Below are 461,373 nucleotides of genomic sequence, written 5' to 3' on the forward strand. Positions count from 1 at the left end.
TCAATGTTTCCGTGAATTCCCGGCGATTTCAGGCCGACAGCTTGGAAAAGTCCGGCTGACGCCGTTCGGCGAACGCGGCAAAGGCTTCGCGCGCTTCCGGCGTCGTCAGCCGCTCCTTGAACAGCACGCCTTCCTCGGCGATCTGCGCCGCGATCCGCTGCTGCTCGCGCATCAGCTTCTTGGTCATGCTGAGCGAACCCGCCGGCCGTTTGGTCAGCGCGACCGCGGCGTCATGCGCTTTCTTGCGCAGATCGGCCTGCGGCACCACGGCATTGGCAAGGCCGGATGCCAGCGCGCCCTGCGCATCCATCGGCTCGCCAAGCGCAAACATCGCATAGGCGCGCGCGTGCCCGATCCGCAACGGCAGCAGCCAGCTGGATGCGGCTTCCGGAACCAGAGCGAGATTGACAAAGGGCGTGATCAGCCGCGCATTCTCGGCGAGATAGACCAGGTCGCAATGCAGCAGCATGGTGGTGCCGACGCCGACCGCATTGCCCTGCACCGCCGCGACGATCGGCTTGCCGACCTTGCTGATGGTTTCGATGAAAGTGTGGGCCGGACTGTCGACAATGCTTTCACCGCGCGCCTGGCTTGCGAAGTCAGCCAGATCATTGCCCGCGGTGAAGCTGTCGCCGTCGCCCTGGAACAGGATCACCCGGACAGAGGCATCCGCCTCCACCTGCTTGAGCGCCGCGGACATGACATTGTACATGGCGCCGGTCAGCGCGTTCTTCTTTTCCGGCCGCTGCAGCGTCAGCGTCATCACGCCGGCTGCGATCTCAACCTTGACATGCTCGGTCATGGCACTCTCCGGTTAGGCGACCGCACGGGCCGGCCTGGTTTCAAATTTGCCATCGAGGAAGCCGGTCAGCCGCTGCCGGATGATCGCTTCAGCCTCGGCCATGATGCGGTCGATCAGCTCCTTGACGGTCGGGATGTCGTTGATCAGCCCGACCACCATGCCGCAGCTCCAGGCGCCGGCATCCATCTCGCCGTCGATCATCACCTTGGGGTAGACGCCGGCGACCTGCTCGTGGATATCCTCGATCTTCAATTTGGCGCCCCTCTCGCGCTCGATCTCGAGCAGCTCATCGACGCCCTTGTTCTTCAGCACGCGCTCGGTATTGCGCAGCGCGCGCATCACCAGGCGGGTGTCGAGCTCGTCCGCATCGAGCAGCGCCTGCTTCACGTTGGGATGGACCGGCGCTTCCTTGGTGGCGATGAAGCGCGTGCCCATGTTCATGCCGGCAGCGCCCATCGAAAGCGCCGCGACGAGGCTGCGTGCATCCGCCATGCCACCCGAGGCCACGAAGGGGATCTTCAGTTCGTCTGCCGCGCGCGGCAGCAGGATCATGTTCGGAATGTCGTCCTCGCCGGGATGGCCGCCGCACTCGAAGCCATCGACGCTGACTGCGTCGCAGCCGATCTTCTCGGCCTTCAGCGAATGCCGCACCGAGGTGCATTTGTGGATCACCTTGATGCCGGCAGCCTTCAGCGCCGGCATGTATTGCTCCGGGCTGCGGCCCGCGGTCTCCACCGCCTTGACACCGCCCTCGCGGATCGCCGCGATATATTCCGGATAGGGCGGCGCGGTGAAGCTCGGCAGGAAGGTGAGGTTCACGCCGATCGGCTTGTCGGTCATGTCGCGGCAGCGCGCGATCTCCTTGGCCAGCAGCTCCGGCGTCTTTTGGGTAAGACCGGTGATGATGCCGAGGCCGCCGGCGTTGGACACCGCAGCCGCCATCTCGGCAAAGCCGACGTAGTGCATGCCACCCTGGATGATCGGATGCTGGATGCCGAACAGTTCAGTGATTGCTGTCTTCACAAGTTTCTCCCCGCGTTTCCGATCAGTGGACGATTTCGAACAGGCCGGCCGCGCCCATGCCGCCGCCGATGCACATGGTCACCACGCCGTATTTCGCCTTGCGCCGCCGGCCCTCGATCAGGAGGTGGCCGGTGAGCCGCGCGCCGGTCATGCCGTAGGGGTGGCCGATCGCGATCGAGCCGCCATTGACGTTCAGCCTATCCGGATCGATGCCGAGCTTGTCGCGGCAATAGATCACCTGCACCGCGTAGGCCTCGTTGAGCTCCCAGAGATCGATGTCGTCGATCTTGAGGTTGTGCCGCTTCAACAGCCGCGGGATCGCGGCGACCGGGCCGACGCCCATCTCGTCCGGCTCGACGCCGGCGGCGACGAAGCCGCGGAAGATGCCGAGCGGCTTCAGCCCCTTCTGCGCGGCGATCCTGTCGCTCATGATCACGCAGGCCGAGGCGCCGTCCGAAAGCTGGCTGGCATTGCCGGCGCTGATGGTCTTGCCCTCAAACACTGGTTTGATCTTGGCAAGTCCGTCCGCCGTGGTATCCGGCCGCGGACCTTCATCCTTGGCCAGCGTCACCTGCTGATAACTGACCTCCTTGGTGTCCTTGTTGACCACAGCCATTTTGGTCGTGAACGGCACGATCTCGTCGTTGAAACGGCCGCCCTGCAACGCGGCGCCGACGCGGCGCTGGCACTCCAGGCTGTATTCGTCCTGCTTGTCGCGGCCGATCCCATAGCGCTCGGCGACGACCTCGGCCGTCTCCAGCATCGACATGTACATCTCGGGCTTCATGGCCATCAGCTCGTCGTCGACGGCATGGAACCTGTTCATGTGCTCATTCTGCACCAGACTGATCGACTCGATGCCGCCGCCGATCGCGATCTCGACGCCGTCAAGCATCACCGAGCGCGCGGCAACCGCGATCGCCTGCAGGCCGGAGGCGCATTGCCGGTCGATGGTGGTGCCGGCAACGGTGACCGGAAGTCCCGCACGGATCGCGCCCTTGCGCGCGACGTTCATCACCATGGTGCCCTGCTGCATGGCGCAGCCCATCACCACGTCCTCGACCTCGCCGGGCGCAATGCCGGCGCGCTTCACCGCTTCGGCCATGACGTGGCCGGCCAGGGTCGGGCCGTCGGTGTTGTTGAGCGCGCCGCGATAGGCCTTGCCGACGCCGGTGCGCGCGGTGGAAACGATGACTGCATCCTGTGACATGCTTGCCTCTCTGGCTTCAGGCGACCGCCTCGAGCTGCGCGAAGCGCAGCACGTGATAGGCGGGATCGCCGAACTGGATGTTGATGGAGGAAATCCGCTTGAAGTAGTGGCCGACATTGAGCTCGTCGGTCATGCCCATGCCGCCGTGCAGTTGCACGGCCTGGTCCGCCACGAACTTGGCGGCATAGCCAATCTTGGACTTGGCGCCCGAGGCGAGCCGGGAAATGCCGGCCTCATTCTCGTTGAGGCTGAGGCTGAGATGCTGCATCAGCGACAGCGTCTCCTGATGCGCGATGAACATGTCGACCATCCGGTGCTGCAGCACCTGGAAGCTGCCGATCGTGACGCCGAACTGCTTGCGCGTCTTGGAGTAGTCCAGGGTCGCCGCGTTCAGCTCGCCGATCGCGCCGACCGTCTCGGCGCAGAGTGCGCCGATGGCCTGGTTGCGGCAGGTCTCAAGTGCCGTGACACCGCCGCCTTCGTTGCCGAGCAACTCTCCGCGCACGCCGCGCAGGCTGATCTCGGCCGCGCGGCGGCCGTCAATCGTCTTGAAGCTCTGCAGATCGAGATTGGCGGCGCGGCGATCGACCACGAACAGGCTGACGCCGTCGCGATCGTGACGATGGCCCGAGGTGCGGGCGGAGACGATCAGATAATCCGCCCAGGGCGCGGCCATCACCGCCGTCTTCTCGCCGGTGATGACATAGTCGCTGCCCTCCCGGCGCGCCGTCGTGGTGACGGTGGCGAGATCGAAGCGCGAACCCTTCTCAGTCCAGGCCAGCGCCCAGAGCTTTGACCCTGCGATGATGTCGGCGATGTAGGCCTGCTGCTGCGCATCGGAGCCCACTTGCTCGATCAGGCCGCCGGCCACCACGACCGTCTCGACGAACGGCTCGACCACGAGATGGCGGCCGAACTCCTGCATGATGATCATGGTCGACAGCGGCCCGCCGCCGAGCCCGCCGGCGGCTTCCGAGAACGGCGCCGCGAGCAGGCCGAGCTCGGCGAATTCTGCCCATTGCTTGCGGCCCAAACCTTCCTCGCTCGCGACGATCTTGCGGCGGGCGTCGAAATCATACTGGTCGCGCAGCAGCCGCTGGACGCTGGACCGCAACAACTCCTGCTCTTCCGTGAACTGGATATCCATCCGATCCTCTCGTGCCACTGTTGCTAAAGCGCGATGAGATGCGCATTAGCTGCTTGCTTGAGCATGATCTCCGCTTTTCCGGATCAGAGACCGAGCACCGCCTTGGCGATGATATTGCGCTGGATCTCGTTGGAGCCGCCGTAGATCGAGAGCTTGCGCGAGTTAAGATATTTCTCCGACGCCGTGTGGCCATAGTCCGGACCCGGCATGAAGTGATTGGCGCTGATTGGATGCTCGCGGATCGCAAGCCCGTAATTGCCGATCGCGCGGTGCGTCAGCTCGGTGATGTCCTGGAAGATCTCGGTGCCGCGGATCTTGAACAGCGATGCCGCCGGTCCCGGATCGATGCCGCGGGCCATCTGGGCGACAACGCGCAACTCGGTTGCCTCCAGCGCCAGCACGTCGAGCTCGACGCGGGCGATGTCCCTGATGAATTCGAGATGCGCCGGATCGTCTTCCGGGATCTCGGCCTTCACGATCTTCTTCAGCCGCTCGATATAGCGCGTCGAGCGGCCGATGCCGGCCATGCTGGTGCGCTCATTGCCGAGCAGGAACTTGGCGTAGGTCCAGCCCTTGTTTTCCTCGCCGATCAGGTTCTCGGCGGGGACGCGGACGTTTTCCAGGAAGACGTCGTTGACCTCGTGCGAGCCGTCGATGGTGATGATCGGGCGCACCGTCACGCCCGGCGACTTCATGTCGATCAAGAGGAATGAAATGCCGGACTGCGGCTTTGCCGTGGGATCGGTACGAACTAGGCAGAAGATCCAGTCGGCATGCTGCGCCAGCGTGGTCCAGGTCTTGTGCCCATTGACGATGTAGTGGTCGCCGTCTCGCACCGCCTTGGTGCGAACGGTGGCGAGGTCGGAGCCGGAGCCCGGCTCCGAATAGCCCTGGCACCACCAGTCCTCGCCGGAGAGAATGCGCGGCAAGAATTTTGCCTTCTGCGCCGCGTTGCCGAAGGTGTAGATGACCGGGCCGACCATGGTGACGCTGAACGCCAGCGGCGGCATCGTACCGGCGCGCGTCGTCTCCTGCTCGAAGATGAAGCGGCGGGTGATCGACCAGCCGGGACCGCCATATTCCTTGGGCCAGAGCGGCGCGATCCAGCCCTTCTCGTGCAGGATGCGATGCCACAGCAGCATCTGCTCCTTGGAGAGGTCGGTCTCCGGATTGGCGACGCGCATCTCCGCCGGATAATTGTCCTTGATGAAGGCGCGGACCTCGTCGCGAAACACCGCATCTTCAGGGGATAGCGCGAGCTCCATCGTACAGGCTCCCTACCACTTCTCGCCGAACGGCCGGATTTCCAGCTCAAACGTCCAGGCGCTCTTCGGCTGCTGGTAGAGCTGCCAGTAGGACGTGGCGACCGAGGCCGGCGGCATCAGCAGATCGGGATCGTCGAGCGCGTTCGGGCCGAGCGCCTCGATGCGGCGCTGCCGGACCCATTCGGTGTCGACGCCGGAATCGATGATCAGATGCGCGACATGGATGTTCTTCGGTCCGAGCTCTCGCGCCATCGCCTGCGCCACCGCGCGCAGGCCGAACTTGGCGCTGGCGAAGGCGGCATAACCGCTGCCGCCGCGCAACGACGCCGTCGCGCCGGTGAAGAAGATGTTGCCCTCGCCACGCGCCGTCATCAGCCGCGCCGCCTCGCGTCCCGCCAGGAAGCCGGAATAGCAGGCCATCTCCCAGACCTTGCGGAACACCCGCTCGGTGGTCTCCAGGATCGGGAAATTGACGTTGGCGCCGATGTTGAAGATGCAGACCTCGAGCGGCGCATGCTTGTCGGCGTCGTTGAGGAAGGAGATGATCTCCTCCTCCTTGCGCGCATCGAGCGAGCGGGCATGGATCTCGCCGCCGGCGGCCTCGATCTCCTTGACCAGCGGCGCCAGCTTGTCGCCGTTACGGCGGCCGGCGAAGACCGTAAAGCCTTCGGAAGCGAACTTCTTGGCGATCTCGCCGCCGATGAAATCACCGGCACCAATGACGGCAACCGTCTTGTTTCTCTTCTGCATGGTGGTCTCCGGTCTCTTGTTCGAGTGAACTGTTCTGCGGCGACGCGTCAGCGTCAGGCTTGTGAGCTAGGCTTGGCTGCGCAACGATTCCGCAAGCTTGTGCTTCAGGAGCTTGCCCGTCGACGTGGCGGGCAGAGCATCCATCAGGATAATCTCCGACGGACGCTTGTACGAGGTCAGTTGCGGGGCAACATGCGCCATCAGGTCCGCCACGGTGACGGTCGAGCCCTTGATCAGCTGCACGAAGGCGATGACCTCCTCATTGCCCTCGACCGCCCGGCCGACCACGGCGCACTGCACCACGGCGTCGTGCGTGCTCAGCACCGCCTCGATCTCGGCCGGATAAACGTTGAACCCGGAGCGGATGATCATCTCCTTGGTCCGCCCGACGATATAAAGGGCGCCATCCTGGAACCGGGCGAGATCGCCGGTATTGAACCAGCCGTCGGGATCGATCGCCTTGGCGGTCAGATCGGGGGCGCGGTAATAGCCGCGCATCACATTCGGACCGCGGACGTGAAGCTCTCCGACTTCGCCGTCGGCCACGGGCTTGAGATCGCGGCCGACCAGCCTTGCTTCCAGGCCCGGCATGACGGTGCCGACCGCGTGGTCGTCTCGCGGGCTGTCGGGCCGGACACCGGAGATGCCCGGCGAGCATTCGGTGATGCCGTAGCCATTGAGCAGCGACAGCCCGAGCTCCTGCTCGACCCGGGATTTGAGTTCGAGATCGAGCGGCGCGCCGGCCACCGAGATCACGCGCAACCGGCCGCGATCGAGCTTCGGCAGGCCGGCATTGCGGCGATATTCCAGCAGACGCTGATAAGTCGCGGGCACGCCGTTCAGGATCGTGATGCCCTCCTCGGCCATCGCCTTGACCAGCGCGGCCGGATCGTACTTGGCGACCAGGCGCACGGTGGCGCCGACCATCAAGGTCATCGTCAGCAGCGAGATGCCGACGATATGCGAGATCGGCAGCACGCAATACTGCACGTCGTCGGCCGCCATCTTGCGGAAGGCCGCGGTGCCCCGCGCGCTGAACAGCAGATTGCGATGGGTCAGCATCACGCCCTTTGGTGCGCCCGTGGTGCCGGAAGTATAGATCAGGACCGCGACCTGGTTTGCGCCATCGGCCTCGACCGGCTCGGCAACCGTTGCCAGATTCAGGCCCGTGACCGCGACGCCGCGGAGCGGACCGACATCCTGCACGGAAGCCTCATAGCGCGCGGCGTGCGTGGCCGCCTCTTGCGAGACGTCAGCAGTCAGCAGCACCCGGCGGGCGCCGCTGTGATCCCTGATCTGATCGAGCTCTCGCGGTGATAGCCGCGGATTGACCACGATCGACCAGACATCGAGCCGGCTCGCCGCCAGCAGCAGGCAGGCCAGCGGAATCGAATTCTCGCTCACGATCATCAGGCGGTCGCCGGCGCGGATGCCGAGTGCCTGCAAGGCTTCGGCGACGCGGCCGACCGTTCGATCGAGCTCGCGATAGCTCAGCCGCATCTTGTCGTCGACCAGCGCCAGATGATCCGGCGTCGCCGCGACGTGGTGATCGATCACCTCGTGGATGCGGTTCGGCAAGCCTTCCACACTTCCTTCAGCCACCTGCGTCGACGCCTGCACTGAAACCTCCCTGTCGCAGCCCTTCGGGCTTGATTTGTTGGCTTGAGGAATTTGCCGCTCAGGCGGTCTTGCGCTGCGGCGCAGCCAGCTGCGCGACGATCTCCTCCTCGACTTCGCGCAAGCGGTCCTTGCCGAAGAATATCTCGTCGCCGACAAAGAAGGTCGGCGAGCCGAACGAGCCGCGCGCCACGGCGTTGCTGGTGTTCTCGATCAGCTTTTTCTTCACCTCGTCCTGCTGGGCGCGGGCGATGATGCGGTCGATATCGACGCCGGAGGACAGGAACGCGTCGCGGAATACCTGCGGATCGTCCATCTTCTTGGGCTCGGACCACATGTGGTGATAGGCCGCGCGGAAATAGGGCTCGAACAGCCCCTCGAAATCGGCCGCAACGACGCCGCGCATCAGCATCAGCGTGTTGACCGGGAAGAACGGGTTCGACCTGAACGTCGTGATGTTATGGCGCCGCAGGAAGCGTTCGGTCTCGAGCGCGTTGTATTCCGGCTTGTTCTTGATGCCGCGCAGCGACTCGCCGGGCGACATGTTGCCGGTCGCCTTGTAGACGCCGCCGAGCAGCACCGGGACATAGTCGAACTTCACGCCGGTACGCTTCTCGATCGCCGGCAGCGCCAGTTCCGCGAGATAGGCGTTCGGACTTCCAAAATCGAAGTGGAATTCGACCTTGAGCGGAGCAGCCATGGAACGCCTTTCCCTTCGATTGTCGGCGGCCGTTTGCTCGGCCGGGTTGATCGTGGTCCGGACCATAAGTTCTATTTTAGAACTGTCAATATGATATTTGTCATCCTATAGCCGAACCATAGGCAGGTTCGAGGCATCCTATTGAAATGACGTTAGTTCTGTTTTAGAATTTTACTTCTGTTGCCGTCGCAGATCGCTGGAGACGCTGATGAAATGGGATACCCTCGAGGAGGAGCCGTGCTCGCTGGCCCGCACGGTCGCGGTGATCGGCGACCGCTGGAGCCTGTTGATCCTGCGCGAATGCTTCCTGCGCATCCGCAGGTTCGATGACTTTCAGGCGTCGCTCGGGATCACCCGCCATCTGCTCGCCGACCGGCTGAAGAAGCTGGTGCGCTTCGGCGTGCTGCGCAAGATTCCCTATCAGGAGGCGCCGAAGCGCTACGAATATATCCTGACCCAGAAGGGCCTCGACCTCTATCCGATCATCATGTCGATCGTGCACTGGGGCAACATCCACATGGTCGACGCGCGCGGCCGGCCGATGCTGCACGAACACAAGACCTGCAATAAGATGTTCGACCCCGTCATGGTCTGTTCGGAATGCGGCGAGCCGCTGAGCGCGAAGGACGTCCACGTCCACCCGGGCCCCGGCGCGCGAAAGTCCTCACCCGTGCACGCAAGGGCGCAGGAGCGGGCCAGACGGGTCGCTGAATCGACCTAGCCTTTGCAGAACCGGCGCTATGCACGGCTGATGCACGCCGCTCATTTCATCTTATCGCGACGGCACAGCCATCAATGCGACGTCGCCGCCAAGCAGGCAGCCGACCGGCCGGCCGCCGGCGAAGCCGATGCGGACACGGATCTCCGACAGGCGCCCCATCGCCCTGCCCTGCAGGATTCGAATCTCGTCGTCATCAGGTGTGATCAGGCCGTAATCGAGCAAGCCGAACGCCAGCGCCGCAGCCGCGATGCCGGTTGCGGCGTCCTCGCGATAACCGGATGAGCGCGGGAATTGCCGTGCCTCGAACAGGCGCGCCGCGCGGTCGACCACTGCGAATGGATAGAGCCCGGTCGATCCGATCCTCCCGCAGACCGCCTCGACGTCCCCGACCTCGGGATCGAGCGCGTTCAGCGCATCGGGAGAGCGCATCGGGATCAGTGTCTTGATCCGCGATGTCACGGCATTGCAGGGCGTTCCGTCACCGATCGCATCCGGCCCGACCGCGAGCGCCCGGAGCACGTCGTCGCATTGCTCGGCGCTGAGCGGAACGGCCTTTCCGGCCGGCTGGGTGATCTCGACACGGGGCTCGCCGTTACGATCCCGGCTGATGAAGCCGGCGACGGGACCGCTCCGCGTCGATATCCGGATCGTATCGCCCGGCAGTCGTCCCTGGCGTGCAAGCAACCAGAGCGCACCGATGGTGGCATGGCCGCACATTTCCATTTCGTGGTTCGGAACGAAGAAGCGGAACGTCGCGTCGAAATCATCGCTCTCCGCCGGCAACACGAAGCCGGATTCATGACCATGGCGGCGGGCAACATCCTGCATGTCGGATGCGCTCAGGCCCCTGGCATCGACCACGATCGGACAGGGATTGCCTCCCTCACCATCCACCGTGAACACGCTGACCAGCTCGACTGTCGTCATGATGCCATCCCCAAGCTGCTACTTGACCAGCGCCGTGCCGGTCTCCGGATGCTGCAACCAGCCGAGCAGCGCCTCGTGGAAGCGCGCCGGCGCCTGGATCTGCGGCGAATGGCCGAGATCGGGGAATTCGATCAGCTGCGCATGCGGAATCCGCTTCGCGGCTTCCTTGCCCAGCACCGGATAATTGCCGAGCGTCTTGCGGATCTCGGGCGGCGCGGTGTCCTTGCCGATCGCGGTGGTGTCCTTGTCGCCGACAAACAGCAGGGTCGGCGGCTTGATCTGCTCGAATTCGTAGAACACCGGCTGGGTCGCGATCATGTCGTAGAGCCGCGCCGAGCTCGACGCCACGGCGGCGCGGCCCGGGCCGCGATACATACCGGCCAGCATCTGCACCCACGTCTCGTAGGACGGATCCCAGGTGTCGGCGTAATAGGTGGCGCGCTCATAGGCGCGGATGCCGTCGGCGGTGACGCGCGTCTCACGCTGCATCCAGCCGTCGAGGCTGAGCCACGGCACGCCCTTGGCCTTCCAGTCCTCAAGCCCGATCGGATCGACCAGCACCAAGCGGTCGGTGGCGTCCGGGTACATCAGCGCGTAGCGCATCGCCAGCATGCCGCCGGTGGAGTGGCCGACCATGATCGAGTGTTCGATCCCAAGCGAAGCCAGCAGCGCACGGCTGTTGCCGGCCAGCTGCTGGAAGGTGAACTGGTAGCGTTCCGGCTTGGAGGATTTGCAGAAGCCGATCTGATCCAGCGCGATCACGCGATAGCCGGCGCCGCTGAGCGCCTTGATGGTGCCGTCCCAGGTGGCGGCACAGAAATTCTTGCCGTGCAGCAGCACCGCAGTCTGCCCGTTCGGCGTCGCCGGCTTGACGTCGAGATAGGCCATGTCGAGCTCCTGCCCCTGCGAGCTGAAGCGATAATGCTCGACCGGATAGGGATAGTCGAAGCCCTGCAACTCCGGCCCATAGGCCGGCTCGGCGGCCGATTGCGCTGACGCGCTGGACGCGCCGAGCACAACGGTCGCAGCGACGGCAAGGTGAAACAGGGCTCTCAGGTGCATCTCTCAAGGTCCGCTAATCAGGGGCGATCCGTGATGCCGTAGCCGAACGCATGGGCGCCAGCCAGCGCTACAGCGATGATTTGTTCGTGATCGGCTCTGAGGCGCTTCGATTCTTTGTTTTGAGCATGATCTTCTCGGAAAACCGCTTCGCACTTTTCCGGATCATGCTCTACGCCGGATCGAACGCCCGGATCGGGGGCAGATTGCCGTTGAAACGCTCGACTTCGACGGTCGTGAGCTGCCCGGTGCAGCCCTGCGCGAAAGATGACGTGCCGATGTCACGCGTCAGCACGTTCGGATTGCCGTGAACGCAGAGCGGCGCTTCCTCCTCGGGGTCCATCGGGTCGTACCAGGCGCCGGTCGGCAGCTGCACCACGCCGGGCGCAATGCCGTCGGTGACATGCACCGCGGCAAGGCAGGCGCCGCGCGCGTTGAAAATGCGGATGATGTCGCCGTCGGCAATGCCGCGCGTCTTCGCGTCGCGCGGGTTCATGCGCGCGACCTCGCGGCCGCGATGCTTGGCCTCCAGCGAGTGACCACCGAAGTCGAGCTGGCTGTGCAGACGCGTCACCGGCTGGTTGGCGACAAGGAAGCACGGCGAGCCTGGCTTCGGCGTATCGGTCTTCTCGAGCCAGACCGGATGGCCCGGACAATCTGCATCGCCGTGGTCGGCGATCTTCTGCGAGAAGATCTCGATGCGGCCGCTTCGCGTCGGCAGCGGCCGCGCGACCGGGTCCTCGCGGAAACGGCGCAGCGTGCCGCCATCGTCGAGATGTTGCGGCACGACCAGGCTGCCGCGCTGCCAGAATTCCTCGAAGCTCGGCGCCTCGAGCCCGCGCCCGGCGAGCGCCTTGCGGGTCGGCTCGTAGAGATAGGCCAGCCATTGCCGCGACGTACGCCCCTCGGTGAAGGGCTCGCGGGCCCCTAACCGCTCGGCGAGATCGGCAAAGATGTCGTAGTCGTCGCGCGCGAGGCCGAACGGCTCGGCGATCCGGTGCATGGCAACCATCAAGGGATCGTTGGTGGAATAGCCGATGTCCTCGCGCTCGAGCGTCATCGTCGAGGGCAGCACGATGTCGGCGTGACGCGCCGTCCCGGTCCAGGCGAGCTCGTGCACCACCAGCGTGTCGAGCCGTGCAAAAGCCTTGCGCAGGCGGTTGAGGTCCTGGTGATGGTGGAACGGATTGCCGCCCGCCCAGTAGACGAGGCGGATATCCGGATAGGTTCGCGTCTCGCCATTGTAGCGATAGGTGGTGCCGGGATTGAGCAGCATGTCGGCGATGCGCGCCACCGGAATGAAGTCGGCGATGCCGTTGCGGCCCTGCCCGAGCGTCGGTCCGGGCACCGCGTTGACGCGACGGCCGTAATAGCCGATCGCGCCGAGCGAATAGGCATAGCCGCCGCCGGGCAGCCCGATCTGGCCGAGGGCCGCCGCCAGCACCATGCCCATCCACACCGGCTGCTCGCCATGCTCGGCGCGCTGCAGCGAGTGCGACACGGTGATCAGCGCGCGCCGGCCGGCGAGCCGCCGCGCGAGCGTCCGGATGGTGTCGGCGTCGATGCCGCAGATCGCCGCGGCCCATTCGGCGTTCTTGGCCCGGCCGTCGCTCTCGCCCGTCAGATAGCGCAGGAACACCGGCCAGCCCTCGGTGTAGCGATTGAGGAACGCCTGATCGTGCAGGCCCTCGCTGACCAGGGTGTGGACGATGCCGAGCATCAGCGCGGTGTCGGTGCCCGGCACCGCCGTCATCCATTCGGCGCCGGCCTCGACGGGGAGATCGTCGCGCAGCGGGCTGACCAGGACGAACGCGCAGCCGCGCCGGTGCGCCGCCTCCATCGCACCGCGCTCGACGTGCTTGCTGATCGAGCCGCCCGCCACCATCGAGTTCTTCAGCGCCATGCCGCCGAATGCCAGCACGATGTCGGTCTCGGAGGCGATCTGTTCCCAGGTGACGTTGCGCTTGGTGATGTCCTCGTAGCCGGTAAGAATCTGCGGCAGCAGCACCGAGGACGCGCCCGAGGAATAGGTGTTCACCGAGCGGACATAGCCGCCGAGTGCGACGTTGAGGAAACGGTGCACCTGGCTCTGCGCGTGGTGGAAGCGGCCCGCGCTCGACCAGCCATAGGAGCCGCCGAACACCGCGCCGGGGCCGATCGTGTCGCGGATCCGCGTCAGCTCGCCGCCGAGCAGATCGAGCGCCTGCTCCCAGCTGACCGAGACGAATTCATCGCGGCCGCGGCGATCGTCGGGCCCAGGCCCGCGCTCGAGCCAGCCGCGGCGGATCGCCGGTTGCGCAATGCGCGCCTGGTGGCGCAACGCGCCGGGGAAATTGTTGATGATGCGGTTCGGATCGGGATCGCCGCCATAGGGCCTGACTTCGAGCCCCGCCTTGCCGAACCGCGCCGAAAACACGCCCCAGTGCGAGGTGTGCGGCTTGAAACCATCGGACAAATCGAGGCCTGGATCGGGGTAGCCAATGGTTTCGCTCATCGAGTGTCCTTCATCCGCAGCCGGCCCCCGGGCCGCGCCTGTGCCGCAACGTTCCGGCCAGTATAATGATCCAATCGGCGCGCGGTACCCGCTATCAGAGATGTCGCACCGCACCGTGCCGGCATGACTGCGGGTGGCGGCGGAACTCCCCGCCGGGGCCGCGCTGCCAAAATATCGAAAACAACCCCATGCAAAGGAGCCGGCGGGGCCGGCGTTCGACAAGGCAACTTGACACGTCGGGCAACTCAGGGATATTTTTCCAATATTCCGAAATCGTGTCAGCGCCCCCTCGCCTCCCAATAGCGGGCTCGCCGGCTGCGATTGCGGCCGAAAATCCTCCCCCACAATTGAAATTGCACCGGCTGCCGCAGCGAGCGATCGCCTGCGCGCTTGCCGCGCGCGTGCCAGGGACTATCGACATGACGACTGCACCTGAAATCACCGGGCCGACGATGGTCGCCGTAGCCGACCAGACCCACGCTGCCGCAACGCCGCGGATAAAACTCTCGCCGCGTGGATTCTCCATCGACCACCCTGACCCGAAGCTCGGCGAACAGCTCATGGCGAACGCACTGGGGGTCGCCGATCGCGACGCGATGGAGGGCATCCTGCGGCAATTGGTCAAGGCCAGCGTGAACGGCGGCAAGGCCTGCGAGGTCAACCTCGCTTTCATGATCTCGATGGTGAAGAGCATTCGCCCACGGGATTCCGTCGAGGCCATGCTGGTGGCGCAGATGGTTTCGGTTCACGTGATGGCGATGCGATGCGCGCAACACCTCGCGCATGCTGACGACCTCGCCCAGCACGACAGCGCCGCGCGCGCGTTGGGCAGGCTCGCCCGCACGTTTCCCGCCCAGATCGAGGCGCTGAACCGCTACCGGAGCCATGGCGAGCCCGCCATCACCGTGCAGAACGTGAAGGTGGAGGACGGCGGCAACGCCATCGTCGGCAACGTCACCCAGCACGCCAGCGTGATCGTATCAGACAAGACCCCGGCATCCGCGGCGCGGGCACTGAGGCCCGCGGGCGCCAGGCGACGGCATGATTCCGCCGATGCCAGGCAGGACGCACAGGCATGAGCGATCACATCAGAACCACCGGCCCGATGCTGGCGAGCCCGCGCTGTGGCGCCAAAACCCGCACCAGTGGTGCGTGCCGCGCGCCGGCGGTGCACGGCAAGACGCGCTGCCGCATGCACGGCGGCGCACCGGGATCCGGCGCACCAAGGGCAAACCGGAACGCGCGCAAGCACGGCCGGTTCAGCAGAGATGCTATCGCCGAGCGAAGGCAGATTCGGGCGTTGTTGGGTGAGGCGCGGAGGCTGTTGGAGGGATGAAGTGATTAGTTGCGGTTACGGTGCACTCTCAAAAACTGTCAGCATAAGGGAAACGAAGCCGTCCGGAGGTGAAGCCGGATGGCGATACTACAATTTGCCTCGATCCATTCCGGAATTGCTCAACGTCGTGGCCCGATATTCCTTGGAACTGGACTTGGAGCACGCGCGGATGCGGCCATTCACCCTTCCGGCCGAATTGGACGTCCCCCATGACCGTGTCGAAGGTCGCACTCCGTGCGTAGGCCGAGAGCCTGATATCGTCGAAACCACCGGCCGCTTCGACAGCCTGCGCTACTACCTGCATCTGGGCGTAAGCGAGCGGCGCCATGTAATGGCCCAAGGGATCGACACCCGCGCCGCCAGCTCGCGCCTGGTAGGTATTCAGGAATCGCTGAACCCCGGGGAACATCATCTTGGGAACCGGTTGCCAGTATTCGTAGTTCACGAAACCGTTGAGCAACGGGCCGAGCGTGGTCTTCACCACTGTGTTCTGTGGGCCGATCATGCCAGCGCCGACCATCTTTGGGCGAAACGCGTGCGCGTGGATGGCGCGCACGAGGCCGATCGAGTCATCGAGGTATGAACAGAGAAACAGAAGGTCGCAGTCGCTCTTGGCAACGGCGTCGATGACGGGCGTGAAATTCTCCGTCGTCAGCGGGTAAGTCGCTTCATGGACGACACGGAAGCCGTGCTTGGCCGCATTGGCTTTTGCGCCAAGGATGGGGTTGCGGGAGAATTCCGCATCAGCCGAGACCAACGCTACGGTCAATGGTCGAGGCATCTGCGCCGCGCCAAGCTCGAAAAATCCCTCGGTCAACGCGGCGTTCGGATCCGGCCCGGTTGGGATCATCGCGAAGTAGTTGGGATAGGCGAGCGCGTTGTTAACGCCGAGGCCCATCAGACCAACGAAGAACCGCTGCCGCTCCATGATGAGCGGCATTGCTGGCAATATCGTGTTGGTGCCGTAACCGCCGATGACGAGATCGACCTTGTCCTCGTCCATCAACTGCTTGTAGAGGCCGGGAACGAGCGACGCATCGGCGTAGTCGTCGTAGCAGATGAGTTCGACGGGTCTACGAAGCAATCCGCCCCGGCGGTTGATATCCTCCCGCCAAATCTCATGAGCAAGCTGCGCCGACCGGCTGTTGCCCGCAACTGGGCCGGTCAGCGACAAGCAATAGCCGATACGGATCGGGGTGGACACGTTTGGACCCTTACTTCACGTGGGTTTCGAGAAGCTGGAGTTCCCAAGCCAGCGCAACAGCGCTGCCGCCACCATGTTCAAGAACGACGCCTGCGACGCCAGCAGCGGTTTTCTCACGCGCCCAATCGCGCTGCCATTCGCCGAGCACGGCAAGCCAGGTGATCGGCACGGCACCCGCTTGAACCATGCGGCGCACGGCCATGTCATGGGCTTCCAGCGAGACGCCGCCCGAAGCGTCGGTGACGATGAACACGTCATACCCCTCGCCGAGCGCCTGTATCGCAGGCATGGCCAAGCAAATCTCAGTGTAAAGCGCGGCAAGAACGAGTTGCTTTCGCCCACTCTTCTTCACGATGTTGGTAACGTTCGGGTCTTCCCAAGTATTGATGAAGGTGCGGTTGATCGGCTTCTGCTCGGGGAAGACATCCTGAAGCCCCTTGATGACATAGCCGCCGCGCTCCTCGATCACCGTGGTGAGGATCGTCGGCACGTTGAAGACTTTGGCGGTCTTCGCGAGGCCGATGACGTTGTTTATGATCATCGTCGGCTCGTGACTATTCAGGTTCGTGAACTGGTAGGGCTGATGGTCGATCAGCACGAGAATGCTGTCTTCGGGACGAAGCAAGGCGTCGAGGCCGGTTTTGGCAGGCATAGGAACTCCTTTAACAGATGCGCAGGTGATGGCTCAGGGGCTGGTCCAGAAAGACATGAAGGGTCTTGATTTGACCGCGTTCAATTTGCGCGACATCGGTGCCCGTCACGGCTGCGGGACCGTTCGGCGGACCGGACTTCCAGCGCAGCCGTCCCATGCCGTGGTGACCAACGGCAGGGCCAATCGCCGTGAAAGCGAAATTGGCTGGCAGGTTTGCCAGCAGTTCATCCACCGCCTTATTGATGGCGGCATGACCCGTCGCTGAGGCATCCGGTGGTTCAAAGAGTGTCGCATCGCCAGCATAGAGTTCCGAGATGGCTTTCATTCTGCGAGAGGCGTCGCGCTCGCCGAACACATGCGCGAGATTTGCCTGCATGAGGCCGTCATAGTCGATGGGTGCCGTGCTCATCTTCCGCCCTCCGGAGTTGGGAATTTTCGGAAGGGCGTGCCTCGTCAATCGCTCAACGCGATGTCGTTCGCCGATCCGGTTGCGGCGATAGTGTCGTTCCGCCTAAGGGAACGCACTGTTCGATTCTGCGATTCACAGTCTGAAACTGCTACAGGATGGCGGTCAGTTCTTGCGGTCGCGCCGCCATACTGCCGGTGTCGTGCCGGTGAGTTTCCGGAACGTTCGCCCGAAATGAACCGCATCGGCAAAGCCCGTTGCCTCTGCCACCTCGTTGAGCGAGGCGTGGCTGTCGATCAGGAGAGCCTGCGCACGCCGGACGCGCGCATCGAGCTGCCAGCGATAAGGGGCCATCCCGGTTGACGCCTTGAACGCGCGGCTAAAATGCGCGGGCGAAAGATTGACCAGCGCTGCCAGATGCGCGAGATCAACACGCTCGGGCAAATGGGCGTCGAGATAGTCGACGGTGCGTCGAAGCTGCCAGGGTGCCAGACCCTTCGTGCTCGTGGCAGGCGCTGGCGCATCGGCGATAAGCAGCGCTGCAATCGCGGTCGTCAGCCCGTCACCATAAAGCTGCGCCGATGGGTCGGGATCGTTCACCGCGTCAGAGAGCAGCTTCGTCAGGGTCCAGATGCGATCATCGGAAAAACGCAGCCGAGGCGCTTCGATTGCATCGGCGTTGAACCGGGTACCCAGCTGCTCGCTCAGCACCGCGAGATCAAAGCTCAACGTGGCGTCCCGCACGAAGCGAGCATCGGCGCAGAAGCCCCATATTTCCGTGCCGGCGGGCGCGAAGAGTAACTGCCGCGGCACATAGCCGACCGGGCAAGGCTGGTTCTCTCGGAGACGAGGCTCGCACGGGGCTCCGGTCTCTTCCAGAAGAATATTGAGGCGGGTTTCATTCTCGTGTCGAAGATGGTGAGACACCCGGCCCGCGCAGCGGAATTCGTTGAGAGCAACGCGCACGCCGTTCCAATCGCGCCGCGCCGTCGACAGGCCGAGCACATTCTCAGGCAACAAGGACAGGCGGTCGGGGCGTGTGAGCATGGCTACTTATATAGTCTAGCCAGCCGAATCTTAAACGCTGCTCGCTGAGGGGGCGATTCCGACAATTGCTTCCACAACGCGCGACTGGCGGGTACCTCGAAGTTAGTTCAGCAAAATTAATGCATTAGACCTTCTTAAGGCGCACGTAGGGTTGGTCTTATTTGCCCGTGTTTTGCGGGCCCATCGGCTTTGCCGCTGGTCATCGGGCCTTCATCCACTCACGGCTTCGCCGCGCTCGCATCGATCAACAGCTTCGCCACCGTGAACGCCGACTGCGCCGGCCTCTCTTCCGACTGCTGGCCGGTGACGTAAATGCCTTCGATGAGCAACAGAAGGGCGTCGCCGAGCACGGCGGGGTGACGCGCGCCCATCGCCGCGGCGAACTCGCGCAGGCGCTTGCGAAAGACCTTCGTGTACAGGGCGGAACCGCCACCTTGACGCCCAGCCGGTCAAGATAATAGATGATAACCATCATATATAAAAGCGCCCAAGGCAGCTTCGAGTCCCGGCCATGCCGGTTCGCAGGAAGGGCGCGACAGGAGAACCATGCGTCGAATTGTTGTGACGGGCCTGGGGATGGTGTCCCCGCTGGGCTGTGGCACCGAACTGGTCTGGTCGCGGCTGCTCGCGGGGCAGTCCGGGTTGACGGCTTTGCCGGAGTGGGCGGCGGCTCTCCCGGCGCGCGTCGCAGGACAGGTTCCTGATAAGGCCGAGGATTCGGAGGGCGGCTTCGATCCCGATTCCGCCGCCCCGCGCAAGGACCAGAAGAAGATGGACCGGTTCATCCTGTTCGCGCTGCTCGCCGCGGCGGAAGCCGTGGCGCAGGCCGGCTGGATGCCGGCCGAGGCTCACGCGCAGGAGCGCACCGCCACGGTGATTGCATCCGGTATAGGCGGGTTTCCCGCGATTGCGGAGGCCGTGCGCACGGCGGAAAGGAGCGGCCTGCGTCGGCTGTCGCCATTCACCATTCCCTCCTTTCTGGCAAATCTCGCAGCCGGGCACATCACCATCCGATACGGCTTCAAGGGTCCGATCGGCGCGCCGGTGACCGCTTGCGCGGCGAGCGTTCAAGCCATCGGCGATGCAGCGCGCTTGATCAGATCCGGCGAAGCCGAAATTGCGATCTGCGGCGGCGCGGAGGCCTGCATCGATCCCGTGAGCCTTGGCGGCTTTGCGGCCGCGCGGGCGCTTTCGACGTCCTTCAACGACACGCCCGCGCGGGCGTCGCGGCCGTTCGACCGCGACCGCGACGGCTTCGTCATGGGCGAAGGCGCAGGTGTGCTTGTCATCGAGGAGCTCGACCATGCCGTGCGGCGCGGCGCGAAGCCGATCGCGGAGATCATCGGCTACGGCACGACGGCGGACGCCTATCACATCACCGCAGGCCCGGAAGATGGCGACGGCGCCCGACGCGCCATGGAGGCGGCACTCCGGCAGGCCGGGTTGCGGCCCGACCAGGTCCAGCATGTCAACGCGCATTCGACATCCACTCCGGTCGGCGATCTCAGCGAACTGGAGGCCATCAAGCGCGTGTTCGGGCGCGAGGGAGGGATTGCCGTCAGCGCAACCAAGTCGGCAACGGGACATCTGCTTGGCGCGGCAGGCGGCGTCGAGGCCATCTTCACAATTCTGGCGCTGCGCGATCAGGTCGCCCCACCCACACTCAATCTGGAAAACGCCGATCCGGCTGCGCAGGGCATCGACCTGGTCGCGAACGTTGCGCGGCCGATGGCCATCGAACACGCGATCTCGAACGGCTTCGGATTCGGCGGCGTCAACGCCAGCCTCGTCTTTCGACGATGGTCTTGAACCGGTTGTCGATCAAATCCGCGCTGAGCCGCTCGAGCACGCCGCTGCGCCCGGCAGCGAGCGACATCGGTCTCCAGGTCACGGCTGTCGCCGGATAGGCCTGGCGCCCGACGGCACGGCTTCAGTCGCCGCTCTCCCTGAGCGGATCCAGCGACCAGCCGAGTTTCTTGAGCTGCCGCTGATCCGTTGAGGCCTCCGCCAAAAGCCAATCGCGGAACGTCACGATCTTCGGCAACGCCGCCGTCGCCTTCGGGCACATGATCCAGTAGGTCTTCGACAACCGCAGCGCCTCCGGAAAAGGCCGCACCAGCCGTCCATTGATCAAGTCCCACGCCGCCAACGTCGTCCTTGCAAGTGCGATCCCCTGGCCGTTGATCGCCGCGTCGATCACCATGCTGGCCCGATTGAGCACCGGGCCGTGGATGACGTTGGTGTCGTCGACGCCGGCCGCCTGCAACCACCTCGACCAATCGGTCCGGCTGTCCATATGGATCAGCGGATATTTGAGGATATCGGCCGGCTTGCCGAGCCGCCGCCGTCCCGAGAGCAGTTTTGGACTGCACACCGCGAAGAGCTGCTCGGCGCTGAGCTTGACGGTGTCGTGCCCCGGCCAATTGCCGTCACCATGCCGCACAGCAAGGTCGACTTCCTCTCGCGCGAAGTCGACGTGATGAAGCGTCGCGGACACGCGAAGATCGATGCCGGGGTGCGCCTCGGCAAAGTGGCCCAGCCGGTGCACGAGCCATTTGGCGGCAAAGTCCGGCGAGGTGCTGACGGTGAGCACGCCGGCATTCTGCCGCTGCAACAGCCGCTCGGTGCCGACCGCGATGCGGTCCAGCGCATCGCGAACGACGGTCAGGTAGTCCCTGCCCGCCTCGGTGATGATCAGGCGCTGGCGCTCGCGATTGAACAGCTTGATCGCAAGCTCGGCCTCGAGCGCCTTGACCTGATGGCTCACCGCGCCCTGCGTGACGCACAGCTCCTCGGCGGCGCGGGTGAAGCTTTCATGCCGCGCCGCGGCCTCGAAAACCTTCAGCGCATTGAGGGATGGCAGGCGTGGGCGCATCGCAACGACTTCATGAGAAAAACTAGGGCAGGCAAGAGAAACGATGCTTTGCCGTCAACCGCCCGCTGACATTACTGGAATGCTCCAACGCAGAGTTTCACAAGATTTGGAGCTTGTCGATGTCAGCCTTGATCACTGATCCGTTGTCGCTTCCGTCCAATCCAGCGGACGATCCTCCCACCCGACTTCATCAATTCGATTTCGGACCGGGCCCGGCTATTGGATGGCACGGATGGTCAGGCTGGGCGGCCCGGCGCAGCCTTCGCGGCGCGCTCCGCGAGCTTGCGGAAGACAAACACCTGCTCGCAGACATCGGCCTGACCCGCGAGCAGGCCCTGGAAGAAGCAGCCAAACCGTTCTGGCGATAAGCGATTCAACCAACGAGAAAACAGATGGCAGACCCGATCGTCTACGGCTTCCCGCGAAGCACCTTTGTCAACATCGTTCGCCTGATCCTGACCCACAAGGACGTGCCTTACGGCTTTCATAACCTTGAACCGGTGATGGGACAGCGCGAGCACCTGGCGTTGCACCCGTTCAACCGCGTCCCGATCCTGCGGCACGGCGATTTCATCGTCTACGAGACCAGCGCGATCGCCTCTTATGTCGATGAAACCTTCGAGGGGCCAAAGCTTACGCCGCACGACGTTCGCGCGCGGGCGCGCATGAACCAGTGGATCAGTGCGGTCAACGCCTACTACTATCCCTACATGATCCATCACGTGACGCACGAACGGGTGGTCTTTCCGGAGCTTGGCATCGCCTCAGACGAGAAAGTCGTGGCCCATGCGCTGCCCAAGGTCGAGCTCGCGCTTGGCATGGTGGAGCGCGAGCTTGAGCACGGCGAAAACTACCTGCTCGGTTCGGAACTCTCGATCGCGGATTTCTACCTGCTTCCGAGCACTTTCGCCTTCAGCCTGACGGAAGAAGGCCGGGCGATGTACCCGAAATATCCGTCGTTCTGCCGCTGGCGCGAGCGCATGGAGAACCTTCCGGCAACACTCAAGCTGCGGGCGATCATGCCGCCGCGTGAACCCATTCTACATGCTCGCGAATGGGCGAAGTCACACCGTCCGAAATACTGACCATGCAGACCCAGCCTTGCCGGAACCTGCTGCAAGGACTGATTTGAAGCCATACTGATTTGAAGCCATGGGGAAACAAACACTCCCCGGCAAATCGCGTCTCGCGCTAGAGCCCGTTCCGATTGAATCGGAACGGGGCTCTAGATTCTTGTTTTGACGCGTTTTCTTCACGCGAACCGGTATCCACTTCGCTCGAAAACGCTCTAGACCTTGTGCACAGCGTTGTCGCCGGTGGTGACCTTGATATCGGCATAGCGACACGCGCCGTGGCGGCGTTGGAACGGCGCCACGGCCAGCAGCCAGATTTTCGCGATGGCCTTCGCCGATCCACCGATATGGGCGGCGTAGTCTGCTGCGATGTCGCGTTCCTGCGCTTGCCAGGTTCCGAGGTCCGCCTTCCCGGAACGGACGATCATATGCGTCTCGATCACATTCCAGCCGGGCAACGGGCAGCGGAAGACCTTGCCTTCAGGCAAATGTTCGCTCCAGATGTAGGTCAGATCCTGCCCGTCTTCGAACTTCACGCCGATCGAAAGATAGTCGTGGGTCGCAGCCTGGTCTTCCGCGACGGCGGTTGGCAATTGATCGATCTTCCAGCGCCATGCGAGCCGCGGACGAGAGGTCAACGGAAGCGACAGCGGCCGCTCGATGATACTGACGTGGCCCGTGGTGTCGCAGACGATCTCGCCGTCCGCACCCTGGCTGAAGACTTCCTGGCCACCTCCAAAACCGAGCAGGTTCGACCAGCCTGGCGGCAGCTTGCCGCCACGCTCGAGACGCGCAAGCTCGGACTTGAGCAGACCGCCCACGTCGCCATGCGCCAGGAGACTCTTGACGCCCACGCCGGCATCGGCGCGCCACAGCAGAGCGATGCCGGTCATCTTGACATCCGCCTGCTTGTAGACGTCTTCCGGCGTCGCCAGCACCCCGTCCTCACTGGCCCATTCCGCGGCCGAACGCGCCACCTCGATCCGTCCATCGTGGGAGGCCGTCATGGTCCCGGTGTCCAGCATCGGATTGTAGATCGGCCGGAGCCCGCGCGTGCGCGCGTGGAAGACCAGGCCGGGACCGAACCAGAGATCGTGTTCGCGCGACAGCCACATCCGACCGCTCAGGAGGAACGTCACCTGTTGGCCCTGCGCCGCGTCGAGACCAAGATCGGTCCAAGGCAGATCGGTGCCGTTGATCTCGAAAGCCTTGTAGGCAACCAGTTCCGGTGAACTCGCCTTCGCAATGATATCCTTGATCCCGCCCACCAAATCCGCCGGAGCCGGACCGCCCTGCTCGGCCGCTTGCGCCGTCCGCAACGCAGGCCCGGCAAAGGGCAGCACCAGACCGAGCGCCGATGCACGCAACATCACATCACGTCGGGAAATTTTCCCGATACGGCCGGCCGCGGACGACAAGCCAAAGCAAGCAAAGCACATGCATTCCTCCCTTGTCCCGGTCGACGCCGGCGTTTGGCCGTGTTTCATCGATGGGGTTTCGAATGCTATGCTTTCGCTGCGAATTCAGCCTGCCATGATGTGCCGAAATGGCAGCCTGTTTGGCGCGTGAGGGCAGATGCACCAGACTGGTTACACGCGCGCGAGCACGCTTGGTCCGATTGCCGATGTCGTGACGGCGGCCGGTGGATCGATCGAGCGGGTCTTCCGCCGCGCCGATCTTCCCCTCGGATTGCTGGAGGCGCCGGACACGCTGTTGCCACTGCGCGATCACTTCCGGCTGTTGATGGTGACCTCGCGTGAATTGCACGACGAAGTCTTTGCGGTCCGGCTTGGTCGCCAGACGTCGATGGCGGGCCTCGGAATTTTCGGCAGATGGGTGGCCCAGGCCCCGACCCTGCTCGAGGCGATCCACCGCGCAGGAACCAGCCTGCCGCACATGCTGCAAAACGCTACCCAGCTGGTCGTCCGCCGTCATGGCAGCGAAATTCACTGGTCGTATGAATTGACCGACCCTGCGCGCGACGGACGCCGGCAGAACGAGATGCTCGCCATCTGGTACATGATCGCTGTGGTCAGGCATTTTGCCGGCGCCTGCTGGCTACCGAGCCGGATCGTCTTTGGCGACCTGCCAAACCGGCTGCGATGTCAGATCGACGAGTTGACGTGTACCGATACTGCTGTTGGTGACGCCGCCAGCGCGATCGTGTTCGATCGGCGGCTGTTGACGGCCGTCAATCCAAATCTCGGACAAGGCGATGGGCTGACCGCGAGTGAGCTCGCACGCATTTTCGACCTGCCGGATCCGGAGGACCTGCCGGGCCGTGTTTCCGTGCTGATCGAACTGGAACTGCTCGATCGGCGTCCGACCCTTTCGCACATCGGAAACCGGTCGGGACTCACAAGACGACCCCTGCAGCGCAGGCTCAGCGAGGTCGGACTGAGCTACAGCGACCTGCTGCGAAACGCGCTGCAGCGACGTGCGGTGAGACTGCTGTGCCAGACAGACCGATCGATCGGCGACATTGCGTCGGTGCTCGGTTATGACGACCCCGCCCACTTCAGCCGGGCGTTCGAGCGCTGGAGCGGCGCGGCTCCCACCCGTTGGCGGCGTCTGCTTGAAGCGCGCGGGCGGGGCGAAACAAATGGCGCGCCGCTCAGAATAAAATCGCGAACCGATATGTAATTGAGATTGCTACACAATCCTTTACGCCGTGACTTATCAGATCCGGAGCCTGCCCGAGCTCCCCAGCTGCAAGCATCGGTCAAGGACGAGGGATATTTCAGAAGCCAATTCAAATAGTTAGCTTTGCAGGCGTGCGGATTACTGGCGTCACGACGGCTTCGAATTCAAATCGCCGTGCGAGCCTTGCGGGCGTCAACCAAAGCCGCACATCGAGCGACTAATGCAAAGGACGCTTCACATCGATCCGGAAACCGGCACCCGAAGACTTAATTCGAACCAGACCGGCCACGAAGCGACAAACAGCCACCGAAAAATAAAGCAATGAGCTTCCTTCCGAGCTGAAACACACAGCAACGCTGAACGATGCATAAAGAATGTCGCGACTTCGTTTGGCTCACGGTTCGAATTGAACCGCCCTGTGGTTGTGCGACAAAGGACTCGCATCTAGGTTCCGCACCAGCCGGATTTCTCATGTTGACCGCCTAAGGACGATTTCCCGCGACGCGGCCTGGACGCCTGCGCCGCCCATGCGGCTCCCTCGGAGTCGCCAGACCAGGAGACGACTGCATGTCCACCTCACAATCCCCGAAACTCGCGGAATCGACCGCGGTCAACGAGGCCGTCAAGGCACGGATGGCGCCGAAGCAGGCGACACAGGCCGCGCCTGTCGACATCACCGCCAATCCGGTGGCGAAGATCGTCTTCAATCCCGAAGCAGCTCCAGAGGAGCGCAGCCGCCAGGTCGGAGCCCTGCTCTCGCCTGATCTCGCCGAGGAGTGCAAGGCGTCGATCAAGCAGCTCGAGGCCTACAAGGAATATCTGGCGCAGCAGCGCACGCTGATGCAGCGCAAGCTGATCGAGCTGTCGTCGACGACCGTCTTCGCCAAGATGAAGCAGACGTTTGCCGACATGAACAAGGGCGTTCTCGACTTCCGCGAGATGATCCGGCCGCTGGTCGACAATCTGGATGCGCTCTACACGCTGCGCACCGCCGGCGACAATGTCGTGCTGGATACCTTCGCGGAGATCGAGGAGGATCGCAAGCGCGAGGCTGATTGGGACCGCCGTACCTCGGAGATCGAATCCGAAACGCGGCAGGTCAACTCCGACAAGGAGATGCTCGATCGCGACATCGCCAAGCTGAAGACGCAAACCGGCCTGTTCGGCGGCATCAAGAAATCCGCGCAGGCCGAAATCGCCGCCAAGGAGCTCCTGATCGCCAAGCGGATGGAGGGCCTGAAGGCCTGCCGCGACAAGGCGCTGGCGATCATCACGGAGAAGGCCGAGCACGACGCCAAGCAGGGCAAGTTCAAGGCCGAAAAGGACCAGGTCCGCAAGATGCTCGACATCTCCGGTCCCGAGCACGTCAAGCGCGTCGAGGGCATCATCAAGGCGGCGCTCGGCTACATCGACAAGTCGCAGGTCTCGGTCTCGGAGCTGCGCGACGAACTCGGAGGGATCGAGGGGCAGGCCGACAAGCTCGTCAAGATCAACTCGCAGATGATCACGGTGGTCGCGATTCTCGACAAGGGCATCGACCTCGCCAGCGCCGCGAACAGGGAGAAGGTGCAGGCGCTGTCGACCGCCCCGGCGGGCGAGGACACCCTTGCCCGTCTCGAGCGCGAGCGCAAGAAGAACGATTTCGAGCGCCACGTCACCACCCTGCTGGACAGCGGGCGGAGCACCAAGAAGACCGTGGCCGATCTCGAGAAGGACGCGGTCGACGCCAATACCTTCCACGACGCCCTCGGCAAGCAGAATGTCAATCTGCGCGAACTCTCCAGCGACGGCATCGCCAGTGTCGCCACCAGCCTGAACACCACCATCCAGGCGCTCAACAACTCGGCGCTCAACGAGGCCTCGGAGAGCGTGCGCGATTCGATGCGGGCGATGAACGCGGTGACCGACGACGTCGCCAACAAGGAGGTCATCCGCCAGGCGCTGCAGGTCGACGAGGCCTCCAAGCGGATCATGGAGAAGGTCGAGTCGATGTCGAACATCGCCGAATCGCTGCAGGCCGCCAACAAGCTGCGGGAGGACGGGCTCTCCAACATCCAGAGCCGGCTCGGAGAGCTCAGCGATGTCACCGCCACCGTACGTGCGCGGCTGCAGGAGAGCATCGGCATGGATGCCAAGGATCCCGGCGCGCCGGCCGCCTCAGCGGCAGCGAAGCCGGTCGACGACAAGGAAATCACGTTCGGGCAGATCTGAGCCCCGCCCCCGGACCGGCGCTGCCGGTCCGGCCTTCCCACTTCCAAGCCTGACCGATGGAAATCTGAAATGGCCGACAACTTCCTGATCACCGGCAGCGAGGCGCTCGCCAACCGGAAGAACTTCAAGCTGGTTGGCTGCACGGAGAAGTTCGAGGAATTGTGCACCATCCTGACGCGGATGGAAGCCAACAGCGTGATCGTCTCCGGTCCGAGCGGTGTCGGCATCACCACGCTGGCGCTGGCGCTGCAGGCGCGCAAGGTCGACCCCGACGCGCCGTTCGACATCGTCAACAAGCGGCTGTTCTGGCTCGACACCGACGGCCTGTTCGGCCTCGGCGACAACGACGCCATCGTCAAGCAGTTCAAGGCGATATTTGCGACCCTCAACCGCACCCCGGACAGCGTTCTGATCGTCGAGGATACGCTCGATCTGATCGATGCGCTGCGCAACAGCGGGCTGATGCACATCGTCAACGCGTTGACGTCGATGGTGAAGACGAAGAAGACGCAGGTCTTCCTCGAGGTGCGCGAGGCCGACCTGACCCAGGTGCTCAAGTGTCATTCCGACTTCCGCGATCATTTCACGCTGATGGATCTGACCGAGCCGGTCGGCGCTGAACTCGAGGAGATTGCGCTGCACGGCGCTGGGGATCTCGAGGAGAGCTACGAGGTCCGGATCGATCCGGCTGCGGTCAAGGCCGCCATCGACATGTCGAGCAAGTACCGTTCGCTCGACACCGGCCTCTCCGCGGCGCAGCCCGCGCGCACCCGCACGCTGCTCGATCGTGGCATGGCGCGCTACCTGCTGCGGGCGCACTCGACGCCGCCGCTGCTCGCGGAGCTTGAGGCGGAGCTCGCGCGTCTGATGGCCAGCGGGCCGTCCTCCGGAAACGAGGAAAAGGCCGCCACCGTGCGCGCCGCCATCGCCCGCCACAAGGCCGAGTTCGCCGAATACCAGGCCAAGATCAAGGGCTACTACGCGGCGCAACGCGAGGGCGAGAAGTCGATCGCACACATGGAGGCCCAGCTGCGCAGCCTCGAGGAAGACGAGAAGAAGCGTCACCTCGACGATCCCGCCGGCAAGGCCTCCGCCGGCGATGCCGACTTCGATCTGATCGCCAGGGCGTCCGGCTATGCAACGCCAGAGATTCTCAAGCTGCGCGGCGACATTGCGCAGACCCAGGCGGCCGTCGATGAAAATCGGGTGAAATACAAGGCCGTCACCAAGCAGATCAACGATCGGCTGCTGTTCACCGCAGACATGGTGATCGACGAATTCTCGCTGATCTCCGGTATCGACGCCTCCAAGCTCAAGCAGAACGACGCCGTCAAGCTGCTCAATCTGCACGGCTCGCTGAAGCGGCGCGTGTTCGGTCAGGATGCGGTGATCGATCATGTCGATCGTGCGGTCAAGGTCTGGCGGCGCGGGCGGCGCACCGACAAGCCGCTGCCGTTCCTGTTCTGCGGCGCCAGCGGCGTCGGCAAGACCGAGGTCGCCAAGGGCTTGGCGGAAGCCCTGTTCGACACCGACAAGACGCTGAACCGCTACGACATGGGCGAGTTCATGGAGAAGAACGACGTCACCAAGCTGATCGGCGCGCCTCCGGGCTACGACGGCTTCTCGGCCGGCGGCGAGATGACCAATTCGGTGCGGGCCAATCCGTATCAGGTCATGCTGTGGGACGAGATCGAGAAAGCTCACCCCGACATCTTCAACATCTGCCTCAACATCCTCGACGACGGGCGCTGCCGCGACAATCTGGGCCGCAAGGTCGAGTTCGGCGACGTGGTGATGCCGATGACCACCAACATCGGCGCGGAGCATGCGCTGCGGGTCGGCACCGGTCCCGGCGATCTGAGCCAGGATGAGGCCTACGAGCTCACCATCCGCGACCTGAAGAAGGCCTTCCGAACCGAATTCCTGAACCGCTTCGAGGGACGCGAGAACATCATCCTGTTCCACAAGCTCAACATGGACACGATCGAGAAGATCGTGTTCCGCGAAATCTCGCGCATCAACGCCTTCTACGCGGCACAATCGATCGAGGTACGCTTCCCCGAGGCGCAGCTGCGGGAGTTCTGCGACAAGACCTACTCGCCCGAGATCGGAGCCCGCGGCCTGCCGGGCCGCATCAAACGCATCGAGGCCATGATCGTCGAGAAGACGATGGCTGACGCCGCCTTCAGCGGCACGCTCGACATCGGCTTCGATGCCACGAGCCGCAATTTCACGTCGACCTGGATCCGCCATGACAGAAAAGCCGCATGACGACGCCGATGCGTTGCTGCACGGCATCGACAAGACGCTGTCCGAGTTCAAGACCAAGGCCTATGAGGCCAAGAAGTCCTACGACCAGTCCGACCTCGGGCGCGCCCACCGGGAGCTGAGCATGCTCGGCCGGTTCTGGTCGCAGTTCGTCCGCTCCTGCGGCTGGATCTACCTGAAGCTGATCGCTCCGGTCACCTGGCGGCTCTACCGCTTCGTGCGCTGGGCGTTCGCCCGCTACCGCGCGCTTTGGGCGCGCTGCGTCTACGCCAAGGACGCTTATGGCGATCCGGAATTCAGCAAGGCGCGCGGCGGCATCATGATCCTCGCGACGATCGCCGTCTGCTACGTCGTCTACTGCGCAGTGGCGGTCACCGCGACCTTGCCCTGGTACCTTGCGACCGTCCGGCACGACGAGCAGCTATATCTGTCCAACTCCCAGAACCTCTCGAGTTCGCAAACCGAGGGACCGGAGGTCCACGAGGTCTACGGTTGCGAGACGCTGCCCTGCACCGACCAGAACACGGTGACCTTCCGGGTGCGCGCGACCTGGTTCAACGAACTCTGGAGCGTGCTCCATCATGGTTCGCTGTTTTATCCCGGCTACGTCGCAGCCGCCGTCAGCCCGGTGCTGAACCGCTGTATCATCACCTCCTACGGTGTCCGCAAGAAAATCCTGGTGCGATCGTGGGATATCTATCCCGACCTCGTGCAGGTCGAATGCATGCCGACCGGCGCCGATGAGGGCAAGGACAGCAAGGTGATCAACAACAAGGACTATCGCTAGATCCACTTGGTGCACTTCAATAGACAGGCAATCTTTGGCGCGCCGCTCAGAACAAAACCGCAAACTCTTACTCAATTGAAATTGCTTGTGATTTTTCCCTCCCCGATGATTCGGCAGCCGCCGGCGCCGACTTCGGCCTCACGCGCTGCAGCAGGCATCTCGGCACGTCTCACGACAGCATGCGCCTTGGATAGCTTTGGGATCGGAGTATTGTCGTCGGCAGCAGTCGAAGCTTTGAGACCGGGGAATTCGCGTACGCGCTCGATCGCGATCAAGGCAGTGGCGCTCGAAGCGATGCACTCCAGAATCAAGCCGATGATCGCGACTGCGGTCGGACGGCGCGGCAAATGGAGGACATTATGGCTTGGCGTGACGATAAGGCCCGTGCAACCCTGATCCGCGATGCCGCGGGAAGCGTGCAGCCGGGCAAGGCTCCCCGGAGCTTTGCCGAACTTCTGTTCGGCTACACCAATGTCGAGGACCTCGCCAATCACGATGCCTTGTCGCTGGCCTTCCTGGCGGAACAAGCCTGGGAGCACGTGCAGCAGCGTACGGCGGGCAGCGCCGATATCCGTGTCGTCAATCCGATGATGCCGGACGGGCGCGAGATTTCCGTGCTCGAGATTCTCAACGACAACATGCCCTTCCTGTTCGATTCCACGACGGCGGAGTTGGCCGAGCAAGGCATCGAAGTCACCCTCGTCGCTCACCCGATCCTCGCGGTGGAGCGCGATGATCAAGGCAAGCTCCTGCGCTTTCACGGCGAAACACTGCCGGAGGGAGCGAAGGGTACGCGGGAAAGCCTGATTCATCTCCACATCACCCGCCTGGACGCCGATGCCGATCGCCAGAAGCTGATCGACGGCCTCACCAGGTCGTTGAGCGACGTCCGCGCCTGCGTCACCGACTGGCGTGCCATGCGCGACCGGGTCGAGGACGCGATCAAGACCTTCTCTTCCAATCCGCCGCCGCTGCCGATCGACGAGGTCGCCGAGGCCAACCAGTTCCTGCAATGGCTCTGCGCGGACAATTTCACCTTCCTCGGCGTGCGCGAATATCGCTTCTCGCCCGACGGCGATGCGTCCGACGACATCACGACCGGCAAAGGCCTCGGCGTGCTCCGCGATCCGGATGCGAAGGTCCTGCGCCGCGGCGGCGAAATGGTGGTGATGACGTCGGAAATACGCGAGTTCATGCACGACCCCACCCTGCTCATCGTCATCAAGGCCAACGTCTCCAGCCGCGTTCATCGTCGCATCCGCATGGATTATGTCGGCATCAAGCTCTATACGCCCGACGGCCGGCTGGAGGGCGAATTGCGGGTCGTCGGCCTGTTCACCTCCGGCGCCTATACCCGCTCGGCACGGCAGATCCCTTATGTCCGCCACAAGGTGACGCGGGCGCTGCAACGCGCCGGCTTCGACCCGAACAGCCATTCGGGCAAGGCGCTCATGCATATTCTCGAAGAATATCCGCGTGACGAATTGTTCCAGGTCGACGTCGACACGCTCTACAATTTCGTCATGGAGATCCTGATCCTCTACGAGCGTCCGCGCGTCCGCGCGCTGGCGCGGGTGGACAAGTTCGATCGCTTCGTCTCCATCCTCACCTTCATTCCGCGCGACAAATACGACACCGACGTCCGCACGCGCGTCGGTGCCTTCCTGGCGCAGGTCTACAAGGGGACGCTGTCGGCCTCCTATGTTTCATTCCCTGAAGGGGCGCTTGTGCGCGTCCACTACATCATCGGACGCTATGACGGCAAAACTCCCGTCGTCGAACGCGCCACGCTCGAAGCCGGGATCAGTGCCATTGCCGCGACCTGGGCCGACAAGCTGAAGGCCGCGCTCACTGCCTCGACCGATGGCATGCGGGCACGCATGCTCACCACCCGATATGCCCAGGCCTTCAGCGGCGGCTATACCGAGGTGTTCGGCGCGGAACAGGCGATCACCGATATCGCCACCATCGAAAAGCTCACGCCGACCCGCCCCGTGGCGATTTCGGTTCACCGTGACGAAAGCGAGGCCGATCCCAAGCACTTCGGACTGAAGGTGTTCTCGCACGGCGCGCCCCTGTCGTTGTCCTACCGCGTGCCCGTGATCGAAAATCACGGCCTGCGCGTGGTCAACGAACGCACCTATCAGATCGCGCCGCGCGCCACGCCGGCGCCTCCGCCGGTTTGGCTCCACGAGATGACGATCGAGACCAGCGACGGCCAGCCGATCACGATCAGCCCGGAATTCAGCCATCGCCTTGAAGCCTCGATCATGGCGGTGGTCCGCGATCACGCCGAATCCGATGGATACAACGGCTTGATCCTGCGCACCGCCCTGGGCTGGCGGGAAGTCTCGACCATCCGGGCGCTGTCCCGCTACCTGCACCAGATCCGCGCGCCGTTCACCCAGGATTACATGTGGGAGACCTTGCGCAAGAACGCCGCGATCACGGCCAGCCTCGTCGCGCTGTTCCAGACCCGCCTCGATCCGCGCCTCGCCTCCACCGATGCCGAGCGCTCGGCACGCGAGACGGCCCTGCTTGCCGAGGTCGAGGAGCAGCTCAAATCCGTCGCCTCGCTGGACGAAGACCGCATCCTGCGCCGCTTCACCAACCTGGTGCAGGCGACGATACGCACCAATCTGTGGCAGATCGGCGAGGATGGACATCCGCGTCCGGTGATCTCCTTCAAGTTCGACGCGCGCCGGATCGACGACCTGCCGGCACCACGACCGCTCTACGAGATCTTCGTCTACTCACCTCGGGTCGAAGGCATTCACCTGCGCTTCGGAAAGGTTGCGCGCGGTGGCTTGCGCTGGTCCGACCGGCCGCAGGATTTCCGCACCGAGATCCTCGGCCTCGTGAAAGCGCAGCAGGTCAAGAACGCCGTGATCGTGCCGGTCGGCGCCAAGGGTGGCTTCGTGCCCAAGCGCCTGCCGCCGCCTTCCAACCGCGACGCCTGGCTCGCGGAAGGCACCGAGGCCTATCGCATCTTCGTTCGCTCGCTGCTGGAGCTCACCGACAATCTCGACGGCGACATCGTCGTGCCGCCCGAATCCACCGTGCGCCATGACGGCGACGACCCCTACCTCGTCGTCGCCGCCGACAAGGGCACCGCCACCTTCTCCGACGTCGCCAACGCGATCTCGGTCGAGAAGAACCATTGGCTCGGCGACGCCTTCGCGTCCGGCGGCAGCCAGGGCTACGACCACAAGAAGATGGGGATCACGGCGCGCGGCGCCTGGGAGACGGTCAAGCGCCACTTCCGCGAGCTCGGCACCGACATTCAGACCACGCCGTTCACCGCGGTCGGCGTTGGCGACATGTCCGGCGACGTTTTCGGCAATGGCATGCTGCTCTCGACGGCGACAAAGCTCGTGGCGGCTTTCGATCACCGCGACATCTTCATCGATCCCTCGCCCGATCCTACGATCAGCCTCGCCGAGCGCAAGCGCCTGTTCGACCTGCCGCGATCGAGCTGGCAGGACTACAACAAGTCGCTGATCTCGCCGGGCGGCGGCGTGTTCTCGCGCCAGCTCAAGGCGATCCCGCTCACTCCGGAGATACGCACCCTGCTCGATCTCGACAAGCCGCAAGCCACGCCTTTCGAGGTGATGACGGCAATCCTGAAGGCGCGCGCGGATCTCTTGTGGTTTGGCGGCATCGGCACCTATATCCGCTCCGCCGGGGAAAGCGACGATCAGGCCGGCGACCGCGCCAACGATCCGATCCGCATCACAGGCGGCGACGTGCGGGCCCGGGTGATCGGCGAAGGCGCCAATCTCGGCGTCACCCAGCGCGGCCGCATCGAGGCGGCGCAGAAGGGCGTCAAGCTCAACACCGACGCCATCGACAACTCGGCCGGCGTGAACACGTCCGACGTCGAGGTCAATATCAAGATCGCGCTGGCGCGCCTCGAGCGCGAGGGACGCCTCAGCCCCGCTGACCGCAACAGCCTGCTGGCCGCGATGACCGACGAGGTCGGCACGCTGGTGCTGCGCAACAACTATCTGCAGTCGCTGGCGCTCTCGCTCGCCGAACGCAAGGGCGTGGCCGAGACCGGCTTCCTCACGCGCCTGATGCAGTCGCTCGAGCAACGCAGCTTGCTCAGCCGTGCGGTGGAGTTCCTGCCCGACGACGCAGCGCTCACCGAGCGCACACGCCGCGGCCAGTCCCTCGCACGGCCCGAGCTTGCCGTGCTGCTCGCCTACGCCAAGCTGACGCTTTACGATGACCTGCTCGGCACCAGCGTGCCGGACGATCCCTATCTTGCCCGGGAACTATCGCAGTATTTTCCGCGCGAGGTTCAGGACAAATACCCCACGGCGGTCGAATTCCACCGCCTGCGGCGCGAGATCATCGCGACCAACCTCGCCAATGCGGTGATCAACCGCGGCGGCCCGGCCTGTGTCGTGCGCCTGATCGACGAGACGGACGCCGATATCCCGACCATCGTCATGGCCTATGTGGCGGTCGATGAATGCTACGGGCTGAAGTGGCTCAGCGACGCGATCGACGCGCTCGATACCTGCATCGATGGGCAGGTGCAGCTGTCGCTCTACGCTTCTGTGCAGGATCTGCTGCTCTCCCGCATGGTCTGGTACGTGCGCAATGTCGATTTCAAGGAGGGACTGGAGGCCGTCGTCGCGCGCTTCGGCCCGGGGATCCGCCAGATCGTCGCCGGGCTCGACACCGCGCTGCCGCCGGACTTGCAGGCCGCGCGTGGCAAGCGGCGGCAGGAACTCACCGACGCCGGTGTCCCCGCCGGCCTCGCCGGCGAACTCGCCGATCTCGACGCTCTGGTCTCGGCGCCCGATATCGTGACGGTTGCGGAGCGCACCAGCCGCCCCATCGGCGACGCCGCCGCGACCTTCTTCGCCGCCGAGGCGAATTTCCGTCTCGACCGGATCGTCGCCGCCGCGCGCAGCGTTCCGGCAAACGATTATTTCGAACGGATGGCGATCGACCGCGCCGTCGAGCAGATCGCCGGCGCCGAAAGAAGGCTGGCCGCGGATATGCTGGCAACCGGCCAGTCCGGCCAGCAGGCTGTCGAGACCTGGCTCGCGGCGCACCCGGAAGCTGCGCGCATCCGCCGCTCGGTCGAGGAGATCGCGGCCAGCGGCCTGACGCTCGCCAAGCTGACGGTGGCGGCGAACCTGCTGGGGGACCTGGTCAAGGCCTGAGGCGTGCGAGGCAGCGATGTGAAACCCTAAGAGCGCAGGCTGTTAGCCGGCGAACGGAGGACTCCAATGATCCACGCCACTTGCCATACCGCCGATAACGTCCGCTGCATCGAGTTCGATGCCACGCCCTGGTTCAGCGAGGCTGACGCTCCGAGCATTGTCGATTTGGCCCAGCGAGGATGGGCCAGCACGGCGATTGCAGATTCCCTCGAGCGCCGACGAGGCTATGAAGGCTTGCACGACCTCGTTGAGTATGCCGCGAAGCGGCTGCAACCGGAATCCCTGGAGGACCCAACCTGGGAAACCTTCGCATGCGTCGTCGATGGACCCGACGCCGTGGCCTGGCTCGAGAGCAACCGGCCCGAAATTGTAGCAAGGATCAGGAACGCCATGTGAGGCGCCGGCGATTGCGCCGCGCGTAAATCGGAGTTCAGTGCAAGCTGGAAGCCAAACCTCCAATTGGCAGATGCCCATAAGAAACTTTTCGCAGCTACTCAATCAGGCGCTTGGCCGCTCCGATGAAGCGAGCACTACAATCCCGGTGATCTCGCCGCCCAAGCCTTGGTGGCCTGGCAGCTTTCCATCGCCCGGACGTAGGCAGGGCGTGCCGTCGTGCGGGCGAGATAGTCCCGCTCGGTAGAACCGGGGACGTAGTTGCCGGTTCGCAGGCCGAGCAGGAGGGCGTAGCTCACCGAGATATCGGCAGCAGTGAAGCGGTCGCCGGCGAGATAGGGGCAATCCGCGAGGCGGCGGATAACCAACCCCAGCCGGCTCTCGAAGGTCTCGAGTGCCCAACAAGTAACCCGGGCATCTCGCTCGGCTTCGGGCGCCAGTTGGCGACCTACAATGACGGCGTTCATCGGCCCGGCGAGCCCGGCCTCGCCCAAGTGGAGAAATTGCAGATAGGAAGCGAAGGCGGGATCGTCCGGGGCGACGGCAAGCGAGCCTGAGCCGTGGCGGGCGAGCAGGTACTCAAGAATCGCGATCGATTCGACCATGATCGTCTCGCCGTCCTGCAGTGCGGGAATGAAGCCGGCGGGGTTGATCGCGAGAAAATCGCGATCCTTCTCGGCTGCCAGCAGATCGACCGGGCGCAGCCGATAAGCCAATCCCAATTCCTCAAGCAGCCAAACAACACGGAAGCCACGACCTTCGCCATAGACGGTGAGCATAGTTAAGCCTTCCTGGATTGGGCCAGACTCACTCGCAGAGGTGAGCCAGTCGCGCAATGGACTATCGATGGCACACAATGCGCGCAAGGCTTGACGCATATTCCTACAGCGCTGGCCCTGCCCACTCTATGGATTCACGACCTAATGCTGCACGCGGTCCGGAAACGCCGTGTAGACGAACCAGGGTTCTGGATCCTCAGCCGTCGGAACGTGGTTTTGCCTGGGCCTGATGACGATGGTCACGCCCTTCAAGTGCTCGTCCCAGAACACGCCTTTGTCGAGCACCTGATCGTTCGAGTTTTTGTAGACCTTCTTGAGCCACCCGCTTCCGGTTTCGTAACCGACGGCCTTGTTTTCTCGGACCCACTCCTTGCCGCCGGCCGTCGTTGTCCGGATCTCATCGATATTGTCGTGGATGATCTGTCCGATCACCTTCACCATCGTGTCCTGATCGCGCCACCTCGACGCTGCCTTGGTCTTGCCTTGACCCCGCCAGACACTGAAATTTGTCGGCTGACCGTTGGTTTCCGATGGTAGCACCGCGAGCTTCTTCTCGCCGACGACCCTCTCCAGGAGTTTCGTCTCGGTCAGGTGCTCGTTGTGTCGTCCCAAAAGGTGCCCTCCCTCCTTTTCCCATATCAGCAGCTCGCGCGCACCCACCTGCTTGTATTGCTTCGGCAAGCGAGGGGTGACGCTCGGTGGTGCGCCAACCGGCTTCTTCGGTGGGCCGGGCTTCATCGCCTGCACGAACAGGCCGCCCGGCTCCGAGCCCGTCGCCATGCTGAAGTGCAGGAAGGAAACATTCATGCCGACGTAGCCCGCGAAGGTATTGGTCAGCATCGCCAGTTCGAGAAGCTCGTGGCGGCGCTTGATGTTGAATTCGATCGTGGTTCGGAAATCGACCAGATCCGGCGTGGTCGATCCGTTTAGCATCATCTCGTCGCGGGCATTCATGGGGATGATGGTGCCGTTTCGCCGCACGTAATGATCGATGATCGGCGGCTCATAAGGCTTCAGCCGCACCAGTCGCATTCCGGGAATGCTGGTCCGGACCGGAACGTCGTCGAGCGAAAGCTCGAGCTTTCGTCCGTCGTCGTAGTAAACGACCATCGTATGGAATTCGAAGGTATTCGGATTCGGATCGCTGGTGACGTTCGAGATGTTATGGTTGACGAAGCGCTCCTGATATTCCGGATCGGAATGGGCTATCGTGCGAACGGTCTTGGCGTCTTCATCGACCAGTCGATATTGCTGGCTCCGTGGCTCCGGCTTCGGCGCCGCCCCCTTCACCGCCGTCAGGATTGCGAGCAGATCGTTCCGTGCGCTCGGCGACACACGATTGTTGAAAGCGGTGGCAAGCGCATCGCTCGCATCAGGCGTGGAGAGACGTTCGTACAGCTTCAAGGCCAGTGCCGGATCGTCGACCGCCTGAAAGCTCGCTTTCAGCGAATTCAGACGCCGCGCCCCGTCCGGCCCCGAAAGTGGCGCGCGCAGCAGCGCCATCACATCGGTCTCGAATTGCTGCTCTGTCATCTCTGGTCTCCAACAACCGCCCGGCAACGTCCGTTGGACGTAGCGGGCGTTGTACCGGTTCGAACGGTCGCGACATGTTGAACGGCCCGGAGGCTCTCGTTCGGTGTGTGATCTCGACACACACTGAGGGCAACACGCGCGTGCCGAAGATCAGGTGGACGCGGCAAGACCAGGGAGTTTTGCGCGTGGGCCGGGAATGGCTGGTTCGGAAAAGACACGCGATTACTATATCGTGGCCGTTTCGTCCGTCTCGTTTCTTTATGTCGCTCTACCTATCTTGCAGACGCTGTCGTTTACCACTGTTTCTCAAGCGAGATGGTGTCATGTCGTTCCAACCCAGGCGCGCTGGCCCTTCGATCGCATCGAGACCGAGACCGGCGCGCGGAGACCTTCACTCCAGGTACTGATCGCAGCCACCGGCATTCCTGAAATCAACATGAGTGAGTAGGCCTCGCGGCAGCGACCACTGCACGTTCAACGCTCAGTCCGGCACAGGCCGCCGGACACAAGAGACGACCGCCGCAGCCTGGGTCTCGCGCAAACCGCCAGGTGCCACCGCAGCGGTGCCATGGACAGGAGAATGCCAAATGGCAATAACGGAAGCCTGGCACGCTGCCGGCGAGCGCCGCACCGTGGAAACCAAACCGCCCATTCCGCGCGCGATCCTGGTCGGCGTCCAGCTTCCGGGCGTCGATGACGTCGCGCACGCCGCAAGCATCGAAGAACTGGGCCGTCTGGTGAACACGCTCGGTTACGAGGTCGTTGGCACGATATCGCAGAAGCGCGACGAGATCGACGGCGCGACGGTGCTCGGCAAGGGGCGGCTCGAGGAACTCGCTGTCATGACCGGTGGCACGGGCGTCGTCGGATCGATGGCAGTACCGCGGAAGTCGAAGGCCCGCGAACGCTTTCAGGACGGCGACGGCAAGAAGCCGAACGCCAGACAGCCGGAGCCTGATCCTGAGGTGCAGCCGAAGCCGGAGCTTGTGATCTTCGATCATGAAATCTCCCCAGGCCAGGCCCGCAACCTGGAGCGCGCGACCGGCGCGCAGGTGCTCGATCGGACCGGCGTGATCGTCGAGATTTTCCATCGTCACGCACACAGTCGCGAGGCGAAGGTGCAGGTCGAGATCGCGCGATTGAAGTACGTGTCGCCGCGCTTGCGGGAAGCGCCGGGCAGCGGACGGCAGCAGGGGCCCGGCTCGGGCGAGTCCGATCTCGAGCTTGATCGCCGCAAGATCCGCGATCGCCTCGCGGAACTAAAGGAACAGCTGGATGATATCCAGCGAGACAGCGACCAGCGTCGGTCCGCGCGCCGCGATCAGCTTCGGGTCGCACTGGTCGGCTACACCAACGCGGGGAAGTCGTCGCTCATGCAGGCGCTCACGGGCAGCGAGGTGCTGGTCGCGGACAAGCTGTTCGCGACGCTCGATACGACGGTGCGCGCCCTGCAGCCCGAGATGAACCCGCGCGTGCTGGTCTCGGACACCGTCGGGTTCATCAAGAAGCTGCCGCACGATCTCGTCGCGTCATTCCGTTCCACGCTCGCCGAAGCGCTCGAAGCGTCGCTGCTGTTGTTCGTCGTCGATGCGTCCGATCCGGCGTACCAATCGCAGCTCGAGGTGAGCCGCGGCGTGCTGCGTGAGATCGGCGCGGAAGCCGTCCCGTCGCGTCTGCTTTTCAACAAGATTGATCGCGTCAGCGAGGCGGACCGGGCCGCCCTCCACGCAAAGCACCCGGACGCGATCCTGCTTTCCGCAACGTCGTCCACTGACGTAGCCTCGCTACGCGAGACAATCATCGCTTTCTTCGAAGCTGCAATGGTGGAAGACCAGTTGGTCCTGCCCTACGCGAAGCAGGGGCTGCTCAGCGACGTGTATGAGCATACGTGCGTGCTCTCAGAGGACTACGATGCCACCGGCCGGATCATGAGGGTACGCGGCCTGCCCGACGCGATCACGCGGCTGCGAAGAACCCTCGCCGCCCCATGAGTTCGACCGCCAACCCGTCGACGACGGCTACAGATCCAGAAAGCGATCGCCGGTGTCAGGTCGACGCAACGACACGGGCGGCAGGTGCAACGGTTCGCCGGCTGCCCGCCACGAGCAGGAGATGTGTGGCGCGATCCATGAATTCCGAGCACGTGGCATACGCCTTCTCGAGCCGTTCAAGTTCATCGGCAAGCTGGCTGTCGCCTGATGGAGAGTCGGAATTCCAACGGGGATCCGGCACAAATCGACTATGAAAGAGGTCCAGGCCGCGCACCTCTTCTATGTCGAAGCAGCTGGCGAAATGGTTCCGCAATTCGACCGCCGTAAACTGGTGAAAGCTGAATGCAATGTGTCGGCCGTCGCTGAGATCGATTTCGCACCGATCCCTGGCGTGATCTTGTTTCAATCGGCGGACTTTCTCGATCGAGTCCACAAAGGCCGTTGGCATGCTGCCAATCGGACGCACCGTCGTTATGAAATATCCCGATGTGACGCGTGCGATCTCCTTTGAGATTTCCGGCAGGCGTGCGACGGGCAGATGGCTGAGCGCGCTGTACAGGCAAAGAGTCAGATCGACCGAGGCATCCTGTTCCGGTAACCGGTTCGCAAGGTCGGCGACGTCGAACGTGAGACTCACTCCAGGAAGGCTGGAAAGATTTCGGGCCGCCAACCTGGCCCGTTCTATTTGCGCCTGTGCGATGTCGAAGCCACGTGCGGTAATGTCGCCGAATCCGAGCGCATGTGCGTGCATGACCAGCCGGCGCAGCCAGGTGCCGGGTCCGCAACCCGCATCGAGGAATCTGACCGAGCTTGCGCCGGAAGCCCGCAGGTCGGTCAGTTTCTTCTCCAATACGGCCCAAACGCAGCGGTCTGCGTAGGCGTGCATTCCCTCAAAGGCAAATGGCTGCGAGGGATCCCCGTCAGCGTATGAGACATAATCGTCACCAGCCTGGTTGTAGATATCGGCAACGTCATCAGTTGCCTCATTATCAACTGCCTGGACAGAATGCCCAACGCGATGGGGGACGGACAAACTTGACGCCCATTTCCGCGCAGGGATCGAATCGTAGTCAAACATGTCCGGCCCGCCAGATATGAAATGGGGTTTCCAATTTTGCGGCACATGCGGCCTGAGAGCCGGCCGACGCGCAGAAGATGTGCCGGCAGCGATATGAAATCGAGACTGGTTGCTGTTGTGATTCATAAGCGCTTCATATACGGCAGATTCAACTCAGCCAGTTTATCGCCGGTCACCGGTGAAATTCGCCGCTTGCTGCAGCTCGTTCAATGCCTGTGCAAATTGGCAGACCAACATCGCGCAAAGTGGCATCTGCCGAGCGGCTTGTGCGATCAATCGATTGTCGCGCGGGGTAGCGCTCCAATGGTCCGCGCGCGGCGTTGCCATGCTGGGTGACGCAGTGCGGCTAGTGGGGAATGACGGACACGGCCGAGGCGCGATGAGTATGATGCAAATCATGGGATCAGGCATCAATTGAGTGCACTGCAATTGCCGTGTTTCCACAAGCAGCCTGAGCGTCGGCACGGCCCGGACCGAACGCGCTTCGAGCTACGGTGCGCTTGCGCGTGAGAGGGATGTGGCCTCCGGCTTGCGCTCGCTATTCGGCGCGCACGTAAGTCGAACGGAAGTAAAGATCCGGACCGCCGGTCGGATCCTTGATCGGATCCGACGTCATTGTCAGGTCATTGCCCTTGATCTCGAAGCCAAAGGTGATCGGCTCCAGGTACTGCACCGCGGACACTTCGGGATAGAATATCACCTTGTTGCCGCCGATCGACTCGAAGGGGCCGGCGGCGCTGGCCATGGTTTTCGACCATGCAATACGGTCGGCATCGGTCACGGCGCCGACGCTGGCTTTGCGATCCTCGGCGAAGAACATGTAGATCATCCGGTGACCTGCGGTGTGGATGCGATAGCCTTTAGGGTGTTCCCTGTAGGTCTTCACCACGGTCTCGACGCCGACCTGCCGCCGCTCGAAGCTGACCAGCTTCCAAACGCCGATGAATTGCGACGGCACGTCATCGGTCATGGCGTCCATCTCGCTTCCAAGATACTTTTACTCAACGCCCCCTTAATCCCAATTTCCCCCATTGGGATCGAAGGGCTTGATCTTTCCCTTCACCCAAATATAGACCTGCCCCTCATAGTCATCGATGCTCCCGCGGGGCATGAAAATCAGGTTCACAATGCCCCACCATTCGGACTGCATTTCCGCCGCGGCTACAACATTGCAGCCTGAGACCTCGGAGAGTCGCTGACAGAAGTATTTACCCTTGAGATCCTTGGCCAGGGCGCAGCTATGAAACCAGATGGTGCCGATATTCTTGCCCTTCAACGCAGCGAAAAGACCGACATTGGTGAGGTCGAGAGCGTTGTGCGTTGCTTCGCGGAAACGGCTAGTGCCATATCCTGATTCAGGCGAAGCCTCCCCGACGATGACCATTTGCTCCTTCTGTCCCCCCGAGGATGGACCCTCCTCCCGCCCGTGGAAGTTGAGCACGACGTGATGCAGCCGTCGGTTTGGTGTCTGACCATAGGCGACGAGGATCCAGTTCACGATGTCCTTGGCAGTCGCGCTTTTTGGACAATTCCATGTTGTATCCATGAACAGCCCGCACCCTCCAAAGGGAGGGTTAGTAAAAGCATACGAGTTGAGCAGCAACGACGGCTGTACCAGGGCAAATGACATCAAATGACCCCTTCTCATTGGTAAGACGGCGCGGAACGAAGGCGATTGATGAAGTTAGTGTAGCAACTACATGCGGTCGTATCCACGTTATTCATGTCGCACCCGCTGCGGTTCGCTTTGATGTCAATCACTGCCGACAGAACGACGCCAATCGCGAGCGCGACGAACTTGAGATGCTTCAAATTTGCAGTACATTGGTTCGGGAGGGCAGTCCGTTGGTCAAGCTGCGCAATTCTGCTTAGTGGTGCGTAAGGGCATCACGGCACAAACCGGTGGCTTCCCTGTCGGCTGTTGACCTTGAGCTGAGCACTCACGGGGACATGGCCCACGCGGAAATGCCCCCCGAGCTGGGTCAGCCATTCGCGGGTTTGATGCAAATTTCCAGCGCGCCACTGCGCAACGTCCTCACGCCGCTCAGTCCCTAGGCCATTTGCATGATCGGGGTCGCCGGCCAGAGCAAGCCCCGACTGCTATCGCGGTCGTCGCGATCTGCTGCATGGCTTTTCGAATTGATCAAGATGCGCGTTGTGCTGAGATGTCCGAATCTGGCCCTAAGGTGATATCGTAGCGGTGCTGCCCGATGTCGCATCTTGGCGGAGTTGCGGACATCGATCCACTCCGCCTAGACACTCTGCCACGAACCGCCGCCCGAACTGTGCCCCCGATCGCGATAGCGTTCGCGTGGCGGCGGCGCGCCGGCTTCTCCCAGCGTTTTGATCCTTCCGCTTTCAATCGGCTTCAACGCCTCCTCGCACCCTTCCCAACAAACCCACGCCCCGGGGCACAACCTCGACGCTCGTCGTGCTTGATCGATGCCAGGCGATGATGCGTCGCTCGAACTCCAGGATTTGAGCCTTCAGCGCGCGCAATTGCGCCAGCGCGCCTCAGCGTCGTCAGTTGTTTGACCACAGCGTTAGATCGCGCCGAAATTGCGATCACAGGCTCTACACGAGTAGTTTTATAGCGGAATAAGGCAGTGGCCGCCTGGATCCCCTCGGTTGTGAACGGCCGACCGAGTAGGACTTGGAGCAGAATGATGATTACAAATTCGGAATGCGCACAAAGATCTATCGTTAAGGCGCCTCTGCAAGGCAAGCGCTTCGACCCAACGAGCATTGTACTTCATTGGCTCACGGTGATCCTTATCGTTGGCCAGTTTACAACTGCCTGGTTGCGCGAAGGCGTTGGTCATGGGACCAGCCTGGTCCCTGCACTTCTGGCAGCACACCGAACAATGGGCATGATGACTTGGAGCGTCGCGTTGGCGCGCGTATTCTGGCGGATTCGGTTCGCTTATCTGCCGCCATTTCCGGAAAGCATGCCGAAGCTGCAACAATGGATCGCGAAGGCCAATGAATATGCCCTTTATACCTTGCTGTTGATGCAACCGATCACCGGCTTCGGTGAGGTCGTGCTTCACGGACGCCCTTTTACGCTGTTCATTTGGCAAGTACCGGCGCTATTGGCACCGGACGTGGCAATCAGAAGCCTATTCGTGAAGGCTCATGAAGTTGGCGGCTATGCCCTCCTTGTCCTCATCGGTCTGCATGCCAGCGCCGCGCTTTTCCATTGGTTCGTTTTGCGCGACAGCGTACTGCAACGGATGCTTCCGTCGTCCATCACTGCTCGCAGCCAGTAGGGCGCCGCGGTCTCGTTGATGAGCGATAAGGTGCTGCCTCCGGGGAGATAAAGCCTCACAGAAAATCGTCATCGATGATGAGGGGCCATTTGTCAGGTTTCGACCGACCCTTTGCCTTCAGAAGGGCTGGTTGCTACCGCTTTCTGCAAATCGGACACCTGCGATCAGATTGGTCATCATTTCAGAGCGAGCCGGTAGAACTCGAGCCTGTAACAGTGGGGCCGTATGCCCGTTGAACGGGCCGCGCCGCAGCGCGGCCTGATCGTATCGCACCTATTTCAAGCGCCGTTAGCCTTGCGTCGCGTTCTCTTCGGTGTTGCGCCGGGCATGTGCAAAGCCTTCTTAACGTAAGTTGACAGCGTTGGCCTTCACTTCGCCTTTGCTTTCGTCGCGCGACGCCTCGGAGCGACCTTCGCCCCGGTGATGAACAGGCGATGCAGCTTGCCGTCTTTCATTGTGGGCTGTGCGGTGACACGAAGGGTCGCGCCTTCGTCCAGCGCCTTCGTGTAGACGTTTTGGGGTTCATCGAGCACCGCATCGGCGATCTTACCGGGCACGATTCTGTTCTGCTCTAAAATCTCGATGCGGAATGCACCATTGGTTTTGAAAACGCCGTGGATTTTCACGTCATAGGTGAAGGGCTTCGCCAAACTCAGTTGCTCAGTCGAGCGCAACACTTCTGCCGCCGGCTCGTCGATCATAGACGCATCGCGACCGTCGCCGATTTGTAGCAGGCGCACCGTGCGCCCAACGGGCTCGGGGATTTGCCGGATCGATGCGCGGTTTTCTCGGTGTAGCGCGTTGATGATCTTGCATAGCGCGGCTTTGTCCTGCATTTGAGAAGCGGCAAAACGGCCGTCGATAACGAAGGACACGGCGCGATCAATCGGTGCGCTGGTTACGTCGTACCTGCACAGTGATGGTTTCGCTTCCCTGGGCGTGGGTAGTAAGTCCGGCTACCGCAATCGCATGGATCAGATACGTCGGGATCATGGACACCGAGCTGTTGCCGGACTGACAAAGGACCGCATCGAAGAGAAAATCCTCAAGCCACTGCACAATAAGCCCGGCGCCAAGATAGATACGCTAAAGAAGCTTCGTATCCTCATCCGACACGCGAAGGACGATTTGAAGTGGTTATCGGTCGACCCCTCCGATGGCATCAAGCGAGGCAAATCTAAGGAGATCCGTGCTTGGACTGATACGGAAATGAAGGCCTTCGAAGACCGATGGGCGTATGGAACAAGACAGCGCGCGGCTTACGAGCTGATGCTGAACGTCGGCACTGCTCGTATTGACACGCATTTGACGACTTGGGTGCAGGCCGACGCTGACGACTTCGAATACACCAGGCGCAAAACCGGCGTTTCTGTTCTAGTCGAGAAGGCCCAGTCGCTTCGCGCAGCGCTCGCCGCGCTTCCGCGCAAGCACGTCTGCATCTTGACCACTGAATGGGGAAAGCCGTTCACGGTCGATGGGTTACAGCGGTGGATGCGCGATGCGATGACCGGGGCGGCGGTCGCCGCGCAATCTTAAAGCTCGAAGATCACAAGGCGAACAGAATTCCCCAAACCTCTTCTTCCGGTTTGGGGAAACCATCAAAAAAAGGAAAGGAAATCAAAATGAAAGGAAGATCACTGGCGCTCCCTAGGGGAGCGAGGAAAGCCAATAACGACGGGCATAACTTGAAAAGTTTGGGAATCTTTCACTGCATTGGTCTGCAAGGCGTTTCAGGATCGGTTCCCAAACTATCCGGTCGCGCGAGAGTCGGCGCTTGACCGGCATCAATCGCCATCCCGCCGACCGTCGAGTGAAGGTTTAGGCTTGGAACTTTGAAGCTTCAACGATCCGACTCGAAAATCGAAGCGTCATAACTATTTAAAAACGGAGAAGCCCCCGGCGGCAAACCGAGGGCTTCAGATTCCGTAAGAGCTGCCACGCTCAAACCCACAGGAGATCACTCCGAATGAGTACCCACCGGAGATCACGCCAGTGAGTAGCCTCACAGATAAGCGCGACCGCGCCGAGCGTCAAGAAGACGAACGCGCTCGGCTCGACGAAATCAATACCGCCTTCGCCGAGGCCGCGCGCGAGGACGCCGGGCGCTTCGAGTCGATCGACGGCGACACCAGCACCGGCAACACCGACACCCACGCGATCCGCGCAGCTGGACGCCTTTCGGATGCCCGCAAGGTGTTCGCTGATCGCGGCTGGAAAGCCCTACCGTGCAACACCAGGGGCCGGCGCATCCTGCGATGGGGGGCCGATCATGCCTGGCTGGCCAACCCGAACAACCCGAAGCGCGGCGTCCGCAACTGGTGCCGCAAATGGGCGCGGCTGAAGCCGGCCGAGCTCGACCAGCTGATCGTGGACACCGAGGTCCGCTTCAAGCGCGGGGCCTGTCGCTGGAGCGACGACGAGTCCGCCGTGACGCTTGAGATCACCGTCACTGACCGCACGAGGCTCGGCCTGCGTTTCATCGGCGCCTGCAATGATTTGAGCTACGAGATCAGGCTAGGTATCAGGCGCGAAAAGAATGCGGCGTGTCAGAGGCGGCGCCGGGCCGAGAAGAGTACCGGCCGTCCGCGTGGCCGTCCTGCGTTGAACCTGTCGCCGGAAGAGAAGAAGGCGCGCTCCAATGCCAAAGCCGCAGAGCGAATGAGGAACATGCGAGCGTTACGCAAAAATGCGTCACCAGCTATAGATTCTATTAAGAGCAGTGACGCAATTAAGCGTAACATCTCACGTCCTATCCTGGTGCAGTCCATCGCATCCATCAGCGTCACCGATCTCGACGGCATCGACTTCTCAGTGTTCGGCATCATCTCCATGCAGGTGATGAGCGGAACACGTATCGTCAGGGAATGGCGAGCGGGATAGCCCGCGCGGACGGCTGGTGGCCGCCGCGCTCTCGACGACTGTCTCACCACAATCACAGTGTCGTTCCGTTGGGACATCGGAGGCCGCGCCACCAGCGCGCGCCGAACGTCATGTCCCACGGCCCGGCTCGCGAAACCTGCACATGCCGACAGACGCGCTGCGCGCGAGGCGCGTGGTTCGTATCTCATCGAAGACCTGAGATCGCCGCACCGTCACCACCAAGCACCACCAGGGACGCGCCTGCAGCGGGCTAGACTTCCCGTGTGGATGAACGGTCGCGTCCCTCACCTTGGGACATGAAAACGGGACATGGTGTGACATCTGTGACATCGGGCGCCGGAATCACCGGGAAAATCGCGGGACATGGTCGGGACATGGACGTGTGAAGCGAGCCACAAGCGCGCGGGCAACCGCGTAAAGGAATCCGTAAGGTATCAGCCCAGATAAGTGGAACATAGTGGCTAACGAAAATGGAGCAGGTCGAGATGCCTTGCACACAGTGCGGTCGCCCAGCTTTCTACAATGTGGGCGATTCGCAGAAACCGCATCCTCTATGCCTGTCATGCTGGTCTTTGGCTGAGCATGTTCTCATGATGCAGTGGCTCAGGTCGACGGCAATGTACAACGACGCCGCGCACCAAATGGACATGATCGCGCCGTTCGGCCCAATGCATCAACCCATACCAGTTGCGGAGATCGCGCGAGCAATGACCAAGGCAAACACTTTCCACAACATCAACATAACCAACTCAACGGTAGGCGTCGTGAACACTGGCGATCTCGCGCAGATCAGCGCGATGATCGAGATCACGAAGGGCAAGCCAACGGAGGAATTTGGGACGAAGCTCAAGGCGCTGATCGAATCGATCGCCAACGAAAAGGGAGGCGATGATGCGACGAAGAAGGCGCTGGCGGAACTGACAAAGACGATCGGCGATCAAGTCCTGGTCGAGCGTAAGCCCAGCTCGACTGTCGTGGAAGCGCTTTTCGAAAAGCTGGTCAGTATGTCGAGCGGTCTGACGACGATCCTCGCGGCTGCTGAGCAGCTTAGGGCGGCTTGGCAGCACATCGCAGGCTAAGCCGCCACGCGCATCCCCCGGCCTGCAGATTTATTTCGACGGCCATCGAAGTATGCCTCCCGCGCGATCGATGGTGGGCAATTTGCCCAGCAGGCGAGCCAGCCACCTGCAGGAATGCACCATGGCGGCGCGGCCGGCGCCGACATTGCACGGCGCGCGGGAGGCACGCAGTCATCTGCATTTCCACGCGGCATGTAATGATCAAATCAAAAAGGAACTGTCGCGCTACTTTACTTTGCCGCCTCGCGGCTCAATGTGTCGCAGCACGGATGCCCCGAGTTCCTGAGTTTGTTTGTTCGACAGTTTGCTAGGCGTGGCCGTCGCAACGCCGGCAAGGTGCTTGATCTTTGATGATGTGATGGGGTGCACGGTTTTTGCGACCGGCTTAGACGGTGGCTTTTTGGCCATTTCGCTATTCTCCGTTGGGTTGCGCGAATCACCAAATTATACTTGTCGGCGATGCTGCTGGGCACCCCACGTGTTTTCCCCAGTGGCCGAAAAGGCCAAATTCCCCTTGCGTTTCATGTGGCATTGCTCCTATTGTGGCATTGCTAAAGGTAAGCCACAGAGGTTGCCATGATCGTGTACGGATACTGCCGAGTGAGCACGTCAGAACAGGCCAGCGACGGCAAGAGCCTGGAGCAACAACAGCGCCAAATCGAGGGCTACGCCATGATGAAGGGCTGGAGCGTTGCCTGTACCTTCATCGAGGCCGGCGTGTCTGGCTCAGTGCCGCTTGCCGAGCGCGATGAAGGCCGGCGCATGCTGGCGACGTTGCAGCCCGGTGACGTCATCATCACGGCCAAGTTGGATCGCGCCTTCCGCTCGGCCGCCGATGCGCTCGGCACGCTGGAGCAATTGAAGGAAGATCGAGTCGCCCTTCACATGATCGATCTCGGCGGCGACGTCACCGGCAACGGCATCAGCAAGCTGGTGTTCACCATTCTGTCAGCAGTCGCCGAGAATGAGCGGGACCGCATTCGTGAGCGCATCCGCGACGCCAAGCGGCACCGCACCGCGCTGCGCATCTACAACGGCGGAAAGCGGCCCTACGGTTATGACATCGAGGGTGAAGGCAAAGATCGCCGCCTCGTGCCGAACGCTCGTGAGCAAGCCGCGCTGGCCCGTGGCAAGGCCCTGCAGGCCGAGGGCAAGAGTCTGCGCGAGATCGCCAGCGCACTGGCCGCCGAGCACGGCACGCCGGTGCTCGATGCGAAGAGTCTGGCCCGCATGCTTGCGCGGCCGGCGTAGCGCTCCTCTCGATCTCGATCACGGGCCGCGCATCAAGCGCGGCCTTTCGTTTGCCCCCGTCGACCGTAGCGCCGATTTGGTTCCATGCATTTCGCGTCTACCAGCCGGGAAAAAGTGGAACATGGTGTGCTGTTTGTAACTTATTAGATTTCCCATCCCATCACGTTCAAAACAGCGCGCACCGAAAATGCCATCTGCCGAGTACTACACGAAGCAAGCCGAGATCGCTTCCCGCCTCGCACTTACCGAATCCGATCCGGTTAAAATGCGGGAATTGCACCTCCTGGCCCTCCAAATGTTCGAAAAGGCCGAGCGAGCAAAGGCCGAAGGGCGCAAGCACCAAACCCAGCACAAGAAAGAGATCAGACGGCCGGAGCTTTCTTGAGCCGAGATCGAGACGGCCGCTTTTTGGCCATCAAGTAAGGCCGCCTCAATGGGCGGCCTCTTTCATAAAGAGCGGCCCCAGCGCCCCGGGGGAGAGCACTGAGGCCGTGAAAGTGTCCCACTCCATAACGATTGGCGAACTAACTTCTGGAGTTGCCACTTGTTCCCGAAATGAAAACGCCGCGCGGTTGGCGGCACCACGCGCGGCCGCTTCGTTTCGGCCGCCTCGCTCGCCTGCAGCGCGCCTCGCCCGTGCGCTGGCTTGATCCCGGCCGTGGGGTCTGGACCGGCCGGCCGAGAAGCCGCTGTAGAGCCGCCGCAAGCAATCCTTGGCCACGTCGATCACCGTCATGGTTTACACCAATTCGGTTAATACGAAACTGTAATTATGTTTTGTACCGAGTCGCATATATTTGAAAGGTATGCAGAACGAAACACCATCTCCGAAGTCCCGCGGCTGGCGACGCCATCATGAATTGCGTCGACAGGATGCCGAAGCCAAGGCCGAGATCGAAGGCGGCTTACTGGCCGGCTTGGGCCGCGCGCCGACCATGGCGGACCGCCTTGCCGTCGAGCAGATCGCGGCGCTGACCGTGCTGGCCCGCGTGCTGGAACGGCGCGGCAAGCTGCAGGAAGCCGGTCAGGTCCGAGACCAAATCGTCAGGGCGCAGCGAACCAACGGATTGAAGCCGCAACCGATCGAGCCGGCGAAGCCGGTCGACCCGATGCAGGCGCTCCGCGACTACGCGGCCCGCCAGTCGGAGCCGACACCATGAAACCGATTATGCCCTTTCGCCGGGCGATCTCCGACCCGGCTATCTTGGGCTCGGCCTTCCCGCGCAAGGCCGGCGAGATGGACTCGTGGTTGCCATGGCGAGCGCTCGGCTGCGCGATCATGGGCGAGCGCCTGACCGCCGAGGAGCGCGAGATCTACACCCAGTTGACCGGCATGGCGCCGGAATCGCGCGAACGCCGGGTTAATGAGGCGCTGATCCTGAAATCGAGGCGTTCTGGCGGAACATCGTTCGCCGCAGCCATGTCGATCTATCAGGCCGCGCTCTGCGACTACTCCGACGTTCTCGATGTTGGCGAGCGCGCCACCCTATTGTTTCAGGCTCCGACAGCCCGGCAATCCCTAGTAGCGTTCCAGCGCAGCGCCGGTCTGATCGACGCCAGCCCGATGTTGAGCGGCATGGTGACCGGCCGCACCGAGGATTCGGTCACGTTGAGCAACGGCGTGACGCTGGAGGTTAGGCCGGCCTCATATCGCAGTGTCCGCGGTCTCACACTGGCCGGTGCAGTGGTCGACGAATCCGCCTTCCTGATGGCCGAGGGCGCCGCCAACAGCGATACCGAATTGCTCGCCGCCTTACGCCCGGCATTGCTGACGACTCGTGGCCTGCTGCTGATCATCTCGACGCCCTACAGCCGGCAAGGTGAAACCTTCGACCTACACGAAAAGCACTTCGGCAAGGATGGCCCGGTGCTGGTGGCGAAGGGCACATGGGAAACATGGAATCCGACGCTCGATCGCGCGTTTGTTGATCGCGAGATGCAGCGCGATCGGCCAAAGGCGGAAAGCGAATACTATTGCGTGTTCCGGTCGGACGTTTGCAGTTTCATAGATCCGGCCGTTCTCACTGCGGCGATCGATCGTGGCGTGACGCAACGGCCCTACATGCGCGGCACCAGCTGCGTTTGTTTTGCCGACGGCGCCAGCGGGCTGACCAGCGGTGGTGATGCGTTCTGCGCGGCAGTCGCGCACCGTGAAGGCGATGTGTTGGTCGTCGACGCTGTGCTGATCCGGAAGGCGCCGTTTAATGCAGCGGCCGTGCTCGGCGAAGTCTGCCACCTGGCCAAAGCCTATTTCTGCACGGAGATCGTCTCCGACCGCGTTGCCCAGGGCTTCATGCAGGCCGGCATTGTCGATCATGGCCTGACGTGGCGCGCGTCACCGATGGACAAGAGCGCGCTCTACCTCAACAGCTTACCGATGTTCGGTTCCGGCAAAATCCGGCTCCTCGATAATCAGCTGGTGGTCGACCAGTTCCTGAGCCTTGAGCGCAAGGCCGGCTCATTCGGTATGCGCGATCGCGTCGACGCAAGAGGTAACAAATCGGAGGACGCTGCAAACGTAGTGGCCGGTGCTGTGGCTCTGCTGACGGAGCCGGTGACCGGCGCTGCCGGCTGGGTCGAGTTCTACCGCCGCGAATGCATCAAAGCGGACATCGATCCCGATCGCCGGTTCGACACCGATTACGACGACATCAGGCCAAGCCAACCGCAACACGGCTGGAGCTTTTGAAGGAGAAACCAATGGACACTTACAGCACCATCAATCGCGAGCGCATCGAACAGGCCGAGGATCACCGCGCCATGATCGAAGCCAAGACCGCCACGATGACGCTGGTCGAGATCACCGCCGCGCTGTTGAGGTTGCCGGCCTCGCCGGAGACCGACAACGACCTGATCGACCGCGCCACGCTGACGCAGCGCCGGCTTGAACTTGAGGCCGCCGAGGCCGAGCGCCGGCGCATCGAGGCCGCAGCGATGGCACCCGAGGAGTCCGGATTGTGCGATGTCATGATCCCGATCGAGCTGGGTGCGGTCGCGGTCGCGTCGCCGACCGTGCCGGGCAAGTTCTACTACCCAACCCAACGCGAGGATGGCCGTTTCACCATCCGGCTGCCTTGGAGTGGCTTCCACGCGCTGGCGTTCGGGATCAACGGCACCGCCGGCCCGAACGGCGCCAACTGGCTCGCTGAAAACCCGAACTTGGCGCAGCGCCTTCCACGCAATCCGCCGCCGCCAGCCGCGGGATGACGCCGATGTTGACGTTAGCCGAAATTGTCGGAGCCGGGACCTACGCAATGACCGTGAAAAGTAAATTCGAGCAGCGCCTCGGCGCTGCGAGGGCCGCGAATGCCAAGCTCGGCGGTCTGGCCGACGACCTCGCCGCCGCACGGTTGGAAGTGCTGAAGCTTGAAGCGGCCGAACATGGTGGGCGAGTTCACCATCACGCGCGCCGCGTCGAAGCCGCACCCACCATCCTACGTCGGCCTGCCTCCGTCCTATGTCGGAACGAATGTCGAGAGGGCTATTGGCGAGTTGCTCGATGCTGCGCCGGATTGGCGCCGCGCCGTTCAGGCGGCGCTGTGACCCTGAATCGTTCGAGACCGCGCGGTTCCTCAATTCCGCGCGTTGACTGGAGCGGCCTTGAGCAGGTTTGTCCCCGGCCAGCTCGGCCGCTCCATCATTATTCGGGCAGCGCTCCGGCGTTGTCCTGCTCATGTCGAATGCCGGATGTACGCACGGCGTGAGCGAACCTCGGAGAAGTGAACATGCAGCACCACGGAACATTGAAATTCTGGAATGAGGCGAGGGCTTTCGGCTTCATCACAGCCGACGCTATCGGCGATGTATTTTGTCACATCACTGGCATTGCCGGCCACGCAGTGCCGCCGCACATTGGCGCGCACCTTGTGTTCGAACTGGTCGACGACGGCAAAACCGGCAAGCCGAAGGCGGTCAACGTCAAGATTGAGGAGTAGCCCGCCATGAAGGAGTTCAGCCTATTGGGTTTCATCGCCGAGCTGGGCGCGATCGAGCGGGACCTCCATGCATTGCCGCCCATGGTCATCGAGCAGGCCTGCAAGGTCGTGCAGAAGAAGGCCAAAGGCATGATCGGCAAGGGGCATGACATCTGGCCTGACCTGACGCCGTCGACCATTCATGACAAAGAGGCTCACGGCTTCCCTGTACCGAAGCCGTTGCTGCGCACCGGCGAGCTGCGGGACTCGATCGAGTACACCGTCAGCGGCCACGAGGGCGCCGTCGGCACCGATGATCCGCGCGGCCCGTGGTTCGAGTTCGGCACCTTGAAGATGCCGCCAAGGCCGTTCCTGGTCCCAGCGGCGCAAGCGAGCGAGGACAAGATCCACCGAATGGCAGGCGCCGCATATGTCTCCGTTCTCGCCGGTCACGGTCGCCATGCGCGAGATGCACGCGAGCTGCTGCACGCCCTGCACATGGTCGGTCACGCTATCGAAGAAAAAATAGACGACCTGTTCGATGACGACGCAGAGTGAGGCAAAGCATGCGCCAAGCGGCGCGCGATTTATCGACGTGCTCACTGAGGCGGTGAAAACACTCTCGCTGCTCTACGCGGGCACGCCTGACGACCTGGCTCGCGCCAGTCTCGACTCTTATGTCGCCAAGATCACCCCCGACATTGGCGAGGCTGTCGGCCCGGACACGGCGGCAAATATCCTAGAGGCTTTCGCTGCTACGGTGATGGGCGAGAAACATAGGATCGAGCGTGGGTGCGCGTGACCTTGTCGGTGGCTGCCCCTACACGCGGGCTTGTTGGTCAGCGAAGGCTCGCATGTCACCAACGTTTAAGACTTGGGTCGTTTCGCCCAAGCGCTCCACCGCTTCCTGGTAGATATCCCGGATGATCCTTTTTGTATCTCCCATCCCATTTTGAAAGACATAGTTCCCGAAATTGATGGCGGCGCCGAAGTCGAAGATGCGCAGATCATCCTTTGTCTGCTGCCCCGTGGCCGCGCGCTGCATGAGCGAGGCTACATGGTAGCCCCCAAGCTGGACCTCGCAAAAGTATGCGACGAAATCGATTGATGGCAGCTTGTCCTCTGGCCTGAGTTCGTAGTGCATGTCGGGCGCTGCTGTCATTTGATAAAGAAAATTGAGATCGTTGAGCTTGTTTTTAAGCTCGGCCAAGCTGATTCTGAAATTTGAAGAGCCGACAATGGCTTCAAGCGTTTTAACGATTTCCAGCACCGTTTCCCAATCGCCTTTATTTTTCGGGACGACATCAACTGTGCTTCTAAAAAGGCGCATTCCGCTTTCGTGGAAGACCTCAATCAGTATTTTCGCGGAGACACTTTGCCAGTAGTTGAAGACGATAACGTCGCGTAGCGATTTGACATCCAACAACTCGGTTGGATCAGCACGAAATTCGAGCCCGCTGCTGATGTCTTTTGGGCCGAACAGCACCTCTATCTGACCGGCTGAAACTCTAAAACTCTCGTCGCCTGCTTTGCCGGTCGGATTGTAGGAATACAGCTTGGCCGGCGCGACAATCGTTGGCGTGTCTGCAGATCCTTGCAGTCGAATCTCGCACGAGCCAATCGGTTTGGGTTCAATGTGCACGGTGCCAGATGTGACCTTGATGTCGGTCTTCGGAGAAGACATTCCGAACCGTAGCGGGGAGCAGGTGAAGTCTGAGATTGGTAGACCGTTTCCAAGGCCGAGGAAATTCCTATAGATCTGCGCCTTCGTTCCCTGAAGCGTCATGCTTCCTGGCCATGCCTCATCGTGACCGATCTCCCGAAACAGCTTGGTCTTGTTCGATTGGTAGTCACCCCCAATCATCGAGATTTGCGTGAGCATCCATTCCACGATGTCGCCGGTTATCTCATCGTTCGAGGTGAACTGGACGCCAATTCGCTTCTTGTTGGGCAGCGTGCCATTACGATCAGCCAACCGGCCTTCGCGCAGCGCTATCGTCATCATCTCGGCCCAGACATGCTTAGCGTACAGCTTTGGCTTGGTTGCTTTGGAGATTACGACCATAACGATGAAAAACGGCAGGGGTGATGCTGCTGCCTTCAGCGCATTCGAGAGTTTGACGCTGACGCTTAGTCCGCGGGTGGTTTTTGACTTCACTTGAACGAAAGCCGCCTGCTCAGCTGGCTGGGTGTCAAGAGGACCAGAATGAGGGGCGTTGGGGAGTTCTACGAAATAGTCCCAGCCGTTTTCGTCTTCCTCTGTTTTACTTGCCTTGGCGCCACCGTCTGAACACAACGTCGCGAAAAGTCTTTCGCCAAACTTCGCTGGTCTCTTAACCATTATGCTGCCCTGTCCGATGCGCGCTCATCGCAATCTCCGTGCCTGATGCAATCTAGGATAGGGCTGAATGCTGCACGCGGCGCAGGTGAATCGCAAGCGGCGGCAGCGCCATTGCGCCGCCGCGTTCGCTCATCCCATCAACTTGAACAGCTCGATGACATCCGCAAGCCGCAGCTTTGCGCCCTTTGGCATGTGCTGTAGGAGCAGATGCCGGGTGTCCGCGGCGATCTCGTCGCGTTTGAGTTGGTCGCGCTCGGCGTGGAACAGCCGCATCTTGGCGGCGAACTGGCGGGCGACTTCCGGCGGGATCTCGATCGGCTTCCGGCTGATGGGCATCGTCTAAGCTAACGCACGACAACGCCGCCAAGCTTAAAATACTCGCTGGCGGCAACTGAGGCGCCCTTACTCAGCTCGGGTTAGTGGGTCAGTCCTAGGGCGTTTGGGGGTCATCTCAGCTTCTTTTCCGACGCATCAGCAAGTAGACGGCTGCGAGCACAACAATGGTGATGATGATGGCTAAGACGGTGGTCCTTTCCATCCTTCGAATATGCGCCCCAAACCGCTCCTTTTCCAGCCCGGAACTCCGCCACAATCAAACTGACCCACTACCCCCGGCTGGACGTTCAATAAGCTCGTATTGGGGAACGTGGGTACTTTCCGACCACGATTCTAGCGCGGCCCCACACACCGTGCAGATTGCATCGCCCGTATGCGGTGCCAAGAACTTCTCTTCGGTACGTCTGTACTCGGCGCCGCAAATGCATTGAACAATCGTCGCCATCACCAGAATATGCGCCCCATGCGGCCCGTTTTCCAGCGAGCAAAAGGTCGCTGGGACGCGCCTCAGGTTCCCTACATCGTGAAAATGACAATCAAGATCAGCACGGAAAGTGCGATTGAGATGCCACCGGCTATCGTTATCCCGTCCCATTTCATGGGTGGACGCTGAAGCTGTTGCCGGGTCCGCTCATTGATCTTCGTCAAGAACGAATTGCGACCTGTGGAAATTTATGTGCCCAGAACAGTGAAGAACGCCGGCCAAGCCTACGGCTACGCAAACAGGTCGTTCCCAGCCTGCAGTATCCTCACGAACGTTCCGCTCTCGTGATACTCCAGCCAGCCTTGGCTGATCGCATGCTGTAGGGCCGCCCAATATTCGGCCGGCGTCGCCTTGTCCTCATCGATCATTGGGCGGTTGATCTTCTCGATGTAGATCCGGCCGTCCTGGATCGGCTCAAACGCTCGAGCGTGCTCCATGATCCTGCGGGCAGCCTTCTCAGGATCTGCCCAGCGATAATCAACGTATTTCATCAGTCTTCCCCAGTGCGTCCAAAACGACGCTTAGCCGAGTCGGCAGTGCGATGCCAAAGCTCGATGCACTTCTGATCGAGCGCGGCGTAGAACCGCTCCCACGATTCCCGAAACATCGCCTTGGCACCCTCCAGATCGGGGGCGCTTCCGTTGCCTTAGGGTAGGATCGGCAGCGGGACCGTGATGCTATGAGAAACGGCCCCAGCACCTCTGGGGGCCTGAGGAGGGGCCGGTGCTGGGGCCGTTGCCTGATCCGCCGATTTATCTCTTGGAGGTCGGCAGCTTCGATACTGCGCCCCTCTCTGATCCTCCCGCAATAGCCTGGGCGCAACAGTGTCCTAGTTCCCAGCGCGAGTGTCCTAGTCCGGATAGCACTAGTTTGATTTGTTAGGTGGCCTGTTTTGGTTTTCAGGCTCATAAGCAGGCGATGGAATCGGACCACCGAACCTGCAGGTGCGGAGCTGTTTACAGCCGCACCGAGTCCATCGCCCCGGCTCGCGAAATCGGCAGCTTTGAATGCCTACTGTGCGGCGCAACGCTGGAAACCTGGAACTCAGCTTGGGTGCCAACCTACAAGTTTCTGGCCGGGCCGGTGCGACCGCCTGAGAAGTAAGGCCGCCTCAGTTGGCGGCCTTTTTCAAGCGGCAGCCTGCGGTGAGCTAGGACACCTTCTGGAGTAGCCCACTAGCACAGTACCGATTGCCACTTTTTCCCGATACTGTGAGTGGCGCTCCTCCGGAAAGGGGCGCCCCACGAAGCGGCCCCGGTGTGCTCCCCAAGCCCTGCCGGGGCCGTTTCTTTTTGTAGTGAGCCTTGTCTAGCCAGAGACGCCCTTGGCGAAGTCGATCACTTTGCCCCAGTCGTCAATCTCGCTTAATGACCAAGAGATCGTAGATTGAGCCTGTAAGATTTTTGAGCGGTATCCGATATCCGTCTTCGCCTTCGTGGTGGACAGTGTCTTGAGCCACGCGCTGGAAAGCACCTAGGTCGTTCGAACCATTGCCGGCGGGCTGGATCGAGAATGTGCGATCATCGACGATCGTAGCGCGGTGCAGCCGCGATCCCTTACGAAGCTTATCGAAGTAGCGCATTCGCATCCTCTCCAGAAACAATTCAAATGGCAAAAGCCGCAATCCCTTATTTGGTTCCGTTCCAGCGGAGGAACCAACCTTGCCAGACGGACTTCACGCTTGGTTTTTGAAACACGTTGGGAGCAACCTGCTCACGATCTCCAGTTTTCTGAAAATGGCACGCGGCCCCCCATGTCGTGCCAGTTAGGCGTAACGTGCACGGCGCCGGCCACGCCGCAGACCGTGCACACCAAGCGCCAGCCGACACGCGACCAAGACTGATCTTGAGGAAGAGCGTCGAGCCTCACATCGACCAGGCGCCCACAGCCACCATGGCATTGGATGTTGCAGGTGATATGACCATCCGCGAGCCACTCCGCGGGACTGCCGGGCGGGAACGAGCGGCCGGACCACTTGGTATATCGACGCTGGCGCATGCCGAGATTGATTCCTCGGCTGCAGGGCGGATGCAAATTCTCAAGATTTTGGGGTTGGGAACAGCGCCGAGCTACTGATCGTCGTGGGTTGGATTAGGCGCCCGCCTATGCGTCTTCCTCTCGCAGGGCCGAAGGGCCAGCCGCCCGCATTGAGCGCACAGGCGCCGACGGCTCGCTGGCTGACGCGGCTTCCAGATTGCAGCAAGGCTGTTTGATTTCGCCTCTCTCGATTTCACCGATTCGGTTTAATGTAAATGCATGTTCATTTCAGTTGACCGTTTTCCAGATCGGTGAAACGCTACCGGCCGGAGACCAATCCTAACCGTCCATCGGGCAACGCGGTCGTTTTCGCAGAACCGCCGCAGCGCATCAGGTAGCGGCGCACGCGCCGCCATCAACGATGACGTGTCTTTCAACAAGGATGGTTTCCATGGCAAAAACTACACGCACAACCCTCCGCACCACCACCAACATCGACGCCCTGATCGAGCGCTACGACATCCTGGCCGCACGTCTCGACGCTCTCTACAAAATGGAGGAGGATTACGCCACCGAGGCCGAGCGCACCGCCATCGCGCACGAGGCCGAACCGCTCGCGATCCAGATCATAGCGACAGAGGCATACACGCGGCGCGCGGTCGACGCCAAGGATCGCATCGCCACTCAGGAAGGCTTTGGGCGGGACCAGATTGTACGACGCATGCGCGCGTACGACCTCGAACGGATCGCGGCCCGGCGACGGCGGCCAGCCCGGACACTGGTTAATCACGCCGCCGCGTCCGCATAAACCCCAGCACCACCATCACGACAGGCCCGCCATCTCGGCGGGCCTTTTCATGTAGTACCCATCTTCACCGCAGAGTGATGGGTTCCGCATTGCACGCTGAACGCAACGTGTTCTCATGGTGATAGCGCGTCGTGCCTGAAGCGCATCAATCTATGAGGATCATTCACATGCAAACCTATATCGGACTCCGTGCACCTCTTGAATTGAAGGACGCGTTGAAGGCCGACGCCGCCGCCTGCAGGCGCACGCTCAATCAGCATACGATCTGGCTACTTGAAGCCGCGCTGAAGGCCAGCGCCGAGCGCGAGAAGCAGGCGGTGCGGTGATGGCTACTCCCGCAGAAATCAAATCCACCGCCGCCAGCCTTCGCGAAATCGCCGGCATGTTCGCCATCTACACCGGCTCGGACGGCTCCGCGCAGCTGCCGTCATGGGTCGTCATCGACACGATGGTCAAGCTTGAACAGGCCGCCGATCTACTGGACCGGGCCGCTCGCACACGTAGCACCAAAGGAGCCGCGGCGAAGGCGATCGAGAGCGACTAGATGATGTCCAAACAGGTCGCGCTCCCCCCGACCCTACCGCCGCGCCTGATTGGTCGAGACGCGGCGGCCGCCTACATCAACGTCAGCCCAAACACGCTCGACCGCATGGTGGAGGATGGCCGGATGCCGCATCCCCGGATTCTGGCGGATAGGCGTATCGCATGGGACGTGAGGGAACTTGACATCTTTGTTGATCAGTTGCCCCATCAGGGCGAGGCGCAGGCCGCCTCCGATGAGGGCTGGACATGACCAGGAAGCGTCGCAGGCTGCCGCCGCACGTTGAGGCCAACACCGTCAAGGGCAAGGTCTATCTGTCATTCCGAGTACGCAGTCAGAACGGGCCGCGCATCAGACTCCCCGATGATCCGACGTCAGAAGAGTTTCGCTTGGCCTACGCCGCGGCGATGGGCACTGCCACACCGATGACGGTGACGAAGAAGGAGTCGGCCGACAGCATCAGTGCGAAGATCAGCGCCTACATGAAGAGTCCGGCCTATCGCGCGCTCAGCGACTCATCGAAGGACAGCTATAGCTCGAGGCTCGAGCAGATGAGGACCGATCACGGTCACCGCGCATTCTCTGGACTCACGAAAGAGCGGATCGAAACTTTCATCATGGCGCCGCTTGCCAACAAGCCGGGTGCTGCGCTCGACACGCTCAAGAAGCTGCGCATCCTGATCAATCATTTCGGTCTGACGCCTGATCCAACGGCCGGCATCAAGCGGCCCAAGGGCGGTGAGATCAGGGCTTGGACGGATGCCGAGATGTCCGCCTTTGAGCGCCGCTGGCTGATCGGAACGAAGCAGCGCACCGCATATAGCCTAATGCTGAATATGGGCACAGCGCGCGTCGATACTCACCTATTGACGTGGCACCAGGTCGACGACGGCGCCTGCTACAGACGCCACAAGACTGGCGTCGCGGTCGACATGGCGGTGAGCGAGGATCTGGAAAGGGCGCTGTCTGCAACACCGCGCAAGCACGTCACCGTCATCAACACCGAGTACGGCAAGCCGTTCACCGTCGATGGCTTCAGCCGCTTCATGCGGGACGCGATCACAGCCGCGGGCCTGCCTCTTTCCTGCCAGCCACACGGACTCCGAAAGACCTTGGGTAGACTACTCGCTGATGCTGGTTGTTCGGCGCATGACATCATGGCAGCGCTCGGCCACACCACATTGGCGGAGGCGGAGCGCTACACCCGCGAGGCCGATCGCAAGCGCGGCGGCAAGCGCGCGGTGACGCAACTCAACGAACATCGGAAGAACAAACCTTCCCAAACCGCATCATAGAGTTTGGGAAAACGGGCAAAAAACCCGGGAAAAACAATGCCATTAATTCCTGGCTGGCGCTCCCTAGGGGAATCGAACCCCTGTTTCAGCCTTGAGAGGGCCAAATAATAAGTCCCTCTCCGTTCGTCATCGTCCGCCGACGTTCAATAATTTCAATAGGTTGAACGCCCTTAGTCCGGTATTGTTCGCCAATGTACATGGGTTTATATTCAACGGATATTCGACGTAAAACCGGCGAACGCTATGTCGAAGACACTCACCGAGGCTCAAGTTACGACGGCTAAAGCGCGCTCCAGGCTCGAGCTTGGCGTGCATTGGCGTCGCCTCGATGCGGAAGCGCATCTGGGCTATCGCAAAGGAAGACAGAGCGGCATTTGGCTTGTCCGCTGGCGCAATCACTACGGAGGCGGCAACTACAAGCAGGCGCAAGTCGGCGTCGCCAACGACATCAATGACAAGCCCGCCGACGGGATTCTGACCTTCGAACAGGCCGTGGGAACGGCACGGGAGGCCGTAGCTCGAGTCAGAACAGAAGCCGCGTCGCACGCGGCGGGCCCGGCTCCTACCGTGCGATCGGCCGTTGAATCCTACGTCAAGGAACGCGACGCTCGAGAAAAACGCCGAACAGGTCGCGACGTCCGATCCGACGCCGGTACCAAGCTGCGGCGCTACGTACTTGGTCAAGAAAAGCGCGGCAATCAGGAAGCTGCTGAAGCTGCTGCTCTCGCATCGGTGTATCTGCATGCCTTGAAAGAGGACGACTTGATAACGTGGCGTGAGGGTTTGCCGGAGGACTTAAAGGTCACGACCAAGCAGCGGTTCGTGAATGACCTCAAGGCCGCACTAAATGCCGCGTGGCCGCGGCTTTCCGCAGATCGGAAGAAACTAAACCCGACGTTCCTCGCCATTGTGAAGGCCGGCTTCAAAGCCGAGCGGATCGATGATGATGACGATGTGTCGGTTGCTCGGGATAACCAGATTCTCACGGATGAAGAGGTTGGCGCCATCCTGCAAGCTGCGCATGAAGTCGATCAGGAGCTTGGGTTTGATGGCGATCTATATCGGATCGTCGTATGCTTGGCCGCGACCGGCGCGCGGTATGCCCAGGTCAGGCGAATGCGCGTGGGCGACGTACAGGTTTCTGCGCGGCGTCTGATGGTGCCGGGTTCCTACAAGGGGCGCGGGGGTAATAGCGGCTCAGACCCGGTCCCAGTGGGTGACGATGTAATTGCGGTGCTTTTACCCGCAATTACCGGCCGGCCAAGCGATGCACCTCTTCTCGAGCGATGGATCCATGAACAGGAGCCAAGGGGTATCGCGTGGAAGAAGTCTGAACGCGGTCCATGGAAAAGAGCCGAACTTGCACGGCCCTGGAAGGCCATTCGCGAGCGCGCCGGTATGCCAGAGGTGATTCCCTATGCTTTGCGGCACTCGAGCATCGTCCGCGGTCTCCGAAAGGGCTTGCCCATTCAACAGGTGGCCAAACTGCACAACACCTCAGTCAAAATGATCGAGCGGCATTACGCGAAATACATTGCGACCGCCTTGGAAGACCTCGCAAGAGCTGTAGTCGTGTCGCTGGTGCCGCGGAGTGGTGGAAACGTGGTGCCGATGGGAAAACGCGCGTAGGCGCCCTTCCCGAGCCTGGTTCCAAAGTGATGTGTCCTTATCGGTCGCAGGACGGCTGTCTGGTACGAACGGCCGCTTTGCGCCAAGAGCTGCCCTCGGAAGGCGAAGGCCACACGTTCGAATCGTGTCGGGTGCGCCAACATCGTCGATGCGCAATCGCCATTGTCTACTGACGATACCAAGCCCGTCAGATCCCACGGAGACGCAAGATCGTCGCCACTCAGGCCTTCCCGCCGTGATGCGATCAGCAGTCGAAGAGATCAGCTGCACAACGCAGTCTGATGGATAGGTCTAAATCCCGGCCCCTAAACATCCGATACGTGCGGCACGGGTCCAGCGAGTTCGTGAAATTGCTAGCGAACCGAATACCCAGGTTGAGGGCACATTTCGACCAATCCCCGACGTTCACTCACAGCGAGCAGCGACGACCCCTTCTGACGGCCGCAGGAATAAGGCAGCAAGGAGGATCCGGCCCTTGAAATGTTCCCGCTGCGTTCCCATCGTTAGAGATCAGCCGTTAGAGGATGGGGCACGGAATGAGGCAGCTTGAGGTTGAGAACCAGCTCCGCGACGTGGTCAGCCGAATCATCGTTCAGGTTGAGTTGGCAACCTCCCAGGGTCGAACCGATATCAACTTGGCGCTGGAAGATGCGTTCATCCCCATCCTGAAGTCAGTTTACAACCTGCCGCACCTCACTAACCTGAATCGGAAGCAGAAGAACTTCCCCGGCATCGATCTCGGCGACGATCGTCGGTGACGACGATGAAGACGATATCCAAGTGGCGGGAGGAACGGCTGCATGAAACTCACGACGCTACCTGAACCGCTGCTCGAATTCGGTACCGGCACGCACGTTTGCCCCCGAACGGGAATCGAGCACTTGGGCGTCTACGACAAGCTAGATGAGTTGCGTCGAACCGAACTGCGGATCGGCGTGGTCGGACGCGGAGAAGGAATCGACCTCTTGGACGATTGGCTCGAGAGGTGCCGGGATGGAATTGACCGCAAGGAGGGTCCAAGCTGCTGAACCTGTTTCGGGGCTTCGGCGGCATCAATCAGGACTACGGATTCCTGACGAGGATCATCAACTCTCCGCAATACACCCGCACCATCAAGAAGTCGGATATCTCGGCAGTAGTTAAGCTCGCGTCCCGGGCGGAGCGAGTGGAGAAGGCCGTTGAGCTCTACTACGAGCAGATTCGCTTCCTCGCCGAGAATAGATCGGTGGACGTGATCGTCTGCGTGATGCCGAACGAGATGTTCGACTCCATCACGACGACCGCGGAGAGCGACGACGATGATTCGGGGGAAAGCGAACTTGAGCACAACTTCAGACGCATTCTGAAGGCCAAGAGCATGCACCTTGGCACGCCACTACAGTTGGTACGCGAGAAGACCATCATCATCACCAAGCAGGCGGGAGATCAGCAGGACCCGGCGACGAAAGCGTGGAACTTCGTCACGGCGCTCTACTATAAAGGAAACAAGACGATCCCTTGGCGGCTCGTTGAGGACACGGCGAAACTACGGTCGTGCTACATCGGCATCGGCTTCTACAAGAGCCGCGACGGGGAGACAGTATCGTCGAGCCTGGCTCAGGTCTTCGACGAATTCGGGCACGGGATCATTCTGCGTGGCACGCCGGTGTCGATCGACAAGAAGAATCGTCGCCCTTACCTTAGCGAGGATCAGGCCTACGAGTTGCTGCGCGACGCGCTGGACGAGTATGACCGAGCACTTGAGCACATGCCGGCTCGGATCGTGATCCACAAGTCGAGCCAATACCGCGAGAGCGAGCGCAAGGGTTTTCTCAGAGCGCTCGACGAGAAGGGCATCCGAACGAAAGACTTCGTCGCGATAACGGACACGGACATCAGGCTGTTCGGTGATAAGGACTATCCGCCGAAGCGCGGCACGCTGATGACGATCTCCGAGACCGAGGGAGTCCTCTACACGCGAGGTACCGTCGATTTCTACAAGACGTATCCCGGCATGTACGTGCCAGCCCCGCTGAAGATCACCGTGTACGAACAGGATTCGTCTCTTGAGAGCCTTTGCGATGAGATACTTGGGCTGACCAAGATGAACTGGAATAACACCCAGATGGACGGTCGTCTGCCCATCACGCTTGAGTGTGCCCGGAAGATCGGAGACATCATGAAATACGTGGGCCCGACCGAGAAGCCGCAGGTCAGCTACAGCTTCTACATGTAGCGATTTCGCGGGCTTGGGCGATCGTTCTTACGATCACCCCCTGCGGGAGATCACAACATCGGATTGTTGCGCTTGATCAGTAGGAAATCAAAAACTCGTTGAAGCAGCGAAATGGCGGAGAGAGTGTCAGTCAATGCGACCTCCCGTGAGCACTCAACGTCTTGCTCGGCCTGCTGTCCTAGAGAAGTACCGCCAAATTGCCTGAAGAAAATAAGAACCAACCACACCGAAGAGGGTACAAGAGAAGGAATATATGAGGTGGACAGCGATGGAACCCGATATTGGTGAACCTCTCAGGCGCCATGAGGTGACCCCTTTGAACGAGCCTGTGATCAGTCCAGAACCGCCTGATCTTCCACAAGTCCCGACTAAGGTGCCTGAAAAGGAACCGGCATGAGCTACATGGTCGGCGAACTTGTTGGCCATCGGTATTGGGTTGTCTCTTGGCAAGGGAACCTGTTTGGGCCACATAGCTGGCGCCATTGGCACCCTGAAGAGCCAATGTCAGGCGGCAATATGAACCATAGCGGCCACGCCGGGGTGTATGCCATCAAGACCAGGGACCTGGTCGAGCGCTTCATTGCGAACGTATCGGTGCGGAGAGAGCTTGCAAACACCTGGCGGTCCCCGCCTCTTCTTCCACCAACCGACCAGCCAGGGCCAGTTGCTCTCGCTATCGGCTCAGTCTCGCTGTGGGGCACAATCTGGGAGCATGAGTCAGGCTTCCGCGCTCAGTTCGGGCGCGTGCGGACTATCGATGAGTGGCTCGTGGGCGAAGAGTTCGAACAGCGCCAAACAGAAGGTGTGCTACTCGAACGATTACGAAACAAGTACGGTTGTGCCTCTAGGCAAGACATGAGTTTCTGCTGAGCACTGAGCACGAGCTCAACCTCTCGACCGGCAGTGTCGACGGGCTCGTTTTGATCTTTTGACGCGATGAACTACTTTTTGAAAACCTCAGGCCCGTGTGGGATGAAGCAGTACGATCAGAACTGATTAGCTTGCCGACAAGCCTTATCGTTCCGTGCAAAGGGGGGCCAGAGGTTCGGCGCGAAGTCCGAAAAGCTGCGACCAGATCAGTATCATTTACCGCTCGAAGACGTGAGGTCGCGCAGGGCATCCTGGACGCGGCTCAGGAGAGAGCCGAGGCTGTGATCCAGGGCCGATCGCGGAGCGTGCCGGATCAAGGTTCTCATCGCAATCGCGGCTGCTTGCCTGCCCATTTGCCTCGGGTGGAACGGATCATCGAGCCTGCGAGCACGCTTTGTCCGTGCGGTTGCGGCGCCATGACGAAGATCGGCGAGGATGTCACCAAACGCCTCGACGTGATCCCTGCGCAATGGCGAGTGCTTGGTCACGCCGGCGCTTCGTCAAATTGGCCCGCAACAGCAAGTCGCCGAGGCCGCGGTTCGGCACATCGCACAGCTTTACGCCATCGAAGCCATGGTACGCGCTTCATCGCCGGACATCCGGCTGGCCGCGCGCAAGGAGCACTCGCTGCCATCGTCGCCGCGTTAAAGCCGTGGTTCGAGAAACAACTGTCGATGATCTCAAGTGGTTCGACGCTCGCCGAGCGGTACGCATCCGACGGGCGCCGTCTTGCGTGACGCGTGGTAATTCGCGAAGCGTGCGACCTTAAGTCTAGCTTTAAGGTCATCAGGCGATGCGGGTCGAGGTTTTGGGCGGGCTGGAGCGGCGGCGGCGCTGGTCGCAGGATGACAAGGCGCGGATTGTCGAGGAGACGTTGGCGCCAGGCGCGAAGGTGACAGAGGTTGCGCGTCGCAACGGAGTAGCGGCCGGCCTGGTGTTTACCTGGCGTCGACAAGCGCGGACATCAGAGCAGGTTGTACCTTCCTTTGCGCCGGTGCAGATCGTCGCTACAGAAGTGGAGGAAACTCCGAAGCTTTTGCCTGCGGGTGACGGCCGAGTGCGCTCCGTGGCGGCCGCGCGTACTGGATTGATCGAGATCGATCTTGGCAACCGACGACGCATCCGGGTGGATGCACACGTCGATCCGGAGGCGCTGGCGCGGGTCCTCGAGGTGCTTGAGCGCCGATGATCGCCATACCGGGCAATGTACGGGTTTGGCTCGCGACCGGCCATACCGATATGCGCCGAGGCTTCCCTAGCCTTGCGCGTCTGGTTCAGGAGGGTTTGAAACGGAACCCTCACGCTGGCGATCTCTACGTTTTTAGAGGCCGCCGCGGCGACCTGATCAAGATCATCTGGCATGATGGCCAGAGCGCGTGTCTGTTCACGAAGCGGCTGGAGCGCGGCCGCTTTTTGTGGCCGTCGCTGGCGGACGGCGTTGTGACGATCAGCGTTGCGCAACTATCCTATCTCCTGTCCGGAATTGACTGGCGGATGCCGCAGGCGACCTGGCGTCCACAGGCTTCCGGTTAAGCTGTGGCTCTTTGACTCACGGCAGGAATCCAGCGGGATTTTTTGCCGCGAATATGGTTGATTCGCCCTCGTGACGACGCCCACCGATGCGCTTCCCGCCGACCTTGCCGCTGCGCATGCGATGATCATTGCGCCACGCGCAAAATCCACGGCCGCCGCGACGCCCCCTACCGGATAACCTGCCGGTCGAACGTATCATCGAACCCATGCCTTGCGCGTGTGGCAAGTGCGGCAGTGAAGGGCTGCACAAGCTCGGCGAGATGGTATCGAAGACTCTGGAATGCGACACGAACCCGGTCGAGAACGCCATCCGGCCAGTCTGCCTGACCAGAAAAAATGCGCTCTTCGCCGGTCATGAAGTCGGCGCGGAAAACTGGGCGCTGCTCGCGTCGATCGTCGCCACCTGCAAGCTCAACGACGTCAACCCGGCCGCCTACATCGCCGAAACACTCGAGACGATCATCGACGGCCATCCCCATAGCAGCATCGAAGACCTCATGCCGTGGCGATTCCGCAAGACGTCAAGCTTGCACCGACGGGGTCGCGGCTAAGCGCTTACCGTTGATCAAGGGCGCAACATCTATGTCTGCCCAGGTGGCGCGGAGCTGGCCAGCACAGGCAATATCGATCAAGGTCATATCGCTTACTACAGGGCCAGCAAGAACGATCGCTCCTGTGCTCACTAAAGCCGCAGTGCACGACCGCAACCGTGCGCAAAATTACCCGCGACCTTGACGAAGATGTGCGTGATCGCGTCCGCGCTTTGGCCAATACAGAAGCCTTCGAACAGTCGCGCCGGGAGCGCAAGAAGGTTGAGATGCGATTTGCGCACATGAAACGCGTTCTCAGGCTCGACCGGTTCCGGCTGCGGGGCTTGAGCGGCGTCAGAGACGAAGTCCTGCCCACGGCAACCGCACAAAACCTTAGGAGGCTAGCCAAGCTTCTCTGTCGTGTCCCACCTCCCCGGACAGCGATTCGCCCGGCGTAGGCATCCCCTCGGGCACAACTACCTATACAATACCCCAACAAAAGCAGACCCAACCAACAAACCGCGCAAGAAGTCACAGCGAAGGCTGGCAATCGAGATCAGTCGAGTTTTACAACAGTATCCGGCGGAGATGGGAAGCAATCGCGCACTCCAAACACGCTCGATTCGTCCGACGACAAATCGCATTGCTATGACCGAGGCCGCAATGTCGTTGGCCACGTTTTTCCGCCTCTCCCATGGTCAGGGGCGTACCGAACTTCGCGCCACCGTATTGATATTGGCACGTTCCGCGCCTCTGGCCTTGGATGTCAGCTTTGTCTCCAATCGCCGAGTGAGCTGCTCGTTCGGAAGTTCCGAGCCGGGCCAAGAACGACCGACTCGACGACGGTGAATAAGGCATAATACTGCCTCTATCAAACTAAGCCGCGGCATCACCAATGAAATGAGGGTTCCTGGTGCCTCTAAGCTTGGCCGAATGCGCTGGTCCGGGTGTGCGGGCCATTTTCATCAGAGACCCCACCAGATCCAGGAGGTGATCAGTCTCCCAGGTAAGGTACGCTAGTGAACGCGCATCTACACTCGCGCTGCTACAATGCCAGCTGCTACAATGCCAAATGATACTAGGCAACCAAGGGAATGATCGCTATGGCCGAACCTATCATCAAACTGGGCTCGAAAGGTGATGCGGTAAAGAGGGCGCAAAAGGCGTTGATTGAGCGATATTATCTTCCTCTCGGAACAGATGACGGCATCTTCGGACCTGTGACCCGAAAGGCGGTCAGAAGTTATCAAACTGATCGATCCGTAGGGCATGACTGGGCGTTCTCGTTTCCCCTAAAAGTTGACGGCATCGTGGGGCCGGCGACTTGGTTCAGGCTAACGCCAGAGACGGTCAAGAAGGGCTCAAAGGGCAGCGGTGTGAGGCTCCTCCAGGAGATACTCAAACACTATGCGGACCCTCAGCTTGATCCTGGGGCCGTAGACGGCGATTTTGGCCCGCACACTGAGGCTGCGGTGAAGGTATTCCAGGCATCTCACGTTGATTTCGATGGTACCCCGTTGAAGGCTGACGGAATTGTCGGCCCCAAGACGTGGGCCGCCCTCTGGAGTTGATCGAGCGCGTTTTAACTTCGACATGAAGCAAAGGGAGTTCAAAAGCGTCACAACGACCAGCGCGCGCGAACAGCGTTAGGATCAAAGAGCCCCTTTTGGGATGAGGGTAAGGTCCTCGGGCCCCGCCCTCGCCCCGATAAAAAGCTGAACGTCCATAACCAACGAAGTGTCGGCGTAGCTTGCTGAGATCCTGGGTAGCTTAGTCAATTCTAATCCAACTGCGGCTCCGAAACGGTTTCACACGCGCCCGCTACGCGGTTCGTGCCCACCAAGTCGCCCGAGCAACAGAGTTGCAGTATCCGCGTCTTGTTGCGGGGGGAGATGAAATGCGCAATCAGGGGCGCTCAGCGCCTGATTTTCGTGATCGGCCCACCGCGAGCGGCGATCGCCTGTTCATGTCCATCGCCTGTTCATGTCCCCGGGGTGCGCCAATCAGGCGTAAAACTCTAAGTACCTGGCCCCAAAGTCGGGATCCATGTCAGATGCCCAATGCGGCACCTGCACCAGAGATTTAGTTGCGGCTGTTCTACGCCAGCGCTTGGCCGGCCGTCCAATCCATGACGGCCGGCACAAGCCTTAACTATAGATGAACTGGTTTCTCTCAGGGGGCCTGGCCAGCCCTGCCCCCTGAGGTATGCTAGCGCTCCATCTCGCCCATAAGGATTTCATCTGGAGCGTATCGTGGATTGGAAATGAGAGTCCGCATTTCCGCATTCTTGTCCTCGTCCGTAAACCGGAATCCCTTCTTGTAGAAAAATTCTGAAGCTCCCTCATCTTGAGAGAGAAGGGATAGCGTGGAAAGGCCCGCGGACTCCCTAATGTGATCGGCGACTGCGATCATAGCCGTCCCGACCCCCTTGTACCTCGACCGGCCGACATTCTCTATGGTGAGAATTCGCAAATTGTCGCGCCCCGGCGCCACGGTCATACTTCCCACCTTATTGCGTTCATTGGCATCAGAAAACAAAGAAACGCTTTGGGCGTTGCCAATATTGCTACTTACTCTGTGTAGCCTGACTGACTCACCTGTCCTCTTGTCAACAGCGAAAGAGGCTGGCCCTTCAGCAGCTAAAGCGGCCGTAAAAGCAGTTGTATCTGCGCCAGAAGTGCCGGCCAACGCATCGCGCTGCTGGTCCACACTTTGCCCGTAGGCATTGTTGTAATTGGTTCTCATCGCAACGAGTTGTTATGTAGACAAGCTGACAAAAAGCTGACAAAGCCGACATTTCTTGCCAATGTGCCGGCGTCGCCTGACACGCTCGCTTTGCGTCGTCCAAAGCAGTACTCAGCGCTCTAGCGTGACCTGATCTCGAGCGCTGGCTGACGAACAAGCCACGCCTGGCCTGCCTTGTCGAACATTCGGCGCCGGCCGGCCTTGATCTGCTGCGCGAATGCGGCATAGGCCGCAATGTCTCCGAACCGGACCGGCATGAACGTAAATCTCACAGAGGCGCGATTGCCGAACCGCGCCGCGACGAGCAGCGCAGTATCTTGGTAGACCTTCGGCTCGACCTTCATTTTCATCCGGCTGATCTCGATCTTGCGCGCGTAAGGGACCGGGTTGGAGATATTGATCTGGTCGCCGCGACGGAATGCCGAAACGTCGCTGACGACATGACCATTTAGAAAAACCGTGTGGCTATCCCGGTAGAGACCGGGATGCGGATCTCCGACCGAGCCCGACCGGCGATCGCTCTCGCAACGTCTCGAGCGCGAAATCGACGATGTCCTGCATCGCCAGATAGCGGAAAACGATGCGCATCAGCCATCGACCGAGACGATCTCATCATTCGGCCCGGTCACGATCTCCTCGACCTCTGTCGGAATCCAATCGTTGAGCGCGTGGTCCGCCTGCTCTTGCTCGATCCGGTCGAGCATCTTTTTGCGCGCCTTCATCAGCGCGCGCTCTTTTGCTTCCTGGAACGCCTTCCGCGCGTTGAGGCCGGCCAGGTCGCCCGTGATGACGAAACGGGCCTCCTCACTGGTCGAGATCCCATTGCGCGCGGCGTCGAGCTTGCGCTCATAATCAGCCCCGTCGAACACCTTGCCCATTAGCCGCGGACCTGCAGCTCGAATGCGATGATCTGCCCCCGGATTCGCCTGGTCGCGTCGTCGACGCCCATGATGTTGACCTCGGCGCCGGCGATCGCGGCCGACGCCGGCGCGCATTTCCTCCTGGTGACGATCGAGCGCGGCCTCGAATTCGGCCGGCGGCATCGCGGCCAGGCGCGGCCAGGCGCGGCGCCTTCGATGACAGTTTGCGGTCGATCGCGTTTATCTGCGCCACGCTCGGGGACCGCATCAGGGATCAGCGTTTTGAACGGTAGAGCTGCTGAGCCCGTTCCCTGGCATCAAATCGCGATCCGTCAGCGGCAGCATGGTCGACAAGGCAACCTTGCCGGCCGGCACCGGCGCCGAGGGATCATTCAACAGGATGACGTGCCGGTCGCCCTGGCGGATCTCCCCGACGATCTCCGCCGGCTGATAGCCCTTGACCTTCGCCAGGACAGCCGCCTCTTTCGCGACGGCCCGCGCGCAGCTTCTTTTCCTCGGCCGAGATCTGCTTGTCGAGCTCGGCGACCTCGGCCTCGAGCGCGTCGACCTAGGTCTCGAGCTCGCCGATCTGCGCGGTCTCGGCCTCGGTCGGATTGGCGTTGCCCTGCAGCGCGTTGAGCTGCTCGAGCGCGGTTTTGCCGTCCTTTGCCTTGTTGGCGCGGGCCTGGCGCAGCTGCTTGATGGTTTCGAGCTAGGTCGTCTCGCCGAGATCCGCAGCATTCCTGACGTCGACAATCTGCTCGAGTACGGAGAGCTGCGATCGTGGCTCAACGCGACCGAGATGCAGCTGCTGCGCGACATCGTCAAAATCGAGAACATGCTGCCGTCACGGCGCCGATGGGCACTTACTTGATAATTTGCATCTCCCGCGCAGCCGCGGAATCAATCGGGCATGCCCTGGCGCCGAAACCCGCATATTTCCTCCGCTACTGGTCCGGCCCCGTCGATCGAAACGCCGGCTTCAAGACGGTGCTGGTCTTCTGCGTCGGCAGCAAGAACGGTTCCTCGCCGTTATGGATATTGCAACGGAAGCCCGGTCATGGACCGCGAGAATCCGTCGAGCATTTTGATCTCCTCCGGGTCTATGTTGCCATCCGCCTCCATCACTTTTGCGCATGCCGATAGCGTGGCGACCATGTGACCTGAATTGCCTCGTGCGAGATGTTCGACTGCGCGATCTATCGATTCTGTGGTCGGCCGAAGCCGGCGAATGTAGAGACGCAAACGATCCTCATCCTTTCCGTTCAACTCAAACTGCGAACGAGCACAGCACGTCCCCATAAAATCAAGTATAACTCCGACCTCATCTGGAATGAGTTCTCCGTCAGCCAAACCAACGGCGGTTAAGAGCAACCCGCCGCTTTCGCGGCACATGGCCCTCAATCGAGTCCACTTCATCTTAAATTCGTTGGCCGCTTCAATCTCCGCGTCAGATGGCGGCCAGATCACGCCAAACGTTTCGCTAAGGAATTTGCTGGTTGGCTCGATCACAACTCCATCAAAATCCGCGACAGCATCGATGCGATCAACTCGGAAGTAGCGCGTTGCTTTGCGAAGATGACACCTTGCGACCAGGACTGGCACTCCAAAATCCGTGTGACGGATACTCCAAACGCGAATCGCGCGAACGCTAAGGTTTCCGCCTACATCTCGATAGTGCAGTACGAAGGATTGCCCTTCTGCATGCTCGATTGTGCCGGGCACCTTCTGAGGCGTGACGTGAACTTCGTCACTATGGTCCGCGTAAGGAACCACTAGAGCGGGATGGGTCTAGCTTGAATCGATTTGGGATTCCCAAATCGGAAGGCTTCTGATTCAACATGCTGGCTGGGAAGGAGGCCAGCATGGATGGGACGAGCCTATTCGGACGACCTTCGTGAGCGGGTAGTGAGAGCTGTCATCAAAGGTGGCCTGTCGCGGCATCAGGCAGCGGCTCAATTTGGGGTGGGCATCAGCACGGCGATCAACTGGGGACAGCGCTTCCACGAGACCGGTAGCGTCAAGCCAGACCAGATCGGGGGCTATCGGCCAAAGAAGATTGCGGGGCCGCACCGCGAATGGCTGATGCAACGGTGCCGAAACGATTTTACCGTGCGCGGGCTGGTGGCCGAACTCGCTGAGCGTGGCCTGAAGGTCGATTACCGCACGATGTGGGAGTTCGTCCACGCCGAGAAGCTCAGTTACAAAAAAAGACGATGATTGCCGCCGAGCAGGATCGTCCCGATGTCACCCGTCGGCGGGCGCAGTGGACCAAGTATCGGGATCGGATCGCCACACATGGATAGCCCCTTTTAAATGGCGTGAGCCGTCGCGTCGGTTGTCATCCCGCCCCCGCGCGATAGAGCCCTGCTTGTCCCTCTGACTTGAAGGATGGAGGGGCATGTGCCTGGTGTCTACCGCGATCCGGTCAGCCGGCTGCCCCCCTAGAGTAGGTAGGAGCCCGATCCAATGTTGATGCTGTACCGTCAAACGTCGTTAGCCTCTCGGGCTGGACTCCGTGGAGCATCAGGATCTGACGATGTCTATGAGACTGCCAACTTGCGCGCCGAAGTTAAGAAGCGCATTGCTCAGATCGAAAGTATGACGCTAGTCCAGATTCAATGGTTCATGATGGATTGTATGTCCGAGCGGTCTGCTGGCAGGATGAAGGCATGTGAGGGCAATGCTCGCCACGCGCTGAACAAACGGGTCAGCATTCTCGGACGAGACCTTGTCGCGACGCGGGAGAGCTAAGCGCAGTGAGAAGGCCGCGATCCCGAAGCCGGGTCGCCAAGCTTGTACGCCTAAAGAAAGAACTCGCGGCATGAAGTTTGCACACAAACACAGGAGCGGTACCCGCTCGCGTCAAGGACAAGAGGAGCGTGGCATGTTCGAACGATCACACTTTCGGTCTTATTCAACCTCGTCCCGCATTTGTATTGGCCTTGCGGTCTTAAGCGCCGTCCTGCTGGTCGGGATAATAATGCACTACGTCGCGCCGTAAGGCCGCTCCCCAGTATTGGGGTATCCTCGCTTGGTTGATTGGGGATTTGCTGGATGCCGTTCTGCCGCTGGAGACGAATAGGAGTGAGCCATGACTAGCCGCATTGCGTATTCAAGCAGTCGGTGGTTCAGGATGGCAAGAACTTGGAAGAAACAGCCATTGCAAACGTCAGACGCGACAAAAGCGCTTATGAGGTCACTGAGCAGGGCAAGACGGTCAAGGTGATCGTCGAAGAACACGATGGTCGCCAGTACCTCAAGACCGAGAACGATCGTTTTCTTCCCGACAGTCTTCTGAGTCTTCAGGATTGCTCGTGACCGGCGTGTCGTAATGTGACTTGAAGTCGTGGTCACACGGGGGCGGCGGTCCGGACCGTTGGCAAGCCTTGAAGTGAGTCACAGAACCGACATCGGTCGCGCTGTATACGTTTGCCACTGCAATCTTTTGCCGCGCTCATGAAGCCGCGCGCACGACGCCAGCGAAGGCGCTGGGCGTGGCGGACAAAGGCGTGGACATTGCGCAGCTTGTGGACGTTGCTCTCGCTGTGGCGCCTGCGCGGCTCACCGCACCGACATCGCCCCGGATCGGCGCTGGAAGTTCAGGGTAATTGACGGCGGAAAGAGCCAAGGTTGTGTCGGGGCCGGTTGACTCGGAACAGGCGAATCATCCAACATTCCCGATGGTGTGCAGATTCGCGCACCTACGGAAATACCGGGGTCTGGACACCCCGGCTTCCGTGATCCGCAACCAGCTTTCGGGGACTCGCTGCGGAAGTTGTTCACAAGCGGCACGTTGCCGACCACAAGACTCTCCTGTCAAGAGTCCCTGAGGCCTTTTCTAAGAAAGGCCTTCAAATATGAAGACTAATAGTGGCGGAGACTTCGCCGCCGTCATCCCCAGCTGCACCACCCCCAAGCGACGCCGCCGTCCCCGCAGAGAAGCAGTAATCAGCATTGTTCGGCCGACCTGTCGAGATCAGGCTGTCGGCTTTAGGTCTTCCGCATTGGAAGGCCTACGACCATACGTGAAAGAAATGAAGATAACTGACCTTCGAGAGCTCGAAGAAATGGCAGTGAAGCTAGAAGCCGCTCGCAAGCTTCCGCATGCGGCTCGGTCGTGACGATCTCCTGCGAGACGCTGATTTGGCGGTGTAACTTCCAGAGGAGAAGTTACACCAATGGCATCTCGCGAATTTTCGTGCACAGTTAATCGCCTGCCTCCCAAGCAAATCGTTCAAGGTGAAGAAGTAGATTGGATACGATCAGGACCGCGACAGGATGGCTGCAATTGCCGCACTGGCTCATTCTCGTAGGGGCCGTGCTGGTAGTCGTCGGCCTCATTGGCCTTGTGATCAGCCGCCGACACCAGGCGAAGGGCCAGGACGAACCGGCCACGGAGCCGCGTCTCGAGCCAAACCCCCAGTTGCCAACTCTGCCGGATCTTCTTGGCTCACGGCCACGAAAGCATCGGGAGAAGATCACCAAGCCGTTGTGATCCGAAGACTCGATCTATTTCGAGAGGTAAGCGTGACGCGGCCTTTCGGCAAAAACTGCGGCTTGAGGGGCCGGCCGCTTCGAACGAGGTTAGGTAAGCCCCGATTGCCAGGCTAGCCTTGAAGCGCGGCAAGTCGGTGGACTTTATAGCGTATTGGCAACGGCATCTCGGCGGTCAAGCGCGACCCGAATTTTGCCGGCGTTGAATGGGCGTCAAGTTCTCTTTTTCTTTATGTTTGCGAGCAAAAAACGCTCCGCAATAGCTCTCCCCTCAGCCAAGTGACAATCCCTCCCGGACGGTTGTACTTCCTAATATCCACAATCTTGGCATCGGTCCCTCGGAACGTAATGCCAGTATGGCTTCGTGACCAAAGCTCGGAATTTATCTGATGGTACCACGCAGCAAAATGGCTCGTATAGATCCATATAGCCAGCCGTTCTGCGGCAGAAAGCCCTTGGCTATCAACACCATCGATCAACTTGCTGCGAAAAAGTGACTGCCTTCCTAAGAAATGGCGCGCATCGCATTCGGAACTCCGTCAAGACCTGAACAACAGCAGCGGACTCGGGAATTCACGCTAGCCAAACAACAGGGCCAAAGCTAGTTAAACGAAAGCCATGGACCTCTTCCTCCGCCGTCGCGCCGGATCAGGCTCGCGACCGAGCGAAGCCCGGCGTTTCGGACCTCTGGCTTGAAGGATGGAGGAGCATGCGCCTGGTGCCGACCGCGATCCGGTCGGCCGGCTGCCCCCTAGAGTAGGTAGGAGCCCGATCCAATGTTGATGCAGTAACGTCAGCCGCCGTTAGCCTTTCGGGACGGACTCCCGTGGAGCATCAGGAATCTATCGATGTCTGAAAAGACTACTACTAACTTGCGCGCCGCAGTTAAGAGGCGCATTGCCCAGATCGAAGGTATGACACTAGTCGAGATTCAACGGGTCATGATGGATTGTATGTCCGAGCGGTCTGCTGGCAGGATGACGGCATGTGAGGGCAATGCGTTGCGCCGCGCGCTGAACAAACGGGTCAGCATTCTCGGACAAGACCTGTCGCGTAAGGGTTTGCGAGCTGCAGGCAAAGCGCCGCCAACCTGCGGGAAAGAATAGGAGTGATTCATGACTCGCGCTGTGTACGTCTGCTACTACAATCTTTTGCCGCGCTCAATGAAGCCCCGCGCACGACGCCAGCGAAGGCGCCGGGCGTGGCGTGCGCTGCCCACGGAGACGCCCGCGGATCGGCGTCGGAAGTTCGTAGTAATACAGGGCGGCCGAGGCTAGGTTTTCGTCTTGGGTTTAGGCTGAATAGCAGGACCTAATAGCGTCTTATGATAATCGCTAACGTCGGCGCCTCGATCAATGGGATTATCGCCTAAAAAATAGCGGCCCTCTTGGTCTAAGACTGCCGCCAAATATCTATCTTCCGAGTGCCAAAATTTTGAGTTTTGCCTTCCGACGGTTGGAAAGGCCGCCCCGGCTGGCCCCGAGTGGTTCCAGGAGATCAAGTATGTATGACGGCTACCGTCTGCGCCTCGATCGTGCCGTTGCCCACATTGGATTAATGTCACGGAGTTTGAGTAACCGGCCCGCAATTGCCATGACGTCTCTCGACAGCGTCCTACCCTAGACTAGGCTCATTCTATGATCGCGCCACCTCGCCAGCATCAACTTGCATATGTCACGATAGTCGTCGTCGCCACCATCGTTGGTGTGTGGCTCGTCGCAGACGCAGTGTCATGGGCGATCGGACGCCAAGCGTCTACGATTTGCCAAGCTCCTGTCGCGCGTCCAGCACGCCCGACCGGTCAAAATTAGCCGTAGACCGGCCGCGTTGCCCTGTACCTGCGCGCCGCGGGAGCTCCCCGCGCAGCGTTCTGAGCCAGACCGACCATCGAGATTGCCAGGTCCTCTCGACGAAGCCTCCGCCGCGCACCGGGGTGCGCACCGTGATGGATTTCGGCGGTGGCCCCTGAACTGCCCCCGTTTTGACCGGACACCGGCGTTAGCCGGAGGAGCTAGGCCTAGTCCTAGGCATACGCCTATGTCCGAGACGTTTTCGAAGTTTCAAGTCATCATCGGCGTTGCCCGCCGGCATCGGTTCACGACGGAACAGAAGCTCTTGGGTAAGCGGCAAGCTGAGGCCGTTCACGCGGCGTGGTTCCATGGCATAAGCGCCTCGATCTGGCTGCTCGGCCAGCCGTTGGCGATGCGCTGAAGCGTGAGGGTGAGCCAGGCGAACGGATCGACGTTGTTCATCTTCGCTGTCTGCAGCAGTGTCGCGATGGTCGCCCAGGTTCGTCCGCCGCCGTCGCTGCCAGCGAAGAGGCTATTCTTTCTCGTAATTGTTTGTGGCCTGATGGCGCGTTCGACGATGTTGGAGTCGAGCTCAATGCGGCCGTCGGTCAGGAAGCGCTCGAAGATGGCACGGCGCGAGACGGCATAGCGGATTGCCTCGGCCAGTTTTGATTTGCCGGAGATCCGCCGCAAGGTCTGCTGCCAGAGATCAAAGAGATCTGCGACGACCGCCGCGGAGGCTTGCTGACGCGCGGCAACGCGTGCGTGGGGACTTTGACCGCGCACGGTCTTCTCGACCTGCCAGAGCTTTGCCATCCGCTCGACCGTCGTCGTTGCCACTTTCGAGCTTCCTGCAACATGCAGCTCGTAGAACTTGCGTCTGCTGTGTGACCAGCAGCCAGCCAATGTGATGCCATCATTGCCGCGATCGGCGCGCGCCAACTTGTTATAGGCGGCATAGCCATCCACTTGCAGGATGCCCCGATAACCATTGAGATGGCGGACCGCGCATTCGCCGGAGCGGCTGTCTTCGAAGCGATAAGCCACCATCGGGGGACCGCTGCGGCCAAAGGTGCGGTCATCTCTGGCATAGGCCCATAAGTAGGCCGTTTTCGTCGATCCGGAGCCGGGAGCGAGCGTCGGCAGGGTGGTTTCGTCGGCAAAGACCCGTTCGGCCTTCTTGACCTCGCTGAAGATGTAGTCGGCCATGATCTCGAGCTCGAAGCCGAGCTTGCCCATCCATTGCGCCATCAGCTGGCGGTCGAGCTCGACATGATCGCGCGCGTAGATCGCCTCCTGCCGGTAGAGCGGCATGCCATCGGCGTATTTGGCGACCGCGATCTGGCCAGAAGCGCTTCCGTCGGAATGCCTCCTTCAATGATATGGGCCGGAGCCGGCGCCTGGATTACGCCGTCCGCGTTCTTGAAGGCATACTTGGGACGGCGCGTGACGATCACACGGAACTTCGCTGGCACCACATCCAGACGCTCCGACACGTCCTCGCCGATCACCACCTTCTGCTTGCCGGCATGCTCAGCAAGGTCTTCCGGCTCAATGACGGTTTCGATCCGTTCCAGATGGGGCGCAAAGCCCTTGCGCCGACGCGGTGCACGCTTGCCATCCGCTTGCTCATGGCCCTTGCTGACCTGGGCCTTGATTGCAGCGATGCCGGTCTCAATTTCCTCGAAGACAAAGGCCTGCTGTTCATCGTCGCCGTTCGCAGAGCCGAGCTTTTCCGATCGTCGGCCGAACCGGGCGCGGTCGAAGGCCTTCAGGATCTGCGTCAGCCGCTCGATACGCGCATCGGCATCGGCGTTGCGCACCCTGAGATCGGCGACTTCGCTCTCCAGAGCATCGGCGCGGGCCGCCCTCTCGGCCAGGGCAAGCACCATGGCTCTCAGCGTCTCTACGTCATTCGGGAGGTTGAGATCGGGCGGCGTCATTGGCCCGACCAGAGCACATTTTGCCCCGGTTCTCTTGCCTTTTCAGCTCACTGATTCACTTCGCCGCAGCGCTTTTACCCAACAATCTCCGGCGGCTTGACCGCCACGGTCCGGACCCGCTTCCAGTCCATTCCATCCACCAGTGCCATCAACTGCGCAGGATTCATCTGCACCCGATGATGCCCGATCCGCGGCCAGCAGAACTTCGCCTTTTCGAGACGTTTTAAATAGAGGCACACGCCGGAGCCATCCCACCATACGATCTTTATTCTGTCGGCTCTTTTGGCCCGGAAGACATAAAGCGCACCGTCGAACGGATCTGAGCCCGCATCGCGCACAAGCGCAACCAGGCCATCGATACCCTTGCGGAAGTCGACTGGATGGCTGGCGAGGAACACCTTCACGCCCGAGGGAATCATGCCGAACGCACCGCCCGGATCACTCGCTGCAAGTGCGCCTCGTCGACGTCCACGCCGGCACGCACGACGACCTCGCCAATGGCAATCTCAATCACTGTGCCTGCCACAGACGCCACCACGCCCTCGCAACTCGAGTGCCGCGAGCGATAATGCCGCTCGGCCCGAGCATCACGGCGCCAAGCGAACAGCTGCGACGGGTGAATGCCGATCCGGCGGGCGATCGCCGAGACGCTCGCGCCAGGCTCCAGCGCCTCTGTCACAATTTGCGCCTTGAACTCGTCCGACCAGCGTCGGCGAAGCTGCCGCGGCGCTCCCTCAAGACGGTCGGCGACCGCTTCGATCATATGGAAGGTTCTAGTTCCAGAACTAGGCGCAGACATAGAAGCTCACATCGGCTCACAAACTCAGCAGCCGATAGCCGATCGCTTACCACTCCGCCAGACGGGGTTTCTTTGCCGCTTACGCTCTTGGTCGTCAACGAGACGCTGCAACCGGGCATGTCAATCAGCTATGTTGCCCGTCGCCATGGGCTCTCCCCGAGCATGGTCTTCCGATGGAGACGGCTGATGAGCGAAGGGGGCAAGGAAGCGGTGCGCGCGGATGAGGATGTGGTCGCCGCGTCCGAGGTCCGGAGGCTGGAGGAACGGTTCGAGACCTCGAACGCATGCTCGGCCGCAAGACCCTGGAGGTCGAGATCCTCAAGGAGGCTCTTGACCTTGCACGGGTAAAAAACCGACCTTGCTGTCGCGATCGCAGGCGCCGGAGGATACCCCGTGAAGCTGATCGCAGAGACCCTCGGGGTGGCCCGTTCCAACCTGGTGGAGCGAGCGAACGGGAAGCGTCCAAAGCGAGGTCCCCAGATCCGCGCCGGGGATGCCGAGCTCACTCCCGATATCCGGCGCCTGGTGGATAGCCGGCCGAGCTATGGATATCGGCGGATCGCCGCGCTCCTCAAGCGCGAGCGGCGATCCGCCGGCCACGACCCGGTCAACGCCAAGCGCGTCTACCGGCTAATGAAGAAGAGCGGCTTGTTGCTGGCCCGGTGGTGGAGGCCACTCCGACTTCCGGGCCGGCAAGCGTGGGCAAGACAATCTGGCTCGCGCGCGCCATCGTCGAGCTTGGCACGTTGACAACCGAAAGCAGCCGCCGCCCGTGAGCTTTTGCGAACTGCAGCGAGGCGAGTGTATCGGCGGTTTCTCCGGATTGCGATACAAAGACCGCCAGATTGCCGGGATCGAACGGCACCTTGCGATAACGAAATTCGGAGGCGATATCGATTTCGACCAGGAGGCCTGCGTAACGTTCGAACCAATACCGGCAATGAGCCCGGCGTGAAAGGCGGTGCCACAGGCTGTGATGGACACCCTGTTGATGTCGCGGAAATTCAATTCCGCCAGAGCGGGCATTTTGATCATGCTGCTCGCGATATCAATGTACTGTGCGAGCGTCTGGCCAACCACCCTCGACTGTTCGTGAATCTCCTTGAGCATAAAGTGCCGATGCTCGCCTTTGCAGGCGGCGATGGTCGAGGCGGCGATCCTGGCTGGCGGACGTTGAAGGTATTCGCCTTTCATATTGAGAAAGTCGATTCCCTGCCGCGTGAACCACTGCGAGGTCGCCGTAACTGATCATGTCGGTCATCGGCGCAAGAGCAATCGCATCGGATCCGAGGTACATTTCGCCCCGTCCATACCCGACCGCAAGCGGAGATCCCTTGCGCGCCCCAAGGATCAGGTTTTCGTAGCCTTGAAACAGAAACGCCAGCGCAAACGCTCCCTCCAGTCACGGCAGCGCGGCGCGTACCGCCTCTACCGGCTTGCAACCCCTCTTCAGCTGCTGGTCTACAAGATGGGCGTCCACCTCGGAGTCTGTTTCGGTGACAAAGCGCGCCCCTGCCCGCTCAAGCTCGTCACGCAACTCGCGATGATTTTCGATGATGCCGTTATGAACGACCGCAACGCCATCAACCGCGTGCGGATGCGCGTTCTCCTCATTTGGACGGCCATGGGTTGCCCAGCGGGTGTGGCCGATGCCTATGCGGCCGGCAAGCGGCTAACTCAGCCTTTTCTCGAGGTTCTTGAGCTTTCCGACTGCGCGCCGCCGCGTCAGGATACCGCGCTCTATCGTGGCGATACCCGCTGAATCGTATCCTCGATATTCAAGTCGTTTCAATGCATCCAGAATCGCGGCGGCGGCCGGTCCTCGCCCCACGAAACCGACGATTCCACACATCTTCCTACTCCGATGTATCTACAATTCGCCGCGAGGCATAAGGATACTTTGCGCTGGAACGCGACAATCGGGCGCCTGTTACCACAAGAGAACTGAGACCGTGATCTTCAGCATCGAAGGCACGGATGCGCTTTCTTCCACGCAACTCGCGGAACCGCTCTCCTGGCCGTCCCTCCTCTCGAATACTGCTGACAGCAACGACGCGAGGGGGGATCTCCTCCTCAGCGCCTCAAGGTCGATAACTCGAAGCACATGGCGGCTATGTCTTTCGATCAAGCCGCTATCGCATAATCTCATCATCGTCCTGCTCAACGTGTCGCAGTTGATGACGAGATAGTTGGCAATGTCAGTGCGCGACATGGGGAGATCGACGGACACTTGGCGCATCCCCTTGCGGAGATTCCGCAGCGCTAAACTCAGAATGAATGAGGCGACGCGCTGCTCGGTCTCGAGACGACCAATCAACAACTGATGAATGCTCGCGCGAGCCAGCTGATTCAAGGATCGGGCGACCAGAAATGCCCAATAATCTTGAGCTGGAATCGACCGGTCGACTGCAGGAGGATCCAGAGAGACCAACGACGCCCGGGTGATTGCTCGCAACGAATATCCGGGCGCGGGAAGGACGCTCGATGCCGATACAACGTCTCCCGCAACCAGGAAATCCAGTACCTGGAGCTTTCCCTTTGCGGGCATCGCATCGATTGCGAGCATGCCTTCCCGCAGGATGAGCACTCTTCCGGCCGGAGGAAGCGGAACGCGTTGTTGCGACCGGAGGTGCAAGCAGTCACCTTTTGCACCGATCACTTTGACAAAACGGGAAACCTCCGTTTCATCCAGCATTGGACTCATCGTTGATTGAAGCGTTGGCGTTGACCAGGAGCCCTCGACAATCGTCATTTGACGGAAAGTCATTTGGAAGACCTCTTGGAAAGTCCCGCGTCGAAGTAAAATATCGAGCGTTCGGAAATAGACAGATCAAATATTGGAGGGCAGCCTTAGCAGCAACGTCCCGGTTATCTACTCGTTAAGAAGGAGTAAGCCGAAAGGGCCCCGGCGAAAGTTAGCAAGCCGCACGATGGGACGATCATCACTGGCAAGGTCAATGAAATGTGGGGAACGGACATGACGCAGACGATCACCATCTCACGGCCAATGTCTTCGTTGCCGTGGAACACTCCAATTCGGAAGTCGTCGGCATTCATGCATCGCGGTCGGCCAATCGCTTCGAGGCCCCGGAGCCGGTGCGTCAGGGGTGCATCGGGGCTTCGGAGCCATGGCGCCCGGGGGGGCGCGCGGATTGAAGCTGCGTCATGATCATGGCTCCAACTACATATCCGACGATTTCCATGACGAAATCGAATGCCTGGGGATCGAAGCTTCGCCCTCCTTCGTGCGAGAGCCAGAGGCAACGGCGTCGCAGAGCGCTTCATCCGAACCTCACATGGGGAGGTTCAAGTCAAGGGGGGCGTATTAGGGTGACATCCGCAGATCTCCAGTATCTGTTCGGTATCCGAGGCTGAGCCCGATTGCCTGGACGCGGCTCGGTTCCGAGCACGATCAACCTCACATTCGGTCGCCGCGCGAAACGGCTGCACCAATATCCCGCTTGCGGCGGTCGGGGCTCAGGAAGACGAGACCATTCTTGAAGACGGGCTTTTTAGGCCATGTTCGGGTGCGGTTCGTCCACCTGGATCCGCCAGGACTGATCAAGTCCTGGAAGATTTAAGGATTCGGTCAGCGTTTATCGCCAGGTACGTTTCATCACGGCTCCGTCGATGACAACGCTTGCGGTCACATATTTCCAGAGCGCTACCAGCAACTTGCGCGCCAGCGCCACGATTGTCGTCTTCTTAAGACGGCCGCCATTGCGCCTGCCCCGATCTTCAAACCACAGGGCCAGCGCCGAGTGCGGCTGATGGCGCAGCCATAGCCACGCGAGTTGGACGAGCGTTGTTCGCAATCGCGGATTGCCTGCTTTAGACACGCCCTGTTCGCGATCAACCGAACCGCTTTGCCAGGGTGTTGGCGTTAGGCCCGCATAAGAAGCGACTTGGCGTCGATTGCCGAAGTGTCGGAAGAGCCCTTCCGACCAGAGGATGGCGGCGAACTCTGGCCCGATGCCCTTGATATCGAGCAACATCGCCGCCGGCGCCGGCGCTGCGACTTGTTGCGCGGCAAGCAGCACATCCCGCTCAGCTTCCACCGCCTTGATCTGCTCGAGCAACAGTTCCAACCGATCGAGTTCACGGCAAACCTGCGCCTTCAGGTGAACCCGCAATAGGCGACCATCGCCGGTCTGGAGCGTATCCAGCCATCGTCGCCGGTCGCTGCGCAGCGGCTCGTAGCCAGATATCCCCTGTGAGAACAGCAGCCCCTTGACGCGATTGACGTGCCGGACCCGCTCGACGATCAGTACCTTGCGCTCGCGGCAGAGGCGGCGGCGGTCCTCTTCCTCGGGAGTCGGTGCCTTGATCATCGCACAGACCCGGGGTTCACCCCGCTTGTGACACCATCGAAGAGCTGCGAACCGCACTCGTCGAGTTCGCCAATCGCGACAACGAAACCGGGCTCGTCGCCCGGCACGGATATCGTACCCCAGCCCAGGTGCGAGCCGATCAATGCCGGCTTGATCAGACCGCAACGGCCGATCTAAAGTTGGCCGCCTGAATAGGCTGAGCCGAGTGTCTCAAAACCGCGCCGCAGTACACAGGCCATTCGACAGACAATTTCTATTTTCCGCACTAGAATCGAGCCATTGAGGTGGCAGCCAGTCGTCCGTCGCAGACCATCGCCTTGCAATCCGACCGCTGCTACCGTCGGCCCAAATTCTCTGGAGCCGTGGATCAAGATGGCCGAACACGTCGTCCATACTGTCGCCTTCGATGTGTCTCGCCGCCTGCATTTTGCCACCGGATCGATCAATCGCAACCAAAACAGCGCGTAGAGCGGCCTAACTCTGTCCACAGTCTGGAGCAAAACCAAGATCGCCCGAATCTCGCACTTCGTTCGAGAAGCATCCGGGATCACTTGGTCCTGCTGCATCTAAAAGAGATGTTAGAGTTATAGCCAAGCCTGTTCTCAAATCCGTCTGGGCTTCAAACTTGAGTTCCTGGCACGCCCGCAACGGATCGCCAAGCGAGGCTCGGATATCCCCGGCGCGGGCCGGGCTAAAGTTTGGCGACACAGTGGTGCCGAGGATGCCAGTAATTGTGTGAACGAGATCCAAGACCGACGTCCTCCGGCCTGAGCAAACATTGTAGACATTACCCTCAGCTGACGCCCGCTCCATTGCTGCCAAGAGTGCGCGCACAACGTCGCCCACAAAGATAAAATCGCGTGTCTGCTGGCCGTCACCGAAAATCGTGATCCCCTGTCCAGCTTTCAGACGATTGCAGAAAATTGAAATGACACCTGAATAGGGCGACGCGGGATCTTGGCGCGGGCCGTAGGCATTGAAGAACCTTAGACCACAGGTTGGCAAGCCATGGACCTTCCCTGCCACGAAGGCGTGCTGTTCGCAGCCCAGCTTATCCGCGCCGTAGGCCGATAGCGGCTTTCCGGCTTCCGTCTCAGCCAACGGGATGTTCGCGTTGTCCCCATACACCGCGGCGGAGGATGCAAAAACCACGGGGACCGAGCCTGCAGCCTTCGCTCGTCGGGCTGCATCGAACACGGTGATGGCGCCCGTCAAATTCGTCCGATGTGTCCCGATCCAATCCAGATTGCTCCGCTCTACCGATGCAATGGCTGCAAGGTGAAAGCACCCGTCAATCTGGCTAATCGCCTTAGCGACTTTCCTCTCGTCGGTAACATCCCCTCGGATGAAATCAGCTTTTTGCGGCTTATTCGCCAGCTTGCCCGTAGAGAGGTCATCCAAGATGCGAACGGAATGGCCTGCTGCAATGAGGGCATCCGCGAGATGCGAGCCGATGAACCCGCAGCCTCCTGTAACGAGATACGTTGCCATAATAATTGAGAGGACTCCCTGGAATGGCGCTTATTTGAAACAGTCGGAGCGCAATTTCGCTGGTATGGGCAGAAAGGTCCCGCGCTTGGAATGGCGCCGCACCGGTCGACGTCGCTCATCACCTCCCCTTAAGATGGTGCTCCAAACCAAGACGGATTTCAATGTCTGGGCACTTAGCGTTGTACTGATATTGTCCTTTTCTACTGACTTCGATCAGAATTCCGCGCTCGATTAGTTCAGCCCGAAAGTCGGTCGGTCAAAATTGCCCCACTGCTGCAACCGGATTGATCGATCAAGCTGGACCAGGTCGTTTCGATGGGGCGGCAAGCCCGGGGACGGCCTCAGGCAAATAGCCGACCTGACACCAACAATTCGCCACGGAGGGACCGGGTGTGCCTGGTCAGACCGCCTGCTCGTACCGACAAGGCGCACCGCCTCATCGCCCAGTACTTGCGTGATTGTCACTGCTTCCATCGAGTTTCCTATCAACTTAGGGAAAAGTCTTTACGCATGGCAGGAACTCCATTCTCGTGCTTTGCGACGGATTCATTCTCGAACACCAAATCAACGTAGCGCCGGATTATTTGCAATGAATGTGATGTATGGCAGCCGTGAAATGCGTCGCGCCGCCATTGCATAAGCAAAAACGAAAGACAGTAATGTTGCGAGAAAGTAGCCGTAACCCTGGTAACCAACGCCCAACGGGATAAACACCCAGGTCAGAGCCGCATTTAGGAAGAAGAACACTGCCGTCACCGCGAGCAGGACTCGGCGAAGGTCAAAGTACGAGATAATAACCAATGTGAATAAAAGCTGGCTTTGGAAGAGGGCGCCGAGAACGCCGAATCGAAAAATCGGAACCAGTTCGAGATCATCGCGTGCCATGCCAAGGAGCCCTGGCGCGACGAGAATCGCAACGTAGCAAATGACCGTTTGGAGTACAGCGATATTACGGAACCCCTCCCTGAGCGCGCCAACGATCTCCTCATGGCTGCGCCGTATTTCGGCGTTGGTGGCATGGCTTGCGATATCGCGATAGAACTGAAGATACTTTTCAAAAAAACGGGTTTCGAGCGATACCAAAAAGAGAGTCATTGCCGGTATTATCGTCAGGTAAGCTAGAAACATAGCACCGTCGTAGGCTGGGTGCACAACCATCGCACCCGCGATGACTTTATGTCCGGGCGACAACCACATAACCCATTTGTCGACCCAGATCGCCGCATTGTACAAAAGGCCGATCACGGCAAACTCCCAGTGCGAACGAAATGCACGCAGGAAAGCGAAAGGGCGGACGACATCATAGGGGTACTCGGCAAAAATGCGAGCGACAAGGATGTAAAATACAAGTGCAAGACCGACCGTGAAACCGGCCAATGTACCTGTGGCTCCAAAAAATTTCGTCAGCAGGATAGCGAGGAAGAGAGCCGCCGCCATGCCGACACCAAATGCAGCACTGATTGTCTCGAAGCTTTTGAGCGCCGATAGAAAGACTGACGCGAGCCAAATTCCCCCAACCACAAAAAATCCGACGATTGCGAGAACACGATCTGTGGCGGGCATGTCCACGACAAAGCCATAGAACGGAATGGCAATTAAGGCCTGCACGCCGTACAGTAACGCGAGTGCTCCCAGCAGCAGTCCCGCCGCATCCTCGATGTCCTTAGCATAGATTTTGTCAGCCAGATGCCGGGTGATGACAAGCACAATTGGGCCTGCGAGCACCAACGAGAAAGCGAAGTTGTAGATGATCACGGTCGAGAAGCGAGCCAGTTCCTCGCGAGGAAGTAGGCCCCGGCCGAACATTTCCACGCCGCCCAGAGCAACCACAGTGAAGAGCCAGGGACCGGCCGACACCGCCGCTGCATGGGCATGGCTCAGCAGCCCGGCGGTTAAAGTGTCATGCCGGGAAAGGCGCCGGAGTGCGAAACCAATCCCGGCCATTTAGCAGACAGCCGCCGCGCTCACGACATGATCAGGCATGGCAAGGTACTCCTCATAAAGGGCGCGATATTGTTGATCCACAATCCTCTTATTATAGTACTTCTTCGTTCGCCGTCGGATCGCTTCGCCGCAGCGTTTCCTTAGGTCAGGGTCGATCAGCAGGTCAGCAAGTCCTTTTGCCGTAGCGAGTGGGTTCGAAAGAGGGGTCACGAAACCGCCCGGTCCGAGCGGGGGCTCCTCGTCAGCACGACCAAATATGATATCCCGACACGAACCGACGTCAGTGGCTACACTAGGCACACCGGCCGCCCCCGCCTCGAGCAGGACGAGAGGTTGAGCTTCACTTATGCTGGTAAGGGCGATCACATCGACGCGTCCCAGGTAGTCGTGCAATTTTACTGGCCCTGTGAATTCGAAAGTATCGGAGAGGCCAAGATAGGAGACCATCTCCTGGCATTCGCGAAAATATCCGGGATCCTCGTCCGTCGGGCCAAGCAGCAGCACACGGACCCCTGGCACCAAATCACGTAGCAAGGCGGCTGCACGAATATATGTTTTGACGTCCTTAATTGGGACTACGCGGCCGATGAGTGCCACCGTGGGGGGCCAACGCGAGGTGTCGCGTGGAATTCGTGAAAGGCTTTCATAATCAATCCCGTTAGGTATAATTGTGAGCTTGTCTTCGGGCGCACCGTCCCTGATCTGCAGGATTTGATTGCCGGTATAGAGGGTCGTGATCCGACTGCCGGCCTCGTAACAGGCATGCGAGTAGCCTGTAAAGGCATCGATCCAGACGTCTCGCAAATCGCGTCGTCCTCGCTCGATATCAAGAGATCCTGGCAGCTTATCTGCCAGCCAATCCGCCATCGCGATCTCGACGCGACGCTCGTTGGTGTAGATCCCATGCTCTGTCAGGAGTCCGGGGCGCCCGGTTTCGATCACGGCCCGGGCCATCACCAACCCTGCATAACCCGTCGAGGCGGCGTGATAGAGGCGTGCACACGGAAGGTCAGCCAGAACGACGGAGAAGAGCCCACCAGCCAGTGCTCGCCAGCTCCAGAAGTAGTTCAGGAATGAGCTGCCGGGGATGGACTGCTCGTACATACGCTGGAGCATTTCAAAAGCAGGCTCAGAATTCATGAGAGCTGCTCGGGTCGCAATTGTCGGCTGCCGCCGAATCGCGGCTAGCACAGCCCGGTAGTCCGTCAACCCACCTTGTCTGAGAAGGCGAGCGAGCGGCGGCTCCAAGTCTGCAATAAGGCGCCCGATCGCACGCCCCTCCGGAATGCGAGTTTCCGACTGCTGGAGCACAATCTCGGTAATCCCTGTGACGTTCGCCGGTAGTTTGAATCGGAGTGTCTTAGGGGAAGTATCGGCGGAGAGGGCAACAATGTGGAACGTGAGGTGGTGCTGAGCCTTCATGAGATCATGCGTCCAACTAGAGACGCCTCCTGCCACATACGGATAAGCGCCCTCTAGGATGAGGCACACGTCGGCTTTCAATTTACCAATCGTCATAGAGCGCGCGCCTCCTCGGCAATTGCTCCTGGGGCTGACCACAAACTAATTGACTCGCGCACGCCGTCCGGGAGGTCGGCCGTCGAGAGCTCGTCGACGAAGCCGATGCAGACCTTCCGTATTTGGTCGTAGCGCCTGAGGGCGAAGAGACCCTCGATATAGCGCGCAAGTAGCCTCGTCGAGCGAGCTTTCGCGAGCCAGGCCTCAAGCCTTATCACCGCCTCATCGGCTCGGCCAAGTTCTATGAGAAGTCGAGCCAAGGATTCCACAATGGAAGGATTCTGAACGCCCCTGCTGAGCACAACTTCGTACAGTTCTAACGCCTGTTGGCGCGTGGCATTCGCCCGTGTTTCATCCATGAGTCCCGTCTGCACGTATTCGTCGTAGAGACGCGCCAGATTCAGCAGTCGCTCCGGCTCGTCGCGCGGTGCCGCCCGTGACTCCGCGATAGCCATCGATCGCACAAGGAATTGATTTTCAATTCGGGCGGCGGCTGACGCCGCCTGGACCCGAATTGCTGGCTCAGCATCGTTCAAAGCCCTGCGAAGGGCTATGGAAAACGCGGGGATGAAGTTGTCTGTAATGAGAGTAATTACGGTTTCCTTTTGTTTTACCGTCCCCAGCGCCAAAATATCTGTAAACGGGGCAGCGGTACACCGAGCCCCCGGGCCGGCACCGCGCAGTGCAATCGTCGCATAGAGAGCTCGGACTTGATCATGCTCCGCGCCCGGAAACAGTGACGCATACCAGCGCTCGAAGGGAATTGCTCGGCGGACAAAAACCAAATGAAGCAAGGCGGCAATCGTTGAACCTGCTGCCCCGATGGGGCCTAGAGCTATCACCGAGACGACAAAAAGCAGGAAAATTGGACTGTGTTCTCCGCGCCGATACAGCCAACTCGCGGAGGCTCCCGAGACCCCTGCAAGCACCACGTGAATTACCACCAGCACCGGAATGCGATCATCGCCCCCCGAAACTGCTAGCTGAGCCAGCGTCAACTCGGCGGCCAAGACGATCGCTGCAGTGATCCAAGCGTACAAACGGGTGCCGTGCCTGGTGGGCCAGCGGATCACGGACGTGGCTTTGCCAAGCTTTGCGGATGTGGGTGCAGCTCCTTGACGTACAGGCCATCTTGGAGTTGCTCGACGCGTTGAGCATTCGCAAAGGCTGTGCCGATCCACTCACACAGGATCCGAAAGTTCTGCACGCAGGAAGGGTGGAGATCGAGAAAATCGATTTCTTCGATTTTGAGCATGCCTAGGATTTCACCGGTTTCGCACACCAGTGGCCCGGCTAACACGCCCTGCCCCCCCAGAACGGCTTCATGAACGGGATTCATTACACAAAGAAACTGCCGACGTGAGACAATGGCCTCAAAGAGGGCAGAAGAGCCGTCGAATTCGTGCACGAGCAGATTGCTTGGGATCCATCCCTCGGTTGCCGCGGCCTCCAGGATCTGCCCATTGAGCAAAAAAAGCGAAAATTTAATCGGCGACATGACTGACCGGACTAGATCAGCGATCCCGATTAACACCTCATGTGTGCTCTGTCGCTCGATCGCGCGCGACGCAACATACACAGTGTGTACCGTTTGCACTTGGCTCGCCACCCTCTTCTCTAGGCTACTCTTCGCTTGGGCGAGCTGCTCGTAAGCATGCGAAATGACATCAGCCTGTTGACCAACTTCCTGCAGGTTACGACGCAGTCTGTCACGCTCGCGCCGATGACTCTCTCCAACTTGTCCAAGCACGATGGCCGCGACAAACCAGAGCACGGGCTCGGCGGTGACCCGCAATAGCCAAGCAGAGAGGTCCTCACTAGACCCCTGCTCGGGCAGATTTCCGGTAAGCAGGGCCGCTGCCGAAAGGATAGCCGCAGCTAATCCCTCGTTTGCTCCGTAGTAAGCAGATACAAGGAGAACAGGAATCCAGAACGGGTGGGGCGAGACGTTCAAGAAGCGATTGCCAGCGTCGAAGAGTAAAGAGAAGACGAGAGTGACAGCCAGGAAGCCGATGATTTCGAGTAGCGCGGAAAGGCGCACCCCAAAGATGCGCCGCGGCGACCGGGTGCCGTGTTCTGTTCCCTTGTGTTCTGCCATCTGAGATCTCATGGGATCGAGAAGTATAAGTAATAGCCGGGTGCGGCCGTACCCTTGGACGTTGGCGTGATCCAATCAGAACGGCGCCAATGGATTGATCCCGTAACCAGCCTGGATCTGCAAAGCTATTCGGCTCCCTTAGGAGCGCCTTCCAGCGCGCCCGTCTTGAAAGCAGATCTACCTGGTCCTGGAGAGTATGGCTGATCGCTACCGAATTGAACTCTCAGCATGTCTCCGGGCAGGATCGGCGTCGATTCAGTTGCAGTGATCTCAGTCTCACTTCCGCTCTCTAGGTTTTTGCGGACAATGTTGAAGGTGAACGCCCGGTTCTTGCCTGGGACACGCTCGGCTTCAGTTGTGATTGGCTGAGCTGTCCGCACCTGCTGCCAAAGTTCAGCCAGCTTTGCCTGAACCTGCTGCAGTTCGCTGGCGATCTCCTCCCTTCTTCGGTTCTCGGCATTAAGCGCCGCCGCTTCAGCTCTGCCGCGATCTTGCCGGGCCCTTAAGGCCCGACTTTCGAGATCCCGCTGCTTGACTTCTACGTCAGCCAGGATGCGGTCCAGGTCGAATTCTCGGCCAGAGAGTGCTAGTCCCTTGGCCTGAAGGTTGCGTTGGTTGTCTACCTGGCGTTGAATACCGTCCGCTTGGCGCTTGAGGCTGGCCCCCTGTCCCTGATGAGCTTCCAACTCCTTTTCCAACAGCGTGGCCGCGTTCCTCTCAGACTCCAATGCGGTCTCGAAAGCGCGACGGCGGGCTTCGAAGATGGTTTCTTCCAAACGCAACAGCTGGGCGATGGACGAGTTCCATTTGCGTTTCAACATGTCAGCAGGAAATTCGACGGTTTTCCCGCCGCTGAGCTCCGCATTTAGCCTTGCTTCCCGTGCGCGGAGCTCATCGATCCTGGCCGCCCCCGCTTGCAAGGTAGCTCTGGCTGTGGCGGCATCCCTTTCGGCTTGAACCGCAACCGCAGGGTTTATGCGGTAGAACCCCCCTGCCAGGCTGACACACCGAAGGACGGTTAGCCCAGGACGATAGGGGTACGCTCCCGGTCGCTCCACCTCGCCCAGAACATAGAACGGCCCGAACTCTATTATCTCGACCGATGTGGTCGGCAGCTCCCTCAGGGACAATTTAGCCCGGAGTTTTTGTGAGATCGCCTTGGCCAGCGCAGGCAGGTCCAGACCTGCGGCGGAAGTATCTCCCAATAGGGGTAGAGAGATCATTCCAGCGGGACTGATCGTGTACTCTCCCGTGAGAGGGGATCTAAGCTCATTCGTTGCGGCGAACCACTCAACCACGCTTACTCGGATCTTATCTTGCGGACCAAGGCGGTATTCTTCGGCATGGGCAGCGGCCGGCCGACCCAAACAGAATAACAGCAAAAAAATCCATTTCGCCGCAAGAAACGCACCGACTTTCCCTCGCCGCAAAGGATTTGGAGTGTTGAGCTGGATCAGCCGCGCTCTGCTCATCGGCGGTGGCCTTATTTGTTTCAGATCACATCGTACCGTGACCTTCAGGTTTAGCGCGCTCGACCTGGTTCTGCACGAAACATATTCTGATCCGGATCAGAAGACGTTAGTCGTTCTCATGTGAAACTCAGGCCGCCACTAGAGCATTTTCCGACCGGAACGAATCGGGTGGGGATTCCCAAAACGGCGCGAGTCAGATTCAAGCTACATGCTGGCGAGGGAGGCCAGCATGTATGGCCAGGGCGCTTTCGGTTGATCTTCGCCAAAGGGTGGTAGCAGCGATTGACGGTGGCATGTCCTGTCGACAGGCTGCCGAGCGCTTTGGTGTCAGCGCGGCCAGCGCGATCCGCTGGCGCGGTCGCCTCAAGGAAGTTGGCGACATCGTTCCTAAACGCCAGGGCGGTGACCGCAAATCGAAGCGCATTCGCAATTGATTCTGGAGGCGGTGACAGCGAAGCCGGATATCACGCTCGCCGAGTTTGCGAGAACTGTTGAAGCGTCGTGGAACATCGACTGGCATCGCGTCGCTCTGGCGTTTTTTCGAGCGCAGAAAGATCACACTTAAAGAAAGACAGCGCACGCCGCCGAGCAACGGCGCGGCGATATAAATGCCGCGCGTGAGGAGTGGTTCGAAGGGCAAATCGATCTTGACCTTGAGCGTCTCGTCTTCATCGACGAAACCAGCGCCAACACCAAAATGGAGCGGCTTTACGGGCGGTAGCCACGCGGCGAGCGATGTCGTGCAGCTATCCCACACGGACATTGGAAAACGACGACATTCACCGCTGGATTGCGCTCCGACGGTCTGATCGCGCCGCTTGTTCTGGACGGTCCAATGGATGGCGACGCTTTCCCGGCCTACGTCGAGCAATTGCTCGCCCCATCGCTGCGGCCGGGCGATACCGTTATCATGGACATGTGTGGACGCCCCGTGGAAGCAAGCTGAATTTTTGGAACGAACGGCGCGCGTATCGGGGGCTGACATGTGTCCGGCCTTTGCTGCGGCCATGACATGCCGCGGGCCCGTATGGGAGTTCGCGGATCGGGTCCAAAACAACTTGGCGCGCTCGAAGCGCTCGTCCATGAACTGGTTTACCCGACCTCGTTGAGGCGACAGGTCGTGATCATCGTCAGCATGATGGCGGCACGGTCGGCGCCACGCTGGCTGCCGGCGAAGGTCCAGTTGCGCCTTCCCAAGGCGATGCCCCTCAATGCCCGCTCAGCACAATTGTTGGTCAAGCAGATCCTGCCATCGTCGAGGAAGCGGGCGAAGTCGTCCCAGCGCCTGAGCATGTAATTCATAGGCTTCAGGACCTCGGAGGAGCGAGAGAGGGTTTCGCGCTCACGCAGCAACCAGGCGTGCATGTCCCCGAGGAGCGGCTTGCTCTTTTCCTGGCGCACGGCGCGCCGCTCTTCGGCGCCGCAGCCGTTAATGGCGCGCTCGATCTCGAACAACACATCCAGGTGCCTGACCGCCTCCAGCGCGATCGGAGAGACCGGTTTACCTCTCTTGCCTTCGCGGGCATTCTTCTCGATGTCAGCCAGCTCGAAGAAGCCCCGCCGCGCATGGGCGAAGCAAAACGCCGGCGTAATCGGCAGCACCTTCTTCTGCGGGTCGAACAGCGGCTCGAAGCCGTTGTAGCAATCGGCTTGCAAGATGCCGGCGAAGGCGGCCAGATGCTTCTGCGGATGCTCGCCTCGTCGGTCGCTCGAGGCGTAATAGACCGCCGCCGGCGGCGCAGGCCCGGCAAAGGGCCGGTCATCCCGCACATAAGTCCAGATCCGCCCGGTCGTGCACTTGCCCTTCGCCAGGATACGGATGGTGGTATCGTCGCCATGAAGGCGCTCGGCCGCGAGCACATGGCGTTCGATCAAGTGGAAGAGCGGCATGACGGCGAAGGTCACGTGGCCGACCTGGTCGGCCAGCGTCGACAGCGGCAAATCGATCCTCTCGGCCTTAAAGCGCGCACTCTGGCGGTTGAGCGGGATATGCATGCCGAACTTGTCGAACAGGATCGTCGCCAGCAATTGTGGGCCGATGAAGCCGCGCGGCGTGGCATGGAACGGCGCGGGCGGCTGGCTGATCTTCTCGCAATCGCGGCAGGTGAACTTCTCGCGTACCGTCTCGATCAGCTTGAAGTGGCGCGGGATCTCCTCCAGCGTCTTGGTCACATCCTCACCGATCTTCGCCAGCCGCGATCCACCGCAGCAGGCGCAGGTCGTTGGAGCCTCAATGACGACGCGCTCGCGTTCGATGTCATCCGGCCATGGCTTGCGCACCGGCCGCTTGCGCATGAAGGGGCGGACGTTCTGCGTCTTCGCCGCTGCGGCCTGCGCGGCAAGCTCATCCTCGCTCGCCGTGGTGACGAGTTCTTCGAGCTCCAACTCCAGCTGCTCGAGCAGCCGTGCCGCGCGCTCGGAGCGCTGCCCGTACAGTTCGCGTTTGAGCTTCTCGATCCGCAGTTCGAGATGCGCGATCAGCGCCTCGTTGTCCGACAGCTCCGCCCGCGCACTGGCAGCCACCGCCTCGGCTCGCAGCCGCGCCTCACGCTCGGCCTGCAGCGCCGCCAGGGCACTCGCAAGGTCCGATGGAAGATCGTCCGGCTTCGATATCATGAAGCCATTGAATCAGATCAAGCAGCAGATTCAAACCGTAAAACGGCTATCCGACCCGCGTCGGGCGCTGGGTTTCTTGAGGGTTGCGCCAATCGATCCCGGACAACAGATAGCTCAACTGCGCCGGCGAGATCGTTACCGATTCACCGGCAACCGATGGCCAGATGAACCTCCCTCTCTCGAGTCTTTTGGTAAACAGGCATGCTCCCTGGCCATCGTCCCAGATCATCTTCACAAGATCGCTGCGGCGACCGCGGAAGACGAACAGATGACCGCTGAGCGGGTCTTTGCGCAGCACCTCCTGCACTTGGAGCGCCAACGACGGAAAGCCTCTGCGCATATCCGTGTAGCCTGTCGCGAGCCACACTCGCGCGCCGGTCGGAACCGGGATCATCGGCGCACCAGGGCATCGAGAACTCGACGCAGCGCGTCTCCATCAACGTCGCCATCGACCCGGATGCGGTGTCCGCTACCAAGATCAATCTCGATGATGCCATGGCTCCTCCGTCGACGCGCCGGCGCCGTCGCGCAATGGCGCTTCGGCCACATCTCGCGGCGGCACAGACGGCCCAATCTCGACCGGCACTAACGGCGCTATACTCGTCTCACTGTGCTTGCAAAGCTCTTTGCGCCACCTGAACAGCTGGCTCACATGAAGGCCGGCCATGCGAGCCACCTCGGAAACAGTGGCTCCGGGCTCGAGCGATGCTGCAACTAGCCGTTCCTTCTCATCCTGCGACCACCGACGCCGCCGCTCGACCGTTGTGATCAACTCTGCCCGCGAAATCGTCATAGCGCTTCTCCTAGGATTACCCCTGGGACCTGCAGCGCTCGCGTCCGCCAAACAAGGCGGCCCTCAACGGAGGGATACGCCCGAAGGCCCGCCAGGTGCGTTGCACCGTCGATACCGACAGGCCGCTGGCCTTCGCCATGCCGCGGGAACTCCAATGAGTGGCGTTCTCGGGGCAACTCTCCAACGTCCTCACGATCATGGCTTCGATACGGACATCGTCAACCGTACGTGGCGCCCCGGAGCGGGGCTCGTCATGCAGCCCGTCCACGCGCTGCTCCACAAAGCGCCGCCGCCACTTGCCTACCGTTGACCGGCCCAAGCCCAGCTTGGCCGCCACTTCCTTGTTTTGACCGCCTTCCGCGCAGGTCAGCACGATCCGGGCTCTCAGAGCCAGCGCCTGCGCCGTCTTCCGCCGCGTCGTCAGCGCCTTCAGTTCGGTGCGCTCTTCATCACTCAATGTCAGGGAGGCAAGTTGCTGGACCGCCATCAGATCCTCCGTCACTGCTGCTGCCTCCAGCCTTGGCACAGCGACGCGAACCTGCTGCGAATCTGCGATTGCGAACTTGTGACTCGGGACACTAGCCAGGGCGAAGACGCATCCGCCATCATGTTCGGCGAGGGCTTCGTGAAGGATGATGCACCGGGCTCAAATACAATATTTCCAATAGTCTCAAGCTGACTTGAGTGAACTCTCCGAAACCTTATTCCCGACAAACCAGTCGCCTTTGTAGCCCACGGTCTGCATGCTACGTTTAAAGCATATCCCGGTTCGTTAGGTCGGCTCCTATGGGGAGACAGTGAGAGAGCGCCGGGAAGAAGCTCCGAGCCAAGATAAACCGGCTGCGGTGAAGACCTCAGCCATCAACATGCGATCGCTATCATTGCCCCGAGCGGCGACGAGACGCCTCGCAGCATCCGCCGCGACGCTGTGCGCTTTCGCATGATAGGCCAGGAAGGTAATCTCCTTTAGAAACTCTGGCTTAATCGAGCCCACCTTGCGGGCTTGAAGCCAATGAAAGAGTTCACTTGCCCGCCCCGCCCCCGCCGCAGCAAGGGCCCATGCCATTTCTGCTTCTGCAGAGGGCTGCTGGCGCAGCAGTGCGTCCATGACCGCCCAGTTCTCATGTACGAGACCTAAACGGATGTAAGCCCGGGCGACGTCGACGAGGACCGACGGATGGAGAAGCTCCGGTTCATGGGAAAGTTCGGGCGGGCGCCCCTGGGCGAATCGAAACGGCAGCGTCTGACGCAAGGCAGCAACCGCTTTGTGCCCACGGCCGCGCCGCAGCTCGACCTCAACGATCTGCAAATACGTCCGCACGAGTTCACGTCTCACCTCGGCAGTCGGGTGCTGGGCCTTAACCCGTACCAGGATGTCCGCGCAGTCATCCGTACGGCCTAACTGCCGGTATTGGCCAGCCAAAAGCCGCATTAGCCCAATGTCGCGCGGGTGCTCGTCCAGTTGGCCTATCAGCAATCGGATTGAACCGGCGACGTCACCGGAACGAGCTCGGACCTTCGCTAACGCTGCAACAGTCGGCGGTGATCGGTCGCCAGCCTCGAACATTTGCTCAAGCAGATTGAGCGCGACTTGCGTATTGCCGGCCTCCAACTCGAGGAGCGCCAGTTCGCTTCCGCGAGGGACCAAAAGCGCGCTGAGCGAAACTGCCATGAGCACGAGAACAATCAGGAACACCGGAATCGACGGAGCCGCGGGCAGCAAGTCGCCAAGCTTTGGACCGTGATTGAGGCGCGGAAAGAAGGGCTTCATGGAGGAGGTACAATCCGGGTGAGATCTGGCGTGGCAACATAGGGAATAAACCCGTTTGCACGCTCCTCAGTGTAGATCTTCGCAATGTTTTCTTTGTCATTAGGATCCCAGTAGTCGAGCGAGAAGAGCTGCAGATTGGGGTCGCGGCCGCCAGCCGCCCACAACTGCTGGCGCTGCCACTCGTAATCCGACTCTGAGACGAAGCTGTAACGACCCGTTCCGGCATCGAACGTAGTGCGGACTGACTCGCCGAGAACCATGTCAAAATGACCTGCGATCAGCGGGAGTACCGCAAAGCCCCGGTTTATCATGATCAGAATGCCCGGAAAGGCCGTCCGAATTGCGCGGACGAGATCGGCAGCGCCCTCAACCATTCCTCCATAACGGCTCGGGTCCTGCCTCTCAAGGAATTCGGCCGAGTCAAGTGTATCAAGAAACACTCCATCAAAGCCTTTTTGAAGAATTCCGGGAACGAGGTCTTTTACCACGCGCCGGCGCCAGTTTTCATGTCGCAAGTCGATGAACCGTGCGTCTGGCCAGTTTGCGTTCGCTCCGAAAAGCAAGCCCTCAGCAGCGAGCTCGACAAAATAAGGGCGTCCAGAGTGGACCTCACTCAAGCTGAGATAGCCCAAGTAAGTCGCGTCGCGACGGAATCGGTCGAGAGGCGCGAGATTTAAATCGCTGTCGAGCGCCGCAAGGGCAAAGGCGCCAATGGCTGGATCTGTGCTCGCGCCATAATAGACGAGGAAAGGGATTTGGCCTTTCTTCCGTTTTTCGCTCAGCTGGGCTGCTCCCAAGAGAGACGGAGCACACGATATGATGCCTAGCAGGATCCCAAGTTGTCGGCGGCTGATCAAATGTGCCCTCTCCTCACGGGCCATGGGTAATCGCCAGACTTCTCTGCCCCTCCGCAAGAGCGAAGCAATCTCGCCTTTGGCCAGCGAGCGGTTGCGCGACGGTCGCACCCGTTTGCAGAACTTCATCGACGTATCTCCAAGAGCCGAAGGCGTGACGACAGAATTGACGCAAAGGCGCGGCTCGACTCTTCGGTACAGCGACGAAACAAAATACAGATCATCGCGACTAGCGAATCGGAGTCAGCTTCGGAAGTTGGCACGCGAACAACGTGACATCCGGTGGCCGGCTCGTTTTCGACCACGCCAACCATTGCTCCATACTGCCCGTTTACGGTCATCATGGCATTGGTCGTGGTTGAGGACACAATGCCGCCCCACTGCTCGTGTCGACGGCAACAGGCCGTTCAAACACGCAGATCTCAGACGCGTCTCGCTCAAGACTACGGCTGCGGCCCCTCGTCCGCTGGCGATAGGCTGTAAGTTGGTCGGCCCATCCATTGCCCGAAGACCGGTGATCCGGCGAAATGAGTTCATTCATTCGTCAACGCCGCTGGAGCTAAATGCCATAATGATAGTATCCCGCCTAACCAACTCGTTTCCTGAAATGCAGTTGAATCCTTAGACCCTTGCTCCCGGAAGGGTGTGTTAGGGACAAGACGCAGCTTCTCCGACGCAATTGTAATTGGTACGCTTTCTGCGAACCAACGAAAAAATCTGATTTGTATCAGACCCAGCGCATACTCGGCGGTTCTAACGCGGTGGACAAGCCATTGGCATTCGACAAGGCAAGATCGCAACGAACCGGGTCCAGAACGACCGAAGCAGAGCTGACGTTGTAGATCGAGGCGACTCTTCAGCTAAGCCTTCAGCGCTCGCGAAAAGCGCGTTCGAACTGATCTGTGAGCGGTTTCGTCAGATATGACAGCGCGGTTCGTGCTGACGTCTCGATGAAGGCGTCGACCGGCATCCCGGGAAGCAGCTTGTGATCGGTAAGCCGAGCGAGTTCGCCGCTGTCGGGAGTAATACGAGCGGTATAGTAGAACTGTCCTGTTTCCTTGTCCCGGGTGGCATCCGGAGACAACCGGGTCACCACTCCCTCCACCTCCGGCGTCGTGCGCTGGTTGAAAGCGGTGAATCGCAACATGCTTTGCCGTCCGATCTTCAGCTGGTCGATATCTGTACTTGGGATATGAACCTCGACAGACAATAAATCGCTGCTGGGAACGACCAGCATCAACTGTTCGGCCGGGTTAACCACGCCGCCGACGGTATGGACGCTGAGTTCGTGAATGATCCCGTCGATCGGAGCCCTGAGTTCGACCCGCCGCAGCTGATCCTCAGCCGCGATTTTTCTTTCCTGCAGCTCTGCGATGCGGCCCTCGACCTCACGCAGCTCTTTTTGCGCGTCGGAGAAGCGGTTCTGGTCAACGGCGAGAATCTTGAGCCGCGTTTCCGCGATCTCGCCACCGATTTTGGCGATTTGCGCCACCAGTGTTCCGATCTCGCCCTCAATCCGGGTCTCGTCGCGCTGCAGGCTTAGCACGCGTGTTACCGGCAGCAGATTTCGCTTATAGAGATCATTGACTCGCGATAACTCCTCACGAATCAACGCTACTTCGCGGGCCTTGGCGGAGTTCTGCAGCGTCAGCCCCTTGACCTCGTCTTCGTTCTGCTTGATCCGCTCGCCGAGTTGCGCCTTCTGTCCGTTCAACGATCCCAGTCGCGCATGAAATAACCGCCGCTCTCCGCTGGCGACCCGCTCCGCTTCCTGGCCGGATGCTGTGAAGCCGGGAGGGAACTCCAGGTCGTCCCGATCGTCACGCTCGGCGGCCAAGCGCGTCTTCCGGCCAACCAACTCGGTCAATTGCGATGTGACGATGCCCAGCAAGGCGCGCGCCTGCGTCCCGTCCAGCTTGACCAGCAGATCACCGGCGGAGACGCGACTGCCGTCTCTTACGAGAATCTCTCCAATCACCCCGCCCTGCTGATGCTGAATCTTTTTGCTGCTGCCGTCAACCACAACGATCCCATGCGCGATTACGGCTCCCGACAGGGTCGCCACGCTGCCCCAACCGAAAACGGCAAGTGCAACCAGGCCGGAAAGAGCCAGGCCGGTAGCAAGTGGACGCCGCAGCTCGGCGACATCCACCGGCGAAGCCGCCGGGCGGGCTCCTGTCGAGCGCCGCAAGTTTTTGTTCAGGGCTACAACCGAAGCCGTCATGCCGAAATCACTCCGTTTCAACTCATCAACTGACAGCGGTCCGAACCGGATGGACCAAGACCTTCTTCAGCACCTCGTCTTTCGGGCCGAATGCGCTCAATCGCCCCGCATTGATCATGGCGACGTGATCGACGGAGTTGAGCGCGCTGGGCCGATGCGCAATGACAAGCACGATGCCGCCACGGTCCCGAACGCCCTGGATTGCCGCTGACAACGCGCATTCACCTTCGGCATCGAGGTTCGAGTTGGGCTCGTCGAGAACGACCAGGAAGGGGTCACCGAACAGCGCGCGGGCGAGCGCGACGCGCTGGCGCTGGCCCGCGGAAAGCGCCGAGCCATCGGGGCCGACATTGGTCTCGTAGCCAACGGGAAGGTGGAGGATCATATCGTGGACGTCGGCGGCCTTGGCCGCCGCGATGATGGCCCGGCTGTCCGGCTCCTCCTCGAGGCGGCAGATGTTCTCTGCAATGGTCCCTTCGAACAGCGTAACGTCCTGCGGTAGATAGCCGATATGCTTGCCCAATTCGTCGGACGTCCAGCCATCGAGCTCGGCGCCGTCAAGGCGAACGGACCCATGCAGCAGCGGCCACACGCCGGTAATTGCACGCGCCAGCGACGATTTGCCTGCCGCGCTGGGACCGATTATCGCCAGCGCCTGGCCGGACCGCAGCTCAAAACCCACGTCGCACAGAACAGGACGTTGGGTACCGGGCACACACACCGTTGCATTCGCCAGCGTCAGCCGCTCGACTGGAGGCGGAAGAGCCAACGACGGCGCAGCGACCGTAAACCTGTCGAGCATCTTCGACAGCCGATCAAAACTATGCCGTGCGGCCAGAAAGTTGCGCCAGTGCGCAATTACCTGCTCGACCGGGGCCATTGCCCGGGAAGTGGTGATCGAGGCAGCGATGATTGCCCCGCCGGTGACTTCGCCGCGAATGGTCAGGTACGCACCCAACCCCAGGATGGCCGATTGCAGCGTCAAGCGCAGGAACTTGGAGACGGCAGCCAGCTTCGAGGTCACGTCGCCCGCCTTGACCTGCAGCGTCAGATAACTTTGGTTGGCCCTTTCGAACCGATGGACGGCGCGGCCGACGAATCCCATCGCCTGCAGCGTCTCCGCATTTCTCGCGTTGGCGTCGGCTATCGCCTTACGAGCGGCGTCAGCGCGCGCGCTCGCCCGCACCTCGTGGCGCGACAGCAATTCGGACAGGAACGTGAGTAGGACGAGGAGCAGCACCCCCGCAAGGCACATCACCCCGAGCAAAGGATGCAGCAAGAACACAACAGCGAGATAGAGCGGCATCCAGGGCAAATCCAGGAAGGCGACCGGACCGCCGCTGGCGAGAAAGGTACGGATCGTGTCAACATCGCGCACCGGCTGCTGCGCCGTCGATCTTGACGCACCTTTGAGGGGCAGGTTGACGGCCATGGCTTGCACCGAGCCAGCGACGCGGCGATCGAACAGAACCGCAGCGCGGCCCGATGCCTGGTTGCGCAGCAGGTCGAAGACGCCATAGAAAGCGTACAGGACGAACATCAGGACAGACAAAGATACCAGCGTCGGCACGCTGTGGCTCGCCAATACGCGATCATAGACCTGAAGCATGTAGAGGGAACCGGTCAACGTCAGCAGGTTGATGATCCCCGATATCACTGAAACAGCCAGAATCGCACCGCGAAAGCCCGCAAAGGCCCCGGCAAGATCGGAAGTTTGGTTCTTGGGCTGATCGCCCGGCTTCTTCGGCAATGTCCTGTACCTATTGCAATAGAGAAACGACACGTGCCGGAGCACTGATAGATCGGCGTCCGGCAATTACTCGGCTGCTCCTCTCTCCCGCTGGTCAGCTATCAAACGAAATGGATGTCAGCGGTGGCGCTGGCCTTGAGCATCGACAACGTCACATTATTCAGCGTAATCGTGTCTGTTGGATCCAGCGTGATCAGCACATTGCTGCCTTGTTGCACCACAGTAACCGGCCCACCCGCGGCGTTGAGGGCCGCCCCATTGACAAGCGCGGTCTCGGTCGTACCGGCGGCGAACATGGACGACGATAGCTCCAGAAAATCGTGGTTGGCGTTGGTCATATTGGCCGTGAAATCGGTGATCACGTCCTTGCCGAAGCCGGCATGATTGAACACGAACGTATCGGCGCCGTCGCCGCCGGAGAGCCTGTCGTTCCCCACTCCGCCCTCCAGGTGGTCTTTGCCTCCATTGCCGAAGAGCGTGTCATTGCCGATGCCGCCTGTGATGGTGTTCGCCAGACCGTTGCCATTGCCGGTGAAGTTACCGGTTCCGAAGTGAGTCAGATTCTGCACGTTGCCCGGCAATGTGTAGCTGGCGAGCGTGGTCATCACGGTCGCGTTCGTGCTGCCCGCCGTCTCGTTCACGGTGGTCGAAGAACTGGTGACGGTGAAGGTGTCTGCGCCGCCGCCGCCCCTGAGGACCACATTGGCGAGACCGGCATCGCCCAATGAATCGGCGCCCGCTCCGCCGGTGATCTGTTCGCCGGCCACTGTTGCCGTCGCGGTGAAACTTTCGCTGCCGGTATAGACCAGCCTCTCGACGTTGGCTGGCAACTGGTAGGTCGATAGCGTCGTCTGCACGGTGTCCGTGCCGTTGTTGGCGGACTCTGCGATGATGGTGCCAGGGTTGCTCACGATGAAGGTATCGTTACCCGCGGCGCCGAGCAGCTTGATCCCGCTCTGGCCGTTGTCATTCAGAATGTCCGCCCCAGCGCCGCCGTCCAGCGTCTGGTTAGCCGCGCCGGCTGTCAGGGTGTCAGCACCTCCAAGCCCCGAAATGATCGCGCCCGTCATCGAGCTCGTCAGCGCGTCATTGCCGGTGGTTCCGTTGACCGCCGTCGGTGGAATCCCCGTGCTGCCACCGAGTTGCGCGGCCGTCAGGACGAGCCCGCCGTTGAATTGGAACAACTCGAAATTGCTGAAGGTCGTGGTGCCGTCCGGCGAACCTGCCCTCGTATCGGTCAGGCTGAGGCTGCCGTCCGGATTTGCGGCGACCCTGTACTGCGCGAACTGGCCGGTGAACAAGGCGGTATCGGTGCCGTCGCCGCCGTTGAGAATGCTTGTGCCGTCAAAGCCGCTGAACGTGTTGCCCAGCGCGTTACCGGTGGCGGTGATGCCGGCGCTGGCCGTGTAGACGAGGTTCTCCGCATTGTTGGGCAACACATAGTTTCTAAGGTTGGTGCGAACCGTGTCCGTACCGGCATTGGTTTGCTCGACAATAACATCATTCGCCCTTGTCACGACGTAGGTGTCGTCGCCGGCTCCGCCGCTCATGGTATCGACGAGGCTTGCCGCAGCGGCTGTACCTGCGTCGCGAAGCGTGTCATTGCCATCGGCGCCGTCCAGGATGGTGTTGCCGCCGATGCCCGCCGTCAGCGTGTCGTTGCCTGCCAGCCCGAGGATGATCTGGCCTGAGTTAGCAATGGCGGAGCCGGTCAAGACGTCGTTGCCCGGTGTTCCCATGACAACGGAAAACGCCAACTGGGCCTGAGTCAGCACAAGGCCGTCGCCAAACCGGAAGTTCTGGATGTTGATATCGGTATCCGTGCCGTCGGGCGCACCTGCACGCAGGTCGGCCACGGTAACGCTGCCGTCTGCATTCTGCGTATAACTGTAATTGTTCACGATGCCGGAATAGACTGCGGTATTTGTAGCGCCACCGCCGTTGAGGACGTCGTTGCCACCTCCACCGTTGATGATGTCGTTGGCCGAGCCACCAAAGAAGATGTCGTTGCCGCTCGACGCGACAGCGGCCGCACCGTCCGAGACCGTGACATTATGCTGAACCTGCACACCCTGCGGTGAACTCGTAGAGACCGCCAGTAGCCCGTCATTGAATACCAGCGACAGATCGGCTCCGTTGAGCGTGGCGAGCGGTGCGCCCTGGATCGAGACGATATTCGCGCCCGGCGTCTTGACGTGAATGTCGACCACGCCGTCGCCTGTCATCGAGAAGGCCAGGTTCGCTCCGTCGCCGGTCACAGACAGGAGGTCGGCGCGCATCGGCAGCGCCTCGATATGCGTGACATCGTCCTGCGTCGCGCCGAGGGTGACTTTGAAAGTCCCGCCGCCGTACGGCAGAAAGATGCTGTCGCTGTCGTAGGCGTACCAGTTGCCGGCGTTCTGAATGACCTGACCGGCGGCGTTGGTGACGTTCAAGGCCATCCCGCCAAGGTCCGGCGCCGTCGGATCCGGCGTAATCGTCGCGGTAATGACGTTGCCATTGGTGGTTTCGGAAATCGTCGCCTTCTGCTGCGCGGCGATGCGGGCGGCGAGCGTCTCCATGGTCACGAACTCATAGCCCGCATTGTAGGCGTAGGCGATGAAGTCCGTGAACATCTGGGTCGTATAACCCGGATCACCGCCGGCGCCGTTGGTATCCCAATTGGTAGCGCCATAGTCGTGCCACGGCCATACGATGATCGGCGCCTGGGAATTGGCCGATAGCTGATTAAACAGCGCCTGCCAGTCGGCCAGCGCCTGCTCGGGTGTCTTGTTCTGAAACTGGATTTCAGTGAAGTCGAAGGTGATGTTGGGCGCGATATAGACCGAACCGGTATTGGTCGGATCAATATAGCCAAAGGCGTTGGGATAGCCGGCCCCTGCCCCGGTCCAGCCGCCGGTGACGTAGCCGGTGAGCCCGCCCGCCACGCTCTGGTAGTACTGCATGATCTGCTGGGACGTACTCACGGTCTCGGCGGCGCCGGGCACGGCCGCACCGGCGATCGCGACGCCGATCTGCTGCTGCAAGATCGTCTTCGATTGTCCGAACTCGTAATTGAAGGTCCAGTTGGGCGCCGAACCGTTGGCTGGCGGCGTGACGTAGAGCGTGTTGGTGTTCTCGTTCCAGGTGGAGACCGGTGGATTGATGAGGTGGGTATAGGAGTGATTGCCGATCTCGCTGCCCATCGCGACGATCGACCGATAGTAGGGTGCGGAAACCGCCCAGTTGGTGAAGTTCTCGTTGTTCGGATTGGCGTTGTCGCCGATGTTGGCGTAGTAGGTGCCGACAAAACTATATTGCTGTTTCCACTGCTGCAGGATCGGGATCAGAAGGTCGTAGATACCGGCTTGGCCGCCTTCCGGCGAGACGTCGGACCGGAATTGCGACTGGTCCAGATCAGTGCGCGAGGCGACGATGCCGGCCATGCGGGAGGTATCTAGCGACAGGCTCGGCGTGGTGCCGAACACCGCATTCTGGATGGCGTGCTGCAGCAGATTGCTGTCGCCGAGCAGGCCGGTGGTCGCGAACAAGGTGTTGGTGCCGCCGGTGGTCGTCTGCACTACGCCGGCGACAGAGGCTCCGCCCTGAACGTTGATATCCGCGAGCGTCGTGGCCGGCTGCGTGACGCCGGAGAAGGTCTGGTATCCCGTGTTGGTGTAGTAGCCCGCCGGCGTCCCAGCGAACTGACCGCTGGCGCCGCCGATGAGTTCGCCGGCCGCGTAGCCGGCCATGATCGGATTGTGATTGGCAAGCGCCGCGGGATCTGCCGTTACCGAATAGGTTGCCGTACCGAACCCGCCCAGCGTCACGTCCAGCAGCGCCTGCATGTTGGCGTAGGAATTGCCCGGCAGCGGCGCCCCGATCTCATCGTTGGTCAGGAAATTGCCCGCCGTAATGATCGGCACGTGATAGCCGTACACCACATGGCTCAAGGCACTCACGATCGAGGCGACCTGGCTCGACTGGACATTCTCCATGTCCGGGAAGATCAGCGCACTGTATTGCGAGAGCTTGGCAACATTGGTGAGGTCGGCCTCGGTCAGGAGGTCATAGGAGACCCCGGCAGCCGCCGCCTGATGCTGCGCCGCCATGAACAGATCGGCATAAGCGGTTTGACCAGCCGCCGAGCCGCCGAAATACAGCGCGGCGGTGGTCGCGGAAAAAACGATGCCGACCTTCTTGATGGTGTGATCCACCGGGACCAGCGTCGATGGATCGGTGATGACGTATTGCGGGTTGGTGAAATCGCCGGGCAGAGCCACCTCTCCGTTATTGATCAACGCGGCAAAGTTGATCGAGGTGGGTGCGGGACCGCCGGTCGGCGTCAGCAGCGCCTGCGGGATCGCGACTTCGACGCTTTCGCCATCGCTGGAAACGCCGAAATTGAGCGGCGCGCCCTTGTTGAGCAGGGTTTCTGTGCCGGCAGATGTGCGCGAGTACAGGTAGGGTTGAAGCACGGTATTCGCGTCGAGCAGGAACTTCACCTCATATTCAGCCCCTATTGCACTGCCGAAAACCAAATATCCGGTTGCAGCATTTTGATCCGTATTGAGATAGATCGAGGTATTAGCGGCGATGACCGGATCGGTCGCGACAGCCGCGTTGATGCCGACCACATAGTTCTTGCCGGTCGCATCGTCAACGAGCGCGCCATAGACCTGATAATTGGCGACAGTGTTTCCCGGTCTCTCGACAATGTCATTCAGCGACCAATCGGCGAATCGCCCATCGAGCGTCAAGTTTCCAATTGTTGCCGCCATTTGTGTGATCCCTCAAACCGTTTTGCGTCTTCCTTCGCCATGGCTATGACGTTGCGAGGCCGCATGACCTGATGCACGGAGACAATATCCTTCCGACGTCGCGCCGAATTGTCGCGGGATTCGAAATGCTGCGATTGATCTGACTTCGACAAGGCGGGTGACCTGCCTCTTGTTGACGGCATACTAAAATGCAAAAGGAGCAAGCCTGTCCAACGGGAATCCCTGTTGCGTGTCAGACTTCGTCTCACATTCCTTGAGAGCGCTGGGTCTCAGCCATCGCCAAAGAGGCCATGCGCCGCCACAGACGAATTCCGCGCCCCAGTCAATCGAGTGGGCTCGCTTCTTGGACAAATGGGCCCGACTGACATCCGGAAACTCACTTAAGCGGCTCTCTTCCTAGTCATCTGGAACGCAAGTTCGTCACATTATATGATAGCTCGAATCTCTCTCGATAGAGGAGAGCGCTTGTGGCGAATGCGGGTGTGAGAGGCCGGCCGATCGAGCCGTTGGTGCTGAGTGCGCAGGAGCGGACGTACTTGGAGAGACAAGTTCGTCGTCATCGTATTGCCCGGTCGCTATCTGAGCGATGCCGCGCGATCCTGCGGTGTGCGGACGGGTTGCCAAGCAAGTCCGTGGCTGCCGAACTCGGCATCCACGAGCACACCGTTGGCAAGTGGCGCCGCCGGTTTTTGAAGGATCGCTGTGATGGCCTGCTCGACGAGGCCCGCCCTGGCCGCCCTCGCACCATCAACGACGATCAGGTTGCAGCCGTGATCGAGCGAACGCTGCGTACTACGCCAGCCGACGCGACGCACTGGTCGATCCGCTCGATGGCTGCGGAGACTGGCTTTTCCCACACCACGATCCGCCGAATGTGGTCGGCGTTCGGCTTGCAGCCGCACCGTAGCCAGACATTCAAGTTGTCGAGCGATCCACTGTTCGGCGACAAGGTGCGCGATATCGTCGGCCTTTACCTGTCCCCACCGAACCGAGCCCTTGTCCTCAGCATCGATGAGAAAAGCCAGATCCAGGCGCTTGATCGCGAGCAACCGGTCTTGCCGATGATGCCTGGCGTGCCGGAACGTCGTACGCACAGCTATGTGCGGCATGGTACGACCTCGCTGTTTGCCGCGCTCGATGTCGCCTCAGGGTTCGTCATCGGCAAATGCTACAAGCGCCACCGAGCAGTCGAGTTCTTGAAGTTTTTAAAAGAGATCGATGCTCAAGTTCCTGAAGGCCTCGATGTCCATATCGTTATGGATAACTACGCCACCCACAAGACACCCAAGATCAAAGCGTGGCTCACCCGCCGGCCTCACTATCATGTCCATTTTACGCCGACTTCCGCGTCGTGGATCAATCAGTAGCGCTGGTTCGCTGAACTCACCAGAAAGCAAATCCAGCGAGGTGTTCACACCTCCGTCAGGCAGCTCGAGGCCGACATCCGGACCTTCATCGACCTGCACAACCAAAACCCGAAGCCCTTCAAATGGACCAAGTCCGCAGACCAGATTTTGGCTTCCGTCAAACGCTTCTGCCACAAAGCCCAACAGACATTATGTGGCGAACTTTAGATTCACGTGACTAGTGTCCTGAATCATAAGTTCGGCAGACTCCAAATCGGCTCGATCATGGCGGACTCTCCTGATTTGGGGGAGGATTGGTCATGGGTCGACGGTTTGCCTCGCTGGGGCTCGATGAGGTGGAACGCGCTGAGTTGACGTCGCTGGCGTCGCGCCGAAGCACGGCTCAGGCGTTGGCGCTGCGGGCTCGGATCATCCTGGCCTGTGCCGTAGGCGAGCAGAGCAAGGTCGTGGCGACCCGCCTGGGCATTGATCCGGACACGGTCGGCAAGTGGCGTCGGCGCTTTGCCGAGCATCGGCTGGGAGGGCTTTGGGAGCCGCGATCGGGGACGCCGCGCTGCGAAACCGGAACACGTCCTTCGTGATTGACGGCGAGGCCGTGCTCGGCGTCGACGGCATATCAGTCCCGCAAGTACATGACGAGATGCAGTTCTACGCCTTCGATATCCTGGCGAAAGGCGGCGAGGATCATCGCAAACTGTCGCTATCGATGCCCAAGATCAACCTGGTGCGGCTGTTAGCGCGTCGCGTCGACGGGATCTTCCAGCGACTTCGAGCAGGGCGAGATCGGCCCCGACCTGTTCCGCTACGTCTACCTGATGGGACTGGAAGGGCTGGTTTCCAAGCACCGCGAGCAGCCGCGATCCGTCAATCTGAGTTTTATGGCGCCATCAGCAATAACCACTGAGGCAAGCGAGCCGCTGCGTCGCACGTCAACGGGTTCGGTAGGAGTTGCGTCAGACCCGAGTCTGAATAGGCGTTCTGAGGCGTCGCGACTGTGCCGGCCTGGATCACGAAGAGCCGACAGCCAGGCGCAGCCTTGCCGGTCAGGTCGAATTGCGGGGTGAGACTGAAGCCAGGGACGGTGCCGGCGGCCAAAGCCAAGGACGCCAACAGAAGTAACGGCGAAGCAGTGACCGTCGCTAAGCCGATCATTCGAAGAAACTTGCTGCGCATTCTTATCCTCGCATGCATCTAACGTGCTGCGAGCCTAAGAGACTGCCGCTTTACTGGTCTATGCGAGGTCCGCGGCTTTTGCGGTCAAAGATCATCATCCGAAGATTGTTCATTCTGTTGATTTTGCGAACCACCCCATGCCGGCTCGGGTGAACGGACGTTTAACCATGCATAGGAGGTCTTCCCGCTCGGGGAATTGGTGGTTGCCAGCCTATTTTAACCCTCAGTGGTCTGGGTTTGATCCACCGCAAAGGTTCTCACCCAAAACTAGTTAATGATGTTTTCTATCACCGGGCTCCGGTTCGGCCGTCGCCGGTGACTGAGAGTGTTGTGCTCCCGCCGTTAAATGCGGTGACGTATGCGCATATCCGAGCCCGCTTGGGCCAATTGCTTTAGGCATCTATCGAAATGCCCCGGAGACAATTGGTGTGCCCTTCAGTTTCCGAAGTGCGCCGGATGCCCGAATGCCGCCGCGTTGCCTCATCATTCAGTGGGCGCGCTTGAAGACCCGATGGAATCGGACGAGATCAAAGGGTGGCTTTGCGGGCTTAAGCCATACAGGGATTTCTGTCGCCATCAAAAAGTACGGCCCCCCAGAGTGGGTAGGGTCCCGATCCACTGCTGATGCAGTACCGTCAGCCCTCGTTAGCCTTTTCGAGCTGACTCCGTGGGGCTTACCAGCGGGCAATGTGGGAAGGCCGCGCAAACTATGACAAGCGAAAACGCGCCTTCAAGGCCGATTGAAGCCGCGTGGGAAGCGGTGACACTCGGTGAGGCGGCCAACGTCGCGCTAGCCATCTGGGCCGCAATAGTCGCGGCCCACATCACCGCAGCGTCGGTGTATTTTTGGCGGGAGCAGCGCAGCCCGGCATGGTTGGCCGCTCTTGCGATTTTGGCATACTGGCCGATCTTGGTGCTGATCACATGTCTCGGCCTTGCTTTTAAACATCTAATCCGGCCTCTGATTGAGCAAGTCAAACGGAGAAGGCCCGGTACCAAAAGCCGCCCATTAGTAAGGGCGCCTCAGTTGGCGGCCTCTTCGTCATCATCGACGTCGTCGCCGTATTCAAATGACAGCTGAGTTGGTTCAGTAATCGTGGATGCAATCGATCAAGCTTTGCTTTAAAGGCCGTTTCGATTCGGCGCGGGTCATGGACAAACAACCGATACCCGTCGGTGAACAGATCATCACCATCGTCTTGCTGGTGATCTTCGCGCTCGTGATTTGGTACGGCGCCATGATCTGAGACTTCTTTCTTTGGAGTGGGCCTTGTCTAGCCAGAGAAGCCTTTGGCGAAATTGATCACTTCACCCCATCGAGACGCGTGTCGACCCAGCCGACCTTGCTGCAGGCGGTGCATTTGAGGTGCGCCGAGATGTCATACAAATCCCAGAATTCGGGCTCAACGCTGCCCGTTTAAAATACACACGGGCAGCGTTGGCTCTAGCCCCAGGATGTAAAGCGCAAAATCCTGACGAGTAGAATACTGCGCAGGCGCGCAATCGTTTCGTACCTCGGAGGGGGTAGCTCGCTGATCGTTGTTCGTAGGAACGAATTGATACGGCAAGAGTCGGCGTTCCAGCTCGCAGTCGCTCCTCAGCCCCTGGGAGTAGCGATCCCTGGCGCTGTGACTAACGTCCGGCGCTGGGGGCGCTGGTTAGCTGTCGAAGCGAATTCGGAACATCAGTCGTCAATCTCGCTTAATGACCAGGAGATCGTAGATTGAGCCTGTAAGATTTTTAAGCGGTATCCGATATCCGTCTTCGCCTTCGTGGTGGACAGTGTCTTGAGCCACGCGCTGGAAAGCACCTAGGTCGTTCGAACCATTACCGGCGGGCTGGATTGAGAATGTACGATCATCGACGATTGTAGTGCGGTGCAGCCTCGATCCCTTACGAAGCTTATCGAAGTAGCTCATTCGCATCCTCTCCAGAAAACAATCCAAATAGCAAAAGCGGCAATACCTTATTTGGTTCCGTTCCTGCGGAGGAACCTCGGCCTTGTAACCATGGTGGTTATCTGGATGGTCTTCTTCCAACCTGAAGCGGTGGCGTCCTTCTTTCACGCTTGGGCTTTTGAGACGCGCTGGGAGCAGGCTGCTCACGATCTCCAGTTTTCTGAAAATGGCGCGCGGCCCCCAATGTCCTGCCAGTTAGGCGTAACGTGCACTGCGCCGGCCACGCCGCTTGCCGCACTAAGCCCGATTTCTGAAAGTTAGGCGCTCGACTCGATGCGATTTGTCGCAGAGGGCAGGTCGTTTTGATGGGTTAAATTGACGGAAGGGCGGCCTGGCCAGATGAGAGACTCAGCCCGATGTTGGAGGTTTTGAGCACATGGTCCGTTGAAGCGCTTGCCATTGTCGTCGTTTTTGCGTTGGTGGCGTCGGCCGTGGTGAGGCTTATGCAGGGCCGGAAGCCGTGACGAACGCACTGGGTGTGTGTCGCTCTCGCAACGTCACACTTGTTCCCTTGAGTGCAACCAGCATTTCGACTCCACAACGGCCCCGCGCTGGCGCTTGATAAGCGCAGACCCCGGGGTAGGATTTTGCCTCCAAGGAATCTTCAATCCGGGCCGGGAGACCGCTGTCCAACGTCAGCGGTCTCTTCGTATTTGCTTTGGTGACATTCGATGCCGACGTCCTAGGCCTTTGTCCGTTGTCGGCGGCTGATCACACAAGGCCAAACAGGCCGCCACCATCAGCGCGGCTCCCGCGATGATGAGCCAGTGCGGTAATTCCAGCCATCCCATTGCGGTCTTAATCATGTCCGCTCACTTTTTTTGCCATCCTAAATCAGCCAGACACGCCCTTGGCGAAATTAATTACCTCGCCCGAGCCCCGGGCTGAGTAGGCGGCGCCCAACGGTTGAGGCGTCACAATCTTAATTCGCCTGTGCGAGGGCCTAGGACAGTACCCGATTTGGCGAGATTAGACATTTGAGGCCGGCCCGCTCGAAATATACAGCAACCAGCGGATGGTCACGATTCCCCATGTGGTACTCGAACAGCGCTTCGGCCTCTCCGTCGAGGAGCATCTGAAGAGCGACACGGGAAACAGCCCAATTGCCCCCCGCTATCCGCCTTCCGATGCCGTGCTCTTCGCACCAGTTCCGCAACGTGGAGTGCGATCGGCCAGCGAGCTTGGCTGCGGCACTGAGGGACAAGGCTTCCCGCCGATCGAACGGCCGGAGAATGACGCGGGTCACGTAGAAGTCCAAGCCATCGCCCATCTGTTCGCGAAAGCCCGCAACGTCACGGGCCTGCATTCCCTTCGGTGCATTCTCTTCCCAGGCGGGGATGAAGCGAGACATGCCGTCTTTCAGCAGTAACGACCTGACCTGTTCCATGCCCGCGGCCGTCTCGGCAGCTTCGTGTCCGCCACGACCCGACAGCCACTGTTCGAAGCACAAAGCCGCCGCCTTTACGGCATCTCCTCGCGCCCACGGCAGTATCTCGTACAGGGTTGCTCTCTCGCCACCAGCTGCAATGAGCCCAAAGCGCTGCGCTACACGACCGACCTGCCCGTCAGCTCCGGGTGGCACGTAGGTGTCACAGAGCTTTTCACTACATCCTTGACGGTCCTTCGAATTTCGTCGATCTCGGGAACGATTGCGCCGAGGTACTGTCGCGATGCGACGCCGTAATGCTGTTGCGTTGCAGTCTTTAGATGGACCGCAAGCGCATCAGCCGAACCGAATTCGTGCAGCTGTTCGAACATGCCCATGCCGGCGCCGGCATCGGCCGCCACATCCACGATTCTGATCTGCTGACCGGCTGCTAACCGCTTACCGCGTCCATCCTCAGCGACCTTATCGGAGAGCCCGATCTCCCCCGACGATAGGAACAGGACACGCCACTTAGCTGCTCTCCGGGCCGAGCCGTCGCGCGTGCTGCGCGACTTGCCCGAGCCATTGGCGAGCATGTAGGCCGCCTCGCCAGCGTCTTTTGGCGCCAGCTGGGAAAGCTCGTCCAAGCAAAGCAACGTGTCGCAATGCGCCATTGAGACGCCCTCGAGCCCGTTCGCCGTCGAGCGCCAAGATCTGATATAGCCGTTCGTACCGCCGCCGCCCCAGACGCTGCCAGCAACGTGCAGCGCCGTGCTCTTGCCGGTAGACGATGCGCCCTTGAAGTGGATGCCACCTCCTTCAACCGCGCAGGGGCCAACCAGGGGACCGGCGAATGCCGCTGACAGAGTTAAAACCAGACGGCTGTTACCACGCTCTGCTGCCAGCTCTCCAAGGTCCCCGTCTGCCGAAAAGCATTCTCGTGCGCCGATGCACTCTGCAAAAGCAAGAGGTCACGCTGATCGGCCCCGAAGCAATCGTCCGGCATGACGAACGAATTGCCGTGCCAGCCGACGCGCTGGGTAGCACGAGCTCGGTCAGGCGACTTTACCTGCAGGAGGAAAGAGTTGAACAGGTTACGTGCCGTCTGGCTTGGCGAGATGAAAAAGCCTCCCTCCATGAGGATGCGGCGGGCTTCTGAGCCGTCTCCGGCCAAGGTGGCACGGGGCAGTGCGAATTTATGGTCGCGTCCGTCATGGTCTTTCCAGTGCAACAACACGCCCCAACTGGTGCCATCCGGATCGCGCGTTTCGGCCAGCACATCGAAGTGACCGGCCACCAGGACCACCGGCTTATCCATTTCGTCATGGTTAGCCAAGCCGTGATGTAGCGGCGAACGGTTGGCTCAGCCGAATCGACGCCCTTCCTGGCCCACTCGTTCATAACGGCCTCGCCGAGCTGACTCTTGCTCGGCAAACGCTTATTCGTGCGACCCGGTAGACCGTGTTGCCTCACCAAGCCAAGGGCATATTCCTTGACCGCATCCCAATCATACTCGAGTGGGCGACCGCCCTTGTCGCGCTCCCTAGCTTCAATATTGGCATCGGTCCGGCGCCAGAGTAATACCAGTCAGAGAACGAGCCGGCGTCGATCAACAGGGCGGCCCAAAAGCCATCCGGCTCCTCAAGAAAATTGACATCATCAGCCAGGCCGGGGATGTACGGACCAAACGGAATGCGGCGCGTCTTTCCTGTTGGCACAAAAACCAGTCCATCGTCGAACCAGCTCATGGCGTTTTCCTGCGCCCAAGCCTCGGCAGGTTGGTCGTATCGCCGTCCGGTCTCGGCAAATTGCAGAACGACCGCAATTCACCGGCATTCAGCGCCGCTCGAATTAATTTTTGGCTTTCCTGATAAGCATTGAAGCGCTGTTCAATCGAGTCGTCGGGCAGTTCGCCGGTATTGCCGTCGCGAAGAGTTAGCTCGATCCCCTCGAGGGCTTCCCGAAGATCCTTGTAGTGTGTGCTTTCCCCAGCCTCTCATAGGCGTTTATCTCTGCGAGGGTCATCTCGGCGTGATCCCACAGGCGCTCGTCCAATTCCCGCGCTATCAGCAACACGGCCCTTTCGAGCGCGTAGAACCCCTTCGGGACAAAGTCCGCCATCTGCACTTCCGCTCGTGCTTCCGCATATGGACGACGCGGCAGGCTGGTGCGGACCAGCTTTTTGGGAGCGACCCTAGCCGCGCCGATTCCTGATCAGGCCCTTCTTTGCTGAACGGCCTTCGGTTTTCTCCCAGTCATGGTACCGTCGATATGGCGCGCAATCTTGTCTGCGGCTGCCAACATCGCCGAATCAATCTTGTGAATGTAGCCCTCGGTTACGCTTGTCCCCGCGTGTCCCACCATTCCCTTGATCGTCGGGATGGTGAAGCCTAGATCCTCTGCTGTAGAACTGAAGGAGTGCCGGAGGCCGTGGCACGTAATCCCATGCACTTCCGCCGCTGATACCTTCTGCAACCAGCGCGTCAGACCCGTGTGATGCTTCTTGTGGTTCGTGATGGCGGAAAGACGTATCTCGATCTCGATTTGGCAGCTGCGGCAGTCAGAATTTTGATGACCGCCGCGCCAACCGGCCGGATGCTCTCGCCTTCCTTGGAGTTCCCGAGACGCAAGGCCATGCCGGTGCTATCCACCTCGGTCTTTAGCAGTCCTTCGATTTCATCTAGCCGGCAGCCGGTCAGAGCTGCAACACTGCTCGCCATGACACGCTGCCAGTGATGACCGTTCGTCTCCGCGACGGCCAGGCACTTGCCCAACCGACGATACCCTGCTTCGTCGAGACGCCATTTGCGGTTTCCATCCTTGGGTCGAACAACGCCGTTGATGGGATTGTCGGGGCGGTAGCCTTCCTTGACGCCATAGCTGAATATTCCACCAAGCAATCCCATGGTGCGGGCAGCTGTCCCCTTCCCGCCCTTTACAATCGCTCGGCCTAACCCTCGCGGAGAAGGCGCAGGCCCGGCAGACGAAGTTGAGTGCGAGCCAGAAGCAGAAACAATCACGAGGCCACCGCCTCAAAAGGGACGATCCATAATCGGCTGTGTGTTCCGCTGTCCGGCGGGACTGTTGTCAGTTGACGATGCCGTTCCCGTTGCAGTGGTAGCATTCACGGTGGATTGACTCTTTCACGCACGCAGCGTTGCGGCAGTCATAGACAAAGTGCTGGTGCAGAGGGGCACACCGCGCGCAATCCACCAGCACGTCAATCTTGATCTCCCTGAGCCGTTGCATCGTCCGCAGGGCCGAGCGTCCGTCGAGCTTGCCGAGCACATCGGGCTGTTCCCTTCGTCTGCGTGGTCCTGGATCGGACATACGCGGAAGAGCGACAGCGCTCTTGATCAAAGGCTGGTCATTTTGCCAGAGCAGCTTCATGGTTTCACCTATTCGTCCCGGCACTCGAGCTCCCAAAAGTTATGGGGCCGTGGCGACGTCGCTCGTGAGACCCGCGCCGAGCTTTTCAACCAAAGCCAAGCATTCACGCACGGCAGCTTCACGGATCACAAGTCGTTGGCCTTCTCGATAATTTGTATCGCGCGTCTTGGCGACATAGTCGGCATCCACGAGGCCTTCGCGATGCGCGAGCAAGTGACGCTGCTGGAACCCTCGGTTCAGCTTCGCCAGCTCTTCTGGACTCAAGTAAACGTCATATCCGTTTCCGAACGTGCTCTGCCAATGGCGGCTGCCTTCTTCCAAATTCTGGAAAACATTGCGCCGCAACTTGGGCTGTCCTGGCTTCTTATCGTACAGGGCTTCCGCAAATCTCTGAAATGCGGTCACCAGGCGCTGCAGTGAATCCTCGGTAAGCATGCGGAGGGTATTTTCTGCACTATCACGATCGGGTAAACTAGCGGCAATGGCAGAAAGATTGTCGAGGGTGGCACGTATCGTGCCGAGAGATTGAGTAAAGACGAGGTCGGCGGCATTGTGTCCGCAAGCGGGGCAGAAGTACGCGGACCCAATCACTGCATATCGGCAGGAATACTGGGGACACTTGATCTTCAGCTGCATAGGGTCTGTCGCGGCAGCAGGAAGCACAATTTCTTTTGGCTTCGCGTCGACTTGCAACGACATGGATATGAAAGAGCGGCGCGGCTGCTTTCGATTGAACCGCTTAGCGTCCCGAACCATCGCGGAATTGACGCGGTGCTTGACTTCCGCGAAAGCGGCTTCCTTCGCCTTTTCGATCTGCTCATGTGTCCACCACGAGTCGGACGCAGCCTCGCGACCGCAGAATGGGCACCATACAGCTTCATCTCGAACGATGTCGCGCCAATCGTTCTCATGTACCTTGAAAAGAAATTCGCACTCTGTGGCCGGGCATTGCCGGTCCCAATAGCCGTCAACATCGCCCTCGGAAGAGACCGGAACGGAAATCTTCGTCCCATCTAATCCCTTCAGGGTCTTAATAAGGTCCTCAAACATTAATGCCCTCCGAGTCGCATTTCCTAAAATATCACGGACTGGAACTCCCGTTCTGCCGGACGATTCCCTTCAACTACCGCAGCCGTCGCCTGATTTGAGCTTCGGTATCCTCTTGATTGGCCTCGTACTCACAGGTCTTCACCATATTCATAAGGAGCGAGCCAGAAACAAACGGATGTGAGAACTGCAGCGCCTGACCCCATCTCCGATTTTGTTCAGCCAGCTGCCGCTCTTGTCCTCCCTCGCCCTTCCCGTGGACTCCCCGTAAGTTATAAAGACCAGTGCACACGCCCTGCGAGATTTTCTCGGATTGGATAATCCTCCATAACGTCTCGCACCGGTTCACATGGCCAGATGCCTTCGTCGTCAGCAGGAGCATGGGCTAGCAACTTGCCAAGACAGATGTGGGCAATTTCCGCGCGAGCTAGTTGCGAACAGGTCTCTCGGACAGTCTTGACCCACTTAGCGAGAAAATCTGTTTTCAGCTCGCCGAGATCATTATGTCCCGGCGTAACCTGAAGCGCATCCAGCAACTTGTATCCACGTTCGGCGAGATGTTTGGCATTTTCCGGCGCAACTTTCCACTCCGGTGGATCTTCGCCATCGTCTTTCCGCTTATAGGTCCAAACGATGCCCTGAATGAAAAGCTCCGGATGGGCCTCCATATACTTTTCCAGGTTCGGAATGCAGGATTTCTCGCGAGAGCCCAAACCAGGAGACAAGGCATCGATATACGCTAACTCAAGACTGGCCTTATCTTCGAGCGAAATTCCAGATTCTGGTCGACAAGGGCGAAGGCTCGCCGAATGTCGTATCGCTCAACCTCCCTGTCAAACGCCACAGGTATAAGGTTCTGCGCGCCCTGCGAAAGCTTTGGAAGCACGCCGGGTCTATCGAAGACAAGCACACGATCTCGGTGTCCGCCGAAGTCCGCATCCTCGCTCTTAAAGAGTTGGGCCAAGAAAGCGAGAGCCTCTTGGTACGAGTCGGCCGTGATTGCGATGGGACCATTCGGCGAGTTGGATAACCGCGAAATCATCTTCCGCCGCGCGGCAGCAATAGCGGTTTCGAAAAGCGAGCCAGTCAGTGGAGGGTTGCCCGCCGAGCCGGTTGCCTTGGAGGACCTGCTTAAGGCGCGGGAACATCTGGTTGCCGAGGTGGCGGGAAAAATGCCTGCGGAGCACCGGGAATTTCTGGTGGGATTTAAGCGCGGGCAAGCTAGCCCGTCCTATTCGTGAGAGTGCTTTTTTTAGTCCGCTTGATGTGGCCGCACATCTGCTCTGACGAGGCGCGCGGGATTGCCTTCGGCTTTTCACCGCCTGACGACCCGTACTTTGCAACGCGCTTGGGGTGTAGGTTGGGCGAACGGGGGGCGGACGCCCCGCCGGTCAAGGACCGAGCGGCAGCAGCGCGCCTGGCAAGCCGCGGATCAGGTCGGCTTCGGGACATGCCGCGGCAAACGCAAGGCGAATGCGGCTCGTGGTCTCGACGACACGGGCAGCGAGTTTCAAGAGCCGAAGACGCAGCGTCGCGAACTCGGCTGTGGCCAATTCCCGGGCTTTGGGAATCGCGTCGCGCACGGTCAGCATCAGCCAATAAGCGGCGGTGTGGAGAACGAGGCGGACTTGATTGGCGAGCGCCGAACGGCAGCTGGTGCGATCGGAGGCGAGCTGTGTCTTATGCAGCTTGATCAGATTCTCGGCTTGGCCGCGCGCGCAATACAGGCTGTCGTAGATCCACTCGGCCGAGCCGACATCGAGGCTGGTGACGACGAAGCGGATGTCGAGGCCGAGCATTGTCGCCTCAATACGGGCGACGGTGCGTCGTTCGCGATCCCAGGACTTTGCCTTGTGGCGCGTCTCGGTATAGCCACGCAGAACCGGCAGGTTCTCGATGGCGCGTCGCGTGCGGATGTCGTCGGCGGCCTCGTCGAGTTTTCTGGCGAGCGGCTTGGTGCCGGACAGACCGAAGATGTAGTCGATGCCGTTGGTCTCGCACCACGCCATTGCCTCCGGCCGAGCATAGCGCCCGTCGCCACGGAACGTAATTCGCGTGTTGTGCCACCGCGTCCGGATATGCCGGATCAGGCGGCGCAGATGGGCACGCACCTCGACGCCGCCCGGCGTCTTGCCGGGCCGCAGCACGACCGCCACGGGCCGGCTCTTCTCCGTGTCGTAGACGTGGATCGGCAGGAAGCAGCGTTCGTCATAATGAGCGTTGAACAGCGAGAGCTGCTGATGGCCGTGGACGACATCGCAGGTATCATCGATGTCAAGCGTGACGGATGCCGGCTCGCGCGGGTAGCTATCCATCCATGCATCGACCAAAGTGTAGGTCAGTCGGATCACGTCGCGCAGGCGCGGAGCATTCTCCAGCCGCGACAGCGTCGGTTGGGAACACAGATCGCGACCCGTCTCCGGCAGCCGTCCGCAGGCCAGCTTGAATGCGGGATCGGACCGCAGATGATCGAGGTCGTCGGCGTCCTCGTAGCCGCAGCAGATCGCGAACATGCGCGCGCGGAACATATCGACAAGGCTGTGCACGACCCGCGTCGGATCGCGCCGATCCGGGAACACCCGGGCCAAATTGTCGGCCAAGCCGAGACGCCGCTCGGCCATCGCCAGAAGCATCACGCCCCCGTTCGAGGTCAGCCGACCGCCTTCGAAGGCAGCTGTGACTTTCTTGGCGTGAACGGCTGGAAACGAGAAGGGCGGAATCGTATCATCGGTCATGGCGGGCGTGGTGTTCGCGGCTGAAGGTGATGGGGTTGGCTTTGCAACCGAATCCTACGCCGCATCAGCGCTTTACACCACGCTCGCCAGCCTCTCAGGCGCCCTCTGACGAATAAGACGGGCTAGTTGACCTGTGGACGTGAGGTAGCGTGGATCCAGACAATCTTGACACACCCAATGTAACAGCTTGGCTGCAGGTGTAGCACCCGGAATTGCGAGAGCAAGCGGAATAGGTCGGGGATGTCCCGATTGGTGTTGAACTAGGTCGGGCCGACGTTGCCGGAATGAATGTTACGCGGCCCTCGAGACGTGGGCAACGAGCTTGATCGTCATGCGATCGTGGTGAGCTTGAAGGGCCGCACGCAGAACCGACAATTGCTTATGCGCCTTCAATCGTCGGAAGCCCTTGTTGGCCTCGATCATGCCGGCCGCGCCCCATCGCAACGCCATACCGGCATCCCGCCAGCGTTCGGCGTTGCGCGTGACGCGGCGAATGGTGCCCATCATGTTCTCGGCGATGTTGGTACAAGCGAGCGATCGACGAAGCTCCTTCGGCAGCTTCAACCGGACGACAGTCAGGATTTCGTCGAGGCCTTCGAGGATGCTGGCCGCTACGCCGGGGCATTGCTGGTCGAGTCGACGCGCGAGATTGCGGATCAATTTTTCAGCCTTGTCGGCGTCATCGAGCTCCCAGGCCTGGCGCAGCACCCGATCTTTCGGCAGGCGTTCCATGATGTTGCGCGCCTTGTGGATCTGGCAGCGCTGGATCGCAGCGGCCGAACCGAAGGTGCGGCGGATCGCCTTCGACAACGCTTTCACGCCGTCGGCGATGAACAGTGTTGGCACCGTCGGGTCGAGCCCGCGCGAGACCAGGTTGTCCAGCAGGGCCTGAACCGTTGCGGCATTCTGGGTCGCCCCTTCCACCAGCGCCAGCGGATGCTTGTTGCCTTCGCCGTCAACCCCGATCGCGGCGACCAGCACGAGATCGTCGCCGAGATGCATCCCGTCGATTTGGACCACCAGAAGGTCGAGCGCGGACAGATCGGCAGCCATGAAGTCAGCCAGCCGCGCCGCCGACAGCGCTACGAACCTCCGCGAGGCCGCCGACTTCGAAACCCCCGGTCCGGGCGGTGCCGGCACGTGACCTTCGGGCAGCCGGACAGCGCGGCCGAACCGGCGCGTCGATACATTGATCAGCATCAGGTTCATCGCCCAGCGACCGAGCCAGTCCTCCTGCGCCGCCGTTTCCCAGCTCGGGATCGTGACCTCGCCGCCATCCACGCCCCGGACCCGCGGGCGCTCGACCTCGATCTTGCCGCCGTGGAAACCGATCCGTCCCTGCGTTCGGCCCCAACGGTGCGCCCGCCGCGCCGCATCGCGACCGTGGCGCGGCCCGCAGGCCGCCGTCACATCCGCCTCCATCATCGTGCCGAGCGCCTCGATCCCTGCTGCAAGGCAGAACCGATCGAAGCTCGCCCGCACTTCCGCAAACGCTTCGTCCACCGCCCCGGTCGCCGGCCAACCAGCCGGTGTGATATCTCTCGTCATGGCGTTGCTCTCCTTTGTGGAATCAGCACCCCGAGCCTACCGGCTCAAGGTGGGCAACGCCGACCTCTTCAGAAATTCAACAGAACCCGGGACATCCCCGAAATTCGTTCACGATGGGGTCCGGATCGGCGCCGATCGGCCTCCCGCTATCTTCCAAAGTCACGAACCAGATCAATAGGTGGCCTCACGTCGCCCCGGGGGCGCATTCTGGGGCTTATTTACACTTGGGGCGGACACGCCGCGTCAGGAGAGGCTCCGGACATGGGCGACGCTGCTGGCCGCGCGCCCGATAGAGCTGGACCAGCGATTACTTTGTCCGTCGGACATCTCTTCGTCCGTCATCCGGGACGGATCGAGTAATTCCTCCTTGCCGCAAGCCAATCTCACAGGTTGCGTTAGGGAACCTACAAGGTTTGGCAGGCGGCTAACTCAACAAGCTTAGGTAACCTAACGGCCCCGGTCGCGCAGTACGGGGACATCCCATACGAAGGAGATCGCAGATGGCCTACGAGAACCTCGTCAATCAAAGCGGGCTGACGCTTACGATTTTGCTCATTACGCGTGTTGACTCGGAGCCGAACCAGTAACGGACCGATTGTGGCGGCGGCACTACCGGCGGGCGGCAGGCAGACGGTTGAGTACGGTAATACGCAGACTCCTTTCCTCAACGGGATCGTGATTTCCTTGTCTTTCGATGGGCGTTTTCGAGCGCCTCGCAGACCGTGACAACTCGCGGCAGGAGCCGGAATAATCTGCTGAACGACAAGGCCGACCCTGTCGGCGCCGCCGCCTGCTCGACGGGGTGCCCCAGATGGACGGAAAGCTCAAGCTCATGCCTCCGTCCACTCCCGTGCAGCGGTGATCGCGGGCGCCGAATTGTTAAATGGCCTTCCGGCCGCGACGCATCCTGGTTCCTTCATCTGGGTAGTACACAAGGACCGAAGGTGCTCTGGGACAGAGTATCCCTCGGGACCCCAAGAGGCTATGAAACGACCGCACGTCATCATGGGAGGCGGTATATGCATATGAGCACCAATCTTGCGGTACACGAACCGAGCAACGCGCTCCGGCTGGTGACACAGGCGTATATGAGCCTTCTCCTCATCGCCTTTGCCCTTATGCCCGCCCAGTTCATTGCCTATCTGTATTTCCAGCAGGATCCCACGCTAAAATTCGAGAATCACCTGTTTCATGAATTCGCGATTGCCGTCGCCACCCTCGAAGGGCTGTTCGTCACCTATGTGACGTGGCGTTGCTACCGGTCTTCAGGCGAACCTCTGTTGCGTTGGTTGACGCTGGGTTTTCTCGGCTTCGTGCTGGTCTATTCGCCGCACGGCGCCTTCACCGAGATGGCACACCGCAATATTTGGCTGTTTCTGCTCTATGGGCCAGCGTCGCGTCTCGCGATGTCGATTCTGCTCTTCGTTGGGCTGCTCTGCTACAACCAGCCGTCAGACAAGCGTTCGGATCCGCGCGCATGGCTGATCTGGATCGGCTTATTCCTGACGATGGATATAGCCGTCGCCTTGATCGCCTACTCCCCCTATGCGGGACACCCCGCGGTACGCTTGTCCATGGAGGGCGGCGCAATGGTGTTCAGCGCGCTGAACGTCGCGGTCATGTTCATGCGACGGATTCACTCGCCGCTCATGCTCGTTTTCGGCATTTCGGTCGGGTGGTTTGCGCTATCGTCGCTCGCATTCATTCTGGCGGCGCCGTGGAATCATATGTGGTGGCTCGCCCACGCGATCTTTGCGGGCGGGTTCTTCCTGCTCAGCTATGGCGTTGTCCAGGCGCTCCGAACGACGCAATCCTTCTCGACAATCTATAGCCAGGAAGAAATGATGGCCCGCCTGGCCGAGTCGATGGCCGACACTCAAAGGGCACTACAACAAGTTCAAGTGAGCAATCAAATGTTAGAGCGTCTTGCCGCCACCGACCCACTGACCGGCGCCGGAAATCGGCGACACTTCCTCGAGCATATCGGCGCCGAGATCGCGCGGGCCAAACGAACCGGTGCTCCATTATCTCTGCTGTCGCTCGATCTCGACCATTTCAAGGATATCAATGACTCACGTGGTCACAGCGTCGGCGATGAGGTGCTCCGCGCATTTGTGCGAAAGTGTCTGGAGGCAATTCGCCCTTATGACTCTGTCGCGCGCGTGGGCGGTGAAGAATTCATGGTCTTGCTGCCGGGAGCGACGCTCGACACGGCTTGCGCGGTAGCCGAGCGCCTACGATCGACGATTGAAGGCACTGCATTCGACGTCGAAGCCCGACCGTCGGTCTGCGTCACCATCAGTGTTGGGGTGTCGGAGCTCGGGCGCGATGGAGACACGCTTGACGGATTGCTGAACGTCGCAGATCAGCGGCTCTATCGCGCAAAACATGAAGGTCGCAATCGTGTGATTGCCGCGTAGGCTTCGTTCATTCGCGCGCTTAGCCTAAGGCTGCACGAGCAACGTGGTCGTGACCGGGAATCGCGGCGGCGAACCACGTAGATCGCATCTTGCTTTACGCGGTCGAGCGAGTCTCTTTATCCATCAACGCCGCGAGCCGGACAATGGCTTCGCGGTCGCAAGGTTCGCGCCGAAGCTGGTTGAGCAGGCGCGCCGCACAAAACCTGGTGTTAAGTGTGCATTTATGCCACTTGTAAGAGCTTGCTGGAATAACCGGCGTCAGCGAAGGTTCGACTGTGATGAGTTTGTCAAATCCACGATCGCGCGTATTGCGCGCCGATTGGTTCGATTGGCGTAGTTCTGCCACAAGGGATTTCATCGCTCTCTTTGGGGGCGTCGTTCTTGCTTCGATCTTGGCGCATGTTTATGAGATTGGCCCTCGTTTGTTTCAGCTGGGACGGGGCTATGCGGATTCGGCACTCGACGCCATCGTATTCATGATGTTTGTCGCATTCTTTCTGAGCGTTGCGCTGACAATCTTTAGTGTTCGCCGCTATCGAGATCTCGCCCGAGAAACCAAAGCACGAACCATTGCAGAAGCAGAAGCGCGCGATCTGGCGCGACATGATCCATTGACCGGCCTGCCTAACCGTCGCCTGTTTGATGAAAAACTTGATGCGTGCCTTGGCCTCGCCGGCGACACCCACCAGGTGGCCGTTCTGATGCTTGGCCTTAGGGGCTTCAAGAGAATCAAGGACGCGCATGGCCACGCAGCGGGGGACAAGGCGCTTTGCGAATTTGCCAACAGGCTCGCCGACGTCTTGCGCACGGATGGCGTCCTGGCGAGGATCGGAGGCGACGAATTCGGGATTGTCATGCCAGACATTAGCTCCTTTGAGGATCCCACCAATCTGGCGCGCCGTATTGTGGCGTCCGCCGGCGACACTTTCGCGATCGAGACGGGGTCAGCCGAGCTTGGTGTTGGAATTGGCATCGCCATCGCTCCGATTGACGGCGTCAATCTCCACGAATTGGTCAGGCGCGCAGAACGTGCACTTTATCGCGCACAAGGCGATGGCAGGTCGTGTGTTCGCTTTTTCGAACCAGAGATGGACATGCATGTCGAGCGGCGCATCCAGATCGAGCGAGAGCTTCGCAGCGCGATAACGGCCGATATTATCGAGCCGCACTACCAGCCGTTCGTTTCGCTCAAAAGTAATTGCATCATCGGGTTCGAGGCCCTGGCGCGTTGGGAAAACCGGACTTTTGGGCATATTCCGCCCGACGTGTTTATTCCGATTGCAGAAGAAACTGGCCTCATCAACGCGCTTGGCGATCAGCTTTTTCGCCGCGCCTGTTTTGATGCCAATGTGTGGCCGGAGATGTTTACGCTTGCCTTCAATATTTCGCCGATTCAGTTGCGTGACCCCGCGCTTGGACAGCGCATTCTATCGATCCTTGGGCAAACCGGGGTCAGTCCGAGCCGCCTGGAGATTGAAATTACGGAGAGCGCGTTCGTGGAAAAGACCGGGGTTGCGAAGACCGTGATGGATGAACTCCGTCAAGCCGGCGTCCGCATCGCGCTCGATGATTTCGGTACGGGTTATGCTACGCTTAGCCAGCTGCTTTCGTTTCGTCTCGACAAGATCAAGATAGACCGCAGCTTCGTGTCGCATCTCGACGACAGTACCGACAGCCAGGTGATCGTTCGTGCTATCCTTGGCCTTGCAAATGGATTTGGTTTGACGGCCACGGCCGAGGGTGTCGAAGACGCAGGCCAGCTGGCCTATCTGGTGGCCAATGGTTGCGCAGAAGGACAAGGTTATCTGTTCAGTGATGCCGTCCCGGCCGCCGGTATCCCCGCGCTGCTTAGTCGCCCGTTAAGAAGCTTCCAGGCGACTGATCTGGAATCGTAATTTGGCTGGAATGACGTTCTGAGATTGCAAGGTTTTGGTGTTTTGTGCATCGGAAGCTTGCAATTTCGTTTTCGAGATTCCTCGACGGGCGAAGCATGATTCCCTGTCCGCATCGGAGGGCACGATGCGGCCGAAGAAGCACAAAACGACGGGAGCGAACGATCTTTTCCGGGCGCGGCTCGACCAGATCATCAATCTGAAGCACGAGCTGGTCCGGCTCACCGGCAAGATCGATTGGGACTGGATCGACGGCGAGATCGCGCCGCTCTACAGCGAGAACGGCCGGCCGGGGATTGAGACCCGCTTCGTGATCGGGCTGTTGTTGCTCAAGCGCATTTACGGGCTGTCCGATGAGGGGGTATGCGAACGCTGGGTCCACGACCCGTATTTCCAGTACTTCACTGGCGAAGAGTTCTTCCAGCACGCATTCCCGCACGAGCGCTCGGACCTGAGCCATTGGCGCAAGCGGCTCGGCGACAGACTGGTTCGGATGGACATCAAACAGTTGCGCCAGCTCGGCCAACGTCTTCTCCCCCTTCACGGCCGCCAAAGCCACCTTGCCGTGAATGAAGCCGAAGACGCAGCGTCGCGAACTCGGCAGTGGCCAATTCCCGGACTTTGGGAATCGCGTCGCGCACGGTCAGCATCAGCCAATAAGCGGTGCCGGAGAATGCGTCCGGCGACTCCTCTTCGTCATCTTCGCTCCTGATTCGCGGCAAGAATCCTCGCCGCTCTGACGTAGCGAATGCGTGCGCGTTTAGCCATTCTCGTCTCTCCTAATCTCTCCTAAATCTGCAAGTCCTGAAGGACCAGCATAGACCAATGGTGGGATTCGGCTGCCACCAATCCAGGTAGGTGCGGTGCAGTCCTTCTCCGCGATACTCTTTGCTCGCACCCTTGAGAATTGAGCCTCTCGGGGGGCAAGGTGGTCAGTCTCGCTAGCCCGTCCTATTCGTGAGAGTGCTTTTTTAGTCCGCTAGATGTGGCCGCACATCGGCTCTGACGAGGCGCGCGGGATTGCCTTCGGCTTTTCACCGCCCGACGACCGGTACTTCGCAACGCGCTTGAGGTGTAGGTTGGGCGAACGGGGGGCGCACGCCCCGCCGGTCAAGGACCGAGCGGCAGCAGCGCGCCTGGCAAGCCGCGGATCAGGTCGGCTTCGGGACAGGCCGCGGCAAACGCAAGGCGAATGCGGCTCGTGGTCTCGACGACACGGGCAGCGAGTTTCAAGAGTCGGCTTTAGCGAACACGAATCTCACATTCGCGGATGATCAGGACGCCATAGGCGTCCGATTCCGTCCGCCGGAGCTATCTTCCGTCCTTAAAGGAGGTTTTCATGCGCCAAGAGCGGATCTATCTCGACGCGAGATCGGCCGACAATTTACGCAGCCTGCCTAGTCTGCGAGTGTCTGAACGACTCGATCTGCGGAAACGAGCCAACTCGCTGACGGAAGCGAGCTGACAACCGTCTGAAGCTCTGAAATGCAGGCGGCTATTGCGGGGTTGCGCTTCTCGCCACGCCGGTACGCCACGAAAATTTTTCGCGCGATGGTCGGCCTGATCTCCTTCAGACAGAGCTTTCCAACGTAGTCGCGGCCCCGAAGGCCTGGAATGATCGAAATCGAGCATCCGGCCTCGATCAAGGCGCGCACCACTTCGAAGCCGTGACAGTGCCCATTAATGACGGGATCGAAGCCAGTGTCCCTACAGGCTTTGACAATGACATTGGAATAGGTGATCGAGGCCGTGTCGAGCGCCCATTTCTCTTCGCTCAGTTCACGCAAGGTGGCATACGGGCGATCCGCGAGCGGGTGGCCTTCGGGAAGTAGGACGTGGAGGCTGTCATCGAGCAGATGAAGCATTTCAACCGTCGCCTCGGGAATTCCTGGCGCGGTCGTCAAATCATCCACGATGGCGACGTCCGTCTGCCAGGCGCGGAGAGCGGCTAGGCCGTCCATTGGCTCAAGTTCGTCGAAGGTCGTCGCAAGGTCTGGAAAGCGATTGGCCATGGCCCGCATCGTCCGAGGAATCAATGACGCTGCCACCGATGGAAAAGCCGAAACGCGCAGCTCTCCCGCAACGGTGCGCTTGAGTTCCGCCAGGTCGGTCTTGGCTTCCTCCAGGATGCCGATCACCCTTCCTGCATGTTCGGTGAGGCGCTCGCCTGCGGGAGTCAGGCGGACGCCTCGCCCGCGGCGCTCGACAAGCTCAATCCCAACTTCGTCCTCGAGCAAAGCAATCTGCTGAGAGACAGCGGAGGGCGAGATAAACAAGGCGTCGGCCACCGATGCCATTGTTTTTCGCAGTGACAGCTCGCGAAGTGTGCGCAGGCGGGCAAAGTCCATGCGGTGAACTCGGGTTTTGCTCAGTCCTTAATCATGCAATTTCTCTAACGTATATGTCAATGTTAATTAAGTAGACCTGTATTCATAGTTGCGCCTAGCCTGCTCATTGTGAGAGGGGCGCCCCTTTCCCCTTGATCACGACGGAATTTGGCTATCAGGCTGAAGCTTCCGTGAGGCGACGGTAGCGGACCGAGCTCGAGGAACCACGGCGATCTCGAATTCGCAACTCGTGGAAGAAAATTTTCGCATGGTTCCATGCGGGAACAAACCCATCCGGCAGGAGATAGGGCGCGATTTCGTTGCCGGGTTCGATCGATGACCTAACGAATAGCAGGGGAATTGCGTCATGAAATACGGGAAACTTCTTGCCGCTGGGCTAACCGCGGCTGCAAGCCTTTGGGTGAGCGCTGCTTCGGCCGCCGTGCTGGACACAGTCAAGCAACGCGGCATCCTGAACTGCGGTACGGACAACACCGCGCCGGGCTTCGGCTACCTCAATACGAAGACTGGCAAGATGGAAGGCCTCGACGTGGATTTTTGTCGGGCGATGGCGGCCGCTGTGCTCGGCGACGCCGCGAAGGTCAACTTCGTAGTCGTGACCGACAAGAGTCGGTTCAACGCTCTACAGACCGGCCAGGTCGACGTCGTCTTCGCACACACCACGGTCAAGCCGGTGCGCGAGTCAGCCATCGGTATCGATTTCCTGCCGATCAGTTTCTACGACGGCACCGGCGTCATGGTGAAGGTTGCCTCCGGCGTGAAGTCGGTAGCGGAGCTAGACGGCGCGACGATCTGCACGACCCAGGGCTCCGGTACCGAAAGCACGCTCGCCGGAACCATCAGACAACGTGGCTTCAAAAACACGAAGGTCCTCACTTTTGAGAACCTAGAGAAGCTGTTTGGCGCGCTCGAAGGTGGGCGTTGTAATGCGATGTCAACAGACAAGTCCGCGCTCGCTGCATGGCGAGGAAATTCGGCCAAGCCGGCCGACTACGTGATTCTGCCGGAGACCCTCGATAAGTCGCCGTTTGCCGGCTTCGTGGCCGCCAACAATTCCAGGTGGCGCAACCTGCTGCGCTGGGTGACGTACGCCCTTTTCCAGGCAGAAGAGTGGGACATTACGTCGGTGAATATCGCCGATAAACTGAAGGACGAGAATCCCTTCATCCAGAAGTTCCTCGGTGTGAAGGGCGGCTTCGGAAAGGACTTCGGAGTGGCCGACGATTTCATCGCGACGATGGTGAAGGCGGTCGGCAACTACGGCGAAATCTACGACCGAAATCTCGGACCAACGACGCCCTATTTCATCGACCGCGCCGGCACCCCCAACGCGTCCTGGACGAAGGGCGGAGCCGAATACTCGCCCCCCTGGAATTGAGTCAGGCCTCAGGCGCAAGCCTTCGGGCTTGCGCCTGTCCAAGGGATGCCAACCCCATGTCGATCCAAACGACGGACATACCCTTCTCCGGTCCACCTCGTCATCGGCTTCTGCTGCTGACCAGGCGCTATCTGCAGCAGGCCGCAATCGTCGGCGTCGCGGTCGCTCTGGTTGTCTGGTTCGGGTGTTCCGTCCGTCACGCGCTTGCGCAGAAGGGCATCCAGTTTTCCTTCGGCTATCTCTGGAATTCGGCGGGGATCAGTCTCAGTGAGGGCGTCGTGATAGCCTTCGAAGGCCTGCGCCCCATCCTCAGGCCGTTTTCCTCCACGGACACCAATGCGCAGGCTCTTCTCGCTGGCTTGGGCAACACGCTCAAGGTGACACTCTCCGCCATTCTTCTCAGCACCGCATTCGGGACCATCGTCGGGATCGGCCGCCTGTCGACGAACTGGCTCGTCCGAAATCTCTCTTTCGGGCTGGTGGAGTGCGTACGCAACACGCCGCTGCTCATTCAGATCGTGTTTTGGTATTTCGCGGTGGTCCTCCGCTTTCCGCCAGCCGACGCCGCTTCCAGCTGGTTTGGCGGCCTGATCGCGAGCCGCTCTGGAGTTTTCCTGCCGGGAATCGCCGTTTCGGACGTTGCCTCTCCCGTTTCGTGGAGCCTACTTGTTTGCGGCTTTGGGGCCGCGTTCGCAGCGCTGTTCGTAGGTCATAGAGCCACGAAGGCCGCGCTGTGTGCCGCTTCGGCCGCAGCTGTGACCGGATCCATCATCGTTGGCTTTCCACTTGCCCTCGACCTGCCGGTCGCGACGCGTTTCGGAGCGAACGGCGGAACGGTGCTGACGCCGGAAATGACCGCGATCCTTCTCGCCATCGTGGTGAATAGCTCGGCCTATGTCGCGGAAATCGTTCGTGGCGCGATTGATGCGCTGCCGAAGGGGCAATGGGAAGCCTCCGCGGCGCTCGGCCTGTCCAGGTCGCACACGCTGCGCGACATCATCCTTCCACAGGTCTTCCGGGTTGTCCTGCCCTCGTTCGCCAATCGCTACATCAGCCTGACCAAGGATACCTCTCTTGGCATCGCGATCGGGTATCCGGACCTCTTCAACGTCTCCGGCACGGTCTCAAACCAGACCGGGCGCAATCTGGAAGGCGTCATCATCGTGATGCTGACCTATCTCGTCTTGAGCTGGATCATCAGTGCCTGCATGAACTTGATCAATGCGCGAGCGAACGCGCGAGGAGGCTCGTGATGAACGTCGTCGCGCTGCGGTGGGTTCACCGCAACCTCTTCGCCAAACCGTTCGACGCGGTGCTATCTGTCTTCGTTATCCCGATCTCGGCATGGGTCATCTACGCTTTCGCAAAATGGGTGCTCGTCGATGCCCGCTGGCATGTGCTGACCGGCAGCATGCGGGTGCTGATGGTCGGCATCTATCCTGTTGACCAACTATGGCGCGCATGGTTCTCCGTGACCGTGCTTTCCGCGATGCTCGGCGCTGGTCTCGGTCTCTCCATGCAGCCGCCGCGACGTCTTCTGGCGGTTCTCGCCATTCTAGGCGCCGCCGCCGGAATTATTGCTTCCTTCAGCGTGGGAGCCGCGCATGGGGCGCTCATCACGGCCAGTGCCTGGATCGGCGTCGGCGTGTGGCAAGCGGTCTCCCTGTCCGTTCGAGCGCGGCGACTGGCTGCGCCGGCAATGTTGCTCGGTTTAGCGGCGATCTTCTTCGTCTTTTCGCCTCCGGGGCTGGAGACGTGGGGCGGGTTGCTGCTGAGCGTCATCCTGACGCTCACAACTTCGGTTCTGACGCTACCTTTTGGCATCCTCCTCGCATTCGGCCGTCAGAGCCGTATCGCGAGCCTGCGCGTGATCTGCACGGCCTATATCGAGATCATGCGGTCCGTCCCCCTGATCCTCGTAGTCTACTGGATCTGGATCGTGGTTCCACTTCTCGCGCCGAACACGTCAGTTCCAAGCCTTCTTCGTGGCATGGCGGGTTTTGCGCTGTTCTACGCCGCCTATGTCGCGGAGTACGTTCGCAGTGGACTGCAGGCACTTCCCAAAGGTCAGGTCGAAGCGGCTAATTCGCTTGGGATGAGCACCTGGACCATCAACGTCGACATTGTCCTTCCACAAGCCTTACGCGTGGTTGTTCCTGCGCTGGTCGGTCAGGTTCTGGACATTTTTAACGGAGCCACGCTGGTCTTCATCATCGGCCTTACAGATTTTCTACGCGCCGGTCAGATGATCCTTGCCGATCCGCAGAACAGCGGACGGATCTACGAGATCTACGTCTTCCTGCTCGCGGTTTATTTCACCGTCGGTGCGACGATCACCTACGCCTCGCGCCGGCTCGAAGCCTATCTCGCAAGGGGGGCGCGATGAGCGCTAACCAACAGCAGCCTTCGGTTGGGTCGACAGACAGCATCGTCACCCTTTCGCGTTTGAACAAATCCTTTGGCTTATTCCATGTACTCAAGGACGTCGATCTTGAGGTGGCGCGAGGCGAGGTCGTCGTCATCATCGGTGCGAGCGGATCAGGCAAATCCACGCTCATCCGGTGTGTCAACGGTCTGGAGATGTACCAAAGCGGCCGATTGCGGGTTGACGGCTTCGACATGCCGACTGAAGCCGACCGGGAGATCGGTGGAGAGAAGGAGCTCGCCAATATCCGCAAAGGGGTGGGCATGGTGTTCCAGCAGTTCAACCTTTTTCCGCATATGAGCGCGATCGACAACGTTGCGATCGCCCCCGTTCGCGTCCGTAAGAAAACGCCTGCCGAAGCCCGTGCAACAGGCTTGCGTCTGTTAGAGCGGGTGGGCTTGCGCGATCATGCCCACAAGTTTCCCGGGCAACTGTCGGGCGGCCAGCAGCAGCGCGTCGCGATTGCGCGATCGCTGGCGATGGAACCCCACATCATGCTGTTCGACGAACCGACATCCGCCCTCGACCCCGAGATGGTCGGAGAAGTCCTCGACGTCATGCGAGAACTTGCAAGAGAAGGCATGACGATGATGATTGTGACTCATGAGATGGGCTTTGCTCGCGAGGTCGCAGATCGGGTCGTCTACATCGATTACGGTCGGATTCTCGAGATCGGGACGCCGAGCGCGATTTTCGACCGTCCGTCACACGAGAGAACCCGTACCTTCCTGTCCCGTGTCTTGCGGCACTAGTGCGCGAAAAATGTTCGCGGCGGTGCCCGTCGAGCCTAACTGACCAAACCGAAAAGGTGACATAATGACGAGAGCGATGAACAAGAGATTGTCGACCCAACCGAACGACAGCGGCTGGCAAGGCATCTTCTCCGCCGATGCGGCACAACTCGGCGCCGATGTCGTTGAGCTAATTGGAGATGACCGCGCGCTCGAGGTGCGGTCGCTGAACCTGATCGCCTCCGTGTCCTATTGCCCGCTGGGACTTCGGCAGATTGAGGGGACCCATCTCGTCAATCGCGCTGCAATTGGCTTACCCGGCCGAAGAATTGTCGCGAATTGCGAACATCTTGACGCGATCGAGGTTCTCGCGACCGAGCGGGCCAAAGCCGTGTTCGCCGCCGAATACGCGAATGTACAGGCGCTCTCTTCGACCATTGCCAACATAGCGGTGTTGCGCGCGGTTGTTCGAGAGGACGGGGCGCGGCTGCTGATGTTCGACGAGCTTGCGGGCGGCCACGTTAGCCATGGGGCAATGCGTCATATCACCGGCTCTAATCGCGAGGTCACATCCTTCGGCGTCACGCCGTCTGGCATGGTGGACCTCGATCACGCTCGGGACATGGCGCGCAAGACGCGACCGCATATCCTGATTGCCGGTCCATCGTCCTATCCTCGGGAAATCGACTTTGCGGCCTTGCGCGCCATCGCCGATGAAGTGGGCGCGCTCCTGTTCACTGACATCGCGCACGTGGCGGGGCTGATTGCGGCCGGCCTGCACGCTAATCCGGTTCCTTTTTCGGACGTTTCGACGACCTCGACGCAGAAGACGCTCTGCGGACCGCGGAATGGCGCATTCGTCTTCGCCAAGAATCGCTTCGGCGCCGAAATCGACGCCGCGATATTCCCTGGCCTGCAGGGGCCGGCAGCGGCGAATCTGATCGCCGCCAGGGCCGTTCAGATGGAGATGATCACCCGCCCGGCCTTCGCCGAACTCATGCGTAACGTCCTTGCGAATGCGAAGGCTCTGGCGGCGGGCCTCGAAGAGGGCGGGGTGGTCCTATACACCGGCGGCACCGACTCGCACATGGTCATGGCGTTTACCGGCGAGCTCTGGACGCAAGCGGAACTGGTCGCGAAGCTCGGCGAGTATGGCATCCTGGGAAATGCCATGCGGGCGCCTGACCGCTCAGGAAAACCACGCACGGCCTTCCGTCTCGGAACCGTGGGCCTGACGATTCGCGGCCTCGGCATGGATGATTTTTCGCAGATCGGCCAAGAGCTGGCATTGATCTTTGCCGCCGGACCAGGCGCCCCGCTGGATCGGGCGCGTCTCGAGACGCTGCGGCAGCTCGCCGCCACTCACCCCGTTCCTTCCTTCATCGACTGACACAGTGCGCTGACCGCTATCCCGGCGCGGGAGCAATAGATCTGAGTATCGCCGCAACCGACAAATCTGACGTCTCCGGCTCTTTTGATCCCGAGGGCAGCCGCCTTCTCAGCCAAGGCTGGGACCTGGCGGGCCGGGAGGCGTCGGTGTTCGACGTTCTGTCGCTCGACCTCGGCTCCATGTCGTACGCTAGGGACCTCATGGCAGCAGTGCTTGCCAACGCCGTTCAGGAACCTCAGGCGAGGCGGGCTGTCCTGACGACTGCAACGGAAGTGTTCCGACGAGATCCCGACGTGCCGCGCGCGTCGATGATCGACGTCGCGGTCACGACGGTGCGAAATTTCGAGCCGGGCGGAGAAATTGAGACCCTGTTGTTCTCAAGAGGCATTCACGCCGTCCTCGCGCATAGGGTGGCACATGCGCTCTGGCGTGGAGGTAGAAAAGAGCTCGCACTAGCAACGAAGACGATCTTCGGTCAAGCCTTCGCGACCGACATTCATCCCGGAGCGGTATTCGGCCGCGGAGTCTGGCTGGATCACGGTCTGGGTTTCGTTGTCGGGGAGACTGCGGAGATTGAGGACGATGTCAGCATCTGGCATGGCGTCACGCCCGGCAGCACCCTGAAGGATAGCAGCGACCGCCGCCATCCCCGCTTGCGGCGTGGATGCACGATCGGCGCCGGCACGATCATCCTGGGCGGAATCGATATCGGCGAGGGAAGCGTCGTCGCGGCCGGTTCGATCGTTCTGACCCCCGTTGCGCCTGGAACGACCGTCGCTGGGGTTCCTGCCCGCCAGAAACCTCGTTCCACCACGTCGTTCTCGGGCTTTTGAGCAGGTCCCCATCCGGAGCTATCATGACCGCCTTCTGGCATCGACCATCCTCTTTTGCTCGTCCGTGATCTGGCCTCGACGTCAGACCGTTGTGCAGCGCTTGGCTTCGCACCACGCCCCCTCGGCAGGCATCCATGGGGGACGTGCATGCAGTTCGTTCAGTTCGATGTTTGCTCTATCGAACTTATGAGCCTTTATGACGAGACCTTGATCGATCAACATGCGGTCGATGGATTCAGCTTCGGCCGCTACATCCGTGATCAGTTACACGAACGGGAAGGAAAGGCAGATCAGTGCTCAATTGATCTGTGATGCAAAGTGGCTCGGATCGGTTCGTCGAGATATCGCTTAACAAGAAAGCTAAAAGCGATTGCCACTAGAGTCATGGTTGGTACCGCTAGCGCTGCATGATTCTGCGCAACCCAACCTGCCGAAGTTCCGCCGAACAATAGCATGAGTAGAACGTAGTGGGTCATATAAAGCGGATATGAAAGATCTCCGATAAACTCGCTAAAACGGTTGATCGACGGACTCCCGATTGCATTAGCGCCCAGCCAAACAAGGAGCGGATATACGATTGTGACGATCAGGAAATCGTAGGGCTTCCAAAGGAAGGGCCAAAAGAAGGTCGCAAGCAGGATAAGTGGAAGGTAATATGCTGCCCGTGGCAACAGCGGTTGCCTGCCAATACGGTAAGCAACAACGCCCGCGATAAATGAAAAACCTACCCGTACAAAGCCAATCCAGAAGGTTCTGCGGTCGTAACCGCCGTTTAGGCTTCCGAAATCGTAGCACGTGTATGCCGTTGCAACCGCGGCGAAGGCGAGCATCGCTAGCAACCATCGAAGCGATAGTTGGCGCAGAAAAAGAGCAAACGTTAGGCTCGCCACATACTCGCAAAGCAATGACCAGGCGGGAGCGACTAAAGGAAAAATAGGAAAGCTGGGATCGCTGAGAAATAGGTGCGGCAATAGAAGTGCGCTGGAGGTGAGGAGAATAAAAAACTCCGTGACACTAAAATTGAATAATGCGGCAGCCACAGGCGCATAGAATCGTCCGAGTACAGCCACAACGAAGCCCAACAAGGAGCCAATTACGACCAGCGGATGCAGTCGTATCAGACGCCGTTTAATAAGTTCTGTGGGTGACAATTCTACGCGAGAAGGGTCGTAGGCAAATGCCATTACATACCCTGACAAGCAAAAGAAAAAATCTACAGCGAGATAACCGCGAGGAATCCAGTTCTGAGGACCGAACTGAAAGGGTTCATAAAAGTGTAAAAAGGCGACGCAGATGGCAGCAATTCCCCGCATGCCGTCAAGAATGCTCAGTCGCGCGACCTCTTTTGGCAGCCAGCGACCCGGGGTCTTCGGGAAAGGCGTTGGGGGGCGCGGTAAATTCGGGAGGTCGTAGCTGGATTTGAGCATCGCGTTCGACATCTAAGATTCTGCGATTCTATTAACGCATCTGTCGCATTTTCTTTGCATATACTTGCATATACTTGCATATACTTGCATATACCGTGTGCCGCTACACGGCTGAGCACCGTCAACTGCTTTAGGTGTTTAGTCCCGGCATTTGCTGGAGCGGATTGAGGGTGAATCGTTCGGGCTCTTTTGTCCAGGCTTTGCAGATGTATTCGTAGGGCGTGAGGCCCTTCAGGGTCTTCAGCCGCCGAGCGTAGTTGTAAGCGTTAATGAAGTCGGCAAGGTGTGCTTCGAGCGTAAGCGCTGTTCAGCGGCCACCGACCGGTTGACGGGGCGATCTGCGAGTCTGCGGTTTGTTTGAACCGTTAGGCTTAGAATGGACACAGAGCATAGTGCTATCACGGAGCCGGTGAGGCGGCTTGAGGTCTTCACTGGAGCCGGCCGTCGGCGGAAGTGGAGCGACGAGGACAAGGCGCGGATTGTTGCGGAGATCGTTGCGAGCGGCGACTCGGTCTGTTCGGTAGCGCGACGGCATGGATTGTCGCCGCAGCAGTTGTTTGGCTGGCGCCGTCAGTTGCGAGAAGCTGCGGGCGGTCATTCCGAAGTGGAAGAAGTACAGTTTGTGCCGGCGGTGGTGGATGCCGTAGTGCCGGCGCCCGCTGTTGGCCGTGAGCGCAAAGCGGTGCGCTGCAAGGCCAAGACGGATTCCGGGATCATCGAGATCGAAGTTGACGGCATCACGATCCGGGCCGGTCGTGGTGCCGACCCAACAATGATTGCGTCGATCGTCCAGGCGCTGAAGGCGAGCCAGTGATCGGTCCGTTGGGTGCGGTCCGGGTGATGGTGGCGACTAAACCGGTAGACTTCCGCAAGGGAATGGAGGGGCTTGCTACCCTGGTGCGCGAGAGCATGGGGGCTGACCCATTCTCGGGAGCTGTCTATGTGTTCAGGGCCAAGCGGGCGGATCGGATCAAGCTGGTGTTCTGGGACGGAACGGGTTTGTGTCTGTTCGCCAAGAGGCTGGAGGATGGAATCTTCCGCTGGCCGAAGATCGAGGACGGTGTGATGCGTCTGTCGGCGGCGCAATTGTCGGCGCTGCTGGAGGGGCTCGACTGGCGGCTTGTGCATGAAGCACGGGCGACGCCGGCGCCAACACAAGCGGGATAGTTGTTGGCGGTGCTGCGGCGAAGTGAATCAGGAGCGTCGGACGCGTCGCCAGTTGGCGGCGAATATGCTCTGAATTGGGTGTGAGCGACGCCCTGCCTGACGATCCCGAGACGCTGAAAGCGATGCTGCTTGCGGAGCGGTGCGAGAGCGAACGGCTGCGTCAGATCATCAAGGAATTGCAGCGGCATCGGTTTGGCCGGCGGGCAGAGACGCTGCCTGAAGATCAGATGCTGCTGGGCCTGGAAGACGTCGAGCAGGTGGCAGCGTACGGCGAGACGGCGCAGGACGTCAGCGCACCTGAAGGCCGTGAGGTGCAAGCCGGTAGGCGCCGCGTCAACCGTGGCGCCTTGCCGGCGCACCTGCCGCGGATCGAAGTCGTCGTCGACATCGAGGACAAGACCTGTCCCTGCTGCCAGGGCGAGTTACATCGGATCGGCGAGGATAGAAGCGAGCGGCTGGACCTGGTCCCGGCGCAGTTCCGGATCCTCGTTACCCGGCGTCCCAAATACGCCTGCCGCGCTTGCGAGGACGGTGTCATGCAGGCGCCGGCCCCGGCCCGGTTGATCGAGGGCGGACTGCCGACCGAAGCAACCGTCGCCCAGGTTCTGGTGTCCAAATATGCCGATCACCTGCCGCTCTATCGGCAGGCTCAGATTTACGCCCGCCAGGGCATTGAGCTCGATCGTTCGACGCTGGCGGACTGGGTGGGACAAGCAGCCTTCCACCTGCGTCCGTTGCATGAGCGCCTCCTCGGCAAGCTCAGGCGACGGCCAAAGCTGTTCGCCGACAACGATGCCGGTGCTCGATCCTGGCCGTGGGCGTACCAAGACCGGCCAGCTCTGGGCCTATGCGGCGGACGACCGGCCATGGGGCGGTGCCGATCCGCCGGGCGTCGTTTATGTCTATGCCCCCGATCGCAAGGCCGACCGACCGATCGCCCACCTGGCGGGCTTCAAGGGGATCCTGCAGGTCGATGGCTACGCCGGTTATGGCAAGCTCGCTGAGCGTGGCGACGTTCAGCTTGCATTCTGCTGGTCGCACATGCGGCGTAACTTCTACGAACTTGCCGCTCCTGGCGCCGCGCCCATTGCGAGCGAGGCGCTCAAGCATATCGCCGAGTTCTATGCCATCGAGAAGGAGATCCGTGGCCGCAGCGCTGAGGAGCGCTGCCTCGTTCGGCAACAGAAAAGTCGACCACTGGCGGAAGCCTTCGAGCGGTGGCTCCGGGCAAAGCTCCCGCTGATTAGCCACGACACGAAGCACGCCGGGTGGAGAATTGTGGACACACGATGGGACGTTGGCAAAGTTGGCTGGGATTGAAAAAGAGACGCCGAGAGTAGCGTGACACCATGGTCTGGCCTTATTTGAGGCGGAAGTCGCCGGCACAAAAGTGCAGGTGCTATATTGGGGAGGGCGGAATATGTCGAATGAGCGGAAAAGCATTGTCTGCGCAGGACAGATCTTGGTTGATGGCAGTCCAATGCGCTGCAAGGTCCGCCACCTCACGGCATCCTCCGCAATCGTTCAGACGCCTGACGCGCGTTTCATGCCCGCAGCTTTTGGGCTGCGCGTTCCAAGCGCGGACGTCGATACGATATGCCAGGTAGTTTGGCGTGATGCGCGCCGACTTGGCGTGACATTTTTGAACTAGTCGACAACAGTTGCCCAGACGCATCACCGTCCTGAACTCGGACCCTATTGAGTTGTAGGTTTGCAGGACACCTCGACTTGATTTCGGCCGGTGCCGCCGCATGAGGCGCATCGCATCGCTCCTGAAGAGCAAGCGTCAACCACGGAGTGAAAGACCTGAAGACAATTTGAGCTGGACGCGCGGAGCCTTCATCGACCACGCGTCGACGGTCACTCTTCTGCGTAACTGTGAGTACGACAGATATCCGCGAGCAGCGCACCGCTACCGAGCCGATGCCAGTTATGATCTCTCGCTCGGGCAGATGGCCGTGGCGCACCAGCCGTTGGCGGCCATCATCGGTAACCTGCGGCGTGCCTGCCGAGCAAAGCCGCCACTTCGGCCTCCACGGCCTGCATCAGCAGCGCTCGCGCGCCGCTGCGAAAAACCTCGGTAAGCGGGTCCGCGAAGCTTCCTGGCTGGGAAAATTGAAAACCGTTAGTGTCGGTCACGGCGCCTTCGATGGAAACTGGAGGCTTCGAACACCACCACGATACGCCGCCTTACCTCTTCATGCTGTCACCAACTTTCGCCCATAGCCCATCCGGTCGATCCACTTGCGAAATGGATGACCTTATCGGATCATCGATTCAGCAATTGTCCAGAAACCTGTTCAGCCTCTTCAACGCCGCTGCTGTTCCAAGCTGCAACCTACTCGACCATGACGCGCTCCACATTCCGTAAACCGCGCAGCGCGCCCTCATCATGCCGCTCTTCGCCCCGCCAGTAGCAGATTTGCAGCGTCTTGGACAACGGCCCGCCTCCCTTCTTCTCGCAGGCCCTCCAAGCTCCAAACAGCGCGCTTCCGCCTTGCGCGGTACACCCATAGAAGCTTCGACGCTCGGCGCGGCTTGGACTCTTGACAACCGCTTCTGCCGCGGCCCGGCGTGGCGAGCGCAAGCTCCGGCAAAGCCGGCCGAGCCAATCGGCCGCGAAACCGTTGGAGCACAGTATCTTGGCACACCCGGGGACGTTGATCTGCTTACAAGGATGCCGCGGCACTGGATCGATGAGGCGTTGAAGTCGCCGTGACGGCGTCACGACTGCCGCTTTCACATGTCGATTGGACCGCTTATCAACTGAGGTGTATTCCCCGTCGATGACTCTGCGCGATCTCGATTGAACAGGCTTTCTTGTGCTGCTCGAACGAAAGGCTCTCTACACCCGCCTCGATCAACCCCTGCTCACCCTAGCACCCACTTTTCGTGGAACGAGAGTCGTGATTCAAGCGAGATAATACCCGAAGCAAGAGAAGTCCGCTTTTCGAGGAAAGATCGCAAGGTGCCTGAAACCTGTTGCCCCTCACCGGTGACATTGCAGCGTGATTTGAAGCGAGCGCGGATACTTCTGTTGGCGGCGGCCGGACGCGGCCCCCGGTCGATCGCCAAGGAAGTCGGGGTCTAGCCGCGGATTGTCAGCCTTTGGCGGCATCGCTATGCCGAGCAACGTCTTGAAGGGCTGCAAGACAAGCCGCGGCCCGGCAAGCTGCGATCTATACGAAGACGACCGACAAGCGGATTCTCAAGCTGCTGGATAAGGCGCCCCGCGCAAGGGTTTGCGCGCTGGACCACCCGCCCTCTGCTGGCCGAGGCGCTGGGCGATGTTGATGTCCAATATGTCTGGCGGTCCTGCACAACCACAAGATTGACCTCGCGGCTCGCAGTCCTGGTGGGAGAGCAATGACCCGAACGTTGCGGCCAAAGCTGCCGATGTCGTCGGCCTTTACGTCGCCCCGCCAGCGAAGGCGCTATGCGTGGACGAGAAGCGCTCGATCCACGCCTTGGAGCATCCGAAGTTGCTCAACGGCCGCGCATTGCCCGGCCAGAGCCACGATTAGAAGCGGCATAGTTGCGCCTGAGCTCAGTCCCTGGCCGGCTCGCGCCAAATATTCCAATCCTTTAGTGTCCGTGTCGTACATGGCCGCCCGGGGCGCGGTCCCTTCGCCTGGCACAATGCTTGCTGTGGATCATTCACTGGCTGGGACGAGGGAAGCGACGACCAGACGTGGGAGATATGTCACGATGAGTGCAACACCTTTGATCGATGATGTCATTCCGCGCGGCAACGTTGTGAAACGCGCAGCGCGCATCGGTGCCGAAATCAAAGATCTGAGGCTCACGGGCGATTTGCCGACCCAGATCATCGCTGCGATCAGTGGCCTGTTACTCGAGCACAAGGTGATCTTCTTCCGTAACCAGAGCCACCTTGATGATGCTGGGCAGGAGCGCTTTGCAGCTCGGTTCGGAAAGCTGGTACCGCACCCGATGCTCGGTGCTGCCAACGGAACTGCGTCGCTCCTTGAGCTCGACTCCACCCGCGGCGGAGGTCGCGCTGACATATGGCACGCAGATGGGACCTTTGCCGACGCATATCCGAAGATTCTGGTTCTACGAGCCGTTGTAATCCCATCGTTCGGCGGCGATACGCTGTGGTCGAATACAGCAGCCGCGTATCTCGATCTGCCGCCTCCGCTACAACGGCTTGCCGACGGCCTCTGGGCCGTTCACAGCAACCTCTTCGATTACGCCGGAATGGCCCGTGTCCGCGAAGTCGACAAGAAGCATTTTGACGATGTCTTCACCAGAACCATCTTTGAGACCGAGCATCCTCTCGTCCGCGTCCACCCCGAGACCAGTGAACGCACGCTATTGCTCGGCGCGTTGGTACAGCGGTTTGTCGACATTCCCAAATATGACGGTCAGAAACTGTTCGATTTATTCCAATATCATATCACTGCAGCCGAGAACACCGTGCGTTGGAACTGGACGGAGGGCGACGTCGCGATATGGGACAACCGCGCAACGTTGCACTACGCGGTCAACGATTATGGCGATCATCATCGCGTCATGCGCCGGGCCACGATCGATGGCGACGTGCCCGTAAGCGTCGACGGCCGGCGCAGCATAACGCGGCTCAAGATCAGCAAGCAGCCGCCCTCGATACCGCCCATCATACTCCAAGCTGGACAATCGAGCGAGCCTGGCTGAACGGAGCTGTTCCCGCTGAGTCCCACTGGTTGACTGCTCCCGCTGAATTCGTCTGAGGTCCAGCGCACGCGCCCCATACGTCGTTGTTCCAAGAGTAGTCACCGTGAAAAGTTGCCGTATGGATCGCTCGAGCTCCAAATCGGAGCCTCTGTCGATACAGTTGGAGCAGATGATGACCCGACTTACACCATTGCGTCGATGACGCACGTGTTGTGTCGGCGACCTTTGCAGCCGACCCGCTTGCGCGTCAGCTCAATCGTCGCTTTCATCTCCGCATGGTTTGTTCTGGTGGCGCTCACGGCCTGCTTGAATAGATTTTTGTCCTCCTCTCTGCCGGCGTACTCCGTTCGAATTCCTGGCGAGCCAGCACCGCTTATCCAACTGAAGACCATAAAGCTCTCGCCGGTAGCCTATTTGCCGAGCGGACATCCCAGATTCGCGACGTTCGGTTATAGGCAGCATCGACCTCTTGAGCCGAGGTTCGAATGGTAAGAAGGTTCGCTTTCGAGGAGCTGACGAACTCGAACAGAATGGCCGATCGAACAGCCGGAAACGTGCGGTTGGTGATGCCGATCGCCGATACGCTCGGGCCAGCGGGCTTGCAAGGCGCTTGTGCATCCTGACCAAGGATCCGAGGTCAAGCCGACATCACGAACCATTGGAGCAGCATGGAGCTTACGCTAGGTGATCTCGAAGTACCGCTGACGTTCAAAGTCGGTAACACGATGTTGAACGGATTCCCATTCCCAACGGCGCGAGCAAGAAAAGGCTTCAACAAACCTGTCTCCAAAGACATCCCTGGCGACTGGAGACCGTGCAAATCGGTATGTCGCCTCTGATAAGCTTTGCGGAAGTCTAGCGGAAGTATGGCAGGTCTTCTCGCTTGCATCACCGACGATCGAAGCCGGCAATGCAGCATCTTCTTCGATTCCCAGAATGCCTGAACCGATCGCGCACGGAGCGCGAGATATGGGTTCATGTCCGCGCCTGTCAGCCTGTACTCTAGGCGATGAGCAGACGGGTCTCCCGGAATGACCCGTACCGCACAGGAACGGTTGTCAACTCCCCAGCTTGGACAGGTTGGAGCCCAGCAGCCGGGCACCAACCGCTTGTAGCTATTGAAGTTCGGCGCGGCGAGCACACAGAAATCACTCATGTATTTCAGCTGTCCGCCAATGAATTGACTCATCTGTTTTGAGATACCGCGGAACCTGTCGCGGTCGTAGAACGCATTGTCACCGTCGGACGCAACTGAGATGTGAATATGTCCGGACTGGCCGGGCCATTTCTCAGAAACCTTGGCCATGAAAGTGGCCATCATGCCCCGCGTTTGCGCCCACGCCTTTATCACGATTTGAGTACGATTGCTCGATCCGCGGCCTCCAGCGCATCACAATCATGAAGTGACGCTTCAATGACGCCAGGCCCCGTTTCAAAGTGCAGCCCGATAAGAGGTATTCTGGCCTTGTCACAAAGCACCAAGATCTCACCGAACAGCTCCTGGTGTGCGACAGAGCGCGCAATCGAGTAACCGAATGGACCACTCGTTAACGGAACCCATTTGTCAAAGGGCTTCTCTTCTATCGTGTCTGCGTTCTCCTTGAACAGCATAAATTCAAACTCGAACCCGGCAGCGCAGCTGTATCCATGGTTAGCAGCCCTTCGAAGGAACTTGCGCAGAACGCCACGCGGGCAAATACCCTCATGCGCGCCCGTAAACTCGGCGAGGTAGAGGCGTTGATCCCCGACATAAGACACAGCACGTCCGGTGCTGGACAGTATACGCAGATCGGCGTCTCCGAACGCCGACAGAGGCTTCTGCGTGAAGCCGGCTGGTATCACTCGGTCCGAACAATCCCAGGCGAGCACCGCTTCAGAGAACTTGATGACTCCGTCTCGATCCGAGACATCTTCCTGTAAGATGTGTTTGCCCCGCAGGACGCCATCAAAATCACTCACACCGATCATTGTCGCGTGGGTTGGATTCACCCCAATAGCATCGGTTAACATCAGTTGCGATCCTGCGTCATCAAATCAAACACGTGGTCCATCCGCATCGCTCGCAACTTGCGATAATCATCCTCAAGCTGATTCAATTCGTTATTCACCAGATAAACAATTCCCGGTGTCGATGCTAAGTCGACCGTCGGAACCGGGTTTTGGCCCATCGGAACGAAGCCAATGGCATCAGCGAAGCTCGGGAGCTTGCGAATCGTTTCCAGACCCGAATAGCCGCTAACAACACCGGCCGTGTCGGAAATCAGCGAGACGCACAGTGCATGAGCCTGCCGTTTGTAAGCCCCACGCCGCCTCATATACGCAGCAAAGCCTTGGGGATCTGCGTAGCGCCACGCCGTCAGCGCCATATGGTTATGACCCAACGCCATTGTTCGTGCTTTTGCCGACATGGTTCCTTGAAGCCTCGCTCCGAAGTCCACCAAAACCGGTCCCCGATGGTCGACGATGATCTCGGCATGAGCAGGTCCGTCGACAATCTGAAGCGCCTGCAAAGCGCGCACCAAGTAGTCGGACAGTTCATGAACAATCGGTTCCCTGCCCCCCAACAACCGCTCCACCGAGCAAACCGACGACGCCCCCTCAATAGGAACGGTGTCATAGGTCCAGGCCTCGGTAACGAAGGCTTCGCCGTCGATCGAGACCGCATTTACGGTGTACTGCTGGCCGTTTATCTTCTCCTGTCCAAGCGCAAAATGATTGAACGCTCCTGTACGGTTCGTCTTCCCGACAATTGCGCCTACAGCTCTCCGAATATCGGCGTCAGTCGAGCAAAAGAACACATCCTCGGTACCCGTACTGTTCAGAGGCTTGACCACGATTTCATCGAAATCCGCGCGATGCTTCCAGTTTGTGACCTCTTCAGCATTATTGGACACGACCTGCCTGATCGATCGCACGCCTGCAGCGCCCAGCGCGTCAGACAAACGCGCCTTGTCACGTCGGGCGGCTGACAGCGCCGTCCCATTTGAAGGTAACCCTAGCCGCTCCGACAGCGAGTCGGCGAGCTCAACACCGGTTTCGCACCCCGCGATAACAAACTCCAGCTTCCTGCCGCGGAGGACCTGAGCATGAAATTCAACGATTTCCTCATTAGACATTTGCTCGGGCGGACGAATGACTTCATCATACAGATCTGCATTGAAATGCGGTTGAAAGATCGCAGGAATTTGCGCAGCAGACATCACGTGCACCGTTCCAATTTCATAACGCTCAAACTCCTCCGGTAGGTATCGACCGGTCGAGTATGCGTCCACGATTACGCAACTGCGTTCCTTCATGCGGATCTCCGATACTGCAAGTAGATGTTGCCCGAGGCGACAGCCGTAATGAGAACATTTCCAACGAACGTATGTGAGGAAGGCACGATGCGAGAATCGAAGTACTGGAACAGAAAGGTGATGATAGGAGCCGTGGACAGGACCATGTTGATTGTGAAGGGCTCTACGCCGCGAATGCCCGCTTGGATCAAGAGCAAAGGAACGATGATCGTCGACAGCCCAATCGTTGCGATTGCAAGCCAATGCTGCGAGATCTCAAGCACGAGAGAGGAATAGTCAACCAGTCCCAGCAGCAGCAGAATGGTTGCGTTAAACCGATGGGCCAGCACTTGCCGTACAGAAAACCCACGGTCGAAGAGCAACTTGACGAGAATATTTGTGAGGGCCAGCGATAGACCGGCCACGATTGCCAAGACGATGCCAAAGGACGATCGAGTCCCCCACTCCATGCCCGCGTTGCCGCTAGCCGAGATCCAAATCATGTAGCATCCAATCGCCGCGATCGTAACGCTCACGACAACATCGGATGCTGGAGGGACGCCCTGTCGCCTGATCAGTGCATTTAACCACACTGTTGCTGTGGGCCCTAACGCCACCATGAACGCGACGACGATCGCCGGTTCTGCATATTTGAGACCGATGAACAAGCCGATCCAGCTTATCGCGGTCACGACATTGAGCGAGACAAGAACCAGGAGCGAGCGCTTCGTCAGCCGCGCCTCGCCTCCCTCGTGGCGAGCTAGGAGATTGAACATTAGACAAACCGCAGCAAAGGACAGCAGCAGAGCGACGAACACGTCTGCCTGCTGAAAATACGACGCGGCATAAACCTCCCCTGCGGCGCTCACGACGACATAAAGCGCCACAAAGAGAACTCCTAGAGCGAAGCGACTTGCCGATCGCCCGCTCTTGTTCTGCCCATGGAATGCTGCAGCACGCCCCCAGAACCATGCTCGCGCATCAGTCCCGAGCGCCTCTCCTTTCGACCTTAACGGACCGCGCTTCGATTGAAATGTCACCATCCGCCTCTATTGCTTCTTTGTTTGGCGATAGGCAGCACACGCCGCTCCAAATGCCGCGAACAATTGCTGGCTGAGGAGATCGGTTGCTACGTGCCATTCGGGATGCCATTGCACTCCGATTTGCATTGTCGGCGCGCCAATGACTGAAGCTGCCTCGACCAGGCCGTCAGGCGCCCACGCCTCGCGCTTTAGCGCGGCGGCAAGTGTCTCTATGCCTTGATTGTGCAGGGAGTTAACTTGCGCTGCGACGGCGCGCGCGATCGGAAACAGCGCACCGTCAGAACATATTCTCACGCTGTGTGCGGCATCGTACTGGCGGTCCCTTGGACGATCTGGTTTCTCGGCATGCATCTGGCCACTCTCGGGCCTCCACGCCGCTAGCGATGGCCGGAGTGTGCCGCCGAAATAAACGTTGAGTTCCTGAAGTCCACGGCAGATGCCTAGCATCGGCATTCCGAGCGCAGTGGCGTTCTCAATGGCTACCGCAAAGAGCCTGTCGCGAGGGCGGTCAAGAGTCCCGCCCTCAACATCCTGCTGGTCATCCCCTGTCGATGACCGAAGGCGCCTTCAGGACGTCAGGATCGATATTTGACTCGTCTCCTGTCAACACCAGACCGTCAAGCCTGCGCATGATCGCCAGGGCGGAGCCGCCCCTCGCATCCTCTGCATCGATCGTGTGCAGTATGATGCACGCCACCCCCGCATGATGAAGGAGCGCCTGCACATACTTGCGCCGCAACCAGTCGCGATGAACACCATCGATCAAGACACGGTTCGACGTGACGCCGACCACGGCTCGCGCGTTGTCTGGACCTGGCAATGTCACGCCAATTGCCCCGTCGTGCGGGAACCGGCCAGCGACTGCTCATAGAGGCGTCGATTTCGCTCCTTCAACTGAGTTATGACGCTAGGTTGGCCCTGAGGTCCCCTGACAAAGAGCCCTCCCCAGCTTGCGGCAACTTTCGCGTAGTCCGGATCCTGCATTCGAATTTTTCGCGCTTTGTGCAACAGCCAAAACGGGATACCTGGCGAAAGGTGATGCTCAAGATGGTACTCATCGAGATTCTGCCCAAAAATCGCCCGCTCGAGGAAGCTTCCTTTCCGATTCCTCGTTAGATAGACGTTCTGCGTCTCGGTTTCGCACATTGATGAGTGCTCGGCGAGCTCGATAAACCAGCCGAGGACCTGAAACGTGGTGAGATAGGGCACAATCCAGAACAGGACGACGATATGGAGCAGCCCAAGAGCATATGATCCGGCCAGTATGCTGATCCAGAACAGATAGAAGCCGTACTTGTCCACGAGCATGCCTGACCGGCTCTGGTCCTCGACATCTGCTATCGCAAACCGATTGGTCCAGAGATATTTCAGATATGCGATTGTCGCGCCGCCGAATATCGGCTTCCAGATGATGTTGAAAGCGTAGCGCTCCGGAGGCTGCACCTTGTAAACGCCGCTGGCCAGGAAGAACTTCAGGTCGGGATCCTTGTCGGGATCGCCCAGATACGGGTGATGCAAATAGACGTGTGAAATCCGGTAGGCCCAGTGGCGCTGAAACAACGGATAGGCAGCGAATAGGATCCCGAGTAGGTAATTCCACGTCGTGTTCTTTGCGAGCGTGCGGTGAGCCGCATCGTGAGCGATTGTTGTCAATCCGCGCTGGTAGGCGCCGATCAGAAGAACTGCGACCGGATAGAGCCACCATGACACGCACACCGTCGCGAGCGCGCAAGCTGCAATTACAGCGCAATCTTTGGTAATATAGGCGGCTCCCGTTATATTGTCGGGCCTCAGCTTGGAGAGTTGCTTATTGATCTCGCCGCTGAATTGCACGGCCTCATAGCGTGATGACCTCAGTTTCCAAGCTTCTGCCTGATTCATGAGAACCTCTTCCTGATTGCCTTGCAGGTTGTCAGATTGCGGAAAGCGCCTTGTCCAGATCGCGCACGATATCGTCGACATCTTCGATACCGACGCAAAGTCGGATCGAGCCGCCAAAGATGCCGGCGGCCTCGCGTTTTTCCCGTGGGACGGTGGTGTGGGTCGTAGAAACCGGATGCGTCACGAGCGTACGTGCATCTCCCACATTCGAAACGTGATACATCAAGCCGACGTTCTGGATGAACTTGCGCCCTGCCTCTTCGTCCTCCACCTCGAACATGACCATAGCCCCGTGTCCGTATGCGGCGTTGAGTGTCTGGTCGACGGTTTCCCGATCCGCTCCTTCAAAGAGCCCCGGGTAGAAGACACGGCGCACTTTTGGATGCTCGTTAAGAACCTCGGCCAAGATCCTGGCGTTTGCGCAGTGCTGCTTCATGCGAAGCGGCAGCGTTTCAAGCCCTTGGATCAGTTGAAAGCTGGCAAAGGGGCGATGGCCGCGCCAGTATCGCGCAACCAAGTCATGCGGGCCTTTAGGAGAAACTCACTCTTTCCTAGATCATCGACATCGCGCAGCGCGTTGCGCCAGATAATCCCGCCATGCGCATCATCAGGACTGTTGAACAACGGAAAACGAGAGGCTGCCTGGTAGCTGAATTCACCGTTGTCAACGATGAGCCCGCCGAGCGTCGTGCCATGACCGCAGATATATTTCGTCGCGGAGTACGTTGTAATCGCAGTGCCGAGAGCTGACGGCCGGCATACCAGTGGCGTCGTCGTATTGTCCACGACCAGGGGAACGCCGTACTTTCGGCCGATCTCCGCCAGCCGTTTGACTGGAAGCGGGATCAAACAAGGATTTGAAATCACCTCTCCGAACAGACATATCGTGCGATCATCGATGGCGCGTTCAAATGTCTCGGGCCTTCGAGGATCTGCCGTCCTAACGCTGATGCCGAGACGCTTCAATGTGTTGTGGAGCAGATTCCAAATATTGCCATATAGATACGGAGATGCGACGACATTGTCCCCCACTTCGCCACTTGACAAGTTGACGATAGCGAGGAACGTCGCCGCTTGACCTGATGCAACGGCGAGGGAGTCGCTTCCCATATCGACGGCCGCGTACCTCCTTTCCAGCGCGCGGGTCGTCGGATTGATGATCCTGGTATAGGTGAACCCATCAGCCTTTACGTTGTACACGTCAGCAATGTGATTTAGGTCGCCGTCGAGTTCATAAGCCGTGTTCTGGTAAATCGGCACTGCAACGGCTTTCGTCACCGGGTCGCGTCGATAGCCCGCGTGCAAGACAGCCGTTTCGGCCGAAAATGAGAGCTGCGAGGTCCTTGCGCCTGGAGGTGACACCTCGACGCGAGTCCCGCAAGTCTGCGGGGCTAACATCGGCCCTGCTGACGGAGCCTGAGCGGACCGGAAATATGTACGAAAAGCGCACCCCAACCGCTCGATCCAACTGGATTGAATTTCCCCAATACAACCGACCCGAAAACTCCGCGTCGCAAGGTGCAGCTTGGCGTAGACATAAAGGTTATGGGCCGCCAAGTGACGATATAGCCCGTCGAATCCGGCTTGATCCGCGATTCCGGAAGGCGCATTGAACGCGACGCAAACCGGCGACCGCAAGTCCGCAGACAGCAGCGGAGACACCACTCCTTCGAGTTGCTTGACGAGATCGTCCCTTACTTTCTCGTACCTACGCCGTCTGACATGAACACCTTCCCCGTCCAAAATCTCCAACGCCTTCGTGGTTGCCTGAACGATGTGGGTCGGGGGAGTCGACCGCCACTCGCCTGTGCGCTCGAGCGAGAGCCATTGGTCCCTCACGTCAAGCACAAATGACCTCGGCTCCTGGCCGCATTCTCCAGCAGCACGCGAGACGCGATGACAAAAGCGACTCCCGGCGGCCCTTCTATGCACTTGTTGCTTGACGTCACCAGGACGTCAGGCCCATCGCCGTTTAGGTCAATGTTAATCGCACCGAAGGAGCTCATGCAGCCGACGATGGTCTGTACACCGCGTCGTCTCGCCTCCTCGACGATCTGTTCCAGCGGATTAACGATCCCCGTCGTCGTCTCGCAATGCACAAGACATAAGTGCGTCACGCCGGGATTTCGGCTCAGATGTTCGGCAACCTGCTGAGGGTCCAACGGCTCGGTAGCTCGCTTGACAAGCTTCAGCGCTTCGATGCCCCAGAGCGCAGAATTTTAAGAATGCGCTCGCCGTAGATGCCGCTTATGCAAACGAGCGGCTTGTCGGCCTGGGACACAAATGAAGACAGAGCGGCCTCCATTGCAAAGGAGCGGCCTCCCTGAATAGGGACCACCGAGTAGTCCTCGGCATTCCCCAGCAGATTGAGCATCAGCCACCTCATGCGGGTGGTCACGTCCTTGAACTCGCAATCGCGCGATGCTAGATCAAGCTGCATCTGGCTCTTCACCGCTTCCGACAGCGACAATGGACCAGGCGTCAGCAGAGATCGCTGTCTTGTCACACAAACCTCCTTAAGTTGTGTTGGTCAACGGAGCTCAAGCTTGACGGCCGCCTGGGAAGTTCGACGACGCCAACGGCACTCATAAAATACGCCATGCGTGCATCTGTATCCGCGCGCGATCACCAACGGGACTCATTCTACGTGAGCTTGTGACTTGAGACATTCGCACACCGGCGCTCCTTGAGAATTTGGGACGTTGGGGACCTAAGCCGCCTATCTCAAGATCGTACAACTTGACGCCAGGTCCGTTTCAACCCTCTCCGAGGTTTTGTCGCGTGAATTTTTCCTGACACGCATCTTTAGTGGCAGCTAAAAACCGACGCAGCGGCAGAGTTTGAGGATTCCAGCGAGTTGGCTGCAAGTCCTTAGGGCGACAACAGGATGGTCGGCGTTTCGCCTGCTAGCTCGATGCCTGCAGACAAGTGAAGTTGGCTGATCCTCTCGCTTCATGCGCGATCCTTGCCGAAACCAGGCCGGAATACCGGGTTTCTGCAGGCGGATCTTCGCGCTGATCAGTGTGTAGAAGACCTTGAAGCGCTTGAGCAACGAGATTGCCTGACCGCGACGCCGCGCGGTGGTCCTTTATCATTGCGTCGTAGACTCTGACCTGGAGCATGGGACGGCGTTTCTTGAGCTCCTCCGCTCCTGCCCAAGCTCCATCTCTGGTCGCGAATTCGGTTTTGAACTGACCGTCGACTTCGCGCACGTAACCAGAAGCGGGCAATCGACGAGCGGGTGCGACCATTTTGTTCCTTTAGAGGACAATTCGGATCGATGCCCCTGCTTAACCCGAGTCGCCTTGGCCAGCCAGCAGACTGGTGAGCTCATCTCCTACAAAATCTATCGTGCGATGCGCAGTGTCAGGTTCTGCGCTACGAACCGCCAAGGATTGCGCGCGCTATCAAGGCACCGACCACAACTTCCGCTGACTGCTCAGGCGTTTGCTCCATGGTCCTGAGATGAATTTCGGGTCTTATGGGGGCTTCGTAGGACGCATCGATGCCGGTGAAGCTCTTGATCTTACCGTACTTCACTCTTGAATAGAGACCTTTGGGATCGCGCCGCGTGCATTCTTCGATCGGCGTGTCGACAAAGACTTCGATGAACTCCTCCCCACCTACCAAGTTGCGCACCAGGTCTCGATCCGCCCTGTAAGGCGAGATAAACGAGCAGATCACGATCAAGCCGCTGTCCGCCATCAACTTGGCAACTTCTCCGACACGCCGAATGTTCTCCGCGCGGTCGACATCGGAGAAACCGAGGTCCACATTTAGTCCGTGCCGGACGTTGTCCCCATCCAGCAAGATGGCATGCCGCGACATTGCAAACAACTTCTGATCGACGATATTGGCAATCGTCGACTTTCCCGCGCCGGACAGGCCGGTGAACCAGATAATGCAAGGCTTCTGGTTCTTGAGGGCGGCCCCGCTCCTTCCTTCCCACGTCAAGGGGTTGCCAGGCGACGTTTGCAGCCCGTCGCAATGGAGATGCGATCATGCCGGCTGCGACCGTACGATTGGTATAACGGTCGATGAGGATGAATGATCCGGTCTTGCGATTCACTTCGTAAGGATCGAACGCCGCGGGCAGTGCCGTTGAGACATTGCAAAAGCCGATCTCATTGAGACTCAGCGTCCTAGCTGCCTGATGCTCACGCGTATTGACGTCGATCTCGTGCTTGATTGCGGTAATGTAAGCGGCTGTGGTCTGCGTCCCGATGCGCAGAATGTAGTTGCGTCCGACAATAAGCGGGTCCTCATCCATCCAGATCAGATGAGCGGCGAACTTGTCGGCGACCTGCGGCCGCTCGGTCGGTCGTGCCAGGAGATCGCCACGGCGGACATCGATCTCGTCTTCAAGCGCAATCGTGATGGCGTCGCCGGACTCAGCGCAAGCGAGATCGCCGTCCCGAGTCACGATCCGCTTGATTCGCGCGATCCGCCCGGATGTGGCGACAACGATATCGTCTCCCACAGAAATGCTCCCCGAAGCCACGGACCCGGCATAACCGCGGAAATCCATATTCGGCCGGTTCACCCACTGGACAGGAAAGCGGAACGCCTGGCCCGCGCTGTCGGAGCCGATGTCAATGCTCTCAAGGTGACCGAGCAGGCATGGGCCATCATGCCACTGAGTATTACAGGAGCGATCGACGACATTGTCGCCGTACCGGGCGGAGATCGGAATCGGAACGATCGAGGCAAAGCCAAGATCGGCAGCAAACGCCACATAGTCTGCGAAGATCCGGTCAAAGATCTCTTTTTTGTAGCTAACGAGGTCAATCTTGTTCACGGCCAGGACGAGATGCCGAATACCAAGCAGCGAACAGATGAAGGAGTGGCGCTTGGTTTGGACCAGCACGCCCTTGCGTGCATCGATCAGGATGACCGCGAGTTGAGCGTTGGAGGCGCCGGTGGCCATGTTGCGGGTGTACTGTTCGTGGCCGGGCGTGTCGGCCACCATGAACGAGCGCCGCTCTGTCGCAAAGAAGCGATGAGCCACATCGATCGTGATGCCCTGCTCGCGTTCGGCTTCAAGCCCGTCGACGAGCAACGCGAAATCGACGTCGCGGCCGGAGGTGCCGTGCTTGGCACTGTCCCGTTCAAGCGCCGTCCACTGATCCTCGTAAATCAACTTGCTATCGTGCAGCAGGCGGCCGATCAGGGTCGACTTCCCGTCGTCCACTGAACCACATGTGATGAATCGCAACTGATCCTTTGACTTGGGTTGGAACGGTTCCACTATCGGCTTGGCAAGCATCAAAAGTAGCCTTCCCGCTTCTTCTTCTCCATCGAACCGGTTTCATCGGTATCAATCAGGCGTCCCTGGCGCTCCGACAGCCTCGCGGTCCGCAGTTCCGCGACGATATCTTCGATCGTCGCTGCACCGGACTCAATAGCCCCGCTCAAAGGATAACATCCAAGCGTACGGAAACGGATCATCCGCATTTCCGGAACTTCGTCGGAGTCAAGCGGCAACCGCTTGTCATCGATCATGATCATCGCGCCATTTCGACGCACGATCGGCCTTTGCCTTGCGAAGTAGAGCGGGACAACCGGGATCTTCTCGAGCATGATGTATTCCCACACATCGATTTCGGTCCAGTTTGACATCGCAAAAACGCGCATGGTTTCGCCCCGGCGGATCCGTGTGTTGAACAGGTTCCAGAGCTCCGGCCGCTGGTTACGCGGGTCCGATACGTGTCCCGCGGAACGGAACGAGAGTATCCTTTCTTTTGCGCGGCTCTTTTCCTCGTCGCGCCGCGCTCCACCAAAGGCAGCATCAAATTCGTGGAGGTCGAGCGCCTGCTTCAGCGCGTCGGTCTTCATCACCTGGGTATGAAGCGCAGAGCCGGCGTCGACCGGATTGCCCCCGCGCGCGACGCCCTCCTTTATTTATGTGGACGATCAGCTGGAGGCCGAGCCGCTTGGCTGTCTCATCCCGGAAGCTAATCATCTCGTGGAACTTCCAAGTCGTGTCCACGTGAAGCAGGGGGAAAGGCAACTTTGCGGGATAGAATGCCTTGATCGCGATGTGCAGCATCGCGCTCGAGTCTTTACCGATCGAGTAAAGCATCACCGGTCTTTTGAACTCGGCGACCACGTCACGCATAATTTCGATCGATTCGGATTCGAGGCGGCGTAGATGTTTCGGCAGCATGTGTTCTTTTCGGTGCAAGATCTTTGTGATCGCCGTTTCATGGCTCGAGCCCGGATGAGGAATGCAAGCGGCGCAAACGGCTCGCCAAGGCGAAGGGCTCGTCGATCAGGTCAAACACTGCTTGAGGCAGCAGACATGCATACCCGGCATCCTATCGCATTCACCGCAGTCCGCCTCACACGTGATCGGGGTGCAATCAGCCCGTGTGGGCTAAGCATCTTGGCTAGATCAGCCAGCGTATTTTGATCGCAAGTATCCAGATCACCCTAAGGTATTTTGAAGAGCTGCTCAAGCCGCACGACATCACCCAAGAGCTTCTCGATAGATGCGTCAGGCTTCTGAATGCATCCAGCCCCCTACCCCATAAGCTTCTGCGCAAGATTGCCCCGTACAGCAGAGCCACCAGTGAATTCGCCGACCGGAAAATTCTCCTCAACTTCGATGCCCGCTAGGTGTTTGCGCCTCTCCGCACTATCGATATCGGACGCGGAGCGAAAGTTCTCTGAGATTGCTGTTCAGTTCGATCGATTGGGGGATCCCAGAAGCATTGAGTTGCTCCCCGATTGCTCAGCAGCTGAGACGAAGTCAAGGGACCAGCGCGATTGAACGACGATCGGCCGCGCATATGGAAAGATGCAAACAGGGTGGGAACTTTAAGAGGTAACCAGACGGCACATGGGACATTGTTGCATCCAATCGATACGATGCTGTTTGCTTAACCATTGAAAATGTAAATGCGACATGCACCTCGCATATGATCGGCAAGCATCAGTGAAATTCGGCAAGGAGCAGAGAGGTCGACGAGTGGGAAAAGAAACAGACCATCACTTGGCTGGGACTGCCAATTTCGCCAGCTCTTCATCGATCGCGACCCAACTACCCGTGGAGGCCGCCGCTGGTCCGTCTAGACAAGGGGGGCGCACGTCAGAACAGCGTCGCCCGGCTTATAATTCAGCAAGGTCCACGCCCGTCCGAATCGTACCAAGCAACTGATTTACATAATCTTTCAGCGTTGCTCCAATTTCCAATCCGCGCTAAGGGAGGCCGGTGAAGGATAGAAATCTAAGCTATGGGCCGCCGGAGTTTCTTAGTCGAGCAACCACGCTCGACAGTTTCTCTACCGACGGACAGGAGATGGTCTGGCCGTTCATGTGGGAAATCAGATCGATCAGTGCGTGTCTCGAAGAGCTTGCCAAATTCCGCGCCAATGTGCTTGGCATCACCGGGCCACAGTGGATGTTCCTGATGGCGGTGGCCTATTTGGGCAAAGAAAATGGTGTGCCCGTCAATGTGGTGTCAAAGTTGATGCACGTTGATCCTTCCTTCGTCACGACCCACTCAAAGGTGCCAGAGAAGGGCGGATTTCTGCGGCGTAAGTCCTCCTCCGCAAACGATGCTCGGGTCGTGCAGATCTCGTTGACGGCCAACACTCGTGAACATCTCGCAACTCTGGTGCCACGACAGCAAGCACTGGATGAGCTCGCTCTTGATGAATTGGGCCTTAAGGTATCAAGCGAGTTTATTGGCGGGCTGGCTACATTGAGGCATAGCCTAGAGAAGGCTTGCCATCAGAGCCGCTCCGGCGTTCTGAGAACCAAACGTACAATCGTCAGAAACGAAGATGGCTAGCCATGTCGACTTTCCCACCTTTGATTTTTTCTTGAGGCAGCGCGGGCGAAGGTGGGTGTGGTCCGTTCACACGGCCGAAGGCGCGCAGGTAATGACGGGTTCAGGACGTAGCCGGACCGCCGCCAGCTATCAAGCTAACAGAGCGCCTTTTTTATTGCTGCTGACCGCACCGTATAATTTTGCAGCTCAAGCTAACAAACAGGCTCGGCAGCTGCCCCTTGCGCGTAAACTTTAATCTATCGATATCTTCAAGGTACGAACCTCAGGGTTGCTTTCTTTTGACCAGAGCTGTGAGTCCAGGGCAACCGAGTCGCGTCCAACTTTTCGATCGTCTATTCTCGCGCTATAACGCACAGCCGACGGAGCCGATCGCAGTGACTCAGAGCAAGGTGCCGAGTTAAGCCTGACCGTGTCGAGCAATTTCGCCGGCGCCTCCGCATACATCTCAATGCCTGCCAGGATCAGAAGAAAGCTGGATGTCGTCCGCTGCGGGTTTTAATCAGACGCGGGCCACGACGCGTCGCTCAAGAACCTTTTCACCAAAGATGACGAGACACTGAACCCCTTCGCCGCAGAGACGGGCCATCCGGCAGTACCAAAGCACTCATTCCTCTACTCTGATCATCCATCCTGGTAGCTTACAAAACCCGTTGGCTGCGTGTGCCGATCTGAAGCCTACTTCCCATCTATGACAAGGCCCAGGAGCACAACGCATTCGCGTCTCGTCCCGGCGGTCGGCCTCGAGGCAAGCCATCGTTGGTGTCTTGAACGAGAGGTTTTCCTGCGATCAGACGGCTGAGATCCTCGGCTCATCACAGTTGATGGCTAAACGGGCCTGCGCGAGAATACATCGACAGGCAGATCAGACTGTCGCCGCGCCGCGCCAGAACTCTGCAAGCTGTATCTCCCTGCGTTCACCGGATTTGACGCCTCACTACCGCTCGTAATCGCCCCCCTGCGGTGGAGAGTCATCCAGACCGAAAAATTCTCCGCGTGTGGACGGCAGCTTTGCACCGAATGTACCAGAATTGGGATTGGTAGATCATCCACAGCAATCTGTAAGGCGAATTGCGACCAACTCCAGTGGCCATAAAGGGCGGCCCACAAGCCGCCCTATTGTGCAACTTAGCGCGCTGCTTAGTAAGCTATCGCTGATGCCCGAGCCCGATTCCGAGATTGAGGGCCTTTTGGCGTAGCGCACCGACGCTGCGTTTGGTCATTTTTGATATTTTTATGACCGGAGTCCGAGCCTTCGAATGAACCTTGAGCTCTTTGATATCCGCCTTGGTCCACTCGCGCCGCTTAACGCGTTTCTTGCTTGCTTTTTTCACGACTAATGCTCCTTTTGAGAGGGCGGCTTGTAACATAGTTTTTTCGGGACGACGATGTTAAAAACGAGGCAGTCGCAGGAACTCGCGCCATCATGCAACGTCGGTCATAAGCTATGGAGAACGATGAGCAACCAAATGGCGATGAGCCTGAATAAATCGGGCAGATTCGTTATTTGTTTTAAGCTCGCGGATGATCGAGTTCTTCTCAAGGATCTTTTCTCGTTCCAGAGAGACATGCGATGACCTATTCCGCGACGCGGAGCGGGTCAGAGTTCTGGATTTAGCTCATCTAAAGAATGGTCGGCATGATGAGCGCACTGTCGGGAACATTGCGCCGCCGGTACACGGATGATGAAGATGGGATTCATGGCCTCGACGCAGTCGAGGAACGAGTATTCGAGGAAACCAAGCGAAGTGTAGGCGCGCCACATTAGGCCCTATGGGATGCCGAACACCCACGTGCGGCGATGGGGACACGATCCCCATCTTGCCGATCGAGAAGTGCCTGTTGAGAGCTTGAGGCTATACAGCTGACGATTCCAAAGTCAGGCAATCAGACAATAGAGGCACCGAACGACACGAAGCCGACTTGCCCAACGCTCCGGAGTGCACATAGCTCACCGTCCGATCGGTGCAGTTACGGAGCGAATTGACAACCTTAATTGCCATCAGAGCCAGACTGTTGCTAATGCAGAACATCGCGTTCTTCCATCACCGCCAATCATCCTGACTGCTATCTGATGGTGCTTCCGATCGACGAGCGCCCGGAAGAAGTCCCGGATATGCAGCGATCGGTGAAGGGCGAGGCGGTGTCGTCGACCTGATGTGGCCTGCCGTGAAAGCCGACCGAGACCATCAGCATGCGGAGCACCGGTCCGTGCGGCGATTGTCTTACGCGCGCGAGAGAGCCGGCTGTTGATCATGGCGGTCCGCCGCAGATGTACAAGATCAGCGCGCAAATTGGATCTCGGGAGAAGATAGGAGACCGGGCGCCGAGTTCTCCATCGAAATAAAGTAGTGCATGATCGAAACGAAACAAGCGCTCAGGAAGAACCCGACGGCGTTGTGGCCGTACCACCACTGAATCAGGGCACCCTGCATGCGCAGGCGATGTAGGATTTGGAGACGAACCGTTATACCGCCGGCCGTTCATAGTAGCGATTGAGATGACAGCTCCAGCGGCTAGATTGCCGGCGGAAGCCAGCAATGCGTGGATTCAATGCGGGATCGCGCCCCCTAGCTCAGGTGAAAACGCAACATAAGCAGAAGCAGCGAATACCGACACCAGGCCTGCTTCGCCCATTGTCGTGGAGTTCAGGCAGGGGTGGGTTTATCATGTCGTGGTTTTTTGGGAACTTACATTTCCGGTTGGAACGATTGAGCGCGGTCAATCGCGAAAGCGCCGGGGGACGCTCTCGATCTCGCGACCAAGCGCGCGCAGGGTTTGTTCGTTAGGGCAGTCGTCCGGGAGACCTGTATACTTCTCCTTTCCGGCGTCGGCGGCGCAGCGGGCCTTAGCCCGACACAGGCCGCACACCCGCTGCAGATCGCGCATTACGTCACCATGACGAGCGGCAAGCGCATTCTCGGAAAAACCGAGGCGCTTGCTTAAGAGTTCAGGAGAACCCGGACTTTGAGCCATCCTGCGAAAGGCGGACGTGGACAGATTAAGCTCACGCGCGATCGCATCGATGTCGTGAGAGCTCAAGTAAGCTAGCTCAGATGACCGAGACAGGCTTGCTCGTAACCGCCTAAGCAGATTTCTGAACCGCCAAGGACGACCGATATGTGCAGATTGGCTCACCGTGTGTCACATCCCTCGAAAGAGCCTTAGCTGATGGCGGCCCATGGGATTTGACATGCATCGGGGCCGAGCAAATCGCTCCAATCAACCAAGCCGATACAATGTTGCTGCAGGGACGCTGTGCTCCTCGCACCGGGCTCACCGCTGGCGATTCTCGACGTGCATCGGCTTTTTTGACCTGCATCAATACTGCGGCGGCGGCTTAGCGATAGAAAAGACGTTCCGGTCAAGGTCAGAGACATGGCAGACAGAAGGACTTGGCGGCCCATCATCTTTTCGTGTTCAAATACCGGCGACCGGGTTCAAGGACTGCTGCCGGATGACGCCTCCGAGCTAGGCGCCGACGACCTGCCCCAATAACCTGCGCTGCTTGTGATGGCGCCCACTTCGTCGACCGGCGGACCGGCGCAATGATTGGGGCCGAGCGCAGCTAGATCGATCGGCATGGCATCAAGCGAAGCCGGGGGCGTCACATTTTCGCTTGGACACGCCCGCCAGGCTCGCAAGGACGCGTTGAGGCCATCCATCTCACGCTCGCCCATTTGTGATAGGAGTCTTATCACCAATGAAGGATGTTCGACATGAAAGACCACGGGAACACTTGTGGCGCCGCTGGCACGACTTCGCAGGCAGCAGTTCAGTCTGATTTCTGCAAGACAGCGGCCGATACTAGCCGGCATTGTCTTGAGCAGGGCGGGATCTTCTCGATCGTAGCCGGGAAGCTGTATCGGAGCGTTAATCCTCGTAATTCAGTTAGCGAGCGGATCATGTCCCATCACGGGTTCAACGAACTATGACTTATAGGACCTGGACGGCAACCGAAGCGATCGAGATCACGCGCCGCTCGGCCAATATTTGGCTCAACCTGTTCCCGCACCGACCAAGCGAACTGATCCATACTGTTCAGAAGGTTGCCCCAATTGTCTATTCGCGGCGATAAACACCATACAGCATCTACTGACAAGATGACGTGGGAACGGATCGAAGCGGCGCCCTTTGATCGGGATCTGGAGATTGCCGTGATTGAGGGTAATACCATTCACCGGCTGGTGTTTCCTTGCCGCCGGATCTTCGGCGGCTGGATTAAGACCAAGACCGGAGAACACGTCGCTGTGCGACCCACACACTGGCGCATCTGGTCGAAATAGCGGGCCATCCAGCACTTAGATGCCGTGAATGCTACGCTTCCACTCAGTGGCCCTCTCGCAGGCGATGTAGAGCGAATCGAATGAGTGTGCTTGGCGCGAAATATGCCGACCGCATCCGGTATCGCTATGGCACGGAGGGACCGCGGCTGCATGGGTTTAATCTGAACTCGTGCACGTCTCGCGGCCGACCACCATGGGTGAGATGGCATCGGCCATCGCCCATGAAATCAACCAGCCAGTCTCCGCCACTACAAACTACCTGCTCGGGCCGGCATCAGACAAGCCAGACGTCAATCGCGTTGGTAACGCGCTCGAACACGCCGCCCGACAGGCCTCCTCGCGCCGACGATATCGCCAGGCGCTCACGTGAATTCGCGGCCAATGGCGAGCGGCAGGACTTAGTGGAGAATGCGCCAGGATGCGCTGAACCTGATGGGAACGGCAATCGAGACGATGGCTTCCCTACTGGTGCTGAAAATTGACCGTCGGGGGTACCAAGACGGCCTGGCCAGGTTTACTCGTGCTGGTAGCGGCCCCAGCATTAGCCCCGACCGCCTGTTTCAACCCCTTGTCACGAGTTAAGAGCATCGTATGGGGGTTGGACTATCAATCGGATGGGCGATCATCGAATCCCATGGCGGCCACATCCTCGCAGAAACGAATCCGGGCGGGAGTGCGATCTTTCAGTTCACCCCGCCATTTGCGGAGGTTGGTGAAGACGCATGATTATGCGGCGCATTCTTGTGATCGATGATGACGCCGCGATGCGGGATTCGCTCGCGCTTCTGCTTGAGGTAAAAGGCTTTTGCGTAGCAGCCTATGAGAGGGCGAACCAGTGCCTCGATGAGGTCGCTAGCGGCCCTGTCGACTGTATTATCTCAGACATCCGCATGCCCGGCATGAGTGGCCTCGAACTGCTGCGCAAACTCAAGGCCGATCGTGTCGGCTATCCTGTCGTCCTGATAACTGGGCATGGCGACGTATCGCTTGCAGTCGAAGCGATGAAGGCGGGTGCGGCCGATTTTATCGGGAAGCCGTTCGAGGATGAGGTGCTATTGCGTTCCGTCCATAGTGCGTTGGACGCGCGGCCGATCAAGCCAATCGGTGACGCAGCAAAACTGCAGGCGGACGCCCGCCTCGCAGATCTCTCGGCGCGCGAACGTGACGTCCTGCACGGACTATTAGCCGGCAGAATCAACAAGGTGATCGCCCGGGATCTTGGCATCAGCCCCCGGACAGTCGAGGTTTACCGCGCTAACCTCATGGCCAAGACCGATGCCCGCAGCATTGCCGAGTTGATGCGGATCGCCATCGTCTCAGGGCTCTAGCAGTATCGCAAACGGCGCGAAATGGCTTTTTCAGGCTGCGCGCACCGGATGGTGCACAGTAGTTTCGGAGGCAAGGCTTCGAACCGGGCTCAGAAAGACGCCTTCGGCACGCACTGGCGGACAGGTTGACCGCGCCGAACGAGTCGTGCATCACCTCAGTTGCTTGCTTGTCATCCTGGTATTCAGCACCTGTTTTGCCGCGACTAACAATGCCGATCAGGTGATGGCTAAGAACGGCATCCGCAATCTTTTGCTCGATCACCCTTCCTGGTCTCGGCGGCATAATCGCTGTGCATGAATGATGCAATTGCGCGGCTGGCATCACCGACGGACCACATGCCATGCTGGCTTTTCTCTAGTTGACACCGGGCCATTGCGCGACAGCTACACGTCCAGTTTAATCGTGCCTAACCAAATCAGCGACTGCGTATGAAGCAGATCAATTAAACGGCCCGGATTGTGCTTCGACAACCAGCATGTCCTTCACGCCAGAGAGCGGCAATGTTCAGGAATATATTGGTCCGTCTTCCTACGGAGCTACCGGTGCGGGCTGCGGTAGATGGTTCGATTTCCTTCGCATTGAGCACGGGCGCGCATCTTGATGTTGTCGCGATCGGGTACGAAAGGACCATTGCTCCGCTCGTTGCGCTCGGCGGGGCGACCGTCACTTCGGTCTTTGAGGTCGAACAGGAGCGTGCATTGGAGCGAGCCAAAGCGGCACTCTATGTCTTTGATCTGCAGGCAAGAAACACCGGTATCTCCTACGTGAGCCGCGCGCTGAGTGCGGTTCCGGCCGACGCGCCGGATCATCTGCGCGAGCGCGCGAGTCCACGATATGAGCATCGTCACGCAACCTCAGGGCGGCTATGACAGCTACGATAACGTTATTCCCAAGCGAATGCTTTTCCAAGCCGGCGGACCCGCTCTGTACCTGCCATGCATCTTCCACGGCCCGTTTTCGGCCAGGCGAATCGGGATTTGCTGGGACGGCAGCCGTCGCGCGGCCCGCGCGTTGCACGACGCGATGCCGCTGCTGCGCGAAGCTGACGTCCTCACCATTGTCGCGATCGCCGCTCCAAACAGGCTTCCGGCGGAAAGTTCTAAGGAGCATTTGGGGCAGTACCTTGCAAAGTCAGGCCTTGCTGCAAAGGTCGTTTCACTCCCGGCATCCCGGTCAGCGGCAGGGCTATCGCATATGGCTAAGAACCTGCATGAGAAAGGCCTCGTCCCAGCCTGCGCGTCTGATCTTGAGGTTGATGGACTTGCGATCGGGGTGGGCTCGCAGGATGTTGAGGGCAAGGCGTCGGAGAATGGCGAGATTCTCCGGTGCGTGGTCCTTGCGGGAGCGGTTGCGATCCTCGGCAAAATGGACGTCGAGCACCCAATGCAGCCGGTTCTCAACGGCCCAGTGACTGCGGGTGACGTCAAGCAGCCGCTTGGCAGAGATATATCTGGACAGCAGATAGTAACGTACGACCGGCGGATCGGCGCGCTGGTCACGCAGGCGCCGGCGCGAGGTGACGCGGCCCACGGCCGCCACGCCGGGGAAGCGTTCAGCCAGGGTCGTGTTGCGCATGACGGTCGCACGTCGCGCCTCGCTGCGATCATGGGCCGGGCGGTCGGTCTGCTGGACGGTGCTGCGCTGCCCCGATCGCGCAAACTGCTGCGTCACCGCCTTGAACAAGAGGCCACGGTTCGCCTTGATCGTCAGAACATAATGTCCGCCCCGATCAAGCACCGCTGCAGCAAATCCGCGGTGGCAATGCAGGGCATCGGCGGTCACAGTGCAGTCTTCAAGGGAGAGAAGATCCAGCACCTCCAAGGCGCCCGCCGTCTCGTTGCGCCCCGGCGCTTTTTGTTGCGCCAGAGCCATGCGTGCTTCGACTGCGAAGACGTTGACCAGATGCAGTGGCGTTGCCCGTCCGCCGCGTTCATAGGCACGCCGCAGAGCTTTGCCATCGACCGCAATCACGCCGGTAAGCTTGAGCCCATTGGCCTTGGCAAACGCCGCCATGAAGCGGCGGAAGGCGAACTCAAAGGCCTGCGGCTTGAGCAGACGGAACACCCGACTGAACGTATCGTGGCTGGGGATGCCGTGCTCCAGCTTCAGGAAGAGGCGCAACAAGCCTTCCTTGGACTGTCCAAACTCCTCCATCTCCCCGCAGCTGCCGGCTCCGCACAGAACCGCCGCCAGCGCGATGAACAGAACTTCCAGCAGTTCGTGGCTCGCATTGCCTGCGCGCGGGTCCGGCAAGCGCCCAAACGCCCTTCTGAACTTCCGCATCCGACTCCCTCCAGAATCCGGGAGTCGTCTTCAGAATCCTTCTTGCCTTCCAACGCAATAGCTAGCCAAAACCCATATGCGATTCCCCTGCGGTCAGCGGGGCGCACCCTCCTGTCGCTCGCGGCGCACCAAAGCTTCGACCTGCTGGTGATGGGCGGATCCGGCGCCTTCGTCCACGGCCGATTTCGGCTCTCCGCCTTAGGATGACCTGGCCAATAATCCTTCTCCAGCCACCGGCCGGCCGCCGCTGTGACAACGCGCATATTGGCGGCATCCCCTCATCGGTTACGCCAGGTCCACCTGGACGACGAGCTTGGTATGATCTGATACGCGCGCACGTGTAAGCCCGAGAACTTGGCTCGGGTGACATATTGATCCGGCTCAACGGCTGGCCTTGCCGCTCTCCGGTGATTTTGGTGGCAAGACTGTCCGTGAGCAGTTCCTCCAGCAGCTCGATCGATATCGACCTGCCACATTCTAAGGCATTGCGCTTCCGCCTGGCTCTTCCCGGGAGATTGGCCCAGGCTTGCGATTGTTTCCATCGGCAAGGCCGACCAAGCCGGCAGCCTCTTTCGATCCAAAGGCCGCCTGGCCGGCTTCGAGCGGGTTGGAGCAAGCCAGGGGCAGCGCTGCACTAGGACGGCATTACAGGACCTACGTGTAAATACTTAGTGGCTTCTACTTAGGGAAAACATCCGAATTTGCCGGCCCGTTGGAAGCGGCCAATCTGAGCCCCATCGTCGTTAGCAAGATTGAGTCCGCCATGCAGGCCCAGGCCGCACCTTCTCACGAGATCAGCCGACATCCGACTAGCGTCTTGCGCAGGCAGCCGCATGGTTGTGGTCCGTTTGGTATGATTGCGGCACCGATGCGGTTCACTCGCAACAGCGAGATCTACGGCGAGGATGAGGCAGCTGAATACCTGTATCAAGTGGTGTCAGGTGCTGTGCGAACCTACAAGATTCTGGAGGACGGACGCCGTCAGATCGGTGCATTTTATCTGCCCGGCGACATCTTCGGCTTCGAGGCCGGAGAAAGCCATATCTCTTCGGCCGAGGCGATCTGTGAGACGCATCTGCTGATGGTGAAGCGCTCCGCCGTCATTGTTCGCGCCAGTCACGAGAGGGAGCTCACGCGACAGCTGTGGGACGGTATGGCGCTGGAGCTCCGCCGCTTTCAGCAACATTCAATGCTCCTGATCGGCAGCGCAGAAGATCGGGTGATGGCCTTTCTGCTCGATATGTCTCGCCGCGCTACCAAGAACGGTGCGATCGAACTTCCCATGTCACGGCAGGATGTTGCCGATTACCTTGGTTTGACCATCGAGACGGTGTCGCGCACCTTTACCCAACTTGAGCAGAATGGCGTTATTGCCCTACCAACCTCACGCCGAGTCGAGCTGCGTGACGGCAGATTATCCAGCCGCTATGTGCAGAACTTGGGTTAAGTCGCAAGCCGCGGCGAAAATGCGAATTCTGCAAGAACAGCGCGGACAATTGCGGCGCCGTGAAGGACACTGAACCTTAGCTTGAGCGATCTGCTACCTTGTTCCTCCATGGAGCCCACAATGATCATCGATCTGTTGCTTCGAGAGCATCGCAATATTGATCTTCTTCTGACTTTCCTCCAACGCGAATTGGAGGTTTTCGAGCATGGGACCCGTCCGGACTATGAGGTCATTCGCGCGATCCTCAGCTACTTCGAGGTTTACCCGGCGATGTACCATCATCCTCAAGAAGACTTGATTTTCTCAAAGCTCGAGACTCGCGATCCGGATGCGGCTGCGATCGTCGGCAATCTCGCACATGAACACCAGGAAGTCGTCGACCGTCTGCACCACGCCGTTCAAGCTATTGATGGGATCCTCGCGGATCGTGAACTCGTTCGGCAAGACGTCGGCAATATCGTACGCGACTTTATCGTACGCGAGCGGCACCACATGATGTTGGAAGAACGAGATTTCTTTCCCGCCGCCGTTCTGGCTCTATCCCCTCAGGATTGGACCGACATCGCTTCTGCTCTCACCGATCATGGTGATCCCCTATTCAGCGAAGCAGCAAGGGCGACCTCCGATGCGCTAAGAGCGCATATCCTAGAATTGGAGCAAGAAGCTGAAGCCGAACGGAGTTCGGTCGCTCTTTCCTCCGGAATGGCCGGCAGCCCGCTACATGGCCTCACGAGGGACGGCTAGTATCCTTCGGGAGAGGAATACTTTCTCCCTTTGCTCATGCAGGCCCAATTGGATCAAAACGAGAACTGGCCTGCATGCCGCCCATTGCTGCGGCATCACCGCTTCATCGCGATCCAGGGACGATATACGCCGTGGGCATGCCCTACCAATTTGGCTTCAGACTCGCCACTGCCATCAGCCACCAATTAAACTGACGCAGCGCAAAACCCATCCGGCGTATCTGCGATTTGGACCCAGAGAAGAAGAATGCGACCCGACTTGGCAAAATCCTACGGGCAGCACTCCCTGCCACGCTACACCAGCTATCCGACGGCTCCCCATTTCTCGGCGTCAGTTAGCGAATCCGACTATCAAGCGTGGCTCAAGTCGTTAGGCGGCCAGCAGTCCGCCTCGATTTACGTGCACGTGCCATTTTGCCGAAGCATGTGCTGGTACTGCGGCTGCCACACATCTGTCATGAAACGCCAGGAGCCGCTCGCGACCTATGCAACCGCACTGCGAACTGAAGCCTACCTCATTGGAGAAACCATCGGTCGACGACAACCGGTCTCCCATGTCCACTTCGGCGGCGGCACGCCGACGATCATGACACCTGAAACGTTTGCTGATCTGGTCGCCTCGTTGCGCTATTCGTTCGCAATTTTGCCTGATGCCGAGATCGCCGTAGAGATCGATCCACGCATATTGACCGAGCCGATGGCCGAGGCGCTAGGCTATTGCGGGGTCAACAGGGCGAGCCTAGGTGTCCAAAGCCTCGATCCGGTTGTTCAACGGGCCATTGGCCGTCTGCAGAGCTTCGAACAGACCGCAGTATCGGTCGATCGTCTACACCGCGCCGGCATCGGCCGGATTAATTTCGACCTGCTCTATGGGCTGCCCCAGCAGACCGTCGTTTCCTGCCTCGACACTCTTTCCAAATGTCTCGAACTGCATCCGGATCGGTTCTCGGTGTTTGGCTACGCGCACGTTCCTTTCCTTAAGAAGCATCAACGCAAGATCGATGGATCCACTCTGCCCGACAGCGTCGAGCGACACCTGCAATCGGAAACGATCGCGCAAGCTTTGGTCGACGCTGGATATGTACGCATCGGCATCGATCACTTCGCCCTGCCGGACGACAATCTCGCCCTGGCACGGCAGGAAGGCAGGTTGAGGCGCAACTTTCAAGGTTATACGGATGATTCGGCGGACACCCTCCTTGGACTCGGCGCCAGCGCCATTGGCCAGATGCAACAAGGGTTCGTCGCGAACGCTGTGTCGATAAAGGACTACCTTGCTCGCATCGCCGAGGAACGGCTGGCCACGATGAAGGGCTATTTGCTGGCCGACGACGATCGCTTCCGCGCCGAAATCATCGAGCGACTCATGTGCGGCATGGCAGTCGATCTTTGCGAGACATGCCGTCGTTACGGCAAGGATCCGAGCCTGGCCGTCGTCGATCGTTCTCGACTCGCCAACCTGATCGCAGATGGAGTTGCCGTACTGGACGACGGTCGACTTTCCGTGGTCGATGGCGCAGAGTTTCTGGTCCGGAGCGTCGCATCTTCGTTCGACGCGCACCTCCCTGGGTCGAGGGCTACGCACAGTCGGGCGGTTTGAACCGAAGCCAACCCGATCCGGTTCCGATCGGAGATCAACATCACCAAATCGGCTTCTGGTTAGGAGTATCGCACGGCTGATAGCACGCCGATTTGGCATCCGGTCCCGAGCTATCTACAAGCGTCGTCACACCCACTACGTCGAGCCGCACGTAGATTTCAAACACTCGTTGGAACCGAGGATTCCAATCGGGCGACAACGGTTTGACCAACGACCGACCGAATCTGGCCTAACTCAAGCTGCTCATTTCATTGGTGATGATGAGGTCCTTGCGTGCGCGATTTTGGTATGTCTCGGTGATTGAGCGTATTGTTTGCGGGCAGGAGAGCGCACCACGTTTTGCGGCCCGTTGCCTTCCATGCGGCGATCGCTCCACATCATCGCCCACCCATGCTCGACTCAGCGAGTCGTTGAGACAGTCCTCATCAGCAACAACCTTGGTGTAGTTTTCTAATCCTTGGCTATATTGGCCGCATACCAGGGCATAATTGAGTTACGATCATCCTGTGCCTTAATTGGGACTTAGATTTTCGGCGAATGTCCTCGCCGAGATCGAGCCGTCGGCCGTGCTCCCTCTGCCGATGGAAGTGGCCGCGATGCCTAGCAGCGTCGCTCCTCCCAGACTCGACTTCCGCCCGGCCGCTAAACGCGGCCGGGCCTTTTGTATTCACGAAGGCTCTCCCGGGACTATCGAGATCTCCTTAAGCCGATCAGCTCGACGAAAGACCTGACCAAGGATCAATGGCCTATTGGAGCGGATGCAGCGCGCAGTTCGCGGGCCGCAGCGACCATGTTGACAAGTGCCGGGCGAACCTCCTCCCATTTGCGTGTCTTCAAGCCACAGTCCGGATTGACCCAGAGCTGCGACCGCTGCAGCCGCTTCAGAGCCAAGGCCATGAGCTCCTTCATCTCGCCGGTCTCGGGAACGCGTGGGGAATGAATGTCGTACACGCCTGGCCCAATTTGGTTCGGATAGTTGTAGTTCCTGAACGCGTCGAGCAGTTCCATCTTCGAGCGCGAAGTCTCAATCGAGATGACATCTGCGTCCATTGCAGCAATCGCATGGATGATGTCGTTGAATTCTGAGTAACACATGTGGGTATGAATCTGAGTTTGTTCGGCGACGCCCGATGAGCAGATGCGGAAGCAATCTCCAGCCCACTCGAGGTAAACGGTCCACTGCGCACGACGCAATGGCAAGCCTTCGCGTAGTGCAGCCTCATCGATCTGGATCATGGAAGCACCCGCATTCTCGAGATCGCCGACTTCATCTCGAATTGCGAGCGCAATCTGACGGCAGACTTCGCTTCGGGGAATATCCTCGCGAACGAACGACCAGTTCAAGATCGTTACTGGTCCGGTCAACATCGCCTTCATCGGCCTTTTGGTTAGCGACTGCGCATAGCGCCACCAGTCCACCGTGATCGGCTTCGGCCGCGAGACATCTCCAAACAGGATCGGCGGCCGGACACAGCGCGAGCCATAGGATTGCACCCAACCGTTTTTGGTAAATGCGAAGCCGGAGAGTTGCTCGCCGAAGTACTGCACCATGTCATTGCGCTCAAACTCGCCATGGACGAGCACGTCCAGACCGATGTCTTCCTGCCAACGTACGGCGCGCGCCGTCTCTTCCTTGAGGAACTTGTCGTATTGCTCGTCGCTCATCGCGCCTCGCGCATGCGCCGCCCGGGTATTACGGACCTCTGAGGTCTGAGGAAACGATCCGATCGTCGTGGTCGGGAACGCTGGCAGCCCGAAGCGCTTGCGTTGGATCTCGGCCCGACTGGCAAATGGGCTGGCGCGCCGGCGCATGGCCTGGTTGATCGCACTCAGCCGGACAACGACATTGGCATCTCGGATCTTCGGCGACGTCCGGCGGACGGCTGCGGCACACTCCGATTCCGCAAGAGCTTTCGCAACATTCTGGTCGCCTGCGAGTGCCCGCGCCAAGGTCGCAAGCTCACGCATCTTCTGAACCGAGAAAGCAAGCCAGCTCTTGACGTCGGAGGCGAGCCCGGTCTCGAGTTCAACATCGACCGGCACATGAAGCAGCGAGCAGGATGGGGCGATCTGTACGCGGTCCTTACCAAGCTTCGCAATCGCGGGGTCCAGTCGCTGGCGGAGCGCCGACAAATTCGATCGCCAAACATTCCGACCGTCTATGACGCCGAGCGACATGACGAGGTCACTTCGGCCGCTCGCAATGATCTGGCTCAATAACTCTGGCGCGCGAACCAGATCGACGTGAAGCCCGGCAACAGGCAGGCGCAGGGCAGCGTCCAGATTGTCGCAGAGGCCACCGAAATAGCTTGCAACCATGATCTTGATGGCCGGCCCTTCCTTTGCGAGCCGGCCATAAGCATGTACCAAGGATTTTCGCGAACTCTCATCCAGATCAAGGACTAGCCAAGGTTCGTCGAATTGAACCCAATTTGCCCCGCGTTTGGCCAATTCCTTCAAAAGCTCAATATAGACCGGTATCAGGTCATCCAGCAGTGACAGTGGCTGGAACGCAGGATCGGCACTCTTGCCAAGCTTCAAGAATGTAACCGGCCCGATCAGGACAGGGCGCGTCTGAAAGCCAAGGGCCTTGGCTTCCTCGTACTCCTCGATTGGTTTGCGAGAGGATAGTCTGAAAGTCTGCCCCGGGTGAAATTCCGGGACCATGTAATGGTAGTTGGTGTCGAACCATTTGGTCATCTCCTGCGCGGGTGCGCCATATCCACGCGACGGGTGACCGCAACTCCCATCCTGACCGTCGCATTGTGACCCGCGTGCCATGGCGAAGTATGTCTTGAGCGAAATGGATCCGGCATTCGTCTCGTAGACTTCTGGGATGGCACCAACCATGACACTGGTGTCGAGCACCTGGTCGTACAGCGAGAAATCGTTCGATGGGATCACGGTGACACCGAGAGACCTCTGGCGAGCCCAATTTGCGGCACGTAGGCCAGCTGCATCCTCGAGCAACTGCTGTTCGGCGATTTTTCCGGCCCAGTAACTTTCGAGCGCAACCTTGAGCTCTCGCCTTGGACCGATGCGTGGCGTTCCGAGTGTGGCAACCGGAAGAGAGAGTAGAGACATAGCGTTAACCCCATATTGGGGGCAAAGGCCATGGCGGACGCAGGCAGAAGAAGTCGCGCGAGCGACCGCTGCTTGGCGCACCACCGGGACACCCCGCCCGTGGACGAAGATAGTGTCGGGGCAGGTCTCCTGGCTCGCGGCTCAGCGCTGCTGTCCGGCCTTCCCGAAACCGTCAGGCTTCAGTGACTTCGTTGGACAGCGGCTCGCCGCTCACAGTTGCGGGGACAGCGCCGGCATTGACACCGGCTTCCCTCTTAGCTCCGGCCTAATGAGACCGGAGAACCTCGACACCTTCAATTATCGGCAAAAGGGATGTTCCGTCAACCTCGCGAATTCATGTTGCGATCTGCTAATGTGCCTAGCGGCATGCCCACCGTTCATCCTCGATGCAGAAGTCGCTCTGCAATCACGGACATCGGATGACATCCCGAAAGTCCCTCCGCGCGGGCAGCGACAAATCCGAATACGCCGCCTTTGCGCCGAGGACCACTTGGTCGAACAGACGGCTTTCATGCAAGCTGGCCCCGGTTCATCAAGCACGGCGCGCTGCGCTGCCTTCTCCAAGCAATCAACGATCCACCGAATAAGATAGCATACGCGGCGCGAGGTGTTTCTGTGATGCCAGCCATTTCTGGTAGGCGTCACTCGGACACTTTTTGGCGATACTGCCCAGGCAAGCATATCAACCAAACCAAGGAGACCGGCTCGCAATGAAAATGGCTGTTTGGAGTGCCCTCGGTGTCTTTGCTGTTGCCGTCTCTGTTCGGATTGATGGTAAGACCGCTCTTGAGTAACACCGCTCGACAGATTCTCTCGAAACTATTGATCGGCTCAAGCCGAGGCTAGCACGGCTCAGCGCCTCTACCTGCTTGCGGAGGACAGGACTTGCGTCGAAGCCGCATCTTCCGGTCGATTGAAGAGCACGATATGCGCCGGCCGACACGAGCGATCGCGCATGCCAGCGAGTGAATGCTATCATCTCGCCCGCCTGCTTAAAGCGTGCACTTCGGCGGCGTCTGTTCTAAACGCCCGCCGCTGATGGGCGGTTTCGTATCGTTGTGGGCCCTTGAGTGCCAAGCACATCTGCCTGGCGCTGCAACTAGCACTTCAGGACTGTCGCATAGTCGCGAAGGAGCGCCAATCGCGTGTGGATAGAGCCACGACGTTCAAAACCGAACGACGGGTTCGATGGTAGACAATCTGCTCTAGCCCGTCTTATTCGTCAGAGGGCGCCTGAGAGGCTGGCGAGCGTGGTGTAAAGCGCTAATGCGGCGTAGGATTCGGTTGCAAAGCCAACCCCATCACCTTCAGCCGCGAACACCAGGCCCGCCATGACCGATGATACGATTCTGCCCTTCTCGTTTCCAGCCGTTCACGCCAGGAAAGTCACAGCTGCCTTCGATGGCGGTCGGCTGACCTCGAACGGGGGCGTGATGCTTCTGGCGATGGCCGAGCGGCGTCTCGGCTTGGCCGACAATTTGGCCCGGGTGTTCCCGGATCGGCGCGATCCGACGCGGGTCGTGCACAGCCTTGTCGATATGTTCCGCGCGCGCATGTTCGCGATCTGCTGCGGCTACGAGGACGCCGACGACCTCGATCATCTGCGGTCCGATCCCGCATTCAAGCTGGCCTGCGGACGGCTGCCGGACACGGGTCGCGATCTGTGTTCCCAACCGACGCTGTCGCGGCTGGAGAATGCTCCGCGCCTGCGCGACGTGATCCGACTGACCTACACTTTGGTCGACGCATGGATGGATAGCTACCCGCGCGAGCCGGCATCCGTCACGCTTGACATCGATGATACCTGCGATGTCGTCCACGGCCATCAGCAGCTCTCGCTGTTCAACGCTCATTATGACGAACGCTGCTTCCTGCCGATCCACGTCTACGACACGGAGAAGAGCCGGCCCGTGGCGGTCGTGCTGCGGCCCGGCAAGAACGCCGGGCGGCGTCGAGGTGCGTGCCCATCTGCGCCGCCTGATACGGCATATCCGGACGCGGTGGCACAACACGCGAATTACGTTCCGTGGCGACGGGCGCTATGCTCGGCCGGAGGCAATGGCGTGGTGCGAGACCAACGGCATCGACTACATCTTCGGTCTGTCCGGCACCAAGCCGCTCGCCAGAAAAGTCGACGAGGCCGCCGACGACATCCGCACGCGACGCGCCATCGAGAACCTGCCGGTTCTGCGTGGCTATACCGAGACGCGCCACAAGGCAAAGTCCTGGGATCGCGAACGACGACCGTCGCCCGTATTGAGGCGACGATGCTCGGCCTCGACATCCGTTTGGTCGTCACCAGCCTCGATGTCGGCTCGGCCGAGTGGATCTACGACAGCCTGTATTGCGCGCGCGGCCAAGCCGAGAATCTGATCAAGCTGCATAAGACACAGCTCGCCTCCGACCGCACCAGCTGCCGTTCGGCGCTCGCCAATCAAGTCCGCCTCGTTCTCCACACCGCCGCTTATTGGCTGATGCTGACCGTGCGCGACGCGATTCCCAAAGCCCGGGAATTGGCCACAGCCGAGTTCGCGACGCTGCGTCTTCGGCTCTTGAAAATCGCCGCCCGTGTCGTCGAGACCACGAGCCGCATTCGCCTTGCGTTTGCCGCGGCATGTCCCGAAGCCGACCTGATCCGCGGCTTGCCAGGCGCGCTGCTGCCGCTCGGTCCTTGACCGGCGGGGCGTCCGCCCCCCGTTCGCCCAACCTACACCTCAAGCGCGTTGCAAAGTACGGGTCGTCAGGCGGTGAAAAGCCGAAGGCAATCCCGCGCGCCTCGTCAGAGCAGATGTGCGGCCACATCAAGCGGACTACAAAAAGCACTCTCACGAATAGGACGGGTTAGACTGTCGTGAGACACCTCGCCGCAAGTCGATCACCTGCGCCACCGGAGATTAAGCGCGTGATCAAGCGCGTGCCATGAATTCTGCAGGTCGAGGCGGACTGAAGGGACGCATTGCAACGTACGCAGGTCGGAAAGTCGACAAAGGCGACACAATTATAGTGCAAACGGCCGCCTATTAGCTGGCACGAAGAATGCAGGCTCTCGGTAGCCCAGGCTTCTCCTCCTGGGTAGGTCCAGCATTGCAAGTTGAGGCTGTGGCTAGCCACCGAAGTTAGCGGCGCGTGACACAAAGGGGACCACGCCTGCTCGCGCGGGACACCAGCGGGCGCCCCCGTCACGTCGCCGCTAACTTCATGCGATCGCGCATAGCGCGTTGAAGTTACCCGCCTCGGAATTGATGTGTGTGGATGAAAGCCAGACGAGCCGACAACTATGAAGCGTAAAACGGTTGGAAGACATGTGCTTTGGTTCTGGCTCATTCGATCGCTGATCTGCCACGCCGAGCTGGCCACGACGAGCAACAGTGTTCGCGCCAACGACAACGCCCTTGTCGAACGGGTCAGGTCAACATGGCGAGCGCAGGACGGCGAGACCATAGAACAAATTACCTCCAAAGTCTCGAAGGTGGCGCAGTTCGTCACTCAAACGTGGGGGGTCGCTGAAGGAGTTGACCGAACTGAATACGTGTATCTGTCGTGGACAAGGCACCACGAGCGTGCATCAGACGAAGTGTACGTTATCACCTGGAAGGTCGCATCTGACGGAGGCATTGAAGTGGCGTCGACATATGCAAAGCCCATTGAACTGGGCTGGCGCGCCTTTGCGCTCTCGCTGATCGCCGGTGAAATCGCAGATGGCGAAAGGACCGCTAATCTTCACTTTCTGCATGATCCGGCCAACTTCAACTTCGTGACGACGGCGCAAGGAAAGCTCGGCAATCTTCTGCGGCGCGGCCGCTGCAGTATCATGGAACCCGTTGTGGTGGATTACGTGCCGAAGCCGAATGAGAATGCGACCGATAAGGGTGACATGTGGCGTGTCCTGCTTTTGGTGAACTGTAACATTCCAGGGCCGCGCTATTTTACCCGCAACGGGGTCATCACCTTCGAGAAGCGGGCGCGACGAGATTGGGAGCCGCAATCCTTCTTTGCCAAGCGCATCGCGGCATTTCCTCCGGGCTCTTGGTTCGATCGCATAGAGCCAGATGAACATGACGCATTGGAGAAGGCGCGAAAGGCCTCGGCAAATGGCCCCACAGATCATGATCCCAGCATAACTCCTTGAGACTGAGCGTCACGGAGCAGCCATGCGGTCTGCACTTAGCGCATTCTGTTACTCACGCGGACGTAGATGGCCTCCTGCCGGTAGAGCGGTTGGCCATCGGCATATTTGGCGACGGCGATCTGGGCTAAAAGCGCTTCCGTCGGAATGCCTCCTTCAATAATATGGACCGGGGCCGGGCCTGGATCACGCCGTCCTCCTTCTTGACGGCGCGTAACGATCACACGGAACTTCACCGGCACCACATCCAGACGCTCTGACACGTCCTCGCCGATCAGCACCTTCTGCTTGACGGCATGCTCAGCCAGCTCTTCCGGCTCAATGACCGTTTCGATCCGTTCCAGATGGGGCGCAAAGCCCTGGCGCCGACGCGGTGCACGCTTGCCATCCGCTTGCTCACGGCCCTCGTTGACCTGGGCCTTGATCGCAGCGATGCCGGTCTCGATTTCCTCGAAGACAAAGGTCTGCTGTTCATCGTCACCGTTCGCAGAGCCGAGCTTTTCCGGTTCGTCGGCCGAACCGGGCGCGGTCGAAGGACCTTCAGGATCTGCGTCAGCCGCTCGATACGCGCATCGGCATCGGCGTTGCGCGCCCTGATCGGCGACTTCGCTCTCCAGAGCATCGGCGCGGGCCGCCTCTCGGCCATCGCAAGCACCATGGCTCTCAGCATCTTTACGTCATTCGGGAGGTTGTGATCGGGCGGCGTCATTGACCCGACCAGAGCACATTTTGCCCCGGTTCTCTTGCCTTTTCAGCCCACTGATTCACTTCGCCGCAGCGCTTTTACCCAACAATCTCCGGCGGCTTGACCGCCACGGTCCGGACCCGCTTCCAGTCCATTCCATCCACCAGTGCCATCAACTGCGCAGGATTCATCTGCACCCGATGATGCCCGATCTGCGGCCAACAGAACGTCGCCTTTTCAAGACGTTTTAGAGGCACACGCCGGAGCCATCCCACCATACGATCTTGATTCTATCGGCTCTTTTGGCCCGGAATACATAAAGCGCACCGTCGAACGGATCTGAACCGGCATCCCCGCACAAGCGCAACAAGACCGTCGATACCCTTGCGGAAGTCAACTGGATGGCTGGCGAGGAACACCTTCACACGAGAGGGGATCATGCCGAACGGACCGCCCGGATCACCCGCTGCAAGTGCGCCTCGTCAACATCGACGCCGGCGCGCACGACTACCTCGCCCATCGCAATTTCGATGCACCTGTCACAGACGCCACCACACCCTCGCAACCCGAGTGCCGCGAGCGACAATGCCGCTCGGCCCGAGCATCACGGCGCCAGGCGAACAACTGCGACGGGTGAATGCCGATCCGGCGGGCGATCGTCGAGACGCTCGCGCCAGGCTCCAGCGCCTCTGTCACAACTTGCTCCTTGAACTCGTCCGACCAGCGTCGGCGAAGCTGACGCGGCGCTCCCTCAAGACGGTCGGCGACCACTTCGATCATATGCAAGGTTCTAGTTCCAGAACTAGGCGCAGACATGGAAGCTCACATCGGCTTCCAAACTCAACATCCGATAGCCGATCGCTCACCCACTCCGCCAAACGGGTCTCTTTGCTTTCAATTACCCATAACTTTGACCACACGGGCTGATCCGCTGATCGGCCAGAATCTTGAATCGAACGAATCGCTTGTGATTCCTTTCTGAGCACCTAATTCGCGCGGAGGTGCTCTATGGGGCTGACGTTAAGGGATCGATCGGCAAAAGGCTGTTTGCGGTCTTTGGAACGGTGAATGTTGGATTGATTGAGAGAGTAGTGGATATGAGTCCTCTCAAGCGAGCATCGCCTCACTCTGCTGGCCATAGCCGCATGACGGAGCTCTCCCTGCTCTCTCTTTGGGACGAATGACCACTCAATGCGTGACTCTCGGGGAGAATGGAGGTCACTGACGCCCGCGCAGCACTCGCGACAAATCCAGACCTAGCAGGCTGTTGAAGAACTCAGCCGCGTTCGCAAACGAAGGCTGAATCGTCGCCATTGTGTATGTAGAAGTGACCGACGGGCCTGCCCGCAGTGCCGATCATAGCCCATCCGCGACCGCAGGCGGGGTCATTCTCATCGTGCCCTTCCCATGAGAACTCCGCGCAGGCCGAACCGTCTCGCGCGCCGTAGCGGACATCGAGGAAGCCCTTCGCGCACCGAAGGCAATTTCACCGTCGGACTTGCCCGTGAAGGTGAGATGCGCCTGTTCGACGAGGTCGAGGAAGTCGCCGTCCCAGTTGTCCATTTCGACGATGCTCCAACGGCCAGCAAAGGCCTTGGCGAAGCCGGGCACCTTGGCCATCAGCCGGCCTCCGCGATCAGCTTTGGCAGCCGCACCAGATTGTAGGCGGCGGCAGCGAAGGTAAAGGCCCATCCGACGCGTTCACGGCCCCGGAAGCGGGTCTTCTCTTGCCCGGCGACCGTCTTGATCCAGCCGAATGCCTCCTCGATCCGCTTGCGGATGCGCTGGCTGGCGGCATAGCCGCCGTGCCGGGTCGTTCGCCGGTCGATCGCAGAGCTGCGGCCGCTGGTGTTCTGCGCAACATGCGGCGTCACGTTCATCGAGCGCAGCTCGTTGACGAAGTCTTCTGCGTCGTAGGCTTTGTCGGCACCAAGCGTGATCGCTGTCGGCCGGTCGGCACGCGGTTCGATCATGTGCAGCGCGGCCACCCGTTCGGCATGCCCGTCGGCCCGCGTCAGGCGGGCGTCGACCAGCAGGCCGTGGCGGTTCTCCATCAGCCCATGCCCGATGAAGCACAGCTTCGTTTCCTTGTCCTTTCCCTTGCGGTAAAGCCTGGCATCCCGATCGGTGGTCGAAGCATGGGTGTCGTTCGAGCGCTTCTGGCCATGGAAGTCCGCTTCGGCATTGCGCCCGCCGCCTTGCGCCGGCGGCGCGCCAGAGCCTCTTCACGCTCTTCATCGAGGCCCAGGCCTCGATCAGCGTACCATCGACCGAGAAGTGATCGCTCGACAGCAGCTTCTTCACCTTGGGCTGCGCCAGCACCGCCGCGAGGAACTTGGCCGCGATGTCGCCTTCCAGCAACCGATCGCGGTTTTTCGAGAACACCGAATGGTCCCAGGCTCCGTCGTCGACGCCAATTCCGACGAACCAGCGGAACAGCAGGTCGTATTCCAGCCGTTCGATCAAAAGCCGCTCCGAGCGGATCGAATAAACGCTTGCAACAGCATCGCCCGCAGCAGCTTCTCCGGCGGGATCGACGGCCGCCCAATCGGCGAATAGAGCGCGGCAAACTCGCGCTCCAGCGTCGACAGCGCCTCGTTCACGATCGTCCGGATCGCTCGCAGCGGATGGTCACGCCGCACCCGCGCCTCCAGATCGACGTAGCTGAACAGCTCGCCCGTTCGATTGTCGCCGCCGCGCACGCACCATCTCCGAATCTCGTCAGAGCCAATGAATCACGGTCGCTGGTCGGCGGCGAGCACCTTTTTCAACAGCCTGCTAGGGCAGCCTGCTCATGCTACGCTCCCATCCACATATACCATTGTGTGATCGAGCTAGCCCCGGGGATGATTGGCACGAAGCGCGGGCTCATCCATTATGCACTAATGGCTATGTACTCTCAAGTTTACTCTCCATTCGGGGAGGCGCAGGAACGCACAACTGACGGTGGTGCACCTACCCTATATTCCAGCTTGATCGATGACCTGAATCAGTTGAATTTCGCAGACGCGGATGACCGCCGAGCATTCCCTCCGACCCTACACAGCATATTGGCAAGGCATGGACTGTTCGGGCTCACTACACCAGCAGAGCACGGCGGATTAGCTCTTCCCTTGCAAGAGGCCATCGACCTCATCTCCGCCACTGCATCCTTCGATGTCTCGGCTGCCTCGACCCTCGTGATCCATAACTTCCTGGCGTTGCCCTGCATCGAAGCGGCACCGCACATCCCTGAACAAAGACATGTCATGTGGGGTGCAACACGCGGCGACCTTTGCGCCTTCGCTTTGACGGAGCCTGGCGCTGGCTCTGCTCCGCGGCATATAGAGGCTTCGGCTTTCATGCACGAAGATAGAGTTCGCATCTCTGGCCGCAAAATCTGGATCGGCCTCGCTGACTGGGCTCGTTGGATCGTTTGCTTTGCGCGAGCCTCTGGTCCCGATGCGAAAGGTCGGCTCGTTGGTGTGCTCGTTGATAGGCAGGCTCCGGGCCTAAAGGTCACGCACGAGCATCGCACACTCGGTCTACGTGGCATCATTCAAAATACTCTGGAGTTCCAGAATGTCGAGGTGCCGAGTGCTTACGTGCTCTCTCGCGATCAAGACGGCTGGGGAGCAGCAGCATCTAGTATGAACCGCGGGCGCATCGGTGTGGCTGCTATGGGTCTTGGAGCCCTTGAGCGCGCTATCCAGGTCGCAGCCTCATATGCAAGCCATCGTCGACTGGGTAAGCTGCGCATGATCGAGAACAGCTATATCGAGCAGTTATTTGAGCAGATGGTACTCCGGCGGGAAGTAGTGAAGGCAATGCTAGCTGCATCCTGCCGACTTGTCTCAGCGCAGAGCGCGCCCAACGTCCACCTTGCGTCGGCAACGAAGGTTTTGTCGTCGGAGTGGTGCGGCGTCGTCGCAGATCAATGCTTACAACTGTTAGGTGGCCGTGGTTACGATGAGGGAACGCCTGTAGCTAAAATTTATCGAGACGCTCGCATTCTCCGCATCTTCGAAGGTCCGACTGAGGCGCTCCTATCACATCTCGGCCGCTGCCTTCTCTCTAGAGCCACACGTGACGAAATAGCCGATCTTTTTCTGTCTCTTGGTGCGGCGCCGGTCCATGCTGCTGCAATTGAAAAACTCTCTGGGCTCAATGAGACAGACGGTGCCGTGCTAATCTATGCGGGTTGGCTCACCACACTAGGACTGGCACAAGCTGTCATGTCTGCTGGTTGCTTCTCCGCCTCAGATTGCGCCGCTGCCGCGGCTGACCTTGTTGGTTCCGAACTAGCAACTCTCCGTACTCGCGCACCGGCACGGCTATCTTTCGAAGGCCGCGTTCGCGCTAGTCGGACACTGAATACCTTCCTTCAAGACGCAGCTTCTTCTATCCGCTCACCTGTCCTCACGAGCGATTACCTCAAGCTGGAGCAGTATGTCTGATCCCGTAGCTAACAAGGGGAGCGAGGAGGCCCGTCTTATAACTGCTGGCATTGCGAACGCCCCGATTCACGCTCGCTCCTCAGCGAACGCTTGGCGTCCGAAAGCCTGTTCGAAGAAAACGCTGAGCGCCTCAGCTTGCGTCCCGGCGGGGAGAGGACGGCGCCACGGTAGCCTCACTCATGGTGCTTAAGGCTTCTCGTTGAAAACACATTGCGATGCGTGGTGGCAATGATGCGTGGTGGAAATAACGCAGTCGTCTTGAGCCTCCGCGCCCCTATCCCCGATACTGCGCAAGTAAGTCGTACGGTCGCTGCTCTGAAGGTTGGAGGTTGACCACAGTTCCCCTTTCTATTTGAACCCAAAGCAGGCCTGAGAGAACCGCCCGCCAGGGTTTCATGCTGAACTTCGAAAACGTTGCTTCCCCGGCCACCACGGCCTGTGCGTGTCAAGTCGCTGTCCTTTTTGGTCCGCATCGCCAATAGCGACCGCGTACGCCGACGCTGAAATCATCCGTGACAAAGTAGGACAACACGCCGAACCTGCCGTGATGAGTAGCCGGTGTGGCGAACCGCCGCGAACACAGGGATATCGACGGCGTCGCCGTAGATCGACGGACTATAGGAATTATTTCAGCATGTCCGGCAGCAATTACCGCCGACGTGTTCGCCATGCACCCTCCGGACCAGCACCGCTGCACCGCCGGCTCAAGTTCTGCCGAATCGTCTTACCACTTGGGACAAGCGCAACTGCCGTGGCTCCCAAAAAACGAACTCCAGATCGCATTAATACTCCAGGGCGCTTTCCAGACTCCCAACCGAGCGCCTTTGGCTCGCATCGATAACGGCGCTCGAATGAACCAGGCAGCGCGCCGCTCGAACTGGAGGTTATCCAGTGGCCTCCCAACGCGCTGGTCAAATTGTGACTAAGTTGCAGACCCCGCAATGGCGCTATTCGCGATCAATAGTATGCCGCACGGCGGGAAGCCGCCGTTCCCGCTGCAATTTTGGCAGCTGATCTGATCGGCCTGAACAGAGGCTGGATCAGCTGTTGAATATCCAACGAGACGTTTGAAGCCCGAGCATCACCGTTACGGCCGAGGCTGGACGGGGTAAGCCAGGTCGCAAGCATATCGCAACGCCCACACCAGACGAAATTGCTTGAACCTCACGTTGCGTCAGGACGTAGGGTGAGAATCACGAACGACAAAGCAAACCTCGTACGATGCACAGGCCAGATGGCAGAGATGTGTGATCAAGCGGTCGAATGTAGCGGTGACCGATTGCACGTGTGTCTGGGCCCATGGACCAAGAGCGAAAGGTTGTCAGATATGAAACAACGCATGATGATGGCCGCATTGCTCGCTATCATCGCATCTCCGGTTTGCGCGGCGACACTCAGCGGCGCTCCCCGCATTCTCGACGGCAACACGATCGAAATCGAGCAGACCAAAATCCGGCTCTCGGGCATCGAGGCGCCAGAGACTGATCAGATCTGCCTCGACGCTCATGGCCAGAAATGGGCTTGTGGCATAGCTGCTCGCGATGAGCTCATCAAGCATTCGAACGGGCGAACCTGGGATTGCCATACCACAGGGGTAGATGTGTACAGGAGGTCGCTTGGCAACTGCTTCATCGCAGGCGAGGATATGAACGCGTGGATGGTACGCTCGGGATGGGCGCTATTATCGGCACGCTCCGCAGCAAGCTATGCCATCTATGAGGTTGTTGCGAGCAATGCCTATGCGGGCATCTGGTCCGGGGCGTTCATCGCACCTTGGGATTGGCGCCATCGCAACCAGTCGACGATCATTATTGGCGCAAGCTCGGTGCCCTCAGACGCTCAAGAACTCCTGCTCGGATCCGCTTTGCTGACCGACCCGCCCTCACAGGAGTGTCTGATAAAGGGCGCCGTGGGCCGTAAGGGCGAGCGCATTTACCACTTGCCCGGGCAAAACAGTTACGAACAAATCGATATGACGAAGAACTTAGGTGAACGTTGGCTCTGCAGCGAATCGGAAGCGACCGCCTTGGGATGGCGTAAAGCCGCGCGATAGGGTGCCACCACACATGCAAGCAGATTCTTCGAGCATGAGCCATTCGATCGAACCTTCGCGCCGTTCTCTGTTGCTGTTCACTATGTCGGCTGTCGGCATGCTGCTTGCCGACCATATCGTCGAGGCGAAGGAATCAAAACCGCGGCCGAAGCCGGATAATCTGCTCTCTCCAGATGCTGCGCTGAAGCGGCTAATGGAAGGTAATGATCGCTACGTCCAGGGCGCTTCCCAAGGCCACGATTTCAAACGCGAGCGCCGGGTTTTGGTCGGTGGGCAAAATCCATATGCCGCGGTTCTGGGCTGCGCTGATTCTCGTATTGCGCCAGAACTGGCCTTCGACAGCGGACTTGGTGATCTGTTCGTCTGCCGACTCGCTGGAAATTTCGTCAACGAGGACACGCTCGCCAGCATGGAGTATGCCGTGGCCGTGCTGAACACGCCATTGATTGTGGTACTTGGTCACGATCATTGCGGCGCAGTAGACGCCACGATCAAGGCGCTCAACGACGACAAGCCGCCGCTGGGACATATTCCATCGCTCGTCGCCGCACTTGCACCTGCGGTTAAGGAATCTCGACAGCAAGGCGGCGACACGTTCGCCAATGCGACCCGGCAAAATGTAATCGATAACGTCAACAAACTCAGATTGGCGGGACCGGTTCTAAACCGGGCAGTTGAGCAGAACAGACTGATGGTTGTCGGGGGCCTTTACAGGCTTGATACGGGCAGAGTCGATCTGCTGAGCTAATGGATGGCGGCCGCCATGCGCGGCGGCCTCGTCCTTACTGGCTCAACAGCGACCTCGGACGACATTCGCTCATTCATCCGCCGCCGCAAGTGCCCTGGATATCGTCAACAATTCTAGTACAGCTTCGGATAGCTCAGGTATGCGCGGGCTCTTAATTCTCGTTGTAATCCTTGTACTTATTCTGGCGACACGCGGCCAGCACCGAGAGAGATTCTTGGCCCGGCCGACAACCTGGATGTCTCGTTAGTTCGTCCTGGCTCACAGAGTTGGCTCGAGCGGAAGATCGCGCTGGGATTTGAGCTCGGCCTCCGCACCAGCGAGCCAGCAGAATTTTCTCGCCGCTGGCGATCCGCCATGGCATCGATACAAATCGTCCGTTGAGGATCTAGCTCACGCAGGACTGAAGATCAAATAGAGCACGACTGCGGCCACGACGGTCACCCAGGCAGCTGATCTGAGGAATAGCGTTACTCGCGTCGGCATCTTGAGGGTTTCTCCTGCATCAGGCAACGAAGGAACCGCCGACTTCGGAGCAGCCTCCTTGGATCTGTCCAGCTCTGCCATTTATCGCCAGCGGATCGAAAACCTTGGTTCGCGAGAGGCGCTGCCGCGCGGCTCGAGCGCGTCGACCTCGTCGGCAATGGTCGCCTTCATGTCCCGTTCACACGGCAAGACATTGCCGAGCCCTTCGGCGCTTGTCCCTACAAGAAGATTGATGCGGTGCTTGCAATGCATCCCGCTCTGCCCAGCCTCCCACTCACAACTCATGCGCACTTTGTCGTCCTCTCGAACTGCATGACCTCGTACTCTCTGCCGCCTGAACTGCTCTCAACTCTAAAAACATAGCATGCGTTCTTCCATGCACTTTGCTCCAGCTACCTTCACTCGAATTATCCAAGGATGCTGCGCCCTTTTGAATCGATCATGTCCTCAATCTGCTAAGCATCTGCGTTCGCGCAATGCAGCGGGATCGCACGAAGGGTATCGAACCGAACAAGCTTGTCGGCATCATTTGCTGCACCCAAGTTGCGTCGACGAGAGGCGGCCAGTGCGCATCATGCTCGCTCAGATTGCCCGGACTGTTTGCCGATGCCGATCTCATACCGAGATCTGAGACTGATGTTCCCCGCAGATCTAACTCACTATACCTCCACCAGCGGTGAACTCCCGCCTGCCGCGGAAATGCTCCAGATCGGTGATGTTTGTCGCCCGACAGGCGGCGTGCTCTAATGACGCTCGGAGGGGCTGTTCGCAACAAGCTATCGACAAAAGCGATGCAACATGCCGACTGGGCCGACACCGTCGAGTTGAATGAAGACAAGTAAGTTGGCGGCAAGCCCGTCGTAGCGCCGCTAGCGGCCTGTAGGGCAGCATGGTGTCCGGTGCGTCAGCAGTCAACGCCAGACCTGACATGCCAGAGACACGGCCAATCGACACGATTGACCCTGACACACTCATCGTTGCACACCGGGGTTAAGGGTACACAGGCTGGGCAATTCGAACGCGCCGATCACGACGCAAACTTGATCTTGCTTTTGTTCGCCGAGGCACATTCGGCGTCATCGGTGAGGGTTCGCGAACAGCGCCAGCAAGCTCCAGAGCATCAGCATGACGTGTTGAGGAGCTCTCGGACAAGGAGTGGCTCTCGATGTGAGCCAGCACGGCGCGGCCTTTCGGTGTAATGCGCCAGCCGAATGGATCACGTTCCACAAGCCCCATCGTGAAGATGCTCAGATCGGGCACGCGGGAGGCAAATCGCCTGGTGCGCTCGGACCAATCCTGGCCACTTTTCGTTCGCTCGCGCAAAGCGCGTGCGCTCGCCCGCACCAGGCGTACAGGTTGCTGGTGGATCACGACTTCAAGCATGCTCGTTCTCTTCGATATTCTCGTAGCTCCTGGAAGGGCCTCGTGATCATATTCATGCGTTTACCAGCGAAGACGCTTGAATCGAACGTAGCGTCACATTGTACGATGCCGAGGTGTTCGCGACGATCCTTTGGCAAACGGGCGAAGCCACACCGGTAGTCTGTGGCGGTCGCGGAGACCTAGCGTACGTTCAACGCTGACGATGGCAGCTGTCACGGCAGTTGCCGAATATTGAATAGGTCGGGATTGCGTATCGCCGGCCTATTGGCAGAGGGTGAGACAATGACGGCCGATGCCGTTGATGTATGCGTGATCGGGAGCGGCGCCAGCGGCTCGATGGTCGCCTACGAGATCGCCCAAAGCGGTTTGCGAGTGCTCCTCCTTGAGGCAGGTCAGGCGCTTCCTCCCGACGCCTCGCTGGCGAGCGTCCAAAGTCGCATGGATACCGAGTTGGTTCGGTCTGCGGCAGGTACGTTGACTCCGTTCGGTCGTCCGTGGACCGTCTGTGCGCTCGGCGGTGGAATGACTTTGTATGCCGGAATAGCCTTCCGTTATCGCATCATCGATTTTGACGCACGAGCGCATACCGCTGGAGACGCACTCGACCCGGCCTGGCCGATCGACTACGCCGAACTGCGCCCTTTCTATGAGGAACTCGAACGGCGGACGGGAGTGGCCCGTCTGGCCGGCGCGGACCGGCTCGAGCCGCCGAGCGATCCTCCCATTCTGCCGCCCCATGAGTACAGCACGCAGGGACGGTTGATTGCCGATGCGGCCAAGCGCCTGGGCCGGCTGCCGTTCCCCACCCCATTGGCAATCAACTCACTGCCATATCGCAACCGGCCAGCCTGTCATTGCGACGGTCCCTGTAACGAACATCTGTGCCCAACCGGCGCGCGAGCCGATGCGCGCTCGCCATTCACAGATGTCACCCTGCCGCCTGGCGCACTGACGGTCGCTCCGGGCAGCAGGGCAGTAAGTATCGATCTGGCCAGTGTCAGCCGCGCGGACTCGGTAGAATGGCTCGACACGCTAAGCAGACGACGCGCCCGGGTTCGCGCCCGCTGCGTGGTGCTCGCCGGCAACGCAGTGCAGTCCGCGGCCCTGCTGCTCCGTTCGAGGCAGCGGGCAGCGCCGAACGGCATCGGCAATGCCTCTGGTATGGTCGGCGGTGGCATCTCGTTTAAGATCAGCGGCTACGTGTCGGGCAGCACCAGGATAGATCAGCTCTCCACGCCCCCCTCTGGCGGCCCATTTTCCACCGTCGCGATATCCGATCACTACCTGGACGACGAGGTGCCGTCGGGACTGGGCGGAATGATCTACGAAGCCAGTGGAGCTCAGCACACGGGCCACCACGGAGAGACAAACGTACGGCTGCATTTCCTGGCGGCCGACCAGCCCATGCGCAACAATGCCGTCCGATTGGCCGCCAGTCGGGACCGGCTGGGTTTAGAGAAGATCATTCTCGATTACTCGACCCATCCGCTGGACAAACGCCGATTAGGCTATCTGTCACGACGCGCGTCGAGCTTGCTGGCCGAGGCCGGCGTGGAAAAGGTCGATTACCAAGATTCCGGCTATCAGTTCGGCAGCGGGCATCTGCATGGCGGCTGTCGGGCCGGGATCGACCCGGCACAATCGGTGGTCGACCGCTGGGGCCGGGTACACGACATTGACAACCTCTACGTCGCGGATGGGGGCTTCTTCCCCTATGCGGGAGGCGTCAACCCGACCTTCACGATCCAGGCGAACGCGCTGCGGATCGCTCGAAGAATAGTCACGCAGCTGATCTAACGAGCGTGGATCATCAAACGGAGACCGGTCTTGTCGACCAACATACCTAGTCGTACCGTGGCCGCGACCGACGGGCCGAAATCCGCACTGCGCCGCGCCCTCCGCGTCACCGCCTCGGAAAGATGGGATCTCAACAGGCGCTTTCCGGTCGTGATGGCCCGCGCGTCCGGCGCGCATGCGTGGGATATCAATGAAAAGCAATATGTCGATTTCACGTCCTGTAGCGGGGCCGCGCCGCTAGGAGCCGGATACGAGCCGGTCGTTGCGCACGCCGCCGCTGAGATGCGCCGGACCGGCGGCATCCTCCCCGGGCCGCTATCTGTGCACCGGATCGAACTGGCCGAACGGCTGGCTGAGATATTCCCGATCGCGGAACGCGCGGTGTTCTTCCGCACCGGCTCATGCGCTACCAGTGCTGCGGTTCGCCTTGCCCGCGCGTTCACGGGCGTGAACCGTGTGCTCACCAGCGGATATCACGGCTGGCACGACTGGCAGTTGCAGGACCGACCGGATATGGGGCTGCCTAACCGCGACCGGGACAGCGTGGACTTCCGCTATGACCTCGACTTGCTCGACGAGCTCGCCAGCGTCGAGCGCGTTGCGGCAGTGATCATCACGCCGGAGGTCAACTTCTTCCCGCCCGAATACCATAAGGAGCTGCAGAGGCAGGTGCATCGGCATGGCGCCTTGCTCATTGTCGATGAAGTGATGACCGGATTCCGCTACGCCTTCGGTGGCTACCACATGGCGGTCGGCCTCACGCCTGATCTGATTACGCTGAGCAAAGGACTGGCGAACGGAATGGCATTGTCCGCGGTCGCGGGTCGGGCGGATGTCCTCAGTTCCGGCGAAAAGACCTACATGGGCAACACCTATCAGCGCGAGGTCACTCCATTCGCGGCCGCGCTGAGTACGTTGGACGCGCTACGCGACGGGACCGCGCTGGCCCGGATGCGCGAGGTTGGCGAGCAACTGATCAAGGGACTCAATGCGGTCTTCGCGAGCCGGCAAGTCGCAGCATGGTCGTTCGCATGGCCGACCATGTTCGACGTCGTTTTTGCCGACGCGGAGCTTGGTCAGGCGTTCTTCCAGCAGATGTGGGCGCGAGGCTTCCTCATGCAATATGGCGGCCGCTTCATGCCGTCCGCGGCGGTGTCGAACGCCGACGTGCAGGCGGCTATTGAAGCAGCTGCAGAGGCCTTGCCGGCTGCGCAGTCGCGGGTGGACAGCAGCAATGGCGAGCGGGATCGACTTGCAGCCGCCATACGGTTTGCCGGTGATCACTTCGTTGCGAGCCCTGAGGCAGTTCGGCGCTGGTTCACTGCACCAGCCCATGAATGAGAACGGATTTCCAACAGAGGATACTCACATGCCGCAGCCCGATCCATTTTCCACATCCCCCGTGCTGCTCGGCGGCGAGAACCGGTCGGGCACGACCTTGTTGAGCGTGGTGCTTGACTCGCATCTTGATCTGGTAGCCGGGCCGGAGATCGACTTCCTTGAGCCGCCCAATCTCGGCCCGCACATTCTACATGCGACGGACCTGCTTGCCGCTGGAGATCCGCGGGTCACGGGCACGACCAAGAGCGCGATCGATCCGTTCTGGTACGACGGCGTGCATTTTGTGGTGCAATGCCGCCGGTTCGGTCTGGACGTCAATGACCTGCGCGAGCTCGTCAGCAAGGTCATGCTCGATTTGGGCAGCGACATTGTTTCACTCGCCGACCGATGCAAGCTAATCAACGAGATGGGCGAGTTGCGCAGGACGCGCAGCGGCGCTCGGCGCTGGGGATTGAAACTGCAGCGCAAGATCGCCCAGATCGACGACTTCGCCCGGCTATGGCCGCACGCGCATTTCGTGCATATCGTGCGCGACGGGCGCGACGTTGCTGCCTCGCATCTGAAAACCGTTCCTGATTGGGGGTACCGGACTGTGGCCGAGGCCGCGTGCGGCTGGTTTGACGTGGTATCCCGGCCGCATCAGATCGCGCCGCCCGGTCGCTATCTGGAGGTGCGTTACGAGGATCTTGTGGGCAGTCCTCGGCCCACGCTGACCCGAATCCTGGACCATCTCGGCTTGCCTTGGGACGAGGCCGTGCTGCGTCACGCCGAATACGAGCACGCATTGTTCGAACAACCGCACGGCCACCCGGCGGCCGAGGCTGCGGGAAAGCCGCTGCACCAAGGCCGGGTGGGTCGTTACACCAAGGATCTGACGCGAGCCCAGATTGCGAAGTTCGAGCAGATCGCCGGAAGTGAGCTGTTCCGCCTCGGCTATTTGCCGCTTGCAAGCCCGTCTGGCGACGCGTGAGTCGCCGGAACTGTTCCGCCGTGATTGGCGGGTTGCCGCGCAGCTATCTTGCGCTGCTGGTCGGCCAGACCATTTCGCTGCTGGGCTCCAACGTCACCATGCTGGCGCTACCGCTGACCGCAATCACCCTCCTGGACGCGGGACCGGCGCAGACGGGGGTGCTGCTGGCCTGCAGTCGGGCGCCGTGTCTGATGCTGAGCCTATTCGCCGGAGTCATCGTGGACCGTCTCCCGCACCGACGAATCCTTTTGACCGCCAACGTCGTGATGGCGGCAACACTGGCGACGATTCCGTTGTCCGTGGGCCTTGGACATCTTGGAATGGTCCAGCTGTACGCGACCAGCCTGCTGGTTGGGGGTGTCGCGGTGATCGCCGACCTGGCATATCTGGCGTGCATACCGATAGTGGTAGACCGCTCCCGGCTGGTGCGGGCGCAGAGTTCATTGGAGCTCAGCCAGGCGATCGCGATGGCGGCAGGTCCATTCCTGGCCGGCTGGCTCGTCAACGCGCTCTCCGCACCGACCGCGATCCTGGCAGACTCTGTCTCGTTTCTGCTTGCCGCCGCGTTGCTGTTGCTGGTGCCGATGCGGTCCGCTGGGCGCTCAACAGCCGCCTCGTGCGCGGTACTCTGCCAAGTGGCTGAGGGGCTGGCGGGCGTGTTCGGCAATCCGATCTTGAGGGCGGTCACTTTAGCCACCGCCACGTTCATCTTTTGCCATACCGCATATTCTGCAGCCTTTCTGTTGCATCTGACCAAGGATCTCGGATTCGACAGCCGGATCGTCGGCGTGGTGCTCGGAATCGGCGCGCTTGGTGGTGTGGTCGGCGCGGCTAGCTCGCCCTCGGCCGGCCGGGCAATCGGCATCGGCCCGGTGTTAATGGTCGGTTTGGCCGTGAGCACCGTGGGCATGAGTTTGGCCACCCTGATCACCGAACCCCGGTGGGCCGCGGTGGCATGCGTTTCGCTCTCCCAATTCATTCTGTGGATCGGCCAGGGGATCTACAATGTGCAGCAGGTTCCCCTTCGATACGCGTTGGTCGCGCAACGCTTGCAAGGCCGGGCCAATGCGAGCATCCGCAGCGTGGTGTGGGGACTGGCGTCATTGGGTGCGCTGGCCGGTGGCGCAGTCGCTGCGGCAACAGACTTACGCATTACGTTGCTTGCGAGCAGCCTGCTTGGCGCCGCCTCGATAGTTTGGATTTGGCGCTCCCCGCTGCGCCGCACGCGCAGCTTGCGTGTGTAACCGACACGACGGACCGGCGCATCACATCAAAGAATTTGGCGATCTTGATCGGCAACCGGGTCGGCTGACGGTGTGGCGGATCAACATTCCCGCCCCTGTCAGCTAACGGGCCGACGCGCGCGTCCGTCTTTTGTTCTGGAGGAAGGCCTTCGATCTGCTCGGCCTCGCACTTCGCGACCGTTTCACGGTGTCCTGTATGGACAATCCGAGGGGGCGCCCGATCGGATTGCTTGCCGCGCTGGAGCGCCGGTTTTTGATTGGCCGCGATTCTGATGCCCGCGAGACATACCTGTGGACCAGTCACTAACAGAAGCTGCGTGAACTTCCGCCCACCCCGGCACCGCCACGGCACGAACGGCGATGGATCGCTATCTCGCCGAAGTGGCAGCGCAGGTCCATCTGATCAGCGACCCTGATGGCGGCCGCCACGACTCTCAATGTACTAACCTAGAGCAGCTGTGAGCGAGCTTTCCGGCGCCAAGGACCAGCGCGTATTGCACGCGTCGCAACACAACGCTCAGAGCCAAAGCCGGTGCTTTGGAATCCATTGATGCTGTATGGACACTGACAGGCCGGGGCGCCGAGGCGATGTCGGATCCGCAACAACCACGAACCTAGAGCGGGATGAGTATTGGTTGAATCGGATCGCCGCGGTTGCGGTTCACCTCTCCCCGTCGGGGAGAGGTCGGATTGCGCTCGGCGATGCGAAGCATCGTCCGGTGCAATCCGGGTGAGGGCTCTTGGCTCTCTCGGTAGACCGCAACCCCTCACCCGATTTGCTACGCAAATCGACCTCTCCCAAGGGAGCGGTGAACTTTCGACGCCGCTCCAGCTCAACCTAATCTCATCATGCTCTAGCATTCTCAGATCCGTAGGCTATTTGGATCGAGCTAATGGCACGGTCGTTGCAAAACCCTCGCTCAACATTTGCCTCTGTACAGCAGACTGAATGGTTCCCGCCAGGATCATGAGCGAGACCGCAGGACCGAAAAAACCGCGAGAAAGAAGCTAACCAACGGAGACGATCGTGCGACAAACTGCATCCGGCGGGGAACAACGACCCTTTTTACCGATCTCACGTCTTCCTATCTGCGGTGTTGATCGGATCGAACGCCGATGCTTCAGCCCGCCTTCGCATTGGAGCAATTAGAGCAAGGTTGACCGGGTGACAAAACTGGCGCGGCTCAAGGAACTACGAGACATGATGCAGCTGCTTTGGCAGTTGTTCGAATCCGTGCAGCAGCTTCCTAGAGGCCCAGAGCATACAGCAGCCGTTCAGACGCTTAAACAGTATGAGCGCCGGCTGATGGAGCTGATTCAAGCATCTGAAACGGCTCGCGCGGCTATCCGCGACGTCACTCCCAGCGCCGATATATCACAATAGCGATTATCAGCAACTCAGCAATTCTCACGGGAGTCTCATGCATCTCCCGTCCGTAAGCCCGTGCAACGGCAACAACCGAGAACGTCAAAGGACATGTAGCGAGCGAAGCCACGAGGCAACGAGCCCGCTTGCCCGATCGATCGCTGTTACACAACAATGTGCTACATAAATCTGGGGCAAGCTCTTTCACCGACGAACGGGGCTGCCGGATATGGCAGCTAGAATTGCGTATTTTTCAGCAATACGTCACCCTCCACTTCGCGGGGATAATGAGCCGCCACTTCGAATGATGGTAATAGGTCGAGAATGGCTTGCAGGGACAGCTGCCCCTCGTAGAGCTCGCGATCGCTATATTCCGTGTAGATGAAGCGCGTGTTGCTTAACGTCTGCACGCCACCGGCGATGACATCGGCCTCGGCTCCTTGAACGTCCATCCAGATGAAATCGACCGTGTTCAGTCCAGCTTCGCTGCACCAATCGTCGAGCCGTCGAGTTTCAACCGAGAAGGGACGGTCGAAGCGAACCCAATCATACTCGGTAAGATGGTTCTTCGGGCGGCGTATTGAGCCAGAGAGGTCCCATTCCTTTGCATCTCCATCTGCATTGCTTGGATGGAAGTCGATCGTCCCGTTTCGTTCGCTGATCGCAATTTCAAGCAGCTTCACCTTATCGAGATGTGGACCGAGCTTCTTCTTGAAACGCGCGATCGCTCGGGGGTCCGGCTCAAAGCAGTAAAGCTGAGCTTGTGGGCACAGGGTGAGAAAATGTGCCGTATCGGTTCCGTCATTGCAGCCGATATCCAAGATCACTGGATTGGACATCCCAAGAAGTGACAGAATATGCTGATGTACGTCCACAGAAGACACGGGTTGTTTTTCCATTGGAACTCCGTTGACACTTTGTCCTAGACGCGCAATCACACGTCAGACATCCCAGCACAACGTATATCAACGTATATAATTCATATGCCGGCGCGCGAGCAGTCGCGGATGCCGCTCTCTTTCGCTCGAGCGTGGCGAGGGACGATGCTGCCGCCACTGCCGGCTTGTCTTGCGAAGCGGGCCGCGGCGTGCTCTCGAGGGCGCCATCTGGAATGCGATCTTTGCGGTGGCATAGGCGATTTGCGAGTGGCCCTTTGACCACTGCATCGCGATCTGGCTTCGCAAGGCGATAAAGACCCGCGCCGAACGGATTGTGGTCTGATTGTCACCAGTCTTGATACCACCTTCGGGCACCAGGTACCGGGAGCGGCCACGGGCGACTGCGGCCGCTCCAGGAAAGGCTACTGATCGACGTTCACTCCGCATAGATGATAATTGTGATGAACTGAACGAGCGCCGGCCTCCGTTCGAACGGTATCGGGCGATCACCAGCATGCGATCGAAGAAATTGGCAAGGTAAAGCCTGCCTTGACCCTATCCATAACCACCATGGTTTCGAAGCGCTCTATGTCCGGATTTTCATGAGAGAGGCGGCGGGTAAATTGCTCGTACTCCTCCAGATTATCTGCGGTAACGAGCAGGACGAAGTGGGCCTGACCGGTGACATAGAATCCGCTCATCACCTCAGTCATTTTGCAGATTGTGCGCTTGAAGCGATCAACGATGTCGGCTCGATTCCGGTGAAGTGAGACGAGAACCAGCAGGGTCACGTTTGGTCCGATTGCTTTCGGAGAAATGATTGAAACGTCCGCTTCGATTACGCGCAGTGCTCGCAGGCGCTTCAGTCGGCGCTGAACGCCAGAGGCCGACAACCCGACCTTCGCGCCGAGTATTTCACTGCTCAGACGGTTGTTTCTTTGCAGTAAGTCAAGAAGGCGAGCATCAGTTCTGTCAAGTTTCATGGTTCTGGCGGGATCAACGGGCGAGCAGGTTTTTCCACGACCAAACCCGGCCCCTCGCTTGAGCCCTGCCCTTCCAATACCTAATCAGATCGTTCAAGCGGGGAGCGGTAGGGCGTCAGACCAGCTCGGCTCGCACGCCCGCTCGCTTTGTTGATTTTCGAGCGACGAGCTTGCTCAGCCAGCTGCGGTCGGCTTGCCGGCGGGCGCGCAGGCGATCGAGGCACTTCCTTGAACAAAGAGAGGTCCGCCATGAGTAGTACCGGACCAGTCCGAACTGACCATTACAGACGGCGCATCGTTTGACGATGCTAATTCCGAGAGTTTCAGAGCAGTAGCGCATTGTTGTCTCTTCGTGCCTTGCCCGGCTGATCTCCCTTCACACCCATTGCGTACATGATGCGCTCTATCGCAGACCTTTTCACCGCAGCGCCGGTTTAGACATCGCGAGACCAAAGATGCTGCGATGACCAAGCTTCGGACGCGCCGCACCTTGCTTCAATACATCAGTTGACCGATTTTGCGAAGCCAGTAGCAGCGCCGCACAGGACGGACTGCGCTGGCGAACAGCTTGTCTCGCCCAATGCGCGCGTGTAACGCCCGCTCTATTCGCCTGGCGAGGACGTCGTCGAACAGCTGGTGGGCTAGTGGGAAAGCCCATCTCGGACAACCGACCTAACCTTCGACGGCCCCGGGCAGTCCAATAGCCGGTGCGAACGAATATTAACTGTCGTAAGCTGGCTAAAACAACGAGCCGCTAGGAGCGCTGAGAGCAACAAGGCGGCGCGACAGCCGCCCAAAACGCAACGTAACATCGACCGAGCGTGACCGGCTGGCTCCTTCCGCAATGATATCTTAAGGGGGAATCGGTGAGAGCACATTTAGAGAGCTCGGTGATCGTTCCGTGGGATGCGGCATCCGTCGATCCACGCGCGCAACTGATTGATAGGACCTTGGTGCAGTGTTCCGCTTTTACTTTGAGTGCTTGGGATCCGCTATCGCAGACTCATCTGCATCAGACACTCGCAAGTGACGGTTACTCCGAGAAGCTGCTCGATCACATCAATGATGATTTCGTCAAAGACAATCCTGCCTTCACCATTGCGCATCAGGATGATCCGCGCTCGCTCAGGTGGCGCGATTGTGAGCGAGGCTGGAACCTTTGGTTTCCCGAGACTCTGACGGCGCGCGAATTTCTCATTCCATCGGTACGAGGGCTCGACGATGTGCTTGCGGTTGTCGGACTGCCGCTACGTCGGTGCTTTCCAATGAAGTGGACTACATCAGCGGAGCCAACGGATGAGCCCAAGGACATCACTCAGCGATTTCGTCCCATTCTGGCCGAGCTCTGCGACCGGCCGAGAACGCCCCCTCTACTCGCAGAAGGCGTGGCTCCTAACTCGTTTGCGTTGGTGATTTCTTCAAGTGGCGCCGCTTTCAACTTGCTGGCACGTGCAGCGGGTCGACATCTGGGCGAAGGGGGTGCAAACTGCTCGCGGAAATGCTTAGGCACTGGGCCCCGCGACGCTTCCTGTGGAGCGATGACAGCGGCCAATGCCATCACGTCTCAATTATACCCTGCCAGCATACCATGGTCGTGGTCACCGAGGAGCAGATTTCGTGGCCATACGATCTCTCGCTCAGAGAGATCCAAGTGTTGCATCTGGTTGCAACCGGCGCGTCAAATCCGCAAATCGCACAGCAGATGTTCGTCTGGCGCAACGACTAAATGGCTTACGTCCTGAGTCGCAATTTGCCATTTAGCCTTTACACTCATCGACAGCAGGAAAGACGACCGTAAGCGCATTAGGATTACGCCAGGCGCTGACGCCTCGGGCATTGAGTTCCCTGGCTGCATAGGTGGCGAGCTGTTCGCATTCAACAAACATTTGTTTGATGCCCTCGACACCCAGACGACGGATCGCATACCAAAGGATGATCGGTGTATAGGCATTACGCGAGCCACTCAAGGTCGCGTCGAAGCTCCCGATGTAATCGATAGAACGCTCGATACGCTGAGCATGAATTTTACGCTAGAGAACGATACCGCAGGGCCTTGGCGCGCCAAGGAACTTATGTCCGCTGACCGTAATCGAGTCCGCTCCATCCGCGAACTCGAATGCGGCCTCGGGCTCAAGAGAGCCGCGTATGCCCCGCATAGTGCCGCGTCGGAGTGAACGTAGATAGCGTCAATACCGACATCGCGAAGCACGGCGCGTATCTTGAGCGTATCGTCCCTGCCTTCCTTCATGGTGGTGCCTATGTTTGCCACCACGACGGCGGGCCTTTCACGAGCCGCTTCCTGCGCCAGATGGTCATAGCTGATCTCTCCATTTGGCTGCGAACGAACCACGCGGTGCTCAACCCCGAGCAGAGCTCACGCTGTAATGGGTATCAGACGAGAAATACGTCACAGCATCCGGATAGAGCTCACGGGCGAGATAAAGACCGTGGATGTTACCTTCCGTCCCTCCGTTGGTGATGTAGCCCCGAAATTCCCGCGGTGCTCGAAACAGCTCGGCGAAGAATTCGATAACTTCCCGTTCCAGGGTATGCGGGTTGACGCGATAGGTTCCTGGTTCGAACGGGTCTCCAAGGTTGTTGTCTGTGAACTTCAAGAAGCGCCATAAGGGTTCATAGTCGATCCCCTCGCGAACGGGTATCCCAGAAAGCATTCATTTGCCTCCTGCATCGCGGAGAACAGTTCGTCCACTTTTTTGATATACTGGGATTGCAACATGACGAGCGCGTCTTGCAGGGGCCGAACTCGGCGGCCCTGCGATCTATTCGGATCCTGATTCATGGGTAGAACAAAGCTTCTGCCCCGCCCGGCCCGCGCGTACGGTCCATCAAGACTGACGGCGCACTATCGGGAAAATGGGCGGCGAACTGCCGACCTGAACCTCACCCACGATCTTCCATCCCAGCCGCTCATACAGACGTGCCGACCCGAGACTGGTGGCCTCGTTGAATGCCAAGCCTTTCGCCTCGTCCAGGATTGCAAGGCCGTATTGGAAAAGACGGCCGCCCCGGCCCGATCCTTGATGCATGGGATCGATGCCCAGCATGGTGAAATACCAGTGTGGCTCCTCGGGGTGATACTTGCCGAACTCCTCGAATAGCACCTTTCTGGCCGTCTTCGAGATACGCGCCACTTCCATCGATGTAGGGATCGCCGGCGTAGTATTCCAGGAAGCCGGCGAAATGGCGAAAGTAGCGCTCCGGTTCTGGATATAGCCATCTCAGCAGCAGGCAGGTCGTAAAGGCTGTCGTCAGAACGGCAATGACCTTCGGACGGTCGGCAGGGCCGACGATCTTGATAGACCCGTTCTCTTTTGACGCGGACTGCATGATTGCTCCTTCCAAATCCGTCCAAGCGGTTTCGATGCCAAAGCCCAACAGCGCAGAGCCGCGGATCACGAGGGTTGGCACTCGAGTGCCCTGCCAATCGTGAGCCTGCATGCATCGGACTCCTCTGACCAGCCTGACTTGCCGCGACCCAAGCCTGCATGATTTAGGCCAAGGCGTGACGATCGATGCTGGTGCTTTGACGAGATGCAATGTCACTTTCACGACAGCTTGACGGGCTGGGTACGCCAGCGCGTTTGCTTCCGGACGAACATACGCGCAGGCCAAGTGTACGATTTAGCAGAACTGCAGGCAGGATCAATCAGCTCATCTTTGGCCTGCCTCTTGCTATAAAGGCGCTGTTCGCAATGTGCCTATCTCCAACCCGTTCAAATGCTCAGGAGGCCTGCATGAATTTCCGTCCGCTTCACGATCGCGTCGTGGTCAAACGCATCGACGCAGAAGAGAAGACCGCTGGCGGTATCATCCTTCCCGACACAGCCAAGGAAAAGCCCTCGCAAGGCGAAGTTATCGCCGTTGGCCCGGGTGGCCGTGACGAGACCGGCAAGCTGATCCCGATCGACGTGCAGGTCGGCGACCGCGTGCTGTTCGGCAAGTGGTCGGGCACCGAGGTCAAGATCGACAGCCAAGAGCTATTGATCATGAAGGAAAGCGATGTCATGGGCGTTCTTACCGACGTGTTCTCAAGAAAGAAGGCCGCCTAGTTCATCGTTCACACTGCTTATCCCCGAAGAGTGCCGGCCGGGCGCCCCGAAGGTCGAAATACAACTGAAGGAATCATTATGTCAGCCAAAGAGGTCAAATTCGGCGTAGAAGCGCGCGATCGCATGCTTCGGGGTGTCGATATCCTCGCCAACGCCGTTCAGGTCACGCTCGGTCCGAAGGGCCGCAACGTGGTGCTCGAGAAGTCGTTCGGCGCTCCGCGCATCACCAAGGATGGGGTCGCGGTCGCCAAGGAGGTGGAGCTGGAGGAAAAGTTCGAGAATATGGGCGCGCAGATGGTGCGCGAGGTCGCCGCCAAAGCCGCTGACGCGGCCGGAGATGGCACCACGACCGCGACCGTGCTTGCGGCTGCCATCGTTCGCGAAGGTGCCAAGTCGGTTGCCGCCGGCATGAACCCGATGGACCTGAAGCGCGGTATCGACCTCGCGGTCGAAGCCGTCGTTGCGGACCTCCAGAAAAACTCGAAGAAGGTCACCTCGAACGAGGAGATCGCCCAGGTCGGCACCATCTCGGCCAACGGCGATGCCGAGATCGGCAAGTTCCTCGCCGACGCCATGAAGAAGGTCGGCAACGAGGGCGTGATCACGGTCGAGGAAGCCAAGTCGCTCGAGACCGAGCTCGACGTCGTCGAGGGCATGCAGTTCGATCGCGGCTACATCTCGCCCTACTTCGTCACCAACGCCGACAAGATGCGCGTGGAAATGGACGACGCCTACATCCTGATTAACGAGAAGAAGCTCTCCTCGCTGAACGAGCTGCTGCCGCTGCTCGAGGCCGTGGTGCAGACCGGAAAGCCGCTGGTCATCGTCGCTGAAGACGTCGAAGGCGAAGCCCTCGCCACCCTCGTCGTCAACCGCCTGCGCGGCGGCCTGAAGGTCGCGGCCGTCAAGGCTCCGGGCTTCGGCGATCGCCGCAAGGCCATGCTGCAGGACATCGCGATCCTGACCGGCGGCCAGGCCATCTCGGAAGACCTCGGCATCAAGCTCGAGAATGTCACGCTGCAGATGCTCGGCCGCGCCAAGAAGGTGATGATCGAGAAGGAGAACACCACGATCGTCAACGGCGCCGGCAAGAAGGCCGACATCGACGCCCGCATTGCCCAGATCAAAGCGCAGATCGAGGAGACCACCTCGGACTATGACCGTGAGAGGCTGCAGGAGCGTCTGGCCAAGCTTGCGGGCGGCGTAGCAGTAATCCGCGTCGGCGGCGCGACCGAAGTCGAAGTGAAGGAGCGCAAGGATCGCGTTGATGACGCGATGCACGCCACACGCGCGGCCGTCGAGGAAGGTATTTTGCCTGGCGGGGGCGTCGCCCTGCTCCGAGCGTCCGGGCAACTCAAGGGCCTGAGCACCAAGAACGACGACCAGAAGACCGGCGTCGAGATCGTGCGCAAGGCGCTGTCCTGGCCTGCCCGCCTGATCGCGATCAATGCTGGCGAAGACGGCTCGGTCGTGGTCGGCAAAGTGCTCGAGAAGGATCAATATTCTTTCGGCTTCGATGCGCAGACCGGCGAATACAGCAATCTTGTCTCCAAGGGCATCATCGACCCGACCAAGGTCGTGCGCATCGCAGTTCAGAACGCCGCCTCGGTTGCTGCACTCCTGATTACCACGGAAGCGATGGTCGCCGAGCTGCCGAAGAAGGCTGCGGCCGGGCCCGCAATGCCCCCGGGCGGGGGCATGGGCGGCATGGACTTCTGATCCAGCCTCTCTCGGCAGCCATGACTGGCAGAACCCTGGCAGCAATGCCGGGGTTCTTGCGGCTTCGGTCGGGCTTGCAATGATCCTCAGCCCTTGCGAGCTTCGAACTGGATCGGCAGCTTGCGCCGAGATACTCAAGATCAATTGGGGACGCTTTTGAGTCGCTTACGAAAATTCATTGAGCAAGGCCAATCTGGCGAGGGGCGATGCGCGTACGCTTTCGAATCCGCCACCCTGCCACCGCCTCGCGGAGGCATGACTTGGCATCCCGTTACGGATTTCAGCGCGGCGGAGGAGATTTTGCTGGATCCCAGGCTTAAAGAGGTCTTCGAGACCGCACTCGAAAAGGGCGACGCGGTGGTGTCCGCAAACAAAGATGAGCTGCAATGCAGCAAACGATCTCCTTGGATCATCAGCCTAAGGCACGATGGGAATATCCTGCCTTATTCTTATCACTCCTGCTCCGGCAGGGGCCGGCAGATGGCGGAGATTGAAAGATCGATTTGGCTGGGACAGGCCAGTGCTGGCGATCGCACTTCTCCATCAGCTGTGATCTGCAGTGCGTGTTTGCATGTCCTAACCCGTCCTATTCGTGAGAGTGCTTTTTTTAGTCCGCTTGATGTGGCCGCACATCTGCTCTGACAAGGCGCGCGGGATTGCCTTCGGCTTTTCACCGCCTGACGACCCGTACTTTGCAACGCGCTTGAGGTGTAGGTTGGGCGAACGGGGGGCGGACGCCCCGCCGGTCAAGGACCGAGCGGCAGCAGCGCGCCTGGCAAGCCGCGGATCAGGTCGGCTTCGGGACATGCCGCGGCAAACGCAAGGCGAATGCGGCTCGTGGTCTCGACGACACGGGCGGCGATTTTCAAGAGCCGAAGACGCAGCGTCGCGAACTCGGCTGTGGCCAATTCCCGGGCTTTGGGAATCGCGTCGCGCACGGTCAGCATCAGCCAATAAGCGGCGGTGTGGAGAACGAGGCGGACTTGATTGGCGAGCGCCGAACGGCAGCTGGTGCGGTCGGAGGCGAGCTGTGTCTTATGCAGCTTGATCAGATTCTCGGCTTGGCCGCGCGCGCAATACAGGCTGTCGTAGATCCACTCGGCCGAGCCGACATCGAGGCTGGTGACGACCAAACGGATGTCGAGGCCGAGCATCGTCGCCTCAATACGGGCGACGGTCGTCGTTCGCGATCCCAGGACTTTGCCTTGTGGCGCGTCTCGGTATAGCCACGCAGAACCGGCAGGTTCTCGATGGCGCGTCGCGTGCGGATGTCGTCGGCGGCCTCGTCGACTTTTCTGGCGAGCGGCTTGGTGCCGGACAGACCGAAGATGTAGTCGATGCCGTTGGTCTCGCACCACGCCATTGCTTCCGGCCGAGCATAGCGCCCGTCGCCACGGAACGTAATTCGCGTGTTGTGCCACCGCGTCCGGATATGCCGTATCAGGCGGCGCAGATGGGCACGCACCTCGACGCCGCCCGGCGTCTTGCCGGGCCGCAGCACGACCGCCACGGGCCGGCTCTTCTCCGTGTCGTAGACGTGGATCGGCAGGAAGCAGCGTTCGTCATAATGAGCGTTGAACAGCGAGAGCTGCTGATGGCCGTGGACGACATCGCAGGTATCATCGATGTCAAGCGTGACGGATGCCGGCTCGCGCGGGTAGCTATCCATCCATGCATCGACCAAAGTGTAGGTCAGTCGGATCACGTCGCGCAGGCGCGGAGCATTCTCCAGCCGCGACAGCGTCGGTTGGGAACACAGATCGCGACCCGTCTCCGGCAGCCGTCCGCAGGCCAGCTTGAATGCGGGATCGGACCGCAGATGATCGAGGTCGTCGGCGTCCTCGTAGCCGCAGCAGATCGCGAACATGCGCGCGCGGAACATATCGACAAGGCTGTGCACGACCCGCGTCGGATCGCGCCGATCCGGGAACACCCGGGCCAAATTGTCGGCCAAGCCGAGACGCCGCTCGGCCATCGCCAGAAGCATCACGCCCCCGTTCGAGGTCAGCCGACCGCCTTCGAAGGCAGCTGTGACTTTCTTGGCGTGAACGGCTGGAAACGAGAAGGGCGGAATCGTATCATCGGTCATGGCGGGCGTGGTGTTCGCGGCTGAAGGTGATGGGGTTGGCTTTGCAACCGAATCCTACGCCGCATCAGCGCTTCACACCACGCTCGCCAGCCTCTCAGGCGCCCTCTGACGAATAAGACGGGCTAACCAGTCGTCGGTTAAGAAGCCGATTTGAGTGGTGTGCGGTGGCTGGTGACTGAGAAGAAGGCAGCCAGGAAGAGGTACCAAAGAGCCCTTAGCCAGGCGAGGATGCGGCGGAAGTTGTAACCGACGGCGGAGAGGATGACGTTGGCGGCATCGCCGGCGCGGCCTTTGAGGTAGCAGCGGCCGAGGTGTCCGTCAGCCTTCAAATGGCCGATCACGGGCTCGATAGCGGAGCGGCGCCGCAGCTGGCGCTTGATAGTGCCGAAGACGCCGCGCTTCTGGCCGGAGATGAAGACGCGGCGCGGGTTCTGTGCGTCATGGCCGCGGTATCCCTTGTCGACAAAGGCGCACTCGATCGCGCAGCCGGTGAGTGTCTCGGTTCGGTCGATGACGTCCCGCAGGGTGTGACCGTCGTAAGGGTTATCGGGCAGCGCCTTGGCGTGCAGCACGAACTGGCCGCCGGGAGCAGGCCGGTTGTTGGTGACGATGGAAGCCTTCACGCCGAACTCGTAAGGCGCGCTGGCCTTGCCCTTGCCGATGCACTCCACCTCGGGGGCATGGAAGGAATACAGCTTCCAGCCGCGCTGGCGCTGCTGCTGCGAGCGGATCTGCGTGGCCCGGCTCAACGGGAGTGCGAACGCCTCTTCGAGCGCATCCTGGCCTTCGATCTTGCGGCGGATGTCGCGGATGATCCGGCCCAGGCGGCTGCGCAGGATGCGCAACTGCCGCTGGTGCCGCTTGAACTGTTTGGCATGGGCGTAGCGTCCCGCCATCATCGCGGTGGCCTTGGCGATCCGAGAATAGGATTGCCGCAGCCGCACTCCGTGCTTCCTCGCTAGCCGGTTGAGCCCCTGGATCGCCGCATGCAGCAGCTTGGCATCGGTCGGAAAGGTGATGGCCTTCGGCTGCACCGTGGTGTCGACCGTGACCCGCTCAAGGTCCTTGCCGCGTAACGCGCCGACGTCGTGCGCCACCCGCAGGCTCTCGGCCAATAGCAGTTCCAGTCTGTCGCCGAGCCGCTTGCGCCAATGGCTCAGGTCCGAGCGCTCGTGCGGGAATGCGTGCTGGAAGAACTCTTCGCCAGTGAAGTACTGGAAATACGGGTCGTGGACCCAGCGTTCGCATACCCCCTCATCGGACAGCCCGTAAATGTGCTTGAGCAACAACAGCCCGATCACGAAGCGGGTCTCAGTCCCCGGCCGGCCGTTCTCGCTGTAGAGCGGCGCGATCTCGCCGTCGATCCAGTCCCAATCGATCTTGCCGGTGAGCCGGACCAGCTCGTGCTTCAGATTGATGATCTGGTCGAGCCGCGCCCGGAAAAAATCGTTCGCTCCCGTCGTTTTGTGCTTCTTCGGCCGCATCGTGCCCTCCGATGCGGACAGGGAATCATGCTTCGCCCATCGAGGGAATCTCGAAAACGAAATTGCAAGCTTCCGATGCGCAAAACACCAAAACCTTGCAATCTCAGAACGTCATTCCAGCCAAATTACGATTCCAGATCAGTCGCCTGGAAGCTTCTTAACGGGCGACTAACCAGTATTGCTTTTCCTGAAATGCAGGAAGTTGCAGACGTGAGAATACTGCGCGCCGCTCAAGCGGAAGCCACAAGCCGCTATGCGGTTCTGAAGAAATAACGGCTCGAAAGCAAATGCTCGGAAGCCGTTGGAGCAGTTCAGGCGGACGTAATCGTCGGTCCGCTCCACACTTTCAATCCCGATGCCACAAAGATCATAATATTCGCAGCGCGCCAGCGTTGCCGCCTCGTTCGTTGCAAAGAGCGACAAAGCGAGATCAAAGGGCGCTTGACACACGCGTGTTAGAAATTCCATTGGCGCATCCATCGTACCTAGAAAATTGAATGGCAGGATGCAGAGTACCTTTCCATCATATCGGCTCCTGATTTTACTGATCAGCCGCGTTCTTTTAAAGAATTTATCAGCCTCACAGCGAATAACTGCTCCTTTCCCGCTTTTTAGCCTTCGCGTGCGAGCCGGGTTTATATCGATCCCAAGGTAATCACTCGCATCGCTCTTGACTCCAATGAGGCGATAGCAGCTGCAACCTACCTCAATGACCAAATCATATCGGGCTGCGCGCAGCAGATCGGCATAAAAGCGTCGCTCAAGTTCGTGGAACTGACGCACCTTGGCGGTGAAGTAATTCGGGCGCATGAGACGCCCAGCTTCGCCATGTAGATAGATCGATCGATTGAATTGCTCGAATTCAGGAGCAGAGGAGTTCATCGGCGCCTCATGTCATTTCGCCGAGACATAGAGCCTACGGCACCGCCGCCCCATCGCTGTGGTCACCTCATCGCTCAGCATCCTGGCCGCAGATGCTAGATCCGTCACAGTCTGTTCAGGGCAGATCACGTCAACCATTGCGCCCGGAGTCGTCCAACTCTCAGGCAGATCCGTTACATCAATTGTAATAAGGTCCATCGAAACAAAGCCGACGATAGGCACACGAATACCACATATGAAGACATTCCCTCGATTGCCAAGACTACGTGGAAAGCCATCCGCATAACCGATAGAGGCGGTAGCAACACGCATCTGCCTGCTCGCTCGGTACGACCTGCAGTATCCGATCGTCTCACCAGGCTCTACTTTGCGAGATTGAACGATCTGAGTTCGCAGATGGACGACTTGCGATGGCTTGAAGCAGGGATCATCAGACGTCAAAAAGCCAAAAATTCCTCCACCTGCTCTTATGAGGTCGAAATGAAACTCGCATCCGGCAAATAGGGCAGCCGAGTTCGACAATGAGAGGATCGCTTCCGGAAACAACTGTGTGAGTTCGCGAAACCTTCTCAATTGTTGAAAACTGTCCCCGTTGCGCCATTCTGCACAGGCGAGCTGACTCATGAATAGCGCTACGGGTAATTCCGACAGTCCACTGTCGTACTCGGCGATTGCTCGCAATTCATCAACGGCAAAACCCAATCGAGCCAGTCCGGTGTCGACATGGATACCCGCTGGTAGTGCCCGATTACGCTGTCGGCAATGCCGAAGCCATGCATCCAATTGTTCCCTGCTGTTGAGGATTGGCAATAGATCATGCTGCTCGGCTGCCAGCTCCATACCTGGCATAGCGCCGTGGAGGATGTAGATCTTCGAAGATGATGGTAGCACATCGCGCAGGGCGATCCCCTCCTCCACATCGGCTACGAAAAAGTCCCTGCAGCCAAGTTGAGCAAGGAAGGGCGCTATATGCTTCGCGCCGAGGCCATAGGCGTCCGCTTTGACAACCGCGCCGCATGCGCTATGCGGGGCAAGCGCCTGAACTCTCCGATAGTTCGATTGGATCGCGCCGAGATCCACAATCATGGTGGATCTCGACATATTGAAATAACCGTTGTCTGCTTCTTGGATAGAAAGCTTCGCTTCGGTATGAATCGATTCAGGCATATGCCCTTCCTCGTGTCCCGGCGCTGACATCGCGACTACGGAGAATACAAGGATCGTATTGCTTCTTCCGCACAGGCGGGCCCAAACCGAAACCCGTTACCTGCGCCGCCACCAATGACCTGAAGCCCGGCGATGGCTCGAGCGGGACGCGCGAACGGGACGGCATCGTCCGAATAGCAGTCGCAGAACACCCGTACTGACGCAATCGCCGGCACGTCCACGGAGAACCATTTCGCCAATATTGCTGTTGCGCGCGCCAAATCGTCTGAACTGACATGCAACGCGTCGCTGTCGGGCCTGACATCCCATTCCTGCGAGGTAAAGCTGAACAACCAATAGCCGTCCGCGATCATGGGAATGAGGAAAGCGTAGTCATCCAACAGGCCGATCATCGGACAGTTCGAGGAGGGACGCGCTGCGAGATGAAGGGCGACGACCTTTTTAACCCGCAACCGCGGTTCGTCTGCCAGGTGCTCGCGTAATGGTGATGCTGGAAGCCATGGACCAATTGCCAGGATAGCTCGCCGCGCCGAGATTTCGCTATCGTCCGAGGTCCGAAGAAGAAGATTACGTGGGCCCTGCCTTATCTTTTCAATAGACGTTTGCTCGAATATCGAAATACCGAGGGCCCTGAGCCGTTCGGCCAAATCCTGGACAATTAAATCGACCGGGCTATACGAGCCCCGATCGAGCGCTACAGCTATATCGTCGGCAATCTGAAAATTTGGCAGCGAGGAAAGCCTCTCGGTCAGCTCGACCGACGTTGAGGGGGTAGTGCCGCCTATGCCAGCCAGTCGCGCGAGTTCGTCCGGATTGCGGGTCAGCCAGAACACGTCACAGTCTCGGCCATTGTGCCAGCCACCACGGGGATAGATCCCACGCCAGAATCTCGAACCGCGATCAATGAGGCTCCTTTCCCCATCATTCCGACAAATGTTGATTTGGATTCCGGGAGCAAACCCGCTGGCACCTGCTCCAACGATATCTCGTTCGAAGATAACGATCCTTTGCTTCGGATCATTGCGCGCCGCGATGAAGGCGGCACTAAGACCCATGACGCCCGCGCCGATAACCGCCAGGTCATAAATCCCGCCGGTCATCGGGTTTCCCTCCAGGAGATAGACAGGGCGCTCAGAGCTTCGCAGCCGCTATTTTCCAGGTGATGAGTTCGATCAGGTCGCAGAAACACAAGGTCTCCTGCTTTCACAGCCAACTCACCATCATTGGTCACCACCCGACCGCTGCCGCCGGTAATGCGCCAGATCTCGCTGGACGGATGGGAATGCGGCGTCGACACCGCGAACGGATCAAGCCGGAATTCGATGAGTTCGACGGGACAACAAGTCGTCTGTTGATTGCCTATGCCTTTGACCTCCTGCAGCACGACGCCGGGGCTATAAGCGGTGATGTCGCCTAACGTAATCAGCTCTGCATCTTTCATAGTATACCCCGATTAAGGAAAGGCTGGTTCAAGGCTGCTGGCAACTGTTCGTCCCTTAACTGGGATCGTCCAAGCATGTGCTGCTCCACTTGACGGCGCCAGTTTCCTCGCCGCATTCGTAGGCTACGCGGCCGATGATCGAATTGAGGATTATTGAAGCGCGCCAGGGTACCAAGCTGAGGTTGGTATCAGCGACACCATGTTGAAGGCGCGCGCCGTTCTGCACATACAAACGGCATGTCTCGGGACCATCGAAACGAGCCGAAAAGTCCTTCTTGACGACGATTTCCCGAGAGCCACCGGGGGCACTCGCGACCGTCAGTCGGCCCGCGATCGGATCTAGGAACGAAGGGATCTCGGTCCGATAACCCGTGGCTAAGATGATAATGTCGGCGGCATGTTCAGAACAAATGCCTGTCGTCTGCTGACGCAAACCCACGCGAAAGGGGGACGCGCCTTGCAACTCGTCGGCTGTGGTGTCGACGCATATTTCGACCTGAGCGGGGTATGTTCCTCGGCGAAGCTCTCGATCGTAGAGGGCGTCGTAGATGGCGCGGAGCGTCACGCAGTTCACCCCGTCGCTGGCCAATGCTTGCCGCGCCAGAATTCTTTTGCGCGCCGATTCGCTCTGCTCGAAGAACCACCCACCATACCGCGGAAAGAACCATTCGTTCACGAACGGGCTATTTTCGAGCGCAAAGATATTCGCGCGGCGCGTCACCCAGGTCAGGGCTCTGAGCGCGCCGCAACCACCACGCAGGAGATGAAGGAATACCTCCGCCCCGCTCTGGCCGCCACCCACCACCATAACACGCTTGCTCGACAGCTCGCGCCGTCGCAGCAGAAGGGCACTCCCGTGGAACACCTCGTCTGGCGGTGCATTGCTGCTCCAATCAGGAATAGATGGAACGCGACCCACACCTACCACAGCTGTACAGGTTTGGTATTTGCGGTGAGTGGTTATGACGTCAAAGGAGCTGCCTCGCAGCTCGAGTGCGACGACACGTTCGCCAAACCGAACGTTCGCCAGCTTTTTTGCTGCCCATCGCAAATAGTCTTCAAATTCAGCACGGCTGACGTGGTCAAGTCCACGGACGATGGCTTGATAAAGCCGTCCTTGATCATGCAAGTAGGCGATGAAGCTGTAGGCACTGGTTGGATCCGCCGGCGTAACAAGGTCCTTTAGCGGGCTGGTTTGCATAAGGGCACCTCCTAGAAGCAGTCCGGGATGCCACTCAACCGAGTCCGATCTTTCCAGGATGTGCACAGAAATTTCCGAAACCGGAACCGCGAGCGCCGCCAGACTTAGATTTGCAGGCCCAGCACCGATCGCGACTACGTCGCGGCCAACGCCGTCCTTGATCATCCCATGATCCCTGAGGCGCGCCACTCAATGCCTCCCGCCGCTCACGAATACTTGAATTGTAAGAAGAGCGCCATTGGCGCCGACCAGCAACATCATGCTCATCAATAGATAATCGAAACTGCCGACCCCTATGATTTGCCCAGCGATGTACGGAAATCCAAATAGGCCAATGAAGTAGGAGAGAGTGAACACCTGAGACGCAACGGCCAACGATGACCCATCAATAGCGGCAATGTGAACGACCATGCTGTTCAAAGTCGAATAGCTGAGACCGTATCCGAGCGCAAACATCATCGTCCCGAGAATGTAGATCGCTGGACTTCCTACGTTCATCAACAGGACGAATAGCCCCGCAATAGTGCAAAGGATCAGAAATGCAGCTACGCGTTCAAGCCGCCAGAGCCCAATGATCGGTGCCACCGCAAAACGCAAGAAGACCGCTGTCAGCGTGAAGACCAGAAAGAACGTATCCGCAGACTGTGCTCGCGATGTCGCGTAGAGCGTTTGGAACGTGGACAGACCGGCGAAAACGCAGGCTGCGATGCCGATCATGATGACTGGATAGCGCGTGTTCGCCTTGAAGGTTCGCACCAGACTTCCAAAGGTCAGCCGCACAGCCGGCATTTCGATCTGTGGAGCTTGCGCCAGGACCCTGCCTGCGGACTCCAAGAGCGCCGCGCCCGCAAGACAGGCAGCTGCAAATAGGCAGTAAACTGCAATGTAGGATCCAGCGGCTTCCGCGAGCGCGCGTGCGAGGGGCGCCGCAAGCCCGATGCCAAGCATTTGAGATGCGGAAAGCAACGTAAGATACTTGATACGAGCCTCAGCTCGCACGTGGCAGAAGATTTGAAGCGGCGCTAGTATATAAAAGACCGACCATCCAATGCCCAGCAGAAGTCCACCGATGTAAGCTATCAGCGTCGCAAGCGATGCTGATGCGAAACATACCATGGCCAGGGCCATGATCGCTGCAGCGAGTGTGATCGTTCGCATCACGCCGAGCACGTCGGCAATCCGGCCGGCCACAAGCGAGCACAATATCGTTGCGATCGTACCGATCGAAACAACGGCTCCGGCGGTCGTGTCGTTTTGTCGAACGGCGGTTAACGCGTCCACAAGAAAGAAACTCGAGCCGTAGCAAGCGGCCAAGCTGATACTGCCAAACATGAAGGGGATTGAGACCTGCAACGCGATTGCATTGGGCAAGTCCTCAGCAGGAACGATATGCTTGGCCTGTGTCATGCTGCGCTCTTTCCGGGCAGGCACCAATCAATGTCTTTAGCCGCTAACCTGCGCCCATCGATCTTCGGTACTGATCCGTTTCGCGCAGATGATGGCCTTGACGCGCATCCGGCAAGCGGATGTCCGCTATGCCCCAGCCAGCGCCATAACGCTTCGGTGATCTTCGGCATCAGCGGCCAACCCAGCACGCTAAAGCCCATCAGCCAAGTGTAAGCGGTCTCATGGCTCGTCGCCGCATTCACACAGTCGACCCATTCGATGACTGGCTTTGACGCTTGTGATACCAGCAGATGATCCAGCGAAAGTGCCGCGCACTGCTTCTCGTAGAGCCTGTCGAGCGCGGTCATCATCGCGCCATCTACGTAGCAGCAGGTTGGAGCCGGTACTGCGCTTACGATGCCTGTGCAGCGGTCGATAGCTGCAGACATCTGATCGAAAAGTACGTTGTAACGATCGACCAGCTGCTCTGATATCAAATCGGCCTCGGCCTTCTCCGGACACATTTCCGACAGGTACACTCTAAGAACATCGATTGATACATTTGGAGTTCGAGCGATCTCGCCCGCCCAGATCACGTGACCTCGGCTGGTGGAGAACTTCGATCCGTTCAATCGCAAAAAGTAGTTGAAGAAGATACGATCGAACGGCCGAAACGAGTCCTGGCCCAGCGCGCACCCTGTAGTACCCACGAGCATCGGAATTGTGTTATCGACACCGGTAGCACTAATGAGGAACGCATCGGAGTCGAGAACAAAAGGACTAGGCCTGCCGCTGCCTTCTGTGTCTCTCTGGCCGCAATAGAGAGAATGAGCGTAGAGTAGCGAGGAGTAGCTGAACAATATTTGCCGGGTCTTGAAATGCGGCGAACTCCAACCCAACCCGTGCAATCCCGGCACGGTCAGCCGCATCTGCTGTCCTTTGCGCGCGACATACCGCTTCGCTATGTCCCGAAAACTTGGCTCTATAGCCGTGTCGTCCCACGCCCGTAGAAGCCGGTCTTTTTCCGAAATTGAAAGGAAGGCGGAAATGTCATCCGCCCATTGTACGATCCGCCCTCGCCTTGATATCGGATCCCGCGCCTCTTCGGGCTCGAAATGATATCCACATTGCTCGCAGAAGAAGCTGCCGGCAGAAGCCGCACAAACCGGACAGGTCGCACCAAACCAGCCCCCAATGCAAAAACGTTGTTCTGGCCGCGTGACAGCTGAGGGCGTATCGTCAATTGGTAAACGCATTGTGCGGAATTGCAGACTTCCGGCTGCAAACAATGCCCCCATGAGCGCGCCACTCACATTCGAGAAGCGCTGCAGATTTCGGCCATGCGCAGGATCATCGAAATGGTCGAAAACAATGCCTAGCGAGGCGAGATCCTCAACGATCTTGACGTGGAAGCCATGCGCGAGTTCCGATGGATCAGTGTTCTCGCGAGCCGCCCGGACCAAAACATGATTCTCGAAGCCGTCGGTGGTCAGCCCAGAGCGAACTCGATGCCCCGCCCTCTTCAGGTGCCTCTGCACGACATCCATCCGAAGATAAGGCCCAGCGGCGTGCCCCAGATGTGCCCTGCCATTGGCAGTCAAATTCACTGGGGAGACATACACATCGATCGGATGCGTGTTTGCTGCATTTATCCGCGCGATAGTTGGGCTTTTCTTCATGTCGGCACAAATGACTTCCGTGGATACATCGCCGCCAGCATGCCAGGTGCGCTGACATCTCTCCGGCAATGGCGATCGCGATAGCTCGACGCAGATACGGATACAGGCCGATTGGTTGCTTCAAGGCGGATTCTACAATCAGTCAAAGGTGACTTGCCGCATCCGGTCCGAGCTCTTCGATAGGACGACTTCGCCGCCTCCATTGTTCGCGCGGCTTCGGCTTCCGACATAGTTGAACTCCCCCCCGGCTCGACTCGATGAGCCAACGACATGCCCGCAAGCGGCCGCTGACCAAGCCGTAAACAAGCAAGCAGCGGGCCAACTGCGACTGCTGATTTTTCTCCTTGTCTGAACCTGCGTACCGTCAACTTTCGAACATTGGTCGCGAAGCCGACGACCGGCTCAGTAGAGCGAAGTGAGAGTTTGTTTGCCGTACTGACCGAGGCGCGTGGGAGCTGTTCCCAGATAGCTTCAGGTATGCGGGGCCGCCTCCTCTTCGTTATGACCCCAGCCAACGTCGGCCGCGAATGCTCCAAGCTGATTCAGCTGATCAGCAACGAAAACTGGATGCTCGGCTAGGACGCTTGAACAAGGAGACCAAGGGGGCGCTTTCGAAATCCCATTGTCGTGGAACGAGATCACAGATCTGGCGCTCGGAACGCTTCATCTGGTTTGGCCACCGGGAGGACGACCGCTCAATGGCAGTTTGCCTGTCGGTGGAGTAGGCGCCAACTCATTCGAGACAGCAGCGATTGCAAAAGCGCCTTCTTGACGTCCTCGCAGTTGGCATTTGCCAACGGAGCTGGCGTTCGCTCAAGAACAAACTTCAATTCCGGATGCGCGATGTATCCATTGTGCCAAGTGCGGGTCGAATTCGGTGAGCCTGAAGGCTTCACCAGATTAGATGACGTTCATGCCATATTGCGGCGGGTCGGCAGGGGTAAAGAATAAGCCTTGCACCAGCAGGCCGAGCGTCGGGCCAAACGCCGCAGGTCCCACACCGAACAATAGGAACAGCGTCGGGCCAGAATGAAGTGCACCTCAGGCACTCCAACCGGAGTGCGGAGGCCAATGAGATCCGCCCGCTGGTCGAGACGAATTTTGGCGGCATCTCTGCGCAGCCATCGATCCCAGAGGAACGCCTGCGGCCGCAGGAACCGACGCCGGCCGCGCCGCGGACCGTGACGCTGGCCGATCCCCGCGTCGAGCAGCCAGCCTTGCACCGATATTATCTCGTGCCCTCCGCTCGCACCGCGGCCGCCGGCGAGAGTCCAGTGCTTGAAGTGCTCGAGCAATTGATTGGAGGTGGCGTCAACTCATATCTCTATCGCGCGCTGGTAATCGACAAGCAGCTTACGATCGGTGCCACGGCGAGCTACCAGCCTACCGCGCTCGATTCCTCGCGGTTCGTGATTTCTGCCATACCAAACCCCTGCGTGAAGTTCGGCCAGATTGAGCGCGCCATCGACGAGGTGATCGCCAACATTGCGCACAATCCCGCGCGCATCGAGGATATCGAGCGGGTCAAGACGCGGCTGATCGCGCGAGCAATCTACGCTCAGGACAATCAGGAAGCGCTCGCGAACCGGTATGGCCGCGGGCTCAGCACGGGCCTGTGCATCGACGATATTCGAGGCTGCTCGGACGGCATCCGCGCCGTCGGTGCCCAGCAGGTGCGCGAGGCCGCGCGGAAATGGCTCGACAAAAGACGCTCGGTGACCGGCTATCTCATCAAAGAGCCAACGCCAAAACACGAGGAGAAGCGATAGTGACCTGTTTTTGCACACGGAGGGGGTCCTCCTCGGCGGCGCGTCGCTCTCAATCGCGATGCTCGCCTCGCTAAATTCGCTTGCCACCACCAGGACGCTTGCCGCGACCAAGATCAAGCGCCTGGTCTCGTCTTGTGGTATCGAAGCCTGGTTCTTGCAAGACCCCACTGTCCCGTTGATTGCGATGGAATATGCCTTCGGCGGTGGCGCGACCCAGGACCCAAGCGGCAAGCCCGGCGTCGGCAACATGGTTGCTGGCTTGCTCGATGAAGGCTCCGGCGATCTCGGCTTTAAGACCTTTCATGAACGGCTCGACCGTCGAGCCATTAAGCTGAGCTTGGAGCGACCCACGATCACTTCCGCGGTGCCCTGCGCACGCTCGAGGACCACAGGGACGAGGCCTTCGACCTTTTACGGATGGCGCTAACCTCGCCCCGTTTCGACGCGGCCGACGTCGAGCGGATCCGTGCCGGCGTGCTCTGTCGCCTTCGGCATCAATCGACCGATCCTTCATCGCTCGCCAATCGCAAGTTACTCGAAGTCGCCTTTGGCGATCATCCTTATGCTCGCCCGGCTGCAGGCTCGATCGAAAGCGTGTCGAAGATCGAGGTCCCGGATCTCAAGCGCGATGTCCGACACGTGATGGCAAAAGACACGCTCAAGATCGCGGTGGTCGGCAATGTCGATCCAGAGGTTCTCTGTATACTACTCGACAAGACCTTTGGAGGCCTTCCCGCCAGGGCGGAGTTGGCGTCGGTCCCCGACGTGGTCGCGGCAAGACCACCGCAGCGCGTCAATATTCCGTTCGATGTGCCACAGACAGTTGTGAGTTTCGGCGGTCCAGCGGTCCGCCGCAGCGAGCCCGATTTCATGGCCGCCTATATTGTCAACCACATCCTCGGCGATGCCGGTCTGACGTCGCGGTTGTTCCGCGAAGTCCGAGAGAAGCGCGGGCTGGCCTATTTCGTCCGTGAGCACCTAGTCTGGATGGATCGTTCGGCCATGTTTGTCGGCAATAGCGGGACCAGCGCCGATCACGCCCGTGAGACTGTCGAAGAAATCGAGAAGCAAGTCGGCCACATCGCCGAGCAAGGCCCGACCCAGCAGGAACTCGACAATGCAAAGTCCTACCTGAAGGGCTCGCAGATGCTGGCCCTCAACACATCATCAAAGCTGGCGCAAACGCTGTTGCAGTATCAGCTTGACAAGCTGCCGATCGACTATTTCGAAAAGCATGAAGCCGTCGTCGATGCGGTCACGTTGGAGGATGCCAAGAGAGTCGCGCAGCGGCTGTGGGGCTAAGGTCTTACTCACCATTCTCGTCGGCCGCTCCCCAGGGGACGCAGCCCAGTTAACCACCATGCCATCAGCGACCACGTCATCGCCAGGTGCCGAGCTAGACTAGACACCACAACCACAATACCGAGGAAACCAAATTAGCCTTTAGCAAACCTAAGCCGCTTAGCCCGTCTTATTCGTCAGAGGGCGCCTGAGAGGCTGGCGAGCGTGGTGTAAAGCGCTGATGCGGCGTAGGATTCGGTTGCAAAGCCACCCCATCACCTTCAGCCGCGAACACCACGCCCGCCATGACCGATGATACGATTCTGCCCTTCTCGTTTCCAGCCGTTCACGCCAGGAAAGTCACAGCTGCCTTCGATGGCGTCGGCTGACCTCGAACGGGGGCGTGATGCTTCTGGCGATGGCCGAGCGGCGTCTCGGCTTGGCCGACAATTTGGCCCGGGTGTTCCCGGATCGGCGCGATCCGACGCGGGTCGTGCACAGCCTTGTCGATATGTTCCGCGCGCGCATGTTCGCGATCTGCTGCGGCTACGAGGACGCCGACGACCCCGATCATCTGCGGTCCGATCCCGCATTCAAGCTGGCCTGCGGACGGCTGCCGGACACGGGTCGCGATCTGTGTTCCCAACCGACGCTGTCGCGGCTGGAGAATGCTCCGCGCCTGCGCGACGTGATCCGACTGACCTACACTTTGGTCGACGCATGGATGGATAGCTACCCGCGCGAGCCGGCATCCGTCACGCTTGACATCGATGATACCTGCGATGTCGTCCACGGCCATCAGCAGCTCTCGCTGTTCAACGCTCATTATGACGAACGCTGCTTCCTGCCGATCCACGTCTACGACGCGGAGAAGAGCCGGCCCGTGGCGGTCGTGCTGCGGCCCGGCAAGACGCCGGGCGGCGTCGAGGTGCGTGCCCATCTGCGCCGCCTGATACGGCATATCTGGACGCGGTGGCACAACACGCGAATTACGTTCCGTGGCGACGGGCGCTATGCTCGGCCGGAGGCAATGGCGTGGTGCGAGACCAACGGCATCGACTACATCTTCGGTCTGTCCGGCACCAAGCCGCTCGCCAGAAAAGTCGACGAGGCCGCCGACGACATCCGCACGCGACGCGCCATCGAGAACCTGCCGGTTCTGCGTGGCTATACCGAGACGCGCCACAAGGCAAAGTCCTGGGATCGCGAACGGCGTACCGTCGCCCGTATTGAGGCGACGATGCTCGGCCTCGACATCCGTTTCGTCGTCACCAGCCTCGATGTCGGCTCGGCCGAGTGGATCTACGACAGCCTGTATTGCGCGCGCGGCCAAGCCGAGAATCTGATCAAGCTGCATAAGACACAGCTCGCCTCCGACCGCACCAGCTGCCGTTCGGCGCTCGCCAATCAAGTCCGCCTCGTTCTCCACACCGCCGCTTATTGGCTGATGCTGACCGTGCGCGACGCGATTCCCAAAGCCCGGGAATTGGCCACAGCCGAGTTCGCGACGCTGCGTCTTCGTCTCTTGAAACTCGCTGCCCGTGTGGTCGAGACCACGAGCCGCATTCGCCTTGCGTTTGCCGCGGCATGTCCCGAAGCCGACCTGATCCGCGGCTTGCCAGGCGCGCTGCTGCCGCTCGGTCCTTGACCGGCGGGGCGTCCGCCCCCCGTTCGCCCAACCTACACCTCAAGCGCGTTGCAAAGTACGGGTCGTCAGGCGGTGAAAAGCCGAAGGCAATCCCGCGCGCCTTGTCAGAGCAGATGTGCGGCCACATCAAGCGGACTAAAAAAAGCACTCTCACGAATAGGACGGGTTAGCCAAAGCTCCGCTCTCAACTTCCGCTTGGGAAGCTGAAGTCGGCTGCCGCGGGCACAGAATCGGTCTCAAAGTGCTGAACCAAGGGCTGAAGCACTAATGCGGCCGCTCACCGCGCGATATCGTTTGCGAATAGATCATGATGCGCTTGCCCCGCGAAGGCGGGTGGTCAGGCTGACTACGAAAGATGCGCGATGACCGACTTGCGGACCTGATAATCACTCCGACGGCGCGAACTATCGCCAAGAAGTCGTCGAAGCTCCCCCTGAGGCCAGCCGCGTGAGATATCCTCTCCACTGCCGCCTCTCGCTTGGCGGCAGTGATCCCGGGTTGGCCTCCCGTCCGTCGCACACAGAAGAACACTTGCGACGTGAGCTGGTTGAATGGGCTTCCGGCGACGCCGAACCTATGTTTCTGCACCCGCTCTGCCTCGTCCCCTAAACCATCATGCCGTCGCGCGAATCTTAGCAAATAACATTGCCGCTTCGGATGGTCCTAGCCCAACAATACCTACAAAGCTCGGCGGCGGCCTTGGGATGTGCCGATCAGTGGGTCTCCAGAGGTGAAGGCAGTACCGGCTGTTATTGACATACTGCGAATGCGGCGGATGCAATTGCATGACGCATTCCTCCTCATCCCAGAACAAGTCTTTGACAAAGCACATCTCTTGCCAGTTCGGACAACGCCGCGGCGTCGAAACGGCGACCTGCTCCCAGCCCGGACGGACGAAGCCACTGATTTTCAGTTCACTCCCGCAAGGGCCCTGCACCAAGAACAGCCCCCCGGGGCCTGATCCTGGTACGCTGGCGAACTTGCCGGATCGTACGCGGCCGGCTTCCAGCTTCTCTATGATCTGCGCTCGCACGCACCCTCCTTTGCTTTACGGATCGCTTTGAAGTCGACGTAGATGACGTTGTTTGGCAACTCATGAGCCGGCGCAAGCTCCGTCAGCAGCGTAGCGTTCGAGCACCACTCTCCAGCGAACCATCTGCTGAGAAAGCCGCAGATGTCCATCATCACTTGTTCTCCCATTACTTAGTTCTCGGAAGCTCACATCCTCTTCAAGCACCCGACGAACGCCTTCACTGCACTCCCCGATTGCATGAAGGCCGGCGATGCACGAAGTGCTCGATCCGATTCACCCGCGGAATTGACCTCCACACTCACGAACACCCGATGGGGTAACCAGCCCCGCCAGACAACTCGGTCACGAAGCGCGCTTTTGGCGACACATCTTACTTACCCATGCCCGCGGGCGCTGATCAGCCGGCGCCGGACAGAGTGCGCTTCAGCAAGGTAAGATCCGCGCTCGATCTCCCGCACTTGCAAAACGAGTGTTCATTAGCCTTTCCGTTCAGGTCTCTCGGCAATATGAAATCCGTCAATCGACGCGTATCACTTCATCCCTCCCGTTCTGATGTCGCATCCGATATCCGTTTGTGCACTCGATTATGGCTCGCCGAAACGACGTCACGCCGCACGGACTGACGCGACGCAAGAGCAATATCGGCTTTGGCCCGATGCGGCCTTGTGACGTGGCAGCACTTGAATCATTCGCAGCTCTCGCCGCTAGCGGAGCCTGAAACAATGCCAATACGTCATCTATGTGACCATGAAGAGCTTGTCGGACCAAAAATTCGAACGGGCGCGTCTGGCTCGTGAATGCTTGGCACAATGTGTTTCGGATCGAGTTGATAGCATCCTACGGCTCCTCGCGAGGATGATCAGACATGACGAGTTAGTCCTTTGGACAGACCATCACTGCGACCATCCGCGGATCTTCAGGCGCGTCGATACAATGCAACAGCTGGCGCATCGTTGCGGGTATGACGTCAGCAAACATTCACGCTTGCCTCCCATTACTGGTGTCGGCTTTCAGACATCGATGTCGCGGCTCCGACAATCGTCGATTGGTCCACAGCGCCGCACTCTAGAGGCACGCATCTAACCCTTGTCGAGCGGTGCGGGCACTTCTCGGTTACTGGCATGCTGATTGCTGTAGTGTCGAAACAGGAAGGACACGCTATCCCGACATCAATTTGCAATGGACTCGTTGTTTGGTTTTGACTTATGCATTGCCAAAGCACGTTTCGAACTTGCACGGTATCCCCTGATCGATGATACGCGACCAAATCGACAGGCCGCATACCTCACGCGCAACAAGCCGAATTCTGACACTCCGAGCTTTGGAAGACGAACTGATGGATAACACGAGGCGTCCGGACGCTAACCTTTTTCCCTGGACCAGTGGAGCATGCGAGGAATGACGCACTGGCGCGCACCAAAGCAGTCCATGATGAAGCATTACGCTGCTGACCGCCGCTCTTGGCAGACGCAGAGGAGATGGAACCTGTTGCCGCTGGCCGGGCTTCTCCTTCATGCGCTGCTTTGGGCCAGTATATGTTGGATCATCGCAGCGTCCTTATGAGCGAAACGATGAACCAGAGGAGATCTCAGTGGATGGGTGCTGGTACAGGAGGGCCTTTCGATGCCCTCGTGTACCGCGGCCGCGGTCTTGCAATTGTTGAGTGGCTAGATATGAAAACCTCCGAGGTCAGACAGGCAGGTGCAGAAGTGTTGGATATCGCGGATTATCGGACTTATATGCCTGCAAGCTTGACTTGACCTGACGGCAGCTATTTTCCCATCCGGTATTCGGTACTACGCCCGACAAGTGCTTTACGGTTCTCGCGCAAGAACAGGACTAAGATCGGCGCGCCGGCTCGATAGTAGGCGGATTAGCTTTCGAGAAGCTGACGAAAAGAATACGCCTGCGCCTATACAATCCCCTGTAGGTCGTTAAAGCGGCTCGCTGCGCTGAGGCGGGACGCTGACTGGGATTCGATTGGAACGATTTGTGCGAGAGAGGACCGTCTGGAGATTCTCGGCACGGCAGCCTCTGCAATGAATCGCCCGCCCGAATACCGAGCGAGATTGTTGCTCACCGTTGGCATTCGTGGCGATCTGCCGATGGAGGCTCCATCGACACGCGAGATGCTACGACTCTTGGCCGGGCCAAGTGCCCCGCTCGTTCTTGTGCGTCTGCCACTCTAGGGCGCGCCGAGCGAGCTTGTCGTATTCCTTGGCTATCTTGAGAAGTCTATCTCTGGCTTTGCCGTACGCCAGCGTTTCCGCTTTCTCTCGCGTTGCTTCCGCACGGCCGCGCCAAAGGTCGGGATCGTAAAGTTTACTCTTCGGATTCATAGCGATGAACATGCAATTTGCAGATCAAACAAATGTGACAGTGGCGCTCCGTACAATTACCTAGCAGTGACGCTTGTGGCCCGGGGTTACCAGCGAGTAGACACCAACGGTGCGCGCAAACTCACACTTGCCCTGAGCGTGGCCATAGAGACGCCGCGGTTTACAAACACTCAGCGCGAGGTTTCGCCGGAGCACACTCGTCCTGCTGACGGACCCTGTAGATCCCAAGACGTATTCAGACGATAGGGCTTGAATCGCACGTAGCGTCAGATTGTACGATCCTGGACAAGTGGGGACTACTTCGAACAATCCAGGCGTTTCCCGCCAAATCCCAAGAACTGCGAATGTTTCAAACACCCAAGCTCAACCCGCGAGATTCAAAGCACACTTGTCTGCACCTTATTGGTGGCTGGTCCAATGAGAGGTAGAAACAATTGCGCTCTTCGAGACATGGACGGCCCCTTTCGATCGTGGCATGCGCAGGGGAACGGACGCCCGGTACTGACGCCAACTCGATTGCCCCCGCTCTTGCGTCAAATGAAGTGGCACGCACGTTGCGGGACCGCGCCGAGCGTGACAGGGGCACGCGCGATGACAGCTTTGCCTGCGCAGTCGAGTGCATCGTTTGTCAATGGATTGAGCAGCCCTGCCTTGGGCGCTCCTCGCCGCCTTTCCTGGCCCGAGGTCACAAGTCCTGTTCGATCCTGCGTCGGGACGACGATGGCCTCCTCCGTCGGTTGACTCGTCATTAGGCTGCGGCCGCACTTTAGACTCATGCAAAAGCCTCCCAATGCCTCACGAGATCGGGGCGTGACCGCGGCCACCGCACGATCACCGAAAGCTTAACCGTGATCAAATTGTTCGGTCAGTGCAGCTGCGAGTGCAGCCCGGCGCTCGGCGCCGGCAACGACAGATGCTGACAAGTCGCTGCGAAAATACCGACTCCCGGCCCGGATGGTTTCGCAAGAGAAAAGAACGGTCTCGCAGGCGCTTACCTAACAATCCGGCATGTCTTCGGTCGGAAGGCCTGAAGAACATGCCGCAAACCAACCGACGCGAAGGAACACCATGATTCAAAACCGGCGGCTTCGTTTGGCTTCGCCCCTGAAGGCTGCCATCACCCTTGCTTTTGCAATGACCGCCCTCATCCCAGAGCGAGTAGACGCGCGCGATCAAGCGCCGACCGTAGAGGAGAAAGAAGCCTGCATGGAGGACGTGTTCCGCCTGTGCAGCAACCATATTCCGGATCGCGTCGCCATCATCGCTTGTCTCAGATCCAAGCAATCGAGGCTCAGTCTGAAATGTCGCTACATGATTTCCGCTGGCGACGCTGGCAAGAAGAGTAACGAACCGAAATGAGGGGATGGCGAACCAGGTGGCTGCTCCTTCGCCTCAGGCTCAGAGATTGCCGACCGTGACCAGCAGGCCGTCACGCGATGGCAGGACAACAGGCACGGGCGATCGAGAACGACGTCGATAACTTAGAACTGACGGACACGGTCGCCGATTACTTCTATCGGGCAGCTCAGCCTGGAGCGCTTGACCCTCACGTAGCGTCAGGTTGTAGCCTCACGAAGGAATCGCATTTAAGCGGCAGATACGCAAGCATCGAGGACGGTCTGCCGCGAGCGGGTGCTCGCACAACAATATCAATGCAATTGACGCCACGCCTCGTCGACGAAAAGTCCCTTATTGAACGAGGAGCCCGAGGATAGACAGGTAACGTGTAAAGTTCGATGGAAGCGCTTAGATCGATCATTGGCAAAGTTGCCAGCGGCACCACTCTGACATGTGAGGAAAGTGAGTTCGCCTTCGACAGCATGATGTCGGGTCAAGCGAGCCCTTCGCAGATCGGTGGCTTGTTGCTGGGAATGCGGGTCCGCGGCGAGACCGTCGAAGAGGTCACCGGCGCGGCCTCCGCGATCCGCAATAGAATGCCGCGGGTCGATGCGCCATGCGAACCCATCGGTATTGCTAGCACGAGCGATACCCCGTTTTGCTCAGTCAACGTGGAGACGTGCGCCTCCTTTATCGTCGCCGGGGCCGGCGTTCCTGTCGCCAAGCACACCGACTGCGCAGCGTCATCAAGCTCGAGCGCCGCGAAAATTTTGGCGCGCCTAGGCGTGAAGACCGATCTCACGCCTGAAGCCGTTGCTCGTTGTCTACAGGAAGCCGGCATCGGCTTTCTGTTTGCGTCGGCCCAGTATCCGGCCATGCAGCGTATTCGCCAGATCCGGACTGCACTTGGGACTCGCACGATTTTTAATCTAATCACACTTCTGTCCAACCCCGTGGGGGTTAAGCGGCAGATGGTCGGAGTGTTCTCTCGTGAATGGGTGCAGCCACTGGCCCTAGTGTTGAAGAACCTTGGCGCCGAATCGGTGTGGGTGGTGCACGGCTCGGACGGGCTCGATAAGATAACCCTTGCCGGCCCGACCTTTGTTGCCGCGCTCGAGGCGGGTGCAGTCCGCACCTTCGAGGTGACGCCAGAAGATGCTGGGCTCCCCCGCCACACCGAGGCGCTGGAGAGCGGCGATGTGGATGGCAATGCCGTCGCGCTGCAAAGCGTGCTCGGTGGCGCAGCAAGTCGATATCGCGATGCCGCCCTTTTGAACGCGGCGGCGGCATTGATCGTGGCCGGCCGGGCCTCCACGCTCCAGGAAGGCGTCGCACTTGGCCAGGAAGCGCTTGATCGCGGCGCCGCAGCCACCCGACTGGAGCGCCTGATCGCGGCTTCCAACTAATGACAACTGAGTTGAGCCCTGTTCAGTTGTGGCCGCCAAGGCCGACGTTCACAAGCGCGAATGCGCGCTGCTCCTGCGAGGCTTGCGAGCTTGCGCCGCTTGCCCATGCATCAACGCAGTTGGCATCGAATAGGTGGCGCAAGAGCCGGCCTTCGTCGTCGGCGAGAGCCTGTTGCGGCGCACCGTTGCCGAGGTTTCAGAGCCCGCTACGTGGTGCTAACGCTGCCGGCCAAAGGAGATGATCGATGACGTCCGCACAGAAAACGGAAGCACTCGGATCCATCGCAACGATAGAACACATCATTCGCAAGTTTAGGGAATTGATTGATACGGACAGCTCGATCCCCCCGGAGCTGCGGGGCGCGCTGCACGCAACACTCGATGAGCATCTTATCGATGCAAAAAAGCGTGTTCTCTTACGGGGACATTAAGCGCGCCAATGCCCTGCATAAGGAGAAACAATTTGCCCTGGCCGGCGCCCGCCAGTACCGCAATCGGCATGATCCTGTCCGCACGGCCAGTCGGCGACGTTCCAGCCATGCACCGATCGCGCCGACGGAATCCAGCAGCATGGCCGCCCCTTTCTGCCTAGCGGGGATAGGATTGAGCTCGACGAGATCGAGCAATTGCTCATTGGTCTACAGAGAAAGCCAAGCACATTATATCCATCGAGATGGTCCAGCTTCAGGCCCGTTCTCACGCACGGCCGTCGGCCAAACCGTCGCGATTGCCTTAGGCTGACTGCCGCGTTCGGCCTGCCGGTGAGCCATGCCGAGATTGCCACTTTCGGCGGAACCACGGCGCTGGTGATCGAGCGCCTGGCGGTGGACGAAGGATGGCCGCTTGCTCCGGCTGCCGCAGGAGGACTGCTGTCAGGCGCTGTCTGCTTGCCGCTACGCAAGTATCCGGGCGCGGCGGCCGGCAGGGTGGAGCTTCTTGATCTGCCAAAAAGGCAGCGATGTCCCTTCCGAGGACCAGGCGATTCTGCTGAGGGCGCAGATTCTCTTTTGGCCGATCGGCGTAACGCATGCAGAAGAAGCTTGTGACGTCGGTAGGGACATACAACTCCTACAGGATTGCCGGCGTACAGGGGCGGCATTTCGTGCAGACCCGCGAAACGGCGGGCGTAGCGAAAAGGCTCGTTCGGGATTCTATTGAAGCTATGGCAACTACCGCCAAAGCTGCTCTCGACAAGATCGAAAGCAAGCTGCACACGGGATTTCTCGGATCGATTCATACGTCGGTAAAAGCTGCCCGTCATGCGTCATGCAGCGCCTGGGTTCATTGAGAGTGCAATACCGGACAATCACGGTTGCTGCCGCCGGCCGACTAGGTGAAGTCGATGCCGCCGATGCCTTGTCACCTGCGCATTGTGGATCACGCGTTCCATGACGCACCGGCTCCCTCGTTTGGAAGTGAGTTGCCGTCACGCATTGCCGGACATCTCCTCCACTGCTCGGTCTTTGCCAAATCGCTGCGAATTGACGAAGCCGGCACGCCCGACATCACCAACACGGCCGTCGACCGAACGCTGCTGCAAACAAGAGCTGTCAACAGACAAAAAGCGAACCCGCGCATTTTCGGGACATGTGCCTTCACAAAGCCCGATGTGCTGAACCGAGCAGCCGGGGAACAGCGAGGCCTCGGGCAAACCCTCCCGGCCGGAGCGGGAGGGTGCCTCCGCCTCTTCGATGCGCGCGGCCATACGCAGGAATGCGTGCGGCCCAGACACCAAAGCACGTGCAGCTACCTCGTGGAACGAGCAAAGATCGACAAGATTGTCTCTCAGGGTGTTGTAGAGCGCTGCGCTATCACGGCACGCGCGCGTGCGAGCCGGCACTCACGGCTTCTCCGGTCACCGGCAAGCACATCCTGCCGGAATAAGATCACGAGCAGCGCATCGAATACGTGCACTTGAAAGAGGAAGGCGGGCGGCCGGCTCCACAGGTGCATTCTGCGCTCCCGCCGAAGCCAAGCCGTGCCAGGGAGCGGCACGGGCAACGTTCCTGGATTGATGTCGTGGTCAGGCATTTTGCGCAACAGAAGGCAGGTCAGCAATGCGAGGACGGCCCATACCAGGGCGCGCTCCTGAGCTCTACAATTGCGCCGACACCTACCAGCCCTGGTAGCTCAGTTACTGTCGATAGCCGCGTAGCATCATTGCCGCGGCAAGACCAGGCTTCACAAGACCAGGCTTCAGAAGGCACAGGTGCCCCACAACAATTGCGCATCTTAAGATCTTCGCGCGAGATCATGATAGGATTACCGTGGATCTTATCCTGATCTTGTATGAGCGATGAGAGGCGAGTTCACAGGCGTCAGGCGATGTCCAGCAATCCGTTTGGAGCAACGACAATCCTCGAGGGTATCCGACGTTGGGTTGAGATCGAGTCTCCAACGGAGCGGCCGGATCAGGTCAACATGCTCGTCGACCTCGTCGCCGCAGGCTATGGCGACTTGCCGGCAACTGTGGAACGTGTCGCGGGACGCGACGGCCGAGGGGATCACCTGATCGCACGCTCGTCCTGGGGCCAGGAGGCACCGGGCGTCCTGGTGCTGAGCCATCTCGATACCGTACACCCGATGGGCTTCATCGAGCGCCTGCCGTTCCGGATCGACGGCGACAGCGCGTTCGGTCCCGGCATCTACGACATGAAGGGCGGCGCGTATCTTGCGTATGATGCCTTCCGGCGGATCTGCGCCGATGATGCGCGCCCGCCGCTCGGCATCACCCATCTCTACTCATCGGACGAGGAGATCGGCAGCCCGACCTCGCGGGCGCTGATCGAGGCCGAGGGCCGCAAGGCCAAATATGTGCTGGTGACCGAGCCCGCGCGCGACGGCGGCAAGATCGTCACCGGACGCAAGGGCGTCGCGCGCTTCGACTTGCATATCAAGGGCGCACCGGCGCATGCCGGCACGCGCCCCGAGCACGGCCGCAGCGCGATCCGGGAACTCGGCCATGTGATCCTGGCGCTGGAGGCGATGAACGATCTCAAGCGCGGCATCACCGTCAATGTCGGCGTCGTCCGCGGCGGCACCAAGCCGAACGTGATCGCCGAGGAGGCCTATGCGGAAGTCGATCTGCGCGTGCCGACCATCGCCGACGCCGACGAGCTGGTGCCGAAAATCCTCGGAATCACCGCGCGCACCGAGGGCGTCACCGTGAAGGTGACCGGCGAACTGAACCGTCCGCCCTACGAGAAGAGCAACGCCGGCGCAGCACTTTACGAACACGCCAGGGAGCTTGCCGCCGAACTCGGCTTCGAGCTGCTCGATGTCTTCACCGGCGGCGGCTCCGACGGCAATTTCACAGCGCCGCATACCGCGACCCTCGACGGCCTCGGCGTCGACGGCAAGGGCGCGCATACCCATTGCGAGCAACTCTACATCTCCTCGATTGAGCCGCGCGCCCGACTCCTCTATCGCCTCTATCAGACACTGCAATAATTTCGACCAGCCGCCGGCCGCGACCGCGGCGTACGCCGGATCGGGGACGTGCTCCGATATTCGCGCCGCACGCCTCGAAATGGCGCAATGGGTCACATAAATCCCTTCCTGTCAGGCCGACCTGATCGAACACCATCCGGATCTCGCATTGGGCACTGAGGCTTCGGTGCCCATCCGACTGAATTTTCATGACTACCGCACGGCCGGATGTCCGGCCGCGAAATTGACTGCGACTAGAGCGGGTAGCTGCCGCGCAGGCACGAACCTTTCCGGCCGGGGCTCGTCCGCCCGAACCTTGTTGTCAACTGGGGTGGCATTGTGACGCACATCGAGACACAGAATGAGTCAGCAACAACACTGTACGCGGCGTTTTGCGAGCAGACCTTGGCGCTTAGGCACGTGCATACAGGCTGCCAAGAGGACTTGAACCGGACGTAGCGTTAAATTGTACAATCTTAGGAAGGCACGAGTCTTCATCTGCCGTCCGGACTGTGAAGGATTTCGAATGTCTCACATGGGCATAGCCACGCCGCAATGCTTGGGCGAGATCCTGGTCCGCGACAGCCGACCGTTCGAGATGTCTATGCGTTGCGTGTTGATCGCGGCGCCGCGGCGAGCAGGCGGTTGTGAAGGGGCTGCCATCCCACAGCGATACCGTTCAGCTGTCCTAAGCCGCATCACCGCAGAGTGGCCGAGGTCAGAGAAGATCAACTTAGACCTCGCTTCAAAGACAATCAAAGCGGCGAGCCAGCTTCTCGCACCGCTTACAGCGCTTTTGGGCGGTCCCCGCGCGCAAGCGCGCGACTACGGCGACCTGCAAAGCTCTTGCGTTGCAACGCCTCGCTCGGCGTAACCGGCGCGACATCAGAAGAGATAGCCTGGCATTCAGGAGCAGCAAGTTGAACGAGCCCGATGACGTCAAAAAGGTTCTGTTAGTCGACCACATTGAAGGCCAATGCCGGGCCATTATCGGCTTCAAAGATGAAGACCCTAGAGCGGCCTTTATGTGCGGCGAGCCCGTATACCAAAGACCGGGCAGGAAACCGTCATCGTGGTGCGCCTATCACCACCGCCAGATGCACGCGAGCGCTGTCGAGCAGAACCGAGCAGGTGATCGCGTGCCTGAGATCTCTCAGGCAATATCCATTGTTCCCACTCCATGACAGCCATCGAGAATAGCGTTGTCCTGCTGAGTCGGTATGATCATACCCGCAAAGGCCACGCGAAGCATGTCATCGAGGGTTAGACGTTTCCGACCTCCCACTGAACTGCATCGGGACACGCGCATGCGCTGACCGAACCACACGGAGATGCACCTCGTCTGCAAATTAATGAGCCGATCAACAAGCGACGTGCGTGGCTCTATCCAGTTGTTTGATCGCACCGGTGACATTAGACGCCGCGAGGCAGATTAGATGGTTTTTAAGTCCATGACCGCAAGAAGAACTGACCATCTCCGGCCGGAAGAACGTTGGTGCCTCGGATCCTAATCATGAATGCCGGTACGGCTCAAATGTCGGGCGCTGATCTGACAGCAGCTCAACTTTCGCTCGCCGCCAACTCGGCTTGCCGTTCAGCGTGGTTTGCTCAGGAGGGAGACCTCATAGTTTCCCCGGTAGCTATCCCAGCCGATCTGCTATCCTTCATCGGCGCGACGCTCAATATCGACGCCTCGAGCCTGTCGCAGCTTGTGCCTGGAGGCGCTCGCAAAGCACCGGTCCTTGATGATTGCACTCTGCTGTCCGAAGCGCTCGTAAAGCGAATCAGCAACTCCATATTCGTCAGAAATCGTCTTGGAGAATCTATCCCTGCTACTTCAGTGAAGGTGTTGCACGCTTGGCGGATGTGCTCTGTGTCGCGCAACCGGGAGATGACTTCGCTCTGCAGCGCGGTCCTGATCTATTGAATCGCAAGAGTCACTTCAGACAATTGGCGACGAGTGTTGGCCTTCTGTTGCCTAACGGACGCGTCACGACGAACCCAGACGAACTATTCAGAGCGGTCACCTCCCTGAGCTCTGAGACCGGCAGCGTAATTGTTAAGTTGGACAATGGAGCCGGTGGGGTTGGAAATGTCATCTTGACCGGCGAGGAGAGCAGTCCACTACCTGGGGCAAGAGATACGCAGCGGATTTCTTGGCGTCGTTTGATCCCGACGCACTCTGGTCCGAGATCACAACAGCGTCATGTAAGACTCTGGTCGTGGAATCTTACCACCCAGCTCAGTCTCTGTTCTTTCTCGAGTACGAGATCGCGGAGGATGGTTCAATCGTTTTCGTCAACAGCGGGAATATACGTCTACGCCGAAGCAAAGATCCGTCTGAGCGGGCTCTCATCTGGACAGGGCTGGAGCTTCCAAGCGACCTGAGCTGAGCAATGTTTGGCCGCCCAAGCACACTCTTATCGATTTGTGGATCTTGCGCGCACTCTGGGGTACCGCGGGATGATCAATATCGACGCCATTCTCGCGAGTGGCGGGCGGTTGCTGTTCAATGAGACGAACGGCCGCTGGGGCGGAGGCTCGGTGTTACACAGCATTGCGGTCCGGTTGCTGGGCGCCGAGTATTTGAAGTGCTACGTCATTCTATCCGTGAGAAACGTGCGATCAAGTTCTCTCCAGGCGGCGTGTGATCGTTTCTCAAGGACGGAGTTCTGTTCGACGGCACAAGCAAACAAGGCGTGATCCCGCTCGCTGCCGATCAAGAGGCAGGCACGGTGGAATGCATCGTGATTGCACGCGATAGGCCCACGGTCCACAATCTGCAGCGCCACTTATTGACGATGTTTGATCGAGATTACAACGGCATCTCCTAAACCAGCCATTCATCCTAATTTGGACCTGCTTCGCGAGCACCCGGGCGATCCCGATATCAACAAACGCAATAGAATCGCCGGGCCTGGCCACCATATCACCGGCGATCGCTGGAAGCTGGAAGCCGCAGCGCGGATCACAAGTTCGTCCGCGTCCTGATCAACGAAGCATCGCGCCCGGCCTTCTTCTCTCAGATCCGACCCGGCGAGAAGGAGAGAGCGCCATCGGCTTCCTCGGCGACGTCGTCGCTGAATCCAAGGCTGCGCATAAAGATCAACAACATCGGCAAAGCCGATCGCTTCATCCAAACGTCCCTACGCGAGTACCCATGCTCGCGTCTTCGAAACGCAAGCTCAGTGAGCCAATGATCGGCCAGTCTGACTTCATTCACTGTCGTTCACGGGGCAGCCTGCATGTCGAACCATCAGCCGGCCCGCCCTCCCGTTAGACCGACCTCTTCAGATTGCGTAACTTTGGATTGGGACTTGGCGCGCGCGGGCCTCCGAACGAACTCGGGCGCCTGACGTTCGAACAGGCCACGGTAGATGCCGCCCGGGCGCGCGGTAAGCATCTCATGCGTGCCCTGCTCGACGAGCTCGCCGCGATCGAACACCAGGATGCGATCCATGCTGCGCACGGTCGACAGCCGGTGCGCGATCACGATCGAGGTGCGGCCCTTCATCAGCCGCTCCATCGCCGGCTGGATCAGCGCCTCAGACTCCGAATCGAGGCTGGAGGTCGCCTCGTCCAGAATCAGGATCGGCGCATCCGCCAGGAAGGCGCGCGCCAGTGCCACGCGCTGCCGCTCGCCGCCCGACAGCTCGACGCCGCGCTCGCCCACCAGCGTGCCGTACCCCTTCGGCAGCCGCATGATGAAGCCGTGCGCATTGGCAAGCCGCGCCGCCTGCTCGATCGCCTCCAAGCCGGCGCCCGGCCGGCCATAGGCGATGTTCTCCGCCAGCGTGCGGTGAAACAGGATCGGCTCCTGCTGCACGATCGCGATCTGGCTGCGCAGCGATTGCTGCGTCGCCTTGGCGATGTCCTGACCATCGATCAGGATTTTGCCGCCGGAGACGTCGTAGAGCCGCTGGACCAGCTTGACGAAGTGCGTCTTGCCGGAGCCGGAGCGTCCGACCAGGCCGACACGCTCGCTCGCATCTATGTCGACCGACAGAGTGGAAGGTAACGTCGTCGAACACGATGCGGCCGCCCTGGATGCCGATCGGCCTCGCATCATCGGCATCGACAATGCCGAGCGGCTCGCCATGGATCTGCACCAGTTCCTCCATGTCGTTCACCGAACGCTGCAAGTTGTTGATGTGCATGCCGACATCCCGCAAGTAGGCGTGAATGATGTAGTAGCTGGTCAAGACATAGGTGACGTCGCCCGGCGTGGCGGCGCCATGCGCCCACAGCAGGATGGCACCGCCGATCACCGAGGCGCGGAAGCACAGCAGCACCAGGAGCTGCGCCGTATCGAGGTGTGGTTGTAGCGGAGCCAGGTCCGCCGCACCCGGCGGCGCCAGCGGCTGATGACGCCGTCGAGCCGGATGTCCTCGCGCGTCTCGGCGCCGAACGACTTCACCACCGCGTTGCAGGCCAAGGCGTCGGCCAGCGTGCCGCCGACCTTGGTGTCCCACGCATTGGAGAGACGTGCGGCTGGCGCGATGCATATCATCGTGAAGCCAATGGTGACAGCCACATAGAATAACGCCCCCAAGCCGACAACCCCGCCGAGCACGGACCAATGCACCCCCAGCAGGATCATCGAGCCGACGAGCACCACCAGCGACGGCAACAATGCGGCCAGCACCGTATTGTTGAGCAGATCAAGCGCCCACATGCCCCGCGTGATCTTGCGCACAGTGGAACCCGCGAACGAGTTGACGTGCCAGTCAGTCGAGAGTCGCTGCGTCCGCATGAAGCCCTCGCGCGCAAAATCTGACATCGTCTTAAGCGTGAACGGCACGATCGCCTGCAAGCCTGCAAGTCGCAGTATAACCGATAGCAGGCCGAGCAAGACGATGCAGCCGAACGAAACCGTCGCCGCGCGTTGCGCCGCAGGGTCGGAGGGGCCCAATGTCAGCGTATCGACTAGGTGCCCGGAGTACACGGGCATGAACAGGTCGGCCACCGTTGCGCCGAGAAAACCGACAAGGATAATCGTGACACGGAGGGGCTGCCTTACCCAATGCTCCAACACGAACGGGAGCACCACGCTGATCACGGCGGCTCGCTTCTTATCTCGAACGATCATGGCACTCGCGATTGTGATGCTCGCGCCTTTCGATGCGGACGCGATATACCCAGTGCTCGACGATCCGAGGCGAAACGGCAATGCCCGAGGGGCTTGGCCGTTGTCGCCTCGAGCTCAGAACGCACAGCGAATACTTGTACGTCCCTTGCCATGGCGCGTAGCATCCCGGCGTTATTTACCATATTGTGCTCGCTGTCAGACTTTCCATTCAGCGAGCAATCAACATGCAATTTTCTCGGCATTGACTTTCCACTTGTGCCAATCGCTCCAGCGCGCCGGCCATACCGATCCTGTCAGGAAGCCGATGGAACGCCACAGCAAAGCACCAAGCCCACTGCATTCCCTGTAGTCAGTCATCGGACTCACCTCCGGCGCCAAAAGTGCCGCATTATGTTCCGATATGATGCTGTTCTCGCGAACACTGCAATGTTCTGGTATCACATGCGTGGATAAGAATGGCGCCCCGTCGCATCGGCTCAATCGGCAAGTCAGCTATTTTCGCCGGAGGTCATCGGCAGATAAGAGCTACGGTCCACGTTGCCCCCTCCTTTGACCGCCAAGGTAACGAAACCTCTTAATCATCCTGCCTTCCTTCACTGAAGCTTAAATCCGTACCTCAGTTCTGCGACAACTTTCAGCTTGTGATGTTTACGACTGTGCATTCCCAAGGAATCGTGATGCCACCGCTTTGACCAAGTCAAGGCACGAAATTCATGGGAGCTCCCGAGCACCAGACCCGCTGCGAGTGCTCTGGCTACACCAGTCCTCGCCTCGGCAATCGACGTGCCACTTACGGGTTTACCTGAGCAGATCCGGCGTAAAAGCGAGCAGCAAGCAGGCTACTCCGCAAATCAGCGTTGCGCGGTGTCGCATTTCCGACATCGCGGTGGTCAATTGGACACGGCCCGGCATGACGCAAACGTTGCTCCATGTGATGCGGGTCGCTCATCGTGCCGAGGTTGAGCGATTGTTTGAGTGACGCGTACGCGCCATGACGATGTCACCGCGCATGAGCTAAACCTCGGTGCATCTTTATCCATGAATGGTTCGCATCAAGCGTCTCGCGTAAGCGCCTAAGAGACCCCATCTGGCGGAGGGTGTGAGCGATCGGCTATCAGCTGCTGAGTTTGTGAGCCGATAAGGCTTCTATGTCTGCGCCTAATTCTGGAAACCTTCCATATGATCGAAGCGGTCGCCGACAGTCTTGAGGGAGCGCCGCGTCAGCTTCGCCGACGCGGTCGGACGAGTTCAAGGCACAAGTTGTGACAGAAGCGCTGGAGCCCGGCGCGAGCGTATCGGCGATCGCTCATCGGATTGGCATTCACCCGCCGCAGCTGTTCGCCTGGCGCCTTGATGCTCGGGCCGAGCGGCATTATCGCTCACGGCACTCGAGTTGCGAGGTTGTGGTGGCGTCTGTGGAAGGCGCAGTGATCGAGATTGCCAAGGGCGAGGTAGTCGTGCGTGCCGGCGTGGATATCGACGAAGCGCACTTGCAGCGGGTGATCCGCGCGGCCCGTTCGGCATGATCCCCTCTGGTGTGAAGGTGTTCCTCGCCAGCCATCCAGTCGACTTCCGCAAGGGTATCCATGGCCTTGTTGCGCTTGTGCGCGATGCCGGCTCAGATCCGTTCGACCGTGCGCTCGCCAACGGCTGGCCGAGCAGCGAAATCGATGCGCTTATGCCATGGAACGCGGCCGCCTTACGGCCTCACCTTGCCGCTTACTTTCGGTCAGTTCGCATTGAGGGTAGAGGCATGTGTGGACGAAAGCCGTCGCCCACCACGGACGAACAACTGACTGCGCGCCAGCGCTGGTTAGACCGTCTGGCTATGAGATATAAGAGTCCCCCCATGAACGAGCCAGACGAATCCGACCTTTAGAAGGAGTCACGGCATTACCCATAAATTTGCGAACTTCGGTAAGTCGAACGAGAGCGCCACACTCTTTGTTGGACGTTCGCTCTAAGTATGTTCGAACTAGGCTAGTCATCCAGTGGATCGTTGCCACTGTCTCAGCAGGCTGTTGTCATCCGAAAGACGGCAAACCCGGGCGCGGCTCCACCTTTCTCCTCGAGCTCGTCAGCTTCTCGAAAGCCAACCTTCCTAGCATTCGAACCCGGTCTCTAGATGCCAATGCCGCCTATGCTGAACTAGGCTACCCGCTGGGCGGATCTGCAGGAGACTTTGTTATCATAATCGAAAGGAGAGCTTTATGGATTCCAATCGGATAAGCGGTGGCGGCGCGCAAGGGTCCCCACCGGGGTACGTCCGGACACAGGAGGATCATGATCTATTTAGGCAGGCCGCGAATGAAGCCGGGTCATTATCATCTGCCGCGCTTGTATCGGCGCAGGCTCCGATTTGGAGTTCGAGCGCTCCATACGGAAGCTTTTCACGCGAAGGCTACTCTTGGAACAACGACGTATGGGGTCCGCGCCCTGGGCCTCAGACGATTTCGGTGAGTGGCATCAACCGGTGGAGCGTATGGTCGAACCAGCCTAATACGCCGGGCATCAAGAGCTATCCGCACGAGGCTTTTAGTATCGGGAAACCGCTCAGTTCAATCAAAACTCTGAGCTCGAGCTTCAATCAGGAGGTTCCTACTGGCGGCGCCTGGGATGTCGCCTACGATATCTGGGACAGCTCAAACCAGCATGAGGTAATGCTCTGGACAAACTACACCGGAAACTCGGACGGGAGCGGCAACGTTAAGCCCATTTCATATCATTATGCCCCTTCCGGTGCGGCGATTCCGGTCTACAGCAATGTCAATGCAGGCGGAGCGACTTGGAACGTGTTTGAAGGTGAAGGCCCCGATGGTCACAAGGTCATCTCATTGCTGCGCACTTCGAAGACCAACAGCGGGACAGTGGACATCAAGAGTATCCTGCAGTGGATCAAGTCGAAGGGGTACTTTGGCGACATAAACGTCGGTAGCGTCCAATACGGCGTCGAGATTACCTCGTCCCCGGGGGGAAAGAACTTCAATTTCAACAACTGGTCTGTGACCTCGAAGTGAAGATCCGTGTGCGGGCGGCAAGGTGAGCTGCGCTTATGCCAATGAGCCACGCTGGCTGACGGCCTTAGCTTGCGCTTACCGCTCGCTCGCGGCCGTAATGGACACATTCCCGCCGCACCAGCCCCTGATGAAATGTCGCGGACGTTCTGTACGCGTTCGGTGATGGCTTCGCTGGAAGGATCACTCGCGTCGACTGCTTGACGGCCGGCCCTCGCGGTCAAGGCCTCTAGCAGGCTGTTGAAAAAGGTGCTCGCCGCCGACCAGCGACCGTGATTCATTGGCTCTGACGAGATTCGGAGATGGTGCGTGCGCGGCGGCGACAATCGAACGGGCGAGCTGTTCAGCTACGTCGATCTGGAGGCGCGGGTGCGGCGTGACCATCCGCTGCGAGCGATCCGGACGATCGTGAACGAGGCGCTGTCGACGCTGGAGCGCGAGTTTGCCGCGCTCTATTCGCCGATTGGGCGGCCGTCGATCCCGCCGGAGAAGCTGCTGCGGGCGATGCTGTTGCAAGCGTTTATTCGATCCGCTCGGAGCGGCTTTTGATCGAACGGCTGGAATACGACCTGCTGTTCCGCTGGTTCGTCGGAATTGGCGTCGACGACGGAGCCTGGGACCATTCGGTGTTCTCGAAAAACCGCGACCGGTTGCTGGAAGGCGACATCGCGGCCGAGTTCCTCGCGGCGGTGCTGGCGCAGCCCAAGGTGAAGAAGCTGCTGTCGAGCGATCACTTCTCGGTCGATGGTACGCTGATCGAGGCCTGGGCCTCGATGAAGAGCGTGAAGAGGCTCTGGCGCGCCGCCGGCGCAAGGCGGCGGGCGCAATGCCGAAGCGGACTTCCATGGCCAGAAGCGCTCGAACGACACCCATGCTTCGACCACCGACGGCCTGCTGGTCGACGCCTGCCTGACGCGGGCCGACGGGCATGCCGAACGGGTGGCCGCGCTGCACCTGATCGAACCGCGTGCCGACCGGCCGACAGCGATCACGCTTGGCGCCGACAAAGCCTACGACGCAGAAGACTTCGTCAACGAGCTGCGCTCGATGAACGTGACGCCGCATGTTGCGCAGAACACCAGCGGCCGCAGCTCTGCGATCGACCGGCGAACGACCCGGCACGGCGGCTATGCCGCCAGCCAGCGCATCCGCAAGCGGATCGAGGAGGCATTCGGCTGGATCAAGACGGTCGCCGGGCAAGAGAAGACCCGCTTCCGGGGCCATGAACGCGTCGGATGGGCCTTTACCTTCGCTGCCGCCGCCTACAATCTGGTGCGGCTGCCAAAGCTGATCGCGGAGGCCGGCTGGCCAAGGTGCCCGGCTTCGCCAAGGCCTTTGCTGGCCGTTGGCGCATCGTCGAAATGGCCAACTGGGACGGCGACTTCCTCGACCTCGTCGAACAGGCGCATCTCACCTTCACGGGCAAGTCCGACGGTGAAATTGCCTTCGGTGCGCTGAAGGGCTTCCTCGATGTCCGCTACGGCGCGCGAGACGGTTCGGCCTGCGCGGAGTTCTCATGGGAAGGGCACGATGAGAATGACCCCGCCTGCGGTCGCGGATGAGCTATGATCGGCACTGCGGGCAGGCTCGTCGGTCACTTCTACATAGTCGTCGGTTAAGAAGCCGATTTGAGTGGTGTGCGGTGGCTGGTGACTGAGAAGAAGGCAGCCAGGAAGAGGTACCAAAGAGCCCTTAGCCAGGCGAGGATGCGGCGGAAGTTGTAACCGACGGCGGAGAGGATGACGTTGGCGGTATCGCCGGCGCGGCCTTTGAGGTAGCAGCGGCCGAGGTGTCCGTCAGCCTTCAAATGGCCGATCACGGGCTCGATAGCGGAGCGGCGCCGCAGCTGGCGCTTGATAGTGCCGAAGACGCCGCGCTTCTGGCCGGAGATGAAGACGCGGCGCGGGTTCTGTGCGTCATGGCCGCGGTATCCCTTGTCGACAAAGGCGCACTCGATCGCGCAGCCGGTGAGTGTCTCGGTTCGGTCGATGACGTCCCGCAGAGTGTGACCGTCGTAAGGGTTATCGGGCAGCGCCTTGGCGTGCAGCACGAACTGGCCGCCGGGAGCAGGCCGGTTGTTGGTGACGATGGAAGCCTTCACGCCGAACTCGTAAGGCGCGCTGGCCTTGCCCTTGCCGATGCACTCCACCTCGGGGGCATGGAAGGAATACAGCTTCCAGCCGCGCGGGCGCTGCTGCTGCGAGCGGTTCTGCGTGGCCCGGCTCAACGAGAGTGCGAACGCCTCTTCGAGCGCATCCTGGCCTTCGATCTTGCGGCGGATGTCGCGGATGATCCGGCCCAGGCGGCTGCGCAGGATGCGCAACTGCCGCTGGTGCCGCTTGAACTGTTTGGCATGGGCGTAGCGTCCCGCCATCATCGCGGTGGCCTTGGCGATCCGAGAATAGGATTGCCGCAGCCGCACTCCGTGCTTCCTCGCTAGGCGGTTGAGCCCCTGGATCGCCGCATGCAGCAGCTTGGCATCGGTCGGAAAGGTGATGGCCTTCGGCTGCACCGTGGTGTCGACCGTGACCCGCTCAAGGTCCTTGCCGCGTAACGCGCCGACGTCGTGCGCCACCCGCAGGCTCTCGGCCAATAGCAGTTCCAGTCTGTCGCCGAGCCGCTTGCGCCAATGGCTCAGGTCCGAGCGCTCGTGCGGGAACGCGTGCTGGAAGAACTCTTCGCCAGTGAAGTACTGGAAATACGGGTCGTGGACCCAGCGTTCGCATACCCCCTCATCGGACAGCCCGTAAATGTGCTTGAGCAACAACAGCCCGATCACGAAGCGGGTCTCAATCCCCGGCCGGCCGTTCTCGCTGTAGAGCGGCGCGATCTCGCCGTCGATCCAGTCCCAATCGATCTTGCCGGTGAGCCGGACCAGCTCGTGCTTCAGATTGATGATCTGGTCGAGCCGCGCCCGGAAAAAATCGTTCGCTCCCGTCGTTTTGTGCTTCTTCGGCCGCATCGTGCCCTCCGATGCGGACAGGGAATCATGCTTCGCCCGTCGAGGGAATCTCGAAAACGAAATTGCAAGCTTCCGATGCACAAAACACCAAAACCTTGCAATCTCAGAACGTCATTCCAGCCAAATTACGATTCCAGATCAGTCGCCTGGAAGCTTCTTAACGGGCGACTACATACACAATGGCGACGATTCAGCCTTCGTTTGCGAACGCGGCTGAGTTCTTCAACAGCCTGCTAGGTCTTCTCCAGGACGCCCCACGAGGTGATACAGCGCTTTAAGACGCGCGGCTTCTGGTGGGAGATTGGTTGTGAAGACCAGATTCGCGGATCCAAGCGGAGAATGTCATCGGCGCTATCGGCTATCCAGCCTACCGCACGGGCCGCTGTGAGCGAGGGCCGTTCCATTGAGCTCGTTCCGAACCACGATTGCCTTGAGCCTGATTTAGGCCGATCGGCGATTGGAAGATTTTCAGTCCACGCGTACCGACTCGCGAACGGCGCCAACGTCATGGTTTCCGGCTCCATCTGGCCACTTCCACTGTAGCGCACAGCAATGACGAGCTCACGGACATCTGCCCGAAGAGATGCTCTGCCGATCTCATCCGGCAAGCTGACCGTTACTTAATGCATCCACAGATCCCTCCAGCTACCTCTTGTCATCGGCTAACTAGTAGAGCTCTCGATGATCCGGCGGTTCGCGCCGCTGCGTTTTGAACAGAAATAAACTAGTGAACGACGCTCCCCAGCGTGCACAGGCTTCACCTCATGCCGGTTCCTGCATGTAGTAACAAGTACGCTTCCAAATGGTGGTCGAAACACGTGTTGTTCGTACGCACTAGGATATACCACAAACTCACCCCCCTCAAATTCTCTAGTGAGTTGAACAATCACGGCGTACTCGAAATCAGGGTCGCTCTCAGCATCCAAATGGATGCCAACAAAGGATCCGGTCGGCATACGATGCATTTGGCAGCGGCGAATCACATAATCAGACCATCCTCCTAAGATCTTTTTCAACGAGAGGCGACGGTGTTTCCTTTCGAGTAACTCGATGATTTGAGCTGGAGCTGTACCATGCGCATTGCTAGGAGGGCGGCCGGGCAGATCTACCCTGACGCGTTTCACAAAGACACTGTGTGAATCGCCGGCATCCCCTTCCCGCACCTCCTCCTCTTCGGGAATCTCGGTCTGCAGCTGATCGACCCTTGCCAAGTCATCATCGGTGAACAAGGTCTGGGGGGCGATCAAGACCGTCCCCTTAACCAACAGCTCTATGCGGTATTTTGTGAGAGCCTCTTCTGCAAGCAGGCGGGATTTATCATTTACTGCGCGTGCCATTCGCGTTTACTCCAAGTTCGGACTTAAGGGATCCTTCGCTATCCCCCTGCATCGAGTGGATGGCCTGCTCCCAACGCTCGCCATCAAAATCCTCTTTTCATACGCTTTCGATCGTTCGTTTATCCAAGCATCCAATATTTACGCTGAATCCTGAAGGACTGGATCGAGGCCTGTAGAATGGCTTTACGCCGCAGATCCGGCAAAACGTGTGCCGAGCGACGTTCTTATTAAACTGGTACGAAGTGAGAAATTCTTCGCCGCACTCAATGCCCAATTTGTCGCCAGGCACGAGCAAATGTAAAAATTTCAACATTTGGCAAATTGAGCAATTGCATCGCACTGCGGAAAGCACTCGCGGCGCTCGAACGTAGAATTTCACAGAACCACAATGACAGCGGCCATGGTGGCGGATCTCGGCACCATCGCCTTCGAGGGAAAACCCTGCGAGCAGATCCCGGCACCACTCCAAGCTGTGCCGATAGGCTCGATCAAACTCATCGAAAAAACGGCTACTGCTGTCAGCCGGGACAATTTCGCCAATGAGGCGGCTTGTCATCTCCCCGTGATATTTTTCCGCTGGATCCTCGACGACGACATGGACCCGAAAGTACTCAAGATCGTCTGCCTCCACATCAAAGGTCTTGACCACAGTGGCCGATAGCGACTGGATCATCTCCGCAGCATGCAGTTCGAATGCGACCATGTAGGCGCAACGCACCACGGGGTCTTTCGATGACAGCCCGGCATACAGAGAATGCAGATATCGCTTTGTTGTGGGGCTATAGTTGGGTTTTACTGCCCCGCCGAGTCGTCGCGATGCATCTTTTCTAAATAGGTTCGAGTGGAACTGTTCGGTGGCCAGAATATCGGGTAACGCCGCGTTGGCGGCCCGGAGAACTCGGCTATGACCACCCGTCTCATCCCAACAGATGAAATTTGCGACCACGCTGGTCAGTTCAACATGCCTCGGAAGGTCGCGATTGCTATGCATCGCAGCGAATACAAGGTCCTTTTGGGACCCTGCCTGCAGATATGGGAACGCCTGTGACATCGCCAGGTATTCAGGAATCAGGCTGACAATCTGGTCCTTTGACATCGCCGCAGCGAACGGATGGGGGCCGAACAGCGCTCGCGCTTTCTGTGTCAAATACTCATGGACCGAGATCTGAGGAGGCTGATCCAGTGCAAATTCAGATGCGCGAGAAGACGTCATTTGATCTCTAGCTATTAAGGTGACGCAACTGATCAACGATTTCGTTGGGAAGGCGGTCTATGATGGCGTTGACCATGCATGTGAAACTCCCCTGGGCCGGCACCTTCACGGCAACAGACTGCGGCATGACGAGCTCGGTCCTATTGATGATCGCATCGATGGAAACATGTCCATTTGATTATGGCGGCGACGATGCGCCCGGCAGACTCGACGCGTCACTCGAAAGCAGTAACGCAGTTGAGATCAAGCATTGCGGGCTAACGCCGCGAGTTCGGTTTCTAGCTTCGGTTGATGCTTGAAGATGGCGTCGATCAGCGCTTGCGCTGGTTGTTCGGCCGCTTCAACCAGTGCCGCCTTCTCAGCGCGGGCGGACGGAGCGAACACCCGCTTGACGACAGTCGGCGAGCCCCTAAGACCGCATTTTGAGACGTCCTCGACGCCGGCATCCTGGGCGCTCCATTTCACGATCGGGGCGCGCGCAGCGCGCAAGGCATCCGCCATGGCGCCACGACGAATCTGGTTGGTCGCCTCCAGCATGGTGATCAGGCAGGGCAGCCTGGTGTGCAGAACCTGGACCCCACCTTCGGAGCGCCGCTCTGCTTCAATTGTGCGTGCGGTGAGATCAAGCGACCTGACCTTGGCGACGTAGGTTAGCTGAAGCACGCCTAGCCGCTTTGCGATGCCGGGCCCGACCTGCGCGGTATCGCCGTCGATGGTTTGCTTGCCGGTAAAGATAAGATCTGGCCGGCCATATTCCTTGTCGATCTTTCGAATGGCTGTTGCCAGTGCGTACGTTGTGGCCAGGGTATCGGAGCCCGCAAAGCAACGATCGGTTAGCAGTACCGCGCGATCGGCGCCAAAGGTCAGCGCTTTTCGCAGCGAGTCTTCAGCCGACGGCGGCCCCATTGTAAGCACGGTTATTTTGCCGCCGAACCGATCGCGTAGCTCCAGTGCGGCCTCGAGCGCGAAAAGGTCATATGGGTTGATGATCGTCGGCACGCCCTGGCGCATGATCGTATTGGTGACCGGGTGCACGCGGATCTGTGCAGAATCGGGAACTTGTTTAATGCAGACGACATTGTGCACAGTTCAGCTCCATAAATTGCCACAGCTGCGAAGAAGAACAGCAAGTGTTGTACCAGCGCGCATGATTTCGGAATCAGCTCAACAATACAAAGACTTAGGCGAGCCAGGCGATATCGCCCGACGCTCCCGACGAAGCAATGTCGACACTCGTCGCGACTGCGACAGTGCTGTTCGAGCGACGTGATCGGCAATTGAGCCGGCCCGGGAGAGTTCCTCCTCAACGAGGTGGGTTTTGCTCCAGACGATCAAGATGCGGATACAATCCGTCCGAGCCGGCGTTGGCTTGATATCTCGGTTGAACTATGGATCAACCAAGCCGCTCGCCACGACGACCGAACGCATCGACGCTCGGTGGTGTTCTGCACGTCGAACGCAAGCCGACCTCTCTCCCGGTCGAGCGACCTCATGCTCACAGCTCTCGAGTCCTGTCCGGGTCTCTATCCATCATGAAAACCTGCCGTGGATAGGACCGTCCTCAGAGGAGGGGTAGACCAGCCCCCCCCGAAACCATCGACGATTAACCTGCCACGGCTATTTGCCTCAATGTGATGATCGCAACTCCGGCTCCTGTGTCCTTCTCAAAATCGCTTGATCTCGATTCCGTATTTCCTCAACGCGTAGCCGATCTGGCGCGGAGTAAGTCCGAGCAAGCGCGCTGCCTTTGCTTGAACCCAACCGGATTTTTCCATGGCGGCAATGACCCGTTCGCGATCGGCAATCTTCGCGCCGCTTACGAGGACTGTGCCGGGAGGCCCCAGTGAGGCCAACTCGCTGCCAACAGACGGCAGCGGCGCGTCCGCCTCAGTCACGGGTGTGACAGGACTCGCCGGCATTGGCATGGTTGGTGCAGGCTGGACTGTCATCTCATCCGATGTACTTTTCCAGAGCATCGCGGAAAGGCACTGGCCATGGCAACATGCAAAGTCATTTCTCACGATCGAGGGCCCGGCGGCCAGGGTGGCTGTTCGCTGGATGCAATTTTCGAGTTCGCGGACATTTCCTGGAAATCCGCAGTTCATCAGCACATCGATCGCACTCGCCTCAAAGCTCAGCGTACGGCAGTTCTCGCTGTTGAAATTTTTCAGAAACTCGCTGGCAAGCAACGGAATATCACTTCGCCTTTCGCGCAGCGCTGGCAGCATCAAGGGAACTACGCTGATGCGATAATATAGGTCTGCGCGGAACTCGCTCCTCGCCACAGCCTCTTCAAGATTCCTATTGGTCGCAGCTATGACACGAACATCCACCTTGATGGTCTGGTTACTGCCGACGCGCTCGAACTCCTGCTCTTGCAGAACTCGCAGCAACTTCGCCTGGAACGGGGCCGAAATTTCACCGATCTCGTCAAGAAACAGCGTGCCCTTGTCGGCAAGCTCGAAGCGCCCTTTGCGCGCGCTGAACGCGCCGGTAAAGGCACCCTTCTCGTGACCGAACAATTCGGACTCCAGAACTGTCTCAGGGAGCGCCGCGCAATTCAGCTTGATGAAGGGCCGCTTGGCACGCAACGACAACTCGTGAATGGCCTTGGCTACGAGTTCCTTCCCAGTACCGGATTCACCGCGAAGCAAAACGGTGCTGTTCGATTTAGCGACGACCGCGATCTTCTCGAGCAGCCCGCGCAGCGCCGGGCTGTCGCCGATGATCCCGTGGATCGGTACCTTCTTGCGCTCCCTTGCGGGCTGTCTAAGCTCTGACAGTTGCTTTTGCAGCCGGTCTTTCTCCACCATCAGTCGTTCGCGGTCACAGGCGAACAGGCGATGCAGCTTAACTGTCTGCCCGACCAGGTTGGCGATCATGCCGAGCAGCCGCGCGTCGTAGTCAAGTTGTTGGCTCGACCCGTCGTTCCGAATACGATCAACCGTCAGCGTACCCACGACTTTCGGATCAATACGAATTGGAACCCCGATGAATGACACCGGCATATTGTCTGTGGCGCCGAGCACCTGCAGGTCCGCAGCGCTGAACGCCGGCTCGACTGCCACATTCTCGGCGATCAGGGGTGTGTCCGTCGCGACGATCCGATCGATCGCCTTCCGCGGCAAGTGCATCCGGTAGCGCTCGTCACTACCCTCGCTCCAGCCGGCTCCCACGGCGATGTCCGGCATCCCTTCATCGTCGAAGAGTGAAACGATGCCGTGTCGCATCTGCACAAACGATTGCAGAAGATCGACCACTTTGGCCAATGTCACTTCGAGCCGGCAAGGTGCAGTGAGCACCCTTGATATTTCGAAGATGCCGGTCAGAGCGCTCTCGCACAGCGGTTCGACCGAGACCTCGCGCTCCGTCTCTGACTGTGAGTTAGGTCTTTCGCGTGTGGATGCGATATGCAGCATAACGAGGTCTCCGTTGTTCTGATCGTCCTCCCCTGGCACCTTGTTCGGGTTTGCGAGCGTTTCTTTGCATGTCATGCTCGATCTAGCGCCAAGTGTTGACGAGATGACATAGGAGGGTAACACCTTTTCATGGCACGAGGGTAACTCACAGGGCCTCGATCTCAGCTTTTGCGGAATGGGTGCGTAACGTCGGCGTGAGACGCAAGTTCCACTACTTCGGTTCAAATCAGCTACCTTGCTGGGCCTCGCCGTTTCAAAGATGTTGCCCACCATTGATCGGCACCTCGGCGCCGGTGACATAACTTGCAGCATCCGAACATAGGAAGAAGATGACCTTGGCCACTTCATCGGGTGTTCCCACTCTGCGCAGCGGGATGCTTGGCACGAGACGCGCTTCCGTGTCGAGCGACAACATACTCGTCTGTATTTCGCCGGGTGCGATCGCATTCACGCGAATGCCATGCGGCGCATAATCGTGGGCCATTTCTCGTGTCAGACTTGCAAGCGCAGCTTTCGACGTCGCATACGCACTGCCGGCAAATGGGTGCACCCGCGAGCCCGCGATGGACGTCACGTTGACGATCGATCCTGACGCAGCCCTCAGCTCCTCAAACAGTCCTTGCGCCAGCATTATCGGAGCCACCAGATTGAGATGGAACACCCTCATCCAGGTTTCGGGTGAGGTCGTCAACGACGTTAGCCGGCCACCATTGGACGATTTCGGCGAGACGCCGGCATTGTTCACCAGCGCGTGCAACGGTGCGCCCGCCAACCGTTTCTTGACCTCGGTGATCACGCGCGGCAGCATTCGATGATTGCCAAGATCGACTTGGACATGATCCTCGTTCCCTGACTCCCACGGGCACCGCTCGCGATCGAACGGTTGGCGCGCGCAAGAAATGATCCGCCAGCCCGCCTGCGAAAACAGCTTGGCAGTGGCGTGACCGATTCCGCGTGAGGCGCCGGTCAGCAACATCGCCTTCTTTTCTCCCGGGTGGACGCCGGCGTGGCAGGCATGCACGGGACAACCCGACTGTGTTGCAGACAACAGACCTCCGACCATATCGTCATTTGGCACATCGAGACCCACGCCAGCCTCCCATCCTGTAGCGCCGTCGGCGGACACGTAGCAGGATTTGGGCCATCGCTATGCACGCAAACGCGCCCCGCTTTTGCGTCCTAATGTCGCGCTCGCGTAACAGTTGGAGGCTTAGCGACAAGGCGCGTATGCTTTGCGACAGCGACGGCTTATCACCTACAAAAATGCCGCGCGCACTCGCCCGTGCTACGCGATCAGGGCGTAAAGCACGCCCCGCCTTGCTGGCTCGCAGCCTGACCAGCGAGTGGATGGACAGCGTCTCTCGTCCGAGCAACTATCGGTCAGGATCGCTTTCGCAATGTACAGCCGCATCAACTTGTACAGAACATGACGTAACCAGCTCCATACGTCAGGTTCGCCCGTCACTAGAGCGTGATGAGTTTAGTTTTGGTCATATCCGGCGTTTGCGAAGTAGTTGGCGCATTCGGCCGGTGAGACGGTGCCGAGGATCGGAGCGATAGCATCGTAGACGGCCTCGGTGGTTCGCTGTGCGGCTTTGCGCAACCAGTGTTTGAACTTGGCGAAGAACTGCTCGATCGGATTGAGATCAGGCGAGTATTTCGGCAGGTAGAAGAGCCGGGCGCCGGCGGCACGGATGGCGCGACGCACGGCGTGGGCCTTGTGCGAGCCGAGATTGTCCATGATGACGATGTCGCCGTGCCGCAGGGTCGGGACCAGAACCTTCTCGATATAGACAAGGAAGGCTTCGCCGTTGATCGGCCCCTCGAGGAACCACGGAGCGGTAATGCGATCGTGACGCAAGGCGGCCATGAAGGTCATGGTCCGCCAGCGGCCGTGCGGTACCTTGGCTTTGATACGTTGACCGCGCGGCGCCCAGCCCCGCAGCGGCGCGCCATATTGGTCTTGGTCCAGGTCTCATCGATGAACACCAGCCGAGTGGGATCGATCCGATCCCGATACTTGGTCCACTGCGCCCGCCGACGGGTGACATCGGGACGATCCTGCTCGGCGGCAATCAGCGTCTTTTTTGTAACTGAGCTTCTCGGCGTGGACGAACTCCCACGTCGTGCGGTAATCGACCTTCAGGCCACGCTCAGCGAGTTCGGCCACCAGCCCGCGCACGGTAAAATCGTTTCGGCACCGTTGCATCAGCCATTCGCGGTGCGGCCCCGCAATCTTCTTTGGCCGATAGCCCCCGATCTGGTCTGGCTTGACGCTACCGGTCTCGTGGAAGCGCTGTACCCAGTTGATCGCCGTGCTGATGCCCACCCCAAATTGAGCCGCTGCCTGATGCCGCGACAGGCCACCTTTGATGACAGCTCTCACTACCCGCTCACGAAGGTCGTCCGAATAGGCTCGTCCCATCCATGCTGGCCTCCTTCCCAGCCAGCATGTTGAATCAGAAGCCTTCCGATTTGGGAATCCCAAATCGATTCAAGCTAGACCCATCCCGCTCTAGCGCTGATTTGATCACCATCCTGTCCAGCAGCAGCGCGTCAATTGACGTCGCGACCGCGAGCCGGGGACTGAACGCCTAGCGAGACGTTCCACATAATCGACTCTGAGTGCGCCAGCGCGCTCGAGCGAGAGGACGACCGCCGCGGCGAACGCGCCGCTCGACAGACAGCTTGACCTGCGATCGGGCAGCAGCGACAGCTTCCACTCTACGGGTGCGAGACGAAGACACCGGCGTGTTCCACCTGTAGGCACGGTGGCAGCACTACAAGCGCTCTCTCATCCAGGTTGCGCTTCACTGGATGGTGGCGAGCCAGCGCTTTTCTTCTCCTCTTCAATGAAAAGTCGCGTCGGATCCTCAGGTTGGGCTATGAATTGCCGTCTGGAGAAATAGTGCCAGTACTGCCGGATGCAAAAAGCGGCCATCTGGTCGATGAGACGGGCTATGATTTTCACAAACCCACGAGCTCTTGCGAGGTTTCATCGGTTAAGATCAATCGGCCCGGATCGTTCAGGTCGAACTCTATCACACGTGGCACAAAGAGACGCGCATAGCGCGTGAAGGCGCTCGTTGGGGGAAAGCGAATCACAGTGTCGCAGCGCGCAAGGAGATACATCTCGATAAGGGCTGAAAAGCCGCCCTCGGCTCCGAGCGCGGCGCTGTGCAGAGGCCCGGCCTGAAGCGCCTGGAAACGTTTTGGAATCGTGAAAACATCAGGAAATAAGGCCGAAACCTTCTCAAGAACGAGCGCACTGTCCGTACACAGGAACACCCTCGCAGGCTTGGCGTACGGCAACCCCCTGGCCCTTTCGATGGCACGACAGACCTGCCGCAGGGCGCGCTCCGGATCGGCCCAATAGGGAGCATGCCCCATAATATCCTCGCCGTTGCCGTGTCGAACATGAACGCCGATGATGCTGTACGGCTCAAACTGCTTGCGGTAAATGGCCTCAATCCGTGCCAGAATTTCAGATCGCGGTTTAATGTTGCGAAAGATCTCTCGTTCGGCCTCCTGATCGCAGCGCCACATCAGACAGGCGTCACACACAACCGTGTTAGCGTCACTATCTTCCTCATTTTGGAACAGTTGATCGAGCTCGTCGCGCTCGCGGAAAATTTGCTGATCCGGCCGATAGACGCAGTCGATGGATGGCCTGTTCCACCATCCCGGGAAGAATGGCCCCGGGAATGAGCGGTGGTTGACCTGGTCGTCGCAGATGATCGGTACCCCAGCAATATCGTGAACTGGTTCGAAAAAGACTGGGAAGGCATTGGTGAATGGCTGATCGAGATAACAGGATCCGCGCCAATCGATTGCCAGCGTCCGATCGGTCCGCTGTGCAAAGCGCCAAGCTGCCGCCAGCGACCACAGGCAGTCGCCGAACCCGGTCCTTCGCCTGGAAACAACGAACCGATCGCTCTTTAAACCGCTAACCATACGCATTGCCTCGCGGGCTCCTGGGTGGACATAAGACGTCATTATAGATGCATCTCGTGTGATCGCATCCGTTGTCATCGGCGGCACTCGTGATGCCGGCGAGCTGCGTCGGTAGAATTTCATGGCGGCGTGCCTCTGATGGAAGATGTTCTCTGAATGCTTTCCGATTGCACTTCCATTCAGAGACGCTGCGCCGACGTACCCGATTTCGGTCCGATACCGTTTCGCCCTATCCCGGTCCCGCCCCGCATGCATTGCCAGGGTCATTCGTGAGCTCAGCCTGAGCTTCACTTTTCCTTTTATTGCAGTCGCAGGCCGCGCGCGGCGGACGCAGCCGAACACAGCGCTGCTCCCACGCGAGCCGCAGTTCCTTCACGATATCTTCACGCTTGTCGTGATCGGCCATGGTCGTGTCTAGAAGCCAGCCAAGCGGCGCCTCGCCCTCGATTCGCATCAGCAGCTCGAATAACTCATGTGAAATGCGTATGCTGTCGCGGCCCGAAGGTCCCGTACGGATCTCGCAGACCGTTTCCTGGCGATCTGCCGCAGTGTAGGAGCGAACGCGATGAAGGGACGCATAAGGCGGCAATGAAACGCTTAGCGCACCCCAATCCTGCAGCCTTGCCGCTCGCTTCTTGACGAGGAACGGCCCCGCAACAAGTCCGTCTAGGTCGGTCGTCAAAAATGTCGTGATCGCGTCTGCAACCGAATCCACGATCGGCTCGGCATTGTTGTTGAATGACGTATTCAGAAGCACTGGGATGCCAGTGCGCTTTTTAAACGCATTGATAACATCCCAATAGGCGGGGTTTGTCTTGCGCGATACTGTTTGCAGCCGAGCGGTACCATCGACGTGCGTGATTGCGCCGAGCACCTTACGCTGGGCTTCGCGCACCCGGACCACGAAATTCATGAAGGGAAAGTCCTGCTTGCCGTCAGGGAGCTCGAAGAACTCGTTCGCATTCTCCTCCAGCACCGATGGCGCAAACGGACGATAGCCCTCGCGTTTTTTGACCATTGCATTGATCCGGTCCTTGTTTTCGGCTGGCCGCGGGTCCGCAAGAATGCTCCGGTTGCCGAGCGCACGCGGCCCGAACTCAGAGCGGCCCTGAACCCAGCCGATCACGGCGCCATTTGCCATCCAGTCGGCCGCACTTGCTGCTATGTCGTCACATCGTTGAATGTCGAGATGACCGGACCATGCATTGAGCTCCTGTTCCACGGCTTGCTCGTTTCCGAGGCCGGGCCCCCAATATACGTCTGACAGCCGCTCGCGCGGGGTTGGCCTGCCCAGCTCGCTCGACATCATCAATGCGGCGCCAAGCGCGCATCCGGCGTCGTGGGCCGCGGGTTGGACGAAGATGTCGTCGAAAAGGCCGGAATAGAGTAGCTTACCGTTGACGGTGCAGTTATGAGCTACCCCTCCAGCTAGGCACAAACGCGTGATGCCTGTCGTTTCGCGATAGTGTAGCAGGACATGAAACACGATCCGCTCCAGAGCTTCCTGCAGCGATGCGCTGACATCCCGATGCTGCTGGGTAAACGGCATTCCCTTTCGTCGGACCTGGATGTTTCGGAGCAGCGCCGGACCGATGCGGTCGTGGTGGACGCGATAGTCTCCATTGTCCAACAACTCGTAGAGCTGTGCGAACAGCTCGCGATAAGGAGCGGGGTCCCCGTAGGGAGCAAGCCCCATCACCTTGTACTCGTCGAACAACCCGTAGCCGAGGTAACGGATCGTTTCGAGATAGAACAATCCCAGAGAGTTGCTTTCTGGGAAGCGTGCAAGTTGCGTCATTCCGGTGCCCGACCCTACCGCCAATAGGCCCGAGAGAAAATCGCCACCGCCGTCAACCGAAAAAATGAGGCTTTGCTCGAATCCAGACATGGCAAACGCGCTCACCGCATGCGCTTCATGGTGATTTACGAATGAAATCCGCGACGCATCGACCTCGGTACCGAACTCCCGTGCCAATAGCTGTCGCAGCAACAGTTTGGCGTCCAGCGGAAGCGGCTGAGAAACAGCTAGGCGCTCGAGCATAGTGTTGCAGTACGCCTCAGTCGCGTAGAACGCGATGCGATCGATCTGGTGAAGCTCGACTCCCGCAGCCGAAAGACAGTATCGCATCGCGTTGCTTGGGAACTTGTTGGAGTGCTTAACTCGATTGAGGCGCTCCTCTTCGACGGCAGCGATCACGCGGCCATCCTGTACAAGAACCGCAGCGCCATCGTGCAAGAATGTATTCGGCAGCTCGGGCGAGCTTTCATGAATTCTGTCCAGACCGCCACATATTCCCAGACACAACATCTCGTTCTCCATTTGATCATGACGGGACGACCAATGGCCGTTCCAGCTGCTTCGTATTATCGCGCTCCGTCGGCCGCGCGGGGCCGTAGCACAACCCAAGGCTCTCCCAACGCCGCCCGGACACGGCGCTCAGCCCGTTGAAGTGCCGGAGCCCCGCATCGATCAACCGAACAGGCTGGTGTCGACCTGGCTTGATCGCGTCCTCTTACAGGCATTGCAACTGCTGCCATGGCAGGTCGGGCCTTGTCCGACTCACCACAGAGAGCATGGTGCGACTGCATCAGCTGGATTCTCCCGGTTATCTTAGTTCTTTTCGTCAACGCAGCAGCCGGCGCCGCAACAGTGCGGTCGATACGAAGAAGGGCAACACCGCGTATATGCAAAGCGCACCTACATGAAACAAAGCGCCGCCAGCCTCGCGCTCTAGCATCGCGGGGCGAATGAGGTCGACCGAATGCGCTAGCGGCAACAAGTCGGCGAAGTGCTGAAATGAGCTAGGCAGTTGGCTCATCGGAAACACCGCGCCACACAGAAACACCATAGGGGTAAGGACAAGCGTCTGGTAAAACACGAAGTAGTCGTAACTTGGCGCAAGAGATATGACGACCATTGCCAGGCTGGCGAAGACAAGCCCAGTAAGCGCGACGGTCGGCATCGCATAGAAAATGGAAAGCCAAGACGCATAGCCAAGCGTGGCAGCGACAAGCCCGATTGCCGTCCCGGCAAGAACGGATTTGCTGGCCGCCCAAACCAATTCGCCTAAAACGATATCGCCAAGCGTGAGCTGTGTGGACAGGATTGCTTCCCAGGTACGATTGGCATCCATGCGAGCAAAGGTTGCATACATGGTTTCAAACGTTGCGGCAGTCATGGCGCTGGTCGCAACCATGCCCGCAGCCAAAAATGCGATGTAGGAAGTTCCCTCAACGGGCCCGACGATGAGACCGAGGCCGAAGCCAAGGCCAAAAAGATGGGTTATAGGATCTGCGAGGTTGCCGAGAACCGACGCAAGCGCAACTTTCCTCCATGCCAGGCAATTTCGACGCCATACCGCGACCCAGTTGTAGGCGTTAGCGGGCAGGACCCCCGCATAACCTTCACTCATCACTCATTTCTCCATCTCGCGTCCGGTCAGGCGCATGAACACGTCCTCGAGATTTGCCGGACGCTGCAGAATGCGCAGACCCGCTCGCCCGCGCAGCTGGATGCGCACCTGCTCGGGATATTGCGCATAGCAAAACAGCGTCTCTCCGCTCACTTCGAGGTGACGTACATAGGGCTTGAGTATCTCACGCAGCTCTTGCGGATGACCGCCATAGATCTCAATCACGTTGCATCCGACCTGTTCGTCGATCAACGCTTGCGGTTTGCCTTCGGCAATCTTGCGTCCATCCTCCAGCACACACAGCCGATCGCATAGACGTTCGGCCTCTTCCATGAAGTGAGTGGTCAGTAGGATCGTCTTGCCACGGGCCAACAAAACTCGCAGACGTTCCCAGATCAGGTGGCGGGCGTGCGGATCCAGACCCGTCGTCGGCTCGTCCATTACCAGCAGATGCGGGTCATTGATCAATGCACGCGCCAGCGTCAGCCGCCGCTTCATGCCACCTGAAAGCTCGGCGACGCGCACATCCACCTTGCTTTCGAGTCGCGCAAACTCAAGCAACGACGGCAGGAGCGCCTCGATCTTTCGAGCGCTCATGCCGAAGTATCTGCCAAATACCACGAGGTTTTCTCGTACGGTAAACCCGAGTTCAAGGTTGTCGAACTGCGGCACCACGCCGATGCGCACACGTGCCACTCGAGCGCGTGCAGGCACGGGCTCATCAAGGACGGTAACCTTGCCTTCATCCGGCGCAATCATGCCGAGAAGCATACGCGCAATGGTGCTCTTGCCAGCTCCATTAGGCCCGAGCAGGCCAAAGCACTCTCCGCGTGCAACCGAGAACGACAGTTCATTGACGATGATCTTGCCGCCAAAGGACTTTTTTACGCCGGCAATGTCGATGGCTACGGTGGACATGTTCACCTTAGGTTGGCAGAAGTCGTTGAGCCGAAGATGGCGTCCCTACGGCCGTCTTGGTCCAGAGCAGGCCGTCACACCACACATGTTCAACGCGTCCCCATTGGCAAGCCGCGGCAACATCCGGGAAGACGCCACGGCCGTGAACATTGGCGCTCGTATTGCAGAGCAGCGGAATGCCGGTGAGTTTCTCAAATTCGACGAGGAGCTCGGCAATCTTGTGTGAAGAGTTGCGGGAGATTGTCTGCAGTCGCGCAGAGCCGTCCAAATGGACGACGGCGGCGACCTTGTCGCGCCACTCCGTCCTAGTCTGGTGATCGAACAGCATGTACGGATCCGGCGTACCTGGGTTGAATATCTCTGGCGCCCGATCCTCTAGGCAAATCGGCGCCACCGGTCGGAAGTATTCGCGGCGCTTGATGTCGTTGAGACGATCCTTCATTGCCGGCGAGGTCGCGGCCGCAAGAATGCTTCTGCCGCCCAACGCCCGCGGCCCAAGCTCCGCGCGCCCGGAAAGGAAGATCACCGGCTCGTTGTCGGCGAGAATGGCCGCAAGATCGCGCAGACTGCACGGCGCGGCCTGCCATTCTGGCGGAACCTCGCTGGCTTGCAGGGCAGGACCACTGTAGACTGACCATTCCAGTGGCACGAACCCATCTTGCGCCGCCAGCGCACTGCAAGCAGCACCGATTGCCGAGCCGCTGTCATTCGGAAATGGCGGCACCCAGACGTCATCGAACAGTCCCGTCGCGCGAAGCGCACTATTCCACTTGATGTTAAGACCGCAGCCGCCGGCTATACATAGATTCCGCGCTCCCGGAAGCGACGAATGCCGCAGCAACACCATTGCGATTTCCCGGATAAGAAGACGTTCCAGGAACACATGAAACGACGCAAGGACGTCCTCCGCTCGCTTGGCCATCAGGCGCAGTCTGCTCGCCTCGAAAAAGTCGTGCATAGTTGCGAGTGACGCTTCGGCATTGTTGATGTCTGCGCGATAGCGACGAGCCTGCTGCGTGTCCGCCGCGAAGCGCCTGTCGTAGAGCTCCTGAAACACTGCCACAATGCTTTCATCGGCAGAACCAAGCGCGACGTAGGCCATCAATTTGCCGGCGATGCCCAAGTCCGAATTGGTGCGATTCGGCCGACTGTAAGGCCCGAAGTGAAGGCCGGCGACAGCATAGGCGTGGCCAATCATCGGAAACAGGCATCCAACGAGCCGCCCCCCCTGTGGTTCAACATAGTAAAGACGTGGAGAGATCCAGCCGTCCCATACCAGACAGAACGCGGGCCTACCCGAGACGGCAAAGGGGCTGGTGCTATATGCTGAGGCAACGTGGCCGGTGACGTGCGGGTAACTCTTGTAGGGAAACACCTTGCCGCCAAGGATCAAGCCAAAACCGTCGACGCAATCAAGAAGGCCCTCAGCACGGCGCTCGACATATGGCGCCCCTTTCAGCGCGATCGGCACGGCCCCACTGAGGACCAGGAATTGCGACTCGCGCTCGCCATCCCCGCCGTCGATGACGAACTGATCAATATCACGCGGATCCAGGCCGTGCTCCGCCAATGCAAGTACAACTGCATCGAGATTATCGATGGATTGATAGCGAAGATTATTGCCGCGCTTCTCTTGCTCGGTGCAAAAGACAAGCCGCCCATCCTCGACGACAGCAATTGCCCCGTCATGTGTCAACTTGATGCCGCAGATGCGCATACGCCCCCCGGCCCAACGACCGCAATTTGATTGTTTCGACGAGTTATTCGACTTCCGGAACAGAACGAGCAGGCAATCTTGGTCGACCGAACCAGTCTGGCAATGCTGACGCTCGATTCGGATAAACTCTCATTCAAGAGAGCGATCGCCGTCTCAGCAGCATGCCCCCAGCGTCGACAAGCATCACGCGCGAAGACCAGCGCGCCATTTGGCGCAAGCATGCTCACCATGACCGCCTCTCCGTTCTTTGCCGTGCGCGCTCAATCCTGTGGCATGACATCCTGCACGGTAATTCGCTGGCAGTGGGGTCCCAGCATTTCCGTGAATGCGAAGGCTGCACCTGCGACTTCAAGGGCACGCGCAACTTCCCCATTGGAACGCGACATCCGAAACATTTGCGCGTAAGGCTCCTGTTCCAACGGGTTACTGTCGAGCTGCCACTGATCACCAACAGCAAGACCACGCTCGAGCAGATGATCGTTCTTGTCCAGTCTCATGGGTCGATTAACCTGTTGTTATTGGCTCGATCAATCGCCACCGCACACATTGTCAGTCGCCGGCACGCCCGAGGAACCGCGCGACCTCCGCTTGCGAATTGCTTCAACAATTTCTGCAGTAGCTGCAGCGCTCGATCCAGTGTTAGTAGCCGGGATAGTGGCCTTCTTCTCCCCTGCGCTCGGCACATTGACGAGCTTACGCGACAGCCAATCGCTGTTGCTCAATGTACAAAGCGCATAAGCCTTCAACGGAAGTAGGATAAATATATTGATGGGCGTATGGAGCGAGAAGCCGATAAAGCGCAATTCGCGGGCACGAAACGCCGCGACACTGCACCGGGTTATTGTCATTGCAGCAATTGTCAATCCCGTCCACCAGGGCACCGAACCGCCGACTGCGAGCTGTGCGAGCGCAGCCAGTGATGACAAGGCGAGGAGTAAAGGGCCGAGATTTTGTCCGACAACGTCTAGCGTGAGATAGCCATCGAGTTCGGGCAGCAGGCGCAATGCAAGAAACGTGTCCCGAAAGGTACTCCGTGCCCAACGCAGTTGCTGACGCAGATACGGCCCAAGGCTGTCGGGTACGACTGTTGCCGCGATGGCATCCGGGACATACTCGGTTCGAAACCCCGCTTTGAGCATGAGGATAGTTAGGTGGCGATCCTCGCCAAAATCGCTCGGCTTTCCGCGAAAGAGTTGCGTTTCGTATTGATCAAGCAGCAAAGCGAGGGCGGAGCGACGATACATCGCGCAGGGGCCGCAGCAGCACATGACTGCACCGAAGCGAGCCTGTGCCGCGCGCTCTTCGTTGCACGCTAGCCAGTATTCCATATCGATTAGCTTGGTCAGCCAGGTTTGGCTGCGGTTGCTCGCTATCAACTGGCCCATGGCGGCGCCGACTTCCGGCTCCTGCATCTTCAATGCAAGCTTCTTGACCACGTCAGCGGCTAGTATCGTATCCGAGTCGACGTTGAGCACCAGGTTCCCGGACGAGCTACGTATAACGGCGATCTGCGCCTTGCGCTTTCCAACGTTCTTGGCCAGCAGGATGATGCTGAATCTCGGATCGTTCGCATAGAGGTCGTGTACAGGCCCCACGACATCGCGATTTGCAGATCCGTCGTCGACCACATAGACCTGCAGTCTTCCACCGTAGTCTTGACCTGCAATCGACTCGAGACATTTGGAGAGCGTATTCGGGTCCTCGTTGAAGCAAGGCACGATGACGTCCACGCTGGGCAGAGCTACCTCGGATTGGCCCATATCGGTCTGCAGCGACGAGGTATTCGCCGGCTGAGCATAGAGCGCTTGCGCGCTCTTGTAGACAGTTGAGAGCAGCGCATAAGACGAAACGGCGACAGCGCTGGTTGTAGCGAGCAGGTCCATTTTGGGGCCAGTTTTGTTTAGTGAAGTTGAGGAAGCGGACGGATTGCAAACCCGCGCTGTTGCAGTACCGGTATCAGATGTGACAGCGCCATCACCGTCTGATCACGCAGAGTGGCATCGCTGCAGAGTCTTTCCTCACCAGGAGGATACCCGTCGTGCAGAAGTACAATTGCGCCTGGACGAACGGCCGCCAGCACTGAATTCACAATCCTATCGACGCCTGGGCGCGACCAATCTCTCGGATCGACCGACCAGTGCAGAGCTGTGAGGCCAGCGCTCGCTGTCGTAGCGAGCACCGCTTGGGTCCATAAGCCGTAGGGTGCTCGCATGTGCCTGGGCGAAGCCTGCGGGCAGGCCGAACGGATCGCCTTGCTCGCCGTTAGCACTTCATCGTGAACCACCGCTGGTTCACATCTGGAGAGATCCGGATGCGTCATCGTGTGGTTTGCAACCTCGTGTCCTTGCGCAATCATTCGTCGAATGAGTTCAGGGTGATCGGTCACGTACGTGCCGATAACGAAGAACGTCGCCGGCACCCGATGTTGCGTCAGCACATCGAGCACGTCGGGCGTGCAAAATGGATTTGGCCCATCATCAAAGGTCAAATAGACACAGCGACTTGCGCTGACGTCGGCGTAGTCGCGACGCACCGCAGACAGGGGGACGAGCTCTTTCACAACTCAGGCCCGTTCCGGTCGATGATCGTCCCGGCCGGCCACTCGCTGATCGGGCGTCCGGCCGGGAACACCACCACGAGAACGTCCTCGATCCGGACCGGCGGCAAATTGGGATACACATCTGCGTGGGTGGACCGGACGCGAATGCCGGACATGAGGGTTGCCAGCCCCTGCCTTCCAATCAGTCTGGTAAGGTGCTTCTCAAGCGCGGGCCGAACCGTACCAAAGCCGAACGGGACCCCGAGCTCCTGCAGCGCAGGATACATCACGCGCATTGAGTGGCTGATTCCAAGCCCCTCGAGATCCGGACGCACCGCATATAGTCCCAGTTCGGCCACGAGTAGATCGCGCCCGTCAATCTTGATGAAGCGGCGTAGGGCGCCGATGTGAGCAGCTACGCCGTGCGCGTCGTAACCAATTACGCGGACCTCCGGCCTTGCACCGGCCCAACTTCGGCTCCCCTCAAATGGCTGCGCATTGAACGCACCGGTCGGCCCGTAGCTTTCGCGGAAAAACTCAGCGAGCTCGGTATGGTCGCCCAGCCGCAGCTCGCTTTCCCAATGCAGGCTCCACTGCACTTGAGGGCGCGCGGAACGACTTTCCGCCGACCGAGATCCGGGAATATTCATGACGGGCTTCCCTGCACCAGTGACGTTAAGAGCGGAGGTGGTCACGTGAACAACTCGCTATCGGCTGAATCGCTGATCAATACTCGAATGCACTGACGTGGGGCGCCGGCGCCCGGCTCAGTTCGCCAGCGGCGCGGCAGAACGGCCCCCTTGGAGTGGCGCCTTGGCCAGAGAAGAGGCGATCGTGCAGTCGGCGCTGGTCATCCCAGTCAATGTCATGTCCGAGATCTGCCAGACATGCCGACGTGGCGCTTGGATTGTCCGGCACCTACCCGCATTATCAAGAGGTTCGGTCCGGTCCAGGATTGCTATCGATGCTGTGCGGTCTGATGGCGCCCCATCGATGAACGAGATCTCACCGAAAGCGATCCCGATCGGCCCCAGATCAACTTGGGTCATATGCATCTTCGACACGCTCTGAATGTGATGGACAAGCAACTATTTGGCCGGTCGCGGGTGACGTTTGGCATCCGCAATGTGCGCCTGCCTCTCGGTTCCGACACTAGGGTGAGGCGTAAGCCATCTCTAGTGTACGCGGGTAAACCGCAAATATGGAAAGGAATGGAAGACACATACGAACGTTTATCGGCAGCACGAGCGAGCGCCGTGTCAGGCCGCTCGTCGCACCGAGAAGAACAGACGTTGCTCGGATAGCGCGCCGACACCCGCCCCTAAACGGATTCGGCAGGTGCTCGCACACCCCAGCAGTCCGTTTCGGAACTCGCGTAATGGCAAGCAGCCATCGTGGTACGCCTAATCAGTTTCCAAACTGATGTTTGCTATCCAACATTCCGTTGTTTCGATAGAACTCATCCACACGATGGATAGACTCACAACATGCGATTCAAGGGACTTGATCTAAACCTTCTGGTTGCGCTCGATGCTCTGATGACCGAGCGCAACCTCACTGCGGCGGCACGGAAAATCAATCTGAGCCAGCCCGCGATGAGTGCTGCGATCGCGCGGCTGCGCATCTATTTTCGTGATGAATTGTTCACGATGAGAGGTCGCGAGCTCGTCCCAACACCCGGCGCGGAGGCGCTTGCGAGCCCTGTCCGCGAGGCCCTGCTGCATATTCAACTCTCGATCATCTCAAGGGACGCGTTTGACCCAAGTCAGTCGAACCGACGGTTCAGGATCATTCTCTCCGACTTCATGACAATCGTCTTTTTTCGGCGGATTGTGGATCGTATCGCACAGGAAGCTCCGGCAGTACGCTTCGAATTGCTACCATATTCCGATGAGCCCGATGAGCTACTCCGCCGCGGCGAGGTCGATTTTCTCATTCTGCCGGAATTGTTCATGTCGAGCGCGCATCCGAAGGCGACGTTATTTGAAGAGACTCTCGTATGCGTGGGATGCCGCTCGAACAGGCAGCTGTCAGGGCAGCTTACGTTTGATAAATACAATTCGATGGGACATGTTGCGGCCAAGTTCGGGCGGGCGCTAAGGCCCAACCTCGAGGAATGGTTTTTGCTTGAGCACGGCCTTAAGAGACGCATTGAGGTCGTTGTGCAGGGCTTCAGCCTCATTCCGCCTATACTGTTCGACACGAGCCGCATAGGGACAATGCCCCTACGGCTCGCCAGACACTTCGAAAAGCGGACGCCTCTGCGGATCGTCGAGCCACCGTTGCCGCTGCCCCAGTTCACCGAGGCCGTTCAGTGGCCAGCCTTTCACAACACGGACCCGGCAAGCATTTGGATGCGGCGGATACTGTTGGAGGAGGGATCCCACATGACATCTGCGAATCAGAAGAGCCCAGCTCGCAGGCGCTGCTAGTTTGGCCACAAGCCGCTCTCCGCACGCTGCAAATACCGTGTTCGGCCCTTTGGTCGTACTCGGCCGCTTTCTCATTTCGCCGTCTCGGGTGGCGCCCTCCTTAAGAGGCCACTCAAGCCGTCGGTCAGTCGCAAACGCCTGGCAGGCGCTGACCGTTGATGCCGCAAAATGTGATTCGGTGAGCTTGCGTGAAAGCACAGCCCCCACTATCGCGGCAACTTCTCAATAATGTTTGATTCGTCCAATCAATGTCTTGAACCCCACGCCGCGTCAGGTTGTAGGCTCGCTGCTGGGACGCGTTGCGCGGCCATCGACAGGGGCATCGGCGAACTTACGGCTCTGGCCATAGCACCAGGGCCAGCGCCAGCCGTAAATTGACCAGGTCGTGTTGCGGGGTTGCCGGAGTGTCGAAATCGATCAGCTCCGCGGCTCCCGATACACTCCAGTCGCCGGTCGTTCGCCGACCGCCCTCCGCGCCCTTCTTACGATGGCTTCCGCGAGCTTCTTTCGCGATCGCAGGATGGGAACGGATTCGTTTCAGGCGATCCGATGAGAGCGCTTCAGAGCCGCTTTCGCTACTCTAATGTACCGCAACGACACTCGCGCAGGATAAGACGATATGCGCTTCAAGGGCTTGGATCTAAATCTTCTCGTCGCGCTTGACGCTCTGATGACTGAGCGCAACCTCACTGCAGCAGCACGCAGGATCAACCTTAGTCAGCCGGCCATGAGCGCGGCCGTTGCCCGGCTGCGCTCCTATTTTCACGATGATCTGTTTACAATGAGAGGCCGCGAACTTGTCCCGACCTCACGCGCCGAAGCGCTGGCAGCTCCCGTTCGCGAGGCGCTGACGCACATTCAGCTCTCCATTATCGCTCGGAACGTGTTCGATCCAGCTCAATCAAAGCGCCGCTTCAGGATCGGCCTTTCGGATTTCATAACAGTCGTATTCTTCCGAAACGTCGTAGAGCGCGTTGCGCGAGAAGCTCCCGCCGTCAGCTTCGAACTGGCGGCGCTTGCTGATGATCACGATGAGATTCTCCGGCGCGGCGAGGCCGATTTCATCATCTTGCCGGAATTATTCATGTCGTGCGCGCATCCTAAGATGAGCCTGTTTGAGGAGAGACTCGTTTGCGTAGGCTGCGGCACGAACAGCCAGTTGCTCCGACGGCTAACATTTGATCGATATATGTCCATGGGGCACGTTGCGGTGAAACTCGGAGGTGCGCGCAAGGCCCCCATCGAGGAATGCTTTTTACTCGACCTTGGCCTCAACCGACGCATCGACATTCTCGTGCAGAGCTTCAGCATGATTCCGCCCCTGCTGGCAGGCACGACTCGCATAGGGACCATGCCATCAAGGCTCGTTAAGCATTTCCAAAGAATGGTACCCCTTCGGATTGCCGAACTCCCGCAGCCATTCCCCACATTTACCGAGGCGGTCCAATGGCCTGTCCTTCACAACAGCGATCCGGAAAGCGTCTGGATGCGAGAAATACTGTTGCAGGAGGCGGCCCGCATGGCATCTACACGTGAAGAACGCTTCATCATCAACGCTTCGGACCAAGCGGACACTGGCGCAGACTTCGCGGAGTCTGGTTCGCCGTTGTCGTAAGGACGTCCGCAGTGCGTAATCTCTATCCGGACGCATGTCTCGACGCGGCCAATTCACGCTTGTTCCAATGACACCGGTTATTGGCAGATAAACTTCGGTCAGTTTCGGCCGATGGCTATCAGCCGCTGTGCCGCTCGCATTCTATTATCCGACCGGCGCGCGAACTGCGACGCACGCGGTCGATTGCGTTGTTTGCAACTTAACCCTCAAGGACGAAGCACGACGCGCCCGCCGCCGCTCCAGCTGGGGTCTTACGCTGCACCCGGCCTCTCTCTTTGGCTCACCAGGCTCGATGCAGAACTTGGAATCAGCTTCGGACCACGCGCCGTCCACTCTCAGAATCAGTAGCTCCCAGGCGCGAGCTCGATTCGGATTAGTCGGCGTCACATCATCACCCACAGTGAGCGCTGTGCTGATCGATTGTGCAGGTGGGGTACATCCCCGCAATTTCGACGCAGCATCGCGCAGCCGTGTTGCCGTATCGCATCACCTTCAAGCGCATCGCATCTTCGTCGCTCCGCGCCGCCGGTCCGACTTCTTTTGGCCCTACCGCGGCCAAACGTCTCGACGACGTGCGCGACCCTAGCGCGATGACAAACAGGAGCTGATCGTTGGAGCAATACAGCGGTGTATTTGATCCGGAAGAACTTTCCGGCTTGGGAAGTCTTTTTGATAGTGCAATCACCGCGTTGCCGCCATCGATGCGAACTCCCGATAATCGAACGGCGATCGCAAAACTCATTTTGGAGCGGACAGCGGTGAGCGAGGCTCGACTGGCATACCTGATGAACTTACTGGTCATCATTTCCCCTCAGGGTTGATCGCCCGCCATTCTAAGGATAGTCACCATCTCTTGCGCTGGAATGGAAGACGATCCAGCTAGAGCTTTGAAATAGCTTGAATCATACGTGACGTCAGGTTGTAGGCTTTGAAATTGAACAACATGAGCAAAGCTACACCACGAAGGCGTCGATGGCGCATTGGCGAACTTGCAGAGGCGACCGGAGTGACGGTACGCACGCTGCATCACTATGAACACACGGGGCTCTTAGCTGCCTCCGAACGCACCGACGGCGGCCACAGGATGTACGACCGCGAAAGCGTTCAACGGGTTCATCAGATTCGAGCGCTGCGTGAGCTTGGTTTCTCCCTTTTCGAGATCGGTAAGGCTATGGAGCGTACGACTTCACTTACGGACCTCATGCGCAAGCATTTGGAGCGGATAGAGCTTCAAGTCGCTCGTGCAACCCTGTTGCGAGATCGCTTACGCAACATGACGACGGACAGTGAAATCCAGGTAAGTGTTGATGAGCTACCCGCCACCTTGGATGCCATGTCGCGGGTCGAGACGCGTAGTCAGCCCTCCCGATGCACTTGCAAGCTGGCTGCAGATCGCGAGGAGCGGTGGCGGCGGATCCGCGATGAGCTGCGCGAATGCATGGATATGGCTGAGCATCCCTGCGGCGAGCGGGCAAAGGCCGTCGCGATCGCAGCACGCTCGCTGATCGGCGAAATAGCCGGCGCCGATTCGCGCGTTTCGACGATCCTGAAGGTGCTTGCACGGTTAAGCGCACCTCGCACTCTGGCCGGTTGGGATCCCCACCTCATGCAGTATCTCGATCTCGCCCTTGCTGGATTGGAAGACCAGCCGTACTGATTGCGGCGCCGACGGGCGGATTGTCGGACGGCCCGGTCAACATCAAAGCGCGTTGAAGCGCCGGTTGATCTGCCGGTTCTGATTCGTGCCTGCCGTTCTGCGGCCTCACTGGGCCTGTCTGCGTAGCGCGTCTTTGGCGATCCGCCCGCCTAACGCACGGCCACTTGCTGCAACTGGCGGCATGAACCCCGAATGGAGCTTGAACCGCACGTAACGTCAAATTGTAGGCTCTAGCGAGATTGAGGTCTGGCGAACTGCCGCGCATGGATTCGCTTGCCGGAAGCAACCGCATCGAGCTGCAGCTGGCTGACCGCGGCGTTGGCCGTTCACTTCATTTGAGATTGGGAGTTCTACAATGCTAAATGGCGCTTCGCTTCGGCTGCAAGTGCAGCGCTCGTCTTCTGCGCCCTCGCCTCGACTGCGCACGCCTCCGACGTCTATATTGCCGTGGCTGGCCCAATGAGCGGGAACAGCGCTGCGTTTTGGCGCGCAAATGCGCGATGGTACGGCGGCCGCCGTCGAGGCATTGAACGCCTCGGGCCCAATACCAGATACCAAAGTGATGTTGAGCGTCGCAGACGACGCCAGCGATCCGAAGCAAGCGGTCGCAGTTGCCAATAGGCTCACAATGGACCGAGTCCAGTCAGTCGTCGGCCACTTTTGTTCCTTCTCGTCGATCCCAGGCTCCGAAGTCTACGCCGAAGCGGACAGGCGGGGGGGCGGGCCGGTTCCTTCAACGCCTCGCGAGTTGTCGTGGCACTTCGTTCAGGGGCGATCGATAACCTGATCGCGCCGCTCCGGTTCGATAGCAACAACGCGGCTCCCGCCCTTCTGGTCTATCGCTACGCGACGGGCGTGTTGAAGCCGTCGAGCAGAACTGACCGGCGCGAACGCATCGTTTCCCTAAACAGCGAATGACACAGATGATGAGACGTTCTCAAGACCTGGCAGCTGCAATAGTTGCGTCCGCCCTTGTACTGGCGGCTCTCGGAGCACTTCTTGCGTTTGCTGCAGCGCTCGCAGAGCTCCCCGATGTCGACAGGCTCGATGACGAGCTACGTCCGATGATAGACAAGTAGTACCGTGCCAACCCTCATTGTTTGCGAGTCTTTTAAGCAACGGCCTGGTCGCTTAATGGTTGGCCGCCCTGATCGATGGGCTTGTTGGCCAAATGAGCCCTCCATTCACCCTGCAGCATTTGATTGGCGCTGTCGGGAGGTGCTGGCCGTTATCCTTTCAACCGCCGTAGCCGCGAAAATCGATTTTCGGCAACAGTCCAGCCTATGGAGCTCCCGTGCTGACAAGTGCCCCTGCCCTGCGCCCCACGTTGCGCCAGACGCTGCGTCGTTTACGTCCTCTCGCGCTAATTCGAGCTGCGCAAGTTTTTCGTTATGCCCTTCCGCCAGACAGTTTTCTGCGCGAATTGCGGCTTCGACGTCAATGGAAACCCCTTCTCGCTGCCGAGCGCCGCAACGCACAACTCACCCAGCGCTGCGCTCAAATCGCAAGGCACACATACAGACCAAGACTTCACCATGTGGCACGCACTCATCAAGCCGAGCATGTTGACGCGCCAATCGAGTGCTTTGGCAAGATCCGGAATACCTTCAACATCGGCGACGGGATCCTGACGCATCGTTCAGCTATCGACGACAAGGGTTCGCCTAACGGGCCTCTAGGGCAGATCGATGAAGCCCATTTGGCCCCAGTCGGATCGTCTGCGGCCCCCTCCAACCCGCGCTCGGCAGATGACCAATCATTCCGCGCTTCCTCCAGCTGGAATGCAAGCTCCCCCCTAACAGGGGCTGTCAAATGAAGCGGCCACGATTCACGGAAGAGCAGATCGTCGCGATCTTGAGGGAGCATCAGGCTGGGGCGAAGGCAACTGACCTGGCTCGCAAACACGGGACCGCAGAAGCGGCCATCCATAATTGGAACGCCAGGTTTGGCGGCATGGACGTTCCTGCGGCCAAGCGATTGAAGGACTTGGAGCAGGAGAACGCGATGCTAAAGATGCTTCTGGTCAAGCACATGCTCGATGTCGCGGAGCTTCGCGAACTGCTTTCAAAGTAGCGAAGCGACCATCTCCCGGCCGCTTGGTGTCAGGCGCCTCGCGCAGCCAGAGAGGGCAAATTCAAAAGAGTCACTGTGAACAGAGGCCTCATCAGCGCCCACATCAGCCGACCTGGATCGCGAGCAATCGCCCGGAGCCGGCGGCGTGGGCTGCTGCAAACGGCGCCAATCTGGCGTGCGCAGGCCACTCCTCTGCTGTCCGAAACATGACAGATGCGTTCCGCTCTCATCTGGCGCATAAGACCGCCGCGGACGATCGGATGCCATTTCTCGGCTTGCTGCGCATGGTCGTAGTTGCACAGTCTGACAAAGATGCCCGCGCGGCCGCGGAAGCCGCTTATCAACGATGGCTAAGGAGCTTTAGATTCCTTTACGAATTGAATGCCGACACCGCCTAACTTCCCGCTGACCTTCGATGCAGCGCTTGAAGCGAACTGTGCGTTGTCGGAACGCCAGCTTCCATCCGACAGCTCCTCCTTAACCAGATCGAGGAGGCGGGCGCCAACTAATATCTACTATGCCAGCTTGCATTCGGGTCGGGAACCTTCCGTTGGAGGTTTCGCTGTACACAGCAACCACAATCCAATCCGAGATCATGCCTGGCTTTGGCTGAAACGTTCGATCCGATTTTGCTACCTGCGTTCAGCGCCGCAACGCTATGTGCCATGATCGGCCGCCCTGCCGACAATGCCGATATCCGCCTGCCATCACGCTCGCTGCCTTGCCCAACATGGGGTCCTCGGACCAATAGAGCATGCTCGAGCACCTGGAGCAGCACCGGGTCAGCCCCGCGGCCCGTCTCATCGGCTCGTGGACCGCGCGAGAATCCAGCGTCATTCAGAAAGGTCAATGACTCCTCGCCCGGGCTATCCGCGAACTGGATGGATCCCATCAAAACTTTCGATTTTACCGGATTTAGCCAAATACCCCATAAGTCGATCGCGATTTCCGGAAAGCACCTTTCACGAATGTCGTGTGGCCATGGATCCCTTTTGCCTTCAGCACAGTCGCAGGTCAGTTCAAGCCACCCCGACCTGGATCCACAAAGATACTTTCGATTCGTCCAAATCGACGCACGTGCGGACCATTTTTAGTCTGTCCCCTGATCGCCGCGTGCGGCGCGTAGTCATCAACCGCGTCCTCGCTGATACCCTGGCCATCACCCCAAAGGCGTTTCAGACGATCGGCGTTCGCGCACTTCCAGTGGCCTCGGTAAATGCGTACGTCGTTTAGAATTCGGCCAGGCGAACCGTCCTCCTCGCCGGAGCTTGGACTTTTCGCCCTGACCAGGTCGGCAGCGCCGTCAATCTGGCGGCTGCAAGCGAGGCCGTGCTGGCAGGTCTGTACCTGCCCCGATTGCAAGATACGTGTCCGACGGCCCGGACGAGGACCCGATCTGCGACGACATGGACAGATCAACTTCGCCAACTTGCCGTCCACTCTGCAACGTCGTGTGACCATAAATCCTCACTGCGCTCGCTTGCTGAGCCCTGCTCGGTCGGCGCGGGCCAGATCTACGCTCTACAAACCTGCACGATGCTCATCCGGCTTTATCCGCGGTTGTCGATCAACTTTCGACGGGGGCGAGCGCTCTTTGAGTTTCCGGCAAGCATCACACCATCATCTAAGCAATTGGCGCAGCTGGGCGAGCTGCCGAGTTCCCATCTGTTCGCGGGCTCCTTTTCCCCGCCTAGCCGCACGCTCACTGTGCCGAGCATTTAACGATCTGAGCGTGGCAGCCCAGACGATTGTGGCGGAAGATCGCTCTGCAATCCCCGATGAGCCCAATTGGCTCTCGGCGGCTATGCCGGGCGGCGTCTCACAGCACATCCGCGGGCTGCTCGGCTTAAGTCGTAAGTCGCAGTCATGGCCCGCAGGCGGTGCCATTGTACGGCGTCGAGCGAGCGCGACGATCGCCTCAATGAACACGCAGCTGGGACGGAGACATTCCTTGTCGCGCCGCACCTGCCGGCTCTCGCGGACCGCGAAACGCAACACACACCATCAGGTACTTTACATTCACTTCACCACCAGGAGCACATCGTGGAACTTGCCCCCTCCAATTCCCGCGTACAGAATCTTAAGGATCGGATCGACCTGCAACTGACCATCCTCGCCACTCTCGTAGGCGAGGATGGTGACGCGCTTGACGCGATCCGACTGCTCAACGCACTCACAAATGAAATGATCACGGCAGAGCTGGAGCTCGGCCAGCTCGGCGAGACAAGAACAAGCAATCATGACGGCGGCGCTCGCACCACGCACATGTCCGGGGACCGCGGCGCTTATTACCCGGAAGACCTTCTCGTTTTGGGACGCCTGTTCGATCAAGCCGTCGATGCCTTGCCGGCCAACCTACGAACTCCGGCCAACCAGATGAAGATCGCGAAACTCATTTTCTCGCGTGCCGCGGAGTGAGATTTCGTTGACGGATTGATGTGGAGAGCGCTTTTCCTGGCCGAACAACGCCGGCTGCGATGGTACGAACAGAGTATCATAGCGAAGCGCAGCATCCAACGAGCTAACCTGGCATGCGGGCGCCGCCTCCACTACGCCGTCTGCGACTGATTCATTAGCTATCGCGGTCGGATCGGGTACGTCGTACAACACGCATTTGCACTGCAACAACCCAGTTTGATTTCGCTCCTTAGTTCAACTTTTGCTCTTGCTTCGGGACCTCATGGCTCTGCTACCGCCGTGCGGAAGCCGGATAACGAGAAAGCACAGGCCGCCCGGGTGCGAGACACTCACAATGACTGCCAACTCGGCCTAACCTTCGTTTCGTGTATAGTGGTTAGGCCGTTGTTGCGGCAATATCCCCTTATGTGCTGACAACGAACTTCACTCGAACCCTTCTGGGGACGGCGGCGCACGGTCGTGTCCCCAGTGATGGTGTAGCTCGGTAGAGCAAAGCCGCCCGGTACGCGCGCCTCAAATAGCGCCGTAGCGGGCGGGCGGCTTTGCGGTGGTCACCGGCGATTCGCCGGTAGGATCGGGTTGCGACACGCCAACGCAACCGAGGAACCACCGATGACCGACGATATGATGGACCTGCGCACGCTCGTGGAGAAGACCCCTGATGCCGATCTGTTGCGCGAGATGATCGGCTTTGCCGCCCAGCGGCTGATGGAGCTGGAAGTCGAAGGCCAGACCGGAGCGGCCTACGGCGAGAAGAGTCCCGAGCGTCTGGCCCAGCGCAACGGCTACCGCGACCGGAGCTGGGAGACCCGCGCCGGCACGGTCGAACTTCGCATCCCCAAACTGCGCAAGGGCTCCTACTTGCCGGGCTTCCTGGAGCCGCGCCGCATGGCCGAGAAGGCGCTCACCGCCGTGGTGCAGGAAGCTTATGTGCAGGGCGTCTGGACCCGCTCGGTGGACGATCTGGTGCAGGCGATGGGAATGAGCGGCATCTCCAAGAGCCAGGTGAGCCGGCTGTGCGGCGAGATCGACGACAAAGTGAAGGCGTTCCTCGTCCGCCCGATCGAGGGCGACTGGCCGTATCTGTGGATCGACGCCACCTACGTGAAGGTGCGCCAGAATGGCCGCATGTGTCGGTCGCGGTGATTGTCGCGGTCGGCGTCAACAGTGACGGCCACCGCGAGGTTCTCGGCATGGACATTGGCCCTTCCGAAGCCGAGACATTCTGGACGGAGTTCTTGCGCAAGCTCGCCCGCTGCGGCCTGCGCGGCGTCAAGCTGGTTGTGTCCGACGCGCACGAGGGCATCAAGGCCGCCATCAGCAAGGTGCTCAACGCCACTTGGCAGCGCTGCCGCGTGCACTTCATGCGCAACGCGTTGGTCGCATGCCGGCAAGAGCGGACGGCGCGTCGTCTCCGCCTTTGCCCAGGACGATGCCGAGACCGCCCAAGCGCAGTGGGCGGAAGGTCGCCGAGCAGCTCCGCCCCAAGCTGCCCGAGCTTGCTGGCTTCCTCGACGAGGCCGAGACCGATGTGCTCGCCTACATGACGTACCCGCCCCAGCATCGAACCAAGCTGCACTCGACCAACCCGATCGAGCGCCTCAACGCGCCACACCACGCCCGTGGACACGATCCGGCGCACTCTGGATCAATTCCGGCCCGATCGGCGCTGGCGTTTTTCATCCTCTTCTAACGTGTTCGGCTTGTACGGGGCTTAGATCCATAATGCGAGCAAGAGAATGCCCCGACACATGTCACAACACCAACAACACTTGTCCGGAATATGCCGGGCTTGATCGGAAGCCGACATCTCAGAAAACGACCACGCTGTTCGCTTGAGATCTGCAAATGGTGGACGACCCCGACCGCCATGGTCGTGTTGTAGCTGCGACTGGCACTAGCGAAGTTTGATCGCCTGAAACAACGCCTTGCACCGTTAGCGGACCTCAAGCGGTACCGCTAGAGACGCTTGTACTGCGTTGTTCGCTTCACTCGCTCCGAGATTAATTCCAATTGATCGACATTACGACGCTCGGTCATCCGAACTTCAACAAGCATCTATATAATGTTCATTATGGCGCCGAGCGTAGCTCGATGCGCGAGCAAGATCGCAACCGATTTGAGCGCTGGCCACATGCTCTCGGTTTCGTTTGGGACAAACTGATTTGTCTTTGAAGGGCGTTGCAGTGGAGTTTGAGATGGATCACGACTTATCCCAGCAGGTCCAGGCGCCAGAGGCTCTCGTGAGTGTGGCGTTTGATAAAGCGTGGCGCTTTGTCGAGAGTGATCCGATCCTAGCGCACAATCTGAAGTCCGTCCTTCATCGCCGATTGCGCGATTTACTGGCGAGCTCGGTAAGGAACGGCGAACGCAATGCACTCCATCTTGCAAACGAGGCGATACGCAATTTGCGCGCCGAGCTTGCGCATGCGACCACGCAATAGGCTTCCTCGCACATCCACTGGCAAGAGAGATCCGGTTCGCCAGGTTTGCCCCGTCATTCAGCCAAGAATGAACGTCGACGCCGATGGTGACCGATCTGACCTTCCTCCACTCATATCTTTCGCCGCGCTGAAGGCGCCGCAACGCCGCGCGCGTTGTGATCGCACGTGCCTTGCGATCGGGTGTTCCTCGACGGCTTGATAAAGCGCGGCCCGCCTGAGAGCACTCGCCAAGCAGCTCATCACGCACCGGCAGGACTTACGCAGCTCGGCTCTCGCGCTGGTTCTTGACGGGGAGCTTACACCCCATATCACGGCGCACCGCGACGCGAAACCGCAGTCTCAAGGAGCACGCTGCACCATAACGCCTCACGTCTTCCAACGTTGACTGACCCGAATTTCCATTGGCGTATTTTGCGTGTGAGCCCAAGCCAGATTCGGCGCATTTCGCTGACGGGTGCGCGTGACGTCCTTGCACGCTCCACAATCTGACGCTACGTGCGGTTCCGCGCATTTCTCCCGAAGGATTGTTGTCCTGCAGTTACAGCAATCGGCGTCGATGTTGTTAAGACGCACAGCGCCGGGGGGCACCGAAAGGAACGACACTCGAAATGAAGCTTTCTGATTCTGACTGCAAGCATTGTCGCGCTCAGTGCAGCGGCACCGGCGCTTGGCGCAGACTTCGCCGTGCAGCCCGTCAATATAAAGGCGCCGCCGATGCCAATCGCGGCCCCGATCACTGACTGGACCGGCTACTATATCGGTATCAATAGCGGCTGGGGGGCTGGCCATAATTGCTGGAATTTCAATGGCGTCACTCCCGAGGGCTGCCATAATTCGACAGGTGGTTCGATCGGCGGCCAGATTGGCTATCGTTGGCAGATCTTCAATATGGTTTACGGCATCGAGGGCCAGGGCAATTGGGCCGACTTCAGCGGCTCCAATGTCAGCACCGCCTTCCCGGCCGACACCCTCCGCACCAAGACGGATGCGTTCGGGTTGCTTGCTGGCCAGATTGGCTACGCATTCAATGCCGTGCTGCTTTACGCCAAGGGCGGTGCCGCCGTGACCAGCAACACCTACCACATCGACTCAGTGGCGACTGGTACGGAGATTGCCAAAAGCAGCAATGTGCGTTGGGGTGGCGCGCTGGGCGCCGGTGTCGAAGTCAGTCTTACGCCGAGCTGGTCCGCCGGCGTCGAGTATGACCATTTGTTCATGCAGGGCACCAATGTAGCCTTCCCAGGTGCCGGCGTGGATCGCGTCCACCAGGACGTCGATCTGATCACAGCGCGGTTCAATTACAAGCTCAGCCCGGTGCTTGGCAAATAATGATCTCTACGCACTAGCGCGGTCAATCGAGAGCCTCGACCTGGGTCGGGGCTCTTTCTTCAGGAGGCGCTCTCTGCAGCGGCCCGGCCGCGGCCGAATTTTTCCTGAATCCCGAGCTCGGTCTCTCGACGGACTGCGCGACGTCACTCAAATGGCAGCTACCATCAAATGGTGTACGCGGCGCCACCAAATTTATGAGCCAGATGCCGGGATGATCACCGGTTTTCGCCGGCTGAGCGCAAGCAGCTCCAGACGACGTAGGCCACTGGCGCGGCCACCTTGCCCTAGGCGATCGTATTGAAGTGATGCTTCGAGCGACACGTTGTTGTTGGGGGCGTCGGCATCACGACCAATACGATGCGGCGATGTCTCAAAGGCGGAGCGTTGGACGAGCCGCTTCTGTACTCGCCCCGCGGGTCTGGGGATCTCATCAGTTCCGCACGCATTACCTTTTCAAGGGCCTTTTCATCCGACATTGGCACGTAGCGGATCCGAAGTTGACGCGGCGTCAGATTTCAATGCGCTTTTTCCCGATCGATCGTTGCGCGGCAGTTTCGGTGGCAAGCGCCACATTGAAAGTTGTGAAACAGCCGGCGTTTGCTCCCAGCTGGTATCAAAGGACATTGAGTCGAACGGCCATGATGGCGGCCTGGATTCGACTCGTCGCGCCCAGCTTTCGCATCACATTCTTAATATGAAAGTTCACAGTATTCTCGCTGATTTGCAAGATGATCCCGATTTCCCACGACGATTTACCCTCGGCCACCCACCGTATGCAGCTGGTTTCCCGCTGTGACAGCGCAACTTTCCTGTCGCAGTCAGCATCCGCGCGGCGCGCGATTTCGCCATAGGCAGTGTGAAATTGCCAAGCCAGAGCGTTGAGGTGACTGATGCAATGCTGAGGATCAATATCCTCTGATGGAGACGCAAACGAGGCGACAGATACCCGGCCCAGCGGACCAAACAATGGCACGCTCATACCATGCTTCAGACCTGCCTCTCTAGCCTCGTCAAGCACCCGTCTTTCGTCCGGCTGAAGTTGATATTGTTGGCCGAGCTGATCCCACAGATAAGGCCGCGAAAGCAGCGGAGTGCGCCGGACCACCGGATCGATGGTATGGTACTTGCGTTTAAAATAGCGGTCGCACCAGTCTATTGGCCATTTCACGGCTACGGTCGGGGGTGGGTAGTCCGCCAGCCGAAGTGGCTCGACGAAGTTGAGAGATCCATAGGAAACTTCAGTAAAGCCCTCCTGGCTCGCACAGCTTACAAGAAGGTCGAACAGGGCTCTGAGAGAATGTGTCCGGTTTGCGCATTCAGTGAAGCTAAAAAGATCCATAGGCGCCTCAGGACGCCCATCACCATCGGTGTCGGTGTGTTCGATTGCGCTTGTTTCAGGCGGAGCCAAGTTTCTTTCCATGACCTGAACTCTTGGGTTGCTCTTCGTCAAGGCCGGAGCGCTCGGATGCTGCGCCAGATCTGCCATTGCCGAACTTGTCCCCCTCCCGTCCGCTGTGGTCGCGTGACGCATCCTTCAAACATTGCGAGGTGCCGCCGCTATCCTTGATCAAAGGTTGAACCGCACGCGGCAACCGCCGCGCCGATGCCCCCTCAATATGGTCTGTCCGGCTCATCCGATGATGCATGGGCACATTGACGATTGCCCAGCTCGCCCTGGGTTGGGGGGGCCGGCCCGCGGCTAAAACGTCGGCTCTGCTCAGACTGGGCCGTATGAAACCGATGTCCCGCCGAATGAAGCTTCGCCGCGCGATCCAGGTGAGATAGAGCACATCGATCGTTTTGGCGGCGCCAGGATCGAACTGCGCGGTGTGGTCATCGATCTTCTGCGTGCCAGTAACAACGACAGCAACCTTATTCTTCCTCCCAATCCAGCGAATTGGCGCCGTTAGCCCGTGAGTGGTCCTCTCCTTTCGACTGCCTCGAAGAGGTGATCGATGAGCTTTACGGGGTACTACCCGAGGCAGAAGGTAGCCGCCTAGCATCGGTGCCCCGTGTCGGACGGGGAAGGTCGGGCAGGTCCAGCGCGAATGGGTTGTGCCTGCAAATTTTGGCCGCGACGGCGGCGCAACTTTACATGCGCGGAGGCGCGAGGCTCGCGTGATGCAGACGACACTTTGCATACACATCTCCAGAAAGGAGAGGACGTGGCATCTGAACAGCAAGCGTCGTACCAATTGCCGGCCACGCGAAACCATCCGTCTGATCAATGGCTTGAAAGACGGACGACGCGTTCGCGCGCCTTAGGCACATTGAAGCGATCGCGACATCGGGAGGAAACGCGACAATGGCGCAGCACGAATCAATCGAGATCAGTCAGCCCAATTGCAGCTCTCTGCGCTGGAGCGAGCTGCTCGCGCTGCTGCTCACGCATTATACGCTTGAACGGCTCCATCGCATCCAGCATCCGCGAGGAACACCACCCGCTTGTCTTGAAGGGCGCGAAACTCATGCGCGATTGGCTCGAAGGTCCTCATTGTACCTATGCAGAGCCATCGATCTGCTCGAGTTTGGCGAAATCGATCCTATCGATAGTTCAAAGTGATCGGGGTCACGGCGACAGCTCGCAATTCGCGCCGCAACATAGGGGGACTCGACAGATCATTCTGCCCGAATTCGGCGAGCGCGAGACGCCGTCGAACCAAGGCGCCCCGACGCACTTTGCCGGGGTTGGAAGTGCGCCGGGTCCGCCCCAACATCATCAGTACATCCGTGATGATGCTTGTGGCAATGAGACAAGCAGCGTGGCGGAATTGAGGCTCGTCGATTGCTTTGACCTCCAGTCCGAATTGTTTTCATGCGCGCTCCCAGAAACTTGTATCGGACGTAGCGTCGGGTTGTACAATTCTCTATTGGGGTCTTCGTCGCACAAGCAGCTTCTTGTTCATGACTCGCCAGACGTCGAACGAAACGCATGCTGGGCATCTGGAGGAGAGATGCCGAGCATGGTGAGCATAAGCGGCGAGAGGCAACTCGCCTCGCCAAGTTGCACTTCCAGATTCCCGCCGCCGGCTACCGCGTGGACATTGTGGTTAAAAAGATAAACGTTCAGCCCTTCTCTCTAGGAGGAGCTCCTATTCGGCACTCCCAAGCCCAGATTGGCTTGCCGGCCGGCAACTCGTTCATCGACACATTCAGACTAGGGTTGCACGTTCAAAAACAAGGCGCGATGAAAACATCGTGCGGCACCTATCCGCGCGATGAAGTCTTAGCGGTTCCGACGCTTGTCATCGAATTCCATCACCGCTCAGGAAGAGCATCCCTTGCAGATATCGGGAATGAACTCTTCCGCGCGGAAGCCCGGAGTGGCGCTGAACTGACGCTTGGGGCCGGCTTTCCGGATCGACATCACCGGATCGGATGACTTCGCTTGACTCGCCGCAAAATACCACCAGCATTTGCATGCTGAAGCCGCGGCAGCGGAGCCGCATTCGCACCGGCATCTCCACGAGCCGCTTCGCCACAAGCATTCGCACTATCCAGATTTGCATTATCGACATCAACACTGTTGCGACTACGCTCTCCGCAGATAACGGCTGCTTCGCGACGGCTCGGGTCCGAATCGGACGAAGGCGATACATCGCATCACCTTCGCAGATAGCGGCTGAACCGAAAACGCTGCGTGTTGCCGCTGGGGGTAACATGATCGTGCCGCTTGGAATCGACCAGGTCGAACTCGGGTCCAAGCGCGGAGGCGCGGCAGCGCAATGGGGACGCAGAAAATTGGGCCCCACGCCTTCCGGGACCGCAGACCTCGTCAGCTTCTCGAAAGTTTGCCCGATTAGGCTGTTTAGCCCGTCCTATTCGTGAGAGTGCTTTTTTTAGTCCGCTTGATGTGGCCGCACATCTGCTCTGACGAGGCGCGCGGGATTGCCTTCGGCTTTTCACCGCCTGACGACCCGTACTTTGCAACGCGCTTGAGGTGTAGGTTGGGCGAACGGGGGGCGGACGCCCCGCCGGTCAAGGACCGAGCGGCAGCAGCGCGCCTGGCAAGCCGCGGATCAGGTCGGCTTCGGGACATGCCGCGGCAAACGCAAGGCGAATGCGGCTCGTGGTTTCGACGACACGGGCAGCGAGTTTCAAGAGCCGAAGACGCAGCGTCGCGAACTCGGCTGTGGCCAATTCCCGGGCTTTGGGAATCGCGTCGCGCACGGTCAGCATCAGCCAATAAGCGGCGGTGTGGAGAACGAGGCGGACTTGATTGGCGAGCGCCGAACGGCAGCTGGTGCGGTCGGAGGCGAGCTGTGTCTTATGCAGCTTGATCAGATTCTCGGCTTGGCCGCGCGCGCAATACAGGCTGTCGTAGATCCACTCGGCCGAGCCGACATCGAGGCTGGTGACGACGAAACGGATGTCGAGGCCGAGCATCGTCGCCTCAATACGGGCGACGGTCGTCGTTCGCGATCCCAGGACTTTGCCTTGTGGCGCGTCTCGGTATAGCCACGCAGAACCGGCAGGTTCTCGATGGCGCGTCGCGTGCGGATGTCGTCGGCGGCCTCGTCGACTTTTCTGGCGAGCGGCTTGGTGCCGGACAGACCGAAGATGTAGTCGATGCCGTTGGTCTCGCACCACGCCATTGCCTCCGGCCGAGCATAGCGCCTGTCGCCACGGAATGTAATTCGCGTGTTGTGCCACCGCGTCCGGATATGCCGTATCAGGCGGCGCAGATGGGCACGCACCTCGACGCCGCCCGGCGTCTTGCCGGGCCGCAGCACGACCGCCACGGGCCGGCTCTTCTCCGTGTCGTAGACGTGGATCGGCAGGAAGCAGCGTTCGTCATAATGAGCGTTGAACAGCGAGAGCTGCTGATGGCCGTGGACGACATCGCAGGTATCATCGATGTCAAGCGTGACGGATGCCGGCTCGCGCGGGTAGCTATCCATCCATGCGTCGACCAAAGTGTAGGTCAGTCGGATCACGTCGCGCAGGCGCGGAGCATTCTCCAGCCGCGACAGCGTCGGTTGGGAACACAGATCGCGACCCGTGTCCGGCAGCCGTCCGCAGGCCAGCTTGAATGCGGGATCGGACCGCAGATGATCGGGGTCGTCGGCGTCCTCGTAGCCGCAGCAGATCGCGAACATGCGCGCGCGGAACATATCGACAAGGCTGTGCACGACCCGCGTCGGATCGCGCCGATCCGGGAACACCCGGGCCAAATTGTCGGCCAAGCCGAGACGCCGCTCGGCCATCGCCAGAAGCATCACGCCCCCGTTCGAGGCCAGCCGACCGCCATCGAAGGCAGCTGTGACTTTCTTGGCGTGAACGGCTGGAAACGAGAAGGGCAGAATCGTATCATCGGTCATGGCGGGCGTGGTGTTCGCGGCTGAAGGTGATGGGGTTGGCTTTGCAACCGAATCCTACGCCGCATCAGCGCTTTACACCACGCTCGCCAGCCTCTCAGGCGCCCTCTGACGAATAAGACGGGCTAGTTGCCGGTATATCAGCACTATCCCACTGCTAAACAAGCAATCGAGTTGCCGCGAACGTGCAATCGCAACGCTGTCGCCGCACATCGGAACATACAGCGGCGCATCGCGGCAGCTGCGTGGGGTAAGAGAAAATGATCGAAAGACGCGTGCTTTGGTTCGGTCTCGGGCTCGGGGGTGTCCGTCGTCAGATAATTGGAGATTTATCGGGCGTTTCGAGAAGGGAGGCTCTGGCTCATCAGGGGTTAGAGTTTAAGCGGCCTGCAGCTGATGCTGCAATAGCGGCGGTTTGCGATAGTGACAAGCTTGATGCGTTTGCGTTCTGCAAGGATCGCTTCGGCCCTGCCGAAGTAGACATCGGCAGGTGTGAGGTTATCGATGCTCTCATGATAGCGGACATGATTGGAGTTGTCGACGAAGGCGCGTACCTGCCGTTCGAGATCGCCAGGCAGGTAGTAATTGTCGAGCAGAATGCGATTCTTCAGAGTCTGATGCCAGCGCTCAATCTTTCCCTGGGTCTGGGGGTGATGCGGAGCACCGCGCACGTGCTGCATGCCCTTCTGGTCGAGCCACTTGGCCAGATCGTCCGCGACGTAACTCGAACCATTGTCGCTGAGAAGCCTCGGCCGGTGCGCGACGGTGATATGGTCAAGGCCGGAGGCCGCGAGTGCCTGGTCGAGCGTGGCCGTGACGTCGGAGGCGCACATCGTGGGACCAAGCCTCCAGGCCACGATGTAGCGCGAGAAGTCATCGAGCACGGTCGACAGGTAGTACCAACCCCAGCCGCTTGAGGTAGGTAAAGTCGGTCTGCCAGAGCTGGTTGATGGCGGTGGTCTTGTCCTTGAACTCGTCCGCCGCCTTGATCACCACATAGGCCGGGCTGGTGATGAGGTCATGCGCCTTCAGCAGCCGATGGACCGAAGCCTCGGAGACAAAGCACTTTCTCTCATCGGTGAAGCGCACCGCCAGCTCATGCGGCGACAGTTCCGGCAGTTCCAGTGCAAAATCGATGATCTGGTCACGGACGTCATCCGGGATGCGATTCCACACCCGAGCCGGCCTTGATCGATGATCGGTCAGGGCCTCAACGCCACCTTCCCGGTAGCGATCATACCAGCGATAGAACGTGGCGCGCGGGATGCCGAGTTTGTCCAGCGTGCGCTTGGCCGGCAGATGCGATTGCTCGACCAGCTGGATGATCTCGGCCTTCTCTGAGGCGGGATACCTCATGCCTCGTTCTCCCCATCACTTACCCGACTTGGTGAATGCAAGGCATTCACCGAAAGGGGCCCGTTCATGCTTTTTTTTTGAGCAGCCGGTTTTCCAGGGTGAGGTCGGCCACAACTTCCTTCAACGCGGCCGTCTCACGACGCAGATCCTTTACCTCACCGGAGGTTGCCGCACGCGCCGTATCGCCCGTCAGGCGACGCTTGCCGGCCTCGAGGAAACTCCTTGGACCAGCCGTAATACATCGAGGCGGCCATGCCCTCGCGCCGGCACAGCTCGGAGATATTCTCCTCGCCCCGCAGGCCCTCCAGCACAAATGCGGATCTTCTCTTCCGCCGCGTGGTGCCGACGGGTCTGACGCCGAATGTCCTTTAGCACTTGTTCTGCCGGCGCTTTGCCCGGTCCGGACTTCTGCTTCATCTTCGCTCCTGGTGGCTACGATGAACCAGAAATCCTCCCTCCGCAAAATCCCTCAATTTGTCTCACAGGCCCTGACGGCGAACACCGCCGCGTCATGCGCGGCAATCTCCACCTCCGCGACGCGGGCAAGCGAGCGATTCCGGCGCCCCTCAAGCTCAGCGGCAACCAGGCGTTTTGCCGGATCAGCAGCGTCATATTGCCGGAAGGCGCGATCGGCAGCGTAACGGGCCGCTTCAAGATCACGGCCGAGCGCTTCGCGAACTTGTTCCTTCTGATGTGTGGCCTCGGCTGCGGCGACCGTAGCCGCCGCGACGGCGCCGGGGCCGACGACGCCGAGCAGTGCCTCTTCGATTGCATCATCGACGCGCAAGCCTCCGAACGCGATGCAGCGCGGTTCGCCGTTGTCCATCCAGCCGCGCGAGCAGCTGTAACGGGGGATGTGATGCTTCATACCGCTGTAGCACAGCGTCAGCTTGCGGCAACAGCGCCGACAGCGGATGAGCCCAGCGAGCAGCGCCTCGCCATGCTTGGGCGCGCCATGATGCCGGCTGGTTGGCAAGTTACTGGAGACCATTGTGCGGATCGCTTCGAACCTCTCCCAGTTCACATAGCCGTCGTGGGCGCCCGGCTTGAGGGCGCGCCTTCCGGCGGCTCTTCGCGCCTGTACCATGGGCGCCACAACCCGTCGTTACGGCTGTTCTACCAGGCTGTATCGCCGTTCGGCTGCTTCACCGGTAGGTCGAGGCCGTGCTCATGGAACCACAGCAGCGTCTGCCGCGCGGTCCCGAGCTCCTCAATCTTGTCGAAGACGAGCGTAATAGCGTCCTGCACACGCCGGTCCGGATCCTTCTCGTAGCGATCACCGACCTTCACAAAGCCGACGGGCGTGGCCACAACCAGTTCGCTGCGGCGGGCCTTCTCGTAGCGTGCCGAGAGCGACCGTTGTCGTAAAAGGTCCAGCTCATACTCGTTGAGGCTCCCCTTCAACCCCAGAAGCTGTTCGCCTAAACCACCCTCGGTAGGCCAATGTAGTAGCCGCGCCTGCGAAGCTCTGGCTCGGACCTATTGAGCGCTTCGCAAATGGATTCCACAGGCGCGCCTGCATCAACCAGCTCGCGCAGCAGTTCGTCTTCTCGTTTGATCCAGCGGGGAGAGGCGAGAGTCACCTTCAATCAACCTCTTAGCTTCGATTTCATGCGGTTCTCATATTTGAGTTGCGATCCGAAAGTTTTACTACTGTTGATCTTCGACGTTACAATTGCTTGTAGAAAAATGTTGCTGCCGCGTGCTTCCCGTCCGCCATTAGGACGCATCCTGGCACTACACCTATGCGTTGCCAGCCTTCGCTGTGATAGAGCTGCTCCGCCACCGATCCTGTAGCCGTACTCAGCACCAACAAGGTTTTCCGCTCACGTCGTGCCAGCTCCGTTACCGCTGAAAGCAGACGGCGCCCGACACCGCGACCGCGTGCGTCCTTCTCGACCAATACCTTAGTGACCTGCGCCATGTGCGGTTGATTTTCAGATGGCATGTGCACCATTTGAATTGAACCGACTGTCCGGCCCGTCCTATCCTCAGCTACGAGCAAGATTCGATCGTTGCGGGACAGCTCCTTGGACACGCGACGCCAATAATCCACCGCGCGTTCGCGCGGCAACGGCGACAAGAAACTAACTGACGCCCCCCCTTGCACGCACTCAATTAGGATTTCGGCTAGCCTACTCACACGGTGATCGTTCAGCTCTGCGGCACTGATACGCCGTATACGAATCTCGCTTTTCATCTGCACTCGATCGAGCTATCGCTGAATGTGGGTGACGGCGGAAATTGGGAAGGCGGCATATCGTGGGGGTGCTTGACGCTCCACTTCTCCACCGAAGGAGCGGTATGCCGTGTCCAAAGGTAACATTCAACCTGATTCACCAGGAAACGTCGACGATCAACCGGGGCGGCGTCTGCGCTGGCGCCGCTTTACATCATTCTCACCCGAACGCCTTGCCCCGATCCTGGCCCGGGAAGTCGCGCGTCGCAGGCCGGTACCGCTGACCTTCCACATGCGGCATGTCGAGAGGGATTGGGTGGGCATCCATTGCGTCCTGGTCGTTCGGGTCGATCAGGCGGGCATCCACGTCATCGATTCGCTGGGGCGGCGCGGTCGTAACGCAGAGAATTCGACCATCCTTCCGCATTGGCACGGTGACGGCTGGCGTATGGCCGGCGCGCCGCTGATCCTGGTCCCTCGCCCTGCACGAATTCTTCTCGGCTTACCCGCGCTCACCGAAAGGGCCGCCAGATGACAATGAAGGTCGTGCCAAAGGCCCTGTCGGGCCTGGCCTCGAAACCTGCTTTCAAGAAGGCCCATAAAGCTTGCGGCGCCGACTTCAATGGCCATCTCGAGCGGTTCCTGACCGCTACGATGGATGAAGTTCGGCTGACGACATCCGGCCGCGTGGTTCAGAGCATCCTGAACATGATCGGGCTCGCCGACTCCATTCAGTTTCGCGACGCGGTGCAGCCCCGAGAAATCTCGGGCATGATCGAGTACGAGAAGCAGCGCGATCATTCCTCCCACACGCTCTATAATTATCTGCTGGGCTGGTACTTCTTCGTTCACAGCGAGAGGTTGCGCGACGCCCTCGCCGTCGAGTTCGCAAAGCGCGGGATCCCGGCCGTCAGGAATCATCCCGTGGAGGGCTTTCGGACCGATGCTGCTTTCTTTGGCTTCATCTGGCAGTACGTCTCGATCCTTCACGACATCGGCTACATGTTCGAGGGCAGCCTATCCCGCATGTCCTTCGACCACTCGAGCAAGCAGGCCGAGATCGGCGCCCGGGTCGCGCGGCATTACTTCAACCGGGCCGTCTGGAGCGAAAACGACATCGATCTAGCCCGTCCTATTCGTGAGAGTGCTTTTTTTAGTCCGCTTGATGTGGCCGCACATCTGCTCTGACGAGGCGCGCGGGATTGCCTTCGGCTTTTCACCGCCTGACGACCCGTACTTTGCAACGCGCTTGAGGTGTAGGTTGGGCGAACGGGGGGCGGACGCCCCGCCGGTCAAGGACCGAGCGGCAGCAGCGCGCCTGGCAAGCCGCGGATCAGGTCGGCTTCGGGACATGCCGCGGCAAACGCAAGGCGAATGCGGCTCGTGGTTTCGACGACACGGGCAGCGAGTTTCAAGAGCCGAAGACGCAGCGTCGCGAACTCGGCTGTGGCCAATTCCCGGGCTTTGGGAATCGCGTCGCGCACGGTCAGCATCAGCCAATAAGCGGCGGTGTGGAGAACGAGGCGGACTTGATTGGCGAGCGCCGAACGGCAGCTGGTGCGGTCGGAGGCGAGCTGTGTCTTATGCAGCTTGATCAGATTCTCGGCTTGGCCGCGCGCGCAATACAGGCTGTCGTAGATCCACTCGGCCGAGCCGACATCGAGGCTGGTGACGACGAAACGGATGTCGAGGCCGAGCATCGTCGCCTCAATACGGGCGACGGTCGTCGTTCGCGATCCCAGGACTTTGCCTTGTGGCGCGTCTCGGTATAGCCACGCAGAACCGGCAGGTTCTCGATGGCGCGTCGCGTGCGGATGTCGTCGGCGGCCTCGTCGACTTTTCTGGCGAGCGGCTTGGTGCCGGACAGACCGAAGATGTAGTCGATGCCGTTGGTCTCGCACCACGCCATTGCCTCCGGCCGAGCATAGCGCCTGTCGCCACGGAATGTAATTCGCGTGTTGTGCCACCGCGTCCGGATATGCCGTATCAGGCGGCGCAGATGGGCACGCACCTCGACGCCGCCCGGCGTCTTGCCGGGCCGCAGCACGACCGCCACGGGCCGGCTCTTCTCCGTGTCGTAGACGTGGATCGGCAGGAAGCAGCGTTCGTCATAATGAGCGTTGAACAGCGAGAGCTGCTGATGGCCGTGGACGACATCGCAGGTATCATCGATGTCAAGCGTGACGGATGCCGGCTCGCGCGGGTAGCTATCCATCCATGCGTCGACCAAAGTGTAGGTCAGTCGGATCACGTCGCGCAGGCGCGGAGCATTCTCCAGCCGCGACAGCGTCGGTTGGGAACACAGATCGCGACCCGTGTCCGGCAGCCGTCCGCAGGCCAGCTTGAATGCGGGATCGGACCGCAGATGATCGGGGTCGTCGGCGTCCTCGTAGCCGCAGCAGATCGCGAACATGCGCGCGCGGAACATATCGACAAGGCTGTGCACGACCCGCGTCGGATCGCGCCGATCCGGGAACACCCGGGCCAAATTGTCGGCCAAGCCGAGACGCCGCTCGGCCATCGCCAGAAGCATCACGCCCCCGTTCGAGGTCAGCCGACCGCCATCGAAGGCAGCTGTGACTTTCCTGGCGTGAACGGCTGGAAACGAGAAGGGCAGAATCGTATCATCGGTCATGGCGGGCCTGGTGTTCGCGGCTGAAGGTGATGGGGTTGGCTTTATAACCGAATCCTACGCCGCATCAGCGCTTTACACCACGCTCGCCAGCCTCTCATCGCCCTCTGACGAATAAGACGGGCTAACTGGGACCTGCTCGGCGTTCCCGGCGCTGCCGATTTGCCCGCAATCAAGTGGAAACAGATTAATCTCGAAAAACTGAGCTCCGCTGCGAGGAGTGCCCTCGTTGCGCAGCTCGAAAAAACATTGAACGAAGCCTAACGAAGGGCAGTCCATCCCATGCCAACCGGCAACATACGCGACGATCAATCCGTTCGGTGCTGTCCGTATTTAAGCCCCGCGCAGAAAAAGCGCGGAACTCCATTGACCCACGGAGAACCCCGGTAACACTTCTCCTCTGGAGGGAGAACAGTTGGCGGACCATAAGAATTGCTAAGGGCAGAACATTGGATTGCCGACTCAGTAGTCCTACCGAGAACACCGACCAAGCAGGACAGCACCATCCGTTCAGACGGCGGTGAGAAATATTTTTTTGGGAAGTGCTCCCGAGCGAGAATCCGATCTGTCGCAGATGTGGGTGGACCTTGACCGAAATTCCAGCTGCCAGACACCCATGAAGGCGAAAATATCATCATGGATGCGGGCGCTTATCGTTATGTCCGCTTCAACCATCGCGTCCTGCGCGCATTTTGGATCGCCGGATACACTGCTTGGGAGGGCTACCGCCTGATTGCCGAAAGCACACCGCTTGAGACACTCCAGCAGATCGCTTTACCAGCCTGATCGCAGCCTTTGAGAAAACCATTTCTAGCGATCAGCCTGAATTGGAGGCCCTGCCTGCGGGCGTTGCCGAGCCGGGCAGCTACGCGGATGCCGGCACGGAACCCCAGAGTCGCGCGGCTGGCGAGCTCGCGACTATAGCGGTTGCTTGGGCGCTGCTGCACGAAGTTCGCCATATCCGGCATCAGCGTGAAGGAACGGGCGCTGCTCCATATGGATCGGACGCGACCGAAAAACACAGGGAAGAGTTCTCCTGCAATGAGTTCGCCACGGCGTTTCTGTTAGAGCAAATCGAGCAGGAAACGAAACAACCCGCGGAGCTGGTAAGGCAGAAACGCCAGCTGGGTAAGGCAGGAGACCAAAAACGTCCCGATTACGTCCGTGGTGCTCTTAGCCGTCGCGGGTTCATGCAGCGCAATTAGGAGACCTTACGCATGTTAACGAGCGATGACATTTATGGAAGTCAGCGCTCGCTGACATTTTTCAATTGTCGTCGAACGCGGACATATGGTAATGTAAGCGAACGACAACATTTTGAATTGCCATGCTCATACGCACATCGGCCGATCTCGGGGCCATCATTCGGGATACCCGCAAACGGCACAAGCTTGATCAGTCCAGCCTCGCCAAGCGCATTGGCGTCAGCCGTCAGTGGGTCATCGAGGTCGAGCGCGGCCACGCGCGCGCCGAACTCGGCCTCGTACTCCGCGCTCTTGACGCTCTCGGCATCCATCTAGACGCAGGCAGCGAACAACCACATGGCCGCGGTTCAGAAAAGTCAGCCGTCGATATCAATGCAATCGTGTCAAAAGCCAAAAGAAGCAGACCATGACCAGCGAACTCGTCGCGCTCCTGGACGGCAGGGAAGTCGGCCGCGTGCACAACGACGCTCGTGGCCGCCTCACCTTCGTCTATGACAGCGATTGGCGTCAAACGAGGGGCGCGTACCCCATTTCGCTCTCCATGCCACTCGCGGCCGAGGAACACGGTCCCGCCGCTGTTCAGGCCTTTCTATGGGGACTGCTCCCGGACAATGAGCGCGTTCTCGATCGTTGGGCGAAGAAGTTTCAGGTCTCGGCTCGCAACGTCTTTGCCCTGATTTCCCATGTCGGCGAAGATTGCGCCGGCGCCATTCAATTCGTCACGCGCGATCGTTTGGAGGAATTGCGAAGCGGTACGAATGACAAGGTTGAGTGGCTTGACGAAACCGCCGTCGCAAAACGTCTGCAAGCATTGAGAGAAGATCATGCCGCGTGGCGGTTGCCGCGTGACACGGGGCAATTCAGTCTTGCCGGCGCCCAGCCGAAAACCGCGCTGCTTCTGCAAAAGGGGCGATGGGGGATACCGTCTGGACGCATTCCGACAACCCATATCCTTAAGCCGCCGACCGGCCATTTCGACGGCCATGCCGAGAACGAGCACATCTGCCTCAATCTCGCGCGCAATCTCGGCTTGCCCGTCGCCGGAACCAAAGTCGTGCGGTTTGAGAAAGAGATCGCCATTGTCGTCGAACGCTACGATCGGCAGTTCAGTGGCAATGACGTCATTCGCGTCCATCAAGAGGACGCGTGCCAGGCACGCGGCATCATGCCAACCAAGAAGTATCAAAGCGAGGGCGGCCCGTCCGCTGCGGATATTATCGAACTTTTACGCACCTACTCCACCGACAGTGTTGATGATCTCGATACATTCATCGATGCCCTCGGCTTAAATTGGCTCATCGGAGGCACCGATGCACACGCTAAGAACTACTCACTACTCCTAGCCAGCGGCCCCACGGTGCGACTTGCGCCACTCTACGATGTTGCCAGCATCCTTCCCTACGACGATGTCGACTTGCAGAAGATGAAGCTTGCTATGAAGGTCGGCGGGGAATGCAGGCTAGCCCAGATAGGTGCGCGCGAATGGCAGAAATTCGCCCGCGAGACCCGTTTCGATGCGGAAAAAGTGATTGCCGGATTGAACTCGCTGGCCGAACTGCTCCCCGACAACGTGAGCGACGTGTGCGCTGCCGCGCAAGCGGAAGGGCTAGATAACGCCATTATCGAGCGCCTTTCCGCCAAGTTGATCGAGCGAGCCAAAGACTGCCAACGCCTTCTGAAAGGCTCCTAAGCTTGCACAAGCTCGCGGTTCGCGGTCCGCAAGCACCGACGGAGTCGACGTTCATTCGCGGCCAACTCAAGAAACCACGCTGGGCGGCTGTCTGCGAACTCGGACTTTCCAAATTGTCGCGCTGGGTTACCAAGGGGAGTATTGCCCGACTCGAATGCGCACTTGGTTCGTCGGATAGCTTCGAATCGATAGCTGACAGCGCCCTAACTGCCTTTTGTTCTTTGGAGTGTAGGCCGTGAGGCCTTACTCTTCGTCTTCGTAGAACACTCCAGCTGACCAGCGACTTGCCGATCCAGTCCCGCGCGATCACGTTGGAGGGGCCCATCGCAATCGCCGCGCACGCATCGCGGAAGGAGCCCAATTTGGAGATACTCCGACAGGGCCGCTAACCGAGGGGCAGCAGGTCCTAGGACTGCCATCTGGGCTTGATCCGGTTTCCTGGAGCACCGGGCGCAACTTGGCGCTTCAGGGACTCCAAGCAAATCGTCCGTTTCGTAGTCGTAGGCCGCCGATTGCACCACCCACGCTGCGGCGGGCCCCTCGAAGAGCAGATTTCGTATACACGTAAGCCCTAGCGCCTGATCCAAAGGCAGTGCGAACTAACGAGCACCGCGTTCAAGACATGCCGAAGCGCAAGATCGATAAGCTCGCCCGCGCAAAAGCTCGCCCCGATCCGACCCAATGGGGCGACGATGAAGTAATGACCCTTATCGAGGCCGGCGCCGTGTTTTTTCCGCACGGTCCGCTGACATTATCATCGTTGCGCAGGGCTGCGGCCTCAGGGGCTCTTGAAGTCGCCAAAGTGGCAGGCAAAGATCTCACGACACCTCGCGCAATCCGCAAATTAGTGAAGCCGTCATGCCGGGCCGCAAAGCCAAGCCGCCACGACTCTGGTTTAGAGAGGACGACGCCACCTGGATCATCCTCGATCGTGGCCGGCAAATCCGCACAGGCTGCAGCCGCGACGACGTTAACGGAGCTGCGAAGGCGCTCGAGACCCACATTAGCGAGCGGCATACCAGCACTATCGGGGCCACTGATCCGAACGTCCTCGCAATAGCCGACGTTCTCACAGCCTACGAAATTTCAAAGCGGCCCAAGGACGAGGGGGACGAACGCCCGTGGGCGCAACATGACCTGCTTCTCATTCGCCTGCTCGATCTCAATAACTTTTTTGGCGATAGAACCGTCAGTGAGCTCAAAGCGCAGCTTTGTCGCGACTTTGTCGATTGGTCTACCGGCACTGCGAACGACAACAATAGGAGAGCCGGCATCTCGCCACGCAGCGCGACCGTCTCCGATCAAACCGCGCGGCGCCGGCTCGAAGATCTACGCGCTGCGGTGAACGCCTACCACGCCGAACACACGCTCAGCGTCGTTCCAAAGATCACTCTTCCCCCTAAAGCTGAAGGACGACGCCGCTGGTTGACCCGTAACGAAGCCGCACGCCTGCTCGGAGCGGCAATCGGCTACGTTTGGGATACCGAGCAGGAGAGGTGGAAGCGCAGAGACGATGGCGCGCTCGTGCGCCGAGAACGGTGGATCATTCGTCGTCGCTATCCCGCGGTGCGCTTCTGCTTGATTGGCCTCTACAGCGCTCGTCGAGAAGAGACCATCCGGCGCACCCAGTGGCTGCCATCAACGACCCATCCGTGGATGAACCTGGACGCGATGGTCTACCAGGGTAAGGGAGCACTGGAGCGATCAACCAAGAAGCGGCGACCGCCAGCAAAGATCGCGAACCGCCTGCGTCCCCACTTGGTTCGTTGGCACAGGATCGACCAAGCTCGGTCTGCAGAACTCCGCGCCTCAGGGGTCATGAGAGACGGTGAGCAAATCCGGTTCGTCGTGAGCCGCATGCACGACGGCCAGCCGCTTGCCGGAAAGATCAGGTCGGCTTGGGAAGGTATTCTGGAGGATGCGGGGCTGGGCGATGATGTCGTTCGGCACTCATTGCGTCACACAGCGGCGACGTGGCTGATGCAGGCGGGCGTTGACATGTGGGAGGCTGCCGGCTGGCTCGGAATGACGGTTGAGCAATTAGAGGCCAACTACGGCCACCACCACCCGGATTTTCAGGTAGAGGCGGCGGAAGCGTTCGGGGGCAGGCGCTGAGCTGAGGACTACTCGCCGCGAGCTATTCGTGCTTTGATGTCCAAGGTGCAAAGGGAGGACATGTGGTGCTTGGCGATGTCCCGCGCAACGTCGCGACAGGGCCCGTTTCCCTTGCGCTACCCAATTGCCCCGCGTCTGGTTCCGAGCAGCGCAAGATCCTAGCGGCTCTGTCTCACGATTGGCCGACCTCGAGTGGGTCCGAAACTCGACGGACAAGGCTGCCGTGCCTCAAATCATTGCGCATTTCGTTGCACGCGAAAAACACAGAAACTATAAGTGCTTGGAAGAATGGTCGGAGTGGCAGGATTCGAACCTGCGACCCCTGCGTCCCGAACGCAGTGCTCTACCGGGCTGAGCCACACTCCGACTAAGAGGCCGGCTTATAGCGTCGGGCTTCAGGGACCGCAAGGGACGACAAGGCACCGAATTGAGGAATCTAGTCACAGTGGAAACAGGCCTGAAAACACACGTTCTGCCGGCTGGCGCAGCCGCCACGGCAACCGCTGCCGGGGTTTTGGCCGAGGGCGGTCTGGTGGCCTTTCCGACCGAGACGGTTTATGGCCTTGGCGCCGATGCCGGCAACGCCGCCGCGATCGCCCGGCTGTATGAGGCCAAGGGCCGGCCGGCCTTCAATCCGCTGATTGCCCATGTCGCCGATCTCGGCGCCGCCCGCCGGATCGCCCTGTTCGATGGCCAAGCCCTGCGGCTCGCGGAAGCGTTCTGGCCCGGTCCGCTGACCCTGGTGCTGCCGAAGGCCCTCTCCTGCCCGGTCGCGGAACTCGCGACCGCCGGGCTCGATACAGTCGCGATTCGCATCCCGGCCCACAAGGTGGCGCGCGACATCATCAAGGCGTTCGGCGGTGCCGTGGTAGCGCCGTCGGCCAATCTCTCCGGCCATGTCTCGCCAACCACCGCCGACCATGTGAACGGCGATCTTGCGGGCCGCATCGACCTGATCGTCGACGGCGGGCCGGTCGAGGTCGGCGTCGAATCCACCATCGTCGGCTGCTTCTCCGATCCGGTGCTGCTGCGGCCGGGCGGGCTGACCCGCGCCGAGATCGAGCGCGTGCTCGGCCACCCGTTGCAGTCGCCGCCGCCGGACGCCGAGACCGACGCTCAGCCGATCGCCCCCGGCATGCTCGCCTCGCACTACGCGCCGCGGACGCCGGTCCGGCTCAATGCCAGCGACGTTCATGTCGGCGAAGCCCTGCTGGCGTTCGGGCCGGCCAAGGTCGCGCGGCGCGAATGCGCCTCGGTGGAGATGAACCTGTCCGAGCGCGGCGATCTCGCCGAGGCCGCCGCCAATCTGTTCGGTTACCTCCGCACCCTCGACAAGAGAAACGCGGACGCAATCGCGGTGATGCCCATTCCCGAGGACGGGCTGGGCGAAGCCATCAATGACCGGCTGCGCCGTGCAGCGGTTGGGCGGTAAATCCCGACACACGTGAAAGACCAAGAAAAAATGAACATCGTCCAATCAGCGGTGCCACCGCTTCCGCCCGAATTGCTTGCAAAATTCCGCGCCATCGTCGGCGACAAATATGCGGTGACCGACGCCGCCGACATCAAGCCTTACGTCACCGAGGAGCGCGACCTGTTCCAGGGCCGCTCACCGCTGGTGCTGCGCCCCGGCTCGACCGCCGAGGTCGCTGCGATCTGCAAGCTTGCGACCGAACACAAGATCGCGCTGGTGCCGCAGGGCGGCAACACCGGCCTGGTCGGCGGCCAGACACCGCATAATGGCGAGGTGGTCGTGTCGCTGCGGCGCCTCGACAAGATCCGCGACATCGACGTCGAATCCAACACCATGACCTGCGAGGCCGGCGTGGTGCTGCAAATCGCGCAGCAGAAGGCCGCCGAAGTCGATCGCCTGTTCCCGCTGTCGCTCGGCGCGGAAGGCAGTTGCACCATCGGCGGCAACCTCTCGACCAATGCCGGCGGCACCACGGCGCTCGCCTATGGCGTGGCCCGTGAAATGGCGCTCGGGCTCGAAGTCGTGCTGGCCGACGGCCGCGTGCTGAACGCGCTGTCGAAGCTGAAGAAGGACAACACCGGCTACGATTTGCGCAACCTGTTCATCGGCGCCGAGGGCACGCTCGGCATCATCACCGCGGCGACGCTCAAACTGTTTCCGCAGCCGCGCGCGATCGAGACCGCCTATGTCGGCCTGAAGTCGCCGGCGGCGGCGCTCAAATTGTTGTCGATCTCGCGCAACGAGGCGGCAGGTAGCCTGACGACCTTCGAACTGCTCGCCGACATCGCGGTGGATTTCTCGATCCGCCACGGCATCGATATCCGCGATCCGCTTGAGAGCAAGCACCCCTGGTACGTGCTGATGGAATTGTCGTCGCCGCGCGACGACGCGCGCGACACGCTGGAGGCGATCCTCGCCCAGGGCATGGAGGACGGCATCGTCGATGACGCCGTGATCGCCGCCAATTTGAGCCAGTGCCAGGCGTTCTGGAAGCTGCGCGACGAGATGTCGGCGGCGCAGAAGCCGGAGGGCGGCTCGATCAAGCACGACATCTCGGTGCCGGTGGCGGCCGTGCCCGCCTTCATCGAGGAGGCCAATGCGGCGGTCGTGAAGCTGATCCCGGGCGCGCGGCCGGTGCCGTTCGGCCATCTCGGCGACGGCAACATCCACTACAATGTCAGCCAGCCGGTCGGCGCCAATACCGCTGACTTCCTGGCGCGCTGGCATGACGTCAACGCCGTGGTGTTCGAGATCGTGCTGCGGATGGGCGGCTCGATCTCGGCCGAGCACGGCATCGGCGTGCTTAAGCGCGACGAACTGCCCGACGTCAAGGACAAGGTCGCGATCCAGCTGATGCGGCAGGTCAAGGCGATGCTCGATCCGCTCGGCATCATGAATCCGGGCAAGGTGCTGTGACCGCGCAGGCGACGATGCCCTCCCTTTCCATTGCTGCAATTGCCGATGCCGATGTGAGCAACGTCGTCGCACTGTGGCAGGCGTGCGGCCTGACGCGGCCGTGGAACGATCCCTCCGCCGACATCGCGCTGGCGCGCCGCGGACCGAATTCGGCCGTGCTGGTCGGCCGCGACGCCGGCGCGATCGTTGCAACCGCGATGGTCGGCCATGACGGCCATCGCGGCTGGGTCTATTACGTCGCGGTCGACCCTCGCTGCCAGGGCAAGGGGCTTGGCCGCACCATGATGCAGGCGGTCGAGGACTGGCTGCGCCAGGCCGGCGTGCCGAAGTTGCAATTGCTGATCCGCCGCGAGAACGCCAAAGCCAGCGCGTTCTACCAGACGCTCGGCTACGAGGAGTCGACCTCGGTCATGCTGGCGAAATGGCTCGACGGCCGCGAAGCGACGCCGTAAGGGAGTTGAAGGGTAACGCATGAGCATCGCCGACCGCGTTCGCGTCAAGGACGTCCGCGTCCTCTCCAAGGCCCGTTACCTGCTCACCAGCACCACGTTCGACTACCGCCGCCGCAATGGCGAGTGGCAGACCCAGGTCCGCGAAAGCTATGACCGCGGCAACGGCGCGGTGCTATTGCCCTACAATCTGAAGACCCGCAGCGTCGTGCTGGTGCGCCAGTTCCGCTATCCCGCTTTCGCCAACGGCTATGACGATCTCCTGATCGAGGCCGCCGCCGGCATGCTCGACGACGCCGCGCCGGAGGCACGCATTCGCGCCGAGGCGGAGGAAGAGATCGGCTACCGGCTCGACCACGTGCGGAAGGTGTTCGAAGCCTTCATGACGCCGGGCGCGGTGACCGAGAAGCTGCATTTCTTCGTTGCCGAATACGACGCCGCGATGCGCATTGGCGAAGGCGGCGGACTCGCCGACGAGGGCGAGGACATCGAGGTGCTCGAACTCTCGATCGACGACGCACTCGCCATGATCGGCGATGGCCGCATCGTCGATGCCAAGACCATTATGCTGCTGCAATACGCGGCGCTGCATCTGTTCAGGTGAACGCCCTCCGTCCCGGCCTGTTGCCGGGACGGCATCGCGCGCGCACTCAATGCTCTACCGCATCGTGATCGCAAGGCCGCTCAGATCGGCATTGGCCATCAGACCGACCTGGTGGCCGGTCAATTCGAGCACCGCGCCTTTCTGATTGGTCAGCACGATCGCGCGGGCACCGCGGCCGACCGCAAGCCCCGCGCCCGCTGCACCGTAGACGCCGGCAACATCGGACGGGCGGTTGATGTTGCTGACGCGACCGCGCAGCACCGTCTTGGAGCCGCCGAACACAAGGCCGTAGTCGAGACCGCCGGTGGAGAGCGCATAGGAGCGGCCGCGGAAGGTCAGGACACCGCTGCCGCCGGAGCCGCCAATGATCCATCCCGCCTTGTAGATCGTCAGCGTCACGAAGCCGCTGTCGGCACGGGCCGCCGAAGAGAAGGCAAGGCCGGTGAACGCCATCAGCGCGACCAGCGCGGCGCGAAGGGTGGATGAAAGTTTCATGTACGGTCTCCCCAGGATTTACTCAGTCGATCTGCTCACATCGATTTGCGCGCGTCGCGACGCGGGTGCGAATCGCAACGCGCCGACTGTAGCAAGCGCATCACCCGGCGCAATTTGGCACGGCGCCGACCGGTTTGCTGACGGATATTTCCGCGCAATCGGCGTTGAACCTGTTCCCGGGGTTGTAACACTCACTGCATGTCCGGGGCGATCGGCCCCAGGGCTCCACAATTGCCTTGCGGAGCGTGCATTTTTTCACACCGGAGATTTCCCCATGCGTCGTCTTGCGATCGCCTGTGCCGCCATTGCCGTCACCGTGCTTGCCGCGGCAAGCCCGGCCAGCGCCAACCCCTATCACCTGATCCGCTGGCAGGACACCGGCTTCTGCCAGATCTGGGACCAGAGCATCCCGACCACGCCGTGGCCGGCGAACTTCTCGGTCGTCAGCGAGGAATTGCCGACCTTCGATGCCGCGTTCGTCTACAAGACGGGCCTCCTGAACAACGGCACCTGCGCGTTCTGAGCCGTATTCGAACTGTGGGGTGGGCAACGGCGCGCTCGCGCCATGCCCACCATTTCGTTTCGAACGTGAGATGGTAGGCACGCTGGCGATTTGCCCACGCCGCGTTATGCTGTCGTAGATCCCCCTGTTCAACCTTTGGGACGGTGCGACATGCTCACACTCTATTCCTACCCGCCGCTGTTCGGCGTCGCCGACAACAACGGCTACGGCTTGAAGGTGTTTGCCTTCCTGAGACTCGCCGGTGTGCCGTTCCGTCACGAGCACATCTTCGACGCCTCGAAGGCGCCGCGCGGCCAGCTGCCCTATATCGTCGACGGCGCCGACACGGTCGGCGACAGCGAGACCATCCTCGCTTGGCTCACCCGGAAATATCGCCTTTCGATTGATGCCGCGCTGACGCCGCAACAGCGCACGCAGAACTTGCTGATCACACGGATGCTCGACGACCTCTATTGGGTGATGTCGTATTCGCGCTGGAAGGACGAGCGCTACTGGCACTTGTTCCGCGATGAGTTGAGGCGAGAGCACCCGGCGCTGACGGACGAGGGCCTGCTCAAGGCAAAAGAATACAATGCCCAGCGCTACTACTACCAGGGCATCGGCCGCTTCGATCCCGATGCGGCGATGGCGCGCGGCCTTGCAGATCTTGCCGCGATCGCGGCGCTGATCCCGCAGCAAGGCTATGTGCACGGCGACACGCCGACCGCGATCGATGCCGGACTCTATGGTTTCATCGCCAACATCTATTTCTACGATATCGAGACGCCGCTGAAGCAGTTCGTCGTCGCCCACGACAACATCGTGCGGCATTGCCGCTACATCCATTCCGCCGTGAGCGCCTGACGCCTAGAGCCTTCTCTAGTGATGCTTGATCAAGGCGTCGCGCGCGGCGGTGAGTTCGAGGAACGCCGCGCCGTTGCCGCCACCGTCGGGATGCACCGTCTTGGCGGCGCGCTTGAAGGCCTGATGGATTTCGGTCGCCGCGAGGTGGCGGCCAAGCGGCAGGCCGAGCAATTGCCGGTACCGCTCTTCCTGGGTCAGCGCCCTCGGCGTCAGGCCACGCCGGCCGAACCGCGGCGCAGACAGCGTATGCAGCGCATCGTTGACGATGCCGAGACGGCGCAGCGCCATTGACCTGGTGCGGCGGTCGGCCGATTTCAGCGCCGCCTGGCGCAGGATCGGCAGCACCTGTGCGGCCGCATGCCGCAGCGTCTCGTCGATGTCGGTCGCGGCGATCTCGGCGATCATCCTGGCCATCTCGCGATAGTCGGGGTCCGGCACCGCGCAGAAGTGCTCGATCGCAACTTTCCAGTGTCTGATATGCGGGTCCATGTCCGCCGTCCGTCCTGTCATCCGAATCCGGATAACAGCAACGCGCAAACGCGGCTTGGCGTTTCGCTTGGCGCAGTTTTGAATAGTGTTGTCGACAACGCTCAAAAATCAGAACGAGGAAACGCCATGGCCCTTCTCGACAATCACATCGCCGTCATCACCGGTGCAGGCTCGGGCATCGGACGCGCCATCGCGCTGGGTTACGGCCGCGAGGGTGCGCGTGTCGTGCTGCTCGACATGAACGGCGATGCGGCAACGGAAGCGGCCAGGGAGATCCGCAGCGCCGGCGGCAAGGCGGAGAGCTTTACGCTCGACGTGACCGATCGCGACGCCTGCGTCGCGATGGCGAAGCAGGTGGCCGACAAGGTCGGAGCCGTCTCGATCCTGGTCAACAACGCCGGCATCGCGCGTCGCAACGGCATGCTCGGCACTGAGGAGGCCGTGATCAAGGATTGGGAAGACATCATCTCGATCAATCTCACCGGCGTCTTCAACGTGACGCATTCCTTCCTCGCGCCGCTGCGCAAGAACAAGGGACGCATCGTCAATATCGGTTCGATCCAGTCCTTCGTGCATCTGCGCACGCCGAGTTCGCCGGCCTATACCGCCTCCAAGCATGGCGTGCTCGGCTTCACCAAGGCGCTGGCCGCCGAGCTCGGCAAGGATGGCGTGCGCGTCAATGCGATCGGCCCCGGCTTCATCGAGACGCCGCTGAACGAGAAGGTGCGCGCCACCAATCCCGACCTGGTGAAGGTCTTCATGGACCACACCCCGCTCGGCCGCGCCGGCAAGCCGGAGGACATCGTCGGCCCCGCGATCTTCCTCGCCTCGGACCTGTCGGCCTACGTCTCGGGATCGATCCTGATGGTCGATGGCGGTTACCGGACATTGTGACGGATGGAACCGCAATCATGGCGATTTCTGGGTATTTTGCTTACAGAGCAGGGAGTTAGGTGGATATTAAGGACTTGTTAACCAAACCGGCACACCGTTGATCTACGGGGTAGTTGTTTCTCGATGTCTTCGCTTCACCGACGAAGCGGGCGTTGATCGGGAGGAGTACATGTCCTACGCGTCCACCGTGCCGTCGCCGGAAGCACTGCTGCCGTCGCTGGCTCCAAATGAAATCGTTCCACTTCTGATCGGCGCGACCGTCGATGAAGTCGAGCGGGAACTCGTGCTGCAGACGCTCGCGCGCTGCGACGGCAACCGCACCCGCGCTGCACGCGTGCTCGGACTGTCGGTCCGGACCTTGCGGAACAAGATCCGCGAATATTCCGCCGAAGGCATCGACGTGCCGTTGAGTGAGCACGCCGCAGCCTGAGTGGACTTTAGATCAGGTCGATCGCAAGGCGCCGCCAGCGCGACAACAGCTGGCGGTCATCGTCACCGAGACAGCGTGCGAGATGCACGTCGGTCGTCGCTGTCAGTTGCAGCGTTCGGGCGACCAGTGCGGTCGCATAGTCCCAATAGTCGCGGCGGCCGATCGGGTCCGCCGCGACCAGGGATTTTGCGAGGATCTCGACATAGATCGCGGTCGTGGCCTGGTGCCACAGCGGAGCTGCGCGCATCTCCGCAGAGGGCGCGCCGGTCCGTGCCTGCCGCATCAGCCAGTAGCTCTCCTCTCCATTCGCCCAATCCGATGACGGCAGGGACGGATCGAGGCACGGCGAGCAGCATGCAAGCGGCCGCATCGTGCGCGCGTCGCAGAACACGGAATAGCCGAGCCTGTCGTACCAGCTGACGCGGAGCAATTTGCGGAGCTCGGCCTGCTCGTCCGCCTCGAGCTGCCGCCTGCCGGTTCGTTCGAGACTGGCGATGATCGCTTCCAGGCGGTCGCGATCGAACGGCTCGACTTCGAGCACCACGCCGATGTTGCGCGGAAACAGCGCATCGAGCATGCCGACCATCTGGCGATAGAACGCGTGCGCCAGGCCGCCGCCGCGCCACGCCGTCCCGATGCCGACATGGTTGCAATAGATCAAATCGCTTGCATGATCATAGGTGAAGAAGCCGAGTCCGATCGCACGCCCGGCGGCGCGCAGGATGAAGCAGCGCGAGTCGAGCCGATAGGACATCTCGCGGCCGCCGACGCTGAAATGCCGCCGCTCGCCGACATCATCCGACAGCAGCCAGCGCACGATGTCGTCAGCGCTGTCGCGCTCACTTGCGGGAAACAGCTCCTCATAGAGATCGAGCACGCCCGTGCTGCGAAAGCTCGCTTCGTCAAGCACATCGCGTCGCGTCACGACAATGTCGAGCGGTTGCGGTCCTTCCCCTGCGGCTTCGCCGTGCCTGTCGTTCGGAAACCGCAACCCGCCCTCCGTTGTCATATGCACATGGAATTATGACTGTTGATCGCTTGCATCCGTGCGGACGGGCAGAATTGAAGCCGTCCTCCAACCTCTGTTACAAGCGGCTTCACATCGCGACGGAGCATATCAGTGGCTGACGAAACAACTTCCCGCCAGGGGTCACGAGGAGCGCAGGGGCCGCAGGGTCGTCAGGGCGAGCCGGGACGGCCCGGTCCGCAAGGACATCCGGGCCGGCCGGGGCCGGAAGGTGTGCGCGGCAAGCCGGGTCCGCAGGGCAAGGCCGGAGCGGTCGGAAAGCCAGGCCCCCAGGGCAAGCCGGGCGCGCAAGGCAAGGCGGGTGTGCAGGGTCCGCGCGGCGAAGCCGGCCCTCAGGGGCCGCAGGGTCCGGCCGGCCCGCGTGGTGAAGCCGGCCCGCCCGGACAATTGCCGTCGATCGAGCAGGTGATGCCGTGGCTGCACATGATCTTCGACGCCTGGGAAGACTACAAGCGCACCAGGGAGCGCGAAGCCGCTGAGCTCGCCGAGCGCGATGCCGCCGAGCGCGCCGCCGCGGAGGCGATCGCGCTTGACGTCGATGCGATCGACTTCGCGGAAGATGACGACGAAGACGACGACCACAAGAAAAAGAAGAAGCACCGCAAGAAGGACAGGAAGTAACCGTTCCTGTCTCAAGAGCGTTTTCGAGCGAAGTGGCCGCCGGTTCGCGTGAAGAAAACGCGTCAAAACAAAAGCTCTATCCGCGCGGGCACTCCTTGTACCCGAAGCGGTCGATGATCATTGCGCCCGGGATCGCGTGGAATTCCAGCGTGTCCATGTAGTGGCGCGCGAGGACGTATTGCCGCAGCGCAGGCTTGTAGGCGTCCAGCATCCGCTGGGTCGACATCGCATTGATGTTGCGCTGACGGTCATGGCCGGCATGAAACAACAGCGTCGCGCTGCGCTCGACACAGACGTTGCGCAGCCCGAGAAACAGCGTGCAGTTCGACTGGCAATGCCCCTTGATGCGGAACAGTTCGCCGGAGGCGTTGGCGCGATCGATCTCGGGCTGGAATTTCGCGATCCAGCCGCCCATGCCGTAGCCTTCGGACGTGCCGGCAAAAGCAGCTGACGACGTCAGCGCGACGACGAGCGCGATGATGATGCGCATGGTGCCCCCCAGGTCGCAACAAACAACGCCCGTTGCAGCCGGTTTGCAAGGGTGAGACGCCCTGTGTGACGCCCTGCTTATCGCTCCGGGTCCGGATTGGCCGGGGGATCGGGGGGCCGGACGAGGTGCATGAACTGGAAAGCCCAGCGCATCGCGTAGTACCAGGCGACGCCGGCGAACGCCCCGCAGACCGACAGGATGATGACGTTGGCAAGGTCGATCGTCCCGCTCGACCACAGCATGCCGCTCGTCCACAGGATGGCGAACGCGATTGAGCAGAGGGCGAGCAGGACGGCACGCTTCATCGTGTTGCTCCGGGGCCGGGATGAACGGCAAATCATGCCCCGGGGGTGGACGCCGTACCGTGACCTGCATCACGGACTGGCGATGGCCTCAGCCGAACCGCAGGCGCGAACGCTCCCTCGCCTTCTCCGCCTCCACCTCGCGATCGCGGGTGGGCGCCGCGGTCTGCAACGAGATCAGGAGCTTGCGCGCGGCGTCCGAGACCTCGGTCACCGCAAGATTGAAGGCAGCCTCATTGGACTGCGACGGCCTGTTAAAGCCGGACAGCTTGCGCACGAATTGCAGCGCGGAGGCGTGGATTTCGTCCTCGGTGGCGGGCGGCTCGAAGTTGAACAGCGTCTTGATATTGCGGCACATGTCGGTCTCCCTCGCCCGCAGCAGCGGGGCGGCTCTCTCAAAGACGATCGGCTGCTGCAAAATACGACATCGTGGGCTATTCTGGCAGCCTCATCGTCCCACGGCGCAGCGAGGTTCCGGATGAGCCACGTGATCTACAAGGTCGTCCAGCACGATGGCGGCTGGGCCTATACCGTCAACGGGGTGTTCTCGGAACCGTTTCCAACCCACGCCGCGGCGCTTGCCGCGGCCCGGCGCGCCGCCAATGAGCAACGTGTTCCCGGGCGCACCGAGGCGATTCAGTATGAGACGTCGGACGGCAAATGGCTGACCGAAACCGCCGCCGGCAACGACCGCCCGGAGACCGAGGTTGAAGACGGGCGCTAATTTGCTTCCGCGGCTCAGAACGGAACCTGCACGCCAAGCCGATCGAAGAACGCCCGTCCCCGGTCGGTGATCCGCAACGCCCGCGGAATCCGATGCGGCGCAACGCCGCGCATCTCGACCAGCCGCGCCAGCACGGCATTGGCGAAGGGACCGGCGAGATGCGGTACGCGCTCGGTCCAGTCGTTGCAAAGCCGCAGATGCGGCTGCCGCGCAGGATCGAAATCGATCTCTTCGGCCCGGCACCAGGCCAGCCCCTGCTCGGTCACGCGACCATCGCGGCCGTCGATGACGACAAGCCGACGGCGGATCAGCGCATTGGACAACAGCACCCCGAGCTGGCCCGCAAGGTGATGGTAGCAGGTGCGAGATTGCCTGAGCTGCTCGGCCGGCATCGCACGCCGGCGCCCCGTGCTCTTTGCGGCGAGATCGACGAGGTCCTCGATCAGCGCCGCGACATCGTCGTCCCTGATCCGGTAATATCTGAACCTGCCCTGCGCCCACACCGACAGCACGCGCGCATCCACCAGCTTCTGCAGATGCGCGCTGGCGCCTTGCGGTGAAATGCCGGCAACCGCGGCAAGCTCGCCCGCCGGCAGCGCCTTGCCGTCGGCCAGCGCACTGACCATAGCCTCGCGCACCGGATCGCCCAACGCCTCGGCGATCTGCGAAAATCCCGTCTGCACCGATTGGGATGATCCCACCGCATCGTCCTCCGTATCGGACCGGAAGGTCCTACAAGCATTCGCAAGGCCGCGAAACTCATTTCAGATTTTCCTGAAACGTCGCGGCCGCCTGATCCGGTCAGATCGGCGCCGTTCAACGAAGCCCAAGGGAACAATCATGACGGCCAACAGCACCGACGCGGAACGCATCTACAAGCTCTGGGACGAAGCCCTCGGCAACAAGGACCTCGAGGCGGCACTGGCGCTCTACGCATCCGACGCCTCGATCGAGAGCCCGTTGGTTCAGCACCTGATGCAAACCAGGGACGGGATCGCCCGCGGCCGCGAGGCGCTGCGCGAGTTCATCACGCGCGTGTTCCGCACCAACCCGCCACAACGCCGCCGCTTCAAGCAGGGCTTCTTCAGCGACGGCCGGATCCTCACCTGGGAATATCCGCGGCAATCGCCCGACGGCGATCAGATGGATCTCGTCGAGATCATGGAGATCGAGAACGACCTGATCCAGCGTCACCGTGTCTATTGGGGATGGTATGCGCTTAACGTGCTGAAGGGGAGCTAGCTAGAAGGACACATCTCCGTCAGCCGCGCCGCGCAGCTCTCGGACATCGCTTTCCGTCATGTTAGGCTTGCGGCCAAGCGGCTGGACAAACGTGCCGCGCGTGGGAAGAAGCATGATGTTCCGTTGGTGCGCGGCGCTTGTGGCCGCTTTCGTCTCGATGTCGGTAATGGCCATGGCCGCAGATTATCCCGCCCCGCAGGATGGCGAGTGGATCGCGAAGGACTTCGGGTTTCACAGCGGCGAGGTGATGCCGGAACTGCGGCTGCACTACACCACGCTCGGCCCGCCGACCGGGCAGCCGGTGCTGGTGCTGCACGGCTCCGGCGGCTCGGCCGCCAGCATGCTGACGCCGACCTTTGCCGGCCAGCTGTTCGGCCCGGGCCAGCCGCTCGACGCGTCGAAATACTACATCATCATCCCGGACGGCATCGGGCACGGCAAGTCCTCGAAGCCGTCGGATGCAATGCGGACGAGCTTCCCGAAATACGACTACAACGACATGGTCGATGCGCAGTACCGGCTCGTCACCGAGGGGCTCGGCATCAAGCATCTGCGGCTCGTGATCGGCAACTCGATGGGCGGCATGCACAGCTGGATCTGGGGCGTGCGCTATCCGCAGATGATGGACATTTTGGTACCGATGGCCTCGCAGCCATCAGCGATGGGCGCGCGCAACTGGATCCTGCGGCGAACGATGCTGGAAACAATCCGTAACGACCCCGACTACAATGGCGGCAACTACACCAGCCAGCCGCGGATGATGAAATACGCCATCGCGGCCTACCGCTTCGCGAGCGCCGGCGGCACGCTCGGCTATCAGACGCTGGCGCCATCGGCGCCGCAGGCCGACAAGATGGTCGATGACCAGCTGGCCCTGCCGGTCACGGCTGACGCCAACGACTACATCTACCAGTGGGAGGCCTCGCACGATTATGATCCGTCCACCGGGATGGAGAAGATCGAAGCCAACCTGCTCGCGATCAACGCTGCCGACGACGAACGCAATCCACCGGAGACCGGCGTCACCGAAGCCGCGGTGAAGCGGATCAGGAACGGCAAGATCTATCTGATCCCGGCGAGCACCGAGACGCGCGGCCACCTCACGACCGGCGACGCCAGGTTCTATTCCAGGCAATTGCAGGAATTGCTGCAGACCGCGCCCCAACACGCGACGTAGCGATCGAGGTCAGGCGATGTCGGCAAATCGCTTCCGTCGCGTTGCGCTGAGCCTGCCCGAGGTGGTCGAAGGCGCGCATCACGGCCACGCCGATTTCCGTATCGGCAAGCGCATCTTCGCAACGCTCGGCTATCCCGACCAGGATTGGGGCATGGTGAAGCTGACGCCGGAGCAACAAGCGATGGTGGTCGAGGCCGAGCCGGAGATCTTCCGGCCGGTGCCGGGCGGCTGGGGCAGGAACGGCAGCACCAACGTCCGTCTCGCGAAAGCCGATCAGGTCACGCTGCGCAGCGCGCTCAGCATGGCCCGGGACAATATCGCGGTGAAGCCCGCGAAGAAGGCGCGCGCGAAGACAGCATCCTGAGCGCAGCGACCTCGCACCGCATCAAGCCGTGCCGCGTTGCTTCGCTCATTCTTTGAGCATGCATCTCGCGTGCGGTTCGTGCCTAATCGCGCAAACACCGGATTCGCGCACGACCCGCGCGGGTGACGCAGAAGTTTTCGCCGGAGGAAGGCAATGCGAAGGCTCACGCATATCGCGGTGCTTGGGTGGCTCGCCATGATGGCGGGCGCTGCGCTGGCTTTCGACAACGGTCAATACGAGAACGTGCCGCCGGATATCCGCGCCTGGTTCAAGAGCGTGATCGCACCGAATGGCGTGCCGTGCTGCGACATCTCCGACGGCCATCGCACCAGTTACGACGTTCGGGGCGGCGCCTATTGGGTGCCGATCGAGGGCGAATGGATGATGGTGCCGGAACGCGCCGTGATCCGCGATCGCGGCAATCCGGTCGGCGAAGCCGTGGTGTGGTACGTGCATCACCGCGGCGGCATCATCATCAGCTGCTTCGTTCCTGCCGATGCGGTCTGACAGCCTCCGCCGGCTGCGCCGCGCGACGGCGCGATCAGATCGCGCCAATTTGAAACATTTACCTCCTGTTAACCTTACTTTTTAACCAATAATTAAGGATGAGTTTGCCGGCGCAACGCGGCCCGTCCTAGCGTCCGCACAATGCTCCGTAACCGAATGGTGCGTGCCATGGCTTATCGAACAATGGCGTATCGAACTTATGGGGCGCTGATTGCGTCCCTTGGCGTTGCAGCGCTGCTTGCTTCCTCGACCGAGACCTATGCGAGATCCGGGACGGCGCCACGCGGCACGTTTAGCTCGCACCATCCAGCCTTCCGCCATCACCTGCGCGTGCCCGGCATCGTCCTGCCGGATGCGGGCGGATATTATGACGGCGCCGCCGGCGTGCCCTTCGCCGCCGACGTCCCCCCTCCGGTCTCGAACGACGTTCGCTACACCTACACCCAGGACGTGCCCTGGGATTGGGCGCATCGATATCCACCGGCCGTGGTGCCGTCGGATCGCCCCTATGTGTCGAGCTGCCCGACGGAGAGCGTCACGGTGCCCGGGCGCGGTGGCGACCGCACCATCAACATCATCAGGTGCTACTGACCGGCGCCGCTGCAATCGGAAGCGCGAAAGCAGAAGAGGCCGCCGGCAAGGACGGCCTCTCGCAGTTTGGGAGCCGCTCTCCGAGCGAGGGAGCCGATCAGGACTCCTCGCCCTTCAGATGACCGACGTGCTTCTGGGTATAGAGTTCAAGACCGATGCGCTTGATCAGGTCGAGCTGGGTCTCGAGGAAGTCGATGTGGTCTTCCTCGTCCTTCATCAGCTTCTCGAACAGGTCGCGGCTGACGTAGTCCTTGACGCCGTGGCAGTAGGTCGCCGCCTCCTGATAGAGCGTGCGGGCGCCGATCTCGGCGGCCAGATCGCACTCGATGATCTCCTTGACGTCCTGGCCGATCTTCAGGGGATCGAGCACCTGCAGGTTCGGGAAGCCGTCGAGGAACAGGATGCGATCGACGAACTTGTCGGCGTGCTCCATCTCCTCGATGGACTCCTTGCGCCAGACCTTGGCCATCTCCAGAAGGCCCCAATTGTTGAGCATCCGGTAGTGCAGCCAGTACTGATTGATGGCGGTCAGTTCGCTGCGCAGCCCCTTGTTCAGATAATCAATGACCTTCGGGTCGCCTTGCATGATCCACTCCACCTGTCGCGGCCAACGCTGGCCGGTTTGAATTTAGAATGTTTCTAAATAAGATTCACGGCAAGAGCAACCCTGCGCAGAAACGGCGCCTGGATAACCGGATTCGGGTGGATTTGCGGGGCGTTTTCGCGCGAAGCGGAAGCCGGTTCGCGTGAAGAATAAAGCGTCGAAAAAAGGCAGCCTTAACAGGCCGCGAGCGCGAATTCGGCCGGCTCGGCGTCGTCCTCGTTGGCAGCATGCGGATGGCCGGCGTGGGGGCAGCCGGCGCAGCAGGCCTTGGCGCAGGGACCGAGCGCCTCGTCGATGATCGCCTTGATGGTGCGCGCGCAGCGGCCGCATTCGGCACTGCAGCCGAGGCAGCCATAGACCTGCTTGGCATTTCGTGTCACGGGCCCGCCGGCGCTCACGGCATTGCGGACATCGTGGTCGCTGAGGACGTTACAGGAACAGACAATCATCGGAGAAAGGCGGGTCCATCGGTGATGCTTGGCAATATGGATATTGTCGCCCCCGGCGGGATGCAAAAGGAAAAAGCAGTTCTTGTAGCAATTCCAAACTGATGCGGGATTCATATTGGAACGAGTCTAAATCGAAACCGGGGTTCGCCGCGGATTCGGGGCGGTTTGTGGCTCAATTCCCCGCTCCACCGCCTGGCTCGGTTTGTGCGGTGCAAGATATGCAACTGACCGGAGGGATTTGGACGCGATTGCGGCGGCCTCGTTCATTGATCATTCAAGCAGAATATGGAACCCTTGAGCTCGACAGATTGCTTGCATACGCTGTCCTCGGCTCCCGTGAGAAAGGTCATGCCATGAAGAAGACATTGCTGGCGCTCGGCGCCGCCGCCACTCTGGCGATTTCAGCTGTGGCGATGCCCGCCCCGGCCCAGGCACAACGCGGTGTCGCCGCCGGCGTCGCCGCGGGATTGATCGGTGGCGCCATCGTCGGCGGCGCGATTGCATCGCAGAACGGCTACTACGCGCCCGGCTACGCACCCGGTCCGGCCTATGTCGCCGAGCCCGGTTACGGTGCCGATTGTGTCTGGCAGCGCCAGCGATTCTGGGACGGCTACTCCTGGCGCGTGCGCAGGGTCCGCGTTTGCGACTGATCGCCGTTCATCTCGATTAAATCGAACCAGATGTCCCGGAAAACCGACTGTTCTCCGGGACATCCGCTGTTGAAGGCCAGAAAAAACCGCTTTTCTACGCGATGAGCCTGCGGACGTTTACTTTCGGTTGACTGTTCTGCGCTGTTTAGCAAGACAGCAGTTCGAGATCAGCGTGCTGAGTCACCCAAGCCCGGCGTCGAACCAAGACGCCACCACCTTTCCAGGAGAGCCAAAGACATGAAGAAGACTTTAGCTGCCCTCGTTGCCGTTACCACGATTGCCGGTTCGCTGGCGGTTGCTCCGGCTGCCAAGGCTGGTGACGGCGGCGCCGTCGCGGCCGGCGTTGCCGGCGGCCTGATCGGCGGCGCCCTGCTGGGCGGCGCGATTGCAGGCGCCCGTCCGGCCCCGGTCTATGTTGCACCGGCGCCGACCTACGTCGAAGAAGCTCCCTGCCGCTGGGTTCGCGAGCGGTTCTGGGACGGCTACGGCTGGCGCTTCCGTCGCATCCAGGTTTGCGACTGATCGATCGGGCTATCTGCATCACCCTCGAAAACCCGGCCTCGCGGCCGGGTTTTTGTTTTCTGGAGCGTTTTCGAGCAAAGCCTGTCCCGCACTTGATGCGGGATGGACACCGGTTCGCGTGAAGACAACGCGTCAAAAACAAAAAGCTAGAGCCTCAGCGCGCCCCGTTCATCGCGCGCAGCACCGCCTCGCTCGGCCAGCAATCGACCTTCAGCCCGGCCTGCTTCTGATAGGCGCCGAGCGCCGCGCGGGTCTGCATCCCGGCCTTGCCGTCGAGCTTGTCCTTGTAGAGACCGATCCGCGTCAGTTGCTGCTGCATCGCCTCGACATCGGCCGAGCGCAGCTGCTTGGAGGCCGCCCATGGCGTCGCGAATGGCTGCGGGCTCGTCATGCGGTCGGCGAGATGGCCGACGAACAGCACGTAGAGATCGGAGAAATTGTACTCCTTGATCACGAAGTAGTTCGGCGTGGTCAGGAACGCGGGACCGTAGATGCCCTCGGGCTGCAGCAGCGAGGCCGATTGCGCCTGCTCCGTGGCGTTGAGCTTCTGTCCGCGTACCGGCACGAAGCCTGCCCGCAGCCACTGGCTGATGGGCTTGGTCACTTCGGGCACACCCATCGTGCAATCGACATTGGCAGGCGGGGTCACCTCATAGGCCCAGCGCACGCCGGGCTGCCAGCCCTTGTTGACAAGCTGCTGCGCGGCCGAAGCGAGCGCGTCCGGCACCGAGTGCCAGATGTCGACCCGGCCGTCGCCGTCGAGATCGACGCCGTGCTTGTAATACTCCGACGGCAGGAACTGGGTGTAGCCGGTCGCGCCCGCCCAGGATGAGCGCAGCTCCTTGCGCGTCACCGCGCCCTCGCCGAGGATCTTCAGCGCGAGGATGAACTCGGTGCGATACTGATCCTTGCGGCGGCCGACATAGGCCTGCGTCGCCACCACGCGCAGCGTGTCGTAGGGCAGCGAATAGCGGCCGTAGTCGGTCTCGCGGCCCCAGATCGCCAGCACGATGGTCGAGGGAACGCCGAACCGCTTCTCGATCGCATCGAGCGAAGGACGATACTTCTGCAACAGCCTCTGGCCCTCCGCCGCGAGCCGCGCGATCGAGGCTTCCTTGATGTAATCGGCCGGCACCTGCACGAACTCGGCCTGCGCCGGCGCGCCGGTCTTCGGACGTCCGGGCAGGATCAGATCGGGCAGCTTGTAATCGGGCTCGAGCGAGCGGGTCTCGCGATCAAAGGTTTCTCGCGACACGCCGGCCTCCCTGGCTTCCGGCCAGAGCGAGGCGATGAACTGCGTGAACGCCGCATCGGCCGCGTGCGCGGGCCGCTGCAACGGCGCACACAGCAGCAGCGCGAATGCGGCAATGGTTGCTGGCCACTTCATGATCGATCTCATCCCGCGGAAACAGGCATTGCAATGTGAACTCGGCAATTGTCAGAATTCAATTCTGGGTGGTAGGTTTTGCCATGCGCATATTTCTGTCGTTTCCCTCCGAACTGGAATCGCAGGCTGACAGCATCGCCCAGTCGCTGCGCAATTGCGATCATGACGTTTTCTTTTCACACGACGATCTTCCGCCGGGCGACAGTTTCGATGCGCGCGTCGAAAAAGCCATCGAAAGCAGCGATTTTATGGTGTTCCTGATCAGTCCGGAATCGGTGACCAAGGGGCGATACACGCTGAGCGAACTCGCCTTTGCCCGGACCAAATGGCCGAACCCGAGCAACCGCGTGCTGCCGGTGATGATGGCGCCGACCCCGCTCGACCAGGTTCCGACCTATCTCAAGGCGGTCACAATCCTCGAACCGCAAGGCAGCGCCGCCGCCGAGACGCGGGCCGCGGTGGACCGCATGCTGGCGGCCGAAAGCGCGCAGTCGCGAGGCCGGGCCAGCTTGCCCTTCGTCGTGCTGGCGCTTGCATCCGCCGTCATCTGCAGCCTGATCGCGACCTATGCGCTCAACGTCCTGCAATATTCGTTCGTCGTCTCCGACGCCGGCGGGATCACGATCCTGCCCGGCGTGGTCTTTGGCATGGCGGTTGCAACGTGCAACGTCATGTTTGGCGCCAGGGACCGGCTTCAACTGGCGCTGGTGGTCGCCATCACGACTGCGGCATGGATCGCGGCCTACGATGCCAGCGCCGTCACGCTTCAGGCGCTCGGCCAGTATGCGAGGACCGTCCCAATCGACGGCAATGCCGCCAACTCGGCGCAGATCACCGAGACGCTCGGCAACAATCCCTACATGGGTTATCTGATCGGCGGCATCGGCGGCGCCGTCGGCGGAGCCATCACCATTCTCGGCGTGCTGCTGACCAACCCGGCGTTCAGGCGGATCGACAGCGTCGTGGTGACATGGATCGCGGCCATCGCTGCCGGAATCATTTACGGCGCGATCGTCAGGCTGCCGACCTTGCTGGGTTGGCTGGTGCTGTTCGGCGTCTGGCAGACCGCGTTCATCCTCGCCATGGCCCGCGGATTTCCGCGCGGCGCGGCGCAGATCCCCGAATGGCTCGGCAGATCCGCGCCGGCATTGTTCGGCTCACGCGCGGCGCGGTGACGCCGCGCCGCCGTTAGCTAGTGCGTGACCTGCTGCTTGGCACCTTCGATCGAGTCGTTCGACAGCTTGTCAACGATGGCGATGCCGATGGCCGACAGGATGAAGACGCAGTGGATGATGGTCTGCCACATCACGCCGGTTTCGGTGTAGTTGCCCTTGCCCGACGACAGCGCGCCGGCCTCGATGAAGGTGCGCAGCAGATGGATCGAGGAGATGCCGATGATCGCCATCGCCAGCTTGATCTTCAGCACGCTGGCGTTGACATGACTGAGCCATTCCGGCTCGTCGGGATGTCCCTGCAGGTTGAGCCGAGACACGAAGGTCTCGTAGCCGCCGACGATCACCATCACCAGAAGGTTCGAGATCATGACGACGTCGATCAGGCCGAGCACGGCCAGCATGATCTGCTGCTCGCTGAAGTCGAAGGCGTGGGCGAACAGGTGCCAGAGTTCCTTCAGGAACAGCACGACATAGACGCCCTGGGCGATGATGAGGCCGACATAGAGCGGCAATTGCAGCCAGCGCGATCCGAAGATCAGCATGGGAACGGGACGCAGCGACCGGCCCTTCGCGGGCGCGCGCGCGTCTGAAATAGCGGACATATTGGAGTGCTCGCGGGATTCGATTTGCGGAACGCTTTATCTACGCAATCCCGCGCCGTTGAAAAGCGACAACTGGCCGCAGATTGCGCCGCGATGCCGTCACGATCCTGCAAACGAAGAGCGGTCGAACGCGGCGCGATGGCCGCGCTCGACCGCTCGAACCGATCAGCGCGTCAGCTTCTTGTATTTCACGCGATGCGGAATGATGCTGTCCTGGCCGAGCCGGCGCATCTTGTCCTTTTCGTAATCCTGGAAATTGCCTTCGAACCATTCGACATGGCTGTCGCCTTCGAAGGCCAGGATGTGGGTCGCGATGCGGTCGAGGAACCAGCGATCATGGCTGATGATGACGGCGCAGCCGGCAAAATCCTCCAGCGCCTCTTCCAGCGCGCGCAGCGTGTCGACGTCGAGGTCGTTGGTCGGTTCGTCGAGCAGCAGCACGTTGGCGCCCGACTTCAGCATCTTGGCGAGATGCACGCGGTTGCGCTCACCGCCGGACAGCGCGCCGACCTTCTTCTGCTGGTCGGCGCCCTTGAAGTTGAACGACGAGCAATAGCCGCGCGAGTTGACTTCCTTCTTGCCGAGCAGGATCAGCTCGTTGTTGCCTGAAATCTCCTCCCACACCGTCTTCTTGCCGTCGAGCGCGTCGCGCGACTGGTCGACATAGCCGAGATGAACGCTTTCGCCGACCGTGATGGAGCCCTTGTCCGGCTCTTCCTGCTTGGTGATCATCCTGAACAGCGTGGTCTTGCCGGCGCCGTTGGCACCGATCACACCGACGATGCCGCCCGGCGGCAGCTTGAAGGTAAGGTCGTCGATCAGCATGCGGTCGCCAAACCCCTTGCTGAGGCCTTCGAAGTCGACGACGTTCTGGCCCAGCCGTTCGGCGACCGGGATCGTGATCTGCGCGGTCTGGGTCTGCTTTTCACTGGCCTGTTTCAGCAGCTCTTCGTAGCGCTGGTAGCGCGCCTTGGACTTGGCCTGACGCGCCTTTGGCGAGGACGCGATCCACTCCTGCTCGCGGGCCAGCGTCTTCTGGTGGGCGGCGTCTTCGCGGCCTTCCTGCTCCAGCCGCTTCTGCTTCTGCTGCAGCCAGGACGAATAGTTGCCCTCGTAGGGGATGCCGCGGCCGCGGTCGAGTTCGAGGATCCAGCCGGTGACGTTGTCGAGGAAGTAGCGATCGTGGGTCACGATCAGGATCGCGCCCGGATAGTTGCGCAGATGGCCTTCCAGCCACGACACCGACTCGGCGTCGAGATGGTTGGTCGGTTCGTCGAGCAGCAGCAATTCCGGTTGGTCGAGCAGCAGGCGGCACAGCGCAACGCGGCGGCGCTCGCCGCCCGAGAGCTTGGTGACGTCGGCATCGTCGGGCGGGCAGCGCAGCGCGTCCATCGCCTGGTCGACCTTGCTGTCGAGATCCCACAGGCCCTGCGCCTCGATCTCGTCCTGCAGTTTGGTCATCTCATCGGCGGTCTCGTCCGAATAATTGACCGCGAGCTCGTTGTAGCGGTCGAGGATCACCTTCTGCTTGGCAACGCCGAGCATGACGTTTTCACGGACGTTGAGCGCGGGATCGAGGTGCGGCTCCTGCTCGAGATAGCCGACGCGGGCGCCCTCGGCGACCCAGGCCTCGCCGTTATACTCCTTGTCGAGGCCGGCCATGATCTTGAGCAGCGTCGACTTGCCCGAGCCGTTGACGCCGAGCACGCCGATCTTGGCGTCCGGGTAGAACGACAGATGGACGTTATCGAGCACTTTTCGGGTCGGATATGCCTTGGTCAGACCCTGCATGAAATAGATGAACTGGCGAGCCATCCGCTGTCCCTGGAATTGATCCGATTTGTGGAAATTTTGCTGCCGCCGATGTAGCGGCCGGCCCCCGAAAGCGCAACCGCGGGTCCTCTGTTTTCCGTCCGTTCACCACGTTTCGTCTGTTCACCACGGGTGACTACGGGTTCGCCACCATGTGTGCGCCCGATCATGACAATTGAAACCATCTTTTAATAAATCAGGCGAAAACTCGTTCTCAACGCCGAAAAATGGCGTTTTTCGCGGCAGAACCGCGAGCAAGACAGCAGAGGCCGCGTCATGGCTACCATCATTTCAGCACCTCTTTCGCGTCCGGCGATCAAGGGCGAGGCGACGCCGTTCGCCGAATTCCGCGCCTTTTTGCGCGCCTTCGTCGCCAAGGCCTTCAACCCCTACCGGCCGGAACTGCACTATATGCGTGGTCCGGGTCCGGCCTGCCGCGCCAAGCAGATGGCATTGTCGCCGGTGGTCCGGACGATGCTGGCCGACATCCGCTCCACCAAGGCCGAGAGGCCGTCTCGGCCGGTGTGACAATCGCCGCTTTTTGAAACCGCACCCGCTTGCGCGCCTGCCGATTGCGCGCGACCATCAGGGATCCCCGGCGGTTAATGTCCTTGCCGTCGCCCTCACCCTGAATGGATCTTCCCGATGACGCGGCTGCGCTGTGCAATCCTCGACGACTATTTTGACATCGCGCTTTCGTTGGCCGACTGGCCGGCGGTCAAGGACCGGGTCGACGTGACAGTGTTCGACAAGCCGTTCACGAGCGAGGCGGATGCGGCAGCGAAGCTGAAGGATTTCGAGATCGTCTGCGCGATGCGCGAGCGCACGGCGTTCCCGCGCAGCCTGCTCGACGCGCTGCCCAAGCTCAAGCTCCTGATCACCTCGGGCATGCGCAACGCCGCAATCGACATGGAGGCCGCCAAGGACCGCAAGGTCGTGCTGTGCGGCACGCAATATAGCCGCGATCCCACCGCGCCCCTGACCATGGGCCTGATCCTGGAATTGACGCGCGGCATCGGCCGCGAGAATGCGCGCATGCACGCCGGCGAACCCTGGCAGACCTTTGCCGGCACCGAGATCGAGGGCAAGACGCTCGGTGTCATCGGCCTCGGCAAGCTCGGCAGCAAGGTCGCCGGCATGGCCAAGGCGTTCGGCATGAACGTCATCGCCTGGAGCCCCAACCTCACGCCGGAAAAGTGCAAGGAGGCCGGCGTCGGCTATGCCAGCAAGGACGAGTTGTTCGCGACCGCCGACATCATCACCATCCATGTCGTGCTGAGCCCGCGCTCGCGCGGACTGGTCGGCGCCGCCGATCTCGCGCGCATGAAGCCACAGGCCTTTCTCGTCAACACCGCGCGCGGGCCGATCGTCGACGAAGACGCACTCCTTGTCGCTCTCCGTGAGAAGAAGATCGCCGGCGCCGGCATCGACGTGTTCTCGGTCGAGCCGCTGCCGTCAGATCACCCGCTGCGCAAGCTCGACAACGTCGTGATCACGCCGCATCTCGGCTACGCGACGCGCGAGAGCCTGCAGATTCACTATCAGCAGATGGTCGAATGCATCGACGCCTTCACCAAGGGCGCCGAGCCGCCGCGGCGACTGGGCTGAGACCAGGCGTATATCAGCAACAAAAAAGGCGCGCTGTTCGCGCGCCTTTTTCATGATGAATTGCAGGTCGGCCTAGCGCACCGTCACCGGCGCGGGCAGCGGCTGGACGGTGGTCGGCTGCGTGCCGGGCAGCGGCGCGGCTTGAGCCTGGGTCGGCGCCATCGGGTTGGCGGGCATCGGCGCGGCGGAGGCCGTCGCCGTTCCCGGGGCAGCGCCGCCAGGCAGGACAACCACGCGGGTGCCGACCTTGGTGCGCTCGAACAGATCCGAGACGTCCTCGTTCAGCATGCCGATGCAGCCCGACGAGACGAACTTGCCGATGGTCGACGGCTGGTTGGTGCCGTGGATGCGATACACCGTCGAGCCGAGATACATCGCGCGAGCGCCGAGCGGATTGCCGGGTCCACCGGCCATGAAGCGCGGCAGATAGGGCTGACGCTCGATCATCTCCGTCGGCGGATGCCAATCCGGCCATTCGGCCTTGCGGGTGATCTTCTGCACGCCGGTCCAGGTGAAGCCGTCGCGGCCGACGCGGACGCCGTAACGGATCGCCCGGCCATTGCCGAGGATGTAATAGAGGTAGGTGTTCGGCGTATCGACGACGATGGTGCCGGCCGGCTCCTTGGTCGCGAACGCCACTTCCTGCCGACGCAGGTTCGGCGCCAGTTGCGCCGGCCCGTCTTCCGGCTGCTCGTCCGCCGGCAGCGACGCGATTTGCAGCGGCTTGCCATTGGCATCGACCGGCGCCTGCTGCTGCGGCACCGTTCCGGTGACACCGGCGGCGCCAACCGCCTCGGGCGGACGCATGCCGTTGCGGTCGTCGCCATAGGCAACGCCGGCGGCCGGAACACCATTGTCCCGGTAGCCCTGCGGCGGCGCGCCCGGCGAGCGATCGCCATAGATCACCGGGGGCGGTCCCATCGGCCGGCCATAGCGCGGATCATCGGGCGACATCACCGGGCCAGTCGGCGCACCACGGTCGGAATAGACCGGGGCGTTCATCGGACGGCCGTAGCGTGGATCGTCAGGCGACATCACCGGACCGGTCGGTGCGCCACGGTCGGAATAAACCGGCGGAGCGTTCATCGGGCGGCCATAGCGCGGGTTGTCCGGCGAGATCACCGGGCCGGGCGGCGGCAGCCCAGCCGAATTGCGCGGCTCGTCTTCATCGTCGAGCCCATCGAAGTCCGGCATGCTGCCCTGCGAGTAGGGCTGCGGCGCGGCCGAATAGGCCGGGCCCTGGGGCGCCGGATAACCCTGCTGCGCATGCGCAAGCGAGGTTCCTGCCACGCCAAGAGCCGCGGCAGCGCAAATCGTCAGAATGCGGTTGATCATCATTGCTCTTGTATAGTCCCCAAGCCACACCGGACCGTTAACGGCCCAATGCAGGAAGATAGCGGCGCATTCAAGACAAATCCGCGAAACCCGGGCTGTTTCGGGCCTTTTGTGATGTCGCGTTATCGTTGCGGCAAAGATGTCTCATGGGTCGGGAATGTTTGTCCACGTGCCCAAAGTCATCAAGCACCCGCATTTTGTAACAAACAGTCTTCGGGCGTTGCGATATCCTCGAATCGGCCTGATTCGCGCTCGCGACACCGGCTTTCTCGTGTGGTCACCGCGTTCCCTCGACATCAAAGACCCTCCCGCAGAAGGGGGAACCCGCGCCCATGCTCCCCGGCCTTCGTTTCCTGTTCGCTGCGATCGTGCTGGCGACGTCGCTTCTGGTGTTCGGGTTAGGCGCGGCCGCGCTGCTGCGCGCCGCACATGAGGAATTCGCCAGCATTCCGGCTCGCCGGGCGCCGCCCGAGCCGCAGTTCGCGCAGCAGCCGGAACCATCACCGGTGCTCGCCATGGTGCGCGTCGAGCCGCCCGCCGCCGACAAGGTGACGGCCGATATTGCGTCCCCCGCGACCCCGGCTGTGTCGGAGCCCTCCGCTCGCGCCGAGGCCGCGCCTCCGGCCGAGCCGGAGCAGCTCGCCGCCGTGAAAGCCGACGATCCGTCCCCGCCCTGCCCGCCCAAGCCGGAAGCGGCGGCGGTGGAAACGTCAGCGCCAGCGCAATCAGCCGAGACTGCCTCGGAGGCCCCTGCCACAGATCCCTCGCCGACATCCCAGCCGGCACCGGCACCCACCGAAGCGGCGCCGGCCAGCACTGAGGTCAAGGTCGCCGCAGTGGCCGATCCGCCCGCCGCAAGCAGCGAGCCCGCGCCTGCCGCACCGGCACCAGCAATGGCTGCGCCGGAGCCGGCACCGCCGCCTTCACCCGAGGCGATCGCGGCCGCGACGAAGATCGCAACGCTGGGCGGACCGGAGGTGGTCGTCGCACAGCCGGCGGCGCCGAAGGCCGTTGAGGCGAAGAGGCCGGAGCGCAGCGCGACCAGCAAGCCCGAGCACCGCAAGAAACGGCGTCGGATCGTCCGCGCGCCGCCAGCGCGGCAGGTCGTTCAGCAGCTCGATCCGTTCGGCCAGCCGATACCGCTCACCCGGCGCTAGGGATTGGCAATCAGGCAGGTCCGGTCGCGATCGGCGGGCCGCTGGCCTGTCCCCATTCCGACCACGAGCCGTCATAGAGCGCGGTGTCGGTGACGCCGATCCGGTAGAGCGCGAGCGTCAGCACGCCGGCCGAGACGCCCGAGCCGCAGCTCGTGACAACAGGCGCATCGAGCTTCACGCCGGCACCGGTGAACGACTTGCGCAGATCGTCGAGCGGCTTCATCTCGCCGGTCGCGGCATCGAACAGATTGTTGTAGGGCACGTTGCGCGCGCCCGGGATGTGACCGGCGCGAATGCCCGGCCGCGGCTCCGGCGCGCGGCCCTCGAACCGATCTGCGGCGCGCGCATCGATCACCTGCTCGGCACGGCTTTCGACATTGGCGATCATCTGCTCGATGCTGCGCACGCGCTTCGGATCATAGCTGGCCGTGAAGGTCGCAGGCTTCGGCTTCACCTCACCGCTCTCGACCGCCCTGCCCTCGGCGCGCCATTTCTTCAGACCGCCGTTGAGAATGCGCACGTTGCGATGGCCATAGGACAGGAACATCCACCAGGCGCGCGGCGCGGCGACCCAACCGCCGGCGTCATAGATCACGACGGTGCCGGCATTACTGACACCGAGCGCGCCGATGTCGCGGCCGAACTGCTCGGCGCTCGGAAACATGTGCGGCAGCGGATTTGAATGGTCGGACACCGCGTCGACGTCGAAGAACACAGCACCCGGCAGATGCGCGGCGAGGTAATCGTCCTTCGGCAGCGGCAGCACGCCCGGAAGCTTGAAGGTCGCGTCGAGCACCTTCACATTGGCGTCACCGAGATGCGCAGCCAGCCATTCGGTCGAAACGAGCGGATCGTCGGTGGCCGTCATCTTGCATGTCTCTCCATCGTCATTGCCGGACTTGATCCGGCAATCCATCTTCCTTTTGAAACGATGGACACGCGGGTCAGGCCCGCGTGTGACATCCACTAGCCCTTCTTCTTCGGCTCCCACGCCTCGATCGGCCCGCCGGCTTCGCGCCAGGCGGCGAAGCCGCCGCCCATATGCGCGACCGGATTCAGACCCATGTCTTTCGCGGTCTTGGCGGCGAGCGCCGAGCGCAGGCCGCCGGCGCAGTGGAAGATGAACTTCTTGTCTTCCTGGAAGATCGGTTTGGCGTAGGGGCTGTTCGGATCGATCCAGAACTCCAGCATGCCGCGGGTGCAGGAGAACGCGCCGGGGATCTTGCCGTCGCGTTCGATCTCGCGGGGATCGCGGATGTCGACAATCACGACGTCGTTCTTGCCGATCAGCGTGATCGCATCGGCCGCGCTGATGGTCTCGATCTCGGCATTGGCCTCGTCGATCATCACCTTGATGCCGCGGTGGATGTTCTGGGGCATGGCGCTCTCCCTGACGTTATTGGCGCGCCCACAGGCGCGCGACGCATTGCGCGTTTACCGCACCAGCTCCCGCATCGCATGCTCCAGACCCTCGATCGTGATCGGATACATGCGCTCGGAGAACAGGCGGCGGATGATGGTGGTCGATTCCGAATAGTCCCAGTGCTTCTGCGCCACCGGATTGAGCCACACCGCGTGCGGATAGGTGCGGGTGATGCGGTCGAGCCAGACCGAACCGGCCTCCTCGTTGACGTGCTCGACCGAACCGCCGGGAACCATGATCTCGTACGGCGACATCGAGGCGTCGCCGACGAACACCACCTTGTAGTCGTGCGGATATTTATGCAGCACGTCCCAGGTCGGCGTGCGATCGGTGAAGCGCCGCTTGTTCTGCTTCCAGACGCCTTCATAGAGGCAGTTGTGGAAGTAGAAATATTCCATGTGCTTGAATTCGCTCTTGGCGGCCGAGAACAGCTCCTCGACCTGCTCGATATGCGAATCCATCGAGCCGCCGATATCGAAGAACACCAGCACCTTGACCGCGTTGCGCCGCTCGGGCCGCATATGCACGTCGAGATAACCGTGGTTGGCGGTCTCCTTGATCGTGGTGTCGAGGTCGAGTTCATCGGGCGCGCCGGTGCGGGCGAACTTGCGTAGCCGCCGCAGCGCCACCTTGATGTTGCGGATGCCGAGCTCGACATTGCCGTCGAGATCCTTGAACTCGCGCTTGTCCCACACCTTCACGGCGCGGTTGTTGCGGTTCTTCTCCTGCCCGATGCGGACGCCTTCGGGATTGTAGCCATGGGCACCGAACGGCGAGGTGCCGGCGGTGCCGATCCACTTGCTGCCGCCCTGGTGACGGGCCTTCTGTTCCTCGAGCCGCTTCTTCAAGGTCTCCATGAGCTTGTCCCAGCCCATGGCCTCGATCTGCTTCTTCTCTTCCTCGGTGAGATATTTCTCCGCGAGCTTCTTCAGCCACTCCTCGGGGATCTCCGCCTTGCCCATGGCGTCGAGTAGGCTCTCGAGCCCCTTGAACACGGTGCCGAACACGCGGTCGAACTTGTCGAGATTGCGCTCGTCCTTCACCAGGGCGGCGCGCGACAAATAGTAGAAGTTCTCGACCGTCTGTTCGGCGAGATCGGCGTCGAGCGCTTCCATCAAGGTCAGATATTCCCGTAGCGTCACGGGGACCTGGGCGTCGCGCAGCGATGTGAAGAACTGCAGGAACATACCCACCTAGATCGCCCGCTGGACCGGTGACGTCAAGGGGCACAGCCATGTCAGGGCCGGCGATCGGCTTTGATCTGTCCCCCTGCAGCCATATTTTGCCGGGGCCACCCCAGCGACGTCGCCCCCGCGCATCTGTGCCGCAGTCATTCCGCAGGGCGGAAACATGATGCCCAACATTCCATGCACCCGGTGCCGTTCAGGGTACCGCTGCGCTGCGGAATCCGCCCTAGACCGTCCGGCTTTTTCAATTACAATTGCGCCTGACAAGACATTGGGCAGGACGTTTGAATGGGCATCATTGCGGCACTGGTGATCGGTGCGATTGCCGGCTGGCTCGCTGGGCTGATCGTGCGCGGCGCGGGCTTCGGGCTGATCGGCAACATCGTTGTCGGCATCATCGGCGCGCTGGTGGCGAGCTGGCTGTTGCCGCAACTCGGCATCAGCCTCGGCGGCAGCGCGATCCGCGACATCGTCAACGCGACCATCGGCGCGGTGGTCGTGCTGGTGATCGTGTCGCTGATCAGACGCGCGTGACCAGAAAATTTGCATTCCCAACGGCCGCTGCGAGAGCGGTCGTTTCATGTTGAGGCCCAAGTGGCGGCCCATGCGGCCAACGAACCAAGCAAGGCAAAGAGATCGATGAAATTCACGGGTACCAAGGACTACGTCGCCACCGATGACCTCAAGGTCGCCGTCAATGCCGCCATCGTGCTCGAGCGCCCGCTGCTGGTGAAGGGCGAGCCCGGCACCGGCAAGACCGTGCTGGCCGAGGAAGTCGCCAAGGCGATCGACGCGCCGCTTTTGACCTGGCACATCAAGTCGACCACCAAGGCGCAGCAGGGTCTCTACGAATACGACGCCGTCTCGCGCCTGCGCGACAGCCAACTCGGCGACGCCCGCGTGTCCGACATCAAGAACTACATCAAGCGCGGCAAATTGTGGGAGGCCTTCACCCACGGGAAGCGCCCGGTGCTCCTGATCGACGAGATCGACAAGGCCGACATCGAATTCCCCAACGACCTCTTGCTCGAGCTCGACCGGATGGAGTTCCATGTCTACGAGACCGGCGAGACCATCAAGGCGAAGCTGCGCCCGATCGTGATGATCACGTCGAACAACGAGAAGGAACTGCCGGACGCCTTCCTGCGCCGCTGCTTCTTCCACTACATCAAGTTCCCCGACGCCGACACCATGGGCAGGATCGTCGACGTGCACTTCCCCAACATCAAGAAGCGGCTGGTGGAAGAGGCGCTGCGGATCTTCTTCGAGGTGCGCGAGGTGCCGGGCCTGAAGAAGAAGCCCTCGACCTCCGAGCTGCTCGACTGGCTCAAGCTGCTGCTGAACGAGGACATCACGCCGGAGATGCTGAGGGAGCGCGACCCGCGCAAGCTGATCCCGCCGCTGCACGGCGCGCTGCTCAAGAACGAGCAGGACGTCCATTTGTTCGAGCGGCTGGCGTTCCTCAGCCGCCGCGAAGTCTAGTTCCGATATCGGCAGGCGCCGGGGCATTCGCTCCGGCGTTTTGCTTCCACAGCTCAAACAAAAAGAAGACCAGGGAAGATGAACGTCCAGACCCAAATCCGCGCTGCCGAGCCTGTCACGACCGAGCATTTCGACGTCCTGATCGCAGGCGCCGGCATCTCTGGCGTCGGCGCCGCCTATCACCTCACCACGCAATGCAAGGGCACCAGCTTCGTGGTGCTGGAAACGCAGAAGACCTTTGGCGGCACCTGGTCCACCCACCGCTATCCCGGCATCCGCTCCGACAGCGACCTGCACACTTTCGGCTATCGCTTCAAGCCGTGGACCAGCGCGCCGATCGCCAGCGCGGCCGAAATCCTGAAATACATGGGCGAGGTGATCGAGGAGAACGATCTCGCCCGCCACATCCGCTACCGCCACACCATCACCGCGGCGAAGTGGTCGAACGAGACCAACCTCTGGACCGTCGATGCGACGCGTATCGACACCGGCGAGAGGCTGCGCTTCACCACCAACTTCTTCTGGATGTGCCAGGGCTATTACAGCCACACCGAGGGCTACACCCCCGAGTGGACCGACATGGCGAAGTTCAAGGGTCCGATCATCCATCCCCAGACCTGGCCCGATGACCTCGACTACAAGGGCAAGCGCGTGGTCGTGATCGGCTCCGGCGCCACCGCCGCGACGCTGATCCCGGCGATGGCCAAGGATGCCGGCCATGTCACCATGCTGCAGCGTTCGCCGACCTACTTCCGCACCGGCCGCAACGCGATCGAGATCGCCGAGGAACTGCGCAAGCTGCAGGTCGACGAGAGCTGGATCCACGAGATCACTCGCCGCAAGATCCTGCTCGACCAGGACACCTTCACCCGCAAGACCTTTGCGGAGCCCGAGGCTGCCAAGAAGGACCTGCTGTCGGCGGTGGAAGCCTATCTCGGCAAGGACTACGATATCGCCACCCACTTCACGCCGCGCTACCGGCCGTGGCGGCAGCGCATCGCCTTCATTCCGGACGGCGACCTGTTCCAGGCTATCAAGGGCGGCAAGGCCTCCGTCGTCACCGATGAGATCGACCGCTTCACCGAGAGGGGCATCCTGCTCAAGTCCGGCAAGGAGCTCGAGGCCGACATCATCATCACCGCGACCGGCTTCCACCTCTCCGCCAATGGCGGCATCGACTTCGAGATCGACGGCAAGCCGCTCGAGTTCAAGGACACCGTGACCTATCGCGGCATGATGTTCACCGGCGTGCCGAACCTGGTCTGGGTGTTCGGCTATTTCCGCGCCAGCTGGACCTTGCGCGTCGATCTGGTCGCCGACTTCGTCTGCCGCCTGCTGCAGCACATGAAGGCAACCGGCGCGAACAAGGTGACGCCGGCGCTCCGCCCCGAAGACCACAACATGCCGCTGCAGCCGTGGATCGATCCGGAGAACTTCAACCCCGGCTACATGATGCGCGGCATGCACCTGTTGCCGAAGCGCGGCGACAAGCCGGAGTGGCAGCACAACCAGGACTACTGGGCCGAGAAGGACGAATTCCCGGCGATCGATCTCGAGGACAAGGCGTTCGTCTACGGCTGAGCTCCCTCTTTCAACTTCTCATTGCGAAGAGCATAGCGACGAAGCAATCCATCTATCGGCTGCGCGGCGATAGGGATCGTTTCGCTCGCACTGACATTGGCGGTGGCTACGCATCTACCAGTGTACCGGCAATTGCATTGAACAACTCAATTAGGGCTCTGACGCCGAGAACATAGTCGAGGTCACTGCCCCATCGCCCGTACATGCCCGCCCCGGGAACTAGCCGGTCGAGTACGGGGGTTCCCTCGGTATCGAACGCATACTTTGGTTCATCCACGTGGAAGATTCGAAACTTGAGTGGAGACCACATGCGAAAAACATTACCACCGAGCCACACGCCAACCTCAAAGACAAGACCGCCGCTCACCTTCTTCCGCCAACGGTTGCGCGAACGAGCCTCGAATCCCAACGCGCCACAGAACTGATCGATGAAAGGGACAACATCCGTCTTCTTGATCAATCTGCGCTCAACGTCGAGGCCCAGCCGCGCCCCTTCCGCCTTCTGCAATCCACTGTAGAGCGTAATCCGGCTTTCTCGGAATTCCCGATCCTCCGACACCTTCTTGGTGTGGTCGAGCAAACACCTGAGAAGCGGTGGATTCCGATATGGCAGTTCAATCGGCGGTCTAGCGGCAAACAGTTCGTCCAAGAAAACAGAACGATATTGTGGCTCAATGACGAAGGCGCGTTGGTCTGAATTTCCTTGCCCGAGCGACTGCATCGTTTCAATAGCCACTTCGTCCCAGTATCGATTGAGCAACTCCGAATGCTTTTCTCCGCAGAATTCGCCGATTTCCTCTTGCCAAGCTCTGTGGATCGAAAACCCAAGCGCCTCAAATGCGAGCTGCGCCGGGCATCGACCCGGCCAACCCGCCACCGCCCTCAGCAGCGGATGCTCGTCCATTCGTTCTCCCTAGCCAATGCATGTCGAAGTCCTTCCTCACGCATACTCCGGCAGTTTCGCCGCCACCTCGGGCGTCTTGCCGCGGATCATGTCGGAGGCCTTGTCGGCGATCATCAAGGTCGAGGCGTTGAGGTTGGCGGAGATCATCCGCGGCATGATCGAGGCGTCGATCACGCGCAGGCCCTGCATGCCATGGACCCGGAGCTGGTCGTCGACCACGGCCCATGGCGCGTCGGCCGGTCCCATCCGGCAGGTGCAGCCGGGATGGAAGGTGGTGGTGCCGCGCTGGGTCGCGGCGGCGAGCAGCTCCTCGTCGCTCGTCACCTTCGGACCCGGAAAATCCTCGTAGGCGTAGTACGGCTTGAGCGGCTCGGAGGCGAGCAGCCGGCGCGCCAGCTTCATGCCGGCGACGACGACGCGGCGGTCGATCTCCTCGGCGAGATAGTTGGTCTGGATGATCGGCGGCGCGAACGGATCGGCGGAGCGGATCCGGACATAGCCGCGGCTCTCCGGCCGCTGCTGCCATGACGCCACCGTCATGCCGGGCTCGTCCTCGAGCTGGCCCTGCACGCCTTCCTTGTAGCTCGCCGGCGTGAAGGTGAGCTGCAAATCGGAGCTCTCGGTGGTCTCGCCGGAATGCCAGAAGCAGTAGACCATGGTCGGCGACAGCGACAGCAGACCGCGCCGCGTCGTCGCCCATTTGATTGCTTCGCCCCACAGGCTGAAACCGCGGCGCATTTCGTTGATGGTCCGGATGTTCTTGACCCGCGCCACCGAGCGCGGCGCGTAGTGATCCTGCAGGCCTTCGCCGACACCCGGCAGTGCGTGCCGCACCTCGATGCCGTGCGCCTGCAACAGCTCAGGCGAACCGACCCCGGAGAGCTGCAACAGCTGCGGCGAGTTGTAGGCGCCGCCGGAGAGGATGACCTCCTTGGTGGCGCGAATCTCGAGCGGGTCGCCGTATTTGCCGCCGCGGTTGTAGCGCACGCCGACCGCACGCTTGCCCTCGAAGATGATCCCGGTGACATGGGCATGCGTACGCACATCGACATTCGGCCGCCGCCGCGCCGGATGCAGATAGGCGGTCGCCGCACTGACGCGCAGGCCGTTCAGGATGGTACGCTGGCAATAGGACACGCCCTCCTGGATCTGGCCGTTGTAGTCGGGATTGCGCGGAATGCCGAGGCTGACTGCGCCGGCCATGAAGGCCTCGCAGAGCGGGTCCTGCCAGTCCATCGTGGTGACGGTGAGATTGCCGTCACGGCCGCGATAGGTATCGTCGCCCTCGCCGATCCTTCGCTCCATGCGCCGGAAATACGGCAGCACGTCGGGATAGCCCCAGCCGCGATTGCCGAGCTGCGCCCAGGTGTCGAAATCCTGGCGCTGGCCGCGGTTGTAGATGTGGCCGTTGATCGACGACGAGCCGCCGAGCGTCTTGCCGCGCGGCGCATAGATGCTGCGCCCGCCGGTGTAGGGACCCACCTCCTGCTGGTAGGCCCAGTTCACGCTCTTCATGTGGAAGGTCTTGATGAAGCCGGCCGGCAGATGGATGTAGGGATGCCAGTCGCTCGGCCCCGCCTCGAGCACGCAGACCCTCGTGCCCGCATCTTCGCTCAACCGGTTGGTCAGCACGCTTCCGGCGGAACCTGCGCCGATGATCACATAATCGAACGTTTCCATCGTCTCGTTTCTGGCGCCGACTGCGGTCTCAGCGCGGTTTTTCGTTGAGTTGATAGTTGAGATGGGCCTTCACCGTCGGCCATTCGCTGGCGATGATGCTGTAAACCACGGTATCGCGCAACGTGCCGTTGGGCGCGATCTGATGGCTGCGCAGGATGCCGTCCTGCTTGGCGCCGAGACGCTCGATGCCGCGCCGGCTCTGGTGATTGAAGAAATGCGTGCGGAACTCGACCGCGATGCAATCGAGCTTCTCGAAGGCATGTTGCAGCAGCAGCAGCTTGCACTGCGTGTTGACCGCGCTGCGCTGCACACGCTTGGCGTACCAGGTCGAGCCGATCTCGACGCGGCGGTTCGGCGTGTCGACATTCATGTAGGTCGTCATGCCGGAAATCTTGCCGTCGGCATCGAACACCGTGAACGGCAGCATCGTGCCCGCGGTGTGCAGGCCGAGCCGGCGGTCGATCTCCTTCGTCATGTTCTCCGGTTGCGGAATCGCGGTGTACCAGAGGTTCGAGAGACCGCCGTCTTTCACGGCTTCCGTCAGTCCATCGACGTGAGCGTGCGACAGCGGTTCAAGCCGCGCATGCGCGCCGCGAAGGGTGACAGGTTCAAGCCAGGGCATTCGAACATCCTCTACGTAGAAGCAGGACCTCACTTTAACCCGTCATTGCGAGCGAAGCGAAGCAATCCATCTATCCGCGCATGTGGAGGGATGGATTGCTTCGTCGCTGCGCTCCTCGCAATGACGGCAAGTGCATCATTTGTTCAAGAAGTTGAGCGGCAATCCCGGCCGCGGCCAGTCCATCGCGATCAGCTCGCCCTTGCCCGACAGCGTGATGTACGCGGTCTTCAGCTCGGGGCCGCCGAAGGCGATGTTGGTGGTGACGCGATCGCCGGTCGGCACCTGCTCGACCACGGTGCCGTCGGGCGCGATCACCGAGATGCAGCCCGAGACCAGCGTCGCGACACAGATATTGCCTGATGCCTCCACCGCGAGCGAGTCGAACATCTGGTAGCCGCCGAGGCCCGCGATCGGCTTGCCGCGCTCGCCGCGATAGATGATGTCGCGCGGTTTGACGGTGCCGGGCTCGGACACCTCATAGGCCCACAGCCGCGCAGTCGGCGTCTCCGCGATGTAGACGGTCTCCTCGTCCGGCGACAGGCCGATACCGTTGGCCGGCAGGATGCCGTGCACGGCTTCGACGATCTCGTTCATGCCGGGCTTCAGATAGTAGAACGCGCCGACATCCATGTCGCGGGCGCGGCGCTTGCCGAGATCGGAGAACCACAGGCCGCCCTGCCTGTCGAACACCAGATCGTTCGGGCCGCGCAGCCCATGCTCGCCGCATTTCGTCACCACGGTCTCGACCTTGCCGGATCGCAGATCGACGCGCTGGATCGAGCCGCCGAGATAATCCTCGGGCTGCGGACCCGGCATGATCATGTTCTTGGTCGGGATCCAGGAGAAGCCGCCATTGTTGCAGATGTACATCTTGCCGTCGGGACCGAGCGCGGCACCGTTCGGGCCGCCCGGCACCTTGGCGACGATCTCCTTGCGCCCGTCGGGATAGACTCGCGTCAGCCGCTGGCCGCGGATTTCGACCAGCACGACCGAACCGTCGGGCATCACGACCGGGCCTTCGGGAAACTCCAGATCAGTGGCGAGAACTCGGATATTGGCCATGGCATCCTCCCGGCTCTTGGGCTGCAGGCGGATTCCGAACGGCCCCGCACGCGCAACATGTTATTTCCCCTGTTATGGCAAAGTGGGTTTGGCTTGCCAAGCAATCAGCGGCGCAACGCTGCCCGGCGTTGAGGTGGCGGGCTCCATCATGACCACACCAACGGCGTCGTCCTGGCGAAAGCCAGGACCCATAACCACCACACTTGGTGATGAATGGGATCGTTGCCCCCGACATCGCACAACAATTCTCATTTGGGGTAATGGGTCCTGGCTTTCGCCAGGACGACGATGAAGATGGTCTTCGATTCGACCGGCCAAACAGCTTGTTCGGTGTCATCACCCGCGCATGCGGGTGATCCAGTATTCCAGAGACGCCGGTGCTTGAACCGAGGGGCCGCGGCGTACTGGATCGCCCGGTCGAGCCGGGCGATGACAGATGTGGTGGGGACGCGGCTTCGCATTCTCGCGACATGAATTGTCCGAGCTTTGCTCTTCGTTTCGCCCCCTCTCTCGCAGAGGGCGCAGGGAAAGCCGGGTGCCGATCGCACCCATGGGCCCCGAGCAATGGGTAGAAAGCTCGGGGGTAGGACCACAGGTGTAACCGGAAACTCCGGCTTTCCCTGCGCGATGGGTTACGGCTTACTTCGCGCTCTCCCCGGCGAGACTGGGCTTGTTTGTCACCGCCTTCGCAAGACGCAATTGCGTCTTACAAGGGGACACCGGCCGCTAGGGCGTCAGGACCACGCGACTTCGCCGTCCGCTTCGCGTGCTCTCGTCAGTCACACACTCGGCGTCCACCGCATCCCACACCGCGTTCGTGACGATCGCGAAGCGCCCCTCGATCGGGTGAGACGGGCGGATTTATAGCACTGAGTTTCATTTCTGATAAAGCGAAATATTTTCGCGCGCGAGCATTGACAGGTTTTACTGAGTTGCCCGTCGGGTTGTTTTGTCGCACCCCAGCCGTCATTCCGGGGCTCGCGAAGCGAGAGCCCGGAATCCATCAGGCAACATCACGGGTGGCAAAATGGATTCCGGGCTCGCGCCAAGAGGCGCGCCCCGGAATGACGGAAGAGCTCAACTCAACGTCCCCGCATGCACCCACCAGCCGGGGTGATCGGCGCGGAGCTTTTCGCCGGCGGCCTCGGCGTCGGCGTCGGTTTCGAAGATCGCAAAGCAGGTCGCGCCGGAGCCCGACATGCGGGCGAGGCGAACGGCCCTCGCCGCGCGCAAGGCGGATAGCACGTCGCTGATGACGGGCTCGATCCGCGCGGCGGGGGCTTCGAGATCGTTGGTGCCGCGCTTGAGCGCCGCGATCCAGTCGTCGACCGCGTGCCCCTCCGGCCAGGACGGCGCCTGCATCATGACGTCGGTGGCGCCGATCAGGAGTTCGCCGTTGCGCAGGCCGAGCGCATTGAAAACGTCCCTGGTCGCGACCGGCACGCGCGGATTGACCAGCACGCAGGGCATTTTCGGCAGGTCGAGCGGCAGCAGGCCTTCGCCGACGCCGGTCATGTCGCAGGCGCGCGAGGCGACGCACACCGGCACGTCGGCGCCGGTCTGCAGCGCGACCGCCATGATCCTGCTATCGTCGAGCGAGAGCTCGTTGAGCCGCGCCAGCAGCCGCAGCGCGGCCGCGGCGTCCGCCGAACCGCCGCCGATGCCGGCCGCAACCGGCAGCACCTTCTCCAGTGTGAAGTGGCCGACCTTGAGGTCGACGACCTGCTCGCCGAGCAGGCGCGCCGCCTTGAGCACCAGATTGTCTGACGTATCGCCGCAGGCATCGGCGAGCGGTCCTGACATCGCAAGCGACAGCCCGGAGCCCGGCTCGAGCGTGAGTCGATCGGCGCAATCGGCAAACGCGACGACGCTCTCCAGGTCGTGAAACCCATCGACGCGCCGCCCGACAACCTTCAGCGTCAGGTTGACCTTGGCACGCCCTTCTTCAATCAGCGCCGGCACGGCGATAAACCCCTAAAAAACGATATCGTGTGCGATTAGCGTAAATCGCACCATGATCCTATCCCTTTGTTGGCAAGGAAATTCCGGGTCTGGGACACGCCTGAGACACTCTTACCGTCATTCCGGGGCGATGCGCAGCATCGAACCCGGAATCTCGAGATTCCGGGTTCGCCCTTCGGGCGCCCCGGAATGACAGAACAATTGAATAGGCGCGCAAATGCCCGGGACAAGCCCGGGCATGACGCCTCAACTGAAAATGCAGCGCTAGCGACTTATGCGCCTAGCCGCCCTTGCCGTCGTCGTCCTTCTTCTTGTCGGCGGAGGCGGCGGAGGAGTTGGCATCGTCCGGCAGGCCGTTGTCGATCTTGGCCTGGATCTTCGGCAACTCGTCCGGCTCGGGCTTGAGGTCGCGCGCATGCGCCCACTGGAACTTGGCTTCCAGCGTGCGGCCGACGCGCCAATAGGCATCGCCGAGATGGTCGTTGATAGTCGGATCTTCCGGCTTCAGATCGATCGCGCGCTCGAGGTTCTTCACCGCCTCCTCGAAATTGCCGATCCGGTAATAGGCCCAGCCGAGGGAGTCGACGATGTAGCCGTCGTCGGGGCGCTGATCGACGGCACGCTTGATCATCTTCATGCCTTCGTCGAGGTTGATGCCCTGGTCGATCCAGGAATAGCCGAGATAGTTCAGCACATGCGGCTGCTCGGGCTGCAGCTCGAGCGCCTTGCGCATGTCGGCCTCGGCCTTGTTCCACTGCTTGGAACGCTCCTCGCAGATGCCGCGGTAGTAATAGGTGACCCAGGCATTCTTGTCGCCGCCGGCCGGCAGCGCGTCGATCGCCTGCGAATAGGTGGTGGCGCAGTCGCCGAACTTCTTGCGGCCACGCTCGATATTGCCGAGCGCCAGGATCGCCTCGATGTCCTTCGGCTGCTCTGTTGTGACTTCCTTCAGGATCTTGATCGCCTCGTCGCTGCGGTCGGCGGCGTCGAGATTGGTCGCGAGCTGGATCTGGGCGTTGCGCTTCAGCGCCGAGGACGCCGGCATCCGCTCATAGACCTTGATCGCCATCTGCGGCTTCTTCACCGATTCATAGAGATCGGCGAGCGACAGCAGTGCCAGCGGATGGTTCGGCTGCAGATAGAGCGCAAGCTGCAGATAGACCAGCGCGAGGTCCTCGCCGCCGCGGCGGGTCAGCGTGGCGCCGATGCCGTACAGCGCCTCGGCGGCGCCGGCCTGGGGTGAATCGATCAGCGGCGGCAGCTTCTTGCCGGCCTTGGTCTCCTTGATGCCTTCCAGCACCAGCGGATGGCGCGGCAGCTTCTTGTCGAAGGCCTCGTACATCGCAGTCGCAGCGGCGGCATCCTTGTTGCGCGAGGTCCAGCGCGCATATTCGTCGACCGTGCGCAGCATCGAATCGTCGAGCTTGTAGACGCGCTCGAAGCGGGCGCCGGCATCCTTGTCCTTGCCGGCGAGCTCGTAAATCATGCCGGCATGCAGGTCCTTGAAGATCGGATACCATTCCGGGCCGGTCAGCTTGTCGATCGAGGCGACCGCACCCTTGCTGTCGCCGGCGCCTTGGGCGGCCCAGGCCGACAGCAGCGTCGCGACCAGGTCGGTGATCGGGCCGCGGACCGACTGGTTGATGTTGGACTGCGCGGCGGCGTATTTCTTCTGCTTGAGGTCGCGCACGCCGACCACGAGGCGGGCGACGCGGTTGGCCTTGTCCTGGGTCAGGATGCGGTCGGCGAGCTTGACCGCCTCCTCGATGTCGCCGTCGGCGAGCGAGGAGATGAAGGCGCGGTCGAGCAGCTCGGAGTTCTTCGGATCGGTGCGCAGCGCCGAGCGGTAGAACGCCGCAGCCGAGGTCGCGTCGCGCTCGACGCTGGCGTGGCGAGCCGCCAGATAGCTGCCGGCGGTGGTCAGCGATTTCAGGTCGGTCTTGCTCGGGAATTGCGCGGCATTGTCGGTCGGATGGTCCGGCGTTTGCGCCGACAGCTGCGCAGGAACGGCAAGCGCCGCCGCAGCAAGAAGGGCAATCGTCAGGCGGTTGAAACGGGTGGACAGCATCACGGTCGCCTTGCTCCAGGGGTTTAAGGCCACGAAGGATTTACGGCCAAGATCCTCGCGACAAGATCTTGCGATCAGTCTCAAAATGCGAACCCAAGCGGCGGCATCACGGCGAGCGGACAATGCCGCTTTTGGCGCTCTACCGCAAGGATAGCCCATGACGAATCAATTGGCAGATTAGGCCTTTACGCCCGCCGATCCAGCCAGCACCACCGCAAAAGCCTCCCACTATGGCGGTATCGTGACCGGGCCGGGCACATTCGCGTGCAGACGCAAAAAGCCGCGGATCCCGGCGCCGCAGGCCCCCGTTTCGCCGCTCTCGCCGGAGCTGCAATCCGGCCGCGCCCACGACAGGACAGGCCGAGCGCAGGCTGCGGCGACCTCACGCAAATGTGGCCGGCCGTCTCGCCTTACATCGCCTCGTAGTTACATGGCCTCGTAGTTCGGACCGCCGCCGCCCTCCGGAGGAACCCAGGTGATGTTGCCGTTGGGGTCCTTCACGTCGCAGGTTTTGCAGTGGACGCAGTTCTGGGCGTTGATCTGGTAGCGCGGTGTGGCGCCCTCCTCGACCCATTCATAGACACCGGCCGGGCAATAGCGGTTGGAGGGACCGGCGAACACATCGTGCTCCGACGTCTTCTGCAGGTTCATGTCGGCGACCCTGAGATGGACCGGCTGGTCCTCCTCATGGTTGGTGTTGGACAGGAACACCGACGACAGCTTGTCGAACGAGATCTTGCCGTCCGGCTTCGGATAGGCGATCGGCTGGTGCTGCTTGGACGGATCGAGCGTCTTGCGGTCCGGCTTGGCATGCGACTGGGTGCCGAACAGCGAGAAGCCGAGCGTATTGCACCACATGTCAAAGCCGGACAGCACCATTCCGAGTATGTTGCCGAACTTCGACAACAGCGGCTTGGCGTTGCGGACCTTGAACAGGTCCTTGCCGATCGCAGACGAACGCCAGGCATTCTCGTAGTCGACGAGTTCGTCATTAGTGCGTCCGGCGCCGAGCGCTGCCGCGACGTGCTCGGCGGCGAGCGTGCCGGAGCCCATCGCATTGTGGACGCCCTTGATGCGCGGGACGTTGACGAAGCCCGCCGCGCAGCCGATCAGCGCGCCGCCCGGGAAAGACAGCCGCGGCACCGACTGGTAGCCGCCCTCGGTGATGGCGCGTGCACCATAGGCGAGCCGCTTGCCGCCCTCGAACAGCTCGCGGACATCGGGATGAGTCTTGAAGCGCTGGAATTCGTCGAACGGCGACAGATACGGGTCGTTGTAGTTCAGATGCACGACGAAACCGACCGCGACGCGGTTGTCGTCGTAGTGATAGAGGAACGAGCCGCCGCCGGTCTTGTCGTTCAGCGGCCATCCCAGCGTATGCTGAACCCGTCCCTTGCGGTGCTTCGCCGGATCGATCTGCCAGACCTCCTTCAGCCCGATGCCGAATTTCGACGGCTCGCTGTTGGCGTCGAGCTTGAACTTCGCGATCAGCTGCTTCGACAACGAGCCACGTGCGCCTTCGGCGAACAGCGTGTACTTGCCGAGCAGCTCCATGCCGCGGGTGTAGGAATCCTTGTGGCTGCCGTCCTTGGCGATGCCCATGTCGCCGGTCGCGATGCCCCGCACCGCGCCCTTGTCGTCATAGAGCACCTCGGTGGCGGCAAAGCCCGGATAGATCTCGACGCCGAGCGCTTCCGCCTTCGGCGCCAGCCAGCGGCAGACGTTGCCGAGCGAGCCGATGTAGCAGTGATGATTGTACATCAAGGGCGGCATGATGAAGTTCGGCAGGCGGAACCAGCCCTGCGACGTCGTCCAGTAGAAGCGGTCTTCCTTGACCTGCGTCTTCAGCGGACAGTCGGCGTCGTCGCGCCAGTCCGGGATCAACTTGTCGAGCCCGGCCGGATCGATCACCGCACCGGACAGGATGTGCGCGCCGACCTCGGAGCCCTTCTCCACCACGACGATCGAGAGCTCCGGATTGAGCTGCTTCAGCCGGATCGCGGCCGACAGGCCCGAGGGGCCGGCGCCGACGATGACGACATCGAATTCCATAGACTCGCGCGGAGGAAGGTCTTCAGCACTCATGATCCTGGTCTCAGCCCATCGAGAACGCTTCTAAGCTTTTCAAAAGTCGTTGTTTCCGATTTTTGACCGAAGAACAACCATGGAATCGCACTTCCATGGGTTTGCACGGCCCCGATACCTTAAGAGAATAATCTTTTCCAAAAACCGGCCTCCACTTTTCCCGATCATGCTCTAGATTGCAGCCATCATGGCCCTGACGCCCGAGCCCGCCCCTACACTGCAGCAATTGCTTGCCTTTTACCTCGAGGCCGGGGTCGATTGCGCGCTTGGCGACGCGCCGATCAACCGGCTGGAGGAGCCCGAGCCAGTTCCCGCGCCCGCCGCGCCGCGGCCACCAGTGGCGCTCAATCCGCTGCGTCCCCCGCCGCTGGCGATGCCTTCAGTTCCGCGCAGCGAAATCACCGTCGCGCCGGACGCCGCGATTGCCTCCGCACGCGAAGCCGCACGCACCGCACCGACGCTGGAAGTCTTGCGCGCGCTCATGGAGACATTCGACGGCTGCGCGCTGAAACACACCGCGACCCGGCTGGTGTTTGCCGACGGCAATCCCGAGGCGCGGGTGATGTTCGTCGGCGAGGCGCCGGGCCGCGACGAGGACATCGAGGGCCTGCCGTTCGTCGGCCGCTCAGGCAAACTGCTCGACCGCATGATCGCGGCGATCGGGCTCGACCGCAGCAAGGCCTACATCGCCAACGTCATTCCGTGGCGGCCGCCGGGCAACCGCACGCCGACGCCGCAGGAGACGCAGGTGTGCCTGCCCTTCATCCAGCGCCACATCGAGCTGGTGAATCCGGACGTGCTGGTGACGCTCGGCAATCCCTCGACGCAGGCGCTGCTCGGCACACGCGAGGGCATCATGCGCACGCGCGGCAAATGGATCGACTACGACACCGGCACCCGCACGATCCGCGCCGTCGCCACCTTCCATCCGGCCTATCTGCTGCGCTCGCCGTCCTACAAGCGGTTGTCCTGGCAGGATTTGCGCGCCATCGCGAAGGTGCTGCAGCCGGCGACGGCGTAACGGCGTCGCAACTTCGTAGGGTGGGTTAGCGCAGCGTAACCCACCGACTTGCTCACCGCGGAGAGAATGGTGGGTTACGCCTTCGGCTAACCCACCCTACAGAGCTCACACTACTTCGGCCGCACGATCGCCCAGCCGATCCGCAGCACCGGCTGCCGTCCATTGACCAGCCGGTCGAACGAGCGCGGCACTTCCGGCACCAGGCCGGGAAAGCGCTGCGCGAGTTCGGGCGGCGGCGTGCCGGCGGTGTCCTGCGCGCGCCAGACCACGACGCCGCCGGTCTCGTTGAACTTCGGGATCGACAGCCACGGCGTCCGCTGCGGCGCGGCGTCGAGCAGCAGATGCGGACGACGGCTGTTCATCGCAATCAGGCTGGCGATTTCAGGATCGCCGGCCACCGCGCGCAGCCGCTGGTTGGTGCGGCGCTCATAGCTGTCGTCGAAGAAGCGCCCCATCGCGGCTGCCGGCAACGAGGTCGGCACCTCGGTGGTGCTGGTCCAGGGCAGGAACAGCGCCGCCGCCAGCGCGACTGCGGCGGGCGCCGCGACGGCAAAAGCCCAGACCGAACGCAACACCCGTTGCCGCCGGAGCGGAATCAGATCGCCGGTCGCGACGACGACGGCGAGCCCCGACATCAGAAGCGCCACGCCGGCGCCGCCGAAGGCGCGATCGAGATCGAATAGGCCGGAGACGAAGCTGCCCGCGATCGCCGGCGCGAAGGCGAAGAAATAGACGAACTGCTGCGCCAGCGGACTGACCGACGGACGATAGATGATCGGCGCGTCCTCGGCCTCGCGGGCGAACCAGCGCGAATTGAGGATCGCCAGCAGCGCGATTGCGGCCGTCGCCACGATCAGCCCGCCGAGCACGACGCCCCAGTGCAGCGCGCGCGCCTTGAGATCTGCGAGCGCGGGCACGGCCGGCAGCGCCAGCACGTCAGCGCGGATCAGCCAGATCAGATAGGGCAGCGCCAGCACGATGATGACCAGCACCGCATAGAGCGGATCGACCGCCTTGAGCGTGCGCCGCCCGCGCTCGGTTGCAAGGGCGAAGCCGATCACGAGCAGGATCATGCCGAGGGCCGCCGGCGTCGTCAGCAGCAACAGGCCGCAATCGATCGACCAGGCGAACCAGGCGGCGCGCCGGTTCTGGCCGATCAATTGCCAGGAGTGCAGCAGCAGCAGCGCCCAGAGCGGACGCGCCAGGATCAGCGGGCCGAACTCGACGCTGGGTGAAGCGAACACCACGACCGTCATCGACAGCAGCACCGCCAGCACGCCCTGCGGGCCGCCGACGATGGCGCGCGCCAGCTGGTAGAACGCGATGAAGGTGGCGATCTCGCAGGCCTGCGCCAGAAGATAGACGCCGAGCACATGATTGCCGGCGGCACGGAAGGCGATGTCGGCGAGCCAGAACGCCAGCGGCGGCCCCATGTCGGTGCCGACCTGATATTCGCGGCCGAAGGCCAGGATGGCGGCGAGATTGCCGGGCGGGCTGCCGTAGAAGATCAGCGGCAGGAATAGCCAGATCGCGGCCTGCACCAGCACCACGACCCACACCACCAGGCGCGGCCGGGCGCGGATCAGTTCGACAACCAGGGAGGTAAACCGCATGAAACGCCTGAAATGCCCCAGCCACCCGTCAGCGGCGCCATCTGATCCCGGTGGTTTTGATAAACGGCGGCGGCGATGGAGGCAACGGTGTACGGTGTGGCTACACCGCAAAGTCACCTCCCCTGTCATCACCCACGAAGGCGGGTCATCCAGTACGCCGCGGCCTCTCAATCGAAAACGGCTGGCTCTGGAATACTGGATCGCCCGGTCGAGCCGGGCGATGACACCGTTGGATGGGCTGGCGCAGTTGCGCTACGCCGCCGCGGATTCGGCGGCTTCGCTTTCCTCGTCCACCGTGAACAGGTCGGGCTCGGCCGGGACCGGAAAATGCTTCAGCCGCGCGGCGACGACGGGGGCGAAGAAGCTGCGGTGATGGGTGGTGGGCCCGAGCCGGTCCAGCGCCTCGAGGTGCTCGGGCACGCCATAGCCCTTGTGCTGCTCGAACCCGTAGCCGGGACAGTCCAGCGCCAGCGCGCACATCAGGCGGTCGCGCGTCACCTTGGCGATGATCGAGGCTGCCGCGATCGAGGCCACGATGCCGTCGCCGCCGATCACGGCGTCGCAGTCGCAGGGCGTGGCGAGCTTGTCGCGGCCGTCGACGAAGACATGCTTCGGCATTTCCGGCAGCGCATGCACCGCGCGCGCCAGCGCCCACAGCGAGGCGCGCAGGATGTTGTCGCGGTCGATTCGCGCCGGCGACGCCACCGCGACCGAGAACGCTGATGTGGCGCAAATCTCCTCGAACAGTTCCTCGCGGCGCTCGGCGGTCAGCCGCTTCGAATCGTCGAGGCCTTTGGGAATGCGATTGGGGTCCAGCACCACGGCGGCGGCGACCACGGGACCTGCCAGCGGGCCCCGCCCGGCCTCGTCGCAGCCGGCGACCGGCCAGACGCCGCGCTTGATCAGCGCCCGCTCGCGCCGGAAGCTCGGCCGCGTCACGATACGCTTCTCCGGCTTGGCTGACTTGGCCAGCGCCTTCTTCGACGTGCTCTTGGACTTGTCCCGAATCATGCGGGGATGGTGATCAAGCCAGCCCCGCGGCGCAACCGGGAACCAGCCGCCCTTCCCCGCAATTCAATCCGGCCGGCTTTTAGTCGGGAATCGACACGCGCCTGTTATCGAGCACCTCAAACCCCGGCGCGCGCACCACTTCCCAGGCGTGGCCGTCGGGATCGGCGAAATAGCCGCAGTAGCCGCCATAACTGGTGGGCTGCGCGGGGTTCAGCAATTTGCCGCCCTTCGACAGCGCGAACGCCATCACACAATCGACCTCGGCATCGTCGTTGCAGTTCCAGGCGATCGCAACGCCGCGGAACGCTGAAGGCCGCGGCTGATCGGGCAGGGCGGCATCGGCGGCGAGCAGATGCCACGGGAACAGCCCGAGCACAGTGCCGCCGGTGTCGAAGAAGGCGACCTCCTCGCCGGTCCCGCGCATCTTCCTGGTGAAGCCGAGCGATTCATAGAAGGCGATGCTGGCGCGCATGTCGCTGACGCCGAGCGTGAGGACGGTGAAGCGTGGGGTCGGGGCGTTACTCATTGTTGCACTCACTCTTTTGACGTCATCATAGCCCGGATGGAGCGAAGCGTAATCCGGGACCTCTATCCGCGGGCAACGATTTCCCGGATTGCGCTGCGCTTCATCCGGGCTACGGACCTCATCTAGAACAAGCTCAACTGCTCGCCGTTGCGCTTCGGCTTGGCAAAATGATCGGTGGTCAGCTTGGTGCGCCGCTTGTTGAGGCCGAGTTTCTCGCAAGCGATCTCGAAGCGGCGGCCGATCATCCAGGCCATCGGGCCGGTGCCCTTCATCCGCGTGCCCCATTGCGAGTCGTAATCGCGGCCGCCGCGCATGTCGCGGATCAGCGTGAAGACGTGGCGGTAGCGGTCGGGATAGTTCGCCATCAGCCATTCGCGAAAGAGATCGCGGACCTCGAGCGGCAGCCGCAGCAGCACGTAGCTCGCCTCCTTGGCGCCGGCATGCACGGCGGCATCGAGGATGCGCTCGATCTCGGAATCGTTCAGCGCCGGGATCACGGGCGCGATCATCGCCGTGGTCGGGATGCCGGCGTCAGCCAGCCGCTTGATCGCCTCGAGCCGCTTCGGCGGCGTCGATGCGCGCGGCTCCATGGTGCGGGCGAGTTTCGGGTCGAGCGTCGTCACCGAGAGCGCGACCTTGGCGAGATTGCGCTTGGCCATCCGCGCCAGAATATCGATATCGCGGGTCACCAGCGCCGACTTGGTCACGATGCCGACCGGATGCCCGGCGCGCTCCAAGACCTCGAGAATGCCGCGCATGATCTTCCGCTCGCGCTCGATCGGCTGATACGGATCGGTGTTGGTGCCGATCGCGATCATCCGCGCCTCATAGTCGGGCGCCGCCAGCTCCTTCTCGAGCAGTGCGGGCGCGTCCGGCTTGGCGAACAGTTTGGATTCGAAGTCGAGCCCCGGCGACAGGCCGAGATAGGCGTGGGTCGGCCGCGCGAAGCAATAGACGCAGCCGTGCTCGCAGCCGCGATAGGGATTGATCGAACGGTCGAAGCCGATGTCGGGCGAGTCGTTGCGGGTGATCACCTTGCGCGAGGTGTCGAGCGCCACACTGGTCTGGAACGGCGGCAGGTCGTCGAGGCTCTGCCAGCCGTCGTCGAAGGCTGTCCGCGCCTCGGCCTCGTAGCGGCCGCTGGCGTTGGACTGCGCGCCACGGCCGCGCCGCCGCTCGCGCTCGATCGCGACCGCAAGCTCGGGAAAAGGGGTGGGTGCACCCGCCGGGTTATCGGAGGGCGCCGTTACCGGCGGGTGCTTGAGGGCATGAGAGGATGCTCGGCTCATGCTGTGAAGCTAACACAGCTTGAGAACAAATCAAGAACATCGCTTGAGAAAATCCACAAAGTGATGGCGCAAAATTCTGCAGGCGAAAAGGCTGCTTTGAATATGACAAGGTGATAACACGGCCGGAGTTTTTCAACCGTTTGAGCCATCGAAGCCTCGAATCATGCTGAGCGTGATCATTCCAACCGACGGCGTCGAGCGCACCGCGGTCGCGACATTGGCGGCGCTGGTGCCGGGCGCAGCCGCGGGCGTCATCCGCGAAGTGCTGCTGGTCGACCGCACCAACAGCGACGTGATGGAGCGGGTTGCCGACATCGCCGGCTGCGGTTTCCTGCGCTTCGAGGGCACGCGCGCCGCGGCACTTGCCGCCGGTGCAAAGCAGGCCCGTTCGCCCTGGCTGATGTTCCTGCATCCGGGCGCAGTGCTCGACGCCGGCTGGATCGAGGAGACCACCCAGTTCATCCAGATGGTGGCGGCAAGCGGCAAGGACCGCGCCGGCATCTTCCGCTACGCCCGCGCGCCCTATACCGACCCCGGCCTGCGCGACGGCATCAAATTCGTCGCCCGGATGATCGTGGGCCCTTCGGCCGAACAGGGCCTCCTGATCGCGCGCGACCATTACGAGCGGATCGGCGGCTATCGGCCCGACGCGCGTCGCTCCGAGGCGCGGCTGCTGCGCCGGCTCGGCCGCTCCTCCCGCACCATGCTGCGCAGCCGGATCATGGTGGCGTAGGGTTTCCGACCCGCGACGACGCTTCGAGATGCCCTGAAATGCACATCGGCCTTGCCATTTATTTGATTCCGTCAAATAATATGTTTGATGAAATCAAGTTCGTATGACACGACGCTCGAGAGCCAGGTCGCCGCGATCCGCGGCTTCAGCCGGTTCTACACCCGCAAGCTCGGCATCATCGAGCCGAAGCTGCTGGATTCGCCGTTCACGCTGCAGGAAGCGCGGATCATCTACGAGTTCGCGCATCGCGAGAACTGCACCGCGACCGATCTGGTGCGCGAGCTCGACCTCGATGCCGGCTTCGTCAGCCGCACGCTACAGGCGCTGCAGCGCCGCCAGATCGTGACGCGCAAGCCGTCGAAGGCCGACAAGCGCGTCAATGAGGTGGCGCTGACCGCCAAGGGCCGCACTGCTGCCGCTGATCTCGACCGCCGCTCGCGCAGCGAGGTCGGGGCGCTGCTGAAGCAGATGGACGGCGATCGCCGCGCCGCGGTGGTGCGCGCGATGGGCACGATCGAACAGTCGCTGGAGCCGCCGACGGAGAAGCCGACCGGCTTCCTGCTGCGCAGCCACCGCGTCGGCGATATCGGCTGGGTGATCTCGCGACAGGGACGCGCCTACGCGGAGGAATATGGCTGGGACATCAGCTACGAGGCCTTGGTGGCCGAGATCTGCGCGCAATTCCTGCGATCGTTCGATCCGGCCCGCGAGCATTGCTGGGTCGCCGAGGTCGACGGCGAGCCGGTCGGCTCGATCTTCCTGGTCAAGGGCGGCGACGGCCTCGCCAAGCTGCGGCTGCTGCTGGTGGAAGAAAAGGCGCGCGGGCTCGGCGTCGGCCGTGCGCTGGTCGAGCAATGCATCCGCTCCGCACGCGAGATGGGCTACACAAGGATGACGCTGTGGACCCAGAGCATCCTGCTCGCCGCGCGCGGCATCTACGCCCGCGCCGGCTTCCGCAAGGTGAAAGAAGAGAAGCACCACAGCTTTGGCGTCGACCTGGTCGGGGAGACCTGGGAGCTGGATTTGTGACCCTGTCATTCCGGGGCATCGCGTCAGCGATGAACCCGGAATCTCGAAGATGCGGCGCGAGATTCCGGGTTCGTGCTTCGCACGCCCCGGAATGACGGGAGACGACTACGCGCTCGCCCCTTTCGCCTTCGGACGGCGCAGATGCTCGTCCAGCCGCGGCATGATCTCGACGAAATTGCAGGGCCGCGTGCGGTAGTCGAGCTGCGCGGCCAGAATGCCGTCCCAGCCGTCACGGCAGGCGCCGGGCGATCCGGGCAGGCAGAAGATGAAGGTCGCGCCTGCCACGCCGGCGGTGGCGCGGCTCTGGATCGTCGACACGCCGATCTTGGCGTGGCTCAGCATGTGGAAGGCGATCGAGAAGCCGTCCATCCGCTTCTCGAACAGCGGCTCGACCGCCTCCGGCGTCACGTCGCGGCCGGTGAAGCCGGTGCCGCCGGTGGTGATGACGGCATCGACGCCGTCATCCGCGATCCAGCGCCGGATCACCGCCCTGATCGCCTCGACATCATCGGTGACGATCTCGCGCGCCGCGAGCTTGTGGCCGGCCGCGGTCAGACGATCGGCGAGCGTGGTGCCCGACTTGTCATCCGCCAACGTGCGGCTGTCGGAAATCGTCAGCACCGCGATGTTGAGCGGGATGAATGATTTGGATTCGTCGAGTGAGGACATTTACACCTCTTTCCCATCCCGCTGACGTCATTCTGAGGTGCGCGCCTTGCGGTGCACTTGCACCGCTGGGCGAGCCTCGAAGGATGGGCCACGGGCTCCGTCAGCCTTCGAGGCTCGCCAAGAGGCGAGCACCTCCCGACTGAGCGCATTCGCGCTCATCCGGGGATGACGCTACCGGCATACGCCTACAAGCTACCGCCGAACGTGTTGCAGGCCTGCACGGTGCCCTGCTGGTAGCCCCTCATGAACCACTCCTTGCGCTGCGCAGCGGAGCCGTGGGTGAAGGAATCAGGCACCACCCTGCCCGTCGCCTGCCGCTGCAGCGTGTCGTCGCCGATCGCATTTGCAGTGGTCAGCGCGGCGTCGATGTCGCCGGCCTCGAGGAAGCCCGGCCGCTTCTTCTCCTCGCGATTGACCCAGACGCCGGAGAGACAATCGGCCTGCAGCTCGACCTTGACCTGCAGCGCGTTGGCCTCGGCCTTGCTGCCGGCCTGCTGCTGCAGCCGGTTCACGCGCGGGATGATGCCGAGCAGGTTCTGGATGTGGTGGCCGGCCTCGTGCGCGATGATATAGGCCGCGGTGAACTTGCAGGCGTTGCCCGAGCAGCCGCGGAAGCGGGTCTCGACCTCGCGGAAGAAGCCGGTGTCGAGGAAGATGGTCTTGTCCGGCGGGCAGTAGAACGGCCCCATCGCCGACTGCGCCATGCCGCAGCGGCCGCCATTGGTGGCATTGCGGAACAGCACGATCTTCGGACCGGTGTAGGTCTGGCCCGAGGCCTGGAAGATCTCGCTCCAGCGATCGTCGATTTCACCCAAGATGCCGGCGATCATGCTGCCCATCTCGTCGGTCGGCGCGCCACGCTTGGTCTGCGCGCCCGACGACTGCCGGTCGGTCTGATAGGTCGGCGCCTGGCCGCCGCCGGTGAGAATCTCGGCGCCGCCGATCAGGATGCGCGGATCGATGCCGAAGGCATAGCCGAGCAGGCCGAGCACGATGACAGTTCCGATGCCGAGCCCGCCGCCGCCCATCGGAATCCCGAAGCCGCCACCACCGCCGCCGCCTCCTCCGCTATCGTCGCGACGGTCTTCGATGTCATCGCTGCGGCGGAAATCATCGTAGCGCATGGCGGTTTCCCTTTATCCAGTCGGCGCCCCAATGCGGGACACTCCAACCTAAAATTTCCATTCTGTTAATCAATATCCTGCCCGGCAAAAATTGCCTAGTCCAAGACGCACATCGTTTGCAGTGCGAATGGCCGCAAGCAGCGGGCAATTTACCGGTCGAATCGTGCCGGTTTGATGATCCGCAAAATTTTTCGCAGAACGCGCTGATGTTGCAGCACAACGCTGATGACACTGCGCCACAGCGTTCGAAAGATGCTGCAATCTTTTGCATGAAGATTTCCAATTAAGTCGATTTTTACTTTGCCGGCTCAATGTGGCGCCAGTCGGTTGTTTAGTCCCGCGTCGCCGACAGCGTCGCCTGAGTCAGAGTTCTTGAGTCATGGTAGTGTCGCGTCGCGGGGCGTCTGCAAGGGCGCCCCGCACTAAATTTGAGAATGCCCCGTCGAGCCGAATCGTCATTGGCGATTGCGTCGCCGAATTGTCGAAGCTGCCGTCCGGCTCGGTCGATCTGGTGTTCGCAGATCCTCCCTACAATCTGCAGCTCAAGGGCGATCTCAAGCGCCCCGACGAGTCGCATGTCGATGCCGTCAACGACGACTGGGACAAGTTCTCGTCGTTCGCCGCCTATGACGATTTCACCCGCGCCTGGCTCCTGGCCTGCCGCCGCGTGATGAAGCCGTCGGCGACGCTGTGGGTGATCGGCTCCTATCACAACATCTTCCGCGTCGGCGCCATCATGCAGGACCTCGGCTTCTGGCTGCTGAACGACATCGTGTGGCGCAAGTCCAATCCGATGCCGAACTTCCGCGGCCGCCGCTTCACCAACGCGCACGAGACCATGATCTGGGCCGCGCGCGACGAGAAGGCCAAGGGCTACACCTTCAACTATGAAGCACTGAAGGCGTCCAACGAGGACGTGCAGGCGCGCTCCGACTGGCTGATCCCGCTGTGTACCGGCGAGGAGCGCCTCAAGGGCGATGACGGCAAGAAGGTTCACCCGACGCAGAAGCCGGAGCAGCTGCTTGCCCGCGTGCTGCTGTCGTCGTCGAAGCCCGGCGACCTCGTGATCGATCCGTTCAACGGCACCGGCACCACCGGCGCCGTCGCCAAGCGGCTCGGCCGCAGCTATATCGGCTTCGAGCGCGACAAGACCTATGCGGCCGCAGCCGAGGCGCGGATCGCCGCGATCGAGCCGCTGCCGGAAGCGACGCTGGCGCCGTTCATGACCGCGCGCGAGGCGCCCCGCGTCGCGTTCTCCGAACTGATCGAGCGCGGCATGATCGTGCCCGGTGCCAGGCTGGTCGATGCCAAGAAGCGCCACGGCGCACTGGTGCGCGCCGATGGCGCCATCATGCTCGGCGACAAGGTCGGCTCGATCCACCGCATCGGCGCGGTGGCGCAGGGCTCCGGCGCCTGCAATGGCTGGACCTTCTGGCACGTCGAGACCAAGACCGGCCTGCGGCTGATCGACGAGCTGCGCGCCGAGATCCGCTCCGGGATGGCTGCGGGCTGAGCGGGCACGCGACCCTTCCGCGATTGCGGCGTTGTAGGATGGGTAGAGCGAAGCGAAACCCATCACCTTCCTGCCGTGTGATCGATGGGTATCGCTGCGCTCCATCCATCCTACGGTTCTGAGACCCGGGATGACGTCGTCTTGAACGCGGCCACCTTGTGACGCCGCAGCGGCGGGCCTACATTTGTGTCAGTCACTTGCCGTTTCGATTGGTCGCCCGATGCGAAGACAATCCGAGACATTGCTGCTGGTGCCGCTGCTGCCGGTCTTCCTGCTCGGCATGTTTCCGATGCTGCTGATCGGCCTGCTCGGATCGTTCGGCCTGATCATTTTCGGCATCCTGCTGGTCTCGGTCGGACTGACGCTCGGGCTAGAGGCGCATGGCGAGTTCAACCAGGAGATCATCGTCCACGGCCATGCCCGCGGCTCCGAGCGCGCGACGCAACTCTCCCACCTGCATGCTGCGACCCGCTCCGCCATCGTGCTGGAGATCGCGGGCGTTGTGCTGGTCGCAGCCGGCATCGCCGGCTTCCTGTGGTTCGGCTGACCGGCGCGCTGCGCGCAGCTGCCTCACAAACTCGTCGGTTGCGAAGCGCGGCGAAATTTGCGCATGAGGGGCCGTCCGCGGTCCTCGCCGGCTGCGTGCCGGTTACACCCCAAAGGAGACCCCTTTCATGCTCAAATTCTATTTCAACGGCTCGCCAAACCCGACCAAGGTCGCGCTCTTTCTCGAGGAGTCCGGACTGCCGTTCGAGCCGATCGCGGTCGACACCCGCAAGGGCGACCAGTTCACGCCGGACTATCTGAAGATCAACCCGAACAGCAAGGTGCCGGCAATCGACGACAACGGCACGATTGTGTTCGATTCCAACGCCATCCTGCTCTACCTCGCCGAGAAGACCGGCAAGTTCCTGCCGACCAACCGCGCCGAACTGCTGTCCTGGCTGATGTTCGTCGCGACCGGTGTCGGGCCGTATTCGGGACAGGCCGTGCACTTCAAGCATTTTGCGCCGAAGGACCAGAACCACGACTACGCCCATAACCGCTACCAGTACGAAACCGATCGCCATTACAAGATCCTCGACGGCCATCTTGCCAACCGCCGCTACATGGCGGGCGACAGCTACTCGATCGTCGACATGGCGCTGTGGGGCTGGGCGCGGATGGTGCCGTTCAAGCTCGGCGACGACGCCTATGCGCGGTACCCGCATGTGAAGCGCCTGGTCGACGAGATCTCGGCGCGTCCCGCCGCCGCCAGGGCGATCGCGCTGAAGGACAGGTTCACCTTCAAGGCCGAGATGGACGACGAAGCTCGCCGCAACATGTTCAAGCACATGACGACCAAGGTGGCGTGACGCACGCTGTCATTCCGGGGCGCGCGCTTGCGCGTGAACCCGGAATCCAGAGATTGTTGCGCGAGATTCCGGGTTCGCGCTGACGCGCGCCCCGGAATGACGGCAGGTGGAACGGCGCCCTCACGGGCGCCGTCTTCGTTTGTGCCGCCCGCCGCTATGCCGGAAACGCGCCGAGCGCCTTCTCGGTCAGAACCGAGTCGCAATATTCCCGCACCTCCTTGATCCGGCCGTCGTCGAAGCGGAACACCAGGCAATAATCATTGTCGTAGCGCTGACCTTGCTTGGTGAGGTTGTTGCCCTTGGCCTCGACCACGACGATGTCGCCGTCGGCGATGATGCGATGCGCGACGGTGCGGCCGCGCTCGACCAGTTTGGAGCGAACATGGCCGTGCAGGTCATTCATGATCGATGGCTTGCCGGTGAAGGTGCGTGACCAGGAATATTGCCCGGTCACGGTCCAGATCGCGTCGTCGGCGAGCGTTGCCATGAACAGCGAATTCTCGCGCACCGCGGGATCCGGACTGCCCGCGATCACGAACATCTCCTGCACCAGTTTCTTGTTGTCGGCTGCGCTCATGGCGCTTTTCCTTGCAATTGGTTGGTGGCCCATCCTGCGGCGCCGACGCGCATTCTTCCAGTCGATAGGTGGTATGATATATATTCACCTGATGAATTTGAATTCGCTTGACCTCAATCTGCTGGTCGCGCTCGACGCGCTGCTGCGCGAAGCCAATGTCAGCCGCGCCGCGATGCGGCTCAATCTGTCGCAGCCGGCGACCAGCCACGCGCTGCAGCGGCTACGCGACCTGATCGGCGATCCGCTCCTGGTGCGCAACGGCGCGCGGATGGAGCTCACGCCGCGGGCGCTGGCGCTGCGCTCGCCGCTGGCACAGGCGCTCGACCAGGTCCGCACGCTGTTCGTCTCCGACGATTTCGACGCCGCGCGCAGCGAGCGGCATTTCCGCCTGATGATGCCCGACCTCGCGGTCGAGCTCCTGATGCCACTGCTGATGGAGAAGGTGACCCGGCTGGCGCCCAGCATCACGATCGACGTGGTGCCGTGGCGGGGACCGGCGATCTTCACGCCGGAATTCGCCCGCACCATCGATCTCGTGATCTCGATCGGCGATTCCTTCAAGGGCTTTCACCGCCAGCGGCTCTACACCGACAGCGATGCGCTCGCGGTGCGGCGCGGCCATCCGGCCGGCGCCAAACTCAGGAAGCACGAGGCCTTCCTGGCCGCGCGGCACGTCGCCGTGATCATCCGCGGCCAGAACGAGGATCTGATCGACGCCTGGCTGCGCGCCAAGGGCATCGAGCGGCGGATCGCGCTGGTGGTGCCGGGCTATATCGAGGCGCTGCACGTCACCGCGCGCACCGACCTCGTCGCCTTCGTGCCGCGCCGCTTGATCTCGGCGCTGGCGAAACAATTGTCGCTGGTGACGGTGACGCCGCCGCTCGATCCCGGCATCGACGAGCAGCACATGTTCTATCCGACGCGCGCCCAGATGGACCCGGGCTCGCTGTGGCTGCGGAGGCTGATGCTGGAGACGGGACGGGAGCTGGAGACGCGGAAAACGTAGCGGCGCCCTCTATCACCACGTCGTTCCGGCGAAGGCCGGGACCCATAACCACCGCCGTTTGTGATGAAGAAGGACAGCGGCCCCAGCATCGCAAAACAATTCAAATTCGTGGTTATGGGTCCCGGGTCGCGCTGCGCTTGCCCGGGACGACACCGAATTTTTGGCCCTACGCCTTCTGCTCGGCGAGCACCTTCTGCACCGCAGGGCGGCTCTCCATCGCCGCGCGATGCGCCTTCACCTTGGGCAGGGTCGCGATGTCGACGCCGTCGCCGTCGAGCCAGAGGGTCAGCGTGTAGAGATAGGCGTCGCCGACGCTGTAGTTCTCGCCCATCACCCACGGGCCCTTCAGCATGTCGCGCTCGATCAAATTGAAGCAGGCGCCCATGGTCTTCGGGATCATCGTCTTCATGTCGGCGAACGAAGACTCCTGCGTCGCCCAGCGCGCGCCGCGCATCTTGTGGGCGTGGCAGATATGCACGGTCGAGCACAGATAGGAATTGAAGGCCTGCAGCTTCGCGAACTCGAAGGCGTCGTCGAGCGGCGCGAGCTTCGCTTGCGGAAAGGTCTGCGCGATGTAGGCGAGCATCGCCGGCGTCTCGGTCAACACGCCGCGCTCGGTGACCAGCGTGGGCACCCGGCCCTTGGGATTGATCTTGAGATATTCTGGGCTGTTCTGCTGATTGATCTTGAAGTCGAGCTTCTCGGTCGTGTAGGGCGCGCCGGCCTCGGCCAGTGCGATGTGGGAGGCGAGCGCACAGGTGCCGGGCGCGAAATAGAGCTTGAGCATGTCGATGTCCTCTCCGGGCCTTGTCGGTTCGCTCTGAACCCGGCCCTTTTTATCAGATGCGACGGACGGTAGCGGCACCTCCCCTTGCCGTCCACCCCGCGGTACCGTGGACCTTGCCCGCAGCGGGGCCGCCGTGCGATGACCATGCCAATCGAGAGGGGATTTTCATGACTGTCCTCATTGCAGGTGGCGGAATTGGCGGGCTGACCTTGGCGCTCAGCCTGCACCAGATCGGCGTGCCCTGTCGCGTATTCGAGAGCGTGCCCGAGCTGCGGCCGCTCGGCGTCGGCATCAACGTGCTGCCGCATGCGGTGCGCGAATTGATCGAGCTCGGCCTGCATGACGTGCTCGACGCGACCGCAGTACGCACACGCGAGCTCGCCTATTTCTCCAAGCACGGCAAGCCGATCTGGAGCGAGCCGCGCGGGCTCGAGGCCGGCTATAAATGGCCGCAATTCTCGATCCATCGCGGCCGCCTGCAACAGCTGCTGCTCGATGCCGCGACCGAACGGTTGGGACGTGAAAACATCCTGACCAGCCATCACCTCTCCGGCTGGACCGAGACGGCGGATGGCGTGCGCGCCGATTTCATCGACCGCGCCACCGGCAAGTCCGCCGGCAGCTGTGACGGCGCGGTGCTGATCGCAGCCGACGGCATCCATTCCGCGGTGCGCGAAAAACTCTATCCGCAGGAGGGACCGCCGATCTGGAACGGCCGCATCCTGTGGCGCGGCATCACCCGCGGCAACGCCTTCCTGACCGGCCGCACCATGATCATGGCCGGCCACGAGATCCTGAAATTCGTCTGCTATCCGATCTCGAAAGAGGCCGGCGCCGACGGCAAGTTCGACATCAACTGGGTCGCCGAGCGGCACATGCCGCCGACCTATCAGTGGCGCCGCGAGGACTATAACCGCACCGCTGATCTCAACGAGTTCCTGCCGTGGTTCGAGAGCTGGAATTTCGACTGGCTCGACGTGCCGGGCCTGATCCGCAACTGCCCGCACGCCTACGAATATCCGCTGGTCGACCGCGATCCGATCGCGCAATGGACCTTCGGCCGCGTCACGCTGATGGGCGACGCCGCGCATCCGATGTACCCGATCGGCTCCAATGGCGCGTCGCAGGCGATTTTGGATGCGCGCGTGCTGACGCGCGAAATCCTAGCGCATGGTCCGACGCAGGCTGCGCTGTTGGCCTATGAGGCAGAGCGGCGGCCGGCGACGACGGATCTCGTGATGCTGAACCGCCGCAACGGGCCGGAGCAGGTGATGCAGCTGGTCGAGGAGCGCGCGCCCGACGGCTTTGCCGTCGTCACCGACGTGCTGTCGCAGCAGGAGCTGGAAGACATCGCCGCCAACTACAAGCGCGTCGCCGGCTTTCAGGTCGAGGGGTTGAACGCCAAGCCGCCGATCGTGCAGCGGGCGGGCTGACGCAGCTCTCTACCCGTCATGCCCGCGCAACGGCTTTGCCGTTGTCGCTGGAGGAGCCGCGAAGCGGCGTCTCGAAGTATGCACGGCCCGCCCGGTGGCCGTCGACCCTTCGAGACGCGCGCAAGTGCGCGCTGCTCAGGGTGACGGGACTGACTATTGCGCGAGCATTCCTACCGCAGCGCCTGCGCCGCCTCCACCAGGCGGATGCTGCTCGTCGCGGTGGCGAGCAGCGTTCCTTCAGCTGCAGTGAGCCGGCCCTCGACGAAGGCGATGGTCTTGCCGAGCTGCGTCACGGTGGCCTCGCCGGTGATCGGCCCCGGCCTTGCCGGCGCCAGGAAATTCACATTCATCGTGATGGTCGTGGTGAACAGCCTGCCCTCGGTCATCACGAACACCGCCGGTCCCATCGTGTCGTCGAGCATCGCCGAGAGCATGCCGCCCTGGACGAAGCCGGCCGGATTGCAAAAGTCCTGCTTGCCGTCGAACACGATCCTGATCCAGCCCTCCTGCGGACGTGCATCAACCACGCGCCACCCCAGCAGTTTTGCGACTGGCGGCATCGGGATGCGGTCGAGTGCGGTTGCGATCATGGCGGCCTCCGGTTTCCGGAGGTGATAACGAAGCCCTGCTGCCAGCATGGTGTCAGCAGGCCGTCACCTTCTAGAGATCCAGCCCGTGCGCGATGACCTTGCGCATCACATTGGGGAACGCCTCGCCATCCAGCGTCGCGACCGGCACCCAGCGCATGCCCTCCGGCGCGCGGGTCCGCGGCGGAACGCTGGCGGTATAGACCACGAGCTCGAGCGGAAAGTGCGTGAAGACGTGGGTGACGACACCGGCCTTGCGGTGCCAGCGCGTGACGCCCCTGAGTTCCGGCGCCTGCGCGAGCGCTGCCGCATCTTGCTGCCCGGCAAGCCATTGCGATCCCGGCACTTCGGTCATGCCGCCGAGCAGGCCCTTCTCCGGGCGCGAGCGCACCAGGAGTTCGCCGCCCCGCGTCACCACGAAGGCTGCGCCGCGGCGCAACGTGCCGCTCTTCTTCGGCGCCTTGCGCGGGAAGGTTTCCTGGTCGCCGCGCGTCCGTGCGGCGCAGTCGTCATTCAACGGACACAGCGCGCAGGCCGGCTTCTTCGGCGTGCAGATCGTGGCGCCCAAATCCATCAGGGCCTGCGCGCTGTCGCCGGCACGGGACGGGCCTAACAATGTCGCGGCCATCTCTTGGATCAGCGGCTTGGCCTGCGGCAGCGCCGCCTCGATGGCGTAGAGCCGCGTGACCACGCGCTCGATGTTGCCGTCCACCGGCATGGTGCGGCGGTCAAACGCGATCGCGGCGATCGCCGCGGCGGTGTAGGGCCCGATGCCGGGCAGCACGCGCAAGCCGTCCTCGGTGTCCGGAAATACCCCGCTGTGGTCATTGAGCACCGCGACCGCGCAGGCATGCAGGTTGCGCGCCCGCGAATAATAGCCGAGCCCGGCCCACATCCTCAGGACGTCGTCGAGCGAGGCGCGGCCGAGTGCGGCCACATCCGGCCAGCGAGCCACGAATTTCTCGAAATAGGGCCCGACCGCCCGCACCGTGGTCTGCTGCAGCATGATCTCCGATAGCCACACGCAGTACGGATCAGCCCGCTCCCCCGCCGCCGCGCGCCATGGCAGCTTGCGGCGATGCCGGTCATACCAGGCAAGCAGCCGCGCCGGGCGGTCGGCCTGCTGGTCGGTGGGTCCTGCTTTGGCGGCGGCGCGGGAGCTCATGGAGGTACCTTAAGACAAATCTCGCCCCGTCATGCCCGGGCTTGACCCGAGCATCCACGTCTTTCTTCTCCCGGGATGGAAACGCGGCCACAATGATGAACACGGTTTCGGCCGCGCCGGCTCCGCTGCTATAACCCCCTGATGGCAAAACCCGGTCCGATCAGCGCAAAACCCCTGTCGATCCTGCTCAGCGACGTCTTCACCGAAGCCTATGCCAAGCAGGGCTTTGCCGCGCGCGAACTGGTGACGCGCTGGACCGAGATCGCCGGCGAGCGAATCGCGGCCTATTGCGAGCCGTTGAAGATGCAGTGGCCGCGGCCGGTGGAGGGGCAGCCGCAGGAGCCGGCCACGCTGGTGCTGCGGGTCGAAGGACCGATGGCGCTGGAGATCCAGCATTCCTCCGATGTCATCCTGGAACGGGTGAACCGCTTCTTCGGCTGGCATGCGGTTGGCCGCCTGACCATCCGGCAGGCGCCGCTTTCGCGCCGCAGCCGCCCCACGCGGCCGCGCCCGCCCGACCCCAAAACCGTGGCGCGGGAAGCGGCAAACCTTGGGGCTGTCGAGGACGACGATCTGCGTGCGGCGCTGGCCCGGCTGGGCGCCACGATCAAGCGAAATTGACGCTTTTCGCGGGGTCGGCCGCGAGACCCCGGCATTGCCACAATGGTCGTTTCAAGCTAGCGAAGGCTTCTTTTCGGGACCCCTTCATGCTGGCGTGAATGCGCCAATCCGGGAGCTGACCTTGATCATCACGCGCCGCGCTTTCACCACCGCTCTCTCGCTGACCGGGCTCGCCGCCCTCGCCGGCCTGTCGCCGCTGCGCCTGATCACGGAGGCGTTCGCGCAGACCGCCGCCGAGGTCGCCAAGCCGCAGTCGCTGCCGGACATGGGGCTCGGCCCGCAGGACGCCAAGGTGACGATCGTCGAATACGCCTCGATGACCTGCCCGCACTGCGCCAATTTCAACGAGACCGTGTTCCCGAAGATCAAGTCGACCTACATCGACTCCGGCAAGGTCCGCTACGTGTTCCGCGAATTCCCGCTCGACATCAAGGCTGCCGCCGGCTCGATGCTGGCGCGCTGCATCGCCAAGGACGACGCGCCGAAGTTCTTCGCCGTGATCGACCTGTTGTTCCGCCAGCAGAACGACTGGGTGGTCAAGAACACCACCGAGACGCTGACGCGGATCGGCAAGCAGGCCGGCCTCAGCCAGCAGCAGGTCGAGGACTGCCTGAAGGATCAGAAGCTGCTCGACAAGATCGCCGCCGACCAGAAATACGCCAACGAAGTGCTGAAGGTGAACTCGACGCCGACCTTCTTCGTCAATGGCGAGATGGTGAAGGGCGAGACCTCGTTCGAGGAGTTCAGCAAGCGCATCGATCCGCTGCTAAAGAGCTGATCGCGAGTCGACAAACCTGACGTCGTTCGTGCCCGCATCGCGCCGGGCACCATAATTGTGGATGATTTGCGATCACCGCGCGCGGCCGTCGCATCATTTCGTTGTTGAAAACTTGATTCGCGTGATGCGAATCTTCCAGGACATGCAGTGGTCATAAAACCCTGCAAATCCCTCGCAAATCCCTTGGGAAAAGCTTGGTCAAGCGGTTGCCCTGACGCGCAGGCATCGCCATTGTCGCCGCTCATGAGAGCTGCACGCAGCTATTCGCCCCAAACACGACATTGCCTTACATGGTATTGTCACGGCAGGGAGATTCGCGCCCGGCCAAACGAGATTTGTGTACATGAAGCTCACGCGCCTCCGCCTGCACGGTTTCAAGTCGTTCGTTGAACCCACCGATTTCATGATCGAGCCGGGCCTGACCGGCGTCGTCGGACCGAACGGCTGCGGCAAATCCAATCTCGTCGAAGCGCTGCGCTGGGCGATGGGCGAGACCTCGCACAAGTCGCTGCGCGCCGCCGACATGGATGCGGTGATCTTCGCTGGTTCCGGCAACCGCCCGGCGCGCAACCACGCTGAAGTCGTGATGACGATCGACAATTCCGATCGCTCGGCGCCAGCCGCGGTGAACGACAGCCAGCTGCTCGAAATCTCCCGCCGCATCGAGCGCGAGGCCGGCTCGGTCTATCGCATCAACGGCCGCGACGTGCGCGCCCGCGACGTCCAGATCCTGTTCGCCGACGCCGCCACCGGCGCGCGTTCGCCGGCGCTGGTCCACCAGGGCAAGATCGGCGAGATCATCCAGGCCAAGCCCGAGCAGCGCCGCCGCGTGCTGGAAGACGCCGCCGGCGTCGCGGGCCTGCATGCCCGCCGTCACGAGGCGGAATTGCGGCTCAAGGCGGCCGAAACCAACCTCACCCGCGTCGAGGACGTGATCGGCCAGCTCTCTGGCCAGATGGAAGGCCTTAAGAAGCAGGCGCGCCAGGCGATCCGCTACCGCGAGGTCGCCGCCAAGGTGCGCAAGTCCGAGGCCATGCTGTTCCATCTGCGCTGGATCGAGGCCAATGCCGACGTCAACGACGCCGCGCATAACCATGATGTTTCCGTGCGCGAGATGGCCGAACGCACCCGCGAGCAGGCCGAATCCGCCCGCATCCAGGCGATCCGCGCCGCCGAATTGCCGGCGCTGCGCGACGCCGAGGCGCGCGCCGCCGCCGGCCTGCAGCGCCTGACCAATGCGCGCGAGATGCTCGACCGCGAGGAGCAGCGTGCCAAGGAGCGCGTCGGCGAGCTCGATCGCCGCCTCACCCAGTTCGCCCAGGACATCGCGCGCGAGCAGCAGCAGACCTCCGATGCCGACATCGCGCTGCAGCGGCTCGACACCGAAGACGCCGAGCTGAAGGAAGAGATCAAGTCGCGGGTCGAGAAGCGCTCCGGCGTCGACGAGCGCGTCTCCGAAGCCGAGGAGATCCTGGCCGCGACCGAGCGCCAGTTCTCCGAGCTGACCACGCAGCTCGCCGACCTGACCGCGAAGCGCAACCAGCTCGAGGCCGGCGTCCGCACGCATCGCGACCGGCTGGCGCGGCTCGATCAGGAAATCGCCAACGTCCAGGCCGAGGAAACCAAGCTCGCGCAGGAGACCGGCAATCTCGGCGACATCGACGCACTTGTCGCCGCCATGGAGATGGCGCAGCAGACGCTCGCCGAATCCGAAGCCGCGGTGCAATCCAGCGAGGCGCATCACGCTGCCGCGCGGCAGACGCTGGAAGCCTCCCGCAATCCGCTCACGGAGGCCGACAAGCGCGTGCAGCGGCTCGAGACCGAAGCCCGCACCATCTCCAAGCTCGTCACCAGCGAGACCAAGAATCTGTGGCCGCCGATCATCGACGGCATCACGGTCGCCAAAGGCTATGAGAAGGCGATCGGCGCCGTGCTCGGCGACGACCTCGACGCTCCCGTGGATTCCTCCGCGCCGATGCGTTGGACCAATGTCGGTGAAGCCGCCGGCGACCCTGCCCTGCCCGATGGCGTCGAGCGGCTGGCCGATCACGTCCAGGCGCCGCCGGAACTGGCGCGCCGTCTGGCCCAGATCGGCGTGGTGGCAAAGGAACGCGGCGCCGCGCTGGTGTCGCAGCTGAAGACCGGCCAGCGGCTGGTGTCGCTCGAGGGCGACGTCTGGCGCTGGGACGGCTTCGTCGCCGACGCGCATGCTCCGACCGGCGCGGCGCGCCGCCTCGCCGAGCGCGCGCGCCTGGTCGACATCGAGCACGAGCTGGAGCAGGCCCGTATCGATGCCGCCGCCAAGCGCCAGGCGCTGGAGACCGCCGAAGAAGAACTGCGCTCGGCGTCCGCCGCCGAGGGGGCCTCCCGTGAAGCCGTGCGTGCCGCCCGCCGCGAGACCGACGCCGCGCGCGAGCGTCATGCCGCGACCGAGCGCGAGATCAACCGCCATGCCGCGCGCAAATCGGCGCTGACCGAGGCACACAGCCGCGTCGCCGCCGACCGCGCTGAGGCCGAAGCCGCGCATGAGAGTGCTGCTGCTGCGCTCGCCGAACTTCCGCCCGGCGTCGAGACCGAGGCCCAGCTCGCTGCGGTTCGTTCCGAGATCGACAATCAGCGCCGCGCCGCTGCGCAAGTCCGCGCCGAGGCGCAGGCGCTCGCCCGCGAGGCCGAGCTCGCCGACCGCCGCGTGCAGGCGATCCTTGCGGAGCGCAACGAGTGGCAGAACCGCAAGACCAGCGCCGCCTCGCAGGTCGGGACCATCGAGGCGCGCATCGCCGAGGTGTCGATCGAGCGCGAGGAACTGGCCAACGCGCCGGAAGTGTTCGCCGAGAAGCGCAGCGCGCTGATCACGGAGATCGAGCACGCCGAGGGTGATCGCCGGATCGCCGCCGATGCGCTGGCGACCGCGGAAGCCGCGATGGCGGAAACCGATCGCCTCGCCAAGGCCTCGCTCGAAGCGCTGTCGTCATCCCGTGAAGCCACCGCGCGCGCCGAAGAGCGCATGGAAGGCACCCGCCGCCGCCTCGCCGACATCGAGCGCGAGATTCACGACATGCTCGAGGTCGAGCCGAGCGCGGTCGTCGGCATGGCCGAGATCGAGCCCGGCGCGGAGTTGCCGCCGGTCGCTCAGGTCGAGGAGGAACTCGAAAAGCTGCGCCGCGACCGCGAGCGGCTCGGCGCCGTCAATCTGCGCGCCGAGGAAGAGCTGAAGGAAGTCGAGACCCAGCACACCGCGCTGACCACCGAGCGCGACGACCTGGTCGAGGCGATCAAGCGGCTGCGGCAGGGCATCCAGAGCCTCAACCGCGAAGCCCGCGAGCGCCTGCTGACCTCGTTCGAGACCGTCAACGCTCACTTCAAGCGGCTGTTCACCGAGCTGTTCGGCGGCGGCGAGGCGGCGCTGCATCTGATCGAGAGCGACGATCCGCTCGAGGCCGGCCTCGAGATCATCGCCAAGCCGCCCGGCAAGAAGCCGCAGACGCTGTCGCTGCTGTCAGGCGGCGAGCAGGCGCTGACGGCGCTCGCGCTGATCTTCGCGGTGTTCCTCACCAACCCGTCGCCGATCTGCGTGCTGGACGAAGTCGACGCGCCGCTCGACGACCACAACGTCGAACGGTTCTGCACCCTGCTGAACGAGATGACCGCTTCGACCGAGACGCGCTTCATCATCATCACGCACAACCCGATCACGATGGCGCGGATGAACCGGCTGTTCGGCGTCACCATGGCCGAGCGCGGCGTCTCGCAGCTGGTCTCGGTCGACCTGCAAGGCGCGGTTGATATCCTCGACCAGAACGTGGCGTAGCCAAGGCTCGCTCTTCATAGTCATTGCGAGGAGCGGCAGCGACGAAGCAATCCACGCCTCGGTAAGCGGTGCGATGGATTGCTTCGCTCCGCTCGCAATGATGTGTGGATGGTACGCCGCATGACCTCACCCGATCTGCCTGCCGAACTGAGAACGGCACTCAACGCCAAACTCGAAGGCCTGTCGCGCAACGAGGCGGCGGGCCGTGCCGCCGCGATTTCCGAGACCTATCGCGCCGGCGGCGGCTCCGGCGGCACGATCAAGTCCGAGAGCGATGCGCAGGCCTACGCGCTGGCGCGGATGCCGGCGACCTATGCGGCCGTTGTCGCGAGCCTCAACGCGCTGACCGAGATCCGATCGGACTTCGCGCCCACAAGCCTGCTCGATGTCGGCGCCGGGCCGGGTACGGCAAGCTGGGCCGCGGCTGAGACATTCCCGTCGCTCCAGGATTTCGCCCTGCTGGACGCCAATGAGGCCCTGCGTACACTGGCACTGGACCTCACCCGCAAGAGCAGCCGGCTGCGCGGCGTCAGATACGAGCTCGGACAGGCGCGCACCTACGTCACGCATGCCGATACAGCCGACCTCGTGATCGCAAGCTACGTGATCAACGAGATCGGCGATGCCGAGCGCGCCGCGCTCACCGATGCGATGTGGGACAAAACCAGGGATACGCTGCTGGTCGTCGAACCCGGCACACCTGCGGGCTACGCGCGGATCATCGCGCTCCGCGCACGCTTGATCGCCGCCGGTGCCCACGTCGCCGCCCCCTGCGCGCATGACGGCGCCTGTCCCCTGGTTGCGCCCGACTGGTGCCATTTCTCACAGCGCCTGCAACGCTCGCGTGCGCACAAGCAGGTCAAGGGCGCCGAGCTGCCGTTCGAGGACGAGCGTTTTGCCTATGTCGCGCTGAGCCGCACGAAGGTCGCGGCGCGCCCGTCCCGCGTGCTGGCGCAGCCTGACGTCGGCAAGGTCGAGATTGCGGCCAAGCTGTGCACACCCGAGGGCGTCGTCGTCACGAAGGTGCCCCGCCGCGCCAAGGCCGATTACGCCAGCGCCCGGCGATGGCGCTGGGGCGACTCGGTCTAGATCCTTGCGTCGTCCCGGCGAAGGCCGGGACCATACGCCGTGGCCCGCGGAAGGGGCGCAAGCGGCGTCGGCTTTGCTTCACAACCGGAATTGGTGGTTATGGGTCCCGGCCCCCGTGCGCGATTGCGCACTAGGCCGGGACGACGTTGAACTAATTCGACACCATCATCGACCAAGACAATGCCCACCTTTTCCGCGGCGGGCTGCCCTGCGCCCCGATCTTGGGCTACGGTGCCGCCGTTTCGTCCCATCAGGAGCCGCCTCGTCATGTCGACCAGCTGGATCGTTATCGGCGTCATCGTTCTTCTCGTGCTGTTTGCGTTCGGCGCCTACAACCGCCTCGTTGCGCTCAGCCAGCGGGTCGGACAGGCCTTTGCCGACATCGACGTGCAGCTCAAGCAGCGCCACGACCTGATCCCGAACCTGGTCGAGACCGTGAAGGGCTACGCCTCCCACGAGCGCGGCACGCTCGACGACGTCATCAAGGCACGCAATTCGGCGATGTCGGCGCAGGGACCGACCCAGGTCTCGGCGGCGGAAAACCAGCTCTCCGGCGCGCTCGGCCGGCTGATCGCGCTGTCGGAGGCCTATCCGGACCTCAAGGCCAACGCCAACTTCCAGCAGCTCGCCTCCGAGCTTTCCGATCTCGAGAACAAGATTGCCGCCAGCCGCCGCTTCTTCAACAACGCGGTCCAGGAATACAACACCGGCATCCAGCAGATGCCGGCCGCCTTGTTCGCCGGCATGTTCGGCTTCACCCGCAAGGATTTCTTCGACCTCGGCGCCAGCCGCACGGAGGTCGAGGCGGCACCGAGCGTGAAGTTCTGAGGCGCGACGCGCGCCGGCGAGAGCCCTGATGGCCGCCTACGGTCTCTACACGCACATCGCATCGAACAAGTTTCGTTCGATGCTGCTGCTTGGCGGGCTATTCCTGCTGATCTACGTGCTGGTCTATGCCGGCGCGCTGGTTGCGGAAGTGATGATCGATAGCGGCCGCTCGGTCGACTATTACCTGACGCACGCCTCGCGCGATCTCGTCTCCGCCTTGCCATGGGCGACGATCGCGGCCGTGGCCTGGATCGCGATCGCCTATTTCTTCCACCAGAAGATGATCGACGCCGTCACCGGCGGCGAAAGCGTGACGCGGCAGCAACAGCCGCGGCTCTACAATCTCCTGGAGAATCTCTGCATCTCGCGCGGCATCCCGATGCCGAAGCTGAAGGTGATGGACAGCCCGGCGCTGAATGCGTTTGCGACCGGACTGAACCCGCGGCAATACGCCATCACCGTCACCACGGGTCTGTTGAGGGCGCTTGATGACCAGGAGATCGAGGCCGTGCTCGGCCACGAGCTCACCCATATCAAGAACGGCGACGTGCAGCTGATGGTGGTCGCCGTGATCATCGCCGGCGCGGTCGGCTTCTTCGGCGAGCTGTTCTTCCGCCTGTTCACGAACCTGTCGTGGAACTCGAGCGGCGGCGGAGGCGGCTGGTCGTCCTCGTCATCCTCTCGATCTTCGTCATCCTCCTCGGACCGTGACAGCAAGGGCTCGGGCGGCGGCGCGATCGTCGTGATCATCATTGCGGTCGCGCTGATCGTGCTGGCCTGGCTGCTGTCGCAGGTGGTCAAGCTCGCGCTGTCGCGCTCGCGCGAATTCTTGGCCGATGCCGGATCGGTCGAGCTGACCAAGAATCCCGATGCGATGATCACCGCGCTGCGCAAGATCGAGAACCGCGGCGAGCTGCCGGATGCCACCTCGGCGGTGATGGAACTCTGCATCGACAATCCGCGCGAGGGCTTTGCCGACCTGTTCGCCACCCACCCGTCGGTGAAGTCCCGGGTCGATGCGCTGGTGAAATATGCCGGCGGCCACGACCCCGGGCCGCTGGCGCTGCCGGATGAGACATCGGACCAGACGGAGACGCAGGGCCAGCCGCCTATGCCAAGCGACCAGCCGCCGCCGGTCACCCACGGCCCGTGGGGCGACACACCGCCTGAACCGGCGAACAACCCGCCGGCGCTGCCGGGCACCAGCCCCGCGCAGGGACCATTGGGCCCGCTCCAGGGACCTCTTCAGGGACCTTGGGGCCGGCACCGCTGATCATGCCAGCTCTTTCATTTGGGCATGATCTCTTCGGAAACCGCTTCGCACTTTTCCGGATCATGCCCCTACCTTACTCAGTCCATTAAGGAAATCCCCACCAAACCGGTCGCGGGCACCTTAAGGAATTGAATTCTCCCTCGTTTCTGCCATGTTCGCGCCCAAAGCAGTGTGGGGACTTGCCGATCGCCATCGCGGTCGGGAGCGCGCTTCAAGGGATTTCCATGGCAAAGCCGGTTGTGATCGTGGTGGGCGCCGACAAGGGCGGGGTCGGCAAGACCACCGTCTCGCGGACGCTCCTGGACTATTTCAGTGCCAACAATGTGCAGACCCGGGCGTTCGACACCGAGTCGCCGCGCGGCACGCTGAAGCGCTTCCACCCTGACATCACCGAGATCGTCGACATGACGACGACCGCGGACCAGATGAAGATCTTCGATACGCTCAACGCTGGCTCCTCAGTCACCGTGATCGACGTCCGCGCCGGCCTGTTGTCGCCCGCGCTGGCCTCGCTGCGCGACATCGGCTTCCTCGATGCGGCGCGCTCCGGGCAGATCACCTTTGCCGTGTTCCATATCCTCGGCCCCTCGATCGCCTCGCTGGACGAGATCGCCGAGACCGCCAACTTTATGAGCGGCGCGAAATATTTCCTGGTGAAGAACTTCATCAACGACACCCAGTTCTTCCAGTGGGACCAGGCGACCTACAATTCCTACTTCCACCGCATCAAGGATGCCGTCGACCTCACCATCCCGAAGCTCAACGAAATGGCCTATGAGCAGGTCGAGGTCTCCTCGGTTCCGTTCCTGAAATTCGTCGCCAACAAGGGCATCAACGACGACGCCGCGAACTACTCCTTCGTGCTGCGCGGCTATGTCCGGCATTGGCTGGCCAATGTCTGGAGCGAGTTCGACCGGATAAAGCTGACCGACCTGGTCGGCGCCAAGTCGGGCAAGGGCGAAAAATAGTCGCGTCCGGGGCAGCGAAAGATCGCTCCGGGAGCAGGGAAAGATCGCGCCCGGGACAGCGAAAAAAGTCGCGCCCGGCAGCGAAAAAATCGCGCCTGGGGGCGGCGATGGGGCTGGATTAGGCGAAAATTTGGCCTGATATAGCGGGCGATGTCGTCCACGCCCGTTTACATCATCTGCTCGCCCCGCCCGCAGGTCGGCAAGACGCTGATCGCACGGCTGCTCGGCGAATTCCTGCTGCTCAAGAACGGCGACGTCGTCTGCTTCGACATCAACCTGAAGGAGCCGTCGCTGCTCGACTACCTGCCGCGGATCACCGAGACCGCCGACGTGATCGACACCTACGGCAAGATGCAACTGATGGACCGCGTCATCGTCAATGACGGCATCGCCAAGGTGATCGACCTCGGCTACCACGCCTTCGACGAATTCTTCAAAATGGCCGACCAGATCGGGCTGATGAAGGAGGCGCTGCGCCGCCGCGTCGCGCCCGTGATCCTGTATGTTGCGGATACCGACCGCGCCTCGGTGCGCGGCTACCAGATGCTGCAGGGCCAGATCCCGCCGAACGGGCTCGTCGTGATCGACAATGAGTTCGTTGTACGTGGCGAGTTGCCGCCTGTGATGACCGCCAGCCGGGTGCTGCGCTTCCGTGCGCTGCCGGTGTTCCTGAAGACCTATATCGACCGGCTGAATTTCTCCTTCACGGGCTATCTGCGCCAGGAAAGGGATTCATCGACCGAGCTGCATCAGTGGATCCGGAAGAACTACACGACGTTCCGCGATCTTGAGCTCAGCATGCTGCTGCAAAGGTTGTAGCCGTCGTCCCGGCCTAGTGCGCAATTGCGCACGGGAGCCGGGACCCATAACCACCGCTGCGCGTTTGGCGAAGGCTGGGGCCACAGCGTCGTTCCACAATCACTATTCGCGGTCATGGGTCCCGGCTCCCGTGCGCAATTGCGCACTAGGCCGGGACGACGTGTGTGGAGAAATTGACTCTTAATGCCCCTCGAACGCCATCAGCGTGCGTACCGGGACGTCCATCGCGCGCAGTTTTGCGGCGCCGCCGAGATCGGGCAGGTCGATGATGAAGCAGGCGGCGACCACATTGGCGCCGATCTGGCGCAGCAGCTTGACCGCGCCCTCCGCGGTGCCGCCGGTCGCGATCAGATCGTCGACCAGGATCACGCGCTCGCCGGGCAGCACGGCGTCGGCATGCATCTCCATCTCGTCGATGCCGTATTCCAGCGAATAGGCGATCCGCACCGTGGTGTGCGGCAGCTTGCCCTTCTTGCGGATCGGCACGAAGCCGGCCGAGAGCTGGTGCGCCACCGCGCCGCCGAGGATGAAGCCGCGGGCCTCGATGCCTGCGACCTTGTCGACCTTCGCCCCCGCCCAGGGATGCACCAATTCATCGACCGCCCGGCGGAAGGCACGGGCATCCGCGAGCAGCGTCGTGATGTCGTGAAACAGGATGCCCTTCTTCGGGTAGTCCGGGATGTTGCGAACGGTAGCCTTGATGTCGTGGTCGAAGGTCATTGGTCTCGCAATCCTCATTTGGCCGGCGGATTAAGCCGGAATGCATTCTCGACGATGCGCAGGCCCACCTCATTGCCGAGCGACATCAGCGATTCCGGATGGAATTGCACGCCGCCGACCGGCAGGGTCTTGTGCTCGATCACCATCGCGACGCCGTCCTCGGTGGTCGCGGTCACCGCCAGCACCTCGGGCACGCTGTCGCGCTCTACATAGAGCGAGTGGTAGCGGCCGATCACGATCTCATTGGGCAGATTATGCATCAACCGCCCGCCGCGCACCTGGATGCGCGAGGGACGGCCGTGCGCGGGCTGGCCGAGCTGGCCGAGCTGACCGCCGAAATATTCGCCGATCGCCTGCACGCCGAGGCAGACGCCGAAGATCGGCAGCTTCTTCTCAAGCGCAGTGTCGATGGTTTTCGCGATGCCGAAATCCTCAGGGCGACCCGGCCCGGGCGACAGCACCAGCAGGTCCCAGCCCTTCTTCTTGAGCATGTCCTGGGCATGGATATGTCTGACCACGGTGACGTTGGCGCCGACCTGGCGGAAATAATCGGCCAGCATGTGCACGAAGCTGTCGTCGTGATCGATCAGCAGCACGTTCTTGCCGGAGCCGGTGGCATCAGGCGCGAAATCCGACAGCGGCTTCGGCGGATCGCCGCGCAGCGCCTGGAACAGCGCCGCCGCCTTGACCTGGCATTCGCGGTCTTCCGCGGCCGGATCCGAGTCGAACAGGCAGGTCGCACCGACCCGCACTTCGGCCAGGCCGTCCTTCATGCGGATGGTACGGATGGTGAGCCCGGTGTTGATGCTGCCGTCGAAGTTCACGCAGCCGATCGCGCCGGCATACCACCGCCGCGGCGAGCGTTCGTGGTCCTCGACGAACTGCATCGCCCACAGTTTCGGCGCGCCGGTCACCGTGACCGCCCAGGCATGGGTGAGGAAGGCGTCGAGCGAGTCGAAACCGGGCCGCAGCATGCCCTCGACATGGTCGACGGTGTGGAACAGCTTTGAGTAGGTCTCGATCTGCCGCCGCGCCAGCACCTTGATGGTGCCGGGCACGCAGACGCGCGCCTTGTCGTTGCGGTCGACGTCGGTGCACATGTTGAGCTCGAACTCGTCCTTCTCCGAGTTCAACAGCTTGCGGATCTGCTCGGCATCGCCGATCGAGTCCGAGCCGCGCGCGATGGTGCCCGAGATCGGGCAGGTCTCGACCCGGCGGCCGTCGGAGCGCACGAACATCTCCGGCGAGGCGGAGACCAGGAATTCGCCGTCGCCGAGATTCATCAGTGCGCCATAGGGCGACGGGTTGATGCGGCAGAGCCGCTGGAACACTTCCGCCGGCGAGCGCTCGCAGGGCTCGGCGAAAAGCTGCCCGGGCACCGCTTCGAACAGATCGCCGCGGGCGAACGCAGCACGCGCGACTTCAACCGTGGCCTGGTATTCGCCCGGGGCGTGATCGGCAAAGCCCTGCCGCCCGTTCCTGGCGTAAAGGCTCGGCGCTGTCTCGTGCGACTGGCCGGCGGTGGATTTGCCCTTCCACGAGAATTCGTAATTCAGCGCCACGCCGCGGCCAGTGGCGCGGTCATAGGCCAGCAGGCGGTCCGGCACGTAGAGCACGATGTCGCGCTGGTCGGCCTCGCGGGCGCGCTTCTGCACGATATCCTCGATCTGGAACACGAGGTCGTAGGCGAAGGCGCCGAACAGACCGAGCAGCGGATCGGCATTGGATGACAACGCCGCCACCATGTCGCGCACCAGCGACATCACGCTGGCGCGGCGGGTGCGCTGATCTTCCTCGACCGGCGCGGCACCGCGGATGATGTGGCCGGCGAGCTTCGTCGCGCTGCGCTCGGAGATCACGACGCAGGGCTCGCGCAGGACGTCGCCGAGGAAGGCGATCAAGACCTCGCCGCGCGGGTTCAGGGCCTGCAATGAGAAATCGGTGCCCGACGTTTCCAGCACCAGCGGCGGGTCGGCGAAGCCGAGGTCAAAGCTCTCGTAGCGGCCCGGCACCGTCGTGCCCGAGGACAGCACCACGCCGCGGCGGCGGTCCAACAGCGCGATCAGATCGTCGAGACGGTTAGCGCCGCCGGTGAACTGCTCGACCACGCGCGCGACGGCAAGGCCGCCAGTGGTCAGGTATTCGCTCTTGGCCGGCAGGGAGAAGACTGTCCTGTTCATGTGATCCTCTTACGAGACTTGAGAAGAGAGCGCCACACAGGACAAGCGAAGGGCCGTCGCACTGCGATGGCGACCTTCGACGACTTTTGGAAATGAAATCGCACCGGCCACCTATGAGAAGGTGGGCCACCAACGACGGGATGGGCTAGCAACGGTGCGCATGGCCGTTACACACCACCCGGCGCGGGCCGTGTCAAGGGATGGCCGGTCCCCTTGCTCCTGCCCTTGCCCCAAGGACCTTTTTCCGGTTCGCACGGTGGGGAATCCGCGTAGGATTTGCTGAAATGGCGGCCGATCGGCCGCCCAAAAAACAGACAGATGGCGGAGGCGCAGATGGCGATTTTAGGTCTCGGATATGCCGGCTTCGGCTCCGACGCGCTCGACGACTGGCGGCAATTCGGCACCGGCCTGGTCGGGCTGCAGGCAATCGAGCGCGGCAACTCGCTGCTCGCCTTCCGGATGGACGACCGCAAGCAACGCATTGTGATCGACCGCGCGCAGGGCGAAGGCACCAGGTTCTTCGGCTGGGAGGTCGCGGACGCCGCAGCACTCGACGCGCTGGCGGCGCGGCTCGAGCATGCCGGCGTGCCTGTCACCGCCGAGCCGCAGGCGCTCGCCGATGCCAGGCGGGTGCGCGGCCTGATCTCGTTCCAGGACCCGGCCGGCAACCGGCTCGAAGCGTTTCACGGCCCGGAGATCGACGACACGCCGTTCAAGCCGGGACGCTCGATCTCCGGTTTCCGCACCGGCGCGCTCGGCCTCGGCCACGCGGTGCTGACGGTCGAGAACATCGCGCCGGTCATGAGCTTCTATGTCGACGTGCTCGGCTTCGCCCTGAGCGACTACATCGAAAAACCGTTCCGCGCGTATTTCTTCCACATCAATGCCCGCCACCACTCGCTCGCGCTGATCGAGACCGGCACGAACGGCATGCACCATCTGATGGTTGAGCTGTTCTCGCTCGACGATGTCGGCCAGGCCTACGACGTCGCGATGAAGGAAGACCGGGTCAACGTCACGCTCGGCCGTCACACCAACGATCTGATGACGTCGTTCTACGCCAAGTCGCCGTCGGCCTTCATGGTCGAGTGCGGCTGGGGCGGCCGCGAGATCGATCCGGCGAATTGGACGCCGTTCGAGATGTATGATGGTCCGAGCCTGTGGGGCCACGAGCGCGTCTGGTTGTCAGCCGAGGACCGCGCCGTCGCGCGCGAGATGCGCATGCGCGCCGCCGCCGAGGGCAAGCGCGCGCCGGTGCAGGTGCTGGAAGGCAATTTCAAGCTGATGTCGGGGACCTGCCCGTGGTGGGACGGGGTGAAGAGTTCATAACGACGGCGTCGTCCCGGCGAAGGCCGGGACCCATAACCACAGGGTGCGGTTGTCTGGCGCGATGACTGCCAGAGTGCCCATTGCGAAAGTCACGGCGTATGGGTCCCGGCCCCCGCGCAACTAGGCCGGGACGACGCTCGTGGTTTTTGCAATCGTGTTACCCCAGATGCTTCCTGAAAAACTCCGTCGCCCGGCCCCAGGCCAGTTCCGCACAATGCCGGTCGTGCACCGACAAGCGCTGCTCGTTGCCGAAGCCGTGCTCGGCGTCGTAGCGGAACAGCTCCAGCGATTTGCCGGCGGCCTTCATCGCTTTCTCAAAACCATCGACCAGCGCCGGCGTGCACCAGTCGTCCTTGGTCGCAAAATGCCCCTGCAGCGGAATCCTGACGTCCGCCGGCTTGGCCGCCTGCTCCGGCGGAATGCCGTAGAACACCACACCGGCCGTCAGCTCCGGGATCTTGGTGGCGCCGATGATGGTCACCGCGCCGCCGAGGCAGAAGCCGGTCAGGCCGACCTTGGTGCCGCTCTTGGCAAGGTATTGCGCGGCGCCGCGCACGGTCTGCGTGGTGGCATCCATGAAGTCGAGCGAGTTCATCTCTTTGCCGGCCGCGTCGGTGTCGTGATACGGCACCACCTTGCCCTTGTAGAGATCGGGCGCCAGCGCATCGAAGCCGGCCAGCGCGAAGCGGTCGCACATGCCCTTGATCTGGTCCTGCAGGCCCCACCATTCCTGGATCACGACGACGCCCGGCGCGTTGCCGCGCGCGGCATTGGCGAGATAGCCTGACGCTTCCTTGCCGTCCGGACGCTTGAAGCTGATGCTGGTACCCATGAGTTCCTCCGCAATGTTTGCCGGCTGATTGGCCGGCATCTTGTCCGCACTCGGTGACGGACGCAATCGCCCTGCGGCAGGCTCGCGCACTCGTCATCTCCGCGCATTGGCGCCGCGTGCGTCCCGCACAACAAAAAAGCCCCCGAAGGGGCTTTTTCAAACTCGCTACCTAACCGAGGTCAGTGGGCGTCGGCCCAGACCTTGCGCTTGGTGAAGTACATCAGGATCGCGAACACGATCAGGAAAAAGAATACCTGCATGCCGATCCGCTTGCGCTCCTCCATGTGCGGCTCGGCGGCCCACATCAGGAACGTGGTGACGTCGTGCGCATACTGCTTCACCGTCGCCGGCGAACCGTCATCGAAGGTCACCTGACCGTCGGACAGCGGCTTCGGCATCTTGATCGAGTGACCCGGGAAGTACTTGTTGTAATACGAGCCTTCCGGGATCGTGACGCCGGCCGGGGCCTTGTCCTCGAAGCCCTGCAGGATGGCGTCGACGTAGTCGGGGCCCTGCTCCTGGTACTGGCTGAAGAAGTCGATCACGAATTGCGGGAAGCCGCGCTTGTAGGACCGCGCCTTGGTGATCAGCGAGAGATCGGGCGGTGCCGCGCCGCCATTGGCCACGCGCGCGGCCTGCTCGTTCGGGAACGGCGACGGGAAGTAATCCGCCGGGCGGCCCGGACGTTCGAACATCTCGCCCTGGTCGTTCGGGCCGTCCTTGATCTTGTACTCGGACGCGAACGCCGCCGCCTGCGCCACCGAATAGCCGGGGCCGCCGGCATCGGCGAGGTTGCGAAACGCGACATAGGACAGGCCGTGGCAGGCCGAGCAGACTTCCTTGTAGACCTTGAGGCCACGCTGCAGCGAGCCGCGGTCATACTTGCCGAAAGGGCCGGAGAACGACCAGCTCTGTGCCGGCGGCGCATTGCCACCCTCCTCGGCCTTGGCGTTCTGGGTGCTGCCGGCGAACAGGCCGCCAGCCACCACCAGCGCAAGCATCACGGAGGCTGCGGTCGCGACCCTGCCCTTGCTCTTCGCCAGCACGTCGTCGGCGATCGAGTTCGGCACCGGGCGCGGCGTCTCGATGCGGGAGAGCAGCGGCAGCACGATCAGGAAGTAGGCGAAGTAGCAGACCGTCAGGATGCGGCCGGCGATCACATAGATGCCTTCCGGCGGCTGCGAGCCGAGATAGCCGAGCAGGATGCAGACCACCACGAAGATCCAGAAGAACTGCTTGGCCAGCGGACGATACTTCGACGAACGGGTCCGCGCGTTGTCGAGCCAGGGCAGGAACGCCAGGATCACGATCGCACCGAACATTGCCACCACGCCGGCGAGCTTGTTCGGGATCGAACGCAGGATCGCGTAGAACGGCAGGTAATACCATTCAGGCACGATGTGCGCCGGGGTCACGCCGGGGTTCGCCGGAATGTAGTTGTCGGCGTCGCCGAGATAGTTCGGCATGTAGAAGATGAACCAGGCGAAGAAGATCAGGAAGCAGGACACGCCGAACATGTCCTTGATCGTCGCATGCGGCGTGAACGGAACGCTGTCCTTCTCGGTCTTCATTTCGACGCCGGCCGGGTTGTTCTGACCCGCGACGTGCAGCGCCCAGACGTGCAGCACGACCACGCCGGCGATCACGAAAGGCAGCAGATAGTGCAGCGAGAAGAAGCGATTCAGCGTCGGATTGCCGACCGAATAGCCGCCCCACAGCAAGGTCACGATGCTCTCGCCGAAATAGGGAATTGCTGAGAACAGGTTGGTGATGACGGTGGCGCCCCAGAAGCTCATCTGGCCCCACGGCAGCACGTAGCCCATGAAGCCGGTCGCCATCATCAAGAGGTAGATGATGACGCCGAGGATCCACAGCACCTCGCGCGGCTCCTTGTACGACCCGTAATAGAGGCCGCGGAACATGTGGATGTAGACGGCGAAGAAGAACATCGACGCGCCGCAGGCATGCATGTTGCGCAGCAGCCAGCCGTAATTGACGTCGCGGACGATCAGCTCAACCGACTTGAAGGCGAGATCGGCGTGCGGCGTGTAATGCATCGCCAAGATCACGCCGGTCAGGATCTGCAAACCAAGCATCAGCGACAGAATGGCGCCGAAGGTCCACCAGTAGTTCAGGTTGCGCGGCGTCGGGTAGGCCACGAAGGAAGAGTGGACCAGGCCCATGATCGGAAGGCGCCGCTCGATCCACTTCAAGGCGGGGTTGCTCGGTTGAAAATCAGATGGTCCGCTCATTGATGCGATCCTGAAGAAGAAAAACGACGCGATGGGTCCAAGGGGAAGCCGAAGTCCCGGAGGGTCCGGGACTTAGCCGATCTGGATTTTGGTGTCGGAAAGGAAGGCGTAGGGCGGCACCGCCAGGTTGGCGGGCGCCGGCCCCTGGCGGATACGACCGGAGGAGTCGTACTGCGAGCCGTGGCAGGGGCAGAAGAAGCCGTCGTAATTGCCCTCATGGGCGATCGGGATACAGCCGAGATGGGTGCAGATGCCGATCACGACCAGCCACTGGTCGTGGCCGGCCTTGACGCGGGCCGAGTCGGGCTGCGGATCGGGCAGGCTCGAGAGCGGCACGCTCTGGGCCTCCTGAATCTGCTTCTTGGTGCGGTGGCTGATGTAGATCGGCTTGCCGCGCCAGAACACCTTGATGTCCTGCCCCTCGGCGATTGGCGCCAGGTCGACCTGGATCGGTGCGCCGGCCGCGATCGTCGCGGCATCCGGGTTCATCTGGGCAACCATCGGCCACACGGTGGCGGCTGCGCCGACCACGGCGGCAGCTCCGGTTGCAACGAAGAGAAAATCACGGCGTGTCGGATGGTCCGCCGAAGACGCTGTCGTCACGATTCCTAGCCCTTTCTTTTCTGCAGCCGGTGGAACCGCCCCAAAGACGCGGAACGCGTCCCGAGCAAAGGCTGCCGGCGCCCGCGGCCCCCGCGGCGGCAGAAAACCGCTATTCCCCACCCCAAATGGCGGAACAGCAGTCCAGAATCGTTCTATTGGCACCCTTGCCGGACGAGCGCAAGCCCGCTATCGGCTCGCAAACGTGCAATGCACGAAATCCGCGCCGGGCGATGTTTTATTGAGACAATTTCATCCGGTTTTCACAGGTCGTCAGCACCATGCAGATCGCGCTGTTCCAGCCCGACATTCCCCAGAATACGGGAACGATTCTGCGCCTCTGCGCCTGCCTGGACGTGGCAGCCCATATCATCGAACCGGCGGGATTCGACGCCTCGGACCGGAATTTCCGCCGGGCGGGTATGGACTATCTCGACCATGTGCGGTTGAAGCGTCACGACTCATGGTCGAAATTCGAGGAATGGCGGGCCGAGGCCGCCTGCCGGCTGGTCCTGTTCACGACCAGGGCTGCGAAATCCTATCTTGATTTCGAGTATACGGCCTCCGATGTCCTGCTGTTCGGGCGCGAGACGGCGGGGGTGACCGACGCGGTGGTCGCCGCCGCGGACGCACGGCTGGTAATTCCGATCAAGCCGCCCCTGCGCTCGCTCAATGTGGCCGTCACGGCGGCGATGGCCCTCGGCGAGGCGCTGCGGCAGACCGGTTCGGGAACAGCCGATTCGGCAACTTAAGGGATTTTTGGTGAGCTACGCGGTCAAGGAGATCTTTCTCACCCTGCAGGGCGAAGGCGCCCATGCGGGCCGCGCCTCCGTGTTCTGCCGCTTCGCCGGCTGCAACCTCTGGAGCGGCCGCGAGCAGGACCGCGCCGGCGCCGTCTGCCAATTCTGCGACACCGATTTCGTCGGCACCGACGGCACGCTCGGCGGCCGCTATGCCGACGCGGCCGAGCTCGCCGGCACCATCGCCGCGCAATGGACCGCCGGCGAGGCCGAGCGCTACGTGGTGCTGACCGGCGGCGAGCCGCTGCTGCAGGTCGACACCGCCCTGATCGAGGCCCTGCACGGGCATGGCTTTGCGATCGCGATCGAGACCAACGGCACCATCGCCCCGCCCGACGGGCTCGACTGGATCTGCGTCAGTCCGAAGGCCGCAGCCGAGCTCGTGGTGCGCAAGGGACATGAGCTCAAGCTGGTCTATCCGCAGGTGGAAAACGCACCGGAGGATTTCGCCGGGCTCGCCTTCGAGCGCTTCTCGCTGCAGCCGATGGACGGCCCCGACGTGATCGCGAATACCGAGCGCGCGATCGCCTATTGCCTGAAGCACCCGCAATGGCGCCTTAGCGTGCAGACGCACAAGACGCTCGGCATCAGATAACTACCCTGGCAGAACTGGATTGTTGAACGAGATGTGGGAATTGACGAAAGCGTTTCGGTTCGAGGCTGCGCATGCGCTTTCCGGAACGACATTTGGTGTGAACAGCGAGGAGATTCACGGTCACTCCTTCCGCGCCGAAGTCACGGTGCGCGGCACGCCCGACCCGAAAACCGGGATGGTGATCGATCTCGGCCTGCTGGAGCGCGCCATGGCCGAGGTGCAGAAGACGCTCGACCACAAGTTCCTGAACAAGATCGAGGCCATCGGCGTGCCGACGCTGGAGAATCTCTCGCGCTTCATCTGGGAGCGGCTGCAACATACCGGCAAGCTCACGCGCGTCGCCGTCCATCGCGACAGCTGCAGCGAGAGCTGCACCTATTTCGGACCGCAGGGATAGTCATGCTGCCCACAGACCCCGCCATCATCGAAGACCGCAAGGCGCGTGCGCGCGGCTGGTTCGAGGCGCTGCGCAACGACATCTGCGCGGCTTTCGAGACCCTCGAGGACGATGCCCCCGCAGCGCTCTATACCGGCGACGCCGGCCGGTTCGTGCGCACCGCCTGGGACCGCACCGACCACACCGGCAAGCCCGGCGGCGGCGGTGTGATGTCGATCATGAAGGGCCGGCTGTTCGAGAAGGTCGGCGTGCACTGCTCGACCGTGCATGGCGAATTCGCCCCCGAATTCCGCGCGCAGATTCCCGGTGCCGCCGATGATCCCAGATTTTGGGCCTCGGGCATTTCGCTGATCGCACATTTGCGCAATCCGAACGTGCCCGCCGTGCATATGAACACCCGCTTCGTCGTCACCACCAAGGCCTGGTTCGGCGGCGGCGCCGATTTGACGCCGGTGCTGAACCGGCGGCGCACCCAGGATGATCCCGATACGGTGGCCTTCCATGCCGCGATGAAAGAGGCGTGCAGTGGGCCGAACGGCGTCGCCGACTACGACAAGTACAAGAAATGGTGTGACGACTATTTCTATCTGCCACACCGCAAGGAAGCGCGCGGCATCGGCGGGATCTTCTACGACTGGCACGACAGCGGCGACTGGGACGCCGACCTCGCCTTCACCCAGGACGTCGGGCGCAGCTTCCTGAAAATCTATCCCGACCTGGTGCGGCGTAATTTCTCGGCCGGCTGGAGCGCCGAGGATCGCGACGAGCAGCTGGTCCGCCGCGGACGCTATGTCGAGTTCAACCTGCTCTACGATCGCGGCACCATCTTCGGTCTGAAGACCGGCGGCAATGTGGATTCGATCCTGTCGTCGCTGCCGCCGGAGGTGAAATGGCCGTGACCAAGCTGCCGCGCGCGATGCTGATCGACATGGATGACACCATCCTGTCGGCCTATGGGCGCCCCGAGATCGCCTGGAACGCGATCACCGCCGAATTCGCCGAAGAGCTGGCGCCCCTGCCCCCGGACATGGTCGCAACCTCGCTGCTGGCCTATGCACGGCAATTCTGGTCGACCGCCGAGCCGATCTGGCGGATCAAGCTCGGCGAGGCGCGGCGGCTGACCGTGAAGGGCGGCTTCGCGGCACTCGCGGCGGCCGGCCATCGCGCGCTGCCGGACGATCTCGCCGACCGCATCGCAGATCGTTTCACCGCTTACCGCGAGGAGGAGATGTTCGTCTTCCCCGGCGCGCATGAGGCGATCGATGCGTTCAAGGCGCTCGGCATCAAGCTCGCGCTGGTCACCAACGGCGCAGCCGAGATGCAACGCGCCAAGGTCGAGCGCTTCGCGCTGGGCCATCGCTTCGATCACATCCAGATCGAGGGCGAGCACGGCTTCGGCAAGCCGGAGGAGCGCGCCTATCTGCACGCAATGGAAGCGCTCGGCGTCAGCGCACCTGATACCTGGATGATCGGCGACAATCTCGAGTGGGAAGTCGTGGCGCCCCAGCGGCTTGGCATCTATGCGATCTGGATGGACGTGCATGGTGCAGGCCTGCCGCCGGGATCGACAATCAAGCCCGACCGCATCATCCGTTCGCTGACCGAACTGGTTCCTGCCGCGCGCTAATAGCCGCAACGGCCGTTTTCACAGCAAATCCACAGCACCGAGCGTCGGCCGTGATTTGACTGTCATCACCGGTCGCTAGCCTGCCGTCCGCGCTATCAAGCGCGGAGGGAAAATCATGGAACTGAAACCAGGCGATGTCGTCATGCTGAGATCCGGCGGCCATCCGATCACGGTGGTGGAGGTCGACGAGGACAAGGTCGAGTGTCTGTGGATGGGCACGGACGGCGATTTGTTTCGCGAAACCTTGCCGCTCGTCGCGCTCGAATCGACCGAAATCGATCCGGAAGATGACGAGGAAGACGACGACGAAGAAGAGGATGACGAGGAAGAAGAAGAGGACGACGACAAGGAGCACAGCAGCCGCAAGAAGCGCAAGGCTGCGTAAGACGAGGCTGCATAAGTTTTCTCAGGCGATGCTGCCCGCCGAGCCGCCGGCAGCATCGCTTCCGCGTTCCCTCAGAATGCGCGCAACGCGGTGACGATCATCGTGCCGCCGATCGTCACGGCAGCCTTGTCGAGATATCGGTTCGAGATATCAGTCAAGCCTCACAGCCGATGGTCGCGGGTGAAACGGGAAACGGTCTGGTCGGCGATGCCAGACAACACCTGCGGATCAAGCGGAAAATCCGCGGCAAGCCAAGCATCCTCGGCCAGGGTCAGTACATGGCCCAACGCCGGTCCCTCGGCAATCCCGCGTGCGATGAAATCCGACGCCCTCAAGGGAAAGTGAGGCGCGCGCCAGCGTTGCGGCAGCGTGGCAAGTGCGCGCCACTGATCGACATCCGCCTTCGCGCCGGTTCGCGCCCAGGCCAGCAACAGCCTGTCGCGATACGGCTCCTCGTCGAGCCGGTAGAGCCTGCGCTTGGCACGCGCCTCGTCCATGCCGGGCAAGCGCCACCAGCGATGGCCCATCGAGTCGAGCGCCTTGGCCTCGGCATTGGAGAGCCGCAGCCGGCTTGCGATGCGCCGCGCATCCTCGGTCACGGCGACCGTCAGCGCGGCGAGCCGGCGCGTCGCGCTCGGCTTAAGCTCCATCAGCCGCTCGATCTCGATCATCGCCGCGAACGGTCCGGTATAGGCGACGCCGCCGAACAGCGGCAGAAGCAGTCCGCCATCCCCCATCGCGACCACCGCGCCCGCGGCGCCGTTCGCGACCACGAGCTTGAGCATCTCCATGCGGATCCGCTCGGCCGACAGGCCGGCAAGTCCGGTGCGTCCGGAGATGCAGGCGAGATAGCCGGCGCGATCGACCTCGCCTGCGGCGTAGGCCGCGTGGAAACGGAAGAAGCGCAGGATGCGCAGATAATCCTCGGCAATCCGCTGCGCCGGATCGCCGATGAAACGCACCCGCCGCGCCGCGATGTCGGCGAGGCCGCCGACGTGATCGTGCACGATGCCATCGGCATCGACCGACAGGCCGTTGATGGTGAAGTCGCGCCGCTCGGCGTCGCGCACCCAGTCGCGCCCGAACGCTACCTTGGCCTTGCGGCCATAGGTCTCGGTGTCCTCGCGCAGCGTCGTCACCTCGAAGGGCTGGCTGTCGACGACCAGGGTCACCGTCCCGTGCTCGATGCCGGTCGGCACGCTCTTGATGCCGGCCCGCCTGGCGCGGCGAACCACCTCGTCCGGCAACGCCGTCGTGGCAATGTCGATGTCGGCGAGCGGAATTTTCATCAACGCGTTGCGCACGGCGCCGCCGATCACCCGCGCTTCCTCGCCATCGGCATTGAGCAGGCCGAGCACCCGTGCCGCTGGCCCCTCAGTGAGCCATGGCGCGTCGGACAACAGGCGCACCTCGCTCATTTCTCAGCTCCGGGCACCAGCCTGCCATTCTCGATATGGGCGGGAACGTAGGTCGAGTTCGGCGGCGCGCCGGTCAATTCGGCAAGCAGCACGAAACTGATGATGACCAGCACCAGCGCCGCCAGCGTCAGCTTCGCCAGCATGTCGAGCGGCCATGACGCCGGCAGCGTCACGCCGGACCGCGTCGCGATGAGGAAGATGGCATAGACCGCGAAAGGAACAAGAAAGATTCCGATCTCGGTCAACACCGTGCGGATCATGACAGATAGATCCGCTCATACAGCACACGCAGGATGCCCGCGGTCGCGCCCCAGATGTAGCGCTCGGCGAACGGCATCGCATAATAGTGCCGGTCGATGCCGCGGAATTCCTTGACGTGGATCTGATGATTCTCGGGATTCATCAGGAAAGCGAGCGGCACTTCGAACGCATCGACGACCTCGGCTTCATTGATCTCAAGTGTGAATCCCGGCTTCACCTTGGCGACCGTCGGCAGGATGCGGAAGCCGAATGCGGTGCCATAGAGGTCGAGATAGCCGACCGGGTCGATGAATTCCCGCTTCAGCCCGACTTCTTCACAGGCCTCACGCAACGCGGCATCAAGCGGCGAGGCATCGGTGGCGTCGATCTTGCCGCCGGGGAACGAGATCTGACCGGCGTGGCTCGACAGATTGGGCGAACGCTGCGTCAGGAGCACGGTCGGCTCGGGATGATCGACCACCGGGATCAGCACCGCGGCCGGCCGCACCGGCTGCTCCTGCGCCACGATCTCCAGCATCCGATCGTTGCCGGAGTCTCCGGTGCGCGGAATGATGTGCGGATCGACCAGGCCCGGCGGCACTTCGAAATCGAGACGCGTGCGCGCCCGCGCGAAGAATTCCGTCGAGCTGATCGTCGCCGGCCTCACCTTCAGCAACGGCTCGTTCAAAGTGCGTCCCTCACCTGACTGGCGTCGGCCATCGCGAAGAACTCGCCGCCGGACTCGATGCCGAACATCTCCTGACCATCGACCATCCGCGCCTCGCCCATGTCAACCAGATCGTAGTAGAGCGCGCGGGTGACCTTGGCCCACAGGTCGGCGCGAACATGCAGATAGGGCGTCAATCCGCCGTCCTCGGCGGCCTCGAATCTGAGACCGTGGCCCTTCTCGCAATCGACCCAATCATCGACATTGGTGCGGAACCTGAGCAACCGGCCGCGCGCGTCTTCGTCGGTCTGCATTTCCACGGCGAGGAACGGCGCGTCATCGACGCGGATGCCGACCTTCTCCACCGGTGTCACGAGAAAGTGCTTGCCGTCCTCGCGCTTCAGGATGGTGGAGAACAGCCGCACCAGCGCCGGACGGCCGATCGGCGTTCCCATGTAGAACCAGGTGCCGTCGGGCGCGATTCGCATGTCGAGATCGCCGCAGAATGGCGGATTCCAGAGGTGAACCGGCGGCAGGCCCTTGCGTCCGGCCGGCCCTGATGTCGCAGCTCGATTGGCGGCGGTGGTCAGCCCGTCGAGGCTCTTGCTTCCTAGGCCCGTAGTTTCACTGCTGGATTCGCTCTGCCCTTGCTTCGCCATTGTTTACCTTAAAGCTTCCGACCCTCAATCTGGCACATTTGGTGCACGTATCCTGAGATGTGGTCGGGGTGTCTTTCTCGCCACATCGTGATGCCGTTCATACCCTGAAATACCGATAAGGTGGGGATAGTTTAATTCAACGAATACATGGCTTTCGCGCAGGTTTAGCATGAGGGCCACGAGATGACGACAGATGACGACGCGGGAATCGCCGGGATCGTCGAGAAGGAGCGGACCGAATGGCTGGTGCAGACAGCGTCGAGAAACTGGAGGATGTGATCGTCCGCTCGGCCGAGCAGGTCGCGGGCCAGATCAAGGCCGCCAAGGAAGCGGTCTCCACCGTTATTTTCGGCCAGGACCAGGTGATAGAAAACACTCTAGTGACGATCCTGTCCGGCGGCCACGCGCTGTTGATCGGCGTGCCCGGCCTCGCCAAGACCAAGCTGGTCGAGACGCTCGGCGTTACGCTCGGGCTCGACGCCAAGCGCATCCAGTTCACACCCGATCTGATGCCGTCGGACATTCTCGGCGCCGAAGTGCTCGACGAGAGCTCGGCCGGCAAGCGCTCGTTCCGCTTCATCTCGGGTCCGGTGTTCGCGCAGCTCTTGATGGCCGACGAGATCAACCGCGCCAGCCCGCGCACCCAGTCGGCGCTGCTGCAAGCCATGCAGGAGCAGCACATCACCATTGCCGGCGCGCGGCATGACCTGCCGAAGCCGTTCCACGTGTTGGCGACGCAGAACCCGCTCGAGCAGGAAGGCACCTACCCGCTGCCCGAGGCGCAGCTCGACCGCTTCCTGATGGAAATCGACGTCGACTATCCCGATCGCGACGCCGAGCGGCGCATCCTGTTCGAAACCACCGGCGCCGAAGAGACGCTTGCCAAGGCGTCGATGGACGCCGAGACTCTGATCACTGCGCAACGGCTGGTGCGGCGCCTGCCGGTCGGCGATTCCGTGGTCGAGGCAATCCTGACGCTGGTGCGCGCCGCGCGTCCCGGCCCCGAGGGCGGCGAGGCCGGCAAGCTGATCGCATGGGGACCGGGTCCCCGCGCCAGCCAGTCGCTGATGCTCGCGGTCCGCGCCCGCGCGCTGCTCGACGGAAGGCTCGCGCCGTCGATCGACGACGTGCTCGATCTCGCCGAGCCCGTGCTCAAGCACCGCATGGCGCTGACCTTCTCGGCGCGCGCCGAGGGCCGCACCATTCCCGACGTGATCAAGCAATTGAAAACCCGGATCGGTTGATGGCGGCTGACAACAGGCACCAGAACGAGGAGCTCCTTGCGGTTCGACGTGCAGATGGCGAAAGCCGAACGCTCGCCGCATCGCTGCCGCGCCTGGTGCTTGAGGCTCGCCGCATCGCTGCCAATGTCATCCATGGCATGCATGGTCGCCGCCGTGCCGGCACCGGCGAGAGCTTCTGGCAATATCGCCGCTTCGTGTCGGGCGAACCGTCGCAGCGCGTCGACTGGCGCCGCTCGGGACGCGACGATCATCTCTATGTCCGCGAGCAGGAGTGGGAGGCCGCGCACACCGTGTGGATCTGGCCCGACCGCTCGCCGTCGATGGCCTTTGCCTCACGCGAGGCACGCGACTCCAAGCTCGAGCGTGGCCTGATCGTTGCCTTTGCGCTGGCCGAGCTGCTGGTGGCCGGCGGCGAGCGCGTCGGCGTTCCCGGCCTGATGAACCCGACCGGCAGCCGCGCCGTGATCGACAAGATGGCGCAGGCGATGCTGCATGACGAGGCGACGCGCGCCAGCCTGCCGCCGTCCTTCGTGCCGTCGTCGCTCGCCGAGATCGTGGTGCTGTCGGACTTCTGGTCGCCAATGGCCGAGATCACGACCATGCTGGCCGGGCTCGCCTCGTCGGGCGCGCACGGCACCATGATCCAGGTGGTCGATCCGGCCGAGGAGACCTTCCCCTATTCCGGCCGCGTCGAGTTCGTCGAACCGGAGGCCGGCAGCGTCATCACCGCCGGCCGCGCCGAAAGCTGGGCCACCGATTACGTCGCCCGCGTCGCGCTGCATCGCGACCAGATCCGCGCCGAGACCAACCGGCTCGACTGGCTGTTCTCGACCCACACCACCAGCCGCTCCGCGGCCGAGCTGCTGCTGTTCCTGCATGCCGGCATGATGGTGAGCAAGGGCGGCGGCCGCTCAACCGTCAAGGCGGGACGCAGCGCATGATCGCAGGCCTCCCGCTCTCCTTTGCCGAACCGCTGCTGCTGCTGGGGCTGGTCAGCCTGCCGGTGCTGTGGTGGCTGTTGCGCGTGATGCCGCCGCGGCCGCGGCGCATCGAATTCCCGCCGACGCGGTTGTTGTTCGACATTGCGCCCAAGGAAGAGACGCCGGCGCGCACGCCGTGGTGGCTGACGCTGCTGCGGCTCGCCGCCGCCGCGCTCGTCATCCTCGCCGCCGCCGGCCCGATCTGGAATCCGCAGACCGGCATTGCCGCCGGCAAATTCCCGCTGGTGATCCTGCTCGACGACGGCTGGAGCGCGGCCTCGAGCTGGGATGCGCGGGTCAAGGCCGCGGACGAATTGATCGCCGATGCCGACAGCGACCGCCGCGGCGTCGCGCTGGTGCCGCTGTCGGCGCCTACGCGTGACATCACGCTGATGCCGGCCGGCACCGCGCGCGTCGCGTTGCGCCAGCTCGCGCCAAAACCCTACTCGATCGATCGCGTTGAAACCCTGACCTCGCTTGGACGTTTCCTCAAATCGACCGGCGACTGCGACATCGCCTGGCTGTCCGACGGCGTCGACACCGGCCGCGGCAGCGAATTCACCGAAGGTCTCGGCAAGGTGATCGAGAGCCGCAATCTGACGATCTATTCGGGCGGCGCGCAGTCCGCGCAGGCGCTGGTCGCGGCCGAGAACGCCGCCGCCAAGATGACCGTGAAGGTGTTGCGCACCGAAAGCGGCCTCGCGGCCGGCACGGTGCGCGCGGTCGATGCCAAGGGCTCGCCGATCGGCGAGGCCCGCTACACGTTCGGCCCGCAGGAGCGCGAGACCGAAGCCGCCTTCGATCTTCCGGTCGAACTGCGCAACGACATCTCGCGGCTCGAAATCTCCGGCGAGCATTCGGCCGGCGCCGTGCAACTGCTCGACCGGCGCTGGCGCCGCCGCGCCATCGGCGTGGTCTCGGGTGCGAGCAACGACACCGCGCAGCCGCTGCTGGCGTCGACCTTCTATCTGTCCCGCGCGCTGTCGCCGTTCGCCGACGTCCGGCTCGGCGATCGCGGCGCGCCGCAGCAGGTGATCGGGCAATTCCTCGACCAGCGGCTGCCGATGATCGTGATGGCCGATGTCGGCACGCTGTCGCCGGAGATCCGCGACCGGCTCAACACCTGGATCGAGCAAGGCGGCGTCCTGGTGCGCTTTGCCGGCCCGCGCCTCGCCCAGGCCGACGACGACCTCGTTCCGGTCAAGCTGCGCCGCGGCGGCCGCACGCTCGGCGGCAGCCTGACCTGGGAGAAGCCGCAGCACATGGCCTCGTTCGCCGCCGACGGCCCGTTCGCAAGCCTCACCGTGCCGAAGGACATCACCGTCAGCCGCCAGGTACTGGCCGAGCCCGACGCCGTGCTCGCGACCAAGAGCTGGGCATCGCTCGAAGACGGCACCCCGCTCGTCACCGGCGAGCATCGCGGCAAGGGCGTGGTCAGCCTGTTCCATGTCGGCGCCGACATGCGCTGGTCGGACCTGCCGATGTCCGGCACCTTCGTCGAGATGCTGCGCCGGCTGATCGACATGTCCGGCTACACCTCGAAGCCCGGCCCCGGCGTCGCCAGCGATCCCAACGTGGAGACGGTCGCGCCACTGCGTACGCTCGACGGCTTCGGCGCGTTCGGCCCGCCGCCTGCGACCGCCAAGCCGATGTCGGCGGACTATCGCGACCACGGCACGGCGGACCATCCGCCCGGCTTCTACGGCACCGCCGAGAGCCCGATCGCGGTCAACACGCTTGCTTCCGCCGACCGCATCGCACCGCTCGACACGTCCGGCCTGCGCGCGAAGCATGCGAGCTACACCAACACCGAACCGCGTGACCTGCGCGGCATCATGCTGACGACGGCGCTGGCGCTGTTCCTGCTCGATGCCATCGTGGTGGCGATGCTCGGCGGCGGCCTCGCCGCGCTGATCCGGCGCCGCGCCGCGCCGGCCGTGCTCGCCTTCGCCTTCATCCTCCTGACGTTCGCGCCGTCATCGACACGCGCCGAGAGCAACGACGACTTCGCCATCAAGTCGGTATCGCAGACGCGGCTGGCCTATGTCGTCACCGGCAACGCCGACGTCGATTCCATCGTCAAGGCCGGGATGTCCGGACTGACGCTATTCCTCGGGCAGCGCACGGCGCTCGAAGCCGGCGATCCCGTCGGCATCGACCCCGCGCGCGACGAGTTGGCGTTCTTCCCGCTGATCTACTGGCCGATCGTGCCGGGCGCGCCGAAGCCGCCGCAGGACGCCATCAACAAGATCGACGCCTACATGAAACAGGGCGGCACCGTGATTTTCGACACGCGCGACGCCGTCGAGGCGCCGCCGGGCGACAATGGCGCCTCGCAGACGCCGGGCATGCAGACGCTGCGCGAACTGCTGTCCACCCTCGATGTGCCCGAGCTCGAGCCGGTGCCGCGCGAGCACGTGCTGACCAAGACGTTCTATCTGCTGCGCGACTTCCCCGGCCGCTTCAACTCCGGCCAGACCTGGGTCGAGACGCTGCCGCGCGAGGACGACGAGGAGGCCGCACAGCGCCCGGCCCGTGGTGGCGACGGCGTCTCGCCGATCATCATCACGTCGAACGACCTCGCCGGCGCCTGGGCGATCCGTCCCGACGGCCAACCGATGCTGCCGCTGACCCCGGGCGAGCCGCGGCAGCGCGAATTCGCGTTCCGCGCCGGCGTCAACATCGTGATGTACACGCTGACCGGCAACTACAAGGCCGACCAGGTGCACGCACCTGCTTTGATCGAGCGGCTGGGACAATGAGCATGATCCGGAAAAGTGGGAACCGGTTTTCCGAAGAGATCATGCTCCTAACGAATAGAAGCAAGCTATGAACTACGGTATCGCGTTCACACCGCTGGTTCCTTCGCTCGTGCTGTGGATCGGGCTCGGCGCGATCGTCGTCATCGCGGCACTGCTGTTGCTGTCCCGCGCGCGCGGCGCCGCAGTGCGCGTCGCCGCGCTGGCGCTGATCCTGCTGGCGCTGGCCAATCCGTCCTTCACCCGCGAGGACCGCGAGCCGTTGTCGTCGGTCGCCGCGGTCGTGGTCGACAAGAGCCCGAGCCAGAACTTTGGCACGCGCAACCAGGAGACCGACAAGGCGCGGCAGGCGCTGGTCGACAGCCTGAAGCAGATCAAGGGCCTCGAGGTCCGCGTCGTCGAGGCCGGCCAGGCCGATGGCGAAACCGACGGCACAAAGCTGTTCGGCGCGCTGACGTCGGCACTGTCGGACGTTCCGGTCGAACGCGTCGCCGGCGCGTTCATGATCACCGACGGCCGCGTACACGATATTCCCGCCAACGCCCAGGCGCTCGGCTTCCAGGCACCGCTGCATGCGTTGATTACCGGCCGCAAGGACGAGCGCGACCGCCGCATCGCGATCACGGCCGCGCCGCGCTTCGGCATCGTCGGCCAGACCCAGACCATCACCTACCGGCTCGACGACCAGGGCGTCACCGGCGAGCGCGCCAAGGTCACGATCCGCCGCGACGGCGAGGTCATCAACGAGCGCATGCTGAGCAGCGGCCAGACCTCCAGCGTCGACATCGACATCAAGCATGCCGGGCCCAACATCGTCGAGATCGAGGCCTCGCCACTCGAGAACGAGCTCACGCTGGTCAACAACCGCGCCGTGGTCGCGATCGACGGCGTCCGCGACAAGCTGCGCGTGCTGCTGGTCTCAGGCGAACCGCATGCCGGCGAGCGCACCTGGCGCAACCTGTTGAAGTCAGATCCCAGCGTCGATCTCGTGCACTTCACCATCCTGCGTCCGCCGGAGAAGCAGGACGGCACGCCGATCAACGAGCTGTCGCTGATCGCGTTTCCGACCCGCGAGCTGTTCCAGCAGAAGATCAACGAATTCCAGCTGATCATCTTCGATCGCTACGCCCGCCAGGGCGTGCTGCCGATCGCCTATTTCGACAACATCGCGCGCTATGTCCGCTCCGGCGGCGCTGTGCTGGTCTCCGCCGGTCCCGACTACGCCTCGACCACCAGCATCTGGCGCACGCCGCTGGATTCGGTGCTGCCGGCCGAGCCGGTCGGCGTCACCGAGAAGCCGTTCTACGCGCACCTCAGCGATGCCGGGAAACGCCATCCGGTGACGCGCGGGCTGGAAGGCTCGAATGCCGAGCCGCCGCATTGGAGCCGGTTCTTCCGCACCGTCGATACCCGCAACGCGATCAACCCGCCGGTCATGACCGGTGCCGACGGCAAGCCGCTGCTGCTGCTGTCGCGCTTCGGCGAGGGCCGCGTCGCGCTCTTGCTCTCCGACCACATCTGGCTGTGGGCGCGCGGCTATGAAGGCGGCGGCCCGCATCTCGATCTGTTGCGGCGGGTGTCGCACTGGCTGATGAAGCAGCCCGACCTCGACGAAGAGGCGCTGCGCATGCAGGTGCAGGGTAAGGACCTGATCGTGGTGCGGCAGACCATGGCCGACACCGTCGCGCCTGTTACCGTGACGTCGCCGAGCGGCACCACGCACGAACTGACGCTCGCCGCCGGCGATCCCGGCGAGTGGCGCGCGACGCTGCCCGCGAGCGAACTCGGCCTGTGGCAGGCCACCGACGGCACGCTGAAGGCGCTGATCAATGTCGGCCCGACCAATCCGAAGGAATTCTCGGAGGTCACCTCGACCACCGGCACGCTGAAGCCGCTGGCGCAGGCGACCGGCGGCGACGCACGGCGCATCGTCGACGGATCGAGCCTCGACATGCCGCGCATCGTGCCGATACGTGCCTCCTCGATCTTCCGCGGCGACGGCTGGCTCGGCGTCAAGATGCGCGACGCCAGCGTCGTGAAGGGCGTCGGCGTGCTGCCGATGTTCGCCGGCCTGGTCGGCCTGCTGCTGCTGCTCGGCGCATTCGCGGCAACCTGGCTGCGCGAGGGACGCTGAGCCTGGTGGCTCGGCGCTCCGTTGCTTCAAACACACACCGGCAACGGATCGACACAGTTCGCCCCAACTGTGGTTGACACCGCGATTGCCGTCCGATGTTATAATGTAACATCGGGCCGCTGGGGTGATGGCGCGCTCCCGATGGGGTGGGCGTTATCGCATGAAGTGGTTCCGGAGACACATCAAGACCGGCTCGCGGCTGGCGCTGTTCGCGCTCGCCGTCCAGTTCGTGCTGTCGTTCGGGCACTTCCATCCGATTCCATCGGCGCAAGCCGCGCCCGCGGTCCAGACCGGCCTGTCGCTGGTCGATCTCGCCTATATCGGGACCTCCGCCACCCCGGACCTCGCGGTCCAGGTGACCGGGACCGAGCCGCCCGCCAGGCACGACAACGACCGGCATCCGGCCGACAATTGCGCGATCTGCGCCGTCATCTCGCTCGCGAGCAGCATGCTGTTCACGGCGCCGCCGGTGCTCTTGCTGCCGGAAGCCGTCGAGCTCCTGTTCCGCACCGCCAATGCCGAATTCGTCCATCTGAAGTCGGCGCCTGCGGCGTTCCACTCCCGCGCACCTCCCCTGTCCTGACATCGACTGATTGCTGCACGCCCTGAGCGAACAGCCGCGCCACATTTGCGGCCTGCGCCAGCGGGGCAAATCGGAATCGATCCGTCATTTCGACGGGCTGGATCGGGACAATGACACTTCTGAAGAAACGAGCATTCCACATCGGGAGCGCGAGCTGGCTGTTGCTCGGCGCAATGAATAGCGGCGCGCTGGCCGACGACACGCCGACGCAACTCCCTGACGTCACCGTGACGGCACCAAGCCCGATCCAGCGGCACCGCACGGCGCCGACGCGCAACCCGACACATGTTGTCCGGGCTGCGCCGAGCCGCAACCGCGAACGCGCCGCAGCAGTGCAACCTGTGCCCGCGGCACCGGCGCCGGCACCGCAGCAAGGCGTGCTGCCCATCGTGACCGACCAGTTCGCGACCGTCACCGTGATACCGAACGAGGAGCTGCGGCGCTCCGGCGGCGCCACCCTCGGCGATCTCTTGTTCTCCAAACCCGGCATCACCGGTTCGAGCTTCGCGCCCGGCGCATCGAGCCGGCCGATCATCCGCGGCCTCGACGTCAACCGCGTCGGTATCGTCGAGAACGGTCTCGGCGGCGGCGGCGTGTCGGATCTCGGCGAGGATCATTTCGTGCCGATCGATCCGCTTTCGACCAACCAGATCGAGGTGGTGCGGGGACCGGCCGCGCTGCGTTACGGCTCGACCTCGATCGGCGGCGTCGTCAGCGCCAGCAACAATCGAATTCCCGATGCGATGCCGACCTGCGCGGCGGCGCCGTTCCAGACCTACGGTTTGCCGGTGAAGGCGCCGCTGGCCGACGCGGGTTCGCCGGGCTGCCTCAACGTCGAGACCCGCACGTCGGTGAGCTCAGTCAATCGCGGCGTCGAGGGCGGCATGCTGCTGGACGCCGGCGGCAACAATGTCGCCGTGCATGCCGACGTCTATGGCCGCACCACCAGCGACTACAGTATCCCGAGCTATCCATATCTGTTCGACCAGACCCGGCCGGTGGGCAGCCGCCAGCCGAACTCCGCGACGCAGTCGGACGGCGCGTCGGTCGGCGGCTCGTATTTCTTTCAGGGCGGCTATATCGGCGCGTCGATCACCCAGAACGATTCGCTCTACCACATCCCCGGCATCGACGGCGCCGATCACCAGACCCGGATCGACGCGCACCAGACCAAGATCGCCGTCAAGGGCGAGTACCGGCCCGATGCTGCTGCGATCGACGCGGTGCGGTTCTGGGTCGGCGCGACCGACTATCGCCACAACGAAATCGGTCTTGCCGATCCGCTTGATCTCTCAAGCGACGGCGTGCGGCAGACTTTTACCAACAAGGAGCAAGAAGCCCGGCTCGAAGTGCAAATGATGCCGTTCAACGCGCGCTTCGCGGCCGTGACGACGGCGTTCGGCCTGCAGGCTGGCCATCAGGAATTGACGGCCCCAAGTCCGGACGATCCAGGCAGCCCGCTCAACGGATTGTGGGACCCTAACAACAACAACAGGGTCGCCGGTTACGTCTTCAACGAGCTGAAATTCAGCGAGACCACCAAGGCGCAGATCGCCGGACGCATCGAACACATCAACCTCTCCGGGACAACGCCGGCATTCATACCTGACGTGTTCGACGTCAACATCGACCCTGCCAGTATTGGTCCCGCCACGCCGCGCAATCTGCACTTCACGCCGAAAAGTGCGAGCATTGGCCTGATCCAGAACCTGCCGTGGGATCTGGTCGCGAGCATTACCGGTCAATACGTCGAACGCGCGCCGAAACCGGCAGAGCTGTTTTCGCGCGGCGCGCATGATGCGACCGCCACCTTCGACATCGGCAATCCCAATCTCGGCATCGAGACGGCAAAATCGATCGAGGTGGGATTACGGCGGGCGACGGGGCCGTTGCGATTCGAACTCACCGGCTACTACACGAAGTTCAACGGCTTTATCTACCGCCAATTGACTGGCAACACGTGCGACAGTGCGGCTTGTGTGGACATAGCCAATCCGGACCAGCTTGAGCTGAACCAGGCGAGATACGCACAGCGCGATGCCATCTTCCGCGGCGCCGAGTTCCAGAGCCAGCTCGACATCGGCCCGCTCAACGGCGGCATCTGGGGCATCGAGGACCAGTTCGACGTGGTACGCGCCACCTTCACCGACGGCACCAACGTGCCGCGGATTCCACCGGTGCGGCTTGGCGGCGGCGTGTACTGGCGCGACAGCAACTGGTTCACCCGCATCAATCTGGTGCACGCCTTTGCGCAGAACGACATTGCGGTGATCGGCGAGACCCCGACCGCGGGCTACAATCTCTTGAACGCTGAGATCACCTACAACACCAAGCTCACGCAATCATGGATCGGTGCGCGCGAGATGACGCTTGGCCTGGTCGGCAACAATCTGCTCAACCAGAACATCCGCAACTCGGTCTCCTACACCAAGGACGAGGTGCTGATGCCCGGCATCGGTGTGCGGGCCTTCGCCAATCTCAAGTTCTGAGACAAGCGTATCCCTCTGCCGCTTGCGGCAGAGGGATTTGTTCGTCGCGTAGCCCGGATGAAGCGCAGCGCAAGCCGGGACCAATGTACCGGGGGACTCAGCTTCCGGATTTCCCGTCGCTTAGTCCGGCCGACAAACTGTTGAACCATCTCTCGCGAAAGCGTTCCTGTTGTTCCACGGTTGATGGAATAACGGTTTCATCGGCTTCGAAGATATTGACAATGTCCCGCCGCAGGGCTTGGGCGCCCAACGTCATCTTGTACGCGCCGACCGCTGGACCCATGTCTCTCTGCATCCCGGATGGGTAAACGTTTTCGCTGGCGCCAAAGCAACAGAGCAACGCGCCACTCTTTTCCAAATCCAGCCGAAGCTGCCTCAACGCTTCAAAGAAGTCTCGTTTGGACTCGACAGTCATTACGTCAGCGCCCAGCTCTAACGAGATTCGATAAATCTCCCTGCCAGCCTCAATGACCTCGTCGGCAACAACATTTGCCGGAAGCCGCGATCCATCGGCGAGAACGACAGTGATCTCTCCGGAAAAATATCGCTCTTGTTGCATCAGCAGTTTGCAAAAACTCGATTTGAATTGAAAGCACAACTGAACGATCGTCCCAGGCCAGGGACGATCGTTTGCCGGACGAAAAGCTTCAGTCTGCGCCGCTCAGTGGCCGACGACGACTTCGCTGATCTGAATCACCGGTTGCAGATCGGTGTAATTCGGAATGTCGCCCATGATCTCCTGAGCGTGCTTCCCCATGCCGGCCGCGAAGGCCTCAACCGAGTCGCAGAAGATGTGGCACATCCCGACATAGGTTGCGGGCGTCCCCGGTGCGCCGCCGGCGAGGCCCTTGTCGACGGTGTAATATTTGCAGGCGTCGCCCAGCCGCGCCTTCACCAGCGGCATGTGCTTGTCGCGATAGTAATCGTGATCAAAGCGTGCGCCTGGATTGTTCGGATACATCACACTGACCTTGATCATGGCGCGCACTCTCCCTGTTGATATGACATGCGCCGGTCTTGTCCCGGCGCTTGGCTCAACTGTGCTTCAGTTTCCGAAGGTGTGCAACCGTTCCGGCGTTGCTCGCGGGAATGTCAGATCGCCTTGCTCCAATCCGGCTGGATCGGCCCCGACACGCCCTCGAACGCGCCATCGACCAGTTCCATGACAAGCACGCGACTGTAGTCGACCGGTCCGGGCATCGTCATCCGACCCTTCGGGACCGGCTTGAAGCCGACGCGTGCATAGTACGGTTCGTCGCCGACCAGCACGATGAGCCGGTGGCCCTTGGCGCGGGCGTCGTTGATCGCACGCTCGAGCAGCGCGCGGCCGACGCCGCGGCTGCGGAATGGCGGCTCGACGGTCAACGGCCCGAGCATCAGGGCCGGCGTATCGCCGATACAGATCGGCAGCTGGCGCACCGAGCCGACCAGCAGCGTGCCGATCCGTGCCGTGAAGGAGACGTCGAGCAGATGATCGACATGCTCGCGCAGCCGGTAGGCGCTGAGCACGAAGCGGCCGGGCCCGAAGGTGCGCTCGTGCAGGCGCTCGATCGCCTGGGCGTCTTTCGGGGTCTCGGGCAGGATGGTCAGGGACAGTTCAGTCATTGTGGAGCGCGGGATACCATCTGGCGCGGGCGCGGTCCATCACCGCCATGTGGCCGTCGCCGGCTTGCCGTCGAGCACCTCCGCGATGCGCAGCCGCGTCCCGGGGGTGGCCTCCTCGGGCAGATCAGCCGGGTCGAAGAAGCCGCAGGCGACGATCTCGCGATTCGGTTCCGGCAGCCGGTCCTGCCGGTAGTTTCTGACGACATAGACCGCAACATGATCGCGCGGCGAGACGTGGCTGTTGTGGAAGATGCCGTGCAGCACCGGCTCGCCGGCGAGCTCGATCCGGCCCTCCTCCTCCAGCTCGCGCCGCAGCGCCTCGAGAAAGCTCTCGCCGACCTCGACCCCGCCGCCCGGCAGATACCAGCCATGGACGTAGCTGTGCTTGACCAGGAACACCTTGTTGTCGGCGTCGAGCACGACGGCACGGACGCCGAGCGTCATGCTGCGGGCCAACCGCCAGTAGAAATGAAACACCCACCTGATCTGCGGCTCGTAGCGCTTGCGTAAATCCTCAAGGATCGTCACTGAACCCTCGACATCATGGTGTTTGATCCTTGCATTGATCCTTGCTTTGATCCTTGCGCCCCCGCGCAGCTCTTGCCAATACAGGGCAGGACGTTCGGGATAGCACGACATGACCGGTTGCCGGCCAGTTTTCACGGGCAATCCTTAGGGGAATCGCATGATGGCGGCATTCCGCCTCGCGCATTTGTCGGATCCGCATCTGCCGCCGCTGCCGGCGGCTCGGCTGCGCGATCTCGCCGGCAAGCGCGCCTTCGGCTATTTGAACTGGACGCGCAACCGTCACAAATATCATCGCCGCGACGTGCTCGACGCGCTGGTATTGGACATGCAGGCGCAGCAGCCCGACCATGTCGCCGTGACCGGCGATCTCGTCAATCTGGCGCTGGATGCCGAGTTCAATCCGGCGCGGCAATGGCTGGAGGGCGTCGGCGATCCTTCCGGTGTGACCGTGGTCCCCGGCAATCATGATGCCTATGTGCGCGCGACGCGGCATCGCTTCGTTGGTCACTTCGGCGACTATCTGCGCGGCGACGCCGATGGTGCAGCGACGCATTTTCCGTTCGTGCGCCGCCGCGGGCCGGTGGCGCTGATCGGCGTCTCCTCGGCGGTGCCGACGCCACCGCTGATGGCAACCGGCTGGCTCGGCCACGCCCAGCTCGGCGCGCTGGAGACGATCCTTGCGCAGCTGTCGCGCGAGGACGCCTTCCGCGTGCTGCTGGTGCATCACCCGCTGCACTCCGACGGACGCGCCAAGCGGCTGACCGATTCGCATCAGCTGCTGGCGCTGCTCAAGCGGCACGGCGTCGAGCTGGTGCTGCATGGCCACGACCACATCCACTCGACGATGTGGTTCGACGGCCCCGAGCGCAAGATCCCCGCGATCGGCGTGCCGTCGGCATCGGCGCTGGCACGCAAGCACTATCCGGCGGCCGCCTACAATCTGTTCTCGATCGAGCGCGACGGCAACGCCTGGCGCTGCGAGCAGACCGTGCGCGGCTTCGGCAAGCACGATGGCATTCGCGAGTTGAAGCAAAGGCGGCTGTCCTAATCCCCACCCCCGCCGCCGCCACAACCACCGCCGCAGCCGCCTCCGCTGTCGCCACCACCTCCACCATCGCCGCCGCCATGGCCGCCAGCGTCGCCACCATCCGCGCCGCCACTGCCATCGCTGCCGGCATCGCCGAAGCCCGCCGACGATCCGTCGATCGACGAGTCGGAGAAATCGCCGCCGCAATAGGGGCTATCACCGGCAATGCCGCTGCGGCGCAGCGCCTCGCAATCGGTGTGATAGACGAAGCCGTTGGCGATGTTCAGCTTGGCGTCGAGCGCGAACAGCAGCGGCAGCCGCGTCGGCCTGACCGGATCGATGTTCTCGTATTTGCAGCAGTACCACCATACCCGCCGCAGCCCCTCGTTGCTCCGGCGCCGCTCCTTCACCAGCACGACGGCCGGCGTGTGATGCAGGAAGCCGCCGAAGGCGCGGCGGCAGAACGCATCATATTCGCGGGTGTAGAGAATGAATTCGTGCCAGAGGTCGTCGGCGGCCTGCGACGGCATCGAGACGTAGCGCTTGCCGCTCATCAGATAGGCGAGGAAAAACTGCCGCAGGCCGCGCGAAACCAGCGCGCTGTCCTTGCGCATGAAACCCGGGTGACGCTTCTCGAGCCGCGCCAGCAGACCCGCCGGCCATTTGAAGGTGCGGATATATTCGGCGCGCCGCAACCTCTGCCATTTGCCAAACAGCACGGCGCTGCCGACCACCGCGGCCGCCGCCAGCACGCCGAAAAATGCCGAGGCGGGTGTCACAACCACGATGCCCCCGCCCCTTAGCTGCTAGAAATTCTGCCAGCTCGCAAACAGCGCGTAGCCGAACAGCGCGAGCGCGCCCATGATGAAGCCGAGCACGAACATGCCGAACCCGCCGCGGCGCTTCGGCGCCACCACCGGCACGGGCGGCGGCGCCGCCGGCTCGGCAGCCGGAAGCGGCGTTGCCACCATCGCATGCTCGCGCTCGATCATGCGGCGCGCCACATAATCGGTGACGGCGTCGACGATCGCGGGCACGTCATGCGATTCGGCGAGCACGATGCGGCCGAAGCGGGTGTCCTGCACGAAGCGGTAGATGCGCTTGTCGCGTCCCATCAGCACATGAGCGACGACGTCGATCCACAGCCGCGGCGTCTCGCCCTGGCTGATGCCGCGGTCGAACAGATCGACCTTCTCCGGCACCTGCGCGAACAAGGGATCGAGCGCGTCGTTGAGGATCTCGAGCCGTGCCACCTCGGCGTCGCGCAACTCGACGACGACGCCGGTGCGATCGGCCGCCTCGATCCGCGCCCGCCGCAGCGCCTCTCGCAGCGTCGGCCGCATCTCGCGCGCCTCGCTGCCGGTGTTGTGCGGATCGGACATGCCTTGCGGCCTCGTAGTGACGGGTTGCCTTGTCCATTAACCTATCAGCAACCATGCCGTCCGCAAAGCACGTTGGTTCCCAAGCACTTAGGTGGCCACTTATCCCCAGATCAAAGACCCCGGCAGTGTTCCGAAAGCGGACAGCCCCACCCGGATGAACCGGATGGGGCTGCCGTCCTTGGACGTTTCTTAGCTCGTTGATAAGGGAAGCCGTCAGGCCGAAACCCGCGACGGCTCCTCGACGATGGAGAAGCGCACGCCGGCCTTGTGGCGGTTCTCTTCCGAGACCACGCGCCACGCATCCTCGGCTTCCTTGCGGGTCTTGAACGGACCCTGCACCTGGGCGGAGCCTTCGACGAGCTTGTGGAAGTTCATCGAGCCGAACTCGCCGCCGATCACCCAGAAATTGCTGCCCTTGCTCATCGTCAGTCTCCTCTAAAAAATCGGCCTGCCTTTGCCGAGCCGCTGGAACCTTGATCGCCGCAACCTGCCGCCTGAGAGATCGATCGTGGGCAGGCCAGTGTGCTGCCCGCTCTCCCTCCAATCGACATTCTTGACAGCGTGCTGCGAACCGCCTGCCAAGAGCTAAACGCGAAAGCGGGAAGCTCGTATAGGTGCCTTGTTTTTTATTGGTGATGTCATGTAACATCTGAACTTGTAATAAATGTCAATTTGTAAATTTTGTCACATAATAGGTCAGGAAGGCTGTCATGCCTGGCGAATCCGGAAAAAAACTGTTCGTCGGCCCGCGGTTCCGGCGGATCCGCCAGCAACTGGGACTGTCGCAAACCCAGATCGCCGAGGGGCTCGGCATCTCGCCCTCCTACATCAATCTGATCGAGCGCAACCAGCGCCCGGTGACAGCGCAGATCCTGCTGCGGCTGGCCGAGACCTACGATCTCGATCTGCGCGACCTCGCCACCGCCGACGAGGACCGCTTCTTCGCGGAGCTCAACGAGATCTTCTCCGATCCCTTGTTCCGCCAGATCGACCTGCCGAAGCAGGAGCTGCGCGACCTCGCCGAGCTCTGCCCCGGCGTGACCCATGCGCTGCAGCGGCTCTACGCCGCCTATACCGAGGCGCGCCGCGGCGAGACGCTGGTGGCGGCGCAGATGGCCGATCGCGAGGGCTCGCAGTTCGACGCCAACCCGATCGAGCGGGTGCGCGACCTGATCGAGGCCAACCGCAACTATTTTCCGGAGCTCGAGACCGCGGCGGAAAATCTGCGCGACGAGCTCAACGTGCCGACCGAAGGCCTGTTCACCGCGCTCAGCGCACGCTTGCGCGAAAAGCATTCGACCGTCACCCGCGTGATGCCGGTCGACGTGATGCGCGAGACGCTGCGCCGCTTCGACCGGCATCGCCGGCAGCTCCTGATCTCCGAGCTGGTCGACAGTGCCGGGCGCAGCTTCCAGCTCGCGCTGCAGATCGGCTTTGTCGAGTGCGGCACAGCGATCGACGCGATCGTCAGCCGCGCCGGCCCGCTCGACGACACCGCGCGCAGGCTTTACCGCATCACACTCGCCAATTACTTCGCGGCGGCCGCGATGATGCCCTATCAGGCGTTTCATTCCGCCGCCGAAGCCCTGAGCTACGACGTCCACGTGCTGGCGCAGCGCTTCAACGCCGGCTTCGAGCAGGTCTGCCACCGCCTCACCACCTTGCAGCGGCCGAATGCGCGCGGCGTGCCGTTCTTCCTGCTGCGCGTCGACAATGCCGGCAACGTGTCGAAGCGGTTTTCCTCCGGCACCTTCCCGTTCTCGAAATTCGGCGGCACCTGCCCGCTCTGGAACGTGCATTCGACCTTCGACATGCCGGACCGCCTGCTCAGCCAGGTGATCGAGCTGCCCGACGGCACGCGCTATTTCTCGATCGCGCAGACGGTGCGCCGGCCGGTGGCGCCCTATCCGCAGCCGCAGCCGCGCTTCGCGATCGGGCTCGGCTGCGAAATCCGTCATGCGGCCAAGCTCGTCTATGCGACCGGCATGGATCTGGAGAAGGTCGAGGGCACCCCGATCGGCGTCAACTGCCGGCTCTGCGAGCGCGAGAATTGCAGCCAGCGCGCCGAGCCGCCGATCACGCGCACCTTGATCCTCGACGAGACGACGCGGCGGGTGTCGTCGTTCGCATTCTCGAATGCGCGGGAACTGTGAGCTCAATCCACTGCCGCAAAGGCCTTGCACCAGCCGTCCTTGCTGATGGCGCCCTCGACCACCTTGCAGCCGTCGGGTTCGACGAACAGCGTGCACGCGCCGCAGGAGTAGATGCCGTTCGGCGTGTCCTGATACTCGGCTTGGGGTTTGGTCATCTTGTCGGACGCAGAGGCGGGCCGCAGGAAGAACACTGCGGGAAGTCCTGCGGTGGCGGCGCCGATGAAGGTACGCCGGGAACGGCGGCCTTGGTTGGTCATTGGAGTTGTTTCTCCATTTGTTGCCTATCGTCATAGTAGCCGTCATTGCGAGCGACGCGAAGCAATCCATTTCGCCGCCTGCACAACAATGGATTGTTTTCGCCATCGCCACCGCTGTCATCACCCGCGCATGCGGGTGATCCAGTATTCCAGAGACGCCAGTGCATGAGCCGAGAGGCCGCGGCGTACTGGATCGCCCGGTCGAGCCGGGCGATGACAGATGTGGTGGGGACGCGGCTTCGCATTCTCGCGACATGAATTGTCCGAGCTTTGCTCTTCGTTTCGCCCCCTCTCTCGCAGAGGGCGCAGGGAAAGCCGGGTGCCGATCGCACCCATGGGCCCCGAGCAATGGGTAGAAAGCTCGGGGGTAGGACCACAGGTGTAACCGGAAACTCCGGCTTTCCCTGCGCGATGGGTTACGGCTTACTTCGCGCTCTCCCCGGCGAGACTGGGCTTGTTTGTCACCGCCTTCGCAAGACGCAATTGCGTCTTACAAGGGGACACCGGCCGCTAGGGCGTCAGGACCACGCGACTTCGCCGTCCGCTTCGCGTGCTCTCGTCAGTCACACACTCGGCGTCCACCGCATCCCACACCGCGTTCGTGACGATCGCGAAGCGCCCCTCGATCGGGTGAGACGGGCAGACCATACACCGAGCTGCAATTCCGATAAACCGAAATATTTTCGCATGAGGGGATTGCGTCGTCGGGCAACTCAATGGCAGGAGGTCGCGCCTCTCTCGTCATTCCCGATGTGCAATTATCTGCTTCCGAGCTGAACCTGCCGATCGACGACAATCCAGACGGCACGACCAATCGCAAGCAGGTTCTCCTCTTCACCAAACAGCGCCGCCTCGGCGATGAGACGCCGGCCCTCGCCGCCGGTTTTCCAGGACGTCACCACGCATCGCTCGCCCGGCCGCGGCCGCCCATCGATACGTACGGACAGACGCCCGAGCAGGATCGGCAAAGCGTTGAAGCTTCTGCTTTCGGAGTCGTATTGGGCTACGTAGCCGGTCGGACAATCCAGCGCAGACCATACAAACTCGGGAGCAACCAGGCCATCAGCTGCGGTGAGGGAGGCGTCGGGCGTCCAGGGTACGGCAAAGACCCCGCTCGGCTGTTGCCGAATGAGCGGCCCGGCGAAAAGCCGCAGCCCGTCGCCCGCTGCCCGGTCAGGTCCGCAAACAAAGCACATCGGCAGCTGATGTTCGTGCGGCTTGATTGGCGTGCGCTTCTCGGCTTCCACCGCCTCGTCGAAGGTCGCCCTCTCGAGCCGGCTCAAGTCAAGCATGACGGCCCTGCCGATTGCTATTGTCGCGGCGCCATGGCGTATCTCCCATACGCCCATCTCGACCTCGACTAAATCCAGCTCTGTCTCCAGCGGTGGCGGGGCGCGCAGCGTGACTTCCGCGGCACCGGCTATTTGGCGCGCCAGCGCCCCACACACATAGCCGCCGTTGCCTGAATTCGGCGGCCCGCGAAAGCGACGCGGAATTGTCATCGTGTGCATGCCATCCTCCCGGAGACGGATTACACTTCCACTTTCCCGGTGCCGCACGGTTCAGCCGTCGAGTGTGCGGAGACTTGCCTCGTAACGCGCATTCGCCTGTTCGAACATGCGGAGCGTCCGCTCACGGTCGTGGCGGTGCTCATCCAGCGTGAACGAATCCCATTCGCTGCGCTCCGCGGCGAAGAAATCGCCGCCACCATAGATGTGGATCGCGCCGGTCAGCCGATCAATCGGATTGATGACTGAATGGATGACGTCCGAACCGAGCGGCACGGTGTCCTTCTCGCACAGCGCTTTCGCTCCGGCGGCCTCTATCCTGTTCGGTTCGCCCGGGATGCGTCGCCAGAAGACGTTGTCCTCGCGGCCCGAGTAGATGCCAATGACGGCCCACATGCGATGGTTGTGAGGCATCACCATCATGCCCGGCGCCCAAATCACGTTGAGGATTGTGAGCGAATCCGAGTGGAAGAGCGTCTGGCTCCCGGCGCGCTTCGGCTCGCCGAGGCTTTTGAGGACTGTTGCTGGCTCGGACATTGCCCGTGCAACGACCTCGCGAATTGCCCTGTGGCTCGAGTCCGCTGCGAAAGCCGCCTCGCAGTCGGCGATGAATCGCTCAGTTTCAAACATACCCATCTCCCTTGTGAGACGAACCTGCTCGATCGGACGTTCAAATCCGACCTGAATGTTTCCAGAACGCGTCGCCCCCCCAAGCTCCAACGGCAGCCTGCGTCCGATGACCTGAAGCCTCAAGAAGGTTGAAGCAGCTTGCGTCATGTGTCCAGACGCTAGCGAGCCCAAGGGACCGGGCAAGGAGCCGATCCTGCTGCGGCAGCCGCTGCTGGAGATCCTCGATCGCCTTGCCGCCGCGGAATTCTGCTCGCACCAGGGCCAGATCGAAAAACGGCTGCACGAGGCGCTGGTCCGGCGCGGCGCCTGGCCGCCAAAGGCGGAGCAGGAGGACTCGAGCGAGGACGAGGCACACTAGCTAGAGCACCCACGGCGGTCACGCCGATGCATCAAAATGGGAAACGATGACTTTCCATCATTGTCGTTCCGCAACGGTGCCTGCGGCCACATGATGTTGGAGTCACGCATGGAGGTCTCCGATGAACGAGCATACCAGCAAGAGCAGCGCCCCGCCCTCGGCGGGCGCAGATGTGAGCGGCATCGAAACGCTGCTTATGCGCAACCTTCCGGAGGTTTTCGGCGAAGGCGATCCGGTGCGCCGAAGGGCCGCAATTCAACAACTCTACACCGAGGATTGCGTGCTCTACGCGCCATCAGGCATTCTGGTAGGCCACGATGCGCTCGACAAGTTTGCCGGCGATCTCCGGGCGACGCATCCGCACTTCGCTTACACGCCTCATGGCGCGCCGCAGGTCCTGCACAATTCGGGACGCCTGGCATGGGGCTCCGGGCCGCAAGGCGAGAAGCCTGTCTACACCGGCGTGGATTTCATCATCGCGCGCGACGGCAAGATCGCGGCGCTTTACGTCTACCTGGACACGCCGCCTGCTTGAGGGGCGGCTGCGACGCTGATGCCGAATGCTGAAACACGAGGCGGCGGACGTCAGGCGACGGCACAACCGGCCGGGGCTTGCGAACCGGCATGCACGTGCCCACGACATCCGCCTGAGCGTGTTGCCCGTCCGCTGACGCGCCCCGGATCAGCGGCGCGCGCAACGGCCCTCGCCTTCGCGCGGAGCGCCGGGTAGCGCCGCCGCGCGAGAGGACACCGGACGTCAGACGATCAGCGGTGCTTGATCCTCCAGCCTGCTAGCCACCAGGCGGGGTGTAGGCAGCCTTCAACTTGCTCGCGTGCTGACGCACCACCTTGATCTCGTCCTGGGTAAACAGCCGGACCAGCTTCACATTCTGCATGGTGCCGGCTGCCACGACCACGCCGCTGATGGCCGGTGCGACGGTCGGATCCGGCACGTCGAAGATCACCATCACGCCGGGACCATCGACCGACGTGCTGTACATCGAAATCAGTTTGCCGCCGGCCGCTTCGATCAACTTCCTGGCGGCCTCATAGCGATTGGTCGCCGGGTTCTCCATGATGTTGTTGAGAGCACGCGGGGTGTATTCACCTGAGAAGCAGAAATGCATGGCAATCGCTCCATTTGGCTGAAATGAGAAAAGCGTTTCACCCGGGCGTGACCCGGGCAGCAGCAGATTTCGTACTGAAATGAGAAGAGGTGGCCTGCCGATGGCCATGTGCGCTGCCGCTCATTCTCCGGAATTCGGCGCGACCGGTGGCAGCTCGCCGGGCAATCTACATCAAGCGCCCGACAAATGAAATCGCGTTCCTGCGCGTTGCGAAAATCGCGCCGTGATCGATGCGGCGCCGAGGGGCAGCCTGCCTGACCTGACGCACGAGCGAGCATGGCGTTTGTGATGCAGCAGAGCGGAGCGGATGCCGCTCAGCGCCTTGCAAACAAAGGCGATCTGCCTCAGTGTCCGGCGCCTGCCCTCAAGAACAAGCGAAAGAAAACTCATGAAGCATCGCGCGCTCGGCCGCTCCGGCCTCACCGTTCCCTCCCTGTGCTTTGGCTGCAATGTGTTCGGCTGGACGGTCGACGAGACGTCGTCGTTTCGCCTGCTCGACACCGTGCTGGAGCACGGGCTGACGTTCCTCGATACGGCGGACGTCTATTCGCGCTGGGCGCCGGGCCATAGCGGCGGCGAATCCGAGACGATCATCGGCAAATGGATGAAGGCGCGCGGCAACCGCAACCGCGTCATCCTCGCCACCAAGGTCGGAATGGACATGGGCAACGACAATGTCGGGCTGAAGCCGGACTATATCGCGCGCGCCGTCGAGGATTCGCTGCGGCGGCTGCAGACCGACTTCATCGACCTCTACCAGTCCCACAAGGACGATGAGACGACCCCGCAGGAAGAGACACTGGCGGCCTACGACAAGTTGATCAAGGCAGGCAAGGTCCGGGCGATCGGCGCCTCGAATTTCTCGGCGGAGCGGCTCAACAGCGCCCTCGATATCTCCAAGGCGAACGGGCTGCCGCGCTACGAGAGCATGCAGCCCGAATACAGCCTGATGGAGCGGTCGAGCTACGAAGGCGCGCTGCAACAGGTCTGCGAGGCGAACGACGTCGGCGTGATCACGTTCTTCTCGCTCGCCGCGGGATTTTTGACCGGCAAGTACCGCTCGGAGAGCGACTTCGCCAAGAGCCCGCGCGGCTCGCGCAGCATTCCCAAATACATGAACCCGCGCGGCATGCGCATCCTGGCCGGCCTCGATGAGGTCGCCGCGGAAACGCGCGCCGAGCCGGCCGCGGTCGCGCTCGCCTGGCTGATGGCGAAGCCCTCGGTCACCGCGCCGATTGCCAGTGCCACCAGGCCCGAGCAGGTCGCAACGCTTGTCGCGGCCACGAAACTCGAACTGACCAAGGACCAGGTCGGACGGCTGGACGCCGCGAGCGCATAGCGCGTTTCGAGCGGCGCGAACTGCGGCTTTTGGTCTTCAGTGCGCAGCCTCGATACTGCCTTACTGTTCCGGACAGCTTGGCTAGAGCCATTTCCGTTCCGATAAAATCGGAACGGGGCTCTAGATTTTTGTTTGACGCGTTTTCTTCACGCGAACCGGTATCCACTTCGCTCGAAAACGCTCTAGTCTGCCGTGACGGTCAGGCGTATGGGGGGACGCAGGTGAACATCCTTGGGATCAATTCGGTGTATCACGAGTCCGCCGCCGCGCTGCTGGTTGACGGCAGGCTCGTGGTGGCCGCCGAGGAGGAGCGGTTCAACCGCATCAAGCACGGCAAGCCGGCCGAGTTCGACAACCCGCATCAGCTCCCCGAACGCGCGATCCGCTTTTGCCTGAACCATGCCGGGCTGACAGCGCGCGATATCGATCACGTCGCATACTCGTTCGATCCGAGGCAGCGCCGCAAGCGATATCGCGCCGAGTGGTGGGATCCGCGGCTGGAGGAGACCTTTCGGCTCCGGCTTGGTCAGGTGCCCGGCGCCATCGACGACCTGCTCGGACGTTCACTGCGGCAGCGACTGCATTTCGTGCCTCACCATCTGGCGCACGCCGCATCCGCCTACTTCCCGTCCGGCTTCGATCACGCGGCCATCCTCACCATCGATGGAATCGGCGAGACCGCGTGCACCGCGCTGGCGAAGGCAGCCGGCACCCGCATCCAGACCGTCGAGACATTCGAATATCCGCATTCGATCGGTTTCCTGTGGGAGGTGTTCAGCGGTTATCTCGGCTTCTCGCATTACGACGCCTCGAAAGTCATGGGCCTCGCGGCCTACGGCGATCCGGAGGTTTTCCGTCAGCAGTTCCAGTCGATCATGCGTGCCGATGAGGTGAACTACGGGGTGTCGCCGGAGTATCTCGGCACCAGCCCGGAGCGTCACGCCAGAATGGAAGCCGTGTTCGGCCCGGGGCGCTACGAGGACGGCGAAATCCTGCCGCGGCATGCCGACATGGCGGCCGCGTTGCAGGCGGCGACGGATGCCGCTGTCGTCGCGGCGGTCCGCCGCCTCAAGCGCAGGGTGCCGTCGGACAATCTGTGTCTTGCCGGAGGCGTCGCGCTCAATTGCGTGACCAATGAACTGGTCAGGCGATCCGGCGAATTCACCAACGTGTTCATCCCCTCCGCGCCGCACGATGCGGGCACGGCGATCGGCGCCGCCCTCGCCGTGCATTGCGCAAAACACAAGCATTCCCCCGAGCGCGGCAACGACACGCCGTATCTCGGGCCCGGATTCAAGCGGCGCGAGATTGTGGCGGCGGTCAAGTCAGCCGGGCTCAAGGCACGGCGCAGCACATCGCCGGCGCGCGATGCCGCCGACATGATCGCCAGCGGCAAGATCGTCGCCTGGTTCCAGGGCCGCATGGAGTTCGGGCCGCGCGCGCTGGGCAACCGTTCCCTGCTCGCCGATCCGCGGCGGCCGGACATGCGCGATATCCTCAATCAGAAGGTCAAGCACCGGGAAGATTTCCGCCCTTTTGCGCCGAGCGTGCTGGCCGAGCACGCCGAGGAATGGTTCGAGGTCGGCGCGCCGACGGCCAGTCACGCGTTCATGCTGTTTGCATGTCCCGTCAAGCCCGACCGGCGCGATCTCATTCCGGCGGTTTTGCACCGCGACGGCAGCGCCCGGGTCCAGATCGTCAGCCGCAGATCAAATCCGCGCTTTCACGAGCTGATCTCCTGCTTCTTTGCCAAGACCGGTGTGCCCCTTGTCGTCAACACGTCGTTCAATGACAGCGAGCCGATCGTCTGCGCCCCCACCGACGCGATCGTCACGTTCCGCAAGTCCGGTATCGATGCGCTGTTCATGGACGATGTGGTGCTGACGGCAAAGGCGTGACCTCGCCTGCCATCGTCAGCCCAGAATCTTAAACCCCGAATCTTCAACCCCAGGATTTTCAGCCCCACGATCTTCAGCCCCACGGGCCGCGCTGGCCCTGTGATCCGCCCCACGGGCTGCGCGGCGGATAGCTGGCGCCGGTGGAAAGCGGCGCGGTCTGGGTGCCGAGCTCGGCGGCGAGTTGTTGCAGCGCCGCGATGCGGTTCGCGGTCGAGGGGTGGGTGGCGAACAGATTGTCGACGCCGTGGCCCGACAGCGGATTGATGATGAACATATGCGCGGTGGCCGGATTGCGCTCGGCCTCCATATTCGGCACCTGATGCGCTGAATTCTCGATCTTGGCGAGCGCGGACGCCAGCCACATCGGCTGCCCGACGATGCGCGCGCCATAATTGTCGGCGGCATATTCGCGGGTGCGGCTGATCGCCATCTGCACCAGCGCAGCGCCGAGCGGCGCCAGGATCATCATCGCGATCGAGCCGATGATGCCGGGGCCGTTGTTGTTGCGGTTGCCGCCGAAGAACATACCGAACTGCGCCAGCATCGAGATCGCACCGGCGATCGTCGTTGTGATCGTCATGGTCAGCGTGTCGTGATGCTTGATATGCGCAAGCTCGTGCGCGATCACGCCGGCGAGCTCCTCGCGGCTGAGCTGCTGCATCAGACCCGTGGTGACGGCGACGGCGGCGTTCTCCGGATTGCGGCCGGTCGCGAAGGCGTTGGGCTGCGCTTCGTCCATCAGGAACACGCGCGGCATCGGCAGAGCGGCGCGCTGCGCGAGCTCGGCGACGAGGTCATAGAGTTCGGGCGCCGAACGCGCATCGACCTGATGGGCGCCGTACATCGACAGCACCATGCGATCGGAATTCCAGTAGGTGAACAGGTTTGTCGCAGCCGCGACGATCAGCGCGATCACGGCGCCGGTGCCGCCGCCGATCAGATAGCCGACGCCCATGAACAGGGCGGTGAGGCCGGCAAGCAGGAGCGCGGTGCGGAAATAGTTCATCGTTGTTCCCTCACGGCCAGCGGAATGCTGCCACAACTGACGCCGCTGAGGTAGGGATTTTGCTGCGCGCGCCGCAAGGGGAACCAGTGCGTCGCAGCGACGCGGCGGGGATTAACGATCGGTCATCTGCGGCAGATTGTAGCCCGCATGAGCGCCAGCGACATGCGGGAACACTGCCCCCGGATATCGCGGAGCCTGTCATCGGGCGCGCGTTCGCGCGACCCGTTGGCTCATCCGGGCCACGGAACTACGGCTACCGGATCGCGCCTACTCCGCCGGCTCCTGCCGAGCGAGCTGCCGCTCACCCTCGCGCAGCGCCACCTGCAGCATGCGGGCGAGCTGGGCCCGGCTGTAGGGCTTTCCGAGGAACAGGATGCCCTGCTCGAGCTTGCCGTCCTGATCGATGGCATTCTCGGTGTAGCCCGACGTTAACAGCACGCGCAGGCCGGGCCGCCGCTTCTGCGCCTCGGTGGCGAGCTCGCGCCCGTTCATCGCGCCCGGCATGATGACGTCGGTGAACAGCAAATCGACCGGCGCGCCGCTGTCGAGCACGGCGAGCGCTTCAGCGCCATTGTTGGCCGACAGCGTGGTGTAGCCGAGGCTCTCGATCTGGGTCAGCACGTAGGAGCGCACCAGTCTGTCGTCCTCGACGACGAGCACGATTTCCTGCGCGCCGGGAACATCCGGCTGCCGCCGCTCGGGCGCCGCGGCCGGCGAGACCACCGCCGCACGGGGCAGATAGAGCATGACGCGGGTGCCGCGGCCGACCTCGCTGTCGAGCACGATGTGGCCGTTGGATTGCTTGACGAAGCCATAGACCATGGAAAGCCCGAGGCCGGTGCCCTTGCCGACGTCCTTGGTGGTGAAGAACGGCTCGAACACCTTTGCCAGATCGGCTTCCGCGATGCCCTGGCCGTTGTCGGTCAGCGCGATCGCGACATAGTCGCCGGCGGCGAGCCCGTCATGGCCATGCACGTCTGATGGCTTCAGCTCGGCGGTGCGGGTCTCAATCATGAGCCGGCCGCCCTTCGGCATCGCGTCGCGCGCGTTCAGCGCAAGATTGATGATCGCGGTGACGAGCTGGTTGGAATCGACCAGCGCGCGCGGCAGATCGGGTGCGGGGCGAAAATCGATGTCGACATGGTCGCCGATGGTCGGCTGCAGCAGCTCGATGGTGTCGACCATCAGCGCATTGACGTCGACGTCGCTCGGCTGCAGCGGCTGCTTGCGCGCAAACGCGAGCAGATGCCGCGTCAGCGACGCACCGCGGTCGGCGGCGTCGCGGATCAGCGAGGTGATCTCGACCAGCTGGCGGTTATGGGTGACCGCCTCCGACAGAATGTCGATGGTGCCGGTGATCACGGTGAGGATGTTGTTGAAGTCGTGCGCGATGCCGCCGGTGAGCTGGCCGACCGCCTCCATCTTCTGCGCCTGGCGGATCTTGCTCTCATTGGCTTCGGCCTCGCGGAAGCGCTCGAGCAGGACTTCCGAGCGCTGGCGTTGCCGCCCCTCCTCGGCGAGCGCGACATGCGCCTCGCGCAGCTGCGCCTCGGTCGGGATCGCCAGGATTTTCGGGATCAGCGGCCAGAGCAGGACCGCGGTGAAGATCGAGGCAATTGCGGTCAGCGCCTTGAGCAGGCCTTCGAGACCATAGATCGGCACCCACAGCGTGTAGATCGAGAATACATGCGTCAGCCCGCAGGCGAGGATGAAGGCGGCGAACGGCCAGGCCATCCAGCCGAACTGAAAATCGCGCCGCTTGGAGACGAGGATCGCCAGCGCAAACGGGATCGAGAAATACGAAGCGGCAATCAGTGCGTCGGAAATCACGTGGAGCCAGATCAGCTCCGGCTCCCACAGCAGGCAGATGCCGTGCGGTGAAAAGGTCGACGAATCCAAAATACGCTCGAGAAAACTCCACATGGCTCCCTCCGCGCGTGATCGATCCGCCGACACCCCTGCCCGCGAATCACCGGCCGATCATAGCGGCGGCTATTCACACTGCCGAAGGCCAATTGGTCTAACGGCGGCCCCCCGTTGTTGCCCGGTGTCGCCCTGGTGTATGCAGGGCGGGCCCTATCCCCGATCCAGCCGGTGACATCGATGCCAGCATCTCCCCTCCGCGCCCCGATCATGATCGCTGTAGCAGCGGTGGCGCTGGCGCTCTCGACGGCCGCCTCGGCGCAGCAGCCACTGCCCAACCCTGCGGGTCCCGCGCCCGTCAGGCCGCGCCCGGCGGTCGCCGCCTCGCCGCGGGCTGCGTCCTGCCATGCCGGGCAGAGCTTTGATCGCTTCCTCACTGAGCTGAAGCAGAAGGCGGTGGCCGCCGGCGTCTCGCAACGCACGATCGCGGAGACCGCGCCGTACCTGATCTATGACCAGGGCATCGTCAACCGCGACCGCGGCCAGCACGTGTTCGGGCAGATATTCACCCAGTTCGCCGGCCGCATGGCCGCGAACTATCGGATGCAGCAGGGTCAGCAATACATCAAGACATATGCGGCCGCGTTCGCGCGCGCCGAGAAGGAGTACGGCGTGCCGCCGGCGGTGATCGCCGCGTTCTGGGGACTGGAGAGCGACTTCGGCGTCCAGATGGGCAATCTGCCGACACTGAAATCGCTGGTGTCGCTGGCCTATGATTGCCGCCGTTCGGAGATGTTCCAGGGCGAGACCATCGCGGCGCTGAAGATCATCGAGCGCGGCGACCTGACGCCCGACGAGATGATCGGCTCGTGGGCCGGCGAGCTCGGCCAGACGCAATTCTTGCCGACACACTATTTCAACTACGCCGTCGACTATGACGGCGACGGCCATCGCAATCTGCTCGCCAGCGGCCCCGACGTGATCGGCTCGACCGCGAACTACATCGCCAACGGATTGAAGTGGCGGCGCGGCGAGCCGTGGCTGCAGGAGGTGCGCGTGCCGCAGGCCGCGAATTTCCCGTGGGACCAGGCCGACCTCACCATCAAGCTGCCGCGCTCGAAATGGGCTACGCTCGGCGTCACTACGACAGACGGCAAGCCGCTCGCCAACGACGAGATGCCGGCCTCGCTGTTGCTGCCGATGGGCCGGATGGGCCCGGCATTCCTCGCCTACGCGAATTTCGCCGCCTACACCGAGTGGAACAACTCGCTGATCTATTCGACCACCGCCGGCTATCTCGCCGGCCGCATCGCGGGCGCGCCGCCGATGCAGCGCCCGCACGCGCCGGTCGCGCAGCTGCCGTTCAACGAGATCAAGGAGCTGCAGTCGCTCTTGGCGCGCGCCGGCTACGACGTCGGCAAGATCGACGGCGTGCTCGGACAGGCGAGCCGCAGCGCGGTCAAGGCGATGCAGGTGAAGTACGGCCTGCCGGCGGATTCCTGGCCGACCGCGGAGCTGTTGGCCCGGATGCGCGGTGGCCGCACCCAGCCGGCCGCGGACGCCGCGATGCCGGGGACGCGGTAGGACACACCATTCAGCCGCGCGCGCATTGGTAATCCCGTCACCCTGAGGAGCGCGGAGCGCGTCTCGAAGGGTCGACGGCCACCGGCCGGGCCGTGCATCCTTCGAGACGCCGCTTCGCGGCTCCTCAGGATGACGGGATAGAGAAGGCGCAGGAAATATTTGACCAAGTGTTACAGCCTTCCGCGGTTGTATTCTTCCCTTCGCGGCACCATTTGCAGCATCGCCGTTCGGCAGATTTGGATTTCATCAGAACCAAGAAGAGCAACACATGTCCTTTTATGACGCCGTCGTCCCCGCCTATCTGCAGATCCTCAACAGCCTTAGCGGCCTGCTCAGCAAGGCCGAGGCGCATTGCGATGCGAAGAAGATCGCGCCCGAGGTGCTGCTCGGATCGCGGCTCTATCCGGACATGCTGCCGCTGACCAAGCAGGTACAGCTGGTCTGCGATCACGCCGCAAGAGGCTGCGCGCGGCTGACGCATAGCGATGTGCCGTCGACACCCGACACCGAGACCAGCTTCGCCGAATTGAAGCAGCGGCTCACCAACACGATCGACTATGTGAAGTCGTTCAAGCCCGAGCAGTTCGACGGCGGCGATGCCAAGGATGTCACCTTCCCGGTCGGCCCCGGCCGCACCATGACCCTGAAGGGCCAGCAATTCCTCAACGCATTTTCGTTCCCGAACTTCTATTTCCACGCCGTCACCGCGCACGGCATCCTGCGTCACAACGGCGTCGAGATCGGCAAGCGCGATTTCCTCGGCGTGAGCTGACGCGCTTCGCGCGTCATTCCGGGGCTCGCGAGCGAGAACCTCAGGTGCGCAATTGCGCACCGGGGAATCTCGAGCCATACAACTTCTGGATTCCGGGTTCGATGCTTCGCATCGCCCCGGAATGACGTGGCACAAACATATTCCCCGCCGCGGGATTTTAGCCTCGCACGCACGGCCGTGCTACTGCTCCCTGACAACAACAAGACGTCAGGGAGCACGCCATGGCGACCACAACCCACGCACCGAAAGCCATCGATCCATCCGCCTCGCTGCATGCGGAAGCGCTGGAACTGGCAAAGAACCACGGCCGCCTCAACGGCCGGCGCATCATCGTGGTCGGCGCGGGACAGCGCGCCACCGTCGACGCTGAGCCGCTGATCGGCAACGGCCGCGCGATGAGCGTGCTGTTCGCGCGCGAGGGCGCCTCGGTCGCCTGCCTCGACGTCAACAAGGAAGCCGCCGACGACACTGTCGCGTAGATCAGCAAGGAAGGCGGCAAGGCCTTCACCGATGTGGTCGATGTCTCCGACGTTGCGCAGATTGCGCCTGCGGTGGAGCGCTGCGCGCAAAAACTCGGCGGGCTCGAGGGGCTGGCGCTGAATGTCGGCATTTCCTCCGGCTTGTCGCTGCCCAAAATGACGGCAGAAGCCTGGGACCGCGACTACGCCGTCAATGTGCGCAGCCACATGCTGTTCGCGCAGAAGGCGCTCGAGGTGATGGCGCCCGGTGGCGCGATCATCCTGATCTCCTCGATGGCAAGCCAGCGCGCCGGTGGCCGCAACCCGGCCTATGAATCCTCCAAGGCGGCGCAGATCGCGCTGGGACGGGCGATCGCGCGAGCCGGCGAGGACAAGGGCATTCGCTGCAATGTGATCGCGCCCGGCTTCATGGATACGCCGATGGGCCGCGACGCCAGCCGCAGGCGATCGGACCGCGCCGTGACAGTGCCTTTCGGCCGCCAGGGCACCGGCTGGGAGGTCGCCTATACTGCGCTGTTCCTGATTTCGAATGAATCCTCCTATGTGAACGCGCACACCCTGTTCCTCGATGCCGGCCACATGGGCGGGATTGTGCGCAGCTAACCTGCGGTGCGCGAATGCCTCGGCCATTGCGCTTGTCGCCGCAATGCACAAGTCTTCTGTATTCGTCACTCCCTGGGACATATCCATGAGCCAACCGACCAAACTCCTTGAACCCTTCAAGCTCGGCGCGCTGACGCTGCCGAACCGCCTGGTGATGGCGCCGCTGACGCGCAACCGCGCGGTGCCGCCTGGCATGGTGCCGAGCCCGCTCGCGGTGGACTATTACGGCCAGCGCGCCTCCGCCGGCCTGCTGATATCCGAGGCGAGCCAGGTCTCGCAGCAGGGCCAGGGCTATCAGGACACGCCCGGCATCTATTCGAAGGAGCAGGTCGCGGCCTGGCGCAAGGTCACCGACCGCGTGCATGAGCGCGGCGGCCGCATCTTCATCCAGATCTGGCATGTCGGCCGCATCTCGCATGTCGCGTTGCAGCCGAACGGCGGTGCGCCGGTGGCGCCGAGCGCGCTCAAGGCCAAGACCAAGACCTTCGTCAATGGCACCTTTGCCGACGTCTCCGAGCCGCGCGCGCTCGAGCTGTCGGAAATCCCCGGGATCATCGAGGACTTCAAGCGCGGCACCGCGAATGCGCTGGCTGCCGGCTTCGACGGCGTCGAGATCCACGGCGCCAATGGTTATCTGCTCGACCAGTTCGCGAGGGACAGCACCAACAAGCGCACCGACGCTTACGGCGGCTCTATCGAGAACCGCGCAAAGCTGATGCTTGAGGTTTCCAAGGTGGTCGCCGCCGAGGCCGGCGCCGATCGCACCGGCATCCGCATCTCGCCGGTGACGCCGGCCAATGACGTCTCCGACTCCAATCCGCAGCTGCTGTTCGACTACATTGTCGATCAGCTCAACGCGCTGAAGCTGACCTATATTCACGTCATCGAAGGCGCGACCGGCGGCCCGCGGGACATCGCGCCGTTCGACTACGCTTCGCTGCGCAAGCGCTTCAAGCAGGCCTATGTCGCCAACAACGGCTACGACTTCCCGCTGGCCGAGAAGGTGCTGGAAGCCGGCGACGCCGACCTCATCGCGTTCGGCAAGCCGTTCATCTCCAACCCCGATCTGGTCGAGCGGCTCAAGGCCGGCGCCCCGCTCAACGAGTGGGACAAGGCGACCTTCTACGGCGGCGGCGCCAAGGGCTACACGGACTATCCGACGCTGAAGGCGACCGAGGCGGCGGAGTAGAGTGGACCAAAAACTGTCATGCCCAGCGAAGGCGGGGCATCCAGTATTCCAGAGACGCCAGCGATTGATCGAAACGCCGCGGCGTACTGGATCGCCCGGTCAAGCCGGGCGATGACAGCGGAGAAAACAAAAAAAGGCCGGGATCGCTCCCGGCCTTTCGTCGTCTTCGGATGGCGTGGGCTGGTACGCCTTCCTTACTTCGCTTCGGCGCGCTTGGGCGGGGTGGCCGGCCACGACTTGATCAGCGCGTCGTAGTCGACGGTTTCGCCCTTCGGCTTCTCGTTCGCGAGCTTGCGCTGCGGAGCGATGGTGCCGTCCTTCTCGGCCTTCTTGAACCAGAACTCGGCGGATTCCTTCTTGTTCAGCTTCGGTCCGCAGGCACCCTGCACACCGGACTTCTCAAGACGTTCCATCACCGAATCCTGGGCCGCGGCGAGCGCGTCCATCGCCTGCTGCGGCGTCTTGGTACCGGACGACGCATCGCCGATGTTCTGCCACCACAGCTGCGCGAGCTTCGGATAGTCGGGCACGTTGTTGCCGGTCGGGGTCCACTGCACGCGCGCGGGCGAGCGGTAGAACTCGATCAGGCCGCCGAGCTTCGGCGCACGCTCGGTGAACGACTTGTCCCAGATGTCGGATTCACGGATGAAGGTGAGACCGACATGGCTCTTCTTCAGCGACACCGACTTGGAGACGATGAACTGGAGATAGAGCCAGGCTGCCTTGCGGCGATCCGGCGGGGTCGACTTCAAGAGCGTGGCGGAGCCGGCGTCCTGATAGCCGAGCTTCATGCCTTCCTTCCAGTACGAGCCGTGCGGCGACGGAGCCATACGCCACTTCGGCGTACCGTCCGCGTTCATCACGGCGATGCCCGGCTTCACCATGTCGGCGGTGAAGGCGGTGTACCAGAAGATCTGCTGGGCGATGTTGCCCTGCGCAGGCACCGGGCCGGCTTCCGAGAACGTCATGCCCTGGGCTTGGGGCGGGGCATACTTCTTCAGCCAGTCGAGATACTTGGTGATCGAGTAGACCGCGGCCGGACCGTTGGTGTCGCCACCACGATCGACCGAGGAGCCGACCGGACGGCAGCCTTCCATCCGGATGCCCCACTCGTCGACCGGCAGGCCGTTCGGGATACCCTTGTCGCCGTTGCCGGCCATCGACAGCCAGGCGTCGGTGAACCGCCAGCCGAGCGAGGGATCCTTCTTGCCATAGTCCATGTGGCCATAGACCTTGACGCCGTTGACCTCCTTGATGTCGTTGGTGAAGAACTCAGCGATGTCTTCATAGGCCGACCAGTTCACCGGCACGCCGAGCTCGTAGCCATACTTGGCCTTGAACTTGGCCTTGTAGTCGGGGTTGGTGAACCAGTCGTAGCGGAACCAATAGAGGTTCGCGAACTGCTGGTCGGGAAGCTGATACAGCTTGCCGTCCGGCGAGGTCGTGAACGACTTGCCGATGAAGTCGTCGACGTCGAGCATCGGGTCGGTGACGTCCTTGCCCTCACCCTTCATGTAGTCCGAGAGCACGATGGTCTGGCCGTAGCGGAAGTGCGTGCCGATCAGGTCGGAGTCGTTGATCCAGCCGTCATAGACATTCTTGCCGGACTGCATCTGGGTCTGCAGCTTCTCGACCACGTCACCTTCCTGGATGATGTCGTGCTTGAGCTTGATGCCGGTGAGCTCGGAGAACGCCTTGGCCAGCGTCTGCGATTCATATTCGTGCGTCGTAATCGTTTCCGAGACGACGTTGATCTCCATGCCCTTGAAGGGTTCGGCGGCCTTGGCGAACCACTCGAGCTCCTTCTTCTGGTCTGCCTTCGACAGCGTCGAGGGCTGGAATTCCGCGATCCACTTCTGGATCACGGCTTCATCGGCCGCACGCGCCGGCGCAGCGACCGTGAGCGAAGCTGCGATCAGCGCGGCGGCGCTGGTCATAGTCAAAAGACTATCCTTTGTCGTTCTCAAATGTGGCATATAGTTTCCTCCGGTTGCAGCGACAAACCAAAACCTCAGGCCCGGGTAGACCCCGGATCTGCTCTTCTTCGCTTTCGTCAGACGGTGCGAAAAATCGCGACGGCTGAAAGAAGCGAAATCAGCGTTGCGAGCCACAGGCTCGAAATCTCCACGCCCTCCCCGATCGGCAGCGTGAAGATCGTATCGGTGCCGACGAGGCCGATCCACAAAAGGTGGATCACCGCCGCCAGCACCAGCGAAATGAACAAACGATCGCCGCGCGTGGTCGGGATGCGCAGCACGCCGACCCGCTCGGCCTCGGGATAGACCGCCGCGAGCCAGGTCATGGCGCCGAGTGTCGAGGCCAACAGCGCGAAGAAGATCGCGGTCGGCAGCGTCCAGGCCATCCATGCGATGGATTCCATGACTCAAATCCCTCCACACGATGCGCTGCGCCCCCTCTCCCATGGGGAGAGGGTTGGGGTGAGGGGGTACGGTCTATCGATCGAGCGAAACCCCTCACCCGGATTTGCCGCTCCGCGCCAAATCCGACCTCTCCCCATGGGAGAGGTGAAGTCCGGCGTTGAGATGCTGCCTGATTGCTTCATCATCATCCTAGACCCGGCCGAGCGCGAAGCCGCGCGCGATGTAGTTGCGGACGAACCAGATCACCAGCGCGCCCGGAATGATGGTGAGCACGCCGGCGGCAGCAAGCAGCCCCCAGTCCATGCCGGCGGCGGAGACCGTGCGCGTCATGATTGCCGCGATCGGCTTGGTCTGCACCGAGGTCAGCGTGCGCGCCAGCAGGAGCTCGACCCAGGAGAACATGAAGCAGAAGAAGGCGGCGACGCCGATGCCGCTCGCGATCAGCGGCACCAGGATCTTGATGAAGAAGCGCGGGAACGAATAGCCGTCGAGGAAGGCGGTCTCGTCGATCTCGCGCGGCACGCCGGAGACGAAGCCTTCGAGGATCCACACCGCCAGCGGCACGTTGAAGATGCAGTGCGCGAGCGCAACCGCCCACGGCGTATCGAACAGGCCTATCGCCGAATACAGGTTGAAGAACGGCAGCGCGTAGACCGCCGCCGGCGCCATGCGGTTCGACAGCAGCCAGAAGAACAGATGCTTGTCGCCGAGGAAGCGGTAGCGCGAGAACGCATAGGCCGCCGGCAATGCCACCGCGATCGAGATGATGGTGTTCAGCACGACATATTCGAGCGAATTGATATAGCCCGAATACCAGCTCTCGTCGGTGAAGATGCGCTTGTAGTGCTGCAGCGTCGGCGTATGCGGCCACAGCGTCATCGTCGAGACGATCTCGGCGTTGGTCTTGAAGCTCATGTTGACGAGCCAGTAGATCGGCAACAGCAGGAAGATCAGGAACAGCGCCATGATGAGGCGGCGGCCGGGGATCGAATGCATCATGCCGCTCCTCCCTTGACCGGACGCTCGGCGCCGGCATTGGTCATCACGGTGTAGAACACCCAGCACACGATCAGGATGATGAGATTGTAGGCCAGCGACAGCGCCGCGGCCTTGCCGAGGTCGAACTGGCCGAGCGCGATCTTGACGAGCTCGATCGAGACGAAGGTGGTGGAGTTGCCCGGGCCGCCGCCGGTGACCACGAACGGCTCGGTGTAGATCATGAAACTATCCATGAAGCGCAGCAGCACCGCGATCAGCAGCACGCGGTTCATCTTCGGCAGCTGGATCGCCTTGAACACCGCCCAGCGCGAGGCGCCGTCGATCTGCGCCGCCTGGTAATAGGCGTCGGGGATCGACTTCAGGCCGGCGTAGCACAGCAGCGCGACGAGGCTGGTCCAGTGCCAGACGTCCATCACGATCACCGTGACCCAGGCGTCGAGGTCATTGGAGACGTAATTGTAGTTGATACCGAGATGGTTCAGCGTATAGCCCAGTAGGCCGATGTCGGGCCGGCCGAAGATCTGCCAGATGGTGCCGACCACGTTCCACGGAATCAGCAGCGGCAGCGCGAGGATGACGAGACAGGCCGCGACGCTCCAGCCCTCGCGCGGCATCGACAGCGCGACGATGATGCCGAGCGGCACCTCGATCGCGAGGATGATCGCCGAGAACAACAAATTGCGACCGAGCGAGGCCAGGAAGCGGCCGCCGAGATCGGTCGAGGGATCGAGCAGCTCCTTGAACCAGCCGACGCCGTTCCAGAAGAACTGGTTGTTGCCGAAGGTGTCCTGCATCGAATAGTTCACGACGGTCATCAGCGGCAGCACCGCCGAGAACGCCACCACCAGGAACACCGGCAGCACCAGGAACCAGGCTTTTTGGTTGATCGTCTTGTCCATCAGGCGACCCCTTCCACCAAATGGCTGTCGGCATAGACGTGGACATGCGCGGGATTGAAGATCAGCCCGGCGGTATCGCCGGAGACCGAGAAGCCCGGCGGCACGCGCGCGGCGAATTTGGTGTTGCCGACGCGAACGCGGGCAAACTGGATGCGGCCGAGATCGTCGATCCGCTCGATCGTGGCCGACAGCAGGCCGGGTGCCGGCGCCGCGACGTCGACGAATTCGGGCCGCACGCCGATCTCGATTTTCCTGCCCGCCGGCAGCACACCATAGTTTCGATTCAGGCCGATGACATGGCCGTCGACCCGCGCCTCGTGACCACTGACTTCGGCGGGCACGATGTTCATGCCGGGCGAGCCGATGAAATAGCCGACGAAGGTATGCGCCGGCTTGTCGAACAGTTCGGCCGGCGTGCCGCTCTGCACCACGCGGCCGTCATGCATCACGACGACGGTGTCGGCGAAGGTCAGCGCCTCGGTCTGGTCGTGGGTGACGTAAATCATCGTGAGGTCGAGCTCGCGATGCAGCGCCTTCAGCTTCGAGCGCAGCTGCCACTTCAGCTCGGGATCGATCACCGTCAGCGGCTCGTCGAACAGCACCGCGGCGACGTCGGAGCGCACCAGCCCGCGGCCGAGCGAGATCTTCTGCTTGGCGTCGGCGGTGAGCCGGGTCGCCTTGCGGTTCAGATACGGCGTGAGGTCGAGCAGGTCGGCGATCTGCCGGACCCGCGCATCGACCTCGGCCTTGGCGACGCCGCGGTTCTTCAGCGGGAAGGCCAGGTTCTCGCCGACCGTCATGGTGTCGTAGATCACCGGGAACTGGAACACCTGCGCGATGTTGCGCTTCTGCGTCGACAGCGGCGTGATGTCCTGACCGTCGAACAGGATCTTGCCGCGCGACGGGGTCACGATGCCGGAGATCAGGTTGAGCAGCGTGGTCTTGCCGCAGCCGGACGGCCCGAGCAGCGCATATGCGCCACCCTGCCGCCAGGTCATGGTCACCGGCTTCAGCGCAAAGGATTCCGGCGGCGCGTCATTGCCGCTGTAGGACTGTGCGAGATCGACGAGGTCAATGCGGGCCATCGGGCATCTCCCTCAATTGCTCTTGCTGGCCGACGCGCGTGCCGCGAGCGAATCGCCATACAATTCGCTTGCAAACGCGGTCGCGGGCGACGCGACCAGGCGGTCAGCGGCGTCGAACACAAAGATGTTTTCGGGATCGAGCGCGGCTTCAAGCACTTGCCCGGGTTCATATTCATGGACGCCGTGCAGCACCGCGACCCAGTTCGAATCGTGGACATGGACGTGCACAAAACTCTCCGAGCCGGTGATCTCGGTCACCGTCACGGTGGCGGAGAATTTGTGGCGGCCGGCTGCGGAGCTGCCGACCTCGAGCTGGTGCGCGCGGAAGCCGATCTTGTAGACGCCGTCAGGCAGCGTGGCGTAGAGGCCGGCCGCGGGCGCCTGCTCGCCGCCGGCATAGATCACCTGGGCGCCCTTCTTCTCGATGCCGATGATGTTGAGCGGCGGATCGGAGAATACCTGGGCGACGCGCAGCGTGTCGGGATGGCGGTAGACCTTCGGCGTCGCGCCGATTTGCAACACCTCTCCTTCCCACATGCACACGGTGTCGCCGCCGAGCAGCAGCGCTTCCGACGGTTCGGTCGTGGCATAGACGAAGATCGCGCCGGAGGCTTCGAAGATGCGCGGCAGCTCGGCGCGTAGCTCCTCGCGCAGCTTGTAGTCGAGATTGGCCAAGGGCTCGTCGAGCAGCACGAGGTCGGCGCCCTTGACCAGCGCGCGGGCAATCGCGGTGCGCTGCTGCTGGCCGCCGGAGAGCTGCAGCGGCGTGCGCTTCAGAAACGGCTCGAGCCGCAGCAGGCCGGCGGCTTCCGCCACCCGCTTCTCGATCTCGGCGCGCGGCTTGCCCTGCACCCGCAGCGGCGAGGCGATGTTCTCGTAGACCGTGAGCGAGGGATAATTGATGAACTGCTGATAGACCATCGCGACCGAACGCTGGCGCACGTCGGCGCCTGTGACGTCCTTGCCGTCGACCAGCACGCGGCCGGTGGTCGGCTTGTCGAGGCCGGCGAGCAGCCGCATGATCGAGGTCTTGCCCGACAACGTCGGCCCGAGCAGCACGCTGAGCGTGCCACGCTCCAGCGTCAGCGACACGTCGCGGATGGTCGCGATGCCATCCACGGTCCGCGTGACATTCTGCAGTGTGACGCTCATGCCCGTCCTCCCGCTTCGCGGAGGGGACGTTCACCGGACACGCGGTTGGCGAGCATCCACTCGTCGAGCGCGGCGATTTCACCCGCCGTCATCCGCAAGCCCAGCTTGGATCGTCGCCAGACGACATCGTCCGCAGTCCGAGCCCATTCGTTTGCCATCAGGTACCTGACTTCGCTCTCCGTCAAGGTGGCGCCGAACGAGCGGCCGAGATCTTCGGCCGATGCTGCATTGCCCAAGACTTTGCTGGCACGCGTGCCGTAGGCATGCGCGAGACGATTGGCGTGCTGTTGCGCAAGGAACGGGTAGTTGCGAACCAATTCGGCTGATAACGCCGCGACCGCGGAGACATCCATGTCGCCGCCGGGTAGCGGCGCCTTGCCGGTCCAGCCCTCCTGCGCCTTTGTGCCGCGGAGGTAAGGCGACAGCCGCTCCAGCGCCTCCTCGGAGAGACGGCGGTAAGTCGTGATCTTGCCGCCATAGATCGACAGTAGCGGCGCACCGCCGGGCGTATCGAGCTCGAACACGTAATCGCGGGTCGCCGCCTTGGCTTCGCTGGCGCCGTCGTCATACAGCGGACGCACGCCGGAGTAATTCCAGACCACGTCCTCGGGCTTCACCGGCTTGGCGAGATAGGCGCTGGCGGAGGCGCAGAGATATTCGATCTCCTCCTGCGACGCCTTCACCTTGGCCGGATCGCCGTCATAGTCGCGATCGGTGGTGCCGATCAGCGAGAAATCGTCCTGATAGGGAATGACGAAGATGATGCGGCCGTCGGCGTTCTGGAAGATATAGGCGCGGTCGTGGTCGTAGAGTTTTGGCACCACGATGTGCGAACCCTGCACCAGCCGCACCTTGGCCCGCGCGTTGACGCCGGCGCCCGAGGCCAGCACCTGCTCGACCCAGGGACCGCCGGCATTGACCAGCACGCGCGCCTTGATGGTGTTGCGCGCACCGTCGACGCCGTCCTCGACCGTGAGATGCCAGACGCCGTCGACCTGCCTGATCTCGACCGCGCGGGTGCGGGTGCGGATCTCGGCACCGCGATCGGCGGCATCGCGTGCGGTCAGCGCAACCAGCCGCGCGTCGTCGACGAAGCAGTCGGAATATTCAAAGCCCTTGGTGTAGCGACCCGGGATCAGCGGCTTGCCGACCACGTCGCGCGTCAGATCAACCGAGCGCGTCGCCGGCAGCAGGTGCCGGCCGCCGATGTGGTCGTAGAGGAACAGGCCGAGCCGCAGCAGCCAGGCCGGGCGCAGGCCGGCGTGGTGCGGCAAAACGAAACGCAGCGGGCGAATGATATGGGGCGCAATCTGCCAGAGGATCTCGCGCTCGATCAGCGCCTCGCGCACCAAACGAAACTCGTAATATTCGAGATAGCGCAGACCGCCATGCACGAGCTTGGTCGACCAGGACGACGTCCCGCTGGCCAAGTCATTCATTTCACAGAGGAAAACAGAATTACCCCGGCCCGCCGCATCGCGCGCGATGCCGCAGCCATTAACGCCGCCTCCAATGATGGCGAGGTCGTAAATCTGGTCCAAAGAACGCTTCCCCCGGCAACCGTTTTCGCTTCGACGGTTTTACTTTCGGATTGAAGTAGATCACAACCAAAAACGAAAGCAAAGTGAAAACAGGGAACCTTGGCTGTGGATTTTTTGGGCGAGGTGATCGCGGCTGGGGCAGATGTGCCTGGCGAAACCTATTCCCGACCCGTCACTCCTGTGCAGCGGCTTCGTCGCATTCCGCTGTCATGCCCCGCTTCAAGCGGGGCATCCAGTACGCCGCGGCGTCGCGGCTCAAGCGCGAATGTCTCTGGAATACTGGATCGCTCGGTCGAGCCGGGTGATGACAGCGAGAGAATACGGAATCAGGCAGTGCGCAGCGTCGCCGGTGCGGGCTCGGCGTTGTCGTCGAGATCGCTCTGCGGCTTGTCCATCGCGACGACGACTTCGATGCCGCGGCTGTGGCAGATGTTGGCAAGGCCCGCGGGGAGCGGCGAGTCGGTCACGAAGGTCTGGATCTGGCTCATATGCGCGATGCGCACCGGCGCACTGCGGCGAAGCTTGGTCGAATCCGAGACCAGCATGACGTTGCGCGCATTGGCGATGATCGCCTGCGCGACCTGCACCTCGCGATAATCGAAGTCGAGCAGCGCGCCCTCCTCGTCGATCGCGGACGCGCCGATGATGGCGTAGTCGACCTTGAACTGGCCGATCAATTGCGTGGCAGTCGAGCCGACCACCGCGCCATCGGCGCGGCGCACCGTGCCGCCGGCGACCACCACCTCGATGCGCGGATGGCGATACAGCAGCATCGCGACGTTGAGGTTGTTGGTGATGACCAGGAGGTCCTCATGCGAGGTCAGCGCGCTCGCGACCTCCTCCGTCGTGGTGCCGATATTGATGAACAGCGAGCAGCCGTTCGGAATCCGCGCGGCCGCGGCGGCGCCGATCGCCTTCTTCTCCTCGGCGGCGACGAAGCGGCGCGCCTCATAGGCAAGGTTCTCGACGCCGGAGGCAATGATCGCACCGCCATGGATGCGGGTCAGCGAGCGCTGGTCGCAGAGGTCGTTGAGATCCTTGCGGATGGTCTGCGCCGACACCTCGAATCGCCTGGCAAGATCCTCGACCATGACCCGGCCGAATGCGCGCGCGATGTTGAGGATTTCAGTCTGGCGATGGGAGAGTCCGGCCACGGCGGCCCCCTTGAAACGGCGAGTCTCCCATGTTGCGACCGTTCGGCACCGAGGTCAACGAGCAAGCATCAGTGGGGTTAAGAACTGCGTTGCAGCAATCTCGAGGCAGTGAGTGCCGGCGCGATTCCTCACCAGGCTGCTTGCTACCAAGCTGCTTCCTGCCAAGCCGCTTTCTACCAAGACATGGCCGATGCAACCCGGCGGATCAATTCGGGATCGTCGAACGCCGCCGCGCTCGCCACCGCGCCGGCCGCGAGCAGATCGGCATGACTGAGCCCGGTCCGCATCCCGATCGTCGCGATGCCTGCGGCCGTCGCCGACTGCACGCCGGACCGCGAATCCTCGAACGCCAGCGATGCCGATGCCGACGCGCCTGCGAGGCGCAGTCCCTCCAGATAGGGCAATGGATGCGGCTTGCCGTGTGCCAATTCGTCACCGATCACGACAGCCTTGAAGCGATGCGCGATGCCCAGCCCGGAGAGCAGCAGCTCGGCATTTGGGCGCGGCGCATTGGTCACCGCCACCATGGGCACGCCGGCGTGATCAGCCCGGTCGAGCAGCGCCATCAATCCCGGCACCGGCACGATCTGGCCGCTGACCAATTCACGAAATGTCCGCTCCTTCTCGCGGAGGATGATTGCGCGGCGATCCGGCGGCTCATGTGCGAGGAAGCGATCGCCGATCGAGGCGTTGGAGAAGCCCTGCAGCTCTTTGCCGAAGCGCGCGTGATCGAACACATGCCCGTGAGGGCCGAGCACGCGGTTGAACGCCGCCAGATGGAGCGGATCGGTATCGGCGAGCGTGCCGTCGATATCGAACAGCAGCGCCTTGTCTTGTGTCTGCGACATCCGGGAGATGTTTCCGTGCGCCCGGATGCATCAATACAGGCAATTGCGGCACGCGCAAACCACGCACCAAGGTCAGTTACGACGCCATCTTCATGACGCCGCCGGTGAGGAGCCGGCGCGCCGCGCGCTCGGCCTCGCGGGCGTTGCGGAAGATCTGGCCTTCTAGGCGCTGGAAAAGGTGCGACGCAGCAAAGAACTGATAACCACGCGTATCGCGCACCACGATACCCGCTGTCTGAGAACTCACTTCGATCACGTAACTGTCGGACATTGTCGGCCTCGGTTTGACTCCGGCCCGACAACGGGATCGCCGCCTGTTTGTTCCTACGTTATTTTTTCGAGCCGAAGCGCTGCTTTTGCAATCAAACCACGCGCGGGACTCAGTTTCGTCGCGTTTGCTCTTGCGCCGAATCAGCGACGCAGGCGCGCGAGAAGTTCAGGTCTCGATCGTCGCGCCGTCGCGCTGGATCGGTTGCGGATGGCCCTGCTCGTCGATCGAGACGTAGGTGAAATTGCCGTCGGTCACGAGGATCGACTGCTGCTCGCGGCGGCGCAGCACCCAGGCTTCGAGATGCACCGTGATCGAGGTGCGGCCGACGCGCACGAGGTTGGCGTGCACCGAGACGAGATCGCCGACATAGACCGCTTTGCGGAAATTCATCGCCTCGATCGCAACCGTCACGGTGCGCGACTTCGCCAGCTTGGAGGCGAACACGCCGCCGCCGACGTCCATCTGGCTGAGCAGCCAGCCGCCGAAGATATCGCCATTCGCATTGGTGTCGGCCGGCATCGCCAGCGTGCGGATGCAGAGATCGCCCTGCGGCTCGTTGCCGTTGATCGGCGGCGCGTGGACGTGAGTTTCGGGCGCTTGGGTCTCGGTCACTTGAAGGCCTCCCAGCCGGTATCCGGTGCAAATCGTCCGCCAAACTTGCGCATCAGCGCCTGCATCGTCGACACCACATTGTCGACGCCGCGACTGCGCGCGTAATTGAGCGGGCCGCCGCGGAACGGCGCATAGCCGGTGCCGAAGATCATCGCGCCGTCGACCATGTCGGCATTGTCGACAATGCCCTCGCGCAAGGCGGCGACGCAGACGTTCGAGATCGGCAGCACCAGGCGATCGATCATCTCGTCCGTCACCTTCGGACCGGTCTCCGGCAGCGGCGCCTTCTCGGCCTTGCCGTCCTTCCAGGTGTAAAAACCCTTGCCGGTCTTGCGGCCGAGCTCGCCCTTGGCCACCTTCTCGCGCAGCCACGCCGGCGTCGGCGGCAGGGTATCGCCGAACTTCGAGCGCAGCATGTCGCCGACATCGAGGCAGATATCGAGGCCGACCTGATCGGCGAGCTCGATCGGGCCCATCGGCATGCCGAACTCGACGGCCGCCGCATCGATCAGGCGCTGGTCGGTCTTCTCGTCCAGCATCATCATCGCTTCCAGCATGTAGGGCGTTAGCGCGCGATTGACGAGGAAGCCCGGCGAACTCTTCACCGGCAGCGGCAGGCGGTCGATGGCGCCGACGAAGGCCAGCGCCTCCTTGAGCATGGCGGCATCGGTGCCGTCATGGCTGACGACCTCGACGAGTTGCAGCCGCGACACCGGATTGAAGAAGTGCAGGCCGAGCAGCCGCTCCGGCCGCGCCAGGGTGGTGCGCAGATCCTGCAGCGGGATGCTCGACGTGTTGGTGGCGAGGATCGCGCCAAGCTTCATCTTCGGTTCGAGCGAGGCGTAGACCTTCTGCTTCAACTCGAGCTTTTCCGGCACCGCCTCGATGATCACATCGGCATTGCGGACGCCTTCGCCGTCCATGTCGGGGATCAGCCGGTCGAGCGCGTCGCGCTGGTCGATCTTCCTGCGCATGATCTTGCCGAACAGCTCCGACGCCCGCTTCATCGCGCCCGCGATCGGTTCGGCCTTCATGTCGGCGAGCGTGACGCGCATATCCTGGTTGGCGCACCAGGCCGCGATGTCACCGCCCATCGCGCCGACGCCGATGACATGGACGTGCGCAACCTTGTTGCCGCCGCCGGCGACCTTCTTCATCTGCTCGCGCAGGAAGAAGACGCGGATCAAATTCTGCGCGGTCGGCGTCACCATCAGATTGGCGAACGAGGTCTTCTCCGCATTCAGCATCGCCGCGCGGTCGCCGGCGTGCTTCTCCCAGAGATCGACCAGCGCTGAGGGCGCCGGATAGTGCTTGCGCGGCGCGGCCTTCTCGGCCTCGCTGCGCATCCGCGAGGCCAGGAAGCCCCTGACCGGACCGAAATTGAGGATGGTATTGAGCGCGCCCGGCTTGGCACGCTTCAGCCGGCCGAACACCGCGTCCTTCACCGCGTTGCGGACATGGCGCTCCTGGGTGACGGCATCGACCAGACCGAGCGACTTGGCGTGGCGCGCGTCGATCGTCTTGCCGGTCAACATCAAGGTCATCGCCTGCATCGGGTTGACGAGCTCGGTGAAGCGCACCGTGCCGCCGAGGCCGGGATGCAGCCCGAGCATCACCTCGGGGAAACCGAACCGCGCATTGTCGATCGCGATCCGCATCTGGCAGGCCAGCGCGACCTCGAGCCCGCCGCCGAGGCAGAAGCCGTGGATGACGGCGACCGACGGCACGCGCAGCGCCTCCAGCCGGTCGATCACGGCATGCGCACGCCCAATCTCGGTCTCGACCGCACGCGGGTCGCTGGCGCCGCGAAACTCGTTGACGTCCGCGCCGGCAATGAAGCCGCTCTTTTTCGCGGAGCGGACCACGAGGCCGGCCGGCCGCTCGTTCTCCAGCGCCGTGACGATGGCGTCGAGCTCTTCGAGCAGATCGGCTGATAGCGTGTTGGCGCTGGCGCCGGCGCGATCGAACAGCAGCCAGGCGATGCCGTCCTCGTCGCGCGTCAGCTTGAAGTTCCTGTACGGGCTGTCGGCAGCCGGCGCCGGCCCGAGTTCGAGCACGCGGTCGGCGAGAACGTCCATGATCCGTGAATCCATGATCACACCGTCTCTATCAACATCGCGCCGCCCTGCCCGCCACCGATGCATTCGGTGGCGACGCCGCGCCTGGTGCCGAGCCGCTTCATCGCATTGACCAGATGCAGCACGATGCGGTTGCCGCTGCAGCCTACGGGATGGCCGAGGCTGATCGCGCCGCCATCGACGTTCAGCTTGGCGCGATCGATCTCGCCGGCCGCGCCGTCAAGTCCCAGAATCTCGCGGCAGAATTTGTCGTCATTCCAGGCGGCGAGGCAACCCAGCACCTGCGTCGCAAACGCCTCGTTCAACTCCCAGGTCTCGACGTCCTGCAACGTCAGCTCGTTGCGCTTGAGCAGCGCGCTTGCCGACAGCACCGGGCTGAGCCCCATGATCGAGGGATCGAGCGCCGACCACTGGCTGTCGAGGATGACGGCCTTTGGCGTCAGCCCATACTTCGCCACCGCTGCCTCGGACGCCAGGATCACCCAGGAGGCGCCGTCGGTGATCTGCGAGGAATTGCCGGCGGTGACCTGGCCCCACGGACGCTCGAACACCGGCTTCAGCTTCGCCAGCGTCTCCGCTGTCGAGTCCGGGCGGACGCCGTCGTCATGGTCGTAGAACTTGCCGTCGCGGGCGAATGCGGTCTCGACCTCGCCCTTGAGGAAGCCTTCCTTTTGCGCGTTGGCCAGCCGCTGGTGGCTCTCGGCGGCGTAGGCGTCGGACTGGGCGCGGGTGATGCCGAAGAGGTGCCCGACCTTCTCGGCGGTCTGGCCCATGTTGAGCTCGGTGATCGGGTCGGTCAGCCCGCGCTCGAGGCCGATGATCGGCTTGAAGTAGCTCGGCTTGACCTTGAGCGCGGCCGCGATCTTGGCGCCTAGACCCTTGGCGCCGGCAAGGCCGGCAAACCAGCGCACGCCTGAATTGGGCCAGACCAGCGGCGCGTGGCTCAATGCCTCGGCACCGCCAGCCAGGATCAGGTCGGAGATGCCCTCGCGGATGTAGCGGTAGCCGGTGTCGATCGACTGCATGCCGGAGCCGCAATTGATCTGCACCGTGAAGGCGACCATCTTCTCGCCCATGCCGAGCCGGAGTGCTGCGACCCGCGCCGGGTTCATCTCGTCGGCGATCACGTTGACGCAGCCGAGGATGACCTGATCAAAGGCAGTGGGCGCGAAGGGCTGCCGCGCCAGCAGCGGCCGGCCACATTGCACGGCGAGATCGACAGGGGTGAACGGGCCGGGACCGGAGCGCGCCTTCAGGAACGGCGTCCGGCTGCCGTCGACGATAAAGACTTGTCGCGCCATCAGCTCGCCGCCCTCTGCTCACCCAGCTCCTGGAAGAACTGATGCACGTCGGCGGTTTTCTTGTAAATCGGGGACAGCGCCTCCGGCGCAAAATCATCGACCTCGATGACCTTTGCCACCGCGTCATGGGCAGCCGCGAGCTTCTCCCCATCGGCCTCGGTGATGACGCCCTTCTTGACGCCCTCCTTCCAGTCATGCAGCCGCGCCGCGCGCAGCTGCTTGGCGGCATCGTCGGCCTCGGTGACGAGGCGGAAGGCCTTCTCCAGCCGCGCGATGCCGCCGTCATCCTCGACAAAGGCGAGGTCCGGCGTCAGGCGGTCGCGCGCCGCCGACGGCGACAGCACGAGTTGCGCGCAGAGATGCACGACACGATCAGACGGACCGGTGACGCGGGCGCCGAACGGCTGGATCAGGAATTTCAGCATCCAGCCGACAAAGCGGTTGGGCAGATTGGCGAGGATTTCCGCAAAGCGGTTCTCGATGGTCTTGAAGCCCGACGCCATGCACCATTGCAGCGCGGGAAGATCCTCCTTCTGCCGGCCCTCGTCCTGCCACCGCTTCAGCGCGGCCGACAGCAAATAGAGCTCGGAGAGGATATCGCCGAAGCGGGCAGAGAGCATCTCCTTGCGCTTCAGCGCGCCGCCGAGCGTCAGCAGCGCCATGTCGGCGCAGAGCGCGAACGCCGACGAATAGCGCGACAGCTGGCGATAGAATTCGGTGGCCTCACCGGCGTCAGGCGCCGGTGCGAACAGACCAAAGCTCCAGCTGCGACCCCAGGCGCGGAACATGGTCGCAAAGCTGTGGCCGACATGCTTCCAGAACGCCGTGTCGAACGCAGTGAGGCCCTTGTCGCGATCGGCCTCGCCGAGCGCATTCATCTCCTGCAACAGATAGGGATGCGCGCGGATCGCGCCCTGCCCGAACACGATCAGATTGCGGGTCAGGATATTGGCGCCCTCCACCGTGATGCCGACCGGCACCGATCGGTAGAGCCCGCCGAGATAGTTTTGCGGCCCGTCGATCACGGCCTTGCCGCCATGGATGTCCATGGCGTCGTCGATCGCGATCCGCATCCGCTCGGTGGCGTGCAGCTTCATGATGCCGGAGATGACGGCGGGATGATGCCCCTCGTTCAGCGCGGCGCAGGTCAGCCGCCGCGCGGCGTCGAGCAGATAAGCCGTGCCGGCAATGCGTGCCAGCGGCTCCTCGATGCCCTCGAATTTCGAGATCGAGATGCCGAACTGCTCGCGGATGCGGGCATAGGCGCCGGTGGTGCGCGCGGCATAAGCCGCACCTGCGGCCGACAGCGACGGCAGCGAGATGCCGCGGCCGGCGGCGAGCGCCGTCATCAGCATCTTCCAGCCCTGGCCGAGCCGCTCTTGGCCGCCGATGATGTAGTCGAGCGGGATGAAGACATCGCGGCCCCAGTTCGGGCCGTTCTGGAACACCTGCATTGCCGGCAGATGGCGCTGGCCGATCGAGACTCCAGGCAGATGGGTCGGGATCAACGCCACGGTGATGCCGAGCTCTTCCTCGCTGCCGACCAGGTGATCGGGATCATAGGCCTTGAAGGCGAGGCCGAGCAGCGTTGAGACCGGGCCGAGCGTAATGTAGCGCTTGTGCCAGTTCAGCTTGAGGCCAAGCACCTCGCGGCCTTCGAAATTGCCCTTGCAGATGATGCCGGTGTCGATCATCGAGGCGGCGTCCGAGCCGGCCTCGGGACTGGTCAGGCCGAAGCACGGAATGTCCTGGCCGGCGGCCAGGCGCGGCAGCCATCTGTCCTGCTGCTCCCTGGTGCCGAAGCGCATCAGGAGTTCGCCCGGCCCGAGCGAGTTCGGCACCATCACGGTGACGGCCGCGGTCAGCGAGCGCGACGAAATCTTTCGCACCACTTCGGAATGCGCATAGGGCGAGAAGCCGAGCCCGCCGAATTCCTTCGGAATGATCATGCCGAAGAATTTCTTGGCCTTGATGAAGGCCCAGACCTCGGGCGGCAGGTCGCGCCATTCCCAGTTGATCTTCCACTCGTCGAGCATGTTGCAGAGCTCGTCGACCGGACCGTGCAGGAAGGCGTGCTCCTCGTCGGTCAATTTGGCCGGCGCGATCGCCAGCAATTTCGACCAGTCGGGATTGCCGGTGAAGAGATCGGCGTCCCACCAGACGTCGCCGGCTTCCAGCGCCTCGCGCTCGGTGTCCGACATCGTCGGCCGCACGCCGCGCGCCCAGGAGAAGATCGGCTTGGTGATGTAATCGCGGCGGAAGCTCATGGTGGGGCCCTCATGGATCGGCGGCGCGGATAGGATTTATGTTGGGAGCATGATCTTCTCGAAAAACCGGTCTCCACGTTTTCGGATCATGCTCCATGTTATCCGAAAGTGCCGGTCACGGGTGAACACTTCGCCTTGCAGATAAAGCGAAATTGACGCGGCAGGGCGCCGTTTTGTTAACGGCACGCCACGCGTTCAGTTCCGAAAGCTGAGGTACGACAATCAGGTAGCCGGGCATGGCGCCGGCGGGTCACGCCGGCGCCATTAGACCGAAGATCACGCCGGCCCGGCGCCCTGGGTCGCGGTATAGACCGCGTAGAGCGACTGGCTTGCGGCCATGAACAGGCGATTGCGCTTGGGGCCGCCGAAGGTGATGTTGCCGCAGACCTCGGGCAGCCGGATGCGGCCCAGCAGCTTGCCTTCCGGCGACCACACCGTCACGCCGCTGTAACCGACGGCGCGGCCGGCATTGCTCGAGCACCAGACATTGCCGTTGACGTCGCAGCGGATGCCGTCCGGTCCGCACTTCACGCCGTCGATCGTGAAATCGCTGAACCGCTTGCCGTTGGCGAGCTTGTTGTCGGCGCCGACATCGAACACGAAGACGTCACCGTTGCCGCCGGCGCCGGTGTCGCCCGGCCCCTTGCCGGTCGAGACCACATAGAGCTTCTTGTAATCGGGAGAGAAGCAGAGGCCGTTCGGATCCGGCACCTGGTCCTCGCTGACCACGAGATCGATACGCCCGGAGGGATCGATGCGATAGCAATTGGTTGGCAGCTCGCGCTTGGCCGGCACGAAGCCCGCCGGCTGGCCGATCCGGGGATTGAGCTTGCCGGCCGGATTGCCCGGTCCGCCGGCAGCGTCGGGTTCGCCCTCATAGAGCTGGCCGCCATAGGGCGGATCGGTGAACCAGTAGCTGCCGTCGGGATGCGCGACGACGTCGTTCGGCGAGTTCAGCCGCTTGCCTTGATAGGAATCCGCAAGCACGGTCGCGGTGCCGTCGTTCTCGTAACGCGTCACGCGGCGGGTGAGATGTTCGCAGGACAGCTGGCGGCCCTGGAAGTCGAACGAATTGCCGTTCGAGTAGTTCGACGGCGTGCGGAAGACGCTGACATGGCCGTCGTCTTCCGACCAGCGCATCTGCCGGTTGTTGGGGATGTCGCTCCACAAGAGATAGCGGCCCTGCGCGCTCCAGGCCGGGCCTTCAGCCCACAACAGACCGGTATGAAGCCGCTTGATCGAGGTGTTGGGCTGGGCGAGATCGTTGAACGACGGATCGACCGCGATGATGTCGGGGTCCCAGAAATAGGTGGTCGGCGCACCGCGCGGACTGAAGTCGCGCGGCGGGGTTGTGATCGTGGTCGGCGGCCCGACCGGCGCGGGGGCGTTCTGGGCCAGCGCACTACTGACGCCGGTTGCGACGGCGGCCGCCCCAACCGCCAATCCCTGGACAAGCGTTCGACGTGACACGTTCGGATCGCGCCGTTCTTGATGTGTCATCACATCCTCCCACTCTGTTGGCCGGCCGTTGATCCGGCCTGGCGCGCGGGAGGTTAGACTGCTCGCTTGGAGGTTGCGAGTGACGGTTTTTCATCACTGCACGCTGAAATTTCACATTGTTGTGGTCCGGGCCGTCGTCGCGGAGCGTGCGAATGCACCATAGAGCGGCGTCCCTTACCTCGCCCCGCTTGCGGTGAGAGGTCGGAATTCAAGCGCAGCTTGAATTTCGGGTGAGGGGGTGCAGGTCTAACGACCATCACAACTCGTGGAGATAGCCCCTCACCCCTGCCCTCTCCCCGCAAGAGCGGGGCGAGGGAGAAGAACTAATCCGGCCGGATCATCTCGAACATGTTTTCCGGCTTGATCTCGAAATAGTCGCCGCGGCGGCCGGCGCGGACGATTGGGTGGGCCAATCCGGTCTGGTAGACGCCGTCCTTGATGAAGGCCTTGTCGATGTGGACGGCGACGACCTCGCCGAGCGTCAGCCACGCCTCGGCCTTCTTGCCGTCGGCGCCCCGGAGCTGGACGATCTGGCTGACCTTGCATTCGAACGACACCGGGCTTTCGGCGACGCGCGGCACGTTGACGAGCTTGCCGGCGACCGGCGTGAGGCCTGCGAGCTTGAACTCGTCGACATCGCGCGCGACATGGGCCGCCGTCGCGTTCATGTGCTTGGCCAGATCCATCGTCGCCAGATTCCAAACGAACTCGCCGGTGTCCTGGATGTTGGCGACGCTGTCCTTCCAGTTGGTGGAGGAGAAGCCGATGATCGGCGGCACGTAGCAGAAGGCGTTGAAGAAGCTGTAGGGCGCGAGATTGACGTTGCCGCCCTTGTCACGCGAGGAGATCCAGCCGATCGGCCGCGGCGCCACGATGGCGTTGAACGGGTCGTGCTTCAGGCCGTGGCCATTCTTCGGCTCGTAGAAATGCAGGTCTTTTGCGGTCACGCTGAATCTCTCTCTTGTCATTCCGGGATGGTCCGAAGGACCAGACCCGGAATCTCGAGATTCCGGGTTCGATGCTAACGCATCGCCCCGGAATGACTGGCGAGTCAACTGACGAAAACGTCAGTGCTGGCGCTCAATTGGCGCGGGTGCGCGGCGACAGGCCGGCGATCACGAAATCGATCATCTGGTCGATGGTCGGGCCCGGCTTGGTCGCACATTGGGCGATCATCTGCGGGTGGAAGAAGCGCATCATCGCGGTGCAGGCGCAGAGCGAGGCGAGTAGCAGGTCCGGGGCCTCGAACTCACCCGACGCGGCTCCTTGCGCGATCACCTCGCCGATAATAGCGGCGATACACTCCATATGGGCGACACAGACGTCCCAGTCCTCCTGCATCGCGACCTCGACCATCTCGTGCAGCTTGGAATCACCGACATAGCGCTCGGTGTTCATGCGATTGATGGTCGTCATCATCTGGCGCAAGCGCGGCGCGGCCGGCCCTTCCGAGCGCGCGATGCGCTGCGCCTCGATCTCGACCTCGCCCATCAGGCCGCGCGCCACGCCTTCGTGGATCGACTTCTTCGAATCGAAGAAGCGATACACGTTGGCGGGGCTCATCCGCAGCTCTTTGGCGATGTCGGCCACCGTGGTCTTCTGGTAGCCGATCTGCCGGAACAAACGCTCCGCCACCACGAGAATCCGTTCGCGGGTGTCGGTTTCGCTATGTTCCTGGATCAGCGTCATGTTGGCCTGCTCAATCTTCAATTATTCGGCAGCCTCAGCAAGCGGAAATGCGAGTTGTCCCTTTCCTGCATGCTGCGGCGCAGTATCGGTTTGCTCAGGGCCGCTCTCCTCGAGGGTCTTGCGGAACCAGAGGGCGTAAAGGCCCGGCAGATACAGCAAGGTCAGGAAAGTCGCAACAAACAAACCGCCCATGATGGTGATCGCCATCGGGCCCCAGAACGCCGAACGCGACAGCGGGATCATGGCGAGGATCGCGGCGAGCGCGGTCAGCACCACCGGCCGGGCACGCCGGACGGTGGCCTCGACGATCGCCTCGCGCCGGGTCAGGCCGGAAGCCACGTCGCTCTCGATCTGATCGACCAGGATCACCGCGTTGCGCATGATCATGCCGGCAAGCGCGATCAGGCCGAGCAGCGCCACGAAGCCGAACGGCTGGTTGGCGACGTTCAACCCGAGCGAGGCGCCGACGATGCCGAGCGGCGCGGTCAGGAACACCAGGAACAGGCGCGAGAAGCTCTGTAGCTGGATCATCAGGAGCGTCAGCATCACCATCACCATCACGGGGAAGAGGATGAAGATCGACGCATTGCCTTTGGCCGATTCCTCGAACGCGCCGCCGGGCTCGATCCGGTAGGCAGGCTCGAGATGGGCCTGGATGTCCTTCAGCTTCGGCGAGATCTGGTTGGTGACGTCGGGCGCCTGCACGCCGTCGACGACGTCGGAGCGCACGGTGATCGCCATGTCGCGGTTGCGCCGCCAGAGGATCGGCTCCTCATGCGCATATTCGATCTTCGCAATCTGCTGGAGGGGCACGGCCACGCCATTGCGTGACGTGATGGTGAGATCGCCGACCCGGCCGAGATCGAGCCGCTCCGAAGGCACCGCGCGGGCGACCACGCCAACCTTCTCGATGCCGTCGCGGATCGTGGTGACCGGCGCGCCCGAGATCAGCATCGCCAGCGCTTGCGAAACCTCCTGCGGGGTCAGGCCGAGCGCACGCGCCCGATCCTGGTCGACGGCGAGCTTCAGGTAGGGCGACTGCTCGTTCCAGTCGAGCTGGACGTCCTTGACGTTGGGATTCTGGCGCATGACGTCGCGCACCTGGTAGGCGATGTCGCGCACCTTGTTGGCGTCGGGCCCGATCACACGGAACTGGACCGGGAAGCCGACCGGCGGACCGAAATTGAAGCGGTCGACCCGGACCCGCGCCTCGTTCAGCGCGCCGTCGGCGGCGGCCTGCTCGAGCTTAGCCTTGACGCGCTCGCGCGCATCGACGTTCTTGGCGAGGATCACGATCTCGGCAAACGCCTCGTTCGGCAGCTGCGGGTTGAGGCCGAGCCAGAAGCGCGGCGAGCCCTGGCCGACATAGGCGGTGTAGGTCTCGATGTCCTTGTCGTCCTTCAGCAGGCCCTCGGCCTTCTTGACCGCCTTCTCGGTGGTGCCGAAGGCCGTGCCTTCGGGCAGGCGGAGCTGCAGGAACAACTCGGGCCGCTCCGACAGCGGGAAGAACTGCTGCTGGACGTGGCCGAACGCAACGATCGAGGCGACGAAGACGCCGACGGTCGCGACCACCACCTTGACGCGGTGATCGACGCACCACTGCACCACGCTGCGCAGGCCGCGATACATCCGCGTCTCGTAGATCGCGTGCGGATCGTGGTTCTGGTGCACCTTGATGTTGGGCAGCAGCTTGACGCCGATATAGGGCGTGAAGATCACCGCGACGAACCAGGAAGCGACCAGCGCGATCGCCACGATCCAGAAGATGCCGCCGGCATATTCGCCGACCGCCGAATTGGCAAAGCCGATGGGGAGGAAGCCAGCGGCTGTGACCAGCGTCCCCGTGAGCATCGGAAACGCGGTAGATTCCCAGGCAAAGGATGCGGCCTTGTAGCGGTCCCAGCCCTGCTCCATTTTCACCACCATCATCTCGACCGCGATGATGGCGTCGTCGACCAGCAGGCCGAGCGCGATGATCAGCGCGCCGAGCGTGATGCGGTGCAAATCGAGCGACATCGCATTCATCACGATGAAGACGATGCCGAGCACCAGCGGCACCGACAGCGCCACCACGATGCCGGTGCGCCAGCCGAGCGCGACGAACGAGACGAACAGCACGATGGCGAGCGCCTCGACGAAGGAGTGCACGAACTCGCCGACGGCGTGCTCGACCACCTTGGGCTGGTCGGCGATCTGCTCGACCTCGACGCCCTGCGGCACCGCCTTCATGAAGTCGGCGGTGGCCTTTTCGACCTCCTTGCCGAGCTCGAGGATGTTGGCGCCCTTGGCGGTGACCACGCCGATGCCGAGCGCGGGCTTGCCTTCCTGACGCACCGTGAAGCTCGGCGGATCGACATAGCCGTGGCTGACGGTCGCGATATCGCCGAGCCGGAACACGCGGCCGTTGCTCTCGACCGGCGTCTCGGCCACCGCCTTGACGCCGTCAAGCGCACCGGTGACGCGCAGCGGCACGCGCTGCGACGAGGTCTCGACGGTGCCGGCAGGCGTCACGTTGTTCTGCTTGGCGAGCGAGTCGAACAGCGCCTGCGGCGTGATGCCGAGCGTCGCAAGCTTGGCATGCGAGAACTCGACATAGATGCGCTCGTCCTGGGTGCCGTAGAGGTCGACCTTGGTCACGCCGGGCACCTTCAGCAAGCGCTGGCGGAAGCCTTCGGCGACCTTCTTGAGCTGCGCGTAGTCGGCGCCGTCGCCGGTCATCATGTAGAGGATCGAATCGACGTCGGAGAATTCGTCGTTGACCACGGGGCCGAGGATGCCCGACGGCAGCTGGCCCTGCACGTCGACCAGCTTCTTGCGCAGGAGATAGAACAGATAGGGCACGTCCTTCGGCGGGGTCGAGTCGCGGAAGGTGACCTGCATCGCCGTGAAGCCCGGCTTGGAATAGGTCTGCACCTTCTCGAAGAACGGCAGCTCCTGCAGCTTCTTCTCGATCGGATCGGCGACCTGCATCTGCATTTCCTGCGAGGTCGCGCCCGGCCACATCACCGAGACGTTCACCACCTTGACGGTGAAGAACGGGTCCTCGGCGCGGCCGAGCTTCTCGTAGGAGAAGAAGCCGGCGACGCCGAGCACGAGCATCAGGAACAGGACCAGCGTCGGATGGCTGACCGCCCAGGCCGAAAGGTTGAAGCGCTTCATCGAACTCTCCAAGTTCTAGACCAAGTCCCAGAACCGTTTGCGCTGATATTGCGAGGGTTAGAACGAAAGCGACGACACGACCCGCACCTTCTGGGTCGGATCGAGCTTCTGCACACCGAGCGCGACGACCTTGGCGCCCTCGTCGACGCCATCAGAGATGACGACGTTGTTGCTCTCATAGGCCTTCACCTTGACCGGCTTCAGCGCGACCTCGCCCTTGTCGTCGACGATGTAGAGCGAGGGATCGCCGCCCTGGCTGTACAGCGCCGACAACGGCAATTTCGCCACGCGTTCGCTCGCCTTGTCGGCCAGGGTCAGGGTTGCGGTCATGCCGAGCGAGACGGCCTCGTCGGCGTCCGGCAGCGAGAACTTTGCGAGGTAGGTGCGGGTGGCGGGATCGGCCTGCGGCGCGACCTCGCGCAGTTTTGCGGCATAGGTCTTCTTCGCATCCGACCACAGCGTCACCGTGGCAACGCCCGACCTGGCACGAGCAAGAAGCGTCTCTGGGATCGCGACGACAGCTTCCTTCTCGCCAAGTCGGGCGACACGGATCGAGGCCTGGCCCGCGGCAACCACCTGGCCGGGCTCGATCATGGTAGCTGTGACGACACCTCGGGTGTCGGCCACCAGCGTTGCATAAGAGAGGGAGTTTTTGGTCAGCTCGACCGAACGCTCGGCGCGGTTCAGCCGCGCGCGCGCCTCGTCGCCGGCGGCCTTGGCGGAATCGAGCTGCGCATCGGTGGTCCAGCCCTTGGCCTTCAGATCCTTGGCGCGCTGCTCGGCGGCCGCGGCCTGCGCCAGCACGCCGGTGGCGGCGCGGAACTCGGCCTCGGCCTGCTCGGCCTGCAGCTTCAGGTCGATCTCATCGAGGGTGGCCAAGGGCTGATCGACGTCGACTGTCTGTCCGACCTCGACCAGCCGCTTGGCCACCTTGCCGGCAACCCGAAAGCCCATATCGGCCTCGATACGGGGCTTCACCGTGCCGACAAAACTGCGCTCAGGGGTTTCGGCTTCGTAATGGACGGTCGCCACCAGAACGGGGCGTCCCGGATCTGCCTTTTCGGCCGCCTTTTCATTGCAGCCGGCCAGCGCGAACACCGCAAAAGCCAACGCGGCTCCCGTCAAGAGCCTGTAATAGCTCGAGAAAATGGAACGGGCGAACATCGGGAATCTCCATCCGGCTGACGACTGATGAAGAGTATCGATTTATCACTGATGAATGTCAATATTCGTCAGTGATAACCAATTCGTGAGGTAACACGCCACTGGAGCGTGGAGCTCGGAAAATGCGTAGCCCGGATGAAGCGCAGCGAAATCCGGGACCTCGCCCATGGAGAGTGGGTCCCCGGATTGCGCTTCGCTCCATCCGGGCTACGGCGATCGCTGCGCCCAAAAAACTGTCATCGCCCGCGAAAGCGGGCGATCCCAGTATTCCAGAGACAGTCGTAATTGAAACGAGAGGCCGCGGCCGTACTGGATCGCCCGGTCAAGCCGGGCGATGACAGCTATGTTTGCGGCGAAGGCTCGGCTACGCTGGCGTCATCGCTACTTCGCGTCGGCGAATTCGGTCTTGGTTTCGTGGCTGCCGAGGAAAACCAAGAGGCCCGCCGCGAGTGGCAACAGCGACAACACCAGCAGGCCGGTCGACGTGCTTCCGGTGGCCTCCTTGACCCAGCCGATCAGATAGGGCCCGCCGAAACCGGCGAGGTTGCCGATCGAGTTGATCAGCGCGATCGCGCCGGCGGCGGCGGTGCCGGAGAGCCAGGCGGTCGGCAGCGTCCAGAACACCGCGAAGGTGCAGAACACGCCGATCGCGGCGACGGTCAGCACCACCATGGTCATGGTCGGATCGGTGATGTAGCTGGAGACGCCGAGCGCCAGCGCCGTCAGCAACAGCGGCGCCCCGACATGGAACACACGCTCGCGCGTCGCATCCGAACGGCGCGCCCAGAAGATCATCGCGGCGGCGCCGAATGCATAGGGAATCGCGGTGACGAAGCCGGTCTGCGCGTTGGTGAGACCGAACGCCTTGACGATCTGCGGCAGCCAGAACTGCATGCCGTAGAGCGCGGCGACGAAGCCGAAATAGATCGCGCTGAGCGCCAGCACCTTCGGCGACGACAGCGCCTCGCCGAGCCTGAAATGCTTCGCCGCCTGCTTGGCCGCGACCTCGGCATCCAGCTTCGCCTTCAGCCAGGCCTTCTGTTCGGCCGAGAGCCAATCGGCCTTCTCCGGCCGGTCGGTGAGATAGAACCAGGTGACGATGCCGAGCAGCATCGAGGGGACGCCCTCGATGATGAACAGCCACTGCCAGCCCTGCATACCCATGACGCCGTCCAGCCCGAGCAGCAGGCCGGAGATCGGCGCGCCGATCACGGTGGAGATCGGAACGGCGAGCGCGAAGGCGGCGAGGAAGCGGGCGCGATATTCGGCCGGATACCAGTAGGTGAGATAGAGGATGATGCCGGGGAAGAAGCCGGCCTCGGCAACGCCGAGGAAGAAGCGCAGCGCGTAGAAGCTGTGCTCGTCATAGACCGCCGCCATCAGGGCCGAAAGGATGCCCCAGCTCACCATGATGCGGGCGATCCACTTGCTGGCACCGAACCGCTCCAGCGCGAGGTTGCTCGGCACCTCGAAGATGAAATAGCCGATGAAGAAGATGCCCGCCCCGAACGAGAACACCACCGGCGAGAATTTCAGCTCCGCGTTCATGGTGAGCGCGGCGAAGCCGAGATTGACGCGGTCGAGATAGGAGAAGAAGTAGGCCAGGATCAGGAACGGGATCAGCCGCCAGGAAATCGCGCGGATCGTCGACGTCTCGATCTCGCTGCGGGCGCCGGTGCTTGGCGCAATGGTTGCGGTCTGGCTCATCAGTTTCCCCCAGGGTGTTGCTTGCCCCGAGGATTATTGGCTCGCTCCGCATTGAGCAATGGCAAAAACTCATAGCACACAGGCTGAACGGGAGCCCATGCACGCCCCCACCGGCTATCGCCGTCATTGCGAGCCAACGGGTCGCGCGAACGCGCGCCCGATGACAGGCTCCGCGAAGCAATCCATAGCGACGCAAATGGGGAGGTGGATTGCTTCGTCGCTTCGCTCCTCGCAATGACGATCGAAGAGGAACGCTCTCACTCCGCCAGCTGAAATCGCTCGAAGCGGTCTAGCTCCTCCTCGATGCGGCGCTTCAGCTCCTTGCGCGACGCCTGTTTCTTGCCGTTGCCGACCCAGCTCCATTTCTGCATCAGGAGTTTCTTGTTCTGGCGGTCGGTCTTGAGGTCGAGGGCGGCGACGATGTCGTCGCCGACCAGTACGGGCAGCGCGAAATAGCCGAACAGGCGCTTCTGCTTCGGCACATAGGCCTCGAAGCGGTGGCCATAGCCGAAGAACAGCTCGGTGCGCTTGCGCTGGATGATCAGCGGATCGAACGGCGAGAGGATGTGGACCAGGGCGGGATCCCCCTCGCCGGTCTGCTCCAGCACCTCGGGGCGCGCCCAATGTTCGTGCTTGCCGGCGCCGTCGAGCGCGATCCGGACCAATTCCTTGCGGCGCACCCTCGCCTCGATCAGGCTACGCACCGCCTTCTTGCTCGGCGCGTCGAGATGGCAGATCGAATCCAGGCTGACGATGCCCTGCGAGCGCAGCGCGCGGTCAAGCAGATAGGCTGTTATGGCCGACGCCGGTGCGGGCTTCGGCGGCTTGTCCCAGCCGAAGTGCCTGCTCATCAGCTCATAGGTCTTCAGCATGCCGGCGCGCTCGCTGATTGTGACCACGCCGCCATAGAAGGCGAGCTGCAGCGCGCGCTTGGATGGCTTCCGGCTCTGCCAGAGATGCTCCTTCTCGGTGAGCACGTCGTCCTCGATGTCGCGGATCGTCAGCGGACCGGCACGCAACAGCCGCAGCACCTTGCGCGTATCGGCCGCCGTTACCGACGCGAACCATTTATGGCCCTCGCGCTTGTGCGCCTTCATCGCCGGCAGGAAGATGCCGATGTCCTTGGACGGAATGTAGGACAGCGCGTGCGTCCAGTATTCGAACACGCTCTTGTCGGTGCTCTGCGCCTGCTTGAGGTCGGCGCGGCGGTAGTCCGGAATCCGGGTGAACAGGATGTGGTGATGGCAGCGCTCGATCACGTTGATGGTGTCGATCTGCACATAGCCGAGATGGTCGACGGCGGCCGCCACGGCTGAGGCGCCCTGCCCGAACGGCGCCTGCGTATCGAGCCGCTGCGCGCGCAGCCAGATATGGCGGGCGGCGGCATTGTTCAGCGAAAGGGGTTCTGCGGCGCGGGGCATTGCGCCAGCAATGTAGTGAGATTCGCGCCGCTGTGGAGGGCCGGACGGCGGAAATCAGCCGCGCACAATCATGCACGCACCGGCGTGCGAGCGAACAGGACCGGCTACGCCGATCCGACGACCCGCCGCAACCAGGGAACGTCCCGCAGCGCTGCCTCGAGTGCGACGCTCTCCTCATGGAAGACCCGGGACGAATGACCGCCAACCGGAAACCAGCCGCGGCTGTCTTCGACGTCCCGCCGGTATTCCTCGAAGCCGATGGTCCCTTCCGGGCGAAGGAAGATATCGACGCAGCGCGCGGCATCCTCGTCATTGATCGAGCGGAGGACGCGATTGACGTGGGTCATGGTGCTCACCCTCTCCGCTGCCCTGCCTGGCACACGCCAGGTTCTGCACATCCAACTGTGACCTATGTCACATACCGGGTTTTGAACCGGTCCTAGGTTCTCGGCATCAAAACGACAGCAAGCCGAAATTGGCTGGCCGCGTATTTAAGGACGAAACCCATGACCCGCTCTCTTTCCTTGTCTTTTTTGGCAATCGGCGCTGCGCTGTCGATGACGGCGGGCGTGGCACTGGCCGGCAGCGACACCGTTCCGGCCGCCCAGATCCTCAATGCGCTGAAGCCGAAGTCGGCCACCCGTGGCCTCTCGGCCGATACGCAGGTCGACCCGGCCGCTTCGGCCAAGGAGGCGAGCTTCCTCAACACCGTTCGCAACCGGCAGACCCGCTCGCTGTCACTCGGCGAACGCCAGGAAATCGCCGACATCGCCGCCACCAAGCCGAAGATCGATCTGGAAATTCACTTCGACTACAACTCGGCGGAGATTGCCAAGGGCTCGACCCAAGCGGTGCAGGAGCTCGGCAAGGCGCTGTCGGATGCCAGCATGAAGGGCTCGACCTTCGTCGTCGCCGGCCACACCGACGCGATCGGCGGCGAAGCCTATAACCAGGACCTGTCGGAGCGCCGCGCCGACACCATCAAGAAGTATCTGGTCGAGCGTTACGGCCTCAACGGCTCAGACCTCGTGACCGTCGGCTACGGCAAGACCCGACCGAAGGATCCGAACGCGCCGATGGACCCGACCAATCGCCGCGTGCAGGTCGTCAACATGGATACCAAGACCGCGTCGAAATAACCTCCCGCAGCCTCGAGCTTCGGTTCTGATTGAATCAGAACCGAAGCTCTACCTCTTTATCTGGACGCGTTTTCTTCACGCGAACCGGCGTCCACTTCGCGCGAAAACGCTATGGATCCGCCTGCCGCACCCGGCAGGCGGATCATTTTATCCCCGAGCGTTTCAGATCCAGCTCTGGAACAGCATCAGCCGGTTGAAGGTCGCGATCGACGTCCCGATCGCGGCGACCGTGACCGGCAGCATCGCGATGAAGCCGGCGCATCCGGCCGCCACGAAGGCCCATAACAGCCAGCGCGGCGCCCCCTTGCGCGTCAATGCGTAGACCAGCACGAAGCTCGCGGTACACGCCGCCGGCAGATAGTAATAGATGAAGCCGAGCGTGCGCGGCAGCAGCGCCCAGGCGAGATACGGGCCGAGGTAGAACGCAAGCACCAGAAACGCATCGCGGCGGCGCCTGACGATCCAGTCGCGCAGCGCCACGATCAGCGCGATCAAGGCCGGCCACAGCACCAGCGGGTTGCCGAGGAACACGATCGCCGCGAAGGCGTCGTCGCCGACCTTCTCGAACAGATACCAGACCGGACGCACCAGGAACGGCCAGGACGGCCACGAGCTCATATAGGTGTGGCCTGCAATCGCCGTCGTGGTGTTGTCGGCAAAGATGCGGCGCTGCGCCTCGATGATGCCGGAGAACGAGAGGCCGTAGAGCGGCACGAAGGTCGCGAGATAGACGATCAACGGAATCAGCACGAAACAGACGATGAAGTGAGGGAGACGGAAATCCGGCCACAAATCGGGCCGGTACCAATCTTCCGCATCGGCGTCGGCAAAGCGCGTGCGCCAGCCCTGCATCAGGCGGATCGCAGCTACGATCGCGATGCAGGTCGCGAGCACGAACAGCCCGCTCCATTTGCAGGCACATGCAAGCCCCGCTGCTAACCCCGCCAGCGCGAAGGCGAGTTGCGGCCGCTGCTGCCTGAAGCCGTGGATGAAAGCCGCGATCGCGAACAGACAGAAAGCGAGCGCGAAAATATCCAGCATCGCGATCCGCGACTGCACGAACAGCATCTGGTTGAAGAAGGCGAGCAGCACCGCCGCGATGGCACGCTCCTGCGACGCGAACAGCGCGAGCCCGCCGAGATAAACGGCGACCAGCGCCAGCGCGCCGAACAGCGCCGCGGGATAGCGCCATCCGAGCGGCACGTCGCCGAACGCCTTGATCGAGAGGGCGATGATCTCCTTGGCAAGCGGCGGATGCATCGGGTTGAGGATCGGGCCCTCGACCACCTGCAGCAGCATCTGCCGCGCCGCCGGCACGTAATGCACCTCATCGAAATAGAGCTTGTCCGGCGCCGTGATCCCGAGCAGCAGCACGACATGGGCGACGATGAAGATGATGGCCGCAACAATCGCCGTGCGCGCGGCGGGCCGCCCAAAAACGGAAGGAGATTCGGATGCGATGTTCAAAACGTGAGCACGGTGCGAGGGGAACGAGTGTGAGCGAAGTGTGAGCTACGCCGGTGCGTGTGACGTATGTGACGAATGTGATCAGAACTCACTCTCATACCCGCTCCTTGAACGTCCTCGAATTCATCAGCACCGCTTCAACTCAGCAGAGCTTGTGACAATTATACAATATCAGCTGCAGGGGCGATCCGATACGATGACAGGGTTGGTCGATCGGTATTGCAATGAATTTGCCTCACAGCTTTCTCTCCATTCTTGCGCTCGGTCTTGTCGCCGCACTGACGGCGCATCCCGCTCGCGCGCAGACGCGCGTCGGCGAAGCTGCCATGGTGAAGAACGAGGTCCTTCGCGTTGCGGCCGCGACCACGCCGATCAATGTCGGCGACGCACTGCTGCGCGATGAGACGGTGCGCACCGGTCTCGAAAGCGCCGCGCGGCTGGTGATGGCTGACAGCACCAACCTCTCGCTCGGCCCGAATGCCTCGCTCAAGCTCGACCGCACCGTGTTCGACGACGAGCATCACTATCGCGATGTCGCGATCCGCCTGACGTCGGGCGCGTTCCGCTTCGTCACCGGCCGCTCCGACAAGGCCGCCTACAGGATCACGACGCCGCTTGCGACCATCGGCGTTCGTGGCACCGTGCTCGATATCCTGTCACAACGCGGCAAGACCACGGTGGTGTTGCAGGAGGGCGCATCGACGGTGTGCACGTCGAACCGGCAGTGCATCGATCTGACCCAGCCGGGTGACACCGCGATCATCACTTCGAGCGGCGGCCACACCACGATCCAGAAGACCAACAATCCGCCCTGGACCTTTGCCGCGACCTGCAGCCAGGCGGCCGGGCTCTGCACCGTCACCCAGTTCGCCGATGCGACGCCGGTGACGCCGCCGGTCGACGACGACCCCACCGGCATGCTGTGCGGACGCTGAGCATGATGCGGCGCATGCATCAGTTGGTTCTGTCGGTCGCTCTGACGACGGCGCTGTCGCTTGCAATGCTGCAGGCGCTGGCTGCGCCGGCCCAGGCGCAGACTCCAACGCCGAACTGTACTTCAATTCCCGAAAGCACGCTGGCGGCGTCGCCGAACTGCAATTCGACCCCCACACCGACGCCTACTCCGACACCAACGCCGACGCCGTCGCCTACGCCCACTCCAACTCCTACCCCAACGCCGACGCCATCCCCAACGCCGACGCCCACGCCGACACCAACCCCGACGCCGATCACCGGCGCGCCGTCGAGCGGCGGTTCGATCAACGGCCTCGCCGACCAGCGCTTCAACCAGATGATCACCAACCGCGTGCTCGGCACGGTGCTGCTCGGCGTCAACGAGCAGGTCAATTGCAATGACTGCATCAGCGCCTTCGGCTCGGCCGGCTCGTTCTCGGCGGGCATCCACGGCCGCAAGACCATCACGCCGAACCTGTCGCTGCTCGCCGGCATCGCCTACACGCAATATGGCGAGGGCGGCTACAACGTCACCAGCGCGCCGATCGGGGCCTTCGCGTTGCGCTACGACTTCGTCGACTGGGGTTCGTCGCGGCCGTTCTTCGACGTCGGCACCATCCTCTCGCCGTCCGAGAAGGTGCGCTACACCCGCAACTACGCGACGAGCCTCGGTCCGGTGTCCATCACCAGCCAGACCTCGAGCGAGAATTACGGCGTCTACGGCCGCGCAGGCTGGATCAACCGGCTGTCAGCGCGTGATGAGCTCGCGGCTTCGGTCGAGGTCTGGCAGCTGTGGCAGCGGGTCAAGGGCTACAGCGATCCCGCTGTCGCCTTCAATCCGTTCGATGCGACGATCGCCGACGGCACCGATCGCACCAGCCTGGTCAAGATCGGCGGCCAGTGGACGCATCTGTTCGGATCGAACATCGAAACCAACATCAATGGCGGCTGGGTGCAATCCTTCGCCACGCATTCGGGCATCGTCGCGACCGTCACCGGCGACGGCACCATCGTGCCGACGATGGGCAACCAGGGCTGGTTCGAATATGGCGGCCGCGTCGGCTTCCGCATCACCAAGGGCTGGATCGCCGACCTGTTCGTCAACGGCACCGCCGGGCCGCAGCCGGTCGGCAACACGGTTCACGGCGGCGTGGGGCTGCGGATCAATTACTAGAGCGTTTTCGAGCGAAGCCTGCCCCGCACTTGATGCGGGGTGGACACCGGTTCGCATGAAGAAAACGCGTCAAGACAAGAAGCGAGAGCTTCGGTTCTGATTCAATCAGAACCGAAGCTCTAGGCACCTGTCATGCCCCGCTTCATGCGGGGCATCCAATACGCCGCGACCCATCGGCCAAGCACAGAGGTCTCTGGAATACTGGATCGCCCGGACGAGCCGGGCGATGACAGTGGAGGCATCTACCTCACGCCGCCGCCTTGCCTTCATAGGCCCGGCGCAGGCCTTCGACATCGAGCTTGATCATGCCGAGCATCGCCTGCATCGCGCGCGCAGCGGCGGCCGCATCGGCGCCACCGATATAATCGTGAAGCTGGCGCGGCACGATCTGCCAGGACACGCCAAAGCGGTCGCGCAGCCAGCCGCACTGGTCCTCCTTGCCGCCACCAGCGAGCAACGCGGCCCAGAGCCGATCGACCTCGGCCTGATCGACACAGTCGATCGAGAACGAGATCGCGTGAGTATATTCCATCCGCATCCCGCCGTTCAGCGCCATGAAGCGCTGACCGGCCAGGGTGAACTCGACCACCAGCACGGTGCCGGCCTTTCCGGCCGGACCGTCGATGATGTTGTTCTGGATCTTGTCGATGCGGGAATCCGGCAGCAGCGAGACGTAGAAGCTCGCGGCTTCCTCGGCCTCACCGTCGAACCACAGGCAGGGGGACACTTTTGACATCGATGAGCTCCTTGTCGGCGCGCTCAGGCGGTGGCCGCGGCGGACTGCGCCTTCATCGCGGCCTCGACGTCCATCCACATCACTTCCCAGATGTGACCATCGGGATCCTCGAAGCTGCGGCCATACATGAAGCCGTAATCCTGCTGCGGCGACGGATCGGCAGTACCGCCCGCGCCCTTCGCCCTGGTGACATAGCCGTCGACTGCGTCGCGGCTATCGGCGGACAGGCAGATCAGCACCTCGCTCGTGGTCCGGGCATCGGCGATTGTCTTCGGGGTGAACTGCCGGAACTTGTCGTGGGTCAGCAACATGACGTGGATGGTGTCGGAGATCACCATGCCGGAGGCGGTCTCGTCCGAGAATTGCGGATTTTTCGTCGCGCCGATCGCCTCGTAGAAGGCGGTCGCGCGGGCGAGGTTGCTGACCGGCAGGTTGACGAAGATCATTGTCGGCTTGGCCATGAACGGCTCCTTTTCTCGGGGTTGTGCCTCGAGGACGAACCGTATGGCCGGCTCCCGACATCGCCCCGCAGATTTTTGTTGCGGCGTCCTGCCGCAGGGTGCCTCAGGTCACGATCGGCGTCGGCATCGTCAGAAACGCCCGCGTCACATGCCAGAACAGCTCGCGATTGGCGGCCAGCGCCACCGAATGTGCCGTGCCGGGCAGGATGATGAACTGCCGGTCGCCGTTCGGCAGCCTGTTGAAGAACTCCTCGAGGTCGGGCACCGCTGCGATCCCGTCATATTCGCCGCGGACCAGCAGCACCGGCGCCAGCACCTTCTCCGGATGCACCACCGGCAGATTGGCGGTCATGTCGAGATAGGTGCCGGTCGGAATCTGGTCACCGAACTGCATCTCGACATCGGCCAGCACCTCCATCACCGCGGGGTCCGATGTGCCGGGCCGGTCGCGGGTCGCGATCGAGCGGATCATGTCGCGGTCGCGCTTGCGCATGTTGTGGCTGCGGTAATAGGCAAGCTGCTCGGCGCGCTTTGCCAGCGTCGGTGAGCCCTCGCCCTTGTAGGTGAAGGCGGCGAACACCAGCCGATCGATGCGCTCGGGCGCGGACATCGCGAAGGCGCCGGCCCGCAGCGCGCCGGAGGATTCGCCGACGAAGTGATATCGCCTCTCGCCGGTCTCGCGGGCGATCACCTCGACCGCGGCTTTCAGATCCTCGACGCCGCTTGCGATATCCGCATTGCCCGAGGTGCGGCCCGACTTTCCGTAATTCTCGTGGTCCATGGTCCAGCAATCGAAGCCGTAGCGCGCAAAGACATTGAGCAGCGAATACTCGCCTTTGCCCCGCACCGTGAGGTCGAACACCCTAGAAGTCACCGACGAGCCGTGGACGAAGAACACCACGGGCCGCGGCGGTTCGCCTTGCTTCGGCGCCCCGATCCGCTTGCGGAACATCCAGAGCGGAATGTCGCCCTTCTTCGCCCAGTATTCGCTGCTCCAGATTTCACCTTCGGCAGGAACGGCGGTTGCGGCCCGCGCCGGCGCTTCGCCGAGCACACCGGCTGCCGTTGCAACGCCGATGCCCTTGATGACGCTGCGCCGCGAATGGTCGGAATTCGTCATGGTTCGCCTCCCATTCTGAACGACGGGGCTTCGTTCGGCCCCTGGGTTGCACGATGCTAGCATCCACAACCTTCATTGCGAGCGCAAGCGACGTGTCCGCCGAAGCCTTGGCGAAGGCGGAAGCAATTCATAGCGCCGCTTGCTGCGGGAGTATGGATTGCTTCGTCGCGTACGCTCCTCGCAATGACGGCAAATGCGATGCACGATTTTGTGAACGCTGTTTCCGGCAATCGGCGCGGACGAGGTGCGGACTTGGTCCTAGTCTCCGCCGCGGTCCGACCGGAAATATCCGGCGAGAAGCGGGAGCGAAGAATGAGCAGCAATCTGACCGACGAAGAACTTGCCGCCTTGATGCCCTCCGAACTGTGCCAGTACCCAACGCCGATCCCGACCCAGATCGTCTCCAGCGACGAGTTCTATCCCGACCCGCAGAACGAACGGCAACGTGAGGTCGAGGCGCGGCTGCTCGCGATGGCCGACGATCTCGGCGGCAAGCAGGGCCTCGACCGCCGGAGATTCTTCCAGACCGCGGCCGGCATGGCCGCTTCCTTTGTCGCGATGAACCAGGTCTACGGGGAGCTGTTCGACGTGACGCCGGCGGAGGCCGCGACGCCCGCGATGGCGCAGGAGCGCGCCAACGCCCTGAAGGACCAGTTCATCATGGACATGCATACGCATTTCCTGCGCGACGACACCCGCATCATGGGCTTCGTGGAAATGCGCAAGGCGGTCGGCAAGGCCGGCTGGAACAAGCAGCTCAGCGATCACGAGCAGACCATCGAGGATCTCAAGTTCAACAACTACAAGAAGGAGATGTTTCTCGATTCCGACACCAAGATCTCGCTGATCTCCTCGGCGCCGTCGGATATCGAGCAGGACTGGTTCCTGACCAACGAGCAGATGGCCGACGCGCGCAAGAAGATCAACGACGAGGCCGGCTCGCGCCGGGTGTTCTGCCACGCCATCTTCACGCCCGGACAGCCCGGCTGGCTCGACAAGCTCGATGCCGCATTGGCGCTGAAGCCGGAATCCTGCAAGGGCTACACGATCGGCGACAACACCCACAAGGAGATCAGCCGCTATCCCTGGCGGCTGGACGACGAGAAGGTCGCCTACAAGGGCTATGAGAAGATGGTGAAGGCGGGCATCAAGAATGTCTGCGTCCACAAGGGCCTGTTCCCGCCCGGGATCGAGAAGCAATATCCGAACCTGCGCGGCTTTGCCGACGTCGCCGATGTCGGCCAGGCCGCCAAGGACTGGCCGCAGCTCAACTTCGTGATCTATCACTCGGCCTATCGCCATGTCGGCGGCGATCCGAGGGTCGCGCTCGCCGAGTTCGAGCGCACTGGCCGGATCGCCTGGACCAGCGATCTCGCCGACATCCCGGCGCAGTATGGCGTCAGCAATGTCTATGGCGATGTCGGGCAATTGTTCGCCACCACGCTGGTCGCCGAACCCAATGTCTGCGCCGCGCTGATGGGCACCCTGATCAAGGGGCTCGGCGTCGACCATATCTGCTGGGGCACCGACGCGCTGTGGACCGGCGCGCCGCAATGGCAGATCGAGGGCCTGCGGCGGCTGGAAATCCCCGAGGTGATGCAGAAGAAGTTCGGCTACGCGCCGCTCGGCCCCGCCGACGGACCGGTCAAGACGGCGATCTTCGGCGACAACAATGCGCGGCTCTACAACATCCAGCCGAAGCGCGCGATGCTGGAGCTGAAAGGCGATCGCTTCGCGATGATGAAGGCGCAGTATGAGAAGGCAGGCCCAGAGCCGTCGAATAGGCGCTACGGCTATGTGGTGCCGAACGGGGCGATCGATCACCGGGTATTTGCGTAAGCCTCACCCCTCGTCATTCCGGGGCTCGCAAAGCGAGAACCCGGAATCTCGGAATCTCGATATTGTGGCCCGAGATTCCGAGTTCGACGCTTCCGCGTCGCCCCGGAATGACTGCGTCACTTCCCCGTAAACCGCGGCTTCCGTTTCTCTGCGAAGGCCTTGACGCCTTCCTTGAGATCTTCGCTGTCTCTGACTTCATCGAGCAGCCGCCGCGCGTCGGCAACGGTTTCGAGAGGTCCTTTCGGCATGGCCTCGCGCGCCAGCTTCTTCAGCGCGCGGACCACCAGCGGTGCGTTGCCGGCAATTTTTGCAGCCATCTCCTGCGCCGTCACGACGTGCTGCCCTTTCGGCGCGACCTTGTTGACGAAGCCGATCTGGAAGGCGCGCTCCGCCGACATTTCCTCGCCGACCAGCAGAAATTCCATCGCAATCTTGTGCGGCATCCGTGCCATCACCGATGACACGCCGCCCGCGGTGGTACCGATCTTTCCCTCGGGATAGATGAATCGTGTCGTCTCCGACGCCACGCACAGGTCAGCCATCTGGACCAGTACGAAGGCGCCACCAACGACCCAGCCCGACGTCGCCGCGATCACGGGCTTGTCGAGTTCGACACCAAGGCCAGGCACGGCGTGCCACATGTTGGCGGGGAGATCACCGACATCGGCGCCGACGGAGAAATACTTCTCCTCGGACGAAGCCAGCACCGCGACGCGATCGCCGCTGTCCCGAAAGCGCAGCCAGGCATCGCGCAACTCCGTACACAACGCGTCGTTGAGCGCGTTGTGCTTCTCGCTGCGCGCCATCGTGATGGTCGCGACGTGATCCGCGCGCTCGTAGCGAACGAGCGTCATGCTGGCCTCCCTGCTCTTGTTGTTATTGTCTTGCGTCGCGGACGCGCCGCGACGTTATTTCTTCTCGTCGGGATGCCGGTGCACCGGGTCGACCCACAGCACGGTCTCCGGCTTCTCGATCGGTTCGATGTCGAGATTGATCGCGACCGCCTCGCCGTCGGAGCGCACCAGCACGCATTCCAGCACCTCGTCGCGGCTGGCGTTGATCTCCTGATGCGGCACATAGGGCGGCACGAAGATGAAATCGCCGGGACCGGCTTCGGCGGTGAACTGCAGCTTCTCGCCCCAGCGCATCCGCGCCTTGCCCTTCACGACATAGATAATGCTTTCGAGATGGCCGTGATGATGCGCGCCGGTCTTGGCGTCCGGCTTGATGCTGACGGTGCCTGCCCACAGTTTCTGGGCGCCGACGCGTGCGAAATTGATCGCGGCCTTGCGGTCCATGCCGGCGGTCGACGGCACATTCGGATCGAGCTGATTGCCGGGAATGACGCGGACGCCGTCGTGCTTCCAGCGCTCGTCGTCGTGATGGTGATCATCGTGGGAATGGGTGTGATCGTGGGAACCGCTCATCGTTCTTGCTTTCGTTGGTCAAGTTCGTGCAGGGAACGCTACCGAAAAGCGCGAGCGCAGGCGAGCGGAAAATCGAAACGTTCCGGCGCGGCCGCGCGTTGTCCTTGCGAAGCTTCAGCCGCGCGAGCGCGGATGTGCCAGCACGTCCGGATTGACAACGTCGGTCGGCGTACCGGCGGCGTAGGCCAATATCTGATCGAAGATGTCGGTGAACTGGATCTCGTACTCGTCGCGCGAGACGTAGCCGAGATGCGGCGTGCACACCACGTTGTCCATGTTGAGCAGCGGGTCGGCGGTGTCGCGCAGCGGCTCCTTTTCGTAGACATCGATCGCGGCCATGCCGGGCCGGCCTGCGCGCAGCGCATCGACCAGCGCGCCGGGCTCGATCAGCGGCGCGCGGCTGGTGTTGAAGATCAGCGCGGTCTCTTTCATCCGCGCGAGGTCTTCCGCCTTGACGATGCCGCGCGTCGCGTCGACCAGCCGCATATGCAGCGACAGCACGTCGCAGCGGGCAAAGAAATCCGCCTTGCAGGCTGCGGTCTCGTAACCGTCGGCGCGCGCCTTGGCCATCGCCGGCTCGCGCGCCCAGATCAGCACGTTCATGCCGAATGCCCTGCCGTAGCCCGCGACCACGGCGCCGATGCGGCCGTAGCCGTAGATGCCGAGCGTCTTGCCGCGCAGCGTATGGCCGACGCCGATCTGCCATTTGCCGGCCTTCAGCGCCGCCATCTGTTGCGGGATCGCACGCATCGCGGCGAGGATCAGGGCCCAGGTGAACTCGGCGGTGGCGTAGGACGGCGTGTCGGCATGCTGGCCCGACGACACGATGATGCCGAGCCGCGTGCAGGTGTCGATATCGATATGCGGATAGACGCTGCGCTGGCTGATCAGCTTCAGCTTCGGCAGACGTTCGAGCAGCGGCGTGCGGATCTGGGTGCGTTCGCGGATCAGCACCAGCACGTCGGTGTCGCGCAGCCGTTCGGCGAGCGCCTCGACGTCCTGGACGTGATCGTTCCAGATCGTGACGTCGTAGCCGTCGAGCTTGCGGAAGCAATCGAGGGTGCGCAGCGTGTCGAAATAATCGTCGAGGATCGAAATCTTCATCGCTGCGCCCTCTCTTGTTGTGGGCTGGTTACGTCACGCCCGATTATTTCACGCCAAGCAGCTCGACGTCGAACATCAGCGTCGCATTCGGCGGGATCACGCCGCCGGCGCCGCGCGCGCCATAGCCGAGATCAGGCGGGATGATCAGCGTGCGCTTGCCGCCGACCTTCATGGTGGCGACGCCCTCGTCCCAGCCCTTGATCACATGGCCCTGGCCGATCGGAAACTCGAACGGCTCGTTGCGGTCGACCGAGGAGTCGAATTTCTTGCCCTTCTGGCCGTTCTCGTAGAGCCAGCCGGTGTAGTGCATGACGCAGGTCTGGCCGGGCTTCGGCGAGGCGCCGGTGCCGACCTTGCTGTCGATGATCTGGAGGCCTGAGGTTGTGGTCATGGGCTTTCCTGCGGTTTGGGCCGTTGCCGTCCCGCTGACAAAGGACGTGGAGACTGCCGCCGCAAGTCCGGCGAACGCAGTCTTGATGATCGTGCGTCGGGAAGATCGCATCTTGCACCTCTCGTGAAGAACGGCCGTCTCTAGCCCAGCGCAGGGCAATTCCCTAGCCATTTTTCAGTGACCGGCTATGCCGCCATCGCGGTCCAGCGCGAAATCGTCAAGCAATGGCGAGGTGCCGCCCGCGACGAGATCGCCGATCAATTGCGCAGCCAGATAACTGAAGGTAATGCCGTTGCCGCCATAGCCATACGCGGCATAGACGCCCTTCGCGCCGGGCACCGGACCGATCAGCGGCAGGCCGTCGCTGGTGGTGTCGAACGTTCCGGCCCAGCGGTATTCGATCTCCGTTGCCGCGAACGGCCAGAGCGCGGCGAGACGTTGCGCGAGCCGCCGCGACTTCTCCGGGATCAGGCGGTCGCGCGCATCGGGCGCGATGATGTCCTCACTGTCCTCGCCACCGATGATGATGCGCCCCGCCGGCGTCGTGCGTGCGTAGAGGTAATCCCTGGCGTTCTCCCAGATCAGCGCGCCATCCTTCCAGATGTTCTGCGGCTGCGGCGTCGTTGCAATCGCCCAGCTCGAGGACACGGCCTGGACGTTCGACCGGACGATATCCGGCATCACGTAGCCGGTCGCCAGCACGACGGCCTTCGCGGCAATTTCGTGGCCATCCTCGAATCCCACCGTGACTGCGGCACCTGCCGGATCGAATACCACGGCCTCCGCATCGAACTGCCGCGCACCGCGCGTGACCGCGAGGTGGAGCAGACCGCGGGCCAGCTGGAGCGGATCGGCATCCGCCGCGCCAGGCGAGACGATCGCGCCGGCGCGCGCCATTCCGTAGGTCTCGAGCAGTTGTCCATGATCGAGGAAGTCGCCGGGCAGGCCGGCGCGGCGGCGGAGCCGATGCTCATCGAGCAATTCGGCTACAGAGCTGCCGGCCGCCAGATAGAGCGAGCGCTTCTTTCTGATCTCTCCCGGCAGCTTGTTGTCACGAACCAGCGAGATCAAGCCGGTCACGGCATCGAGACTTGCCCGATAGGCACGCGCGGCCCGCTCGAAGCCGTACAGCGCCGTCAGCTCGACAAGCGGACGGTCGATCTCCCACAACAGCATCGAGGTGCTTGCCGCAGTGCTGCCGCGGCCGGGGTGCTCACGGTCGACAATGACGACGTCGAGCCCTTGACGGGTCAGGCGCTCGGCGACCAGCGAGCCGGTGATGCCGGCGCCGACGATAAGCGCATCGCAGGCGAGATTTTCCGATAGCGCGGGACGCGGCGGTGGCGTTGCTGCAACAAACCACGGCGAGATGCCGCCGCGCAAATCGGCCTGGTCAGTATCATCTGAATCGAGGGAACGGATGACGGGCCTCGCGGGGAAGGGCTTTCAGCACCAACCCCCGCGACAACACCTTGTTCCGCCGGTCCGGCCTCGCCGGCCGCGACAATCAGTAGCCGAGCGCGCAGCCGTCCTTGCGCGGATCGGAGCCGCCGGTCAGCGTGCCCTTGTCCCAATCGATCCATATCCCCTGGCCACCGCCGAGCGGCGCAACCACGCTGGTGGTCTTGTGGCCGATCTTCTTCAGGCCTTCGACGATCTCCGCCGGCACGCTATCCTCGAGCTGGTAGACGCCCTCGTAATGCAGGCCGCGCGGCATGTCGATCGCCTCCTGCACGTCACAGCCATAGTCGAGCATGTTGGTCAGCACATGGGTCTGGCCGACCGGCTGGTACTGGCCGCCCATCACGCCGAACGGCATCACGGCACGGCCGTTCTTGGTGGCCAGCGCCGGGATGATGGTGTGTAGCGGACGCTTGCCCGGCGCGATGCAATTCGGATGGCCGGGCTGGATGCGGAAGCCGCCGGCGCGGTTCTGCAGCAGCACGCCGGTCTTGTTGGAGACGATCGCCGAGCCGAACGAATGCGCGATCGAGTTGATGAACGAGCAGACGTTGCGGTCCTTGTCGACCACCGTGATGTAGACGGTCGACGGATTCATCGGTGGCGCAACGTTGGGCAGATCGAGCAAGCCATCCATCCGGATGTTCCTGATGTGCTCGTCGGCGAACTCCCTGGAGAGGATGCCGGCGACGTCGACATGCGCGTGCTTGGGATCGCCGATATACTGCTCGCGCATCATGTAGGCGATGCGCGCCGCCTCGGCCTCGAGATGGAAGCGCTCGATGCTGAGCGGCTTGAACCTGGTCAGGTCGAAGCGCGACAGGATGTTGAGCATGACCAGCATGGTGATACCCGGTCCGTTCGGCGGGCACTGCCAGACGTCGTGGCCCTTGTACATCGTGCCGATCGGCGAGGTCGCCTCGGTCGAATGCGCGGCAAAGTCCTCCAGCGTATGCAGGCCGCCGATGCCGCGCAGCGTGTCGACCATGTCGGCGGCGATCTCGCCGCTATAGAAGGCGTCGCGGCCCTTTTGCGCGATCGCGCGCAGCGTCTTGCCGAGCTCGGGCTGCCGGATCACGTCGCCGGCGACCGCAGGCTTGCCATGCGGCAGCAGATAGCGCTCGGTATTGGTGCCGTTCTTCAGCTTCTCAAAACCGTTCTTCCAGTCGAAGGCGATGCGCGGCGCGACCACGTAGCCCTCTTCGGCGGCCTTGATCGCCGGCTGCAGCAGCCGGTCGAAGCCGAACTTGCCGTGATCCCTGAGGATAACGTCCCAGGCGTCGATTGCGCCGGGAATGCTGACGGCATGCGCCGAGGTCAGCGGCACCGAATGGATGTTGCGTTCGAGGTACCAGTCGGCGGTGGCCGCCATCGGCGCCCGGCCGCTGCCATTATAGGCGGTGATCTTGCCCTCGCCCTTCGGCTGGATCAGCGCAAAGCAGTCGCCGCCGATGCCGGTCGATTGCGGCTCGATGACGCCGAGCAGCGCGCAGGCCGCGACCGCCGCATCGGCAGCCGTACCGCCCTCGCGCATCACCTCGATCGCCACGAGCGCCGCCTCCGGATGCGAGGTCGCGACCATCGCGTTCTGGGCGTGGACCGTGGAACGGCCGGCGAAATGGAAATTCCTCATGGCGGAGAGCTCGCTTGATCGTGATGTTCTGATGCTGCTGCGGCGGATGGATGCCAAGTACATGGCACATTCATCCCCGGCAGGGCAATGCCTGGCATGCCAGAGGAATTATCCCGATAACGCATGGCTTTGCGGGGTTTCGCGGACCTGGCCGGCCTGATAAACCCCGGCCATGCCGTTCAAGGTCGCCGCCTTCTACCAGTTCGCCGCGCTGCCCGATTTCCGCGCACTGCGCGAGCCGCTGCGCGCGCTCTGCGCGGGGCTCGACCTCAAGGGCAGCGTGCTGCTCGCCCATGAGGGCATCAACGGCACCATTGCCGGCACCGGCGACGGCATCGATGCGTTCGTCGCGGAGCTCGGGCACGGGCCGCTGTTCGGCGGCCGCCTCGACAATCTCGAGCTGAAATTCTCCGAAGCCGTGCAGATGCCGTTCCAGCGGCTCAAGGTCCGGCTGAAGAAGGAGATCGTGACGCTCGGCGACACCACGATCGATCCGACGCGCCAGGTCGGCACCTATGTCGACGCCGCCGACTGGAATGCGCTGATCGCCTCGCCCGACATGCTGGTGCTCGACACCCGCAACGCGTTCGAGGTCGCGCTGGGCAGCTTCGAAGGCGCGGTGGATCCCAGGATCGCGAGCTTCGGTCAGTTCAAGGAATTTGCCGCCCGTCATCTCGATCCCGCGAAGCACCGCAGGATTGCGATGTTCTGCACCGGCGGCATCCGCTGCGAGAAGGCCAGCGCCTATCTGCTCGCGCAGGGGTTTGCCGAGGTCTATCACCTCAAGGGCGGCATCCTGAAATATCTCGAGGAAACTCCGCAGCAGGACAGCCGCTGGCGCGGCGACTGTTTTGTGTTCGACGAGCGCGTCGCGCTCGGCCACGGCCTGCGCGAGCGCGAACACGCGGGTGCCGTCGATGAATGATGCTGCAAGGCTGAGCGAACGGGTCGATGCGCTGGAGGTCCGCCTGACCTACCAGGACGAAGCCATCGAGACGCTGAACCAGACCATCACGGCGCAGTGGAAGCAGATCGACGCGCTGAAGCGCCAGGTCGCCGAGTTGCGCGACCGGCTTCAGGAGGCCGAACGCCAAGGGCCCGGGCCCGCCAACGAGCGCCCACCGCATTATTGACCGCTGCCGCCGCAATGCGGCGGCGGATTACATGTTGCTCACCTGCCGGACCGGCTTCGCGCCGGCGAAGAACAGGCTCGACAACCGCTGCACCATCGCCGTCGCGCGACTTCCTTCGAGGCCCGGGCGAACACACAGCAGGCGTTTCTGCACCGGAAGCTCCGGCAGATAATAGTCCTTCGCCGAAACCAGGAAGGGCGGGATCATCCGCTCGGGGCACGCGGTCAGGCCATATCCGGCCCGCGCGGCTTCCAGTCGCAGCTGGTGGTTCGGGCTCCTGAACACGATCTTGTAGGAGATGTTGTGTTTGGTGAGCGTCCGGATCATCCAGTCGTCACCCGGCCACGCCAGGATCGGGATCGGCGCGCCCGGCCTGAGCACGAAATCGCGGTATCGCACCCAAACCGACCGTTCGTCGGCCTCGGCGGCGATCGTCACCTCGTCCTCGTTCTCCAGCGAAGGATTGCTGTAGACGAAGGCGATGTCGATGTAGCCGTCGATCAATCCTCTGATGACGGCTGGCGACATGTCGGCGTGAAGCAGGACGTCGGTGAGCGCCTCGGCCGGATGAAGCTTGAGGAATTCCTCGGCGAGCATCGTGCTGATTCCGAGCCGCAGCGGCTGCGGTCCCTCATGACTGCCGCCCAACCGAAGCAATTGATCGTTGGCTTCGAGGATGCGCCTTGCCTGCTGCACGGCGACCTTGCCGAGCTCGGTGGTTGTGGTGCCGTTTGCCGTTCTGACGAAGAGTGCGCCGCCGATCAGGCTTTGCAGTCGCTTGACCTGCGAACTGATCGCCGGCTGGCTGAGGCCGAGACGTTCCCCGGCCTTCGACAGGCTTCCCGTCTCGGCGATCGCAACGACGGTGCGGACGATCTCAGTAGGAATATTCAAATGCTGACGTGGTCTGTGCATCGAGAGCGCTCCAATCTCAGCACGTGACGCAATTCCAATCTCCCCAGTATGCCAATCACCTATACTAACATTTGGTTGCACTTTCGTTTAGCTACAATTTGCCGCGACGACGCTTCTACTGCAGGCCATATGTATTGTTACGTGCATTTCCACGTAGGGCTACGGTATCAGACGACTGCATCTGCACACGCACGCAGCACCGCAGCGCCATCGAACCCCGGATTTCTGCGGAGACGGCATCAAATATTGTGATCACCCCATAAGTCACCGCGCTCCCGATCAATCCTGGTGCTGCCATTCATCTGAATTGACGTCACTGATTCGCGGAAGCGTTTTCATAGTTTTCCTTAATCAAAGCCTCGCAACGTGACGCCGTAGTTTGCGTCTCGAGGTGTTCCATGCCCGGTTTTTTTCGCTGTCGAAGCGGCGCGTCTGCGGTCGAATTCGCGCTCATGCTGCCACTTTTTCTCGCCTTCATTTTTGGCATCATCGTTTTCGGCTCGTATCTCGCGATGGTGCATGGCGTTCAGCAACTCGCCGCCGAAGCGGCGCGATCGTCTATCGCAGGAATGACCGACACCGAGCGCAACAGCCTCGCGACGAGCTACGTCACCGCCAACGCATCCACCTATCCGTTGCTCGTTCCCGCAAATCTCACGGTCAATGCCGCGCCGTCGCCGGCGAACGCGAACGTCTACGTCGTGACGGTCAACTACAACGCGGCCGGCAACTTCATCTACAGCCTGCCTTTCGTACCCAAGCCCGCGAGCACCATCGTCCGCTCCGCGGCGATTCAGTACGGAGGATTCTAGAATGACGGCCATGCTGATGCTGATGCGGCGCTTCGGCGCCGACGAACGCGGAAACTTCGCGATGATCAGCGCCGGCCTGATGACGCTCGTGATCGGGTGCGCCGGGCTTGCAATCGACCTCGGCACGATCTTCGCCGACCGCCGCAAGACCCAGAGCACCGCCGATCTCGCCGCAATCGTCGCCGCCGCCAACCTGAACAATCCGGTCAACGCCGCCACCGCGACGGTGACACAGAACAACTATCCAGCCAGCGCGGTGGTCAAGGTTGAGACGGGGACCTACACCGCAAACAGCGCCGTCGCGCCACAGGCCCGTTTCGTGACCCCGGCGGTCGGCATTCCCAACGCCGCGCGCGTCACGCTGAATACCCAGACCCCGCTCTATTTCGCACGCTACATCACCGGCGCGAGCAGCTTCACGATCAGGACCACCGCCACCGCGACGTCGACCGAAATGGCGTCGTTCGCGATCGGCTCGCGGCTGCTCTCGGTCAACGGCGGCGTGCTCAATGCGATGCTCGGCTCGATGCTCGGCACCACGCTGTCGCTCTCGGTGATGGACTACAATTCACTGATCAGCGCGAAGATCGACGCGCTGGATTTCCTGTCGGCACTGGCGACGCGGGTCAACCTGACCGGCGTCACCTATAGCGACCTGCTGAGCAGCAACATCAAGGTCGGCGACATCATGGCGGCCGCACTGACCACGCAGCAGATCACCAATGGCGCGGGCGCCGCGACGACCGCGCTGTCGACGATCTCCCAGGCCGTCACCGGCTCCTCAACCAAGATTACGCCCGGAACACTGCTCGACCTCGGCCCCTTTGCCAACCTGACGGTCGGGCAGAAACCCAAGGTTGGCGCCAGCATTTCGGTGTTCGACCTCGTTAACACCGTGGCGCAGATCGCGAACGGGAACCATCAGATCGCAACCTCGGTCAATCTCGGCCTGCCCGGCATCGCCAACGTTTCCGTGATCGCAACGATCGGCGAGCGCCCGGTCGGCTCGAGCTGGATCACGATGGGCACCCAGGGCGTGAGCGTCCACACCGCGCAGACGAGGATCCTGGCGACGGTCAATGTTCTCGGCTCCGGCGCCGTTTCCGCGATCAACCTCCCGGTCTATGTCGAGGTCGCCTCGGGCACCGCGACGCTCAACGCGGTGTCCTGCGGCCATCCGAACATCAACACGTCGCAGGTGACGGTCGGCGTGACACCGGGAATCGTGGATGCATGGATCGGCAATGTCACGATTGCCGATATGACCAACTTCACGACCAAGCCAAATCCACCACCGGTGACGCTGGTCAATCTCGGTCTCGTCACCGTCACCGGCCTCGCCCATGCCGGCATGGGCAACACCACGCCGACCAACGTCAATTTCAGCTACAGCGACATCCAGTCGGGAACCAAGAAGACGGTGACGACGACCAACTTCCTTACATCGCTGACGAGCACGCTGCTCGGCAACCTCTCGCTCACGATCACTGTCGGCCCGCTCGGGCTTCCGATCCCGGGATTGGGCGCGCTGGTCATGAGCATCCTGAATGGCGTGACGAGTCCAATCGATCAGGTGCTGGCATCCGTCCTCGCGACGCTCGGCATCGGGCTCGGCCAGGTCGACGTCTGGGTGCTGGGCGTCCGCTGCGACGGCGCGGTGCTGGTGAACTAAAGCGTGTCCGGAAAAGTGCCAAGAAAAGTGCCAGGCGGTTTTCCGAAGAGACCATGCTCAAGCAAGGGACGAAAGCGCGATGACGATTCAACCAAATCTCGTCGCGCTTTAGGGGACGATCGCGACTGCATCATCGGGGCTAGTAGACTGCCGTGAGTACAACAATAAGAAGATACAAGACGGACAGCCAGCGGACAGTCCTGATGAAGCGCGGAACCATTTTCTTCCGCAACACCAGCGTCGGATGCGTTGTGCTCAATCTCTCGACCGGCGGCGCGGGGCTCGCGGTGGAAAGCGACGATGCACTCCCGTTTGCGTTCGATCTCGAGATCGAGAGCGAGCCGATCCGACGGCACTGCATTCTGGTCTGGCGTCTGGAGCGCCGGCTCGGCGTGACCTTCGAATATGACCGGATGCAGCGCCCCGAAGGCGGCCCCATCTAATCTGTCCCGACGATCACGCTCCAGATCAAGGGTTGTCCGCTTTGAGCCACCGCCGCGCCGCTACCCGTTCGCCGCACGGTTGAACCCAACTCGCATCGTGGTTAGCAACCGCTGGGATATACCAGCTAATTGTCCCGATTGCCGTCGTGCTTCGACGGCGCCGGCTGCGTGGCGCTGACCGGATCGGAGGCCGGGAAGGTATCCTCCAATCCCTCCTTGAGCCGGCTGCGGGCCTTGCGGTCGGCAGCCTGCGCCTCGTGCGGCTTCTCGGCATGCTTGTCATGTGCGGCAGGATCGAATTTCTCAGCCATGTCGTCCCTCCATTCTCCGGAACAACGCGCCCAAGCAAACCGGGGTTCCAGAACCGCCTTGGCCCATTGCGTCGCAGCGTGTATCAGGAGCGCAAATTTGACCTGATCAGGAACTTTCCCCGTGCCCCAGGATCCCGCGAAGAAGCCGCTCATCGACGTCCTGTCGGGCCACCGGCAGGCCGTGCCGCCGCTCTGGATGATGCGGCAGGCCGGCCGCTATCTGCCGGAATACCGCGAGCTTCGCGCCAAGGCCGGCGGCTTCCTGGATCTGTGCTTCACGCCTGAATTCGCGGCCGAGATCACCCTGCAGCCGATCCGCAGGTTCAATTTCGACGCCGCGATCATCTTCTCCGACATCCTGGTGATCCCCTATGCGCTCGGGCGTTCGGTGCGCTTCGAGGCCGGCGAAGGGCCGCGGCTCGATCCGCTGGCAACCCCCGGCGAGATCGCGGCGCTGGCGACCCAAGCCGATTTCGGCAAGCTCGAGCCGGTTTTCGAAGCGCTGCGCCGCGTCCGCCGCGAGCTTGCACCTGACATCGCGCTGATCGGCTTCTGCGGCGCGCCATGGACGGTCGCGACCTACATGGTGGCCGGACAGGGCACGCCGGACCAGGCGCCCGCGCGGATGCTCGCCTACCGCCATCCGGAGGCATTCGCTCAAATCATCGACGTCCTGGTCGAGAACTCGATCCGCTATCTCGTCGGCCAGCTGAAGGCCGGCGCCGATTGCCTGCAGATCTTCGACACCTGGGCCGGCGTGCTGCCGCCACGCGAGTTCGCCCGCTGGTCGGTCGAGCCGACCCGGCGCATCGTTGCCGGGGTGCGCAAGCAGGTCCCCGGTGCCAGGATCATCGGCTTTCCGCGCGGCGCCGGCGGCATGCTGCCGGCCTATATCGACCAAACCGGCGTCGATGCGGTCTCGATCGATTGGGCAACCGAGCCGTCGATGATCCGCGAACGCGTGCAGAGCCGCGTCGCCGTGCAGGGCAATCTCGATCCGCTGGCGCTGATTGCCGGCGGCGCCGCGCTCGACCGCGCGGTGGACGATGTGCTGGAGAATTTCGGCAAGGGGCGGCTGATCTTCAATCTCGGCCACGGCATCCTGCCGGAGACGCCGATCGCCCATGTCGAACAGATGGTCGCGCGGGTACGCGCGTATCGGGGCTGAGGCTCCGTCCGGGCTACGGCCACTCTTTCACCGTCACCCTGAGGAGCGCGCCCTCGCGCGCGTCTCGAAGGGTCGACGGCCCGAGTTTGGCCACGAGTGAAGAGTACCGCGCCTCGAAACATCGGGGCCGTGCATCCTTCGAGACGCGCGCAAGAGCGCGCTCCTCAGGATGACGGAACTGAGGACTCCTACCTCGCATCCTCCAAAATCATGTCCGACGCCTTTTCCGCGATCATGATCGTCGGCGCATTGGTATTGCCCGACATCAGGTCCGGCATGACAGACGCATCGACCACGCGCAGACCCTCGACGCCGCGCACCTTGAGCCGCTGGTCGACGACGGCGAGCGGATCGTTGCCCATCCGGCAGGTCGAGGTCGGGTGATAGACGGTGCTGCCGGTGCGGCGGCAGAAATCCAGCAGGTCGTCGTCGCTGACCACCTTGGCGCCGGGATCGACCTCTCCGACCGAGTATGACTTCAGCGCCGGCGCGGCCAGGATCTTGCGCAGGATACGGATGCCGTCGATGAAGGCGCGGCGATCGGTCTCGGTCGCCAGATAGTTGATGCGGATTTCCGGCGGCACGCCCGGGTCCGCGCTCCTGATCTTCAGCGAGCCGCGGCTTTCCGGGCGCAGCTGGCAGACCGAGGCCGTGAAGCCCGAGAACGGATGCAGCTTCTCGCCCATCTTGTCGGTCGAGAACGGCAGGAAGTGGATCTGAATATCCGGCGACGCCAGCCGCGGGCTGGTCTTGAAGAACGCGCCCGACGTGCCGGCGGCGATCGTCAGCGGTCCCTTGCGCAGCGCCGCGTAGCGCAGCCCGGCCATGACGCGGCGCACCGGATTGTTGACGACGTCGTTCAGCGTCACGGTCTGCGCGCAGCGTGTGACGATGCGCACCTGCATGTGGTCCTGCAGGTCGTTGCCGACGCCGGGCGCATCGAGCACGATGTCGATGCCGTGCTGTTTCAACAGGTCGGCGGGGCCGACGCCGGAGAGCTGCAGCAATTGCGGCGAGTTGTACGCGCCGCTCGACACCAGTATCTCCTTGCGCGCCCTGGCCGTGCGCAACTGCCCGCCCTGCTTGTACTCGACGGCGCTCGCGCGCTTGCCGTCGAACAGAATGCGCTGCGCCAGCGCCGAGGTCTCGACATGCAGATTGCCGCGCGTCAGCGCCGGCCGCAGATAGGACCGCGCCGTGCTGGCGCGCCGGCCGCGCCGCGTCGTGGTCTGGAAGAAGCCCGCGCCCTCCTGGCTCGCGCCGTTGAAATCCGGATTGGTCGGAATGCCGACCTCGGCCGCGGCATGAACGAAGGCTTCCGACAACGGATCGTGATGCCGCCAGTCCGATACCGGCAGCGGTCCATCACTGCCGTGATATTTGTCACCGCCGCGTTGCTGATCTTCCGCCTTCCTGAAATAGGGCAGGACATCGTCATAGCCCCAGCCGGCATTGCCGCGCTGGCGCCAGCGGTCATAGTCCTCGTGCTGGCCGCGGACATAGAGCAGGCCGTTGATCGAGCTGGAGCCGCCAAGCACCTTGCCGCGCGGCTGGAACACCTGCCGCCCGTTGAGACCCGGCTCGGGCTCGGTCTGGTACATCCAGTTGACGGATTTTTCCTTGAACAGCTTGCCGTAGCCGAGCGGGACATGGATCCAGATGTTGGTGTCCTTCGGCCCGGCCTCGAGCAGCAGCACCGAGTGCTTGCCGTCGGCGCTCAGGCGGCTGGCAAGCACGCAACCGGCCGAGCCGGCACCGACGATGACGTAGTCGAATTCGGCCGCATCATTCTTGTTGTTCACTGGTTTCCCCCGGCAAGTCTTTTTTCCCCGGAATCTCTTTCTTCCGGTGGTACAGACAAAGCGTCGCCTTGAAAAGACTAGTGCCCTGCGCTGAGGTTCTGGAGCAGTTGCCCGACAAGCATATTGAGTTCGTCGGCGCTGCCCGCGGCACCGAAGACATAACGGTCGGGCCGCACAATGACCGCCGCGGCGCCATGTTGCCGCATCCAGTCGGCGAACAGGCCGTCGCGCTCGATCACGGTCAGGATACCGTTGGCATCGGCGCTTTCACCTGAGGTCGTGATGACGACGCGCTCGCCGGCGCGATGCTGCCAGGCGGCACAGGACGCGTCCGACAGCCACGCCATCGGCTCTGTTGCCGCCGTCACGATCGCAAATTCCGGCTTCAGCAAATCGTCGAGCCGGCAGGTCCGCCCGTCCGGCGCACGCACATGCGGCTGCACGAACAGCCGCCCGGCAAGATCGGCATCGCGCGCGATCAGACCGGAGACGAGATCGGGAATGAATTTCTGCCGGATGGTTTCGGCCTTGCCGGCCTTGAGGTCAGCGCGCAGCCGCACGTCGCGCTCGGCGGCAGCCGCGGGATCGAGTTCGCCGATGATCTTGCCGAACTCCTTGGCGCTGGCGACAACGGCGCGGACATGCGGCTTGCGCTCGATCTCGTAAGCATCGAGCAGCGCCTCGTCGGCATCGCCACGGAGAACCAGCCTCGGCTTCCAGGCAAGGTTCACGGCATCACGGATGCCCGCGCACAGCCCCTGCCCGAGGAACGGCGGCGTCTGGTGCACAGCGTCCCCCATCAGCAGCACGCGGCGGTCGCGCCAGCGCTCGCCGAGCAGCGCGTGGAAACGATAGACCGCCGAGCGCCAGATCGTGAGGTCGGAGATATCGGTGAAGCCTTTCAGCAGCTTCACGACGTTGTCGGGCGCGCCGGCCAAATCGGGATCCTCGCCCGGCAACAGCTTGATCTCCCAGCGCCGCAGATTGCGCGGGCCCGGTACGAAGGTGCCTGGCCGCGACGGCCAGCAATACTGAAAACTCCGGGACGGCCGCTTGGCGGGCTCGCCGGTCAGCGTGTCCACCACCATCCACCATTCATCGAAGGCGAGGTCTTCCAGGCCGATGCCGAGCCGCTTGCGCACAAAGCTGTTGGCGCCGTCACAGCCGACCAGATAGCGCGCGCGGATCAAAAACTCCTCACCGGACTCGCGCCGCGCCGTCAGCGTCACCGCGTTCTCATCCTGCTGCAACGCCACGCCGGCGGCGGCGAGGAAAACGTCGGCTTGCGGATATTCGGCGAGCTTGTCGCGCAGCGCCTGCTCGACATCCGGCTGCACGAAGGTGACGTTCGGGATCCAGCCGAGCGGAAACGGCGGCGGCATCGGGTCGAAGATCTTGATGATCTCACCGTCGACGCCGAGATAATGCGAACCGTTGTGCGGGGCGATCGCCTGCTCCATGAAATCGCCAAGCCCGATCGCCTGCAGCACGCGCAGCGCCTCATGATCGAGCGTGATCGCGCGCGGCTTGTCGTAGATGTCGACGACACGCTCGACGACGGCGACCTTCAAGCCGGCTTTCGCCAGCAGATTGGCGAAGATCGCACCGACCGGCCCGAGCCCGACGATGGCGACGTCATAGATGGGAGTAGCGATCGATGATGCCATGCTACTTCGCGAGGTAACTCTCGAGCGTCAGCGGCTTCGGTTTCACCTCTGGCTCGCAGATCGCGACATCGGCGAACGGTGTCGCCTCCTCGAACCAGGCCTGCCGCGCCGGCAGTCCCCATGGAAACGAAATTTTGTGGTCGGAGGGGTCCCAGCCGATCGGTTCGTTCTCGATGTCCATGATCTGGTAGTGCGTGTTGAACAGCTCGACGCGATGCCCGTCGGGATCGCGCATGTAGACATACATCGCGTGTCCCGGTCCGTGCCGCCCCGGGCCGCGTTCGACGGCCGCGCCATAGCCGAGCTCGCCGGCGATATCGCAGGCGTTGAGCAAATGATGAACCTCGGGCGCGAGATACGCGAAATGGTGCAGCCGCGGTCCCGCCCCATTGAAGAACACCATGTCGTGCGGATTGCCCTTGCGCTGCAGGAACACGCCGCGCAGATCGAACGTCCCCGCCGGCGCGATGTATTCGCTGAGCCGAAAGCCTGCGGCGGTGTAGAACTCGCACGCCTTGCGCACCTCCGGCGTCAGCACCTGCGTGTGATCGAGCCGCAGCGCCGAGCCGCCGGCATGGCGGGTGAATTTGGTGATCATGCGCGGCAGCACCGGCATGGTCGCGCAGAACTCCAGCGGCGTTCCGGCGGGATCGGTCGCTTGCAGGGTGCGGCCCTGATGCGGCACATCGACCCAGGCGGCGTAGCATCCATGCGCCTCGAAGAAGGCCTTGAGCCGGTCGAGGTCATCGTCCTGAAAGACCCGCAGGCCGAGCCGCGCACAGGCGGCGCCTTCGCCCTTGCGCAACACAAGGCTGTGATGACAGGCCTCCTCGACGCCGCGGAAATAGAGCGCATCGGCCTCCTCCGCGGTCAGGATCAGCCCGATCACCTTTTCGTAGAACTGCCGGCTCGCTGTGAGGTCACGGACGGTCAGGACGACATGGCTGGCCCGCGTGATACGGAACCCGGGATCGTGGTTCGTGGTCGGGAGGCTCATGCGCATCTTCTGGTTTGCCGTTGCGGGAACCAAAGACATTGCTCAACTCATTGCGAAAAACCGGCAGAGGATCAAGCAGCGTGGCGCCCGGCAGGCTTTGCCGGTCCGTGAGGTCGCGTCACGCATTTGTATCGATTTGTTAGCAATGCGCGCCAGTGGAACCAAAACGTGAGCCCGCGGCAGCCCGGTCCGTTCCAATAGTTCATAGTTTGTCAAAGGTTTGCAGAGAATCCTTCGTCACTGCGCCATGGCCAAACCGCGCAGGCAATTTAGTGATGCGTACCCAGCTGAGATCATATTTCGCGACCTTGTTCGCAGGCGACCTCGCGGCCTTCGGTGCACCACCGACGGATGAAGCGCTTGCCGGTCACATCCGCGCCGAGCAGGTTTCGCTCGTGCTTGGCTATTCCTTCGGCATCATGCTGGCCAATGCCTGCAACGCGCTGGTGCTCGCCGTTGCATTGTGGCAATCGCCGGATTGGGCCTTCGCGCTGATCTGGGCCGCCGCCGTGAGCAGCGCAGCGCTGTTCTTCGGGCTGCAAGCGCGCGCAGCGCGCCGCATCGCCAAGCCGCAATTCGTGTCGCGCCGAACCATGTACCGGCTGGTGCGCAATGCGCTGGCGCTCGGAGCGGCCTGGGGCATCGTTCCGGTCGCCTTCTTCGCCAATGCATCAAGCGGCGCGCAACTGGTGATCACCTGCCTGTGCGCCGGAATGCTGGCCGGCGGCGCCTTCGCCTTCTCCACCATCCCGATCGCCGCGATTGCATTCACCGCGCCGATCTTCGTCGGCACCGCGATGTGCCTCGGCAGGGACGGCGACTTCGTCTATCTCCTGTTGGCCGTCCTCGTTCTGGTCTACGGCTCCGTGCTGCTGCGCGGCGTGTTCGTCAACGCGTTCGAGTTCAGGCGGCGGATCATCGCCCAGCACGAGGCCGAACGGACCGTGCGGCAGGATCCGCTGACGCATCTGCCAAACCGCGTCGCCTTCAACGAGGCGCTCAACGGCGCGCTGCACCGGCTGGCGCGCTCAGGCGAGGAATTCGCCGTGCTGCTGCTCGATCTCGATCGCTTCAAGGAGGTCAACGACAGGTTCGGCCATCCCGCGGGCGACGAATTCCTGGTGCAGGTTGCGGCCCGGTTGCAGCGCTGCACGCGCGCTGCCGAGCATGTCGCGCGGATCGGCGGCGATGAATTCGCGCTGATCATGTCCAACCTGACCAGGCCCGAGGATGCGCTCGCGATCGCCGAGCGGTTCGTCGCGGCCTTTGCCGATCCGTTTACGATCGACGGGTTCGAGATCAACGGGATGCTCAGCATCGGCATCGTGCTCGCGCCGCGGGACGGCAGCACGTCGCACGATCTGCTCAAGCACGTCGACATCGCGCTCTACCGGGGGAAGAAATCCGGCCCCGGCACCATCTGCTTCTTCGAGGCCAGCGACGACCAGTCCGCGCGCGACCGACGCGCCCTGCAGCGGGATCTGGAACAGGCCATCGAGGCCGACCAGCTGTTCCTCGTCTACCAACCGTTCCTCGACATCCGCAAAGGCCGCGTCACCGGCTTCGAGGCGCTGTTGCGCTGGCAGCATCCGACGCGTGGCCTGATCCCGCCGAGCGTCTTCATTCCGATCGCCGAGGAGAGTGGGCTGATCCATCAGCTCGGCGAATGGGTGATCCGCCATGCCTGCGCGATGCTGGCGCGCTGGCCTGATGACATCAGGATCGCGGTCAATTTCTCCGCGGTCCAGTTTCAGAACGTCGGCATCCTGCAGACCATCGTCGACGCGCTTGCCCAGGCCAACGTCGCGCCCCACCGGCTCGAGATCGAAATCACCGAATCGATGCTGATCTCGAAATACGGATCGGCGCCCGCGATCCTCAACGCGCTGCTCGAACTCGGCCTTACGGTCGCGCTCGACGATTTCGGCACCGGCTTCTCGTCACTGACCTATTTGCGCAAGCTGCCGTTCAGCCGCATCAAGATCGACCAATCCTTCATCCGGGACATGCTGACCCAGCCGGACTGCGCCGCGATCGTCAAATCGGTGATCGGCCTCGCGCAGGACCTGCAGATCGGCGTGGTGGCCGAAGGCGTTGAGACCGCGGATCAGCTCGAATACCTGCGCCAGACCAGCTGCGACGAAGTTCAGGGCTATCTGATCGGCCGGCCGATGTCGGCCGGCGAGATCACGGCCCTGCTCGATCACGATCCGCAGCACTCGGTGCACGCGGCGTAGCCCTGATCGAATGCCGCGACCGGTCGAGCCTGTTAGAGCGCGTCGGCCCGATGCAGGGTGTCGACCGTGATGGTGCCGCGGGCGCGCGAGACGCAGGCGCAGATCTTGCGGCTCTCCTGCTTCTGGTGATCGCTGAAGAAGACGTCGCGATGGTCGATTTCGCCGTCGACATCGACCACGTCGAGCGCGCAGACGCCGCATTCGCCGCGCCGGCAGTCGCTCATCACCTCATGACCGGCTTCGTTGAGCACGTCCAGCATCGATCGGTCGCGCGGGATCACGAACTCGATCCCCTCGCCTTTGAGCCGGACGCGGAACGCCTCGGTCGGCAGCAGCCCGCTCGATCCGAAGGTCTCGTAGCGCAAATCAGACAGCGGGCGACCGGACGCCTCCCAGGTGCGCCGTGCCGCATCCAGCATCCGCATCGGGCCGCAGAACAACGCCATCGTCTCCGGCGGCAAGGCCGCGAACACACGGCCGAGGTCGAGCCGGCTGCCCTCGTCGCCGGCATGAACGACAAGGCGGTCGCCGAGCAGACGTTCGAGCACGTCGAGGTAGGCCGCATCGCTGCGCGTGCGGACGGCATAATGCAGCGCCACGCCGGCGTCGCGGCGGGCCAGCGCCTTTGCCGCACCGACGATCGGCGTGATGCCGATGCCACCCGCGATCAGGCAGAACTGCCGCCGCGTCCAGTCGAGCTGAACCAGCGAGGCCGGCAGCGTGATGGTGAGCCGCGCCCCCGGAGCGAGCGACCACATATAATGCGAACCGCCGCGGGAATCCGGGGCGCGCCGCACCGCGATCCGATAGCCTTGCGGATCGACTTCGCCGACCAGCGAATAGGAGCGGGTTTGCGGCTGGCCCTCGATGGTGACGCTGACATTGATATGGCTGCCGACGGGGTAAGGCGCGGCAGCAAAGCCGTCGGGGCGCAGCAGGAATTCGCGGATGCCGGGCGTGAGGTCGCGCGTCGCGACCAGCGTGGCGGAGGTCCAGGTCTCAATGAATCGCATGGTACGCTCCGCTCAGCCGGCCGCCGAATTGATCAGCGCCAGCGCCGGCAGCAGATCGAGATGGGTGCGGTTGCGCAGCGCTAGCCGCAGATTGCGTGCCGCAAGCCGGGCATGCTCGCGCATGATCGCCTCGGCGCGCGCGCCCTCGCGGTTCTCGATGGCGTCGACCACCACGCGATGATGGTCCTGCGCAATCAGCAGGATTTGGCGCGCCTCGGGCAACGCCGATTGCGCCATCACGAAGCCGCTCGGCGAGGCGAACGGCAGCGCCGAGGCGCGGTCGATCTGCCGGATCAGTGGCGGACTGCGCGACAGTTCGGTGAGCAGCGCGTGGAAGCGCGCGTTGAGCGCGACGTAGGACGAAAACGCCTCGACGGAGATCGGATCCTGCCGCACCAGGCCGTCGATCTCGCTGAGGCATTGCTTCAGCGGCTCGAGATCGCGCGACGAGACGCCGCGCTCGGCGGCAAAGCGCGCAGCCAGCCCTTCCAGCGTGCCGCGCAGCTCGATCGAATCGAGAATGTCGCGCTCGGAAAATGCCTTGACCATGAATCCGCCGGACGGGATCGCCTCCAGCAGGCCTTCCTCTTCCAGCCGGACCAGCGCCATCCGCACCGGCGTGCGCGACACCCCGGTGATCTCGACCGCCTGCAGTTCCGAGATGCGCTCGCCGGGCCGCAGGCGGCCGGAGAGAACCAGGTCGCGCAGCGCAAGCTGCGCCCGCACGGTCTGCGACACTGAGCGATCGGCTTCGCGTTCCGTCATGGCCTGGCCTGGCCTACTCCGCCGCCTGCAGCTGCTGCGGCGGATGTTCCTTCGCCACCATGCGGTCGATGACGCGCCGCGCCCACATCGCGCCGGCATCGATGTTGAGATTGTAGAACACGCGGTCCGGATTCTCGTCCATCGCGCGCTGCTGCGCCTCCAGGATGATCTCGTCCTCGTGGAAGATGCCGGCGACGCCGTCGCGGATTTCCGAGGTCAGGCGCTGCTCGGTGATGCGGTGATTGCGGACGAAGGCCCAGAAATAATGACAGGTCTTCTCGGTCTCCGGCGTGATGGTATTGAGCACATAGCCGTTGACGCCCAGCGAGCGATCGCCCTCCGGCGCGCCCGATCCGGCCGGCGCGACGCCGACGTCGATATTGACGGTGCATGGCGCCTCGAAGCGGATGATCTGCCAGCGATCGACCGGCCCCGGCCTCTGCAACTGCTTGGCCCAGAACGGCGGCGGCTCGATGCCCTTCATCCAGCGCGTCACGGTGACGGTCTTCTCGCCGTGGGTGACGTCGAACGGGGCTTCGGCGACTGCCTCATTGCCGATGCTCGAACCATGCACAAAGGTCTCGTGCGTCAGGTCCATCAGGTTGTCGACGACGAGGCGATAGTCGCATTTGACGTGAATGGTCTTGCCGTCGCCGGCCCAGGCCGGATCGTGGTTCCAGTGCATGTCGGGCACCAGCGCCGGATCGGCCAGCGCGGGATCGCCCATCCAGAGCCAGATGAAGCGGTGGCGCTCGACGACGGGATAGGCGCGCACGCAAGCCGACGGATTGATGGTCTCCTGCGAGGGCATGAAGGTGCAGCGGCCCTGCGCATTGTATTTCAGGCCGTGATAGCCGCAGACCACGGCGTCGCCGTCGAGTCGGCCCTTGGAGAGCGGCACGAGGCGATGCCAGCAGGCATCCTCGAGCGCCACGACCTCGCCGTCGCCCTTCCGGTACATCACGACATGCTTGCCGCAGATCGTCCGCGGCAACAGCGCGTGCTTGATCTCGGCATCCCAGCCGGCCGCGTACCACGCGTTCATTGGAAAGGGCTTTTGCACGCTATCCTCCCTAGGATGAATTCTATCTGTATACATTATTGGCGAGAAACTAGCAAATTTTCTCGGAGTTTCCACCAAGTCCGACTGTTTAGTATACATTGTCTGTCATATTTGGCCGATCCATCGTCAAAAAATCGATTTTCGATTGACGGCAACAAGACGGTCAGCCAATCTGCCGGCCATGAACATCGGGTTGAGTTTTCGCGAGGGCTTGGCCGGCGACGGGCCGCGAAGCCTGACATCGGCGGTTCAGGAGCGGCTGCGGGCCGACATCCTGTCGACCCGGCTGCTTCCCGGCCAGAAGCTGCATATCGCCGGCCTCGCCAAGCAGTTCTCGGTCAGCCTCGCCGCTGTCCGCGAGGCGTTGTCACGATTGGTGGCCGACGGCCTGGTGCAGGCCTCCGACCAGCGCGGCTTTCGCGTCTGCCCGGTCTCGCTCGCCGATCTAGCCGACGTCACGCAGACCCGGATCGACATCGAGGGACTGGCGTTGCGGCGCTCGATCGAGCGCGGCGACCAGGCCTGGCTGCACTCGGTCTCGGCCGCCTGGGAGGCGCTGAAGGCCGTCCCCCATCGCTATCCTGACGATCCGACCGTGCACTACGAAGAATGGGTGGTCCGCCACCGCATCTTCCATCGCGCACTGGTCAATGCCTGCGGCTCGCAATGGCTGCTCGGCTTCCGCGATGTGCTGCATGAGCAGAGCGAGCGCTATCGGCGGCTTTCGATCCGCCGCGAGGTCGGCAGGACGCGCGACGTCGAAGCCGAGCACGCCGCGATCGTGGAGGCCGTCTTGGCACGCGATGCGGATGCGGCCGTTCGCGCATTGTCAAAGCATTTTGGCATCACCAGGGAATTCGTCGAGCTCGCCGCTCCGCGCATTGCGGAGGTCAACGGCAGCACCTGAACCTACGGCGCGCGACGCGACGAAAATAACAACAATCGATAATCCGGGAGAAACATAACCATGAGCATCACGCGCCGCCGCGCGCTGGCAACCCTCGTCGCCACCACCCTGCTGGCTGGCCCCGCCTATGCTGCCGAAACGATCCGCGTCGGCCTGCCCACCAAGACTTATTGGCCGACGACCATCGCCGAG

General features: G+C 61.7%; 396 protein-coding genes, 2 tRNA genes, 42 pseudogenes and 1 riboswitch (1 of these 441 only partly in view). Of the genes and pseudogenes, 202 read left to right on the plus strand and 238 right to left on the minus strand.

Annotated features, from left to right (window positions below; all coding sequences use genetic code 11):
* Positions 1–28 precede the first annotated feature (28 nt).
* The 8 genes from G6P99_RS37520 to G6P99_RS37555 form a co-directional block, all read right to left on the minus strand.
* Entirely contained in the window at positions 29–802 is a 774-nt protein-coding gene (locus G6P99_RS37520; protein ID WP_029080402.1) for an enoyl-CoA hydratase-related protein, read from the minus strand.
* 12 nt (positions 803–814) lie between these two features.
* Positions 815–1,825, minus strand: a complete 1,011-nt coding sequence (locus tag G6P99_RS37525; RefSeq protein WP_029080403.1) for an NAD(P)H-dependent flavin oxidoreductase — start codon at positions 1,823–1,825, stop codon at positions 815–817.
* Between the two features lie 22 nt (positions 1,826–1,847).
* The gene (locus tag G6P99_RS37530) at positions 1,848–3,035 is read right to left on the minus strand and encodes an acetyl-CoA C-acyltransferase (RefSeq protein ID WP_029080404.1); all 1,188 of its coding nucleotides are present in this window, start codon (positions 3,033–3,035) and stop codon (positions 1,848–1,850) included.
* A 16-nt stretch (positions 3,036–3,051) separates the two neighbouring features.
* The gene (locus G6P99_RS37535) at positions 3,052–4,182 is read right to left on the minus strand and encodes an acyl-CoA dehydrogenase family protein (RefSeq protein WP_029080405.1); all 1,131 of its coding nucleotides are present in this window, start codon (positions 4,180–4,182) and stop codon (positions 3,052–3,054) included.
* 83 nt (positions 4,183–4,265) lie between these two features.
* On the minus strand, positions 4,266–5,447 hold the full coding sequence (locus tag G6P99_RS37540) for an acyl-CoA dehydrogenase family protein (protein WP_029080406.1): 1,182 nt from the start codon (positions 5,445–5,447) through the stop codon (positions 4,266–4,268).
* A gap of 12 nt (positions 5,448–5,459) precedes the next feature.
* Positions 5,460–6,197: an SDR family oxidoreductase gene (locus tag G6P99_RS37545; RefSeq protein WP_029080407.1), complete on the minus strand. Its 738-nt coding sequence runs from the start codon at positions 6,195–6,197 to the stop codon at positions 5,460–5,462.
* Between the two features lie 66 nt (positions 6,198–6,263).
* The gene (locus G6P99_RS37550; RefSeq protein WP_245284633.1) at positions 6,264–7,817 is read right to left on the minus strand and encodes a class I adenylate-forming enzyme family protein; all 1,554 of its coding nucleotides are present in this window, start codon (positions 7,815–7,817) and stop codon (positions 6,264–6,266) included.
* A gap of 58 nt (positions 7,818–7,875) precedes the next feature.
* Positions 7,876–8,514, minus strand: coding sequence for a 2-hydroxychromene-2-carboxylate isomerase (locus G6P99_RS37555; protein WP_029080409.1), 639 nt, complete (start codon positions 8,512–8,514; stop codon positions 7,876–7,878).
* A 208-nt stretch (positions 8,515–8,722) separates the two neighbouring features.
* Here G6P99_RS37555 and G6P99_RS37560 point away from each other — a divergent pair, with 208 nt between their 5' ends.
* A complete protein-coding gene (locus G6P99_RS37560; RefSeq protein ID WP_165125731.1) occupies positions 8,723–9,235 on the plus strand; it encodes a winged helix-turn-helix transcriptional regulator in 513 nt (170 codons plus the stop codon).
* 51 nt (positions 9,236–9,286) lie between these two features.
* Here G6P99_RS37560 and G6P99_RS37565 read toward each other — a convergent pair whose 3' ends face one another.
* The 3 genes from G6P99_RS37565 to G6P99_RS37575 form a co-directional block, all read right to left on the minus strand.
* Positions 9,287–10,162: a PhzF family phenazine biosynthesis protein gene (locus G6P99_RS37565; RefSeq protein ID WP_029080411.1), complete on the minus strand. Its 876-nt coding sequence runs from the start codon at positions 10,160–10,162 to the stop codon at positions 9,287–9,289.
* 18 nt (positions 10,163–10,180) lie between these two features.
* A complete protein-coding gene (locus tag G6P99_RS37570; protein ID WP_029080412.1) occupies positions 10,181–11,224 on the minus strand; it encodes an alpha/beta fold hydrolase in 1,044 nt (347 codons plus the stop codon).
* Positions 11,225–11,393: 169 nt separating this feature from the next.
* Positions 11,394–13,715 (minus strand): molybdopterin guanine dinucleotide-containing S/N-oxide reductase, encoded by a 2,322-nt coding sequence (locus tag G6P99_RS37575; RefSeq protein WP_165125734.1) that lies wholly within the window; start codon positions 13,713–13,715, stop codon positions 11,394–11,396.
* Positions 13,716–14,134: 419 nt separating this feature from the next.
* Between G6P99_RS37575 and G6P99_RS37580 the strand changes: the two genes are divergently transcribed.
* Together G6P99_RS37580 and G6P99_RS37585 are read left to right on the plus strand one after the other, a co-directional pair.
* Positions 14,135–14,794, plus strand: a complete 660-nt coding sequence (locus G6P99_RS37580; protein ID WP_029080414.1) for a hypothetical protein — start codon at positions 14,135–14,137, stop codon at positions 14,792–14,794.
* A 26-nt stretch (positions 14,795–14,820) separates the two neighbouring features.
* Positions 14,821–15,051 carry an HGGxSTG domain-containing protein gene (locus G6P99_RS37585; RefSeq protein ID WP_305728188.1) on the plus strand — a complete coding sequence of 77 codons (231 nt, stop codon included), beginning with the start codon at positions 14,821–14,823 and terminating at the stop codon, positions 15,049–15,051.
* Between the two features lie 28 nt (positions 15,052–15,079).
* On the opposite strand, the gene G6P99_RS37590 is transcribed toward G6P99_RS37585, so the two are convergent.
* The 5 genes from G6P99_RS37590 to G6P99_RS37610 form a co-directional block, all read right to left on the minus strand.
* Positions 15,080–16,255 (minus strand): amino acid ABC transporter substrate-binding protein, encoded by a 1,176-nt coding sequence (locus G6P99_RS37590; RefSeq protein WP_165125737.1) that lies wholly within the window; start codon positions 16,253–16,255, stop codon positions 15,080–15,082.
* 10 nt (positions 16,256–16,265) lie between these two features.
* The gene (locus tag G6P99_RS37595; protein WP_029080416.1) at positions 16,266–16,907 is read right to left on the minus strand and encodes a hydrolase; all 642 of its coding nucleotides are present in this window, start codon (positions 16,905–16,907) and stop codon (positions 16,266–16,268) included.
* A gap of 10 nt (positions 16,908–16,917) precedes the next feature.
* A complete protein-coding gene (locus G6P99_RS37600; RefSeq protein WP_165125740.1) occupies positions 16,918–17,316 on the minus strand; it encodes a nuclear transport factor 2 family protein in 399 nt (132 codons plus the stop codon).
* Between the two features lie 162 nt (positions 17,317–17,478).
* Positions 17,479–18,360: a helix-turn-helix domain-containing protein gene (locus tag G6P99_RS37605; RefSeq protein ID WP_165125743.1), complete on the minus strand. Its 882-nt coding sequence runs from the start codon at positions 18,358–18,360 to the stop codon at positions 17,479–17,481.
* 218 nt (positions 18,361–18,578) lie between these two features.
* On the minus strand, positions 18,579–18,731 hold the full coding sequence (locus G6P99_RS37610) for a hypothetical protein (protein ID WP_165125746.1): 153 nt from the start codon (positions 18,729–18,731) through the stop codon (positions 18,579–18,581).
* A 175-nt stretch (positions 18,732–18,906) separates the two neighbouring features.
* Here G6P99_RS37610 and fabF point away from each other — a divergent pair, with 175 nt between their 5' ends.
* On the plus strand, positions 18,907–20,169 hold the full coding sequence (gene fabF / locus G6P99_RS37615) for a beta-ketoacyl-ACP synthase II (protein WP_029080419.1): 1,263 nt from the start codon (positions 18,907–18,909) through the stop codon (positions 20,167–20,169).
* Between the two features lie 121 nt (positions 20,170–20,290).
* On the opposite strand, the gene G6P99_RS37620 is transcribed toward fabF, so the two are convergent.
* The gene (locus tag G6P99_RS37620; RefSeq protein ID WP_029080420.1) at positions 20,291–21,235 is read right to left on the minus strand and encodes a transcriptional regulator GcvA; all 945 of its coding nucleotides are present in this window, start codon (positions 21,233–21,235) and stop codon (positions 20,291–20,293) included.
* Positions 21,236–21,354: 119 nt separating this feature from the next.
* On the opposite strand from G6P99_RS37620, the gene G6P99_RS37625 reads away from it, so the two are divergent.
* Together G6P99_RS37625 and G6P99_RS37630 are read left to right on the plus strand one after the other, a co-directional pair.
* Positions 21,355–21,603 carry a DUF1127 domain-containing protein gene (locus G6P99_RS37625; RefSeq protein ID WP_084518420.1) on the plus strand — a complete coding sequence of 83 codons (249 nt, stop codon included), beginning with the start codon at positions 21,355–21,357 and terminating at the stop codon, positions 21,601–21,603.
* Positions 21,604–21,627: 24 nt separating this feature from the next.
* Positions 21,628–22,320: a glutathione S-transferase family protein gene (locus G6P99_RS37630; RefSeq protein WP_029080421.1), complete on the plus strand. Its 693-nt coding sequence runs from the start codon at positions 21,628–21,630 to the stop codon at positions 22,318–22,320.
* Positions 22,321–22,523: 203 nt separating this feature from the next.
* Here G6P99_RS37630 and G6P99_RS37635 read toward each other — a convergent pair whose 3' ends face one another.
* Positions 22,524–23,678, minus strand: a complete 1,155-nt coding sequence (locus tag G6P99_RS37635; protein ID WP_245284634.1) for a DUF3047 domain-containing protein — start codon at positions 23,676–23,678, stop codon at positions 22,524–22,526.
* A gap of 205 nt (positions 23,679–23,883) precedes the next feature.
* Here G6P99_RS37635 and G6P99_RS37640 point away from each other — a divergent pair, with 205 nt between their 5' ends.
* The 4 genes from G6P99_RS37640 (at position 23,884) to G6P99_RS37655 (ending at position 30,217) form a co-directional block, all read left to right on the plus strand.
* Entirely contained in the window at positions 23,884–24,951 is a 1,068-nt protein-coding gene (locus tag G6P99_RS37640) for a helix-turn-helix domain-containing protein (RefSeq protein ID WP_165125749.1), read from the plus strand.
* Between the two features lie 567 nt (positions 24,952–25,518).
* Positions 25,519–27,162 (plus strand): hypothetical protein, encoded by a 1,644-nt coding sequence (locus tag G6P99_RS37645; protein WP_029080423.1) that lies wholly within the window; start codon positions 25,519–25,521, stop codon positions 27,160–27,162.
* A gap of 69 nt (positions 27,163–27,231) precedes the next feature.
* Positions 27,232–29,433: an AAA family ATPase gene (locus G6P99_RS37650; protein WP_029080424.1), complete on the plus strand. Its 2,202-nt coding sequence runs from the start codon at positions 27,232–27,234 to the stop codon at positions 29,431–29,433.
* A complete protein-coding gene (locus G6P99_RS37655; protein WP_029080425.1) occupies positions 29,414–30,217 on the plus strand; it encodes a hypothetical protein in 804 nt (267 codons plus the stop codon). Before G6P99_RS37650 ends, G6P99_RS37655 begins: the two co-directional genes overlap by 20 nt.
* Before the next feature lie 71 nt (positions 30,218–30,288).
* Here the strand turns inward: G6P99_RS37655 and G6P99_RS37660 are convergent, their stop codons facing one another.
* Positions 30,289–30,564 carry a hypothetical protein gene (locus G6P99_RS37660; protein WP_029080426.1) on the minus strand — a complete coding sequence of 92 codons (276 nt, stop codon included), beginning with the start codon at positions 30,562–30,564 and terminating at the stop codon, positions 30,289–30,291.
* Here G6P99_RS37660 and G6P99_RS37665 point away from each other — a divergent pair, their 5' ends adjacent.
* Together G6P99_RS37665 and G6P99_RS37670 are read left to right on the plus strand one after the other, a co-directional pair.
* Positions 30,565–35,397: an NAD-glutamate dehydrogenase gene (locus G6P99_RS37665; protein ID WP_165125752.1), complete on the plus strand. Its 4,833-nt coding sequence runs from the start codon at positions 30,565–30,567 to the stop codon at positions 35,395–35,397.
* 66 nt (positions 35,398–35,463) lie between these two features.
* Positions 35,464–35,793 carry a hypothetical protein gene (locus tag G6P99_RS37670; RefSeq protein WP_029080428.1) on the plus strand — a complete coding sequence of 110 codons (330 nt, stop codon included), beginning with the start codon at positions 35,464–35,466 and terminating at the stop codon, positions 35,791–35,793.
* Between the two features lie 134 nt (positions 35,794–35,927).
* Here the strand turns inward: G6P99_RS37670 and G6P99_RS37675 are convergent, their stop codons facing one another.
* Positions 35,928–36,569: a glutathione S-transferase family protein gene (locus tag G6P99_RS37675; protein ID WP_165123366.1), complete on the minus strand. Its 642-nt coding sequence runs from the start codon at positions 36,567–36,569 to the stop codon at positions 35,928–35,930.
* A 141-nt stretch (positions 36,570–36,710) separates the two neighbouring features.
* On the minus strand, positions 36,711–38,072 hold the full coding sequence (locus G6P99_RS37680; protein WP_165125755.1) for a hypothetical protein: 1,362 nt from the start codon (positions 38,070–38,072) through the stop codon (positions 36,711–36,713).
* Between the two features lie 226 nt (positions 38,073–38,298).
* Between G6P99_RS37680 and G6P99_RS37685 the strand changes: the two genes are divergently transcribed.
* On the plus strand, positions 38,299–38,550 hold the full coding sequence (locus G6P99_RS37685; protein WP_029085054.1) for a hypothetical protein: 252 nt from the start codon (positions 38,299–38,301) through the stop codon (positions 38,548–38,550).
* 139 nt (positions 38,551–38,689) lie between these two features.
* On the plus strand, positions 38,690–40,093 hold the full coding sequence (hflX, locus tag G6P99_RS37690; RefSeq protein WP_084518823.1) for a GTPase HflX: 1,404 nt from the start codon (positions 38,690–38,692) through the stop codon (positions 40,091–40,093).
* Positions 40,094–40,148: 55 nt separating this feature from the next.
* On the opposite strand, the gene G6P99_RS37695 is transcribed toward hflX, so the two are convergent.
* From G6P99_RS37695 to G6P99_RS37705, 3 genes are all read right to left on the minus strand, one after another.
* Positions 40,149–41,171: a class I SAM-dependent methyltransferase gene (locus tag G6P99_RS37695; protein ID WP_051346821.1), complete on the minus strand. Its 1,023-nt coding sequence runs from the start codon at positions 41,169–41,171 to the stop codon at positions 40,149–40,151.
* A 538-nt stretch (positions 41,172–41,709) separates the two neighbouring features.
* The gene (locus G6P99_RS37700; RefSeq protein WP_029085052.1) at positions 41,710–42,150 is read right to left on the minus strand and encodes a lipocalin-like domain-containing protein; all 441 of its coding nucleotides are present in this window, start codon (positions 42,148–42,150) and stop codon (positions 41,710–41,712) included.
* Positions 42,151–42,183: 33 nt separating this feature from the next.
* Entirely contained in the window at positions 42,184–42,801 is a 618-nt protein-coding gene (locus G6P99_RS37705; RefSeq protein ID WP_035978396.1) for a hypothetical protein, read from the minus strand.
* 1,036 nt (positions 42,802–43,837) lie between these two features.
* Here G6P99_RS37705 and G6P99_RS37710 point away from each other — a divergent pair.
* Positions 43,838–44,440: a cytochrome b gene (locus G6P99_RS37710; protein ID WP_198031303.1), complete on the plus strand. Its 603-nt coding sequence runs from the start codon at positions 43,838–43,840 to the stop codon at positions 44,438–44,440.
* Between the two features lie 368 nt (positions 44,441–44,808).
* On the opposite strand, the gene G6P99_RS37715 is transcribed toward G6P99_RS37710, so the two are convergent.
* The gene (locus G6P99_RS37715) at positions 44,809–45,315 is read right to left on the minus strand and encodes a hypothetical protein (protein WP_029085040.1); all 507 of its coding nucleotides are present in this window, start codon (positions 45,313–45,315) and stop codon (positions 44,809–44,811) included.
* 94 nt (positions 45,316–45,409) lie between these two features.
* On the opposite strand from G6P99_RS37715, the gene G6P99_RS37720 reads away from it, so the two are divergent.
* The 3 genes from G6P99_RS37720 (at position 45,410) to G6P99_RS37730 (ending at position 48,399) form a co-directional block, all read left to right on the plus strand.
* Positions 45,410–45,976, plus strand: a complete 567-nt coding sequence (locus G6P99_RS37720; protein WP_205751543.1) for a hypothetical protein — start codon at positions 45,410–45,412, stop codon at positions 45,974–45,976.
* A 456-nt stretch (positions 45,977–46,432) separates the two neighbouring features.
* Positions 46,433–47,320: a hypothetical protein gene (locus G6P99_RS37725; protein WP_165125758.1), complete on the plus strand. Its 888-nt coding sequence runs from the start codon at positions 46,433–46,435 to the stop codon at positions 47,318–47,320.
* Positions 47,321–47,937: 617 nt separating this feature from the next.
* Entirely contained in the window at positions 47,938–48,399 is a 462-nt protein-coding gene (locus tag G6P99_RS37730; RefSeq protein WP_165125761.1) for a hypothetical protein, read from the plus strand.
* Positions 48,400–48,624: 225 nt separating this feature from the next.
* Here G6P99_RS37730 and G6P99_RS37735 read toward each other — a convergent pair whose 3' ends face one another.
* Positions 48,625–48,807 carry a hypothetical protein gene (locus G6P99_RS37735; RefSeq protein WP_165125764.1) on the minus strand — a complete coding sequence of 61 codons (183 nt, stop codon included), beginning with the start codon at positions 48,805–48,807 and terminating at the stop codon, positions 48,625–48,627.
* Positions 48,808–48,999: 192 nt separating this feature from the next.
* On the opposite strand from G6P99_RS37735, the gene G6P99_RS37740 reads away from it, so the two are divergent.
* From G6P99_RS37740 to G6P99_RS37760, 5 genes are all read left to right on the plus strand, one after another.
* Positions 49,000–49,650, plus strand: a complete 651-nt coding sequence (locus tag G6P99_RS37740) for a recombinase family protein (RefSeq protein ID WP_246709733.1) — start codon at positions 49,000–49,002, stop codon at positions 49,648–49,650.
* A gap of 187 nt (positions 49,651–49,837) precedes the next feature.
* Complete coding sequence (locus tag G6P99_RS37745; protein ID WP_165125769.1) at positions 49,838–50,035, plus strand: hypothetical protein; 198 nt, start codon at positions 49,838–49,840, stop codon at positions 50,033–50,035.
* 475 nt (positions 50,036–50,510) lie between these two features.
* Positions 50,511–50,810 (plus strand): hypothetical protein, encoded by a 300-nt coding sequence (locus G6P99_RS37750; RefSeq protein WP_165125772.1) that lies wholly within the window; start codon positions 50,511–50,513, stop codon positions 50,808–50,810.
* Positions 50,807–52,339 (plus strand): hypothetical protein, encoded by a 1,533-nt coding sequence (locus G6P99_RS37755; protein WP_165125775.1) that lies wholly within the window; start codon positions 50,807–50,809, stop codon positions 52,337–52,339. The genes G6P99_RS37750 and G6P99_RS37755 overlap by 4 nt, the downstream gene beginning before the upstream one ends.
* 11 nt (positions 52,340–52,350) lie before the next feature.
* Positions 52,351–52,857 (plus strand): hypothetical protein, encoded by a 507-nt coding sequence (locus G6P99_RS37760; protein WP_165125778.1) that lies wholly within the window; start codon positions 52,351–52,353, stop codon positions 52,855–52,857.
* Positions 52,858–52,871: 14 nt separating this feature from the next.
* Here the strand turns inward: G6P99_RS37760 and G6P99_RS37765 are convergent, their stop codons facing one another.
* Positions 52,872–53,033, minus strand: a complete 162-nt coding sequence (locus G6P99_RS37765; RefSeq protein ID WP_165125781.1) for a hypothetical protein — start codon at positions 53,031–53,033, stop codon at positions 52,872–52,874.
* Here G6P99_RS37765 and G6P99_RS37770 point away from each other — a divergent pair.
* The 4 genes from G6P99_RS37770 to G6P99_RS37785 all read left to right on the plus strand — a co-directional run bounded on the left by G6P99_RS37770 (position 53,032) and on the right by G6P99_RS37785 (position 54,366).
* Positions 53,032–53,193, plus strand: a complete 162-nt coding sequence (locus tag G6P99_RS37770; protein WP_165125784.1) for a hypothetical protein — start codon at positions 53,032–53,034, stop codon at positions 53,191–53,193. The two genes, G6P99_RS37765 and G6P99_RS37770, sit on opposite strands and share 2 nt — an antisense overlap.
* Positions 53,194–53,375: 182 nt before the next feature.
* On the plus strand, positions 53,376–53,585 hold the full coding sequence (locus G6P99_RS37775; RefSeq protein WP_165125787.1) for a cold-shock protein: 210 nt from the start codon (positions 53,376–53,378) through the stop codon (positions 53,583–53,585).
* 6 nt (positions 53,586–53,591) lie between these two features.
* Positions 53,592–54,122 carry a hypothetical protein gene (locus G6P99_RS37780; protein WP_165125790.1) on the plus strand — a complete coding sequence of 177 codons (531 nt, stop codon included), beginning with the start codon at positions 53,592–53,594 and terminating at the stop codon, positions 54,120–54,122.
* Complete coding sequence (locus G6P99_RS37785; RefSeq protein WP_165125793.1) at positions 54,106–54,366, plus strand: hypothetical protein; 261 nt, start codon at positions 54,106–54,108, stop codon at positions 54,364–54,366. Before G6P99_RS37780 ends, G6P99_RS37785 begins: the two co-directional genes overlap by 17 nt.
* Positions 54,367–54,384: 18 nt before the next feature.
* On the opposite strand, the gene G6P99_RS37790 is transcribed toward G6P99_RS37785, so the two are convergent.
* The 4 genes from G6P99_RS37790 to G6P99_RS37805 form a co-directional block, all read right to left on the minus strand.
* Positions 54,385–55,905 carry a hypothetical protein gene (locus tag G6P99_RS37790; RefSeq protein WP_165125796.1) on the minus strand — a complete coding sequence of 507 codons (1,521 nt, stop codon included), beginning with the start codon at positions 55,903–55,905 and terminating at the stop codon, positions 54,385–54,387.
* Between the two features lie 129 nt (positions 55,906–56,034).
* Complete coding sequence (locus tag G6P99_RS37795; RefSeq protein ID WP_165125799.1) at positions 56,035–56,241, minus strand: hypothetical protein; 207 nt, start codon at positions 56,239–56,241, stop codon at positions 56,035–56,037.
* A gap of 714 nt (positions 56,242–56,955) precedes the next feature.
* On the minus strand, positions 56,956–57,216 hold the full coding sequence (locus G6P99_RS37800) for a hypothetical protein (protein ID WP_165125802.1): 261 nt from the start codon (positions 57,214–57,216) through the stop codon (positions 56,956–56,958).
* 863 nt (positions 57,217–58,079) lie between these two features.
* Entirely contained in the window at positions 58,080–58,307 is a 228-nt protein-coding gene (locus G6P99_RS37805; protein WP_165125805.1) for a hypothetical protein, read from the minus strand.
* A gap of 846 nt (positions 58,308–59,153) precedes the next feature.
* On the opposite strand from G6P99_RS37805, the gene G6P99_RS37810 reads away from it, so the two are divergent.
* From G6P99_RS37810 to G6P99_RS37830, 5 genes are all read left to right on the plus strand, one after another.
* Entirely contained in the window at positions 59,154–59,510 is a 357-nt protein-coding gene (locus G6P99_RS37810) for a hypothetical protein (RefSeq protein ID WP_165125808.1), read from the plus strand.
* 167 nt (positions 59,511–59,677) lie between these two features.
* Positions 59,678–59,836 carry a hypothetical protein gene (locus G6P99_RS37815; RefSeq protein ID WP_165125811.1) on the plus strand — a complete coding sequence of 53 codons (159 nt, stop codon included), beginning with the start codon at positions 59,678–59,680 and terminating at the stop codon, positions 59,834–59,836.
* The gene (locus G6P99_RS37820) at positions 59,833–60,054 is read left to right on the plus strand and encodes a hypothetical protein (RefSeq protein ID WP_165125814.1); all 222 of its coding nucleotides are present in this window, start codon (positions 59,833–59,835) and stop codon (positions 60,052–60,054) included. The genes G6P99_RS37815 and G6P99_RS37820 overlap by 4 nt, the downstream gene beginning before the upstream one ends.
* Entirely contained in the window at positions 60,055–60,303 is a 249-nt protein-coding gene (locus G6P99_RS37825) for a helix-turn-helix transcriptional regulator (RefSeq protein ID WP_246709735.1), read from the plus strand.
* The gene (locus G6P99_RS37830; RefSeq protein WP_165125817.1) at positions 60,300–61,346 is read left to right on the plus strand and encodes a tyrosine-type recombinase/integrase; all 1,047 of its coding nucleotides are present in this window, start codon (positions 60,300–60,302) and stop codon (positions 61,344–61,346) included. Before G6P99_RS37825 ends, G6P99_RS37830 begins: the two co-directional genes overlap by 4 nt.
* 54 nt (positions 61,347–61,400) lie before the next feature.
* Here the strand turns inward: G6P99_RS37830 and G6P99_RS37835 are convergent.
* Positions 61,401–61,475: transfer RNA gene (locus tag G6P99_RS37835), tRNA-Glu, on the minus strand.
* 114 nt (positions 61,476–61,589) lie between these two features.
* Here G6P99_RS37835 and G6P99_RS37840 point away from each other — a divergent pair.
* From G6P99_RS37840 to G6P99_RS37885, 10 genes and pseudogenes are all read left to right on the plus strand, one after another.
* The gene (locus G6P99_RS37840) at positions 61,590–62,975 is read left to right on the plus strand and encodes a tyrosine-type recombinase/integrase (protein WP_165125820.1); all 1,386 of its coding nucleotides are present in this window, start codon (positions 61,590–61,592) and stop codon (positions 62,973–62,975) included.
* 536 nt (positions 62,976–63,511) lie between these two features.
* Positions 63,512–63,733, plus strand: coding sequence for an SMEK domain-containing protein (locus G6P99_RS37845; protein ID WP_224496575.1), 222 nt, complete (start codon positions 63,512–63,514; stop codon positions 63,731–63,733).
* Between the two features lie 42 nt (positions 63,734–63,775).
* A complete protein-coding gene (locus G6P99_RS37850) occupies positions 63,776–64,003 on the plus strand; it encodes a hypothetical protein (protein WP_198031286.1) in 228 nt (75 codons plus the stop codon).
* 137 nt (positions 64,004–64,140) lie between these two features.
* Complete coding sequence (locus G6P99_RS37855; protein WP_198031285.1) at positions 64,141–65,190, plus strand: argonaute/piwi family protein; 1,050 nt, start codon at positions 64,141–64,143, stop codon at positions 65,188–65,190.
* A 1,211-nt stretch (positions 65,191–66,401) separates the two neighbouring features.
* Positions 66,402–66,542: pseudogene (locus tag G6P99_RS37860) on the plus strand (IS66 family transposase zinc-finger binding domain-containing protein); the annotation flags it as partial.
* Positions 66,543–66,853: 311 nt separating this feature from the next.
* Positions 66,854–67,249, plus strand: a complete 396-nt coding sequence (gene tnpA, locus G6P99_RS37865; protein WP_165125823.1) for an IS66-like element accessory protein TnpA — start codon at positions 66,854–66,856, stop codon at positions 67,247–67,249.
* The gene (tnpB, locus tag G6P99_RS37870; protein WP_029084864.1) at positions 67,246–67,593 is read left to right on the plus strand and encodes an IS66 family insertion sequence element accessory protein TnpB; all 348 of its coding nucleotides are present in this window, start codon (positions 67,246–67,248) and stop codon (positions 67,591–67,593) included. The genes tnpA (G6P99_RS37865) and tnpB (G6P99_RS37870) overlap by 4 nt, the downstream gene beginning before the upstream one ends.
* Before the next feature lie 275 nt (positions 67,594–67,868).
* Positions 67,869–68,144 (plus strand): annotated as a pseudogene (locus G6P99_RS37875) (transposase domain-containing protein); the annotation flags it as partial.
* Between the two features lie 12 nt (positions 68,145–68,156).
* Positions 68,157–68,581 (plus strand): annotated as a pseudogene (locus tag G6P99_RS37880) (transposase); the annotation flags it as partial.
* Positions 68,582–69,226: 645 nt separating this feature from the next.
* Positions 69,227–69,694 carry a peptidoglycan-binding domain-containing protein gene (locus G6P99_RS37885; RefSeq protein ID WP_165125826.1) on the plus strand — a complete coding sequence of 156 codons (468 nt, stop codon included), beginning with the start codon at positions 69,227–69,229 and terminating at the stop codon, positions 69,692–69,694.
* Between the two features lie 637 nt (positions 69,695–70,331).
* Here G6P99_RS37885 and G6P99_RS37890 read toward each other — a convergent pair.
* The 3 genes from G6P99_RS37890 to G6P99_RS37900 all read right to left on the minus strand — a co-directional run bounded on the left by G6P99_RS37890 (position 70,332) and on the right by G6P99_RS37900 (position 71,911).
* Complete coding sequence (locus tag G6P99_RS37890) at positions 70,332–70,868, minus strand: GNAT family N-acetyltransferase (RefSeq protein WP_029085180.1); 537 nt, start codon at positions 70,866–70,868, stop codon at positions 70,332–70,334.
* Positions 70,869–70,987: 119 nt separating this feature from the next.
* Positions 70,988–71,218, minus strand: a complete 231-nt coding sequence (locus G6P99_RS37895) for a hypothetical protein (protein ID WP_224496914.1) — start codon at positions 71,216–71,218, stop codon at positions 70,988–70,990.
* Between the two features lie 237 nt (positions 71,219–71,455).
* Positions 71,456–71,911 carry a hypothetical protein gene (locus G6P99_RS37900; RefSeq protein WP_246709737.1) on the minus strand — a complete coding sequence of 152 codons (456 nt, stop codon included), beginning with the start codon at positions 71,909–71,911 and terminating at the stop codon, positions 71,456–71,458.
* Between the two features lie 274 nt (positions 71,912–72,185).
* Here G6P99_RS37900 and G6P99_RS37905 point away from each other — a divergent pair, with 274 nt between their 5' ends.
* Positions 72,186–72,602, plus strand: a complete 417-nt coding sequence (locus tag G6P99_RS37905; RefSeq protein WP_029085209.1) for a hypothetical protein — start codon at positions 72,186–72,188, stop codon at positions 72,600–72,602.
* Between the two features lie 158 nt (positions 72,603–72,760).
* Here the strand turns inward: G6P99_RS37905 and G6P99_RS37910 are convergent, their stop codons facing one another.
* The gene (locus tag G6P99_RS37910; protein WP_156929135.1) at positions 72,761–73,333 is read right to left on the minus strand and encodes a hypothetical protein; all 573 of its coding nucleotides are present in this window, start codon (positions 73,331–73,333) and stop codon (positions 72,761–72,763) included.
* 264 nt (positions 73,334–73,597) lie between these two features.
* Here G6P99_RS37910 and G6P99_RS37915 point away from each other — a divergent pair.
* The 3 genes and pseudogenes from G6P99_RS37915 to G6P99_RS37925 form a co-directional block, all read left to right on the plus strand.
* Positions 73,598–74,007, plus strand: a pseudogene (locus G6P99_RS37915) (IS630 family transposase); the annotation flags it as partial.
* 868 nt (positions 74,008–74,875) lie between these two features.
* Complete coding sequence (locus tag G6P99_RS37920) at positions 74,876–75,049, plus strand: DUF3892 domain-containing protein (RefSeq protein ID WP_175619680.1); 174 nt, start codon at positions 74,876–74,878, stop codon at positions 75,047–75,049.
* Positions 75,050–77,073: 2,024 nt separating this feature from the next.
* On the plus strand, positions 77,074–77,331 hold the full coding sequence (locus G6P99_RS37925; RefSeq protein WP_156929117.1) for a hypothetical protein: 258 nt from the start codon (positions 77,074–77,076) through the stop codon (positions 77,329–77,331).
* Positions 77,332–78,366: 1,035 nt separating this feature from the next.
* Here the strand turns inward: G6P99_RS37925 and tnpC (G6P99_RS37930) are convergent.
* From tnpC (G6P99_RS37930) to G6P99_RS47795, 3 genes and pseudogenes are all read right to left on the minus strand, one after another.
* Positions 78,367–79,958 (minus strand): annotated as a pseudogene (tnpC, locus tag G6P99_RS37930) (IS66 family transposase).
* Positions 79,959–80,032: 74 nt separating this feature from the next.
* Positions 80,033–80,377, minus strand: coding sequence for an IS66 family insertion sequence element accessory protein TnpB (gene tnpB / locus G6P99_RS37935; RefSeq protein WP_165125830.1), 345 nt, complete (start codon positions 80,375–80,377; stop codon positions 80,033–80,035).
* On the minus strand, positions 80,374–80,721 hold the full coding sequence (locus G6P99_RS47795; protein ID WP_029085231.1) for a transposase: 348 nt from the start codon (positions 80,719–80,721) through the stop codon (positions 80,374–80,376). The genes tnpB (G6P99_RS37935) and G6P99_RS47795 overlap by 4 nt, the downstream gene beginning before the upstream one ends.
* A gap of 126 nt (positions 80,722–80,847) precedes the next feature.
* Between G6P99_RS47795 and G6P99_RS37945 the strand changes: the two are divergent.
* A pseudogene (locus tag G6P99_RS37945) lies at positions 80,848–81,417 on the plus strand (transposase); the annotation flags it as partial.
* Positions 81,418–81,421: 4 nt separating this feature from the next.
* On the opposite strand, the pseudogene glmS reads toward G6P99_RS37945, so the two are convergent.
* The 9 genes and pseudogenes from glmS to G6P99_RS37990 all read right to left on the minus strand — a co-directional run.
* Positions 81,422–82,609, minus strand: a pseudogene (gene glmS, locus G6P99_RS37950) (glutamine--fructose-6-phosphate transaminase (isomerizing)); the annotation flags it as partial.
* A gap of 78 nt (positions 82,610–82,687) precedes the next feature.
* Positions 82,688–83,452: a Crp/Fnr family transcriptional regulator gene (locus tag G6P99_RS37955; RefSeq protein WP_051346837.1), complete on the minus strand. Its 765-nt coding sequence runs from the start codon at positions 83,450–83,452 to the stop codon at positions 82,688–82,690.
* Between the two features lie 901 nt (positions 83,453–84,353).
* Positions 84,354–85,115, minus strand: a pseudogene (locus G6P99_RS37960) (IS110 family transposase); the annotation flags it as partial.
* A gap of 447 nt (positions 85,116–85,562) precedes the next feature.
* On the minus strand, positions 85,563–86,579 hold the full coding sequence (locus G6P99_RS37965; RefSeq protein ID WP_165125836.1) for an SDR family NAD(P)-dependent oxidoreductase: 1,017 nt from the start codon (positions 86,577–86,579) through the stop codon (positions 85,563–85,565).
* Between the two features lie 564 nt (positions 86,580–87,143).
* Positions 87,144–88,523: an exopolysaccharide Pel transporter PelG gene (pelG, locus tag G6P99_RS37970; protein WP_165125838.1), complete on the minus strand. Its 1,380-nt coding sequence runs from the start codon at positions 88,521–88,523 to the stop codon at positions 87,144–87,146.
* Positions 88,524–90,041: a GT4 family glycosyltransferase PelF gene (gene pelF / locus G6P99_RS37975; RefSeq protein WP_165125840.1), complete on the minus strand. Its 1,518-nt coding sequence runs from the start codon at positions 90,039–90,041 to the stop codon at positions 88,524–88,526.
* Complete coding sequence (locus tag G6P99_RS37980; protein ID WP_156929071.1) at positions 90,038–91,051, minus strand: tetratricopeptide repeat protein; 1,014 nt, start codon at positions 91,049–91,051, stop codon at positions 90,038–90,040. The genes pelF and G6P99_RS37980 overlap by 4 nt, the downstream gene beginning before the upstream one ends.
* A gap of 59 nt (positions 91,052–91,110) precedes the next feature.
* Entirely contained in the window at positions 91,111–92,139 is a 1,029-nt protein-coding gene (locus G6P99_RS37985) for a GAF domain-containing protein (protein WP_029084933.1), read from the minus strand.
* A 125-nt stretch (positions 92,140–92,264) separates the two neighbouring features.
* Entirely contained in the window at positions 92,265–93,611 is a 1,347-nt protein-coding gene (locus G6P99_RS37990) for a polysaccharide biosynthesis/export family protein (RefSeq protein ID WP_029084932.1), read from the minus strand.
* A gap of 233 nt (positions 93,612–93,844) precedes the next feature.
* On the opposite strand from G6P99_RS37990, the pseudogene G6P99_RS37995 reads away from it, so the two are divergent.
* Positions 93,845–94,527 (plus strand): annotated as a pseudogene (locus G6P99_RS37995) (IS630 family transposase); the annotation flags it as partial.
* A 182-nt stretch (positions 94,528–94,709) separates the two neighbouring features.
* Here the strand turns inward: G6P99_RS37995 and tnpC (G6P99_RS38000) are convergent.
* The 9 genes and pseudogenes from tnpC (G6P99_RS38000) to G6P99_RS38035 form a co-directional block, all read right to left on the minus strand.
* A pseudogene (gene tnpC, locus G6P99_RS38000) lies at positions 94,710–96,227 on the minus strand (IS66 family transposase); the annotation flags it as partial.
* A 46-nt stretch (positions 96,228–96,273) separates the two neighbouring features.
* Entirely contained in the window at positions 96,274–96,621 is a 348-nt protein-coding gene (tnpB, locus tag G6P99_RS38005) for an IS66 family insertion sequence element accessory protein TnpB (protein ID WP_165125844.1), read from the minus strand.
* 84 nt (positions 96,622–96,705) lie between these two features.
* Positions 96,706–97,020, minus strand: a complete 315-nt coding sequence (gene tnpA / locus G6P99_RS47800; RefSeq protein ID WP_084518735.1) for an IS66-like element accessory protein TnpA — start codon at positions 97,018–97,020, stop codon at positions 96,706–96,708.
* Positions 97,021–97,036: 16 nt separating this feature from the next.
* Entirely contained in the window at positions 97,037–97,522 is a 486-nt protein-coding gene (locus G6P99_RS38010) for a helix-turn-helix domain-containing protein (protein WP_246709738.1), read from the minus strand.
* Between the two features lie 282 nt (positions 97,523–97,804).
* Complete coding sequence (locus G6P99_RS38015; RefSeq protein WP_029084575.1) at positions 97,805–98,791, minus strand: tetratricopeptide repeat protein; 987 nt, start codon at positions 98,789–98,791, stop codon at positions 97,805–97,807.
* Positions 98,788–99,774 (minus strand): endo alpha-1,4 polygalactosaminidase, encoded by a 987-nt coding sequence (locus tag G6P99_RS38020; protein WP_084518734.1) that lies wholly within the window; start codon positions 99,772–99,774, stop codon positions 98,788–98,790. The genes G6P99_RS38015 and G6P99_RS38020 overlap by 4 nt, the downstream gene beginning before the upstream one ends.
* Before the next feature lie 739 nt (positions 99,775–100,513).
* Positions 100,514–101,869, minus strand: a complete 1,356-nt coding sequence (locus G6P99_RS38025; RefSeq protein WP_029084573.1) for an HlyD family type I secretion periplasmic adaptor subunit — start codon at positions 101,867–101,869, stop codon at positions 100,514–100,516.
* A gap of 25 nt (positions 101,870–101,894) precedes the next feature.
* On the minus strand, positions 101,895–103,619 hold the full coding sequence (locus tag G6P99_RS38030) for a type I secretion system permease/ATPase (protein WP_051346738.1): 1,725 nt from the start codon (positions 103,617–103,619) through the stop codon (positions 101,895–101,897).
* A gap of 101 nt (positions 103,620–103,720) precedes the next feature.
* The gene (locus G6P99_RS38035; protein WP_165125847.1) at positions 103,721–108,235 is read right to left on the minus strand and encodes a hypothetical protein; all 4,515 of its coding nucleotides are present in this window, start codon (positions 108,233–108,235) and stop codon (positions 103,721–103,723) included.
* A gap of 611 nt (positions 108,236–108,846) precedes the next feature.
* On the opposite strand from G6P99_RS38035, the pseudogene G6P99_RS38040 reads away from it, so the two are divergent.
* The 4 genes and pseudogenes from G6P99_RS38040 to G6P99_RS38055 all read left to right on the plus strand — a co-directional run bounded on the left by G6P99_RS38040 (position 108,847) and on the right by G6P99_RS38055 (position 112,166).
* A pseudogene (locus G6P99_RS38040) lies at positions 108,847–109,953 on the plus strand (IS630 family transposase).
* A gap of 92 nt (positions 109,954–110,045) precedes the next feature.
* A complete protein-coding gene (locus G6P99_RS38045; RefSeq protein ID WP_165125850.1) occupies positions 110,046–110,327 on the plus strand; it encodes a helix-turn-helix domain-containing protein in 282 nt (93 codons plus the stop codon).
* Positions 110,324–110,650 (plus strand): hypothetical protein, encoded by a 327-nt coding sequence (locus G6P99_RS38050; protein ID WP_156928992.1) that lies wholly within the window; start codon positions 110,324–110,326, stop codon positions 110,648–110,650. The genes G6P99_RS38045 and G6P99_RS38050 overlap by 4 nt, the downstream gene beginning before the upstream one ends.
* A gap of 1,369 nt (positions 110,651–112,019) precedes the next feature.
* Positions 112,020–112,166, plus strand: a complete 147-nt coding sequence (locus G6P99_RS38055; RefSeq protein ID WP_165123002.1) for a hypothetical protein — start codon at positions 112,020–112,022, stop codon at positions 112,164–112,166.
* Between the two features lie 444 nt (positions 112,167–112,610).
* Here G6P99_RS38055 and G6P99_RS38060 read toward each other — a convergent pair whose 3' ends face one another.
* The 9 genes and pseudogenes from G6P99_RS38060 to G6P99_RS38100 all read right to left on the minus strand — a co-directional run bounded on the left by G6P99_RS38060 (position 112,611) and on the right by G6P99_RS38100 (position 119,348).
* Positions 112,611–112,838 (minus strand): hypothetical protein, encoded by a 228-nt coding sequence (locus G6P99_RS38060; RefSeq protein ID WP_029084570.1) that lies wholly within the window; start codon positions 112,836–112,838, stop codon positions 112,611–112,613.
* Between the two features lie 982 nt (positions 112,839–113,820).
* On the minus strand, positions 113,821–114,264 hold the full coding sequence (locus G6P99_RS38065; protein WP_334261871.1) for a hypothetical protein: 444 nt from the start codon (positions 114,262–114,264) through the stop codon (positions 113,821–113,823).
* A gap of 158 nt (positions 114,265–114,422) precedes the next feature.
* A pseudogene (locus G6P99_RS38070) lies at positions 114,423–115,561 on the minus strand (DUF927 domain-containing protein).
* A 151-nt stretch (positions 115,562–115,712) separates the two neighbouring features.
* The gene (locus G6P99_RS38075; protein ID WP_029084985.1) at positions 115,713–115,991 is read right to left on the minus strand and encodes a hypothetical protein; all 279 of its coding nucleotides are present in this window, start codon (positions 115,989–115,991) and stop codon (positions 115,713–115,715) included.
* Positions 115,992–116,178: 187 nt separating this feature from the next.
* The gene (locus tag G6P99_RS38080; protein ID WP_165125853.1) at positions 116,179–116,364 is read right to left on the minus strand and encodes a hypothetical protein; all 186 of its coding nucleotides are present in this window, start codon (positions 116,362–116,364) and stop codon (positions 116,179–116,181) included.
* A gap of 362 nt (positions 116,365–116,726) precedes the next feature.
* Entirely contained in the window at positions 116,727–117,149 is a 423-nt protein-coding gene (locus tag G6P99_RS38085) for a hypothetical protein (RefSeq protein ID WP_029084988.1), read from the minus strand.
* A gap of 181 nt (positions 117,150–117,330) precedes the next feature.
* A complete protein-coding gene (locus G6P99_RS38090) occupies positions 117,331–117,633 on the minus strand; it encodes a hypothetical protein (protein WP_029084989.1) in 303 nt (100 codons plus the stop codon).
* 39 nt (positions 117,634–117,672) lie between these two features.
* Entirely contained in the window at positions 117,673–118,683 is a 1,011-nt protein-coding gene (locus tag G6P99_RS38095) for a hypothetical protein (RefSeq protein ID WP_029084990.1), read from the minus strand.
* Between the two features lie 269 nt (positions 118,684–118,952).
* Entirely contained in the window at positions 118,953–119,348 is a 396-nt protein-coding gene (locus tag G6P99_RS38100) for a hypothetical protein (RefSeq protein ID WP_156929076.1), read from the minus strand.
* Between the two features lie 327 nt (positions 119,349–119,675).
* Between G6P99_RS38100 and G6P99_RS38105 the strand changes: the two genes are divergently transcribed.
* The gene (locus tag G6P99_RS38105) at positions 119,676–119,921 is read left to right on the plus strand and encodes a hypothetical protein (RefSeq protein WP_156929077.1); all 246 of its coding nucleotides are present in this window, start codon (positions 119,676–119,678) and stop codon (positions 119,919–119,921) included.
* Positions 119,922–120,071: 150 nt separating this feature from the next.
* Here G6P99_RS38105 and G6P99_RS38110 read toward each other — a convergent pair whose 3' ends face one another.
* Together G6P99_RS38110 and G6P99_RS38115 are read right to left on the minus strand one after the other, a co-directional pair.
* Positions 120,072–121,415, minus strand: coding sequence for an IS1380 family transposase (locus G6P99_RS38110; protein ID WP_165125856.1), 1,344 nt, complete (start codon positions 121,413–121,415; stop codon positions 120,072–120,074).
* 291 nt (positions 121,416–121,706) lie between these two features.
* Positions 121,707–122,963, minus strand: coding sequence for an IS256 family transposase (locus G6P99_RS38115; RefSeq protein ID WP_165125859.1), 1,257 nt, complete (start codon positions 122,961–122,963; stop codon positions 121,707–121,709).
* 1,019 nt (positions 122,964–123,982) lie between these two features.
* Here G6P99_RS38115 and G6P99_RS38120 point away from each other — a divergent pair.
* The 3 genes and pseudogenes from G6P99_RS38120 to G6P99_RS38130 all read left to right on the plus strand — a co-directional run.
* Complete coding sequence (locus G6P99_RS38120) at positions 123,983–125,383, plus strand: GGDEF domain-containing protein (RefSeq protein WP_275949030.1); 1,401 nt, start codon at positions 123,983–123,985, stop codon at positions 125,381–125,383.
* 278 nt (positions 125,384–125,661) lie between these two features.
* Positions 125,662–127,278 (plus strand): putative bifunctional diguanylate cyclase/phosphodiesterase, encoded by a 1,617-nt coding sequence (locus G6P99_RS38125; RefSeq protein WP_165125862.1) that lies wholly within the window; start codon positions 125,662–125,664, stop codon positions 127,276–127,278.
* A gap of 124 nt (positions 127,279–127,402) precedes the next feature.
* Positions 127,403–127,789: pseudogene (locus G6P99_RS38130) on the plus strand (transposase); the annotation flags it as partial.
* A gap of 596 nt (positions 127,790–128,385) precedes the next feature.
* On the opposite strand, the gene G6P99_RS38140 reads toward G6P99_RS38130, so the two are convergent.
* On the minus strand, positions 128,386–128,508 hold the full coding sequence (locus G6P99_RS38140; RefSeq protein ID WP_051346802.1) for a transposase: 123 nt from the start codon (positions 128,506–128,508) through the stop codon (positions 128,386–128,388).
* Positions 128,509–128,672: 164 nt separating this feature from the next.
* On the minus strand, positions 128,673–129,623 hold the full coding sequence (locus tag G6P99_RS38145) for a LysR family transcriptional regulator (protein WP_051346801.1): 951 nt from the start codon (positions 129,621–129,623) through the stop codon (positions 128,673–128,675).
* A gap of 346 nt (positions 129,624–129,969) precedes the next feature.
* Between G6P99_RS38145 and G6P99_RS38150 the strand changes: the two genes are divergently transcribed.
* The 7 genes from G6P99_RS38150 (at position 129,970) to G6P99_RS38180 (ending at position 136,692) form a co-directional block, all read left to right on the plus strand.
* Positions 129,970–131,001, plus strand: a complete 1,032-nt coding sequence (locus G6P99_RS38150) for a transporter substrate-binding domain-containing protein (protein WP_029084903.1) — start codon at positions 129,970–129,972, stop codon at positions 130,999–131,001.
* 56 nt (positions 131,002–131,057) lie between these two features.
* Complete coding sequence (locus G6P99_RS38155) at positions 131,058–132,254, plus strand: ABC transporter permease subunit (RefSeq protein ID WP_165125865.1); 1,197 nt, start codon at positions 131,058–131,060, stop codon at positions 132,252–132,254.
* Positions 132,254–133,387, plus strand: a complete 1,134-nt coding sequence (locus tag G6P99_RS38160; RefSeq protein WP_029084901.1) for an amino acid ABC transporter permease — start codon at positions 132,254–132,256, stop codon at positions 133,385–133,387. The genes G6P99_RS38155 and G6P99_RS38160 overlap by 1 nt, the downstream gene beginning before the upstream one ends.
* Positions 133,384–134,178 carry an amino acid ABC transporter ATP-binding protein gene (locus G6P99_RS38165; RefSeq protein ID WP_051346800.1) on the plus strand — a complete coding sequence of 265 codons (795 nt, stop codon included), beginning with the start codon at positions 133,384–133,386 and terminating at the stop codon, positions 134,176–134,178. The genes G6P99_RS38160 and G6P99_RS38165 overlap by 4 nt, the downstream gene beginning before the upstream one ends.
* A 76-nt stretch (positions 134,179–134,254) precedes the next feature.
* On the plus strand, positions 134,255–135,547 hold the full coding sequence (gene glyA, locus G6P99_RS38170; protein WP_165125868.1) for a serine hydroxymethyltransferase: 1,293 nt from the start codon (positions 134,255–134,257) through the stop codon (positions 135,545–135,547).
* Between the two features lie 146 nt (positions 135,548–135,693).
* Positions 135,694–136,380, plus strand: a complete 687-nt coding sequence (locus G6P99_RS38175) for a serine O-acetyltransferase (protein WP_051346798.1) — start codon at positions 135,694–135,696, stop codon at positions 136,378–136,380.
* Between the two features lie 54 nt (positions 136,381–136,434).
* The gene (locus G6P99_RS38180) at positions 136,435–136,692 is read left to right on the plus strand and encodes a VOC family protein (protein WP_165125871.1); all 258 of its coding nucleotides are present in this window, start codon (positions 136,435–136,437) and stop codon (positions 136,690–136,692) included.
* On the opposite strand, the gene G6P99_RS38185 is transcribed toward G6P99_RS38180, so the two are convergent.
* Together G6P99_RS38185 and G6P99_RS38190 are read right to left on the minus strand one after the other, a co-directional pair.
* Positions 136,671–137,819 carry an acyltransferase family protein gene (locus G6P99_RS38185; RefSeq protein WP_224496923.1) on the minus strand — a complete coding sequence of 383 codons (1,149 nt, stop codon included), beginning with the start codon at positions 137,817–137,819 and terminating at the stop codon, positions 136,671–136,673. The genes G6P99_RS38180 and G6P99_RS38185 overlap by 22 nt on opposite strands.
* A gap of 118 nt (positions 137,820–137,937) precedes the next feature.
* Positions 137,938–138,102: pseudogene (locus G6P99_RS38190) on the minus strand (IS3 family transposase); the annotation flags it as partial.
* Between the two features lie 114 nt (positions 138,103–138,216).
* Between G6P99_RS38190 and tnpA (G6P99_RS38195) the strand changes: the two are divergent.
* From tnpA (G6P99_RS38195) to tnpC (G6P99_RS38205), 3 genes and pseudogenes are all read left to right on the plus strand, one after another.
* Entirely contained in the window at positions 138,217–138,621 is a 405-nt protein-coding gene (gene tnpA / locus G6P99_RS38195; protein WP_246709418.1) for an IS66-like element accessory protein TnpA, read from the plus strand.
* Between the two features lie 26 nt (positions 138,622–138,647).
* A complete protein-coding gene (gene tnpB / locus G6P99_RS38200) occupies positions 138,648–138,974 on the plus strand; it encodes an IS66 family insertion sequence element accessory protein TnpB (protein WP_165129146.1) in 327 nt (108 codons plus the stop codon).
* Positions 138,975–139,096: 122 nt separating this feature from the next.
* Positions 139,097–140,270 (plus strand): annotated as a pseudogene (gene tnpC / locus G6P99_RS38205) (IS66 family transposase); the annotation flags it as partial.
* A 596-nt stretch (positions 140,271–140,866) separates the two neighbouring features.
* Here tnpC (G6P99_RS38205) and G6P99_RS38210 read toward each other — a convergent pair.
* Positions 140,867–141,113, minus strand: a pseudogene (locus G6P99_RS38210) (IS256 family transposase); the annotation flags it as partial.
* A gap of 781 nt (positions 141,114–141,894) precedes the next feature.
* On the opposite strand from G6P99_RS38210, the pseudogene G6P99_RS38215 reads away from it, so the two are divergent.
* Together G6P99_RS38215 and G6P99_RS38220 are read left to right on the plus strand one after the other, a co-directional pair.
* Positions 141,895–142,495: pseudogene (locus G6P99_RS38215) on the plus strand (helix-turn-helix domain-containing protein); the annotation flags it as partial.
* 187 nt (positions 142,496–142,682) lie between these two features.
* Complete coding sequence (locus G6P99_RS38220; RefSeq protein ID WP_051346740.1) at positions 142,683–143,648, plus strand: TauD/TfdA dioxygenase family protein; 966 nt, start codon at positions 142,683–142,685, stop codon at positions 143,646–143,648.
* 637 nt (positions 143,649–144,285) lie between these two features.
* Here the strand turns inward: G6P99_RS38220 and G6P99_RS47805 are convergent.
* The 12 genes and pseudogenes from G6P99_RS47805 to cysD form a co-directional block, all read right to left on the minus strand.
* Positions 144,286–145,658 (minus strand): annotated as a pseudogene (locus tag G6P99_RS47805) (glutamine synthetase).
* The gene (locus G6P99_RS38235) at positions 145,658–146,944 is read right to left on the minus strand and encodes an ATP-grasp domain-containing protein (RefSeq protein WP_165125878.1); all 1,287 of its coding nucleotides are present in this window, start codon (positions 146,942–146,944) and stop codon (positions 145,658–145,660) included. Before G6P99_RS38235 ends, G6P99_RS47805 begins: the two are co-directional and overlap by 1 nt.
* On the minus strand, positions 146,941–147,810 hold the full coding sequence (locus tag G6P99_RS38240; protein ID WP_246709740.1) for an EamA family transporter: 870 nt from the start codon (positions 147,808–147,810) through the stop codon (positions 146,941–146,943). Before G6P99_RS38240 ends, G6P99_RS38235 begins: the two co-directional genes overlap by 4 nt.
* Positions 147,811–147,972: 162 nt before the next feature.
* Positions 147,973–148,443, minus strand: coding sequence for a gamma-glutamyl-gamma-aminobutyrate hydrolase family protein (locus G6P99_RS38245; RefSeq protein WP_256434746.1), 471 nt, complete (start codon positions 148,441–148,443; stop codon positions 147,973–147,975).
* Positions 148,444–148,504: 61 nt separating this feature from the next.
* Positions 148,505–148,759 (minus strand): gamma-glutamyl-gamma-aminobutyrate hydrolase family protein, encoded by a 255-nt coding sequence (locus G6P99_RS38250; RefSeq protein ID WP_256434735.1) that lies wholly within the window; start codon positions 148,757–148,759, stop codon positions 148,505–148,507.
* Between the two features lie 29 nt (positions 148,760–148,788).
* Complete coding sequence (gene rtxC, locus G6P99_RS38255) at positions 148,789–149,847, minus strand: dhydrorhizobitoxine desaturase (RefSeq protein WP_165125881.1); 1,059 nt, start codon at positions 149,845–149,847, stop codon at positions 148,789–148,791.
* A 31-nt stretch (positions 149,848–149,878) separates the two neighbouring features.
* Positions 149,879–150,364: a PLP-dependent transferase gene (locus G6P99_RS38260; RefSeq protein WP_246709742.1), complete on the minus strand. Its 486-nt coding sequence runs from the start codon at positions 150,362–150,364 to the stop codon at positions 149,879–149,881.
* Positions 150,313–151,125, minus strand: coding sequence for a PLP-dependent transferase (locus G6P99_RS38265; RefSeq protein WP_245284894.1), 813 nt, complete (start codon positions 151,123–151,125; stop codon positions 150,313–150,315). Before G6P99_RS38265 ends, G6P99_RS38260 begins: the two co-directional genes overlap by 52 nt.
* A 557-nt stretch (positions 151,126–151,682) precedes the next feature.
* Positions 151,683–151,964: an aminotransferase class V-fold PLP-dependent enzyme gene (locus G6P99_RS38270; protein ID WP_246709812.1), complete on the minus strand. Its 282-nt coding sequence runs from the start codon at positions 151,962–151,964 to the stop codon at positions 151,683–151,685.
* Between the two features lie 71 nt (positions 151,965–152,035).
* Positions 152,036–152,287, minus strand: a complete 252-nt coding sequence (locus G6P99_RS38275; protein WP_334261872.1) for a hypothetical protein — start codon at positions 152,285–152,287, stop codon at positions 152,036–152,038.
* A 938-nt stretch (positions 152,288–153,225) separates the two neighbouring features.
* Positions 153,226–155,113, minus strand: a pseudogene (gene cysN, locus G6P99_RS38280) (sulfate adenylyltransferase subunit CysN).
* Positions 155,113–156,013 (minus strand): annotated as a pseudogene (cysD, locus tag G6P99_RS38285) (sulfate adenylyltransferase subunit CysD). Before cysD ends, cysN begins: the two co-directional pseudogenes overlap by 1 nt.
* Positions 156,014–157,147: 1,134 nt before the next feature.
* On the opposite strand from cysD, the gene G6P99_RS38290 reads away from it, so the two are divergent.
* A complete protein-coding gene (locus tag G6P99_RS38290) occupies positions 157,148–157,642 on the plus strand; it encodes a MarR family winged helix-turn-helix transcriptional regulator (protein ID WP_205751544.1) in 495 nt (164 codons plus the stop codon).
* A gap of 1,145 nt (positions 157,643–158,787) precedes the next feature.
* On the opposite strand, the gene G6P99_RS38295 is transcribed toward G6P99_RS38290, so the two are convergent.
* Positions 158,788–158,973 carry a hypothetical protein gene (locus G6P99_RS38295; protein ID WP_175612359.1) on the minus strand — a complete coding sequence of 62 codons (186 nt, stop codon included), beginning with the start codon at positions 158,971–158,973 and terminating at the stop codon, positions 158,788–158,790.
* Positions 158,974–159,317: 344 nt separating this feature from the next.
* Positions 159,318–159,645, minus strand: a pseudogene (locus G6P99_RS38300) (cbb3-type cytochrome c oxidase subunit I); the annotation flags it as partial.
* A gap of 4 nt (positions 159,646–159,649) precedes the next feature.
* On the opposite strand from G6P99_RS38300, the pseudogene G6P99_RS47810 reads away from it, so the two are divergent.
* The 4 genes and pseudogenes from G6P99_RS47810 to G6P99_RS38315 form a co-directional block, all read left to right on the plus strand.
* A pseudogene (locus G6P99_RS47810) lies at positions 159,650–159,794 on the plus strand (transcription termination factor Rho); the annotation flags it as partial.
* A gap of 1,903 nt (positions 159,795–161,697) precedes the next feature.
* Entirely contained in the window at positions 161,698–161,925 is a 228-nt protein-coding gene (locus tag G6P99_RS38305; protein ID WP_334261873.1) for a hypothetical protein, read from the plus strand.
* Between the two features lie 722 nt (positions 161,926–162,647).
* On the plus strand, positions 162,648–163,253 hold the full coding sequence (fixJ, locus tag G6P99_RS38310) for a response regulator FixJ (protein ID WP_029084970.1): 606 nt from the start codon (positions 162,648–162,650) through the stop codon (positions 163,251–163,253).
* A gap of 543 nt (positions 163,254–163,796) precedes the next feature.
* On the plus strand, positions 163,797–164,123 hold the full coding sequence (locus tag G6P99_RS38315; RefSeq protein ID WP_245284928.1) for a hypothetical protein: 327 nt from the start codon (positions 163,797–163,799) through the stop codon (positions 164,121–164,123).
* Between the two features lie 316 nt (positions 164,124–164,439).
* On the opposite strand, the gene G6P99_RS38320 is transcribed toward G6P99_RS38315, so the two are convergent.
* A complete protein-coding gene (locus tag G6P99_RS38320; RefSeq protein ID WP_165125884.1) occupies positions 164,440–165,537 on the minus strand; it encodes an ISAs1 family transposase in 1,098 nt (365 codons plus the stop codon).
* 763 nt (positions 165,538–166,300) lie between these two features.
* On the opposite strand from G6P99_RS38320, the gene G6P99_RS38325 reads away from it, so the two are divergent.
* The 3 genes from G6P99_RS38325 (at position 166,301) to hemN (ending at position 169,327) form a co-directional block, all read left to right on the plus strand.
* Positions 166,301–166,984: a helix-turn-helix domain-containing protein gene (locus tag G6P99_RS38325; RefSeq protein WP_063619008.1), complete on the plus strand. Its 684-nt coding sequence runs from the start codon at positions 166,301–166,303 to the stop codon at positions 166,982–166,984.
* Positions 166,985–167,104: 120 nt separating this feature from the next.
* Positions 167,105–167,728 (plus strand): hemerythrin domain-containing protein, encoded by a 624-nt coding sequence (locus tag G6P99_RS38330; protein WP_035978447.1) that lies wholly within the window; start codon positions 167,105–167,107, stop codon positions 167,726–167,728.
* 246 nt (positions 167,729–167,974) lie between these two features.
* On the plus strand, positions 167,975–169,327 hold the full coding sequence (gene hemN, locus G6P99_RS38335) for an oxygen-independent coproporphyrinogen III oxidase (protein WP_165125887.1): 1,353 nt from the start codon (positions 167,975–167,977) through the stop codon (positions 169,325–169,327).
* A gap of 738 nt (positions 169,328–170,065) precedes the next feature.
* Here the strand turns inward: hemN and metE are convergent.
* A complete protein-coding gene (metE, locus tag G6P99_RS38340; RefSeq protein WP_029085164.1) occupies positions 170,066–172,411 on the minus strand; it encodes a 5-methyltetrahydropteroyltriglutamate--homocysteine S-methyltransferase in 2,346 nt (781 codons plus the stop codon).
* 102 nt (positions 172,412–172,513) lie between these two features.
* Positions 172,514–172,713, minus strand: a riboswitch (cobalamin riboswitch).
* A gap of 1,029 nt (positions 172,714–173,742) precedes the next feature.
* Here metE and G6P99_RS38345 point away from each other — a divergent pair.
* Together G6P99_RS38345 and G6P99_RS38350 are read left to right on the plus strand one after the other, a co-directional pair.
* A pseudogene (locus tag G6P99_RS38345) lies at positions 173,743–175,086 on the plus strand (IS1380 family transposase).
* A gap of 602 nt (positions 175,087–175,688) precedes the next feature.
* On the plus strand, positions 175,689–176,540 hold the full coding sequence (locus tag G6P99_RS38350; RefSeq protein WP_029085215.1) for a hypothetical protein: 852 nt from the start codon (positions 175,689–175,691) through the stop codon (positions 176,538–176,540).
* A 56-nt stretch (positions 176,541–176,596) separates the two neighbouring features.
* Here G6P99_RS38350 and G6P99_RS47400 read toward each other — a convergent pair.
* From G6P99_RS47400 to G6P99_RS38370, 5 genes and pseudogenes are all read right to left on the minus strand, one after another.
* Positions 176,597–177,246, minus strand: a pseudogene (locus G6P99_RS47400) (IS66 family transposase); the annotation flags it as partial.
* A 74-nt stretch (positions 177,247–177,320) separates the two neighbouring features.
* A pseudogene (gene tnpB, locus G6P99_RS47815) lies at positions 177,321–177,619 on the minus strand (IS66 family insertion sequence element accessory protein TnpB).
* Between the two features lie 110 nt (positions 177,620–177,729).
* Positions 177,730–178,038 carry a transposase gene (locus G6P99_RS47820; RefSeq protein ID WP_414645468.1) on the minus strand — a complete coding sequence of 103 codons (309 nt, stop codon included), beginning with the start codon at positions 178,036–178,038 and terminating at the stop codon, positions 177,730–177,732.
* 460 nt (positions 178,039–178,498) lie between these two features.
* Positions 178,499–178,842, minus strand: a pseudogene (locus tag G6P99_RS38365) (hypothetical protein).
* A pseudogene (locus G6P99_RS38370) lies at positions 178,842–179,924 on the minus strand (IS5 family transposase). The pseudogenes G6P99_RS38365 and G6P99_RS38370 overlap by 1 nt, the downstream one beginning before the upstream one ends.
* 189 nt (positions 179,925–180,113) lie before the next feature.
* On the opposite strand from G6P99_RS38370, the gene G6P99_RS38375 reads away from it, so the two are divergent.
* From G6P99_RS38375 to G6P99_RS38385, 3 genes are all read left to right on the plus strand, one after another.
* The gene (locus tag G6P99_RS38375; RefSeq protein WP_334262157.1) at positions 180,114–181,658 is read left to right on the plus strand and encodes an acyl-CoA dehydrogenase family protein; all 1,545 of its coding nucleotides are present in this window, start codon (positions 180,114–180,116) and stop codon (positions 181,656–181,658) included.
* 1,327 nt (positions 181,659–182,985) lie between these two features.
* Positions 182,986–183,711, plus strand: coding sequence for a thermonuclease family protein (locus G6P99_RS38380; RefSeq protein WP_029084887.1), 726 nt, complete (start codon positions 182,986–182,988; stop codon positions 183,709–183,711).
* Positions 183,712–183,745: 34 nt separating this feature from the next.
* Entirely contained in the window at positions 183,746–184,459 is a 714-nt protein-coding gene (locus G6P99_RS38385) for a carbonic anhydrase (RefSeq protein WP_224496927.1), read from the plus strand.
* Positions 184,460–185,932: 1,473 nt separating this feature from the next.
* Here G6P99_RS38385 and G6P99_RS38390 read toward each other — a convergent pair.
* Positions 185,933–186,325, minus strand: a complete 393-nt coding sequence (locus G6P99_RS38390; RefSeq protein WP_156929061.1) for a hypothetical protein — start codon at positions 186,323–186,325, stop codon at positions 185,933–185,935.
* Between the two features lie 282 nt (positions 186,326–186,607).
* Between G6P99_RS38390 and G6P99_RS38395 the strand changes: the two genes are divergently transcribed.
* From G6P99_RS38395 to G6P99_RS38415, 5 genes are all read left to right on the plus strand, one after another.
* A complete protein-coding gene (locus tag G6P99_RS38395) occupies positions 186,608–188,122 on the plus strand; it encodes an FAD-dependent oxidoreductase (RefSeq protein WP_165129150.1) in 1,515 nt (504 codons plus the stop codon).
* 30 nt (positions 188,123–188,152) lie between these two features.
* Entirely contained in the window at positions 188,153–189,463 is a 1,311-nt protein-coding gene (locus tag G6P99_RS38400; protein ID WP_156929062.1) for an aminotransferase class III-fold pyridoxal phosphate-dependent enzyme, read from the plus strand.
* Between the two features lie 28 nt (positions 189,464–189,491).
* Positions 189,492–190,433 carry a sulfotransferase family protein gene (locus tag G6P99_RS38405; protein ID WP_029084890.1) on the plus strand — a complete coding sequence of 314 codons (942 nt, stop codon included), beginning with the start codon at positions 189,492–189,494 and terminating at the stop codon, positions 190,431–190,433.
* A gap of 20 nt (positions 190,434–190,453) precedes the next feature.
* Positions 190,454–191,677, plus strand: a complete 1,224-nt coding sequence (locus G6P99_RS38410) for an MFS transporter (RefSeq protein ID WP_246709746.1) — start codon at positions 190,454–190,456, stop codon at positions 191,675–191,677.
* A gap of 1,201 nt (positions 191,678–192,878) precedes the next feature.
* Positions 192,879–193,061 carry a hypothetical protein gene (locus tag G6P99_RS38415; protein ID WP_165125899.1) on the plus strand — a complete coding sequence of 61 codons (183 nt, stop codon included), beginning with the start codon at positions 192,879–192,881 and terminating at the stop codon, positions 193,059–193,061.
* Positions 193,062–193,279: 218 nt separating this feature from the next.
* Here the strand turns inward: G6P99_RS38415 and G6P99_RS38420 are convergent, their stop codons facing one another.
* On the minus strand, positions 193,280–193,927 hold the full coding sequence (locus G6P99_RS38420; protein WP_029084833.1) for an FkbM family methyltransferase: 648 nt from the start codon (positions 193,925–193,927) through the stop codon (positions 193,280–193,282).
* Positions 193,928–194,427: 500 nt separating this feature from the next.
* A complete protein-coding gene (locus G6P99_RS38425) occupies positions 194,428–194,904 on the minus strand; it encodes an Lrp/AsnC family transcriptional regulator (protein ID WP_029084834.1) in 477 nt (158 codons plus the stop codon).
* A 1,588-nt stretch (positions 194,905–196,492) separates the two neighbouring features.
* Here G6P99_RS38425 and G6P99_RS38430 point away from each other — a divergent pair.
* Positions 196,493–196,630 (plus strand): LuxR C-terminal-related transcriptional regulator, encoded by a 138-nt coding sequence (locus G6P99_RS38430; RefSeq protein ID WP_165125902.1) that lies wholly within the window; start codon positions 196,493–196,495, stop codon positions 196,628–196,630.
* Between the two features lie 31 nt (positions 196,631–196,661).
* On the opposite strand, the gene G6P99_RS38435 is transcribed toward G6P99_RS38430, so the two are convergent.
* The 3 genes from G6P99_RS38435 to G6P99_RS38445 form a co-directional block, all read right to left on the minus strand.
* Positions 196,662–196,871, minus strand: coding sequence for a hypothetical protein (locus G6P99_RS38435; protein WP_165125905.1), 210 nt, complete (start codon positions 196,869–196,871; stop codon positions 196,662–196,664).
* A gap of 390 nt (positions 196,872–197,261) precedes the next feature.
* Positions 197,262–197,576, minus strand: a complete 315-nt coding sequence (locus tag G6P99_RS38440) for a hypothetical protein (protein ID WP_165125908.1) — start codon at positions 197,574–197,576, stop codon at positions 197,262–197,264.
* A 174-nt stretch (positions 197,577–197,750) separates the two neighbouring features.
* Positions 197,751–198,062, minus strand: a complete 312-nt coding sequence (locus G6P99_RS38445; RefSeq protein WP_165125911.1) for a GNAT family N-acetyltransferase — start codon at positions 198,060–198,062, stop codon at positions 197,751–197,753.
* Between the two features lie 597 nt (positions 198,063–198,659).
* Between G6P99_RS38445 and G6P99_RS38450 the strand changes: the two genes are divergently transcribed.
* The 3 genes from G6P99_RS38450 to G6P99_RS38460 all read left to right on the plus strand — a co-directional run bounded on the left by G6P99_RS38450 (position 198,660) and on the right by G6P99_RS38460 (position 201,335).
* Entirely contained in the window at positions 198,660–198,974 is a 315-nt protein-coding gene (locus tag G6P99_RS38450; protein ID WP_029084836.1) for a co-chaperone GroES, read from the plus strand.
* 78 nt (positions 198,975–199,052) lie between these two features.
* Positions 199,053–200,693, plus strand: a complete 1,641-nt coding sequence (groL, locus tag G6P99_RS38455) for a chaperonin GroEL (RefSeq protein WP_029084837.1) — start codon at positions 199,053–199,055, stop codon at positions 200,691–200,693.
* A 255-nt stretch (positions 200,694–200,948) separates the two neighbouring features.
* Positions 200,949–201,335 (plus strand): hypothetical protein, encoded by a 387-nt coding sequence (locus tag G6P99_RS38460; RefSeq protein ID WP_156929045.1) that lies wholly within the window; start codon positions 200,949–200,951, stop codon positions 201,333–201,335.
* Between the two features lie 104 nt (positions 201,336–201,439).
* Here G6P99_RS38460 and G6P99_RS47825 read toward each other — a convergent pair.
* From G6P99_RS47825 to G6P99_RS38515, 10 genes and pseudogenes are all read right to left on the minus strand, one after another.
* Positions 201,440–202,782: pseudogene (locus G6P99_RS47825) on the minus strand (IS1380 family transposase).
* Between the two features lie 137 nt (positions 202,783–202,919).
* Positions 202,920–204,266 carry an IS5 family transposase gene (locus G6P99_RS38475; protein ID WP_165125914.1) on the minus strand — a complete coding sequence of 449 codons (1,347 nt, stop codon included), beginning with the start codon at positions 204,264–204,266 and terminating at the stop codon, positions 202,920–202,922.
* A 168-nt stretch (positions 204,267–204,434) separates the two neighbouring features.
* Positions 204,435–205,148: a hypothetical protein gene (locus G6P99_RS38480; protein WP_246709748.1), complete on the minus strand. Its 714-nt coding sequence runs from the start codon at positions 205,146–205,148 to the stop codon at positions 204,435–204,437.
* Positions 205,149–205,160: 12 nt separating this feature from the next.
* Positions 205,161–206,315: an alanine racemase gene (gene alr / locus G6P99_RS38485; RefSeq protein ID WP_245284911.1), complete on the minus strand. Its 1,155-nt coding sequence runs from the start codon at positions 206,313–206,315 to the stop codon at positions 205,161–205,163.
* A gap of 35 nt (positions 206,316–206,350) precedes the next feature.
* Entirely contained in the window at positions 206,351–207,415 is a 1,065-nt protein-coding gene (locus G6P99_RS38490) for an NAD(P)/FAD-dependent oxidoreductase (RefSeq protein ID WP_165125917.1), read from the minus strand.
* Positions 207,412–207,756: a cupin domain-containing protein gene (locus G6P99_RS38495; RefSeq protein ID WP_165125920.1), complete on the minus strand. Its 345-nt coding sequence runs from the start codon at positions 207,754–207,756 to the stop codon at positions 207,412–207,414. The genes G6P99_RS38490 and G6P99_RS38495 overlap by 4 nt, the downstream gene beginning before the upstream one ends.
* 55 nt (positions 207,757–207,811) lie before the next feature.
* Positions 207,812–209,122 carry a lysine N(6)-hydroxylase/L-ornithine N(5)-oxygenase family protein gene (locus G6P99_RS38500; RefSeq protein WP_165125923.1) on the minus strand — a complete coding sequence of 437 codons (1,311 nt, stop codon included), beginning with the start codon at positions 209,120–209,122 and terminating at the stop codon, positions 207,812–207,814.
* Between the two features lie 24 nt (positions 209,123–209,146).
* On the minus strand, positions 209,147–210,364 hold the full coding sequence (locus G6P99_RS38505; protein ID WP_165125926.1) for an MFS transporter: 1,218 nt from the start codon (positions 210,362–210,364) through the stop codon (positions 209,147–209,149).
* Positions 210,361–212,022, minus strand: coding sequence for a class I tRNA ligase family protein (locus tag G6P99_RS38510; RefSeq protein ID WP_165125929.1), 1,662 nt, complete (start codon positions 212,020–212,022; stop codon positions 210,361–210,363). Before G6P99_RS38510 ends, G6P99_RS38505 begins: the two co-directional genes overlap by 4 nt.
* A 906-nt stretch (positions 212,023–212,928) precedes the next feature.
* Positions 212,929–213,080, minus strand: a pseudogene (locus tag G6P99_RS38515) (cobalt transporter); the annotation flags it as partial.
* Between the two features lie 6 nt (positions 213,081–213,086).
* Here G6P99_RS38515 and G6P99_RS38520 point away from each other — a divergent pair.
* The 3 pseudogenes from G6P99_RS38520 to G6P99_RS38530 form a co-directional block, all read left to right on the plus strand.
* Positions 213,087–213,791, plus strand: a pseudogene (locus G6P99_RS38520) (M16 family metallopeptidase); the annotation flags it as partial.
* 58 nt (positions 213,792–213,849) lie between these two features.
* A pseudogene (locus G6P99_RS38525) lies at positions 213,850–215,196 on the plus strand (M16 family metallopeptidase).
* Between the two features lie 181 nt (positions 215,197–215,377).
* Positions 215,378–216,720: pseudogene (locus G6P99_RS38530) on the plus strand (IS1380 family transposase).
* Positions 216,721–217,333: 613 nt separating this feature from the next.
* Here G6P99_RS38530 and G6P99_RS47945 read toward each other — a convergent pair.
* Entirely contained in the window at positions 217,334–217,552 is a 219-nt protein-coding gene (locus tag G6P99_RS47945; RefSeq protein ID WP_422653151.1) for a DUF7694 domain-containing protein, read from the minus strand.
* A 182-nt stretch (positions 217,553–217,734) separates the two neighbouring features.
* The gene (locus G6P99_RS38535) at positions 217,735–217,905 is read right to left on the minus strand and encodes a hypothetical protein (protein WP_165125932.1); all 171 of its coding nucleotides are present in this window, start codon (positions 217,903–217,905) and stop codon (positions 217,735–217,737) included.
* A 3,255-nt stretch (positions 217,906–221,160) separates the two neighbouring features.
* On the opposite strand from G6P99_RS38535, the gene G6P99_RS38540 reads away from it, so the two are divergent.
* The 4 genes from G6P99_RS38540 to G6P99_RS38555 all read left to right on the plus strand — a co-directional run bounded on the left by G6P99_RS38540 (position 221,161) and on the right by G6P99_RS38555 (position 224,124).
* Positions 221,161–221,451: a hypothetical protein gene (locus G6P99_RS38540; protein WP_029084814.1), complete on the plus strand. Its 291-nt coding sequence runs from the start codon at positions 221,161–221,163 to the stop codon at positions 221,449–221,451.
* Positions 221,452–221,828: 377 nt separating this feature from the next.
* Positions 221,829–222,836: an anthranilate phosphoribosyltransferase gene (gene trpD, locus G6P99_RS38545; RefSeq protein WP_029084813.1), complete on the plus strand. Its 1,008-nt coding sequence runs from the start codon at positions 221,829–221,831 to the stop codon at positions 222,834–222,836.
* A 245-nt stretch (positions 222,837–223,081) separates the two neighbouring features.
* Positions 223,082–223,267, plus strand: a complete 186-nt coding sequence (locus tag G6P99_RS38550) for a hypothetical protein (RefSeq protein ID WP_084518780.1) — start codon at positions 223,082–223,084, stop codon at positions 223,265–223,267.
* 596 nt (positions 223,268–223,863) lie between these two features.
* Positions 223,864–224,124 (plus strand): hypothetical protein, encoded by a 261-nt coding sequence (locus tag G6P99_RS38555; RefSeq protein ID WP_029084812.1) that lies wholly within the window; start codon positions 223,864–223,866, stop codon positions 224,122–224,124.
* Positions 224,125–224,262: 138 nt separating this feature from the next.
* On the opposite strand, the gene G6P99_RS38560 is transcribed toward G6P99_RS38555, so the two are convergent.
* A complete protein-coding gene (locus G6P99_RS38560; RefSeq protein ID WP_156929041.1) occupies positions 224,263–224,676 on the minus strand; it encodes a hypothetical protein in 414 nt (137 codons plus the stop codon).
* Positions 224,677–225,161: 485 nt separating this feature from the next.
* Between G6P99_RS38560 and G6P99_RS38565 the strand changes: the two genes are divergently transcribed.
* From G6P99_RS38565 to G6P99_RS38575, 3 genes are all read left to right on the plus strand, one after another.
* On the plus strand, positions 225,162–226,286 hold the full coding sequence (locus tag G6P99_RS38565) for a M20 family metallopeptidase (RefSeq protein ID WP_029084811.1): 1,125 nt from the start codon (positions 225,162–225,164) through the stop codon (positions 226,284–226,286).
* Positions 226,287–227,778: 1,492 nt separating this feature from the next.
* The gene (locus G6P99_RS38570) at positions 227,779–228,192 is read left to right on the plus strand and encodes a hypothetical protein (protein ID WP_029085026.1); all 414 of its coding nucleotides are present in this window, start codon (positions 227,779–227,781) and stop codon (positions 228,190–228,192) included.
* A 536-nt stretch (positions 228,193–228,728) separates the two neighbouring features.
* On the plus strand, positions 228,729–228,968 hold the full coding sequence (locus G6P99_RS38575) for a hypothetical protein (protein ID WP_029085024.1): 240 nt from the start codon (positions 228,729–228,731) through the stop codon (positions 228,966–228,968).
* 553 nt (positions 228,969–229,521) lie between these two features.
* Here G6P99_RS38575 and G6P99_RS38585 read toward each other — a convergent pair.
* Together G6P99_RS38585 and G6P99_RS38590 are read right to left on the minus strand one after the other, a co-directional pair.
* A pseudogene (locus tag G6P99_RS38585) lies at positions 229,522–231,354 on the minus strand (ABC transporter ATP-binding protein).
* A gap of 219 nt (positions 231,355–231,573) precedes the next feature.
* Positions 231,574–231,711: a hypothetical protein gene (locus G6P99_RS38590; RefSeq protein WP_156929087.1), complete on the minus strand. Its 138-nt coding sequence runs from the start codon at positions 231,709–231,711 to the stop codon at positions 231,574–231,576.
* Between the two features lie 905 nt (positions 231,712–232,616).
* On the opposite strand from G6P99_RS38590, the gene G6P99_RS38595 reads away from it, so the two are divergent.
* The 4 genes and pseudogenes from G6P99_RS38595 to G6P99_RS38610 all read left to right on the plus strand — a co-directional run.
* Positions 232,617–232,880 carry a transposase gene (locus G6P99_RS38595; RefSeq protein ID WP_165125935.1) on the plus strand — a complete coding sequence of 88 codons (264 nt, stop codon included), beginning with the start codon at positions 232,617–232,619 and terminating at the stop codon, positions 232,878–232,880.
* A gap of 684 nt (positions 232,881–233,564) precedes the next feature.
* Positions 233,565–234,371, plus strand: coding sequence for a glycoside hydrolase family 12 protein (locus tag G6P99_RS38600; protein WP_165125938.1), 807 nt, complete (start codon positions 233,565–233,567; stop codon positions 234,369–234,371).
* Between the two features lie 306 nt (positions 234,372–234,677).
* Positions 234,678–235,670: pseudogene (locus tag G6P99_RS38605) on the plus strand (IS5 family transposase); the annotation flags it as partial.
* A 2-nt stretch (positions 235,671–235,672) separates the two neighbouring features.
* A pseudogene (locus G6P99_RS38610) lies at positions 235,673–235,927 on the plus strand (hypothetical protein); the annotation flags it as partial.
* A 56-nt stretch (positions 235,928–235,983) separates the two neighbouring features.
* On the opposite strand, the gene G6P99_RS38615 reads toward G6P99_RS38610, so the two are convergent.
* The 17 genes and pseudogenes from G6P99_RS38615 to G6P99_RS38695 form a co-directional block, all read right to left on the minus strand.
* Positions 235,984–237,330, minus strand: coding sequence for an IS5 family transposase (locus G6P99_RS38615; protein WP_165125941.1), 1,347 nt, complete (start codon positions 237,328–237,330; stop codon positions 235,984–235,986).
* A gap of 662 nt (positions 237,331–237,992) precedes the next feature.
* Positions 237,993–238,667, minus strand: coding sequence for a 2OG-Fe(II) oxygenase (locus tag G6P99_RS38620; RefSeq protein ID WP_029084981.1), 675 nt, complete (start codon positions 238,665–238,667; stop codon positions 237,993–237,995).
* Between the two features lie 97 nt (positions 238,668–238,764).
* Positions 238,765–239,880, minus strand: a complete 1,116-nt coding sequence (locus G6P99_RS38625; RefSeq protein WP_165125944.1) for a GFA family protein — start codon at positions 239,878–239,880, stop codon at positions 238,765–238,767.
* 243 nt (positions 239,881–240,123) lie between these two features.
* A complete protein-coding gene (locus G6P99_RS38630; protein WP_029084979.1) occupies positions 240,124–240,966 on the minus strand; it encodes an electron transfer flavoprotein subunit beta/FixA family protein in 843 nt (280 codons plus the stop codon).
* A gap of 578 nt (positions 240,967–241,544) precedes the next feature.
* Positions 241,545–243,299 carry a nif-specific transcriptional activator NifA gene (gene nifA, locus G6P99_RS38635; protein WP_029084978.1) on the minus strand — a complete coding sequence of 585 codons (1,755 nt, stop codon included), beginning with the start codon at positions 243,297–243,299 and terminating at the stop codon, positions 241,545–241,547.
* 253 nt (positions 243,300–243,552) lie between these two features.
* Positions 243,553–244,389, minus strand: a complete 837-nt coding sequence (locus G6P99_RS38640) for an SDR family NAD(P)-dependent oxidoreductase (RefSeq protein ID WP_029084977.1) — start codon at positions 244,387–244,389, stop codon at positions 243,553–243,555.
* 390 nt (positions 244,390–244,779) lie between these two features.
* A pseudogene (locus G6P99_RS38645) lies at positions 244,780–245,724 on the minus strand (IS630 family transposase).
* Positions 245,725–246,266: 542 nt separating this feature from the next.
* Positions 246,267–247,376, minus strand: coding sequence for a nodulation protein NodZ (locus tag G6P99_RS38650; protein ID WP_084518721.1), 1,110 nt, complete (start codon positions 247,374–247,376; stop codon positions 246,267–246,269).
* A gap of 106 nt (positions 247,377–247,482) precedes the next feature.
* On the minus strand, positions 247,483–249,561 hold the full coding sequence (locus G6P99_RS38655) for a carbamoyltransferase family protein (protein WP_165129156.1): 2,079 nt from the start codon (positions 249,559–249,561) through the stop codon (positions 247,483–247,485).
* Between the two features lie 316 nt (positions 249,562–249,877).
* A complete protein-coding gene (locus tag G6P99_RS38660) occupies positions 249,878–250,666 on the minus strand; it encodes an ABC transporter permease (protein WP_029084506.1) in 789 nt (262 codons plus the stop codon).
* Positions 250,667–250,669: 3 nt separating this feature from the next.
* A complete protein-coding gene (gene nodI / locus G6P99_RS38665; protein ID WP_224496934.1) occupies positions 250,670–251,590 on the minus strand; it encodes a nodulation factor ABC transporter ATP-binding protein NodI in 921 nt (306 codons plus the stop codon).
* Position 251,591: 1 nt separating this feature from the next.
* The gene (nodU, locus tag G6P99_RS38670; RefSeq protein ID WP_165129158.1) at positions 251,592–253,301 is read right to left on the minus strand and encodes a nodulation protein NodU; all 1,710 of its coding nucleotides are present in this window, start codon (positions 253,299–253,301) and stop codon (positions 251,592–251,594) included.
* On the minus strand, positions 253,277–253,531 hold the full coding sequence (locus G6P99_RS47830; protein WP_334261874.1) for an SAM-dependent methyltransferase: 255 nt from the start codon (positions 253,529–253,531) through the stop codon (positions 253,277–253,279). The genes nodU and G6P99_RS47830 overlap by 25 nt, the downstream gene beginning before the upstream one ends.
* Before the next feature lie 30 nt (positions 253,532–253,561).
* Positions 253,562–253,798, minus strand: coding sequence for an SAM-dependent methyltransferase (locus tag G6P99_RS38680; protein WP_334261875.1), 237 nt, complete (start codon positions 253,796–253,798; stop codon positions 253,562–253,564).
* A gap of 30 nt (positions 253,799–253,828) precedes the next feature.
* Entirely contained in the window at positions 253,829–255,184 is a 1,356-nt protein-coding gene (gene nodC / locus G6P99_RS38685) for a chitooligosaccharide synthase NodC (RefSeq protein ID WP_029084504.1), read from the minus strand.
* 17 nt (positions 255,185–255,201) lie between these two features.
* Entirely contained in the window at positions 255,202–255,861 is a 660-nt protein-coding gene (gene nodB / locus G6P99_RS38690) for a chitooligosaccharide deacetylase NodB (protein ID WP_084518718.1), read from the minus strand.
* A complete protein-coding gene (locus G6P99_RS38695; protein ID WP_029084503.1) occupies positions 255,858–256,490 on the minus strand; it encodes a NodA family N-acyltransferase in 633 nt (210 codons plus the stop codon). Before G6P99_RS38695 ends, nodB begins: the two co-directional genes overlap by 4 nt.
* Before the next feature lie 837 nt (positions 256,491–257,327).
* Between G6P99_RS38695 and nodD1 the strand changes: the two genes are divergently transcribed.
* The 6 genes from nodD1 (at position 257,328) to G6P99_RS38725 (ending at position 262,462) form a co-directional block, all read left to right on the plus strand.
* Positions 257,328–258,272 (plus strand): transcriptional regulator NodD1, encoded by a 945-nt coding sequence (nodD1, locus tag G6P99_RS38700; protein WP_029084501.1) that lies wholly within the window; start codon positions 257,328–257,330, stop codon positions 258,270–258,272.
* A gap of 619 nt (positions 258,273–258,891) precedes the next feature.
* The gene (locus G6P99_RS38705; RefSeq protein ID WP_165125947.1) at positions 258,892–259,887 is read left to right on the plus strand and encodes a LysR family transcriptional regulator; all 996 of its coding nucleotides are present in this window, start codon (positions 258,892–258,894) and stop codon (positions 259,885–259,887) included.
* Positions 259,888–260,498: 611 nt separating this feature from the next.
* Positions 260,499–260,708, plus strand: coding sequence for a hypothetical protein (locus G6P99_RS38710; protein WP_084518717.1), 210 nt, complete (start codon positions 260,499–260,501; stop codon positions 260,706–260,708).
* 122 nt (positions 260,709–260,830) lie between these two features.
* Positions 260,831–261,544, plus strand: a complete 714-nt coding sequence (locus G6P99_RS38715) for a MerR family transcriptional regulator (RefSeq protein ID WP_029084499.1) — start codon at positions 260,831–260,833, stop codon at positions 261,542–261,544.
* A 493-nt stretch (positions 261,545–262,037) separates the two neighbouring features.
* The gene (locus G6P99_RS38720; RefSeq protein ID WP_246709750.1) at positions 262,038–262,331 is read left to right on the plus strand and encodes an ABC transporter substrate-binding protein; all 294 of its coding nucleotides are present in this window, start codon (positions 262,038–262,040) and stop codon (positions 262,329–262,331) included.
* The gene (locus tag G6P99_RS38725; protein WP_165123006.1) at positions 262,298–262,462 is read left to right on the plus strand and encodes a hypothetical protein; all 165 of its coding nucleotides are present in this window, start codon (positions 262,298–262,300) and stop codon (positions 262,460–262,462) included. Before G6P99_RS38720 ends, G6P99_RS38725 begins: the two co-directional genes overlap by 34 nt.
* A 445-nt stretch (positions 262,463–262,907) precedes the next feature.
* On the opposite strand, the gene G6P99_RS38730 is transcribed toward G6P99_RS38725, so the two are convergent.
* Entirely contained in the window at positions 262,908–263,180 is a 273-nt protein-coding gene (locus G6P99_RS38730; RefSeq protein WP_035978067.1) for a hypothetical protein, read from the minus strand.
* 176 nt (positions 263,181–263,356) lie between these two features.
* Here G6P99_RS38730 and G6P99_RS38735 point away from each other — a divergent pair.
* The 6 genes and pseudogenes from G6P99_RS38735 to G6P99_RS38760 all read left to right on the plus strand — a co-directional run.
* Positions 263,357–263,614 (plus strand): annotated as a pseudogene (locus G6P99_RS38735) (transposase); the annotation flags it as partial.
* Positions 263,521–264,230, plus strand: a pseudogene (locus tag G6P99_RS38740) (LLM class flavin-dependent oxidoreductase). The pseudogenes G6P99_RS38735 and G6P99_RS38740, both read left to right, overlap by 94 nt.
* Before the next feature lie 1,430 nt (positions 264,231–265,660).
* Positions 265,661–266,035 (plus strand): hypothetical protein, encoded by a 375-nt coding sequence (locus G6P99_RS38745; protein ID WP_029084494.1) that lies wholly within the window; start codon positions 265,661–265,663, stop codon positions 266,033–266,035.
* Positions 266,036–266,647: 612 nt separating this feature from the next.
* Positions 266,648–267,641 (plus strand): annotated as a pseudogene (locus tag G6P99_RS38750) (IS256 family transposase); the annotation flags it as partial.
* Between the two features lie 592 nt (positions 267,642–268,233).
* The gene (locus G6P99_RS38755; protein ID WP_029085045.1) at positions 268,234–268,479 is read left to right on the plus strand and encodes a hypothetical protein; all 246 of its coding nucleotides are present in this window, start codon (positions 268,234–268,236) and stop codon (positions 268,477–268,479) included.
* A gap of 714 nt (positions 268,480–269,193) precedes the next feature.
* On the plus strand, positions 269,194–269,808 hold the full coding sequence (locus G6P99_RS38760; RefSeq protein WP_246709753.1) for an outer membrane protein: 615 nt from the start codon (positions 269,194–269,196) through the stop codon (positions 269,806–269,808).
* A 613-nt stretch (positions 269,809–270,421) separates the two neighbouring features.
* On the opposite strand, the gene G6P99_RS38765 is transcribed toward G6P99_RS38760, so the two are convergent.
* Entirely contained in the window at positions 270,422–271,147 is a 726-nt protein-coding gene (locus tag G6P99_RS38765) for a LuxR family transcriptional regulator (protein WP_029085043.1), read from the minus strand.
* Between the two features lie 966 nt (positions 271,148–272,113).
* Here G6P99_RS38765 and G6P99_RS38770 point away from each other — a divergent pair.
* Positions 272,114–272,371, plus strand: a complete 258-nt coding sequence (locus G6P99_RS38770; protein ID WP_156929091.1) for a hypothetical protein — start codon at positions 272,114–272,116, stop codon at positions 272,369–272,371.
* A gap of 369 nt (positions 272,372–272,740) precedes the next feature.
* Positions 272,741–273,190 carry a hypothetical protein gene (locus tag G6P99_RS38775; protein WP_029085042.1) on the plus strand — a complete coding sequence of 150 codons (450 nt, stop codon included), beginning with the start codon at positions 272,741–272,743 and terminating at the stop codon, positions 273,188–273,190.
* 596 nt (positions 273,191–273,786) lie between these two features.
* On the opposite strand, the pseudogene G6P99_RS47835 reads toward G6P99_RS38775, so the two are convergent.
* From G6P99_RS47835 to G6P99_RS38805, 5 genes and pseudogenes are all read right to left on the minus strand, one after another.
* A pseudogene (locus G6P99_RS47835) lies at positions 273,787–275,129 on the minus strand (IS1380 family transposase).
* Positions 275,130–275,504: 375 nt separating this feature from the next.
* Positions 275,505–276,899: pseudogene (locus G6P99_RS38790) on the minus strand (IS3 family transposase).
* 52 nt (positions 276,900–276,951) lie between these two features.
* Positions 276,952–277,569, minus strand: coding sequence for a zinc ribbon domain-containing protein (locus tag G6P99_RS38795; protein ID WP_246709754.1), 618 nt, complete (start codon positions 277,567–277,569; stop codon positions 276,952–276,954).
* A gap of 29 nt (positions 277,570–277,598) precedes the next feature.
* A complete protein-coding gene (locus tag G6P99_RS38800) occupies positions 277,599–277,886 on the minus strand; it encodes a hypothetical protein (protein ID WP_029085157.1) in 288 nt (95 codons plus the stop codon).
* 265 nt (positions 277,887–278,151) lie between these two features.
* Positions 278,152–278,682, minus strand: coding sequence for a GNAT family N-acetyltransferase (locus G6P99_RS38805; protein ID WP_029085158.1), 531 nt, complete (start codon positions 278,680–278,682; stop codon positions 278,152–278,154).
* 109 nt (positions 278,683–278,791) lie between these two features.
* Between G6P99_RS38805 and G6P99_RS38810 the strand changes: the two genes are divergently transcribed.
* Both G6P99_RS38810 and G6P99_RS38815 read left to right on the plus strand, forming a co-directional pair.
* Positions 278,792–279,196 carry a hypothetical protein gene (locus G6P99_RS38810; RefSeq protein WP_165125950.1) on the plus strand — a complete coding sequence of 135 codons (405 nt, stop codon included), beginning with the start codon at positions 278,792–278,794 and terminating at the stop codon, positions 279,194–279,196.
* Positions 279,193–279,849 (plus strand): hypothetical protein, encoded by a 657-nt coding sequence (locus G6P99_RS38815; protein WP_029085160.1) that lies wholly within the window; start codon positions 279,193–279,195, stop codon positions 279,847–279,849. Before G6P99_RS38810 ends, G6P99_RS38815 begins: the two co-directional genes overlap by 4 nt.
* Positions 279,850–279,953: 104 nt before the next feature.
* Here G6P99_RS38815 and G6P99_RS47840 read toward each other — a convergent pair.
* Positions 279,954–281,296: pseudogene (locus G6P99_RS47840) on the minus strand (IS1380 family transposase).
* A gap of 633 nt (positions 281,297–281,929) precedes the next feature.
* Between G6P99_RS47840 and G6P99_RS38830 the strand changes: the two are divergent.
* The 5 genes from G6P99_RS38830 (at position 281,930) to G6P99_RS38850 (ending at position 286,303) form a co-directional block, all read left to right on the plus strand.
* Positions 281,930–282,079, plus strand: a complete 150-nt coding sequence (locus G6P99_RS38830; protein ID WP_165125953.1) for a hypothetical protein — start codon at positions 281,930–281,932, stop codon at positions 282,077–282,079.
* A 41-nt stretch (positions 282,080–282,120) separates the two neighbouring features.
* Complete coding sequence (locus tag G6P99_RS38835) at positions 282,121–282,498, plus strand: phage exclusion protein Lit family protein (protein WP_029084073.1); 378 nt, start codon at positions 282,121–282,123, stop codon at positions 282,496–282,498.
* Between the two features lie 122 nt (positions 282,499–282,620).
* Entirely contained in the window at positions 282,621–282,908 is a 288-nt protein-coding gene (locus tag G6P99_RS38840; RefSeq protein ID WP_029084072.1) for a helix-turn-helix domain-containing protein, read from the plus strand.
* Positions 282,905–284,188, plus strand: coding sequence for a type II toxin-antitoxin system HipA family toxin (locus G6P99_RS38845; protein WP_165125956.1), 1,284 nt, complete (start codon positions 282,905–282,907; stop codon positions 284,186–284,188). The genes G6P99_RS38840 and G6P99_RS38845 overlap by 4 nt, the downstream gene beginning before the upstream one ends.
* An 858-nt stretch (positions 284,189–285,046) precedes the next feature.
* Positions 285,047–286,303: a tyrosine-type recombinase/integrase gene (locus tag G6P99_RS38850; RefSeq protein WP_165125959.1), complete on the plus strand. Its 1,257-nt coding sequence runs from the start codon at positions 285,047–285,049 to the stop codon at positions 286,301–286,303.
* 289 nt (positions 286,304–286,592) lie between these two features.
* Here G6P99_RS38850 and G6P99_RS38855 read toward each other — a convergent pair.
* Positions 286,593–286,669 (minus strand) — tRNA-Pro (locus G6P99_RS38855).
* Positions 286,670–286,748: 79 nt separating this feature from the next.
* Here G6P99_RS38855 and G6P99_RS38860 point away from each other — a divergent pair.
* The 4 genes from G6P99_RS38860 to G6P99_RS38875 are packed head-to-tail and all read left to right on the plus strand — an operon-like array spanning position 286,749 to position 290,246.
* Entirely contained in the window at positions 286,749–287,735 is a 987-nt protein-coding gene (locus tag G6P99_RS38860; RefSeq protein ID WP_029084069.1) for an L-threonylcarbamoyladenylate synthase, read from the plus strand.
* Positions 287,736–287,765: 30 nt separating this feature from the next.
* On the plus strand, positions 287,766–289,193 hold the full coding sequence (locus G6P99_RS38865) for an FAD-binding oxidoreductase (protein ID WP_029084068.1): 1,428 nt from the start codon (positions 287,766–287,768) through the stop codon (positions 289,191–289,193).
* Between the two features lie 14 nt (positions 289,194–289,207).
* Entirely contained in the window at positions 289,208–289,645 is a 438-nt protein-coding gene (locus tag G6P99_RS38870) for a GNAT family acetyltransferase (protein ID WP_029084067.1), read from the plus strand.
* Positions 289,646–289,664: 19 nt separating this feature from the next.
* Positions 289,665–290,246, plus strand: a complete 582-nt coding sequence (locus tag G6P99_RS38875) for a GDP-mannose pyrophosphatase (RefSeq protein ID WP_029084066.1) — start codon at positions 289,665–289,667, stop codon at positions 290,244–290,246.
* Positions 290,247–290,300: 54 nt separating this feature from the next.
* On the opposite strand, the gene G6P99_RS38880 is transcribed toward G6P99_RS38875, so the two are convergent.
* Positions 290,301–290,741, minus strand: coding sequence for a hypothetical protein (locus G6P99_RS38880; RefSeq protein WP_029084065.1), 441 nt, complete (start codon positions 290,739–290,741; stop codon positions 290,301–290,303).
* 274 nt (positions 290,742–291,015) lie between these two features.
* Between G6P99_RS38880 and G6P99_RS38885 the strand changes: the two genes are divergently transcribed.
* Together G6P99_RS38885 and G6P99_RS38890 are read left to right on the plus strand one after the other, a co-directional pair.
* Complete coding sequence (locus G6P99_RS38885; protein WP_029084064.1) at positions 291,016–291,264, plus strand: hypothetical protein; 249 nt, start codon at positions 291,016–291,018, stop codon at positions 291,262–291,264.
* Positions 291,265–291,414: 150 nt separating this feature from the next.
* A complete protein-coding gene (locus tag G6P99_RS38890) occupies positions 291,415–292,107 on the plus strand; it encodes a glutathione S-transferase family protein (protein ID WP_165125962.1) in 693 nt (230 codons plus the stop codon).
* 15 nt (positions 292,108–292,122) lie between these two features.
* Here the strand turns inward: G6P99_RS38890 and G6P99_RS38895 are convergent, their stop codons facing one another.
* Positions 292,123–292,596, minus strand: coding sequence for a hypothetical protein (locus tag G6P99_RS38895; protein ID WP_029084062.1), 474 nt, complete (start codon positions 292,594–292,596; stop codon positions 292,123–292,125).
* A gap of 126 nt (positions 292,597–292,722) precedes the next feature.
* Here G6P99_RS38895 and G6P99_RS38900 point away from each other — a divergent pair, with 126 nt between their 5' ends.
* Positions 292,723–293,490 (plus strand): SDR family NAD(P)-dependent oxidoreductase, encoded by a 768-nt coding sequence (locus G6P99_RS38900; RefSeq protein ID WP_029084061.1) that lies wholly within the window; start codon positions 292,723–292,725, stop codon positions 293,488–293,490.
* Positions 293,491–293,659: 169 nt separating this feature from the next.
* A complete protein-coding gene (locus G6P99_RS38905) occupies positions 293,660–293,920 on the plus strand; it encodes a helix-turn-helix domain-containing protein (protein ID WP_029084060.1) in 261 nt (86 codons plus the stop codon).
* Between the two features lie 7 nt (positions 293,921–293,927).
* Here G6P99_RS38905 and G6P99_RS38910 read toward each other — a convergent pair whose 3' ends face one another.
* Complete coding sequence (locus G6P99_RS38910) at positions 293,928–294,911, minus strand: hypothetical protein (RefSeq protein WP_029084059.1); 984 nt, start codon at positions 294,909–294,911, stop codon at positions 293,928–293,930.
* 129 nt (positions 294,912–295,040) lie between these two features.
* On the opposite strand from G6P99_RS38910, the gene G6P99_RS38915 reads away from it, so the two are divergent.
* Positions 295,041–295,568 carry a collagen-like protein gene (locus tag G6P99_RS38915; RefSeq protein WP_165125965.1) on the plus strand — a complete coding sequence of 176 codons (528 nt, stop codon included), beginning with the start codon at positions 295,041–295,043 and terminating at the stop codon, positions 295,566–295,568.
* 76 nt (positions 295,569–295,644) lie between these two features.
* Here G6P99_RS38915 and G6P99_RS38920 read toward each other — a convergent pair whose 3' ends face one another.
* The 3 genes from G6P99_RS38920 to G6P99_RS38930 form a co-directional block, all read right to left on the minus strand.
* Complete coding sequence (locus tag G6P99_RS38920) at positions 295,645–296,058, minus strand: hypothetical protein (RefSeq protein WP_029084056.1); 414 nt, start codon at positions 296,056–296,058, stop codon at positions 295,645–295,647.
* A 77-nt stretch (positions 296,059–296,135) separates the two neighbouring features.
* A complete protein-coding gene (locus tag G6P99_RS38925) occupies positions 296,136–296,363 on the minus strand; it encodes a hypothetical protein (protein ID WP_029084055.1) in 228 nt (75 codons plus the stop codon).
* An 88-nt stretch (positions 296,364–296,451) separates the two neighbouring features.
* Entirely contained in the window at positions 296,452–296,718 is a 267-nt protein-coding gene (locus G6P99_RS38930) for a DUF2277 domain-containing protein (protein ID WP_029084054.1), read from the minus strand.
* Positions 296,719–296,838: 120 nt separating this feature from the next.
* Here G6P99_RS38930 and G6P99_RS38935 point away from each other — a divergent pair, with 120 nt between their 5' ends.
* Entirely contained in the window at positions 296,839–297,084 is a 246-nt protein-coding gene (locus tag G6P99_RS38935) for a DUF2188 domain-containing protein (protein ID WP_029084053.1), read from the plus strand.
* Between the two features lie 14 nt (positions 297,085–297,098).
* Here G6P99_RS38935 and G6P99_RS38940 read toward each other — a convergent pair whose 3' ends face one another.
* Positions 297,099–297,785 (minus strand): ArsR/SmtB family transcription factor, encoded by a 687-nt coding sequence (locus G6P99_RS38940; RefSeq protein ID WP_245284851.1) that lies wholly within the window; start codon positions 297,783–297,785, stop codon positions 297,099–297,101.
* A 139-nt stretch (positions 297,786–297,924) separates the two neighbouring features.
* Here G6P99_RS38940 and G6P99_RS38945 point away from each other — a divergent pair, with 139 nt between their 5' ends.
* Positions 297,925–298,326: a nuclear transport factor 2 family protein gene (locus tag G6P99_RS38945; RefSeq protein WP_035977869.1), complete on the plus strand. Its 402-nt coding sequence runs from the start codon at positions 297,925–297,927 to the stop codon at positions 298,324–298,326.
* Here G6P99_RS38945 and G6P99_RS38950 read toward each other — a convergent pair whose 3' ends face one another.
* Positions 298,327–298,500, minus strand: coding sequence for a hypothetical protein (locus tag G6P99_RS38950; RefSeq protein WP_165123008.1), 174 nt, complete (start codon positions 298,498–298,500; stop codon positions 298,327–298,329).
* Here G6P99_RS38950 and G6P99_RS38955 point away from each other — a divergent pair.
* From G6P99_RS38955 to G6P99_RS38970, 4 genes are all read left to right on the plus strand, one after another.
* Positions 298,442–299,503, plus strand: coding sequence for an alpha/beta fold hydrolase (locus G6P99_RS38955; RefSeq protein ID WP_029084050.1), 1,062 nt, complete (start codon positions 298,442–298,444; stop codon positions 299,501–299,503). The two genes, G6P99_RS38950 and G6P99_RS38955, sit on opposite strands and share 59 nt — an antisense overlap.
* A gap of 16 nt (positions 299,504–299,519) precedes the next feature.
* Positions 299,520–299,867 (plus strand): MmcQ/YjbR family DNA-binding protein, encoded by a 348-nt coding sequence (locus G6P99_RS38960; protein WP_029084049.1) that lies wholly within the window; start codon positions 299,520–299,522, stop codon positions 299,865–299,867.
* Between the two features lie 153 nt (positions 299,868–300,020).
* Positions 300,021–300,374, plus strand: a complete 354-nt coding sequence (locus tag G6P99_RS38965; protein WP_029084048.1) for a hypothetical protein — start codon at positions 300,021–300,023, stop codon at positions 300,372–300,374.
* Between the two features lie 168 nt (positions 300,375–300,542).
* On the plus strand, positions 300,543–300,965 hold the full coding sequence (locus tag G6P99_RS38970) for a hypothetical protein (protein WP_245284850.1): 423 nt from the start codon (positions 300,543–300,545) through the stop codon (positions 300,963–300,965).
* Positions 300,966–301,062: 97 nt separating this feature from the next.
* Here G6P99_RS38970 and bfr read toward each other — a convergent pair whose 3' ends face one another.
* Complete coding sequence (bfr, locus tag G6P99_RS38975; RefSeq protein ID WP_029084046.1) at positions 301,063–301,551, minus strand: bacterioferritin; 489 nt, start codon at positions 301,549–301,551, stop codon at positions 301,063–301,065.
* A 191-nt stretch (positions 301,552–301,742) separates the two neighbouring features.
* On the minus strand, positions 301,743–302,018 hold the full coding sequence (locus tag G6P99_RS38980) for a (2Fe-2S)-binding protein (RefSeq protein WP_029084045.1): 276 nt from the start codon (positions 302,016–302,018) through the stop codon (positions 301,743–301,745).
* 353 nt (positions 302,019–302,371) lie between these two features.
* On the opposite strand from G6P99_RS38980, the gene G6P99_RS38985 reads away from it, so the two are divergent.
* On the plus strand, positions 302,372–302,668 hold the full coding sequence (locus G6P99_RS38985) for a hypothetical protein (protein WP_029084044.1): 297 nt from the start codon (positions 302,372–302,374) through the stop codon (positions 302,666–302,668).
* 237 nt (positions 302,669–302,905) lie between these two features.
* Positions 302,906–303,190: a hypothetical protein gene (locus G6P99_RS38990; protein ID WP_029084043.1), complete on the plus strand. Its 285-nt coding sequence runs from the start codon at positions 302,906–302,908 to the stop codon at positions 303,188–303,190.
* Between the two features lie 154 nt (positions 303,191–303,344).
* Here the strand turns inward: G6P99_RS38990 and G6P99_RS38995 are convergent, their stop codons facing one another.
* The gene (locus tag G6P99_RS38995; RefSeq protein WP_029084042.1) at positions 303,345–304,577 is read right to left on the minus strand and encodes a lytic murein transglycosylase; all 1,233 of its coding nucleotides are present in this window, start codon (positions 304,575–304,577) and stop codon (positions 303,345–303,347) included.
* 83 nt (positions 304,578–304,660) lie between these two features.
* On the opposite strand from G6P99_RS38995, the gene G6P99_RS39000 reads away from it, so the two are divergent.
* Positions 304,661–305,752 carry a toll/interleukin-1 receptor domain-containing protein gene (locus G6P99_RS39000; protein WP_029084041.1) on the plus strand — a complete coding sequence of 364 codons (1,092 nt, stop codon included), beginning with the start codon at positions 304,661–304,663 and terminating at the stop codon, positions 305,750–305,752.
* A 17-nt stretch (positions 305,753–305,769) separates the two neighbouring features.
* Here G6P99_RS39000 and G6P99_RS39005 read toward each other — a convergent pair whose 3' ends face one another.
* On the minus strand, positions 305,770–306,354 hold the full coding sequence (locus G6P99_RS39005) for a TIGR00645 family protein (RefSeq protein ID WP_029084040.1): 585 nt from the start codon (positions 306,352–306,354) through the stop codon (positions 305,770–305,772).
* Between the two features lie 165 nt (positions 306,355–306,519).
* Positions 306,520–308,169: an energy-dependent translational throttle protein EttA gene (gene ettA, locus G6P99_RS39010; protein ID WP_165125971.1), complete on the minus strand. Its 1,650-nt coding sequence runs from the start codon at positions 308,167–308,169 to the stop codon at positions 306,520–306,522.
* Positions 308,170–308,442: 273 nt separating this feature from the next.
* On the opposite strand from ettA, the gene G6P99_RS39015 reads away from it, so the two are divergent.
* Complete coding sequence (locus G6P99_RS39015; protein ID WP_029084038.1) at positions 308,443–308,694, plus strand: hypothetical protein; 252 nt, start codon at positions 308,443–308,445, stop codon at positions 308,692–308,694.
* 117 nt (positions 308,695–308,811) lie between these two features.
* Positions 308,812–309,774, plus strand: coding sequence for a D-2-hydroxyacid dehydrogenase family protein (locus G6P99_RS39020; protein WP_029084037.1), 963 nt, complete (start codon positions 308,812–308,814; stop codon positions 309,772–309,774).
* Positions 309,775–309,846: 72 nt separating this feature from the next.
* Here the strand turns inward: G6P99_RS39020 and G6P99_RS39025 are convergent, their stop codons facing one another.
* Complete coding sequence (locus tag G6P99_RS39025) at positions 309,847–311,109, minus strand: L,D-transpeptidase (RefSeq protein WP_029084036.1); 1,263 nt, start codon at positions 311,107–311,109, stop codon at positions 309,847–309,849.
* 332 nt (positions 311,110–311,441) lie between these two features.
* On the opposite strand from G6P99_RS39025, the gene G6P99_RS39030 reads away from it, so the two are divergent.
* Positions 311,442–312,266, plus strand: a complete 825-nt coding sequence (locus G6P99_RS39030) for a hypothetical protein (RefSeq protein WP_035977868.1) — start codon at positions 311,442–311,444, stop codon at positions 312,264–312,266.
* 10 nt (positions 312,267–312,276) lie between these two features.
* Here the strand turns inward: G6P99_RS39030 and sseA are convergent, their stop codons facing one another.
* The 3 genes from sseA to G6P99_RS39045 form a co-directional block, all read right to left on the minus strand.
* The gene (sseA, locus tag G6P99_RS39035; RefSeq protein WP_165125974.1) at positions 312,277–313,134 is read right to left on the minus strand and encodes a 3-mercaptopyruvate sulfurtransferase; all 858 of its coding nucleotides are present in this window, start codon (positions 313,132–313,134) and stop codon (positions 312,277–312,279) included.
* A 98-nt stretch (positions 313,135–313,232) separates the two neighbouring features.
* Complete coding sequence (locus G6P99_RS39040; protein WP_029084034.1) at positions 313,233–313,646, minus strand: rhodanese-like domain-containing protein; 414 nt, start codon at positions 313,644–313,646, stop codon at positions 313,233–313,235.
* Between the two features lie 54 nt (positions 313,647–313,700).
* Positions 313,701–314,876 carry a vWA domain-containing protein gene (locus G6P99_RS39045; protein WP_029084033.1) on the minus strand — a complete coding sequence of 392 codons (1,176 nt, stop codon included), beginning with the start codon at positions 314,874–314,876 and terminating at the stop codon, positions 313,701–313,703.
* Positions 314,877–315,164: 288 nt separating this feature from the next.
* Here G6P99_RS39045 and G6P99_RS39050 point away from each other — a divergent pair, with 288 nt between their 5' ends.
* The 3 genes from G6P99_RS39050 to G6P99_RS39060 all read left to right on the plus strand — a co-directional run bounded on the left by G6P99_RS39050 (position 315,165) and on the right by G6P99_RS39060 (position 317,939).
* The gene (locus tag G6P99_RS39050; RefSeq protein WP_029084032.1) at positions 315,165–315,410 is read left to right on the plus strand and encodes a GlsB/YeaQ/YmgE family stress response membrane protein; all 246 of its coding nucleotides are present in this window, start codon (positions 315,165–315,167) and stop codon (positions 315,408–315,410) included.
* Between the two features lie 105 nt (positions 315,411–315,515).
* Positions 315,516–316,358 (plus strand): AAA family ATPase, encoded by an 843-nt coding sequence (locus G6P99_RS39055; protein WP_029084031.1) that lies wholly within the window; start codon positions 315,516–315,518, stop codon positions 316,356–316,358.
* 78 nt (positions 316,359–316,436) lie between these two features.
* Positions 316,437–317,939 (plus strand): flavin-containing monooxygenase, encoded by a 1,503-nt coding sequence (locus tag G6P99_RS39060; protein WP_029084030.1) that lies wholly within the window; start codon positions 316,437–316,439, stop codon positions 317,937–317,939.
* Positions 317,940–318,045: 106 nt separating this feature from the next.
* Here G6P99_RS39060 and G6P99_RS39065 read toward each other — a convergent pair whose 3' ends face one another.
* The 7 genes from G6P99_RS39065 to G6P99_RS39095 form a co-directional block, all read right to left on the minus strand.
* Positions 318,046–318,843, minus strand: coding sequence for a hypothetical protein (locus G6P99_RS39065; protein ID WP_029084029.1), 798 nt, complete (start codon positions 318,841–318,843; stop codon positions 318,046–318,048).
* 36 nt (positions 318,844–318,879) lie between these two features.
* Positions 318,880–320,523 (minus strand): GMC family oxidoreductase, encoded by a 1,644-nt coding sequence (locus G6P99_RS39070; protein WP_029084028.1) that lies wholly within the window; start codon positions 320,521–320,523, stop codon positions 318,880–318,882.
* 28 nt (positions 320,524–320,551) lie between these two features.
* Positions 320,552–321,145: a GNAT family N-acetyltransferase gene (locus G6P99_RS39075; protein WP_029084027.1), complete on the minus strand. Its 594-nt coding sequence runs from the start codon at positions 321,143–321,145 to the stop codon at positions 320,552–320,554.
* 135 nt (positions 321,146–321,280) lie between these two features.
* Positions 321,281–322,207 carry an SMP-30/gluconolactonase/LRE family protein gene (locus G6P99_RS39080; protein ID WP_165125977.1) on the minus strand — a complete coding sequence of 309 codons (927 nt, stop codon included), beginning with the start codon at positions 322,205–322,207 and terminating at the stop codon, positions 321,281–321,283.
* A 1,077-nt stretch (positions 322,208–323,284) separates the two neighbouring features.
* Entirely contained in the window at positions 323,285–324,169 is an 885-nt protein-coding gene (locus G6P99_RS39085; protein ID WP_029083750.1) for a 4-(cytidine 5'-diphospho)-2-C-methyl-D-erythritol kinase, read from the minus strand.
* 280 nt (positions 324,170–324,449) lie between these two features.
* Positions 324,450–326,237, minus strand: coding sequence for a tetratricopeptide repeat protein (locus G6P99_RS39090; RefSeq protein ID WP_165125980.1), 1,788 nt, complete (start codon positions 326,235–326,237; stop codon positions 324,450–324,452).
* Between the two features lie 426 nt (positions 326,238–326,663).
* Positions 326,664–328,322, minus strand: a complete 1,659-nt coding sequence (locus G6P99_RS39095) for an electron transfer flavoprotein-ubiquinone oxidoreductase (protein ID WP_029083748.1) — start codon at positions 328,320–328,322, stop codon at positions 326,664–326,666.
* A gap of 193 nt (positions 328,323–328,515) precedes the next feature.
* Here G6P99_RS39095 and G6P99_RS39100 point away from each other — a divergent pair, with 193 nt between their 5' ends.
* On the plus strand, positions 328,516–329,343 hold the full coding sequence (locus G6P99_RS39100; RefSeq protein WP_029083747.1) for a uracil-DNA glycosylase: 828 nt from the start codon (positions 328,516–328,518) through the stop codon (positions 329,341–329,343).
* A gap of 110 nt (positions 329,344–329,453) precedes the next feature.
* Here the strand turns inward: G6P99_RS39100 and G6P99_RS39105 are convergent, their stop codons facing one another.
* The 4 genes from G6P99_RS39105 to G6P99_RS39120 form a co-directional block, all read right to left on the minus strand.
* A complete protein-coding gene (locus G6P99_RS39105) occupies positions 329,454–330,956 on the minus strand; it encodes a glycosyltransferase family 39 protein (RefSeq protein ID WP_029083746.1) in 1,503 nt (500 codons plus the stop codon).
* 252 nt (positions 330,957–331,208) lie between these two features.
* Positions 331,209–331,967 carry a ribonuclease HII gene (locus G6P99_RS39110; RefSeq protein ID WP_029083745.1) on the minus strand — a complete coding sequence of 253 codons (759 nt, stop codon included), beginning with the start codon at positions 331,965–331,967 and terminating at the stop codon, positions 331,209–331,211.
* Between the two features lie 79 nt (positions 331,968–332,046).
* The gene (locus tag G6P99_RS39115; RefSeq protein ID WP_029083744.1) at positions 332,047–332,493 is read right to left on the minus strand and encodes a VOC family protein; all 447 of its coding nucleotides are present in this window, start codon (positions 332,491–332,493) and stop codon (positions 332,047–332,049) included.
* A gap of 122 nt (positions 332,494–332,615) precedes the next feature.
* Positions 332,616–333,782 (minus strand): PA0069 family radical SAM protein, encoded by a 1,167-nt coding sequence (locus G6P99_RS39120; RefSeq protein ID WP_029083743.1) that lies wholly within the window; start codon positions 333,780–333,782, stop codon positions 332,616–332,618.
* Between the two features lie 163 nt (positions 333,783–333,945).
* Between G6P99_RS39120 and G6P99_RS39125 the strand changes: the two genes are divergently transcribed.
* A complete protein-coding gene (locus G6P99_RS39125; protein WP_029083742.1) occupies positions 333,946–334,515 on the plus strand; it encodes a glycosyl transferase in 570 nt (189 codons plus the stop codon).
* 87 nt (positions 334,516–334,602) lie between these two features.
* Positions 334,603–335,544 (plus strand): bifunctional helix-turn-helix transcriptional regulator/GNAT family N-acetyltransferase, encoded by a 942-nt coding sequence (locus G6P99_RS39130; protein ID WP_029083741.1) that lies wholly within the window; start codon positions 334,603–334,605, stop codon positions 335,542–335,544.
* 105 nt (positions 335,545–335,649) lie between these two features.
* Here the strand turns inward: G6P99_RS39130 and moaB are convergent, their stop codons facing one another.
* Both moaB and ypfJ read right to left on the minus strand, forming a co-directional pair.
* The gene (moaB, locus tag G6P99_RS39135; RefSeq protein WP_029083740.1) at positions 335,650–336,213 is read right to left on the minus strand and encodes a molybdenum cofactor biosynthesis protein B; all 564 of its coding nucleotides are present in this window, start codon (positions 336,211–336,213) and stop codon (positions 335,650–335,652) included.
* Positions 336,214–336,398: 185 nt separating this feature from the next.
* Entirely contained in the window at positions 336,399–337,337 is a 939-nt protein-coding gene (ypfJ, locus tag G6P99_RS39140) for a KPN_02809 family neutral zinc metallopeptidase (RefSeq protein WP_029083739.1), read from the minus strand.
* A 379-nt stretch (positions 337,338–337,716) separates the two neighbouring features.
* On the opposite strand from ypfJ, the gene G6P99_RS39145 reads away from it, so the two are divergent.
* The 3 genes from G6P99_RS39145 (at position 337,717) to G6P99_RS39155 (ending at position 340,205) form a co-directional block, all read left to right on the plus strand.
* Entirely contained in the window at positions 337,717–338,850 is a 1,134-nt protein-coding gene (locus tag G6P99_RS39145) for a site-specific DNA-methyltransferase (RefSeq protein WP_029083738.1), read from the plus strand.
* 220 nt (positions 338,851–339,070) lie between these two features.
* Positions 339,071–339,397, plus strand: a complete 327-nt coding sequence (locus G6P99_RS39150) for a hypothetical protein (protein WP_029083737.1) — start codon at positions 339,071–339,073, stop codon at positions 339,395–339,397.
* Between the two features lie 127 nt (positions 339,398–339,524).
* Positions 339,525–340,205 (plus strand): glutathione S-transferase family protein, encoded by a 681-nt coding sequence (locus G6P99_RS39155; protein WP_029083736.1) that lies wholly within the window; start codon positions 339,525–339,527, stop codon positions 340,203–340,205.
* A gap of 154 nt (positions 340,206–340,359) precedes the next feature.
* Here the strand turns inward: G6P99_RS39155 and G6P99_RS39160 are convergent, their stop codons facing one another.
* Positions 340,360–340,782, minus strand: coding sequence for a nuclear transport factor 2 family protein (locus G6P99_RS39160; protein ID WP_035977759.1), 423 nt, complete (start codon positions 340,780–340,782; stop codon positions 340,360–340,362).
* Positions 340,783–340,873: 91 nt separating this feature from the next.
* On the opposite strand from G6P99_RS39160, the gene G6P99_RS39165 reads away from it, so the two are divergent.
* Complete coding sequence (locus tag G6P99_RS39165; protein ID WP_165129162.1) at positions 340,874–341,788, plus strand: LysR family transcriptional regulator; 915 nt, start codon at positions 340,874–340,876, stop codon at positions 341,786–341,788.
* Positions 341,789–341,954: 166 nt separating this feature from the next.
* Here the strand turns inward: G6P99_RS39165 and G6P99_RS39170 are convergent, their stop codons facing one another.
* Positions 341,955–342,575 (minus strand): glutathione S-transferase family protein, encoded by a 621-nt coding sequence (locus G6P99_RS39170; RefSeq protein ID WP_029083733.1) that lies wholly within the window; start codon positions 342,573–342,575, stop codon positions 341,955–341,957.
* Between the two features lie 167 nt (positions 342,576–342,742).
* On the opposite strand from G6P99_RS39170, the gene G6P99_RS39175 reads away from it, so the two are divergent.
* Positions 342,743–344,008, plus strand: a complete 1,266-nt coding sequence (locus G6P99_RS39175; RefSeq protein WP_029083732.1) for a flavin-dependent oxidoreductase — start codon at positions 342,743–342,745, stop codon at positions 344,006–344,008.
* Between the two features lie 170 nt (positions 344,009–344,178).
* On the opposite strand, the gene G6P99_RS39180 is transcribed toward G6P99_RS39175, so the two are convergent.
* Together G6P99_RS39180 and mutY are read right to left on the minus strand one after the other, a co-directional pair.
* A complete protein-coding gene (locus tag G6P99_RS39180; protein WP_165125983.1) occupies positions 344,179–344,598 on the minus strand; it encodes a PaaI family thioesterase in 420 nt (139 codons plus the stop codon).
* A gap of 70 nt (positions 344,599–344,668) precedes the next feature.
* Positions 344,669–345,760 (minus strand): A/G-specific adenine glycosylase, encoded by a 1,092-nt coding sequence (mutY, locus tag G6P99_RS39185; RefSeq protein ID WP_029083730.1) that lies wholly within the window; start codon positions 345,758–345,760, stop codon positions 344,669–344,671.
* A gap of 141 nt (positions 345,761–345,901) precedes the next feature.
* On the opposite strand from mutY, the gene G6P99_RS39190 reads away from it, so the two are divergent.
* From G6P99_RS39190 to G6P99_RS39225, 8 genes are all read left to right on the plus strand, one after another.
* Positions 345,902–346,381, plus strand: a complete 480-nt coding sequence (locus tag G6P99_RS39190; protein ID WP_029083729.1) for a DUF721 domain-containing protein — start codon at positions 345,902–345,904, stop codon at positions 346,379–346,381.
* 121 nt (positions 346,382–346,502) lie between these two features.
* A complete protein-coding gene (locus G6P99_RS39195; RefSeq protein WP_029083728.1) occupies positions 346,503–347,159 on the plus strand; it encodes a DsbA family protein in 657 nt (218 codons plus the stop codon).
* A gap of 343 nt (positions 347,160–347,502) precedes the next feature.
* Positions 347,503–350,967, plus strand: a complete 3,465-nt coding sequence (gene smc, locus G6P99_RS39200; protein ID WP_029083727.1) for a chromosome segregation protein SMC — start codon at positions 347,503–347,505, stop codon at positions 350,965–350,967.
* Between the two features lie 120 nt (positions 350,968–351,087).
* A complete protein-coding gene (locus tag G6P99_RS39205; protein ID WP_029083726.1) occupies positions 351,088–352,056 on the plus strand; it encodes a small ribosomal subunit Rsm22 family protein in 969 nt (322 codons plus the stop codon).
* A 267-nt stretch (positions 352,057–352,323) separates the two neighbouring features.
* A complete protein-coding gene (locus G6P99_RS39210) occupies positions 352,324–352,884 on the plus strand; it encodes a LemA family protein (RefSeq protein ID WP_029083725.1) in 561 nt (186 codons plus the stop codon).
* A gap of 28 nt (positions 352,885–352,912) precedes the next feature.
* Positions 352,913–354,157, plus strand: a complete 1,245-nt coding sequence (locus G6P99_RS39215; protein ID WP_029083724.1) for a M48 family metallopeptidase — start codon at positions 352,913–352,915, stop codon at positions 354,155–354,157.
* Between the two features lie 224 nt (positions 354,158–354,381).
* On the plus strand, positions 354,382–355,125 hold the full coding sequence (locus G6P99_RS39220; protein WP_029083723.1) for a hypothetical protein: 744 nt from the start codon (positions 354,382–354,384) through the stop codon (positions 355,123–355,125).
* A 150-nt stretch (positions 355,126–355,275) separates the two neighbouring features.
* On the plus strand, positions 355,276–355,944 hold the full coding sequence (locus G6P99_RS39225) for a hypothetical protein (protein WP_029083722.1): 669 nt from the start codon (positions 355,276–355,278) through the stop codon (positions 355,942–355,944).
* A gap of 180 nt (positions 355,945–356,124) precedes the next feature.
* On the opposite strand, the gene G6P99_RS39230 is transcribed toward G6P99_RS39225, so the two are convergent.
* Both G6P99_RS39230 and G6P99_RS39235 read right to left on the minus strand, forming a co-directional pair.
* On the minus strand, positions 356,125–356,664 hold the full coding sequence (locus tag G6P99_RS39230; RefSeq protein WP_029083721.1) for an adenine phosphoribosyltransferase: 540 nt from the start codon (positions 356,662–356,664) through the stop codon (positions 356,125–356,127).
* A gap of 14 nt (positions 356,665–356,678) precedes the next feature.
* Positions 356,679–358,844 (minus strand): anthranilate synthase component I, encoded by a 2,166-nt coding sequence (locus G6P99_RS39235; protein WP_165125986.1) that lies wholly within the window; start codon positions 358,842–358,844, stop codon positions 356,679–356,681.
* 333 nt (positions 358,845–359,177) lie between these two features.
* On the opposite strand from G6P99_RS39235, the gene G6P99_RS39240 reads away from it, so the two are divergent.
* Positions 359,178–360,173: a VOC family protein gene (locus tag G6P99_RS39240; RefSeq protein WP_035977764.1), complete on the plus strand. Its 996-nt coding sequence runs from the start codon at positions 359,178–359,180 to the stop codon at positions 360,171–360,173.
* Between the two features lie 157 nt (positions 360,174–360,330).
* Here the strand turns inward: G6P99_RS39240 and G6P99_RS39245 are convergent, their stop codons facing one another.
* The 3 genes from G6P99_RS39245 to petA all read right to left on the minus strand — a co-directional run bounded on the left by G6P99_RS39245 (position 360,331) and on the right by petA (position 363,860).
* Positions 360,331–361,005, minus strand: a complete 675-nt coding sequence (locus G6P99_RS39245; RefSeq protein WP_029083718.1) for a dienelactone hydrolase family protein — start codon at positions 361,003–361,005, stop codon at positions 360,331–360,333.
* A 179-nt stretch (positions 361,006–361,184) separates the two neighbouring features.
* Positions 361,185–363,257: a cytochrome c1 gene (locus G6P99_RS39250; protein ID WP_029083717.1), complete on the minus strand. Its 2,073-nt coding sequence runs from the start codon at positions 363,255–363,257 to the stop codon at positions 361,185–361,187.
* Positions 363,258–363,329: 72 nt separating this feature from the next.
* Complete coding sequence (petA, locus tag G6P99_RS39255; RefSeq protein ID WP_029083716.1) at positions 363,330–363,860, minus strand: ubiquinol-cytochrome c reductase iron-sulfur subunit; 531 nt, start codon at positions 363,858–363,860, stop codon at positions 363,330–363,332.
* 278 nt (positions 363,861–364,138) lie between these two features.
* On the opposite strand from petA, the gene G6P99_RS39260 reads away from it, so the two are divergent.
* The 6 genes from G6P99_RS39260 (at position 364,139) to G6P99_RS39285 (ending at position 367,661) form a co-directional block, all read left to right on the plus strand.
* Positions 364,139–364,609: a tRNA (cytidine(34)-2'-O)-methyltransferase gene (locus G6P99_RS39260; protein WP_029083715.1), complete on the plus strand. Its 471-nt coding sequence runs from the start codon at positions 364,139–364,141 to the stop codon at positions 364,607–364,609.
* A gap of 10 nt (positions 364,610–364,619) precedes the next feature.
* Complete coding sequence (queE, locus tag G6P99_RS39265; RefSeq protein ID WP_029083714.1) at positions 364,620–365,252, plus strand: 7-carboxy-7-deazaguanine synthase; 633 nt, start codon at positions 364,620–364,622, stop codon at positions 365,250–365,252.
* Positions 365,253–365,283: 31 nt separating this feature from the next.
* A complete protein-coding gene (locus G6P99_RS39270; RefSeq protein ID WP_029083713.1) occupies positions 365,284–365,649 on the plus strand; it encodes a 6-pyruvoyl trahydropterin synthase family protein in 366 nt (121 codons plus the stop codon).
* Positions 365,650–365,651: 2 nt separating this feature from the next.
* Positions 365,652–366,548, plus strand: a complete 897-nt coding sequence (gene hemF / locus G6P99_RS39275; RefSeq protein ID WP_029083712.1) for an oxygen-dependent coproporphyrinogen oxidase — start codon at positions 365,652–365,654, stop codon at positions 366,546–366,548.
* Entirely contained in the window at positions 366,539–367,276 is a 738-nt protein-coding gene (locus tag G6P99_RS39280) for an HAD family hydrolase (RefSeq protein WP_029083711.1), read from the plus strand. Before hemF ends, G6P99_RS39280 begins: the two co-directional genes overlap by 10 nt.
* A gap of 115 nt (positions 367,277–367,391) precedes the next feature.
* Positions 367,392–367,661, plus strand: a complete 270-nt coding sequence (locus G6P99_RS39285; protein ID WP_029083710.1) for a DUF2158 domain-containing protein — start codon at positions 367,392–367,394, stop codon at positions 367,659–367,661.
* Positions 367,662–367,822: 161 nt separating this feature from the next.
* On the opposite strand, the gene G6P99_RS39290 is transcribed toward G6P99_RS39285, so the two are convergent.
* The 4 genes from G6P99_RS39290 to G6P99_RS39305 are packed head-to-tail and all read right to left on the minus strand — an operon-like array spanning position 367,823 to position 370,645.
* Positions 367,823–369,079, minus strand: a complete 1,257-nt coding sequence (locus G6P99_RS39290) for a CCA tRNA nucleotidyltransferase (protein ID WP_165125989.1) — start codon at positions 369,077–369,079, stop codon at positions 367,823–367,825.
* Positions 369,076–369,339: a DUF6111 family protein gene (locus G6P99_RS39295; RefSeq protein ID WP_029083708.1), complete on the minus strand. Its 264-nt coding sequence runs from the start codon at positions 369,337–369,339 to the stop codon at positions 369,076–369,078. Before G6P99_RS39295 ends, G6P99_RS39290 begins: the two co-directional genes overlap by 4 nt.
* Entirely contained in the window at positions 369,336–369,971 is a 636-nt protein-coding gene (locus G6P99_RS39300; protein WP_371261233.1) for a CoA pyrophosphatase, read from the minus strand. Before G6P99_RS39300 ends, G6P99_RS39295 begins: the two co-directional genes overlap by 4 nt.
* Positions 369,972–370,003: 32 nt before the next feature.
* Positions 370,004–370,645 (minus strand): DUF1285 domain-containing protein, encoded by a 642-nt coding sequence (locus G6P99_RS39305; RefSeq protein WP_029083706.1) that lies wholly within the window; start codon positions 370,643–370,645, stop codon positions 370,004–370,006.
* Positions 370,646–370,884: 239 nt separating this feature from the next.
* Between G6P99_RS39305 and G6P99_RS39310 the strand changes: the two genes are divergently transcribed.
* From G6P99_RS39310 to G6P99_RS39335, 6 genes are all read left to right on the plus strand, one after another.
* Complete coding sequence (locus G6P99_RS39310; RefSeq protein WP_029083705.1) at positions 370,885–371,889, plus strand: AAA family ATPase; 1,005 nt, start codon at positions 370,885–370,887, stop codon at positions 371,887–371,889.
* Positions 371,889–372,830, plus strand: a complete 942-nt coding sequence (locus G6P99_RS39315) for a DUF58 domain-containing protein (protein ID WP_029083704.1) — start codon at positions 371,889–371,891, stop codon at positions 372,828–372,830. The genes G6P99_RS39310 and G6P99_RS39315 overlap by 1 nt, the downstream gene beginning before the upstream one ends.
* Positions 372,830–375,631 carry a DUF4159 domain-containing protein gene (locus G6P99_RS39320; protein ID WP_029083703.1) on the plus strand — a complete coding sequence of 934 codons (2,802 nt, stop codon included), beginning with the start codon at positions 372,830–372,832 and terminating at the stop codon, positions 375,629–375,631. Before G6P99_RS39315 ends, G6P99_RS39320 begins: the two co-directional genes overlap by 1 nt.
* 67 nt (positions 375,632–375,698) lie before the next feature.
* Positions 375,699–377,762, plus strand: coding sequence for a membrane protein (locus G6P99_RS39325; RefSeq protein WP_029083702.1), 2,064 nt, complete (start codon positions 375,699–375,701; stop codon positions 377,760–377,762).
* A gap of 160 nt (positions 377,763–377,922) precedes the next feature.
* Positions 377,923–378,345: a DUF2946 family protein gene (locus G6P99_RS39330; protein WP_029083701.1), complete on the plus strand. Its 423-nt coding sequence runs from the start codon at positions 377,923–377,925 to the stop codon at positions 378,343–378,345.
* 110 nt (positions 378,346–378,455) lie between these two features.
* Positions 378,456–380,834, plus strand: coding sequence for a TonB-dependent receptor (locus G6P99_RS39335; protein WP_029083700.1), 2,379 nt, complete (start codon positions 378,456–378,458; stop codon positions 380,832–380,834).
* 97 nt (positions 380,835–380,931) lie between these two features.
* Here G6P99_RS39335 and G6P99_RS39340 read toward each other — a convergent pair whose 3' ends face one another.
* The 4 genes from G6P99_RS39340 to G6P99_RS39355 form a co-directional block, all read right to left on the minus strand.
* On the minus strand, positions 380,932–381,393 hold the full coding sequence (locus tag G6P99_RS39340; protein ID WP_084518627.1) for a hypothetical protein: 462 nt from the start codon (positions 381,391–381,393) through the stop codon (positions 380,932–380,934).
* 102 nt (positions 381,394–381,495) lie between these two features.
* Complete coding sequence (locus tag G6P99_RS39345) at positions 381,496–381,813, minus strand: EthD family reductase (RefSeq protein ID WP_029083699.1); 318 nt, start codon at positions 381,811–381,813, stop codon at positions 381,496–381,498.
* 113 nt (positions 381,814–381,926) lie between these two features.
* Complete coding sequence (locus tag G6P99_RS39350) at positions 381,927–382,439, minus strand: GNAT family N-acetyltransferase (RefSeq protein ID WP_029083698.1); 513 nt, start codon at positions 382,437–382,439, stop codon at positions 381,927–381,929.
* 39 nt (positions 382,440–382,478) lie between these two features.
* A complete protein-coding gene (locus G6P99_RS39355; RefSeq protein WP_249817843.1) occupies positions 382,479–382,883 on the minus strand; it encodes an NUDIX domain-containing protein in 405 nt (134 codons plus the stop codon).
* Between the two features lie 244 nt (positions 382,884–383,127).
* Here G6P99_RS39355 and G6P99_RS39360 point away from each other — a divergent pair, with 244 nt between their 5' ends.
* On the plus strand, positions 383,128–384,015 hold the full coding sequence (locus G6P99_RS39360; RefSeq protein ID WP_029083696.1) for a metallophosphoesterase family protein: 888 nt from the start codon (positions 383,128–383,130) through the stop codon (positions 384,013–384,015).
* On the opposite strand, the gene G6P99_RS39365 is transcribed toward G6P99_RS39360, so the two are convergent.
* The 3 genes from G6P99_RS39365 to G6P99_RS39375 all read right to left on the minus strand — a co-directional run bounded on the left by G6P99_RS39365 (position 384,012) and on the right by G6P99_RS39375 (position 385,799).
* Complete coding sequence (locus tag G6P99_RS39365) at positions 384,012–384,779, minus strand: glycine-rich domain-containing protein (RefSeq protein ID WP_029083695.1); 768 nt, start codon at positions 384,777–384,779, stop codon at positions 384,012–384,014. The genes G6P99_RS39360 and G6P99_RS39365 overlap by 4 nt on opposite strands.
* A 21-nt stretch (positions 384,780–384,800) precedes the next feature.
* Positions 384,801–385,376, minus strand: a complete 576-nt coding sequence (locus G6P99_RS39370) for a hypothetical protein (protein ID WP_029083694.1) — start codon at positions 385,374–385,376, stop codon at positions 384,801–384,803.
* Positions 385,377–385,589: 213 nt separating this feature from the next.
* Positions 385,590–385,799 carry a DUF4170 domain-containing protein gene (locus tag G6P99_RS39375; RefSeq protein ID WP_029083693.1) on the minus strand — a complete coding sequence of 70 codons (210 nt, stop codon included), beginning with the start codon at positions 385,797–385,799 and terminating at the stop codon, positions 385,590–385,592.
* Positions 385,800–386,086: 287 nt separating this feature from the next.
* On the opposite strand from G6P99_RS39375, the gene G6P99_RS39380 reads away from it, so the two are divergent.
* Positions 386,087–387,529 carry a helix-turn-helix domain-containing protein gene (locus tag G6P99_RS39380; protein WP_029083692.1) on the plus strand — a complete coding sequence of 481 codons (1,443 nt, stop codon included), beginning with the start codon at positions 386,087–386,089 and terminating at the stop codon, positions 387,527–387,529.
* Positions 387,530–387,531: 2 nt separating this feature from the next.
* Here the strand turns inward: G6P99_RS39380 and G6P99_RS39385 are convergent, their stop codons facing one another.
* From G6P99_RS39385 to G6P99_RS39395, 3 genes are all read right to left on the minus strand, one after another.
* A complete protein-coding gene (locus G6P99_RS39385; RefSeq protein WP_029083691.1) occupies positions 387,532–387,786 on the minus strand; it encodes a hypothetical protein in 255 nt (84 codons plus the stop codon).
* 758 nt (positions 387,787–388,544) lie between these two features.
* On the minus strand, positions 388,545–389,297 hold the full coding sequence (locus G6P99_RS39390) for a hypothetical protein (protein ID WP_029082983.1): 753 nt from the start codon (positions 389,295–389,297) through the stop codon (positions 388,545–388,547).
* Positions 389,298–389,348: 51 nt separating this feature from the next.
* Positions 389,349–389,924, minus strand: a complete 576-nt coding sequence (locus G6P99_RS39395) for a hypothetical protein (protein WP_029082984.1) — start codon at positions 389,922–389,924, stop codon at positions 389,349–389,351.
* Positions 389,925–390,069: 145 nt separating this feature from the next.
* Here G6P99_RS39395 and G6P99_RS39400 point away from each other — a divergent pair, with 145 nt between their 5' ends.
* Both G6P99_RS39400 and G6P99_RS39405 read left to right on the plus strand, forming a co-directional pair.
* On the plus strand, positions 390,070–390,282 hold the full coding sequence (locus G6P99_RS39400; protein WP_029082985.1) for a hypothetical protein: 213 nt from the start codon (positions 390,070–390,072) through the stop codon (positions 390,280–390,282).
* 121 nt (positions 390,283–390,403) lie between these two features.
* Positions 390,404–390,817, plus strand: coding sequence for a nuclear transport factor 2 family protein (locus G6P99_RS39405; protein ID WP_084518564.1), 414 nt, complete (start codon positions 390,404–390,406; stop codon positions 390,815–390,817).
* A 256-nt stretch (positions 390,818–391,073) separates the two neighbouring features.
* Here the strand turns inward: G6P99_RS39405 and G6P99_RS39410 are convergent, their stop codons facing one another.
* Positions 391,074–391,517: a GYD domain-containing protein gene (locus tag G6P99_RS39410; RefSeq protein ID WP_245284780.1), complete on the minus strand. Its 444-nt coding sequence runs from the start codon at positions 391,515–391,517 to the stop codon at positions 391,074–391,076.
* 280 nt (positions 391,518–391,797) lie between these two features.
* On the opposite strand from G6P99_RS39410, the gene G6P99_RS39415 reads away from it, so the two are divergent.
* Positions 391,798–392,748, plus strand: coding sequence for an aldo/keto reductase (locus G6P99_RS39415; RefSeq protein ID WP_165125991.1), 951 nt, complete (start codon positions 391,798–391,800; stop codon positions 392,746–392,748).
* Between the two features lie 221 nt (positions 392,749–392,969).
* Positions 392,970–394,646, plus strand: a complete 1,677-nt coding sequence (locus tag G6P99_RS39420; protein ID WP_029082989.1) for a carbamoyltransferase family protein — start codon at positions 392,970–392,972, stop codon at positions 394,644–394,646.
* 73 nt (positions 394,647–394,719) lie between these two features.
* On the opposite strand, the gene htpX is transcribed toward G6P99_RS39420, so the two are convergent.
* Both htpX and G6P99_RS39430 read right to left on the minus strand, forming a co-directional pair.
* Positions 394,720–395,652, minus strand: coding sequence for a zinc metalloprotease HtpX (gene htpX / locus G6P99_RS39425; protein ID WP_165125994.1), 933 nt, complete (start codon positions 395,650–395,652; stop codon positions 394,720–394,722).
* A gap of 267 nt (positions 395,653–395,919) precedes the next feature.
* Positions 395,920–397,575, minus strand: coding sequence for an ATP-binding protein (locus G6P99_RS39430; protein ID WP_051346525.1), 1,656 nt, complete (start codon positions 397,573–397,575; stop codon positions 395,920–395,922).
* A 180-nt stretch (positions 397,576–397,755) separates the two neighbouring features.
* Here G6P99_RS39430 and G6P99_RS39435 point away from each other — a divergent pair, with 180 nt between their 5' ends.
* The 5 genes from G6P99_RS39435 (at position 397,756) to G6P99_RS39455 (ending at position 402,142) form a co-directional block, all read left to right on the plus strand.
* Positions 397,756–399,099: a lytic murein transglycosylase gene (locus tag G6P99_RS39435; RefSeq protein ID WP_246709756.1), complete on the plus strand. Its 1,344-nt coding sequence runs from the start codon at positions 397,756–397,758 to the stop codon at positions 399,097–399,099.
* Positions 399,100–399,367: 268 nt separating this feature from the next.
* Positions 399,368–399,871, plus strand: coding sequence for a DUF1993 domain-containing protein (locus tag G6P99_RS39440; protein ID WP_029082992.1), 504 nt, complete (start codon positions 399,368–399,370; stop codon positions 399,869–399,871).
* A gap of 221 nt (positions 399,872–400,092) precedes the next feature.
* Positions 400,093–400,350: a hypothetical protein gene (locus tag G6P99_RS39445; RefSeq protein ID WP_198031209.1), complete on the plus strand. Its 258-nt coding sequence runs from the start codon at positions 400,093–400,095 to the stop codon at positions 400,348–400,350.
* A gap of 33 nt (positions 400,351–400,383) precedes the next feature.
* Positions 400,384–400,953: an SDR family NAD(P)-dependent oxidoreductase gene (locus tag G6P99_RS39450; RefSeq protein ID WP_205751545.1), complete on the plus strand. Its 570-nt coding sequence runs from the start codon at positions 400,384–400,386 to the stop codon at positions 400,951–400,953.
* Between the two features lie 85 nt (positions 400,954–401,038).
* Positions 401,039–402,142, plus strand: a complete 1,104-nt coding sequence (locus G6P99_RS39455) for an alkene reductase (protein WP_029082993.1) — start codon at positions 401,039–401,041, stop codon at positions 402,140–402,142.
* A gap of 194 nt (positions 402,143–402,336) precedes the next feature.
* Here G6P99_RS39455 and G6P99_RS39460 read toward each other — a convergent pair whose 3' ends face one another.
* The 22 genes from G6P99_RS39460 to G6P99_RS39565 all read right to left on the minus strand — a co-directional run bounded on the left by G6P99_RS39460 (position 402,337) and on the right by G6P99_RS39565 (position 429,717).
* The gene (locus tag G6P99_RS39460; RefSeq protein ID WP_029082994.1) at positions 402,337–404,079 is read right to left on the minus strand and encodes an ABC transporter substrate-binding protein; all 1,743 of its coding nucleotides are present in this window, start codon (positions 404,077–404,079) and stop codon (positions 402,337–402,339) included.
* A 116-nt stretch (positions 404,080–404,195) separates the two neighbouring features.
* On the minus strand, positions 404,196–404,522 hold the full coding sequence (locus tag G6P99_RS39465) for a DUF2160 domain-containing protein (RefSeq protein WP_029082995.1): 327 nt from the start codon (positions 404,520–404,522) through the stop codon (positions 404,196–404,198).
* A gap of 190 nt (positions 404,523–404,712) precedes the next feature.
* The gene (locus G6P99_RS39470; protein ID WP_029082996.1) at positions 404,713–405,519 is read right to left on the minus strand and encodes a carbohydrate ABC transporter permease; all 807 of its coding nucleotides are present in this window, start codon (positions 405,517–405,519) and stop codon (positions 404,713–404,715) included.
* A complete protein-coding gene (locus G6P99_RS39475; protein ID WP_029082997.1) occupies positions 405,519–406,421 on the minus strand; it encodes a carbohydrate ABC transporter permease in 903 nt (300 codons plus the stop codon). Before G6P99_RS39475 ends, G6P99_RS39470 begins: the two co-directional genes overlap by 1 nt.
* Positions 406,421–407,506 carry an ABC transporter ATP-binding protein gene (locus G6P99_RS39480; protein WP_029082998.1) on the minus strand — a complete coding sequence of 362 codons (1,086 nt, stop codon included), beginning with the start codon at positions 407,504–407,506 and terminating at the stop codon, positions 406,421–406,423. The genes G6P99_RS39475 and G6P99_RS39480 overlap by 1 nt, the downstream gene beginning before the upstream one ends.
* 12 nt (positions 407,507–407,518) lie before the next feature.
* Positions 407,519–408,658, minus strand: a complete 1,140-nt coding sequence (locus G6P99_RS39485) for an ABC transporter ATP-binding protein (protein WP_029082999.1) — start codon at positions 408,656–408,658, stop codon at positions 407,519–407,521.
* Complete coding sequence (gene glpD / locus G6P99_RS39490) at positions 408,655–410,199, minus strand: glycerol-3-phosphate dehydrogenase (protein WP_029083000.1); 1,545 nt, start codon at positions 410,197–410,199, stop codon at positions 408,655–408,657. The genes G6P99_RS39485 and glpD overlap by 4 nt, the downstream gene beginning before the upstream one ends.
* Positions 410,200–410,525: 326 nt before the next feature.
* Positions 410,526–411,353: a DeoR/GlpR family DNA-binding transcription regulator gene (locus G6P99_RS39495; RefSeq protein ID WP_029083001.1), complete on the minus strand. Its 828-nt coding sequence runs from the start codon at positions 411,351–411,353 to the stop codon at positions 410,526–410,528.
* 173 nt (positions 411,354–411,526) lie between these two features.
* Positions 411,527–412,201 (minus strand): HAD family hydrolase, encoded by a 675-nt coding sequence (locus G6P99_RS39500; protein WP_165125997.1) that lies wholly within the window; start codon positions 412,199–412,201, stop codon positions 411,527–411,529.
* Positions 412,202–412,277: 76 nt separating this feature from the next.
* The gene (locus tag G6P99_RS39505) at positions 412,278–412,472 is read right to left on the minus strand and encodes a hypothetical protein (protein WP_029083003.1); all 195 of its coding nucleotides are present in this window, start codon (positions 412,470–412,472) and stop codon (positions 412,278–412,280) included.
* Between the two features lie 165 nt (positions 412,473–412,637).
* Positions 412,638–413,084 carry an acyl-CoA thioesterase gene (locus tag G6P99_RS39510; RefSeq protein ID WP_371261207.1) on the minus strand — a complete coding sequence of 149 codons (447 nt, stop codon included), beginning with the start codon at positions 413,082–413,084 and terminating at the stop codon, positions 412,638–412,640.
* Positions 413,081–415,177: a 3-hydroxyacyl-CoA dehydrogenase NAD-binding domain-containing protein gene (locus G6P99_RS39515; protein ID WP_029083005.1), complete on the minus strand. Its 2,097-nt coding sequence runs from the start codon at positions 415,175–415,177 to the stop codon at positions 413,081–413,083. The genes G6P99_RS39510 and G6P99_RS39515 overlap by 4 nt, the downstream gene beginning before the upstream one ends.
* Before the next feature lie 2 nt (positions 415,178–415,179).
* Positions 415,180–416,463, minus strand: coding sequence for an acetyl-CoA C-acetyltransferase (locus tag G6P99_RS39520; protein ID WP_029083006.1), 1,284 nt, complete (start codon positions 416,461–416,463; stop codon positions 415,180–415,182).
* Positions 416,463–418,730: an acyl-CoA dehydrogenase gene (locus G6P99_RS39525; RefSeq protein WP_165126000.1), complete on the minus strand. Its 2,268-nt coding sequence runs from the start codon at positions 418,728–418,730 to the stop codon at positions 416,463–416,465. Before G6P99_RS39525 ends, G6P99_RS39520 begins: the two co-directional genes overlap by 1 nt.
* A 276-nt stretch (positions 418,731–419,006) precedes the next feature.
* The gene (locus G6P99_RS39530) at positions 419,007–420,230 is read right to left on the minus strand and encodes an SMP-30/gluconolactonase/LRE family protein (protein ID WP_165126003.1); all 1,224 of its coding nucleotides are present in this window, start codon (positions 420,228–420,230) and stop codon (positions 419,007–419,009) included.
* A gap of 323 nt (positions 420,231–420,553) precedes the next feature.
* Positions 420,554–421,177 (minus strand): flavin reductase family protein, encoded by a 624-nt coding sequence (locus G6P99_RS39535; RefSeq protein WP_029083008.1) that lies wholly within the window; start codon positions 421,175–421,177, stop codon positions 420,554–420,556.
* A 133-nt stretch (positions 421,178–421,310) separates the two neighbouring features.
* Positions 421,311–421,919, minus strand: a complete 609-nt coding sequence (locus G6P99_RS39540) for a TetR/AcrR family transcriptional regulator (RefSeq protein WP_029083009.1) — start codon at positions 421,917–421,919, stop codon at positions 421,311–421,313.
* Between the two features lie 21 nt (positions 421,920–421,940).
* Entirely contained in the window at positions 421,941–425,078 is a 3,138-nt protein-coding gene (locus G6P99_RS39545) for an efflux RND transporter permease subunit (protein WP_029083010.1), read from the minus strand.
* A 57-nt stretch (positions 425,079–425,135) separates the two neighbouring features.
* Positions 425,136–426,242, minus strand: a complete 1,107-nt coding sequence (locus tag G6P99_RS39550; RefSeq protein WP_029083011.1) for an efflux RND transporter periplasmic adaptor subunit — start codon at positions 426,240–426,242, stop codon at positions 425,136–425,138.
* A 381-nt stretch (positions 426,243–426,623) separates the two neighbouring features.
* Positions 426,624–427,949 carry an MFS transporter gene (locus tag G6P99_RS39555; protein ID WP_165126006.1) on the minus strand — a complete coding sequence of 442 codons (1,326 nt, stop codon included), beginning with the start codon at positions 427,947–427,949 and terminating at the stop codon, positions 426,624–426,626.
* Between the two features lie 257 nt (positions 427,950–428,206).
* Positions 428,207–429,370 carry a winged helix-turn-helix domain-containing protein gene (locus tag G6P99_RS39560; RefSeq protein ID WP_165126009.1) on the minus strand — a complete coding sequence of 388 codons (1,164 nt, stop codon included), beginning with the start codon at positions 429,368–429,370 and terminating at the stop codon, positions 428,207–428,209.
* 104 nt (positions 429,371–429,474) lie between these two features.
* Entirely contained in the window at positions 429,475–429,717 is a 243-nt protein-coding gene (locus tag G6P99_RS39565) for a hypothetical protein (RefSeq protein ID WP_029083014.1), read from the minus strand.
* Between the two features lie 159 nt (positions 429,718–429,876).
* Between G6P99_RS39565 and G6P99_RS39570 the strand changes: the two genes are divergently transcribed.
* Entirely contained in the window at positions 429,877–430,509 is a 633-nt protein-coding gene (locus tag G6P99_RS39570; protein WP_029083015.1) for an OmpA family protein, read from the plus strand.
* Positions 430,510–430,671: 162 nt separating this feature from the next.
* Here the strand turns inward: G6P99_RS39570 and G6P99_RS39575 are convergent, their stop codons facing one another.
* Positions 430,672–431,976: a phospholipid carrier-dependent glycosyltransferase gene (locus tag G6P99_RS39575; protein WP_029083016.1), complete on the minus strand. Its 1,305-nt coding sequence runs from the start codon at positions 431,974–431,976 to the stop codon at positions 430,672–430,674.
* A 224-nt stretch (positions 431,977–432,200) separates the two neighbouring features.
* Between G6P99_RS39575 and G6P99_RS39580 the strand changes: the two genes are divergently transcribed.
* Together G6P99_RS39580 and G6P99_RS39585 are read left to right on the plus strand one after the other, a co-directional pair.
* Positions 432,201–432,911, plus strand: a complete 711-nt coding sequence (locus G6P99_RS39580) for a FecR family protein (RefSeq protein WP_029083017.1) — start codon at positions 432,201–432,203, stop codon at positions 432,909–432,911.
* 14 nt (positions 432,912–432,925) lie between these two features.
* Positions 432,926–434,104 (plus strand): hypothetical protein, encoded by a 1,179-nt coding sequence (locus tag G6P99_RS39585; RefSeq protein WP_371261208.1) that lies wholly within the window; start codon positions 432,926–432,928, stop codon positions 434,102–434,104.
* A gap of 247 nt (positions 434,105–434,351) precedes the next feature.
* On the opposite strand, the gene G6P99_RS39590 is transcribed toward G6P99_RS39585, so the two are convergent.
* The 3 genes from G6P99_RS39590 to G6P99_RS39600 form a co-directional block, all read right to left on the minus strand.
* Positions 434,352–434,840, minus strand: coding sequence for a VOC family protein (locus G6P99_RS39590; protein WP_029083019.1), 489 nt, complete (start codon positions 434,838–434,840; stop codon positions 434,352–434,354).
* A 23-nt stretch (positions 434,841–434,863) separates the two neighbouring features.
* Positions 434,864–435,301 carry a VOC family protein gene (locus G6P99_RS39595; protein ID WP_029083020.1) on the minus strand — a complete coding sequence of 146 codons (438 nt, stop codon included), beginning with the start codon at positions 435,299–435,301 and terminating at the stop codon, positions 434,864–434,866.
* Between the two features lie 103 nt (positions 435,302–435,404).
* On the minus strand, positions 435,405–436,421 hold the full coding sequence (locus G6P99_RS39600; RefSeq protein WP_029083021.1) for an alpha/beta hydrolase: 1,017 nt from the start codon (positions 436,419–436,421) through the stop codon (positions 435,405–435,407).
* 312 nt (positions 436,422–436,733) lie between these two features.
* On the opposite strand from G6P99_RS39600, the gene G6P99_RS39605 reads away from it, so the two are divergent.
* Positions 436,734–438,260: an amidohydrolase family protein gene (locus tag G6P99_RS39605; RefSeq protein WP_165126012.1), complete on the plus strand. Its 1,527-nt coding sequence runs from the start codon at positions 436,734–436,736 to the stop codon at positions 438,258–438,260.
* A 116-nt stretch (positions 438,261–438,376) separates the two neighbouring features.
* Here G6P99_RS39605 and G6P99_RS39610 read toward each other — a convergent pair whose 3' ends face one another.
* From G6P99_RS39610 to ggt, 6 genes are all read right to left on the minus strand, one after another.
* A complete protein-coding gene (locus tag G6P99_RS39610) occupies positions 438,377–439,114 on the minus strand; it encodes an enoyl-CoA hydratase/isomerase family protein (RefSeq protein WP_165126015.1) in 738 nt (245 codons plus the stop codon).
* A 54-nt stretch (positions 439,115–439,168) separates the two neighbouring features.
* A complete protein-coding gene (locus G6P99_RS39615) occupies positions 439,169–439,687 on the minus strand; it encodes a cupin domain-containing protein (protein WP_029083023.1) in 519 nt (172 codons plus the stop codon).
* 114 nt (positions 439,688–439,801) lie between these two features.
* Entirely contained in the window at positions 439,802–440,791 is a 990-nt protein-coding gene (locus G6P99_RS39620; protein ID WP_165126018.1) for a D-2-hydroxyacid dehydrogenase family protein, read from the minus strand.
* Positions 440,792–440,834: 43 nt separating this feature from the next.
* Positions 440,835–441,293 carry an FKBP-type peptidyl-prolyl cis-trans isomerase gene (locus G6P99_RS39625; protein ID WP_246709759.1) on the minus strand — a complete coding sequence of 153 codons (459 nt, stop codon included), beginning with the start codon at positions 441,291–441,293 and terminating at the stop codon, positions 440,835–440,837.
* Between the two features lie 63 nt (positions 441,294–441,356).
* Positions 441,357–442,565, minus strand: a complete 1,209-nt coding sequence (locus G6P99_RS39630) for an NAD(P)/FAD-dependent oxidoreductase (RefSeq protein WP_246709761.1) — start codon at positions 442,563–442,565, stop codon at positions 441,357–441,359.
* A 124-nt stretch (positions 442,566–442,689) separates the two neighbouring features.
* The gene (gene ggt, locus G6P99_RS39635) at positions 442,690–444,276 is read right to left on the minus strand and encodes a gamma-glutamyltransferase (protein ID WP_029083027.1); all 1,587 of its coding nucleotides are present in this window, start codon (positions 444,274–444,276) and stop codon (positions 442,690–442,692) included.
* A gap of 172 nt (positions 444,277–444,448) precedes the next feature.
* Between ggt and G6P99_RS39640 the strand changes: the two genes are divergently transcribed.
* Both G6P99_RS39640 and G6P99_RS39645 read left to right on the plus strand, forming a co-directional pair.
* The gene (locus G6P99_RS39640; protein ID WP_165126024.1) at positions 444,449–445,201 is read left to right on the plus strand and encodes a rhodanese-related sulfurtransferase; all 753 of its coding nucleotides are present in this window, start codon (positions 444,449–444,451) and stop codon (positions 445,199–445,201) included.
* A complete protein-coding gene (locus tag G6P99_RS39645) occupies positions 445,194–445,409 on the plus strand; it encodes a SlyX family protein (protein ID WP_165126027.1) in 216 nt (71 codons plus the stop codon). Before G6P99_RS39640 ends, G6P99_RS39645 begins: the two co-directional genes overlap by 8 nt.
* A gap of 27 nt (positions 445,410–445,436) precedes the next feature.
* On the opposite strand, the gene G6P99_RS39650 is transcribed toward G6P99_RS39645, so the two are convergent.
* Positions 445,437–446,324: a LysR family transcriptional regulator gene (locus tag G6P99_RS39650; protein WP_245284785.1), complete on the minus strand. Its 888-nt coding sequence runs from the start codon at positions 446,322–446,324 to the stop codon at positions 445,437–445,439.
* Between the two features lie 398 nt (positions 446,325–446,722).
* Here G6P99_RS39650 and G6P99_RS39655 point away from each other — a divergent pair, with 398 nt between their 5' ends.
* The 3 genes from G6P99_RS39655 to G6P99_RS39665 all read left to right on the plus strand — a co-directional run bounded on the left by G6P99_RS39655 (position 446,723) and on the right by G6P99_RS39665 (position 449,251).
* A complete protein-coding gene (locus G6P99_RS39655; protein ID WP_165126030.1) occupies positions 446,723–447,136 on the plus strand; it encodes a TadE/TadG family type IV pilus assembly protein in 414 nt (137 codons plus the stop codon).
* Position 447,137: 1 nt separating this feature from the next.
* Positions 447,138–448,808, plus strand: a complete 1,671-nt coding sequence (locus G6P99_RS39660; RefSeq protein ID WP_029083030.1) for a pilus assembly protein TadG-related protein — start codon at positions 447,138–447,140, stop codon at positions 448,806–448,808.
* A gap of 203 nt (positions 448,809–449,011) precedes the next feature.
* Positions 449,012–449,251, plus strand: coding sequence for a hypothetical protein (locus tag G6P99_RS39665; RefSeq protein WP_029083031.1), 240 nt, complete (start codon positions 449,012–449,014; stop codon positions 449,249–449,251).
* A gap of 125 nt (positions 449,252–449,376) precedes the next feature.
* On the opposite strand, the gene G6P99_RS39670 is transcribed toward G6P99_RS39665, so the two are convergent.
* Positions 449,377–449,562 carry a hypothetical protein gene (locus G6P99_RS39670; RefSeq protein WP_165126033.1) on the minus strand — a complete coding sequence of 62 codons (186 nt, stop codon included), beginning with the start codon at positions 449,560–449,562 and terminating at the stop codon, positions 449,377–449,379.
* A gap of 121 nt (positions 449,563–449,683) precedes the next feature.
* Between G6P99_RS39670 and hemE the strand changes: the two genes are divergently transcribed.
* Positions 449,684–450,730, plus strand: coding sequence for a uroporphyrinogen decarboxylase (gene hemE / locus G6P99_RS39675; RefSeq protein WP_029083033.1), 1,047 nt, complete (start codon positions 449,684–449,686; stop codon positions 450,728–450,730).
* 188 nt (positions 450,731–450,918) lie between these two features.
* Here hemE and G6P99_RS39680 read toward each other — a convergent pair whose 3' ends face one another.
* The 4 genes from G6P99_RS39680 to G6P99_RS47845 form a co-directional block, all read right to left on the minus strand.
* The gene (locus G6P99_RS39680; protein WP_029083034.1) at positions 450,919–452,532 is read right to left on the minus strand and encodes a GMC family oxidoreductase; all 1,614 of its coding nucleotides are present in this window, start codon (positions 452,530–452,532) and stop codon (positions 450,919–450,921) included.
* Positions 452,533–452,609: 77 nt separating this feature from the next.
* Positions 452,610–454,199, minus strand: a complete 1,590-nt coding sequence (locus tag G6P99_RS39685) for a bifunctional 3-(3-hydroxy-phenyl)propionate/3-hydroxycinnamic acid hydroxylase (RefSeq protein WP_165126036.1) — start codon at positions 454,197–454,199, stop codon at positions 452,610–452,612.
* Between the two features lies 1 nt (position 454,200).
* Positions 454,201–455,196 carry a VOC family protein gene (locus G6P99_RS39690; RefSeq protein WP_246709763.1) on the minus strand — a complete coding sequence of 332 codons (996 nt, stop codon included), beginning with the start codon at positions 455,194–455,196 and terminating at the stop codon, positions 454,201–454,203.
* Between the two features lie 42 nt (positions 455,197–455,238).
* On the minus strand, positions 455,239–455,412 hold the full coding sequence (locus G6P99_RS47845) for a hypothetical protein (protein WP_165126041.1): 174 nt from the start codon (positions 455,410–455,412) through the stop codon (positions 455,239–455,241).
* A 59-nt stretch (positions 455,413–455,471) separates the two neighbouring features.
* Here G6P99_RS47845 and G6P99_RS39700 point away from each other — a divergent pair, with 59 nt between their 5' ends.
* Positions 455,472–457,433, plus strand: coding sequence for a putative bifunctional diguanylate cyclase/phosphodiesterase (locus G6P99_RS39700; protein WP_029083036.1), 1,962 nt, complete (start codon positions 455,472–455,474; stop codon positions 457,431–457,433).
* A 32-nt stretch (positions 457,434–457,465) separates the two neighbouring features.
* Here the strand turns inward: G6P99_RS39700 and G6P99_RS39705 are convergent, their stop codons facing one another.
* The 3 genes from G6P99_RS39705 to G6P99_RS39715 are packed head-to-tail and all read right to left on the minus strand — an operon-like array spanning position 457,466 to position 460,274.
* On the minus strand, positions 457,466–458,446 hold the full coding sequence (locus G6P99_RS39705) for a PDR/VanB family oxidoreductase (RefSeq protein ID WP_165126044.1): 981 nt from the start codon (positions 458,444–458,446) through the stop codon (positions 457,466–457,468).
* Positions 458,447–458,458: 12 nt separating this feature from the next.
* Complete coding sequence (locus G6P99_RS39710; RefSeq protein ID WP_029083037.1) at positions 458,459–459,211, minus strand: GntR family transcriptional regulator; 753 nt, start codon at positions 459,209–459,211, stop codon at positions 458,459–458,461.
* A gap of 13 nt (positions 459,212–459,224) precedes the next feature.
* Positions 459,225–460,274: an aromatic ring-hydroxylating dioxygenase subunit alpha gene (locus G6P99_RS39715; RefSeq protein WP_029083038.1), complete on the minus strand. Its 1,050-nt coding sequence runs from the start codon at positions 460,272–460,274 to the stop codon at positions 459,225–459,227.
* A 181-nt stretch (positions 460,275–460,455) separates the two neighbouring features.
* Between G6P99_RS39715 and G6P99_RS39720 the strand changes: the two genes are divergently transcribed.
* Both G6P99_RS39720 and G6P99_RS39725 read left to right on the plus strand, forming a co-directional pair.
* Positions 460,456–461,181 (plus strand): GntR family transcriptional regulator, encoded by a 726-nt coding sequence (locus G6P99_RS39720; protein ID WP_029083039.1) that lies wholly within the window; start codon positions 460,456–460,458, stop codon positions 461,179–461,181.
* 60 nt (positions 461,182–461,241) lie between these two features.
* A protein-coding gene (locus G6P99_RS39725) for an ABC transporter substrate-binding protein (RefSeq protein WP_029083040.1) crosses the window boundary here: on the plus strand, positions 461,242–461,373 show its beginning. Its footprint extends 834 nt past the window's final position; only the first 132 of its 966 coding nucleotides appear in the window; it begins with the start codon at positions 461,242–461,244; its stop codon lies beyond the right edge, outside the window.

Origin of the sequence: Bradyrhizobium sp. 6(2017) (genome assembly GCF_011058295.2) — a bacterium.
GTDB classification, from domain to species: Bacteria; Pseudomonadota; Alphaproteobacteria; order Rhizobiales; family Xanthobacteraceae; genus Bradyrhizobium; species Bradyrhizobium septentrionale.

What these genes read in the sequence shown, in the direction of transcription:
- G6P99_RS37520 (WP_029080402.1), bottom strand. Translation starts at nt 802, where the DNA reads ATGACCGAGCATGTCAAGGTTGAGATCGCAGCCGGCGTGATGACGCTG.
- G6P99_RS37530 (WP_029080404.1), bottom strand. Translation starts at nt 3,035, where the DNA reads ATGTCACAGGATGCAGTCATCGTTTCCACCGCGCGCACCGGCGTCGGC.
- G6P99_RS37535 (WP_029080405.1), bottom strand. Translation starts at nt 4,182, where the DNA reads ATGGATATCCAGTTCACGGAAGAGCAGGAGTTGTTGCGGTCCAGCGTC.
- G6P99_RS37540 (WP_029080406.1), bottom strand. Translation starts at nt 5,447, where the DNA reads ATGGAGCTCGCGCTATCCCCTGAAGATGCGGTGTTTCGCGACGAGGTC.
- G6P99_RS37545 (WP_029080407.1), bottom strand. Translation starts at nt 6,197, where the DNA reads ATGCAGAAGAGAAACAAGACGGTTGCCGTCATTGGTGCCGGTGATTTC.
- G6P99_RS37555 (WP_029080409.1), bottom strand. Translation starts at nt 8,514, where the DNA reads ATGGCTGCTCCGCTCAAGGTCGAATTCCACTTCGATTTTGGAAGTCCG.
- G6P99_RS37560 (WP_165125731.1), top strand. Translation starts at nt 8,723, where the DNA reads ATGAAATGGGATACCCTCGAGGAGGAGCCGTGCTCGCTGGCCCGCACG.
- G6P99_RS37565 (WP_029080411.1), bottom strand. Translation starts at nt 10,162, where the DNA reads ATGACGACAGTCGAGCTGGTCAGCGTGTTCACGGTGGATGGTGAGGGA.
- G6P99_RS37570 (WP_029080412.1), bottom strand. Translation starts at nt 11,224, where the DNA reads ATGCACCTGAGAGCCCTGTTTCACCTTGCCGTCGCTGCGACCGTTGTG.
- G6P99_RS37575 (WP_165125734.1), bottom strand. Translation starts at nt 13,715, where the DNA reads ATGAGCGAAACCATTGGCTACCCCGATCCAGGCCTCGATTTGTCCGAT.
- G6P99_RS37580 (WP_029080414.1), top strand. Translation starts at nt 14,135, where the DNA reads ATGACGACTGCACCTGAAATCACCGGGCCGACGATGGTCGCCGTAGCC.
- G6P99_RS37585 (WP_305728188.1), top strand. Translation starts at nt 14,821, where the DNA reads ATGCTGGCGAGCCCGCGCTGTGGCGCCAAAACCCGCACCAGTGGTGCG.
- G6P99_RS37595 (WP_029080416.1), bottom strand. Translation starts at nt 16,907, where the DNA reads ATGCCTGCCAAAACCGGCCTCGACGCCTTGCTTCGTCCCGAAGACAGC.
- G6P99_RS37600 (WP_165125740.1), bottom strand. Translation starts at nt 17,316, where the DNA reads ATGAGCACGGCACCCATCGACTATGACGGCCTCATGCAGGCAAATCTC.
- G6P99_RS37605 (WP_165125743.1), bottom strand. Translation starts at nt 18,360, where the DNA reads ATGCTCACACGCCCCGACCGCCTGTCCTTGTTGCCTGAGAATGTGCTC.
- G6P99_RS37610 (WP_165125746.1), bottom strand. Translation starts at nt 18,731, where the DNA reads ATGGGCGCGCGTCACCCCGCCGTGCTCGGCGACGCCCTTCTGTTGCTC.
- fabF (WP_029080419.1), top strand. Translation starts at nt 18,907, where the DNA reads ATGCGTCGAATTGTTGTGACGGGCCTGGGGATGGTGTCCCCGCTGGGC.
- G6P99_RS37620 (WP_029080420.1), bottom strand. Translation starts at nt 21,235, where the DNA reads ATGCGCCCACGCCTGCCATCCCTCAATGCGCTGAAGGTTTTCGAGGCC.
- G6P99_RS37625 (WP_084518420.1), top strand. Translation starts at nt 21,355, where the DNA reads ATGTCAGCCTTGATCACTGATCCGTTGTCGCTTCCGTCCAATCCAGCG.
- G6P99_RS37630 (WP_029080421.1), top strand. Translation starts at nt 21,628, where the DNA reads ATGGCAGACCCGATCGTCTACGGCTTCCCGCGAAGCACCTTTGTCAAC.
- G6P99_RS37635 (WP_245284634.1), bottom strand. Translation starts at nt 23,678, where the DNA reads ATGTTGCGTGCATCGGCGCTCGGTCTGGTGCTGCCCTTTGCCGGGCCT.
- G6P99_RS37640 (WP_165125749.1), top strand. Translation starts at nt 23,884, where the DNA reads ATGCACCAGACTGGTTACACGCGCGCGAGCACGCTTGGTCCGATTGCC.
- G6P99_RS37645 (WP_029080423.1), top strand. Translation starts at nt 25,519, where the DNA reads ATGTCCACCTCACAATCCCCGAAACTCGCGGAATCGACCGCGGTCAAC.
- G6P99_RS37650 (WP_029080424.1), top strand. Translation starts at nt 27,232, where the DNA reads ATGGCCGACAACTTCCTGATCACCGGCAGCGAGGCGCTCGCCAACCGG.
- G6P99_RS37655 (WP_029080425.1), top strand. Translation starts at nt 29,414, where the DNA reads ATGACAGAAAAGCCGCATGACGACGCCGATGCGTTGCTGCACGGCATC.
- G6P99_RS37665 (WP_165125752.1), top strand. Translation starts at nt 30,565, where the DNA reads ATGGAGGACATTATGGCTTGGCGTGACGATAAGGCCCGTGCAACCCTG.
- G6P99_RS37670 (WP_029080428.1), top strand. Translation starts at nt 35,464, where the DNA reads ATGATCCACGCCACTTGCCATACCGCCGATAACGTCCGCTGCATCGAG.
- G6P99_RS37675 (WP_165123366.1), bottom strand. Translation starts at nt 36,569, where the DNA reads ATGCTCACCGTCTATGGCGAAGGTCGTGGCTTCCGTGTTGTTTGGCTG.
- G6P99_RS37680 (WP_165125755.1), bottom strand. Translation starts at nt 38,072, where the DNA reads ATGGCGCTGCTGCGCGCGCCACTTTCGGGGCCGGACGGGGCGCGGCGT.
- G6P99_RS37685 (WP_029085054.1), top strand. Translation starts at nt 38,299, where the DNA reads ATGGCTGGTTCGGAAAAGACACGCGATTACTATATCGTGGCCGTTTCG.
- hflX (WP_084518823.1), top strand. Translation starts at nt 38,690, where the DNA reads ATGGCAATAACGGAAGCCTGGCACGCTGCCGGCGAGCGCCGCACCGTG.
- G6P99_RS37695 (WP_051346821.1), bottom strand. Translation starts at nt 41,171, where the DNA reads ATGTTTGACTACGATTCGATCCCTGCGCGGAAATGGGCGTCAAGTTTG.
- G6P99_RS37700 (WP_029085052.1), bottom strand. Translation starts at nt 42,150, where the DNA reads ATGGACGCCATGACCGATGACGTGCCGTCGCAATTCATCGGCGTTTGG.
- G6P99_RS37705 (WP_035978396.1), bottom strand. Translation starts at nt 42,801, where the DNA reads ATGTCATTTGCCCTGGTACAGCCGTCGTTGCTGCTCAACTCGTATGCT.
- G6P99_RS37710 (WP_198031303.1), top strand. Translation starts at nt 43,838, where the DNA reads ATGATTACAAATTCGGAATGCGCACAAAGATCTATCGTTAAGGCGCCT.
- G6P99_RS37720 (WP_205751543.1), top strand. Translation starts at nt 45,410, where the DNA reads ATGGATCAGATACGTCGGGATCATGGACACCGAGCTGTTGCCGGACTG.
- G6P99_RS37730 (WP_165125761.1), top strand. Translation starts at nt 47,938, where the DNA reads ATGTACAACGACGCCGCGCACCAAATGGACATGATCGCGCCGTTCGGC.
- G6P99_RS37735 (WP_165125764.1), bottom strand. Translation starts at nt 48,807, where the DNA reads ATGGCCAAAAAGCCACCGTCTAAGCCGGTCGCAAAAACCGTGCACCCC.
- G6P99_RS37745 (WP_165125769.1), top strand. Translation starts at nt 49,838, where the DNA reads ATGCCATCTGCCGAGTACTACACGAAGCAAGCCGAGATCGCTTCCCGC.
- G6P99_RS37755 (WP_165125775.1), top strand. Translation starts at nt 50,807, where the DNA reads ATGAAACCGATTATGCCCTTTCGCCGGGCGATCTCCGACCCGGCTATC.
- G6P99_RS37760 (WP_165125778.1), top strand. Translation starts at nt 52,351, where the DNA reads ATGGACACTTACAGCACCATCAATCGCGAGCGCATCGAACAGGCCGAG.
- G6P99_RS37770 (WP_165125784.1), top strand. Translation starts at nt 53,032, where the DNA reads ATGGTGGGCGAGTTCACCATCACGCGCGCCGCGTCGAAGCCGCACCCA.
- G6P99_RS37765 (WP_165125781.1), bottom strand. Translation starts at nt 53,033, where the DNA reads ATGTTCGGCCGCTTCAAGCTTCAGCACTTCCAACCGTGCGGCGGCGAG.
- G6P99_RS37775 (WP_165125787.1), top strand. Translation starts at nt 53,376, where the DNA reads ATGCAGCACCACGGAACATTGAAATTCTGGAATGAGGCGAGGGCTTTC.
- G6P99_RS37780 (WP_165125790.1), top strand. Translation starts at nt 53,592, where the DNA reads ATGAAGGAGTTCAGCCTATTGGGTTTCATCGCCGAGCTGGGCGCGATC.
- G6P99_RS37785 (WP_165125793.1), top strand. Translation starts at nt 54,106, where the DNA reads ATGACGACGCAGAGTGAGGCAAAGCATGCGCCAAGCGGCGCGCGATTT.
- G6P99_RS37790 (WP_165125796.1), bottom strand. Translation starts at nt 55,905, where the DNA reads ATGGTTAAGAGACCAGCGAAGTTTGGCGAAAGACTTTTCGCGACGTTG.
- G6P99_RS37795 (WP_165125799.1), bottom strand. Translation starts at nt 56,241, where the DNA reads ATGCCCATCAGCCGGAAGCCGATCGAGATCCCGCCGGAAGTCGCCCGC.
- G6P99_RS37800 (WP_165125802.1), bottom strand. Translation starts at nt 57,216, where the DNA reads ATGAAATACGTTGATTATCGCTGGGCAGATCCTGAGAAGGCTGCCCGC.
- G6P99_RS37805 (WP_165125805.1), bottom strand. Translation starts at nt 58,307, where the DNA reads ATGCGCTACTTCGATAAGCTTCGTAAGGGATCGCGGCTGCACCGCGCT.
- G6P99_RS37810 (WP_165125808.1), top strand. Translation starts at nt 59,154, where the DNA reads ATGGCAAAAACTACACGCACAACCCTCCGCACCACCACCAACATCGAC.
- G6P99_RS37815 (WP_165125811.1), top strand. Translation starts at nt 59,678, where the DNA reads ATGCAAACCTATATCGGACTCCGTGCACCTCTTGAATTGAAGGACGCG.
- G6P99_RS37825 (WP_246709735.1), top strand. Translation starts at nt 60,055, where the DNA reads ATGATGTCCAAACAGGTCGCGCTCCCCCCGACCCTACCGCCGCGCCTG.
- G6P99_RS37830 (WP_165125817.1), top strand. Translation starts at nt 60,300, where the DNA reads ATGACCAGGAAGCGTCGCAGGCTGCCGCCGCACGTTGAGGCCAACACC.
- G6P99_RS37840 (WP_165125820.1), top strand. Translation starts at nt 61,590, where the DNA reads ATGTCGAAGACACTCACCGAGGCTCAAGTTACGACGGCTAAAGCGCGC.
- G6P99_RS37845 (WP_224496575.1), top strand. Translation starts at nt 63,512, where the DNA reads ATGAGGCAGCTTGAGGTTGAGAACCAGCTCCGCGACGTGGTCAGCCGA.
- G6P99_RS37850 (WP_198031286.1), top strand. Translation starts at nt 63,776, where the DNA reads ATGAAACTCACGACGCTACCTGAACCGCTGCTCGAATTCGGTACCGGC.
- tnpA (WP_165125823.1), top strand. Translation starts at nt 66,854, where the DNA reads ATGCGGGTCGAGGTTTTGGGCGGGCTGGAGCGGCGGCGGCGCTGGTCG.
- tnpB (WP_029084864.1), top strand. Translation starts at nt 67,246, where the DNA reads ATGATCGCCATACCGGGCAATGTACGGGTTTGGCTCGCGACCGGCCAT.
- G6P99_RS37885 (WP_165125826.1), top strand. Translation starts at nt 69,227, where the DNA reads ATGGCCGAACCTATCATCAAACTGGGCTCGAAAGGTGATGCGGTAAAG.
- G6P99_RS37890 (WP_029085180.1), bottom strand. Translation starts at nt 70,868, where the DNA reads ATGAGAACCAATTACAACAATGCCTACGGGCAAAGTGTGGACCAGCAG.
- G6P99_RS37895 (WP_224496914.1), bottom strand. Translation starts at nt 71,218, where the DNA reads ATGAAAATGAAGGTCGAGCCGAAGGTCTACCAAGATACTGCGCTGCTC.
- G6P99_RS37900 (WP_246709737.1), bottom strand. Translation starts at nt 71,911, where the DNA reads ATGCCGCCGGCCGAATTCGAGGCCGCGCTCGATCGTCACCAGGAGGAA.
- G6P99_RS37925 (WP_156929117.1), top strand. Translation starts at nt 77,074, where the DNA reads ATGTCTGAAAAGACTACTACTAACTTGCGCGCCGCAGTTAAGAGGCGC.
- tnpB (WP_165125830.1), bottom strand. Translation starts at nt 80,377, where the DNA reads ATGATTCCCTCGGGCGTGAAGGTGTTCCTCGCCAGCCATCCAGTCGAC.
- G6P99_RS47795 (WP_029085231.1), bottom strand. Translation starts at nt 80,721, where the DNA reads ATGATCGAAGCGGTCGCCGACCGTCTTGAGGGAGCGCCGCGGCAGCTT.
- G6P99_RS37955 (WP_051346837.1), bottom strand. Translation starts at nt 83,452, where the DNA reads ATGCTGGATGAAACGGAGGTTTCCCGTTTTGTCAAAGTGATCGGTGCA.
- G6P99_RS37965 (WP_165125836.1), bottom strand. Translation starts at nt 86,579, where the DNA reads ATGGCAACGTATCTCGTTACAGGAGGCTGCGGGTTCATCGGCTCGCAT.
- pelG (WP_165125838.1), bottom strand. Translation starts at nt 88,523, where the DNA reads ATGGCCGGGATTGGTTTCGCACTCCGGCGCCTTTCCCGGCATGACACT.
- pelF (WP_165125840.1), bottom strand. Translation starts at nt 90,041, where the DNA reads ATGACGATTGGTAAATTGAAAGCCGACGTGTGCCTCATCCTAGAGGGC.
- G6P99_RS37985 (WP_029084933.1), bottom strand. Translation starts at nt 92,139, where the DNA reads ATGGCAGAACACAAGGGAACAGAACACGGCACCCGGTCGCCGCGGCGC.
- G6P99_RS37990 (WP_029084932.1), bottom strand. Translation starts at nt 93,611, where the DNA reads ATGAGCAGAGCGCGGCTGATCCAGCTCAACACTCCAAATCCTTTGCGG.
- tnpB (WP_165125844.1), bottom strand. Translation starts at nt 96,621, where the DNA reads ATGATCCCGGTTCCGACCGGCGCGCGAGTGTGGCTCGCGACAGGCTAC.
- tnpA (WP_084518735.1), bottom strand. Translation starts at nt 97,020, where the DNA reads ATGACGATTTCGCGGGCAGAGTTGATCACAACGGTCGAGCGGCGGCGT.
- G6P99_RS38015 (WP_029084575.1), bottom strand. Translation starts at nt 98,791, where the DNA reads ATGAAGCCCTTCTTTCCGCGCCTCAATCACGGTCCAAAGCTTGGCGAC.
- G6P99_RS38020 (WP_084518734.1), bottom strand. Translation starts at nt 99,774, where the DNA reads ATGAAGTTCTGCAAACGGGTGCGACCGTCGCGCAACCGCTCGCTGGCC.
- G6P99_RS38025 (WP_029084573.1), bottom strand. Translation starts at nt 101,869, where the DNA reads ATGACGGCTTCGGTTGTAGCCCTGAACAAAAACTTGCGGCGCTCGACA.
- G6P99_RS38045 (WP_165125850.1), top strand. Translation starts at nt 110,046, where the DNA reads ATGGGTCGACGGTTTGCCTCGCTGGGGCTCGATGAGGTGGAACGCGCT.
- G6P99_RS38055 (WP_165123002.1), top strand. Translation starts at nt 112,020, where the DNA reads ATGCAATCGATCAAGCTTTGCTTTAAAGGCCGTTTCGATTCGGCGCGG.
- G6P99_RS38060 (WP_029084570.1), bottom strand. Translation starts at nt 112,838, where the DNA reads ATGAGCTACTTCGATAAGCTTCGTAAGGGATCGAGGCTGCACCGCACT.
- G6P99_RS38065 (WP_334261871.1), bottom strand. Translation starts at nt 114,264, where the DNA reads ATGGAACAGGTCAGGTCGTTACTGCTGAAAGACGGCATGTCTCGCTTC.
- G6P99_RS38075 (WP_029084985.1), bottom strand. Translation starts at nt 115,991, where the DNA reads ATGAGCTGGTTCGACGATGGACTGGTTTTTGTGCCAACAGGAAAGACG.
- G6P99_RS38080 (WP_165125853.1), bottom strand. Translation starts at nt 116,364, where the DNA reads ATGGCGGACTTTGTCCCGAAGGGGTTCTACGCGCTCGAAAGGGCCGTG.
- G6P99_RS38085 (WP_029084988.1), bottom strand. Translation starts at nt 117,149, where the DNA reads ATGGGATTGCTTGGTGGAATATTCAGCTATGGCGTCAAGGAAGGCTAC.
- G6P99_RS38090 (WP_029084989.1), bottom strand. Translation starts at nt 117,633, where the DNA reads ATGAAGCTGCTCTGGCAAAATGACCAGCCTTTGATCAAGAGCGCTGTC.
- G6P99_RS38095 (WP_029084990.1), bottom strand. Translation starts at nt 118,683, where the DNA reads ATGTTTGAGGACCTTATTAAGACCCTGAAGGGATTAGATGGGACGAAG.
- G6P99_RS38100 (WP_156929076.1), bottom strand. Translation starts at nt 119,348, where the DNA reads ATGGAGGCCCATCCGGAGCTTTTCATTCAGGGCATCGTTTGGACCTAT.
- G6P99_RS38110 (WP_165125856.1), bottom strand. Translation starts at nt 121,415, where the DNA reads ATGACCGATGATACGATTCCGCCCTTCTCGTTTCCAGCCGTTCACGCC.
- G6P99_RS38115 (WP_165125859.1), bottom strand. Translation starts at nt 122,963, where the DNA reads ATGACGAGAGATATCACACCGGCTGGTTGGCCGGCGACCGGGGCGGTG.
- G6P99_RS38120 (WP_275949030.1), top strand. Translation starts at nt 123,983, where the DNA reads ATGCATATGAGCACCAATCTTGCGGTACACGAACCGAGCAACGCGCTC.
- G6P99_RS38125 (WP_165125862.1), top strand. Translation starts at nt 125,662, where the DNA reads ATGAGTTTGTCAAATCCACGATCGCGCGTATTGCGCGCCGATTGGTTC.
- G6P99_RS38145 (WP_051346801.1), bottom strand. Translation starts at nt 129,623, where the DNA reads ATGGACTTTGCCCGCCTGCGCACACTTCGCGAGCTGTCACTGCGAAAA.
- G6P99_RS38150 (WP_029084903.1), top strand. Translation starts at nt 129,970, where the DNA reads ATGAAATACGGGAAACTTCTTGCCGCTGGGCTAACCGCGGCTGCAAGC.
- G6P99_RS38155 (WP_165125865.1), top strand. Translation starts at nt 131,058, where the DNA reads ATGTCGATCCAAACGACGGACATACCCTTCTCCGGTCCACCTCGTCAT.
- G6P99_RS38160 (WP_029084901.1), top strand. Translation starts at nt 132,254, where the DNA reads ATGAACGTCGTCGCGCTGCGGTGGGTTCACCGCAACCTCTTCGCCAAA.
- G6P99_RS38165 (WP_051346800.1), top strand. Translation starts at nt 133,384, where the DNA reads ATGAGCGCTAACCAACAGCAGCCTTCGGTTGGGTCGACAGACAGCATC.
- glyA (WP_165125868.1), top strand. Translation starts at nt 134,255, where the DNA reads ATGAACAAGAGATTGTCGACCCAACCGAACGACAGCGGCTGGCAAGGC.
- G6P99_RS38185 (WP_224496923.1), bottom strand. Translation starts at nt 137,819, where the DNA reads ATGTCGAACGCGATGCTCAAATCCAGCTACGACCTCCCGAATTTACCG.
- tnpB (WP_165129146.1), top strand. Translation starts at nt 138,648, where the DNA reads ATGGTGGCGACTAAACCGGTAGACTTCCGCAAGGGAATGGAGGGGCTT.
- G6P99_RS38220 (WP_051346740.1), top strand. Translation starts at nt 142,683, where the DNA reads ATGAGTGCAACACCTTTGATCGATGATGTCATTCCGCGCGGCAACGTT.
- G6P99_RS38235 (WP_165125878.1), bottom strand. Translation starts at nt 146,944, where the DNA reads ATGAAGGAACGCAGTTGCGTAATCGTGGACGCATACTCGACCGGTCGA.
- rtxC (WP_165125881.1), bottom strand. Translation starts at nt 149,847, where the DNA reads ATGAATCAGGCAGAAGCTTGGAAACTGAGGTCATCACGCTATGAGGCC.
- G6P99_RS38275 (WP_334261872.1), bottom strand. Translation starts at nt 152,287, where the DNA reads ATGCAGCTTGATCTAGCATCGCGCGATTGCGAGTTCAAGGACGTGACC.
- G6P99_RS38290 (WP_205751544.1), top strand. Translation starts at nt 157,148, where the DNA reads ATGGTCTGGCCGTTCATGTGGGAAATCAGATCGATCAGTGCGTGTCTC.
- fixJ (WP_029084970.1), top strand. Translation starts at nt 162,648, where the DNA reads ATGATTATGCGGCGCATTCTTGTGATCGATGATGACGCCGCGATGCGG.
- G6P99_RS38320 (WP_165125884.1), bottom strand. Translation starts at nt 165,537, where the DNA reads ATGCGGAAGTTCAGAAGGGCGTTTGGGCGCTTGCCGGACCCGCGCGCA.
- G6P99_RS38325 (WP_063619008.1), top strand. Translation starts at nt 166,301, where the DNA reads ATGCAGGCCCAGGCCGCACCTTCTCACGAGATCAGCCGACATCCGACT.
- G6P99_RS38330 (WP_035978447.1), top strand. Translation starts at nt 167,105, where the DNA reads ATGATCATCGATCTGTTGCTTCGAGAGCATCGCAATATTGATCTTCTT.
- hemN (WP_165125887.1), top strand. Translation starts at nt 167,975, where the DNA reads ATGCGACCCGACTTGGCAAAATCCTACGGGCAGCACTCCCTGCCACGC.
- metE (WP_029085164.1), bottom strand. Translation starts at nt 172,411, where the DNA reads ATGTCTCTACTCTCTCTTCCGGTTGCCACACTCGGAACGCCACGCATC.
- G6P99_RS38350 (WP_029085215.1), top strand. Translation starts at nt 175,689, where the DNA reads ATGAAGCGTAAAACGGTTGGAAGACATGTGCTTTGGTTCTGGCTCATT.
- G6P99_RS47820 (WP_414645468.1), bottom strand. Translation starts at nt 178,038, where the DNA reads ATGTCTGCGCCTAGTTCTGGAACTAGAACCTTGCATATGATCGAAGTG.
- G6P99_RS38375 (WP_334262157.1), top strand. Translation starts at nt 180,114, where the DNA reads ATGTACTCTCAAGTTTACTCTCCATTCGGGGAGGCGCAGGAACGCACA.
- G6P99_RS38380 (WP_029084887.1), top strand. Translation starts at nt 182,986, where the DNA reads ATGAAACAACGCATGATGATGGCCGCATTGCTCGCTATCATCGCATCT.
- G6P99_RS38385 (WP_224496927.1), top strand. Translation starts at nt 183,746, where the DNA reads ATGAGCCATTCGATCGAACCTTCGCGCCGTTCTCTGTTGCTGTTCACT.
- G6P99_RS38390 (WP_156929061.1), bottom strand. Translation starts at nt 186,325, where the DNA reads ATGCTTGAAGTCGTGATCCACCAGCAACCTGTACGCCTGGTGCGGGCG.
- G6P99_RS38395 (WP_165129150.1), top strand. Translation starts at nt 186,608, where the DNA reads ATGACGGCCGATGCCGTTGATGTATGCGTGATCGGGAGCGGCGCCAGC.
- G6P99_RS38405 (WP_029084890.1), top strand. Translation starts at nt 189,492, where the DNA reads ATGCCGCAGCCCGATCCATTTTCCACATCCCCCGTGCTGCTCGGCGGC.
- G6P99_RS38415 (WP_165125899.1), top strand. Translation starts at nt 192,879, where the DNA reads ATGATGCAGCTGCTTTGGCAGTTGTTCGAATCCGTGCAGCAGCTTCCT.
- G6P99_RS38425 (WP_029084834.1), bottom strand. Translation starts at nt 194,904, where the DNA reads ATGAAACTTGACAGAACTGATGCTCGCCTTCTTGACTTACTGCAAAGA.
- G6P99_RS38430 (WP_165125902.1), top strand. Translation starts at nt 196,493, where the DNA reads ATGGTCGTGGTCACCGAGGAGCAGATTTCGTGGCCATACGATCTCTCG.
- G6P99_RS38440 (WP_165125908.1), bottom strand. Translation starts at nt 197,576, where the DNA reads ATGCTTTCTGGGATACCCGTTCGCGAGGGGATCGACTATGAACCCTTA.
- G6P99_RS38445 (WP_165125911.1), bottom strand. Translation starts at nt 198,062, where the DNA reads ATGGAAGTGGCGCGTATCTCGAAGACGGCCAGAAAGGTGCTATTCGAG.
- G6P99_RS38450 (WP_029084836.1), top strand. Translation starts at nt 198,660, where the DNA reads ATGAATTTCCGTCCGCTTCACGATCGCGTCGTGGTCAAACGCATCGAC.
- groL (WP_029084837.1), top strand. Translation starts at nt 199,053, where the DNA reads ATGTCAGCCAAAGAGGTCAAATTCGGCGTAGAAGCGCGCGATCGCATG.
- G6P99_RS38460 (WP_156929045.1), top strand. Translation starts at nt 200,949, where the DNA reads ATGACTTGGCATCCCGTTACGGATTTCAGCGCGGCGGAGGAGATTTTG.
- G6P99_RS38475 (WP_165125914.1), bottom strand. Translation starts at nt 204,266, where the DNA reads ATGCGGCCGAAGAAGCACAAAACGACGGGAGCGAACGATTTTTTCCGG.
- G6P99_RS38480 (WP_246709748.1), bottom strand. Translation starts at nt 205,148, where the DNA reads ATGAACTCCTCTGCTCCTGAATTCGAGCAATTCAATCGATCGATCTAT.
- alr (WP_245284911.1), bottom strand. Translation starts at nt 206,315, where the DNA reads ATGCCTGAATCGATTCATACCGAAGCGAAGCTTTCTATCCAAGAAGCA.
- G6P99_RS38490 (WP_165125917.1), bottom strand. Translation starts at nt 207,415, where the DNA reads ATGACCGGCGGGATTTATGACCTGGCGGTTATCGGCGCGGGCGTCATG.
- G6P99_RS38495 (WP_165125920.1), bottom strand. Translation starts at nt 207,756, where the DNA reads ATGAAAGATGCAGAGCTGATTACGTTAGGCGACATCACCGCTTATAGC.
- G6P99_RS38500 (WP_165125923.1), bottom strand. Translation starts at nt 209,122, where the DNA reads ATGATCAAGGACGGCGTTGGCCGCGACGTAGTCGCGATCGGTGCTGGG.
- G6P99_RS38505 (WP_165125926.1), bottom strand. Translation starts at nt 210,364, where the DNA reads ATGACACAGGCCAAGCATATCGTTCCTGCTGAGGACTTGCCCAATGCA.
- G6P99_RS38510 (WP_165125929.1), bottom strand. Translation starts at nt 212,022, where the DNA reads ATGAAGAAAAGCCCAACTATCGCGCGGATAAATGCAGCAAACACGCAT.
- G6P99_RS47945 (WP_422653151.1), bottom strand. Translation starts at nt 217,552, where the DNA reads ATGTGCTTTGTCAAAGACTTGTTCTGGGATGAGGAGGAATGCGTCATG.
- G6P99_RS38535 (WP_165125932.1), bottom strand. Translation starts at nt 217,905, where the DNA reads ATGATGGACATCTGCGGCTTTCTCAGCAGATGGTTCGCTGGAGAGTGG.
- G6P99_RS38540 (WP_029084814.1), top strand. Translation starts at nt 221,161, where the DNA reads ATGATTCAAAACCGGCGGCTTCGTTTGGCTTCGCCCCTGAAGGCTGCC.
- trpD (WP_029084813.1), top strand. Translation starts at nt 221,829, where the DNA reads ATGGAAGCGCTTAGATCGATCATTGGCAAAGTTGCCAGCGGCACCACT.
- G6P99_RS38550 (WP_084518780.1), top strand. Translation starts at nt 223,082, where the DNA reads ATGACGTCCGCACAGAAAACGGAAGCACTCGGATCCATCGCAACGATA.
- G6P99_RS38555 (WP_029084812.1), top strand. Translation starts at nt 223,864, where the DNA reads ATGCAGAAGAAGCTTGTGACGTCGGTAGGGACATACAACTCCTACAGG.
- G6P99_RS38565 (WP_029084811.1), top strand. Translation starts at nt 225,162, where the DNA reads ATGTCCAGCAATCCGTTTGGAGCAACGACAATCCTCGAGGGTATCCGA.
- G6P99_RS38570 (WP_029085026.1), top strand. Translation starts at nt 227,779, where the DNA reads ATGAATGCCGGTACGGCTCAAATGTCGGGCGCTGATCTGACAGCAGCT.
- G6P99_RS38575 (WP_029085024.1), top strand. Translation starts at nt 228,729, where the DNA reads ATGATCAATATCGACGCCATTCTCGCGAGTGGCGGGCGGTTGCTGTTC.
- G6P99_RS38590 (WP_156929087.1), bottom strand. Translation starts at nt 231,711, where the DNA reads ATGACTGACTACAGGGAATGCAGTGGGCTTGGTGCTTTGCTGTGGCGT.
- G6P99_RS38600 (WP_165125938.1), top strand. Translation starts at nt 233,565, where the DNA reads ATGGATTCCAATCGGATAAGCGGTGGCGGCGCGCAAGGGTCCCCACCG.
- G6P99_RS38615 (WP_165125941.1), bottom strand. Translation starts at nt 237,330, where the DNA reads ATGCGGCCGAAGAAGCACAAAACGACGGGAGCGAACGATTTTTTCCGG.
- G6P99_RS38620 (WP_029084981.1), bottom strand. Translation starts at nt 238,667, where the DNA reads ATGGCACGCGCAGTAAATGATAAATCCCGCCTGCTTGCAGAAGAGGCT.
- G6P99_RS38625 (WP_165125944.1), bottom strand. Translation starts at nt 239,880, where the DNA reads ATGACGTCTTCTCGCGCATCTGAATTTGCACTGGATCAGCCTCCTCAG.
- nifA (WP_029084978.1), bottom strand. Translation starts at nt 243,299, where the DNA reads ATGCTGCATATCGCATCCACACGCGAAAGACCTAACTCACAGTCAGAG.
- G6P99_RS38650 (WP_084518721.1), bottom strand. Translation starts at nt 247,376, where the DNA reads ATGAAATTCTACCGACGCAGCTCGCCGGCATCACGAGTGCCGCCGATG.
- G6P99_RS38655 (WP_165129156.1), bottom strand. Translation starts at nt 249,561, where the DNA reads ATGTTGTGTCTGGGAATATGTGGCGGTCTGGACAGAATTCATGAAAGC.
- G6P99_RS38660 (WP_029084506.1), bottom strand. Translation starts at nt 250,666, where the DNA reads ATGAGTGAAGGTTATGCGGGGGTCCTGCCCGCTAACGCCTACAACTGG.
- nodU (WP_165129158.1), bottom strand. Translation starts at nt 253,301, where the DNA reads ATGCGCATCTGCGGCATCAAGTTGACACATGACGGGGCAATTGCTGTC.
- G6P99_RS47830 (WP_334261874.1), bottom strand. Translation starts at nt 253,531, where the DNA reads ATGGTGAGCATGCTTGCGCCAAATGGCGCGCTGGTCTTCGCGCGTGAT.
- G6P99_RS38680 (WP_334261875.1), bottom strand. Translation starts at nt 253,798, where the DNA reads ATGAGACTGGACAAGAACGATCATCTGCTCGAGCGTGGTCTTGCTGTT.
- nodC (WP_029084504.1), bottom strand. Translation starts at nt 255,184, where the DNA reads ATGGACCTGCTCGCTACAACCAGCGCTGTCGCCGTTTCGTCTTATGCG.
- G6P99_RS38695 (WP_029084503.1), bottom strand. Translation starts at nt 256,490, where the DNA reads ATGAATATTCCCGGATCTCGGTCGGCGGAAAGTCGTTCCGCGCGCCCT.
- nodD1 (WP_029084501.1), top strand. Translation starts at nt 257,328, where the DNA reads ATGCGATTCAAGGGACTTGATCTAAACCTTCTGGTTGCGCTCGATGCT.
- G6P99_RS38705 (WP_165125947.1), top strand. Translation starts at nt 258,892, where the DNA reads ATGCGCTTCAAGGGCTTGGATCTAAATCTTCTCGTCGCGCTTGACGCT.
- G6P99_RS38715 (WP_029084499.1), top strand. Translation starts at nt 260,831, where the DNA reads ATGAGCAAAGCTACACCACGAAGGCGTCGATGGCGCATTGGCGAACTT.
- G6P99_RS38720 (WP_246709750.1), top strand. Translation starts at nt 262,038, where the DNA reads ATGCGCGATGGTACGGCGGCCGCCGTCGAGGCATTGAACGCCTCGGGC.
- G6P99_RS38730 (WP_035978067.1), bottom strand. Translation starts at nt 263,180, where the DNA reads ATGCGTCAGGATCCCGTCGCCGATGTTGAAGGTATTCCGGATCTTGCC.
- G6P99_RS38755 (WP_029085045.1), top strand. Translation starts at nt 268,234, where the DNA reads ATGGATCACGACTTATCCCAGCAGGTCCAGGCGCCAGAGGCTCTCGTG.
- G6P99_RS38760 (WP_246709753.1), top strand. Translation starts at nt 269,194, where the DNA reads ATGCCAATCGCGGCCCCGATCACTGACTGGACCGGCTACTATATCGGT.
- G6P99_RS38765 (WP_029085043.1), bottom strand. Translation starts at nt 271,147, where the DNA reads ATGGATCTTTTTAGCTTCACTGAATGCGCAAACCGGACACATTCTCTC.
- G6P99_RS38770 (WP_156929091.1), top strand. Translation starts at nt 272,114, where the DNA reads ATGGCGCAGCACGAATCAATCGAGATCAGTCAGCCCAATTGCAGCTCT.
- G6P99_RS38775 (WP_029085042.1), top strand. Translation starts at nt 272,741, where the DNA reads ATGCTGGGCATCTGGAGGAGAGATGCCGAGCATGGTGAGCATAAGCGG.
- G6P99_RS38795 (WP_246709754.1), bottom strand. Translation starts at nt 277,569, where the DNA reads ATGGTACAGGCGCGAAGAGCCGCCGGAAGGCGCGCCCTCAAGCCGGGC.
- G6P99_RS38805 (WP_029085158.1), bottom strand. Translation starts at nt 278,682, where the DNA reads ATGAAAAGCGAGATTCGTATACGGCGTATCAGTGCCGCAGAGCTGAAC.
- G6P99_RS38815 (WP_029085160.1), top strand. Translation starts at nt 279,193, where the DNA reads ATGACAATGAAGGTCGTGCCAAAGGCCCTGTCGGGCCTGGCCTCGAAA.
- G6P99_RS38830 (WP_165125953.1), top strand. Translation starts at nt 281,930, where the DNA reads ATGGATGCGGGCGCTTATCGTTATGTCCGCTTCAACCATCGCGTCCTG.
- G6P99_RS38840 (WP_029084072.1), top strand. Translation starts at nt 282,621, where the DNA reads ATGCTCATACGCACATCGGCCGATCTCGGGGCCATCATTCGGGATACC.
- G6P99_RS38845 (WP_165125956.1), top strand. Translation starts at nt 282,905, where the DNA reads ATGACCAGCGAACTCGTCGCGCTCCTGGACGGCAGGGAAGTCGGCCGC.
- G6P99_RS38850 (WP_165125959.1), top strand. Translation starts at nt 285,047, where the DNA reads ATGCCGGGCCGCAAAGCCAAGCCGCCACGACTCTGGTTTAGAGAGGAC.
- G6P99_RS38865 (WP_029084068.1), top strand. Translation starts at nt 287,766, where the DNA reads ATGAACATCGTCCAATCAGCGGTGCCACCGCTTCCGCCCGAATTGCTT.
- G6P99_RS38870 (WP_029084067.1), top strand. Translation starts at nt 289,208, where the DNA reads ATGCCCTCCCTTTCCATTGCTGCAATTGCCGATGCCGATGTGAGCAAC.
- G6P99_RS38875 (WP_029084066.1), top strand. Translation starts at nt 289,665, where the DNA reads ATGAGCATCGCCGACCGCGTTCGCGTCAAGGACGTCCGCGTCCTCTCC.
- G6P99_RS38880 (WP_029084065.1), bottom strand. Translation starts at nt 290,741, where the DNA reads ATGAAACTTTCATCCACCCTTCGCGCCGCGCTGGTCGCGCTGATGGCG.
- G6P99_RS38885 (WP_029084064.1), top strand. Translation starts at nt 291,016, where the DNA reads ATGCGTCGTCTTGCGATCGCCTGTGCCGCCATTGCCGTCACCGTGCTT.
- G6P99_RS38890 (WP_165125962.1), top strand. Translation starts at nt 291,415, where the DNA reads ATGCTCACACTCTATTCCTACCCGCCGCTGTTCGGCGTCGCCGACAAC.
- G6P99_RS38895 (WP_029084062.1), bottom strand. Translation starts at nt 292,596, where the DNA reads ATGGACCCGCATATCAGACACTGGAAAGTTGCGATCGAGCACTTCTGC.
- G6P99_RS38900 (WP_029084061.1), top strand. Translation starts at nt 292,723, where the DNA reads ATGGCCCTTCTCGACAATCACATCGCCGTCATCACCGGTGCAGGCTCG.
- G6P99_RS38905 (WP_029084060.1), top strand. Translation starts at nt 293,660, where the DNA reads ATGTCCTACGCGTCCACCGTGCCGTCGCCGGAAGCACTGCTGCCGTCG.
- G6P99_RS38920 (WP_029084056.1), bottom strand. Translation starts at nt 296,058, where the DNA reads ATGCGCATCATCATCGCGCTCGTCGTCGCGCTGACGTCGTCAGCTGCT.
- G6P99_RS38925 (WP_029084055.1), bottom strand. Translation starts at nt 296,363, where the DNA reads ATGAAGCGTGCCGTCCTGCTCGCCCTCTGCTCAATCGCGTTCGCCATC.
- G6P99_RS38930 (WP_029084054.1), bottom strand. Translation starts at nt 296,718, where the DNA reads ATGTGCCGCAATATCAAGACGCTGTTCAACTTCGAGCCGCCCGCCACC.
- G6P99_RS38935 (WP_029084053.1), top strand. Translation starts at nt 296,839, where the DNA reads ATGAGCCACGTGATCTACAAGGTCGTCCAGCACGATGGCGGCTGGGCC.
- G6P99_RS38945 (WP_035977869.1), top strand. Translation starts at nt 297,925, where the DNA reads ATGACGGCCAACAGCACCGACGCGGAACGCATCTACAAGCTCTGGGAC.
- G6P99_RS38955 (WP_029084050.1), top strand. Translation starts at nt 298,442, where the DNA reads ATGTTCCGTTGGTGCGCGGCGCTTGTGGCCGCTTTCGTCTCGATGTCG.
- G6P99_RS38950 (WP_165123008.1), bottom strand. Translation starts at nt 298,500, where the DNA reads ATGGCCATTACCGACATCGAGACGAAAGCGGCCACAAGCGCCGCGCAC.
- G6P99_RS38960 (WP_029084049.1), top strand. Translation starts at nt 299,520, where the DNA reads ATGTCGGCAAATCGCTTCCGTCGCGTTGCGCTGAGCCTGCCCGAGGTG.
- G6P99_RS38965 (WP_029084048.1), top strand. Translation starts at nt 300,021, where the DNA reads ATGCGAAGGCTCACGCATATCGCGGTGCTTGGGTGGCTCGCCATGATG.
- G6P99_RS38970 (WP_245284850.1), top strand. Translation starts at nt 300,543, where the DNA reads ATGGCTTATCGAACAATGGCGTATCGAACTTATGGGGCGCTGATTGCG.
- bfr (WP_029084046.1), bottom strand. Translation starts at nt 301,551, where the DNA reads ATGCAAGGCGACCCGAAGGTCATTGATTATCTGAACAAGGGGCTGCGC.
- G6P99_RS38980 (WP_029084045.1), bottom strand. Translation starts at nt 302,018, where the DNA reads ATGATTGTCTGTTCCTGTAACGTCCTCAGCGACCACGATGTCCGCAAT.
- G6P99_RS38985 (WP_029084044.1), top strand. Translation starts at nt 302,372, where the DNA reads ATGAAGAAGACATTGCTGGCGCTCGGCGCCGCCGCCACTCTGGCGATT.
- G6P99_RS38990 (WP_029084043.1), top strand. Translation starts at nt 302,906, where the DNA reads ATGAAGAAGACTTTAGCTGCCCTCGTTGCCGTTACCACGATTGCCGGT.
- G6P99_RS38995 (WP_029084042.1), bottom strand. Translation starts at nt 304,577, where the DNA reads ATGAAGTGGCCAGCAACCATTGCCGCATTCGCGCTGCTGCTGTGTGCG.
- G6P99_RS39000 (WP_029084041.1), top strand. Translation starts at nt 304,661, where the DNA reads ATGCGCATATTTCTGTCGTTTCCCTCCGAACTGGAATCGCAGGCTGAC.
- G6P99_RS39005 (WP_029084040.1), bottom strand. Translation starts at nt 306,354, where the DNA reads ATGTCCGCTATTTCAGACGCGCGCGCGCCCGCGAAGGGCCGGTCGCTG.
- ettA (WP_165125971.1), bottom strand. Translation starts at nt 308,169, where the DNA reads ATGGCTCGCCAGTTCATCTATTTCATGCAGGGTCTGACCAAGGCATAT.
- G6P99_RS39015 (WP_029084038.1), top strand. Translation starts at nt 308,443, where the DNA reads ATGGCTACCATCATTTCAGCACCTCTTTCGCGTCCGGCGATCAAGGGC.
- G6P99_RS39020 (WP_029084037.1), top strand. Translation starts at nt 308,812, where the DNA reads ATGACGCGGCTGCGCTGTGCAATCCTCGACGACTATTTTGACATCGCG.
- G6P99_RS39025 (WP_029084036.1), bottom strand. Translation starts at nt 311,109, where the DNA reads ATGATCAACCGCATTCTGACGATTTGCGCTGCCGCGGCTCTTGGCGTG.
- G6P99_RS39030 (WP_035977868.1), top strand. Translation starts at nt 311,442, where the DNA reads ATGCTCCCCGGCCTTCGTTTCCTGTTCGCTGCGATCGTGCTGGCGACG.
- sseA (WP_165125974.1), bottom strand. Translation starts at nt 313,134, where the DNA reads ATGACGGCCACCGACGATCCGCTCGTTTCGACCGAATGGCTGGCTGCG.
- G6P99_RS39040 (WP_029084034.1), bottom strand. Translation starts at nt 313,646, where the DNA reads ATGCCCCAGAACATCCACCGCGGCATCAAGGTGATGATCGACGAGGCC.
- G6P99_RS39045 (WP_029084033.1), bottom strand. Translation starts at nt 314,876, where the DNA reads ATGTTCCTGCAGTTCTTCACATCGCTGCGCGACGCCCAGGTCCCCGTG.
- G6P99_RS39050 (WP_029084032.1), top strand. Translation starts at nt 315,165, where the DNA reads ATGGGCATCATTGCGGCACTGGTGATCGGTGCGATTGCCGGCTGGCTC.
- G6P99_RS39055 (WP_029084031.1), top strand. Translation starts at nt 315,516, where the DNA reads ATGAAATTCACGGGTACCAAGGACTACGTCGCCACCGATGACCTCAAG.
- G6P99_RS39060 (WP_029084030.1), top strand. Translation starts at nt 316,437, where the DNA reads ATGAACGTCCAGACCCAAATCCGCGCTGCCGAGCCTGTCACGACCGAG.
- G6P99_RS39065 (WP_029084029.1), bottom strand. Translation starts at nt 318,843, where the DNA reads ATGGACGAGCATCCGCTGCTGAGGGCGGTGGCGGGTTGGCCGGGTCGA.
- G6P99_RS39070 (WP_029084028.1), bottom strand. Translation starts at nt 320,523, where the DNA reads ATGGAAACGTTCGATTATGTGATCATCGGCGCAGGTTCCGCCGGAAGC.
- G6P99_RS39075 (WP_029084027.1), bottom strand. Translation starts at nt 321,145, where the DNA reads ATGCCCTGGCTTGAACCTGTCACCCTTCGCGGCGCGCATGCGCGGCTT.
- G6P99_RS39080 (WP_165125977.1), bottom strand. Translation starts at nt 322,207, where the DNA reads ATGGCCAATATCCGAGTTCTCGCCACTGATCTGGAGTTTCCCGAAGGC.
- G6P99_RS39090 (WP_165125980.1), bottom strand. Translation starts at nt 326,237, where the DNA reads ATGCTGTCCACCCGTTTCAACCGCCTGACGATTGCCCTTCTTGCTGCG.
- G6P99_RS39095 (WP_029083748.1), bottom strand. Translation starts at nt 328,322, where the DNA reads ATGAGTGCTGAAGACCTTCCTCCGCGCGAGTCTATGGAATTCGATGTC.
- G6P99_RS39105 (WP_029083746.1), bottom strand. Translation starts at nt 330,956, where the DNA reads ATGCGGTTTACCTCCCTGGTTGTCGAACTGATCCGCGCCCGGCCGCGC.
- G6P99_RS39110 (WP_029083745.1), bottom strand. Translation starts at nt 331,967, where the DNA reads ATGATTCGGGACAAGTCCAAGAGCACGTCGAAGAAGGCGCTGGCCAAG.
- G6P99_RS39115 (WP_029083744.1), bottom strand. Translation starts at nt 332,493, where the DNA reads ATGAGTAACGCCCCGACCCCACGCTTCACCGTCCTCACGCTCGGCGTC.
- G6P99_RS39120 (WP_029083743.1), bottom strand. Translation starts at nt 333,782, where the DNA reads ATGAGCCGAGCATCCTCTCATGCCCTCAAGCACCCGCCGGTAACGGCG.
- G6P99_RS39125 (WP_029083742.1), top strand. Translation starts at nt 333,946, where the DNA reads ATGCTGAGCGTGATCATTCCAACCGACGGCGTCGAGCGCACCGCGGTC.
- G6P99_RS39130 (WP_029083741.1), top strand. Translation starts at nt 334,603, where the DNA reads ATGAAATCAAGTTCGTATGACACGACGCTCGAGAGCCAGGTCGCCGCG.
- moaB (WP_029083740.1), bottom strand. Translation starts at nt 336,213, where the DNA reads ATGTCCTCACTCGACGAATCCAAATCATTCATCCCGCTCAACATCGCG.
- ypfJ (WP_029083739.1), bottom strand. Translation starts at nt 337,337, where the DNA reads ATGCGCTACGATGATTTCCGCCGCAGCGATGACATCGAAGACCGTCGC.
- G6P99_RS39145 (WP_029083738.1), top strand. Translation starts at nt 337,717, where the DNA reads ATGGTAGTGTCGCGTCGCGGGGCGTCTGCAAGGGCGCCCCGCACTAAA.
- G6P99_RS39150 (WP_029083737.1), top strand. Translation starts at nt 339,071, where the DNA reads ATGCGAAGACAATCCGAGACATTGCTGCTGGTGCCGCTGCTGCCGGTC.
- G6P99_RS39155 (WP_029083736.1), top strand. Translation starts at nt 339,525, where the DNA reads ATGCTCAAATTCTATTTCAACGGCTCGCCAAACCCGACCAAGGTCGCG.
- G6P99_RS39160 (WP_035977759.1), bottom strand. Translation starts at nt 340,782, where the DNA reads ATGAGCGCAGCCGACAACAAGAAACTGGTGCAGGAGATGTTCGTGATC.
- G6P99_RS39165 (WP_165129162.1), top strand. Translation starts at nt 340,874, where the DNA reads ATGAATTTGAATTCGCTTGACCTCAATCTGCTGGTCGCGCTCGACGCG.
- G6P99_RS39170 (WP_029083733.1), bottom strand. Translation starts at nt 342,575, where the DNA reads ATGCTCAAGCTCTATTTCGCGCCCGGCACCTGTGCGCTCGCCTCCCAC.
- G6P99_RS39175 (WP_029083732.1), top strand. Translation starts at nt 342,743, where the DNA reads ATGACTGTCCTCATTGCAGGTGGCGGAATTGGCGGGCTGACCTTGGCG.
- G6P99_RS39180 (WP_165125983.1), bottom strand. Translation starts at nt 344,598, where the DNA reads ATGATCGCAACCGCACTCGACCGCATCCCGATGCCGCCAGTCGCAAAA.
- mutY (WP_029083730.1), bottom strand. Translation starts at nt 345,760, where the DNA reads ATGAGCTCCCGCGCCGCCGCCAAAGCAGGACCCACCGACCAGCAGGCC.
- G6P99_RS39190 (WP_029083729.1), top strand. Translation starts at nt 345,902, where the DNA reads ATGGCAAAACCCGGTCCGATCAGCGCAAAACCCCTGTCGATCCTGCTC.
- smc (WP_029083727.1), top strand. Translation starts at nt 347,503, where the DNA reads ATGAAGCTCACGCGCCTCCGCCTGCACGGTTTCAAGTCGTTCGTTGAA.
- G6P99_RS39205 (WP_029083726.1), top strand. Translation starts at nt 351,088, where the DNA reads ATGACCTCACCCGATCTGCCTGCCGAACTGAGAACGGCACTCAACGCC.
- G6P99_RS39210 (WP_029083725.1), top strand. Translation starts at nt 352,324, where the DNA reads ATGTCGACCAGCTGGATCGTTATCGGCGTCATCGTTCTTCTCGTGCTG.
- G6P99_RS39215 (WP_029083724.1), top strand. Translation starts at nt 352,913, where the DNA reads ATGGCCGCCTACGGTCTCTACACGCACATCGCATCGAACAAGTTTCGT.
- G6P99_RS39220 (WP_029083723.1), top strand. Translation starts at nt 354,382, where the DNA reads ATGGCAAAGCCGGTTGTGATCGTGGTGGGCGCCGACAAGGGCGGGGTC.
- G6P99_RS39225 (WP_029083722.1), top strand. Translation starts at nt 355,276, where the DNA reads ATGTCGTCCACGCCCGTTTACATCATCTGCTCGCCCCGCCCGCAGGTC.
- G6P99_RS39230 (WP_029083721.1), bottom strand. Translation starts at nt 356,664, where the DNA reads ATGACCTTCGACCACGACATCAAGGCTACCGTTCGCAACATCCCGGAC.
- G6P99_RS39235 (WP_165125986.1), bottom strand. Translation starts at nt 358,844, where the DNA reads ATGAACAGGACAGTCTTCTCCCTGCCGGCCAAGAGCGAATACCTGACC.
- G6P99_RS39240 (WP_035977764.1), top strand. Translation starts at nt 359,178, where the DNA reads ATGGCGATTTTAGGTCTCGGATATGCCGGCTTCGGCTCCGACGCGCTC.
- G6P99_RS39245 (WP_029083718.1), bottom strand. Translation starts at nt 361,005, where the DNA reads ATGGGTACCAGCATCAGCTTCAAGCGTCCGGACGGCAAGGAAGCGTCA.
- G6P99_RS39250 (WP_029083717.1), bottom strand. Translation starts at nt 363,257, where the DNA reads ATGAGCGGACCATCTGATTTTCAACCGAGCAACCCCGCCTTGAAGTGG.
- G6P99_RS39260 (WP_029083715.1), top strand. Translation starts at nt 364,139, where the DNA reads ATGCAGATCGCGCTGTTCCAGCCCGACATTCCCCAGAATACGGGAACG.
- G6P99_RS39270 (WP_029083713.1), top strand. Translation starts at nt 365,284, where the DNA reads ATGTGGGAATTGACGAAAGCGTTTCGGTTCGAGGCTGCGCATGCGCTT.
- hemF (WP_029083712.1), top strand. Translation starts at nt 365,652, where the DNA reads ATGCTGCCCACAGACCCCGCCATCATCGAAGACCGCAAGGCGCGTGCG.
- G6P99_RS39280 (WP_029083711.1), top strand. Translation starts at nt 366,539, where the DNA reads ATGGCCGTGACCAAGCTGCCGCGCGCGATGCTGATCGACATGGATGAC.
- G6P99_RS39285 (WP_029083710.1), top strand. Translation starts at nt 367,392, where the DNA reads ATGGAACTGAAACCAGGCGATGTCGTCATGCTGAGATCCGGCGGCCAT.
- G6P99_RS39290 (WP_165125989.1), bottom strand. Translation starts at nt 369,079, where the DNA reads ATGAGCGAGGTGCGCCTGTTGTCCGACGCGCCATGGCTCACTGAGGGG.
- G6P99_RS39295 (WP_029083708.1), bottom strand. Translation starts at nt 369,339, where the DNA reads ATGATCCGCACGGTGTTGACCGAGATCGGAATCTTTCTTGTTCCTTTC.
- G6P99_RS39305 (WP_029083706.1), bottom strand. Translation starts at nt 370,645, where the DNA reads ATGGCGAAGCAAGGGCAGAGCGAATCCAGCAGTGAAACTACGGGCCTA.
- G6P99_RS39310 (WP_029083705.1), top strand. Translation starts at nt 370,885, where the DNA reads ATGGCTGGTGCAGACAGCGTCGAGAAACTGGAGGATGTGATCGTCCGC.
- G6P99_RS39315 (WP_029083704.1), top strand. Translation starts at nt 371,889, where the DNA reads ATGGCGGCTGACAACAGGCACCAGAACGAGGAGCTCCTTGCGGTTCGA.
- G6P99_RS39325 (WP_029083702.1), top strand. Translation starts at nt 375,699, where the DNA reads ATGAACTACGGTATCGCGTTCACACCGCTGGTTCCTTCGCTCGTGCTG.
- G6P99_RS39330 (WP_029083701.1), top strand. Translation starts at nt 377,923, where the DNA reads ATGAAGTGGTTCCGGAGACACATCAAGACCGGCTCGCGGCTGGCGCTG.
- G6P99_RS39335 (WP_029083700.1), top strand. Translation starts at nt 378,456, where the DNA reads ATGACACTTCTGAAGAAACGAGCATTCCACATCGGGAGCGCGAGCTGG.
- G6P99_RS39340 (WP_084518627.1), bottom strand. Translation starts at nt 381,393, where the DNA reads ATGCAACAAGAGCGATATTTTTCCGGAGAGATCACTGTCGTTCTCGCC.
- G6P99_RS39345 (WP_029083699.1), bottom strand. Translation starts at nt 381,813, where the DNA reads ATGATCAAGGTCAGTGTGATGTATCCGAACAATCCAGGCGCACGCTTT.
- G6P99_RS39350 (WP_029083698.1), bottom strand. Translation starts at nt 382,439, where the DNA reads ATGACTGAACTGTCCCTGACCATCCTGCCCGAGACCCCGAAAGACGCC.
- G6P99_RS39355 (WP_249817843.1), bottom strand. Translation starts at nt 382,883, where the DNA reads ATGACGCTCGGCGTCCGTGCCGTCGTGCTCGACGCCGACAACAAGGTG.
- G6P99_RS39360 (WP_029083696.1), top strand. Translation starts at nt 383,128, where the DNA reads ATGGCGGCATTCCGCCTCGCGCATTTGTCGGATCCGCATCTGCCGCCG.
- G6P99_RS39370 (WP_029083694.1), bottom strand. Translation starts at nt 385,376, where the DNA reads ATGTCCGATCCGCACAACACCGGCAGCGAGGCGCGCGAGATGCGGCCG.
- G6P99_RS39375 (WP_029083693.1), bottom strand. Translation starts at nt 385,799, where the DNA reads ATGAGCAAGGGCAGCAATTTCTGGGTGATCGGCGGCGAGTTCGGCTCG.
- G6P99_RS39380 (WP_029083692.1), top strand. Translation starts at nt 386,087, where the DNA reads ATGCCTGGCGAATCCGGAAAAAAACTGTTCGTCGGCCCGCGGTTCCGG.
- G6P99_RS39385 (WP_029083691.1), bottom strand. Translation starts at nt 387,786, where the DNA reads ATGACCAACCAAGGCCGCCGTTCCCGGCGTACCTTCATCGGCGCCGCC.
- G6P99_RS39390 (WP_029082983.1), bottom strand. Translation starts at nt 389,297, where the DNA reads ATGCACACGATGACAATTCCGCGTCGCTTTCGCGGGCCGCCGAATTCA.
- G6P99_RS39395 (WP_029082984.1), bottom strand. Translation starts at nt 389,924, where the DNA reads ATGTTTGAAACTGAGCGATTCATCGCCGACTGCGAGGCGGCTTTCGCA.
- G6P99_RS39400 (WP_029082985.1), top strand. Translation starts at nt 390,070, where the DNA reads ATGTGTCCAGACGCTAGCGAGCCCAAGGGACCGGGCAAGGAGCCGATC.
- G6P99_RS39405 (WP_084518564.1), top strand. Translation starts at nt 390,404, where the DNA reads ATGAACGAGCATACCAGCAAGAGCAGCGCCCCGCCCTCGGCGGGCGCA.
- G6P99_RS39410 (WP_245284780.1), bottom strand. Translation starts at nt 391,517, where the DNA reads ATGGCCATCGGCAGGCCACCTCTTCTCATTTCAGTACGAAATCTGCTG.
- G6P99_RS39415 (WP_165125991.1), top strand. Translation starts at nt 391,798, where the DNA reads ATGAAGCATCGCGCGCTCGGCCGCTCCGGCCTCACCGTTCCCTCCCTG.
- htpX (WP_165125994.1), bottom strand. Translation starts at nt 395,652, where the DNA reads ATGAACTATTTCCGCACCGCGCTCCTGCTTGCCGGCCTCACCGCCCTG.
- G6P99_RS39430 (WP_051346525.1), bottom strand. Translation starts at nt 397,575, where the DNA reads ATGTGGAGTTTTCTCGAGCGTATTTTGGATTCGTCGACCTTTTCACCG.
- G6P99_RS39435 (WP_246709756.1), top strand. Translation starts at nt 397,756, where the DNA reads ATGCCAGCATCTCCCCTCCGCGCCCCGATCATGATCGCTGTAGCAGCG.
- G6P99_RS39440 (WP_029082992.1), top strand. Translation starts at nt 399,368, where the DNA reads ATGTCCTTTTATGACGCCGTCGTCCCCGCCTATCTGCAGATCCTCAAC.
- G6P99_RS39445 (WP_198031209.1), top strand. Translation starts at nt 400,093, where the DNA reads ATGGCGACCACAACCCACGCACCGAAAGCCATCGATCCATCCGCCTCG.
- G6P99_RS39455 (WP_029082993.1), top strand. Translation starts at nt 401,039, where the DNA reads ATGAGCCAACCGACCAAACTCCTTGAACCCTTCAAGCTCGGCGCGCTG.
- G6P99_RS39460 (WP_029082994.1), bottom strand. Translation starts at nt 404,079, where the DNA reads ATGACCAGCGCCGCCGCGCTGATCGCAGCTTCGCTCACGGTCGCTGCG.
- G6P99_RS39465 (WP_029082995.1), bottom strand. Translation starts at nt 404,522, where the DNA reads ATGGAATCCATCGCATGGATGGCCTGGACGCTGCCGACCGCGATCTTC.
- G6P99_RS39470 (WP_029082996.1), bottom strand. Translation starts at nt 405,519, where the DNA reads ATGCATTCGATCCCCGGCCGCCGCCTCATCATGGCGCTGTTCCTGATC.
- G6P99_RS39475 (WP_029082997.1), bottom strand. Translation starts at nt 406,421, where the DNA reads ATGGACAAGACGATCAACCAAAAAGCCTGGTTCCTGGTGCTGCCGGTG.
- G6P99_RS39480 (WP_029082998.1), bottom strand. Translation starts at nt 407,506, where the DNA reads ATGGCCCGCATTGACCTCGTCGATCTCGCACAGTCCTACAGCGGCAAT.
- G6P99_RS39485 (WP_029082999.1), bottom strand. Translation starts at nt 408,658, where the DNA reads ATGAGCGTCACACTGCAGAATGTCACGCGGACCGTGGATGGCATCGCG.
- G6P99_RS39500 (WP_165125997.1), bottom strand. Translation starts at nt 412,201, where the DNA reads ATGTCGCAGACACAAGACAAGGCGCTGCTGTTCGATATCGACGGCACG.
- G6P99_RS39505 (WP_029083003.1), bottom strand. Translation starts at nt 412,472, where the DNA reads ATGTCCGACAGTTACGTGATCGAAGTGAGTTCTCAGACAGCGGGTATC.
- G6P99_RS39515 (WP_029083005.1), bottom strand. Translation starts at nt 415,177, where the DNA reads ATGGATTCACGGATCATGGACGTTCTCGCCGACCGCGTGCTCGAACTC.
- G6P99_RS39520 (WP_029083006.1), bottom strand. Translation starts at nt 416,463, where the DNA reads ATGGCGCGACAAGTCTTTATCGTCGACGGCAGCCGGACGCCGTTCCTG.
- G6P99_RS39525 (WP_165126000.1), bottom strand. Translation starts at nt 418,730, where the DNA reads ATGAGCTTCCGCCGCGATTACATCACCAAGCCGATCTTCTCCTGGGCG.
- G6P99_RS39530 (WP_165126003.1), bottom strand. Translation starts at nt 420,230, where the DNA reads ATGACACATCAAGAACGGCGCGATCCGAACGTGTCACGTCGAACGCTT.
- G6P99_RS39540 (WP_029083009.1), bottom strand. Translation starts at nt 421,919, where the DNA reads ATGACGCTGATCCAGGAACATAGCGAAACCGACACCCGCGAACGGATT.
- G6P99_RS39545 (WP_029083010.1), bottom strand. Translation starts at nt 425,078, where the DNA reads ATGAAGCGCTTCAACCTTTCGGCCTGGGCGGTCAGCCATCCGACGCTG.
- G6P99_RS39550 (WP_029083011.1), bottom strand. Translation starts at nt 426,242, where the DNA reads ATGTTCGCCCGTTCCATTTTCTCGAGCTATTACAGGCTCTTGACGGGA.
- G6P99_RS39555 (WP_165126006.1), bottom strand. Translation starts at nt 427,949, where the DNA reads ATGAGCCAGACCGCAACCATTGCGCCAAGCACCGGCGCCCGCAGCGAG.
- G6P99_RS39560 (WP_165126009.1), bottom strand. Translation starts at nt 429,370, where the DNA reads ATGCCCCGCGCCGCAGAACCCCTTTCGCTGAACAATGCCGCCGCCCGC.
- G6P99_RS39565 (WP_029083014.1), bottom strand. Translation starts at nt 429,717, where the DNA reads ATGACCCACGTCAATCGCGTCCTCCGCTCGATCAATGACGAGGATGCC.
- G6P99_RS39570 (WP_029083015.1), top strand. Translation starts at nt 429,877, where the DNA reads ATGACCCGCTCTCTTTCCTTGTCTTTTTTGGCAATCGGCGCTGCGCTG.
- G6P99_RS39580 (WP_029083017.1), top strand. Translation starts at nt 432,201, where the DNA reads ATGAATTTGCCTCACAGCTTTCTCTCCATTCTTGCGCTCGGTCTTGTC.
- G6P99_RS39585 (WP_371261208.1), top strand. Translation starts at nt 432,926, where the DNA reads ATGCATCAGTTGGTTCTGTCGGTCGCTCTGACGACGGCGCTGTCGCTT.
- G6P99_RS39590 (WP_029083019.1), bottom strand. Translation starts at nt 434,840, where the DNA reads ATGTCAAAAGTGTCCCCCTGCCTGTGGTTCGACGGTGAGGCCGAGGAA.
- G6P99_RS39595 (WP_029083020.1), bottom strand. Translation starts at nt 435,301, where the DNA reads ATGGCCAAGCCGACAATGATCTTCGTCAACCTGCCGGTCAGCAACCTC.
- G6P99_RS39600 (WP_029083021.1), bottom strand. Translation starts at nt 436,421, where the DNA reads ATGACGAATTCCGACCATTCGCGGCGCAGCGTCATCAAGGGCATCGGC.
- G6P99_RS39605 (WP_165126012.1), top strand. Translation starts at nt 436,734, where the DNA reads ATGAGCAGCAATCTGACCGACGAAGAACTTGCCGCCTTGATGCCCTCC.
- G6P99_RS39610 (WP_165126015.1), bottom strand. Translation starts at nt 439,114, where the DNA reads ATGACGCTCGTTCGCTACGAGCGCGCGGATCACGTCGCGACCATCACG.
- G6P99_RS39615 (WP_029083023.1), bottom strand. Translation starts at nt 439,687, where the DNA reads ATGAGCGGTTCCCACGATCACACCCATTCCCACGATGATCACCATCAC.
- G6P99_RS39620 (WP_165126018.1), bottom strand. Translation starts at nt 440,791, where the DNA reads ATGAAGATTTCGATCCTCGACGATTATTTCGACACGCTGCGCACCCTC.
- G6P99_RS39625 (WP_246709759.1), bottom strand. Translation starts at nt 441,293, where the DNA reads ATGCGATCTTCCCGACGCACGATCATCAAGACTGCGTTCGCCGGACTT.
- ggt (WP_029083027.1), bottom strand. Translation starts at nt 444,276, where the DNA reads ATGAGGAATTTCCATTTCGCCGGCCGTTCCACGGTCCACGCCCAGAAC.
- G6P99_RS39640 (WP_165126024.1), top strand. Translation starts at nt 444,449, where the DNA reads ATGCCGTTCAAGGTCGCCGCCTTCTACCAGTTCGCCGCGCTGCCCGAT.
- G6P99_RS39645 (WP_165126027.1), top strand. Translation starts at nt 445,194, where the DNA reads ATGAATGATGCTGCAAGGCTGAGCGAACGGGTCGATGCGCTGGAGGTC.
- G6P99_RS39650 (WP_245284785.1), bottom strand. Translation starts at nt 446,324, where the DNA reads ATGCACAGACCACGTCAGCATTTGAATATTCCTACTGAGATCGTCCGC.
- G6P99_RS39655 (WP_165126030.1), top strand. Translation starts at nt 446,723, where the DNA reads ATGCCCGGTTTTTTTCGCTGTCGAAGCGGCGCGTCTGCGGTCGAATTC.
- G6P99_RS39660 (WP_029083030.1), top strand. Translation starts at nt 447,138, where the DNA reads ATGACGGCCATGCTGATGCTGATGCGGCGCTTCGGCGCCGACGAACGC.
- G6P99_RS39665 (WP_029083031.1), top strand. Translation starts at nt 449,012, where the DNA reads ATGAAGCGCGGAACCATTTTCTTCCGCAACACCAGCGTCGGATGCGTT.
- G6P99_RS39670 (WP_165126033.1), bottom strand. Translation starts at nt 449,562, where the DNA reads ATGGCTGAGAAATTCGATCCTGCCGCACATGACAAGCATGCCGAGAAG.
- G6P99_RS39685 (WP_165126036.1), bottom strand. Translation starts at nt 454,199, where the DNA reads ATGGCATCATCGATCGCTACTCCCATCTATGACGTCGCCATCGTCGGG.
- G6P99_RS39690 (WP_246709763.1), bottom strand. Translation starts at nt 455,196, where the DNA reads ATGAGCCTCCCGACCACGAACCACGATCCCGGGTTCCGTATCACGCGG.
- G6P99_RS39700 (WP_029083036.1), top strand. Translation starts at nt 455,472, where the DNA reads ATGCGTACCCAGCTGAGATCATATTTCGCGACCTTGTTCGCAGGCGAC.
- G6P99_RS39705 (WP_165126044.1), bottom strand. Translation starts at nt 458,446, where the DNA reads ATGCGATTCATTGAGACCTGGACCTCCGCCACGCTGGTCGCGACGCGC.
- G6P99_RS39710 (WP_029083037.1), bottom strand. Translation starts at nt 459,211, where the DNA reads ATGACGGAACGCGAAGCCGATCGCTCAGTGTCGCAGACCGTGCGGGCG.
- G6P99_RS39720 (WP_029083039.1), top strand. Translation starts at nt 460,456, where the DNA reads ATGAACATCGGGTTGAGTTTTCGCGAGGGCTTGGCCGGCGACGGGCCG.